General features: G+C 43.1%; 393 protein-coding genes, 11 tRNA genes, 16 pseudogenes and 1 riboswitch (2 of these 421 only partly in view). Of the genes and pseudogenes, 245 read left to right on the top strand and 175 right to left on the bottom strand.

All coding sequences use genetic code 11. The features are described 5' to 3' along the window. Window positions 1-209: the 5' end (the start) of a dCMP deaminase family protein gene (locus IHV80_RS23460; protein WP_102436457.1), read on the bottom strand. The gene continues 235 nt to the left of window position 1, outside the view; the window shows 209 of its 444 coding nt (coding positions 1-209); it begins with the start codon at window positions 207-209; its stop codon lies beyond the left edge, outside the window. Window positions 210-468: 259 nt separating this feature from the next. Between IHV80_RS23460 and IHV80_RS23455 the strand changes: the two genes are divergently transcribed. The 3 genes from IHV80_RS23455 (at window position 469) to IHV80_RS23445 (ending at window position 5799) form a co-directional block, all read left to right on the top strand. Beyond that, window positions 469-1608 carry an efflux RND transporter periplasmic adaptor subunit gene (locus IHV80_RS23455; protein ID WP_192891194.1) on the top strand — a complete coding sequence of 380 codons (1140 nt, stop codon included), beginning with the start codon at window positions 469-471 and terminating at the stop codon, window positions 1606-1608. A gap of 12 nt (window positions 1609-1620) precedes the next feature. Next, complete coding sequence (locus IHV80_RS23450) at window positions 1621-4773, top strand: efflux RND transporter permease subunit (RefSeq protein ID WP_192891193.1); 3153 nt, start codon at window positions 1621-1623, stop codon at window positions 4771-4773. Window positions 4774-5112: 339 nt separating this feature from the next. Then, window positions 5113-5799 (top strand): MaoC family dehydratase, encoded by a 687-nt coding sequence (locus IHV80_RS23445; protein WP_192891192.1) that lies wholly within the window; start codon window positions 5113-5115, stop codon window positions 5797-5799. A gap of 167 nt (window positions 5800-5966) precedes the next feature. Here the strand turns inward: IHV80_RS23445 and IHV80_RS23440 are convergent, their stop codons facing one another. After that, window positions 5967-6782, bottom strand: coding sequence for a phosphate ABC transporter substrate-binding protein (locus tag IHV80_RS23440; RefSeq protein ID WP_192891191.1), 816 nt, complete (start codon window positions 6780-6782; stop codon window positions 5967-5969). Between the two features lie 244 nt (window positions 6783-7026). On the opposite strand from IHV80_RS23440, the gene IHV80_RS23435 reads away from it, so the two are divergent. Next, window positions 7027-7389: a DUF3024 domain-containing protein gene (locus tag IHV80_RS23435; RefSeq protein ID WP_192891190.1), complete on the top strand. Its 363-nt coding sequence runs from the start codon at window positions 7027-7029 to the stop codon at window positions 7387-7389. A 138-nt stretch (window positions 7390-7527) separates the two neighbouring features. On the opposite strand, the gene IHV80_RS23430 is transcribed toward IHV80_RS23435, so the two are convergent. Together IHV80_RS23430 and rnb are read right to left on the bottom strand one after the other, a co-directional pair. Next, window positions 7528-8358 (bottom strand): helix-turn-helix domain-containing protein, encoded by an 831-nt coding sequence (locus tag IHV80_RS23430; RefSeq protein ID WP_192891189.1) that lies wholly within the window; start codon window positions 8356-8358, stop codon window positions 7528-7530. Between the two features lie 142 nt (window positions 8359-8500). Next, complete coding sequence (gene rnb, locus IHV80_RS23425) at window positions 8501-10507, bottom strand: exoribonuclease II (protein WP_192891188.1); 2007 nt, start codon at window positions 10505-10507, stop codon at window positions 8501-8503. Window positions 10508-10815: 308 nt separating this feature from the next. On the opposite strand from rnb, the gene IHV80_RS23420 reads away from it, so the two are divergent. The 3 genes from IHV80_RS23420 to IHV80_RS23410 all read left to right on the top strand — a co-directional run bounded on the left by IHV80_RS23420 (window position 10816) and on the right by IHV80_RS23410 (window position 15849). Further along, window positions 10816-12906, top strand: a complete 2091-nt coding sequence (locus IHV80_RS23420) for a DEAD/DEAH box helicase (protein WP_192891187.1) — start codon at window positions 10816-10818, stop codon at window positions 12904-12906. Window positions 12907-13607: 701 nt separating this feature from the next. Beyond that, window positions 13608-14801 (top strand): acetate/propionate family kinase, encoded by a 1194-nt coding sequence (locus tag IHV80_RS23415; RefSeq protein ID WP_192891186.1) that lies wholly within the window; start codon window positions 13608-13610, stop codon window positions 14799-14801. A 259-nt stretch (window positions 14802-15060) separates the two neighbouring features. After that, on the top strand, window positions 15061-15849 hold the full coding sequence (locus IHV80_RS23410) for a hypothetical protein (RefSeq protein ID WP_192891185.1): 789 nt from the start codon (window positions 15061-15063) through the stop codon (window positions 15847-15849). Window positions 15850-15890: 41 nt separating this feature from the next. Here IHV80_RS23410 and IHV80_RS23405 read toward each other — a convergent pair whose 3' ends face one another. Next, window positions 15891-16811: a LysR family transcriptional regulator gene (locus IHV80_RS23405; RefSeq protein WP_192891184.1), complete on the bottom strand. Its 921-nt coding sequence runs from the start codon at window positions 16809-16811 to the stop codon at window positions 15891-15893. Window positions 16812-17016: 205 nt separating this feature from the next. Here IHV80_RS23405 and IHV80_RS23400 point away from each other — a divergent pair, with 205 nt between their 5' ends. The 3 genes from IHV80_RS23400 to IHV80_RS23390 all read left to right on the top strand — a co-directional run bounded on the left by IHV80_RS23400 (window position 17017) and on the right by IHV80_RS23390 (window position 21447). Then, a complete protein-coding gene (locus IHV80_RS23400) occupies window positions 17017-17994 on the top strand; it encodes a DUF1254 domain-containing protein (protein ID WP_192891183.1) in 978 nt (325 codons plus the stop codon). Window positions 17995-18265: 271 nt separating this feature from the next. Next, window positions 18266-20560 carry a hypothetical protein gene (locus tag IHV80_RS23395; protein ID WP_192891182.1) on the top strand — a complete coding sequence of 765 codons (2295 nt, stop codon included), beginning with the start codon at window positions 18266-18268 and terminating at the stop codon, window positions 20558-20560. A 176-nt stretch (window positions 20561-20736) separates the two neighbouring features. After that, window positions 20737-21447, top strand: coding sequence for a hypothetical protein (locus IHV80_RS23390; protein ID WP_192891181.1), 711 nt, complete (start codon window positions 20737-20739; stop codon window positions 21445-21447). Window positions 21448-21644: 197 nt separating this feature from the next. On the opposite strand, the gene IHV80_RS23385 is transcribed toward IHV80_RS23390, so the two are convergent. Beyond that, entirely contained in the window at window positions 21645-21860 is a 216-nt protein-coding gene (locus IHV80_RS23385) for a hypothetical protein (RefSeq protein ID WP_017109081.1), read from the bottom strand. A gap of 170 nt (window positions 21861-22030) precedes the next feature. Here IHV80_RS23385 and IHV80_RS23380 point away from each other — a divergent pair, with 170 nt between their 5' ends. Both IHV80_RS23380 and IHV80_RS23375 read left to right on the top strand, forming a co-directional pair. After that, a complete protein-coding gene (locus IHV80_RS23380; protein ID WP_192892210.1) occupies window positions 22031-23080 on the top strand; it encodes a cysteine synthase A in 1050 nt (349 codons plus the stop codon). A gap of 178 nt (window positions 23081-23258) precedes the next feature. Beyond that, complete coding sequence (locus IHV80_RS23375; RefSeq protein WP_192891180.1) at window positions 23259-23645, top strand: hypothetical protein; 387 nt, start codon at window positions 23259-23261, stop codon at window positions 23643-23645. 205 nt (window positions 23646-23850) lie between these two features. On the opposite strand, the gene IHV80_RS23370 is transcribed toward IHV80_RS23375, so the two are convergent. After that, window positions 23851-24783: a LysR family transcriptional regulator gene (locus IHV80_RS23370; protein ID WP_192891179.1), complete on the bottom strand. Its 933-nt coding sequence runs from the start codon at window positions 24781-24783 to the stop codon at window positions 23851-23853. 210 nt (window positions 24784-24993) lie between these two features. Between IHV80_RS23370 and IHV80_RS23365 the strand changes: the two are divergent. The 3 genes and pseudogenes from IHV80_RS23365 to IHV80_RS23355 all read left to right on the top strand — a co-directional run bounded on the left by IHV80_RS23365 (window position 24994) and on the right by IHV80_RS23355 (window position 27579). Beyond that, a pseudogene (locus tag IHV80_RS23365) lies at window positions 24994-25778 on the top strand (glycine betaine ABC transporter substrate-binding protein). A gap of 164 nt (window positions 25779-25942) precedes the next feature. Further along, a complete protein-coding gene (locus IHV80_RS23360; RefSeq protein WP_192891178.1) occupies window positions 25943-26974 on the top strand; it encodes a zinc-binding alcohol dehydrogenase family protein in 1032 nt (343 codons plus the stop codon). A gap of 185 nt (window positions 26975-27159) precedes the next feature. Further along, window positions 27160-27579: a VOC family protein gene (locus IHV80_RS23355; RefSeq protein WP_192891177.1), complete on the top strand. Its 420-nt coding sequence runs from the start codon at window positions 27160-27162 to the stop codon at window positions 27577-27579. Window positions 27580-27742: 163 nt separating this feature from the next. On the opposite strand, the gene IHV80_RS23350 is transcribed toward IHV80_RS23355, so the two are convergent. After that, the gene (locus tag IHV80_RS23350) at window positions 27743-28642 is read right to left on the bottom strand and encodes a DMT family transporter (protein ID WP_192891176.1); all 900 of its coding nucleotides are present in this window, start codon (window positions 28640-28642) and stop codon (window positions 27743-27745) included. A gap of 167 nt (window positions 28643-28809) precedes the next feature. On the opposite strand from IHV80_RS23350, the gene IHV80_RS23345 reads away from it, so the two are divergent. Then, window positions 28810-29154, top strand: a complete 345-nt coding sequence (locus tag IHV80_RS23345; RefSeq protein WP_192891175.1) for a DUF1330 domain-containing protein — start codon at window positions 28810-28812, stop codon at window positions 29152-29154. A gap of 315 nt (window positions 29155-29469) precedes the next feature. Beyond that, a complete protein-coding gene (locus tag IHV80_RS23340) occupies window positions 29470-30870 on the top strand; it encodes an alpha-amylase family protein (protein WP_192891174.1) in 1401 nt (466 codons plus the stop codon). A 119-nt stretch (window positions 30871-30989) separates the two neighbouring features. Here IHV80_RS23340 and IHV80_RS23335 read toward each other — a convergent pair whose 3' ends face one another. Both IHV80_RS23335 and IHV80_RS23330 read right to left on the bottom strand, forming a co-directional pair. Further along, the gene (locus tag IHV80_RS23335; protein WP_192891173.1) at window positions 30990-32111 is read right to left on the bottom strand and encodes an FAD-dependent monooxygenase; all 1122 of its coding nucleotides are present in this window, start codon (window positions 32109-32111) and stop codon (window positions 30990-30992) included. 133 nt (window positions 32112-32244) lie between these two features. Then, entirely contained in the window at window positions 32245-33198 is a 954-nt protein-coding gene (locus IHV80_RS23330) for a LysR family transcriptional regulator (protein WP_192891172.1), read from the bottom strand. Between the two features lie 99 nt (window positions 33199-33297). On the opposite strand from IHV80_RS23330, the gene IHV80_RS23325 reads away from it, so the two are divergent. Further along, window positions 33298-34650: an MATE family efflux transporter gene (locus IHV80_RS23325; protein ID WP_192891171.1), complete on the top strand. Its 1353-nt coding sequence runs from the start codon at window positions 33298-33300 to the stop codon at window positions 34648-34650. A gap of 195 nt (window positions 34651-34845) precedes the next feature. Here IHV80_RS23325 and IHV80_RS23320 read toward each other — a convergent pair whose 3' ends face one another. Then, window positions 34846-35301, bottom strand: a complete 456-nt coding sequence (locus tag IHV80_RS23320) for a Spy/CpxP family protein refolding chaperone (RefSeq protein ID WP_192891170.1) — start codon at window positions 35299-35301, stop codon at window positions 34846-34848. Between the two features lie 226 nt (window positions 35302-35527). On the opposite strand from IHV80_RS23320, the gene IHV80_RS23315 reads away from it, so the two are divergent. From IHV80_RS23315 to IHV80_RS23300, 4 genes are all read left to right on the top strand, one after another. Next, entirely contained in the window at window positions 35528-35773 is a 246-nt protein-coding gene (locus IHV80_RS23315; protein ID WP_029223306.1) for a hypothetical protein, read from the top strand. Window positions 35774-36108: 335 nt separating this feature from the next. Then, the gene (locus tag IHV80_RS23310; protein WP_102433975.1) at window positions 36109-37113 is read left to right on the top strand and encodes a response regulator; all 1005 of its coding nucleotides are present in this window, start codon (window positions 36109-36111) and stop codon (window positions 37111-37113) included. A 1-nt stretch (window position 37114) separates the two neighbouring features. Further along, entirely contained in the window at window positions 37115-37552 is a 438-nt protein-coding gene (locus IHV80_RS23305; protein ID WP_102433974.1) for a PAS domain-containing protein, read from the top strand. Between the two features lie 915 nt (window positions 37553-38467). Continuing rightward, on the top strand, window positions 38468-39511 hold the full coding sequence (locus tag IHV80_RS23300) for a GMP reductase (RefSeq protein ID WP_009844818.1): 1044 nt from the start codon (window positions 38468-38470) through the stop codon (window positions 39509-39511). Between the two features lie 85 nt (window positions 39512-39596). On the opposite strand, the gene IHV80_RS23295 is transcribed toward IHV80_RS23300, so the two are convergent. The 3 genes from IHV80_RS23295 to IHV80_RS23285 form a co-directional block, all read right to left on the bottom strand. Continuing rightward, window positions 39597-40250 (bottom strand): DUF3299 domain-containing protein, encoded by a 654-nt coding sequence (locus tag IHV80_RS23295; protein ID WP_192891169.1) that lies wholly within the window; start codon window positions 40248-40250, stop codon window positions 39597-39599. Window positions 40251-40339: 89 nt separating this feature from the next. Beyond that, complete coding sequence (locus tag IHV80_RS23290; RefSeq protein WP_192891168.1) at window positions 40340-41668, bottom strand: metal-dependent hydrolase family protein; 1329 nt, start codon at window positions 41666-41668, stop codon at window positions 40340-40342. 491 nt (window positions 41669-42159) lie between these two features. Further along, the gene (locus IHV80_RS23285; RefSeq protein WP_192891167.1) at window positions 42160-42840 is read right to left on the bottom strand and encodes a glutathione S-transferase family protein; all 681 of its coding nucleotides are present in this window, start codon (window positions 42838-42840) and stop codon (window positions 42160-42162) included. Window positions 42841-43335: 495 nt separating this feature from the next. Here IHV80_RS23285 and IHV80_RS23280 point away from each other — a divergent pair, with 495 nt between their 5' ends. From IHV80_RS23280 to thiM, 12 genes are all read left to right on the top strand, one after another. Next, window positions 43336-44433 (top strand): YdcF family protein, encoded by a 1098-nt coding sequence (locus tag IHV80_RS23280; RefSeq protein WP_192891166.1) that lies wholly within the window; start codon window positions 43336-43338, stop codon window positions 44431-44433. Window positions 44434-44540: 107 nt separating this feature from the next. Continuing rightward, window positions 44541-44792 (top strand): DUF2999 family protein, encoded by a 252-nt coding sequence (locus IHV80_RS23275; RefSeq protein ID WP_004731647.1) that lies wholly within the window; start codon window positions 44541-44543, stop codon window positions 44790-44792. A gap of 244 nt (window positions 44793-45036) precedes the next feature. Further along, on the top strand, window positions 45037-45426 hold the full coding sequence (locus tag IHV80_RS23270) for an ASCH domain-containing protein (protein ID WP_192891165.1): 390 nt from the start codon (window positions 45037-45039) through the stop codon (window positions 45424-45426). A 326-nt stretch (window positions 45427-45752) separates the two neighbouring features. Then, on the top strand, window positions 45753-46778 hold the full coding sequence (locus IHV80_RS23265) for a DUF4382 domain-containing protein (RefSeq protein WP_192891164.1): 1026 nt from the start codon (window positions 45753-45755) through the stop codon (window positions 46776-46778). A gap of 169 nt (window positions 46779-46947) precedes the next feature. Next, the gene (locus IHV80_RS23260; protein ID WP_192891163.1) at window positions 46948-47688 is read left to right on the top strand and encodes a helix-turn-helix domain-containing protein; all 741 of its coding nucleotides are present in this window, start codon (window positions 46948-46950) and stop codon (window positions 47686-47688) included. 76 nt (window positions 47689-47764) lie between these two features. Further along, complete coding sequence (locus tag IHV80_RS23255; RefSeq protein ID WP_192891162.1) at window positions 47765-48682, top strand: DMT family transporter; 918 nt, start codon at window positions 47765-47767, stop codon at window positions 48680-48682. Between the two features lie 98 nt (window positions 48683-48780). Next, window positions 48781-48892: riboswitch (TPP riboswitch) on the top strand. A 97-nt stretch (window positions 48893-48989) separates the two neighbouring features. Further along, window positions 48990-49883 (top strand): bifunctional hydroxymethylpyrimidine kinase/phosphomethylpyrimidine kinase, encoded by an 894-nt coding sequence (gene thiD, locus IHV80_RS23250; protein WP_192891161.1) that lies wholly within the window; start codon window positions 48990-48992, stop codon window positions 49881-49883. Then, entirely contained in the window at window positions 49873-50631 is a 759-nt protein-coding gene (locus tag IHV80_RS23245; protein WP_192891160.1) for an ABC transporter ATP-binding protein, read from the top strand. The genes thiD and IHV80_RS23245 overlap by 11 nt, the downstream gene beginning before the upstream one ends. Continuing rightward, window positions 50624-51439 (top strand): ABC transporter permease, encoded by an 816-nt coding sequence (locus tag IHV80_RS23240; RefSeq protein ID WP_192891159.1) that lies wholly within the window; start codon window positions 50624-50626, stop codon window positions 51437-51439. Before IHV80_RS23245 ends, IHV80_RS23240 begins: the two co-directional genes overlap by 8 nt. A 91-nt stretch (window positions 51440-51530) precedes the next feature. Continuing rightward, on the top strand, window positions 51531-52487 hold the full coding sequence (locus IHV80_RS23235; protein ID WP_192891158.1) for an ABC transporter substrate-binding protein: 957 nt from the start codon (window positions 51531-51533) through the stop codon (window positions 52485-52487). Between the two features lie 55 nt (window positions 52488-52542). Continuing rightward, window positions 52543-53223: a thiaminase II gene (gene tenA / locus IHV80_RS23230; protein ID WP_192891157.1), complete on the top strand. Its 681-nt coding sequence runs from the start codon at window positions 52543-52545 to the stop codon at window positions 53221-53223. A 30-nt stretch (window positions 53224-53253) separates the two neighbouring features. Beyond that, window positions 53254-54039, top strand: coding sequence for a hydroxyethylthiazole kinase (thiM, locus tag IHV80_RS23225; RefSeq protein WP_192891156.1), 786 nt, complete (start codon window positions 53254-53256; stop codon window positions 54037-54039). Window positions 54040-54158: 119 nt separating this feature from the next. Here the strand turns inward: thiM and IHV80_RS23220 are convergent, their stop codons facing one another. Further along, the gene (locus IHV80_RS23220) at window positions 54159-56102 is read right to left on the bottom strand and encodes a methyl-accepting chemotaxis protein (RefSeq protein ID WP_192891155.1); all 1944 of its coding nucleotides are present in this window, start codon (window positions 56100-56102) and stop codon (window positions 54159-54161) included. 261 nt (window positions 56103-56363) lie between these two features. On the opposite strand from IHV80_RS23220, the gene thiE reads away from it, so the two are divergent. Then, window positions 56364-56981, top strand: coding sequence for a thiamine phosphate synthase (gene thiE, locus IHV80_RS23215; protein WP_192891154.1), 618 nt, complete (start codon window positions 56364-56366; stop codon window positions 56979-56981). 100 nt (window positions 56982-57081) lie between these two features. Here the strand turns inward: thiE and IHV80_RS23210 are convergent, their stop codons facing one another. Beyond that, on the bottom strand, window positions 57082-57426 hold the full coding sequence (locus IHV80_RS23210) for a thiamine-phosphate diphosphorylase (RefSeq protein WP_192892209.1): 345 nt from the start codon (window positions 57424-57426) through the stop codon (window positions 57082-57084). Between the two features lie 386 nt (window positions 57427-57812). Next, on the bottom strand, window positions 57813-58715 hold the full coding sequence (locus IHV80_RS23205) for a LysR family transcriptional regulator (RefSeq protein WP_192891153.1): 903 nt from the start codon (window positions 58713-58715) through the stop codon (window positions 57813-57815). 138 nt (window positions 58716-58853) lie between these two features. Between IHV80_RS23205 and IHV80_RS23200 the strand changes: the two genes are divergently transcribed. The 3 genes from IHV80_RS23200 (at window position 58854) to IHV80_RS23190 (ending at window position 61915) form a co-directional block, all read left to right on the top strand. Further along, a complete protein-coding gene (locus IHV80_RS23200; RefSeq protein ID WP_192891152.1) occupies window positions 58854-59282 on the top strand; it encodes a PACE efflux transporter in 429 nt (142 codons plus the stop codon). Window positions 59283-59461: 179 nt separating this feature from the next. Further along, a complete protein-coding gene (locus IHV80_RS23195; protein ID WP_192892208.1) occupies window positions 59462-60448 on the top strand; it encodes a helix-turn-helix domain-containing protein in 987 nt (328 codons plus the stop codon). 225 nt (window positions 60449-60673) lie between these two features. Then, complete coding sequence (locus IHV80_RS23190) at window positions 60674-61915, top strand: carbohydrate porin (protein WP_226088542.1); 1242 nt, start codon at window positions 60674-60676, stop codon at window positions 61913-61915. Between the two features lie 96 nt (window positions 61916-62011). Here IHV80_RS23190 and IHV80_RS23185 read toward each other — a convergent pair whose 3' ends face one another. Next, window positions 62012-62479, bottom strand: a complete 468-nt coding sequence (locus IHV80_RS23185) for a hypothetical protein (protein WP_004731619.1) — start codon at window positions 62477-62479, stop codon at window positions 62012-62014. A 355-nt stretch (window positions 62480-62834) separates the two neighbouring features. Here IHV80_RS23185 and IHV80_RS23180 point away from each other — a divergent pair, with 355 nt between their 5' ends. Both IHV80_RS23180 and IHV80_RS23175 read left to right on the top strand, forming a co-directional pair. Then, window positions 62835-63839, top strand: coding sequence for a Solitary outer membrane autotransporter beta-barrel domain (locus IHV80_RS23180; protein WP_192891151.1), 1005 nt, complete (start codon window positions 62835-62837; stop codon window positions 63837-63839). 118 nt (window positions 63840-63957) lie between these two features. Continuing rightward, window positions 63958-65019: a GGDEF domain-containing protein gene (locus IHV80_RS23175; RefSeq protein ID WP_192891150.1), complete on the top strand. Its 1062-nt coding sequence runs from the start codon at window positions 63958-63960 to the stop codon at window positions 65017-65019. A gap of 83 nt (window positions 65020-65102) precedes the next feature. Here IHV80_RS23175 and IHV80_RS23170 read toward each other — a convergent pair whose 3' ends face one another. Next, window positions 65103-66098: a helix-turn-helix domain-containing protein gene (locus IHV80_RS23170; protein ID WP_192891149.1), complete on the bottom strand. Its 996-nt coding sequence runs from the start codon at window positions 66096-66098 to the stop codon at window positions 65103-65105. 158 nt (window positions 66099-66256) lie between these two features. Between IHV80_RS23170 and IHV80_RS23165 the strand changes: the two genes are divergently transcribed. Genes IHV80_RS23165 through IHV80_RS23150 form a run of 4 tightly spaced genes read left to right on the top strand, consistent with a single transcriptional unit; the run spans window position 66257 to window position 70171 of the window. Beyond that, complete coding sequence (locus tag IHV80_RS23165; RefSeq protein WP_192891148.1) at window positions 66257-67378, top strand: HlyD family secretion protein; 1122 nt, start codon at window positions 66257-66259, stop codon at window positions 67376-67378. Continuing rightward, window positions 67368-68387 (top strand): DUF2955 domain-containing protein, encoded by a 1020-nt coding sequence (locus IHV80_RS23160; protein ID WP_192891147.1) that lies wholly within the window; start codon window positions 67368-67370, stop codon window positions 68385-68387. The genes IHV80_RS23165 and IHV80_RS23160 overlap by 11 nt, the downstream gene beginning before the upstream one ends. Before the next feature lie 23 nt (window positions 68388-68410). Beyond that, the gene (locus IHV80_RS23155; RefSeq protein ID WP_192891146.1) at window positions 68411-69511 is read left to right on the top strand and encodes an AI-2E family transporter; all 1101 of its coding nucleotides are present in this window, start codon (window positions 68411-68413) and stop codon (window positions 69509-69511) included. Continuing rightward, window positions 69512-70171, top strand: a complete 660-nt coding sequence (locus IHV80_RS23150; RefSeq protein ID WP_192891145.1) for a potassium channel family protein — start codon at window positions 69512-69514, stop codon at window positions 70169-70171. It abuts the gene before it with no gap. Window positions 70172-70272: 101 nt separating this feature from the next. Here IHV80_RS23150 and IHV80_RS23145 read toward each other — a convergent pair whose 3' ends face one another. Continuing rightward, a complete protein-coding gene (locus tag IHV80_RS23145) occupies window positions 70273-70812 on the bottom strand; it encodes a DUF3332 domain-containing protein (RefSeq protein WP_086712091.1) in 540 nt (179 codons plus the stop codon). A 675-nt stretch (window positions 70813-71487) separates the two neighbouring features. On the opposite strand from IHV80_RS23145, the gene IHV80_RS23140 reads away from it, so the two are divergent. Next, a complete protein-coding gene (locus tag IHV80_RS23140) occupies window positions 71488-72081 on the top strand; it encodes a hypothetical protein (RefSeq protein ID WP_192891144.1) in 594 nt (197 codons plus the stop codon). A 214-nt stretch (window positions 72082-72295) separates the two neighbouring features. Here the strand turns inward: IHV80_RS23140 and IHV80_RS23135 are convergent, their stop codons facing one another. Further along, window positions 72296-72505: a hypothetical protein gene (locus tag IHV80_RS23135; RefSeq protein WP_004731601.1), complete on the bottom strand. Its 210-nt coding sequence runs from the start codon at window positions 72503-72505 to the stop codon at window positions 72296-72298. Window positions 72506-73458: 953 nt separating this feature from the next. Between IHV80_RS23135 and IHV80_RS23130 the strand changes: the two genes are divergently transcribed. The 6 genes from IHV80_RS23130 (at window position 73459) to IHV80_RS23105 (ending at window position 83419) form a co-directional block, all read left to right on the top strand. Next, complete coding sequence (locus IHV80_RS23130; protein ID WP_192891143.1) at window positions 73459-74391, top strand: siderophore ABC transporter substrate-binding protein; 933 nt, start codon at window positions 73459-73461, stop codon at window positions 74389-74391. Between the two features lie 98 nt (window positions 74392-74489). Further along, the gene (locus tag IHV80_RS23125; protein ID WP_192891142.1) at window positions 74490-75443 is read left to right on the top strand and encodes an ABC transporter permease; all 954 of its coding nucleotides are present in this window, start codon (window positions 74490-74492) and stop codon (window positions 75441-75443) included. Next, window positions 75436-76386, top strand: a complete 951-nt coding sequence (locus IHV80_RS23120; RefSeq protein ID WP_192891141.1) for an iron chelate uptake ABC transporter family permease subunit — start codon at window positions 75436-75438, stop codon at window positions 76384-76386. The genes IHV80_RS23125 and IHV80_RS23120 overlap by 8 nt, the downstream gene beginning before the upstream one ends. A gap of 12 nt (window positions 76387-76398) precedes the next feature. Beyond that, a complete protein-coding gene (locus IHV80_RS23115; protein ID WP_192891140.1) occupies window positions 76399-77163 on the top strand; it encodes an iron ABC transporter ATP-binding protein in 765 nt (254 codons plus the stop codon). Between the two features lie 267 nt (window positions 77164-77430). Further along, window positions 77431-78456 carry an HD-GYP domain-containing protein gene (locus IHV80_RS23110; RefSeq protein WP_192891139.1) on the top strand — a complete coding sequence of 342 codons (1026 nt, stop codon included), beginning with the start codon at window positions 77431-77433 and terminating at the stop codon, window positions 78454-78456. 40 nt (window positions 78457-78496) lie between these two features. Further along, a complete protein-coding gene (locus tag IHV80_RS23105; protein ID WP_226088561.1) occupies window positions 78497-83419 on the top strand; it encodes an ATP-binding protein in 4923 nt (1640 codons plus the stop codon). A 77-nt stretch (window positions 83420-83496) separates the two neighbouring features. On the opposite strand, the gene IHV80_RS23100 is transcribed toward IHV80_RS23105, so the two are convergent. Continuing rightward, entirely contained in the window at window positions 83497-84387 is an 891-nt protein-coding gene (locus tag IHV80_RS23100; protein WP_192891137.1) for a LysR family transcriptional regulator, read from the bottom strand. A gap of 249 nt (window positions 84388-84636) precedes the next feature. On the opposite strand from IHV80_RS23100, the gene IHV80_RS23095 reads away from it, so the two are divergent. After that, on the top strand, window positions 84637-85812 hold the full coding sequence (locus IHV80_RS23095; protein ID WP_192891136.1) for an MFS transporter: 1176 nt from the start codon (window positions 84637-84639) through the stop codon (window positions 85810-85812). 280 nt (window positions 85813-86092) lie between these two features. Here IHV80_RS23095 and IHV80_RS23090 read toward each other — a convergent pair whose 3' ends face one another. The 3 genes from IHV80_RS23090 to IHV80_RS23080 all read right to left on the bottom strand — a co-directional run bounded on the left by IHV80_RS23090 (window position 86093) and on the right by IHV80_RS23080 (window position 90751). Further along, a complete protein-coding gene (locus tag IHV80_RS23090; protein WP_192891135.1) occupies window positions 86093-88849 on the bottom strand; it encodes an immune inhibitor A domain-containing protein in 2757 nt (918 codons plus the stop codon). A 48-nt stretch (window positions 88850-88897) separates the two neighbouring features. After that, window positions 88898-89242 (bottom strand): hypothetical protein, encoded by a 345-nt coding sequence (locus tag IHV80_RS23085; protein WP_192891134.1) that lies wholly within the window; start codon window positions 89240-89242, stop codon window positions 88898-88900. A 543-nt stretch (window positions 89243-89785) separates the two neighbouring features. Next, complete coding sequence (locus IHV80_RS23080) at window positions 89786-90751, bottom strand: hypothetical protein (RefSeq protein ID WP_192891133.1); 966 nt, start codon at window positions 90749-90751, stop codon at window positions 89786-89788. A 153-nt stretch (window positions 90752-90904) separates the two neighbouring features. Here IHV80_RS23080 and IHV80_RS23075 point away from each other — a divergent pair, with 153 nt between their 5' ends. The 3 genes from IHV80_RS23075 to IHV80_RS23065 all read left to right on the top strand — a co-directional run bounded on the left by IHV80_RS23075 (window position 90905) and on the right by IHV80_RS23065 (window position 93902). Next, complete coding sequence (locus IHV80_RS23075; protein ID WP_192891132.1) at window positions 90905-91366, top strand: Lrp/AsnC family transcriptional regulator; 462 nt, start codon at window positions 90905-90907, stop codon at window positions 91364-91366. A 149-nt stretch (window positions 91367-91515) separates the two neighbouring features. Continuing rightward, entirely contained in the window at window positions 91516-93078 is a 1563-nt protein-coding gene (locus tag IHV80_RS23070) for a methyl-accepting chemotaxis protein (RefSeq protein WP_192891131.1), read from the top strand. A gap of 170 nt (window positions 93079-93248) precedes the next feature. Beyond that, entirely contained in the window at window positions 93249-93902 is a 654-nt protein-coding gene (locus tag IHV80_RS23065) for an outer membrane beta-barrel protein (protein ID WP_192891130.1), read from the top strand. Window positions 93903-93991: 89 nt separating this feature from the next. Here the strand turns inward: IHV80_RS23065 and tkt are convergent. Further along, window positions 93992-95982, bottom strand: a pseudogene (tkt, locus tag IHV80_RS23060) (transketolase). A gap of 90 nt (window positions 95983-96072) precedes the next feature. Then, window positions 96073-97022: pseudogene (gene tal, locus IHV80_RS23055) on the bottom strand (transaldolase). 459 nt (window positions 97023-97481) lie between these two features. On the opposite strand from tal, the pseudogene IHV80_RS23050 reads away from it, so the two are divergent. The 3 genes and pseudogenes from IHV80_RS23050 to IHV80_RS23040 all read left to right on the top strand — a co-directional run bounded on the left by IHV80_RS23050 (window position 97482) and on the right by IHV80_RS23040 (window position 103186). Continuing rightward, window positions 97482-98469, top strand: a pseudogene (locus tag IHV80_RS23050) (sugar-binding transcriptional regulator). Window positions 98470-98737: 268 nt separating this feature from the next. Beyond that, window positions 98738-101755, top strand: coding sequence for a M6 family metalloprotease domain-containing protein (locus IHV80_RS23045; RefSeq protein ID WP_192891129.1), 3018 nt, complete (start codon window positions 98738-98740; stop codon window positions 101753-101755). 546 nt (window positions 101756-102301) lie between these two features. Continuing rightward, on the top strand, window positions 102302-103186 hold the full coding sequence (locus tag IHV80_RS23040) for a LysR family transcriptional regulator (protein ID WP_192891128.1): 885 nt from the start codon (window positions 102302-102304) through the stop codon (window positions 103184-103186). Here the strand turns inward: IHV80_RS23040 and IHV80_RS23035 are convergent, their stop codons facing one another. Further along, a complete protein-coding gene (locus IHV80_RS23035) occupies window positions 103187-103645 on the bottom strand; it encodes an A24 family peptidase (RefSeq protein ID WP_192891127.1) in 459 nt (152 codons plus the stop codon). A gap of 209 nt (window positions 103646-103854) precedes the next feature. On the opposite strand from IHV80_RS23035, the gene IHV80_RS23030 reads away from it, so the two are divergent. The 13 genes and pseudogenes from IHV80_RS23030 (at window position 103855) to IHV80_RS22970 (ending at window position 115040) form a co-directional block, all read left to right on the top strand. Continuing rightward, window positions 103855-104067 (top strand): Flp family type IVb pilin, encoded by a 213-nt coding sequence (locus tag IHV80_RS23030; RefSeq protein ID WP_065104638.1) that lies wholly within the window; start codon window positions 103855-103857, stop codon window positions 104065-104067. 54 nt (window positions 104068-104121) lie between these two features. Continuing rightward, on the top strand, window positions 104122-104898 hold the full coding sequence (locus tag IHV80_RS23025; RefSeq protein ID WP_192891126.1) for a CpaB family protein: 777 nt from the start codon (window positions 104122-104124) through the stop codon (window positions 104896-104898). Window position 104899: 1 nt separating this feature from the next. Beyond that, the gene (locus IHV80_RS23020; RefSeq protein ID WP_192891125.1) at window positions 104900-106225 is read left to right on the top strand and encodes a type II and III secretion system protein family protein; all 1326 of its coding nucleotides are present in this window, start codon (window positions 104900-104902) and stop codon (window positions 106223-106225) included. Beyond that, on the top strand, window positions 106225-106686 hold the full coding sequence (locus IHV80_RS23015) for an ATPase (RefSeq protein ID WP_192891124.1): 462 nt from the start codon (window positions 106225-106227) through the stop codon (window positions 106684-106686). The genes IHV80_RS23020 and IHV80_RS23015 overlap by 1 nt, the downstream gene beginning before the upstream one ends. Before the next feature lie 2 nt (window positions 106687-106688). Further along, window positions 106689-107882 carry an AAA family ATPase gene (locus IHV80_RS23010; protein WP_017077515.1) on the top strand — a complete coding sequence of 398 codons (1194 nt, stop codon included), beginning with the start codon at window positions 106689-106691 and terminating at the stop codon, window positions 107880-107882. Continuing rightward, window positions 107879-109144, top strand: coding sequence for a CpaF family protein (locus IHV80_RS23005; RefSeq protein WP_192891123.1), 1266 nt, complete (start codon window positions 107879-107881; stop codon window positions 109142-109144). Before IHV80_RS23010 ends, IHV80_RS23005 begins: the two co-directional genes overlap by 4 nt. Beyond that, window positions 109141-110055, top strand: coding sequence for a type II secretion system F family protein (locus IHV80_RS23000; protein ID WP_192891122.1), 915 nt, complete (start codon window positions 109141-109143; stop codon window positions 110053-110055). The genes IHV80_RS23005 and IHV80_RS23000 overlap by 4 nt, the downstream gene beginning before the upstream one ends. Next, window positions 110055-110920 (top strand): annotated as a pseudogene (locus tag IHV80_RS22995) (type II secretion system F family protein). The gene IHV80_RS23000 and the pseudogene IHV80_RS22995 overlap by 1 nt, the downstream one beginning before the upstream one ends. Beyond that, window positions 110917-112047 carry a tetratricopeptide repeat protein gene (locus IHV80_RS22990; protein WP_192891121.1) on the top strand — a complete coding sequence of 377 codons (1131 nt, stop codon included), beginning with the start codon at window positions 110917-110919 and terminating at the stop codon, window positions 112045-112047. Before IHV80_RS22995 ends, IHV80_RS22990 begins: the two are co-directional and overlap by 4 nt. After that, a complete protein-coding gene (locus tag IHV80_RS22985) occupies window positions 112044-112580 on the top strand; it encodes a TadE/TadG family type IV pilus assembly protein (RefSeq protein WP_192891120.1) in 537 nt (178 codons plus the stop codon). Before IHV80_RS22990 ends, IHV80_RS22985 begins: the two co-directional genes overlap by 4 nt. After that, window positions 112570-113154 carry a tight adherence pilus pseudopilin TadF gene (gene tadF / locus IHV80_RS22980; protein ID WP_108099580.1) on the top strand — a complete coding sequence of 195 codons (585 nt, stop codon included), beginning with the start codon at window positions 112570-112572 and terminating at the stop codon, window positions 113152-113154. Before IHV80_RS22985 ends, tadF begins: the two co-directional genes overlap by 11 nt. Before the next feature lies 1 nt (window position 113155). After that, the gene (locus tag IHV80_RS22975) at window positions 113156-114472 is read left to right on the top strand and encodes a TadE/TadG family type IV pilus assembly protein (RefSeq protein ID WP_192891119.1); all 1317 of its coding nucleotides are present in this window, start codon (window positions 113156-113158) and stop codon (window positions 114470-114472) included. A 1-nt stretch (window position 114473) separates the two neighbouring features. Beyond that, entirely contained in the window at window positions 114474-115040 is a 567-nt protein-coding gene (locus tag IHV80_RS22970; protein ID WP_192891118.1) for an OmpA family protein, read from the top strand. Window positions 115041-115176: 136 nt separating this feature from the next. On the opposite strand, the gene IHV80_RS22965 is transcribed toward IHV80_RS22970, so the two are convergent. The 7 genes and pseudogenes from IHV80_RS22965 to moeA form a co-directional block, all read right to left on the bottom strand. Then, window positions 115177-117480, bottom strand: coding sequence for a putative bifunctional diguanylate cyclase/phosphodiesterase (locus IHV80_RS22965; protein ID WP_192891117.1), 2304 nt, complete (start codon window positions 117478-117480; stop codon window positions 115177-115179). A 383-nt stretch (window positions 117481-117863) separates the two neighbouring features. Further along, window positions 117864-118712: a sulfurtransferase gene (locus IHV80_RS22960; protein ID WP_192891116.1), complete on the bottom strand. Its 849-nt coding sequence runs from the start codon at window positions 118710-118712 to the stop codon at window positions 117864-117866. A gap of 71 nt (window positions 118713-118783) precedes the next feature. Further along, window positions 118784-119098, bottom strand: coding sequence for a hypothetical protein (locus IHV80_RS25255; protein ID WP_226088541.1), 315 nt, complete (start codon window positions 119096-119098; stop codon window positions 118784-118786). Between the two features lie 147 nt (window positions 119099-119245). After that, a pseudogene (locus tag IHV80_RS22955) lies at window positions 119246-119841 on the bottom strand (hypothetical protein). An 11-nt stretch (window positions 119842-119852) separates the two neighbouring features. Beyond that, a complete protein-coding gene (locus tag IHV80_RS22950) occupies window positions 119853-121985 on the bottom strand; it encodes an LruC domain-containing protein (RefSeq protein WP_192891115.1) in 2133 nt (710 codons plus the stop codon). Between the two features lie 256 nt (window positions 121986-122241). Further along, window positions 122242-122991, bottom strand: a complete 750-nt coding sequence (moeB, locus tag IHV80_RS22945) for a molybdopterin-synthase adenylyltransferase MoeB (RefSeq protein ID WP_192891114.1) — start codon at window positions 122989-122991, stop codon at window positions 122242-122244. A gap of 12 nt (window positions 122992-123003) precedes the next feature. After that, a complete protein-coding gene (gene moeA, locus IHV80_RS22940) occupies window positions 123004-124239 on the bottom strand; it encodes a molybdopterin molybdotransferase MoeA (RefSeq protein WP_192891113.1) in 1236 nt (411 codons plus the stop codon). A gap of 216 nt (window positions 124240-124455) precedes the next feature. On the opposite strand from moeA, the gene folE reads away from it, so the two are divergent. Further along, window positions 124456-125109, top strand: coding sequence for a GTP cyclohydrolase I FolE (gene folE / locus IHV80_RS22935; RefSeq protein WP_017061725.1), 654 nt, complete (start codon window positions 124456-124458; stop codon window positions 125107-125109). A gap of 395 nt (window positions 125110-125504) precedes the next feature. On the opposite strand, the gene IHV80_RS22930 is transcribed toward folE, so the two are convergent. The 4 genes from IHV80_RS22930 to IHV80_RS22915 all read right to left on the bottom strand — a co-directional run bounded on the left by IHV80_RS22930 (window position 125505) and on the right by IHV80_RS22915 (window position 127802). Continuing rightward, the gene (locus IHV80_RS22930) at window positions 125505-126086 is read right to left on the bottom strand and encodes a hypothetical protein (protein WP_192891112.1); all 582 of its coding nucleotides are present in this window, start codon (window positions 126084-126086) and stop codon (window positions 125505-125507) included. After that, the gene (locus IHV80_RS22925; RefSeq protein WP_065104654.1) at window positions 126079-126618 is read right to left on the bottom strand and encodes a YaeQ family protein; all 540 of its coding nucleotides are present in this window, start codon (window positions 126616-126618) and stop codon (window positions 126079-126081) included. Before IHV80_RS22925 ends, IHV80_RS22930 begins: the two co-directional genes overlap by 8 nt. 181 nt (window positions 126619-126799) lie before the next feature. After that, window positions 126800-127084, bottom strand: a complete 285-nt coding sequence (locus tag IHV80_RS22920; RefSeq protein WP_192891111.1) for a hypothetical protein — start codon at window positions 127082-127084, stop codon at window positions 126800-126802. A 154-nt stretch (window positions 127085-127238) separates the two neighbouring features. Further along, window positions 127239-127802, bottom strand: a complete 564-nt coding sequence (locus tag IHV80_RS22915) for a BRO-N domain-containing protein (RefSeq protein ID WP_192891110.1) — start codon at window positions 127800-127802, stop codon at window positions 127239-127241. A gap of 422 nt (window positions 127803-128224) precedes the next feature. On the opposite strand from IHV80_RS22915, the gene IHV80_RS22910 reads away from it, so the two are divergent. Then, the gene (locus IHV80_RS22910) at window positions 128225-129076 is read left to right on the top strand and encodes a hypothetical protein (protein ID WP_192891109.1); all 852 of its coding nucleotides are present in this window, start codon (window positions 128225-128227) and stop codon (window positions 129074-129076) included. 44 nt (window positions 129077-129120) lie between these two features. On the opposite strand, the gene IHV80_RS22905 is transcribed toward IHV80_RS22910, so the two are convergent. From IHV80_RS22905 to IHV80_RS22850, 12 genes are all read right to left on the bottom strand, one after another. After that, on the bottom strand, window positions 129121-131016 hold the full coding sequence (locus IHV80_RS22905; RefSeq protein WP_192891108.1) for a hypothetical protein: 1896 nt from the start codon (window positions 131014-131016) through the stop codon (window positions 129121-129123). A gap of 36 nt (window positions 131017-131052) precedes the next feature. Then, the gene (locus IHV80_RS22900) at window positions 131053-131163 is read right to left on the bottom strand and encodes a GpE family phage tail protein (RefSeq protein WP_192891107.1); all 111 of its coding nucleotides are present in this window, start codon (window positions 131161-131163) and stop codon (window positions 131053-131055) included. Between the two features lie 41 nt (window positions 131164-131204). Next, window positions 131205-131489 carry a phage tail assembly protein gene (locus tag IHV80_RS22895; protein WP_099165665.1) on the bottom strand — a complete coding sequence of 95 codons (285 nt, stop codon included), beginning with the start codon at window positions 131487-131489 and terminating at the stop codon, window positions 131205-131207. Then, window positions 131473-132198: a phage terminase small subunit gene (gpM, locus tag IHV80_RS22890; protein ID WP_192891106.1), complete on the bottom strand. Its 726-nt coding sequence runs from the start codon at window positions 132196-132198 to the stop codon at window positions 131473-131475. The genes IHV80_RS22895 and gpM overlap by 17 nt, the downstream gene beginning before the upstream one ends. An 11-nt stretch (window positions 132199-132209) precedes the next feature. Then, complete coding sequence (locus tag IHV80_RS22885; RefSeq protein ID WP_061016063.1) at window positions 132210-132575, bottom strand: phage tail tube protein; 366 nt, start codon at window positions 132573-132575, stop codon at window positions 132210-132212. 3 nt (window positions 132576-132578) lie between these two features. After that, entirely contained in the window at window positions 132579-133715 is a 1137-nt protein-coding gene (locus IHV80_RS22880; RefSeq protein ID WP_192891105.1) for a phage tail sheath subtilisin-like domain-containing protein, read from the bottom strand. Further along, window positions 133715-133933, bottom strand: coding sequence for a DUF2635 domain-containing protein (locus IHV80_RS22875; protein WP_192891104.1), 219 nt, complete (start codon window positions 133931-133933; stop codon window positions 133715-133717). The genes IHV80_RS22880 and IHV80_RS22875 overlap by 1 nt, the downstream gene beginning before the upstream one ends. Then, the gene (locus IHV80_RS22870; protein WP_192891103.1) at window positions 133933-134472 is read right to left on the bottom strand and encodes a phage virion morphogenesis protein; all 540 of its coding nucleotides are present in this window, start codon (window positions 134470-134472) and stop codon (window positions 133933-133935) included. Before IHV80_RS22870 ends, IHV80_RS22875 begins: the two co-directional genes overlap by 1 nt. After that, the gene (locus IHV80_RS22865; RefSeq protein WP_102371049.1) at window positions 134469-134933 is read right to left on the bottom strand and encodes a phage tail protein; all 465 of its coding nucleotides are present in this window, start codon (window positions 134931-134933) and stop codon (window positions 134469-134471) included. Before IHV80_RS22865 ends, IHV80_RS22870 begins: the two co-directional genes overlap by 4 nt. After that, window positions 134933-135382 (bottom strand): head completion/stabilization protein, encoded by a 450-nt coding sequence (locus IHV80_RS22860; RefSeq protein ID WP_192891102.1) that lies wholly within the window; start codon window positions 135380-135382, stop codon window positions 134933-134935. Before IHV80_RS22860 ends, IHV80_RS22865 begins: the two co-directional genes overlap by 1 nt. A 121-nt stretch (window positions 135383-135503) precedes the next feature. Further along, window positions 135504-136541, bottom strand: coding sequence for a phage major capsid protein, P2 family (locus IHV80_RS22855; protein WP_192891101.1), 1038 nt, complete (start codon window positions 136539-136541; stop codon window positions 135504-135506). A 46-nt stretch (window positions 136542-136587) separates the two neighbouring features. Then, window positions 136588-137421 (bottom strand): GPO family capsid scaffolding protein, encoded by an 834-nt coding sequence (locus IHV80_RS22850; protein ID WP_192891100.1) that lies wholly within the window; start codon window positions 137419-137421, stop codon window positions 136588-136590. Between the two features lie 134 nt (window positions 137422-137555). Here IHV80_RS22850 and IHV80_RS22845 point away from each other — a divergent pair, with 134 nt between their 5' ends. The 3 genes from IHV80_RS22845 to IHV80_RS22835 all read left to right on the top strand — a co-directional run bounded on the left by IHV80_RS22845 (window position 137556) and on the right by IHV80_RS22835 (window position 141245). Continuing rightward, a complete protein-coding gene (locus IHV80_RS22845; protein ID WP_192891099.1) occupies window positions 137556-139307 on the top strand; it encodes a terminase large subunit domain-containing protein in 1752 nt (583 codons plus the stop codon). A 21-nt stretch (window positions 139308-139328) separates the two neighbouring features. Beyond that, on the top strand, window positions 139329-140291 hold the full coding sequence (locus IHV80_RS22840) for a phage portal protein (RefSeq protein ID WP_192891098.1): 963 nt from the start codon (window positions 139329-139331) through the stop codon (window positions 140289-140291). A 132-nt stretch (window positions 140292-140423) separates the two neighbouring features. Then, on the top strand, window positions 140424-141245 hold the full coding sequence (locus IHV80_RS22835) for a hypothetical protein (protein WP_192891097.1): 822 nt from the start codon (window positions 140424-140426) through the stop codon (window positions 141243-141245). 54 nt (window positions 141246-141299) lie between these two features. On the opposite strand, the gene IHV80_RS22830 is transcribed toward IHV80_RS22835, so the two are convergent. From IHV80_RS22830 to IHV80_RS22720, 23 genes are all read right to left on the bottom strand, one after another. After that, complete coding sequence (locus IHV80_RS22830; protein ID WP_192891096.1) at window positions 141300-141551, bottom strand: hypothetical protein; 252 nt, start codon at window positions 141549-141551, stop codon at window positions 141300-141302. After that, entirely contained in the window at window positions 141542-141772 is a 231-nt protein-coding gene (locus tag IHV80_RS22825) for a hypothetical protein (RefSeq protein ID WP_192891095.1), read from the bottom strand. Before IHV80_RS22825 ends, IHV80_RS22830 begins: the two co-directional genes overlap by 10 nt. 9 nt (window positions 141773-141781) lie before the next feature. Beyond that, window positions 141782-142204: a glycoside hydrolase family protein gene (locus IHV80_RS22820; RefSeq protein WP_192891094.1), complete on the bottom strand. Its 423-nt coding sequence runs from the start codon at window positions 142202-142204 to the stop codon at window positions 141782-141784. A gap of 127 nt (window positions 142205-142331) precedes the next feature. Continuing rightward, window positions 142332-142868 (bottom strand): hypothetical protein, encoded by a 537-nt coding sequence (locus IHV80_RS22815; RefSeq protein ID WP_192891093.1) that lies wholly within the window; start codon window positions 142866-142868, stop codon window positions 142332-142334. A gap of 2 nt (window positions 142869-142870) precedes the next feature. Beyond that, window positions 142871-143992, bottom strand: coding sequence for a hypothetical protein (locus IHV80_RS22810; RefSeq protein WP_192891092.1), 1122 nt, complete (start codon window positions 143990-143992; stop codon window positions 142871-142873). Further along, on the bottom strand, window positions 143989-144519 hold the full coding sequence (locus IHV80_RS22805; RefSeq protein ID WP_192891091.1) for a hypothetical protein: 531 nt from the start codon (window positions 144517-144519) through the stop codon (window positions 143989-143991). Before IHV80_RS22805 ends, IHV80_RS22810 begins: the two co-directional genes overlap by 4 nt. After that, a complete protein-coding gene (locus IHV80_RS22800) occupies window positions 144501-145544 on the bottom strand; it encodes a baseplate J/gp47 family protein (RefSeq protein ID WP_192891090.1) in 1044 nt (347 codons plus the stop codon). Before IHV80_RS22800 ends, IHV80_RS22805 begins: the two co-directional genes overlap by 19 nt. Then, the gene (locus IHV80_RS22795) at window positions 145541-145942 is read right to left on the bottom strand and encodes a phage GP46 family protein (protein WP_192891089.1); all 402 of its coding nucleotides are present in this window, start codon (window positions 145940-145942) and stop codon (window positions 145541-145543) included. Before IHV80_RS22795 ends, IHV80_RS22800 begins: the two co-directional genes overlap by 4 nt. Next, window positions 145939-146538 (bottom strand): phage baseplate assembly protein V, encoded by a 600-nt coding sequence (locus IHV80_RS22790; RefSeq protein ID WP_192891088.1) that lies wholly within the window; start codon window positions 146536-146538, stop codon window positions 145939-145941. The genes IHV80_RS22795 and IHV80_RS22790 overlap by 4 nt, the downstream gene beginning before the upstream one ends. Continuing rightward, the gene (locus tag IHV80_RS22785; RefSeq protein ID WP_192891087.1) at window positions 146531-147469 is read right to left on the bottom strand and encodes a phage tail protein; all 939 of its coding nucleotides are present in this window, start codon (window positions 147467-147469) and stop codon (window positions 146531-146533) included. Before IHV80_RS22785 ends, IHV80_RS22790 begins: the two co-directional genes overlap by 8 nt. After that, window positions 147466-148656 (bottom strand): DNA circularization N-terminal domain-containing protein, encoded by a 1191-nt coding sequence (locus IHV80_RS22780; RefSeq protein WP_192892206.1) that lies wholly within the window; start codon window positions 148654-148656, stop codon window positions 147466-147468. The genes IHV80_RS22785 and IHV80_RS22780 overlap by 4 nt, the downstream gene beginning before the upstream one ends. Window positions 148657-148926: 270 nt before the next feature. Continuing rightward, a complete protein-coding gene (locus tag IHV80_RS22775; protein WP_192891086.1) occupies window positions 148927-150615 on the bottom strand; it encodes a tetratricopeptide repeat protein in 1689 nt (562 codons plus the stop codon). Window positions 150616-150721: 106 nt separating this feature from the next. Continuing rightward, window positions 150722-150955 carry an ogr/Delta-like zinc finger family protein gene (locus IHV80_RS22770; protein WP_192891085.1) on the bottom strand — a complete coding sequence of 78 codons (234 nt, stop codon included), beginning with the start codon at window positions 150953-150955 and terminating at the stop codon, window positions 150722-150724. Window positions 150956-151013: 58 nt separating this feature from the next. Next, a complete protein-coding gene (locus tag IHV80_RS22765; protein ID WP_192891084.1) occupies window positions 151014-151310 on the bottom strand; it encodes a hypothetical protein in 297 nt (98 codons plus the stop codon). Window positions 151311-151322: 12 nt separating this feature from the next. Beyond that, window positions 151323-153158 carry a replication endonuclease gene (locus IHV80_RS22760; protein ID WP_192891083.1) on the bottom strand — a complete coding sequence of 612 codons (1836 nt, stop codon included), beginning with the start codon at window positions 153156-153158 and terminating at the stop codon, window positions 151323-151325. 219 nt (window positions 153159-153377) lie between these two features. After that, window positions 153378-153656 carry a hypothetical protein gene (locus IHV80_RS22755; RefSeq protein ID WP_016785360.1) on the bottom strand — a complete coding sequence of 93 codons (279 nt, stop codon included), beginning with the start codon at window positions 153654-153656 and terminating at the stop codon, window positions 153378-153380. Beyond that, the gene (locus tag IHV80_RS22750; protein ID WP_102268063.1) at window positions 153653-153874 is read right to left on the bottom strand and encodes a hypothetical protein; all 222 of its coding nucleotides are present in this window, start codon (window positions 153872-153874) and stop codon (window positions 153653-153655) included. Before IHV80_RS22750 ends, IHV80_RS22755 begins: the two co-directional genes overlap by 4 nt. Beyond that, window positions 153871-154101, bottom strand: a complete 231-nt coding sequence (locus IHV80_RS22745) for a hypothetical protein (protein ID WP_192891082.1) — start codon at window positions 154099-154101, stop codon at window positions 153871-153873. The genes IHV80_RS22750 and IHV80_RS22745 overlap by 4 nt, the downstream gene beginning before the upstream one ends. Further along, window positions 154101-154508 carry a hypothetical protein gene (locus IHV80_RS22740; protein ID WP_192891081.1) on the bottom strand — a complete coding sequence of 136 codons (408 nt, stop codon included), beginning with the start codon at window positions 154506-154508 and terminating at the stop codon, window positions 154101-154103. Before IHV80_RS22740 ends, IHV80_RS22745 begins: the two co-directional genes overlap by 1 nt. 21 nt (window positions 154509-154529) lie before the next feature. Then, window positions 154530-154787: a hypothetical protein gene (locus IHV80_RS22735; RefSeq protein ID WP_192891080.1), complete on the bottom strand. Its 258-nt coding sequence runs from the start codon at window positions 154785-154787 to the stop codon at window positions 154530-154532. Then, the gene (locus tag IHV80_RS22730) at window positions 154784-154999 is read right to left on the bottom strand and encodes a hypothetical protein (protein ID WP_192891079.1); all 216 of its coding nucleotides are present in this window, start codon (window positions 154997-154999) and stop codon (window positions 154784-154786) included. The genes IHV80_RS22735 and IHV80_RS22730 overlap by 4 nt, the downstream gene beginning before the upstream one ends. Before the next feature lie 15 nt (window positions 155000-155014). Continuing rightward, window positions 155015-155557 carry a phage regulatory CII family protein gene (locus tag IHV80_RS22725; RefSeq protein ID WP_192891078.1) on the bottom strand — a complete coding sequence of 181 codons (543 nt, stop codon included), beginning with the start codon at window positions 155555-155557 and terminating at the stop codon, window positions 155015-155017. Between the two features lie 50 nt (window positions 155558-155607). Continuing rightward, a complete protein-coding gene (locus tag IHV80_RS22720) occupies window positions 155608-155895 on the bottom strand; it encodes a pyocin activator PrtN family protein (protein WP_172378877.1) in 288 nt (95 codons plus the stop codon). 181 nt (window positions 155896-156076) lie between these two features. On the opposite strand from IHV80_RS22720, the gene IHV80_RS22715 reads away from it, so the two are divergent. From IHV80_RS22715 to IHV80_RS22695, 5 genes are all read left to right on the top strand, one after another. Then, the gene (locus tag IHV80_RS22715) at window positions 156077-156865 is read left to right on the top strand and encodes a helix-turn-helix domain-containing protein (protein ID WP_192891077.1); all 789 of its coding nucleotides are present in this window, start codon (window positions 156077-156079) and stop codon (window positions 156863-156865) included. A 173-nt stretch (window positions 156866-157038) separates the two neighbouring features. Beyond that, the gene (locus IHV80_RS22710; protein ID WP_192891076.1) at window positions 157039-158301 is read left to right on the top strand and encodes an N-6 DNA methylase; all 1263 of its coding nucleotides are present in this window, start codon (window positions 157039-157041) and stop codon (window positions 158299-158301) included. Then, window positions 158301-160580 (top strand): ATP-binding protein, encoded by a 2280-nt coding sequence (locus IHV80_RS22705; RefSeq protein WP_192891075.1) that lies wholly within the window; start codon window positions 158301-158303, stop codon window positions 160578-160580. Before IHV80_RS22710 ends, IHV80_RS22705 begins: the two co-directional genes overlap by 1 nt. Further along, a complete protein-coding gene (locus IHV80_RS22700) occupies window positions 160577-161206 on the top strand; it encodes a response regulator transcription factor (protein ID WP_192891074.1) in 630 nt (209 codons plus the stop codon). Before IHV80_RS22705 ends, IHV80_RS22700 begins: the two co-directional genes overlap by 4 nt. After that, window positions 161196-161882, top strand: coding sequence for a hypothetical protein (locus IHV80_RS22695; protein ID WP_192891073.1), 687 nt, complete (start codon window positions 161196-161198; stop codon window positions 161880-161882). The genes IHV80_RS22700 and IHV80_RS22695 overlap by 11 nt, the downstream gene beginning before the upstream one ends. A 34-nt stretch (window positions 161883-161916) precedes the next feature. Here the strand turns inward: IHV80_RS22695 and IHV80_RS22690 are convergent, their stop codons facing one another. The 3 genes from IHV80_RS22690 to IHV80_RS22680 all read right to left on the bottom strand — a co-directional run bounded on the left by IHV80_RS22690 (window position 161917) and on the right by IHV80_RS22680 (window position 165083). Then, on the bottom strand, window positions 161917-162972 hold the full coding sequence (locus IHV80_RS22690; RefSeq protein ID WP_192891072.1) for a tyrosine-type recombinase/integrase: 1056 nt from the start codon (window positions 162970-162972) through the stop codon (window positions 161917-161919). Window positions 162973-163297: 325 nt separating this feature from the next. After that, window positions 163298-163507, bottom strand: a complete 210-nt coding sequence (locus tag IHV80_RS22685; RefSeq protein ID WP_010430417.1) for a cold-shock protein — start codon at window positions 163505-163507, stop codon at window positions 163298-163300. Between the two features lie 490 nt (window positions 163508-163997). Further along, the gene (locus IHV80_RS22680) at window positions 163998-165083 is read right to left on the bottom strand and encodes a PQQ-dependent sugar dehydrogenase (RefSeq protein WP_192891071.1); all 1086 of its coding nucleotides are present in this window, start codon (window positions 165081-165083) and stop codon (window positions 163998-164000) included. A gap of 270 nt (window positions 165084-165353) precedes the next feature. Here IHV80_RS22680 and IHV80_RS22675 point away from each other — a divergent pair, with 270 nt between their 5' ends. After that, a complete protein-coding gene (locus IHV80_RS22675) occupies window positions 165354-166547 on the top strand; it encodes a multidrug effflux MFS transporter (protein ID WP_192891070.1) in 1194 nt (397 codons plus the stop codon). Window positions 166548-166657: 110 nt separating this feature from the next. On the opposite strand, the gene IHV80_RS22670 is transcribed toward IHV80_RS22675, so the two are convergent. Together IHV80_RS22670 and IHV80_RS22665 are read right to left on the bottom strand one after the other, a co-directional pair. Then, the gene (locus tag IHV80_RS22670) at window positions 166658-167443 is read right to left on the bottom strand and encodes an ABC transporter ATP-binding protein (protein ID WP_192891069.1); all 786 of its coding nucleotides are present in this window, start codon (window positions 167441-167443) and stop codon (window positions 166658-166660) included. 75 nt (window positions 167444-167518) lie between these two features. Further along, window positions 167519-168280 (bottom strand): siderophore ferric iron reductase, encoded by a 762-nt coding sequence (locus tag IHV80_RS22665; RefSeq protein WP_192891068.1) that lies wholly within the window; start codon window positions 168278-168280, stop codon window positions 167519-167521. A gap of 218 nt (window positions 168281-168498) precedes the next feature. On the opposite strand from IHV80_RS22665, the gene IHV80_RS22660 reads away from it, so the two are divergent. The 7 genes from IHV80_RS22660 (at window position 168499) to IHV80_RS22630 (ending at window position 177810) form a co-directional block, all read left to right on the top strand. Next, window positions 168499-169407, top strand: a complete 909-nt coding sequence (locus IHV80_RS22660; protein WP_192891067.1) for an AraC family transcriptional regulator — start codon at window positions 168499-168501, stop codon at window positions 169405-169407. A 206-nt stretch (window positions 169408-169613) separates the two neighbouring features. Continuing rightward, window positions 169614-171761: a TonB-dependent siderophore receptor gene (locus tag IHV80_RS22655; protein ID WP_192891066.1), complete on the top strand. Its 2148-nt coding sequence runs from the start codon at window positions 169614-169616 to the stop codon at window positions 171759-171761. Between the two features lie 91 nt (window positions 171762-171852). Further along, a complete protein-coding gene (locus IHV80_RS22650) occupies window positions 171853-172806 on the top strand; it encodes an iron-siderophore ABC transporter substrate-binding protein (protein ID WP_192891065.1) in 954 nt (317 codons plus the stop codon). After that, on the top strand, window positions 172806-174800 hold the full coding sequence (gene fhuB, locus IHV80_RS22645) for a Fe(3+)-hydroxamate ABC transporter permease FhuB (protein WP_192891064.1): 1995 nt from the start codon (window positions 172806-172808) through the stop codon (window positions 174798-174800). The genes IHV80_RS22650 and fhuB overlap by 1 nt, the downstream gene beginning before the upstream one ends. A gap of 221 nt (window positions 174801-175021) precedes the next feature. Next, on the top strand, window positions 175022-175834 hold the full coding sequence (locus IHV80_RS22640; RefSeq protein WP_192891063.1) for a crotonase/enoyl-CoA hydratase family protein: 813 nt from the start codon (window positions 175022-175024) through the stop codon (window positions 175832-175834). A 93-nt stretch (window positions 175835-175927) separates the two neighbouring features. After that, on the top strand, window positions 175928-177121 hold the full coding sequence (locus tag IHV80_RS22635) for an OmpP1/FadL family transporter (protein ID WP_192891062.1): 1194 nt from the start codon (window positions 175928-175930) through the stop codon (window positions 177119-177121). Beyond that, window positions 177121-177810, top strand: coding sequence for a hypothetical protein (locus IHV80_RS22630; RefSeq protein WP_192891061.1), 690 nt, complete (start codon window positions 177121-177123; stop codon window positions 177808-177810). Before IHV80_RS22635 ends, IHV80_RS22630 begins: the two co-directional genes overlap by 1 nt. Window positions 177811-177922: 112 nt before the next feature. On the opposite strand, the gene IHV80_RS22625 is transcribed toward IHV80_RS22630, so the two are convergent. The 3 genes from IHV80_RS22625 to IHV80_RS22615 form a co-directional block, all read right to left on the bottom strand. Next, entirely contained in the window at window positions 177923-179521 is a 1599-nt protein-coding gene (locus IHV80_RS22625) for a bifunctional aspartate transaminase/aspartate 4-decarboxylase (protein WP_192891060.1), read from the bottom strand. A gap of 112 nt (window positions 179522-179633) precedes the next feature. Next, window positions 179634-181352 (bottom strand): aspartate-alanine antiporter, encoded by a 1719-nt coding sequence (gene aspT, locus IHV80_RS22620; RefSeq protein WP_192891059.1) that lies wholly within the window; start codon window positions 181350-181352, stop codon window positions 179634-179636. Between the two features lie 94 nt (window positions 181353-181446). Beyond that, entirely contained in the window at window positions 181447-181719 is a 273-nt protein-coding gene (locus IHV80_RS22615) for a hypothetical protein (RefSeq protein ID WP_192891058.1), read from the bottom strand. Window positions 181720-181964: 245 nt separating this feature from the next. Between IHV80_RS22615 and IHV80_RS22610 the strand changes: the two genes are divergently transcribed. The 4 genes from IHV80_RS22610 (at window position 181965) to IHV80_RS22595 (ending at window position 188093) form a co-directional block, all read left to right on the top strand. Beyond that, the gene (locus tag IHV80_RS22610; RefSeq protein WP_192891057.1) at window positions 181965-183155 is read left to right on the top strand and encodes an efflux RND transporter periplasmic adaptor subunit; all 1191 of its coding nucleotides are present in this window, start codon (window positions 181965-181967) and stop codon (window positions 183153-183155) included. 9 nt (window positions 183156-183164) lie between these two features. After that, window positions 183165-186212 carry an efflux RND transporter permease subunit gene (locus IHV80_RS22605; protein WP_192891056.1) on the top strand — a complete coding sequence of 1016 codons (3048 nt, stop codon included), beginning with the start codon at window positions 183165-183167 and terminating at the stop codon, window positions 186210-186212. A gap of 143 nt (window positions 186213-186355) precedes the next feature. Continuing rightward, window positions 186356-187048 (top strand): DUF3313 family protein, encoded by a 693-nt coding sequence (locus IHV80_RS22600; RefSeq protein WP_086712710.1) that lies wholly within the window; start codon window positions 186356-186358, stop codon window positions 187046-187048. After that, the gene (locus tag IHV80_RS22595; protein WP_192891055.1) at window positions 187041-188093 is read left to right on the top strand and encodes a phospholipase A; all 1053 of its coding nucleotides are present in this window, start codon (window positions 187041-187043) and stop codon (window positions 188091-188093) included. Before IHV80_RS22600 ends, IHV80_RS22595 begins: the two co-directional genes overlap by 8 nt. A 64-nt stretch (window positions 188094-188157) precedes the next feature. Here the strand turns inward: IHV80_RS22595 and IHV80_RS22590 are convergent, their stop codons facing one another. Then, the gene (locus IHV80_RS22590; RefSeq protein WP_192891054.1) at window positions 188158-190104 is read right to left on the bottom strand and encodes a winged helix-turn-helix domain-containing protein; all 1947 of its coding nucleotides are present in this window, start codon (window positions 190102-190104) and stop codon (window positions 188158-188160) included. Between the two features lie 230 nt (window positions 190105-190334). Between IHV80_RS22590 and IHV80_RS22585 the strand changes: the two genes are divergently transcribed. From IHV80_RS22585 to copI, 8 genes are all read left to right on the top strand, one after another. After that, entirely contained in the window at window positions 190335-190970 is a 636-nt protein-coding gene (locus tag IHV80_RS22585; protein ID WP_192891053.1) for an SDR family oxidoreductase, read from the top strand. 312 nt (window positions 190971-191282) lie between these two features. Then, a complete protein-coding gene (locus IHV80_RS22580; RefSeq protein ID WP_264158490.1) occupies window positions 191283-192338 on the top strand; it encodes an NADH:flavin oxidoreductase in 1056 nt (351 codons plus the stop codon). Window positions 192339-192741: 403 nt separating this feature from the next. Then, window positions 192742-193389 carry a CatB-related O-acetyltransferase gene (locus IHV80_RS22575; RefSeq protein ID WP_192891051.1) on the top strand — a complete coding sequence of 216 codons (648 nt, stop codon included), beginning with the start codon at window positions 192742-192744 and terminating at the stop codon, window positions 193387-193389. A 155-nt stretch (window positions 193390-193544) separates the two neighbouring features. Next, window positions 193545-194009, top strand: coding sequence for a hypothetical protein (locus IHV80_RS22570; RefSeq protein WP_086712716.1), 465 nt, complete (start codon window positions 193545-193547; stop codon window positions 194007-194009). A gap of 99 nt (window positions 194010-194108) precedes the next feature. After that, window positions 194109-195560 carry a TolC family protein gene (locus tag IHV80_RS22565; protein WP_192892205.1) on the top strand — a complete coding sequence of 484 codons (1452 nt, stop codon included), beginning with the start codon at window positions 194109-194111 and terminating at the stop codon, window positions 195558-195560. Window positions 195561-195570: 10 nt separating this feature from the next. Beyond that, window positions 195571-197298, top strand: a complete 1728-nt coding sequence (locus tag IHV80_RS22560) for an efflux RND transporter periplasmic adaptor subunit (protein WP_192891050.1) — start codon at window positions 195571-195573, stop codon at window positions 197296-197298. Continuing rightward, entirely contained in the window at window positions 197295-200438 is a 3144-nt protein-coding gene (locus IHV80_RS22555) for an efflux RND transporter permease subunit (RefSeq protein ID WP_192891049.1), read from the top strand. Before IHV80_RS22560 ends, IHV80_RS22555 begins: the two co-directional genes overlap by 4 nt. A gap of 123 nt (window positions 200439-200561) precedes the next feature. Then, a complete protein-coding gene (copI, locus tag IHV80_RS22550; protein ID WP_192892204.1) occupies window positions 200562-201182 on the top strand; it encodes a copper-resistant cuproprotein CopI in 621 nt (206 codons plus the stop codon). Between the two features lie 127 nt (window positions 201183-201309). On the opposite strand, the gene IHV80_RS22545 is transcribed toward copI, so the two are convergent. From IHV80_RS22545 to IHV80_RS22535, 3 genes are all read right to left on the bottom strand, one after another. After that, window positions 201310-201567 (bottom strand): hypothetical protein, encoded by a 258-nt coding sequence (locus IHV80_RS22545; RefSeq protein WP_192891048.1) that lies wholly within the window; start codon window positions 201565-201567, stop codon window positions 201310-201312. A 321-nt stretch (window positions 201568-201888) separates the two neighbouring features. Next, window positions 201889-201963, bottom strand: a tRNA-Gly gene (locus IHV80_RS22540). A gap of 38 nt (window positions 201964-202001) precedes the next feature. Then, a tRNA-Gly gene (locus tag IHV80_RS22535) sits at window positions 202002-202076 on the bottom strand. Window positions 202077-202600: 524 nt separating this feature from the next. Between IHV80_RS22535 and IHV80_RS22530 the strand changes: the two genes are divergently transcribed. The 7 genes from IHV80_RS22530 to IHV80_RS22500 all read left to right on the top strand — a co-directional run bounded on the left by IHV80_RS22530 (window position 202601) and on the right by IHV80_RS22500 (window position 208607). Then, window positions 202601-203764: a threonine/serine exporter family protein gene (locus tag IHV80_RS22530; RefSeq protein ID WP_004731486.1), complete on the top strand. Its 1164-nt coding sequence runs from the start codon at window positions 202601-202603 to the stop codon at window positions 203762-203764. Between the two features lie 178 nt (window positions 203765-203942). Next, entirely contained in the window at window positions 203943-204281 is a 339-nt protein-coding gene (locus IHV80_RS22525) for a zinc ribbon domain-containing protein YjdM (protein WP_076654025.1), read from the top strand. Between the two features lie 100 nt (window positions 204282-204381). After that, complete coding sequence (locus IHV80_RS22520) at window positions 204382-204804, top strand: N-acetyltransferase (protein ID WP_192891047.1); 423 nt, start codon at window positions 204382-204384, stop codon at window positions 204802-204804. 51 nt (window positions 204805-204855) lie between these two features. Continuing rightward, complete coding sequence (locus IHV80_RS22515; RefSeq protein ID WP_192891046.1) at window positions 204856-205350, top strand: GNAT family N-acetyltransferase; 495 nt, start codon at window positions 204856-204858, stop codon at window positions 205348-205350. A gap of 91 nt (window positions 205351-205441) precedes the next feature. Then, window positions 205442-205873, top strand: coding sequence for a GNAT family N-acetyltransferase (locus tag IHV80_RS22510; RefSeq protein ID WP_192891045.1), 432 nt, complete (start codon window positions 205442-205444; stop codon window positions 205871-205873). 140 nt (window positions 205874-206013) lie between these two features. Then, window positions 206014-207375: a DUF1800 domain-containing protein gene (locus IHV80_RS22505; protein ID WP_192891044.1), complete on the top strand. Its 1362-nt coding sequence runs from the start codon at window positions 206014-206016 to the stop codon at window positions 207373-207375. A gap of 8 nt (window positions 207376-207383) precedes the next feature. Next, window positions 207384-208607 (top strand): DUF1501 domain-containing protein, encoded by a 1224-nt coding sequence (locus IHV80_RS22500; protein WP_192891043.1) that lies wholly within the window; start codon window positions 207384-207386, stop codon window positions 208605-208607. A 20-nt stretch (window positions 208608-208627) separates the two neighbouring features. On the opposite strand, the gene IHV80_RS22495 is transcribed toward IHV80_RS22500, so the two are convergent. Next, complete coding sequence (locus tag IHV80_RS22495; RefSeq protein ID WP_192891042.1) at window positions 208628-209557, bottom strand: VirK/YbjX family protein; 930 nt, start codon at window positions 209555-209557, stop codon at window positions 208628-208630. A 299-nt stretch (window positions 209558-209856) separates the two neighbouring features. Here IHV80_RS22495 and IHV80_RS22490 point away from each other — a divergent pair, with 299 nt between their 5' ends. Continuing rightward, complete coding sequence (locus IHV80_RS22490; protein WP_192891041.1) at window positions 209857-210414, top strand: hypothetical protein; 558 nt, start codon at window positions 209857-209859, stop codon at window positions 210412-210414. A gap of 57 nt (window positions 210415-210471) precedes the next feature. Here IHV80_RS22490 and IHV80_RS22485 read toward each other — a convergent pair whose 3' ends face one another. After that, window positions 210472-211080, bottom strand: coding sequence for a LysE family translocator (locus IHV80_RS22485; RefSeq protein WP_192891040.1), 609 nt, complete (start codon window positions 211078-211080; stop codon window positions 210472-210474). A gap of 102 nt (window positions 211081-211182) precedes the next feature. On the opposite strand from IHV80_RS22485, the gene IHV80_RS22480 reads away from it, so the two are divergent. Further along, entirely contained in the window at window positions 211183-212076 is an 894-nt protein-coding gene (locus tag IHV80_RS22480; protein ID WP_192891039.1) for a LysR family transcriptional regulator, read from the top strand. Between the two features lie 31 nt (window positions 212077-212107). On the opposite strand, the gene IHV80_RS22475 is transcribed toward IHV80_RS22480, so the two are convergent. Beyond that, on the bottom strand, window positions 212108-213331 hold the full coding sequence (locus tag IHV80_RS22475; protein WP_192891038.1) for a helix-turn-helix domain-containing protein: 1224 nt from the start codon (window positions 213329-213331) through the stop codon (window positions 212108-212110). Window positions 213332-213351: 20 nt separating this feature from the next. On the opposite strand from IHV80_RS22475, the gene IHV80_RS22470 reads away from it, so the two are divergent. Next, window positions 213352-215358: a TonB-dependent siderophore receptor gene (locus IHV80_RS22470; protein ID WP_192891037.1), complete on the top strand. Its 2007-nt coding sequence runs from the start codon at window positions 213352-213354 to the stop codon at window positions 215356-215358. A 221-nt stretch (window positions 215359-215579) separates the two neighbouring features. Here IHV80_RS22470 and IHV80_RS22465 read toward each other — a convergent pair whose 3' ends face one another. The 6 genes from IHV80_RS22465 to IHV80_RS22440 all read right to left on the bottom strand — a co-directional run bounded on the left by IHV80_RS22465 (window position 215580) and on the right by IHV80_RS22440 (window position 221540). Beyond that, a complete protein-coding gene (locus tag IHV80_RS22465; protein WP_192891036.1) occupies window positions 215580-216524 on the bottom strand; it encodes an ADP-ribosylglycohydrolase family protein in 945 nt (314 codons plus the stop codon). A gap of 204 nt (window positions 216525-216728) precedes the next feature. Then, complete coding sequence (locus tag IHV80_RS22460; protein WP_192891035.1) at window positions 216729-217655, bottom strand: amino acid ABC transporter permease; 927 nt, start codon at window positions 217653-217655, stop codon at window positions 216729-216731. Between the two features lie 145 nt (window positions 217656-217800). Continuing rightward, the gene (locus IHV80_RS22455) at window positions 217801-218610 is read right to left on the bottom strand and encodes a transporter substrate-binding domain-containing protein (protein WP_192891034.1); all 810 of its coding nucleotides are present in this window, start codon (window positions 218608-218610) and stop codon (window positions 217801-217803) included. Window positions 218611-218622: 12 nt separating this feature from the next. Then, window positions 218623-219420: an amino acid ABC transporter permease gene (locus IHV80_RS22450; RefSeq protein WP_086712735.1), complete on the bottom strand. Its 798-nt coding sequence runs from the start codon at window positions 219418-219420 to the stop codon at window positions 218623-218625. Next, window positions 219420-220166: an amino acid ABC transporter ATP-binding protein gene (locus IHV80_RS22445; protein ID WP_318842416.1), complete on the bottom strand. Its 747-nt coding sequence runs from the start codon at window positions 220164-220166 to the stop codon at window positions 219420-219422. The genes IHV80_RS22450 and IHV80_RS22445 overlap by 1 nt, the downstream gene beginning before the upstream one ends. 225 nt (window positions 220167-220391) lie before the next feature. Further along, window positions 220392-221540: an iron-containing alcohol dehydrogenase gene (locus IHV80_RS22440; RefSeq protein WP_192891033.1), complete on the bottom strand. Its 1149-nt coding sequence runs from the start codon at window positions 221538-221540 to the stop codon at window positions 220392-220394. Window positions 221541-221733: 193 nt separating this feature from the next. Here IHV80_RS22440 and IHV80_RS22435 point away from each other — a divergent pair, with 193 nt between their 5' ends. The 9 genes from IHV80_RS22435 (at window position 221734) to IHV80_RS22395 (ending at window position 228513) form a co-directional block, all read left to right on the top strand. After that, window positions 221734-222618, top strand: a complete 885-nt coding sequence (locus tag IHV80_RS22435) for an AraC family transcriptional regulator (protein WP_086712738.1) — start codon at window positions 221734-221736, stop codon at window positions 222616-222618. A gap of 630 nt (window positions 222619-223248) precedes the next feature. After that, complete coding sequence (locus tag IHV80_RS22430; protein ID WP_192891032.1) at window positions 223249-224496, top strand: RidA family protein; 1248 nt, start codon at window positions 223249-223251, stop codon at window positions 224494-224496. Window positions 224497-224721: 225 nt separating this feature from the next. Further along, window positions 224722-225078: a hypothetical protein gene (locus IHV80_RS22425; RefSeq protein ID WP_192891031.1), complete on the top strand. Its 357-nt coding sequence runs from the start codon at window positions 224722-224724 to the stop codon at window positions 225076-225078. 31 nt (window positions 225079-225109) lie between these two features. Continuing rightward, window positions 225110-225625, top strand: a complete 516-nt coding sequence (locus IHV80_RS22420; protein WP_192891030.1) for a GNAT family N-acetyltransferase — start codon at window positions 225110-225112, stop codon at window positions 225623-225625. Window positions 225626-225770: 145 nt separating this feature from the next. Beyond that, entirely contained in the window at window positions 225771-225920 is a 150-nt protein-coding gene (locus IHV80_RS22415) for a hypothetical protein (RefSeq protein WP_167373155.1), read from the top strand. A 119-nt stretch (window positions 225921-226039) separates the two neighbouring features. After that, window positions 226040-226504, top strand: coding sequence for an acyltransferase (locus tag IHV80_RS22410; RefSeq protein WP_192891029.1), 465 nt, complete (start codon window positions 226040-226042; stop codon window positions 226502-226504). A 67-nt stretch (window positions 226505-226571) separates the two neighbouring features. Further along, entirely contained in the window at window positions 226572-227090 is a 519-nt protein-coding gene (locus tag IHV80_RS22405; protein ID WP_192891028.1) for a GNAT family N-acetyltransferase, read from the top strand. Between the two features lie 105 nt (window positions 227091-227195). Continuing rightward, window positions 227196-227672 (top strand): GNAT family N-acetyltransferase, encoded by a 477-nt coding sequence (locus tag IHV80_RS22400; protein WP_192891027.1) that lies wholly within the window; start codon window positions 227196-227198, stop codon window positions 227670-227672. Between the two features lie 79 nt (window positions 227673-227751). Continuing rightward, the gene (locus tag IHV80_RS22395; RefSeq protein ID WP_192891026.1) at window positions 227752-228513 is read left to right on the top strand and encodes an alpha/beta hydrolase; all 762 of its coding nucleotides are present in this window, start codon (window positions 227752-227754) and stop codon (window positions 228511-228513) included. 150 nt (window positions 228514-228663) lie between these two features. Here the strand turns inward: IHV80_RS22395 and IHV80_RS22390 are convergent, their stop codons facing one another. Then, window positions 228664-229110: a DUF417 family protein gene (locus IHV80_RS22390; RefSeq protein ID WP_192891025.1), complete on the bottom strand. Its 447-nt coding sequence runs from the start codon at window positions 229108-229110 to the stop codon at window positions 228664-228666. Between the two features lie 250 nt (window positions 229111-229360). On the opposite strand from IHV80_RS22390, the gene IHV80_RS22385 reads away from it, so the two are divergent. After that, a complete protein-coding gene (locus tag IHV80_RS22385; protein ID WP_192891024.1) occupies window positions 229361-229723 on the top strand; it encodes a RidA family protein in 363 nt (120 codons plus the stop codon). Between the two features lie 145 nt (window positions 229724-229868). On the opposite strand, the gene IHV80_RS22380 is transcribed toward IHV80_RS22385, so the two are convergent. After that, on the bottom strand, window positions 229869-231455 hold the full coding sequence (locus IHV80_RS22380) for a BCCT family transporter (protein WP_192891023.1): 1587 nt from the start codon (window positions 231453-231455) through the stop codon (window positions 229869-229871). A 450-nt stretch (window positions 231456-231905) separates the two neighbouring features. On the opposite strand from IHV80_RS22380, the gene IHV80_RS22375 reads away from it, so the two are divergent. Both IHV80_RS22375 and IHV80_RS22370 read left to right on the top strand, forming a co-directional pair. After that, entirely contained in the window at window positions 231906-235073 is a 3168-nt protein-coding gene (locus tag IHV80_RS22375; protein ID WP_192891022.1) for a chitinase C-terminal domain-containing protein, read from the top strand. Window positions 235074-235346: 273 nt separating this feature from the next. Further along, window positions 235347-236810: a sensor domain-containing diguanylate cyclase gene (locus IHV80_RS22370; protein WP_192891021.1), complete on the top strand. Its 1464-nt coding sequence runs from the start codon at window positions 235347-235349 to the stop codon at window positions 236808-236810. Window positions 236811-236981: 171 nt separating this feature from the next. Here IHV80_RS22370 and IHV80_RS22365 read toward each other — a convergent pair whose 3' ends face one another. After that, window positions 236982-237236, bottom strand: coding sequence for a YgjV family protein (locus IHV80_RS22365; RefSeq protein ID WP_017068159.1), 255 nt, complete (start codon window positions 237234-237236; stop codon window positions 236982-236984). A gap of 268 nt (window positions 237237-237504) precedes the next feature. On the opposite strand from IHV80_RS22365, the gene IHV80_RS22360 reads away from it, so the two are divergent. From IHV80_RS22360 to IHV80_RS22350, 3 genes are all read left to right on the top strand, one after another. Next, window positions 237505-238101, top strand: a complete 597-nt coding sequence (locus IHV80_RS22360; RefSeq protein WP_192891020.1) for a DUF4136 domain-containing protein — start codon at window positions 237505-237507, stop codon at window positions 238099-238101. 172 nt (window positions 238102-238273) lie between these two features. After that, on the top strand, window positions 238274-239458 hold the full coding sequence (locus IHV80_RS22355) for a D-alanyl-D-alanine carboxypeptidase family protein (protein WP_192891019.1): 1185 nt from the start codon (window positions 238274-238276) through the stop codon (window positions 239456-239458). A 167-nt stretch (window positions 239459-239625) separates the two neighbouring features. Beyond that, window positions 239626-239919 (top strand): YkgJ family cysteine cluster protein, encoded by a 294-nt coding sequence (locus tag IHV80_RS22350; protein WP_017085602.1) that lies wholly within the window; start codon window positions 239626-239628, stop codon window positions 239917-239919. A gap of 59 nt (window positions 239920-239978) precedes the next feature. On the opposite strand, the gene IHV80_RS22345 is transcribed toward IHV80_RS22350, so the two are convergent. Then, on the bottom strand, window positions 239979-240875 hold the full coding sequence (locus tag IHV80_RS22345) for a LysR family transcriptional regulator (protein ID WP_192891018.1): 897 nt from the start codon (window positions 240873-240875) through the stop codon (window positions 239979-239981). Between the two features lie 103 nt (window positions 240876-240978). Here IHV80_RS22345 and IHV80_RS22340 point away from each other — a divergent pair, with 103 nt between their 5' ends. Then, the gene (locus IHV80_RS22340; protein WP_192891017.1) at window positions 240979-241362 is read left to right on the top strand and encodes a DoxX family protein; all 384 of its coding nucleotides are present in this window, start codon (window positions 240979-240981) and stop codon (window positions 241360-241362) included. Between the two features lie 94 nt (window positions 241363-241456). Here IHV80_RS22340 and IHV80_RS22335 read toward each other — a convergent pair whose 3' ends face one another. The 6 genes from IHV80_RS22335 to IHV80_RS22310 all read right to left on the bottom strand — a co-directional run bounded on the left by IHV80_RS22335 (window position 241457) and on the right by IHV80_RS22310 (window position 247065). Next, window positions 241457-243139 (bottom strand): RluA family pseudouridine synthase, encoded by a 1683-nt coding sequence (locus tag IHV80_RS22335; RefSeq protein WP_192891016.1) that lies wholly within the window; start codon window positions 243137-243139, stop codon window positions 241457-241459. Window positions 243140-243290: 151 nt separating this feature from the next. Further along, window positions 243291-243911: a glutathione S-transferase family protein gene (locus IHV80_RS22330; protein WP_192891015.1), complete on the bottom strand. Its 621-nt coding sequence runs from the start codon at window positions 243909-243911 to the stop codon at window positions 243291-243293. Between the two features lie 34 nt (window positions 243912-243945). After that, window positions 243946-244977, bottom strand: a complete 1032-nt coding sequence (locus tag IHV80_RS22325) for an NADP-dependent oxidoreductase (protein WP_192891014.1) — start codon at window positions 244975-244977, stop codon at window positions 243946-243948. A 161-nt stretch (window positions 244978-245138) separates the two neighbouring features. Then, on the bottom strand, window positions 245139-245732 hold the full coding sequence (locus IHV80_RS22320; protein ID WP_192891013.1) for a TetR/AcrR family transcriptional regulator: 594 nt from the start codon (window positions 245730-245732) through the stop codon (window positions 245139-245141). 190 nt (window positions 245733-245922) lie between these two features. Beyond that, complete coding sequence (locus IHV80_RS22315; protein ID WP_102473561.1) at window positions 245923-246396, bottom strand: FKBP-type peptidyl-prolyl cis-trans isomerase; 474 nt, start codon at window positions 246394-246396, stop codon at window positions 245923-245925. Between the two features lie 42 nt (window positions 246397-246438). Next, entirely contained in the window at window positions 246439-247065 is a 627-nt protein-coding gene (locus IHV80_RS22310) for a thioredoxin domain-containing protein (RefSeq protein WP_192891012.1), read from the bottom strand. A gap of 269 nt (window positions 247066-247334) precedes the next feature. Between IHV80_RS22310 and IHV80_RS22305 the strand changes: the two genes are divergently transcribed. After that, window positions 247335-247970: an OmpA family protein gene (locus IHV80_RS22305; RefSeq protein WP_192892202.1), complete on the top strand. Its 636-nt coding sequence runs from the start codon at window positions 247335-247337 to the stop codon at window positions 247968-247970. A 134-nt stretch (window positions 247971-248104) separates the two neighbouring features. On the opposite strand, the gene IHV80_RS22300 is transcribed toward IHV80_RS22305, so the two are convergent. Together IHV80_RS22300 and norR are read right to left on the bottom strand one after the other, a co-directional pair. After that, window positions 248105-248464, bottom strand: a complete 360-nt coding sequence (locus IHV80_RS22300; RefSeq protein ID WP_192891011.1) for a glutaredoxin family protein — start codon at window positions 248462-248464, stop codon at window positions 248105-248107. 89 nt (window positions 248465-248553) lie between these two features. Beyond that, window positions 248554-250146: a nitric oxide reductase transcriptional regulator NorR gene (gene norR, locus IHV80_RS22295; RefSeq protein ID WP_102435711.1), complete on the bottom strand. Its 1593-nt coding sequence runs from the start codon at window positions 250144-250146 to the stop codon at window positions 248554-248556. A 350-nt stretch (window positions 250147-250496) separates the two neighbouring features. Here norR and hmpA point away from each other — a divergent pair, with 350 nt between their 5' ends. Continuing rightward, the gene (gene hmpA / locus IHV80_RS22290; RefSeq protein ID WP_192891010.1) at window positions 250497-251693 is read left to right on the top strand and encodes an NO-inducible flavohemoprotein; all 1197 of its coding nucleotides are present in this window, start codon (window positions 250497-250499) and stop codon (window positions 251691-251693) included. A 143-nt stretch (window positions 251694-251836) separates the two neighbouring features. Here the strand turns inward: hmpA and IHV80_RS22285 are convergent, their stop codons facing one another. Next, window positions 251837-252817 carry a TDT family transporter gene (locus IHV80_RS22285; RefSeq protein ID WP_192891009.1) on the bottom strand — a complete coding sequence of 327 codons (981 nt, stop codon included), beginning with the start codon at window positions 252815-252817 and terminating at the stop codon, window positions 251837-251839. A gap of 233 nt (window positions 252818-253050) precedes the next feature. Continuing rightward, a complete protein-coding gene (clcA, locus tag IHV80_RS22280) occupies window positions 253051-254457 on the bottom strand; it encodes a H(+)/Cl(-) exchange transporter ClcA (RefSeq protein WP_192891008.1) in 1407 nt (468 codons plus the stop codon). A gap of 542 nt (window positions 254458-254999) precedes the next feature. Here clcA and IHV80_RS22275 point away from each other — a divergent pair. The 3 genes from IHV80_RS22275 to IHV80_RS22265 all read left to right on the top strand — a co-directional run bounded on the left by IHV80_RS22275 (window position 255000) and on the right by IHV80_RS22265 (window position 258279). After that, complete coding sequence (locus IHV80_RS22275) at window positions 255000-255983, top strand: CobW family GTP-binding protein (protein ID WP_192891007.1); 984 nt, start codon at window positions 255000-255002, stop codon at window positions 255981-255983. A 182-nt stretch (window positions 255984-256165) separates the two neighbouring features. Further along, complete coding sequence (locus IHV80_RS22270) at window positions 256166-257452, top strand: DEAD/DEAH box helicase (RefSeq protein ID WP_017109515.1); 1287 nt, start codon at window positions 256166-256168, stop codon at window positions 257450-257452. Window positions 257453-257658: 206 nt separating this feature from the next. Further along, on the top strand, window positions 257659-258279 hold the full coding sequence (locus IHV80_RS22265) for a LysE family translocator (RefSeq protein WP_192891006.1): 621 nt from the start codon (window positions 257659-257661) through the stop codon (window positions 258277-258279). Window positions 258280-258535: 256 nt separating this feature from the next. On the opposite strand, the gene IHV80_RS22260 is transcribed toward IHV80_RS22265, so the two are convergent. Next, a complete protein-coding gene (locus IHV80_RS22260; RefSeq protein WP_192891005.1) occupies window positions 258536-260566 on the bottom strand; it encodes a PhoX family protein in 2031 nt (676 codons plus the stop codon). Window positions 260567-260819: 253 nt separating this feature from the next. Here IHV80_RS22260 and IHV80_RS22255 point away from each other — a divergent pair, with 253 nt between their 5' ends. The 5 genes from IHV80_RS22255 to IHV80_RS22235 all read left to right on the top strand — a co-directional run bounded on the left by IHV80_RS22255 (window position 260820) and on the right by IHV80_RS22235 (window position 265201). Next, the gene (locus tag IHV80_RS22255; protein ID WP_017062629.1) at window positions 260820-261161 is read left to right on the top strand and encodes a YggL 50S ribosome-binding family protein; all 342 of its coding nucleotides are present in this window, start codon (window positions 260820-260822) and stop codon (window positions 261159-261161) included. A gap of 420 nt (window positions 261162-261581) precedes the next feature. Beyond that, a complete protein-coding gene (locus IHV80_RS22250; protein WP_192891004.1) occupies window positions 261582-262265 on the top strand; it encodes a spondin domain-containing protein in 684 nt (227 codons plus the stop codon). A gap of 9 nt (window positions 262266-262274) precedes the next feature. Further along, window positions 262275-262955, top strand: coding sequence for a spondin domain-containing protein (locus IHV80_RS22245; RefSeq protein WP_192891003.1), 681 nt, complete (start codon window positions 262275-262277; stop codon window positions 262953-262955). A gap of 82 nt (window positions 262956-263037) precedes the next feature. Further along, entirely contained in the window at window positions 263038-263769 is a 732-nt protein-coding gene (locus IHV80_RS22240) for a response regulator transcription factor (RefSeq protein ID WP_192891002.1), read from the top strand. 58 nt (window positions 263770-263827) lie between these two features. After that, window positions 263828-265201: a sensor histidine kinase gene (locus IHV80_RS22235; RefSeq protein ID WP_192891001.1), complete on the top strand. Its 1374-nt coding sequence runs from the start codon at window positions 263828-263830 to the stop codon at window positions 265199-265201. A 105-nt stretch (window positions 265202-265306) separates the two neighbouring features. Here the strand turns inward: IHV80_RS22235 and IHV80_RS22230 are convergent. Both IHV80_RS22230 and IHV80_RS22225 read right to left on the bottom strand, forming a co-directional pair. Further along, window positions 265307-265774: pseudogene (locus IHV80_RS22230) on the bottom strand (exoribonuclease R). A 199-nt stretch (window positions 265775-265973) separates the two neighbouring features. Beyond that, window positions 265974-266903 carry a DMT family transporter gene (locus IHV80_RS22225; RefSeq protein ID WP_192892201.1) on the bottom strand — a complete coding sequence of 310 codons (930 nt, stop codon included), beginning with the start codon at window positions 266901-266903 and terminating at the stop codon, window positions 265974-265976. A gap of 170 nt (window positions 266904-267073) precedes the next feature. Here IHV80_RS22225 and IHV80_RS22220 point away from each other — a divergent pair, with 170 nt between their 5' ends. Then, on the top strand, window positions 267074-267532 hold the full coding sequence (locus IHV80_RS22220) for an Lrp/AsnC family transcriptional regulator (protein ID WP_192891000.1): 459 nt from the start codon (window positions 267074-267076) through the stop codon (window positions 267530-267532). Window positions 267533-267705: 173 nt separating this feature from the next. Here the strand turns inward: IHV80_RS22220 and IHV80_RS22215 are convergent, their stop codons facing one another. Both IHV80_RS22215 and IHV80_RS22210 read right to left on the bottom strand, forming a co-directional pair. Further along, window positions 267706-267948 (bottom strand): hypothetical protein, encoded by a 243-nt coding sequence (locus tag IHV80_RS22215; protein WP_017062621.1) that lies wholly within the window; start codon window positions 267946-267948, stop codon window positions 267706-267708. A gap of 269 nt (window positions 267949-268217) precedes the next feature. Further along, window positions 268218-268793: a hypothetical protein gene (locus IHV80_RS22210; protein ID WP_192890999.1), complete on the bottom strand. Its 576-nt coding sequence runs from the start codon at window positions 268791-268793 to the stop codon at window positions 268218-268220. 96 nt (window positions 268794-268889) lie between these two features. On the opposite strand from IHV80_RS22210, the gene IHV80_RS22205 reads away from it, so the two are divergent. The 5 genes from IHV80_RS22205 to phaC all read left to right on the top strand — a co-directional run bounded on the left by IHV80_RS22205 (window position 268890) and on the right by phaC (window position 274445). After that, window positions 268890-269567: an SH3 domain-containing protein gene (locus tag IHV80_RS22205; protein WP_192890998.1), complete on the top strand. Its 678-nt coding sequence runs from the start codon at window positions 268890-268892 to the stop codon at window positions 269565-269567. A 584-nt stretch (window positions 269568-270151) separates the two neighbouring features. Continuing rightward, window positions 270152-270892, top strand: coding sequence for an SDR family oxidoreductase (locus IHV80_RS22200; RefSeq protein ID WP_192890997.1), 741 nt, complete (start codon window positions 270152-270154; stop codon window positions 270890-270892). Window positions 270893-270918: 26 nt separating this feature from the next. Continuing rightward, window positions 270919-272130 (top strand): acetyl-CoA C-acetyltransferase, encoded by a 1212-nt coding sequence (locus tag IHV80_RS22195; protein WP_192892200.1) that lies wholly within the window; start codon window positions 270919-270921, stop codon window positions 272128-272130. Window positions 272131-272225: 95 nt separating this feature from the next. After that, window positions 272226-272573 carry a phasin family protein gene (locus IHV80_RS22190; protein ID WP_004731353.1) on the top strand — a complete coding sequence of 116 codons (348 nt, stop codon included), beginning with the start codon at window positions 272226-272228 and terminating at the stop codon, window positions 272571-272573. 75 nt (window positions 272574-272648) lie between these two features. Continuing rightward, complete coding sequence (phaC, locus tag IHV80_RS22185; protein WP_192890996.1) at window positions 272649-274445, top strand: class I poly(R)-hydroxyalkanoic acid synthase; 1797 nt, start codon at window positions 272649-272651, stop codon at window positions 274443-274445. Between the two features lie 126 nt (window positions 274446-274571). On the opposite strand, the gene IHV80_RS22180 is transcribed toward phaC, so the two are convergent. The 6 genes from IHV80_RS22180 to napF all read right to left on the bottom strand — a co-directional run bounded on the left by IHV80_RS22180 (window position 274572) and on the right by napF (window position 279213). Then, the gene (locus IHV80_RS22180) at window positions 274572-274709 is read right to left on the bottom strand and encodes a TIGR02808 family protein (protein ID WP_192890995.1); all 138 of its coding nucleotides are present in this window, start codon (window positions 274707-274709) and stop codon (window positions 274572-274574) included. An 11-nt stretch (window positions 274710-274720) separates the two neighbouring features. Continuing rightward, complete coding sequence (locus IHV80_RS22175) at window positions 274721-275302, bottom strand: NapC/NirT family cytochrome c (RefSeq protein WP_017105877.1); 582 nt, start codon at window positions 275300-275302, stop codon at window positions 274721-274723. A gap of 29 nt (window positions 275303-275331) precedes the next feature. Next, a complete protein-coding gene (locus IHV80_RS22170) occupies window positions 275332-275793 on the bottom strand; it encodes a nitrate reductase cytochrome c-type subunit (protein ID WP_004731324.1) in 462 nt (153 codons plus the stop codon). A gap of 125 nt (window positions 275794-275918) precedes the next feature. Continuing rightward, window positions 275919-278408, bottom strand: a complete 2490-nt coding sequence (napA, locus tag IHV80_RS22165; protein WP_192890994.1) for a periplasmic nitrate reductase subunit alpha — start codon at window positions 278406-278408, stop codon at window positions 275919-275921. Next, window positions 278405-278710, bottom strand: coding sequence for a chaperone NapD (locus IHV80_RS22160; protein WP_102433845.1), 306 nt, complete (start codon window positions 278708-278710; stop codon window positions 278405-278407). Before IHV80_RS22160 ends, napA begins: the two co-directional genes overlap by 4 nt. A gap of 23 nt (window positions 278711-278733) precedes the next feature. Next, window positions 278734-279213 carry a ferredoxin-type protein NapF gene (gene napF, locus IHV80_RS22155; RefSeq protein ID WP_122055669.1) on the bottom strand — a complete coding sequence of 160 codons (480 nt, stop codon included), beginning with the start codon at window positions 279211-279213 and terminating at the stop codon, window positions 278734-278736. Between the two features lie 253 nt (window positions 279214-279466). Between napF and narQ the strand changes: the two genes are divergently transcribed. After that, window positions 279467-281197, top strand: coding sequence for a nitrate/nitrite two-component system sensor histidine kinase NarQ (gene narQ, locus IHV80_RS22150; protein WP_192890993.1), 1731 nt, complete (start codon window positions 279467-279469; stop codon window positions 281195-281197). Then, on the top strand, window positions 281184-281816 hold the full coding sequence (locus IHV80_RS22145; protein WP_102433842.1) for a response regulator: 633 nt from the start codon (window positions 281184-281186) through the stop codon (window positions 281814-281816). The genes narQ and IHV80_RS22145 overlap by 14 nt, the downstream gene beginning before the upstream one ends. A gap of 220 nt (window positions 281817-282036) precedes the next feature. Here IHV80_RS22145 and dcuC read toward each other — a convergent pair whose 3' ends face one another. The 3 genes from dcuC to IHV80_RS22130 all read right to left on the bottom strand — a co-directional run bounded on the left by dcuC (window position 282037) and on the right by IHV80_RS22130 (window position 285013). After that, entirely contained in the window at window positions 282037-283404 is a 1368-nt protein-coding gene (gene dcuC, locus IHV80_RS22140; RefSeq protein ID WP_192890992.1) for an anaerobic C4-dicarboxylate transporter DcuC, read from the bottom strand. A gap of 405 nt (window positions 283405-283809) precedes the next feature. Continuing rightward, on the bottom strand, window positions 283810-284316 hold the full coding sequence (locus IHV80_RS22135; protein WP_192890991.1) for a hypothetical protein: 507 nt from the start codon (window positions 284314-284316) through the stop codon (window positions 283810-283812). Next, window positions 284309-285013: a winged helix-turn-helix domain-containing protein gene (locus tag IHV80_RS22130; RefSeq protein ID WP_192890990.1), complete on the bottom strand. Its 705-nt coding sequence runs from the start codon at window positions 285011-285013 to the stop codon at window positions 284309-284311. The genes IHV80_RS22135 and IHV80_RS22130 overlap by 8 nt, the downstream gene beginning before the upstream one ends. Window positions 285014-285369: 356 nt before the next feature. On the opposite strand from IHV80_RS22130, the gene IHV80_RS22125 reads away from it, so the two are divergent. The 4 genes from IHV80_RS22125 to IHV80_RS22110 all read left to right on the top strand — a co-directional run bounded on the left by IHV80_RS22125 (window position 285370) and on the right by IHV80_RS22110 (window position 293395). Further along, window positions 285370-287631, top strand: coding sequence for a lipase (locus IHV80_RS22125; protein WP_192890989.1), 2262 nt, complete (start codon window positions 285370-285372; stop codon window positions 287629-287631). After that, window positions 287621-288814, top strand: a complete 1194-nt coding sequence (locus tag IHV80_RS22120) for an outer membrane protein transport protein (protein ID WP_192890988.1) — start codon at window positions 287621-287623, stop codon at window positions 288812-288814. Before IHV80_RS22125 ends, IHV80_RS22120 begins: the two co-directional genes overlap by 11 nt. A 194-nt stretch (window positions 288815-289008) precedes the next feature. Then, complete coding sequence (locus tag IHV80_RS22115; RefSeq protein ID WP_192890987.1) at window positions 289009-290331, top strand: efflux RND transporter periplasmic adaptor subunit; 1323 nt, start codon at window positions 289009-289011, stop codon at window positions 290329-290331. After that, on the top strand, window positions 290318-293395 hold the full coding sequence (locus tag IHV80_RS22110) for an efflux RND transporter permease subunit (RefSeq protein WP_192890986.1): 3078 nt from the start codon (window positions 290318-290320) through the stop codon (window positions 293393-293395). Before IHV80_RS22115 ends, IHV80_RS22110 begins: the two co-directional genes overlap by 14 nt. A 97-nt stretch (window positions 293396-293492) precedes the next feature. Here the strand turns inward: IHV80_RS22110 and IHV80_RS22105 are convergent, their stop codons facing one another. The 5 genes from IHV80_RS22105 to IHV80_RS22085 all read right to left on the bottom strand — a co-directional run bounded on the left by IHV80_RS22105 (window position 293493) and on the right by IHV80_RS22085 (window position 298900). Further along, the gene (locus tag IHV80_RS22105) at window positions 293493-294245 is read right to left on the bottom strand and encodes a DUF481 domain-containing protein (protein ID WP_192892199.1); all 753 of its coding nucleotides are present in this window, start codon (window positions 294243-294245) and stop codon (window positions 293493-293495) included. Window positions 294246-294435: 190 nt separating this feature from the next. Further along, complete coding sequence (locus tag IHV80_RS22100; protein ID WP_192890985.1) at window positions 294436-295332, bottom strand: hypothetical protein; 897 nt, start codon at window positions 295330-295332, stop codon at window positions 294436-294438. 280 nt (window positions 295333-295612) lie between these two features. Further along, entirely contained in the window at window positions 295613-295903 is a 291-nt protein-coding gene (locus IHV80_RS22095; protein WP_192890984.1) for a putative quinol monooxygenase, read from the bottom strand. 202 nt (window positions 295904-296105) lie between these two features. Further along, window positions 296106-297479 carry an endonuclease/exonuclease/phosphatase family protein gene (locus IHV80_RS22090; protein ID WP_192890983.1) on the bottom strand — a complete coding sequence of 458 codons (1374 nt, stop codon included), beginning with the start codon at window positions 297477-297479 and terminating at the stop codon, window positions 296106-296108. Between the two features lie 278 nt (window positions 297480-297757). Next, window positions 297758-298900, bottom strand: coding sequence for an acyl-CoA desaturase (locus IHV80_RS22085; RefSeq protein ID WP_192890982.1), 1143 nt, complete (start codon window positions 298898-298900; stop codon window positions 297758-297760). A gap of 166 nt (window positions 298901-299066) precedes the next feature. Here IHV80_RS22085 and IHV80_RS22080 point away from each other — a divergent pair, with 166 nt between their 5' ends. Further along, window positions 299067-299612: a GNAT family N-acetyltransferase gene (locus tag IHV80_RS22080; RefSeq protein WP_192890981.1), complete on the top strand. Its 546-nt coding sequence runs from the start codon at window positions 299067-299069 to the stop codon at window positions 299610-299612. A gap of 161 nt (window positions 299613-299773) precedes the next feature. Here the strand turns inward: IHV80_RS22080 and IHV80_RS22075 are convergent, their stop codons facing one another. The 8 genes from IHV80_RS22075 to radC (IHV80_RS22040) form a co-directional block, all read right to left on the bottom strand. Continuing rightward, window positions 299774-300862, bottom strand: a complete 1089-nt coding sequence (locus tag IHV80_RS22075) for a GGDEF domain-containing protein (protein WP_192890980.1) — start codon at window positions 300860-300862, stop codon at window positions 299774-299776. A 185-nt stretch (window positions 300863-301047) separates the two neighbouring features. After that, complete coding sequence (gene ylqF / locus IHV80_RS22070) at window positions 301048-301992, bottom strand: ribosome biogenesis GTPase YlqF (RefSeq protein ID WP_192890979.1); 945 nt, start codon at window positions 301990-301992, stop codon at window positions 301048-301050. A 188-nt stretch (window positions 301993-302180) separates the two neighbouring features. After that, window positions 302181-303122, bottom strand: coding sequence for a hypothetical protein (locus IHV80_RS22065; RefSeq protein WP_192890978.1), 942 nt, complete (start codon window positions 303120-303122; stop codon window positions 302181-302183). 430 nt (window positions 303123-303552) lie between these two features. Next, the gene (locus IHV80_RS22060) at window positions 303553-303840 is read right to left on the bottom strand and encodes a hypothetical protein (protein WP_192890977.1); all 288 of its coding nucleotides are present in this window, start codon (window positions 303838-303840) and stop codon (window positions 303553-303555) included. Window positions 303841-304221: 381 nt separating this feature from the next. Further along, window positions 304222-304995 carry a hypothetical protein gene (locus IHV80_RS22055; protein WP_226088540.1) on the bottom strand — a complete coding sequence of 258 codons (774 nt, stop codon included), beginning with the start codon at window positions 304993-304995 and terminating at the stop codon, window positions 304222-304224. 82 nt (window positions 304996-305077) lie between these two features. Continuing rightward, window positions 305078-305524, bottom strand: a complete 447-nt coding sequence (locus IHV80_RS22050) for a DUF2787 domain-containing protein (protein WP_192888791.1) — start codon at window positions 305522-305524, stop codon at window positions 305078-305080. Window positions 305525-305625: 101 nt separating this feature from the next. Next, on the bottom strand, window positions 305626-306060 hold the full coding sequence (locus tag IHV80_RS22045; protein WP_192890975.1) for a DUF2787 family protein: 435 nt from the start codon (window positions 306058-306060) through the stop codon (window positions 305626-305628). Continuing rightward, complete coding sequence (radC, locus tag IHV80_RS22040) at window positions 306057-306521, bottom strand: RadC family protein (RefSeq protein ID WP_192890974.1); 465 nt, start codon at window positions 306519-306521, stop codon at window positions 306057-306059. The genes IHV80_RS22045 and radC (IHV80_RS22040) overlap by 4 nt, the downstream gene beginning before the upstream one ends. Before the next feature lie 155 nt (window positions 306522-306676). On the opposite strand from radC (IHV80_RS22040), the gene IHV80_RS22035 reads away from it, so the two are divergent. From IHV80_RS22035 to IHV80_RS22020, 4 genes are all read left to right on the top strand, one after another. Beyond that, entirely contained in the window at window positions 306677-306853 is a 177-nt protein-coding gene (locus IHV80_RS22035) for a hypothetical protein (protein ID WP_192890973.1), read from the top strand. Next, window positions 306843-307523 (top strand): YagK/YfjJ domain-containing protein, encoded by a 681-nt coding sequence (locus IHV80_RS22030; protein WP_226088539.1) that lies wholly within the window; start codon window positions 306843-306845, stop codon window positions 307521-307523. The genes IHV80_RS22035 and IHV80_RS22030 overlap by 11 nt, the downstream gene beginning before the upstream one ends. Next, entirely contained in the window at window positions 307513-308013 is a 501-nt protein-coding gene (locus IHV80_RS22025; RefSeq protein WP_192890972.1) for a phage N-6-adenine-methyltransferase, read from the top strand. Before IHV80_RS22030 ends, IHV80_RS22025 begins: the two co-directional genes overlap by 11 nt. Window positions 308014-308746: 733 nt before the next feature. Continuing rightward, on the top strand, window positions 308747-308911 hold the full coding sequence (locus IHV80_RS22020) for a hypothetical protein (RefSeq protein ID WP_192890971.1): 165 nt from the start codon (window positions 308747-308749) through the stop codon (window positions 308909-308911). 61 nt (window positions 308912-308972) lie between these two features. Here IHV80_RS22020 and IHV80_RS22015 read toward each other — a convergent pair whose 3' ends face one another. Both IHV80_RS22015 and IHV80_RS22010 read right to left on the bottom strand, forming a co-directional pair. Beyond that, window positions 308973-309524 (bottom strand): hypothetical protein, encoded by a 552-nt coding sequence (locus IHV80_RS22015; protein WP_192890970.1) that lies wholly within the window; start codon window positions 309522-309524, stop codon window positions 308973-308975. A 427-nt stretch (window positions 309525-309951) separates the two neighbouring features. Then, entirely contained in the window at window positions 309952-311418 is a 1467-nt protein-coding gene (locus IHV80_RS22010; RefSeq protein WP_192890969.1) for an ATP-dependent DNA helicase, read from the bottom strand. 127 nt (window positions 311419-311545) lie between these two features. Here IHV80_RS22010 and IHV80_RS22005 point away from each other — a divergent pair, with 127 nt between their 5' ends. Then, on the top strand, window positions 311546-311755 hold the full coding sequence (locus IHV80_RS22005; protein WP_192890968.1) for an AlpA family transcriptional regulator: 210 nt from the start codon (window positions 311546-311548) through the stop codon (window positions 311753-311755). A gap of 8 nt (window positions 311756-311763) precedes the next feature. Beyond that, the gene (locus IHV80_RS22000; protein ID WP_192890967.1) at window positions 311764-311961 is read left to right on the top strand and encodes a helix-turn-helix transcriptional regulator; all 198 of its coding nucleotides are present in this window, start codon (window positions 311764-311766) and stop codon (window positions 311959-311961) included. Between the two features lie 148 nt (window positions 311962-312109). On the opposite strand, the gene IHV80_RS25490 is transcribed toward IHV80_RS22000, so the two are convergent. The 3 genes from IHV80_RS25490 to radC (IHV80_RS21980) form a co-directional block, all read right to left on the bottom strand. Next, on the bottom strand, window positions 312110-312340 hold the full coding sequence (locus tag IHV80_RS25490; protein ID WP_404818362.1) for a DUF2787 family protein: 231 nt from the start codon (window positions 312338-312340) through the stop codon (window positions 312110-312112). A 158-nt stretch (window positions 312341-312498) separates the two neighbouring features. Further along, window positions 312499-312945, bottom strand: a complete 447-nt coding sequence (locus IHV80_RS21985) for a DUF2787 family protein (RefSeq protein ID WP_192890966.1) — start codon at window positions 312943-312945, stop codon at window positions 312499-312501. Beyond that, the gene (gene radC, locus IHV80_RS21980) at window positions 312942-313415 is read right to left on the bottom strand and encodes a RadC family protein (protein ID WP_192890965.1); all 474 of its coding nucleotides are present in this window, start codon (window positions 313413-313415) and stop codon (window positions 312942-312944) included. The genes IHV80_RS21985 and radC (IHV80_RS21980) overlap by 4 nt, the downstream gene beginning before the upstream one ends. Window positions 313416-313576: 161 nt before the next feature. Here radC (IHV80_RS21980) and IHV80_RS21975 point away from each other — a divergent pair, with 161 nt between their 5' ends. Together IHV80_RS21975 and IHV80_RS21970 are read left to right on the top strand one after the other, a co-directional pair. Continuing rightward, the gene (locus IHV80_RS21975) at window positions 313577-313771 is read left to right on the top strand and encodes a helix-turn-helix transcriptional regulator (RefSeq protein WP_108193384.1); all 195 of its coding nucleotides are present in this window, start codon (window positions 313577-313579) and stop codon (window positions 313769-313771) included. Next, entirely contained in the window at window positions 313764-314006 is a 243-nt protein-coding gene (locus IHV80_RS21970; RefSeq protein ID WP_192890964.1) for a hypothetical protein, read from the top strand. The genes IHV80_RS21975 and IHV80_RS21970 overlap by 8 nt, the downstream gene beginning before the upstream one ends. Window positions 314007-314181: 175 nt before the next feature. Here IHV80_RS21970 and IHV80_RS21965 read toward each other — a convergent pair whose 3' ends face one another. The 3 genes from IHV80_RS21965 to IHV80_RS21955 form a co-directional block, all read right to left on the bottom strand. Then, window positions 314182-315273 (bottom strand): alkene reductase, encoded by a 1092-nt coding sequence (locus IHV80_RS21965; protein WP_108214521.1) that lies wholly within the window; start codon window positions 315271-315273, stop codon window positions 314182-314184. Window positions 315274-315283: 10 nt separating this feature from the next. After that, the gene (locus tag IHV80_RS21960) at window positions 315284-315913 is read right to left on the bottom strand and encodes a GrxB family glutaredoxin (protein WP_192890963.1); all 630 of its coding nucleotides are present in this window, start codon (window positions 315911-315913) and stop codon (window positions 315284-315286) included. A 141-nt stretch (window positions 315914-316054) separates the two neighbouring features. Further along, window positions 316055-316723, bottom strand: coding sequence for an SDR family oxidoreductase (locus IHV80_RS21955; RefSeq protein WP_108214519.1), 669 nt, complete (start codon window positions 316721-316723; stop codon window positions 316055-316057). A gap of 121 nt (window positions 316724-316844) precedes the next feature. Here IHV80_RS21955 and IHV80_RS21950 point away from each other — a divergent pair, with 121 nt between their 5' ends. Then, complete coding sequence (locus tag IHV80_RS21950; protein WP_192890962.1) at window positions 316845-317759, top strand: LysR family transcriptional regulator; 915 nt, start codon at window positions 316845-316847, stop codon at window positions 317757-317759. Between the two features lie 962 nt (window positions 317760-318721). Here IHV80_RS21950 and IHV80_RS21945 read toward each other — a convergent pair. After that, window positions 318722-319453 (bottom strand): annotated as a pseudogene (locus tag IHV80_RS21945) (reverse transcriptase N-terminal domain-containing protein); the annotation flags it as partial. A 1111-nt stretch (window positions 319454-320564) separates the two neighbouring features. On the opposite strand from IHV80_RS21945, the gene IHV80_RS25375 reads away from it, so the two are divergent. From IHV80_RS25375 to IHV80_RS25245, 4 genes are all read left to right on the top strand, one after another. Next, on the top strand, window positions 320565-320804 hold the full coding sequence (locus IHV80_RS25375) for a RidA family protein (RefSeq protein WP_264158462.1): 240 nt from the start codon (window positions 320565-320567) through the stop codon (window positions 320802-320804). A gap of 52 nt (window positions 320805-320856) precedes the next feature. Further along, window positions 320857-321057 carry an Atu1372/SO_1960 family protein gene (locus IHV80_RS25365; protein ID WP_318842417.1) on the top strand — a complete coding sequence of 67 codons (201 nt, stop codon included), beginning with the start codon at window positions 320857-320859 and terminating at the stop codon, window positions 321055-321057. Between the two features lie 62 nt (window positions 321058-321119). Further along, the gene (locus tag IHV80_RS21935) at window positions 321120-321356 is read left to right on the top strand and encodes a hypothetical protein (RefSeq protein ID WP_192890960.1); all 237 of its coding nucleotides are present in this window, start codon (window positions 321120-321122) and stop codon (window positions 321354-321356) included. 20 nt (window positions 321357-321376) lie between these two features. Further along, window positions 321377-321535, top strand: a complete 159-nt coding sequence (locus IHV80_RS25245) for a hypothetical protein (RefSeq protein ID WP_226088538.1) — start codon at window positions 321377-321379, stop codon at window positions 321533-321535. A 1211-nt stretch (window positions 321536-322746) separates the two neighbouring features. Here the strand turns inward: IHV80_RS25245 and IHV80_RS25240 are convergent. Continuing rightward, window positions 322747-323130 carry a TetR/AcrR family transcriptional regulator gene (locus IHV80_RS25240; protein WP_226088537.1) on the bottom strand — a complete coding sequence of 128 codons (384 nt, stop codon included), beginning with the start codon at window positions 323128-323130 and terminating at the stop codon, window positions 322747-322749. Between the two features lie 798 nt (window positions 323131-323928). On the opposite strand from IHV80_RS25240, the pseudogene IHV80_RS21920 reads away from it, so the two are divergent. After that, window positions 323929-324647 (top strand): annotated as a pseudogene (locus IHV80_RS21920) (IS5 family transposase). Between the two features lie 322 nt (window positions 324648-324969). Here the strand turns inward: IHV80_RS21920 and IHV80_RS21915 are convergent. From IHV80_RS21915 to IHV80_RS21900, 4 genes are all read right to left on the bottom strand, one after another. Beyond that, window positions 324970-325899 (bottom strand): glycine betaine ABC transporter substrate-binding protein, encoded by a 930-nt coding sequence (locus tag IHV80_RS21915; protein ID WP_192890959.1) that lies wholly within the window; start codon window positions 325897-325899, stop codon window positions 324970-324972. A 113-nt stretch (window positions 325900-326012) separates the two neighbouring features. Further along, entirely contained in the window at window positions 326013-327665 is a 1653-nt protein-coding gene (locus IHV80_RS21910; protein ID WP_108214510.1) for an acetolactate synthase large subunit, read from the bottom strand. A 46-nt stretch (window positions 327666-327711) separates the two neighbouring features. Continuing rightward, on the bottom strand, window positions 327712-329193 hold the full coding sequence (locus IHV80_RS21905; RefSeq protein ID WP_192890958.1) for an aldehyde dehydrogenase family protein: 1482 nt from the start codon (window positions 329191-329193) through the stop codon (window positions 327712-327714). A 2-nt stretch (window positions 329194-329195) separates the two neighbouring features. Then, window positions 329196-329642 carry a VOC family protein gene (locus tag IHV80_RS21900; RefSeq protein ID WP_192890957.1) on the bottom strand — a complete coding sequence of 149 codons (447 nt, stop codon included), beginning with the start codon at window positions 329640-329642 and terminating at the stop codon, window positions 329196-329198. Window positions 329643-329788: 146 nt separating this feature from the next. Between IHV80_RS21900 and IHV80_RS21895 the strand changes: the two are divergent. The 8 genes and pseudogenes from IHV80_RS21895 to IHV80_RS21860 form a co-directional block, all read left to right on the top strand. Continuing rightward, window positions 329789-330440 (top strand): annotated as a pseudogene (locus IHV80_RS21895) (IS5 family transposase); the annotation flags it as partial. Window positions 330441-331260: 820 nt separating this feature from the next. Beyond that, on the top strand, window positions 331261-332142 hold the full coding sequence (locus IHV80_RS21890; protein WP_192890956.1) for a DoxX family protein: 882 nt from the start codon (window positions 331261-331263) through the stop codon (window positions 332140-332142). A 212-nt stretch (window positions 332143-332354) separates the two neighbouring features. Beyond that, the gene (locus tag IHV80_RS21885) at window positions 332355-333509 is read left to right on the top strand and encodes a DUF3500 domain-containing protein (RefSeq protein ID WP_192890955.1); all 1155 of its coding nucleotides are present in this window, start codon (window positions 332355-332357) and stop codon (window positions 333507-333509) included. 33 nt (window positions 333510-333542) lie between these two features. After that, window positions 333543-334154, top strand: a complete 612-nt coding sequence (locus IHV80_RS21880) for a DsbA family oxidoreductase (RefSeq protein ID WP_192890954.1) — start codon at window positions 333543-333545, stop codon at window positions 334152-334154. A 106-nt stretch (window positions 334155-334260) separates the two neighbouring features. Beyond that, the gene (locus IHV80_RS21875; protein WP_192890953.1) at window positions 334261-334866 is read left to right on the top strand and encodes a HupE/UreJ family protein; all 606 of its coding nucleotides are present in this window, start codon (window positions 334261-334263) and stop codon (window positions 334864-334866) included. A gap of 136 nt (window positions 334867-335002) precedes the next feature. Beyond that, window positions 335003-335506, top strand: a complete 504-nt coding sequence (locus IHV80_RS21870; protein ID WP_192890952.1) for a hypothetical protein — start codon at window positions 335003-335005, stop codon at window positions 335504-335506. A gap of 80 nt (window positions 335507-335586) precedes the next feature. After that, window positions 335587-336318, top strand: a complete 732-nt coding sequence (locus IHV80_RS21865) for a LysR substrate-binding domain-containing protein (protein WP_226088536.1) — start codon at window positions 335587-335589, stop codon at window positions 336316-336318. Between the two features lie 479 nt (window positions 336319-336797). After that, the gene (locus IHV80_RS21860; protein ID WP_318842415.1) at window positions 336798-337094 is read left to right on the top strand and encodes an ATP-binding protein; all 297 of its coding nucleotides are present in this window, start codon (window positions 336798-336800) and stop codon (window positions 337092-337094) included. An 85-nt stretch (window positions 337095-337179) separates the two neighbouring features. On the opposite strand, the pseudogene IHV80_RS21855 reads toward IHV80_RS21860, so the two are convergent. The 3 genes and pseudogenes from IHV80_RS21855 to IHV80_RS21845 form a co-directional block, all read right to left on the bottom strand. After that, window positions 337180-338772 (bottom strand): annotated as a pseudogene (locus IHV80_RS21855) (DNA phosphorothioation-associated putative methyltransferase); the annotation flags it as partial. Between the two features lie 79 nt (window positions 338773-338851). Next, window positions 338852-340069, bottom strand: a complete 1218-nt coding sequence (locus tag IHV80_RS21850; RefSeq protein ID WP_192890951.1) for a tyrosine-type recombinase/integrase — start codon at window positions 340067-340069, stop codon at window positions 338852-338854. A gap of 531 nt (window positions 340070-340600) precedes the next feature. Continuing rightward, a complete protein-coding gene (locus IHV80_RS21845; RefSeq protein ID WP_192890950.1) occupies window positions 340601-341560 on the bottom strand; it encodes a peptidoglycan DD-metalloendopeptidase family protein in 960 nt (319 codons plus the stop codon). A 258-nt stretch (window positions 341561-341818) separates the two neighbouring features. On the opposite strand from IHV80_RS21845, the gene IHV80_RS21840 reads away from it, so the two are divergent. The 4 genes from IHV80_RS21840 to IHV80_RS21825 all read left to right on the top strand — a co-directional run bounded on the left by IHV80_RS21840 (window position 341819) and on the right by IHV80_RS21825 (window position 365529). Then, window positions 341819-356968: a tandem large repeat gene (locus IHV80_RS21840; protein ID WP_192890949.1), complete on the top strand. Its 15150-nt coding sequence runs from the start codon at window positions 341819-341821 to the stop codon at window positions 356966-356968. Window positions 356969-357820: 852 nt separating this feature from the next. After that, a complete protein-coding gene (locus IHV80_RS21835) occupies window positions 357821-359560 on the top strand; it encodes a hypothetical protein (protein WP_192890948.1) in 1740 nt (579 codons plus the stop codon). A gap of 81 nt (window positions 359561-359641) precedes the next feature. Next, entirely contained in the window at window positions 359642-360772 is a 1131-nt protein-coding gene (locus IHV80_RS21830) for a Tricorn protease domain-containing protein (RefSeq protein ID WP_192890947.1), read from the top strand. Beyond that, window positions 360769-365529 carry an OmpA family protein gene (locus IHV80_RS21825; protein ID WP_192890946.1) on the top strand — a complete coding sequence of 1587 codons (4761 nt, stop codon included), beginning with the start codon at window positions 360769-360771 and terminating at the stop codon, window positions 365527-365529. Before IHV80_RS21830 ends, IHV80_RS21825 begins: the two co-directional genes overlap by 4 nt. An 85-nt stretch (window positions 365530-365614) precedes the next feature. Here the strand turns inward: IHV80_RS21825 and IHV80_RS25485 are convergent. The 3 pseudogenes from IHV80_RS25485 to tssH form a co-directional block, all read right to left on the bottom strand. Further along, a pseudogene (locus tag IHV80_RS25485) lies at window positions 365615-365779 on the bottom strand (helix-turn-helix domain-containing protein); the annotation flags it as partial. A gap of 83 nt (window positions 365780-365862) precedes the next feature. Continuing rightward, window positions 365863-367243, bottom strand: a pseudogene (locus tag IHV80_RS21820) (sigma-54-dependent Fis family transcriptional regulator); the annotation flags it as partial. Continuing rightward, a pseudogene (gene tssH / locus IHV80_RS21815) lies at window positions 367230-369922 on the bottom strand (type VI secretion system ATPase TssH). The pseudogenes IHV80_RS21820 and tssH, both read right to left, overlap by 14 nt. A 453-nt stretch (window positions 369923-370375) precedes the next feature. Between tssH and IHV80_RS21810 the strand changes: the two are divergent. The 13 genes from IHV80_RS21810 (at window position 370376) to tssG (ending at window position 386274) form a co-directional block, all read left to right on the top strand. Next, window positions 370376-370894, top strand: coding sequence for an Hcp family type VI secretion system effector (locus IHV80_RS21810; protein ID WP_012600867.1), 519 nt, complete (start codon window positions 370376-370378; stop codon window positions 370892-370894). A 74-nt stretch (window positions 370895-370968) separates the two neighbouring features. Next, a complete protein-coding gene (gene tssI, locus IHV80_RS21805; RefSeq protein ID WP_192890944.1) occupies window positions 370969-373047 on the top strand; it encodes a type VI secretion system Vgr family protein in 2079 nt (692 codons plus the stop codon). Beyond that, window positions 373047-373532 (top strand): hypothetical protein, encoded by a 486-nt coding sequence (locus IHV80_RS21800; protein WP_192890943.1) that lies wholly within the window; start codon window positions 373047-373049, stop codon window positions 373530-373532. Before tssI ends, IHV80_RS21800 begins: the two co-directional genes overlap by 1 nt. 25 nt (window positions 373533-373557) lie before the next feature. After that, window positions 373558-374877, top strand: a complete 1320-nt coding sequence (locus IHV80_RS21795) for a hypothetical protein (RefSeq protein WP_192892195.1) — start codon at window positions 373558-373560, stop codon at window positions 374875-374877. Next, complete coding sequence (locus IHV80_RS21790; RefSeq protein ID WP_192890942.1) at window positions 374858-375850, top strand: DUF2169 family type VI secretion system accessory protein; 993 nt, start codon at window positions 374858-374860, stop codon at window positions 375848-375850. The genes IHV80_RS21795 and IHV80_RS21790 overlap by 20 nt, the downstream gene beginning before the upstream one ends. Continuing rightward, the gene (locus IHV80_RS21785; protein ID WP_192890941.1) at window positions 375843-376796 is read left to right on the top strand and encodes a hypothetical protein; all 954 of its coding nucleotides are present in this window, start codon (window positions 375843-375845) and stop codon (window positions 376794-376796) included. The genes IHV80_RS21790 and IHV80_RS21785 overlap by 8 nt, the downstream gene beginning before the upstream one ends. Before the next feature lie 693 nt (window positions 376797-377489). Next, the gene (locus IHV80_RS21780; protein ID WP_192890940.1) at window positions 377490-379481 is read left to right on the top strand and encodes a serine/threonine protein kinase; all 1992 of its coding nucleotides are present in this window, start codon (window positions 377490-377492) and stop codon (window positions 379479-379481) included. 1 nt (window position 379482) lies between these two features. Then, a complete protein-coding gene (gene tssA / locus IHV80_RS21775; protein ID WP_192890939.1) occupies window positions 379483-381042 on the top strand; it encodes a type VI secretion system protein TssA in 1560 nt (519 codons plus the stop codon). A gap of 17 nt (window positions 381043-381059) precedes the next feature. Next, a complete protein-coding gene (tssB, locus tag IHV80_RS21770; RefSeq protein ID WP_017064520.1) occupies window positions 381060-381566 on the top strand; it encodes a type VI secretion system contractile sheath small subunit in 507 nt (168 codons plus the stop codon). Window positions 381567-381574: 8 nt separating this feature from the next. Beyond that, complete coding sequence (tssC, locus tag IHV80_RS21765; protein ID WP_017062582.1) at window positions 381575-383050, top strand: type VI secretion system contractile sheath large subunit; 1476 nt, start codon at window positions 381575-381577, stop codon at window positions 383048-383050. 59 nt (window positions 383051-383109) lie between these two features. Then, the gene (gene tssE, locus IHV80_RS21760; protein WP_017062581.1) at window positions 383110-383520 is read left to right on the top strand and encodes a type VI secretion system baseplate subunit TssE; all 411 of its coding nucleotides are present in this window, start codon (window positions 383110-383112) and stop codon (window positions 383518-383520) included. A 10-nt stretch (window positions 383521-383530) separates the two neighbouring features. Then, window positions 383531-385279 carry a type VI secretion system baseplate subunit TssF gene (tssF, locus tag IHV80_RS21755; RefSeq protein ID WP_192890938.1) on the top strand — a complete coding sequence of 583 codons (1749 nt, stop codon included), beginning with the start codon at window positions 383531-383533 and terminating at the stop codon, window positions 385277-385279. Beyond that, a complete protein-coding gene (tssG, locus tag IHV80_RS21750) occupies window positions 385276-386274 on the top strand; it encodes a type VI secretion system baseplate subunit TssG (RefSeq protein ID WP_192892194.1) in 999 nt (332 codons plus the stop codon). The genes tssF and tssG overlap by 4 nt, the downstream gene beginning before the upstream one ends. 29 nt (window positions 386275-386303) lie before the next feature. Here tssG and IHV80_RS21745 read toward each other — a convergent pair whose 3' ends face one another. The 3 genes from IHV80_RS21745 to IHV80_RS21735 all read right to left on the bottom strand — a co-directional run bounded on the left by IHV80_RS21745 (window position 386304) and on the right by IHV80_RS21735 (window position 391586). Continuing rightward, window positions 386304-386756, bottom strand: a complete 453-nt coding sequence (locus tag IHV80_RS21745) for an Lrp/AsnC family transcriptional regulator (RefSeq protein ID WP_017062578.1) — start codon at window positions 386754-386756, stop codon at window positions 386304-386306. A 73-nt stretch (window positions 386757-386829) separates the two neighbouring features. Beyond that, a complete protein-coding gene (gene tssM, locus IHV80_RS21740; protein ID WP_192890937.1) occupies window positions 386830-390222 on the bottom strand; it encodes a type VI secretion system membrane subunit TssM in 3393 nt (1130 codons plus the stop codon). A 53-nt stretch (window positions 390223-390275) separates the two neighbouring features. Further along, the gene (locus IHV80_RS21735; RefSeq protein ID WP_192890936.1) at window positions 390276-391586 is read right to left on the bottom strand and encodes a type VI secretion system ImpA family N-terminal domain-containing protein; all 1311 of its coding nucleotides are present in this window, start codon (window positions 391584-391586) and stop codon (window positions 390276-390278) included. 676 nt (window positions 391587-392262) lie between these two features. Here IHV80_RS21735 and IHV80_RS21730 point away from each other — a divergent pair. From IHV80_RS21730 to IHV80_RS21695, 8 genes are all read left to right on the top strand, one after another. Further along, window positions 392263-392868, top strand: a complete 606-nt coding sequence (locus IHV80_RS21730) for a hypothetical protein (RefSeq protein ID WP_192890935.1) — start codon at window positions 392263-392265, stop codon at window positions 392866-392868. 9 nt (window positions 392869-392877) lie between these two features. Beyond that, window positions 392878-394374 (top strand): FHA domain-containing protein, encoded by a 1497-nt coding sequence (locus IHV80_RS21725; RefSeq protein WP_192890934.1) that lies wholly within the window; start codon window positions 392878-392880, stop codon window positions 394372-394374. Then, window positions 394367-394867, top strand: a complete 501-nt coding sequence (gene tssJ, locus IHV80_RS21720) for a type VI secretion system lipoprotein TssJ (RefSeq protein ID WP_029222546.1) — start codon at window positions 394367-394369, stop codon at window positions 394865-394867. Before IHV80_RS21725 ends, tssJ begins: the two co-directional genes overlap by 8 nt. 11 nt (window positions 394868-394878) lie before the next feature. Next, window positions 394879-396204 carry a type VI secretion system baseplate subunit TssK gene (gene tssK / locus IHV80_RS21715; RefSeq protein WP_017064530.1) on the top strand — a complete coding sequence of 442 codons (1326 nt, stop codon included), beginning with the start codon at window positions 394879-394881 and terminating at the stop codon, window positions 396202-396204. Beyond that, entirely contained in the window at window positions 396201-396992 is a 792-nt protein-coding gene (gene icmH / locus IHV80_RS21710) for a type IVB secretion system protein IcmH/DotU (RefSeq protein WP_192890933.1), read from the top strand. Before tssK ends, icmH begins: the two co-directional genes overlap by 4 nt. A 147-nt stretch (window positions 396993-397139) precedes the next feature. Continuing rightward, complete coding sequence (locus IHV80_RS21705) at window positions 397140-400433, top strand: PAAR-like domain-containing protein (protein ID WP_192890932.1); 3294 nt, start codon at window positions 397140-397142, stop codon at window positions 400431-400433. Then, on the top strand, window positions 400434-400991 hold the full coding sequence (locus tag IHV80_RS21700) for an imm11 family protein (protein ID WP_192890931.1): 558 nt from the start codon (window positions 400434-400436) through the stop codon (window positions 400989-400991). Next, window positions 400992-401348, top strand: coding sequence for a hypothetical protein (locus tag IHV80_RS21695; RefSeq protein ID WP_192890930.1), 357 nt, complete (start codon window positions 400992-400994; stop codon window positions 401346-401348). A gap of 175 nt (window positions 401349-401523) precedes the next feature. On the opposite strand, the pseudogene IHV80_RS25440 reads toward IHV80_RS21695, so the two are convergent. Continuing rightward, a pseudogene (locus IHV80_RS25440) lies at window positions 401524-401998 on the bottom strand (hypothetical protein). 519 nt (window positions 401999-402517) lie between these two features. On the opposite strand from IHV80_RS25440, the gene IHV80_RS21690 reads away from it, so the two are divergent. The 5 genes from IHV80_RS21690 (at window position 402518) to IHV80_RS21670 (ending at window position 410356) form a co-directional block, all read left to right on the top strand. Then, window positions 402518-406159 (top strand): ATP-binding protein, encoded by a 3642-nt coding sequence (locus IHV80_RS21690; protein WP_192890929.1) that lies wholly within the window; start codon window positions 402518-402520, stop codon window positions 406157-406159. After that, a complete protein-coding gene (locus IHV80_RS21685) occupies window positions 406149-407315 on the top strand; it encodes an EAL domain-containing response regulator (protein ID WP_192890928.1) in 1167 nt (388 codons plus the stop codon). Before IHV80_RS21690 ends, IHV80_RS21685 begins: the two co-directional genes overlap by 11 nt. Continuing rightward, the gene (locus tag IHV80_RS21680) at window positions 407312-407899 is read left to right on the top strand and encodes a response regulator transcription factor (protein ID WP_192890927.1); all 588 of its coding nucleotides are present in this window, start codon (window positions 407312-407314) and stop codon (window positions 407897-407899) included. The genes IHV80_RS21685 and IHV80_RS21680 overlap by 4 nt, the downstream gene beginning before the upstream one ends. Continuing rightward, window positions 407896-409281: a GGDEF domain-containing protein gene (locus tag IHV80_RS21675; protein WP_192890926.1), complete on the top strand. Its 1386-nt coding sequence runs from the start codon at window positions 407896-407898 to the stop codon at window positions 409279-409281. Before IHV80_RS21680 ends, IHV80_RS21675 begins: the two co-directional genes overlap by 4 nt. A gap of 181 nt (window positions 409282-409462) precedes the next feature. Then, complete coding sequence (locus IHV80_RS21670; protein ID WP_192890925.1) at window positions 409463-410356, top strand: LysR family transcriptional regulator; 894 nt, start codon at window positions 409463-409465, stop codon at window positions 410354-410356. An 88-nt stretch (window positions 410357-410444) separates the two neighbouring features. On the opposite strand, the gene IHV80_RS21665 is transcribed toward IHV80_RS21670, so the two are convergent. The 7 genes from IHV80_RS21665 to IHV80_RS21640 all read right to left on the bottom strand — a co-directional run bounded on the left by IHV80_RS21665 (window position 410445) and on the right by IHV80_RS21640 (window position 415417). Then, entirely contained in the window at window positions 410445-411038 is a 594-nt protein-coding gene (locus tag IHV80_RS21665) for a response regulator transcription factor (protein WP_192890924.1), read from the bottom strand. A gap of 172 nt (window positions 411039-411210) precedes the next feature. Further along, window positions 411211-412311 (bottom strand): tetratricopeptide repeat protein, encoded by a 1101-nt coding sequence (locus tag IHV80_RS21660; RefSeq protein WP_226088535.1) that lies wholly within the window; start codon window positions 412309-412311, stop codon window positions 411211-411213. Next, the gene (locus IHV80_RS25235; protein WP_226088534.1) at window positions 412305-412829 is read right to left on the bottom strand and encodes a response regulator; all 525 of its coding nucleotides are present in this window, start codon (window positions 412827-412829) and stop codon (window positions 412305-412307) included. Before IHV80_RS25235 ends, IHV80_RS21660 begins: the two co-directional genes overlap by 7 nt. A gap of 97 nt (window positions 412830-412926) precedes the next feature. Next, window positions 412927-413277 carry an Hpt domain-containing protein gene (locus IHV80_RS21655; protein ID WP_192890923.1) on the bottom strand — a complete coding sequence of 117 codons (351 nt, stop codon included), beginning with the start codon at window positions 413275-413277 and terminating at the stop codon, window positions 412927-412929. A 173-nt stretch (window positions 413278-413450) separates the two neighbouring features. Further along, the gene (locus IHV80_RS21650; RefSeq protein WP_192890922.1) at window positions 413451-413768 is read right to left on the bottom strand and encodes a c-type cytochrome; all 318 of its coding nucleotides are present in this window, start codon (window positions 413766-413768) and stop codon (window positions 413451-413453) included. A gap of 89 nt (window positions 413769-413857) precedes the next feature. After that, window positions 413858-414862 carry a low-specificity L-threonine aldolase gene (gene ltaE / locus IHV80_RS21645; protein ID WP_192890921.1) on the bottom strand — a complete coding sequence of 335 codons (1005 nt, stop codon included), beginning with the start codon at window positions 414860-414862 and terminating at the stop codon, window positions 413858-413860. A gap of 39 nt (window positions 414863-414901) precedes the next feature. Then, window positions 414902-415417: an NUDIX hydrolase gene (locus tag IHV80_RS21640; RefSeq protein WP_192890920.1), complete on the bottom strand. Its 516-nt coding sequence runs from the start codon at window positions 415415-415417 to the stop codon at window positions 414902-414904. Window positions 415418-415705: 288 nt separating this feature from the next. On the opposite strand from IHV80_RS21640, the gene IHV80_RS21635 reads away from it, so the two are divergent. The 7 genes and pseudogenes from IHV80_RS21635 (at window position 415706) to IHV80_RS21605 (ending at window position 421681) form a co-directional block, all read left to right on the top strand. Then, on the top strand, window positions 415706-417361 hold the full coding sequence (locus IHV80_RS21635) for an ATPase RavA domain-containing protein (RefSeq protein WP_192890919.1): 1656 nt from the start codon (window positions 415706-415708) through the stop codon (window positions 417359-417361). Window positions 417362-417372: 11 nt separating this feature from the next. After that, a complete protein-coding gene (gene viaA, locus IHV80_RS21630) occupies window positions 417373-418818 on the top strand; it encodes an ATPase RavA stimulator ViaA (protein WP_192890918.1) in 1446 nt (481 codons plus the stop codon). A gap of 196 nt (window positions 418819-419014) precedes the next feature. Further along, window positions 419015-419088: transfer RNA gene (locus tag IHV80_RS21625), tRNA-Cys, on the top strand. Window positions 419089-419136: 48 nt separating this feature from the next. After that, window positions 419137-419212 (top strand) — tRNA-Gly (locus IHV80_RS21620). 80 nt (window positions 419213-419292) lie between these two features. After that, a tRNA-Leu gene (locus IHV80_RS21615) sits at window positions 419293-419379 on the top strand. A gap of 65 nt (window positions 419380-419444) precedes the next feature. Next, window positions 419445-419518 (top strand) — tRNA-Cys (locus IHV80_RS21610). A 281-nt stretch (window positions 419519-419799) separates the two neighbouring features. Beyond that, window positions 419800-421681, top strand: a pseudogene (locus tag IHV80_RS21605) (methyl-accepting chemotaxis protein). An 83-nt stretch (window positions 421682-421764) separates the two neighbouring features. Here IHV80_RS21605 and IHV80_RS21600 read toward each other — a convergent pair. Further along, window positions 421765-422553: a lipase family protein gene (locus tag IHV80_RS21600; protein ID WP_192890917.1), complete on the bottom strand. Its 789-nt coding sequence runs from the start codon at window positions 422551-422553 to the stop codon at window positions 421765-421767. 348 nt (window positions 422554-422901) lie between these two features. On the opposite strand from IHV80_RS21600, the gene IHV80_RS21595 reads away from it, so the two are divergent. From IHV80_RS21595 to IHV80_RS21575, 5 genes are all read left to right on the top strand, one after another. Then, window positions 422902-422988 (top strand) — tRNA-Leu (locus tag IHV80_RS21595). A gap of 83 nt (window positions 422989-423071) precedes the next feature. Next, window positions 423072-423145, top strand: a tRNA-Cys gene (locus tag IHV80_RS21590). A 52-nt stretch (window positions 423146-423197) separates the two neighbouring features. Further along, window positions 423198-423273: transfer RNA gene (locus IHV80_RS21585), tRNA-Gly, on the top strand. Window positions 423274-423354: 81 nt separating this feature from the next. After that, window positions 423355-423441: transfer RNA gene (locus IHV80_RS21580), tRNA-Leu, on the top strand. Window positions 423442-423506: 65 nt separating this feature from the next. Next, window positions 423507-423580 (top strand) — tRNA-Cys (locus IHV80_RS21575). Between the two features lie 140 nt (window positions 423581-423720). On the opposite strand, the gene IHV80_RS21570 is transcribed toward IHV80_RS21575, so the two are convergent. After that, window positions 423721-425727 carry a hypothetical protein gene (locus tag IHV80_RS21570; RefSeq protein WP_192890916.1) on the bottom strand — a complete coding sequence of 669 codons (2007 nt, stop codon included), beginning with the start codon at window positions 425725-425727 and terminating at the stop codon, window positions 423721-423723. Between the two features lie 136 nt (window positions 425728-425863). Here IHV80_RS21570 and IHV80_RS21565 point away from each other — a divergent pair, with 136 nt between their 5' ends. Genes IHV80_RS21565 through IHV80_RS21545 form a run of 5 tightly spaced genes read left to right on the top strand, consistent with a single transcriptional unit; the run spans window position 425864 to window position 431863 of the window. Further along, complete coding sequence (locus IHV80_RS21565; RefSeq protein ID WP_192890915.1) at window positions 425864-426967, top strand: cytochrome-c peroxidase; 1104 nt, start codon at window positions 425864-425866, stop codon at window positions 426965-426967. Further along, window positions 426954-428120 carry a cytochrome-c peroxidase gene (locus IHV80_RS21560; RefSeq protein WP_192890914.1) on the top strand — a complete coding sequence of 389 codons (1167 nt, stop codon included), beginning with the start codon at window positions 426954-426956 and terminating at the stop codon, window positions 428118-428120. Before IHV80_RS21565 ends, IHV80_RS21560 begins: the two co-directional genes overlap by 14 nt. After that, window positions 428117-428701 (top strand): arsenate reductase (azurin) small subunit, encoded by a 585-nt coding sequence (locus tag IHV80_RS21555; RefSeq protein WP_192890913.1) that lies wholly within the window; start codon window positions 428117-428119, stop codon window positions 428699-428701. Before IHV80_RS21560 ends, IHV80_RS21555 begins: the two co-directional genes overlap by 4 nt. After that, a complete protein-coding gene (locus IHV80_RS21550) occupies window positions 428702-431410 on the top strand; it encodes a molybdopterin-dependent oxidoreductase (protein WP_192890912.1) in 2709 nt (902 codons plus the stop codon). Window positions 431411-431419: 9 nt separating this feature from the next. Then, complete coding sequence (locus IHV80_RS21545) at window positions 431420-431863, top strand: CopD family protein (protein WP_192890911.1); 444 nt, start codon at window positions 431420-431422, stop codon at window positions 431861-431863. 151 nt (window positions 431864-432014) lie between these two features. On the opposite strand, the gene IHV80_RS21540 is transcribed toward IHV80_RS21545, so the two are convergent. Continuing rightward, window positions 432015-432473: a plastocyanin/azurin family copper-binding protein gene (locus tag IHV80_RS21540; RefSeq protein ID WP_192890910.1), complete on the bottom strand. Its 459-nt coding sequence runs from the start codon at window positions 432471-432473 to the stop codon at window positions 432015-432017. Window positions 432474-433097: 624 nt separating this feature from the next. On the opposite strand from IHV80_RS21540, the gene nirB reads away from it, so the two are divergent. The 4 genes from nirB (at window position 433098) to cobA (ending at window position 438035) form a co-directional block, all read left to right on the top strand. Beyond that, window positions 433098-435656, top strand: coding sequence for a nitrite reductase large subunit NirB (gene nirB, locus IHV80_RS21535; protein WP_192890909.1), 2559 nt, complete (start codon window positions 433098-433100; stop codon window positions 435654-435656). Window positions 435657-435671: 15 nt separating this feature from the next. After that, a complete protein-coding gene (nirD, locus tag IHV80_RS21530) occupies window positions 435672-435995 on the top strand; it encodes a nitrite reductase small subunit NirD (RefSeq protein ID WP_192890908.1) in 324 nt (107 codons plus the stop codon). A gap of 123 nt (window positions 435996-436118) precedes the next feature. Then, window positions 436119-436934 (top strand): formate/nitrite transporter family protein, encoded by an 816-nt coding sequence (locus IHV80_RS21525; RefSeq protein ID WP_192890907.1) that lies wholly within the window; start codon window positions 436119-436121, stop codon window positions 436932-436934. 333 nt (window positions 436935-437267) lie between these two features. Next, window positions 437268-438035, top strand: coding sequence for a uroporphyrinogen-III C-methyltransferase (gene cobA / locus IHV80_RS21520; protein ID WP_192890906.1), 768 nt, complete (start codon window positions 437268-437270; stop codon window positions 438033-438035). 60 nt (window positions 438036-438095) lie between these two features. Here the strand turns inward: cobA and IHV80_RS21515 are convergent, their stop codons facing one another. Beyond that, window positions 438096-438647 (bottom strand): DUF4174 domain-containing protein, encoded by a 552-nt coding sequence (locus IHV80_RS21515; protein WP_192890905.1) that lies wholly within the window; start codon window positions 438645-438647, stop codon window positions 438096-438098. Window positions 438648-438802: 155 nt separating this feature from the next. Here IHV80_RS21515 and IHV80_RS21510 point away from each other — a divergent pair, with 155 nt between their 5' ends. The 3 genes from IHV80_RS21510 (at window position 438803) to IHV80_RS21500 (ending at window position 441404) form a co-directional block, all read left to right on the top strand. Beyond that, on the top strand, window positions 438803-439276 hold the full coding sequence (locus IHV80_RS21510; protein ID WP_017076007.1) for a LabA-like NYN domain-containing protein: 474 nt from the start codon (window positions 438803-438805) through the stop codon (window positions 439274-439276). Window positions 439277-439356: 80 nt separating this feature from the next. After that, window positions 439357-440022, top strand: coding sequence for a response regulator transcription factor (locus IHV80_RS21505; RefSeq protein ID WP_017104767.1), 666 nt, complete (start codon window positions 439357-439359; stop codon window positions 440020-440022). Then, entirely contained in the window at window positions 440019-441404 is a 1386-nt protein-coding gene (locus IHV80_RS21500) for a sensor histidine kinase (RefSeq protein WP_192890904.1), read from the top strand. Before IHV80_RS21505 ends, IHV80_RS21500 begins: the two co-directional genes overlap by 4 nt. A 184-nt stretch (window positions 441405-441588) precedes the next feature. Here the strand turns inward: IHV80_RS21500 and IHV80_RS21495 are convergent, their stop codons facing one another. Beyond that, window positions 441589-442893 (bottom strand): dicarboxylate/amino acid:cation symporter, encoded by a 1305-nt coding sequence (locus tag IHV80_RS21495; RefSeq protein WP_192890903.1) that lies wholly within the window; start codon window positions 442891-442893, stop codon window positions 441589-441591. Between the two features lie 556 nt (window positions 442894-443449). Here IHV80_RS21495 and IHV80_RS21490 point away from each other — a divergent pair. The 7 genes from IHV80_RS21490 to IHV80_RS21460 all read left to right on the top strand — a co-directional run bounded on the left by IHV80_RS21490 (window position 443450) and on the right by IHV80_RS21460 (window position 450665). Then, window positions 443450-445567, top strand: a complete 2118-nt coding sequence (locus tag IHV80_RS21490; RefSeq protein WP_192890902.1) for a TonB-dependent siderophore receptor — start codon at window positions 443450-443452, stop codon at window positions 445565-445567. Between the two features lie 178 nt (window positions 445568-445745). Then, window positions 445746-446513, top strand: coding sequence for a DUF3450 domain-containing protein (locus IHV80_RS21485; protein ID WP_192890901.1), 768 nt, complete (start codon window positions 445746-445748; stop codon window positions 446511-446513). Then, entirely contained in the window at window positions 446513-447889 is a 1377-nt protein-coding gene (locus IHV80_RS21480; RefSeq protein ID WP_192890900.1) for a MotA/TolQ/ExbB proton channel family protein, read from the top strand. The genes IHV80_RS21485 and IHV80_RS21480 overlap by 1 nt, the downstream gene beginning before the upstream one ends. Then, window positions 447889-448449: a MotA/TolQ/ExbB proton channel family protein gene (locus IHV80_RS21475; RefSeq protein WP_010429842.1), complete on the top strand. Its 561-nt coding sequence runs from the start codon at window positions 447889-447891 to the stop codon at window positions 448447-448449. Before IHV80_RS21480 ends, IHV80_RS21475 begins: the two co-directional genes overlap by 1 nt. Then, entirely contained in the window at window positions 448446-448850 is a 405-nt protein-coding gene (locus IHV80_RS21470; protein ID WP_004731145.1) for an ExbD/TolR family protein, read from the top strand. Before IHV80_RS21475 ends, IHV80_RS21470 begins: the two co-directional genes overlap by 4 nt. Before the next feature lie 19 nt (window positions 448851-448869). Beyond that, window positions 448870-449490 (top strand): energy transducer TonB, encoded by a 621-nt coding sequence (locus tag IHV80_RS21465; protein ID WP_192890899.1) that lies wholly within the window; start codon window positions 448870-448872, stop codon window positions 449488-449490. Further along, window positions 449487-450665 (top strand): tetratricopeptide repeat protein, encoded by a 1179-nt coding sequence (locus tag IHV80_RS21460; protein ID WP_192890898.1) that lies wholly within the window; start codon window positions 449487-449489, stop codon window positions 450663-450665. The genes IHV80_RS21465 and IHV80_RS21460 overlap by 4 nt, the downstream gene beginning before the upstream one ends. Before the next feature lie 148 nt (window positions 450666-450813). On the opposite strand, the gene IHV80_RS21455 is transcribed toward IHV80_RS21460, so the two are convergent. Then, a complete protein-coding gene (locus tag IHV80_RS21455) occupies window positions 450814-451134 on the bottom strand; it encodes a hypothetical protein (RefSeq protein ID WP_192890897.1) in 321 nt (106 codons plus the stop codon). 417 nt (window positions 451135-451551) lie between these two features. Between IHV80_RS21455 and IHV80_RS21450 the strand changes: the two genes are divergently transcribed. From IHV80_RS21450 to IHV80_RS21410, 9 genes are all read left to right on the top strand, one after another. After that, complete coding sequence (locus IHV80_RS21450) at window positions 451552-452181, top strand: PepSY-associated TM helix domain-containing protein (RefSeq protein ID WP_192890896.1); 630 nt, start codon at window positions 451552-451554, stop codon at window positions 452179-452181. Between the two features lie 84 nt (window positions 452182-452265). Further along, window positions 452266-452784, top strand: coding sequence for a DUF2271 domain-containing protein (locus IHV80_RS21445; RefSeq protein ID WP_192890895.1), 519 nt, complete (start codon window positions 452266-452268; stop codon window positions 452782-452784). A 101-nt stretch (window positions 452785-452885) separates the two neighbouring features. Then, on the top strand, window positions 452886-453722 hold the full coding sequence (locus tag IHV80_RS21440) for a DUF4198 domain-containing protein (protein ID WP_192890894.1): 837 nt from the start codon (window positions 452886-452888) through the stop codon (window positions 453720-453722). Between the two features lie 116 nt (window positions 453723-453838). Further along, window positions 453839-454174, top strand: coding sequence for a hypothetical protein (locus IHV80_RS21435; RefSeq protein WP_192890893.1), 336 nt, complete (start codon window positions 453839-453841; stop codon window positions 454172-454174). After that, window positions 454171-454749 (top strand): DUF6162 family protein, encoded by a 579-nt coding sequence (locus tag IHV80_RS21430; RefSeq protein WP_192890892.1) that lies wholly within the window; start codon window positions 454171-454173, stop codon window positions 454747-454749. The genes IHV80_RS21435 and IHV80_RS21430 overlap by 4 nt, the downstream gene beginning before the upstream one ends. 49 nt (window positions 454750-454798) lie before the next feature. After that, window positions 454799-455734, top strand: coding sequence for a metal ABC transporter solute-binding protein, Zn/Mn family (locus IHV80_RS21425; protein ID WP_192890891.1), 936 nt, complete (start codon window positions 454799-454801; stop codon window positions 455732-455734). Continuing rightward, window positions 455734-456468, top strand: a complete 735-nt coding sequence (locus IHV80_RS21420; RefSeq protein WP_192890890.1) for a metal ABC transporter ATP-binding protein — start codon at window positions 455734-455736, stop codon at window positions 456466-456468. Before IHV80_RS21425 ends, IHV80_RS21420 begins: the two co-directional genes overlap by 1 nt. Then, on the top strand, window positions 456468-457343 hold the full coding sequence (locus tag IHV80_RS21415; RefSeq protein WP_192890889.1) for a metal ABC transporter permease: 876 nt from the start codon (window positions 456468-456470) through the stop codon (window positions 457341-457343). Before IHV80_RS21420 ends, IHV80_RS21415 begins: the two co-directional genes overlap by 1 nt. 2 nt (window positions 457344-457345) lie before the next feature. Continuing rightward, window positions 457346-458269, top strand: coding sequence for an ABC transporter substrate-binding protein (locus tag IHV80_RS21410; RefSeq protein WP_192890888.1), 924 nt, complete (start codon window positions 457346-457348; stop codon window positions 458267-458269). A 122-nt stretch (window positions 458270-458391) separates the two neighbouring features. Here IHV80_RS21410 and IHV80_RS21405 read toward each other — a convergent pair whose 3' ends face one another. Further along, complete coding sequence (locus IHV80_RS21405; RefSeq protein WP_192890887.1) at window positions 458392-458592, bottom strand: DUF2986 domain-containing protein; 201 nt, start codon at window positions 458590-458592, stop codon at window positions 458392-458394. A 97-nt stretch (window positions 458593-458689) separates the two neighbouring features. Between IHV80_RS21405 and IHV80_RS21400 the strand changes: the two genes are divergently transcribed. Both IHV80_RS21400 and IHV80_RS21395 read left to right on the top strand, forming a co-directional pair. Further along, on the top strand, window positions 458690-459205 hold the full coding sequence (locus tag IHV80_RS21400; RefSeq protein ID WP_192890886.1) for a GNAT family N-acetyltransferase: 516 nt from the start codon (window positions 458690-458692) through the stop codon (window positions 459203-459205). A gap of 2 nt (window positions 459206-459207) precedes the next feature. Further along, the gene (locus tag IHV80_RS21395; RefSeq protein WP_192890885.1) at window positions 459208-459603 is read left to right on the top strand and encodes a nitrous oxide-stimulated promoter family protein; all 396 of its coding nucleotides are present in this window, start codon (window positions 459208-459210) and stop codon (window positions 459601-459603) included. A gap of 119 nt (window positions 459604-459722) precedes the next feature. Here IHV80_RS21395 and IHV80_RS21390 read toward each other — a convergent pair whose 3' ends face one another. Next, on the bottom strand, window positions 459723-461120 hold the full coding sequence (locus IHV80_RS21390) for an MATE family efflux transporter (protein WP_192890884.1): 1398 nt from the start codon (window positions 461118-461120) through the stop codon (window positions 459723-459725). 50 nt (window positions 461121-461170) lie between these two features. Here IHV80_RS21390 and IHV80_RS21385 point away from each other — a divergent pair, with 50 nt between their 5' ends. Further along, window positions 461171-461373, top strand: the 5' end (the start) of a protein-coding gene (locus IHV80_RS21385) for a helix-turn-helix transcriptional regulator (protein ID WP_192890883.1). The gene runs 691 nt beyond the window's last position; the window shows 203 of its 894 coding nt (coding positions 1-203); the start codon lies at window positions 461171-461173; its stop codon lies off the right edge, out of view.

Genomic DNA, 461373 nt, shown 5'->3' with positions numbered 1-461373 from the left:
TCTTCCGCATGCAGCGTCTTCAGGTATTTCATTTCTCGGTCGTCAGTATCAGCACTGTCAGATACGCCATGAGGGTAGCCGTTGAAACCTACCGAAACGATACGGTTGTGCTTGGTGATCACCGCGCCGACTTGAGTTGAAGGATCTTTACTCCAAGAACCGACCAATTCCGCCATTTGATAGAAACGCTTAGCCCATTTTGAAATCATGAGAATTCCTTAACAATTAAATGTGAATGCTTATCTGCCCGACAATACATTATGTTAGACAATATCCATAGAGAACAAAAGCTGAGAGGTTGATTTACCTAGAGATTGTAACGTGTTTGTAACCACTTTATAAGCACTTGGTTTCAATTAACATATTGATACACTTTGGCTAGTTATAATTGATATTCCTCGGACAATGGTAACGGGTGTGTTACGTAACTTTTATGCTGTTCAATTTCTCATAAGTGACGGTATAACCATGCGTAAAAAGTTAATCCTTACGGCTCTTGCAAGCTCTCTAATTCTTGCTGGATGTGGGCAAGATGCTCAGAATGCCAAGCAAGCGCCTTTACCTCTCGTAGCTGTACAGGATGTTAGCGTTATTTCTCACCAGCAAAGTAAGTCGTACATCGGTCGTATTGAGGCCGTTGAAGATACGGCGATCACTGCGCAGGTTTCAGGCTACCTAAAAGGCCGTCATTTTGATGAAGGCCAAATGGTCGAAAAAGGTCAACTGCTGTATTCGATCGAGCCATCGTCGTTTGAAGCGGAAGTAGCCAGCGCAAAGGCGTCTGTAGCTCAAGCGAATGCGAACCTTAAAAAAGCCGAACTTGATTTCAACCGTGGTAAGAATCTACTTCCGAAAGGCAGTATTTCTCAGTCGGAATTTGATGCTTTGACCGCTTCTTTATTGGGTTCTCAAGCACAACTTGAAGCAAGCCAAGCTCAGCTAAATGCCGCGGATGTCCAGCTTTCACATACTCAGATCGTAGCGCCTTTCTCTGGAAGAATCAGCGACACCAAAGTTAGCCAGGGTGACCTAGTTTCTCCTTCGGCTGGCGTATTAACAACGTTGGTTAGCTTAGACCCGATTCATGCGTCTTTCAGTATCAGTGAGCGTGAACGTTTAGCGTTAGGTATGGACCGTATTGAAGGCGATGGCAGCAGCGACTCTGATCGTGTTGAAGTGCAGATCATGCTGGAAAACGGTGAAGCATTCGAACACTTAGGTAAGCTCGATTTCTTAGGTAACCGAATCAATCTGAACACTGGTACGATCGCAATGCGCGCAATTGCTGATAACCCTGAACAACAACTGCTTCCTGGCCAACACGTTCGTGTCAATCTTAGAGAAAAACAGTCTATCGACGTGGTGACCATCCCAAGACGTGCGGTTCAAACCGACCTTGAGGGTGATTTTGTGATGCTGCTTGTTGAAGGTGGTGAATCACCGATTGCCGAGCGTCGCAATATTGAAATGGGACGCCAAGTTGCCAATGGCGTGATCATTCTTTCCGGTTTAGAGCAGGGTGACTCTGTTCTCACTCAGGGTTTGCAGCGAGTTCGTAACGGTATGGCGGTACGTATTCAACCTGCAGCTTCAGAAAAAAGTGAGTAAGGGCCCTAATCTATGTTAAGTCGTTTCTTTATACAAAGGCCTAAATTCGCCCTTGTTATATCCATTATATTGACACTGGCAGGTGCGATCTCGCTCGCTATCTTGCCGGTGGCTGAATATCCAAAAATTAGCCCGCCTTCTGTAAGCGTTATGGCTTACTACACAGGTGCAAGTGCAGAGGTAGTAGAACAAGCGATTGCCGACCCGATAGAGACTTCGGTCAACGGGGTAGAAGATATGATCTACATGTCTTCGAAAAGTGCGAACGATGGTTCTTATAACCTTAACGTGACGTTTGATGTTGGTACTGACCCAGATATGGCTCAGGTCAACGTTCAGAACCGAGTTGCTCAAATCGAATCGAAGCTTCCTCAAGAAGTAAGAATGGTTGGTGTAACAGTTAAGAAGCGTTCTCCGGACCTTTTGATGGTATTGAACTTCTATTCTCCAAATGGTGAGTACGATGACCAATTCCTGATCAACTATGTAAACCTGAATATCAAAGATCAGCTAGCGCGAGTTTCTGGTATTAGTGAGGTTAACGTATTAGGTGGTGGTGAATATTCGATGCGTGTTTGGTTGGACCCAGAAAAAATGGCCAACTTGAACCTAACGACATCGGACGTTCACGCTGCGTTGGCGGAACAAAACGTTCAAGTCGCGGCGGGTCGTATTGGTGCTGCACCTTATGCCAACCCTCAAGAAGTTCAGTTTAACTTGGTGACCAAAGGTCGTCTTGAAACGGCGGACGAATTTGAGAACGTGGTACTTCGTGCAAGCCAAGATGGCTCAACCGTCTATCTAAAAGATGTTGCTCGTGTTGAACTGGGTAAGAAGTTCTACGATGGTAACGGTAAATACCGTGGTCAAGACGCTTCAATCGTCACGCTTTCTCTACAGTCTGATGCAAACGCATTGGAAAGTGGTAAAGCGGTAATGGCGATGCTGGATAACCTGAGCAAAAATTTCCCTGAAGGCGTGGCTTACGAAGCGAGTTATGACACTACGGTTTTCGTTGCGGAGTCGATTAAGGGCGTAGTGAAAACGCTGATCGAAGCTATCTTACTGGTTATCGCGGTTACTTATCTGTTCTTGGGCAGTGCGCGTGCAACCTTGATTCCTGTGGTTGCGATTCCTGTGTCGTTGATTGGTACCTTTGCGATCATGCAGATGACGGGCTTTACCATCAACACGGTAACCCTGTTTGGTTTGATATTGGCGATTGGTATCGTTGTAGATGATGCGATCTTGGTTATCGAAAACGTTGATACGACGATGGCCAAAGACCCAACTATCTCTCCTCGTAAAGCAACGCTTATTGCGATGAAAGAAGTAACAGGCCCAATCGTTACCTCAACCTTGGTTCTGTTAGCGGTATTCATACCAGTAGCGATGCTGCCAGGTATTACCGGGATTATGTATCGCCAGTTCGCTCTGACTATCTGTATCGCGGTGGTTATCTCGTCGATTAACGCACTGACCTTGTCTCCGGCACTGTGTTCATTAGTTCTTAAGCAGGGTGGTGGTAACACGACTCGCTGGTACCAAGCGTTTAACCGTGGTCTAGAATCTGTAACCAATAAGTACGGTCAAATAGCTGGCTTCTTAGTTAAGAAAGGCGTTCTGCTGTTCACTTTCTTCGTAGTTGCTTTGGCTGCGGTGACTTACTTCTCGAAAACAACGTCAACGGCGTTCGTTCCTCAAGAAGATAAAGGTATTTTGCTGGTTAACGTTCAGTTGCCAGATGCTGCGTCTCTGTCCCGTACAGAAGACGTGACTGAGCAATTGCTTGAAATGGTTGAGCAAGAGCCAGGTGTTGATGGTGTTACTTTGGTTAATGGTTATGCATTCATGACAGGCGCTTCTGCGTCGAATGGTGCGTCGCTATTTATCAAACTGCATGATTGGGATATGCGTAATGCGTTAGACGGTGAGCATTCAGCTCAAGCTATCTCGCAACGTATTAACGGTCGAGCGGCCACTGAACTTCCTCAAGCTATCGTTTTTGCTATGGGGCCACCTGCGGTTCCAGGTATGGGCGCGGCTTCTGGTTTCGAATTTGTTCTTGAAGACACACTAGGTCGTAGTCGTACTGATCTGGCGATGGTAATGAATGACGTGATTGCTGAGGCGACGAAACAGCCTGAGATTTCACACACATTCAGTACATTCCGTGCCAACGTTCCTCACTACTATGTCGACATCGATCGTGAGAAAGCGCAGCAACTCGGTATTCCGTTGTCGGAAATCTTCCAAACGCTACAAGGTAATCTAGGTTCGCTTTACGTGAACGATTTCACCATGTTTGGTAAGAACTTCCGCGTAACCATGCAAGCGGACAGCGAACACCGTAGCAGCATGGATGACCTACAACGATTCCACGTGCGTTCGTCTAATGGTGAAATGATCCCGCTAAGTACACTTGTAACGTACGACCAGATCTTTGAACCCGATGTGGCATGGCGTTACAACATGTACCGCAGTGCGGTGATTCAAGGTCAACCTGCAGAAGGTTACTCGAGTGGTGATGCGATTGCAGCTATGGGACGTGTCGCGGCTGATGTATTGCCTCAGGGTTATCAGTACGAATGGACAGGTATGGCGTATCAAGAAGTGCTTGCAGGCAACCAAGCGATTTTCGCTTTTGCACTGGCATTGATCTTCATTTACTTGTTCATGGTGGCTCAATACGAGAGTTGGACAATCCCTATAGCGATTATCTTGGTTGTACCTGTTGCGACTTTGGGGTCCTTCTTAGCACTGAACCTGACTGGAACACCGCTTAACCTCTATGCACAGATAGGTTTGGTACTCTTGATAGCTTTGGCCGCGAAGAACGCAATCTTGATTGTAGAATTCGCGAAAGTTGAGCGTGAAGACAAAGATGCTTCAATTGAAGATGCGGCAGTGAAGGGTGGTACGCTGCGTTTCCGTGCTGTGAATATGACGTCTTGGTCGTTTATATTGGGTATCTTCCCATTGATCTTCGCTGCTGGTGCAGGTCACGTGAGTCAGAACTCGTTGGGTATTTCCCTGATCGGCGGCCTGCTATGTGTGTTACTGGCTGGTACCTTCTTGATTCCAGGTTTCTATGCATTTGTGCAGCGTAAGCGTGAAAAAGCACACGGTGGTAATACTAAGTTGATTCCACTCGATGATGAGTAAAGGAACCTTTTACTCATAAGGGCGATTTTCTTGTAAAAATCGTTTCCTTATAAAAACCATTCCCTTACGAAAAATAAGGCTTAGTGTGATGCTAAGCCTTTTTCTTATTCCGAACGTGAATAAAAAAGTAGTTTATATAATCATATGTTTATTATGTGATGGAGTTAACACTCTAAAATTGGGTGTCTAATAAAATGATGTTTTATTTTTAAGTGATTGATATTTAATTGAAAGTAGGTGTTCAGCTAACGTTTGTACGCTCGAAAACATTTGCACAATAGTGTGAAGTGTTTCAAAATTAACACGTTATATTGAAATTTTTTGTGCACTGAGGTTCTTATGAAGGTCATTGATTTATTTAAACACCGAGGCGATAGCGTTTCTTCGCAACACTCAGAGTTTATGCAATGGATGTCTCCAGCTCTTAGAGAGTATTGGGGCGACTTTCTGAACCGCACGCAAAATAGTCATTTCTTCGCATGGGTTCGTGATCACCACCAACCAGCAGTGAATGAAGATGCTCCGGCTATGCCGATAGAGAAGCCGATTGAAATTAAGCCTGAAGCACAACTGGTGTTGAATGAGCTTAACCAGCAGATCGGTGAAGTTATTCATACTGGCGATTGGATTAATGTAAGTCAAGAGCGCATTAACCAGTTTGGTTTAGTGACTGAAGATATGCAGTGGATTCATACTGAGCCAGAGAAAGCAGAAACTGATTCTCCGTTCAAAACGACGATCGCGCATGGTTTCTTAACTTTGTCTTTGCTTCCTCGTTTGACTGACAGCGTTGATCCTGACAAGTCTCAATTCCCAACGGCTAAAATGGTTGTGAACATTGGTCTTAACCAAGTTCGTTTTCCTTACCCTGTTAAGTCAGGCAGCAATGTTCGCGCTAAGAGCACGTTGACAAAAGTAACGCCGATCAAAAAGGGTTTAGAGATTGAACGCGAAATCCGCGTAGAAATCGAAGGGGTTCGTCGCCCTGGTGCAGTGATTGTGTCGGTGATTCAACTTCACTTTTAATACTTTGTTTAAGATAAATTATTCTTAAACGAAGATTATAGATTCCAAAAAAAAGAGAGCTAAATGCTCTCTTTTTTGGTTTGTGTCATATCAAATCGACATCACGCATGTTACTAAAGAACTAAAGAACTAAAGAACTAAAGAACTAAAGAACTAAAGAACTTCACTTACTTAAAGCGTGTGTAGCCGTATTCTTCGATAAGGTCCTGTCCTTGCTTCGACTTCACGAACTTGATGAAGTCTATGCTTTCGTCAGAAACCGATTCCGTTTTGTGTAGCAACAAGAATGGGCGAGCCAGTTCATAGCTGTGGTTCGCAATGTTCTTAGATGTCGGCTCAATGCCTTCAAATGTGATTGCTTTGATCGAGCGATCGACAGAACCAACAGAGATAAAGCCAATAGCGTGTGGGTTATGGTTAACAATCGTTTTTACCATGCTGTTGCTATTTACAACCAAGTTATTTGGGTTGATGTCAGACACTAGACGGTCATTAATGATTTTCGTTAAACCAAGTAAGCTTTCGAAGCTGTAGCGAGAACCAGAGGAAGCTTCACGAGTCACAACCGCGATAGGCTGATCCGCACCGCCTACTTGTTTCCAATTGGTTACCTTACCTTTGTAGATATCGAATAGCTGTTCACGAGTGATGTTATTCACGCCGTTCGAACGATTTGTTACGACTGCTAGGCCGTCAAAGGCGATCGGGAATACTTTTAATTCCTCGCTCTGTTCACGGTCGGTTAAGTAGCGTGAGCTCATACCAATATCAGCCACACCTTTGTTCACCATGGTAATACCAGCTGTAGAGCCTATACCCTGAACCGCGATGTAATTATCAGGATGAGTCTTGTTGTACTCCTCTGCTAATACATCCATCACTCGCGCAACAGAAGTGGAGCCCGAAATATTGGTTTCTTGTGCAAAAGCAGCTTGAGAAGAAAGGGCTAAGGATAAAAGAGAGGCAAGCGCGACTCGTAACATAAACAACTCCTAATTAATAACATTTGTCGCATATGATAGGTCGGTTATATGACACTTTTGTGAAATTCTATACTCACGCTTTATGAGAGTAGAGTTGGTTTATGACCGCAGGACTTCTTTACCAGATAAGAGAGTATATGAGAGCAAGGTTGGTATTTCGTTTGCCCTTGTTCGCTAAACTGTTGGTTGAGTCCTAAGCTAATTAGAGGCTTATTGAAATTTAGATGAAGTTAAAAGGGGTGTTATGTCCGTCATTCATATAGAACTTAACCGGCTTTTAATTGGGGCTGAAAGGCTCTGTACTTCTCGAAATCGCAGTTTACCTGTCGAGCTAGGCAAATCCTTATTTGAAGAGTGTGAGGGCGGTGTACTGTTCTCTCAGGCGCATTATCTGCTCGACTCATCCCATAGCGATTATACCAACGAGATCGCCAGCGTTATCTTTGATGAGTCGTTATCTTGCTGGTTGGTAATGGTGCCACTTGAAACCGAAGTCAGCACTGATTCCGTCAATTGGGGACCTTATCCCTACCTTCCTAAATCTAAGGACCTTGACGCTATTCTGTCTGAAATAGAAAAAGATCCTAAGTCTTATTTTTGGTCCTAGTCACTATTCTGGTGCTGGTGCTGGTGCTGGTGCTGGTGCTGGTAGCGGTTGAGTCTTGGTTCATCCACCTACCTTTTTGGTTTTTAAACCAAACTACCGCTCCTTTGTGTCAAACCTCTTAACTTTTAATCACACCGCTTAAGTTTTGAACCGAGTTTGGGGTTGCTGAGATTGAGCAATCAGAGACCGGAAGTCTTTCGGTGTCTTTCCATGATACGTTTTAAAGGCTGTGCTGAAGTGTGCTGCGCTCTTAAAGCCAGACTCATAAGCTATCTGTGTGATCGATTTAGCGGATGTTCTGAGTTGGGTGGCGGCATGAGCAATACGTTTGATTTTCAAAAGGTTTGAAAAAGAAAGGTCTTCAGCGGATAGACGTCGCTTCAGTGTCGCGGGAGACATGCCCATGTAACTGGCTAACGTGTCTAACGAAATATTGTTTTCGATGTTCTGTTCTATGTAGTGGATAACTTTCTGCGTGACGGTAAGCCTTGCAGCTCGAGCAATGATCACGAGTAGAGCAGGGTGCTTCTCAACCATCAAAGAAAGCAGAGCTAAGCCCAGTTGGGTGAGTGCGTAGTCATTTTTAGGAGAAGAATCAGCGAGAGACATAGTTAGCTCTTTCAGCTCCCGAATTTGGATGTCAGCTCGGTCGAACTTGATGTATTCCTGAGGGACGCGTAACGACTCAAGATCTCCAGACTGGTTGATGAACTTCTGGAATATCGATAAATCGAAGTCTAAGCAAGTGGCGCTGAATTCACCATTATCAGTATCAACGTCGATGTCTTTAATTTGGCCGGAGTTGTATAGCGTGAAATCACCAGCTTGAAGTGAAGCTTCGGTGCCATTAGGTAGAGTGAAAGAAATACTGCCTTTCGAAACGATGAAAATACCGTTTTTAGAGGCGGGGTAACGTTCCCGTTTCCTGGGAATAAAGTTTCTAAATTGAGTAACTGTTATCGATGACATAGTGTGCTTCTTTGACGTTGTAAACGAGTTGCTTATTGGTTTTAGTATTGTTTAAGCATGAGACATTTACAAAAAAAGGCGCTAATAATTAGCGCCTTTAGAAGTGAACCTTTAAAGCCTTAACCTTGAAAGCCCTAAGCTTTTAAGCTTCGGTTTCATTTGTCGGTTCAGGCTCGCTAGGCAAGTCCGCAAATACTTGTGTAGGTTTTGCTACCAAGTTACGGTTTTCCTGATTAACTTCTGAGAGAACTACTTCTAAAACGTCTCCCAGTTTGTATACCATTTCTTTATCGATAGATACAGTACCCATATCACCGTTGCACTCTATTCTTTCTTTATTATTAAGAATGAGAGAGCCAGGGATAAATGCCGCTGCACCATTATCAAGTAAGCGCACGCGCATACCAGCACGGTTAATGTCGAAGATTTCTGCTTGGAAGCGAGTTTCTTCAGCTGGAGCATTCGCTAGAGTACGAGCATACAACCAATCGCCAACGTTACGTTCAGCCATACCGTGGTGACGGCGGTGCAGGGCAAGTTCATCACCGATAGTTTCATCTGGTGTTTGAATTGGCGCTTTACCAAGGATGTGAGCCTTAAGCATACGGTGGTTAATCATGTCGCCGTATTTACGAATTGGAGACGTCCACGTCGCGTAAATGTCCAATCCCATCGCGTAGTGTGGTGCAGGCTCATTGCTGATCTCGCTGTACGCTTGGAATTTACGAATACGGTTGTCGTAGTAGCTGTTGTCTAGTGAACCTAACCAACGACGCAGAGTAGCAAAACCTTCCAGAGAAACGATTTGCTCTTCTGTAAACGGTGTTTCTGCTTCTGGGTTAACCAGCTCCAGAACGTCTGCTAATTTCTCAGCTTTAAAACCAGAGTGACAGTTAAAGACGCCTTGGTTAAAGCTTTCTTTTAGTATTCGGCCTGCACAGATGTTCGCGCTGATCATAGATTCTTCAACCAGCTTGTTCGCACTGCGACGCATGTCAGCGTGGATAGCAACAACATCGTTATCTTCGCTAAGCTCAAAGCGGTAGTCAGGGCGATCTGGGAACACAACCGCATTCGCTGAACGCCACGCTGAACGCGCTTGAGCAAATTGGTGAAGGTCAGAAAGAATCGCAGCGATTTCTTCTGATGGTTGCCACTTCTCTGATGCACCAGTTTCTAGCCAGTCAGATACATTGTCGTAAGCAAGACGAGCGTGAGATTTGATGTTTGCAGCGAAGAAGTTAATGTCATCACCGATAACGCCATCTTTAGATACTGTTACCGTGCAGCAAAGTGCAGGGCGAACTTCGTTCTCTATTAGTGAACATAAGTTGTCAGCCAGATCACGAGGCAACATTGGAATGTTACGGCCTGGAAGGTAAATCGTGAAACCACGATCGCGAGCCACTTTATCCATAGCATCATCTGGAGAGATGTAAGCCGTTGGATCAGCAATCGCGATAGTCAGTTCAAAATCACCGTTCTCTTTCTTCTTCGCGTAAAGCGCATCATCCATATCTTTTGTGCTTTCACCATCAATGGTCACAAAAGGGATGTGTGTCATGTCGATACGTTCAAGATCGGCGTCATCGTTGATCTTCCAATCATCGATACCTTCTGGCTCGCTGTTTGGTAGATCGTTTTGAGCAAGTGTTACCCACCAAGGTGCAATCTTGTCGTCAGCGTCTGTGATTTTTTCAGAGATTTGAGCCAAGAATCCGTTGTCACCTTTTAACGGGTGTTGAACGATATGAGCCACAACCCAGTCGCCTTCTTTTAGCGTTTCAGGGTTTAGGCCCTTCTTTGCTTTCGCTTTTAGTTGCAGCTTTTTCAGTTGTGGGTGATCAGGAACTACGTTCAAACGACCTTTAAACAACTTCACTCGAGCAATAAAACGAGTAAGGCCCTGTTCAATCAATTCCTCAGGCTCTGCTACTTCGCGATCTTTCTCGGTGCGAATGATGGCAATAACTTTGTCACCGTGCACACATTTCTTCATGTATGGCGGCGGGATAAAGAAACTGGTCTTGTTATCGACTTCGAGAAAACCAAACCCTTTTTCAGTGGCTTTGATTGTACCTTCCTTTTTAGGGAGGGTTTCTTGGATTTGCTGTTTGAGTTGAGCGAGTAGAGGATTATCTTGAAACATTTGACTTTTATCTATCGAGGACAATTGAGCACACTATAATCATTGCGAGGCTTGATTACTACTGAAAGGCGAAGTGAGCGTAAATTAATTGCCCTCTTATTTAACTAGGTCAATTTGCTCGAAGTTTGGTGCTGTGACGAGATATTCATCAAGTTTTGACGATATGATAGCCAGTATTGATGTAAAACCGAAAAATATGTGATGTATTTCAATTTTTTCTGGCTTTTTTTATGCATTTAGGGAATAATCCGCCTCCCTTAGACGTCCCTAATGGCTTGAAGTGTTTTATTACTGCTTCGTAACTCTGAATGGAATCAGTATCTGATTGGATCAGTATTGGAATTGATAGAGCTCCCGGGACCTTTTGTTTACTTATATATAGTGGGATCCCAATGTCCGAATCTGTAATTCAATTTAATGAATTAGCCCTTAACGATAACATTCTTTCAGCTCTTGATAGCATGGGTTTCGTTTCTCCGACTCCAATCCAAGCAGCAGCTATTCCTCTTCTTCTTGAAGGCCGTGACGCACTAGGTAAAGCACAGACTGGTACTGGTAAAACAGCAGCATTCTCTCTGCCTTTACTTAACAAAATCAACCTGAACCAACACAAACCACAAGCAATCATCATGGCTCCTACTCGTGAGCTAGCGATTCAAGTTGCTGCGGAAATCAAAAACTTAGGTCGTGACATCAACGGTCTTAAAGTTCTTGAAATCTATGGTGGTGCTTCAATTGTTGACCAAATGCGTGCTCTAAGCCGCGGTGCTCACATTGTTGTTGGTACTCCAGGTCGTGTTAAAGACTTACTAACTCGTGACCGTCTACACCTAGATGAAGCACATACATTTGTTCTTGATGAAGCAGATGAAATGCTGAAAATGGGCTTTGTAGATGATGTTACTTGGATCCTAGAGCAAGCTCCAGAAACTGCACAGCGTGTACTTTTCTCTGCAACTATGCCTCCAATGGTTAAGACTATTGTTGACCGTTACCTACGTAACCCGGCTAGAGTTGACGTTGCTGGTACTAACCACACAGTTGACAAAGTAGCGCAGAATTACTGGGTTGTTAAAGGCGTAGAGAAAGACGAAGCAATGTCTCGTCTTCTTGAAACTGAAGAAACTGACGCGTCAATCGTATTCGTACGTACTCGTCAAGATACTGAGCGTCTAGCTGATTGGCTATCTGCACGTGGCTTCAAAGCTGCTGCACTGCACGGTGATATTCCTCAGTCTCTACGTGAGCGCACTGTTGATCACATCAAACAAGGTGTTATCGACATCCTAGTTGCAACTGACGTTGTAGCTCGTGGTCTTGATGTTCCACGTATTACTCACGTATTCAACTACGACATCCCATTCGATGTTGAATCTTACATCCACCGTATTGGTCGTACTGGCCGTGCTGGACGTAAAGGTAAAGCGATCCTACTAGTTCGCACTAACCAAATTCGTATGCTTCGCACTATCGAGCGTGTAACTAAGTCTCAAATGGAAGAAATCCAACTTCCACAACGTGACGAAGTTGCTGCTGCACGTGTTGCTAAGCTTGGCGCTGAGCTTGAAACTGAGAAAGAAAGCAAAGCTCTAGAAAACTTTGCAGGCCTTATCTCTACTCTGCAAGAGTCTCTAGAAGTTGATGCTGCTACTCTAGCTGCAATGCTTCTTAAGCGTCAGCAAGGTAAGAGCCCACTATTCTACGTTGGCGAAGACCCAATGATCGCTGCTATTGAGCGTGATAAGAACCGTCGCAAAGAGCGTCGTGAAGATCGTGACAATGGCCGTGACGGTGGTGGTCGTAACTTCAATACTCAAGATTGGGATACGTACCAGCTACAAGTTGGCCGTGAGCAAGGCGTTCAGGTTAAAGACATCGTTGGCGCACTAGCAAACGAACTAGGCCTAACTAAAGGTTCTATCGGTGCTATCAAGCTAGACCAAGGTTCTACTTACGTTCAACTGCCAAAAGCAATGAACTCTGAAACTGCTGGTAAGCTAAGCAAACTTCGCATTCGTCAAAAAGAAGCTGGCGCTGTAGTTGTTGATTTCAACGACTTCCGTGAGCCTCGTCGTGGCGGCGGTGGTCGTGATGGCAACCGTGGCGGTCGTGATGGCGGTCGTGGCGGTCGTGATGGCGGCGGCTACCGTGGTAACCGTGAAGGCGGTAATCGCGAAGGTGGTAACCGTGAAGGTGGCAATGGCGGTCGTGGTGGCTACCGTGGCAACCGTGACGGCGCTCGTGATGGTAACTCTGCTGGTGGTCGTGATGGCGAACGTCGTTTTGACCGTAACCGTGGTGGCGATCACCGTGGTAACCACCGTGGCGAACGTGGCCATGGCAACGCAGCAGGCAATGGCGGCAACCGTGGTCGTCGTCCAGAGCGTAGCGAAGGTTAATCAACCTTTAGTTTTAAGCTGAAGCTTACAAGCCAAGTGCTTATAAACGAATAGCTTAAACAGTGAATTTAAAAGCCGAGCATTATGCTCGGCTTTTTTGTACCTGCTATTTTACTTTCGCGCCTGTAGCACGTTCTAAGCCCAAAATTAGATAATGCCTCGTATCACAAGGCAACCACAGTCATATGTGCTTAAAGCGTTGTTTAGGGTATTTCGTTAGGGGATATGGGAGTCGATCGCTGCCTATCAAAAGAAATGCACAGCTATAATGGAAACAGACTTTGAAGTAAGAGCTGATCAACCATTCGATCCGAATAAGTGAGTTCTTTAAATGCTGAGGCGAAGTTAAACGCCTTAAAATCTATTAGCGGATCTGGCAACCAACAGCTCTATATTTAAGTGTCGCGCTGAATTTATGAACTGGGCTCTTGGATAAGCTTTCAATACCAGAGGGTTTGTTCTCAATGTGGTTTAGTTAAACCGATCAGACTCATAAGTACATTTGCTTCATCTAATTCAACTATTTTTTAATTTTCGTTCTCGAAAGAAATGAATTGATGACTAAGATCAACTTAATTGTGTTCATTTGGTGGTTTTTGCAAAACAAAAGTTGAAAGATTCAAAAATTATTGAATAATAGACTTAACTAAAATTGAAGCGCAAACTTCACTAAATTCGTACTGAAACAGGATCCATATCCAATGTCTAATTCGTTTGTTCTGGTTATTAACTCGGGTAGTTCTTCCCTTAAATTTGCTGTCATCGATTCTGTTTCTGGTGACGCAGTATTAAGTGGCTTAGGGGAGTGTTTTGGTCTTGAGGATGCTCGTATGAGCTGGAAGCATCAAGGTCAGAAAACAGAAATTGCTATTCAAGGTGAGGGTAACCACCACAAAATTGCCATTGGCAAATTGGTAGGCCTGATGGAAGACTTAGGCTTCACGGCTGATATCGTGGCTATCGGTCACCGTATCGTTCATGGTGGTGAGAAGTTCACTCAAACTGTTCGTATTACTGAAGAAGTAACAAGTGAGATTGAAAGCCTATCTGACTTAGCTCCACTTCATAACCCAGCAGGTGCTATCGGTATCCGTGCTGCGATTGAAGCTTTCCCTTCTCTACCTCAGTTCGCTGTGTTTGATACTGCTTTCCACCAAACGATGCCACAACGTGCATTTACCGGTGCCATTGCAAAAGAGCTATACACAGACTTCGGTGTTCGTCGCTACGGTTTCCACGGTACTAGCCATTACTTCGTTAGCCGTGAAGCAGCGAAAATGGTCAACAAGCCAGTTGAAGAATCTAGCTTCATCTCTGTTCACCTAGGTAACGGCGCTTCTGTATGTGCTATCAGAGACGGTAACAGTGTTGATACTTCAATGGGCTTCACACCGCTTTCTGGCCTAATGATGGGCACGCGTTGTGGTGACTTAGACCCAGGCATCATCGAATACCTTCTTAAGAAAGGTTGGTCACAAGAGCAAGTTTTCAACTCTCTTAACAAGGAGTCTGGTTTCCTAGGCGTGTCTGGTCTTACGAGCGATGCTCGTGGCATTTTAGAAGCAATGGAAGAGGGCCACGAAGGCGCGAAACTGGCTTTTGAGGTGTTTACTTACCGCGTAGCAAAATACGTTGCTTCTTACCTTGCAACGCTAGACTCTTTGGACGGCATCATCTTCACAGGTGGTATCGGTGAGAACTCTCTACCAATTCGTCGCGAGATCCTAAACAACCTTAAGATTCTTGGTTTTGTTGAAGATGTAGCGGGCAATGAAGCAGCTCGTTTTGGCGCTGAAGGCATCATCGCTAAATCAGAAATGCTTGGCGCAGTAGCAATGGTTATTCCAACCAATGAAGAGTTCGTTATTGCTCAACAGTCGGTAGAACTTCTGTAATCGAAGCTAAAGCCTAAGCAAGACCAATACTGGAAAGCGAGCCTAAGTGGCTCGCTTTTTTGTTTGCATGTAGGTGCGGTTTCGCATTTAGTTTGACTAAACCTAGATCGAATCAGTAGAGGGTTGTTACTCGCTTATGTAAAGCTCTACTTAATATCTGATTAAGTTTTTATACATTTCCGACGTTTCTTGTTCTTCGTATAGTCCTCGTACTTTTCATGCTACAAGGACGTAGCCTTAATTTTATATGAGGTTACAAATGTTTATGCGCAGACCTGTATTCGCTTTAGCAGTTCTTTCTATCGTACCGCTGTCGTTTGCTCAAGAGGCTGAAATTCAAGATATGTCCGATCCTCTTGCTGTCTACACACAAGCGGGTTTTGGTTATACAGACAAAGGTCTCAATATCAAATTTGGCCAAACTTATGATACGGGTAAAGAGACTACAATGGGCATGAACGTGCTCGAAATCAAAGGTATTGCAGGCGAAGCTCTGGGGTGGAGCAATCGTGATAACGACGACAGTATCAACTCTCTTCGATTTAGAAATTTTGGTGTTGACCTAACCAATGGCCGTGGTGCGCAAGTCGATGTGAACTGGGATTTTGACCATAACCAAGGCTCAGCGTCATACAGTTTCATTCAAGCTTTGCCTAAAATGGGGATGTTCAATTTATATCCTCTCGCAGGGGTAGGAATTGCTGCAGGAGAAGAATTGCCAGGAACTACCGGTGGTGATTTGGATGCAAACCAAGTACGAGACCGTTATAACCTACACGGCACTTTTTATGTGGCAGGTATGTACGCCAAAATGCAAATTACTGAAAAGGTTTGGCTCAATTATAACCCAATGTATATGGGTACGATTTCGGGATCATCAACGTATAAAGATTACGGCTTTCAACAGGACGACTCTATCATGACTCATGAGTTTTCGATCGGTTATCAATTAATGCCTAGAGCCAACATTCGTTATTTCGCAAACTGGACAGAGAATACCTACTACGAGGATGGCGATCATCGTATTGAGTTTAATTACCAGTTTTAAGCCTTAAAAATAGAGCTGGCTTGCAACACGCACGTCAGCTTTTAAGAATCGACTAGTGACTTAATCATCTCATACAACCACAAGTGCTTCTGACTCTTTCTGTTTTTCTTATGGATATAGGCACATAACCGTAAAGTTGTTAGCTCTTCTACATTCGTTACTTTTATCGCTCTTAGTCCCTCTCCACAGTGTTTGACAAAGTTTTCTAGGCCCGGAACGACAAGGTCTGTTCTCAACACAATTTCGCGAATACTGATTGCCGATGTACTTCTATGAACAACATTTATCTCGAGTCCTTTCTTCGCAACAACTTGTTCAATAAGAGAGGTATGGAAGGTATTAAAAAATGGCATTTCAACAAGGGCAAAGTTGTACTCCAAAAGCTCCTCTATGGTTGCGGTTTCTTTTTTAAATGGATGGCCTTCTCTCACCACGGCAACAAAATTTACTTCGCCAAGGGGCAGTTCATAGATATCTTTTGTTGTATTAGAAAACTGAAACTGAACGGCAAGGTCTACCTGATCCGTTTTCATCATTGAAGGGGTTTCAGTTGTCATATTATGAGATGCAAACGTAACGTTGGGGCACTGTTCTGAGATCTCAGTAAACATCATCGGAGAGAGCCAAGGAATGATCTGCTGCCCCATGTCCACAGTGATGGTGCCATCTAATTCACTCGGTTCAAACTCTCCATGTGTATTAACTGCATTGGACAACAGAGTTAAAACAGGAGATAGCGCCAAGAAAAGACTGTCAGCATACGGCGTAGTATCAAAGCCTTTTGGAGTTTTAACGAATAACTCATCCTCGAAATGATCTCGCAGTTTATTTATGTTTTGGCTGACTGCTGGAGGAGATATGAATAGCAACTCCGAGGACTTTTTTAAGTTACGTTGCTGATATACAACAGAAAATAACTTGAGGAGATTTAGGTCGAGATTTTTAAACTTATCATTGCTCATTGGTGTTCCTTCTACCAATCGACGTATTAAGTTCAGCTTAACAGCAAGCTAAATAAATTCAAATATTCTAAGTTCAATCGCTTGATTACAGTGGTAAATAAATGTAATGGAATACGAATCAGTGATTGTTCAATGTGTAATATTGCTGATTCGAAAGGGCTTTGAATAGGAACATACATTAATCTTTGAATCAGCGAGTCAACATATGAAAAAATCGATTTTGTCTTTATCTCTAATTAGTGCATTCAGCTGTATTGCCGCACCTGTCACTATGGAAAACTACGTCGTCGCGGAATCAGACTGGTATTTTAGTGGTGTGCAAGAAAAAGCGGGAGTAAACACATGGATGCATGATGACCCTGTCAGCATTGATAATCAGCAAGTCATTCGCTCTAACCGTGATGTAGTCTACTCAATAGCTATCGTTGACGTCAGTAAAGGTGCAACGTTTACTGTACCGAAATCTGATGAATTTCAGATTATCCATATTATTGATGAGCATCACCTATTTCACCAAGTCGTAAAAAATGGTGAAACCCTTGAAGTGACCGCCGATGATATTCAAGGCGAATATGTCTACTTACTGGCAAGAACGCGTGACAACGGCGATTATGAAGACACAAAAAATCGTCAAAGTCAGCTTCAGTTTAAAGCTAATTCGGCTCATCCATATTCAACTAAAGGCTTTGATTCCGATGAGGTCATTACCTTTCGCGATGAGCTTGTTCGCCAAGTTAATACTGGCGAGCAACCTATCGCTGGACACAACGCTTTCGGAAAAACGCTAGCAGACGTCGATCCGCATAACTACGTTTATGCTGCAGCATATGGTTGGGGAGGTTTACCAATGGATACCGCTCAATATGTTCCACTACAAGTGGCTTCAGATAAATGCCAAACTTGGACAATTGAAAAACCAGCTTTAGATTGGAAAAATAACGGCTATTTATCGGCGACTTTTTATGGTGCGGATGGTTGGATTCATGAAAATGATTTTTATATTCCACATACTGAAATGAAAGACAATGGTAATTCTTTTTCATTCACTACCAATTGCCAACTAGGTGTGGGCAATGCAACCGTAGAGCAAGGAGGAAATTTCCTTGTAAGAATGTATCTCCCTATTGATGCTGAATTAGTAAAAGAACAAGCAGATAATATGTATACAGTGAAAGGGGAATAACTTCCTATAAAATAAATAGCAAGAATTAGAAAGGGCTGACCATGTGTTAGCCCTTTTTTTGTATTTTAATTTTCTGGGTTCGTATTGTAAGTAACTGAATAATTGTGTTTTTTGTTGCTAGTTTGACTTGTTAAGTACAGCTTAATAGCCAGTTAAATATTGGCAAATATTCATGGTTAACCGAAGTCGTTAATATTCACTCATCGCTTCCAAGGATGGTCCGAAAACAAATAGTATTTTGAAATTAATTATATTTACCGGACTTAATTACATGAACATGAATAAAACAATTCTAGCAACTTTAATTACAACTGCATTTTCAAGCAATGTTATTGCACAAAGCGTGGATGTTGAATTAGCAAATTTAGCGACTGAAAAAGCGATCCAATCTCAAATGGATAGTATTGATACATCAACGCTTGCTAAGCTGAATGCACAAAATAACAAGGTAGTGGAGTTAAACGGCGTAGTTTACGAGCAAGATGACTCAGGAGTATGGAAAGCTATTGGTACTGGTGCTCTAGGTCTTACTGCCGCTCTATTTAGCGGGTCTTCGAATTCGTCATCAAATGGTTCATCAGCTATGCATGACTATGAACAAGGTCCAGTCTTGCCAGACGCTGACAATGGCCCAATCAAAGATAAGCCTTCTTTACCAATTGCAGATAACGACCTGAAGGCTCAATGGTCTGTAGGTGAAGATGAAAAAGGCCGTAAAGCGCTGATGAATAATGGTGAAGTTGTTGCTTACGTAGCTAATGACGGCACTCGTTTACGTAACGCTGACAATGAACCATTGGGTTCAATTACTTCATCGGTAAATGGTAACGGCGTAACTACTTATTCTGTAACACTAAATAACAACTCTCAGTATGAGGGAGCTACGATCACTTATCGTGAAGGTAACGCTGGCAACCAGAATTTCACTATTACATCAGATGATGGTCAAACAACCTATCACTGGCGACAAGACCGTGGTTTCTACAAAGTAGACACTGATAATAACTGGGGAGTTGTTCCTGAATATGATCACCCTGTCGCAGGTCCGGATGATGAAGGGTCAATTGTCAAACCAGACGATAAGCCAGACTACCCAGTTCAAGGTCCTGGTGAAGACATTGATCCAGATTTCCAAGTTAAGCCTGAATTCAATGATAAAAATTCGTCACCAGAATGGGGTATAACTCCGGAATACGATAACCCAATCTCAGGTCCGGATGATGAAGGTTCAATTGTCAAACCAGACGATAAGCCAGACTACCCAGTTCAAGGTCCAGGTGAAGACATTGATCCAGATTTCCAAGTTAAGCCTGAGTTCAATGATAAAGATTCGTCACCAGAGTGGGGCGTAATTCCTGAATATGATAACCCAATCGCAGGACCGGATGATGAAGGTTCAATTGTCAAACCAGGCGATAAGCCAGACTACCCAGTTCAAGGTCCAGGTGAAGACATTGATCCAGATTTCCAAATTAAGCCTGAATTCAATGATAAAGATTCGTCACCAGAGTGGGGTATAACTCCGGAATACGATAACCCAATCGCAGGACCGGATGATGAAGGTTCAATTGTCAAACCAGATGATAAGCCAGACTACCCAGTTCAAGGTCCAGGTGAAAACATTGACCCAGATTTCCAAGTTAAGCCTGAGTTCAATGATAAGGATTCGTCACCTGAGTGGGGCGTAATTCCTGAATATGATCACCCTGTCGCAGGACCGGATGATGAAGGTTCAATTGTCAAACCAGGCGATAAGCCAGACTACCCAGTCCAAGGTCCAGGTGAAGACATTGATCCAGATTTCCAAGTTAAGCCTGAGTTCAATGATAAAGATTCGTCACCTGAGTGGGGTGTAAATCCTGAGATCAGTGGAGGTGAAGGTTCACAAGAGTTGATAATCAAAGATGGCGGAATTTTCTTTGGCGGTGAAAAAATTGGCTTTATTGCATCTGACGGCAACGTAAACCTATATGAGAAAGGTAAGGTTGGCACCGTAACAGCTACGTCTGGTGGAGGCAACGTTTCTCAAATTACATTAAATGGTGGCCAAACAATTGATATCGCAAGAAATCAAGGCAATGCTATGAAAACCACTATTACAGCAAACAATGGTTCACAGATCGTGATTGACCATTCAGATGGCTCTATTACTACTGTTAAACCTCGTCCAGAGGTTGATAAGCCTGAGTTCGAACTACCAAGCTTTGAGCGTGTGAGTATTGGTGAGATTGAAGTAGATAAAGACAACCAAACTATCAAGATTAACGATGAGTTATTTTATCTTACTGAAGGTGGTGAGTTTGTAACTATCGATGGCAAGCGTATTTTGTTGAGTAAAGATGAGAACCACAATATTACTTTGCACAGCGCACAAGGTGATCTTTTAGCGACTGTACATGCCGCTAAGATTGGAGGTGGCATTCGTTTAGTTGTACATGCGGATGGGTCTAGAACCTTTATTGGTGAGCAAGGTCGCATGCTAACCATAGACGCAGACAAAAAGAACACCTTGAAATCTAAAGCCGGTGCTCTTAAAGCAAAGATTAAGGCAAAGTTCTCTAAGTAAATACGGAACTAAAGAGTTCATGTAGGGCAAAGGATTGTCCACCCCTTTTTAAGCCTATTAAGTCTGCCTTAATAGGCTTTTTCGTATTAATCAATATTCCAATTCTTTCACTGCTTATATCATTGCTATCAATAAATAACAGCTCTCATGGATTGAGATCTAAATACGGTTTCAACATGAATAAAATATACTCGCTCGCACTTATTTGTTTCCCTTTTTCTGTACAAGCTGATTGGCAAGATGTTGTTGATTACGTGGGGGACACTTTTAATATCTCCATTAGCAAGCAAAACTATCTCGAACAGAATATTGATAACGAACTGACCTACACACTATATGGTTCACATAACTTTAATGAGACTTGGCGTGTATTCGGACAGTACGATAGCGATCACTTTGGAGAGGTAGGGATTGGCTATTCCTTTATTCTTGTTGATTTAATCTACAATGAGGTGACCGTTGCCGCTGGTGGTAACTTGGATAACGTAGAGGTTTACAACTCTGGGCTGTTTAGCGCTTTTGCTTGGAAAGATGCTGTTTTCTATACCGACATTACCGTTCAATATATAGACCAAGAACGTATTTTTATTCGAGATGAAAGCATTTCTTTAGATAAAACCCTCGGTAGTTTTTATGACGTGAATGATTGGCTATCTTTATCTCTCTCTTACACCCATCAAATGACACATTACAAAAAATGGACGCCTCATTTAGAAAAGTTTTCAGTTTGTCAGACTCACTGTTATGGCGATAATAGCTACTCTCATTATTTGAGCCCAGGCATTACCATCTCTATGTTCGGAGTCAAACCAACAGTTTCTTATAACTATTACTTTGATAATTTAGATTACAATAGTATCGATTTCAATCTAACGTTCGATTTTTGATTGCTCAACAGTCGGTAGAACTTTTGTAATTTAGCTTAAAATCAAATACTGAAAAGCGAGCCAAAGTGGCTCGCTTTTTTGTGTCTAATAAAGATGCATCTGAGCTTTTTAGTAGGCGCATAGCCCACAATACCATCCTCAAGCACCTTTAGAAGATAGCTTTAATTACAACTTTCCAGGTGTTCCGAAATAGCTAATTATTTAGCCTCTGAACGGTAGTTTGGATCTGTCCAACATCGAGGTAACTCTTCACCTGACATAAACACCAGTTCGGACTTTTTAAACATCTCAGGGTCTTGCTGTTCCTCGCCAGCTTGAAACCGACCTTCGATGCTGTCCTGAAATAAGTTGGTTAATTTGGTCATTTCAGTAACATCTACGAGGTCACCGCTCTTTTTCTCTTTTAGAAACATTTTGCTACCCTCAATTTAATCGATCACCCTTAATTATAATTGCTATTAAGAAAATGAGAGCCTTTTCAAATCCGGCACTCCTTGACTAAGCAAACCTCAGAGCTACGCTTATGATCATCGACAACTCAATCGATGAACAAACTCATCCTCAACAAATAAATGGAGTCGCGATGTCATCTGTCCATGTTGCAAACAATCTCAGTGAACTAATTGGCGATACCGATCTTGTTAGAATCAACAGTCTTTCAGAGATATCAGGTTGTGAGATTCTTCTTAAGTGTGAACACCAAAACCCGGGTGGTTCGATTAAAGATAGAGCAGCACTTCAGCTTGTTATGGATGCTGTAGAAGCGGGTAAGCTGAAGCCGGGAATGACAATCGTCGAAGGTACCGCGGGAAATACGGGGATTGGCCTTGCTCTAGTGGCTAAATCCCTCGGTTATAAAATGTTGGTGGTGATGCCAAAAGGGCAGGCACAAGAGAAGGAGCGTATGATCTCGCTTTATAACGCTGAATTGTTATTGGTCGATCCTTGTCCTTTTGCGAATCCTGAACACTTTTACCACACGGCCAAGCGGATTGGTGTCGAAAATGAGAATTATTGGTGGGCAGATCAGTTCGAAAATCTCAGTAATTATAGAGCACACTATTTTAATACTGGACCGGAAATTTGGCAGCAAACACAAGGTAATATTGATGCTCTAGTTTCAGTTGTGGGGACTGGTGGAACTATTGCTGGAAACTCACACTACCTATCTGAGCAGCAACCCAATCTTGAAACTTGGTTAGTTGACCCAAATGGCTCCGGTATTTATTCGTTTCTACGTAATGGGCACTATCAATCAACGGGAAGCTCGTTCACGGAAGGTATAGGGATCATGCGGACGGTTGAAAATTTCAGGCAGGCAAAAATCAATCGTGCAATAACGCTTCCCGATCAGGATTTGGTTACGATATCCCGCCTTGTTGCAGAGCATGACGGAATTCTTCTAGGAAGCAGTTCGTCGTTGAACGTAGCAGGGGCGCTATACGCTGCTGCTAGAATGGGGAAGGGGAAAACCATCGTTACATTTAGTTGTGACCTTGCTGAACGCTCTTATTCGAAGCTGCACAACGAAGCGTTTCTGAAAGAAAAAGAGATACAGCTCAATAAAGAAAACCTTTCTCAATTATGGGCACGTTATCAAGCAGAAGATGGCAGCATGGTCGTCAACGTATAGCGTCGTAATGAGATGATGTCCCAGGTGAGCGAAGCCTTAAATTTATCCATAGTCATCATGGTGCTCTGTACTTGGTACAAATATTTAGATCGAATCAGGCTCAGGTTGTGATTGAGATAGTATTTTGCTACAAAACGCGCATAATCTCGCTATACAACATTTAAAGAAGAAATTACCTATGACTAGCTTTCAATACTACTTTCACCAACTGCCTTGCTTCGACTGTAAAAAAACGACGGTAAGTACTGATCTTGGTTGGTTAACGCCTGCGATGAAAGAGGATGCTATAGCTCAACTAACAGCGACTCTTGCACAAGGTGAGGTTACGCCAGATCTTTCAGCAAACGTCGTTTGTACTAAAGATGAAGCTCGTGAGTACTTATTGCTGAACTTCTTCGGCTATTCAGAAGAAGAGCTAACAAGCGATATCGAAGCGGATGATGAAAAAGAAGTCGCGGATGAAATCGCAGAGCTACTAGAAGAAGGCAAAGATACGATCACTTTCGAACATGAAATTGCTCTTCAGTGCTGTGTTGACTGTGATGTTGAAGAAGAGTCAAACTAAGCGCTCGTATTTGAGTCGATACATCCATTGATACAGTGTGATGTTCAAATGATTAAAGGCGTTAGCGAATTGAAGTTCGCTAACGCCTTTTTGTTTTTTGTCTTCTATGCGCTAGTGTCTTAGAAATGTTGTTTTTGTAGAAACATTGGTTTTTAAAAGACGTTGGCTTTTTAAAAGGCATTAGTTTTTAAGAGGGGTTAGCCCACTAGGATTGTTGAGGTTCGATAATGCCCTGCTCACTCAGTTGAGAAAGGATCTCTGCGGTTTTTTCTCTGAATAAATCTCTTAGCAAGCGAACAGTTGGTGTGATGGATTGACGACTTGGACACACTAACCACAGCTCGGTTGATGTTGGCTTGAACTCGGGCATGATTTTAACCACTTCGCCAGAAAGCAAATGACTCGACATATCTAAACAAGATTTGATCGCCACGCCTTTCCCTGCAACACACCAACGTCTAACAAGGTCAGCATCGTTCGATGCACGATTCCCTTTCAGCTTCACTTTATGATCCTGCTTGCCATTGTTAAACACCCATTCGTCTTGCAACATATCATGCAGTTGATAAAGCAATCCATTGTGTTCAGCTAAGTCGCTCGGCTGGTTTGGTGTTCCCATCTCGGCTAAATATTCAGGGGCAGCGCACAATATTCTCGGCACATCGCAGATCTTGAAGCCATACATGTTGGCGTCAGTCGGAGAGCCGTAACGCAGTGCCATATCAACAGAATCACGATAAAAATCAATATTGCTGTCGCTAATGCTAGTGCGAAGTGTCGCCTTGGGATATTCAAGCAGAAACTCATCAAGCCAAGGTGTAATGAGGTTTCTTCCTAGGTCCGAAGAAAGCGCAATGCGGATTTCACCATCAAGAATACCAAGCTCTTCGCGCATGTTGAGCTTGGCTTGCTCCAATATTATTAAGGCTTGTTCGCACTCAGGTAAATAACGTTCGCCTGCTGAAGAGAGCCGTAAATGGCGTGTTGTTCTTACAAATAGTTCAGCACCCAGTGCGGCTTCAACACGTTTGACGGCTGCACTTGCGGTGGCTGTGCGCATGTCTAGGTTGGTAGCTGCAGCGGTGATGCTGCGAAACTCCGCTACCTTTAAAATGACCTGCAAGTCTTCAAGAAGCATATTATCTACCTGTGTTTGATAATGTTCTAAACATTGTATTGAAATCTTTTCTAATCACAAAGCGGGTTAATCCTGATTTACCCCTTCTAAGCTAACTTCATACGCTCAATTACCAAAATATATTTGATAATTATTCAAATGTTAGGCTGTTTTTCGCTAGTTTTTGGCCATGTACTATCTCTATCAAGCTGAACAAAAGGGGAAAACAACATGACGAAGAAAATCACAATTGGCGTAACAGATTTGTCGTTTCACCGAACCACCGCCTCACTGGTTGCTAATGTACTAAAGCAATGGGCTTCGAGGTAGAGCGTATCTTCTCTCCTCATCAAGAAAACTTTGAAAAACTGAAAGCTGGTGAAGTAGACATGCTCTCTTCGGCATGGTTGCCATCAAGCCACGGCATCTACAAAGCGGGCGTTGAGGAAGTTGAGCCGCTTATCGAACTTGGCCTTCATTATGAACCTTACGCGTTATGGGGCGTGCCTGATTATGTCCCCGAAGAGGCCGTTTCTGAAGTCGCTGATCTAGTAAAGCAAAAAGTTGTCGAGAAAATGATCTCTACAATTCAGGGTATTAACCCCGGTGCTGGCATCACACGTTTCTCTATACAGATGATGAAAGAGTATGGTTTGAGCGATGCGGGTTATGAGTTTTTCCCGGGTAGCGAAGACGATTGTTTTGATGCCTTTGAAAGCGCCGTAGCGAACAAAGAGTGGGTTGTTGTACCGCTTTGGAAGCCTCAATTTTTGCATTATCGCTACTATATTCGAGAGCTTAAAGAACCAAAAGGTTTGCTAGGCATTGTAGATAGAGCGGTACTTCTTTTAAGAGATGACAAGAAGCACCTGTTCAGCGAACAACAGATTCAGAAGCTAGATTCACTGCGATTCTCGAACGATATTATCGCAGAGTTAGATTATAAAGTTTGCCGTGAAGGTAAGCCGCAAGATGAAGTCACGCGTGACTGGTTGATTGAGCAAGGCCTTATCTAACCGTTATGCCTCCATGCAGCGGCTAACAGTGTTACATGTTCGTGTTACCCAATCAGTGGTCACACGATTATCAAATAATATTTGAATATGATTCAAACATTAGGCGGTTTATCTAGAGTGATAATTCTCTAAGATTAACTCATCTAATTTAAGGAGAAAGCACCATGTCACTACCATCAAAAATGAAAGCTATCGGATTTACTCAGTCACTTGCCATTGCAGAAAAAAACAGTCTGTTTGAGTTTGAAACGAACCTGCCAGAACTAAAAGAAAATGATTTGCTTGTAAAAGTGAACGCTACTTCTATCAACCCAGCAGACGCAAAAATTCGCATTCGCAGTGCTCAAGATAAAACACTTGAGCAGCCAAAAGTACTTGGTTATGACGCGGTTGGTGAAGTTGTCGGTAAAGGTACAGACGTTGAAGGCTTTGAACTAGGCGACCGTGTTTACTATGCCGGTGACGTAACTCGCATGGGATCTAACGCGGAATACCAAGCCGTCGATTACCGTATTACGGCTAAAGCACCAAAGAGCCTTTCTGATGAAGCTGCTGCTGTTATGCCGCTAGCAACACTCACCGCGTGGGAAGCATTGTTTGATCGTCTGCGTGTTCGTCCTGAAGAGAAAAAATCGATTCTGATCATAGGTGGTGCTGGTGGCGTCGGTTCAATCACCATTCAATTGGCGAGCCAACTGACTAACCTGACGGTCATTGCGACGGCTTCAAGACCTGAAACCGAACAGTGGGTAAGGGATATGGGTGCAGACCACGTGGTGAATCACCGTAATTTGGTTGATTCTGTGCGAGAGCAAGGCATCCAGCATGTCGATTACATCTTCAATGTTGCCGATACAAAGGGGCACTGGGAATCGATGGTGGAGCTGATTGCACCACAAGGTATGATCAGTTCTATTGTTGAGTTCGATGGCGGAATTGATCTGTCGGCGCTTCAAGGCAAGTCTGCGGGTTTTGTGTGGGAGCTGATGTTCACACGTTCACTGTTCAACACAGATGATATTCAGAAACAACAAGACATCTTGTTCCAAGTAGCAAATCTGATTGATGCTGGACGTATTAAATCTACGCTTACCACAACATTGAATGGCTTGAGTGTTGATACGCTGAAAGAAGCACACCAGCTTATTGAGAGCAGTGCATCTATCGGTAAAACTGCTATTAAATACGGATTGTAGTTGGTTCAAATAGAAGTCACAGTTGAAGAGGTCGTCTAAACTTAAAGTTTGTATGTAGTCAAAGTAGAACAAATTAGGCTCTAAAAACGTTCTCGAAATAAATGCAAATTAATGCTTTACCTCAACTTAACTTGAGCTATTAGTATGTGTAACGTTGCTTACGAGAATACTTTAAGGAGAGAAGAATGATCCAACTTGAACATGTGAATTTAGTCGTTAAAGACATCCCTGAAATGCTGACTTTCTACAAAGCGGCGTTCCCTCATTGGTACGTCCGTGATGAGGGGAAAGGTGAATGGTCAGGCAAGCCCCGTAATTGGCTGCATTTTGGTGACGAATACCAATACATCGCATTGAGTGATCATGGAGAGGGTGAGAATAGAGACTTAGCAGGACATTCTGTTGGCCTCGCGCACTTCGCTTATGTGACTCATAATATAGAGGGCGTGATTACACGTCTTGTGGAGGCAGGCTTCCCAATTGCTAAGCCTGGAGCAGAAGAACCTTATCGTAAAAACGTTTACTTCGTGGATCCGGCAGGCTTTGAAATCGAGTTCGTTGAATACCTGAGCGATGATCCCAAACAGCGCAATGCTACAAGCTAGTTGTATAGGACTAGATAGCTATGTAATACCATGAGTTATCTAGGCGAAAATAGGCTAGAGAATACTTATCTAAAAGGGCATTGTGGAATCATCCGCAATGCCCTTTTTAGGTCTATTTAATAGCTGGTTGGTTAACTGATAGTTAGCCCAGTTGCCTGGTTATCTACTTAGCCTTGAACGGCACTAATAGCTGTTTGCCAAACACATTTATTAGCGCGCCAGTCACGATCAATCCACCACCCAGATAGGTCCAAACTGATGGGATTTCATTAAAGATCCACACGCCTAACAGTGCTGAGAAGACAATCTGAACGTATGAGTATGCCGAAGCTTTACCGGCCGCTTGAGTCTGCATCGCTTTGGTCAAACCGTATTGGCCTATCTGTGTGAAAATCCCGACTAACACTAACATCACGGTTAAGAATAGGCTCGGCCATACAAAGTCGTGCCAAATAAGGGCTGTCGATATTGGTAGGGCAACCAGTGGGAAGTAGAAGATGATCACTGAGCTGTCTTCCGTCTGGCTCAGCTTTCTCACAATCACATAAGCAATCGAGCTACCAAATGCGCCACACAACGCCACCATAATACTGAATAGGGGTAACTCGCTGCTCGCACCGCTATTCATGCTTGGCTGTACCATCACCAATAATCCCGCTAGGCAGAATGCAATGCAGATCATGGTCGATTTCTGGACGCGTTCTTTGAGGAACAACACGCCGAGCAAGGCGGTAAAGACGGGATGCACGTATTGAAGGATAGTTGCTTCTGCTAACGGAAGGGTGGTTACAGCGTAGTAAACACACATCAGCGCTGCTGTACCTACGGCTCCACGAACAAACAACAAAGGTTTGTTATTACCCCAGATCGAAATGCCTTTTCGTTTTACGTCGATGTAGCTGATGGCCAAAGACACCAAAGCCCTTGCTGCAACGATTTCAAATACAGGTATGCCGTAATTGCTTATGTATTTCACACAAGCTGACATCAGTGCGAATCCAAAAGCGGAGAGGATCATGAATCGAACCCCAACAGGGATTTGTGAAAAAGAGAAAGAAGACATAAAAATATCAATAGGCTGAGGGAAAAGGAATCATAGCTTAGTTTGGTATTGTCGACCAAAACCTTTGACTGTTTAATATTCTTTGAGTAGTAGATAAAAGGCTATTGACTTAAAGTTAACTTGAACTTGTAAGCTGAAATCAACTTACAACACAAAGGCAAAATACAATGACAAATCCTACTCCAGCTTACCTAGTATGCAGTTCAATTTTTGAAGACGATCATGGCTCACTCAACGATTACTTCGAAGCGGTTCATCCGCTAATTGAAAAATCTGGTGCAGAGGTTCTGATAGCAGGCTCGTTAGAGCAAAATATAGAACTGGTGGAAGGGCAGTGGCCTAATCAAAAGGCGAAATTTACTTTGTTTAAGTTCGAATCGATGGAGAAGCTCAGAGAGTTTTGGTATTCAGAGGAGTATCAGAGCATTAAACACTTAAGAACAAATGTTATCCCACCTAATTTTACGTTCATCACCGAAGGGTTTGATGAGTCCAGTTATAGCCTTGATTAACCCAATTTGATCTGAACTAATTAGACTAATATTGAGGTCGATCAGTATTGTTGAGGTATCGAAAGGTACCTCAACAATGAGAGTTTCACACCAATCCAGTAAGGTGTGGACTCTTTATTACTTACACGATACTTCTGACTTGATGACTAAGGGATTGTTATCATTCAATAGGCCTCTACAGAACCTCTACCATGGCTCAATTTTATAAAGTCAACCCCAACAGAGAGTGACCCTAATTCAACTCTGACTTATTTTGGTTTCAATTGGTTTTTGCCTTCTTATTATTTCTATGAATAGATAATAAGAGACATTTTTATGAAACCAATAAATACCCTACTCATATCCACACTCGCGCTTTGCTCTTTTAGTTCAGCCACTTATGCCGACACCATCCTGCATGCTTTCAACTGGAAGTATTCAGATGTGACGACCAACGCCAATCAAATTGCTCAAGCCGGTTATAAGAAAGTACTGGTTGCTCCGGCAATGAAATCCAGTGGCAGCCAATGGTGGGCGCGTTACCAACCTCAAGATTTGCGTACCATCGACTCTCCTTTGGGCAATAAACAAGATTTGGCCGCAATGATCGCCGCACTCAAAGTTGTGGGCGTTGATGTTTACGCTGATGTAGTGCTGAACCATATGGCGAATGAAAGTTGGAAGCGAAGTGACTTGGATTACCCTGGCACTGAAGTGCTAAACGACTATGCTAGCCGTTCAAGCTACTATGCCAACCAGACTCTGTTTGGCAACCTAGCACAAGGCTTTGTCTCGGCTAATGACTTCCATGCCGCAGGCTGTATTTCGGATTGGAACGACCCTGGCCATGTTCAATACTGGCGTTTATGTGGCGCCGATGGTGATGTGGGTCTTCCGGATCTAGATCCAAATAACTGGGTGGTTTCACAACAGCGTTTATATCTGAAAGCGTTAAAGGACATGGGCATCAAAGGTTTCCGAATTGATGCGGTGAAACACATGAGCCAGTACCAAATCGACCAAGTGTTTACGTCTGAGATTACAGCGAACATGCATGTGTTTGGTGAAGTCATTACCAGTGGTGGAGCAGGGAATAGCGGCTATGAGTCGTTCCTAGCGCCATACCTAAACAACACCAATCACTCTGCGTACGATTTCCCGTTGTTTGCATCGATTCGCTCGGCATTCTCTATGGGTGGTGGTATGAACCAACTGCATGATCCAAAAGCGTACGGCCAAGCATTGGATGACAATCGCTCGATCACCTTCGCCATCACGCATGATATTCCAACTAATGACGGCTTCCGTTATCAAATCATGGATCCACAAGATGAGCAGCTCGCTTACGCTTATATCCTTGGTAAAGACGGTGGCACGCCGTTGATCTACAGCGATGATCTTCCTGATTCAGAAGATAAGGATAACGGTCGTTGGGGCAATGTTTGGAACAGTTCGACAATGAAAAATATGTTGAGCTTCCACAATGCGATGCAAGGTAAAACAATGACGATGATCGCGAGCGACCAATGTACTTTGCTGTTCAAGCGAGGCAAAGAAGGTGTGGTTGGTATTAATAAGTGTGGCGAAACTCGTGGGGTGACGGTTGATACTTACCAGCATGAATTTAACTGGAATGTTCAATACAAAGACGTATTAAGCAGCGCGACAGAAACTGTGACTTCTCGTTATCACACCTTCAACTTACCACCACGCAGTGCGCGTATGTTTAAGTTGTAGTGTTTAGCATTCATAGCTAGCAGTCATTAGGTAACTGTGAGCAAAGCCAACAACCTAAAAAGCCGCAGCTAATACTGCGGCTTTTCTAGCAGAGAATGCATTGCTAGCGCATTAAGCCGTTAAAAAGGCGAGCGGCTATTCGCGATGGCGAACTGTTGGTAAAGCTCTGCCACTTCAACTGGGTTGAACTGATCTTTGTAAGTCAGTTCACTGAGGCGGTGTGTAATGTTTTGCAGCTCGTGAGATCGTTGTTGAGCACGCTGTTGGTAACGTTTGAAAGCGTGCTCTGTGCCTTCAAAGTTAGAGGCAATACTTTGTGCTAGCACATAAGCGTTCTCAATACCTAAGCTAAAACCGATACCCATGGTTGGCAATACAGCGCAACATGAATCTCCGAGTAAAACCGCATTATCACGATACCAAGTATCGAATGGGGCAACATCAGTAAGGGGAGAAGGTAAGATTTTTGATTCTGGCGTATCTCGAATCATATCTAGTAAATAACTAGGGTAGTGAGCGAATTGCTCTAACACGGTTTGCTTAGAAAGCGTCTCACCTTCTTTTACGGCGCACGCAGCAAACCAGTATTTACCTTGGGTTTCTCGGTCATAGGTGTAGGTTACAATGCGAGATTTATCACCTGCGAATACATAACACTCTTCATCACTGATCTCTGGTGTTTTGAAATCAATCTCACCGCGGCAGCAGTAGACGTTCGGTTGTCTTAGAGACACATCAGGTGCCACAAATTTTCTTACTTGAGAGAACACACCATCGGCACCGACAATAATATCTGCATCAAGTGGTTCGCCATTAATAAGAATCTGCGGCTGTTCGCTGTCTTGAGCTACCGTGCAGTGTTGGTTGGTTGCAATGCAATCATCACCTAATTCATTCAATAGCAGTTGGTATAAACGGCTGCGGTGAAACAAACCAATAGGCGCGTTGGCTTTGCTTGGAGAGTCGCTCATGTTGAGCGTGTTGATGGGTAATCCTGTCGCCGTTAATGTCGAGATGGTATCGACTTGGTTACATGCGGCTTTTACTTTGTCGACACCAACCAGTGCCGCAAGCACTTGCATGCCTTCTGGCCACATGATGATGCCGGTACCATCTGCACGCGGCTGTTCCGCTTTTTCGTATATTCGAGCTTTAATACCAAATGTACGCAGTGATAATGCGAGTGCTAAACCATTAAGTCCTGCGCCGATAATCGCGATTTTTAGACGTTGTTGTTCCATGACTTTCTCCTAAGAATAAGATGCCAATATCTGTGTACTGGTTCATAAGGCGTAAGATAGGTCATTCGAATCAATAAATAAACGTTAAGAATTATAAGGTTAATATTATTTTGGGTTTTTAGTCACCGAGCCTTTAATGATCTTGGATTACACCTGACCAATGGTTTTGATGGGATAATGCTTTCAGTAACTCGATTTCTTTTGTCGTCTCTTCTTTAAGCCATTCGATAAGGTCATCGATGACAGGTGAATGAGTGCGTTGGTGGATGAAATAAGTCCACGCACTGTTCTGGATCTTTGCATTCTCTGGGCAATACAAGAAGCCTCGTTGAAGATCCTGCAAAACTAACAGCAAATCCGTCACCGTGACGCCTTCACCTGACAAACAAGCACTGAGCGCCATATCCAAAGACAAGAAACTGGTATTCCTGACCGGTTTTTTCGGTGGGAACTCGACATCGGCTAACCATACTTTCCAGTCATGGTGATCTAAGGTCGGGTGCAGTCGTGGCATGGTTAAGATCGAATCGAGGTCAGTGTCTTTAGTGGTTAAACTCGTAGAGCAGACTGGTGCCATGAACTCTTCACGCAAGAAAGTGATGTCAGGAGCGTTGTCGTATCGTTTTTTGAATCGAGTGTGGAAGATCAACAAGTCGTACTCGCTGCTGTTGATCGCTTCATCCTCTTCAATCACAGGAACAATAACGATCTCATAATCAGAGTAACGCTCGTTCAATTCTCGAACCTTGGAGATCAACACCCGCGTAGCAAAACTCAAGGTCGCTTTGATCACAATACGTTTCTGTTTTGGCTCACTCCAAGATGCGATCACCGATTCGATATTGCCGTAGCTTTCACGCAAAGCCACATACAGATCATGACCTTGTACCGTTAACTCTATGGCTCGATGCTTACGAATGATCAGTGATGCGTTTAGATCATCTTCAAGCTGTTTGATCTGACGGCTGATTGCACTCTGTGTCACGTTGAGCTCATCAGCAGCCAACGTAAAGCTCATCAGTCTTGCAGCCGCTTCGAAGGCTTTTAAGCCATTATGTGAGGATGGCAAGCTAGGATAAGGGGTCATAATTTGTTCGCATGAGTTTATGGAATGCTAGAGTCGCAAATTTATCAATTGAACGCCAGCCTCATCGATCGTATTTTGGGCGAATTAACTGAGGCGCTCATGAAAAAAATACTCACTCTTGCATTCCCTTTGATCATTTCACAGCTGATATCCATGGCTTTAGTCCTTACTGATGTTTGGATGATGTCGCGAATCAGCGTGTCAGCCCTAGCGGCTGGTGGCTTGGGTGCCTCTATCTACTTTTTCATCTTTATTATTGCGAGCAGCACGGTAGGCTGTGTCGCTAACCTGATCGCGATCGCTTATGGTCAGCGCGTCGCTCGCCCAGAGTTTGGTAATACACAAATCAGATTGGCGGTGAAAGGCGCAACCATGTTGGCATTCGTGCTCAGCGTGATTTTAATGGCCAGTTTCTGGTTTGCTCCGTTGGTATTAGAAGCAGCAAAACAGCCACCAGAAGTGATCACCTTAGCCATGGAATATGTGCACGCCTTGAAATGGGTGATGTTGCCTTCACTTATCTTGTTGGTGCTTCGTGGCTTAACCAGTGCGTTTGGCAATGTGCGATCAATTCTCGTGATGTCTGTGATCACCGTAATTCTAAACGTGCCTGTGAGCTACTTCCTCACGTTCCAACTTGATATGGGCTTAACAGGTTTGGGTTTAGGTACGGCTATCGCGGCATTTATCGTGATGGTTGGATACACGGTTTGGGTGTTCAACCGTGACGAGTTCAAGCAATTCGCCCCTTGGTTAAATACCGAAGAGTACTCTATTAAGCTGATGAGCCCTTTATTAATGATGGGTTTACCTATTGGGCTAGCGGCTTTACTTGAGCATGGCTTGATATACGGCGGTACATTAATGGCGGGTACGATCAGTATCGCTTCGTTAGCTCTGCATCAAATTCTGCTTCAATGTTTAAGCTTTACTTGGAACTTCAACTTTGGTTTCTCACAAGCTGCCGCTATTTTGGTTGGTCGCGATTTTGGCGCGGGTAACTACGAAGGAATCAAAAGAACCTCGATTCTAAGCTTTATTTTGGTGTCGGTATTGAGCGTAGCGCTGTCAGCCGTGTTCATCATATGGCCTGAAATGATCGCTTCTATTTTTAAGTTAGACGATGGCACTGGCGCGATGACTTCGCTGTTGGCTTCTGTTATTTGGGTCGTTGCTCTGTGCTTTATTGTTGATGCTTGGCAACTACTGGCGATTAACTTGCTAAGAGGGATGAAAATTGTCTCAATGCCAACCGTGATGACAGCCATTGGCTACTGGGCGTTTGGCCTGCCTGCCGCTTGGTATCTGATGCCAAAATTCGAATTAGCAGGGATCTGGGGCGGGATCGGTGTTGGTTTAGGTGTCACAGGTATTCTGCTGCTTATCCAATTGATGCGTGTTATTCAAAAGAACAGCAAGTCTCCGGATCTGTCTAATCATGCTTACACGTAAATAAGTTGAGAGGCTGATCTATTTTTAAGCATGCGTATTGATCTGCCATATAGGCCAATTGACAAAACTTCTCTGCTGTCGATGAAGAACCTTCGATAAAAAGCCGCAGTCATTAAGGTGACTGCGGCTTTTTGTTGTCTGTTTCGATCCCTTTTATTCGTGGGGGAAAGGGAATCTATATCAGGGCAGAGCTGTCTATTGTTTTCCAACAGGAGGTTTTCCACCCGTCAGCGCTGATTTCATCATCGTTTTGAATTGCTCTTTTTGCGCTTCAGTTAACACGTTATAGATGTTGTTCTTAAGACGCATTTCTTGCATCACCATTGACTTCTCAGTGGCTTGAACTGTGTCGATGACTTTTTCCATCTCGGCTTCATCAAAATCAGGTTGAGTCACCAGGCTGACCTGTTTCTTCTTCAGTTCTATCGCGCTCTCCATATCAATTTCTGTTCTATCGGATTGATAATCTTCAACAAGAGAGAACACTTCCGCTTGTTGCTCTTCAGTTAGATTCAAAGAAGCAATAACCATTTGCAGTGGGCTAAGCGCTGGTTGCGGCGGTTGTTGTGGTGTTGAAGCACTCACAAACGGAGCGGTAACGAGTAAAGCTGAAGCAGTTAATACACAAAGCGACTTTTTCAGTGATTTCATTGAGTTTCTCCTGTTAGTGGAAACAAGAGTATAGACGGCGGAGCTGAACTCGATATGAACACGCTGTTCAGTTAAGTGCGTCTAACTGATTACGTTCAGAAAGCTATGTTCAGAAAGTTACGTTCTCGTAGACACAGAACAAGTTAGACCTTGGTCTTACAGAAACCGAGCGCAAAGGTGACTAGAATGATTTGAGTTGCTCACCGTTTTATCAAGGAATACACAAATGGAAGTTGGATTGTTCTGGGCTGAAAAAGGAATGTTAGTGCTTGGCGCACTGTTTGTTTTGACGAGCATGATGCAGTACGGAAGACGCAGTAGTGATTGGAAGGGCGTGATTACTATGTTTTATAAGCGTATCCCAATGAATATTGCGGAATACAAATGGTACCGTTTAGGCATCGCTTTATTGGTCTTTGCCGTGGTGATACGTTTCGCATTACTGATCCTGTGGCCTTCATACCAGTTCTAGCTTGTTTGTATTTGCTCTGATGTATAAGACATCTTGCATTCGCTCTCTTGTATCGGATATATAAAAGCGATAAATGCATGAGTAAACCGAGCCTTAATAAACTGACTTATTAAGGCTTTGATTTAATAAAATAGTGTGAATACTCCACAATATCGAGTTGTTATTATCTTTGTAGCATATTGTTTTTCATAAAGAATAATGCGAGATAATAACTTACCTGCTTGTTTCATCATTCTTACTAATAATCTACATATAAATCCATTCACCCCGTACCTGATACCATAATGTTCTGTTACACTCGTCCGAATTAGCTTTAATTTGTCGGTGGTGCATTTATGTCGTTCCCAGTTCTTATATGTGATGATTCTGCGTTAGCAAGGAAGCAGATGGCGCGCTCACTGCCTGCTTCTCTTAATGCGGATATAACCTTTGCTGTCCATGGGCTAGATGCGCTTGAAAAGCTAGCACAACAGAAATTCCAATTGATGTTCCTCGACCTCACCATGCCTGAGTTAGATGGGTATGGAACTCTGGAAGAGATGAAGCGACTAGGCGACCCAACGCCTGTGGTTGTCGTGTCTGGTGATATCCAGCCAAAAGCTCAACAGAAAGTCATGGAACTTGGGGCGAAAGCCTTTCTGCAAAAGCCGATTGATAAAGAAGCGCTAAAAACGATTTTACGTGAGCATGTTGAGCCACCAAAACAGCCGCAACTCGTTATTCCTAGCCCATTAGAGCTGCCAATTCTCCGTAGGCGCGATATCTATATGGAAGTGGCGAACGTAGCGATAGGCCGAGCAGCCGATGCACTGGCGCGTCACTTTAATGTATTTGTCCATTTACCACTGCCGAACGTAAACATCTTCGAAGTCAGTGAATTGCACATGGCACTTCGTGATCTAGCAGACAACGACCAAGTTTCGGGTGTTTGCCAAGGCTTCAGTGGAGAAGGCATTGCGGGTGAAGCGTTAGTCTTACTGAGTGATTCCAGTGTGAGCGATCTTAAAAAGCTCATGAAGGTACCAACCGAAAGTGAACAGCTAGAAGAATTAGAATTGCTTATGGATGTGTCGAACATCCTTGTTGGTTCATTCTTGAATGGACTAGGGGAACAATCAGAAGTACGTTTTTTCCAAAGCTCTCCGGTTCTGCTAGGGCAACACATCTCGATTGATTCTGTCATTGAAAATACCAGCGGCTCGTTTAAGAAGACCATGACGTTTGAAGTTAGCTACAACATTGATGGCACTTCAATCCGTTGTGATCTTCTATTTATGTTCGTTGATGAGTCTCTGCCTCTTCTAGATAACAAATTGGCCTACCTAATGGAGGAGTTTTAATATGCTGAATCTTCCTGCTGAATTTGAACAGTTCCACTGGATGGTGGACATGGTTCAAAACGTCGATATGGGGCTGGTGGTCATTAACCGTGACTTTCAGGTACAAGTTTGGAATGGCTTCATGACGCACCATAGCGGTAAGCAATCGCATGATGCTATTGGTAAGTCTATCTTTGAACTGTTCCCTGAAATCCCTGAAGAGTGGTTTAGGCTCAAAACTAAGCCAGTCTACGATCTAGGCTGTCGCAGCTTCATTACATGGCAACAAAGGCCTTATCTGTTTAAGTGCCGCAATGTTCGCCCTGTAACTCAACAAGCTGATTTCATGTATCAGAACGTGACACTGAATCCGATGCGTTCTCCAACAGGCCAAGTGACTTCGTTGTTCTTGTCTATTCAAGATGCGACCGCAGAAGCGTTGATGTCTAATAAGGGCTAGAACCTGACTTAGTTCAATGACTCAATAGCTTGGAAACAACAATCCAAACATCAAATAGAAATGGCTAAGGTTAATCACCTTAGCCATTTTTTTGCTTTCTATTCTTCAACTCTACTTTTCATACTTTTAGCCTGCTTTCTAGGCTTCGGATTTTAGCCTACTCATTTTCTACATTTGGCTACCGCTAACTCTCATATTCACGCAGTTTTTCACGTCAGCCAACTCGCTTTGTTCGAGCACCTTTACTGAATCATCTCGATTGAATGAACAACACGGCTATAAAGAAGCGCTTTTTTGAACGCGATCAGTTTATAAAGTTGAGTCTTGAGTGGTGCATTTGATGGTTCGCCCACCTTAGATTATCGAAACTAAGTGAATCTCGACCTCTAGATCGGACTGATTGCACGGTGCGTTTCCAAACAGAGGCTAACTGACAAGGTGATGAGATTGCTGAATTTGGTCGAAAACAAAGAAAATTTGGGAAAAAATCGAATTTATTTAAGAAAAAAGACATTTTTTTGTTGGAGAAAAGTGTGATTTTTATGTGATTTCGAGGCACTTTCTTCACATTATAGCTTAATGAGGGTGATATTGAGTGAAATAGGGAGGAAAACGATTGCGCAATAAACCGACAGCGTTTGCGTAAATAGTTAGCTAAGTTATTAATTAGTAAGAATTTAGTGGGAAAATAAAGCTGAGGAGTTTTTAGCAGATATGGAATCTTTGAGAGGATAGCATAAAAAAAAGTGAAATATCAGACTTGCTGTTACTAAATCACGACCTATAATGCTGAAAACCGGAGCGTCTGCCAACGCTCCGGTTTTTTTGTGTCCGAAGAAAAGTAAACTCGTCTGCCAACGGTTTTACTACGCATTTCGCGAGAGACACATAATTTTATGAATCAAGGAAAACACCATGCGTATCGAACAAGAACTTAAGTTAGGTTTCAAAGATGTACTCTTCCGTCCGAAGCGTTCTACCCTTAAAAGCCGTTCTCAAGTTGAATTAACCCGCGATTTTACATTCAAGCATAGCGGTCGTCAATGGTCTGGTACTCCAGTAATTGCAGCGAACATGGATTCGGTAGCAAGCTTTGAAATGGCAGCCGCTCTAGCAGAGCACGGTGTTATGACTGCAGTACACAAGCACTACACAGTAGAGCAGTGGGCTGAGTTTGCTAAAACAGCAGACAAGAAAACGCTGAACAACGTTTTTGTATCAACTGGTACTTCTGAAGCTGAGTTCGAGAAAGTTAAGAAGATCATGGCGCTTAGCGAAGAGTTTGTGTTCATCTGTATCGATATCGCTAACGGCTACTCAGAGCACCTTGTTGAGTTCGTACAAAAAGTACGTGCTGAATTCCCAACTAAAGTTATCTCAGCGGGTAACGTTGTAACAGGTGACATGGTTGAAGAGCTAATCCTAGCGGGTGCAGACATCGTTAAGGTTGGTATCGGCCCTGGTTCGGTTTGTACTACACGTGTTAAAACAGGCGTAGGTTACCCTCAACTTTCTGCAATCATCGAGTGTGGCGACGCGGCACACGGCCTTGGCGGCATGATCATCGGTGACGGTGGTTGTTCATGTGCGGGTGACGTATCTAAAGCATTCGGCGGCGGTGCTGACTTCGTAATGCTAGGCGGCATGCTAGCTGGTCACTCTGAGTCCGGCGGTGAAGTTGTAGAGCAAGACGGTAAGCAATACATGAAGTTCTACGGCATGTCATCTCAGTCGGCTATGGACAAGCACTCAGGTGGTGTTGCTAAGTACCGCGCTGCAGAAGGTAAAACTGTTTTACTTCCATACCGTGGTTCAGTTCACAACACAATTTCTGACATCCTTGGTGGTGTACGTTCAACTTGTACATACGTAGGCGCAGCAAAGCTTAAAGAGCTAACTAAGCGTACGACTTTCATCCGTGTACAAGAGCAAGAGAACAACGTATTCGGTAAAGAGTAATCTGAACTGATTCGAATAGTTAAAAAATCAAGAGCCGCTTTTTAGCGGCTCTTTGATATAAGAAGCGTGTTACACGGGTACCTGATTAATAGAAGTCGACTTTACTTGCGTCCATAGAATAGATTGTGGAGACTTCGGATTCACCATCGACATAGCTAATATCTAAAGTGGAATCTTTGGTTGTGATCTTTCCTTCAATCCACATCGGAGTTGATAGAGAGTCAACTTCAATTCCTTGTGGGTAGTTAACTAAAATCATTTGATTCGCTGGTGGTGGAGGGGTATGGATACATGCCCCTGCTGTTGGGACAAACAAAAACTTAGTGACCTTTAAACCATCGAAATCGATCGGCGTAATATAGCCTGGAACTCGATGAGTTGCGTTAAGGATGCTTGGGTTTGCTTGCGTTGCCATAATTTTTCGTTGATCAGTTATTTGCTCACGCAGATCGAGCAATTTATGGATATCAATACCTGCTTGTTCTAGTCGAGCCTTAGATACTGCATACTCTTTTTTTAGCTCTGCTGAAGGAGACTGTTCTGGTGTATTGCTAACTTGAAGATATTTAGCCACGTAGGCTAAATCGTCCAATTGATTTACATTAAGGTGCGCAAAAGGATCTTCGATCGTTTCTATATTCGGGCGAAGTTCTTCCCAATAGGTATACGACACTTCGCTAGAAAAAGCTGAAAGAGAAAAGACAGATAAAACGACGGTTAAGAAAAGTTTGCGACACATAGAAATCATATCCTGAACAACCATAGAAAATAAGAGATAACGTTTGTTTGAGGGAGTGAAGGCAAGTCGTTAAACTTGCCTTCGTTTTGTTATAGGGTGTCTTTGTAAACTTTCCCGTCTTTCATGATGTATTGGAATTTCTCTTCGTATTGATTCAGAATTTCAATGTCATCAAGTGGATTACCATCAACAAGAATCAAGTCGGCATAAGCTCCTGCTTCAATCTTACCTAATGAGCCATATTTATAAGGGTTCATACCACCACTCCAGCTTAATACTTCAGCTGCATTAGAGGTTCCCATTTTCATGATATCAAATGGCGTGAATCCTGCTTTTTGCATGTAGGTCATGTTCTCAGCCTGTGCCATGTTATAGGCAGGCCCAAACATATCACCACCGGTTACCACAAGAATGTCGTGCTTCTTAGCCCACTTGAACATCTGTAATGCACCTTCGTAAACTTTAGAAGCTTTTGCTTTCTGATCTGGACTAAAGAAAGTGATTGATTCTGGTTCAGCAAAAGCTTTGAGTGACATTACCGCTTGTGCTGATAGTGCAACGCCTTCTTTTTTCATACGTTTGATTGTATCTTCCGATACCAAGAAGTTATGCTCGATAGTACGAACACCTGCATCGATAGCACGGTTAACAGAGCGATCGTGATACGCGTGTACGGTTACATAAGTGCCATAATCTTTAGCAACTTCTACTGCTGTCTCTAGCTCTTCTACCGACATTTGGGTCATGTGGATAGGGTCAAATTCACTAGCAACACCGCCACCTGCCATGACTTTAATTTGGGTTGCACCTGCTCTTAGGTTCTGGCGTGCCGCGCGACGGACTTCCGTTTTACCATCAACGATATAACCAAAGCCATGGCGTTCTAGATCATCAACTGCTCCAGGCTGGTCATTAAAGTTCCCCGTGTCTGCATGGCCACCTGTTTGGCTTAGGAAACCACCTGATGGGTAGATTCTAGGTCCATCAATCAATCCATTATTAACCGCTTTTGCTACACCTAAGATATTACAGCCAGCATCACGAGCCGTTGTAAAGCCTTGCTCTAGATATTGATTCATTGATACGTAGGTTCTGGCACCCATTGCCATTTGGTCATATCCCTGCTTACCTACTAACATGCCTTCTTGAATACACAAGTGCGAGTGCATGTCGATAAGCCCTGGAATCATCGTTTTACCTTGTCCATCCACGACAGTTGCATCAGCTGCGTCAATTGCAGATTTAGATATCTTCTCTATTTTGTTATCAACCACGAGTACATTGTGGTCTTCATAGAGCTTGTTTTCAGTTCCATTAAAGATGTCAACATTGGTAAAAAGGGTAGACGCGGCATTCGCTGAAAAGGCGAGTGAGCATGATATTGCGACAACTGACAGTTTAAGACTCTTATGTTTCATTATGGTACCTATAATTTCCGTGCGTGGCGGGGTATCCGCATCGCGTAACAATCCTTACTAAACTAGTGTTACGAAGTTAGTTATTCAGAAAATATCCGTTTTAAATGACTAACATTCATAAACTTAGGAGTAATGTTGCCAGTAATCAAGGTTCGATAATTGCCATTTGATGACATGAAGATTTATGACTAGATTTGATTGTGGTGATTTGATCTTTGCGCGGGGTATCGTTTATAGGGTTCAGGGTGTCGTAAAGGAGCGATATAGATATATCTATAGGTGAGGAGTGATTATTAGCAATAAGAACACTCGCAAAAAAACAGCAGGCATTAAGTCTGCTGTTTGAGTGTTGTTACTATGAGGATCGTTTAATGACTTCGCCTACATCGTAAACTTTATCTGCTTTGTGACGAACAAAGTAAACAACAAGGCACGCTTTATCTTAGAGATAAATATGTAGAAGCCGATAATATTGCCGTCGTTATGCTGAATTATTCGTTGATTGGAAAGTTAGACGGGAACAGCGCACGTTTCGCTTCTTCATCACGTTCAGTTTTAAATTCAACATCTTTGCCGGTTTCGCGGGCGCGCAGTGCGGCAGGGCGAGTGTTGATTGCATTAAACCAACGTTTCAAGTTCGGGTAAGGTTCTAAGCCTTCTTCACCAAGTACGACTGGTGCTTTATCAATCCAACCCCATGCAGCGACATCGACAATGGTGTACTCATTGCCGACGATAAATTCACGACCTTCCATATGCTTTTCTAACACTTCGTAGTGACGTTGTGCTTCACGTAGGTAACGGTTCACAGCGTGGTCTAGGCCTGCTGGCGCAGCATGGCGGAAGTGTACCGATTGACCAGAATAAGGACCAAGACCACTCGCAATAAACATCATCCAAGATAACAGTTCAGCTCTGTCTTCAGGTTGCCCACCTAGCTTGCCCGTCTTCTCTGATAGGTACAGAAGGATAGCGTTCGAATCAAAAACGCGTTGTCCTTCGTCTTCGATCGCTGGCGTTTTACCGTTCGGGTTTATTAAGCGATATTCCGGAGTGTGTTGCTCGCCTTTTAAGGTATCGATAGGAACGAGTTCAAAATCTAGGCCTGTCTCTTCTAGAAACAGAGCGATCTTCATTGGGTTGGGTGTTTGGTGAAAATAGAACTTAAGCATGGGGTAACTCCTTGTATTGGTAATTCATTAAAGCACCACTTGAACGAGCGTTCAATAATTGATTTTGAATTATTTGAAAATCTGTTGATTCGTATTCCAAGTCTATGTGTTTAAAACTTCGTTATTTAAGCGACGGTTAGAATCGAGTGATTCAGTGTGTTGAATTTTAAGTCGTTGAAAATTGTTCTTAAATCGGCTGCTTTGGTTTGTTTTTGATGCGGAGTTTGGATTTGTGATTGGTGGTTTTCGGCGAAATAGGGCGTATGGAATCCGCAGTCAGATATTCCAACATAACTGTTGAGTACAGCTTAAAACCAGAATTATCTGGATACACAGGCTTACAGGTAAGTTCAAAATCGTGATTTGCTGCCACACCTTATGCAACAAATGAATATAAACGTTGGAGATTCAGGTGTGCTTCACGGTTTTTTAATCTTAGGGACTTACATTGGTGAGCAAATCTGATGTGAACACTTAACGACACAGGATCCTTCCATGAAAAAGAACATTATCGCCCTCGCTCTTGGTGGCATGCTGGCTTTTGGCGCAACACCTTATTCTTTCGCTGCTAACGATGGCGCAGTACAAGCTTCTGCGGATTACGCGCAGTTGGTGACTAAGCGACAAGTTGTCGACCAACTACTTCTTGATGCGTTGCAGGCGTTTAAGTCTCCGGCAAGAATTTCTCACGCGGGCTTCACGGCTAAAATGCCAAGCAACATGGAAATTGTGACCAACCGATTGTTAGAAGCGTACCAGTTAGAACCTTACCGTACTGACTTGCTGATTTCGGCAGCGAATGCTCAGATCTACAACAAGAATGCAGAGCGCGCTATTGAGTTATTTGAGCAAGCGCTGACGGTCGCACCAGACGATGTCGATCTTCATGCTTACCTTGCGGTTTGGCAGCGATTTGAAGGCAACGAAAGTGAATCCAATAAGCATATGGAGAAACTGGAAAGCCTGAACAAAGGCAAAGCAGAAGACATCAAACGTATTTTTGCAACGGTCGACCGCGTGTTAGAAACTCCGTTGAAAGAGTCTGCGGACAAAGGTCTGCTCGATGATCATGGCGCGATCGTCACTTTGGGTTACGCGCTTAATCCAGACGGCTCAATGCATCAGATCTTGATTGAGCGTCTTGAGACAACATTGGCGATGGCTAAAGCGAACCCAGATGCGATGATCGTGTTAACGGGTGGCGTGCCAAAGAACCATAAGACTGAAGGTAAGTTAATGGCAGATTGGCTTATCGAGAAAGGGGTAAGTAAAGATCGTATCATTGAAGAGAACTACGCGACCAGCACGGTAGGAAATGCCTTGTTCAGTAGCTATGCACTTGCTCGTCATGATATTAAGCACGCGACCATTATCAGCTCGGCAAGCCATGTTCGACGTGGTCAAACTTTGTTTGAAATTGCTAGCTGGCAAACTGGTCCTCAGGGCATTACTTTCGATACGGTTTCTTACCCAGACAAGCCGTTAGATGATCTAAAGAAAGCGAGTGATGGTGAGCTGTTGGGCATCTACCGTGACGCACTGAGAACTTATGGTATGTGGAGCTACCGTTCTTACCCATTAGAGTCTCGCTAAGTTTAGGGTTACTTCACCGTAGGCAAAGTATAAGTTGTTAGTACAATCGAGCACAGCTAGATGGTATGCTGTGTTCCTACTTAATTTAGTGTTTCAAAGGCAAAAAAATGAACCCGATTTTAGCAATGTTGAAAGAGAACAATATTAGCGACGAGCAGATCAGTGAGCTATTCAAAACGTTGACTGAGAACCCTCTTGCAGCAATGGCGACAATCAGCCAACTTGGTTTACCACAAGATAAACTTCAAATGCTGATGGGCCAGGTAATGCAAAACCCTGCGCTAATCAAAGAAGCAGTTGAAGAGCTTGGCCTAGATTTTTCTAAGGTTGAAGCCGCTAAAGAGCAACTTCAAAAATAATAGAGTGTGCATGAGCGATTTTGTTAGGGAGCGATAGCCAATTCGGTTAACTGATCTTGAGATCGCGAATTAGACTTGAGTAAAAAGCCGTTTGAGTATCAATACTTAAACGGCTTTTTTGATCTTAGCGTTCAACTAAAATGCGTGAACTAAGCTAAATGGAAGGGCGTGTTTATCGCTATCTTAACAACAGTGATTTACATGATTGAACAAGTTTAAATATAACATTCGAAAAAGAGGGCTTATGAATCGTTATAATCTGGAAATTTATCAGCGACCGCTGGATGCAATTAAGAGCGGTTTAAAGCGTGTTGAGATCAGAACTAATAATAGTTATGAAGCCATTCAATATGATCAGTTGAATACAGGTGACCAAATTTCTTTCCAAGTTATTTCGGGCCCACCCTTTGTAGGGTTAGATGTCATTCAGCCTAATGCGTTAACTGTTGAGGTGCTGGATGTAAGACATTACCCTGATCCTAGATCATTATTGATGGCTGAAGGGTTGGGTGTTTTGTCAAAGTTGAGCCATTCAATTGATGAGGGCGTCGAGCTTCTTTATAGCTTCCACGAGTACCAAGATATGATCCCAACTCACGGTATATTCGCCATAGAAATTCGAGCTATCGAATAGTCTCTTTATTCGAATGAACCTCAAGCCAAAGTACTCATGTTCTTTGGCTTTTTACTTGATGGCTAAGGTACTTTGAATACATTTGACAGAGCCTTTGCCAAATGTGTGAGCGTATTGACAAATTACTTACTAGACTTAATTAACCTATGCGCGACTTGATATGTGCACCTATTTGAACAGCGATGATGGACGAGTAGCAGCCCCAAATAATTGGAGGTGCGTGATAGAACCATACCGTTGTCAATCTAGAGCTCACAACAAGGCTATGAATAAAAGGGCACTTAAATAAGTCCTTTATTGAGCAGTGATTTTATAGGAAATGAGTTATGAAGTATTTAAAGGAAACCGTTTTAGCGAGCCTTGTGCTGGCTGGGCTTGTTGGTTGTGGTGGTGATTCAGGATCATCAAGCAGTACGACACCAATTACCTTGAGCGTAAGTGATGCGCCCATTGATGATGTTAAAGACGTCACTGTGACATTCAGTAAGGTTGCTTTACTTCCCCAACAGGGAGGTTCTCCATTGATATATGACGTTTATAAAACGGATGAAAACGGCGACTATGTTGATGAAAATGGCGATCCATTACCCGATGGTGCGGATCCTATTCCGTTAAGTGTTAACTTATTGGATTACCAAGGCAGTGATGCGCTCCCTTTGATTGAAAATGAGGTAATTCCGGTAGGCAGTTATAAGTTGTGTGTGTTTGCGAATGATGGCGATCACCCAACAGATCCATCTTACGTGGTAGAAAACGATGATACGACTCGTGAGTTAACGGTGAAAGGTGAAGGTGCGTGCCCGCAAGGTGTGGGTAAAGAAGATAACGCTGGCGTGCTTTACTTTAATAACTCATTTAATGTGAACCAACAAAGTAACGACTTTGTTGTTGAGTTCGATCTTCGACGTGGCCTAAAGAACAGTTCGACTTTCCCTGATTACACCATTCAAAGAACGTCTGTAAGCCTTATCAATACGGTTGAGACAGGAAATATTGAAGGCACTGTTGCTCTTTCTACTTATGACACTTGTAACGGTGGTGACAATACATTTGTTCAGTCGGTGTACTTGTATGAAGGTAATGTCGATAAGCCTGACATGGCTCCGATTGGCGGCAGTGATGAAGTGAAACCGATCACTTCAGCGTCAGTAGCAATGAATCAAGCACAGACGAACTATGAATTTTCTCTGGGCTTCATTGATCCAGGTACGTATTCGTTAGGCTATACCTGTACTGCACAACATGACAGTGATGAAGACAATGCTGATCCGGTTGCTGATGGTTTTGAAATCTTTGATGTTCAAAATAGTGTTCAGGTAGTGGTCGGTCAGGATAGCCAAGTATCGTTTTAAATCTTTGACGTGATTTACCATTCTAATAAATACGGCCTCTCATTTGGAGGCCGTTTTTGATTACGTAGCTAGCATGTATTTGATGAGCATTGAGTGTGACTCTAGGGAAGTGATAATGTAACGTTGTGTCTCTTACTCTAACCTAGCGAAATGTACTCCGGCGTTGCTCATGAAATCTAGCTTAAGTATTCGATCTTACACCAAGCAATTTAATACCCATGCACATGATGACCATCATCAATTGGTATTGCCGATCCAAGGCAGTATTAATATCGAAATGGTGGGATATGTCGGCAAAGTGGCCGTGGGCGAATGTGTGGTGATTCCGGTAACGACAGCGCATGCATTTAAAGCGGATGAAGCGGCGCGGTTTATTGTCGCGGATATGGCGGAGTTGCCACAGCACTTGTTAGAGCATGAGCTCTCGGTTTTCACGATAACACCGCCTTTGATGAGCTTCTTGTTATTTGTTGAGAAGCAGCTGGAATATCAAGTAGACAGTGGTATTGAGTCATCAATCTTGGACGTATTTTCACTGCTGTTAGAGCAACAACAAGTAAGCAAAAGCATCGATCCACGTATTCGCGCGGTGCAAAGGCTCATTGCGGATAATTACGCTCAGCCACTCTCTATTTCACAGCTTGCAGAAACAGCGTGCTTGAGCCCAACGCAGTTTAAGAAACGATTTAAAGAGTGCCTGGGTATCAGTACGCTTAAATACATCACTCGATATCGTATGGAGAAAGCGCAAGCCTTGTTGACCCATACCGATTTGCCTGTCCAATTGATCGCTGAAAACGTTGGGTATACTGATGTGTCTGCGTTCAGTCGCCGCTTTTCTCAGCACTTTGGAATGTCCCCAAGGGCGTTTCTAGGCTCGATGAAAGAGAGTCTTCCAAAACAAGAATAGCGTCCGTTCTGCAAACTAATTTTAAAGCATCTTCACTATTATCTAATTCAGAAATGAAAAAAACTAGGTAATAGTAATGAATCTCGCCATCAATCGCGTTAACGAATTCCAAACGGGTACTTTAGCAATACTGTTTGCTTCTGTTTTATGGGGCACGACAGGCACTGCCGCAAGCTTTGCACCTGATCTCAGCCCATTAGCGATTGGTGCGTTTTCGATGGGCGTTGGTGGCTTGCTGCAAGCGGGTTTAGCGTTTCGAAAGATCCTATCCGCACTCGACAAGCTTTTGCTGAACAAGAAATTGCTAGCGGTGAGTGCACTGGCTTTGGCGGTTTATCCTTTGGCTTTCTATTCATCTATGAAGTTATCTGGTGTTGCGATTGGTACAGTCGTTTCGATTGCTACCGCGCCTTTCTTTTCTGCACTGTTAGAGTGTCTTATCAGCAAAAAGAATAATATCAACCGACGTTGGCTCACTAGCTTTACGATTGGTGTGGTTGGTATTGGGTTGTTAGTGTTTTCAGAATCTTCATCGGCGCATGAATCAGGTGATGATCTAAAGCTATTGGGTATAGCTTTAGGTCTTGTTGCTGGGTTGTGTTACGCCATTTATTCTTGGGCGACAAAAGCACTGATAGACAAAGATATTGAGTCTCAAGCGGCGATGGGCAGTATTTTTGGTCTCGGCGCGATGCTGTTGCTGCCAACGCTCTGGTTTACTGGTGAGAATCTGTTTTCCTCGCAGACCAACGTATTAGTCATCAGTTATTTGACGTTCATTCCGCAGTGTTTGGGTTATGTCGCGTTCAGTTTTGGTTTACGCCATGTCACCGCGAGCAGTGCCAATCTACTTACTCTGTTTGAACCGGTAGTTGCAGCGGTACTTGCGGTCTGCGTTGTCGGCGAGCTGATTCCTTTTACAGGCTGGCTTGGTATGTCTCTGATTGTGCTGTGCTTGTTTATACAGTCGAAGCCATCTAAAGGAAGGCTATAAGTGTTTGTTTAGTTGAACCTAATTGAAATTTTTTCATGCGTAATTCTTATATTTGAAGAAAATCAGTATCTCAGCTGTGAGAGTGCTGTTACTATCGTTATCAATAGTCGGGGGGCATATACCTTATTTGGTGTTTGCTGAGATCGTTAATCGAGACCCGTTGAACCTGATTCAGTTAACACTGGCGTAGGGAACTATAAGCACTCGATCTACGTCTGCTCTCATGAAAACCCTTCATGAATTTATTGCGACTTCTCCTTCGATCGGTGTTCGTTCTCCTACGTTTTGTAAGATAGTAGGAGCGACAATGACACACAGTTCTATTTCAAAAGATTTAAATCCAAAAGCTTCAGTTTCACGGCACTCTGCTGATGGTTTGGTTCGAACGAATACTCCGATTGTTTTGACCATTGCGGGTTCTGACAGTGGCGGCGGCGCGGGCATTCAAGCTGATATTAAGGCCATGTCTGCAACCGGTAGTTTCGCTTGTTCGGTAATTACCGCGATTACATCTCAGAACACCCAAGGCGTATCAGCCATTTTTCCAATCCCACTTGAGCATGTCGCTAGCCAGCTAGACGCAGTGTTTACCGATCTGAATATCGTGGCTGTAAAAGTCGGCATGTTGGCGGATTCGCAAATCATCAAAGTCGTCGCAGACAAAATCAAACAATACCAACCTAAACACTTGGTGATCGACCCTGTAATGGTGGCAACCAGTGGCGACCTTCTTCTAGAAAACTCGGCTATCACTACGTTAAAACAAGAGCTGATTCCGCTCGCAGACATCATTACGCCTAACTTGCCAGAAGGCGCAGCACTTACCGGCAAAGCCGTGCCTGAAAGCGAAGCAGAAATGCAGGGCATGATTGAAGACCTACGCGCATTGGGTGCTAAAGCAGTCCTGCTAAAAGGCGGTCACTTGGAGAAAGATGAAAACAGTAACGACCTGCTGATTTTACCAACCACGTCTGCTTTGATTAGCGCGAAGCGTTTCCCGACTAAAAACACTCACGGTACTGGTTGTACGCTTTCATCAGCGATTGCTTCTTTCTTGGCTCAAGGTAATACGCTGGCAGAGGCAGTTGATCTCGGCAAACAATACATTTCTCGCGCGATTGCTCATGCTGATGAGTTGCAAGTCGGTCAAGGCCATGGCCCTGTAAACCACTTCTTCGCTGGACATAGTAATGTCCGTTGATACGGTTGGGGTTCAACTCAGCAATGCCACCTTGCGTTATCGCGATAGTGAACATGCAACCTTATCAGGGCTATCGCTGAGCATAAACGCGGGTAAGTGGACGGTATTACTGGGTCGAAGTGGTTGCGGAAAAACGACTGTGTTGCGTTATCTGGCAGGCTTACTGGATGACAAGGTGGAATGGCAGGGCACATTGGCAACGTCTGATGAACTGCCTTTAACCGATCGTATTGCTTACATGGCGCAACAAGATTTGTTACTGCCGTGGTTGTCGGTTATCGACAATGTGTGTTTGAGCCTTCGCTTTCAAGACGAAGCTTCTGATAAAGCAGCACAAACTAACCAAGCGCTAGAGCTGTTAGCAGCGGTTGGTTTGGCCGATTACGCGAATGCAATGCCGGATCAATTGTCTGGTGGGATGCGTCAGCGTGTTGCTTTGGCTCGAACCTTAATGCAAGACAAGCCAGTCGTGCTGATGGATGAGCCTTTCTCTGCGCTGGATGCGGTAACAAGACACAAGCTACAAAGCTTAGCGTGTGGACTGTTAAGAGATAAAACCGTTGTATTGATCACTCATGATCCACAAGAAGCGGTGCGTTTGGCGGATAACTTGTATGTGTTGCAAGGCACGCCTGCGAGTGCCCAATCATTGTCTGTGCCTAACACCCTCACACCAAGAGTGTTAGATGGTGAATGTGCTGAGTTACAACAAGCCATCTTAGACCAGTTGGAGCGTGATTATGAGTGATCTAATGCGAAGCGAAGCTGTGGCTCGTTCAACCAACGCGCAGACTACCACTACACGTCCAAGTCAGATGAATCCCGTTATGCGTTTGCTTATCAGCAGTGCTGTGATTCTGGGCTTATGGCAAATGGTGGTGGTTATCTTCGAGATGCCAAGCTTTATTCTGCCAGCGCCTGCAGAAGTCTTCATCAAGCTAATCGAACGCTACGATGTGTTACTCAAGCACACTTGGGTGACTGCGCAGGAGATCTTACTTGGTCTATTGCTAGGCTTATCCATGGGGCTGTTTTTCGCCCTGCAGATGTTGATGTTCGAACCGCTGAAACGCTGGTTGTTGCCTATCTTAATTGCTAGCCAAGCGATTCCTGTGTTTGCGATCGCGCCAGTGTTGATGCTGTGGCTTGGTTATGGCATTGCCTCAAAAGTCGTCATGGCGGCGATCATAATCTTCTTCCCCGTGACCACTTGTTGTTATGACGGCTTGCGTAATACACCAACAGGTTATCTTGATCTCGCTAAGACTATGGGTGCATCTAAATGGCAACTACTGCGTTATATCCAGCTACCTGCTGCGCTGCCAACACTGGCATCTGGCATTCGTGTGGCTGTGGTTATTGCTCCAATTGGCGCAGTAGTCGGGGAGTGGGTTGGTTCGAGTGAAGGGTTAGGTTACCTAATGCTACAGGCCAACGCGCGCATGATCATCGATGAGATGTTTGCTGCTTTATTTATCTTGGCGGTGCTGTCCATCTCGCTCTACTTTGTCACCGATAAATTACTCAAAAAAGCTATCCCTTGGGAGAACCAGTGATGGTTCACTCCGTGCTATTTCTCTCAAGCAACACCTCGTTAAAAATTAGATCTACAAACACAATAATAATATTCAAAAGGAAAGGTTAACTGTGAAAAATACAAAATTGATAGGTGCAGTGGCACTGCTTGCTTCATTGGTTTCAGGTCATGCTCTAGCGGATTCTGAACAAAAGAAACTGACACTGATGTTGGATTGGTTTGTGAACCCGAACCATGGTCCGATTGTTATCGCTCAAGAGCGCGGTTACTTTGCTGACCAAGGCTTAGAGGTTGAAATCCAAGAGCCCGCTGACCCAAGCACACCTGCAAAACTAGTCGCGGCAGGTAAGGTCGATCTAGCAGTAACCTATCAACCAAGTTTAACTATGGATGTCGCTGCAGGCCTGCCTCTCGTTCGTGCATCAACCCTTATCGCGACGCCACTGAATACGTTGATGGTTTTGGATAACGGCAAGAACGATTCGTTAGCGGATTTGAAAGGTAAAAAGATCGGTATTGCGATTGCGGGTAACGAAGAAGCGACTATCGGCACCATGTTAGCGCAAGAAAATGTTGCGTTTACAGATGTGCAAACCATCAATGTCGGCTGGGCGCTTTCGTCTTCATTGGCATCGGGCAAGGTAGATGCAATTTGGGGTGGCTTACGTAACTTCGAAACTAACCAGTTAGCACTTGAAGGCTTTAAAGCCAAAGCATTCTTCCCTGAAGAGCACGGTGTACCAGCTTACGATGAGCTGATCTTTGTGGCGAATACAAAGCAGCACGATGATGAAGCGATCAAAGCGTTCAACAAAGCACTTGAGCAAGCAACGACTTACATTGTGAACCACCCACAAGATTCATGGAGTGAGTTTGTGGCGTATTCACCAGATACGTTGAATAACGAGCTTAACCAACGCGCATGGAACGACACACTGACTCGTTTTGCACTTCGCCCTTCAGCGGTTGATCTAAAACGTTACGATGACTATGCGCAGTTCATGTTCGACAAAGGCATTATCAAAACGCTACCGAAAGCAGAAAACTACGTACCTGTATTTAACTAATTCGTTTTAACTAAATGACAGCTGTAACCGAGTTTGGTTACCGCTAAGGAATCTCATGAAATACCAAGACTTAATCCAAGCCTGCCAGCAAGATTGGCAAGACTACACCCAGCATGATTTTGTTAAAACGCTGGCAAACGGCACTCTCGCTCAGCCGTGTTTTCTGCATTACCTGAAACAAGATTTTCTGTTTTTGAAGCAGTATGCTCGCGCTTATGCATTAGCCATTTACAAGGCTAAAACCTTGGCTGATATGCGCCGTGCACTGCCAAGCGTGCATGCTTTGTTAGATTCTGAAATCTCTCACCACGTGACTTATTGTGGTCAGTGGGGATTAACGGAATCTGATTTAGAAAACGAACCTGAAGATTTTGGCACAGTTGCTTACACGCGCTACGTTCTAGATGCGGGTATGACAGGTGATCTTGTCGATCTCTATGCGGCATTGGCTCCGTGTTCAATCGGTTATGCCGTGATTGGTAAAGCATTATTAGAAAGCAGTGATACTGTTTTAGAAGGCAACCCATACGCGAGTTGGTTACAGCTTTACGGCGGAGAAGAGTTCCAGTCTGGCGTGGCAACGGGCGCAGAATATTTCAATCAGCTACTGGCTGAAATTGATATTAACAGCGAGCGCGGTCAGAACATCGTTCATATCTTTAAAACGGCAACACGTATGGAAGTGGCGTTCTGGCAGCAAGGGCTGAACGCTCTTAATGATTTACCAGCGGCTTAAAAGCGACTTCTAACGAATAAGGATTAATCCATGCTAACTGAACAAATCATCCAATCGCTGCGTGCAGTAAGAGAGCAAAAACCGTTGGTTGTGAACATCACCAACTACGTCGTGATGAACAACACGGCCAATGCGTTATTGGCGATTGGCGCTTCGCCTATCATGGCGCACTCACAGCAAGAGCTGGCAGAGATGATGTCTTTCTCTGGCGCTTTGGTGATCAACATCGGCACGCTAGACAGTGCGTGGACGCCAAGAATGCGCTTTGCTGTTGAACAAGCGAATGCGAACAATAAGGTTGTGGTTCTTGATCCCGTGGGTTGTGGAGCAAGTACGCTGCGTACCGAGACTTCTCGTGAAATTGCATGCTTAGCGGACAAGTTGATCATTCGTGGTAACGCGTCTGAGATCATTGCTCTCGCGGGCGAGCAAGCACAAAGTAAAGGCGTTGATGCCCTCGATAGTAGTGATGCTGCATTAGGCGCAGCGCAATGCTTAGTAGCGGAATACGGTGCGAACGTGGTGATTTCTGGTGAGACAGATTACGTTGTCACGAAAGACAGTGTTGTTACGTTAAACAACGGACATCCAATGATGCCGTATGTGACGGGAATGGGTTGCACCTTAACCGCATTGACGGGCGCATTTGCAGCTGTTGGTGATGAAAGTGGTTTGGCTGCTACGGCAGTATTAGGCGTGGTTGGTGAAATCGCGGCTGAGAACTCACGCGGTCCGGGTAGTTTGCAAATGAACCTTCTCGATGAGCTGTATCAGTTAGACGAAGAAACTCTGATTCAACGTTTGAAGATTCAGTAAGCTCAATCTAGCTCCAAGAGCTTAACTTATAGCTATTAACTTAAAGAAAAGCCCCCGACACTTATGTGTTGGGGGCTTTTATTCTTGGTTTGGCACAGTGTCAGCTGTGTATAGGTTTGCTAGGTTCTAAAACGATTCACCTGGCTTTCTAAATGGTGAGCAACTTCGGTTAAGTCGCTCGCTGCACCAGAAATACTGCTGACAGACTCTTGGTTACTTTGCGCTATGGTATTAGCACCTTGCGCGTTTTCTCCTAGAGATTTGGTTAGGCAATCTTGCTCATCGACAGAGACTGCAATTTGACTGTTGGCTTGATTTAAATCTTGAATGTGTTGGTTTATCACATGCAAGTTCTGAGAAGCTTGTTGTGCCTGAGTTGAAGCATCGGAAACCGTGCTGTGGCTGACCTTAATAGATTCTAAGGCATCTTTAGCACCACGCTGTAACGAGGTGATGAGTTCATCAATTTGGCTTGCAGAATCTTGAGTGCGCTTGGCTAAGGTTCTTACTTCATCCGCAACTACTGCAAATCCGCGACCTTGTTCACCTGCGCGCGCAGCTTCAATAGCCGCATTCAATGCTAACAGGTTGGTTTGCTCAGAAACGCCTTTGATTACTTCAAGAATGGCACCAATGTTCATCGACTCTTTATGCAGGTCGGTGACTTTCTGGCTACTTATCTGCATGCTTTCATCGGCGCTGCCAATTTCGTGCAGTGTTTTGTCTACTTCTTTGAGTCCCATTGCCACATTCTCGGTTGCTTGGTTCGCAACTTGAGACGCGTGGTTAGCACTTGAAGCAATTTCTGATGTGCTTGAAGCCAATTGATCAACGGCAGAAGAGATATTGATCATCTCGCTGTTCAATTGTGTTGCGTTGGTCGAGCTGTTGTTTGTCACCTGATTGAGTGATTCAGACATCTCACCAATACGCACACTAGAGCGGTTCACTTGGCCAACGATATCGCGAAGAGATTCAATAGTGATCTCCATATTAGTCAGCAGTTCGCCAATCTCGTTTTTGCTCTCGATGTTCACTTCAACATTCAGGTTGCCCTGAGAAAGCTCATTGGTGATTTGTTTAACCTGTGCGATACCTTTGGTGATAGAGCGAGTCACCAACACGGCGCTCGTCATGCCAATAACCAGAGCCACGCCCGTTAGCAAGAAGATGATTTGAATCGAGCGTTTTTCACTGGCTTGCAGCTCTGGTGTTAATGCTTGTTTCTGTTGCTCTAGAATACTTTGAGCATCGGCCACTGCGATAGCTAAGCTGTCGCCAATAGAGGCGAGGGTAGCGGTTCTTTGAGTGTTCTCAATCATCTGTTGATGAACTTGCTCAAAGCCTTTTGCATAAGCTTCGCGTTGGTTCGAGAAGTCTTCAATCAACTCACTTTGGTAAGGGGATGATTTAAGAGATTCAATATCACCCTCGATGCCAGGTAGCGCATATTCAAAGATGTCTTTACCGGCTTCGTAGGTTTTGAGGTCGTTGTTGTTTGAGTAACTTAGAACGGTGATCTTGGCTGCGAGAAAGTTCTCCATCAACATACCCGCATACAGACTCGCGTTTGGATCGTTGTTGTTGTAAGACTCATACAGTAAGCTCTGAGCGGCTTTTAATGCATTAGTTTCTCGTTTGACCATCTCAACATTCACCAATTGGTCAATGAGCAGTTGGCTCTGTTTCATTGAGCCATAAGCCACATCAAATGCCGCAACGCTGTCTTGCACTAATTGCAGGCTCGATAAGCTATCGGTTTTAGTCGTGGTTTGGATTAGATTGTTCAGTAACTCATCAATCGCTAGCTTGCTTGATTGATAATTCGCTTCGTATTGCTCATCCAATGACTCTAAGTAGCGTTCAGAGGCTAGACGCATTTGAAGAAAGTGCACTTGGATGTTGCCTGACAATGTCGCTTTGTGGCTGAGTTCACTGTATTGGCTAAAGCCGTTCGACAAGGTTTGAATACCTTTGTAACTCACAAAGCCTGAAATGACGAAAAAGAGCAAGCAGATGGCATAACCCAGCTTGATCTTGAGCGCTATAGAAAGGTGGCGCATAACTATCCCTATATTTACCTGATTCCTTCATAGCGAAGTATTTCATAAAACAGCATTCTGGGCATGCTTAAGTGAACAGTTTGTGTATTAAGTAACGCTTTAGTTAAAAAGTTTGGGTTTTTCGACATTCTCTCAACGAGTTGCGTATTTGAATTTACACGTTTAACTTGGGTAATTAGGTACTAACTTCCATACACATGGTGCGATTTGTCGGTAAAATAGTACAACGTCAATTTTAGACATCGACTCCAAAGGTACGAAATGAACCCTTATAAGCTCTACTTAGTAACGGATGACCAACAAGATATAGAAACGCTTAAGTTCGTGGTTGAACAAGCGGTCGCTGGTGGCGTCACTATGGTCCAAGTGAGAGAGAAACATGGGGACGTAAGAGCCTTCATTGAACGAGCACAAGCCGTAAAGTCGATTTTGGCTGGTTCGGGTGTACCGCTGATCATCAATGACAGAGTGGACGTTGCATTGGCTGTCGACGCTGATGGTTTGCATTTAGGGCAATCGGATATGCCGGCAGAGTTAGCACGCAAGCTGATTGGCCCTGATAAGATTCTTGGCTTATCGATTGAGACTGAGCAGCAGCTTCAAGAAGCCGATAGCTTGCCGATTGATTACATCGGCCTTAGTGCGCTGTTTGCCACACCGACCAAGACAAATCTGAAAAAACATTGGGGCTACGAAGGGATAGAATTGGCTTTGGAAACAACGGATTTACCGATCGTCGGTATTGGTGGCATTAACGAATCTAACATTCCGAAGTTGGTTCTGACGGGGATTCACGGCTTAGCGCTAGTCTCAGCAATATGTCACGCTGAAGATCCTAGAGAAGCGACGCAGGTTTTATTGTCTCTGATGGGAGAGTGAGTTTGTAGAGGTTAGAAAACAAATGAAACAAATCATTTGTTTTCTAGTTAGAGAGCATCAAAGCGTTCAATTTAGTAGTCAGCTAAATATGTTGTCTATCTTACTGAATACACAGAGCAACGGTGCCGATGATCATAAGAACGATAGCAGCGTACCAACCGTATTGTGCGGTTTTATCAGCAACAAACACCTTAATGTAGTTGAGCTCTTCATGAGCCGTTGCAATAAAATCAGTGTAGTTAATCGACAACTCACGACTGGCTTCTTTTAGGTCTTGCTGAAGTTTGTTGAAAGCCTCATCGATGAAGCCTTTTGTTTCCGAAACAGGCGGAGTAGCTGCCAAAGCTAGGCTATTCCAAACCGCCATACGCGATTCATATTCGCTTTCACTGACACAATTAAGTACGCGTAAGTCATACTCTCGTTTGTTACGCTCTTTACCCATTTTTTCAGGGCAAATATTTCTTAAAACGTTCACGACAAATTTTCCAAAAGGTTCATTTAGATATAAAAAAGCACTCGAAGAGCACTCATAAACTGGGGCGAATTAAATTCAAAAAGTGATCTATTTGAAGCTGTCATAGGCGACGATAGCAATGCCAATGCGGGAGATTTGAAGTTGGTCAGTGGTGTTAAAGAGCTATTTGGATTGATTCGTTAACCATGTATAGGCACGACAACCCCTTTCAGATCGCAGTTTAGTTATGTCACTTTGCGACATCAACTAGGGTGTTTTGTCCAGACGACAAAGATATTTATCGGTGAAGCGCATCGAAATGCGGTAGTACGGCGAAACGCACTACCGATATTGAATTGCAATGTGGAGTTAAGCTAGTTTGCCTGCCATTGATTGTATTGCAGTGAATACCCTTCGAGTTTCTCAATTAAACTGGTGAGAACTGGGCCATTAATGTGGCTTCGTGATACCAAGCAACCCACAGGGGTAATCCAACCACCATGCTCGTGCGCCACGGGCAGAGCTACCAAGTCACCTTTTTGAATACCTTCCATCACCATCATTTCTGGCACGTTCGCCCAACCAACGTTTTGTTCCACTAATTCGATGATGGTTTTGTGGTTGTTGGCATACCAGAGCATCGAGCTAATACCGTAGGTGAACCACAGTTCTCGTTGCTTGGAGCTGCGATGCACGCATTGGCGGTAACGTTTTAAGTCTGAATCTTGCACGACCGGCATTTGGCTGAGCTCGTGAGTGGCGGAACTGACAGTAAGAAAGCGCGCTTGGCCAAGCAAGAAAAAGTCCATATCTACCTTAAGCTCACCATCTGCATAGATGATGCCTATTTGTGCTTTTCCACGTCTCACTAGATCTTCCACATCGAAGGTTGAGGTCGTAATAATATCGAAGTGCGTGATTGGGAATTGATCGGCCAGTGAACTGATTATTTTAATGAAATTCCTATCTATGATGCTCTCATCAACAGCAATGATCAGTTCGTGTTCATCTTCTTGAGTCAGTGATTCTACTTTTTGATCGAAGTACTTTTGTTGGTTGAGAATCGACTTCGCCACCGGTAATAACGCTTTGCCTGTGTTGGTCAAAACGGGGATGTTTTTCTCTCGGTTAAACAGCTCTTGGTCGATGGCTATTTCTAGATTTGCGATCGACTGACTGACCCCGGATTGAGCGCGTTTCAGCTTGCGTGCTGCTGCTGAAAAAGATCCACTTTCACACACAGTGACGAAGACTTTTAGTTGCTCAAAACTGTACATACTATCTCTCGCTCAATACCAAATGGGGTGATAAGTCTCAGGCTATCACTATTCGTGATGGTTGTTAACTTTCTCTTATTATTTCCGATGACATAATCCTAGCTAATCCAACACATACTAGATTATTTAGAGGAATGTATGAGTACGTTAGAGAGAGTGTTTCACTCAGTGTTGTTTGAAGTTTTGGCTGTAACGCTTTCAATTATAGGCTTAGCGATATTTACTGATCACGATGTGAATGCCTTATCAGAAACCATGATAGTTGTTGCGACTATCGCGATGATTTGGAACTACTGTTTTAATCGCATTTTTGATCGCTACTTCACGGGTGAAAAATCCAAGCGTTCGCTGAAATTGCGTATTTTTCATGTGGTGCTGTTCGAGGCTGGTTTGCTGATAGCGACTATCCCAGTGATGGCTTTCTTGCTTAACGTGGGTATTTGGCAGGCATTTTTGATGGATATCGGTGTGACCATTTTTATTACCATTTACGCGTTTGTATTCAACCTGATTTACGACCATGTGCGTGCATTCTGGGTACGCAGATCGGATCTAGCAGTTCAGTAATCTGCCAAGTCAGTAAACGCTAGTTTGGCTACTAACCGATTGTTTATTCGTTATTTTGACGGAGATGTTCGGTTAGTAAGCCTAGGTCACTCGTCATTTATTCTGCTATCTTAAATAAGGTGATAATTTGAGTTCGTGAAAGAACAGATTAAGAGGAAAGGATGTCCAATACCCTTCAAATGACGGTTGTAGATAAGAAAGAAGTCGAGCTGTTTGCGGAACTGTTCAAACATATCGACGGTGAAATCTACACCTTGTTACGCAGTGCCAAAATTCCCAATGATATTCTCACCAGTAGCGACCATTACGAGTACCTCCCTGAGACCACTATTAAAAACGTGGTCAAAATTATGGGTGAGTCGGCGTCACGAGAAGAGTTCTCTCTGTTTATGTGGAGCTTTTGCAAGCAAACCTATGTACCAAGGTTTGTGACTAAGCTAAGTCAACAGGCTTCATTGAAAAGCGCGCTAGACCAATTGGGTGAGCAGTTGAAGCTCATATCCAATGGCGCGAATGTCTATACTAAGCAATCCGGTGGCAAGTGGTGGTTTGTTCGCGAAAAACCTTTTACTAATGATCCTTGGTTTAAGTTTGCAGAGCTGTTCTCGGTTATTTTTATCAACGAGTTGCTTTCAGTATTAACACAAGGGCGCTGGCAGCCATCGGAGGTCGGTATTCAGAGTGATGACCTTGAATGCTTCCAATCTTTGCCGCAAATGGGGGGGGCTCAATTTTATACGCACAGACCCGTCACCGCCTTTGAAGTTCCAGAAGAGATAATGCTTGAGCCGATTGTTTTACCGAAAGCTGCTCAAGAGTCTGTACCAGCCACGCCTTTGCCTAGTTCATTTTTGAGTGCTTTCAAACTCGTTATCAAACCCTATTTGACGATGGGAAAACTCCCAATTAGCTTGGCTTCTGAGATTTTGAATATCCATGTCAGAACGATTCAGCGCCGATTGGAAAACGAAGGAGTAGTTTACAAAGCTTTGATAGAAGAGATGGTGTTGGAGCAAGTGTTGGAGTTACTTAAGCAGCCAGACTTGTCGATTACGCAAGTAGGAGCAAAGATGGGCTACTCCGATTCATCTCACTTCACTCGAGCGTTTAAGCGTCAAATGAACATGACGCCAAGACAGTACCGAAAAGAGAATATCGAACCTTGATGCATCAATAAGCGCATTTAAACTGAAAGCCAGCACACAGAATTCATCATTGTCAGCAAATGGCCATTTATCAACCTTGAAGACTGGCAGTATGCCTACTAAGTTATTGAATATTAGTGAGATGACTTTGAACAATATCAACCTTTAATTGTTCAGTGTCATCAAATGATAATTTTTCATCTGAGTAATGAATAAAATAAAACTAACTTAAATTGCAGTGGTGACATGATGAACTCAAGATTTTCTAAATTAAGCATGGCGGTGATCGTGGCGGTGAGCTCGGTTAGCCCAGTCGTTTATAGCGCAAACTTTGACGGCCCAGACTCTGTTGAGAACACAATTGCAGAACAGAAAGCACAGAAGAAATCTTGGCGAGAGTCATTAGCTGAGGATGGTTTTACCTTTGGTGCGGATTACTTTGCCTTAGGCCTTACTTCTGGGGACGGCGTTGGTGGTGATAGCGTTGATGCATCATCGGGCGTGGCACGACTATACGGTTCATGGCACCTATTAGGAAACGACACTCAGAACTCAGGTAGCTTGGTATGGAAGGTGGAACATAGGCATGCTTATGGTAATACTTCGCCAAAAGACTATTCATTCGGACCACTTGGATATGTCGGTGCAATCGGTCCAGCATACAGTGACCAAGGGTTTCGTGTTACGGACTTAAATTGGAAGCAAAAAATCAATGATGGTAAAGGCACCATTATTGTCGGCTGGCAAGACGTTACTAACTATGCTGATGTTTACGCTTTAGCAAGCCCATGGTCTGGTTTTACTAACTTGGCATTCTCGACAGGCTCTGGTGCGATGGGCTTACCAGATGATGGTGTATTGGCCCTTTCTGCCGGTCATATGCTGGGCGAGAATTTTTATGTAGTCGGTGGTATCGCCGATGCAAATGGTCAGTCAGATGATATTTTTGATGGCTTTGATACCGCTTTTGGTAGCGATGCGTCTTACTTTACAACATTGGAGTTAGGCTGGACTGCTTCGCAAGAGCAGATCTATACCGATAACTTCCACGTGACTTTCTGGGACTTTGGTGACGATACTCGCCATAGTAATAGCCTTGCGAAGGAAGGTGGCTCGGGTGTTAATTTCTCATGGAGTCAGTTCATGACTCCACAAGTGATGCCGTTTGTTCGCGGTGGTTTCTCAGAAGGGGATGTTGCCCTTTACGATAAATCTATTTCGGTTGGTATGGGCTTTTTCGGATTAGGAAAACCAACCAACAACTTAGGTGTGGCGCTGAACTGGGCAGAAGTGAATGGTGATTCTTTTGAAGCAGATGCTAAAGCGATAAGTGGCAGTACAGAACAATGGACAGCTGAGATCTACTACAACATGCAGTTTGGTGATTACTTCCAAGTTACACCCGACATCCAGTACATAAAAGATCCTGCGTTTTCAAATGAAAGTAGCGCTTGGGTATTCGGTATTAGAGCGAGAGTCTTTATCTAACTTATCTGCTTGTTAATCGCTGAAATGCAAAAAATAGATATAAAAAGTGAGCCTATTTGGCTCACTTTTTTTGTCTTAGGTGTGGATGAAAAGCGGCTATGCTTTTTCTGCTTTGGGCGTGTCATCGAGAGCAAAGTAGATCTTTGAAACAATAATCTCTGCGACCAGAATAGTAAACACCACGGCAAAGAACGCCACCACACCATTCCATGGGCCTGTGAAGTCTACCTTGTCACCAAACAAGATATTGATTGCTTCTAGCATCACGAACTTTGAACCGACCAGAATTACGTAGCTAGACAAGCCTCTGTAAATCTTAGGCGCAGTACCCGGTTTCGACTTGAAGTAATCTGCCAGCTTATGTTCTAAACCAATAGACAGTTTGAGCAACAGCTGTAGCAAAATCGCGGCAGCAAATGAGATGGTGAATGACTCGATATTAACGAAGTCCCAGTATTCATCAAAAAAATTGAGAACGGTTAAATCAACGAGGACTGCGAGTGTGTAGCCGACAAAGAGTCGCTGGGGCGTATTAAATCCATATACTTTTTCTATATTGCTCATCTACTTCTTCCTGAGTAAAGGGTTACCAAAAACTTAGGAGATAAACATAGGATATTCAAATGCTTATTGTTCAGGATGCGAAACAGCTCTTAAAGTGCGAGTGGCGTATTATGGTAAGTATCCCAATCAAGATTGATTCAATATGAGTTCTCGAATGAGTTCTCGACTTAGGCAGAGGTACATATGATTATTCACTTTAGAATCCAAGACGTGGAAGAACTTTGGGGAGCCATAGATTTGGCGACGCTCTTGCAATCGGAACTGAGAGCGGTATCAACTACACTATTAACTATCTGATTGAAATAGTGAAATTACCAATTACACTTGAAGCATAAGTTTGAATGGAGTCAACTTAATGCTTTCACCCCAATCACCATATCCCCCTTCTATTGCTTTACTTTTAACAAGCCTGATTTCTTCCTCAGCCTATGCTTCTAATGAAGCGATTCAGCATCGCTTGGAGAAGATATTTGCTGTTTCCATTGCGCTTACAGACAGCGATGCCGTCTCAATAGGTTTTGTTGATTTCGACCCTAACTCATTTATCAACTTAAACGACAGTGGTTTTGGCTCTGATAAAACCATCGACACTCGAAGCCAAGTGAGTGTTGGTTCCATTCCTTATTCTTCAGTGATCAAAACCGACGATCCTGACCTTGACCTGATTTGGTCTGTGCGAGGATCTTATGCGCTTTCTGAACAAGATATAGAGATTTCATCAGACGTAACAACTGACCGTCGTGTTAACCCAAATGAGGACTCGGTATTGGGTTTGTATGGCTTTTTCGGGGTTCAAAACCATTTAAACCCACATTGGTCTATCGCTTACGGTTTAGGCACTCACTTGCTCTATTACCGCAACAAATACGAATACAAAAACAGCTACTCTCAAGCTTTTCAATCTCAGCTCGACGGTTACGCGCTGAATACTTCCGCATGGGCATTAGTTGGCGAACCTTCGGTCAAACTCAGATATTTACAGAAACAAGAGTGGGGTAGTTGGAATGTCTCCTCACGAGTCCGTTATTTCTATGGAACAGGTTGGGGCGAAGCGAATGATGGCGACATCGGTAATCCAGAAGGATTGCGATTTATCAATGAGCTGGAATTTAGACAAAATGTTGCATTTGATGCTTGGTCGTTAAAGAACCCTCAGATTCACTATAATGTTAGAAGAATCGATGTGGCAGGTGATTTGACTGATCCTCTAGATACACACTATTACTATGAATTTGGTGCAGGCTTGGTGTTTGATGTGCCTTACGACTCTTACTTCTTTGATAACTTCGGTGTCGGGATTAACTTCAATTACGGTAGTTCACTCAGTGGTGGTAGTTTGCTCTTCTTACTCAATAACTAGCATAAGTTGTTGCTCTCAAAAGTACGCATACAATTTGAATTTATATGTGTCGTAAAATGGTAAATATCATCGTTAAAACTTAGCCATCATAGCGATCCGCCCATCACCTGAGCAAACTATGAACAAGTTAAGTTTTGACCGAAAAGTGCCGCTATACGTGGTATCTGCACTTGTCCTGAATATGGCCGTTAGCTTGTGGTTGTTGAGCATTGCTTCTACGGCGGCCATGGTTTTTTCTGTATGTACGCTGTTCTTGATCAGCACTCTCCTTACCGGACGTCTTTATCGCCATGAAATGACTCAAAGCAAGAACAGCTTGTCTGAGGCGATCATTGATGGCGTCGCCGGTTTTATCATTCTCGATAGCCAATTGAGAGTCATACAAGTCAATCAGCAGTTTTCTCGAGTTTCAGGCTATGCCTTTGAGCAAGTCGAATCTCGCCCAATTTCTGACCTTTGTTTCATGAACAACAACGGCTTGGTATCAACCATTCGCGCCTCACTTAAGCAAAACCACAGATGGAAGGGGGAACTGAGTGGTGTCAGTCGACTTGGCGAACACTTTACTGTGAATGTGGTTGTCGAAAAGTTAGCTGAAATACTGCCAAATAACGAAAAGTACGTTGTGACCTTTACCGATATTAGTCGACGCAAGGTGTTAGAACGACGATTAAGAATACTGGTTGAAACGGATTCTCTCACTGGTTGTTGGAACCGCCGCCGTTTTGATAAAGATTTAAGTCATTACTCAAACCTAGCCGAGCGCTACGGTTACACGCATTCTTGTTTGGCCTTGATCGATTTGGACCATTTCAAAGCAATCAATGATAACCATGGCCATGACCAAGGTGATATTGCCCTTAAAGAGGTGGCTGAATTACTGAGAAACAACAGCCGAGATACCGACATTGTGGCTCGAATCGGGGGTGAAGAGTTCGCTATTTTGATGCCAGAAACCAATTTGTCAGAAGCGTTTGAGGCCATGTATCGATTGAAAGAAGTGATTGCCAACGGCACAACGTTGAATCTCACGGTGAGCAGTGGCGTGTCTGAAATACAGGCGCAAGCTGAAACGACCTATCGCAGCGCGGATAGGGCGTTATATCGTGCCAAAGGCAATGGCCGGAACAGAGTGTGCAGCACCAGTTCCGGTTATCCGACGCCTATCGCTCTTGGCTAGGTCTCTATTGGCTAGATGCCTATTGGTTAGGTTTCAAGCTTGGTTAATCGCTTAGGCCTGTATCTAATCGTTTAAACTTGTATCTAAGCGGAAATTGAACGTTGGTAAATCTTAGGTGTAAGGCCGGACACTCGCTTAAAAGCGCGTGAGAAGTGAGAGATATTGGTGTAACCCAATTGACTCGAGATGTAAGTCAGCGTATGGCCTTCTTCCATCAACTCACACGCAACGGAAAACATCAGGTTTTCTTTTATTTTTCGGTAGGTGGTATTTTCGCCTTTGAGTTTGCGTTGAAAGGTTCTCACTGAAAAGTTAAGCAGCTCAGCCGCTTCTTCAAGTGAGAGGTCTTGCTCTTTCATATAGGGCTTGAGTAACTCGTAGACGCTATCAGTAAAGCTGGTGTGCCATTCAATAAGAGCAGGTTTTGCGCTTAGATCTTTAGAAGATAAGCGTATTGGTTGTTGCAAAACCTCTTCGGGAATAAGTACGGCAGTGGACGGTTGGTCGATGAACAGTTGGCAGTTGCTTGGAAGTAGCGTTTTGATTACATCGATGTCGTGACCTTGCAAGCGTACTTTACTGGGCTGCCAAGGTGATTGAGTTAAAATCGACATTAATTCAATGATATACATTACAGCAAAGACTTCGCCCCATTGGAACATTGGTGACGAATCTTCTGGTGCAGTTCGGCAAAACCAGCTTTGACCATGCTCTTGAATGAACTCAACTTTACTCCCCGGAGAGTCGTAGGAAAAAATCTTATCGATATGTTTGAGCGAATCGCCAATAGTTTCAAAATCGGTAAATTGATGCAATACATGTGGGATGATTCGACGTCTAAATGCGAGACCAAGGACATCGGTAAACCGAGAGACGCCAAGTTGTGCAGAGGTTAGATAAATCAGTCGTTTGATGGATTCTGACGGCACAAAGTCGCTTTCCGACTCGATAAGATCGGGTGGTAAGCCGGAGTCTTTAAGCAATTCATGCAAGTTGAGTCCATAGTCAGTGAAGATTTGAACTAAGATCTTGGCATAGCTGGTTTGTATTACAGGGACTTGGTAAGGGCTAGGAGCCATGAGCAAACAATCCTTGTTCATCGTTGCATTATTGGACGTGCATATCATTTGCGACGCTTTGTTTAGTAAATCTAACCCTATTTACTTGAGTTTTCCATGGTCGGGTTTATTTTTAAGGTATTAATTTTGTTGATGTTAGTTATTTAGAAGGGAGTCCCATGTCAGAAGTCACAGGGAACAAGCAAGACGACAGTGAAGAAGTTACTCAACCAGAAAACGGTAAAGACAAAGTGAGGAAGGTTACCAACTACCTTCTTTTCTTTGTTGCATTCATGCTTTTATTCAGTGTTATCGCCGATCGCATCATTCCCATTACGGATAACGCGCGTGTAAAAGGCTACATTGTTCCCATTAAACCGGAAGTGTCAGGCAAAGTATTGGATATTCTGGTTCAGCCCAATCAGTTGGTTAATCAAGGCGATACGCTCGCGATTCTGGATGAGTCCGATTATCGAATTGCCGTACAACAAGCAGAGCAAAACCTCGAAATTGCAGGGCAAAATGTCGGCGCTCAAACGGCGAGTATTGCTTCAGCACAAGCGAAACTTACTTCTGCCATTGTTGAAAGACAAAACACCAAGCTGCAAGCCAAGCGTGTTTTAGAGATGGCTGATAAAGGTGTCGTTTCTAAATCAGATGCCGATAAAGTGCGTGCATCGTTGGCGACTTCTCGAGCGGCTGTTGTTAATGCAGAGGCAGATCTTGAAGGTGCTAAGCAACAAATGGGTAAAGAGGGACAAGAAAACAGCCAAGTGAAAGCGGCATTGCTGGCACTTGAACAAGCGCAGCTGAACCTTGAACGCACAGTTATCAAAGCGCCAACCCAAGGTGGCGTGTCTAACTTTAGCTTATCGGAAGGCTTTTACGCATCGGCAGGGCAAGCGATTATGACGTTTGTTTCAACCGAAGATATTTGGATTGAAGCTTACTATCGTGAAAACAGCTTAGGTAACGTCACTGTGGGTGATGAAGTGGAAGTGGCTTTGGATTTCGCACCCGGTCAAATCGTTAAAGGCCGTGTGAGTAGCATCGATTGGGGTGTTGACTGGGGACAAAATGATCAAGCGGGTAAACTTGCACAAGCGAGTCAACAAACGGGTTGGTTACGTCAAACTCAGATGCTTCCTATCATGATTGAATTTGAACGTGATGATATGAAAGGTATGTTGAGAGTTGGTGGTCAAGCGGACGTGATTGTTTATAGCGGTGATAACTTTGTTTTCAATGCGATAGGCAAACTGTGGATTCGATTTATCAGCGTATTGTCTTATGTCCGATAAGCCGATACTCGACCAACAAACACAGCAACGGATCCTGCGATATACCGTAGGGGTCACGTTGGCTGTATTTTTGGCGGCGTGGATCAATTGGCCGCTGGCATTTGTGGCTCCGGTATTCACGGCCAAGTTTTTAATCGATAAGCCAGATCTGCACAAAGAAACCGTCTATGAGTTATTGCTGGCGGTTGTGGTGACTATGGGGCTAGGCTTGTTACTGTCTCGAGGTATCACACATTACCCAGCTCCTTTGTTGATTTTGGTCGGCTTGATGATGCTTTGGGGTTACTACTTGTTTGTTGACCCCAAATGGAATCTGTTTGCGACCATTCTATTGATTGCTGTATTGATGCTGCCTTTCATGGCTATCTCAAATCCTGGGATGTCAGTACTGTTGGCATCAGGCTTGGCGACTTCTGGTGTTGTTTCGGTGATGATTTTTGCTCTGGTGCATATCTTTTTTCCAGAGCCCAAATCGGAGTTTTCAGGCTTCGCTACAGCGCCGCTAGAAAAGAAACAACGTTGGTACGCGGCTTTTCGCGCAATGATCATCTCTTATCCCGTGGTGTGCTTTTTCTTTATCTTTCAGATATCTGAAGCACTACTTACCATGATGTTTATCGCTTTGCTGTCGTTAATGATCACCTCAGAAAAATCCGTAAAACTGAGCGCATTTTTAGTGATCAGTAATGGTATTGGAGGCTTGCTAGCGATTGCTGCTTTTTCAATCCTTTCTATTGTTCCCAATATTGTCTTCTATTCTTTATTTATAGGACTTATCGCCATTCTTATGGCTACCAAGATCTATACCGTTCCAGAAAAAGCACCCATTTTTGCCACTGCATTTAGCACCTTATTGGTACTTGTGGGCAGCACATTGATGAGTTCTGGCGATATTGATAGCAATACGTTCATTCGCATATTCCAGTTAATGTTGATTGGAATTTATATGATTTTGGCTTCTCTCTTCCTTGAAACTAGGAATTGGAAGTTCTTACAGAATCAGCCTTAATTTTGCCCTTACAAGGACGTCTCATGAAGTTAACCGATGATTTTTCAAAACAGGCAATTGATGCCGCAATTAAAATTGCAGCCATTGCCATGCTCGTCTATTGGTGTTTTTCAATTCTACGCCCGTTCATTCTGTTGGTAGTGTGGGGTGCAATTATTGCGACTGCGTTGTACCCAGTTGCAGTGGCGATTTCAAATAAAACAGGGATGTCGAAAGGCAAAGCCAGTGCATTACTGAGCTTTATTGGTGTGTTATTACTACTGATTCCATTGGTTGCACTCTCTTCTGGTATCTACACCAGCGCTTCAGATCTGATGACGGGTGTGCAAGATGGAACCTTAACCCTGCCTAAGCCGAAAGAATCTTTGCAAGATATCCCGTTAATCGGCGAGAAAGTTTATGCGGCCTTGGTTCATGCTTCGTCCAATATAGAAAGCGTGTTCATTAAGTATGCCGAAGAGCTCAAGATATTCGCGAGCAAAGCTGCCTCGATTTTAGGTTCATTGGGTGGTGGTTTCATTCAGTTTATTATCTCGACCATCATTGCTGGTGCGTTCATGAGTAATGCCGATAAATGCCAAACCGGTATGACACATTTAGTGGCGCGTTTAACAGACGGCAAAGGTGAAGAGTTGGTACAGCTCTCTAAATCGACCGTGCGCAGTGTTGTGCAAGGTGTTATTGGTGTGGCTGTGATTCAATCCATGATGTCGGCAATTGGTTTGGTTATCGCTGGCGTTCCTGCTGCTGCGTTTTGGGCGCTGGCTGTGCTGCTCATTGCAATCATCCAACTGCCACCGATTCTTGCTCTATTACCTGCAACTATTTACATGTTCAGCGTTGAATCAACGTTGGCCGCGAGCTTGTTCTTAGTGTGGTGTATTTTGGTGAGCGGCAGTGACGCTATCTTGAAGCCTGTATTACTCAGCCGTGGCTCTCATATTCCAATGTTGGTTATTTTGCTTGGTGCGCTGGGCGGAATGGCGATGTCAGGAATCGTTGGTCTGTTCGTTGGTGCTGTGATACTGAGTTTAAGTTATGAGCTGATGATGGCATGGCTTGGGCTTGAAGAGAAAAACCAGGAAGAAACAGAGAAAAAGCCAGCAGAGGCCGAGGAGAAATAGATGAAGCCAGTCTCTAAAGACGATAACTTCTACTTCTTATTCTATGCACTGTTGGTGTTGTTTTTTGGTTGCGCGGTGATGCAGCAGTTTTATCCGCAAGGCCAGAAAACGATACTATTTCTCATCATCATTACATTGGCGAGTTCAATTGTCGGTATTCATAAAGAGCGAGCCTTGTATCGCTCTTGGTATGGACTGTTATTGATTACGGCGTCAGTGTCTGGCGTGTTTTCGTTTTTGGAAGGCTATAACCTGTCGATAGTGACGCTATCGGCGTTGGCTGTGTTCTTGTTTTCGCACATTTACTCGGCGTTAAAGCAGGTGATGAAAGCAAAAACGGTAACCCCTAATCATATCATCGGGTCAATCTGTATTTACTTGTTGTTAGGGTTTGCTTGGTCGACTATCTATTTGTTAATTTTAGAAATTTTCCCTAATGCCTTTAACGGGTTGGAAGAGCAAATCTGGCTGACGAACTTGTTTAATGCGATGTACTTTAGCTTTATCACGTTGACCACGGTTGGCTATGGTGATATTTCACCGGCTTTGCCTATTGCTCAGTTCTTCGTGTTTATGGAGTCCATTATCGGCAGCTTTTATTTGGCTATCATGGTAGCGAGTTTGGTGAGCATTCGGCTTGCACAGTCTCAATCCCAATAGAGCTTATGCGAAGAAGCCCGGCAACTGCCGGGCTTCTTCTATTTTATCAGTTTCGAAGCCTATATGAGCTTTGAACTTGAACTCTGTGTGAGCTATGGACCTTACGCCTCAGTACCTTGAATCTTCTCTAATTCAGCGATAGTCGTCTGCGATACAAGCTGACCATCCATGTAATAGCTAACGTTTTGACCGTCTTTGATACCCGTCAGAGTCGCCGTTTCACCAGACGTATAGACGATGTCCATTTGAACCGTGTTTTCGTCGATCTTAATCATCTCACCGGTCTCGATGGTGCGATTGTTTGAAATTGGGCCAACAGGCGCTTCTTTAAGGCTTGGATCTAGCTCATCGTTCACTTTGAAGTGCGTGTCTGTCTTCGTATCGAATACATGCGGCGCGCCACTGATTGGGTTTTTACCCGTCCAGAATTCAAGTGAGTTGAATACTACGTAGTCGGCTGCGGTTGTAATACCGTATACAGGCGCTAATAGGAAGTTTACACCTGCACGAGCATAGCGGTTATCGACAACTTCAACGTTAAATTTCATCACTTTCCCTGTTACGGCGTTACTGCCGATACAACCAGTTAGCGCAGAAGCCAAAACCGTTAGTCCTACAATTTTAAGTGCAATCTTTTTCATTTTAGTACCTGTATAAGTTAGAAGTCTGTTTTGTTGGAACAGGTGTAGTATGGTTTTTATTCGATGGCCAGTTTTACCATTTAACGCCATCGGTGATATAAAATGCTCACGTACTTTCGGTATAAAGGGTTAGTTATCAAAAGCTAGGCCTAAAAAATCGAGTTATAAAAATCTGGGCATAAAAAAAGCGCGACCTAATTGGGCGCGCTTGATGTTTTGAAAGGGAGAGTCGTGTTAATGACAACGACTACTTCATAACATAGGTATAAGTCTTCACTGCAAGCCAGCGGAAAAATCGGAATAAAAGAGTTGTGGCTTTAAAGGTAAACTTGGCGATTGAAATCATTGCTTCTGCTGCAATGCTCACGCACTTATGTAAATCGGAGTCTTTGTATTCTGAATAGGTCATGTTGTTCTCTCAATTCTCACGGTTATCTTTCATATGTAAGTCATGACTCCTGTCTGGCTGTATACCCTGTGCGACTAATGTACGAATATTCGTCGAGAGAGACTTACCATTTAATGCCATATGGATTAAAAGCTAGCCGAATGAGAAGGCCTTGAGATAATTTGAGTACATAGCTAGGTGTAACTCATGAAGTTACGGAGAAATCACGGTTAATAGTGGTATGATCAAGGGCTCAGCACCGTGAGTTATCAAGCATAGGAAATAAAATGACCAACCTTACCGATCAGCAAGAAGCTGCAATGGCTACGTTTAAAGAAAACTTACACCTTCCAAATGGTGGTTTTCATAAACTGATTATCGAGCTAAGTAAGGAATTTCAACTGCCTTTCCAAAAGGTGCGTGGTGTTTTAAAGAAAGCTCAAAAAGACGTAGAACGTCAAATACGTGAAGATATTGAGAGTGTTGATGATGTGGTTCTTAGTCAAGCGAATTGGTTGAGCATCATTAAGTCAAAGCTCATCGAACTGGCGGAAGATAACCAAACGGTGATGGATAAGCTGCAACTCAATCTGAAATATCAAAAGGTGTTGTCGGCAGCCAATGGTTCAATCGCAAGTGAAGACGAGCGTGACGAATTGATTGAAGAGTTGATTCAAGCTTATGAGAAAGAGGTGTTCAAACCTTTACTGGCGATGCTGCATACAACAAAGCTGTATTGGAAGTTAATGCTGGTGGATGAGACATGTAAGATGAATGAGGAGAATCGTGAGAAATTCAGTGATTACCCTCAACACATGCAAGCTGCAGAACACTTATATACTCTTGATCAAAAGTTAAGGTCGATGCCGTTAACGCAATGATAATGACTCATTGGTGATTAGAGTTCGATATAAGTTGGTTTCAATAGAAGCACGATAACCTAGCTAGCGTTAGCCGCGTGTGAAATGCAAAAAGGGCTAGGTTTCTGATCTGTTTTACTTCTACTCTATTTTGTTCTGCTAGAGCGAATTGAGGGTGACATCTTTTATATCTTTGGAACTCGGTGATGTTTCTTTTTTCAGCCTTTGGGAAATGCTATAGGAGTGTGAAATGTCCTAGGGTGTTTCCGTTGCCTGAAACGATAGTTCCGATGCTTTCTCGTTCATTAAATTCAAAGTCGATGAGATAACTGTGATGTTGTAGCTTGGGCAATATGTGGCGGTGGAGTATATCGCTATTGAGCTGTCGAATCTCGGTGACCCATGAAATTTCTTCTTTATGTAAGTCTATTTTAATCTTGAGCATTTATTACCTTTTAGTTTATGGACTGTTTTTTCGCGTGATAGTTGGTACCAATGGGTTTGTCGTGTTGTTCTGCGTGACATAACTGTGCCTTGTGTTTATTACATTTATATTTAAGTAGGCGATCTATTTTGAATTCGCTAAAAAGAAAGCAAATGACGAATAGAGCGGTAGTAGGATCGAATTTAAAAGCTATTGAATGACTATCTAGGTGAAAGCTGACGCAGAGATGGTGTAACGAGGGAATCGAGAACTGTCTATGTGGAACTTGGACTTACTTTAGCATTAACAACTCTATAAATTAGAGCCAAGTGGCGAACTATACGCCTAGTTTTTTAAATTACAACCCTATTTTTAATTTAATCTCAAAATAAAATTGAATGATTTATCAGCGTTTGATGAGGATTTAGCGAGCGTATTGGTGGGGTGGTGACTCTTTCATAAGCGTGTTATTGATGATGCTTGTTGAACTCATAATGTGTTCAACACGTTTTCGTGTCTTTGTTATTGTTTTTCTAAATTAAGTGACTGTTATATAATATCTTTACATTGTAAATCACAAGTGGAAACTATACGTAAGGATTGCGTTTACAGGAATAGATCGCTTCTTTCAGCTTCAGACCGATAGACATCTTAGCCGTATTTTTATTTGTCCAACCGTTCACTTTCTCTGTCTATACCCTCTATGTCGTTGACTATCTCAATACTTCGAAGCGAAGCCTCGCAAAATATGAATAATCACTTTTACGTTTCTGAATAACAAAGTAGTTGTGCCTTAATTTTATCGCAAATATAATTAATAATAATTATCACTTGCGTTACAAGTTTGTTGTCAATTCACTGGCAAACTTTAAATTATCGTTATTTAGCAGTTGTGTACTCCCCATGCTCATCTATGAGTAGTATGACTTTTATTGTCATGAGTGGTGGTTTAACTCAATGGCAAAGGAAGAAACATGAAGAAAACTATTAATTCAGTTCGCCAGTTGTTGAGCGGACTTGCCATCGTTCTTGCATCGTCTTTGATGATGACCGCTCAAGCGGAAACCATCACCATTGAGCACGTAAAGGGCACAGCGCAGTTTGATGAAGTGCCACAACGTGTGGTGGTTCTGGGCTTTGGTAGCTTGGATGTGCTGGATAAAATTGGTGTGGAACCAGTAGGCGCGCCTCACAGCTTAATGCCTGACTACCTTACCTCATACAAAGAAACGACGGCGAATACTGGTTCATTGAGCGAACCTGATTTTGAAGCTATCTACATGTTGAAGCCTGATGTGATCATCGCAGAAAACCGCATGCTTAAGGTTTACGACAAGTTGGCACAAATCGCCCCAACTATCATGTTCTCTATTGAAGGTGACAAGTATTGGGCTGATGCACAACAAAACTGGCGCGCGCTAGGCGACATCTTTGGTAAGCAAGCAGAAGTTGAAGCGCTCATCGACGAGACTCAAGCTTCGATTTCAGCGGTAAATGACAAAGTAGCCGCTAACGAAACCTCAGCTATGATGCTAATGAATAACGGCAACAACATTGCGATGTTCAACAAAGGCAGCCGTTTCTCGATTATCTTTGATGACTTCGGTTACGTCGAATCTAAGAGTGCGAAAGTAGCGCCAATTAAAGGTACTCACGGCAACCTTATCTCTTTCGAATACATTGCAGATGCAAAACCTGAAGTGCTGTACATCCTAGATCGTGAGAAAGCAATTGGTAAGTCAGAAGGCCGTGCACCACAACTGTTCGATAACCCACTAGTAGCAGCAACACCAGCAGCGCAACAAGGCAACATCGTTTACCTTGATTCAAGTGCTTGGTATCTGGCGGGTGGCGGTGTGACAGCGATTCACAGAATGCTGGGTGACATTGAACGTACGATTCAATAGTAACCACTGATCAGATTTTCGGGCTTATAAGAGTGTTCTTATAAGCCCTTTTTCACTTTTCATACGGACTCCAAGAGACCTACCTTAGTATTATTTCTATGCTGAAACCTATTGCAGCTGCTGTATTTCTTGTTGTGTTATGCATTGCGTCATTGATGATTGGGGTCGCTGAAATCAGTTTTAGTGACTTCTTTAATGGCAACCAACACGCCAACTCTATTTATATTGTTAGTCGAATTCCTCGACTGTTCGCGATTGTGCTTGCTGGTGCGGGGTTGAGTGTGTCTGGCTTGATCATGCAGCAGATCGTACAGAACAAGTTTGCTGCGCCTTCGACGATGGGCACCATTGACTGTGCGATGTTGGGTTATATCGTCGGTATTCTAGTGTTGGGTAACGCCGCACAATGGAGCTACTTAGGCTTTATCTTCGCGTTTGCGGTGTTCGGCACCATGTTATTGGTTCGTTTTCTACAGCACCTCAAGTTTAAAAACGCAGTCTTAGTGCCTTTGATAGGCATCATGTATGGCAACGTGGTTTCGGCGCTGACGACATTTATTGCTTACAAGTATGACTTGGTACAAACCATGTCTGCATGGACGATGGCGAACTTTGCGAGCGTGTTGCAGGGCAGCTATGAAATCCTTTATCTAGCAGTGCCTGCTTGTATGTTGGCTTACTACTTTGCAAGCCAGTTTAGTGCGGCGAGCATTGGTGAAAGCTTCGCGAAAAACATCGGCTTGAATTACCAGAAGATCGTCTTCATTGGTGTTGCTCTTGTGGCTATCTGTGCTTCTTCTGTGGTGATGATTGTCGGTGTCATCCCATTCCTTGGCCTTATCGTGCCAAATATCGTTTCACTGATGATGGGCGATAACATGAAGAAGATTCTGCCTTGGACAGCCTACTGGGGCGTGATCTTGGTACTAGCTTGTGACTTGTTAGCTCGAATCGTCATTTTCCCTTACGAGATTCCAATCTCTATGGTAATCAGCATCTTTGGTGGATTGATTTTTATCTACCTAATCATGAGAGACAAGTCGAATGCGTGATTCAGTAAAAATTGCGATTCTGGCTATCGCGTCTTTGGGTATGACAGCGTTATTCATCGGGCAGGGCCTTACGTGGGATAACTACGAGTTCTTTTTGTCTCTGCGACTACCAAAACTGCTGTCGATTGTATTGGCGGCGGTAGCGATTTCGGCGTCGTCACTGGTTTTTCAAACCATCACTAATAATCGAATTCTAACCCCATCCATCTTGGGCTTTGACAGCTTGTATATGCTGGTTCAAACGGTACTTCTATTTGTGTTTGGCAGTACCAGCTTCTGGGTAATTGATTCAATCGCAAACTTTTCGATGTCTGTGACTGTGATGATCTTGTTCTCGTTTGCTCTGTTCCATTTCTACTTTAAGAGTAAGCGAAACAACGTGTTCACATTGCTTCTGATTGGCATCGTGTGTGGCAGCGTATTCTCGAGCTTAGCGAACTTCCTTGCGATGTTGATTGATCCGAACGAATTTGCGGTGCTGCAGAATGTGATGTTCGCAAGCTTCAATAACGTGAAAGGAGAACTGGTTTATCTCAGCCTTATTCCATTGGGTTTGAGCTTGACTGGCCTGTGGCTGTTGGCTCCTAAGCTTGATGTACTTTGGCTTGGTGTTGATAACGCGACAAGCTTGGGCGTGAACACCAAGCGACTGACTCAGATTACCTTGGTGATTGTGTCAGTGATGGTTGCGGTATCTACGGCTCTAGTTGGCCCTGTGCTGTTCTTTGGCTTGATCACCGTGAGTTTAGCTCGCCAGATATTCAGATCTTATCAGCATCGTGTGCTTATCATCGCAAGCAGCTTGTTAGCGATAGTGCTATTGGTTTCTGGCCAATGGTTCATCGAAAAAGTAATGGCGTTTGAAACCACAGTGAGCGTGATCATTAACTTGGTCGGTGGTTTGTATTTTATGTTCTTGTTGTTACGCACCAGAATTCAGTAAAGGTAGTAAGTAGTGATTAAATTAACAGGTTTAAGTAAGAAGTATGGCAAGTCACTCGTGGTGGATGATGCCAGTGCTATGTTCCCGAAAGGAGAAGTGACTTCTATCATTGGCCCAAATGGTGCGGGTAAAAGTACGCTGCTTTCTATGGCGAGTCGCTTGACCGAAAGTGATGCGGGCGAGGTCGTTATTGGCGATAAATTACTGGCTGAGTGGGATACCAAAGAGCTAGCGAAGCACCTTGCTGTACTAAGACAGTCAAATAACATCAATATGCGATTTACGATTCGTGAATTGGTCTGTTTTGGCCGCTTCCCACACTCTCAAGGTCGCTTGAAAGACGAAGATCATAAAGTCGTCGATACGGCGTTAGAACATCTTGGTATTACCGATATTCAAAACAAATACCTTGATGAGCTCAGTGGCGGTCAGCGTCAAATGGCGTTTATTGCGATGGTTGTGGCGCAAGATACCGACTATGTGTTCTTGGATGAGCCACTGAACAACCTAGATATTAAACACTCTGTGGAAATCATGCAGACGCTGCATCGTTTGGCCCATGAGTTTAATAAAGCGGTCGTTATCGTAATTCACGACATCAACTTCGCTTCTTGCTATTCAGATAACATTGTCGCGATGAAGAAAGGCAAAGTGGTTAAGTCGGGTAAGGTTTCTGAAGTGGTTGAAAAGTCAGTGATGGAGTCGATCTACGAGATTCCATTTGAGATTCGTGAGTTTGATGGTGTTCGAATCTGCATGTATTACTCAGGTCGTTAGGTTCCTGAGTCGATAGATTGTTCTAGTTTCTAATGCCGATATGGGCATCCATCTAGCGACCAAAATTAACAGTAAGGTGAGTTACTCGATGAATTGTATGAAGTTTGTACGACGAGTTTCTGACATGCATATCAACTCAGCGTTAGTTTGATGTCACTCGAAGATCTACCCTCCATTTTTAACAATCATTTGTCATTTTCATGTTGAGAGGTAAGAAAAGCCATCTACACTATGATTATAACTGTTTGATTTTTATACGAGGTATCAATGAGTCGTAAACCTATAGTGTTAGTCGTGGATGACACCCCGAGCAACTTGGATGTGTTAACAGCAATACTCAAAGATACCTATCAAGTAAAGGTCGCAATTAACGGTACCATCGGTATTAAAATTGCCAAGATGGTGCCGCAGCCTGATCTTATTCTCCTCGATATCATGATGCCTGACATAGATGGTTACGAGGTATGTCGTCAGCTGAAAGCTCAGCCAAATACGGCACATATACCCGTCATATTCGTTACCGCTAAGATTGGTCCAGAAGCCGAAGTGAAAGGGTTATCTCTAGGTGCTGTTGACTACCTGACGAAGCCAATTACACCTGAAATCGCGCTGCAGCGTGTGAAAACTCACATTACTCTTTATGACCAGCAACGCGCGTTGTTCAGTCAGGTGAAAGAGAAAACTCAAGAGATCAATCTGGGTAAGCTAGAGACCCTTAACATATTGGGTAGGGCGGCTGAATTTAAAGATAATGAAACCGGTATGCACGTAATGCGTATGAGTCACTATTGCGAGATCTTAGCCAAAGCTTTAGGTATGACAGACGAAGATGCAGAAACTTTACGTGATGCCGCTCCGATGCATGATATTGGCAAGATTGGTATTCCAGATAGTGTGTTACTCAAGCCGGGTAAATTAGACGCCGACGAGTGGACCATTATGCAGAAGCATGTCGAGTATGGTGTTGAGATCCTTGGAAGACAGAGTGACTCCAAGCTGATGCGCATGGCGATTCAGGTAGCACAATATCATCATGAAAAATGGGATGGCAGTGGTTATCCAAACCAGATCGCGGGTGAAGAGATCCCTTTAGTTGGGCGTATTGCAGCGGTCGCTGATGTGTTTGATGCCTTAACAGCAGAAAGACCCTATAAAAAAGCGTGGAGCGTCGATGAAGCACTCGCCTTGTTTGAAGAGCAAAAAGGTAAACACTTTGACCCTCGAATTGTCGATTTACTGTTCGAAAACCTACCTCAAATATTAAGCATCAAAGAGCAATTTAAAGATGAGTAATCGCTTAACGTTGACGCTATATCATTTTGTGGTTTCTATTATGATCGTGTTGTTAGCGTGGCCGTTGATCATTCGCAGTACGAATGCCGCTGAAGTGACGGAGGCTCAGTTAAATCAGTGGTTAGAAAACAAGCCAACCGTAACCTTTATCGCCCTTACAGACCATTACCCTTATTCCTTTATAGATGATGACGGAAAGGTGTCTGGGATAATAAAAGATTGGGCATTAGATCTTGAAAATAGATTTGGTGTTCATGCTCGATTTATCAGCGTGGGCTCACGTGTTGAGGCGAAAGAAGCCTTGTTAGATGGACGAGGCGATATCTTCCCATTTCAACAGTTTGATCCCAGTGAGGGTGGGCGGTTTCTTGCGAGTGAGCCGTATATTCCTTATCAGGTAGCTGTGATTGTTCCTATCGACAATAAGATTGATACTAACTTGGATCAAAATTATAAGCGTCGTATTGCTATGGTTAATGAAAACATTGACTTGGAGCGCGCAGGAGTGAGATTGAGCTCTGTTGAGAGAGTCGATTTTGAAAATGTTATTGATGCGGTACGAGCTTTAGGGGAAGGCGATGTTGAAGGCATTGTAGGTGAGCCAATTACCACCATGGATCTTGCAAAAAAGATTGGTGTTCATGATTTAGCGGTCAATTATGTTCTGGAGCATTGGAAAAGGTTAGAAGCATCAATGGTGGTTCGAACCGATGAAACAGAGCTGCTGACGCTAATAAACAAGCAGATTGAAACCTTCGATGTGGGCAATAAGAACCAGATTCTATCAAAGTGGTTAGACAGTTCTCCTTATCGAGTGCCATTAAAGGGCGTATTCGGCTTTGGTAACCCTCCGTATATGTACCCAGACAGCACCGCAGTAGGCCTAGAGCACGACATTCTTCAGCGTGCTCTCAACGATATGGGATACAAGATAGGTGACGTTGTCACTCTTCCTCCAAGTGCAGCTAGAAAAGCCATTGATAACAATAACTCGATTGCTTTTGTTTCAGGTGTTCAGTTTGACGACCCGAATGCCCATTTCTTGAGTGATAGTGTCCTTGATGTTGAGTTTGTTCCGGTTTCACTCGCTCGACGAAAACTCAATCTCCAATCCCAGAAAGAACTGTCATTAGGTGCTCTCTTGTATGATGACAGCTCACCAATTAAAAACTCAGTTGAAGTACTGAATGGTAATTTAGACATCGAGCATATCGAAGATTATGAAAGTCTTGAATCGGCATTCTCACAGCTGAGAGCTCAAAACGTTGATCTGCTAATGGTAGAGAAACGAGTATTGAAATGGTTTATCACCAACACCCGCTTTATTGAAATGGCAGAGCTAGAACTGCATGAAAACTACAAAGTCACGTATCCAATCTACGTAGATTTTAAGAGTGAAGAGCTTAGGGATAGCTTCAATGTAGCGATAACAAACCTTAAGCAAACTGATGACGGCTTAAGTCAAATCATTGAGACCAATGTCCAGAATGATTTAAGCCAAGTTCTTAAGAAAGCGAGTATTATCGCTCAGATATCGGCCTATTTTATCGTAAATGACCGCTTTGAAGAATTGTCAGAGATCTTTGAAGTTTTTGATACTGACAGTTCATTCCAAGTGATCACCGCTCAAGCTGATAATAGTAATCGCCCTATTAAGTCTTGGAACATCGGTAACTTAGTTGATGATCATGGCGAGAAAAAAAACACCTCTCACTTTGCGTCGGTAACAAAAATAGCAAATTATCGAACTAAGGGAGGAACGATCAACTCTGGTTCCATGACTTTCTATTTTGATACTAAATCACTAGAACGAAACCACGCTTATTTTCCTGCGGTTGAACAGTTTGATTCGTTTGGTGAGTCGGCCAAACGTTATATTGCAGATGTGTATCAAGCAAACAATTTGATTGGTGAGATTTTAAATTTAAGCCAACAAGAAAGACAATGGATCAAAGATAACCCTGATGTGAGGATAGGCATTGACCCCAACTCTCTCCCTTATGAGGCGGTCTCAAATACCGGAGAGTATATCGGGATGATTGATGACTATTTAACGCTTATTGAGCAAAAAACAGGGTTAAGTATTAACCATGTTGACGTTGATAGTTGGTCAGAGACGAGAAGTTTGGTTGATCATCATGAGGTAGAACTGGTCTCTGCTGCTCAAGAAAATCGCTCTTTGGGAGAAAATGTCAAGGCAGCTAAAAGCTTGTTTTCAAGTCGCTTGGCCATCGCATCGAGAAGAGATGTTAGTAGTTTGGTGCTTGAAGAAGCAACGGCTTGGAAAATTGGTATTTCGAAGTATGGGGCAAACACTAACGCTATTGTAGATAAATACCCAAACGTTGAATGGGTGTATGTCGATTCAACGGCAGAAGGTCTTAATAGACTTGATGATAATACCTTAGACGGCATGATCGATACCGTTGATGTCCTCAACTATCTTATTGATTCATTTGGTCATCGAGGGGTCGGGATTATTGGTCGACTTGATTTCTTCCTCTCACCGACCTTACATGTTCTCAAATCTCAACCTTTGCTTTTTTCCATTGTGAATAAGGCGATTGAGGGTATTTCTGCAGAAGAGCATCAACAGATATCAGCGAAGTGGGCAGCGCCAAAAGCGATAGAGAGAGTCGATTATGAATTGGTTTACACCATCTCCGCTTTTTCTTTGATCATTGTGTTACTTATTGTTTTCTGGAATCGAAAACTCGCTAAGCAGATTAGCATCGCCAATGATGCCACAGACGCGCTTAAGAAAGCTCAGGAGCAGCTTTATAACATGCTCAATAGCTCCCCAATTGCTGCTGCTGTCGTATTTGAAGAGAGGGTTCGTTATGCCAACGACACAGCGAAGCGCTTATTCGGAGTTGAAGACCGAGAACTGTCCTCTATCGACGTGGTTTCTATTCACGACTCTTTAGATGTTCGTGATGAAATCCATAATGAGCTTGGCCTCAATGGCAAGGTTGAAAACCGAGAGTTGGTACTTAGGAAGTCTGATGGAACCCGCTTTGTTGCATTAGTCAGTTACTATTTGTTTGAGTTAGATGGTGAAGTAGCCACGCTGTTCTGGGCATTCGACATCTCTGAGATGAAGCGCCTGAACGAACAGTTGGAAGAAGAGAAAGAGAGAGCGGATCTTGCAAGCCAAGCGAAGTCTGAATTCTTAGCGAATATGAGTCACGAAATCAGAACGCCAATGAATGCCATTATTGGTCTGTCTTATCTCGCGATTGGAGAAATCTCAAACCCAGTAGCTCGTAATTATATTGAGAAGGTTCACCGTTCTGGTCACTCACTCTTAAGCATTATTAACGACATTCTTGATTTTTCGAAGATAGAAGCGGGGCAGCTTTTCATTGATAACATTCCATTTAGCCCTATGGCGACCTTTAATGATGTCATCGAGCTGATGGAATCCAAAGCGTCTGAAAAACAACTCGACTTATCGATGTCTGTTGACCCTGAGTTAGATAGTCCGATGAGGGGCGATCCGTTAAGGTTGTTTCAAGTCATTCTCAACCTTATTGGTAATGCCATTAAATTCACTGAACATGGACATGTGGCATTAACCGTTACTCTCGTTGAATCTGATGATAACAGTGTAAGTATGAAGATCCGTGTGTCTGACACAGGAATCGGCATATCAGAAGAGAATCGACACAAGCTGTTCCAAGCATTTAGTCAAGCGGATAGCACCACGACACGAAGATTTGGTGGTACTGGTTTAGGTCTGAATATCAGCCAAAAACTGGTTCATGCAATGGGAAGTGAAATATCAGTGGCTAGTGTGCTGGGTAAAGGGAGTGAGTTCTCCTTTCCACTCACTTTACCTAGATCAAACGAAGAGGAATTATCGCACTTCAAGTCTCAAGAACTGCAATTGGATTACCAAATAGAGTTCAAAGGCCAAAAAGTGTTGTTGGTTGAAGATAATGAGTTAAACCAAGATCTTGCCTTGGCATTCTTCAGTCGCTCTAATCTGGATGCCGACCTTGCTGAGAACGGAATAGAAGCGCTCGCGTTAGCTCAAAATAATGATTACGAGATGATCTTTATGGATCTTCAAATGCCAATTATGGATGGATTTGAAGCGACTCAGTTGATTCGTGAGTTTGATCAAGACGTTCCTATTATTGCGATGTCGGCCAATGTGTTTTCCGATGCGAAACAACGAGCAAGGGAAGCGGGTGTAACCGATTTCTTAGATAAGCCGATTATTATTGATAAGGCGACTTCGTTGATCTGTAAGTACATAGTGCCAGAAGTGTTGATTGAAGGGCAAACGTCACCGGAGTCGTCTTCGAACACAATACAGGCCAGTGACCCCAACAGTTCAAAACTAATCTCGGATGCTCCAACGGTTCTGCCCGTTTTCTCGCAGCCTAGATTTGAGCAACTGACCTATAATGATGTGAAACTGCAGGCCAAGATGCTCGATAGGTTCTGCCAAGGTGCGCCTGGCATTATGTTGGAAACGCTCGAGAGCTTAGTACAAGGTGAATGGGTGGCGTTAGAGCGGAATTTACATACCCTAAAAAGTATGGCGGCTTCAATTGGTGGGTTGAAATTAGCTGAACTACTCATTGATTTAGAAAACAAAGCCCATAACAAGGCGTGTAATGAGCAGGATCTTAAACAAGGTGAATTTGAGCTAATTGAGCTGATTAAAGAGCTCGAGAGCAGCTTTGATATGCCTTGCGCTGAAGAAGCTGATGCGGCGTGTACTCAAGAAACCGAGCTAAGTAGTGATGAAGCATTGGATTCACCTCTTATCACGCAAGAGCAGCGTACTAAATTGTTATCACTGCTCGAGGCTTATGATAACGATGCAACTCAATATGTGACTGAGTTACTGGCACAGTACCCGCATTCTGTTGTTCTTAAAGATGTTCGAAGTGCGTTAGATAACTACGACTTTGAAGGAGCTAAAGAGGGGCTTGGCGCTTCTGAGTAGCTGTCTTTTACATATTTACTCCAACATTAAAACCTTTAGCTCTTGTCGCTAAAGGTTTTAAGTCTATTTGTACCGAACTAATTGCTGACGTTTTGTTTGATTAGCTCGATAACTGTGTTGTATCTGTGCGGCAGTTTTCGGTTTCGCTTCTGAACCAAATACAGCGTTTCCTCAACTTCTACCTTTGGCGGCACAACGTGTAGCTTGTCTCTTTCAGGGAAGTGCTCAACCGCGCCAGCCGGTAATACAGTAAAACCTAACCCTTTTGAAACTGGCAGCAAGATTTGGTGAAGCTGATTGATGTAGCCAGACCTTGGTATCTCATTAACATTGATGTTCGCTAAGTCTTTATCTCCACACAGGTCGAAATACAAAGACAGATAGTGTGCAGAATCTGGGTGCGCAATCAGCCCAATGTCATTCAATACTTGCGGTGTGATTTCTAAATCAGCAAGGCTGTGGTGGACGATAAGACACAATGCTTCTTTGCCGATGACTTGGCTTTGGTAGTAGCTGTCGTTCGGGGAATGCCTAACAATGCCGATATCGGTAGTCCCTTCGATTAGGTCATTCAATATCTTTTTATTTGGAGCTGCTTCTAAGTTAATGCTGAGCTCTTGGTGTTGCTGCTGAAGCTCAAGAAGCTTGGGGTATAAGCGTAATGAGAGTGAACCTGAACACGATAGGTGGCACTGGCCTGAATAGGGATTATCAAAGCTGAGCGATTCAAAGAGATCTTCTTGGTCTTTCTCTAGCTTGAGCGCATAGCGATACATAATCCGCCCCTGTTCAGTCAGCTCGAAGCTCTTATTTTCCCGAGAGAGCAAGTCACAATGACAAGCTTGTTCAAGCTTCTTGATATGCTGGCTGACTCCAGGTTGTGTCATGTACAACTTTTCAGCCGTTTGGGTGAAATGTCCGACTTCAACCAGAGTCTTAAATGTATTGAGCCAAAGTGGATTGATCATACTCACCTCTAAATGCTAAAGCCTATGGATAACAAGGCTTATAAATAACAAAAAATTATTATTATCTTAAGTAATGATAATTTCAACTCTATAGCGTAAATCAGCGAAGATCAGAGCACCTTTGGTGGAATATTGTTCGAGGTATTAAGAGAGTGGTCATTCACTTGAATTAATCACACGTAACAAAGTGTTGCGACTTTGTTGGATTTTTGGTCTAGTGATCAACTGTGCTCATATTTAGGAAAGAAGATGAATAGAAATGTTTGGCTGCTCTCACTGTGTCAGGCCTTATTGATGACAGGGAATATATTACTGATCTCGGTGATTGGCTTGATAGGCAAACAGATTGCACCCAGTGTCAGTATGATTACTTTGCCAGTCGCCTTACAGTTTTTGGGCTTAATGGCAGCCACCATTCCTGCGTCTCTAATTTCAGGTAAATTAGGGCGAAAACGAGGGTTTAGTATCGGTAATGTGGTTGGCATTACCGGAGCGAGTCTCGCAACTTACGCGTTATCTCAGCAACATTTCTATCTGTTTTGCTTCGCCACATTTTTGCTTGGGATAGGTATCGGTTTTGGTACACTTTATCGTTTCGCTGCTATCGAAGTGTGTGATGAAAATGCGCGACACCGTGCGATCTCTATCTCTATGGCTGGTGGAGTATTGGCGGCGGTACTCGGGCCTAACTTAGCGATCATGTCTCAACAATGGTCAGCAGATGGTTTGTACATCGGTGCTTTTGCTTCGCTGATCGGCCTAAACATATTAGCTTTAGCGTTGTTACAAACAATTCAATTCCCTAAGGTCTCTCTTAATAGTCAGGCACCCAAAGCCGATCCTTTAAGTGTGATAGTTAAAGCGCCGAACTTTATTGGTGCGGTGTTTGCAGCCATGGTTGCTTACGCTGTGATGAACATTTTGATGACTGCAACGCCACTGGCGATGATTGGCTGCGGATTCGATTTTACTAAGGCTGCTGGTGTCATTGAGTGGCACGTCTTGGGCATGTTTGTGCCTGCATTCTTTACGGGTTCTCTCATCGAGAAGTTCGGCTCAAGAATGATGATCCTTGCGGGTGGTGTGTTATTTGTTGTGAGTATTGCCATCAATATCCATGGGGTATCAATTTGGCACTTCAGAGCCGCTTTGGTTGTGCTTGGTGTGGGTTGGAATTTTATGTTCATCGCTGCAACAGGCTTGTTTAGCCAGTCTTATCAATCACAAAATAAAGCCAAGGCACAAGCGTTTAATGAATTTGTTGTGTTTGGTTGTGTGACCGTCACGGCGCTACTGTCTGGTTGGTTGGAATCAACAGTGGGTTGGCAAAATCTCAATGTTTATGTTCTACCGTTTGTTTTGGCGGTTATTTTATTGTTTGCATTCAGTGCTCGTAAGTCACGCATTCAAAAGCAACCGGTGTAATGGTTGGTGGAATGGTGGTTCAGTAGTTCGTTACTGTGATTAGAACCTTAGTATCTCGAATTGCGACAAATAAAAAGCCCTACCAAATCGGTAGGGCTTTTGCTTACGGCTTAAATAATAACGTTTTCTTAAAACTGCTGTCGTGGGGTGAAATCTGATGACAACAGTGCTTAAGCTTGCTTGTAAGTACGCGTGATAACGCCGCGTACTTATTTTGATGGTCTATGTTTATGAGCAATGGTCTTTGGTCTATTGTTTTAGACCTTAGACCTAGGATGATTTACAGGTCGACCAAAATTGTCTTGGTCGTAATCCCGCCTTGATCATCGATTATCTTCAGTGTCACTTCGTGCTTTCCGTATGAAGGGAAGATTGAAGTGAATGTACGACCTCGTTTCACCTTACCGTTTGGAAGTGTCCACTCGGTATCAACAATACGACCATCACTGTCTGAACTTGTTGACCACATGGTTACCCAACGACCTAAGTGGATGTACTTAGCACTCGCTTCTGGAAGAGCGTTTGGAGATTCAACACTCACTACGGAGCTAAATGAATCGGTAGTGCCTTTGTCGTCAACAACAGTCAAGCTCACCGTGTATTCACCAGCTTGCTCGTAAGACCAAGTTGGTGCCACTTCGTTGCTTGTTGTGCCGTTGCCAAAGTCCCATAGATAACTGGTGATCTCGCCGTCTTGATCTGAGCTGAAGTTACGTGAAGAAACGTTCAGGTCAGTAACATTGAGCTCGAAGCTCGCAGTAGGGGCGACGTTATGTTGGCTTACTTTAGATAAGCGCACCACACCGTATTCGTTGTCGTTACTCTGATTCAAAATATCAACGGCTAAGCCAAACTCCGTTAGGATACGTCCTGAATCAGGCGCCTGTGGAGACGTGTAATCTTGGTCGTCAGAGAAACTAGCATTGCCAAGCAAACTAGTATCTTCAAGTACATCATTGTCGCTGTTTACAAGACGCATTGGAGTATGATCTTTGAGTGAAAACGCAGCATCACGAACTTGGTAACGAGTTTGAGCGACTTCACCGGATTTTTCCCAGGTCATGGCATTCTGGTCGGCATCGACCACACCTAACCAACCTTCACCTGGGTGTTTGCCTACCCAGTTATCAGTCAGCGACTCATCTACGTACCAAATGATTAAACCCGGATCGAATGAGATCAGTTGACCCATGCGTTTGATGTTGGCTAGACCTTCATCAACGTCCATGTGGCTACGCCATTGCAGCAGGTAGTAGTGTTGCGCTTGGTGGAATCCATTACTCAGCTTGTAGCCATTTAGGGCGAAGGTGGAGTTGCTTTCACCATCGTCTATTGAGGTTGCTTCACCATCAACGATCACACTGAGATTATCTAGATAGAAGCCTTCCATCGCCAAGCCACCATCGGTGATGTACTCAAACGAAAGCTCTATTTCTTGGCCTACCCATTGTGAAACGTCAAACTCGGCGTCAATCCACCCGTCAGATTCGCCGCCAATAGCAGGAACGAGGCCAGTATTGTATGGGTCATCCATTGAGGTGATGTTGCCTGCAATAGCTTGTCCATTCACGAGTACGCGCGCAAAGTCGTAGTCTTTCTCAATCTGGTACCAAGTTTTGAACGAAAGCAGTGCAGAATCACCCGCTGGAATCACCAACTTGCGTGTCATACTGTTTTTCAGGTCATCGCCTTTTTGGGAGTGGAATGAATACTCACCAGCAAATGGTTTTAAACCTTCGATCTGTTTTTCTGGAAGATCCACTTTAATCATGTTCGGACGGCTGTTATCCGTCGTTTGGAACAGCGTGTAAACTTGTGGGTTGTCTTCTAGGTCATTAATCGAGATTTGATCATCGTTAATCCAACGACCGCCAATCGATTTTTGTAGGAAGTGTTTTGCCCAAGAGCTGAATGCCGTTGGTTGTGTGCCACCAATTTGACCAGCCCAGCTACCTGAAGACATGATCGACCAATAAGAAACAGGCTCACCTTTACCTGTGTATTGTGTGTCGTATTCGTCTGGCAGACCTAAATCGTGGCCATACTCGTGAGCACATACCCCAGCTGCGGCATCAATAGGTTGAATGGTGTAATCGAATGCCGCGTATTGTCCACCAAAGCGGTCAGGAAGAGAGCTAGAGGTACCTTCAAGCACATGTGTGCGACCAAGGTTGAATCGGTGAGACCAGATAGCATCTGGGCCTAATACGCCACCACCTGCTTCTTCGCCAACAGATGCGTGGAACACCATTAGGTGATCAATTACACCATCCGGTTCACGGAAGTTCCCGTCACCGTCGTAATCGTAACGATCTTCGATGTCGTAATCGGCTAGGTTGATACTAGGATCTTGAGCCAATTGATTCAGCGCTTCGCGAACCAGTTCTTGTGCGTTGAGATCGTTGTCGGTCGTCGGGGAGTTACCACCATAGAATGACGCAGGTTTAGAGGCGCGATACCAACCAGCAGCTTGACCTGCAACGCTGTAACTATCCCCTGATTCGCTTTGATAATACTGACGCATCGAGATTAGGTTTTCGCCGTTTGGCCCTGTGTAGCCAGAGTTTGAAAACAGCAACTCTTGATAATGTTCAGGGTTGTAGCTCTCGTAGAGCATTTGCGTGTGCTCTTCGGTCAGCTTGTTGTCATCCCAGTTCAAATCAGGGAAATCGACCAATAGAGCGAGTACTTTATCGGTACGCTTGGTGCTGACTTCCAAAGCAAAGACACTCGCTTTTTTAACGCCAGACCCTTTTTCGATGGCTTTGAGTATTTTTGCTCGTTGTTCTAACGCTTTTTTACCGAATTGAGCATCGCCTTTAAAGCCGGAATTAATCTTATTTTTCAAGTAACGGTCAAGTGCATCCTGTTTTGCCACATCAGTTGCATCTTGCTCGACTAAGCCTTGTCTTACTAGCATTTCAATCAGTTTGTCTTCATTAACAACACCTAAATCAATCGGTGTTTTAGCATAACTACTGACGCTAAATAGAGTAAGCATTGCTGAGGCCAACAATGTTTTTCTCATTATCTTCATTACATTTCCTTTTTTGTATTTCCATGTCGATGTCAGAATCAACTTTCCTTATTCTGAACGGTTGTCCGAGTTCGGTTTAATACACTCTTTTGGTGTTTTAGATATCTGACGTTTATTAGTTGATTTGTTTGTATTAACTAACTTGCTTGTATTCGCTATCTCATTTGTATTTTCTGTTTCTTGTCTTTTTTTTGAATCAAACGGAATGCTCTTTACTTGTTTCGCGTTGAGATAGAGACGCAAAGCTTCTTGATTGTCCTCGTAGGTTAAGCCCGGACAAATAACGCCTCTTTCAATCAATGAGTTGAGTAACAGTTCATCATTCTCAATGGTGGAAGCCTGTGACAGTGAGGAAAAAATTAGAACCATTGAAGCCATTGTTTTGTGTGACATTTTTATATCAAGCCATCAGTTATGATTATGTAACAAAATATATTTATAAAATTAGTCAATCAAATGAATAATTATTACAAATCATTATTCGTTCAGGTTTCAACATTAAGAGTTAATATCAAATAAGGAGGGTTATTTATTTTATTGTCAGTTATTTAGTAAGGTTGGGCGCATTAATAGCTGATATTTTTAATATTTAATAACATGGCTAGGTAAGTGGTTATTCTGCTTCAGAGCGCTTTATGCAAGGTGTGACGTTATAATTAATCAAACAAATATTTTATTGTCGGTGTTAAAAAAATGCATGTAATAATTGAGTGTTTAGTAAATATCCATCCTCAAATTATTTTCACTCGAAATATCAATAATTAGGCTATTAAGCATGATTTAAAGTGCTTCAAGAGAACTGATTTCACAATAGTTCAATGAAGAGGGGTTATTCAGATGGCAAAAGAGCCCGTGTTTGGGCTCTTTCAGTAACAGACTATTCTTACTTTTAGCGATGGACCGGTCTAACGTTCAGCGGCAAACAATGCTGACGTGCTATGACTGAGACACATCGCGATAAAAATAACGCTCACAAGTACTTGGATTAAAGCGTTTGATGGCGTTTGATATCAAAGCGACAACTAATACAGAGAACACGAGTCTTCCCCAAAATATCGTGTAGAAGTCCGCACCAACTAATAGGATCAGTAATGTGTCTTCAATCAGGCTGTGGAGAAGGTTGAGCAGCATGATTGCGGTGAATACATCTCTAGCAGAGATATGTCCTCGTTTCGCTTCATTGATCAATAACCCACCACCGAATGAAAGCCCAAGCGTGATACCAATGATGGTCAAATTAGTCGCGTCTTTGCTGATACCCAATAAACGTAAGAAAGGGCGTAATAAAATAGCCATTAACTTTTCAATGCCTAACAGCTTTAATACCTTCAATAAGAGCAATAGCGTAGAGATCACCATGAAGATAACGGCGAAGTTCATGAGCTGATCAATTCCCCAACTTATATAGCTTGTGTTTTCTGACGATTCTGGCTGCCAAAGCACGGTTGCTGGGTAGTTGAGTAAGTCTCCAAATTGATAAGTGACATTCAGCAACCATGCTAAGACTAAACTTCCTCCCACTCTCACTGACAAGGTCGCCAACCAGCTTACGCCTGCCTTTTTTGCGATAGCGCCTTCAATTGGCAGTGAATGGGCGAGCAACATCATGCTGCCTAGCACGGAGGCTTGAGCGATAGTGAGAGGAACATCGGAATTGATTAAAATAATTATCCCGGCATAGATGTTGGTGAGTATGGTGGTTGCCCATACCAACCCCATCTCTTTCGGTAACCCGACGCTTTCCATTATCGGGCTCAACCATTCGCTAAGAATAACGATACCTCCAAGCTCTTCGATGACTTTTATCACGATGATGATTGGTATCATGATTCGGAAAAGTGTCGAGGTGACATCAAAAATCTCTTTGAAGAGTTCTTTAAAAAATTGATAGGTTGATTTCATTGTTACGACCATGGTTCGATTATGGGGTATGAGAAGATCTTACCGTGATTGTTGTAATGATAATTTCAAAATAGTGTTTCATAGTCAGTTAAGATTTTTTATTTGTTGTAATATTGGAAATTATTAACTCATAAATTGGCTTTGTAAGAAATTATGGAAATTGACCGCATTGATAGAAGTATTCTCGTGGAGCTTCAAAAGAATAATCGAATTCCCAATCTGACACTGGCTGAGCTTGTCGGGTTGTCGCCTCCAGCTTGTTTAAAGCGAGTGAAACGCCTGAGGGAAGAGGGGGTGATTGTCGGTGACGTATCCATCATTAACCCCGAACTGACCGGTAACAAGATGACTTTACTGGTGTCTGTGGAGATGGAGCGTGATCGGGCGGACATTTATCAGATATTCCGCGGATCTATTGTCAAAGCTCCAGAGGTGACTCAGTGTTACCAAATCTCAGGCAGCTATGACTTCATGCTGATTGTTACGGTTAAAGACATCCAAGCGTATGAAAACTTTGTTGAGCGAGTGCTTCGTAAAGACTTAAACATTCGTAAGTTCCACACTTCAATTTCGATGCGAACAGTAAAATTCAGTACTGCTGTTAACTTGGAATGATCCTGGTGTTTTGTTATCTCTGTGACGTACCCGCTCATATTTGTATAAAAAGCAGTCATTTACAAAAATTGTGACGTTCATATTTTGTCATAATTTAAATTATTGTATATATTCGCCTGCTATAACGTATAAATACAAAAGTTAATAAAATGAACGTCAGCTCAGCTTCTCTAACACGTGAAACGCTTTTAAACGAAAGCGAACAGCTTGTATCAACCACCGATCTCAAAGGCGTGATTACTTACAGTAATGATGCTTTTTGCCGTATTGCAGAATACAGCCAGCAAGAGTTGCAAGGGCAACACCACAATATTGTCAGGCATTCTGATATGCCCAAAGCCGCGTTTGCGGATATGTGGGTTAACCTCAAGCAAGGTAAAGCGTGGCGTGGAATTGTAAAAAACAAAACGAAGTCCGGTGGCTTTTATTGGGTCGACGCCTATGTCACGCCAATTTACGATAATGGTAAGGTGAGTGGCTATCAGTCTGTTCGTGTTAAACCCAAAAATGAATGGGTGCAGATCGCAGATAAAGCTTACCAAGGCTTATTGAAGGCTGAAAAGTCGGGGCGTCAATGGTCGCTACAGATCAGTGACAGTGTTCGCTATGCCGTGTTGTTGGGTTCTTTGGCCGCGCCTCTGGTTTCAAACCTAGTCGAAGTAGGGCAAGTGTCGCAATGGCTTCTGAGCTTGCTTCCAGTTTCTGCATTGGCACTCTTATTCAGACAAGAGCTTATTGATACGCCTTTGCAGCTTAAAAAATTGCAGTCGAAATTCGACAGTGTGAGTCGTCTTGTCTACTCAGGGAATAGTAAGTTCTCTATCGCCGATTTCCATTTAAAGCTGTTGTCTGCGCGAATCAAAACAGTGTTAGGCCGTATGACTGATTCAGCCAAGCCGTTACAAGATTTAGCCGACAATCTTAACGCGACGTCTTACCAAGTTTCAGATGCCTTAGATCAACAGACGAAGGACATACTTCAAGTCCGTGAAGCAACGGAAGAAGTGGAGGTGACAGCGAATGAAGTGTCATCTCGTACTGAAGAAGCCCATCAAATTGTCGATGTTACCCTGCAAACTTGTGCGGGCGCGAAAGAGAGTATTAACCAAACACATCGCAACCTCGAAAGCTTGGCTTCACAGGCCGAGAAAGCAACGCACACGACTTACCAACTGAGCGACCAAGCGCAAAGTGTCAGCAAGATAATGGAAGAGATCGGTGGCATTGCCGAGCAAACAAACCTTTTAGCCTTGAACGCAGCGATTGAAGCGGCGAGAGCGGGTGAGCAAGGACGTGGCTTTGCGGTGGTTGCTGATGAAGTGCGTGCGTTATCCGGTCGCACATCTAAGGCGACGGTTCAAATCAAAGAGAGCATTGATACTATGCTGACGACGATTGAAGGTTGGCAGAAAGATATTTTGGCTAACAGAGAGCAAACGGACGCTTGTGGTGATGTGGCAAAAGTGAGTGCTGAACGATTGTCTGAAGTTGAAACCTTAATGCAATCGATGAACGAGTTAATGCAGTCGGTTGAAAGTTCTGCGCATAAGCAACGTCAGTTATCGAGTGATGTAAACCTTCATATGCAGTCTATCGCGTCAACCGCTGAGCAAAATCTAGTGGCGACACATTCAGTCAAAGATCATTCGAAGGAGCTCAAAGAGCAAGTGAATGAATTCTATCAATTGGCGAAGCGCTTCGAAGAAAAATAGCTGCCGCAGCTAATCTGAGTCAGATTTAATAGAAAGCCTTGCGTATTGTGCAGGGCTTTTTCATAGGTGAAAGGTGATGGTTAGAAAAGCTTTGAAACAAAAATAAAACATCGTTCAATTGTGATTAAGTTACACTTCCCATATCCCACGTTAATAACAGAGTTACCAACATGCGTCCCCTTATTGTTACCGCCATTGTTTTGAGCTTAACGAGCTTCTCCTGCTTAGCGTCAAAAGGCTCTAATTATCTCTATACGGGCTATCAGAATACGAGAGTCAGTGATGACGGTTTCCAAGATTACTTTGGCGGAGCCTACAACAATTCAGGAAGTAAGCAACTTTACGGTGGTTATTTCGGTGGAAACTATGCATTAAACGATGCTTTTTTCTTAGGTTTTGATTCGTCCGCGACGACACGCTCTTCAACGACATTGTCTGACCTATCTATTCACTTAGGTCTTTACCACTCAGTCAGCCAACAAGTTGAATTGTATGCCTCTGGTGGTGTGAATTGGGTAAGACCGGAAAGACGCTCTTCGTGCCGTAATGACACCATTTGGGATCCGTGTGATCGCGAGACCAATAAAAATTACGATGAGGGTTTTATTGGTGAAGCTGGCGCTGTGATTTCTATTAACGAACGTTGGTCGCTACAACCGTTTTACAGTTATACAGATACCTATGAACATGGTTTAAATAGCTTGGGGGTTGTTAGCTCAGTTGAGGTGACCTCATGGCTCGCTATCGATGCAGGGTATGATCATACGTATAGCAAGAACTTAAGACAGAATACGATTCGAGTGGGAGCGCGGTTTTCGTTCTAACGGTAAAAGTTTACAGATACAAAAAAGCCCTACTCAAAAGAGTAGGGCTTTTTATTATGTGCTTAGAAAACAGCTAACTGATTAGCAGATTAAGCTAGAAGTTCTTTTGCTGTGTTTACTACGTTTTCAGTAGTGAAACCGAACATCTTGAACAGCTCGCCTGCTGGTGCAGATTCGCCGAACGTTGTCATACCGATGATCTTGCCACCGAAACCAACGTACTTGTACCAGAAGTCAGCGATGCCAGCTTCTACTGCGATACGTGCTGTAACGTCAGATGGAAGTACAGACTCACGGTATTCAGCGTCTTGCTTGTCGAATGCGTCAGTTGCAGGCATAGATACTACGCGTACTTTCTTGCCTTCAGCTGTTAGTTCAGCAGCAGCGCTAACCGCTAGCTCAACTTCAGAACCAGTCGCGATAAGGATAAGCTCTGGTTTGCCTTCACAATCTTTCAGGATGTAACCACCCTTAGCGATGTTTGCCACTTGCTCAGCGTCACGATCTTGTTGTGCAAGGTTCTGACGAGAGAAGATAAGCGCAGAAGGACCATCTTTGCGTTCGATTGCCAGTTTCAAGCAACAGCAGACTCAACTTGGTCACATGGACGCCATGTGCTCATGTTTGGAGTCAGACGTAGAGAAGCGATCTGCTCAACCGGTTGGTGAGTAGGACCATCTTCGCCAAGACCAATAGAATCGTGCGTGTAAACTTGGATGTTCTGAGTTTTCATCAGAGCAGCCATACGCATAGCGTTACGAGCGTATTCCATGAACATTAGGAACGTTGCGCCGTATGGTACGAAACCACCGTGCAGAGCGATACCGTTCATGATTGCCGTCATACCGAATTCACGTACACCGTAATGGATGTAGTTACCTGAGAAGTCGTTCGCTTCAAGCGACTTAGAACCAGACCACATAGTCAGGTTAGAAGGCGCAAGGTCAGCAGAGCCGCCCATGAATTCAGGTAGCATAGCACCAAACGCTTCTAGAGCATTTTGAGATGCTTTACGTGATGCGATGTTTGCTGGGTTAGCTTGAAGATCAGCGATGATTGCCGATGCTTTCTCTTCCCATTCAGCAGGAAGATCACCGTTTACGCGGCGTTTGAATTCAGCTGCCAGCTCAGGGTATGCTGCTTCATAAGCTGCAAGTTTCTCGTTCCACGCTGCTTCCTTAGCTGCGCCTGCTTCTTTCGCATCCCACTCTGAGTAAACTTCCGACGGAATTTCAAAAGGACCGTGCTCCCAACCTAGTTGCTTACGAGTTGCTGCGATTTCGTCAGCGCCTAATGGTGCACCGTGACAGTCGTGCGTACCTGCTTTGTTTGGAGAGCCAAAGCCGATTACCGTTTTAGTACAGATTAGAGTCGGACGAGGATCCGCTTTAGCTGCTTCGATAGCCGCATTGATAGCATCAGCATCGTGACCATCAACAGCTGGAATTACGTGCCAGCCGTAAGCTTCAAAACGCTTAGGTGTATCGTCAGAGAACCAACCTTCAACTTCGCCATCGATAGAGATGCCGTTGTCATCCCAGAAAGCAACCAGCTTACCAAGACCTAGCGTACCTGCTAGAGAACATGCTTCGTGAGAAATACCTTCCATCAGACAGCCATCACCCATGAATGCATAAGTGTAGTGGTCTACGATGTCGTGGCCTTCTTTGTTGAACTGTGCCGCAAGAGCTTTCTCAGCCATCGCCATACCAACAGCGTTGGTGATGCCTTGACCTAGAGGACCAGTCGTCGTCTCGATACCAGGTGCGTAGCCGTACTCTGGGTGACCTGGAGTCTTAGAGTGCAGTTGACGGAAGTTCTTAAGATCTTCAATTGAAAGCTCGTAACCTGCTAGGTGAAGCAGAGAGTAAATCAGCATAGAGCCGTGGCCGTTAGACAGGATAAAACGGTCGCGGTCAGCCCACTCTGGATTTGATGGGTTATGGTTCAGGTGAGAGCGCCAAAGTACTTCAGCGATATCAGCCATGCCCATAGGAGCGCCTGGGTGACCAGAGTTTGCTTGTTGTACACCGTCCATGCTTAGAGCACGAATAGCGTTAGCTAAATGTTTGCGGTTCATAATTGCTTCCAAAATTGATTCGAAATTAAAAATTCGTGGATAGATGTAAAAGAGGAACGAAATTCGTTCCTCTTATTTATTAGGTAGTGATTACAGCTTAGCTGCGATCATGTCTTCTAGTTTGCCTTGGTCAACGGCGAAGTTGCGGATGCCTTCAGCTAGCTTCTCTACAGCCATTGGGTCTTGGTTGTGATCCCATAGGAACTCAGCGTGAGTCATTGCAGCAGGACGCTCTTTAGTACCGTTAGAGTCGATTAGCTTCTCTACTACTTCGCCTTCAGCTGCTTCTAGGTCTGCTAGAAGTTGAGGAGCGATAGTTAGACGGTCACAGCCTGCAAGTTCAAGGATCTCGCCGATGTTACGGAAGCTTGCGCCCATAACAACAGTCTTGTAACCGTGCTCTTTGTAGTAGTTGTAGATGTCTGAAACAGAGATTACGCCTGGATCTTCTGAAGCTTCGAAATCGCGACCTTCTTTCGCTTTGTACCAGTCCATGATGCGACCAACGAAAGGAGAGATAAGGAATACGCCAGCTTCAGCACAAGCACGTGCTTGAGCGAAAGAGAATAGAAGCGTTAGGTTACAGTTGATGCCTTCTTTCTCAGGATTTCAGCAGCACGGATACCTTCCCAAGTAGAAGCCAGTTTGATAAGGATGCGGTCGTTAGTGATGCCAGCGTCGTTGTACATTTTGATAAGTTGACGAGCTTTAGCAACGCTGCCTTCCATGTCGTAAGAAAGACGAGCATCTACTTCAGTAGAGATGCGGCCAGGTACAACATTAAGGATTTCTTTACCGATGTTCACGTTAAGCATGTCACAAGTGTCTTGAACTTGTTGTGCTTTGTCACCACTTTGCGCTTTAGCGTATTCGATAGAAGCATCGATTAGAGGTGCGTACTCAGCAATTTGAGCAGCTTTAAGAATTAGAGATGGGTTAGTTGTTGCATCTTCAGGAGTGTACTTGCTGATAGCTTCGATATCGCCAGTGTCAGCTACAACAGTTGTTAGTTTACGAAGTTGCTCTAATTTATTGCTCATTTTGATCATCCTATGTATCGCAGAACACCCCTTTAATGGGAGAGGTGTGGGCATTTGCAAGCGAACTAATGAAGTTCCTCATGGTTGTACCAGTGAGTCAAACTTACATTAATTTAAATTTTTCTCCGAACGAACATTTGCACAGAACATTTGTCTGCTCGATGAGTAAATGATGTAGCCATATTTATCCGATTCAGCCCCAAAGTCAACGGTAAATAGTGCTGTATGGTGACTTCAGTCAAATATATTTCGCTCTAGTAATCATGGGGTATACAAGCAAACGTTTAACGGTTCAATTGAGTCTAATTAATCAACAGCTAAATCAAGGTTATCATAGTGAGCAAATGTTCCTTGTTGTTACATATGTTCAGGGTGTAAGCTTATGTATCACTTACTGAGTTCTCCTATATTAGGAAGCACAGCAGGTAAAATAATTGTTAAATATTGGTTGAGTGGTATATGAGTAACAATATCCAAGATGTTTCCGAAGAAAACACTGATCTCCTAACCGAAGTCGCCGTTGCTTACTATCAAGATGGTGCGACTCAAGAAGAGATCTCCAAAAAGTTCTCTATCTCTCGTGCAAAGGTTGGTCGAATGCTCAAACAAGCCCGTGATGAAGGGATTGTTGAGATCACCGTGAAATACCACCCTGTGTTCAGTGCCAAAATTGAACAGCGTCTTATTGAAAGGTTTGGTGTGAAGCGAGCATTAGTCGCTCTTGATCAGCCAAATGAAGATAAGCAGCGTTTACAGGTTGCAGGCCTGGTGTCGAACTATCTAACGAGTACCTTAAAAACGGAATGGTAGTGACGGTCGGCCAAGGTCGAAACGTATCGTCGGTTGCTCACCATACTGGTGTGATCACGCCACGTGACTGTAAGTTTGTATGTGGCATCGGTGGTATACACCCAAGAGGGGTATGTTTAATGCCGACCATATATGTAGACAGCTAGCTAAGAAGTACGGCGGTTCATCAGAAACTTTATATGCGCCTGCTTATGCAGAGAACAAAGCACAAAAACCGCTTTTATGGAAAACAGCACCGTTAAGCAAACACTGATCTTGCCCGTAAGGCGGATGTTGCTTTAGTGGGTATTGGTGATATGAGTGAAAACAGCTATATGGTCGACCTAGGTTGGTTTACGGCGGGAGAGGTTGTTCAATCTCGTTTACTACAAGGTGTAGTCGGTGACTTTGCTGGTTATGACTTTTCGACGTGCACGGTAAAGCGGCAAACACAGTAATGAGTGACCGAGTCATCGGCTTAGGCTTGGAAGAGTTCCGTCCTATCGCCGAGGTAATTGCCATCGCTGCCGAGAACAGTAAGCCATTAGCTCTGTTAGGTGCACTAAGAACGGGTGTGGTTGACGTGATTGCAACCAGCGTAAGCAATGCTTTGACGGTGCTTAACTTAGATGAGCAGATGAAACAAGCATCTCAATAGTTTTTGTGGAAAGATTCATCGTTTAATAGGTGCGCGGATTAATTAAAAGTTACTCGAATAAAAGATAGAGTTACCTATTACCTATCTTTTGTTATTTATAATAATTTATTCGCCTATAAGTAATTTTATATTCTTAAACTTATAAATATTACTTATAGGTTTAGTTAGAAAGTTAATTGGTTAATATAATGCCTCATTGATAAGGTCTCGTTTCATTTAATAAATGAATTATCTCTTTCTGAGAAATTCTACTAACGAGATTATCCTAATGAGGACAACATTAATTTGTACATTTATTACAGCGCTCATTGCTGTTTACTCTGTACAAGCGACTACTTTACCTGCGCCGACCTGGCACACGATGACCTTTATTGATGGCAGTACAAAAGAACTGCGGTTAATGGGCTCCCAGCATATGTTTTGGTATCAAGACCATGATGGTCACATATACGTTCAGAATACTGATAATCAATGGTATTTTGCCAAATACGAAACAAATGATGATGGTACAGGCAGAGTTGTTTCTACTGGAGTACTGGCTTCGAGTGAAGCTGAAGTGCCAATAGAATCAAACATAAAAAATCTGAAAATCGATCCAATACACATCAATGAATATTTTGACTCACCTGCTGCAAATCTTAAAAGATTTACCCCAATAGAAAATCAACTCTCACTTCTAAAAAGTCCTTCGAAAAAAAGAATCACTGAGCAAGCTTTGTTGGTAGTACAAGTTAGCTTTTCAAACGAACAGATAGAAAATGACTTTCAGTCGACGATATTTGGTGAAAACCAACAAAGTGTTCAAGATTATTTTCTTAAAAATAGTTATGGGAATTATAAAGTCGTTCCGGCCAAAGAAAACGAAGGAACAAAAAATGATGGCGTTATTAATGTCACGTTGGATATAGATCATCCCAATTGCCACTCTAAGTCTGAAAGTAATTGCCAAAGTAAACTTAATAATGTGTTCACCAAGGCGTATGAAGCGTTAGATGTTGACTTTAACCTCTCTCAATATGACTACAACAATGACGATAGTATCTCCCCACAAGAACTGTCCGTTATGTTTGTGTTTGCTGGTAATGACAAATCTAGTGGTACACGTAAAACGCCCACTATTTGGCCGCACAAGTTTGCTCACCGAACTGTAGAGATAGACGGGAAGCGTATTAGCGCGTACTGCCTATTCGCAGATTATCAAGATGACCACCAATCAACCATGGGTGTTATTGCTCACGAACTTGGACACCTGATGTTAGGGCTGCCTGATCTATATTCTTATAAACATGATGGTTCGATTGGGCATTGGGGACTAATGGGAGGTGGTAGTTGGGGCAGTAAACCCAGTGACCAGTATGCTGGAGAAACGCCGGTTAACATGTTGGCGTGGAGCAAAGAGGCATCAGGTTTTTTAAAGCCAAAATTGCTCTCAAATAACGGCAGTGTCGACATAAACACAATCAAAGGCGAAAGCGTTATTCATCTCGATCCTTATCTCAAGCAATTTGGGCCCCGTGCTTACATTGAAAATAGGCGCAAAAACAATTACGACCAAGCGCTTCGTGGAGAGGGCTTATTAATAACAGCAGTGAATATAGATAACCAATTCAACAGTTCGGGTCCCATGCAAGTGCAGGTATTCCAAGCTGATGGGCAGGGGCTGCTTGAGAGTGGATTTTCGTCTGGAGATGATGGTGATGTTTTCCCTGGTAGAGAATCGGTTACCAATCTCTCAGATGACTCTGAACCTTCCTTAACGGCGATTACTGCAGGAAGAAAGACGGATATATCGATAACCAACATTGTCAGCGATGATACCAAAGCGACTTTCTCTTTATTAGTGCCTAACTCAAATAATAAAACGTCTTGGGTAACCTCATTCGGAAGGACTTACCCACGTTACAACTTGGATAGTAATGTTTTAGGTTTTTCCATTGATGTGGTTAACGGCAAACAAGACATAGCAGGGATTCATTTTTACGCGAAAGCAACGAGCATAGCGATGCCTATGTTCTATCGTTTGGTGGAATATCCATATCAACCAAGATTCGGCAATGCAGTTATTGACGAGAACGCCGCTCGATTGTTACACCGAGGCGTTGCTCAGCAAGGTGGCGGACAAATCATTTTTGATGAGAAAATTAAGCTTGGCTTGGGCTCTAAGTTAATTGTCCTAGAGATTGAAAATGGTACTCCTGAATATTCAACACAGTTTTTAGATGCGTATTTAGGAGACGGACAAAGAAAAAGACAGTTTTCGGGGACCATTTCTGATTACAAAACTCGAGGTTTGAGCCGTGGGTTTGGTCAGAACTTTCCTTTTGCAGTACTTTTTGAACTGCCGACACAAGAGAAACCTATTGCCGTCGACGATAGGATATCGACCGATGAAGACATCCCTTTTATGCTCGATCTGTTGGCGAATGATATCAATTTACCTAAGCCTAATAACTATGTTGTAGAACTCGGGAAGAAGCCGACCAAAGGGGTGATAAAAGATGGAACTTACTTTCCGCTGTCTGACCAGTTTGGTCGTGACAATTTTACATACCGTTTGGTAGGTCGGCTTGGTGATAAGACGGACTTTGCTCATGTGGACGTTGAAATAAATCCAGTGAATGACGCCCCGAAGTTCACTCTAGATCGGCTAGACGCAAAGCCTGAGCCTGGTGAAACCGTAATATTCACTGTAACTAATATTATCGATATCGATTCTTCGGAGCATCAAATCACGTGGTCTCAAGTACAAGGACCAAGATTGCTGTTAAGTGGTACACAGTCTAAAGCCCTTAAGGTGACGGTACCTAGTGATGCTTTGGAAGGTGAGAAATACAGATTTTCTATTCTGGTACAGGACTCGTCAGGAGGGTATACAAAGCAGTCTGTAGTGGTTGATGTGCGAAGAAAGCAAGCATCACTCTTGGGTACTAAATCTCTGCAAGTAAAATATGGAGATGAAATCAATTTGGTTCCTAATATTAACGGTGGTGTTCACTCGTTATATATATTGGAATCTCCACGTAATGGAATTGCAAAAATTGTCGATAGTAAGATCATTTATAATGCGCCTACTCAACGTAAGTTAGCGTTATATGACACGATTAAATATAAGGCTTTATCGGCCGATGGTGGTGAATGGGTTGGTTCGTTTGACATAGAAGTTTTACCAAATGTTTCAAATGAAGCCTCTATGCCAATAACTCAGAGCGATTCATCAGGAGGAAGTTCTTCCTTGTCGGTTCTTATTATACTTTGTTTACTCTTCCGATTGAGAGTTCAGCGATAGAATAAAATAACAAAAGAGAGCTAATTTGATTAGCTCTTTTCTTTTTCCATTTCTAAATTTTAACTCAAAAAATGAAGTTATCTGTCGCATTTCTGAATCAAGAGCGACGTTTATAGGTGTTTAGTTTCATTTGCGTGCAATCTTGATCACAAAAACGAACAATGCTCAGTTTGAGTGACTTTTGAACTTTAGCCTTATAAATGTCGATTATTTACATAAATTTCAAAGCTTTCACGTGCCATTAAGGTGGTGAGTGCATAAGTTTTGGTTATAATTGTGTTGATTGTCATTTGCTTGGAGAGGGTGTTGTGTAAGGACTCTGGAACACGAATGACAAGCGAAATATGTTGTTTGTAAAAGCACATAAGGATTTGTGAATCAGTTGTTGGTGCGGAAAATTTATTTGTTTATTTAGATGGATATAAACATTATTTATGACTATATAAATAATGTTTTTTTGTATCTGAATGACACTATTGTTACTTTTACGCTGATTTTTAATAAGAATAATTAATAAAATAACGCAACATCGGGGTAGTTTGCACCATGAAAAACGTCAACAGGTCTATCGACGTCAAATATTTAAGAACATTTTCACACGTTGCTAAACACAAAAGTTTTACAGCTGCAGCTGAGTCTCTATTTATGACACAGCCTGCGGTTTCTCAACATATTAAAAAGATAGAGAATACGATTGGGGCGAGTATTTTTGATAGAAAGGAAGGATTTTTACTCACTAAACACGGAAAAGTACTACTCGATTACGCAGATCAAACAATGTCTATGTACGAAAGGTTGTTTGAAGATCTAGAAAAAGTGGAGTTACGAGATCAATTCAATATAGCGATTGCTGAATCTTTTTGCTTCGATATGGTTGAACGGGTAATCAATGAATTTAGAATGTTGAACAATATAGACTTGTCCATAAACAGTTTTACTAAGTCTTCTCTACTGGACTCGTCTCGCTACGACTTAATATTCACGATGGATAGAATTTCACAAGAGAATGGAAAATCCTATCAGTTAAAAACAGTGAATTATGTGATCGCACATTCTAATTCACTTGATCCGCACGAGTGTTACCCACAGAGAGTTGTTTACTGTAGTTCTTTGCCTAAGTCTTATGTTCAGGAGTTGCTTAACGACTATAATATTGATTCTTCACATGTGACAAGTTGGGTGAAAACAAGCTCATGTCAGTTACTAAAAAATGAATTGGAAACCAACGGAACTATTCTAATATTTCCTGAGTGGTCGATATGCCACCATAATTGTAAAACAATACCATTACGTCAAAAAGTGAATATGTATGTCTGGTGTAGCGATGAGATTTCACAAGAATTAGAGACGTTAGGCATTAAAGATAAGATCCAACAGCTATTTCAAATTAGTGACATTTCAACACCTGTGTTGAATCATAATATTATGTAATCAGTTTGACAATATTGATATTGTGCTAAAGATAAAGCAACTCAAAGCAATAGGTATTCCGTAAGGAATGCCTTTTTTGTAGCTATCAAAACCTGCTGCTTTTCCTATTATGTACATAATAGAGACTAACACCCCCCCCCAAAAACCTATAAAAATCAGTGTTATTATTGCAAAGTCGGGTTGTATGCTAATGATTAGGGCACTGATTAACTTCACATCTCCAGCACCTATAACCTTTACATACCAAAGAATAAAAAATACAAAGAAGCATAAAATAGCAATGGAAAGCGAAGTCATTAAATAACCGTTATACAGTGCGACGAAAATGCTAAATATTAAAGCAGTCTTACTGAGATTGTTTGGTATTTTTCTATACTTTCCATCGAAAAAACACACACATACTAAGATTAAAAAGTTTACAAAAATTAAAGTGGCATAAAATAATATATCTACATTCATAAATATAGAGTATAGGTAATCGTTAGCTGTATCAATGTAAACCACATTTTCAATTATTATAGAGCTATAAAAAATACTAATGTGGACTGTAATAAGTTTATGTTATGCGATCATAATAACTATTAATTGGATGTATGTTTTTGTATCGGGTAAATTTTACTCGCAATTTCAATTAGACCAATGGTCAATATACTTTTTATAGGATTATTATGTATTACAAAACTTTAGCAAAACTAGCTGAACTAAAAATGAAGTTCGAAGATGATGTACGCGGTGTTACTGCTGTGGAATATGCAATTATTGCTGTTGTAATGTCGGCTCTAGTATTAGCGGCATTTCAAACTGATGCGCTTAAAAATGCTATCACTGGTGCATTAACTAAAGTGACCACCAATTTGACTACAGCTACTACAGGCAAATAATCAGCCACTAAGAATAATATATAAAGGGGCTTTTGCCCCTGTTTTAGGCTTAATATGAACAGAATTATCATTCTCCTTCTTGTCGCTTTTTCTATTTTCTCTACATTGATTTATATCAATATGAACTATATGTCATCTGATGAAGAACCACAGGAAGTTCAGCAGAAAGAAGAACCTAAGGTTAGTATTTTAGTCACTCAGAAAGCGATAAAACGTTCTCAACCGTTAACTCCTAATTTTTATGATAAGAAGTTTGTCCATATATCTGATTTAGATGGTTACTACTACACGTTAGAAGACGATCTTATTGTTGAACCTGGTGCTCTTTTTAAAGACGACATCAGCGCAGGTACCTATATAACACAAGATATGATCTCTAACCCGGGTGACCGAGATTATATGTACCTGTCATTAAATGACGGTGAATTACCTTATTTTTATGAAGTAACTGGTATCGGAGTCGTACAAACCGCAACGCTTACCCCTGGTGATAAAGTGAGCTTCGTTTCCACAACCTCATCAAAATCAAATCTAGTTGAGAATGGATATGGTGACATCGGTGATCTCGTTAGCCGAGTGATTATTAGTGGAGCTCGCGTGCTGCAGGTAATAAAAGGCAGTGAAGATACTGATTCAGAGGATGCCGAAGATAAAAAATACAGTTTAGTTATTGCATTAAATATGCGCAGCGTTTTGAAACTTGAAATGGCTCAAAAAATCGGTGATGTGAATATCATTCCATCTGAAATCGAGAATCGCTATTTATCTATCCGCAGTAGTGACCTTTTAGAAACTCAGTTCGGTGTCAGAGAATTACGTGGTAAGGAATAACATGACTTTGAAGAAGAAAAATATAGCCTTGCTATTGTGCGGGATTCTTTCTTGTCCATTACTCGCATCAGAATTAATGAACTTGGATCAAGGCGCTGCGAAAACCATTAATTTGAAGCGACAGATATCAACGGTATTTGTGGCGAATCAAGAAATAGCTGACTACAAAATTATCGATGAAAACAAGGTTGTAGTTTACGGCGTTGGCCAGGGTACTACCTCTGTGATTGTTTATGATCGCGGTGGAAATGAAATTTACAATGCGGAATTGGTTGTCAATCAAAGCTTAAGACTTCTTAAGCAAACGCTCATCGCTCGATTCCCTGATGAAAGCGTTATGGTTTCCAATGTCGGTGACCAAGTGGTCTTAGACGGTATTGTCGGTAGCGAAGAAATTAAACAAAAGATCAATCGACTTGTCGGCGAAATGTTGAAGAAAGATCGCCGTAGAACGGCTTACGAGCTAAAGGATGCTGATGGTGAAGCTTTAGACGAGCTAGAGTACACGGCACAGTACAACTATGACCAAGTTATTAATAACCTGAAAGTTTTGACCACCGAACAGATCAACGTAAAGCTGACTGTGGCGGAAGTGTCGAGCTCTTTCCTTACCGAATTAGGTGTGACTTACAGTGACAGTGGGGAGCCAGGGACTTTTGTGAATAAGCTCCTTGATTTTACGGCTCAAGATATCGTTTCTGTTATCTCCGCAAGTGGTGATGACAAAATCGGGCGGGTATTGGCCGAGCCCAACCTTTCTGTTATTTCGGGTGAGCAGGCCAGTTTCCTAGCAGGTGGCGAGATACCAATCGCTGTTCGAGATGAAGACGGGATTACCATTTCTTACAAAGAGTATGGAGTTAAGTTGGCCATGGTTGCGAAGGTCACGGATACAGAGAACATTCGGTTGACTCTTATTCCTGAAGTCAGTTCGATTGATGAATCAAACAAAACTACGACAGGTCTAATTTCTGTGCCTTCTTTGCGGACTCGACGAGCTCAAACAACAGTTCATTTAAAAGATGGGCAAAGCTTTGTACTGGCGGGGCTACTTACGTCAGAAGAGCGTGAATCGTTAACCAAGATACCAATTCTGGGGGATATCCCAATCCTTGGAGCTCTATTTAGCCACACTTCTACGAATCGCTCTAAAACGGAATTAATCATTGTTGCGACTGTCAATCTCGTTGATCCCGTCGAGCAAGAACAAGTTAAGTTACCAAGCTTTAGACGTACCAGTGACCTAGAACGATTGCTAAGAATAGACCTCTCAGATCTCGATGAACCTGAGTTGGAAGACACGATTAACCAAGGAGGGTTCAACTAATGAGATGGCTCGTTATTACTTTAATAGCTTTTTTCACTTCTGCTTGTACTCATCTTGATACCAGTAACTCTAGTGTTATTGAACAATTAGAGGAACGCTTTGAATTTGACATGACGACTGATGAAGATTCGATGCCTCGTTCTGTGGCTTTTATTCGAGATCTCAACGTAAGAGAGGCAAAGGCGACGTTTTTGGTTAGATATAAGCCTGATGCGAGTGAATTTGTCGCGAAGTTAAGCGATCGATTTAAGTTAGAGTCTATCTCTAAAGACAGATATAAAGTCGAGCTTGCCGATCATGACCAAGAAAAAAACATCCTAATCATAGGTCGATATGTCCGAATTAAAAGCAGTGACTGTGGAGTGATGGTGTTCTCTAAAAGAGAAGATTATCAATTTGGCTGTAGTGTCGAGCACAATCGTAATATTAGCTTGGTCAATCCAATTAAGAAGGCGAAATAGCTATGGACTTGGATATCTTGTTTCGTAATTCGTCTTCGAAAATGAAGTCGACAGTTGAGGCTACCGATCTCATTGTTTCAGACGATAGCGCCTTAACTGAATCGATTAATGATCTATACGCGATTGAAGGCTTTCCTAAACCACTTGAAGTGACTGATATTGATTTAGATGGTGTTTGGAATCAGTCAAACATCAAGCTTAATCATGTTGTACTTGATCTTCGCAGCGCGTCCAACGTTATTGAGCAAGTATCCGAGATTTCGATTCGCCTAGATGTGAACATATCTTTGCTTGTTCTCTGCGATGTTGATTCTATAAAACTGCGTAACCAAGTGCATTCTCTGGGTGCTACTTATGTCTTGTGGGATTCTGAACTTGATGCGTTACTCGCGGCATTAAAAGCGACGCAAGAAGGTGAAAGCACCGTTAAAAAAACGCGAGTAGCTAAACGTATATTAGTGTTAGGAACCAAAGGCGGCATTGGAGTATCTTGCGTAAGTTCTGTTTTAGCACATTCCTTAGCAGAGCAAGCAAACCTAAAGACACTCCTGGTGGATCATGATTCAGGAGCGCTAAACAGCGACATTTATATTGGTGTAAAAGGTTTGAAAGCCAAGCACAACAGTATCGACTTAAATCAGATCGATATCGACAGTGCGATAGCAAAAACCTATGTGCATGGCGTTAAAGAGAAACTTGATTATTTGGTTCTAGAGAAGAATGTTGCCTGTCTTTCTGATCACGCGTCTACGCTGTACAACCTTTCGAGTCAACTAATTGATCAGTATAACTTTATTATCGATTCAGCGCCGCTGTCTTGCTACGAAGAGATGCACGATCAGGAGTTATCTGATAAGTATCACCGCATCTTTATTGTTTGCGAACCTTCGGTTTCTTCATTGCGTTCATACAACTCGTTGAAGAAGAAGATCGGTAAGTCTGAACACCAGGTTATTTTCAACCTGAATAGACCAGCGAAAGACTTCATGGTAACGCTCGCAAGCGCAAAAGAGAGGATCAAAGCCAAAGATAGCATTGATTTTATGTATGAGCCGTCACTTGAAAAAATAGTGGTGCAGCAGGGTATTAATGAGTTGCTTAAATCTAAGTCCTCGACTGCCGTTTTGAGTATGGTTGCCACGTTAACAGGCAAGAAAATTAAAACCAAATCACGTTTCAGTTTGTTTAGAAAATGAATCAATTAAAAGAAATTTACATCCAGCTTCGAGATGAAATCTTCGATGCTTTGGACGCCGCGACGCTTGTTGAAATCAGTAATCAAGAGCTAGAAGAACAGCTTAAAGATTCAGTCAATATATTGATCGACAAGAAGCAATTGCAAGTCAGCTCTCTTAAGCGCGTTGATCTAGTCAAAGCATTACTCGATGAGTTGAAAGGTCTTGGGCCGCTGCAAGCTTTGGTCGATAACGATGACATATCGGACATTATGATAAATGGGCCTTCCGATATCTTCATCGAAATCAATGGCAAAGTCGAACAGTCACCCATTCAATTTGTTAATGAAAAGCAACTGAACACCATCGCTAAACGAATCGCTTCGAATGTAGGTCGTCGTATTGATGAATCGAAACCTCTTTGTGATGCTCGTTTGATGGATGGCAGTCGTGTAAATATTGTGATTCCACCGCTTGCAATAGATGGCACATCTATCTCTATTCGTAAGTTCAAAGAACAAAAAATTAGGCTTGAGAATCTAGCTGAGTTTGGTGCCATGTCTGTGGAAATGGCAAAGCTATTGTCTATAGCCAGTCACTGTAAGTGCAACATATTGATCTCTGGTGGTACGGGCTCAGGCAAAACGACATTGTTGAATGCGTTGTCTGGGTTCATTGGTGACACGGAACGTATTGTTACCATTGAAGATGCGGCTGAGCTACAGCTTCAAAAGCCTCACATCGTTAGGCTTGAAACTCGACAAGCCAGCGTTGAAGGGACGGGAGAGATCACCGCGCGTGACCTTGTGATTAATGCCCTTCGTATGCGTCCCGACAGAATCATTGTAGGTGAGTGTCGTGGTGGTGAAGCCTTTGAGATGCTTCAAGCCATGAATACTGGCCATGACGGATCTATGTCAACATTGCACGCTAACACACCTCGTGATGCCATTGCTCGTACTGAGAGCATGGTAATGATGGCAACAGCCAGTCTGCCGATATCAGCAATACGTAGAACCATCGTTAGTGCAGTAGACCTTATCGTTCAAGTAAAGCGCCTCCACGATGGTAGCCGCAAGGTGATGTACATTTCTGAAATTATCGGGATGGAAGGGGATAGCGTGGTGATGGAAGACATTTTTCGTTATGAAGCTACTTCAAATTTCAAAGATGGAAAGATGGAAGGTGAGTTCAGAACACCCGGTTTATCGACTCGTTCTGTGATTTATGAACGCGCAAAATTCTTTGGTTTAGAACAAGCAGTGAAGGAGATATTTACATGACCTTAATACTGATTGCTTCATGGAGCGCTTTGTTACTTTACTTCCTTATCCATCGCTCTCGTCAAAGCAAAAAATTGAGCAGCTTAATTGAGATGGAAGCTGAATTTGAAGGGGTTAAAGGTGTTCGTTCTGTTATTGATTCACAACAGTTTGAAGAGAGCTACAAAGCCCGGTTGAGGAAAAGTTACAAGAAGACCATCAAAGTATTTCAACCTAATATGTCTTTGAAGTTAATTCTATTTGCATCTGTGACAGCATCGGCAGTCTATGCGGTCAATGAGTTCTTCTTGCGTCAGGATTATTTCGTTTGCTTACTCCTTGCTGAACCAATCTTGTTCTTTGTTTTTTACACAAAGTTAAAGCAAAGACAAATGGATCGTTTCAAAACTAACTTTCCAGACGCTTTGAACATTTTGAGCGGCGCTATTTCTTCTGGTCAAAGCATCATTCATGCGTTCGAGTACGTAGGTAAGCAGCTTGATAATGATGTGGGCAAAGAGTTCAAGCTTATGGCTGAGCGATTACTTATTGGTGAAGATCCTGATGATGTTCTTGAGCGTAGCAGCAATACTTTTCCTTATTTAGAGTATTTCTTTTTCGCTTCAACGATAAGAATTAACCTAGCTCGGGGTGGTCAGCTCAAAGATGTGATCAACAAAATTAATCGACTTATGTTTGATTCTCGAGCCGTTGAAAAAAAGAAAAATGCATTGACCTCAGAAGCGCGAGCTTCTGCCAAAATTATCGCCTGTTTGCCCGTGATTTTTCTTATCATCCTGAAGTTTACAAGCCCTGAGAACTACAGCTTTGTTATGTTTGAGGAAGCGGGACAACCTATTTTTTATTACGTTCTAGTGAGCGAATTATTAGGTTTCTTTTGCATCTGGCTGATTTTGCGAGGTGTAAATTGATGGACTTTGAAACTGCCATTGTTTGGAGTGTCATATTTATTATCTCTATGGTTCTAGCAACGTATTGCTTGCGTTTTTGGGATAACACGAGAGCAAATATAGAAACTCGAAAAATAATTGGTTCAACACGCGAAGAAAAAAAACGAACGGATTTATTTAAGGCTGTTTTGTCTCGGCTTAGTTTCAATAAGCATGAAACTAAGCGGAAGTTAGTCGCAGCTGGTTTTTACAATGACTTCCTTGCTGATGCTTACTATTTATTGAAAATAATCCCTTTTAGTATTTGCCTAGTATTAATTGGTCTTGACTTCTTTAACGGTAAAACCGAAGTAATATTTGCTTTACTGTATTTATTGGGGGCCTTATTAGCGTTTGTCATCGCGCCGGATTCCTATGTGTCTGCTCGAGGCAAAGCCAATATAAAGCACATCAGTTCAAGGTTACCTTTTTTACTCGACCTTATGAATGTTTGTGTCCATACCGGCATGACTATTGAGTCTAGCTTAGAGTACTTGGCGAAAGAACTTCACTCAGTAGACGGTAACCTTGCTCATGTCGTGAGAGTAACTGTCGAACGCTCGCGCCTGGTGGGCCTTGAAAAGGCATTAGAAGAATTTTACGAACTCGTACCAACCAGTGAGTCACAAAGTTTCGTAATGACCATGGTGCAGAGCCTCCAATTGGCTCATCTGTTGGTCCCGTATTATCGACCTTAGCTACTGATATTCGAGAGCTAAACATGATGGATTTAGAAGAACGAATTGGAAAGATGGGGGCAAAAATGTCAATCCCGCTTATCGCTTTTATCATGGTTCCTATTGTTGTGCTAATTGCTGCCCCTGGTATTTTGAGGATGTTGATGTGATAAGAAAGTATATATTAACCGTAATTATGTTGGTTTTAATCTCTGGTTGTACAACGGTTAATAATCAACTTGATACCAAAGAACAATTGCTTATTGGGTCGGGTGATTCACAAAAGCTCATAGAGTTTTATAAGGCGAATATCCAATTTGACTCGGTATATAAAGTCAAACTCGTTAATTTGTATCTAGATCTTAAAGATATCAAGTCGGCTGAATTATATCGAAGCACCTATAGCGAAAGTGACCTTGATGATCCTGAGTTTATTCTAACCGATGCTCGAATCTACTATCAGAAAAAAAACTTTGAGTACGCATTAGAAGAGCTAAAAAAGTATCGGGATGAAGGTGGAGCAGAATATGAATACCAACTTTTAACCGGAAAAATATTAGCGCAACAAAAGCGATTTACCGAAGCTATTGAGCATTTTGAGGAAAGTCGAAAGCAAGGAGCCTCAGACAGAGAAGCCGGAAACAATATCGCTGTTGTAAAAATAATGCAGTCTGATTATTTAGGTGCGACGGACATTTTATATGACCTTTACCTGTCGAATCCAAACGACCAAAGAGTTAGCTCTAACTTGATTCTATCTTCGGTTAAGTCTCAGCGACCGGATATCGCACTGGAAGTTTTAAAACACTCGAATAGTGATGAGCAGGCCCACAAGCAGCTATCTGCATTAATGAGGTCAATATCTAAAAGCAAAGGGAAGAAGGCCGTGACACAGTCAACGATAGAAATGGAACAGCAGCTTATTGGTTCTCAAGTTAATTCAGGTGGCTTTGTAGCACCGACATCACGAGTCAGTAAATTGGATACGACCGCAGAGCTTCAAGCTTCTAGACACAGTGTCGATGGCTCTGTGCTTGACCCAAGAAAACTTAAACCCGGTGCAAAACCTATTTATCGAGTACAAGTGTTGGCGACGTATACGGCGATTCCTTCTGATTTCTTGAACTACTTAAAAACAAATTATGGCTCTGTTTATTCGTATACACATGGACTGTGGAAGCGCTATTGCATTGGTGATTTTAATGACTTAGATGAAGCGAAAGCGTTCTTAAACAGTATCGATATTAAGGGAGCATTCGTTGTTGATTACACCAAGAAAAGGTATGTCCGACTATGAGACCGTTGAAACGAAAGCAAAAGGGGTCGTTGACGGTTGAAGTTGCTATGGGTATTCCGATCTTTCTGGCTATTGTCTTCGGATGGGTTGAGATCTGTATTTTGACCTTCTCAATGAGCATGACTGATCACGCATTAACGACAGCAGTGATGCGAACTAAAAAAGCGGGTGACTCGAGCAGTAGCAACTCCATTAACTACAGCCAAATGATCAAAGACGAGTTGGACAAAGCGGGCGGCTCTTTGTGGAGCAACGTAGTCAAAGAAGGGAGTGTGATCGTCCATGTTAACTATTTTCGAGATTACGAAGGCTTTCTGAAATGCACGGATACTTATGCTTCTGCAGATAAGTGTCCAGATAAGAAAGATGAACCGGAAGACATGGCATTGGCTGTTTACGCTTTGGAATACACCTATGATCCGATTGTCTCCATATGGTTCCCAGATATGCCTATCAAGCGGGAAATTATCACTATTCAAGAATATGAAAGATGCTCTTTCAAAATTGGTCAGGGAGCGGGTTGTGCAAGCTAAACAAAAAGGTGCATTTGCAGTTGAGTTGGCGATGGTATTGGTCTTTGCGTCAGGCATTTTTGTCGTCGTAGTAAACCATATGTTGGCCATCAATAAAAAAGGACAACTCGACAGAGCTTCCTATTCATTGACCACAATCTTTGCTGAACGAAAACAATTGTTTAATGCCAATATGGATATCTGTGCGGGCGATTGTCGGAAAACAGAACACAACGCGTTTGTGATTGCTTCTGCTTCGATGAAACGAATGATTCCAAACTTTGATAAAACCAAATTTGGGATGCGTATCGACGAGATAAGACTTGAAGAAACGGCTTTATCTGGAGGTAAAGTAAATTACCGAAGGGTTCAAAAGACTCTGACCAAAGGGAGCATACACGGATGTGACTTTCCAGACATGAGTGATATCACCAAAGAAAAAGCGATAGAAATACTTCCTATCACATCACGAGGCCGCAGGTTACCTATGTATCAGGTTTCTCTCTGTTATGAAATCCCGACTAATTTGATTGGTATCGCTAACGGAGAGGTTTTTCGCCTTGTGAGTACATCTTATTCATTTGCGAGGGTTTAAGGTGAAATCGATAAAGAAAAACCGAGGTGTCGCAGGTATTTTATTCGTTGGCCTTTTGCCTATGATGGTTATTTTTATGGCATTTTCGATGCAAATGTCTCAACAGATGCTGGCGCATACAAGGTTATTGGAAGCCGCAGAGGTTGCCAGTCTAGCACTTATTGCGAGCCCTAAAGAGGACGAAGAAAAGAACGTAAAGTATGCACGCTATTTAGTTGATAGATACGTTGTTGATAATACGGATGACGTTGATGTCGCGGTGTTTACAAGCCGTTGTGAGTACAAAGATGGCTGTGTTCAAGCTAGTGGTGAACTTGCTCCGTTTAGTGACTTTGTGGTGAGTGCGACTGCCAAATATACGTCTTGGATCGCGTACGAAGAGATGAACTTAAAGCCTGAGTTTTCGGTGAGTGGGCGAGCTGTTACGCGCAAGTATCTCCCTCAGCCTGTTGATGTCTATTTTATCGGTGACTTTAGTGGCTCTATGACTTACTCGTGGAAGAACGGAAAAATGAAACTCGATGTTGTAAAGGAAACCATTAAACGAGTCGTCGATGACATTGAAGAGTTTAATACGGAAGAAAAGAGCCGAGTTGCTTTGCTCGGGTACAACCCGCTCCATGTAAAACAATCTGATGAGATAGTAAGACTTAATGCTTATGGTTATCGTGCTTCATGGCGAAAGAAATATGCTTATGATTACGCTCGGAACTCTCCTGCGACAACGGTTAGACGAATGTTTGATAAACCAACTTTGTATAATGAGATCATTGAACCATCGTATGGAATGAGTAGATATCAAGTAGAGAGACTTTATAAGCGAAATAATGATTTTGATGATGACTACAAATTTTATGATATTCCACTGACTGAAGACTATGACAACTTTCGAGCTCAGTTGATGAGCGCTCAGTTGAAAGCTGGTGGAGGCACCTCTTCTTGGAACGGGATCATTGCCGCTGCGCAAGAAGCCAATAAGGCGACCAACCTTAACCCTGAACAAGTGTTTATTGTGTTATCCGATGGTAGCGACAATGACGAAACTTATTTACAGAAATTAGTGGATCAGGGGCTATGTAAAAAGCTGCGCTCAACCATTTCATCGAAACGAAATCGTTTCCAAAGTAATGCACCAACTGAAGCTGAGAAAACCAAAGTCACGATGGGCGTCATTGGTATTAATTATAAAGTGGCAGAAACCGATGGCTTTGGAGATTGCTTTGGTAAGAAAAATATCTATCACGCCAAAGATGGTGAAGATGTGTACAAGTACATTTTGAATTTGATTAATGAAGAAACCGGAAAACTAAAGGATTAACATGAGATACCTAGTGATTTTATCTACGATGCTAATGTCTCCATTGGGCTATGCAAACTGCTTGGGTGATGTTGGCGAATACGTCACTTCGAAAATGTTGGTGTCTTCTCATACTGTTACGACACAAGTGACTGGGAAGCTGGTAGAGCTAAATGAGAAACCTCAAAATGAGGTGATCAATAGAGAGAGTGAAGTGATTCAAATCGGAGCTCAAGATGATGTGTGTTTCTATGATAAAGCGACGCAATCCCTGGTGCTTACTTACCCAACTAATGTGTACCAATTGGATGAAAGCCATAAGCAAGTATTAGGTCAGTACCTTAGCTTAGTGAGTGATAAGTCCAAGATTTATATAGAGGGTCACGCAGATAGTGTAGGCAGTAAAGGCTACAACAAAGCCCTGTCATCTCGCCGTGCTGGGCAAGTGGCGAGCTACTTGAAAAAAGATCTTCATCAAGGAAGTCGCATTGTTGAATATGCATATGGTGAAAGCGCGCCAATTTGTAAGGTTGAAGACAACAAGGAAACAGGTTGTAACCGACGAGTTGTGATCACTGTTAAGTCGTAATGGGCTTGGTGTTCGTTGTCTGTATTTTTATTTTTTGGGCCGCGATGTTAAGCGGTGTATAAAGAAAGGGAGCCCGTTTGGGCTCCCTTTTTTGATTCATCGCGTTATTTGATAACTAGAGAAGATAACCAACCACCTACACCGTTGGTTCAGGTAGTTCTTCTTTCTCAACCTGAGTCGGCGTTAGATACTCACACAGCTCATCGTAAGGTATAGGGCGAGAGAAGTAATAGCCTTGCATTAAATCACATCCACAGGCCTTTAGAATTGCGAAGTGCTCGTTTGATTCTACGCCTTCTGCTAACACTACCATGCCGAAGTTTTTGCCGATTGCGATAATGTTTTGCACCATGGTGAGTGACTGCTGGTCTACAGCAATGTTTTCAATGAAACTCTTATCGATCTTAAGTTCGTCGATAGGGAGTGCTTTTAACATGCTCAATGATGAGTAGCCCGTACCGAAGTCATCCAGAGAGATCTTAATATCGTTTTCTTTGAGGGCTTCAAACAGTGGTTTCACTATAGCTACATCTTCAATGAACAAGCTTTCAGTAATCTCGAGGGTTAAACAGCTTGGAGAGAACTGATATTTCTCAAGCGTAGCGAATAGGTGTTCTGAGAACGACTTATGTGAAAACTGACGTACGGATATATTGATCGAAAGACCGATCTTTTGTTCTGTCGTTCGGTGTAAATGAGCAATTTGCATAATGCTGGACTCAATAATAAAGGTACCGAGTTTTTGCATTAAACCAGTGCTCTCCGCGACCGGTATAAACACATCGGGCGGAACAAACCCTAGCTCGTCATCAATCCAACGAACCAGTGCTTCGACGCCATGAATACTCTCATCAGCGCGAACCAGAGGCTGGAAAGTCATGAATAGCGTTTGTTTCTCAATAGCAATACGTAGCCGTTGTTCTACTTTCATTTTGTAGAGGTGAGCGTCTTGCATGGCTGTGGTGAAAATGCTGTACGAGTTTTGCTGCTGCTTCGCTTTATACATCGAAATATCGGCAGAGCGGAGTAGGCTATCTAGATCTTTTCCGTGTTCTGGGAAACGCGCAATACCAATGCTACAACCTAGCAAAAACTGAGAATCTTCAACTTCATAAGGTTGGGAAAGAACTTCGATAAGGCGTTCTGCCAGTCGTTTAATCTCGGTTTCACTCGTCATCGGCGTTAAAAACAAAAACTCATCACTAGACTCGCGCACCAATAAGCTGAGTCGAGAGTGGAATCGCATCAAGCGCAATGCGATCTGTTTGAGTACCTTGTCACCGAAGTCATGTCCGTGGGTATCATTGACACATTTAAAGTTATCGATATCTATAAATAACAACGAGAATTGCTCTGACTCATCCTCAATCCATTTACCAATATTTCGGCGCATGTATAAGCGGTTTGGTAGAGAGGTTAATGGGTCGTGATTGGCTTGGTAAATCAACTGACTTCGAGTTCTTTGCTCGTTCTTAGCGATCGACTTAACCAATGTATAGAAGCCAAACTGTAGAAAGATAAAGGCAAAAAAAAGAATGCCGAACTCTTTTACGAATATGCCATCGACATGCTCTAGATCTGTACGGCCGACAACCCAAAGCTTGTAATTAGGAATGTATTTAGCGCTGACTAACGATTGATATGCGTTGTCATTGATACTGAAAGAGTACGTGTCTTTGCCGGTTTTCGCTTCTTTGACGCTGACACTCACCTGTTCTGCAAAGCTATTGGTAATGCGTTTCATCAGGTCGTTAGCAATAGGTTTTAAATAGGCATCAAGGGACTCTATATCGCTAGAAAAGAACTGACGATAATTGTCCGTTCTGAGCAAGGTTAATGTGTTGTAACTACCTGCGTGCGCGTTGCTTTCAAATACTATCGTACTGTCCAAGCGCAAGCCCGCAGTCATGACGGCATCAACATTCTTGCCATCGATTGAAATCGACTTTCTTAACGGAATCACTAGGCTGTTAAGCGATTCTTGAAAATAAGTTCGCCCTAACACCATTTTTTCGCTAGACATAGCCTCTAGAAATGAGTCTCTGGTGTGTGGGTAGTTCAGTAAATTATGTTGATCAGACAGTTGTAGATTCGAGCTGATTGCAAGGTAGTCACCTTGAGGGTTAAGTAACCCAAATGCAGCAATAGCTGGGTGAGTATCAAGTAGCTTATCTAATATTGGACGAATCTGAATAGAAGCAGTGCGGGTAAAGTCAGACTGTTGAGCTAACTGGTGCCCAACCACTTCAAGCAGTGCTTCTTGGCTCGTCAATAGCGAGTTTACCGAACTAGAAAATAGCTCGACTTGGATATGCTGTTGCTCAATGAAGTCAGCTCTGTTGGCTTGCCACTTGGTTACGCCCAACACGGCGAAAAGTATCACGGTCAGCAGTACGATCAGAGCGTACAGCGACCAGATATTTTTCTTAAATAGAGCCATGTGATGCCTTTTGTTGGTTACTACTTTTAACAGAGTGCAAGCGACAAACTATTGGGTCGTCAGCGTGATTCATGTAACGAAAGATACAAACATCAATGATGAAAGTATCAGTGATTAAATAGTGTAACGACTACGAGCAGAGATTCTTGAGTGAAATATTATTATTCATCACATTGATAACGATTTTCCATGGTTAACCACGGTTTATGGTCAGTAAATCGTTATAGCTTAAAAAGCAACCGAGTAAATTCCGATTTGTTTTCAACCGACGTAGCATTACCGCAAAGCAAAGAGCTTACTGTGTGAGACGTTAAATCATCACTACGAGTAAGCTCTTTATGCATGCGCAGTCTATTCTAACAGTAGCATTAAACTAAGTTGAATTAATTTTTGGTTACGGCGATAGGTAGTTTCTCGTTAGCACCCCATTCAGTCCATGAGCCATCATAAACGCCCATTTCATCTGAATATCCGGCCAGTTTAGCGGCCAATAAAATGATGCAAGCCGTCACACCAGAACCACAGCTAAAGAACATCGGTTGAGAGGGGGTTAAGTTTAGCGTCGAAAAGAGCTCGACTAACTCTTCTTGAGGTTTCAATTTACCTGCATTTAATACATGTGCAAACGGTAAGCAAATCGAGTTCGGAATATGACCACTGCGTAAGCCCTCACGTGGCTCAGGTACTTCAGAATCGAAACGAGCTTGTGAACGTGCATCCAAAATATTTGCGCTTTTGTCATCGGAGTAGCTTTGGATTTGCTGAGCATTTACAAAGTAGTTGTCTTGAATTTTGCCTTCAAAGTCACCCGGCTTCATTGCTGTTTTGTAGTCGGTGTCTGTTGCGTAACCTGCCTCTATCCATGCAGGTAAACCACCATCTAAGATGTAAACGTTGTTGTGTCCCATTGCCATAAACATCCACCACGCACGGGGTGAAGCGAAGGTTCCGGAGTTATCGTAAACCACAATGGTGCTGTCTTGGTTGATGCCAATTTCTTGTGCACGTGTGTTGAAATGTTTTTCGGTCGGGAACATGTGAGGAAGTAAGGTGTGCTTATTACAAAAGTCTTTGTCGTAATCAAAACGAATCGCACCAGGAATCATTTGTCCTTTGATCTTTTCTGACTCGCTTGGAATTTGAAACTCGATACTGGCGTCGAGGATGATGATGTTGTCTTTTTCTAGCAAACGTTGTTGAAGTTGTTCTGGTGAGATGAGTGGCTGATTCATTCTTCTTATATCCATTCTTGTTGTTATATCGAATACTTTGTTTAAATCGAATACTGCTGTTATATCGACGGCTACTGTGCAGCTCGACAGTCAATGAACTGATAGCTGCTTTGTCCGGTTATTTGATTACGTAATGTATCAAGCGTCACCATAGAATCAATAGGACAGTCTGTGGCAGGAGCGACAGATACACGAAATATTTCCTGGTCATTCGTTTGTAATGTTAGATAACGTCTATGCCCGTCAAGAGATTGGGTGAGAGTGTTGGCTATAACCTTCGCATTTAACTGCTCTCCGGAACTTGACGTTATAGGAAAGGAACTGAGAAGCCAGAGCAAGACGGCCCCACAAACTAGTATTAACAAACCAAATTTCAACGATTTCATCCGCATACGCCTTAAAAGCCAGTACTTAAAATATAAGTTAGGTAGTTTGCAAAGTGAATGTAATTAAAAAGAAACTGAGGTTTTGGTTAGCTGAACAAGAAAAAGTGAGCATTGTTGCTCACTTTTTGGATCGATATACTTAATTTACTACCAGATAATTTGTGAATTGCTGCTCGAGACCACTTGCTGCAAAGGTGATTGGCCATCGTAGAACCAAATCTCGATGAGCAGATTATCTTCACTTATCGGGGCAACAAAGTTTGAGGCAAATTGTCCGTTACTCAACGAACCTGCAATTACTTTACTGGAATAGTCCGGTTTGAAAGAGGAGTCATCTCTCGTTGTATAACGACTGTAGACGGTCACAAAAGAGCGATCGGTTGAGATACTGCTGATGTCGATATCTAGGTCAAAATTTTCAACAGGGTTGTAATCGAATCCATCAGGCACCACAAGATCGTTCATTGTATAACTTTGCGTAGCAACTGGAGTTACCGTCGTTGATGGAGGCGAAACCACTGGAGTCGAAGGTGCTGCTGGCGATGGTGTGGATGAGCTGCCACCACCGCCTCCACCGCCGCCTCCACCACAACCAACGAGTACAATCGGGCTGAGATCAGAGCAACGGTAAGTGCTTTTCCAATGTTCCAAGTTTTGTTAGTAACCATAGTTTCATCCTTAGAGAGAGTGCTATTTGAATTAACGCAATTATCTTCTTGAGATTGTTTATTGTGTGTATTCATATCCATTCTCCTTACGGTACGTAGCATTGGTTAGTTTGAGGGGAGTCGTACCAGGTCTTATTGTTTTCACCTCCTGATTCTGCATACAGCTTGAATTCTGGGTAAGCGGTAACAATGTCGACAGTCTCTAACGGCCACTCCCAATCGCTTACCGATGTTATGATTAGCGCCCAAGGGTGGTTTTCTGCGGTTTTGAAATACTTGCCGGTAGCCGGGTTACTGTCATCCACCCCTAAGCCCGTTCCGAATAAGTTATCAGTATCGAAGGCTTCTGTTGGTGATTGGTCTGCCAGATGCACTTCCCAACTACGACCTGGGTGTAGAGGTAAGTTCTCGCCATGATAATGACCTGGTGTAGCGAAAATAAATGGGTCATAAGGCATGTCGGTCCAACTGCTCGTGTCTATTCCATTATCAGCAAGGGTGATACCAATTTGGAAAGAGAACTGTTCATCTTCTTTACATGAACTATTGGTTCGATAGAAATCACATGAAGAATCAATTTTTTCTGTTAGATTCTCAGCGACAATAAAGATAGCTTCACTGCGCCCATCTTCTAAGCTTAAATCAGTGTATACCCCATTGTGTTTCATATATGAGTTACCGGTATTGACCGATGACGGAGCCAGATCTGGTAAGCGAACAGCAAACCCGTTGAGATAGCTAGCGCCAACCGCGGCAAGTCGGCCATCAATAGTCGATTTCACCACTTTACCGTCTTTTAGTATTTCGGTTATACGATAGAAAATGACGGCGTCGTTCATATCGTAATCGGCTTTATAAGGCCAATTATCTTCGTAGGCGATCGTCGCGTAGCCAGATGCAGGGAAGTAACGAGCTGTCGCACCATCGTTTAGAACATCAACCTGAATATCCACCACCTCACCGGAAGTTGAACCGCCAAAGTAATCTAACCCCGTTTGTTTACTGAATCTAAATCGAGCCCAAGTTGTTCCTGTTAACGCGTCTATATCAACGTTTAAGAACAGTTCATTTTCTCCTGCGGATAGCGCATAGTCTGTGAAGACTTGTTCGTTGGCGCCATCAAAGGTGCCATCTTGATCCCAATCGATCCAGGCTGAAAGGTAACCAGTCGTTGAGGCTTCAATGATGACTTTCGAGTCGAGTCCCGCCTCTAGTCCTGTTACAAAACCGATACCGCCGTTGGTCCACTCATCGTCGATACCAACCGTTTCATCAGACTGTGGAGATGTATAACCATCTAAATCTGCATCTGGCGCATCAGTACCTAACCAAGTAATTCCATCCAGTTCGTGACGAGGGCCGTTACTTGCGAGTGTGGTTTTGTAAGTGTCCGGAGCGTCACCGAAATCAATACTTGAATCTTCATCCACCACAGGTGCGTTAGCACAACGTGCACCATCATTTTGGCCTGACTGAGGGCCATTCGAAACAAACTCTACAGCAGGGACGATTCCCGCAGCGATATTTGCGGAGTTGCTCGGCGCTAAGTTAATACGATAGATTTTCCCATCTTGATTTCGAGAAACGTAGTAGTAACCGTTTACATCAAAATAGCCAGCACCAAACGTACCGAGTTCACCGGTGTCGCCTATATAGGTTTCGGCACCAGTCGCTGGATCAAATTGGTACAAGCCACCAGAGTTATTATCGATACCATAAAGAGAACCATCACTAGGGTGAAAGGCAAAGTCGGTCAAATTAACGGTTGCTGGACTTCCTGTTATTTTGTTGACGGTGACAGTAGCGCTTGAATCGGAATCTAAGGGTGAAAGGTCCACTGTGAATAGCCCTTTGCCTTTGCGGTATAGGTAATAAACGTGATTATAAACATCACCAACATAGAAGGTATGCTCGGTTGGTAGGCCTGAAGTATTGACGACTTCCGCCTGAAAATCTTGTCCAAGGCGTACTAAGCGTTTGTTGGTTGTGTCATAGCCATAGATATATCTGTCATCGAAATCAAACCCAACCCCGTTGATATTGGCGTTCATACCCGTATCGTCTTCAAGAAGGGTAGTTGAACCTGTAACTAGGTTGACCCCCCAAACCTCGACGGGTTTAGACTGAAATAGGTAAGCCTTACTAGGGCAGGTATCGAATGGCGCTGCGTTGGCGACCAATGGCGCACTTAATAGCAAACATAACGTTGTAATTCTCATATCTACATCCTTGTCGTGGAAGGTATAGATACTTAATCAAGTTACATGCCATTTTTAAATGGTTGATTTTTAGTTACTTTTGTTTTAAGTGGTTCGAGTTTTTACTGTTTTCTCAAAATGAGAACTCAAATGAAACTAATCTCTCATAGAATATTTCAAATTGATAAAGCGATTTGAGAAACTGACGTTGAGATCTAAAAAAGCCCTGACTTTTAGTCAAGGCTTAGGTTTTCGATAAGACGGGATATGAATTAGTCTAACCACACACCGAACAATTCGGTATCTTCATTAAGTTCATCTCACGCCAGCTGTGTGACATAGCGTCGAGAATCAGAAGCTTGCCTTGCTTTGGTTGTCCAAACTGAGCAATCACCTTAATTGCTTCTAGAGCTTGAGCGGCGCCGACCATGCCGACAACAGGCGCCATCACACCTGCTTCAACACAACTCAGGGCTGCATTGCCGAATAGAGCGCTCAAACATTGGTAGCAAGGTGCGTTTTCATCTTGGTAAGTGAACACGCTAATCTGACCTTCCATACGAATCGCAGCGCCAGAAACCAGAGGCGTTTTTGATGCGTAACATAAGCGGTTAAGTTGATTGCGCGTTTCCACATTGTCGCTGGCGTCAAGCACTAACGAGTGTACTTCGATTAATTTAGCAAGCGCTTCGTCATCAAGCCTGTTATCGACGGTTTCAATTATCAGATGAGGGTTCAATACCTGCAGTGATTCTGCTGCCGAATCGACCTTTTTCTTGCCAATGTCGGCATCGGTGTGAAGCACTTGTCGCTGTAAGTTAGAGAGCTCGACAACATCATCGTCAATAATTGTCAGCTTGCCGATGCCGGCAGTCGCTAAGTATTGAGCAGAAGCACAACCTAAACCTCCAGCACCCAACACCAAGATCGAACTCTGTTTTAGTGCTTCTTGGCCTTCAAAATCAAACTGTTTAAGGATGATTTGGCGGTTATAGCGAAGCATTTCTGCGTCAGACAGTATTTCCATCAGCAAACCTCGTTAGTAAAGCGTCGAGTTAAACAGTTGAATCTGAACTGTTTCGCCGACTTCCACGCGGCCACGTTCGCGTTCTAGTACTACAAAGCAGTTTGCCAGGCTCATTGAGCGGAAAGCACCTGAACTTTGGTTACCAGTTGTCTCTACCACAAACTGGCCGTTTTCAATCGAGTAGATACCACGCTGGTAGTCGGTACGCCCTGGGCCTTTTTTGAAGGCAGACTTAGTGATAGCAGGAATAGATTCTGGTGCTGTCCATGCTGTGTGACCTGCAAGTTTAGCAAGCATAGGTTGAACCAAAACATACATAGTCATCATCGCTGATACTGGGTTACCCGGTAGGCCACAGAACCACGCATTATCCAATTCTCCGAATGCGAATGGCTTACCCGGTTTGATAGCTAGTTTCCAGAAGCCGATTTGCCCGAGCTCTTCCAAAATATCTTTGGTGTAATCCGCTTCACCAACACTTACGCCACCAGAAGTCACGACAACGTCTGCTAATTGTTGAGCTTTCTCGAACGTTTCTTTCAGTGTCGCTGGACAGTCAGGGATTATGCCTAGATCAATCGCTTCGCAACCAAAGGCTTCAATCAGCGGTTTAATGCCGTAGCGGTTGCTGTCGTAGATCTGACCGTCTTCAAGGGGCTGGCCTAATGGTTTTAGTTCATCACCAGTAGAGAAGAAAGCGACTTTAGGTTTGTGTGCCACAGTTACATGGCTTACACCGAGTGAAGCAATCATTGGGATATCACGAGGTGTTAAACGTTCGCCACGGTTAAGCACAATATCGCCTTGTTTGATGTCATCACCGGTAGGACGAATGTTATTGTTCAGCTTGATGTCGTCTTGTTGAATCTCGATACCAGCGTCAGTTTCAGCCGTATTTTCTTGCATGATGACCGCATCGCACCCTTCCGGGATCTTCGCGCCAGTCATAATGCGAATACATGTGTTTGCTGGCCATTCACCTTCAAAAGGTTGACCTGCAAAGGACTTACCCGCTAAAGGCAGCACCTTACCGTTCTCTAGGTCTGCCAAGCGCAGTGCATAGCCGTCCATTGCTGAGTTATCAAAAGGAGGTACGAAAATAGGGGATAGAATATCTTCAGCAAGTACGTAACCCAGTGCTTCAGCCAATGGCAGTGATAAGGTCGTTTGAATAGGTTTAATTGGTGATAGCAGCTTATCTAGTGCTTCTTCAATTGGCATCAAGCCCGGAGCGTCGCAACAGCCCATAATTGAAATCCTTTGGTCGTTATTATTTTGATTTGGTGGTTGGCAATAAGGATTCAATAATTATCAAATCATGATGGCTCGCCAACGAAATTGCAGCCACTTTAGCATAGTTTAAGCCCCGTAAATAATGACCTCCCTTAAAATATGGGTGTATTTATTCAAAATTCCGAGTATCCTTGTTTGCCATCCAGAAGGGGTAATAAAAGAGGAAGTTCAATGTCAGGTCTTAGCGAATCAGCGAAGTTGGTTAAAGATGCGCTAGCAAGCCGCGGATTAGAGACACCAATGAGTCCTAACCAGGTTAGCCGAGAAGAGAAAAAGGAACGAATCGAACACCATATGCGTGAGATTCTAACTCTCCTTGAACTTGATCTTACGGACGACAGTTTGGAAGAGACACCGCAACGTATTGCTAAAATGTACGTGGATGAAATTTTCTCTGGTTTGGATTACGCCAATTTCCCTAAAATTACCGTAATCGAAAATAAGATGGGTGTTCGTGAGATGGTACGTGTAAAAGACATTACCGTGACCAGTACTTGTGAACACCACTTAGTGACGATTGATGGTAAGACAGCGGTAGCCTATATCCCTCGTGGGAAAATCATCGGCCTTTCAAAGATTAACCGTATTGTTCGATTCTTTGCTCAGCGTCCGCAAGTGCAAGAGCGTATGACACAGCAGATCCTTGTTGCATTGCAAACGCTATTAGAAACCGATGACGTTGCTGTAACCATGGATGCGGTTCATTACTGCGTGAAATCACGTGGTGTAATGGACGCAACCAGCGAAACAACAACGACAGCATTGGGTGGTATCTTCAGATCAAACCCAGCAACGCGCCACGAATTCTTACACGGCCTGCGTTAATTCGCTTCGTGATTCGATGAGTACGATTTAGCCTCAGCAAATCGGCAACCAAGATTCTAAGCCTCGCACTCTGCGAGGCTTTTTTGTATCTGTAATATGAGTTTTCAGGAGCGTGGATAGGAGAGCCCCGACTCAGTTGTTCCTCCTTCTCAGGGATGACGGAGAAGATCGGTTTGCTCATAAGGGAAAATACGAGGGTTGAGGTTCAGTTTGTATTCTATTGTCAGCTTTTTAGAAGCACGCGCTGCCGATCTTGCAGAGTGAGCGACTCAGTCATATTCGTCATTCCCGAAAGCGAGGAACGAGCGTAATAGGGAATCTTTTGGGGCTGAAGAGGATAAGTACGCTCTATCGAAAATATAGAGCGTAACTAGAAACAACTGCTGGTGGAATGCTTAAGTAAGATTAAACAAACGCTTAAAGCGATGAACAAAGCCTGATGGTTTGTTCTCGGCTTGATAGAGGTTCAAACCATCATAAAAGCTGCCCATGAACTCGACTCGAATCTCGTCATCAGTACTTCTCGAAAGGCGAGACAACAATGTTGCGGTTGCAGCAGCATGATCATTGGCTAGGCTGTAATCCATTCCGAGTCGTCCTTGAATGAATAACCATAAATGCGTTACTAACTTCAATTGCTGAGAATTGGAGTTTTGAAATTTGTCGCCGTGTTCACTGCCTACCGTACTATCGAAAACGCTTTGCATCGCTTCGCTGGCTTCTTTATTACTTTCAAAGCGATAGCTCACATCGATATGCACTTTTGTTAACAGCCCAAGTAAGGTTTGTCGCTCTGAATTGTCAGGCTTATTCTCACTGGCATGTTTAAAAAGAGCGTGGTTTTCGCCAGTGAATGACTTTAACTCTTTTTCATAGCCAGTCGTCAGCGCTTTCACTGAATCGAGACCAGCGAGCTGCAAACAAGCTTCGAGCTTAGTTTGGCGCTGAGATTCAGTCTGAGTTTGGATCTCAGTCATTACTCTGTAGCTCTTCCCAAGTTACTTCGGCAGATTGCGTGTCGCTGTTAACGAAAGCAGAGTTACCCGACAGCATTACGGAAAGATCCATAGTGCGCTGTGTCATTTCAGAGAGTTGTTCGATACCGGCATTATCCAGACGGACGATTTGAGCTTTCAGATAACCAAACTTACCTTTGTTTTGTTCCCACCAAACGTTCGATTTGGTGTTGAAGCTGAATACGCGCACAGACTTAGATAAGCGAGTCGCTTTTTTAACGCGCTCTGGATCAGGTTCGCCGACGTCAATCCAGTCTAGGATTTGGTCATCTAACGACTTCTGCCACAAATCTGGTTCTTCAATGCTAGACAATCCTTTAGTGAACTCAAGTTCAGGTGATGCATTGATACAGAAAGCCATGATTCGAGCCATCATACGCTGTTCTGTTTCAGAAGGGTGTTGTGCAACCGTTAGATTAAAAGAGTCGTAATAGTCGCGATTCATATCGGTTAGAGAGATACGAAACTTGTAGATTGTGGGTTTTAGAGCCATGTGATGTAAGGGTTCCAATCGGATGAGGTGTACTATAGGTGTACCAATGAGTTTTTTGAAATCACAGCCTATAGATAAGTTGTGCCTAGTATAAACGAAGTGGGGCAGTTAGCTAGCAAGATGGGTTTTTTGGTACACCCCAATTATTTTAAGCACTTATGATGAACTAACAAGAAAGGGATCACATGACAGTAAGGTGCACTTCGTCAATTAAGTCTTGGGCTGAAAGTAGTACTTCTGACTCTTCGGTACTTAGTGGCGCGTTTGCTTGTTGCAGTGCGTACAAGTAATCGAATTTTACGAAGAAGTCATAGAGTAACGGAGTGATGTTGCTATTGGTTGCGTTTATATATTGCTCTAGTGTTTCGTTCGAACAGTATACCTCTTCATCGCCTCCTAGTGCGCTGACAATAGATACACGAACGAAATGGAAAAACGGTTCTAGTTCTGGTAGGTTGACGACCATTCTTACTCCCTTTATTCATTTAACCTCATTTTTGAGCTGTCATTAAAAAATTCGCAAGCACAATTGTTTGGGGAGCCGAGTGATTTAACAAAGAACAAGCCTTTACAAATACAAAGCCCTTATTCAAATGGATAAGGGCTTTTGTTTAAGCAGGTTACACAACCATTACCTGGTGCGCTAAATAGATATGGGCGATATGGTCGCGCTTAGAGTGATGGCTGGTTATTAGGTCGTTGATTTGGTTTTGGGCAATACGAGAAGAGTGTTCGATCTGAGCAAAGGTTTCTTTGAGTGATAGTAATTCATTATAGCTTTGGTTCTCGCGCTGGCTTACGCGTTCGCATGCTCTTTTGGCATTGTTGAGTAGGGTGGGGTTTTGATTGTTTTGTGGCTTTTGTATTTCTCGGTCTAATACGTCCAATACCCATTTACGGAATTCTTTGGCAGCAGAGGTTCGGCTGAACATCGCAATTAAGTGCGCCCCACGAAGGGAAAATATACGCACTGTTTTTTGGTAATTACCTGAGGCACTCATTCTGAGTGTCTCAGTCATTTGACCTGTGAACTCATCAGAATTTCGTTCGAAAATCTGAGTTACAGCATCTCGCTTTCGGTAGCCAAGAGCTTTAGCTATATCTGTGGCAGTTAGCCAAAGTTGATTGCTTTGTTCAATAATCTCGAAATGAGTATTTTGGAAAGAGAGGGAAGATGTCGGCATGATAGCCTCCTTGTGTCATGATTTTAATCACCACACGGAGTTCCTACGCTTCGGGTGGTGAACTGAACAAGGGTAGGAATACCGCGACACAAGGATACGGCCAGCCGAAGCTGCCTTGCCCAGCCCACCATAATTCAGATAGTACGGTTTCTATACGAAACGACTATGTGCAAGTGTGCCGAAGCCACACATAAAAAAACCAGCAAAAAGCTGGCGTCTATGCGCCTTATGTCTAAACGAGTTCCTACGCCCGACACTGGATTTTGCCAGTGCATATGTAGGGTAAGGTTGTTAGGGGCTGGGTGTCAATGGGGTGCATCTCACTTTATAGCACTTAATCTAGTTTTATAGCGTATAAGCTCTTGAATAAGTTTTTGTTAACCCCATATGAAACATAGGAAAACGATTATGGAATTATTGCGATGGCAAAGGCTGAACCTAAGAAAGAAGAACAAGTCAAAAAGTGCTTTATTGTTACTCCAATAGGGGCGGAAAGTTCCGAAACTCGACGTGCTGCAGATGGATTAATTGACGCGGTACTTGAACCTGTATGTAAGGAATTAGGACTAGAAGTAGTCGTTGCACACAGGGTAGATAAGTCAGGGTCAATCACTACTCAGGTCATTGAGCACGTGATAAATGCGGAGCTTGTTATCGCCAATTTGTCAGAATTGAACCCTAATGTGATGTACGAATTGGGTTTACGCCATGCAGCAAGAAAACCAGTTATTTCACTCGCAGTGGATGGAACCAGACTTCCATTTGATATTTCAGATGAAAGAACCATCTTTTACAAAGACGACATGGCTGGAGTAATGAAGCTTCGTGAGACTTTGTTGTCAATGGCTCGATTAGCCGTGAAAGATGAGGAGCCTGATAACCCTGTATATAGAGCAATGACGCATAAAGTAATGAAAGAAGTCGCTTCGAATGAAACGGTGGATGGGCAACTTGGAAAGTACCTCATAGATCGAATAGATAAGATGGAATCATTGATAACTGCGAGTCAACGTAGAATTAGTAGCGATTATGACAAAATTGCCCCAGCTCGAAAGGCGAAAGTAGTTTACGAATTTAGCTTTGATGAAAAAATTATTCCAGATCTAATACGAGAAATGAATTTAATGGTGCAGGATACGGAGTGTGACATTGTACCTATAGGATCTAATCGCTTTCAGGTCGCTCTAGATGAGCAAGCTAAGATCCGAGTGTTTGGCGAATATTTGGGAAATTACGTAGGTGTAGTCGACATCAAAAAGCTTAGGTACTATTGATTTAAATAAGGAAGTCCTAATGCATTGATAGGGCTTCCATTTAATTAAAAGCTTGCCGCCATATTCCCCACATCTAAGTTCAAATCTGTGCCTTGTTCTGCCTTCGCTTTATCAATAGCGACTGGCTTATCTGACTTGATGGTTAATGACACTTCAGATTTACTTTTCACGGTTTGGTTACCTAGAGGACTATAAGCTGTGCTTTGCTTAAGAGGCTGAACTCCTCCAGTTTGATAAGCATGGTAACCTTGCTCCGTTTGGGTTCGTTCCGTTCGATTTTGGGTTTCATTGGTCGTAATGCCAAGCGTCGCGCTCTTATCTTCAATACGATTGAGCTTAGCGGCTAAGTTATCGACTTCTTGGCTAGCTTCATCAGTTTGAATTTTCCAACCATCGGGGATGAGTGCATCTGGAAGTTTGTTGATTAGCGCTTTGAATTTATCCCACAACCAACCAATGCTGTCACCAATCCATTTAATCACTTTGTCTAAGCCAATGAACTTATCGATTAAATAAGTGAGGGCGATTACTGCAGCGGCAACAGCGGCCACTATAAGCCCGATTGGGTTTGCCAAAACCGCTGCATTCAAAGCAATCAACGCCACTTTGAGAATGGCGACCGTCGCCAGAACCCCTTTGAAGTTTTGCGCTAACCAAATAAGCCCTTTACCTAGCAGTTCAAAACCTTGATAAAGACCATCTACGGTTTGGATAAGCTTTTCGATAAAACCGGTTCGCCAAGCTGCATTCTTAAACTTCTCAGAAAACTGGGTGAATGCTTTGGTCGCTTTTTCCATGATGGGTGCAAGTGCTGCAAACTTCATAGAGCGAACGCTTTCTTCGATTTTTTGCAGAGCATCATTGTAGGCTTCCGCTTTCGCCGCATCTTCTGCAGTCGCACCGCCACCCAATGCATTGAGTTCTTTTCTCGCCGCCGTTAACCCTTCAGTGCCTTCACGCAACATGATCAGCATTTTGCGACCGTCTTGGCCAAAGGCTGCATCGGCAAAGGCCATTTGTTCTTGCGGCGTTTCAAGCTGAGAAAACTCTTCAAGGAGCATTTCATACGCCTGCTTAGTGTCTTGCGCGCCCTGTAAGTCTCTATGCAGCGCGTTCTTACTCTTTTTAAGATACGAGCCTAACGCACCTGAACCCGTTTGCTGCAGCACGCCAAGTCGCTTGGTGAAGCGAAGCATAGAGTTAGACAGTGCATCAGAGCTTACCCCTGCATGTTTAGCTTGGGATTGCATGGCTTGGAGTTCTTCAATAGGTAATTTTAGGTTGGCTGATGTCTTTGCTAGGTTATCCATTTCACCTGCAGCGCCATTCACTTGTGTCACTAACCCTGCAAAGCTCAAACCACTTAAAAGCGCCGCGCCTTTTCCTGCAGCTGCAGCGCCGACCTTGGGAAATTTGATTGCACGGTTCAGCTTTTGAATCGGGCTAATGACTCTTTGTAAGGTGGTATAACGTTTACTGAGCCTTCCTATTTCCTTACCGTGTTTCTTATAACTTCGATTCAATCGGTCGTATTCATCATCGAGATTAGCCGTATTCACGCCTGTCTTTTTTAACTGGGTATCGAGCTTTTCTAAATGGGATTTATACCCTTCTTGCTCAGTGTTCAGTTTGCTCAGCTTAGCTTGCTGCTTTGTAATTTTCTCCGTTAGAGCCGCACTTGGGGATTCAACGCCTGCTGCTTTTACTTTTAACTCCTCAAGCTTTTCGCTGACCGCAGCAACCGCAATGGCGTTCTTGTCCATCGCTTTTCGTGACGTTTTTAAAGAGTCAATCATCCCCATTGCGGCAGAATCATCAGCCTGTGTCTTCTGTACCTTTTTGATGGATTTGGCGTAATAATCGCTTTCGCCACTCATCCCTTTGAGAACGGCTGAAGTCTTGTCTTTCATATCCATGAGAACAGACAGTTTCATTTTCATTATGGATAGCCTTTTGTTGATACAAAAAAAGAGAGCTCATTCGCTCTCTTGTGGTCTTTGTTCGTGCCTCTCTCGGGCAAGCTCTCGAAACAGTAATAGATCGTCGTAGCTGAGTTTGTCTATTTCGCTTGGGGGCCAATGGAACACAAGGGCGATATCTGCGTAATAGTCTTCAACTCGATCTATTACTATTCCGTCGCAACGAAAAAAGAGGCAAGCGTCGTGAGCAAAGGCGCCCAGTTCTCTGGAGGCATATTGATAATGTCACGCTCGTTCAAGCAAGAGATTCGAGGTAATAGGGTTTGTCCTGCCTCAAACTTCATTCCGCACACATCTATCAAGCTTAATCCACGCAAATGCCCAGAGTGTGGCTTGCTGATATCAATATGCGTAAGCGATTTACCATCTTTTTCAATAGGCGAGGCCAACTCCGCGACCTTGACTTGTGACTCGTCTTTAATGGGGTTGGTCATAACCAAGCTCCTTTTGTAATGCTTCTAGCTTTTTCTTCACACCGCCTTTGTTTGGATCTAGCTTCATCACTAGCTCAAACAGGTTGTGCGCCTTTTCTTTGTCGTCAGCTTCAAAGTGCCAGTCACCGACTAGGCGGAACATTTTCACTTTAAGTGGGGCGTTGGTAGCAAGCTCACCAGCCAGTAAATCATTTACGGCTTTAAGCAGGTATTCGCGCTTGTACGCTTTCTTTTCAGTGTGCGCTTTGTGTGTGTACTTAAAGACGTAATCACAAAACCCCGTTTGACCATTCACTTTGAAATTAGCCGGTGTTTCTAATCCGCCATCGATGGCCGCTCTAAAGTCATCGTGAATTTCTTCAAACTGGCCAAGGTCAAAGTGCCACATATAAAAGCACCACATTACGTCGAGGTTGCCGTAGTCGCCTTTGTGAGTGTCCAGTAGCTTTTCAACCAATGGTCGGTACTTGTTAATGAGCTCTTGCTTGTACGGATCTTTCTCTTTCGAACCCGACAAGGTGCGCAAGTAGCTTTGGTCTTGCTTAAACACGAGTTGCGTTTCTTCCCAGGGCTTGTCAGCAAAGGCGGCGCGAAGGGCTTGGCTTACTGCTGACTCGTTCATAGCGTTAACACTGTCGATAGCTTCAAAGGTTTCAACCGGTTCTGGCTTTGCCTTATGAGCCTCTCGTTTCATCAGTATGGATAACATGGTCTTTCTCCTTACTGCGGGATGAGTTCGTCACCGTTGAAGAGCACTTCAAGCTGACCATCTTTTATCGCAACCGTAAGCGGGTCGACTGTCCATGCGCCTTTCAAGGTGTAAGCGCGGTTTGTATTTGTTTCTAAAGTGATGTCTTCACCCACAAAATCAGCAATGGCTTTTTCATCGGTGTCTTGAGCGTGAATGATGGTGCATTTGATGAAAGGCGCATCCGAGAATTGTTCAGAGAAACCCAAAGGGCCATCGTCACCCATTATGGTTTCGCGCTTCATGTTGCCAAGGCCATATTCCGCCCCTTCCTTGATGGGAAGGCGCCCCAATGAGCCCGCATTAAGGACAGCACGGCTAGTGATTTTTGTTCCCATGACTTACTTCCTAAATTGAATTTTGCCTGCAACGATGATCAAACCGTTCACGAACTGCGGTGAATCTTGGTAGTTGACGCGCTGCTTGTTGGTTTCATCGAGCTCGACAATAAGCGACTTTTTGTAGCCATCGAAATCTTGCACGATGCCTTGGTATTCCAAATCTCGATACAAGGTCAACAGCTTGGCTTTGAACATGGTCGGCGTCACAATAGGCTGACCTTTGGCGAACTTGGTTCCGTCTTTCGCGACTTTATGGCGAGGGTAGACACTTAAGATCAACGAGCGCTGCTTCTGACGAAAATACATGGCGGTTGCCGGCGTCATAACATCGAGGTAACTGTTGTCCGTTACGCCAGCTGCGTTTTCGGTGTAAGCGGTAACGGCGCGCTCGACTAACACTTCATTCGCTGAGTTCACCGTGTAGGTACTTAACCCTTCATACAAAAAGAGGTTACGTTCAGCCCAGTCCCACTCTTGTTCTGCCAGTGAGTAAACACCGTTTAACTTGAGCGTTTGCAGTGGCCTGCAAGGGTCAATCGCCAATGATGGGGCGATTTGACCAACCCATGCGCCAATCGCTGCCGCGTCTGACAGTGGCGCTTCTGCAGAGTCACCCAAGTTATTGATGGGCAGAAAGTTGATTAACGCGCAGTTGCTTGTTGGTGCAAAGGTGATGAGCTCTGCGTGTGTGCCTTTCTTTGGTAGATACGCGATGCCTGGTACTTGCTCTAAGGCTCCATATCGCTCTTCAAGAAAAGTCCCTAACTCTCGAATGGTGGTACTGTCATTCAATGAGCACATGATGTGGTGATATTGAACGTCACCCAACGCGGCTAAGGCGCTTGCGGTGTCACTATCTTCAACACTGACCGCAAAGATAGGCATGGTTTTATCTTGCTTACGGAAATAGGTGATCATTTCCACTATGTCGCTATTGGCACCAAACGAAGCTGCCGCAATCGTCTCATCCATACAAAGCGTGACTTTGTTTGGCGCGACCGTTGCGTCACTGACCGCATTACCGATCGCCAAAATAGCTTGCAAGTCTTCTGCGCTGTTTGCCAGGCTATTATCAATTTCAATGTAAACACCGGGAACGCGAGCGGTGCTGGGTACTTCAGCAAAACCAATACTCATTATTTAGTTTCCTTTTTGGCTGTGGGCTTGGCTGTTTTATCGATGACCACGATACTTTTTTCAGCGAGTCTACGTAGCCAGTAAGCGTTACGAGGTTTATCTTCACCTGCCGCTTTCAGTGGCTCTCGGGTTGTTGGGTCTTTCACGATTAAGTTTGTTTTCGCTGGCTTAATCTTGAAAGTGGGTAGCGCCGTTTTCTCTACTTCTTGTTTATCCATTACGCTGCATCCTCTAGTGCAAAGTGTTCCGCTGCCATGGCGAGTAACTCTCGCTCTAGAGCAGGTGTCCAACCAATGAAGGTTCGTTTGGGCATTTGGTAATTGCGCTTGGTTTTTACGCCACCTGTCCATTGACCTGTTTTACTGTTGTAGTGACCATTAACGCGAGTCGTAAATGACACTTGATCGCCTTGGTTGTGCTCTTGGCCAATGCGACCTGCGACGCCTTTTAGGCCAACCTCAAAGCTCTCTTCTGTAACGTGAGTTCTTAACGCCTTACCAAAACCCAGCAACATGTTTTTATTGTTCACGGTGTTCTGCGCTTGAGTGCCATCCCATAGTTGGGTTGTTTTTCGCCGTGTTCGGCTTTGGTACGGGTTGTTGTCTATATCTCGCTGAGCACGAATTTGCTGACGAAAGAACTGCCTTGCGTGGTTGGCCATGCGTTTATTCAGCTCAAACTTATCACTGGCCGTCAGCACTAAACTTTCCACAGCCTGAGTCAATTGCTCAGGCGTCGCGAGGGTTAACTCACTCATGGCAAATCATCTAAGTGGCCGACAAAGTAGACCAATTCACCGAGCTGGTCTTCATCGGCTCGCGCTTCAAAGCCACTGACACATTCATAACGGGTATCACCTTGCTTCCAATTGCCTTGTTCGTTTTCTTGAAGGTTGAACTCTTCACGAATATCAATTTTCAGCTTGAGATCAAACGCACCTTTATCGAGAGGCTCTAGCGCGAACGTCGGCATAGGCAAGCCTTTTTCGGCTCGCTCTGGGTCAAATTTATTGAGCCAGCTGACTAATTGCATAAACAACACTTGCGGCTCTAACTTGGCGCTTTGCAAGAAAATGATGGCGGTATACTCAATTTCAAATCCATCGACATCTGAACCCTGACCACAAAATAAGGCGCCATCCTCCGCCCACACATCCATTTTGGCCGCATCGGTTACATGGCTTTTGAATAGGTCTGTTAAGCTTTGCAGCGCTTTCATTACACCCTCTCAAAGCAGTAGGTTTCTTCTGCGTGAATCAACATGTCTATGGCTTGGCGGTACTGCACTTCACACTCTTCTTTCTTACGGGTGAGCGCTTCTTGTCTGTCTGCCGCTTCAGCGGTGGCGTCACCACTCATTTGCACACTGATTAGTTGAGCGGCGGTCAGTGCGAATACAGCTTGCTTGTAAAGGGTTTCGGCCGAGTCATCATCACCAAAGCGTTCTTGAGATAACTCCGTCAAACTAGCAAAGGGGGTTAAGGTGTCTTTAAGTTCAGAATGCACTTTGATGCGTGACACCGTAGCGTGATGCAGAATGCCTGCCTCTGTTTCATTGCTTTGGAAATGGAACAGAGACTGAAACTCTGAAATTTTCAGGGCTGGATATTTGTCCGAGGCTGGCAACTCAGATTCATAGCGCTCGTTTTTATCACCGACAAATTCCATTATGTATCCTTACAGTGTTAGGGAATGCAGGCCGACAATCGCGAATAACAGTTAGCACCAAAGCGCACCTGAAACAGCAATAGAGCCTGCATTGAGGGGGTGTTAGTTTGTAATGGTTGGCTTAATGCCAAGCCTCGTTAATCCAAAGCTTCACGTTTTTGAATTCAATGGCTGCAGCTTTGCCAATCTCTTCGATCACGTAAGCCATGTTCATCGACTCAAAGTTTTCAATTTGGTCTTTTTCGTCGTTCTTCTTACCTGTAGAGCGGCGAACTGAACCTTCTTGAATGTAGATGGATAGGTTGTCGTAACTGGTCACCATGATGCCCGTTGAAGGGAAGCCTGGTACTTTCACTGCAGGCAGACCGCCATAAGTACCGATGACTTGCAGTTCTTGAATTTTGCCTTTTTCGCTTGGCGTATTACCGTGTGCTTCGTAGAACTTAGCTTTGTCATAAGCAAGCAAGTCAGAGCCGATGATGGCCACAAGGTTTGAGTCATTTTCACAGGCATCATGCAGTAGGTTTTTCGTTTCAAGCACGGCTAGGTCTAGGTTGATGAAGTCACCACCTTCACCGATACGAATTTCACCATCCGCTTTTTGTCCCGTGGTGATTAAGCGATCTTCGTTATGATCACGCATGGCTTGGAACCAACCTTTATTCACATCTTCACCGTTCGGATTAGCGCTAGCATCGGTATTTTTAGCGACACTTACGCCATACCAACCAATGGTGATCTTATTGGCGTCAATCTGCTCTCGGGTTGCTTTACTTATCAAGGCGTTGAAGTTTTTATGGTGCGCCCACGCGTCCAGTTTTGCGTAACGAAGCGCGGTATCAAAGTTTGTTTGCTCACACATGTAAGGCATCGCCCCCATGCTTGAGTGATCTTTCGGTGTGCGTTTGCCCGAGCCCGATGTATCGGTACGACTGGCAATCATGCCCGTAGCGCCAAGACCAATGGATTCACCTTTTTGATTTTTCACTGAGATGATGTTGATTTTGTTAAGGAACCAGTTGCTTTCACGGATAGCCGCGATAATGCGCCGAGTACCATTCGGGCTCACGTTAAACTTCTCGGTTGCATCATCTACATCGTTTTGCGCTGCCACGGCTTTCACGTAGGCGCTGAGTTTTATTTTGGTCTGCTTTTGCATGTTCTTACCTAATTCAATTCGTTATGGGTTGAGGGCGTGTCGAAGCCTATAAGTAGCGCTCTTCGTCATTACCTTCACCGGCTAACTTGCGCTGCTCTTCATCGGTCAATTTGCTGAATTTTTCAATTTGACCGGTTAGGTTTTCTATCTGTGAAGACAGTGTCTCTACCTGGTCTTTTAGTTCGGTGACATCCGTACTGTCTTCAGCTTCAGCAGGTTGCTCCGGCGGCTTACCATTAGTGTTTAGCTTTTCAACTTGCTCATTTAACTGGCTGAGTTGTTGCTGATTTTCTTTGCCTTGCTCAATGCTCTGCTTGAGTAGCTCTTCAAGTTCTTTACTCATGTCGTCTTCTTCCTGTTGTTGTGAGAGCTGCTCAAGTTCACTTTCGCCCTTAAGCCAGCGTTTAAATGTATGGAACATCGAGGCTTCTTCCTCGGTGTCTTTCGAGAGTTGTTCTGGGGTAATTTGAAAGCTCGTTGGAACGCACGCTTTATCTTTACTGTTAGCCGACAATTGAATCTGCGTCGTACCTAACGATGCTGGCTCATCAGTCAGGGCCAATCCGGTCAGGTAAGCTTTCCCTGTATCTGCAAACTTTTCATAGAACTCACATGAGGTATGTAAAAGCTGTCCTTGCTCAGCCATACGTAAAAGCATTGAGTTTGGTTTCAGTACGGCGAATAGCTTGTCTTCTTTCTTTTCGACAGAGAGGACAGAGCCGTACTTATTGCTCCACGGGTAGTGGTCTGCATTAATTCGAGCTGTATAAACGTCTGGGCTATAAGTTTCTGCAATCTCATCAATGATTTTTTGCTCAATGACTCGACCATCAATGGTTGCTCCTGCCTGTAAAATACAAATTAGCTCTGATTGGAACATGCCTAAACTCTCCTAAATTCGATGATTCCAATTTACCCAATGCCTCCGCCTTTTTGTATTTGTCCTAGTTCTAAACGCTTGATATAGAAATCGTTTAAGCTGAGTAATCACAGGCGCTGTAGCACTATGCAAACATGGAAAATAATGTTGTTAGCGAACCGCTCTATACCGCCGACCAAACGAAAGCTTTGGGACTGTTTTTACGCCAACGTAAGCCTGCTGAAATTGCAGAAACGGTTAGCGTAGCCACACGCACGGTTCAAAAATGGATAACTCAGTTTGATTGGAAAACGCTGAGGGATGACGCGCCCGTCGAATTAATGATGAGACAGCGCATTGCTTACTTGATGTGGGTTGATCAAAAGCTTGAGAGCCAAGAGCGTGAGCTCAAGATGTTGCTCGAACAGCAATTCAAACGTGATGAAGCAGAGCAAAGGCGCAACCGACCAGCTGGCCGAAACGATGGCGAGCAAAAGCGTGGTCGTAAGCCAAATAAGACGAAGAACGATGTGTCCCACATAACCAAAGAGATGTTGGACGAATATCGCGAGAAAACCTTCTTCGAATACCAAAAGGACATTCACGGCCATAAGCAAAACGATGAAATCAATGAAGTGCGCTTTTATCTTAAGTCGCGTCAAATTGGTCTTACGTTCTATTTTGCCTTTGAAGCGTTTGAAGATGCGGTGCTGACTGGCGACAACCAGGTGTTTATCTCTGCGTCGAAAAAGCAGTCCTATATCTTCAAAAACTACATTCGTAAGTTTGCACTAGAGATTGGTGAAGTTGACTTAAAAGGTAAGGACGACATCGAGCTCAGCAACGGCGCGAACCTTGGCTTTATGTCCACCAACGTAGCGACCTCTCAAGGTTTTAACGGCCACATGTATTGGGACGAGGTGTTCTGGATCCCAGGCTTTGCGGATTTAGATAATTACGCGGGCGGTATGTCGATGCAATCGCAGTTCCGCACCACTTACATTTCGACACCTTCTACCATGGCCCATGAAGCCTACCCGAAATGGCAAGGCAAGAAAGAGCACGGCATTGATATTAGCCACAAGGCGCGAAAAGCCGGTGCTTTGGGTGTTGATTTTATCTTCCGTCAAATGATCACGGTGGATGATGCGATTAAGAAAGGCGCGACCTTCTTCAACATGGATAAGCTCAAGCGTAAATATCCGGTTAAAGAGATTTTCGACAATCTATTGCGTTGTAAGTTTTTGGACGACAGCGCTTCATTCTTCTCACTGAAAGCACTACTGGCGTGTAAGGCAGACAGTTCACTTTGGAAAGATGTCGACCACGAGAAAGCAAGACCCGTGGGTAACGCAGAAGTTTTAGTCGGCTATGACCCAAGAGGTGGCGGTACGGGTGAGAGCTCGGATGATGCAGGCTTAGTGGTGGCGTTAAAGCCTAGACGTAAAGGCGGCGTGTTCCGATTTATTGAGCGGGTTCGCCTTAAAGGCTCCAGCTATGAGCAACAAGCCGACACCATTCGCGGCATTACTGAGAAATACAATGTGGTGTACATGGCCATGGATACCAGTGGCGTAGGCTCGGCTACCGCTGAGCTGGTTCGTAAGTTTTACCCAGCTCTGGTCGAGCTGGATTACTCACCTGAAGTGAAACGACTGATGGCCTACAAGTCGAGAGAAATCATTAACAGTGGCCGCTTACAGTTTGAAGCGGAATGGGATGATCTCGTTCACTCGTTCTTAATGATTCGCCAGCAAACCACCAAGGTGAGTAACCAAATTACCTTTGTTTCCAACCGCAGCAAAATTGGCTCTCATGCGGATTTAGCCTGGGCTTCGATGCATGTGATGCGTTGGGAGCCGATTGATATAAACAATGACACCAACACCAGTGTCGAGTTCTTCTAGCCTAATTATTGGAGAGGCCAAGTGATAGAGATTGAATTTTCTAACCCCGTGAGCGTGATGAACAGCGACATTCTCAGCTATTTAGAAGTGGCGTTGGTTGATGGTTTATACGAACCGCCGGTTGCACTCGATACATTAGCCAAGGCACTTCGCACGAACCCGATGCATTCGAGTGCGATTGAGTTTAAGCGCAATACGTTAATGCATGCCATTGCGCTGAGTGGATTACTCTCACGCCAAGATGCAAAGCGCTTTATTCAAGACTACCTCACTTTTGGTGGTGCTCACCTGCAGGTGATTCGTGATTATAGAGGTTTAGGCGAAGTCGTTAAGCTTAAGCACTTACCGACACTTTACATGCGTAGGCGTGAAGACTTAGGTTGGTCGTATAAGCCAAGAGCTTACGATGATGATGGGCGTATCGACTACAAACATAACCAAGTGTTCTATTTAGGAGATTATGACGTTGCTCAAGAGCTGTATGGCTTACCGAGCCACATTAGCTCTTTGACCTCTATTTGGCTGAACGATGATGCCACGTTGTTTCGTCGTCAGTACTACCGTAACGGTAACCATGCCGGTTACTTGCTGTATATGAATGAGCCAACCATGACAGAAAAGCAAGAAAAGGCCATCAAGAAGCAGCTACAAGCTCAAGAAGGTATGGCATTTAAAAACTTATTTGTGAATGCCAAAGGTAAAGACACCAAAGCCCCAGAGCTCAAGCCAATTGGTCAGGTGGAAGCCAAAGACTCATACAAAGAAGTAAAGAACCAAACCATGAACGAGGTGCTTTCGGTTCACCGTGTGCCAATCGAGTTGATGAGCATTCGACGCGAGAGTATTACGTCACTCGATTTGAACAAGGTCGATTGGCTATTCCACAAGAACGAACTGCTGCCACTGATTGATATGATGCAAGAATTGAATGATTTTGTGGGGAGTGAGGTGATAACCGAAAATACATATGTGAAACCAGACTAATTTCCTGATCTATCAAATAAAATGCAACACACTGCACATCTTATGGTGTGTTATTGATTCACACCTTGAATGTATTGATATGCAGCGTTAAATTGCTGCCAGAAATTGATAGTAATTATAGGAATACACGATATGACATTGAAAAGCTTAATTGTGGCAAGCGCAATCTTTCTTGGAGGATGTTCTGGCATTACACATCAAGAACGCGATACTGAATCAGCACCGTATGCTGGGTATATTGCTATTAATCCGATTTCATTACCTAACGGCACTATAGGGGAGTTCTCCCTTACATCTGCAGAAATACAGAGACGAAAATCTGAAAAGAGAATTGATCAAGATCTCGAATTCTTAATCAACAATGCAGCAAGGATTTCAATCAAAGAGATAGATGAAAATGGGAGCGTTAATTACCTATCATCTGGAGTGACATCAAAAAATAGTTACTATCATTCCACCATCGATTACATAAAATATCACTCTAGTTCTATAAAATTACCTGTTGAAAAAAACGTAAATGGTGAGTATGACTTTGTGATAATTGGAGTTGCTGTAGGGGTAGGGCTTCGGGCAGAAGCTTCTTTTACTGCTAATGAATCAGGAATTAATATTGCCGATATAATCAATATAGGAGCTTCAGCACAATCTAAAAAGATTTCAGGCTCTATGGCATTTCAAACAATGGGAATCGAAAGCAAAGCAATTTCAGATACACTGCCAATTCCTTCAGAACTAAGTACTTCTACGATTCAAAATGCTTTACAAACAATGGCTACGGTAAAAGCAAATATATATTCACACGAAACAAATGTTATTCCTCAAATTGTTGGTATCGAGATACAAAATTATCCTGAAGGCGTGACAGTTTCCGACATCATAAAAGCGATACACACTAACAAGTCGATGTTGTCTGATCAGGTTCGAGATGAACTAAGTCAATATGGGGCTTTTTAATAGAGTTCGTTGTTACGTCTTTGTACTAATTACCGCCCATATGAGGCGGTATTTTTATGCGACGTCTTTTCCTTGGAGTAAGGTGTGTAGGCGGTCGAACTCTTTCACCATGCTGCGTTCTATTCTGTCGCCTAGCTCTTTGACATCATCTTTGGTGGCGTAGGTTTCCGCTACGTGAGTCTTGTGCTCACCAAGCTCTTTCGATAGCCGAAACAGATAACCAATCAATAAGCTAAGGATAAGGGTGACAAAGGTACAAAACGCTATCACTGCGTTAAGCCAGTTCGGATCTATTGTCATTCCCATTGTTCGACCTCTTTGAGTTTTTTACCTTTCAGTGAATGGATAATGTCATTCACTGTTTCTTGTGTGACATCGTTCGCTGTGAGTGTTTTAAGCTTCTCTAGGCCCCAAATTACAAGACGAGAGGCGAAGCGCTCTAGAATCACTTTCCATGCGACTTGTAAGATCAAGCCTTTCAGCACTTCCCATAGAGTTTTACCTAAAATTCCGGTAATAAAGTTCATAACCATTCCTTACTTTTGTATTGGTTCAGTTCCATAACGCATCATGTCACTGAGTGTTTTAGAGCGGATACCCACCTGTCTTGCCCAGCGACTGTTTAACATTTCATTTGCGGCCGCCTGCCAAGCTTGCTGTTCAATGAGAGCAATGGTCTTTTTGAATTTCTGAAAACGTGGTAAGCCCATATTGAAGATCATGTCGACAATCACAGCCTGGCGAACTTCATTCAATGCACTGAAGAAAGGTAGGGTTTGAGCCTGTTGCATCACTTCGTTAATATTGTGTTGAAGTAGCTGTTCTGCTTCTTCTAGGGTAATGCCGTTATCACTAAGGTTGCGGCCATAACCGATGGTGAGTTTTCCTATGCTGCATCGATACGGCTTAAGCCGAAGACCTTCATGTTTCTTAATCAGTGTTGTGGCTAACGTTTCCATACTGGCGACCTAATGTAATGAACTAGGCTTAGTTTACCGTGGTGGTTAAGTGGCGGATATTGGGGCGAATTCTAGATGGAAAATGTAGAAAACCCAGCGCAATGGCTGGGTTTAAATAGAGTTGGGATTAGTTGGTAGGCGGTGTTGGCCAAGGGTTTTCTGTTTGGATTTTGTCACGAGCAGCTAAGGCTTGAGCCTCTATTGCTCGTGCGTCACCTTCAAAACCCTGTAGGCGTTTGATGTTGGCTTCAGCAAACAATGGGTCGCATACTTGAACGTATTGACTACGGCGAACGTTATCGATTTGGTTATATTCAGCAATGTGTTGATTGCTCTTGTTGGTTACCCAAGCGTCGTCAATCCACTCGTCAAATTGAGTCACTGGCTTTTTGGGTGTGAAGTTATCTTTGATTGAGCCGAGTTCAGAAACTGATTCTGACTTAGTACAATCAGTTTTATCATAAACTGTCGTAGTGCGATGGTCTTCGATGTATTCAGAATCAACAGCCATACCAGACTTATCGTGAATAACGACCACTGCAAAACCTTGCTTTGTAGGCAGTGGTTGTGTAGTTATTGCATTGCGTGGAATATTCCACTTAGACTGAGCATCATACTCACCGATGACTTCTTTGGTTAATGGGTCAATCATCCAGTATTTCATTGTTAAACCTCTATAAGAATAGGGAAGGCGATGTTGCGAGGTCTAGAAACCCCACCACCCCAGCCTGATTTATTCATAAAATCACCAGCTGAACCATGAGGGTAACGCGGAATGTATGAAGCTCGAATATTGCTGTAATCAGAATACATACCAACATCTAGGCCCGCCGCTTCTCTTATCCCTACAATGTTCCCAGGTGAGTTTGCTTCTATACCAAAGATATGACCTTCGTACGTATCATTGACTGCAACGGCTGTTCCTTTTTGCCAACTAGCAAAGTTACGGCTAGCATCAATTCCACGTCCTTGATCTAAAACTCGGAAAAATTCTCCCCCCACATCAGGGAAATCCATCATCCCCGTTTTAGAATCAACAAATTCGGGTAGTGCCGCTGCCAAGCGCCAAAACACAGCTGCCGGAACTGAATTACCAATAATATTTAGTGTACCTTCAGGGCAGGTCATGCTCATCCAAGGAAAGAGAGGTGTGCCTGGTCGAGACTTTTTGTATGGCGACCAATAAAACGGCTTGGAGTTATCATTCCAGCCGTGCTGACGATTATTCAGATCTAATGGGTCTTTATCTGCCAGTGATTCAACGTTCGAGTACCATTGCCAGTAAGAAAGCTCACCCGTCTGGGCATCTTTCGTATAGCAGGTCTCACCTGTTGAGTAAGTTCGAGAGGGGTCGTATGGCATGGCCTGCATCTTAGAGGCAAAACGTGCCAAAAATTCGGTTTCAGTCAAGAAGTCACTGTTTTGGAAAACAAGATCACCAGGGCTACCAGTGACGGTTGATTTCAATGTCAACATCCCCCCAATACCTTTTGGCAATGCGACTTTCGGCGTTTCACACTCAATGACTACGGCGCTCTCATTATCAACGATGTGAACCTTATACATGTACTCATCAAAATGGGTTTCGGTAGGTAAACGCATTTCAAATGTGAGGACGCCATTTTCATCGTAATAACTGGCATGAATAGTAGAGTTGTAGAACTCATACACATCAGCCGATTCAGGTCCAATATTACCCAGTAGCTTAAATTGCTTTATGGTGGATTTAAGCGAACTGGTTAATATGCTCAAACCATGCGTTGTTGGGATCGCTTGTAATTGGTTCACGAGTCACCTCCTATTTCTAGCAGCCAAGTAATGGCAGTGGTGTATAGATATTGCGCGTTGGCGTTAATCGACAGTTCTTGGCTAAACTCTGGAGTAAACGTCATTGCGGTATTTTGATTAACAGTGACACGACCGGTTAATGGGTAAATCCAATGAAACTCGGTGTGAGGCAGTCGTTTTTCTTCTAGCGCTTTAAAGGCCGCGTCATTGTTGTAGCTATAAAGGTCTATTTTGATGAGGTTTGGGCTTGCGACCTCGTCATATACCACACCGTTTGACCCCATCGTCATCAAGAGCCGTTGATAGTCTGAAATCTTCCAACCAAATTGTTGCTCTTCAAACTCCGTTAACAGCGACAGTTCAATCTCGTCATGGGTTTGCTTGAAGTCTTTGGCCATGCCTTTGATGGTGTTGGCAAGCTCTACGTTCGCGGTGTCTTGCCAATATTCGCCTTTGGGTAATAGCCCACGATAGGCGCCTTCAAAATCACCGGCACTGTATTCAATAACTAAGTCGGAGGTGTCCACGTCACGCCTCCTAATACATGTATCTGATTGTTATCAATGGCGACTTCTCCAACTGGAGAGCGAACAATAAAGTTGTTGGTCACGGTAGAGATAGTTAAGACAATTTCTGTGTTGGTGATGGACTCCGGCTTTTTGGTTGTCGGCTCGATGTTGCCCATTTTCCCTTTCACCAAGTTTTCGAGTGCAGTGACCACATCGTCTCGTACTTCTTGGTCTTCAATACCTTGGACCTCGATATTGATTGGCGCTTGCTCTGGTAGGTAAGCAAATGGATGACAACCTGCCAGTCGGTTACGCTCAAAGGTATCTTGCACTAACTTGATCACTTCAGCGCTTAAGGTTGGATTGTTTTCTCGCGCACCGATATACACTTCCACCATGCCTCGCTGTGGGGTGTTATCAAGCGCCCAAGCAAAATCCACATCCGAGTGAGCCGATACGGCCCACACTTCATAATCCGCCGCTTTGCCAATCAGCTCGTTCTTTTCAAATGCAACGATGACACGCGCTCGCCAGTGCTCGAGTTCTTCAATATTGGCCCCTCCGCCAACACCAAGTGAAAGCACACTGTTTGGGTCAATACCGCTTAGCCCTTCGCTTAACGTAAGCACTGCGCCTTCGGCTAGATTGCTATCTACGCCAGATTCAATTGCAATGACATCAACGGGGACGTTGCTGTATTGTTCTTTGGTGGTTTCGTACTCGTGATTAGCATGCGTTAAACGGGTGCCTTTTTTGATCACCACTGTGCCACCAAACTCAGTGAACTGGACTCGGCCCGTTGCGAACGTGGGCAGCAGTCGAGGGGCTTTATGGCGATTGGCGTGTAGGTATAACCACTCTTCAGAGCAGGTTTCAGGGTGCAGCTGCCTGAACAGCAAATCTTGATAACCATATTGCCCATAGCTGACACCAGCAATGGCAGCGGCTATCGCTTTGGTTGCGGGGTTGTTTTGCCCTGTTTCAGATACCAGATTGGCTTCTGCGCGAGCAATTAAACGGTCTAGGCTTCGTTGTGTACTCATTGGTTAACCTTTGAAAGTGGAACATCAAACTGAGAGCCATCGGCTAAGGTGATCATCACATTACGACCCATCTGATTTGGCTTCTCTCGCCATACTGAAACCTCAACCGCTTTGGCGTGGCCATCGGTAATGAGCCAAGCGAGCGACTCTTCACAAAACCGTTTAGCGAGGCTTAGCGTTTCGTCTGTAAGCTTTGCTCGCTTGAGCGTCCAATCACGAGAGCCGACCACGTTTACCAACTCATTGCTCCAAGTGCCGCCGCGCTCATTGCTTGCCATACGGGCGCGATCGTTTTGAGTGGATTCGGCGTAGTTATAAACACTCTGCAGAACGGCGTGGGTTAATCCCTCTGTAGAGCTGAGCGGCGCTGTCAGGGCGGTTAAGTTGAAATGACTCATCCTTTGTTTGGCCCCTTGGTGGTTCTTGTTGTCCCGTCATCTGTGTAGTCGTGGTCATGCTTTTCAACTTTGACACCGCCGAACGTACCTGAAGAGCCACCAACAGCGCCCGTAACCTGGGTATCTTTCATAACCGTTAGGTTGCCGCCTATCTCTACATCACCAGAAAACGTGGACTTAGGTGCAGTAACGTTCACTGCCGTTGCGTTCACTGTGGTTTCTTGTGCCGATATCACTTCTAACTTTGCGCAGGCGTTTATCTTGATGCCTTGCTCTGTGAAGTGAACAAGGTTGCCTTTGTCATCGAGTATCGCGACTTCACCTGGCTGTAACTCTATTTGGTGGCGTTCGTCTTCTACGTTCACGGTGATGCCGCGAGATGTGGTTCCACCAATAAACAGGTTGTAAGTTTTCGCCCCTGGTAGTGGGCGACTCATAAAACCGTAGTTGTGCACCCGTTTTATCTTGTCGTTGGTTCGGCCTGTCGCGGTCTTGATTTGTAATCGGCCTGTGGTTGCACCTGTGACAATGCCGGTGCCAATCACGTTTTTAATTCTGGCCATTAATCGCTGTTGTTGCTGCAGAGCACTAGACATAGCTTTGCTCCTTAAACGGCCTGAATAACTCAACCGAAGTTTCCGTAGAGCTTTCAGACACTGATAGGCCAAGCGACTTGATCACCAACATCTCACTGAAGCTTTGCTCTTGGTCTGCCACTCGAATCACTCGGTTTAATCCATCAATGGCCAACTCAGGGAATATGTCGGCAATCGTGCTTGATGCTGTCAGGCTTTGAGCTATGGCAAGGTTGCGCTCATATTTAGCACGAGACAGGCAAGCTTCACGGTTTTGTAATTGGTCACAGGTGATCACCATGGTGCGTGAGCTGTCGACGTTTGGATTGATGATCTGTGCGCTTGCGTCATCCCACTGGCCTTGCACATCAATGGTGTGAAATTGCTGATTGAAGGTGCGCTTGATGTTTAGGCTGTCGATGTTATTGCCCGTTTCTAGGCCGATGTTGCTGATAGTTGCATGCGCGGTGTTTTCAATGGTCAACACGCCACTGCGCTCAACCAACATAAAACCTTGCTCTCGGATGAGTTGTGCTACGTTCTCTACAGGCGATTCGGCATTTATCTGAAACTCAGGGATGACCGGCATACTCTTCACCAGGCTTTTCACTTTCAAACCAAATGGCTTGGCGACATGACGAAGTAGCTCTTCAACGTTTAAGTTATAAAGCGCGTCCATCGTGATGCGTGAATCAATCATGTTGGCACTCTTTGAACGGCCAGAAATGGAAACAGCGTGAGCACTTGAATCGGTGTTTGAATCCACACCATCAATCTGACCAATCAGAATCGATTTGCCGTTTAGGAAGAACTCAACCGACAACGGGCTTTCAATACTTATAGGCTCAATTGAGCAATTGAACGTGTGGGCCAGCTGTTCTATGGAGTAGTTGAGATTCGCTTGATAGAAGGTGCGCGGCTTGCCATCAATGTGCATCGTTAGCGTGTTCATGACACATCCCTCACGGCAATGTCACCACGAATAAAAAGCGGGTGCTGCAGTGCATTCATTTTGGTGATGACTTTTTCTTGAGTGAACTCATCGTGCGCAATCGCCAGCGCAGACTGAAAGCGTGGTGACTGTACCGTTCTATGGGGCGCGGTTCCGCTGACCACCTTATCTTGCTGAACCTTCACATTGCTTTTCAATGTCGTGGCCGCGTCGAACAACTCAATGCTTTCAAGCGTCGATACTTGGGTGGTGTCTTTGATGCGCTCATCGATACCGACAATCAAAGTAGACAGGTCATTCTTGATGGTTTCAGGCTGCTTAGCCGACTGCGTAATATCAAAGCGGTCGCCTTTCTCTAGGTGTGTGATGTCTTTGTTCATCTTCACTGCGCCCGTCACCATTTGTACATTATGGTGTTGAGTTGGTGTGTCCGGTTTTACTTCACCTAGCAGTAAAGCTTGAGCACTGCGCGAGTTGTCTACCGCTTTATTGCTTGAGCTTGGCTCAGCTTGAACACCATCGGCCACCGCATTCACTGACGTAGAAAACAGATCGGCGAACTCAGTGGGGTTGGTACTGAGGCTACTCACTGCCGAAAATGCTTTATTGATGGCGTAGTTAATGTCTTGAAGGTTTTCATCTTCGAGGTTCAAACGGTTGGTGATGTCGACCAACACGTTCAATGCGCTGGTGACATCACTCTGAACCCTGTGAATGTCCGATACATCCAAGCCATTTACTTCTGTTACGAAAGAACGTTTCGACAAGCTCTCGACTATGTTGGCCTGCGTTTTTGTACGAACTGAAGTAGGAGCAGTGATTGATGGGGAAGAACCAGCGCGAGCAAACTTCAGGCTCAGCGTGACCAAGCCTTTCTTGGTACTGATGCTTTGAGATACGTCTTCAAAGACAAGCGGCAGCTCACCCAACCAAGGATGCTCTAGCTCGCCAGTTGGTGTTGCTTCTAGGTTTTCAATGAGGGCATTAGCATCGGCCAGAGAACTGGAACCCACAAACACCGCTTCAATCGTGTAAGTTCGGGCTTTTGTTCCCATGACTTTGATGTGTGGTAGGTCAGAGTAGGGGATTTCGCTGACTTGCAAGCGCTTACCACCATCAAAGGCGGTCGATAGGGTGTTGAGCTTAAGCCCATTCCATCTAGCGTGCTCGTACTGTCGTTCCCACATCAAAAAGCCACCAACTACAGAAGAAAATCAGAATTAGGCAGCGAGAATAAAATTAGTGATGGAGTAGGGCGCTCAGGCCCTGTTCGGACTCACCCACCCCTCCACACCAAAATTCCACACTGCAATTATGCGATCTCAGAACCGCATTTCATTTCGGTAGTTGTATTGGAACACAGCCCCCGATGTATCTACATCGAGGGCTGTTTTAGATAGGGGATTTAGAGATCGTCCGAGATCGTTTTTGTGCGTTTCGGAAGCGTGAACTTTAAACTAAGCTAATTTCAACTTCGCTTCTTTAATACATTTACTCAAACGATGACCTTCGAGACTATCTGGATTAATGCTTAGAGCTTTTTTAACCGCTTCTTCCGCTTGCTTGATTCGTCCTGTATTTAAGAGTAACTCAGCATATGTTTCTTGATATTCGTAGTTTTCACTTTCAAAATTAAATGCTCGGTTAATCATCTCCTCAGCCTCATCGTATCTTTGGCATAGATTTAGGAAGTGAGCATAGTTGTTATAGTAAATACCGATGCCCAAACCTTCACTATATTCTAAAGCCAGACGAAGATATGCTTCCGCATTAACCAAATCACCTTCTTCAGTTAGGGCTGACGCATAACCTGAGAATCCAACAGGGTCTGATGGTTCTTCTTCCATAATTTCTTCAAAAAGTATTTTGGCCTCAGCGATTTGGCCTCTAGATACCTTAATGTGTGCTAAATTCCCTTTAGTGATAATGCTATCTGGATGTAGTTCCGCTGCTTTTATGTAATTTTTTTCAGCGGTTTCCAAATTCCCCATATCAAAATAGACATTAGCTAAATTTGTGTGAAGCTCCGGTGAATTAGGTAAATGCTTTAGTGCTTTTTCATACACTGCTATTTTGTCTAGGTTTGACTTGAACTCAGAAGCCTCGAATTCCCAATCTAACCAGTCTCGAACTTCACTAGGATTGTTATCTCTTAGCATGCTTTTCACTTCTTCGGGACTTTCTTTATAAATAGCTTTGGCTTTTTCATCCAAAGTCTCAAGCATTTGTCTTGTATGTTCTTCAACAGAATTTTTTTGCTTACGTCTGTTATACCCCCAAACAGAACCTATCTCTAACATGAGCTGGTCGAAGCCTGGTGTAGGAACTAAAACACCTTGATGTTTATCCATTAACTTTAAAATATCCCCATTAGGTTCTTCACCATTTTCGTAATAACACCAAAAAGGACGGCCATTAATATCTTGTGGGTCCAACTGGCTTAGAAAATTCATCAGACTACCGTCATTACCGCCATAGCCGATAAAAACGGGGGTATAAAACCGGAAAATATTTTGTAAAGCTTCACTCCACTGTGAATGGAGAACTCCGACGCCGTTAGCGTCGTTAATAGGGTCGGTGAATAAATCTCGGTGTATTTTTGCAATCATTGGGCGGCGGGCCATTGGCTTTAAATAACCAGCAAGAGACTCATGACCGATAACATGAGGTGTTTTACTTCCATATATATAAAGAGAATCAGCTACTAAATTATCGAAATTAGTAGTTATCACCATATTATGTCGTTCTTGCGCAAGAACCCAAGCTAGCACTGCATATCCAAAACTAGGGCTACGATTATCTATAGCCTTTTCTAATTCTGCGTATCCAGCCTCATGATCACCTTCAAAACATTTTTCAAAGATACCTGGGTAGAATGCAGCTAGGTTCAAATGGTTCCATTTATCCCCAAAATTAAGAGGGTCACTAGTTAACCAGTCCTCATAATTGATATTTGGTTTAGTCAATTCTCGGTTGAACATTATACGCATCCAATCATCAGCTAAACTAGCAGCGCCTTTAACTTTAGATTCGATAGAGGCTCCCGCACCGAGGACAAATACAAACCGCCTATCCGGCATAGTTTCATGTACTCGTTTCATCTCGTCTAGAAAGCCACTAAGTGACCACTTTTGTTTACAACTCATTTAGATTACAACCCTAAAAACACATTATACAATCTTATCAATCGCTTAGTGAGTTTACGAGTAAAGAGTACTATTAATGATAATTTATACGGATGGTTATATAGCGTTATGTAAAAATATCCATCTGGTTCACATCACCTTTGCACAGCTCTGGTTGTAGCTTTGGATCTGGCGGCACTCCAACAGAGTCTATAATCCCCTCTACAGAAGTAAGAGTATGAAAGCGAACACCACAGTTAAAATTGAGGCATTGCCAGTAGGCTTTCCGTGTCTCGTTTGACATTTCTTGTGAAGTAACAATTCGGGTTTTGCATCCGCATGTTGGGCATGGCATTAGCATTAATGTAATCTCCCTTTTTAATTAATACGTTCAATGCCCACCCCTAAGTGATTGAACGCTATTTATCTCTAGCTCTTTCGAAGTCGTTAAACTCTTGGCTACCAAGTGCATAGGGGTTTTTCCCGCCTCTTTTGCCGAGTAGGTATGCTTGGCGCCTTCTCAAAGGCAGGGAGCTAACTATCGGTTTGGGTTTGATTTTCTCTAGCATAATTAACGCGTAACTTTCAGTGGAGGCATTAAATATGCCTACCGTTGCTTCGGGTTCTAATTCATAGGCACGTTGCGCTTGTTCTAATGTTTCAAAGCTTCCCACAAGTTCCACTTTTGATGAGCCAATACCAAACCAATAACTCATATATGCCTCTTTTTATATTGTGGCTAACCGTCCGTTTCTAAGTTTTAAGGACATGTGTTTGTCTATTGGTACAGTAGCACCAAGCGACAATGGCCGCAGCAAGCATTGAACCCCTTTAACGCTCCATCCGGTCACGTCCATCAATGCTTGCTCAAGTGGCGAAATCGGTATTTTGTCTTTCTGGTTACACTTATTTTCAGTGCTCCAAGGAAGGGCGCCGCCCTTTTTAAGATCAAGAGCACGACGCTTTACGTCTTTAGTTTTCACCAAACTAAATTGCTCGCTACATGTTGCGATGACCTTACCAAGCCAATTGATTCCAATGACGCGCTTTACCGTATCACCGTACTGGTTGAATTTATCTTCATAAGCCAGCTTGGCTTTGAAGCCCAATTCACAAAAACCTTTCCAGCGGGAGTTATCAGCATGATCTCGAAGTTGTTCTAACTCTTCATCGAAAGCAGTTTCCGTTGGATTAGCTCTGCGTAATTGTCGCCAGAGCCCGACAGAAGGGGAGCCAGATTGAGAGAATTGCTTAATTCTGTGTATGCGCGCCCATGCTGTCGCAGAAAGTGCTGTTTGTTTCGCATCACCTTCTGGCATATGTGCACCGTTAATGTTCTTGGAAATGTACTTGATGATATAACCCGTAGCCGTACCTTGTGACGGGTCACAATCTTTAATCGTTATACGAGGAGTTTTATCAAGCTTACCGTTGATGATGAGTTCGCTTTTATCTTCATCAATAGCAATACCCTCAATGATGTCTATCAGGTCTTGCTTTTGCCTTGGGTGCACATACAAAAACATATGAGCATGAGGCGTACCGTCTTTGTGAGGTTCAGCGACACGAAGCCCAAACCATTGAATATCAATCTTTGGTTTTTTAAACCAAGCTCGTGCACATCGCCATTTAGCCATCATTACTTCATGTGCCTCTTTGGGTGTGCAGCCGTTCCATTTAGATGAATTACGATGGTATTTACTTGGCAATGTCCAGTTGACAAAAACGCCTTCATATCCCAGTTCAATAGCACGCTCTTCATCTCCACGGCTACGAACCACCAATTCAATGCGGCGGTTTTCTGGGTTTGCCGTAGTTCGTTTAACCACTTCCGATAAATCAAACGCTTGACCTGTGTCATCGTTCAACACAGACATGGAATTTACAAATTGCTCTGCTTCGATTTGCTTCTTTTCCCAACGGGCATAAGAACGACTGGATACATACTTACGTTGACCTTTATTACCGCCAACGCGACTCAAAGCAATTTGTGAATACTCGATATATTGGGTACGTAAAAACTTAAACTTGCGGACTAGATAGCTCACATCCAGACAACGACGAATAGCACGTTCTAATTCACGCTCTGCGTCCTCAATGGTTTCATGTTTCTTTTTAATTTGTGGAGCTTTGATATAAAAACGCTTCATATCTTCACGAATGCCATAAAACACTTTTTCAAGAGCATCGACATAACTCGACTCACCTTCTTCAATCTCAGTCATTTGGATCAAGCGTGTGAACATTTCAGTCAGGTTTGTAGCTAAATGCTCTAATGCTTCATCACACATTAAAACACGATGGTTTAGCTCTATTGAACTGCGCGCACTACTATGCAAACGCTGCCTTTCTGGTGCATTGCTTCGTTCATCCACAAAAGTGTATTTATCTTCAATAAATGGAGAGTACTTGAGTGCGTGTTTCACTGAGTCATTAGTGAATCGGTCGATGTTCTGTTGAGTCGCGTTAGTACGACGTTTACGGCGGGAAACCTGAAACCTCACATCATCTTGAACAATGCGAGGTAATCGAGGTAAAAATTCACGAGCAAATAATGGGTACACTTAGTATTCCTTGTAACTTAGAATGCTTTTTTTATCGGACGGGTAATTCCATTCAGTTACAGCTTGGTTGTAATTTTGCGCAGTATTGCCCTCATGCCCACACTGATCACAGGCAACATAATGTTTTGGGGTGTCATCTAAACTTTGTTCACAAAACACTTGGCTACTTTGGCACTTAGCGCAATTGCGAATAGCTTGGACTGCTATATAACTTCTCATTTATTGCTTCACATCCCCTGGGTTCGCATTACTTACCGAGCCCCAAGGTTCAGCGCACCCGTTTTCACTACACACATAATTCATTGGCTGAGAGTTACCCTTAACACGCTTTTTAATGCCGTGTTTTTCGCGCAACTTCGACACTAAAAAGCGCGCTCGCTCTCGTTTCTTTGGATCTGGGTTCTCCATTCCCGCCATATCAGGGCAGGGCTTGTGTATTGGAGATGTGATAGGCAAGTCAGCCGTCGATTTTGCAGGTCTAAAAGTCACGTCACTCATGCTGCCACCTCAACAAATATCACTTCTGGTTTCTTCTTCTTTTCTTCTAACGTAGCCAGAATCTCTTTTACTTTGTCGTCATAAACACTTAAATACAGGTTTGCCCCTGCAAGACTCCAAGCCGTTTGAACTCGTTGCTTCTTCCCAAAACCACAGAAGAAGCGATCACCAATTTTTATCGCTACTGCTTGTTTTTGCGCTTGCTTGTAAAAACTCATAATTCGCTAAACTCCTGTGTGTCCATAATCATGTGACCGCCAGTGTGATTGCCTTTTATGATCACGCCATTCATAACGTGTTCGCAGTTCAACGCCTCGCATGCTGACTCAATAGCAAGTTTTGGCGAATCAAACTCGCCTAAGTGAAGGTTCATTACTTCATTGGTTTCAGAGTGGCGAACCACACCACCACCGCTGTTCAAGGTTACCGCTATATAACTCAGCATCAGTTTGCCCCCACAGCTGACAAACAAAACTGTTCGAATTGATATAACGCTTCATCATCAAAGTGGCTTAGGTCACGTAGACCAAGCATTTCAAGAAACAGGTGGCGGTTACTCATATCTAAGCTCGTCCAGTGGTGAAGCTGTGAAACTTGTTCGATCGAACCGTTGCGATACCAACTAGGAAATGAATGCCCGAAAAACAAACGAGCACGTTCACCGTCCATTGCATTTCTAATATCGGCTAATACGTCAGCTTGAGAGCGATGTGTTTCAATGGGGGGGTGCTTCTTAGCAATTGCATCTAACTGGCATAGCAATTCATGCTGTTGCGTTGTGCTACTTGAACTAAAGCGCTGTGCAATGAGTTCAAATGATTGTTCAAATAGGTGATTTTCGAGATTACTCATGACGTCATTGCTCCTAAAAAATTAGTTGTGGGTGAGGTACGTATTGCATGTTTCTGCCTCTATCCCGAGCTTCTCTTTAGCGAGCTCAAGGAACTTGGCAATTTGAGTTTGGTTTTGAGCGAAGTCTTCGACCTTATACAAAGGGAAGTACATAGAAGCTCCCCATCCGTCAGGGCCTGCTAGATAAGCTTCAGCAGCTTTCACGTCTTCTACATATCCAGCCTCGTAGACATAAATTTTGTCTTCACCTGAAGTGATGGTTTTGAGTAGAGTTTTCATTGTGATTCCTCCTGACAAACCTTGAACTGGTCGAGAGCGTCACCCGCTTGCTTATGAATGCCACGCCACATTGCGATCAAGTTATTCTGCAGTTGCTCTTGGCCTTCCACTTCGTTCTCTTGATATTTGGTGATAGTGAGTGCAGCAACATTTTCGATGTTGAGTGCTTCTTCCAATGAGTTAATTTGAATCGCGATAAATTGTTTTTTCATAATTACACCCCGTAATTAAGTAAGACCGGGTAAAGGCGCACCGTTGGCTAGTAAGTCCACACCCATACATAAGAAAGGGTGTGCACTACTTGTGCGGTCTTCTAGGTCGTTAATGAGCAGCACCAAGTTGCTAATGCCAGCTTGTGCCGTTTTGATAATTGAATTTCGAGTTGATCGAGGCAGGGTTCTTTGGCCTGCCGTGTCTAAAGCAAGTTGAGAGATCTCTCCTGCAATCACTGAGTTGTTTAGAGCACGTTTGATAAACGTTTCTCTTTCACCTTCAGGAATATGAGCGGTCACTAGCCCTAACTGGCGAAGTACAACTTCTAAAATTACGTAGTCATCCGTAGCTTTAGAAATTGCCATCATTTCAGGTAAAGAAAGCACGTGCGGTTGCTCGATATTCAGCTTGTTACGCAACATGTTTGACCTAAGGCCACAAGCTTTGGCTATGTCTGTTAGCTCGTTACGGTGTCGTGCTCGAAACAAGCTGCATGCTTCGTTGTACTGTTCATGTACATCCGCTAAAAAGACGCACATTGTCTGGTTCACTTCCATGTCTGATACTCACTATGAAACATAAGAAAAGTGGTTAGCTTTAAGCTGGCTTAGTGGTGACCGAATTTGCCATAGATTGACTCCCACTCGCGCTTAGCTTCAGCTTGCTTACGGTCAATGTAGAAAGCCAAATCATCAATAGAAACAAACAGTGGAGCTTTAGTGCCTTTGTTCGTTTCTGTTTCTTCATGAAGTCGAAAGGTAGGGATAGGGAATTCATTAGCACTTACTTTGCCTTTGGCTGTCGCGTATTTCATTCCAAAGTATTGTTCAGAGATCTCAGAAAGTTTTACTACTGGGGAACCAAATACAGCATGTAACGCATATTGAGTATTCATAGGGTTAGCCTCATTTTCACTACAGCAATGACATGCTATAGTTCTTAGTTAATCTATGATTATCTTTGTTGCCGTTTCGCTATAAAAGATAATCAGTGTTCATTTAAGGTTGTTTGAGGTCATTATATGATCATAATAAAACAGCTTTCAAGGTGTTTGATTATGTTTTATTGGGTGTTTTATGCGTGAGTGGTTTACTAGTAACGAATTACTTGGGTTAGCAGGTATGCCAAATAGCCTTACCGGTGTTGCACAAAAAGCCAGGAGAAACAAATGGTTGAGTCGAAAAGCATCAGGGCAGGGGAGAGCTTTTGAATACCATATTTCAAACTTTCATGAAGAGGTTATTAGGCAACTTTTTGAAAGAGAGAATCCAGGAGTTTCGTATGATGAGACCCAGGAAGAGCTTACTAAGACGTTGGAAGCACTTGCTGAGATCACAGAGTCAATACGTGATGAACAGAAGAATTCTACGTCAAGCGCTACTAACGTCACTGAAATATCAAATGTTAAGTTAGTAAAAGCTACTTCTGAAATGGGTGATATGTGTGCTGTACCTGTTTACAACGTTTACGCCTCTTGTGGGTTTGGTACTCAAAACGATACCGAGTATCAACTTAGAACCGAATTCCTACCTTGCTTATGGTTAAAACGTTTCGGCCTGACAGAAGAAGATGCACGTATCATCATTTGCCACGGCGACTCAATGGAAGACACTTTGAGTGACGGCGATGAAGTATTAGTCGATACGCGAGAACTCGACCACCCCGTAAAGCATGGTGTCTATGTTGTTCGCATTGGTAAGCACGTTTATATAAAACGCCTGAAATACGATATTATGGCCGAGGGCTATAACGTCATCTCAGACAACAAAGAAGAATATGATTCGTTTATCGTGAATGAGGAGAAACTCAACGAGTTCGCGGTAATTGGGAAAGTTGTTACTACCGTCATGAAGGCGGTGATTTAGAAAAGCGAAGGCATCCTACGGGGTGCCTTTTTTGTATGTAATGTAGCCTGCAGAAGTGGGGTAATTAAACTTGTTTATAAATTCAATTAAAACAAAGGGTTATGACGCTACGTATTTTCCTTAGAATTAAGTTTTAATGATACAATAGCTAAAATTTTCTGCAGAATACTATAATGAACGCCCTTACTTCACATAACGCAGCGATGCGTAAGTTACTCCTCTCTCCTGATAAAGAACAGTTCCGCAGATTAGTGGATTTAGATAATATTGATTTGGTATTGAGAGAGTTACTGACGATTGAAGAAATGCGTGAGGCGGGTAGCTTTTTTACAGGTCAAAAATTGGCTACAAAAGCTGTAGCTTTACTACCAGTTATCACTTCTCGTTCTGTTGTCTTGGATCCAACATGTGGTGCTGGCAATCTATTAATCGAAGCATCAAGGGCCCTTGGTGTTGAATCTACACTATCAACAACTTTGTTAGCCTGGGGAAAAGTCCTTTGGGGCTTTGATCTTCACGCCCACTTTATTGAAGCGACCAAACTTAGAATTGTCGTCGAAGCTATGAATCGTGGTGTTGAGCAAGACTGTGACTTAGATGAGGCATTTGAGCTACTCCCAAATATTCTCGTTAAAGATGCTTTGAGTGTAGAGAAGCTAGAGCTTGAAAAAATAAGTCATGTGCTGATGAATCCTCCTTTTACTATTTGGCCATCGCCTAAAGAAAACTATTGGAAAGAGGGAAAGGTCAATGCCGCTGGTATTGTATTTGATCATTACCTTAGACTTTTACCAGAAGACTGCAGTATTAGTGCGATTTTGCCAGATGTTCTTCGCTCGGGTAGTAGGTATGATGAGTTTAGGTCATTTACTTCTCAATCAATGAGCGCAACAGTAGAAGTTTGGGGGCGTTTTAACCGTAAAACAGACGTGGATGTCTTCTTGCTTTCAGGAAAAATTAAGACAGCAGTCAATCTCATTAAATGGCATAACGCTGAGCAGAACTCCGTATGCATTTCTGATTATTTTGACGTTCGGACAGGCCCATTAGTTGCCTATCGTGACCCAGAAGATGGGCCTGAGTATCCATACTTTTACCCTAAAATATGCCCTCAATGGGGGGTTATTCGTGAAGCCGTTGAGATGAGGCGTTTTACGGGCAAAGTTCTAACCCCTCCATTTGTAGTAATCAAAAGAACATCTAGCCCATCGGATAGAAATCGTGCATCAGCGACATTAATAAATCTTCGTGAACCGGTAGCAATAGAGAATCATATGATTGTTGTTAAACCTAAGGATGGGAAGTTGAAAACTTGTAAGAAACTTATGCAGGTATTACAAACTAAAAAAACTAATAATTTTTTAAATGAACGCATTCGATTACGACACTTAACCGTCGGTGTTATAAAAGATATCCCATTTGTAGAGGAAGAGTAATGGCTCGTAGACACTTAGGTAAAAAACCGTTTGATATGTCGGCTCGTGTACCGATGCAACTTGGTCGAGAAAGCATTTCAAGCTCAACTGTTGCTGTCTCTGAATTAATCAAAAATGGGTATGATGCTGATGCGGAAGATGTTCATGTGGAGTTTCATTTAAGGGATAACCCTGCGCTTTCTACGCTTGTACTCAGAGATGATGGTAACGGTATGGATGCAGAAACTATCTACGACCACTGGCTGAAAATAGGAACAGATTTCAAAAATGGTCTTGAGTTGTCTGTAACCAAAAAACGTATTCTTACTGGAGCAAAAGGTCTAGGTCGCTTAGGTCTAGATAGATTAAGCAAGAAAGTTATTCTTTACACAAAGAAGAAAGGCAGTAACACAGTTACCCAGCTGGTCGTTGATTGGCGTAAATATGAAGGTACTAACGCTTCTATTTCAGAGATTCAACATGATATTTATGAGCAGGATCTACCTTTAATAGGTAAATATGGAGATATTTTCACGTCTAGAGATGACTCTGGGACATATATGGTTCTGATTGGCTTGAAAGACCGTTGGACTCCTAGTTTTATTGAGGACTTGAAACAAGAGCTTAGATTATTAATCTCTCCTTATAGAAAAGCGAATGACTTTTCTATAACACTCCACCGAGCAGTGAATAATACTAAGTCTTATTCAGAAGTCGTTGATACTCAAGAGCTCTTAAAAGCTGCTAGTTGGGAGGTCAGAGCTGAGGTAGATACTAGTCATAGAGTTTTACTCAACTTTAAAAATAACGTTACTGGTGAAGAAGTTAAGCAGTTACCAACACCATGGAAAGATTGGATCTCAAAACAAGGGGATAAACCATTATTTGGACCTCTAGAGTTCGAATTCCATTATATGGTGAAGAAAAAAGAGTTTCTCTCAAAAGTCGATATGACGACTCGAAACTGGGAGAAGTTTATGGCTTTGAACCGGGGGGTTCGTATTTACAGAGATGACTTTAGAGTCAGACCATATGGCGAGCCTACGGGTAAAGGTGATTGGCTAGATATAGGTTTTCGTAAGTCGCAAAGCCCTGGAGGTATAAGGCAGGGTGGTTGGCGAGTTGGACCGAGTCAAATCATTGGTGCAGTTAGTATATCAAAAACAACTAATGCTATTTTGAACGACCAAGCAAACCGTGAAGGGATTGTTGAGAATGAAGCTTACCTGCAACTACGCACGTTTGTGCTTAAAGTCATTTCTGCATTTGAAACTATAGCTACTAAAGCTGCGCAAGATGATGATGGGATAGATTTAGCACAAGAGCTAGAAAAAGCGGTTAAGGAAAGAGATTCAGATCTCGACAGAGCTATTGGTGAAGTTAAAGCTTTTACTAAAAAAGTTAAAAAGAATAAAAAGAAAACACCTCCAGCACAGTTGGTTAATCAAAAACTTAGAGATCTAGAACGTGCGAAGCAGGCGCATCAAAAAGCTTTGGACGACTATTCTCAATATATGGAAAAAGAGCGAAAGAAGCTTGAAGAGCAGAAAGACACCCTTTCAAACCTCGCTTCTTTAGGGGTCCTGACTGTTAGCTTTGGGCATGAAATTCGTACGCATTCAGCTCTAGCCTTAACAAATGCGAAGCTGTTGACCAAAGTAGTAAGAAAAGCTGAACGTAATGGAGATACAGTTGATTATGATCAATTGGTTGCTCTAACGTCTCGTATGGTAACAGGCGCTCAATATGTTGACACATTTTCACAATTAGCCATCAATAATATTAAACCAGATAAAAGAAAACGGAAAAAAGTGTCCGTACCTGATGTGTTTAGATGTATTTTTGGAATGATGTCCGCATCCTTTAAAAAAATGGGAGTTGAGTGGAGCTTTGAATTCATAAAAATTCAAGAAGAAGATTTTAATGTTCGCTCGTTCGAAATTGATTGGGAAAGCATCGCTATTAACTTAATCACCAATTCAACTTGGGCGCTAGAAGATACGCCGAGGAAAGATAGACAAATCAAAGTGATTTTTGAAAGGCTTGGCGGTAATCGTCTTAAACTTAGCTTTTTAGACTCCGGTTGTGGATTAGAGTCAGGCCAAGAAGATACGATTTTCTTACCAATGCATAGTCGGAAGGTTGATAATAAAGGTAACTCGATTGGTACAGGTATGGGGTTGTCCATTATAAAAGGCCAAGTCGAGGAGCATATGTCCTCAGGAACTGTCTCAGCTAAGCAATACTCAGACTTAGGTGGAGCAGGTTTTTATATTGAAGTATTACAGGATACAAAATGAACACTATTGTATTTATAGACGATGACAAAGATATTCGAGATACATATAAGCTATCGATGGAGTTTATGTTTGAGGATGAGTTTGACATTGTTTGCTTAGATGTAGAAACCACTTTACGGGAGATGATGACGGTTTTAGACGGAATTACCGGTAAAGTTTCTTATTTTGTAGACGAGAACCTTAAACACACAGGTAATGCAACTTATAGTGGAATTGAACTCATTGAAGAAGTTCGAAAAATTGATTCCAAAATCCCGATCTATATTCTTACCAGTACTGCAGATGAAATTGATCAGTATCTTGGAAATATTGAGTTTGTAATAGATAAAAATGATTGGGAGTCTGAAGAAGACGAAGATAATCTCAAACAACGTTTTCTTCGTCAGATTCATATATATAAAGATATTAAATCCGAACAAGCAAAACGGTTTGACGAACTATTTGAAAAGTCACTTTTTTCTACGTTGAATGATAGTGAGTTAGAAGAGTTTGACATATTAAATCTAGGTCGTAGTAAAAAACTCGTGGATGAAAGGCTTATAAGTGAAAGCTCTCTTGCGGAGCTAAATGCTGCCTCTGATGAACTTAACGCAATCTATGCGGAGTTAACAAAAGATGATGAGTAGCTTGTATTTTCCATCGTTAAAACGGCAAAGTATTCAAGGTTACTATAAGACTGAAGGTGAATTTTACCGTACTTATAATTGCCAGAAGAATTATGACAATATAGCTAAGGACTGCCAGTATAGGTGTGTGTATTGTGATGTTCACTTGGATGAGTGTGGTGGTGAAAAGTTTTCTCTGGATCATTTTAGGCCACAGAATGTTTTTGGAACAAAGTTCGATGGAATACTGAAAATTCACCCCTTTAATCTTCACTTATCTTGTCAAAAGTGCAATGTCTTAAAGTCGGATGATTGGCAAGGTTGTTTACAAACTCAGGATGGAGCCACCTTTCTATCTAAGAAAGGATATATTGACCGATTTGAAGTTGATGTTACTAGTTATCTAAAAGTTGATAATGATGGACGTTTACAGTGCGTAGACCCAAACGGACCAGCAAGATATATGATCGGTAAATTGCTTTTGAACCGAACAAATAGGGTCTACACTAGAAAGCTCCGTGAAGTAACTATTAAAGCTGATAGAGTCAAGTTGATGCTGTCATCTAGACAACGAAAAGTAATGAATGATTGGGAGTCTGGTGATTTAACACCAGAACAGGCTAAACAACAGTTTAAATTATTGACAGAATTATTTGAGCGGTATACCAATTTGAAAACTGTTTCAATTCACTCTTAAGTAATTGGACAAAGCAGCTTTTTAGCGGCTTTTTTCATATCTTACGTTCGTGTAATTTATGCGGGAATAGCTGGGTATAAACCTGCCACAAGGTATTTAGGTTCCTATGCCCAGTGACTTGAGCAACTTCCTCAATGGTAAAGCCTTTCTCGAACAAGCGGCTTGCACCTTCACGGCGTAAGTCATGATAGCGTAGGTTATCAATCCCAACCTTTTGACAAACTTCCACAAAACCTCGGCCAACTGAACGTGGGTTGTATGGGAATATCAATTCACCATTACGCTCTTGCTTCATTACAATATCGAAAGCTTCACCGAGTAGAGGAACGACCATGTGGTTGCCTTTTTTCTTTCGTGGGTCTTTTCGGTCACGAACGATCACTGTTCTAAGTTCTTCGTTTAAGTCTTCCCATCGAATACCACATACTTCGCTCACTCTCATACAGCTCAGGATGCTGAAGTCTAGAAGCATGGAGTAGGGGATTTTGTTTTCTCTACGTTGCTCGCGCTCTTCTAGTGCTTCTTTCAATAGGTCTATTTCATCGGTAGTAGGGCGTCTTGTTCGTTTCTCTGATTTACCGATGAGTTTCATTTCATACAGGATAGGTGTTGCTTCTAAGAATGTGTTCACGTTCGCGGCAACGTTGAATACAGGCTTAGCTCGTTTGAATACCGAACGTAAATAATAGATGTCGGAATAGACAGTAGAGGGTTTGGTTCCCGTACCGCATCTATTCTGGCAGTGCTCAATCAAGTCTTTAGTGGTTAGCTCATCGGAATAGATTTTTGCTATGTCACAATCACGGAGCATTTTTAATACGGTTTGTTTAGATCGGCCAGTATTGTCCCAGAGGTTTTTGTTTTCAATGAACATGTCTAGCAGCTGGCCAATGGGTACAGAACGGTCTTGAGTTTCACCTTCTTCTATCTTTCGTACTTCATTTTTTGCCCAGGCAGTAGCGAGCGTTTTCTTCTTATGAGTTTTGGAGAAATGTTGAGCAATTTTGCTCCGGTGTTTCACGGTAACAGTGGCTTTGTAGCGAGATTCACCGCTCGCTAGAGTTCGCTTTTCAATACTATAAGATGCCATGAACGTGTGCCTCTGAGGTGTACCAAAAGGGTAATTTGAGGGGTACAAAAGGTGTACCAAGGTTCAGAGATTATAGCAGTTTATTAAAGTTCTTCTAGGTTGTTATTTGTATTAAGTGTTTGAAAGTAATGGTGTATGTGGCTAGTGCTAGGTAGGGTGGGGAGTTGTGTATTTTAGTGAAACTTATAGATTGTCGGTTTAAGAGCCATTGAGGGGGTGTCTTAGGTAGAAATAGTGAAGGGGAATATTACCTTAAATCTCTGAATAGCGGGTAAAAAAATAGCCAGCTGGGCTGGCTATTTTTAGAAAGCTTTAAAATACTAAACTAAAGTACTTTGATGCTGTCAGCTTGTGGGCCTTTTTGACCTTGAGATACTACGAACTCAACTTTTTGGCCTTCAGCAAGAGTTTTGAAACCGTCGCCTGTGATCGCAGAGAAGTGTGCGAATACGTCTGGACCGTTTTCTTGTTGAATGAAGCCGAAGCCTTTAGTTTCGTTGAACCATTTTACTGTACCAGTAACTGTGTTAGACATGATGATATCCTAAAATTAAATTTTTATTGCGAGCCAATTGTGGCACTGATAGCGCGGAAAAGTTTATTGCTATTGCGTACAACACAACGGGGTTACTAGTAATCCAACGAAATGTTTATATACAAAGAACTTTCTTTCTAGCCGAGATGAAGTCTAAATCAAATCAGGGGATAGTCAATCGAATCCATAATGAAAGGTTGCAGAAACTTGGGGGCAGTCAAACTTTGCATTCCTTAAATATCATGGAGTTACAGTAGTATGGTGATTTGTTGTCGTTTTTGTGAAAAACGTGGGTTAAATTGATGACGAATTTGGAGTAATTGCACTGGTTTTATACGTGTAATCACTAAACCGAGGCCTTTCAAACAACCATCTCGAACGTCAGATTTCCAAACCGCGAGTTGGGTGGAAACGTCGTTAAATAGGAGCTATAAATAGGGGGAAACTGACGCAACCAGACCTTATAATCACGGTGTGATTGCGTACCGTGTTACTTTTTCAGGCGATATAGATTGCCATTGTCAGTGCTGAAGAAAATGTCGCCGTCGGGAGAGGTTTCAATGTCTCTTATTCTTTCACCTAAACCCTCTAGAATACGCTCTTCTTTGATTGCCTCACCTTGTTCGTTGACGGTCACAATATTGATATGGGTAAGTTTAAGTGCGCCTGCCAACAGCTTGCCTTGTAATTCAGGGTATTTGTCACCTTGGTAGACGATCAAACTGCCCGGAGCGATTGAAGGAACGTAGACTTTTTTAGGTGTTTCAATACCTTCTTTGGTTTCTGATTCTCCCACGCTGATCGGGCCCCAATACTCTTTTCCATGGGAGGTGATTGGCCAGCCATAGTTAGCGCCTGCTTTTATTAGGTTGATCTCATCACCACCGCGAGGGCCGTGTTCAATCGACCAAAGCTTTTTACTGGAGAAATCGTAAAAGAGTCCTTGTGGATTGCGATGACCAAAGCTCCAAATCTCATTGAGTACCTTGCTGTTATCCATGAAAGGATTATCACTTGGTGCGCTTCCATCGGCATTCAATCGTAATATTGAGCCGGCGTGAGTCATGGTGTCTTGGCCGTTGTCTCTGTCACCACGATCGCCGATTGAAAAATACAGGTGGCTATCATCAAAGGTGATACGGCTACCAAAGTGACGACCTGTATCCGTTCTCGATTTAGATACAAACACATCTTGCCAATTGGACACCTCATTGCTTTTGTACGTAGCAGAAGCGAGTGTCGTTGCGGCTTCGCCATCGACGTCTTTACTGTAAGTGACATAGAATTTCCCAAGTTCAAAAGGGGAGAACGCGATATCCAATAATCCACCTTGGCCTTTAGCCCAAACATTTGGCAGCCTGAACAGTGTATTTTGTTCACCCGTCTTTAAATCAACGTGTTTGATAACGCCTGCTTTTTCTGTGAGAAGCATGGAGCCGTCATCGACATAAGCTAGGCCCCATGGGATTTCGAGACCGTCTGTGATCTTCTCTGCCTGCCACGCAAAGGCTGAGGTTATAGGACCAGAGGCAAGCAGCGCCAAAGCACATGAAAAAATACGGTGATGAGTGTTCATTGAAGTCCCTTGATTATGAGCATCTAATGTTAGTCTAGCGCTTGTGGCTGATAGGCGGAAAGCTGAGGTTGCTGAAAAGTGACTATTCACATATTTAGTTGAACGATTATTGTATGATTATACAAGCTCACGTATGTTTACTGTGCCTTTCTCTATTTGATCCCGTCGGAGCATTATGAACAACTCGCCAGCAGCGTTTCTGCTATTTTCTCTGTTTTTGTGTTGTGAGTTAGATACCCACGGTCTTTCTTTGAACGGGTGTCTTAAACGATGAGTCGTCGATTCGATTTTAAATCGATCTTACTTGCGTGTTTGGTCATTAGTGTCGGCCAGCTCAGTATGGGCTTGGTGTTTCCTTCTTTACCTTGGATCGCGAAAGATTTTGATGTCTCGTTAGAGCAAGCTCAGCTTTTGGTGAGTGTGTATTTATTAGGCTTTGGTCCTTCCCAGTTTATTTATGGCCCGATTTCCGATGCTCTGGGGCGTAAAAAGGTACTGTTAACCGGTTTGTTGATTGCCATGCTTGGGTTATTGATGATCATCTTCTTCAGCCATTCGTTTACTAGCATGGTGATGGGGCGTTTTCTTCAAGGTTTAGGGACTGGCTGTTGTGCTGTACTTGCTCGCGCTTCAACACGAGATAGATTCGGCGGAGCCGATTTGCCTTTGGCGATGTCCTACATCGCGATGGTAGCGTCGATTACACCTTTGATTGCGCCCGTAATTGGCGGCTTTATCAACTTCCATTTTGGCTGGAGCATGGTGTTCATATCGCTACTTGGGTATGTCTCATTGGCTTGGGTGGTATTGGCGTTCAAGTTTAAGGAAACCGTCACTCAGATCTCCGCTATTCCTTCACCGAAAACAATGATCTCCCAATACAAAGAGTTATTAAGCTCTCGGTATTTCATGAGCTTTGCGAGTATCGGTTGGCTTAACTTTAGCTTGATGATCACCACCGTATCCGTGATGCCGTTTATCATGCAAAACCAGATTGGTATGACGTCAGACGAATACGCAATGTGGGCGGTGATTCCCGCATTAGGGATGCTTAGCGGTACAAGTTTGTGTAACCGTATTCGTCCTATATTGGGTAACAAGAAAACCTTATTGTGTACGCCTGTCTTACATATCTCGGCCGCATTGTGGCTTTTCTTCTGCCCGCTTGAGCCTCTATACCTAATGATTGGTCAGTTCTTGATGATACTGGGGAATGGTATTGCACTGCCTTGTGCTCAGGCATTGGTGATGTTGCCATACAAAAAGAACGCGGGCGCGGCGGCGGCGATGTCTGGCGGTGGCCAAATGGTGGTCTCTTCAATGGTGAGTATGGGACTGGTTCAATTGGGGTTAGGGGAAGCATGGCACCTATCGATCGTTATTACAGTGTTCACGCTGATTACTCTGTTTAATATTTTGCGTGGTTTCAGTAGCCAAGAAGCAAGAGAGTCTCAGCTTAACTAGCGATAAATATTAGAAAAAGGCCATTGAATTTCTACGATTCAATGGCCTTTTCCCTGTTGGGTGTTGGGTGTTGGGTTTAGTACTTGGCTTGAAACGCTTGAAAGCCTGAGCTATTCGCAGACCACCGCAACTTTTTCACTTGCGGCTGTGTTAGCAGGGACTGGATGATCGATCAGTCGGATAGGGGATTCATACAGTGCAGACAATGCTTGTTCATCAAGTAACTTATCAGCGCTGCCTTCAAATGCGATTTGCCCTTTTTTTAGAGCAACGATGTGTGTCGCGTAGCGCAATGCAAGGTTCAAGTCGTGCAGAATCACGATAACACCAACGTCTTCCTTTTTATTCAGTTCAGACAGTAAACCCATCAACTGGAATTGGTGATGAACATCCAGCGCAGATGTTGGCTCATCAAGGATCAATACGGGAGACTGCTGAGCAAGCAGCATAGAGACCCAAGCACGTTGGCGTTCACCGCCGGACAAATCGTCCGCTAATGCCTGTGAAAACTCAGAGACGCCGGTTCTCTCCATTGCTTGTTGGATGATCGACTTATCTTCAGAGTTCCAACGGCCTAATGCGCCTCTCCATGGGAAGCGCCCTAAACGGACCAGTTCTTCCACCGTTAAGCCAGCAGAAGCAGGGAGCTTTTGCGGTAAATAAGCAATCTTCTTTGCTAGCTCTTTGCTTTTGAAAGAAGAAAGAGAAGTTCCCTCGAACTTGACGCTGCCGCGATCTGGTGACATTTGTCCTGATAACAAGTTAACGAGTGTGGATTTACCAGAACCATTGTGACCAAGAACTACGGTGAGTTCATCGGTAGGAATAGTAAGATCTTCAATTGAAAGGATGGTTCGGTTGTCTCGAACGATGTTGATGTCTGAAAGCTGGAACATGTCGGTCCTGTGTCGAGACCAATAGCGATGCTTAATAAAAGCAAAGTTGTCGCACTGGTCTTTATAATAGTGGGGTTATTTAGCGGTTTTCTTGTTGTCAGGATGTCTAGGACAATCGTCGCAGTACTTTCTTGAATCGCACTTATAAACGAGGCAGCAGCTGACTCTAATCAGTTTTAGCATTCCTGAATGGGCATCGACCTTAAGGCTGTCTAAATGACTTTCAGGTAATTGGCATGCCTCTAACCAAAGCTTAGCTTGTCCAGTGATATAATCGTTGGTCAGGCTTGGTTCGTGTTGCTGAAGTTTTATCAAGCTTCCTAAAAGTAGATCAGCCAATAAATGATTGGTAAACCCCGGACGAATACGTGTCCATTCACTGATCTGGCTGCGATAAAATTCGGTCAATGCAAGAATGGCTTCACCAGCATGTGGGATAAGCTCTTCAGGTGAACCATGTTGATGATCACCATTAAAAAAGCGATAACCAGTAATGAACTCTTTGTATCTAAACTGGCCGATGTTCTTGATATCGGGCAGAGAATGAAGTGCATAGATAGAAATGAAAGTCACATAGATAGGTTGCCAGCACACGAGATCCCACGTACGCGTTAACCAATACGCTTTGCCTGCTTCTGGGTGGCTCTGCGCAAGACCATCGTAAACTCGTTTGAGCTCTTTATGGCTATTATCATTCGTTACCGCAATGCTCTTGCTATTAAGTGCACCAAAGCTTCCGCTTAAATAAGGGGTGACTTCTTTTGAGTAAGCGAAGATTTTCTGATGTAGGGGCGGGGCTTTCCGACGAGTGATAATATTGTGCAGTTGGGGAAGCATCTTAAATCAATAAATGAGAATCAGTTGCGTTATCATAGCGAACATTATCGAGGATAACCATACAAAATGGAGCATACCCTCGGAGAACTCGCTATATAAGATATTTATAAATTGATTGTGCCTTAATCATTTTTAAGTGATAAAAGTCTCTTTAAATGATAAAAGTGTTCCTGAATCTAATATGTTGTTACCACTACCGAGAATTTGAAAGCTTGACTATGAACACACCTGCATTTGATCGTATCAGCCGCGTTCTGGCTTATATCCATGCGAATCTTAGCTCTGCGTTATCTCTAGAAGATATTTCGAAACAGAGTTGTTGGTCTCGTTGGCAACTGCAAAGAGTGTTTCAAGCCGAAACAGGGCTTACTGTGGCTAACTATGTGAGAGAGCTAAAGCTGAGCCAGGCTGCCGAAGAACTACTTGATGGAAGAGAGCGGGTCATTGATGTTGCACTTGGACTTGGATTCAACTCAGAAATTAGTTTTAGTCGTTCTTTTAAGCAAATGTTTGGGGCAAGCCCAAGTCAATATAGAAAAGCAGGCAAAAGAGTAGGTCTAAGAAAACCGATACAAGTGTCTGACACGGCGAGTGCGGAAGAAAAAGGCGCTCTGAGTTTTGTTGAGGTTCGCATTGACGAAAGAGAGTCTTTCCTTGTTAAAGGTATGACATCAGAAATCAGTGGTTTGTTTTCACTGACACAAGACTTCGCACAAAAAGTCCCTCAGCTTTGGTCGCGCTTGGAACATGAAGTGACCCTGCCGGACGATAATGCACTGCAATTCATTGGTGTTGTCGACCTTACTCAGTCTTGTTTTGATGGTACTAATATTCATTACTGGGCAGGAGTAGAGCTTCATGACGGAATTTCAATCCCGCAACTACCAAGTCTTATTTCTGAAAAGTTAGAAGTGCTGACCATTCCTAAGCAAACCTATGCCGTGGTGAAGCACTGTGGGTCGATTGAGAACTTGCGACATACCTTGAGCTGGTTTGTGCTTAACTGGCTGCCGAGTTCTGGTTATCGTGGTGTCGATGGTTATGAGCTCGAAGTGTACCCATTTGGCTATCAAGCCCATGCATCAGATGCTGAAATGGAGTACTGGGTTCCTATTATTAAATCGTAATCATATCCCCACAAAATCTCTTCTTGTAAAGCCTCTCCAAAAATAAGGTCAATTGTGTTTTTAATCAGCAATTGACCGGTTTTCATTAAAATTAGGCCAAGTTCTTTTTTAATTTGCACCAAATTGTTAATTATCCCATCTCTAGATACATACAATGCAAATGAGATTTATTATTATTTATATTAAGCATTGGTACCGAGGGAATCATGACCACTCACACTCGTTTTAAGTATTCATCACTTGCAGTAGCGTTGCTCACTGCGTTTTCAGCGCAAGCGTTGGCGGAAGAAACCGTTACAGCGGCAGACTCGAATATTGAGACTGTCACTATTATGGGTAAAGCCTATCGTAATACAGCGACTAAGTCGGCACTTGAGCCAGAAGAGACGCCTCAAGGTATTACGGTTATTGATGAAGAACAGTTAGAGCAACGAGGTGTGAAGTCCCTCAACCAAGCGCTTAGATACGCGCCAGGTGTTGTAACCGAGCAGAAGGGCGCTTCAGTAACGATGTACGATACGTTCTCAATTCGTGGTTTTAGTAATAACCAAAGCTACTACGATGGTTTAGTACTTCCGTTCCTGACTGGTTGGAACCTACAACCTCAAATAGACCCTATTGCGATTCAACAAGTTGAAGTATTTAAAGGCCCTACGTCTGTACTGTATGGTTCGATGCCACCGGGTGGTATGGTCAATATGATTGCGAAGACACCGCAAGAAGATGCGTCTACAAAAGTAGGAGTATCTACAGGTTCAAGAAACCTTATGGAAGCTTCAATTGATACAACAGGTCAATTGGGTGATAGTGACTTTTCTTACCGCTTGGTAGCACTTGCTCGTAAACAAGACAGCCAAGTCGATAACGCTGAAGAAGAACGCTACGTAATCGCTCCTTCACTAGATTGGCAGGTATCTGATAGAACACTTATTAACTTCAATCTTTACTATCAGAACGATCCATCAATGGGTACCAATTCCGCAATGCCGCTTGAAGTTCTGAAGGCAAGTGATCCATCGGTATCTATGGGTGACAAGAACTGGAGTACCTTTGAACGAGAAGTATTGATGTTAGGTTATAAGATCAATCATCAAATCAACGATAATTGGACTTTCCTTCAGAACGCACGCTACACCGACGCTTCTTTGTATCAGGAAAACACTTACCATACCGCGACTAATTTCAACCCTGCGACAGGCAGTTTAATTCGAAATGCTTACAGTACGGATGAAGAGTCTCAAAGCTTTGTTATCGATAACCAAGTTTCTGGTCGCGTGGAAATTAGTGGATTAGAACACAATTTATTATTCGGTGTTGACTACCTAAAGCTAACCGGTGATTCGCTGTACAAAGAGTTCACTGCGAATGCGGGTTTCTACGGGTTTGATGCTTACAATCCGAACAATGACCTTTTGGATAAGAGTCAGCTTCAAGAGAACTACCGTGAATCTCACGATATTACGACGGAGCAGCTAGGGTTATACTTCCAAGACCAAGTTCGCTACGACGCCCTTGTTCTACTTGCTGGTGGTCGTTATGACATGTTCAAGGCGAGCGATGATAAAAATAGCTCTTACCCAACTTATGATGGAAAAGAAGAAGCCGATCATAACCAGTTCTCTTACCGTGTTGGTGCCTTGTATGAGCTAGATAATGGTATTTCTCCGTTTGTAAGTTACGCGACGAGCTTTGAGCCGGCTGCAGGTACTGATATTAATGGTAACTCTTTAAAACCTCAGCTAGGTGAGCAGGTTGAGCTAGGTATTAAATACCTGTCTCCAGATATGTCACAACAGGTTACAGCTTCTTATTTCCATATTACTAAGAAAGACTCAATTGCTGCTGATCCATCAGATCCTACATACCGTTCTAAGATTCAGTTAGGTGAGGTGCGCTCGCAAGGTATGGAGCTTGAAGGCAGATGGTTTGTAACGGAAGATTGGGATGTTAATGCGAGCTACACCTACGTTGACATGGAGGTGACGGAAGATGCAAACCCAGACCTAGAAGGTACTACACCAATCTACGTACCGACACATGCCGCTAACCTATGGAGCAATTACTATGTCTATGGTGGTGCTTTATCAGGAACTCGCTTCAGCGCAGGTGCTCGTTACATGGGTGAAATGGAGATGGACGCAACGAATACTCAAGGCAAAGTGCCGTCTTACACGGTCGTCGATCTTTCAGTCGGTTATGACTTAGGTGAGGCAAGCGACACACTATCTGGTGCAACCGCTAACTTGTTAGTGAACAACCTATTCAATGAAGAGTACTACACCTGTTACGACCAATCGAACTGCTGGTTCGGTGCTGAGCAGTCTGTAGAGCTAAGCGTAAATTATGAATTCTAACTAGGTTAGTGTCCCCAATTTTAAAGCAGCCTTCACTGGGCTGCTTTTGTCGTTTGAAGAAATATAGAATTTAGATTGAGTAGACAAAGATATGAGCTTAAAACCAATAGCTTCCCATTTCTCTAAAGCAAAGAAGTTGAATACAAAACTCGCGTTATCGATGTTAGCGAGTGCTTTATCGTTTAATGCGATGGCCGATTATAAAGTTGAAGACAGTGAAGGTGTTAAAACCCTTGAAGCACAACCGGTTAGAGTTGCCGCGTTAAACTGGGACATAGCAGAGCAAGTGATCGAACTCGGCGTTACGCCAGTTGCGGTGCCAGACATTGCAGGGTATAGCGATTGGGTTGTTCAACCTGCGATTCCAGAAGGCGTAGCCGATATTGGTACTCGAACTGAACCTAACTTTTCCGCGCTTAAGAAGCTCAACCCTGATGTGATTCTTATCGCTTCACCTCAAAAAGATCTTCAGGAGCGACTTTCTGAAATTGCGCCCGTGCTTTATTACCAAACATACAGTGAACAGCACAGCAATGCGGCTGCTGCTATCGAGAACTTCAAGAAGATAGGCCAATTGCTTGGCAAAGAAGAGCAAGCGAACAGCAAACTGGCTGCAATGGATGAACGAATCGCAGTTCTTAAGGCTAAATTAGATAAAGCGTATCCGGGCGACAAACCGAAAGTGACTTCTTTCCGTTTTGCGAGCACTACTTCGGTTTACATATACGGTGATAACTCGATTCCGCAATATGCGCTTGAACAGCTAGGCTTTGAGAATGCGATGGATCTTCCTGCGAGTCAGTGGGGCATCAGTCAAAAACGTATGACCGAGCTTAAGAACGTAAAGAATGGCATTGCGCTTTATTTTGAACCTTTCCCATATCAAGAAAAACTAGATCGTTCACCTGTCTGGAAGAGCATGCCTTTCGTCCGTGATGGTCAATTTAGCCCAGTAGCGGCAAGTTGGAGCTACGGCGGTGCAATGTCGATCTTGTATAACGCAGAAGCGATGGCGCAATCGTTGTTGACGTTAGCGGAGCAGTAATGAAATCCAGTGGTTTAGTGATGGGGGCAGCTTTGTTTTTCGCCGCCCTTGTTCATTTATGGTTAGGTCAGTCTGAATTTGGCCCTATCGGTGAGCTGTTCCAGCAAGTCTCACAGATCAGTGACATCGTTACATTCAATAAAATGGTCGATGATTCATTCGAGTTGATGGCGTTAATCTATGTCAACTTACCACGTTTAGTGATGGCGATTTTGGTTGGTGGAACACTCGGTACTATCGGTAGCCTGTTTCAACAGCTAACGCAAAATCGCATGATGTCTCCGCTTACACTCGGGACATCATCAGGGGCGTGGCTTGGTTTGGTCATTCTGAATGTGGTCGCACCGATGTTGGTCGCTCAATATTCTGTTTGGTTTGCTCTGGTTGGGGCGCTGCTTGCAATGGGGCTTATCGTTTCAATTGTTGGCATCAAAAATATGAGCGGTTTGCCGATTGTTTTGGCGGGTATGGCAGTTAACTTACTGCTAGGCGCATTTGCGACGGCGATTATTTTGCTTAACGACCAATACGCGCAGAACTTGTTCGTATGGGGAGCGGGCGATCTAGGACAGAATGGTTGGGAGCAAGTATTTTGGTTAATGCCTAAGTTACTGCCAATCTTTGCTATTTTCCTGTTGGCTCCAAGAGTTTTGACTCTGCTTTCGATTGGTACTGAAGGGGCTGCTGCGCGTGGTCTTAACATCGGTACGACCTTCTTTGTACTCATGGCGATTGGCGTTTGGTTGGTTTCCGTGTCGATTACTTCGGTGGGCGTGATCAGCTTTATCGGTTTGATTGCGCCTAATATCGCAAGGCACTTGGGCTTTTTAAAAGCGAAACCTGAACTCATCGCTAGCTGCGTGTTAGGGGCGCTGTTGCTTTGTGTTACCGACAGTTTGGCTATCTTTTTGGCTCAATGGTCTTTGGATATGATTCCAACCGGGACTGCAACCGCGGTGATTGGTGCTCCAGCTTTGATCATTATCGCGAGAAAGCAATTATCTGCGCAAGATCAGCTGTTTTTCACGATGCCTAAAGGACCAAAATCTATTTCGCCTTTGGCTTACTTCTTGTTGGGCACGATGATCTTCGGGTTGTTGGCATTAAGCACGCTCTCACAGCCTTCTTCTGATTTGGGCTACTTTGTTATCCCAGACGCATTTGAATGGTCGATTCGCTGGCCGAGAATGTTAACTGCGATATTCGCTGGTGGCGGCTTGGCGGTGGCTGGTGTGATTTTACAAAGATTGGTCTACAACCCGCTCGCAAGCCCTGACATTCTTGGTGTGTCGGCTGGTGCGGTTCTGGCATTGATCTTCAGTAGCCTGTTTATGGGCTATTCGATTCACTCATTGAGCCCTTGGATTGCTTTTTTAGGCAGTGCAATTGCTCTGTGTTTACTGCTATTCCTTGGCAAGAAGCATCAGTTTGCACCATCGATTTTGATCCTCACTGGTATTTCGCTGACCGCAGTCTTGGAAGCTCTGGTGCAATTCTCTTTAACGCGAGTGGGTGAGGGGAAATACACCTTATTGGCTTGGTTGGCAGGATCGACCTACCGTGTTGAGCCCGAATCAGCAGCGACTATGACCATCGTGATAACGGCTTGTATTGGTGTTGCTCTGTTACTGAGTCGTTGGGTGACCTTAATTGCGACTGGACGTCAGTTCGCGAGTGCCAGAGGGTTGAATATCAATATCGCCTACGTGGCATTGTTGTGTATTGTTGCGATCTTATGTTCGGTCGTGACAACAACGATGGGGCCTGTCGCGTTTGTCGGCTTGTTGGCGCCACACATTGCGGTAATGGTGGGTGCTCGCTTGGTTCGTGAACAAATCATCTTATCGTTTTTGATAGGTGCAGCACTGATGTTATTTGCAGATTGGCTAGGGCAAGTGGTGGTGTTTCCGGCTCAACTCGCAGCAGGAACGCTAGTTTCTATTATTGGTGGCAGCTACTTCATCTTCTTGTTATTGAAATCCCGAAGAACATAGGTTTTGCTAACAACTTAAAGCTATTGGCAATCTAAGCTATTGCTGTTGAAAGCTACGAATGACAAGCAGTGAATAGAGCGATCTATCACTGCTTTTTTATTGATGTCGTATGTGTAAGCGGGAGATGTTAAGCAACACAGATCTCGCTTCTTAATGTGCAAGTTTGGCATATGTTAATAAAATGTATAATCTAAAGGTCTGACCACTGATAAGGTAGCACTATGCCAAACCTCGAGCGTATTACTTGTTCTATCGATGAAAACCAAATCGCGACGGTTGTGTTGAACCGACCAGATAAGCTCAATGCCATTGATATGGCGATGTTTCAAGGGGTGAATAACATGGTCAGTCAGTTGAAGAAGAACACCGAGATTCGAGCTGTGATCGTAAAAGGCAGTGGAACAGACTTTTGTTCAGGGCTTGATGTGAAGTCTTTGCTGACTAGCAAGTCTGGTGCGATGAAGCTTCTTTTTAAATGGCTACCGACATTGCCAAACGCCGCTCAACGTTTTTCATTAGGTTGGCGAGATATTCCGTGCCCAGTTATTTTTGCAATTCACGGACGTTGTTGGGGAGGAGGTCTGCAACTGGTCAGTGGTGGCGACTTTCGAATAGCCAGTCCAGACGCCAACTTTTCTATCTTAGAAGCTAAGTGGGGGCTGATTCCGGACATGGGCGGCGCCATCGCATTTCGAGAGTTGATGCGTAAAGATCACACGCTAGAAATGGCGATGACGGCCAAAGTGATCGATTGCGAAACAGCGAAAGAATATGGTTTGGTGACCAAAATTGCCGAAGATCCTTACGCTGAAGCCTATGCGTTGGCACTTGAGTGTGCGAATCGGTCGCCAGATGTTGTCGCTGCTAATAAGAAGCTCTACAACAAGACTTGGTGGTCGAGCCCTGGTATGGCTGTGTTCTATGAGACTTGGTATCAAATAAAGGTAGGGCTAGGTAAGAACAGGGCGATTGCTGCTCAACGTGAAATTCATAGAGACAAACCACGGCCATACGTTGCCAGGAAGTTTAAGTAGCGTTTGTACAGGAATAATCGATATTCCCTTTGTTTATCGGGCTTTGCGATAACCTTAGAACAATTTAATGTCTAAGGCTAAATGAGCATCCTGATGAACAAAACTTTTACTTACTCTCTAGCTGCCACTGCAATTTTTACTAGCTTAAATGCATTCGCAAGTGGCCTGTTTTTACAAGAGGCCGTTGTTGCCAACGCTGGTACTACTGGCGCTGGTGACGGTGTTTACACCCGATCTGCGGCGGCGATGTGGACGAACCCTGCCACCATGTCTCACATGGGCGAAAGCAAAACGACCATCAACACCATGGCGTTCGACCTTGAGATGAAATATCAAGATAATCAAGATTCTAGCGGTGATGGAAAAGGGCACTCAGTTCTTCCTTCATTTGGTGCCTTTCATGCCCATCAAGTCACAGATAAATTACACCTTGGTATTGCGTTAGGCGCTGTCGGTGGCTCAAGCTTAGATTACGGCAGTGATTGGGCGGGTGCTGCACTTCTAGAAGACATTACCCTAACTGCGATGCAAGTGAACCCATCACTGAGTTATAAGCTGAATGATCAGTGGTCAATAGGCGCAGGCGTTCAATTGAGTTGGGCTGCATTCCAACAAACGACGTCAATGCTTACTGCTAAGCAAGATACCGACTGGGCTTATGGTTATAACCTTGGTGTAATGTTCACGCCTACAGATAAACTCAAATTAGGTGCCAGTTACCGCTCTAAGCTAGAGCATGAATTTAACAATGATGTAAATGGCGTTATTAACCAAGGCGCATTGAATTCATTATCAACTGATATTGCTTTACCTGAAATTATCGACTTAAGTGCTAGTTATGCTTTGAACTCTCAGCTTGATCTACTTGCGAGCGTTCAGTTCCACCGTTGGAGTGAATGGGATACAACCGTTCTTGATTTTGGAATAGCAGGAAGTCCAGTTAACGGTGTCCCAATTGAACGTGATTGGGATGATGTATGGAAGTTTGCAGTAGGTGCGGATTACCAACTCAACTCAGATTGGCGTCTGAAAGCTGGCTTCTCTTACGAAACTTCTCCACAAGATGACCCTTCAATGCAGTGGGTGGATCTGCCAGTGGGTGAACAGTATCGCTACTCGGTAGGTGCATCTACCTACTGGGATGACATCTTAATTGACGTTTTCTATGAATATGCAGATTTAGGTTCAGTTGATATGAACCGTAATCTTGCTAGTAGTGATGTTAATTTGCTAAACGGCTCGTTCGATGGTCGTATCCACTTTATTGGTGTTAGCGCGACCTTCTAATGACATTACGTAATCTATTAATTGTTACTTCGGTAATACTGGGCTCAACGGGTGTTTTAGCTGAAGAGAAGCACCCTGACGATCCGACTAAAATCGTAACTAAAGCTGGCGTTGCTTATAACGAAGATTTGCAGTTTTCTGGGTCTATTGGGCTAGATGAAGCTCGAATGATCAATGCTCGTGTCAATGCAGACGGTGAAGAGTGGCGAGTAGGTGGTTCATGGCTGTTGCCGATGGGTATCGTGAACTTCAACTTCAGCCGCTCTGAGTATGATAACGATGCTTACAAGAACAACTACAGTATTGGTACATTTATACCACTGAGTTATTTCGATATTGAGCCGTTCGGTTGGCAAATTTTCCCTATGGCTGGCTACAGCTATAATGATGGTGAAGTTGCGGTATTCGATGACGAGAATGTGGGTTCTGATTATGTGCTCATGCCGAGTTCAACACACGGTGGTTATATTGGTGCGTTTGGCCTAAAAACAATTACTGACGAGTGGTCACTGATTGGTTTTGGCGGTGGCTCTATGGGCTCTGATGACTATTCGGGTTATTGGGCGGGGGTTGGCGCTAGCTACAAGTTGAGTGATGCTCAATCTTTCAACTTCTTCACCATTTTTGCTGAGGATGATTTCGGTGAAAATAACAGTGTTGGCGCATCTTATACCTATGAGTTTAAATAGCTATTCTGACTATCGTCTTAAATAATTAGATCTGAGTGTAGGTTCATTGAGTTAGTGAACCTACACTTAGACTTATTGCCTTTCTATGAGCCTACTCGGTGCTGAGATTGCGTTAACAAGTTGCCTCGAAACGCTCTACGTAGCTTTGCATTACGGTATTCATCGCCTGAGTGATATTTGCGTATTGTGCTTCCTCTAGGTTCGCTAGAGACACACGCAGAGACCACGTTGGCGCATCAAAACCCGCCCCAGGCATCACAATCACGCCGTGTTCTTCCGCAAGGCGAACCAAGAAATCCAATGGTTCATACGTTTCTTCTAACCATGTGAAGAAATCGTTGCTGTGAATCGATTGAGCAATCTCTTTCAGATCAATCTCTACGTAATAAAATGCGCCGGTTTGATCACCCTCTGCAATGATTGGAGCCGTCAAGTTCTTCTGCATCAGCGTGTGGTAGCGACGGCGCACAATCTGCTTAGCCAAGCGCTTATATTCTTCACCGCCTTGCATTAGAGACAACAACGAGAACATTGTCATCTGGATTTGCTGCGGAGTAGAAAGACCTGCGGTATGGTTCAGTGCTACTGCTCGACTGTCTGCCACCAAGCGATCAATGAATTTAATCTTACTTGGCTCAAGTGCAATGCCTTGGTATCGCTGAGTTAATGTTCTTCGAGTGTCTTCTGGAAGATCTCGAATCATGCGATCGAAGTTGTTGTCTTCGTGTACGCCAATCACCCCTAAACGCCAACCTGTCGCACCAAAGTACTTAGAGTATGAGTACACAAGAATTGTGTTTTTAGGAGCAAGCATTGCCAACGAAGTGAAGTTATCTGTAAAGGTGCCATAAACATCATCAGTAAGCAGGATGAGTTCAGGGCGGCGGTTAGCAATCTCTGCAATTTTGTACAGCGTTTCATCACTCAGCCTTACCGATGCAGGGTTGCTTGGGTTGACAAGGAAAAACGCTTTTACGCTTGGGTCATTTAACTTCTCTAATTCAGAATCAGGGATCTGCCACGCCGACGCTTCCGTTGCCATGATTTCCACTTTGTCCAACGAGTAATCTTCAAGCTCTGGCATCTCGATGTAAGGCGTGAAAATCGGCGCGCCAATCGCAATGGTATCGCCTTTGTTTAGTAAACGGTTACTCTTCAAGGTATTGAAAATATAAACCATTGCCGCGGTACCACCTTCAACAGCGAACAAGTCAAACTTACCGGCAGGCAATGGCTGAGGGCCTGCCATTTCTTGCTCTATGTATTTGCGAGCGATTAATTCTGAATACTTAAGCATACGGTCGGGAACAGGGTAGTTATTCCCCAAAATACCGCCAACCCATTCATAAATTAGTTCATCGCTGTCTACCTGATATTGCTCAGTAATGAACTGGAAGGCCTCGATAAGGAACTGAACGCCTTCTTGTTCTTCGTGTTTCTCACAAAATTGGAGGAAACGTAGGCTAATGTCCTCTTTTGCACCCATACCACCAAAGCCTTGATAGCCAGAAAAGGTCGCTTTCGACTCTTCCAGTGCAAACATACCTAACTGGAAGAAGGCTTCACGTGGCGCTGTCGCTACCCAGTTTGGGTTGCCGCGACCAGCATTGATCATTGTTTTCTCGTGTGAATGTTGAGCCAGGTCGATCAGTGTATTTTTTACTTCGAATGGGCTGAGTGTTTCTAGGCGTTGTTCATCTGTGCGTTTCATAGACTTTTCTCTTTAAATTCTGTGATTTGATAATGCGTTGATTAAGTGTTTGGTTCTTGTTCAAGAGGTGTGCTCTTGAACAAGCGGTTGTTCTCTTCAACGAGCGGTTGTTCTAAGAAATTTTGGTAATTAGGTTGACGATAATTGGCCCCCATAAAGTGAGGAAAATATTGGCAACCGCGTAAGTCATGGTGAAACTCGGTACAGGTGTGCTGTTCTGTGTTTTTTCTAGAAGCGACGCGAATGCTGGGTTAGCGCTGCGGCTACCTGCGACAACAGCTAGGGCTTCTACTGGGTTCTTAATTTTCAGCACGTAGTAGTTGAATAGGAACGTAAGTATCTGAGGAATAAGTGTTACTAACACACCAAGTAGCAGCAGGGTTACGCCATTCTCTTTGATTGCAGTCAGTGCTGGAGCGCCAGCGTTGATACCAACAACGGCAACGAACACAGCAAGGCCAAAGGTTTGCATGAAATTAGCTGCGCCATGGTTAATGCTGCCCATGCGTGGTGTGCGCATTCTTAAGTAGCCAACCAAAAGCCCAGAGACCAAGCAGCCTAAACCAGAGCCCAGTGCGATGTGGGAGCCGCCAATCGTAAAACCAATTTCACCGATCAGATAACCCAACACCATACCGAAGGACATGGTTACAAAATCAGTCACACTTGGAAGTGGGCTGTTATAGCCAATTTTCTTCTCGACTTTGGCAAGATCGTCTTTCTGGCCGACGAGTGTGATTTCGTCGCCTAGGTGCAGTTCGGTCTCTGGTAATGTTGAAATGTCATGGCCCATACGTGACAGTTGAGTAATGTAAACACCACGACGAATGCGTGCGTTGGTTTCATCATGAAGCTTGCGTAGCGTGATACCCGCTAACTTTTTGTTAGTGAGTACGACTTTCTTCTGCGTATGAACAACATTGGTTTCTTCGCTAAATTCGCCAAGCTCGATACCAAGAGAGGTCACTTTTGGAAAGGTTTGCGTGAGGCCTGTCAGGTAGACTTTGTCGTCGGCAGCTAAAATAGGGTTCTTTGTTATGTCTAACGTTGAATCTGAATTTTCATATGGGCGGTAGATGGCTTCAATCGTTAGGTCAGAATCGAACGCTTCTTCTAGTTCAACAACGCTTTTACCCACGAACATCGAATTTGCCGTGACCTGATAAGCGCGAGAAGACACACGGTTTAATGCCGAGAACTCGCCTTCATTGAGTTGCTTGCTACCAGAGCCCATTTTTTCTGCGAGCTTTTTCGCTTCTTTAGTGATGTTCCAGCCCATTACCATAGGGATGAGTGACATCATCAAGATAGGGCCAAGAGAGCCGAAGATGTATGTGATCGAGTAACCTACAGCTACATTTGTTTTGAGTGTTGAAGTTACATCGGGCGCGAGGTTGAGCTGATCAATAGCGTTACCTGCAGTACCAATGATTGCTGATTGTGTTAAACCACCCGCCGCAAGACCTGCCGCTAAACCTTTGTCTAGTCCTGCCCATTTAGAGAGCAACACAACCGTTACCAATCCTACAAACGTCATCACGAATGAAGCGAATAAGCGTGTTAATGATGAAAGGCGGAATGATGAGAAAAACTGCGGTCCGCCGTTGTAACCTACCACGAATATAAATAACGCAAAGAAGATGCTTTTTACTTCGTTGGAAATCGCGATTCCGCCGATTTGACCAAGCCCTACTGCAACCAAAAGTGAACCTGCGATTCCACCTAATTCAAACTTACCGATTTTAATTTTACCGATTAAGTAACCAAATCCTAATGATAGGAATAGAGCTATAAACGGATAGTCTCTTAATTGTTCAATAATAAATGACATGATAAACCTTTAATGAAATAGTTTTTATATTTCATAATTAATAATATGTTGATGTTAAATTACAGAGTGTTTTCGTTATCTGTAGTTATTCAACCTAAGAGTTGTGTTTCTTATGGTGTAATCGTGAAGCCTTTTTATGGTCACGGGTTTTATCTTTGTGATGCTTATTATGATGACCATCTGGATGGTGATTAACTAAATGCTTATGACCTTCAGGTTCTCCGCCATGTGGCTGGCCTGAATGAGAAGGCTGATGCGCTCTATATTCTAGATGATCCTTGTTATGTTTATGGTCGACTTCTTCACCATATACACGTTTCATTTTTTCTTTAATAGCGACTTTCGTGTGGTGTTCTTGATTAGACATATTAATCTCAGTTAGTTGTTTAAGGAACGATGAGGATTATATCTATCGAGTGGGAATATAAATCATGTTCAAATAAAATCGACATAAAGGGATAAAATGACTTTTACTTGATAAAGACTTAGCAACTTCTTGTATCTGTTGGTTTTATTTTTATTTTATATAGCTTTACTTCGATGTTATATGAGTTTGATTTATTGACGGTGTCGATAGATAGAATAGCCGGACTTTAAACACAAGGTGAACACATGAGTAAGTATAAAGGCGTAATTGTCGGGTCAGCTCTATTTATATTATTGTCTTTTGTATTTGGCTTTCATTATGTGAAAAGCGAAATAATAAAAGAAAAGGTAGCAAGTTTTAAATTACCAGCGACATCTGTAACAACAGAATTAGTAAATAAAGAAGTTTGGAATGAGACTTTGCAAGTGATAGGTAACATTCATGCAAACCAATCGATAAATCTGACAAGCCAAATGTCAGGACAAATAAAAGATGTGCTTTTTAAATCGGGTCAATTTGTCAATAAAGATGATGTTCTCATTAAATTAGATGACGCTTTATTAAAAGCTAATCATAAAAGCCAGTTAGCGAAAGTTGAATTAGCAAGAACGGAATTGAAAAGAAATAAAAAGCTACTTAAAAATAATAGCGTCTCTCAGAATTCGGTAGATAAACTTGCAGCTCAATTTAATGCTGAATCTGCGAAACTCGAGTACATCTCTACTCAGGTTGAATACATGAAAGTTAAAGCGCCTTTCTCTGGCAATGTTGGAATTAGAAATGTTGACGTGGGTGACTTTATTAACTCAAGCACAGCGATTGTTGACCTTGAAGATAGCTCTCAACAGTATGTCGATTTTTCTATTTCTGAGCTTTATCTTCACAGTGTGAAAGTGGGGCAGGATCTCAAGTTTGAATCTGACGCAGCTAACGATGCTGAGTATCACGCAACGATTACGGCGATTGAACCAAGCTCAGATGCCAATACTCACAATATCGAATTGCGCGCGGTAACGACTCAACCTGTTCCGTTGGAATCGGGAATGTATGTGGATGCCACGCTGACCACTTCAGATTCAACTTCGGTGATCAGTGTGCCTTCAGTCGCGATCAGCTACACCTTGTCTGGCGATACTGTATTTGTTCTTGATACATCAACAAAACAAGTGAGTACGAATTCTGGCAGCGCAAGCTCTGACGACAAAGATTCAAGCAGCCAAGGTTCAGAGAAAGCAGATACACCATTTTATGAATACAAAGTGGTGCAACGTACTGTTGAAATTGGCCCGAAACAGGGGGGTTATGTGGGTGTTATTTCTGGTTTAAAGGAGGGCGACGTGGTGGTGACATCGAATCAACATCAGCTTAAAAACGGCGGTCTGGTTTTAGTGAACAATCAACGACCTCTTGTTACCAATACTAAGCCAAGTAAATAGGATACTCCCATGACATTTACTGATGTATTTATCAAACGTCCGGTTTTGGCGACGGTATTAAGCCTTGTGTTGTTGGTGTTAGGTCTAAAGGCCTTTACCTCGCTGCAAGTGCGCCAATACCCAGAAATTGAAACGGGTGTGATTACCGTTACCACCAGCTATCCCGGTGCTAGTGCATCGAGCGTGCAAGGTTATGTTACCCAGCCGTTGCAGGCTGAAATCGCCCAAACTGCGGGCATTGACTACATGACATCAGACAGTGCCTTGGGTAAATCGGTCATTACAGTGTACTTGAAACTGGGTTACCCATCAGACGGCGCGCTGACAGAGATTTTGTCTCTGGTGCAGCAAGTGAAATACAAGCTGCCTTCTGGGGTATTGGATCCGAGCATTCTTAAATCGACATCTCAATCGCCAATTTTATATGTCTCTTTCTCAAGTGATACGCTGAAAACAGAGCAGGTGTCAGACTATGTCAGCCGAGTGGTGAAGCCGACCTTCTCAACCGTAGAGGGTGTATCTAAAGTCGATATGTTGGGCCAACAAGATTTCGCGATGCGTATCTGGCTAAAACCTCAAAAGTTGGCGTCTTATGGTTTGACCGCTACTGATGTACAAAACGCGTTGCGAGCAAACAACATCGTTAGCGCCGCGGGTAAATTACAAAACCCTTATATCGAAGTCGATATCAATGCTCATACCGATTCTAGCTCTGTAGAAGACTTTAAAAACATGTCGCTCAAAGCGCATGACGGACAACTGGTGCATTTGAAAGACGTTGCCACCGTGGAACTAGGCGCGGCGACTTATGACTCAGACGTTGAGTTTAATGGTGTGACGACGGTTGCTACTGCGATAAGCAATACTGCAACGTCTAACCCTCTGACCGTGGTTGAAGGTATTTACAAAGTATTACCTCAGATTGAAGCTGGCTTACCAGATGGTATGAAAGCAGATGTAGTGTATGACTCGACCAAGTTCATTGAGACATCGATTGATGAAGTAGCAAAAACGCTGATGGAAGCGGCTCTGATTGTTGTGATCGTTATCTTTGCGTTCCTCGGTTCTATGCGTGCGATGTTAATACCGTTAGTGACGATTCCGTTGTCTCTAATTGGCTCGATGTTTTTCATGTTGAGCATGGGTTTCAGTATTAACCTGTTGACGTTATTGGCGATGGTTCTTGCGATCTCTTTGGTGGTTGATGATGCGATTGTGGTGGTGGAGAACACCTTCCGTCACCTAGAAGATGGCACCAGCCCAATCAAAGCTGCGATCGACAGTGCGCGTGAAATCGCAGGTTCTGTTATTGCGATGACCATCACTTTAGCCGCGGTGTATGCACCAATCGGTTTCATGGGCGGTTTGACCGGTAAGTTGTTTACCGAGTTTGCTTTCACCTTGGCGGGCTCTGTTCTGATTTCAGGTTTTATCGCACTTACACTGACGCCGATGATGTGTTCAAAGCTGCTCAACAAGTCGGTATTGGATGGAAAACTGGTTAAGAAAATTGATGTTGTTATTGCTGGTGTAACAGAGCGTTACCGAAAGGTACTTGAGCATGTGCTTAATAACCGAGTTTATATCTGGCCAGTGGTCGGAACATTGCTGATCAGCTTGGTGTTTATGTTTATGAATACCGCTTCTGAGCTGGCACCTGAAGAAGATCAGGGCGTAATGATTGTTATGGGGCAAGGTCCTGCTCAAGCCAATACGGATTATATTCGTCACTTTACTCCGGCTCTCATCGACGCCATCGGAAAGAACGATGAAGTGGAAATGACCATGCTAGACAACGGTTACATGCACAACAATGCGTTCTTTGGTTTAGGCGTATTGAAAGATTGGGACTCTCGCGAAGCAACGGCAAAAGAGGTGATGCAGCGCTTCCAAAAAGAGAGTTCGGTCTTACCAGGTTTGCAGGTGTATACTTTCTCACCACCAGACTTACCAGGCACACCACAAGGCTTGCCATTCCAAATGGTATTGAAGACGCCAACTGGCTCGTATCAGGATCTTTATCAGTACGCTGAACAACTAAAAGAGTATGCACAGAAGAGCGGTAAGTTTATCTACGTGCAGAGCGATCTTAACTTCAATAAACCACAAGTTGAGATCAAAATTGACCGTGATAAAGCGGCGCAAATGAATGTGAGTGCTCAGGACATCGGTACCGTGCTGTCTCGCTTTATTAGTGAAGGCTTCGTGAACTACTTCTCGATGGATCAACGCAGCTATCAGGTTATCACGCAAGTACCGAACGAGAACCGTAACTCTTGGGATGATTTGAAGAATTACCACGTACGCTCGAATACAGGCGAAATGGTTCCACTAGCGTCTTTAATCGAGATTAGCCAGTCGGTACAGCCTTCGAAAGTGGATCAGTTCCAACAGCTAAACAGCGCCATGATTGAAGCGAAAATGGTGCCGGGGATCAGTATTGGTGAAGCTTACCAAGTGATGGAAGAGGGCGCTGCGCAGATATTACCTAAGTCTTACAGCACGGATACTTCTGGGCAGCTACGTCAGTTCTTGCAAGAAGGGTCATCATTAGTAACGACGTTCTTCTTAGCCTTGGTGATTATCTACTTAGTTTTGGCAGCGCAGTTCGAAAGCTTACGCGATCCGATGGTGGTACTCACCAGTGTGCCGCTGTCGATCTTTGGTGCCTTAATGCCACTGTATTTGGGCATTGATACGCTCAACATCTACACCGAAGTTGGATTGGTGACCTTAATCGGACTCATCAGTAAACACGGAATCTTGATTGTTGAGTTTGCAAATCAGATTCAACAAGAATTGAAGTGCAGTCGTCGTGAGGCGGCAATCCGTTCAGCCACAGTGCGAATGCGGCCTGTATTGATGACAACTGCAGCCATGGTCGTGGGTGTTGTGCCGCTGCTGATAGCAAGTGGTGCAGGGGCTCAAAGTCGATTCTCGATTGGCTTGGTGATTACTGTTGGTATGTCAATCGGCACGCTGTTTACGTTGTTTGTGGTACCAACCGTTTACACCTACTTAGCAGCCGACCATACAGGACAGGAACAAGATGCTTAGTCAGCGTGAAAATTTAGATATCACGAAAAGCTAATCAGTAAAACAATCCACTAACACGAAAACTTAATCGTCACGAATCCCAATTTATGAGCCTGACCGCTTAGGGATTCGTGCACTCAAAATTCAGGAAATTAGAGGTTCACATGAAACTACATTACTTATACCCACTACTTGCGTTGTTCACGGTTGGCTGTGCTAGCTCGGTACCGAATAAAGAAGAAATCAAAAGCGTCGACTCAGATCATTACTTTGTTGATAGCCAGTTTGATGACGACATGGCGGGGATGTCTTGGATAGCTAAGGACAGTACATCCATGCATTTTAATGAATTTAAGTTCGAAACGGTCGGAATCAAAAAGACAGGGGTAGATAAACAAGTATCTCAGCAAGTTCAGTCTCAGTTTAAAGCGGAAATTGCGAAGCAGGTGGATAAAAAGCTGGCTGAGAAACTTCAGGGCTATAAGAACCAAATTTTGGAAAATAATGAGTTAGACATCAGCATCATGCTGTATGGGATTGAAGACATCCCAGAGGATTTACGTCTTACAGAAGTCATTCCTGTTGGGACAGTGATTGGTGCAATAAAATATGCTGCGGGAACGAGAGATCGCTCCATACGCATAATTGCTAGCGTTGACTTGAAGGTTCATGAGTCGTCTGAACTTATTGGTCGTCGTATATTCGTGGTTAATAACAATGGTGTTCTCGAAAATGATAAATCAGAGATCACAATCGAGATGCTAGGTAAGAACATCGAGCAAATTACCAAGCAAGCTGTCGACTTTGCTTTTGAAGTTGCTTACTTAAATAAAAACCAAGGCAAGCGAGATGAGTAGTCGACAAGATAAGCCGAGTAGTAGCACCTCATATCTGAAGTTGAGCTCACTCATGCTAGCTTGTTGTGTCAGTGTTCAGGCTCATGCGGAGGAGAACGACTACCAACAATGTATTTTAGATTCGCTTACAAAAGCGACAAATCAGCAAAATATTGAGTGGTTGAAACAGCAGTGTACGTCGTTCAGTTCAGAGGTCGATGTTAGTGCGAAAAGTCAGGAAGATGTAGACAAAACAGCTACTCGTTCACCGGAACAGAAAGTTTCTCGGTTAAAGCTGGAATACACAACAGAGGACAACCCTTTTGTCATAACGCCTTATCGCTTGAACTACATTTTGCCTGTTACCCACATGACGAACGTCAATACTGAGCCATATAGCAGCGATCGGTTTGGAGGTAAAGCGGACGATCTTAGTGACGAAGAAGTGAAACTTCAATTGAGTATGAAAGTACCTTTGGCTGATAAGGGAGTGTTTAATCAAGAAGATAAAATCTACTTTGGTTTCACTATCAAATCATTCTGGCAAGCGTATTCTTCAGATATATCGGCACCGTTTAGAGAGACAAACTATCGTCCTGAGATTTTTTATGAAACTCCGTTAGGTATTGAGTCAACTAATGGTGTTTGGTTTTCTCGTTTTGGGCTTGAGCATGAATCGAATGGCAGAACTGAAGAACTTAGCCGCAGCTGGAATCGTGTTTATGCTGGGGTAGGTTATATGGAAGATGCCTTCGCAGTGTACTTTCAGCCTTGGTACCGCATACCAGAATCAAGCAGCAGTGACGACAACCCAGACATCGAAGATTATATGGGACATGGCGAGTTGTCGGGTGTGTATAAGTGGGACGATACCGAACTATCAATGGTTGGGCATTATAACGTTAATACGGGGTACGGGGGCGTTCAAACCTCAATGAGTTTTCCTCTGTATGGGCGGCTTAAAGGGTATGTTCAGTACTACAAAGGTTATGGGGAAAGCTTGATTGACTATGACTACAATAGCGAGCGAATTGGCGTCGGTATTTTGCTAACCAACGCCTTGTAGGAGGCATTAGTTAGCCAATCAATATAGCCAATGCACAAAAGCACTGCGTTCGGTGGTGCTTCTCCTAATCAACTATTTCGAGTTTAGATTCAATTTCAGAGATATTGCTGTTAAAGAACAAGGTTTGTGCAATTTTCAAAACAACCGGATAGCCAGACTCTAAAATGGTTTCATAATAGAACTCTTCAGCAGCAGCAGGGTTGCCTTTTGACTCTTCTAATTTAGCTAAGATAATCATCGACATGACGTTGTAATCGTTTCTCGGTATTAAGGTCATATACCTCTCAGCTTCACTGGGGTTATCTTGTGTTAGCGAGTAGGCGGCGAGTGCATCGTATACTCGATAAGAGGTTGGACTGTTCTCTGCTAAAAGAAGCTTCTTGCCGAACCGGTCGTTAAGTTTTTGAACCAGTTTTTCTTTTTGTGAAGACTTCAATAGAAATATGTCGGCAAGTTCATACAAATAACGACTCGACATTAGAAAGTGATTATCAGGCTCAAGCTCGTTGGCTTCGATGATCTTCTTTAAGGTATCTGTTCTATCCAGAGTCATGAAGGTCAAACCAAGAGATTCGAGAGTCAGTTGTAGCGACTCTTCTTGTTTAGGTAACTCAGAAATTTGTTGTCTTAAAATGGATTTTTGGATGTCGATATTAAATGAGTCCAATAAATCGTCGAGCATGTTACGCATAGTGGTGTGCAGTGAAGAGGCATCAATCAGATAATCACGCCCTAAATGCTTGAAGTTGGAGATACGGTTGAAATAGGTAATATCCAGATACTCTCTGTCGCCATCAACTTTGCTTTTAAAGCTGACCACGTTTGCGGAGTTTGGCACTAAGGTTTCGTCCACCACGATGCGAAAGTCACGATAGGTCGTAAGGTAGCTCATTAATTTATGAACGATGCCGCGTTTAAAGGCATCATTTTTCAAACTTTCATCAATTCTGACGTAGATATAGCGTGGTTCAAGCGACAAGTAATGAACCGAAGCGTGTGCTTTGTGGTTTTCAAGAACTTGGTTATTCGTTACTTGATTTGCCTTGTCAGTCGTCTCCGAAGAGCGGCTTTCAGAATCAAAGAGATCAGTCATGCCATCAATGGATGAGTTTGCGTTATTGTCGGAAGATGAAGCGGTATATGAGGAAGAAGTCGATGACTGTGAACTCCACCAAAACACACCAATGGCGATGACAATAGCGCTTACCACGATGGCCAAGCGATAGGGTTTTCTCTGCGTTCTTTCTGGCTTTGTAGTGGTGTCGTTCCTTGTTGCTGTACTTTTTGCATAGTTGGCAGAGGGCTGATCTGGTCCATTTGTTAGATCATTAGAATCGCGCGTTTTGCTTGATGCTTCATCCCGATTAGGGTGGATATTGGAAAGCGGTGTTTGGTTATTTTGTGTATTGTCGCGATGATTTTTTTTGTCGTGAGTTCGGTGGGTTTCAGTTTGGTGTTGTGTATGAGCTTGAGGCACCTGTTCATGAGGTGCTTTTGAATCTTCAACCTCATCGTGATTTATGGGTTGGTCAACAATGACCGCTGCCCCATTTATTGGTTGAGGTGAGTCTTGTTGCGTCTTTATTGAGGAGTCGGAAGTAGATGCAGATTCAGGTTGTTCAGTATTTTCATATACATCGGAAACCGGCAAGGTCTTGGTCACCATTGAAGGGTGAATCAAAATAGTTTTCTGAACCTCAACATCTAGCTTATATCCTCGCTTGGGTACCGTGATGATATAACCCATCGAGTGTCGCTCGGCAGATTTCAATGTTTTACGTAATTCGAAAATCGCTTGAGTGATCACTTGATCCGTTAAGATCGACCCGTTCCAAACCTCATTAATCAACTCATCTCGCGAGAACACAATGTTCGGATTCTGACAAAAAAAGTCCAGTAGTTTGGACAAACGGTTGTCGATAATCACGTCTTCTTCGTTCATGATGAGTTTGTCTTCATCAGGAATAAATAACCACACGTCGAAAGAATATTGAATGCGTTCTTTTTTCATAACCACCGAGACTAAGTCATTGTATTAAAATTACTTTAGTAGACATGTTGGGGCAATTCAATTAACCAATGTTTAATTATGATACGTGGTCGTGCTTTTGAGAGGATTAGTGAGATCTAGCAAAAAATTAAAATAATATTGAGACTTATTCTCATTTGTTGATCTTGATAAAGGAACGGTTTAAATTGTCCGGTTAGTATCACTACAACATGAATATTATGAGGTTTTTTATGAGTACGGTCGTTGTATGGGGAGCAGGAAGTGGACTGGGTGCTGCAATAGTTGAGCATTTTCACAAACAAGGTTATCAAGTTATAGCGGTTGCGAGAAACCCAGAGAAAAACACGCGCTTGGCTGAACTTGGTGTGACCACACTTCGCTGTGATGCTACCGATCAAGAACAAGTTGAATCTGTGGTCGCTCAGTTACCTAAATCAGCACTCATTGTTTCTAGCATGGGTAGCTTCAGAGCTGACACTCCCGTTGATTACATTGGACACCGGCATTTGACTGATGCGCTTGAAGCCAATGGCATTGCTCGATTTGTGCTGGTAACGTCGTTGGGTTGTGGTGACTCTTGGCAGTATTTGTCGGAGCGTTCTAGAAAAGGGTTTGGCGCTGCGGTTCGTGAAAAGTCGTTGGCAGAAGCTTGGATAGCCTCTAGTGCTTTGGATTACACCATCTTACGTCCGGGTGGCTTGTTGGATGGCAAGGAGACTGGCAACGGTGAGCTTTCCCAACAAGTGGAAGTGCATGGCGTGATTTACCGACAAGAAGTGGCTCGCTTAATCGAAACTGTATTGGCGAATGACGCGAGTATCGGACAAGTTTATCAATGTATTGATCCTACAGTTCAGTATGGCTAAATCATGATAGCGCTGTCTTGAGGTATTTCCATCTAGCTATAAATTTGCAAGGCCGTTTAGTCTAACTGAACGGCCTTTTTGTTTTCTGTCCTCAATTACCTTCCATTCTAATCAAATGCTGCCTGTTTCTTATATGAGAGTGCTGTTCTCTTAATCTAGATTAAGTTTTGCCTGTCATGATCTCTGTAGTATCCGCGTCAATCAGCCTCACGTTAGATGGGGCAATTGCGTAACACGATTGAATGAGGAATAGATTTGAGTATTTTGTTTACAGAAACCCGCATTGGTACCATGACACTGAAAAACCGTTTTATGAGAAGTGCAACGTGGGAAAATATGGCGACTGAAGATGGTCATATGACAGATAAACTTTACGCTATCTATGAAGAGTTGGCTCAAGGCGAGGTTGGCTTGATCGTGACGGGTTACGCAAACATCGTTGAAGAAGAAAAGCCGAATGCTGGCATGATGGGTATGTATAACGACTCGTTTATCGATGAGTACAAAAAGCTGACTCAACTGGCCCATGACAACGATTCTAAAATCGTGATGCAATTGGCTTATGGCGGCACCAAAACCACGCATGATCTTGGCGAACGAGTGATCTACGCACCGAGTGAGGTTCCTGAAAAAGGGACTCAAACACTGGGTAAAGCAATGACCAAAAAGGAAATTGATTACATCGTTGATGCGTTTGCCAAAGCGTCACTAAGAGCGAACCAATCGGGTTTTGATGGTGTTGAGATTCATGCGGCACACACCTACTTGATCAACCAGTTCTTAAGCCCTTATTACAATCAACGTGAAGATGAATACGGCGGTAGCTTAGAAAATTGCATGAGATTCTTGCTTGAGATCTACACGGCAACACGCAAGTTGGTGGGTGACGATTTCCCTATCTTGGTTAAGCTGACCGCTTCTGAGTTTTTCGAGGGCGGTGTGACCTTCGATGAAACGCGTTTGGTGTGTAAAAAGCTAGAAGAAGTAGGCGTTGATGGCATTGTCGTTTCTGGCAACATTCATGGCAAAGCAGACACCATGATTGGCGAGTCACACGATGGCTTTACCATTCAAGCTGAAGGTTACTTCCATGAATACGGCCATGCAATTAGCCAGGATATCGATATTCCAGTAATCACGGTAGGCGGCTTAACGGATTTTGATGCCATTGAAGCGATCGCAAACAACACGGGCATAGAGTACTTCGCACTTTCACGCCCTTTGTTATCGGAGCCGCATCTAGTGAAACGCTGGAAAGAGGGCGACCGAAGCCCTGTTGAGTGTGAAAGATGTTCTAAGTGTCGCACTAAGCGCGGTAACTTCTGTGTGGTAAACAAAGATAGAAAAGTACAGCTTGCGCGCATGTAGTCGTTGAACCTATATCTAAAAATATAACCGAGTCTGCTCCTGTTTAATACCACAGGTTCAGACTTGCCCTGTGTTCTACGAACTTATATTTGAAACCTTATTAATCACATTTCTCTGTCAAATTGGTGCGTACTAAGGGATACAATCCACACGTAAATTTTCCAATCGAGTTATTCTGAGCATACTGTGAAATTACTTCCCCTCTTAAAGCAACCTCGAATCCACTGACGCCTCTTTAGTTTTAGCGACATTGCTATGATTTAAGCGTGATACTTACTATTTAACTCAATAGAAGCTGTGTTTATTGGGACGTTAGCTTGTGCACCTCAGATCTGCAACGTCGAATGTTTTGATATTTAAACGAATAAAACGAATAAAACGAATAAGTTAATCAGAGGTAGAAATGCAAAATAAGCATTGGTCTAAATTCGAATTGCTTCATGAGGTTGTTACTAACCCCAACATTCACATCAAGGGTCAACACAGTTATTACAGCGATTGCTGGGATAACGGGTTTGAGCGTTCAGTCGTGCGTTACCTGCATGGTGACGAGATCAGCCGTCAGTGGGAGCCTCGCTGGGAAATTGATGAGCTCTACATCGGCGATTACGTCTGCATTGGTGCAGAGGTCGTGATCCTAATGGGCGGCAATCACACCCACCGAGTTGATTGGTTCTCTTTGTATCCATTTATGGATGTGATCGAAGACGCCTACATCGGCAAAGGCGATACCCATATCAAAGATGGGGTTTGGCTAGGGATGCGTGCCATGATCATGCCGGGCGTGACCATTGGAGAAGGGGCGGTTGTGGCTGCGAACAGTGTAGTAACCAAAGATGTGGAACCTTACAGTATTGTGGCTGGCTCCCCAGCAAAAGTGGTCAAACACCGCTTCGAGAAGACTGTTATCGAAGAGCTAATCTCAATGAAGATATACGACTGGCCGCCAGAAAAATTTGAATCATTGAGGCAGCACTTGTGTGATTCGGATTTAACCGCTCTTAAAAATGCGATGGCTGAATATGATGCACAGAAGTTGTTGAATACTTAACAGTATCTAAAGAAGGAGCACTCTACAGTCCATGAGTGTTCTTTTTGTTCATCTATGCAGCAGTTATTATCAATTTCATCAAATATTTGCCCTTTCGGGTTGACCTTACCCTAAGGGGAACGTTTATAGTTGCGCTATAAATTTAAAGGTAAGTTATGACAAACACATTCCGAACAACTTGGATTACTGTGTTCAGCATTATTGCAATGTTGATGTCTAGCTATGCCTCAAGCTCATCAGTCATGATGACCAATATGATGACTGCTCAAATGGGTTCGAGCCAGTCGGCTTGTTACCACAGTGACGATTCAGCGAACGGTATGATGGCAGGATGTCATATCATGAACACCGAATCACACGCTGAACACTCCAATATGGATGCTCAGGCCTTTATGACTCAATGTCATATGCCTTCGGCGAGCGAAGATGGTGACAACATGATGGGAAGTCACTGCTCAGGCGCTGACTGCTGTGCTTCTGTTTGCTCTACCGCTTCACACCCAATTCAGGCTATTCAAGCCGCTAATCTCTTTGCCTATTCTCTAGCTCGTTTTCAATCTGTCACTATTGGCCAGAAAGTCGCACGTGCTCAATCTTTGTTACGCCCGCCTACCGCATAAATCTATATCTAAAAACATAGCGATATCAGACTCATAAATCTGATACGCCAATCTTTTATATGCGTTATTTAACGCTAGATATGGACATTCATTGTGAATATAAAACCAACAACCTCCGTGTTTGGAATAAACGCGAGTGTCGTGGTCGCTGCTGCCTTTGTTTCAAGTGTTACGCTACCTGCAACCTTGTTTTCAAGTGCTGCGTTAGCTGCTGTTTCGGACTCAGCACGAGCTTCAGAACTCACGACTAAAGCTGATCAACAGAGCTCAACACAGCAACTTAATATGTTGATTGAGATAGCACTGAACCAAGACAGTAACCGAAAGCAGTATTTCGCCCAATCGCAAGCGATGAGAGAAACAGGTGTCGCGAGCGCGACCTTAATGGATCCTAAATTGAAAGTCGGATTTGGCGGGCTACCCGTTGATAGCTTTCAGTTTGATGAAGACCCAATGACCAATATCTCTGTCGGTTTGATGCAGCAGTTTGAGCGTGGTAATACGCTTGATCTTCAGCAGAAAAAAGCGGGTCAGCAAGCGGATGGAATAGCTCTTCAAGTACAGGCTCGTGAACTTACCGTTGCTAATAGCATGACGCAGCTTTGGCTTGAACTGGGCTATCAACAAGTCTCTGAAAGCGTTATGCGTGAAAACCGACGCCTATTGGTCGAGTTAGAAAACTATGTCCAAACCAATTACTCGATTGGTAAAAGTGAAGCGCAAGACTTGCTCAATGCTCAGCTTCAAGTCAGTAAGATTGATGAAAAACTGCAAGCTAATCAGCAAGTTCAACGTCGTCTGATCTCTCAGCTGTCTGAATGGTTGGGCTCTGATTGGTTAGGTTCTCAAGCTATTGACTCCCAGGGCGTGCTTCATGCTACTAACCAAGTTGATTGGACAAGTTTGGAAAGCAAATTAGCGGGAACCGAGAACACTGTATCTACCAAGCACTATCAACTACTAACCAATCATCCATTAGTTAAGATCGTCGATGCGACTATTTCGTCGAATCAAACTCAGGTTGAGTTGGCTGAGCAAGCTTATACGCCTCAGTTTGGTGTGGAAGTAATGTATGCCCATCGACAAGCAAACAACATGGCGGGTGAACCTGCTTCTGATCTTGTCAGCGCTTACCTAACGGTCGACATCCCACTGTTTACTGGCAATCGCCAAGACAAGAACTTGTCTGCAGCTCAGTATCAAGTTGGGGCAGCCAAATCCCAAAAGGACACCTTACTTTCTCAAATGAACGCTCAGGTGAATGCGTTATTAGTGGATAGGTCGAACCTTTCTCAACGTTTAGAGCGATATCAACGTACCTTGCTTCCACAGACAACCGCTCGAATCAGTGCAGTGGAAAGAGGTTATCAAAACAATACCGCGCAGTTTAATGACGTTATCGCCGCAACGGCTGACGAGCTTGCCTTGAAACTTGAACAACAGCGCTTGATCACCGATCTCAACATCGTTAATAGCAAGCTCGCAGCTTTAATCAGTGGCTTTGAATATCAGGTTGAACAGCCACAACTTGCCGCTCCAACCAATCAATAAGGAATAGATAATGAAATCAGTAAAAGTCGCGACAATCGCTTTATTGGTCGGTGGTGCATTAGGTTTTAGTGCGAACTACTTTCTCTTGAATTCAACTCACGATATGTCAGCAATGGGCGGCGCAAGTGCGGCGAGCTCGGCTGAGGATGCAAGCAACGAACCACTGTATTGGGTCGCGCCAATGGATCCCAATTATCAGCGTGACAAGCCAGGCCAGTCACCAATGGGAATGGATCTAATCCCGGTGTATGCCGATGACCTAAGTGGTGGTACAGACAAGGCTGGCACCGTGTTCATTGATTCATCAGTGGAAAATAATCTTGGTGTGAAAACAGCGAGTGTTGAGTTTGAAGCTTTGTCACCACGAATTGAAACCGTTGGTTATGTGGCGTTTGACGAAAGTACGTTATGGCAAACCAATGTAAGGGCAGCAGGCTGGGTAGAGAAGCTTTATATCAATGCTGTCGGAGAGAAGGTGAATAAGGGTGATGTACTGTTCACTCTCTACTCTCCAGAACTTGTCAAAGCCCAAGAAGAACTGATAAGTGCTTATAAAACGGGTCGTAAAGGGTTGATCAAAGGCTCGACTGAACGCTTGATTACCTTAGGTGTAGATAAAGCTCAGATACGTTCGATTACTCGCCAAGGCAAGGCCTCGCAAACCATAGAAATCAAAGCTCCCGCGAATGGCGTTATCGCGAGTCTCAACATCCGAGAAGGTGGTTATCTTTCGCCGGCGCAAGCGGTAATCAGTGCTGGGCCTCTCAATGAGGTGTGGGTCGATGCCGAAGTGTTTGAACGTCAAGCTCACTGGATCTCATTTGGCAGCAATGCAGAGATGACGCTGGACGCGATTCCCGGCAAGGAGTGGCAGGGGAATGTGGATTACGTGTATCCCATCCTTGATCCTAAAACTCGCACCTTGCGCGTGCGTTTGAAGTTCTCTAACCCAAATGGCGAGCTTAAACCGAACATGTTCGCAAATATCGCGCTGAAACCAATTAGTGATGATGTCGTACTTACAATACCAAGGTCGTCGGTTATTCATTCCGGTGGCATGACGCGAGTTGTGCTTTCTGAAGGTGAGGGTAAATATCGCTCTGCACGAATAGAGGTAGGCCGTGAAGCTGGTGACAAGGTTGAGGTTCTACAAGGCCTTGAGCAAGGCGAAAAGATTGTTACATCTGCACACTTCATGCTTGATTCGGAATCTAGCCAGTCCGCTGATCTGTCTCGAATTAATGGTGTGGAAGAGCAAGCCGAAACGGTTTGGGCAAAAGGTGAAATTTCGGATGTGATGCAAGGTAGTCGCATGGTGACCATCAATCACCAACCTGTACCTGAGTGGGAATGGCCGGGCATGGTAATGAATTTTACTTTTGCCGAAGGTTTAGACATGAGTGACGTTAAGCGTGGTCAAGTTATTGATTTTGAAATGATGAAGACAGAATCAGGTCAATATGAGGTTGTTGACTACAAGGTCAACGAACACCAAATGGCGGGCGAAGTTTGGGTGAAAGGACAAATCACAATGCTGATGGCGGACTTCGGTATGCTTACGGTAAATCACAAGCCCGTACCAGAGTGGGATTGGAAGGCCGGAGAAATGAACTTCCAAGCGAGTGAAGACCTTGACCTATCCGAATTTTCTGAGGGTCAACCGATTCGGTTTCTAGTGGCCAAGCAAGGTTCTGATTATGTACTCAAATCTTTAGAAGCAGGTGAGGGTACACTATGATCAATGCAATCATTCGTTGGTCTATCAGTAACCGATTCTTGGTTCTGGTCGCGACCATGGCGATAGTGTTTGGTGGTCTATACAGCGTTAAAAATACGCCCGTCGATGCTATCCCTGATTTATCTGATGTTCAGGTGATCATTAAAACCAGTTATCCGGGTCAAGCGCCGCAAGTGGTCGAAGATCAGGTAACGTATCCATTAACCACCGCCATGCTGGCTGTACCGGGAGCTGAAACAGTTCGTGGGTACTCTTTCTTTGGTGATTCGTATGTCTACATTATTTTCAATGATGATACCGACATGTACTGGGCGCGTTCACGTGTATTGGAATACCTAAGTCAAGTTGCACCTAACCTACCATCAAGTGCTAAGCCAACATTAGGGCCAGATGCAACCGGTGTGGGCTGGGTTTACAGCTATGTATTGCAAGACAAAACAGGTCAGCACGACCTTGCGGAACTTCGTAGCCTGCAAGATTGGTTCTTGAAGTACGAGCTACAAACTGTCGATGGCGTCTCTGAAGTGGCGACCGTGGGCGGCATGGTGAAGCAATACCAGGTGCAGATTGATCCTGCCAAGCTGCGTGCTTACGACTTAACGCTTCAGCAAGTCAATATGGCGATCCAAAACGGTAATCAAGAAACCGGTGCCTCGGTGGTTGAAATTGCTGAAGCTGAGCACATGGTTCGCACTACGGGTTACCTGACGAGTATTGAAGACATCCAATCACTTCCATTAAAAGTGACCGACAAAGGTACACCGTTGCTATTGGGTGATATTGCCGACATTAACCTTGGTCCGCAGATGCGTCGTGGTATCTCTGAATTGAATGGTGAAGGTGAAGCGGTTGGTGGCGTTATCGTGATGCGCTTTGGCGAAAATGCCAGTGAAGTGATTGACTCTGTTAAGAATAAACTCGCAGAGCTGCAAGCCGGTTTACCAGATGGCGTTGAAATTGTCGCCACCTATGACCGTTCAACTCTGATTGATTCTGCGGTTGAAAACTTATGGAAAAAGCTAGCCGAAGAGTTCCTAGTCGTGGCGATTGTGTGTGCGCTGTTTCTATTTCACATTCGTTCGTCTTTGGTTATCGCACTGAGCTTACCTGTTGGTATCTTGGGGGCGTTCATCGTTATGCACTGGCAGGGCATTAATGCGAACATCATGTCCCTCGGTGGTATCGCCATAGCCATTGGTGCGATGGTGGATGGTGCTATTGTGATGATAGAGAACGTTCATAAACACATAGAACGAACGCCGTTGACCGATAAGAACCGTTGGCAGGTGATTGGTAAAGCGGCAGAAGAAGTCGGTGCTCCGCTGTTCTTCTCACTCATCATCATTACCTTGAGTTTTGTGCCTGTGTTCGCGTTAGAAGGGCAAGAAGGCAAGATGTTCTCGCCTCTAGCGTTTACTAAAACGTATGCAATGGCTGCAGCAGCAGGTTTAGCGATCACGCTTGTGCCAGTGCTAATGGGTTACTTCATTCGTGGCAACGTACTACCTGAACACAAAAACCCCGTGAACCGTAGTTTAGTCGCGATGTATAAGCCATTGCTCAACTTAAGCCTTAAGTATCCAAAAGTGATGATTGTCATCGCGCTAGGCTTGATGGCTTCTGCGTATTACCCAACCAGTAAGCTTGGTAGTGAGTTCATTCCTCCTTTGGATGAAGGTGACTTGATGTACATGCCAACCACTTATCCAGGGATCTCGATAGGTAAAGCGCGTGAATTGCTCCAGCAAACCAACAAGTTAATTAAAACCATCCCAGAAGTTGAAACTACATGGGGAAAAATCGGACGTGCAGAAACGGCAACGGATCCCGCACCTCTGACCATGATTGAAACGGTTATTCAGCTAAAACCTCGCGATGAGTGGCGTGACGGTGTCACTACGGAGTCATTGCGTAAAGAGTTCGATGAGCTGATTCAGTTCCCTGGTTTAACCAATGCTTGGGTAATGCCAATCAAAACTCGTATCGATATGTTAGCGACGGGCATCAAAACCCCAATCGGCATCAAAATCGCAGGTCCAGATCTTAGTGTCATTGAGGACATTGGCTCTCAGCTTGAACCTATCTTAAATGGTGTCAGCGGAACGGCTTCTGTATACGCCGAGCGTGTAGCTGGTGGACGCTATGTCACGATAGACATCAAGCGCCGCTCAGCAGCTCGTTATGGATTGAGCATCAAAGAGGTTCAGCAGGTTATCTCAACCGCTGTTGGTGGGATGAATGTAGGTGAAACTGTGGAGGGGCTGGAGCGCTATCCAATCAACGTTCGATACCCACAAGATTACCGAGATTCAGTCGTGAAATTACAGGGTTTGCCATTGGTGACACCAAATGGAGCTCGTATTGCGCTATCTGATGTCGCAGACATTCGTTATGAAGACGGTCCACCAATGATCAAAACAGAGAATGCGCGTCCTAATGGTTGGGTGTTCGTTGATATTGATGGTCGTGATCTTGGGTCATATGTCGCTGAAGCGCAAAAGGTGGTTGCTGAGCAAGTCGTATTGCCTGCGGGTTACTCGCTCGCTTGGTCTGGCCAATATGAATACATGGAGCGCGCAAAAGAGCGCTTGAGTGTGGTGGTTCCTATCACCATTGCCATCATTATGTTGTTGCTCTACCTAAGTTTCCGTCGTGTCGGGGAAGTCATGATGATCATGCTGACACTGCCGCTAGCGATGGTGGGTGGTCTTTGGCTGATGCATGTCCTCAACTACAACTTCTCAATTGCGGTGGGTGTTGGCTTCATCGCGCTAGCCGGTGTTGCGGTAGAGATAGGTGTCATCATGTTGGTGTACCTCAACCAGGCGTGGCATTACAAAAAACTCGATGCCGAACAGAACCAACAAAAACTTCAACTTACTGATTTAACCGATGCCATTCGTGAGGGGGCAGGGCTTCGAGTTCGTCCTGTAATGATGACCGTGCTTACCGTCATTATCGGTTTGATTCCAATCATGTACGGCGAAGGCACAGGTTCGGAAGTTATGCAGAGAATAGCTGCGCCGATGATAGGGGGAATGGCGTCTGCGCTACTGCTTACTCTGCTGGTGTTACCTGCAATCTTTAAGTTATGGAAACAGCGTGAAATTACCCAGATTGAAAAGGAATTGAATAAGTAACTCACTAATTAAAATGAATATTACTGTCCTTATCCATTCTGAAATGGGTAAGGACAAATCAAACTCTATCACTAAAGCAGAATAACTTAAGTGATTAAACGACGAGAAAGTTAAGGAATTATGATGAAAAAAACGATGATTGCTATTGCCCTAACGCTAACTACTGCGACAGCTTTTGCTGAAATGGGTCACTCTAAGATGGATGATTCAATGATGAAGAACGGTGAAATGGATCACTCTATGATGGACGGCTCGATGATGAAAAATGGCGAGATGGACTACTCTAAGATGGATCATTCAATGATGAAGAATGGCAAAATGGATCATTCAAAAATGATGAGCATGGACGGAATGATGGATATGGAAGGCATGTCTGAAGTGGGTATGCCTGCTAAGGGAGCTAAGCCAGATAAAGTCGTTCACGTTCTGCTAAGTGACGATATGAAAATCACTTTCAAAAATAAAGTCGATATTGAGCCCAATGATGTGGTTCAGTTTGTAGTGATGAACACCGGTAAGATTGACCACGAGTTCTCTATTGGTTCTGCAACAGAGCAGTTAGAGCATCGTGAAATGATGAAAAAGATGGGTAACCATGCGCACGATTCCGGTAGCACTGTTACCGTTAAACCTGGCAAGGCGAAGCAACTGCTTTGGCACTTCCATGGTGATAACAACGTAGAATTCGCATGCAATATTCCTGGTCACGCAGAAGCGGGTATGGTGAAGTCGATAACGCTTTAGACGTTAATCAATAGCTCTGTGTGGGATTTGATAATTCTATGAGGGCTTGAAAACTAAAGATAAGTCTTAACTTATACTCAAAGTGCTTTGCTGAGAAATATTCGTTGAGGCTTATCTTTATTCATAGTCACTGTAGCAAGATAGAAGTTTCAAGCAGGTGGTGTGCTTCGCCACTTAGGTGCGGTAGCTCTGCCATGATCTTTTTAAACTTATCGTCGATTGATTCTGCTTCATTCAGCGATCGAAAAGCCAGTACAGCCTGTTCAGGTTCGCGGTTCACATAACCTTTCAATGTATCTAGCTGAATTTTATTGGCATTCTCAACTTTTGCTAGAGCGACATTAATTGCTTCGATGTTAATTGTTAACTCATTGCTTTTAAACATTTTTATTATTTATGGGTTGTTGCTAATGGGCGCACATTAACACAACTGTTTTTTCGGATATTGACCGAGATTATTAAATTGGAACAATTTTGAAAATCATTTAAAGCTGAGCTGCAATGTGTGATTTGGACAAGTACAAGAAATACGAAACGATTTAAGGAGTTAATAGAGCGAGCTGGTGAATTAGCGTTGGTTGGTCAATCGAGGTTTAAATAAATAGGTTTAGTCAGTATAGATTAATGACTATGGACTTAACGAACGGAGACGTTTTTGAATAGGGTGACGCTGGAAGAAAGCTCGTAATGAATCTTCAGGAGAAGTTGGAGCGTGCAGCGGGAATCGAACCCGCATCATCAGCTTGGAAGGCTGAGGTAATAGCCATTATACGATGCACGCACACTGTCTTATGAGTAAGACTGAGGCATCAAGAAGACTGGAGCGTACAGCGGGAATCGAACCCGCATCATCAGCTTGGAAGGCTGAGGTAATAGCCATTATACGATGTACGCACATCGTCTTAACGAGATTGATAATGCCACATCTAACTGAAAACGAAACCTTTTTCTTTCATTTTTATTCTAAGTGCTCGCATAACCACCACACCGCTAGTTTTTCAATCATGTTCGGCGTTTTCAGAGTGAATAAAATGTGACTAAAATCTCCTTATAAGGAGGACGAGAAATAACAGTAAATTCCATGCTGCTTTTGTGATGAGTTCTCTTTGATTTATAAATCCACTTTGGCGGTGTTGAGTTGTCATAAAATTCATGAAAATTAAGGAATTTTAAGTGTTAACATAAACTGATTTTTATTCGTATTTTTGAGTCCGTTAATAACAATCTGAATGCATAGATTTAACTTATCAACCTGTCATAATATTCAGCAAACCAATCCCAAATGAGTAGAGTTATAGACACTTCTAAGCGTTTGCAGAAAAAAGTAACGAGTTCAGTTGATAATTCACGCAAAAGTCTCGTCATTCCGTCTATCGTTTGGTACATTTGCCGCACATTTTGTCTCCCCTAAAATACCCATGCCTTCTCAGTTCCGAATTAACAAAATTGTTGAAATTGGTGACACTCTTCATCGCAGTGGCTGTGCTCCTTACAAGCTCGAGAAATACACTCAATTCTATGCAAAAAAGCATGGTGTTGATGTGATGATCCAAGCAACGCCAACTGCGATTAACTATCAATTTCCAGACGATAACAACGCCGTTATTCTTAAGCGTCTAAAGCCTGCTTCTATTAACCTGAGTTTGTTGGCCAATACAATCATTCGCATTAACCAGCCAAGCAGTGAGCCTGTCCCTGAGCCTGTCGGTTATTCTAAATTTGTGACTGCTCTTGCTAATATGGGTATACCGCCTGCGTATTTAATGCTGGTGGGCAGTACGTTGGAAGCGGTCGGCTTTTCTGCGTTATTGGGTTTGATGGTTTGGGTATGTCAGCAAGTTCTTCATTCACGTCGCGCTATTGCGGTTGAGTTCATCTCGGCACTGTTAACGGGTATTTTCGTAGCCTTTTTGGCAAGCACAGGGTTACCGATTCCGGTGTGGGCGCTGTGTATCGCCTCTATTGTATTGTTCGTCCCCGGGTTATCCATAGCCAACGCATTAGAGTGTTTGGCGTTTAATGATCTAGTTTCTGGTACTAGCTTGTTAGGGCAGAGTGCCTTAACCCTGATAAAGCTGTTTGTCGGGATAATTATGGGGCTCAATATTGGTGAAGCGATATGGGGACAAGCGGTCTCCATCGACTATACCAATGCGGTACCGATGTGGATGCATATATCTGGCTTGGTGCTGATCTCTGTATCTATCGGTGTGATGTTCAATGCACGCCCGAAAGACATCTTGCTTGGCTTACCAGTTGCGGTTCTCGGTATGTGGGGACCGTTCTATCTAGGTTTTGATAGTGGTTGGGTTGTAGGCACTTGGGTCACGACGGTTCTTATTACTTTGTACGGAACTTGGATTGCCAAGAAGATGGAGCTCACGGGCTCTATTTATATCGTGCAAGGGATCATCATCTTGGTTCCGGGTAGCCGAGTATTAGTGAGTGCTAGCCAGTCAGTGTTTGAACAATCGATTTTGCCGATTCCAAGTATTGGTTTGTCTGCGTTATTCATGTTCTCGGCAATCGTGGCAGGGCAAATCACCGCTTACTCCATTTACTCACCAAAAGTTGAACGCTAAGCTGTTCCGCTTCTCAAACCTTTTAACAAACACAGCTTATCGGCTGTGTTTGTTCGTTTTGGGCACTGTTCTTTTTAAGATAATGAACTCCCCAAGAAACTTGTTAGATTTATGCTCGCTAAGCCAAACAAGAGTCATTAAAATGGACGCAAATTCTATTTAAATGAAGTATTAACGTATGTCTTTACCTCCTTGCCCGCAATGCCAATCTGAATACGTCTATCAAGACCAAAACAACCTAATCTGCCCCGAATGTGCCTACGAATGGAACCCAGAAGAAGAGCGTCTAGAAAGAGAGGCCGCGCGTGTTAAGGACGTTAACGGTGCAGTGTTAGATACCGGCGACAAAGTTACTTTCATTAAAGATCTAAAAGTGAAAGGCAGTTCTAGCGTATTGAAAATCGGTACTAAAGCAGTGATTCGTCGCATCAATGAAGGCAAGGATCACCAGTTAGATTGCAAGCTTGATGGTGGCGGTGAAATGTTGGTAACAGCGAAATACGTGAAAAAGCAGTAACCATTCTTTCGAACAATTGTCGTAAATCTTCAATATTTTGGGGCCGCTTCGGAGCATACTGACTGGCAAATACAGTTGCATTAAACGTTAGAGAATCAAAATGATCAGAGAATACAGCGCAGCCGACACCGAAACGGTTCTAGATATTTGGCTCACGGCTTCCATTAAGGCACACGACTTCATGTCGCCTGAATTTTGGGAGTTACAAGTGGGCAATATGCGCGATATCTACCTACCTGCCTCACGAACATACGTGTTCCAAGGTGATGGGGAAGTTCGTGGCTTTTATTCGCTCTATGAAGGGATCTTAGCGGCGATCTTTGTGAGCCCGCAGCATCAAGGTTGTGGCATCGGGAAACAGCTCATGCAACATGCCAAGCTTGAATGCCCGAATTTGTCTTTGAATGTGTACCAAGAGAATCAAGCGACCATTGAGTTCTACCTATCTCAAGGCTTTGAAATCGTGACTGAACAAGCTGATGAGCACACAGGGCACCAAGAGTACACCATGCACTTAGCCTAGCGTTGGGCTTAGTGCATAGTCAGGCAAGTACTAGGCAGGAATAGAATTTATATGGATATAGTCAAAGCTGACATGGCGCACTCAAATGCGTTCCACCATTATGTACAAGCTTGTATTGATGATGGACTCGAGATCTATACTGGTATTTCTGATGGCAGTGATGCCTATTTAGAAAGACGAATTGCTTATTCAAAAGGTGAGTGCCTGCCTAAAGGGTGGACGCCAGCATCTACTTATTTTTGTTTGGAGCTTGGACGTATTCTTGGTGTGATAAGAGTTCGGCATGGCACCAGTCCGTACATTCACGATGTCATTGGACATATCGGGTATGAGACCCTGTCGCAAGCCAGAGGGCGGGGTGTCGCAAGTCATATGTTGTCTTGGGTTCAACGTCATGTATTGACCGAAAGCGCTATCATTACCTGTGAGAGAGGCAATATTGCTTCGCAAAAGGTGATTGAGAAGTGCAGTGGTCAGTTCCTGAATACCTTTTACTCAGAGCAAGACAGACACGAAGTCCTACGTTACCAATTAGACCGAACATAAACATTCAAGGTGGCATTTGTTGGTTTATCGGGGGTTACCGTGTCCCGTCTAAACCAAAATGAAGCCATAGCCATTTATTGTTGGAGGTATTTTGAAGTATTCGACAAGACCCGCTCAGCCATCAGATTATGAATTTCTGTTCGAACTGAAAAAGGCGGCAGAGTTTGAACCTATTAAAGCTGTCTTTGGTTGGGATGAGCAAGTTCAGCGAGATATACATGCTGAAGAGTGGGCAGAAGAATGGCCTGAAATCATTGAATATCAGGGCAAAGCGATTGGTAGTGTGTTGTTGCAAGATAAAGGTGAGCACTTCTACTTTTGCCGATTTTTCTTGCTACCTGAATATCATGGTAAGGGTATTGGAAGCCAAGTTTTGACTGATTGTTTGGCTCACGCTGCCAAGCTCAATAAGCCAGTAGAGCTATGTTATCTGCAAGGTAACCGGGTTGGGGAGTTGTATCTCAGGTTTGGCTTTGAAATCACCTCGCAAAACGACCAGTTTGTTTATATGTGGCGTAAATAGACATCCATTCAAAATGATCACACCGTGTCCGTAACTTGATAGGCAGTTGACACCCATCTAACGTAAAACCTTGTAAAGCTCCCTATGCTTGATGACTAAGCGATTACACTTAGAACAGATTGAGCGTAAGGGAGTGTGCAATGAATTATTACCCGACTTCAAAAATCCTGGGTGAGCAGAGATTTGGTTTTGGCCCTAAATTAGGCCAGACAGTCTATTATTCCCCTTTGGAACAGTTGGATAAAAAGCCATTTATTCATCAGTCCATTCAAGCTTTACCCACAACGGAATCTATCCTGATAACCGTTGGTGAAAATCGTGAAGAGCGAAAGAAAGCCAAGGGTGACGAGCAAAAGATGCAAACCATGAAGAAAGAGGCGCAGTCCTTTCTTCGAACTCATTACCGGCAACAATCTCAAGCTCGCCATCTGCAAAGTGTTGAAACGCCTTATGGTTTTCAAGAGCGCATTATTCAATTTTGGAGCAATCACTTCGCCATCTCGGTCGACAATCGAAAGCTGATGCCCTTAGCTGCAAGTATTGAAAATGATGTGGTTCGCGAGCATTGGAATGGTAATTTCAGCGACATGCTGATGGCTTCTTCTAAACATCCTGCGATGCTTCTTTATCTCGACAATCAACTCTCTATTGGACCAAATTCAAAAGTTGGAAAGCGCCGCAATAAGGGGCTAAATGAGAACCTCGCTCGTGAGATCTTAGAACTCCACACACTCGGCGTTAACGGTTCTTACACTCAGCAAGATGTCATTGCCTTAGCAAAATCTATTTCAGGCTGGGGCATTAAATTCAAATCTCCTGATGCTGGTTTTCGATTCGCCAATAACCTGCATGAGCCAGGAAGTATCACCTTACTTGGAAAGTCCTATTCCCAAAAAGGTATCTCGCAAGGTGAGTCGTGTTTACAAATGCTAGCAACACATGAAAACACAGCCAAACACTTAGTTGATAAGTTATGTCAGCACTTTATTGGTGACACGCCTAAAGAGCTCTCAGAACAAATGGTCGCGATATATCTAAAAGGTGAAGGCGAGTTACAGCCTGTTTATCGTTTGTTACTGGAGAGCACAGAGGCAAATGAACCCAAACCCAATCGGTTCAGACCACCGAAAGAGTGGCTATTTGCGGTACTTCGCAGTGCTGACATTCCTCTTAATGATAAGCAGGCACTGAATACCCTCAATACACTAGGCCAACCACCTTTTAAACCGGGTTCACCTGCCGGATGGTCGGATCAAGACCGAGATTACAACAGCCCATCGGCATTGACCCAACGTATGCAAGTGGCGAATAGGCTCGCTTCAATCGCGATAAAGTCAGCGAAATCTTCAGGTGAAAAACCAAAGGCAGTAGTGGATAACGTGATCGCAGCTTTATACGGCGATGCGATTGATGAACACACCCAAATTGTATTGAACAAAGCCGACAGTGCCGCAATGCAACTTTCTCTGTTGTGGCTAAGCCCACAGTTTCAATATCGTTAGGAGTGGGTATGAAAAATACGAATAGTTCTCAGAGTAATAAGCCACAGAATAACGGCCCACAAAGTATCAATCGTCGTCAGTTTATGGGCATTGCTGCAGCGGTTGGTATGAGTGCAATGTTGCCATTTCCAAGTTTTGCCAAAACACGCTCAGACAATATCTTTATTTGGATATCACTGCGTGGCGCGATGGATGGGTTAAATGTTGTGGTGCCTTATGCTGATCCTGATTATTCAGAACTAAGACCGAATATCGGTTTGAAGCCCGATCAGCTATTGAAGTTAGATAACTTCTTTGGATTGCATCCGTCTCTAAAACAATGCCACCAATGGTACGAAAGCAAAGAGCTCAGCTTCGTTCACGCGTGTTCAACCGCCTACCGAGAACGCTCACATTTTGATGGACAGAAGATACTAGAAAACGGTACTTCCGATCCCTTTAATACGCATGGATGGCTTAACCGCTTACTCACGTTAAGCTCAGAAAAGTATGATGGAATAGCAATTGATTCAGGCTTGCCGTTAATCATGCAAGGTGAATCTACAGTAGCCAGTTGGTATCCAAACCGCTTAAAAACACGCGACAAACAAACCGAGCTACTTGAAGAACTTTTTCAGAGTGACCAAATGCTGTCTGCCAATTTCGAAAGTGTAATGAAGATAGATGAGTTGGTGGGCGATCAAGGCGTTGGCAAGCAATTTAAGTCATTGATGGGAAAAACGGGCGATATTTTATCTGCGGATAACGGACCAAACATCGCTGCTTTAGAGCTTGGTGGTTGGGATACTCACGCGAATCAAGGCATCGTAAATGGTAGATTGAGCACCCAACTTAAAACTCTGGATGCAGGATTAGCGGCTCTTAAGGACTCGTTAGGTTCACGCTGGAATAACACAGTGATTATCGCCGCCAGTGAATTTGGTCGAACAGCGAAGGAAAACGGTACAAAAGGCACCGATCATGGAACTGGTAATGTCATGTTGGTTGCTGGTGGGGCTATGGCTAACAAGGCTTCAAACGTATCGAGTACAGGTAGCTCTGGGGGGCAAGTTATTGCAAACTGGCCGGGATTAAGCCCAAAGGATCTGTATCAAGGGCGAGATCTCAAACCAACGACTGATATGCGAGGTGTAATTAAAGGTGTACTTGGTCAACACCTATCTATAAAAACGAAGCAGCTAGACACCATCTTCCCTGATAGTGAAATGATAAAGCCACTGGATATCATCTAGTAGGCCGCTTCTATCAACAATTAATGTAACTTGGGAGCAGATTTAATGTCGTTTAACCGTGAAATGAGCTGCGCTTCAGTTTGCTTAAGCCAATCATAGCGTTTTGTGTACAAGCGACGTTTGGTCTTTTTCAATGTGTCAGTGTCTTTACGAAGAGGCTTAATGGGCAAGGAAAACCAATGTTTATCGACCAAAGAGGCGCCATTCTCAGTCCATAGTGTGTCGTAATCAAATGTTATTGCACCACGTTTAGAGCCGATATAGCGCATCGCTTGGTAGATATGACCTTTATTCGAAACCGCTAAAATATCATCAACCTTCATGTAATTAGCAAACATAATTGCTAGTTCAACCATCAGTGATTTTGGTCTTAGCCCGTGTAACGAACGCGTTAGCTCTTTGATCTTATCTTGGCTGCTGGTGATTCGCTTGTTGGTACCCTGTAGGCAGCCGATGTGCATGGTGCGACACCCATTATTATCAGAGATATTGAAGGTGACCGAGTAAATAGTTAGCCCAGTATTTGCCTCGAGGAGTCGGATCCCCAAAGAGCCTTCACGAGATTCTCCCGAGAAAGTCTCAATCCTGAACTCATCCCCATTTCTATCTGCAAAGATCAGAAGCTCAAAGTTAGAAAGGTGCAGATGCACTGTATTTGAACCAAATGTTTGTTCTAAAAGTTCGAAGTGAGAATGCAGCAACGAAGCACGTGTTTTAGGCTTGATTCCTACACAAATGAATGGTTTTAGTGGCTTTTCAAAGATCTTCGGATTCTTCTCTAGAAGGGTTGATAGATTGTTTTTCTCTTTAAGCTGATACACTTTTCGAATGATCTTTGGGTTCATAACTCCCCATAGTGTAAAGCGCAGATTTTTCTTGATTCGGGTTAAACCTTTGGTATTCGGGTGTACAGCATTTGAAAGCTCAACGATTTGACGAAAATTTTGCACGTTTACCTCAACTTAGAAAACAAGAAAGCATCGTTGAAAATAAAGAACGATGCTCCATAAAATGATAAGTAGGTGTTAGTGAAAAAATCGTGAAACCTGAACAAGTTGGTTTCTATCAAACACGATAGTTAAACGCGATAAGGGAGAGCTTGCTTGGAGGGGCAGTTAAATAAGAGAATTGTTAGTATTCCTATAAAATAATGCCAACCATATCAATATTTTATGAATTAACGTTTTCGGTTTGATTTTTTAATGATAGGGTCGCCGAATAATTATATTGATAAGAATAAAGGCTTTATATGAATAAGTTTCTGATTGTTGCATTCGCTGCAGCTGTAAGTATTTCGGGTTGCAAAAGTATTCCTACTTCGGCTACCGACACCTTGTCAGAGCCAAAAGGTAACGGCGCATTAGCTATCGCGACCAACATCTCTAAGTACGATTCAACTTACCCATGCGTAACGTTTTCGTTTGATATACAAGAAAAAGTCGAAGGTAAATTAGTTGATTCTGAACCACAAACCTTACGTGTATTTGTGTATGAAGACACGAAGTACGCACTGTTTGATGGTATCAAACCGGGCAACTATGTATTAACTCAGTTTCGATGCAATATGCGTCGTGGCCTTGTTGCTAACGATGGTAGGTCGTATCTCAGTCTTGACCTAGAAACTGAACATACCATCAAGGCGAACACAATAACGATGTCTTCAAATTTTATTCACGCGACTCAAGATGAAGATCGGTCTTTTGCATTAAACGTTGGTATTTGGCAATCGCAAGACGTTGTGCATTTCCAGAATCTACTAACGAACGAAGTGAGTAATAAATGGGAAGTGGGTGGCTTTGAAGGCTAATTAAGTTCATCACTATGGCAGCTTTTATTGCTGCCATAGTTACTGTGACTCATCGGGTTATTTTAATGCTAGCGCTAAGCCAAAAGATACCAATCCAACTCCACACGCTTGATTGAGCCTTTTCTTGGCTTTCAACAAGTGTTTTTGCAAAGTCTTTGAAGTAAACAACATTGCGACAATTCCAAACCACAATCCATGAAGAACTATCATGTACAACCCATAACCGAGAGCGACATGCTGGTTCTCAGCATCGGGTGAGATGACTTGGCTGAAAATGCTTAAGAAGAACAACATGGTTTTTGGATTCAGCACGTTACACAAAAAGCCTTGTGCTAAATAGCGCCAAACACTGGTGCTTTGCCTTGTTCCTTCCAAAGGTGCAAGCTTGTTGTCCGTACTCAAGATACCTTTTAGTCCTAGATAAATAAGGTAGGCTGCACCTGCGTATCTGATTATGTCAAACAGCTGCTCATTCTGTGAGATTAAGTAACTGATTCCAAGCATTGAATAACTGATGTGAACACAAATGGCTAAACTCACACCTATCGCCGTCCAAATCCCTGCTTGTCTTCCTTGATTGACACTGTTTTTCAAAACTAAAACAAAATCAGCTCCAGGGCTTATAACAATTAGTAGTCCCAATACTGCTAGGCTCAACCACTCCATAATGACTCCAACTCTTTATATTTGATGAACTGGCATTGTATGGTTTTTTATTGCTGCCTATAATCGAAATGAATTCCATCTATCTGTGAGAAAAAATCACACATGAGACATTTGAAAGCATTTCATATTTTCCACGTAGCAGCGCATTCGAGCAGTTACAGTGAAGCGGCAGAAAAGCTAAACATTACCCATGGAGCGGTGAGTAAGCAGATTAAGGTATTGGAAAATCACCTATCCCACGCCTTGTTCTATAAACAGGGTAGGAATGTGTGTCTCACTAAAGAGGGTGAACTACTCAAAGGTTATACAAAGCAAGCGTTTCAAGCATTGGAGACTGGAGTCCATAAGCTTAATCAGCTGAATCATCAAGCGTTGGAAGTCTCGTGTGAACCCACATTGACCATGCGTTGGTTAATGCCTCGACTCGGTGACTTTTATAACGAATCCGGAATTGATGTTCGCTTGTCTACCGCGGGTGGACCTGTGACATTAGGAGCGACTGGGCTCGATATGGCAATTCGCCGAGACGACTTTAACTTAGCTGAGCACTACAAAAAGATACCGCTAGTCGAAGAATGGGTTGGCCCAGTGTTCTCGCCTGATTACTGGCAACAAGTCAAAGACAAGCTAGCCGATGTGAAACTGCTACATAGCAGCACGCGACCAAACGCTTGGAGCCACTGGGCATCCATCACCAAAGATAGCGAATTGGATAGCAGAATAGTGTCGCAAGCTATTTCAAACCAGACCTTTGCGCACTTCTATTTTTGTTTTCAAGCTGCCGTTGATGGGCTAGGTGCAGCTCTTGGTTCTTATCCTTTGGTGGTTGATGATTTGAATAGAGGTAACTTAATCGCCCCCTTTGGCTTTGTTCCTTCCGGTCATCAGTACATATTGCTTACACAAGATGACAACCTTGATAAACCCGAAAACCCGTTTGTGGTTTGGCTGAAGAATGAGTTATCACAATGTGTTCCAGCTTTAAATAGCCAATAATTAATAACCAAAAGCTATGTTGCGTCAGAATTTAACTCGTTCTTGATACTGAGTTTTTGGCAAGCGCATGGGGTGGAACACCAAAGGCTTTCTTAAAGGCACTGGTGAAATTAGAAGGGTGCTGGTAACCCGCCTCATAGGCTGCTTCGGTTATCGAAACCAAGCCGCGCTCTAAGTGCTGTCGCGCGATATCTAGGCGTCGCTGGCGAATATAGCCGTTGATGGTTAGATTATAAGACTGCTTAAATCGACGTTGTAAATTGGAGATACTCATCGAGAATTGACTCGCGATGCTTTCAAGGCTGAGCTGTTGATCTAGGTTGATTTCAATATAGCTGATGATGTCCTCAATTTTGGCATCGAATGTTTTTGATGTATTGGGCTTCTCAATATTTTCACTCGAGTTTGTATTGTATGAAGTGAAGCCTAGGTCTGCGCTAGTTGCACTTATGAGGTCATCGTCGGAAGTACACTGCTGACAACATTGAATGGGCATCTGCGACAGGGTTAGCGCGAGCAATTGTTGGGTGAGTGTTTCTACTACTAACTTGTCTTGAAAATTAGTCGGTGTCGCTTGACTGGTTAATGTGTTCGTCAGTTGAATGATGTCAGGATTTAGCTCTAATTCGTAAAACGCCTTGTGTGAATCTAGGAATGATTTGCTAGAACAGTGATCGCTTAAACGAGGCTCTACCCATTGTGGCTTAACCAAGATGTTTACCTTATTCATCTTGTTGCCTTGGATTAAAGAGCGTCTAAAGTTAGCCGGTTTCGCAAGATTGACCACCACACCTTGTGGCCCCGTACTGGCATCGAGATCGAACTCCAGGTCGTCGTAGCCAAAGGTGAGTTTTCCTTCAAGAAGAATCGTAATCAGGATGGCGGAGTGAGCGGTCGATACGATGTTGCTGTCGACCAATTCAATACAACGACCGCCATGCACGAATATCTGGTCGTTGTATTGGTAAGAAAGGAATTTTCCCTCAGCAAGTGACGTTTGCTTGGTTTGGCCTTGCGTTACGATGATCTGCTTTTCAGTCTGTTCTAGCTTTTTGGTGAGAGCGACTTTCTTGGTTAATGTAGACTTTTTGACTATCACATTCGCTTTCGCCACAGTCGTTTCGGTAAGTTTAGCTTGCTCTGACGTTACTTCACTCATTTGACCGTTCCTCATAACACCTATGCGTTTCTGCATAAGCAAATCATCTGTGCATTTATAAATTACAACCCTATCATGTTTGCGAATTATTATCATTTACATCTAGGATTGAATTTATGGAAAGCCCAGTCAACTCAACAATCAAGCTTTCAGCCCTCTGTATTGCCATTGCCAGCGCGTTCAGCAGCCCTGTGATTGCAGAGGAGAACACATCGCACTTTGATGAAGTGGTAGTGTGGGGAACGAGAGTGTCTAGCAACACCGAATCGATCATTGCCGGTGACATGTCACTCAAACAAGCTGACCACATGTCAGATCTGTTGCGTGAAATCCCAGGTGTTGATGTTGGGGGTACGCACTCGGTGAACCAACGAATTACTATTCGTGGACTAAGTGAAACTGACTTAGACATTCGACTGGATGGCGCTTCTCAACACGCAAACATGTTTCACCATATTGGTAATCTGACCTTAAACCCGGACATCTTGAAGTCAGCGGATATCCAAGTGGGTAATAACTCGGTCACGCAAAATGGGTTAGGTGGCTCAGTACTGTTTGAAACCAAAGATGCCAAAGACTTGCTTCGTTACGACGAGAGTTTTGGCGCTCGTATTTATGGCGGCTACGCGACCAACTCAAGCCAGCAAGGTTCATTAACTGTGTATGGTTTGCTGTCAGATAACGTCGATGCCATGCTTTACAGCCATTACATGAGCCGTGATAACTTCGAAGACGGTGACGGCAATGAAACCTTTGGCTCAGAAGGGGATGTTTACAACATTTTAGGTAAGATTGGCTTTGAGCCAAGTGACTTACACCGCTTTGAACTTTCTTATGATCTGTATCGTGATAGTGGTGATTACAGCCCGCGCCCTGATATGTCAGGTGGTGCTAACGAAGGCTTATCTAGCGACATCCTTATTCCAACTGATTACGACCGTGACACTATTACGGCAAGTTATGAGCTACGTGGCGAAAGTCATCAAGGTAACGTGACCTTGTACAACACGGAGACTGAGATTAAGCGTGATGAAAGCGTTATGGCACCACGTTGGCCATCGAATCGTTTATCCAATAACACCGCTAAGAACCAAAACTTTGGCTTGAATGCTAAGTTCCAATCGGAGTACCGCTTAATGTCGTTTGATAATATCGCGACCTATGGTTTTGATTATATGGACAAGTCATCAAGTAGCTATTACGGCAGCAGTAAATTTATGGACGAGTCAGCAATTTCAACCGCACTTTTTGTTGAAGATCAGTTCTACTTTACCCAAGCCTTTTCTATCACCGCGGGCGTCCGTTTTGATGATTATCAACGTAAAGCTGAAACCGGTAACGACGATTTTGACGACATGACATGGTCGTTGGCAACACAATTGGATATGACTCAAGATTGGACGCTGTTTGCCAGTACGCGCTCGCTGTTCAAAGGCCCAGAGTTGATGGAAACCTTTATTGCTTATCAAGATGCTGCGTTCTTAGCTGACGACATCAAGGCCGAAACAGGACAGAACACGCAAGGTGGTGTGCGCTTCGACAAACGTTTAGATAACCACTTTATCGGCGCAAACTTAACTGTGTTCCAAACCAATATCGATGATTACATTGCCGAAGAGTACCAGCCTGCAAACCAGAGTTACCTGATTTACAACTTAGGTGACGTTGAGATAAAAGGTTTCGAAGCTAGCTTGTCTTATGGCTACGAGATGTTTAACAGCAAGCTCTCTTACGCGCGCTCAGATACGAAAAACAAAGACACAGGCGGTGCTGTCGCGGGTGGTAATGGTCGCAGCATTGATATGGGTGACAGCATCACGCTAACGCTCGACTATCAGTCTGAAGCTCTTGAGACTATCTTTGGATGGAACTCAATGTTTGTTAAAGATGAAGACAATGTATTCGATGGTCAGCCGATCAAAGAAGGCTATGACGTTCATAACCTGTATGCTCAGTGGGTGCCATCAAATGTGGATGGATTGTCTGTCACCTTTGGTATCGATAACGTGTTTGATGAGCAATACACCTCACACGCGTCTCGTTCGGGTACCGCAAGAGGCTTTACCTTGGATGACTATGAACCAGGTCGTAACTACAAGCTTTCCGCTGCTTATCAATTCTAGAGAAGGCTCTAGTTTTTAGGTTTGGTTAGAGCGATAAACTGGCGGTCGTAGGGATCCGCAAAGTTTAGCACCCATAACTGAAGCTATCTTTTAAGTCGATCGTTTAAAGCATTAATTTAAGTTATTCGTTTTAGTGATTACTTTAAGCTATTAGTGAAAAGAAAAGCGCCTCTCGAGCAAGGAATCGAAAGGCGCTTTAGTTTTATTCGTTATTGTGGAAATCACTCAATAGGCAAAGACAATACACCGCCATTGAGGTCGACTTGGTTTAGCCATTCCGTTGGAATTCCACCCTCTTCTTCGTAGAAACAGGCCGCTAAGACCGCGCCAATCACGATCGCGCGGCCACAGCTATCACCGCCACATAAGATATTGTCGCGAATGCCTTGTTTAAAGCTTTGAGCGCCAGCAATGATGCGAATCAGCAATGGGAACGCGGCATTCAGTTCACAATGCAATCCAAATTTTTTTGCGGCTTCGGTTATTGAAAGTTCGGGCTCAGCTAAAGCTTCATCTATTTGATCGTGTATGAACTTGCTACAAGTTTGTCGCACCATTTCTACCGACTGCAACGGCGAATTACCTTGAATCGCGGCTTGAATCAGCAGGGTGATGGCTTGCGCCCACTCCACGGCTTTGTCGTTGTTATTAGTGACTCGAACCGCGCTTTCGACCATTGCTGGTAAGGTGTGAGAAGTGTAAGTACACGCCACTAATGGAATGATCTTTGATACTGCAGGGAGCTGTGTATCGTCTGCGCCACACGCTGTAATAGGGGCATTTGCTAATTCTAATTGATGGATGTTCAACAAGCTCATGCGCGTCGCTTTATCTATGTAGCCTTGCCAACTACCACCAAAATCAAACCAGAATCGGAAATGTTTGATATAACTTGCTTCATCGTATTGTTGATTGTCGACTAGGCTATCGACCATCGCCAATAACTGAGCACCGTATTGCGATTGGTCGCCAGCGGTTTTTCCTTGGTGTGCGAAGTGGCCTTTGTCTTGATAATCGAACTGGTTCGGTGAGCGAAATTCTGGCTCGAAACCAGCCACGTGTAAGATCCTCTCTTGGTCATACAACCAATGCAGCCCCATGGAAGCGGCGTCTCCAACCAATGCGCCGACAACGGCGTAAAAAGCTCTCTCTTTATGATTGTCCATGTTGAGTGATGTCCTTGAGATGAATCAACGTAGTTCGATACTTTAAGTATAGTGATTAGACAAGTATTTTGCTGTGTTTCGAAGAAGAAATTGGAGGGGATTAATCCTGATTGGTCAATGGCTTAAACCAATCAGGTGAAATTGATAAGGGTGATGAATAGTCTGGTGAATCAATGTATTCAGTTGGTGGTGTTACTCGTTCTATTATTGATGATTAAGGTAGGCACTAGAACGTTGCTCAATCACTTTGAACAGGCGCGAAAGTGCAAAGCACAAAGCAAAATATACGAAGCCTACAATCAACCAGATCTCGAAGATCAAACCGGAAGAGTTCGCCATTTCAGTACCAACAAACGTCATTTCTTGAATCGAAATCAGCGACACAATCGAGGTGTCTTTGACTAGCGAGATTGCTTGGCCCGCTAAGGGCGGCGTAATCGCGGTTAATACCTGTGGGCCTACCACATATCGATATTTAGAAAATGCCGACAAGCCGAGAGAGTCAGCTGCTTCCCATTGGCCTTTAGGAATGCTTTCTAAGCCAGCTCGAATCACCTCAGCGATATAAGCCGAAGAGAGCAGGCCAATACAGATCACGCCAGAAGCTAAGTTTTCCCAAAGGTTAGCAGGGCCAAAAAAGAAGGCTTGAAGCTGGTTAATCTCACCATTATGTTCACGTAAAATACTTTCTAAGCCAAGCAGAGGGATCAGCTGGTTAGAAACAAAGAAATAAAAGATAAACACGAACACCAGTGGAGGAATGTTTCGAACCAATTGGATGAAAATCAGTGCCGGTGTTTTGAAGAAAGCGATCTTAGAGTGTCTTGCTACCCCTAACAGTGTGCCGAAAGAGAGCGCTAATACCATGCTCCATAAGCTCAAACGCAATGTTGCGACCAAGCCTTGAAAGAAATAAGGAATACTGCCTTGAGAAGGTGGAATAAAGATTAACGTGAACGCGTCTTCCCATCGCCACTGATAGTTAATACCGACAGAAGAACGATAATAAAGCCAACCTGCGAACGCACAAATGATGGCAAACAACACACCATCTAAGAGATTAAGGCGTTGATACCAAGGCTTCATGTGAAGGTTGGGCTTGGGCGTTGATAATGCGCTAGTACTACTCACGTCATTCCTGTTTAAACATTAATTATTATTGAATTGTTGCTTGGATCCAAAGCGATTTAAGTTGTCGATGAGAAGGCAGTGCAAATAGCGCAATGCCTTGATTCTTCGACCAATCCATACTTAAAAAGATGAACTCAGCTTCAGATTACTGGCCTTGAGCAATCTGATCTTGCCAATCTAGAGTAGAGAACCAGTACTCGTAACGCTCTTTCAACCAACCGTCTTCAGTACGTGCTTTGATCCACGCGTTAAAGAACTCTGTTTTGTCTGTTTCGCCTAGGCGTACAGCAAATGCTTCGTTACCTTTTGACAGACGCTCTTCAAATGGAATGAATAGCGTATCTGCGTTTTTGATCGCTTCGTGTTCTGGTTTCGGGCTAGATGCGATAACCGCGTGTGCATTGCCGTTTAGCACTTCTTGGAACGCTTGAGCGTCGTCATCAAACTGAAGGACTTTTGCTTTCGGGAAGGTTTCACGAGCTACTTGAACCGTGAAAGCACCACGACGCGCAGCAATTTTTACGCGGCGAGAATCAAAATCAGAGATTTGGGTAAAACCTTCTGCTAGCTTTTTATTAGCCGCGAGTTGAACGCCTGAATGAGAGTAAGGTTCAGTGAACAGAACGCTTTTAGCACGTGCTTCAGTGATAGACATACCTCCGATGATTACATCAAACTTGTTCGAGAGTAGAGAAGGAATAATGCCATCCCATGCCGTCGGTACGAATTCAACTTTCCAGCCTGAATCTTCAGCAAGACGTTTTGCTACATCGATTTCAAAGCCAACAAGATCGCCTTGTTTGTTACGCATCGCCCAAGGAACAAAAGTCGACATACCGACACGTAGAGAGCCACGATCGTTGATTTTGTCTAGGTTAGGCGTTTCAGATGCAAGTGCAGGCAAACTCACGGCAAGCGCAAGTAAAGCGGTGATAGCGGTTTTAAATAGCTTCATGCTGATAAATCCTTATTGTGTTCGCCAGTTAGCTCCGAGCTTATGCTCAAGCCAAGCTGCAACGGCAGAAAGTGAAAGTGTAAGTGCGAGATAAATGATCGCCACAGAGAACCAGATCTCAAATGGCATCGCGGTTTCAGAAACAATGTTTCTGGCTTCGGTTGTCAGGTCGAAAATAGCCATGACACTGACAATCGAAGAGTTTTTGATGAGAGAGATCACTTCATTTGTCAGAGGTGGCAACGTGCGTTGTACCACTTGAGGAAGAATTACATCCCAATAAGTATAGGTCTTTGATAAGCCCAAAGATTGAGCTGCTTCAAATTGTCCTTTCGCAATGCCATTTAAACCGGCACGAAATATCTCGGCGGTGTAAGCCCCTTGGAAAAGTGCCAAGGCTAAAACGGCAGTGCTAAAGCGATCCAGCCCCAGTACAGGACCAAACACAAAATAGAGCAAATAAATTTGTACTAGTAATGGCGTATTACGAATCAGCTCGACATAGCTGGTGGCGAGGGTACGACCAACTACGGAATTAGAGTTGCGTAACAGGGCCGTGGTCAAACCAATAATTAGCGTAGCGACCAAAGAAATCAAAGAGATATTGATGGTGACGAGTAGTCCTTCCATCAATTCTGCAGGCCACCATTCACCGTCTTCATAAAAGGCGATGTAGTCAGGTACTCGCTCCCATTGCCAGCTGTATCCCATGGTTTGCGCGCCAGAATCGATGATCCAGATAACAGCCGCAGCGAGCACAATAATTTGTACTAATGCAGATAGGGCAGGTTTCACTATTTTAAACAGCATCAGTAAGTCAGAATCTGATTTAGGAACGCTTGAGTACGCTCATGTTGAGGACTCTCGAACAGACATTGTGGTGTATTGGACTCCACGATTTGTCCTTCATCCATAAAAATGACACGGTCGGCAACACGCTTTGCAAAGCCCATTTCATGTGTCACACACACCATGGTGATGCCTTCACTTGCCAGTTCTACCATTACATCGAGTACCTCGTTGATCATTTCTGGATCAAGGGCAGATGTTGGTTCATCAAACAGAAGTAATTCAGGTTTCATACAAAGAGAGCGAGCAATCGCAACACGTTGTTGTTGGCCCCCAGAAAGCTGAGCGGGGTACTTATTCGCTTGCTCGGCAATGTGCACACATTCGAGATAGTGCATCGCGGTTTTCTCTGCTTCTTCTTTGCTTTTTTTGAGCGTACGAATTGGAGACAGAGTCAGGTTTTCAAGCACAGTAAGATGGGGGAACAAATGGAAGTGCTGAAACACCATTCCGACTTGGCCTGGAGTGTTGAACCTACACGGAAGCGCTTGTTCTAGCACGGAAAGCTCACCACTTTCGAAGGGTTCTAGCTGATTGATACAGCGGATCAAGGTTGATTTACCTGAACCAGACGGCCCGCAAATCACCACTATCTCTCCCTGTTCAATATTTAAATCGATATCCTTTAGGGCATGAAAATCACCATACCACTTGTTAAGTGACTTAAACTTAACCATTTCCTTGAGATTGTTCAAATCGTTATTCATACCTAGTAAAGAGACAGGTTTACCTTAACAATATGGAAATATGATTGCACATAAAATTAGGGACTTAAGAGAATTTAATAGCATCTTGTCGGGCCAATTAAAAAGCAGCGCCCAAAATGAACGCTGCTTCTGTTGTACGAAAGAAAAAAGCAATAGGTTCAGTCAGATGTGAAAATTCATCTTTGTATGACCGCTACCTTTGCTTTCTCTCTATTCTAGCGGATCTTATTGAATCGCAGACTCTAGAATCTCACGTGTTTTCTCTGGGGTGATTGCCTGGTTCTCACCAAGTTGCAGGTAACCGTGTGATTCAAGCTGAGCAACAACGTTGTCGATTGCTGCCGTTTTGGTTGCTTCGTAGCCGTCGAATATAGTTGCAACGTCTAGGCTGTGGTAGAACGCTTCGATTGCATCGATAGTACGCTCTGCCAAGTCAGCACCTGCTTCTAGGCCAAATACGTTACGACCCATTTGCTCTAACTTGCCACGCTTCGCTTCGATTTGGTTGCGAAGTAGTGAAGGTTGAACAATCGCAAGTGAACGTGCGTGGTCTACGTGCCATAGTGCTGTGAACTCATGGCCAATCATGTGTGTTGCCCAATCTTGAGGAACACCCGTGCCAATCAGACCGTTAAGTGCTTGGTTTGCTGTCCACATTAGATTTGCACGCCATGCGTCGTTATCACGCTCGTCGTATTGCTCACCCAGTACAAGTAGGTTTTTCAGTAGTGTTTCTGCGTAACCGTCTTGAACCATCGCATCTGTTGGCATCGTGATGTATTGCTCACAAACGTGTACCCAAGCATCAACGAGACCGTTAATCAATTGGCGTTCAGGCAGAGACTTCATTACATCTGGATCCATTACCGCAAATTTAGGCTGTACTGCAGGGTTCATGAATGCCAGCTTCTCTTGAGTCGCTTTACGCGTAATTACTGCACCCATGTTAGATTCAGAACCCGTAGCAGGAAGCGTCAGTACTGCACCGATTGGTGTTGCTTCCGTTACTTGATGTTTGCCCGCTAGGATGTCCCAACCGTCACCGTCGTATTTAGCCGCTGCAGCAACGTACTTAGAACCGTCGATTACCGAACCACCGCCAACAGCGATAATAAACTCTACGTTTTCTTCTTTAACAAGAGCGACGGCTTTGTCTAGCGTCTCTTTCGTTGGGTTTGCTTCAACACCAGCAAACTCAATCCAAGCGTGATCTTTAAGAGATGCGACTACTTGGTCGTAAACGCCATTGCTTTTGATTGAACCGCCACCGTAGATGACAAGCACTTTCTTAGAAGTATCAACCGCTTGGCTGATAGCGTTGATTTGGCCTTGGCCGAAGTGAATCACAGTAGGGTTAACATAAGTAAATTGCATTGTAGGTTCCTTGTGTAAAGCTAGATTTTTTATTCTGATGTATTGCTCAAATTCTATATTTGCATATTAGTACAGGAAACTAGGGTGGTGAAGACCAGTTTCTCCAAATTAATTGCCTATTTCTACAAAGTTGTTATTCTTTTTGGACTTTTGTGCAAATACACTCCGCACCTTGAATGGAATATCACCAGTTATGAATACACTCGCTCGGTTAATGCAGTCTTACGTTGAATACAAAGGTTGGGATGATCTCGAAGGGATCAGAGAAACTGAGATCGAGGGCGTTTGGTTTTACCGAAGCAGCGGCGGCAACCAACGCCAACCTTTTACCTATCAGTCTGGCATCATCATGCTTGGGCAGGGTAAAAAGAATATCTATATCGGCGAAAGGCCTGTTACTTACGCCGCGGGTGATTACCTAGTCGTCGGTGTGCCTATGCCACTAGAGTGCGAAGCCTTACCTGTTGATGGTGACCCCTTGCTTGGTTTGTCGATTAACATTGATTCTCAGCGTTTACACAGTCTGGTGAAAAAGTTAGAAGACCAAGGCTTTCTCGAAAGCTACTGCAACAAGCATAAGCAGAACTCGAGTGGTTTAGAGTCGACACCCATGGAAGAGCAAATGCTAGACAGCTTTACTCGACTGATCAAAACCCTGCACTGTGACATCGAAGCCAACATATTGGGCGATGCGCTCGTCAGTGAAATTGTTTATCGCGCACTGACAGGCTCTGAAGGGCGCGTATTGTTTGATCTTGCCCATCACGATGGCCACTACGCACGTGTTGCCAAAGCACTATCTAAAGTACATGAAGAGTATGACCAAACCATTACCGTTCAATCGCTTGCCGACGAAGCAAACATGAGCGTGTCTGCCTTCCACAACGCCTTTCGTAACGTAACGTTCGAGTCACCACTTCAATACCTGAAGAAGGTAAGGCTCAACAAAGCTAAAGAGCTGATCCAATTAGAAGGCTTGCGCATCAGCGACGCTGCTCGCCGAGTCGGCTATTCCAGCCCATCCCAATTCAGCCGCGAATTTAAGCGTCACTTCAATACCACCCCAAGAGCTGTTTAGTTCTTCTTCCACAAACTATGTGCCAAAAGTTATGGTGTCTCGTTCATCGTTGACGCCATCTTAATTTCAGAAAGCACCAATTCTTAGTACTACAACCACCTTTCTCACGTAGTTATCCTGAACCTCTCATTTGTTTAATTATATGAGTAAATGTATCTACCCATGGGTTTTTTAGATTATTGGCATTTGAGTATCGAACATATTATTAACGTACTTGTATAAAATAGGCTCTTTAAAATAATTAGTTAAATAGCTTAAGAGTTTATGCAGGATATATTAGTTGTAGTTCACTAGTTCTGATAATAAGGCTGTTTTATTGTGAACGACCTATCAAACAGCATCTAAATTTTGGAAATTAGTCATCACATTACTTGAGAGAGTATTCAGGATTATTGAATAGTTTAAAAATTAAAGAGAATTTAGCAGTTGATAAAGCCAAATGTGACGGATAATTAGTCGTGTTGTGACTAATTATTCTGTAACTTGCTGATTTCTAGTGAACTGAGAGTCTGATGGATATCACGTTTACCTTAAAAATATTCACTTAACATGGCGCTACTTTAATCATTCTTTCTAATACGATTGTTAAATATAAATACGTATGCCTATATTATTAAAAGGATAATTCCGATGAGTAGCGATATCATTAAAATTTCAAGAAATACTGAAAATGCACCAATAAATTATGTATCTACACAAACGGTCGCTTTTTCTCATTATAATAACTTTTCAGCTCAATTACCTGTTGATCCTAAAACAGGTGAAGTCGTGATTGGCGATATTAAAGACCAAGCAGCACAATGCTTAAATAATATTAAAGCCATTGTTGAAAGCATCGATCATGTTATGGATGATGTCGTGAAGATTAATGTTTTCGTTAAGAATATTTCTGATATCGATGCTATTGATGAAGTCTACAAAAGCTTCTTCCACAACAGCCTTCCTACACGTACAGTCGTGGGCGTAGCTGCGCTACCGAACAGTGACGCTTTAGTTCAAATGGATGCTCTTATTTCAAACGGTGAAGGCACTAAACCACAAGCACCTTGCGCGCTAGTTAAGGTATCAAGAAATACGGATAATGCTCCTCAAAGTACTGTATCGACGCAAACAGCGGCTTTTTCTCATTACAACAACCTTTCGGCTCAATTGCCTATCGATGTAAATACAGGTGAGTTGGTTTCAGGTGGTATCACAGAACAAACGACACAATGTTTAGCAAACATTAAAACGATTCTAGAGAGCATCGGTCATGTCATGAATGATGTGGTTAAAACCACTATTTACCTTAAAAACATTGAAGATGCAGAAAAGGTAAATGAAGTTTGTGCTAGGTTCTTCCCAAGTTATGTACCAGCGCGAACGGTTGTTAATGCCGCTGAACTACCGATGGGCGCTCTAATTCAAATTGATACGTCCGTTTCACATGGCGACGGTACACCGCCGCAATTACCAGAAGATACACGCCTACTGGTTATTGAAGCTAATAATACGGTTGCTGCACCATTCATGCCTTATTCGCACACAGTTGCTTTCTCTCACTATAACCATATTTCAGGTCAACTACCTGTAGACCCGAAAACCAATGAAGTGGTTGCTGGTGGTATAAAAGAGCAAGCTGAACAATGTCTTAAGAATATTAAGGCGATAATTGAAAGTGTTGACCACAACATGGACGATACTGTGAAGATCAATATTCAACTTAAAGATATTTCAGATATTGATGCGGTGAACGAGATTTACACCACATTCTTTAATGCTGACTTACCGGCAAGAACGGTGGTTGGGGTTTCAGAGATTCCTATGAATGCTTTAATTCAAATTGATGCAGTCGTTTCTAACTGCGAAGGAACACCTCCACAAGACGTTGTTGCTTAATTCACTGAACCCAATTCGATAATAGCGATCAAATGTCGGCTCTGACTCCTGAACAAGGAGTTAGAGCCGATTCTCTGATTAGCTAGCCCAATCTCAAGACGTAACTCCTTCGTTAAGCCTCACTACATAACTTACTCTAAACAAGCTTCTGCCCGACATATGGTGTTTATTGATGTGAAGTGTTTTAATATGAAAAACAGACGCTTAACGTAAGAAAACCAGTTTATGCAATTTCGAGTTATTTTAATGTTGTGCTTAGCTATGATGGGGTGTTCATCCAATCAAAAGTTAACTCCCGACCCAACAAGTATCACGTTGTTTTATGGCGATACATCGATCTCCGCGGGTGTGTTAGAAGATAAAACATTCAATTCCGTGCGAGCCGATAGAAAAGAGAGTGTTACTTTCTCTGGTGCGGTACGAAAACAAGACTCTGGTTACCTAGTCGATATGCTCGTGATTCGAGAAACGAAACAACCACGCTCAACTCGACAACTGAACACTTCACTTCATATGGATACTGGAGAATTAGTGGATGTGGGTGGCGTGAATAATGATGTCTTTAGGGTCATTATTGAATAGCCGTTATAAAACGATAGGTAAGGGAAAGGTTATGCAGCAGAACATTATCACAGAACGATTAATCTTAAGGCCATTTAGGTTGAGTGATAGCGAGCGCGTCGCTGAACTAGCGGGTGAGAAAGTGATTGCGGATATGACAGCTGCCATCCCTCATCCATACAAACCAAACATGGCGGTCGAATGGATTAACACGCACGAGTCTTTCTTCCATGAAGGAAAGGGTGTGATTTACGCGATAACTCTTACAGGTAACGATGAGATCATCGGTGCGGTCAGCTTTCCTAGTTTAGTAGATGACGTTGGGATTCTTGGCTATTGGCTTGGCGTTCCGTTTTGGGGGCAAGGCATTGCGTATGAAGCTTCTTCTGCGCTAGTGGAATACAGTAAAGCTCATTTGGGACTAACAGAGTTGGAAGTGATGCACTTGTCTGAAAATAAACGCTCAGAGTCAGTTATTCGAAAGCTCGGTGTCGAGTTCGTTGAGAAACAGGTACGTAAAATTCATGGTGAAGATCGTGAGTTGTGTGTGTACCGATCTCTGCTCTAGTCTTTTTGTCTGTCGTTTACATTTCTACGCTTACAAACATTAGAAGGTTGAGCGAAATAAAGTGTTCAATTAATCTGATTTTTTGCTTTACCTCAACCTAACTTTAAGTTTTAAGCTTCTCTTAACCATTGAAAAGGAGCTTATTATGCAAAATAACTACGTAAAAGAACTCGCCGTCAAAACTTATCAAGAAGACCTTCAGATAGAGTACGTAAAATCTAAAGCTCGCCCATTTCATGCGCCTAGCTTTATCGGAGGCATACTGTTGTCAGTCGTGTTGGTTGGCTTGTTTTAGCTATCAGGCTCATGGAATCTTTGATCCACTACCAACTCTCTTTCTTACAATTTGCTTGTACTTAATTGCTTACGGCACAATTGCTTAGGTTGATATATGGTGTTGATGTTAGAGGAAGTATGGCAAGCCCAAGAGTATTAAAAGCACAGATTACTGATATTACCTGTGGCGAGAATGTCACTATCATCGAGCCAAGCAACGTTTATGGCTGTGAGCTTAAAGATGATGTATTCATTGGCCCCTTTGTTGAGATTCAAAAGAACTCGGTGATAGGCGCGAGAAGTAAGATTCAATCTCATACTTTTATTTGCGAGTATGTGACTATTGGCAGTGACTGCTTTGTTGGTCACGGAGTCATGTTTGCCAACGACTTATTTAAAGAGGGCAAACCAGATCCAAACCCAGACAATTGGGGACGTACCTTGATAGCTGACAACGTCACGATTGGCTCTAACGCTACGGTTCTGTCTGTGAGGATTTGTGAAGGTGCAGTAATCGGTGCGGGCAGTGTGGTCACCAAAGACATCACTGAGAAAGGTATCTATGCAGGTAACCCGGCTAAGAAGTTAAGGGATTTACCTTAAATTCAGAAAAACCGTGTTGTATGAATCATCAGGCGCGGCTTTTTAGATAAGTGACAGAGTATTGATTATGGATGTATTTTTACACTTACTTCACTCAAGCGATGTCAGTGCTTTATTGGAGTTTGAAGTCGAAAATAGAGAGTGGTTTGAGCAATTTGTCCCAGCTCGGGAAGACAGTTTCTATTCTTATGCGGGCGTTGCTGAGCAAGTCACGAGCTTCCTCACAGAGTATGACAATGGCGAGATGATTCCTATGTTGATAAAAGGCGCTAATGGCAATATTTGTGGGCGAATCAACGTTCGCGATATCGACCAGATCGCTGGAAGTGGAGAGCTAGGCTATCGAGTTGGTCACTCCTTTGGCTCTAAGGGTATTGCGTCTAATGCGGTGAAGAAGTTACTTGTTTACTTGGCTGAGCACTCTTCCCTTAAATATGTTGATGCCTATGCGTTAGTGGGTAATGTTGGTTCCAACAAGATCTTATCCAAGGCCAGTTTTGACCTAGTTGAACGTGTAGAAAACTACGCAGTATTCAAAGGGAAAAATCAAGACGCTAATTATTATCGAAAGGCGATATCTTCTTAAGTGAATGTTTGATATTAATTATTTGTTCTATCATCAATGAGATAATAGATTTAGATAAGATGAGCTCACACCAATAGTGGTGCGAAACAATACAGAGATCAGTTTATGAACATTGTGACAGTCTATAGCGGTAATCAACAGGTATACGCGAATTTGTATCAGGGGTATGCGGCCGAGTTTTCAAAGATCATTGGAGATAAACCAGACGAGTACGGCTTGTTTGAGATTTACCCAACGCTTGGTGAGACTGTGACGGGTTACCTACTCTACATTGATGGTGTTCCTGCTGCATTGACAGCCATTGAAACCAAAGCGCCAAACGAGTTTGAGATTTGCGACTTCTATGTGGTGCCTTACTTTAGAAAAAATAAAGTCGGGAAGCAGTTTATCTCTGAGCTGTTTGAACACCTAAAAGGCAGTTGGGAGATCAAACAAGTACAGGGCGCAGAGCATGCTGTTAAGTTTTGGAGAGAGGTTGTTAACGACTACACCTCAGGTAATTACGTGGAAGATCAATACCAGGACGAAAAATGGGGCTTGGTAACGAGACAATGCTTCAATCACGATGGTATTGCAGAGTAAAACCTAATGATGGGTAGAGGCTTTGGAACATATATCTTGACTCGAACTTATTAACTTTATACGTATTACACGGTGTTATATGAAATATTTAATGGGCGCTTTCTTAGGTGTTCTGTCTTTGCCTACGTCAGCGGAGTCGATGGTTATTGTTGACTCGGAAAGAGATCGCTCTATACCTGTAGAGGTTGTTTTACCTCAGGCCCCTGAAAGTTGCACAATGGAAGAACAGTGTGACGTGGCTTTTATTAGTGCCGGTAATCGAGTTCCATTCACCAAATATAGTTTTGTTGGAGAAATGCTGAACGATAGGGGTTACATGACCATTTATGTCGCTCACGAACTATCAAGTGATCCTCCTTTATCGAAGACTGGTGATTTGTATAAGACACGAATTGAAAATTGGACGCGAGGGGCACAGACTCTCAATGTACTTCAACATGAGCTAGCGAGTCGTTTCCCTGCTTATGATTTTGACAAGTTAACCTTAGTCGGGCATTCCAACGGCGGAGATATCTCTACATGGTTGAGTAACGAAAATAAAAGTTATATTTCTCAGTTAATTACGCTCGATCATAAACGAGTCACTTTGCCGAAAAATAATAATATTCGAGTGCTTTCCATTCGAGCAACTGAATACCCTACCAAAGAGGGTGTACTACCTACTGAATCAGAGCAGAAGCGATATGGTAGTTGTGTTGTTGAGATTCCAGACTCTAAACATATGGATTTAAGTGATTATGGTTCTAATCTCGCGAAGCAAAGCACGAATGACATTATAATTGGCTTTTTGGATGGCTTAGCGTGCGAAGAGTTGAGAGTAAAAGTTGAGAGTAAAAGTTGAGTAGAAACATCTAATTCATTATGGCGTGATACCTGTATTCGGAATAGACGACTTAATCGATTATGCCTTATTCATTAGAAGCTGGCAGTGTCCTTCTAGCCAGCTTCGAGCTTTTTACTTCTAGGTTTACGGCTACTTAAAAATTTACAGCTACTTCTGAGGTTTATTACGTTCGATTACGCTAATCGCTATAGCCAAAAACAGGATGTCTTTCACTAGGAAAAAGTTAGTGACTAAGATGCCATCCGATACTTTCCAAGCATTTGGTGTTGTAACCAGAAAGCTGAGTGTTACAACAAAGATAGCCGCTGCTGCAATGCCTGAATAGAATGCTACTGTCGGCTTCTTAAATCCAACGATCAATCCAATCGCGACAATGATCTCCGCACCACCTACCATGTTAGAGACAGCTTGTACTGAGAACAGATTGTAAAGCCAGTTCATTGCAGGATGATTTGCGATTAGCGGTTCAATGAGCATCGCTTCGGTTGGGGTGAATTTGTAGATTCCGATCCAAGCCAACACTAATGCTACGCCAATGACACCAAGGTTATATCCAATGTTGCTTTGTTTTACATCATAGGTTTGAACATGCATAAAAGTACTCCATTTAATAAAATCTCTGAATATGACCGCCCGAGTTCAGATTAAATTTCGTGTTGATAATAATACTTAATCTTTTTTAACTAGCGTAGGTTCAAGGCTTCATGAATCTGGTCGAAAAGTGGTTGTTTGCAAAGGAGAGGTGTAGGGCGGGAAGAGGTGCGTTCTAATTTTTGTTTTCAATAACAGGGATTTGGATTAGATTACTCTGATGTAAACCCTAACAATAAGAAGAGAATAACGAGTGAAAATTCATAGAATTAACCCGACCAAACGTTGGTCTGATGTGACTGTTTTCAACGGTATCGCAAGTTTTGTGGAAGTTGCTGAAGCGGATACAACGGCAGGTATCAAAAGTCAGGTTCAGCAAATTTTTGATCAAGCTGAAGAAATGATGAGCTTAGTAGACAGTGACAAATCTCGCGTGTTGTCGGTAACGATTTACCTAACAGATTTCGCTAACTTTGATGCACTAAATGAAGTTTGGGAAGCGTGGTTCCCTGAAGGCTGCGCGCCAAGCCGTGCATGTGTGAAAGCAGAACTGGCAAACCCAGAGCTGTTGGTTGAGATGTCGTTTATGGTTGCTGCGGGTGAGAAGTTTCAATAAGCCAAAATATCGGTAGAAATTAGCATTAGTCAATATGAGCGCTAATCAACTTAAATATCGAACAGATAAAACAAAGCCACTCAGGTGAATCACTTGAGTGGCTTTTTCGCTTTACACGTTACCCGACACTAAATCGGATTAGGCATTAAACGAGACCTTGATCTCTTGCCATCTGTTTCGCGATCTTCGGTGCGTGCCATAAGCATGGCAGCAAGATAAATGATACCGGAACCGCAGTGATCACAATAAACGACTGCAGTGCAGAAATACCACCGGAACCCATTGAGATAAGCGCGATAGCGACCGCACCCATGATGATACCCCAGAAGGTACGTACCGCTGCGTTTGGTTCTGTTGTGCCTGTCATTACCACACTGATGGTGTAAGTCATTGAGTCACCGGTCGTCACGATGAACGTGGTCGTCAGGATCAGGAACAGAATCGCCAGCAAAGTAGGGAACGGCAGTTGCGCTGTAATTGCTAGAAGAACAGCTGGAAGGTTAAAGCCTTCGAACGCACTAGAAATCACGCCTGGGTTCTCTAATTCAAACGCTAAACCACTACCACCAACGATGCTGAACCAGAAACATGTTACTAGCGGTGCAACGATGCTGATAGAAACGATCATCTGGCGAATGGTACGGCCACGTGAGATACGAGCAATGAAGATTGCCATCATCGGGCCATAGCCTAAGAACCAACCCCAGAAGAATACCGTCCAGCCACCTAGCCACGCTGTATCTTGGCGGTAAAGCGCCATTGGGATGAAGTTATCGACCATTTCACCCATGCCTTGTAGGTAGCCATCAATGATGAAGCTCGTTGGGCCGACTAGCAGGATGTAGCCAATTAGGCACACAGACAAGATGATGTTGTAACGGCTAACCAGTTGGATGCCCTTGTTCACGCCACTTAATGCAGACAGTGTGTACATTGCGATCGCAAATACGATAACAACACTTTGAGTCGCAAAGCTGTCTGAAATACCAAACAGTTCGCTCAGAGCGTAGCTGATTTGTAGGCCAAGGAAACCAATAGGGCCGATAGTACCCGCGGCTACAGCGACGATGCTGCATGCGTCGACTACGTTACCAATCCAGCTATTAATTGCTTTGTCGCCTAGTACTGGGTAAAGCAGAGTACGAGGCTTAAGAGGAAGGCCTTTGTCGTAATGCAGGTGCATTAACACGATAGAAGACAAACCGCCTAAGATTGCCCATGCAAGGAAACCCCAGTGCATGAAAGATTGTGATAGGGCGTTAAACGCCATCGCTTGTGGATCAGCGTTGCCATAAAGTGGCGGAGCCGAAACAAAGTGAGCAATAGGTTCTGCCGCTGCCCAGAACACACCACCGCCGGCTAGCAGCGTACATAGGACGATAGACATCCATTTAAAGGTGGTCATTTCAGGGAGGGCAAGCGTTCCTAAACGAACGTGACCTGTGCGCCCTAGTGCAAGCACTAAGCCGATAATGAAGTTAAGTAGTAGTAGGACTTGCCAGAAAGCACCGAACCATTTAGTTGAGTAACTAAAGCCGATGTTAACAAGTTCGGACAACACGGAGGTGTTGGTGAAAGCGAGGATGACAAAGAGGGTTAAAAAACTGCCACTAAGCCAAAATACTGGGTTTCCGTGTTCCAGTTTTTCACCCAAAGATTGAGCTTTGTTGAAATCGATAGAAGTAGATTCTGCGTTGATGTTTTCGTTGGCGACTTGCGTCAAGTTGGACATTATTTCTTCGCTATATTTGGCTTTTTCAAGCCTATGTATTTCTCCCACACTTGCATAGAAATGTGAGGTTCGTCAAAAAAGCCGCAGATACTAACACATTTGTTATCAAAAAGTGGGCGAATTCCCAAAAGAAACCCAAATCATCTATAAATCTCTACTTTTTGGTTAGTTTTAATGCGAATTTTTTCTCAACGCTGAGTCACATTTCTGACTTTTGAGACATTATTTTTTAGCTTTCCGAAATAAATTAATATTAGTTGTTGGTGCAAAATAAGTGTCGACTCATTGCATGCTACAAACAAATTAATGCGAGTCATTTTATAAATACTGAATATTTTAGGTGTTTAATTGGCGCTGTTACCTACAGTTGTTTTGCGAAGAGATTTAAGTGGTGAGGAAAGTGCCGCTTAAATTAAACATCTTGAAACAACAACTTAAGGGATAGCTAACATGCACCTAAACCAAGGAAGAGTGGCCAAGAAGGTTTTTACACTCAGTACTCTCACCGCGTCATGCTTGATGGCGTTCAACAGTTATGCGGCTGTTGATTGTTCAACGTTAGAAACGTGGGACTCTGCCACGGTGTACACCGGTGGTGATCAGGTTTCACATGACGGCAGCGCGTACTCAGCAAATTACTGGAATCAAAACAACAATCCGAGCCAATTTGAAGGTGACTATGCACAGTGGAAAAAGCTAGATGTGTGTAGTGGCAATGGAGGCGGTGGTACACCAAATGAAGCACCAACGACTTCGTTAACAGCGCCAACGGCATCAGATGTGATTGTTGAAGGCGACAATGTCGTCTTAAGCGCAACAGCACTGGATGCTGATGGTAGTGTTGCTTCAGTAGAATTCTTTGTTGATGGTTCTTCGGTCGCGGTTGTGACAGCGGCACCATTTGAAGCGGCTTGGTCTGCGACGTCTGGCAACCATCAAGTTTCAGTTGTTGCAACGGATAATGAAGGTGCTGCAAGTGTTGCAAGCGCGGTTTCCGTTTCTGTTGATTCAGCACAACCAGGTAATGAAGCGCCGACAGTATCAGTAGCACTTTCAGCGAAGTCTGTGGATGTTGGTGGTGTTGTAACCTTTACAGCAACGGCAGCAGACAACGATGGCACAGTCGATAAGGTGGATTTCTACGTAGCAGGTTCTCTTGTTGGCACAACAGCGACAAGCCCATACACACTAGACTACACAACGACTCAGGCAGGCTCTTTAGCGGTTTATGCAAAAGCAACCGACAACCAAGGTGCTACGACTGATTCAGCGTTAGCTTCTTTGATAGTCAATGGCGCTGCGACAGTGAGTACTTGTCGTCCTGATGGCTTATATCAAACTCAAGGTGTCGATGTACCTTACTGTACGATTTACGATGATGAAGGTCGTGAGAAGATGGGCGCGGATCACCCACGTCGTGTGATTGGTTACTTCACAAGCTGGCGTGCTGGGGACGATCCACAAGCTGCTTACTTAGTAAATGATATTCCTTGGGAACAACTTACACACATTAACTACGCTTTCGTGAGCATTGGCTCAGATGGTAAAGTAAATGTGGGTGATGTAAACGACCCTGAAAACGCAGCGGTGGGTAAAGAGTGGCCGGGCGTGGAAGTCGATCCTGAATTAGGCTTCAAAGGTCACTTTGGTGCGTTAGCGACAGCGAAGAAAAAACACGGCGTTAAAACGTTAATCTCTATTGGTGGTTGGGCTGAAACCGGTGGTCATTTCGCGACAGACGGCAGCCGAGTTGCTGATGGTGGTTTCTACACCATGACGACAAATGCTGACGGCTCAATCAACCATCAAGGCATCGAAACATTCGCAACTTCAGCGGTTGAAATGCTTCGTAAATACCAGTTCGATGGTCTAGATATCGATTACGAATACCCAACGTCAATGGCGGGCGCAGGTAATCCATATGATAAAGACTTCATGGAACCACGTCGTCAATACTTATGGGCTTCGTACCAAGTGTTGATGAAAGTGTTGCGTGAGAAGCTTGATGCTGCCTCTGCGCAAGATGGCAATCACTACATGTTAACTATCGCGGCTCCTTCTTCTGGTTACCTACTGCGCGGTATGGAAACATTCGATGTAACCAAATACCTCGATTACGTAAACATCATGTCTTATGACCTTCACGGTGCGTGGAACGATCACGTTGGTCATAACGCTGCATTGTTTGATACAGGTAAAGATTCAGAGTTAGCACAGTGGAACGTTTACGGCACTGCGGCTTACGGTGGTATCGGTTATCTGAACACGGATTGGGCTTACCATTACTTCCGTGGTTCTATGCCTGCAGGTCGTATTAACATCGGTGTGCCTTACTACACTCGTGGTTGGCAAGGTGTAACCGGTGGCGAAAATGGCCTTTGGGGCCGAGCTGCACTTCCAAACCAAGCTGAATGTTCAGCAGGTACGGGTGAAGGTGAGAAGAACAATTGTGGCCATGGTGCAATTGGTATCGACAATATGTGGCACGATACCGATCCGAAGGGCAACGAAATGGGCGCGGGCTCTAACCCAATGTGGCACGCTAAGAACCTAGAGAAAGGTATTTGGGGTTCTTACGCTGAGGCTTACAAGCTTGATCCTGTGAACGATCCATCTGATGTTTTAGCTGGCACTTACACGCGTAATTATGACAGCGTGGCGGTTGCCCCTTGGTTGTGGAATGCAGAGAAGGGCGTATTCCTTTCAACGGAAGATAAACAGTCTATTGATGTGAAAGCAGACTACGTTATCGACAAAGAGATCGGCGGCATCATGTTCTGGGAACTAGCAGGGGATTATAACTGTTATGTACTCGATGCGAGCGGCAACCGAACTTCAATCGATACGACCGAACAAGCGTGTAATAGCGGTAACGGTGAGTTCCACATGGGTAACACAATGACGAAAGCTATCTACGATAAGTTTAAGTCTGCGACTCCATATGGAAACAAAGTGGCGACTGGCGCTATCCCAACAGAAGCGTTAGATATTACGGTTTCAGTTGGTGGCTTCAAAGTCGGAGACCAAAACTACCCAATCAATCCTAAGATCACGTTTACAAATAACACAGGTCAAGCACTTCCGGGCGGTACCGAGTTCCAATTCGATATCCCAGTGTCAGCACCTGATAACGCGAAAGATCAATCGGGTGGTGGTTTAACTGTGATTGCTTCGGGTCATACTCGTGCGGATAACATCGGTGGTTTAGATGGAACCATGCACCGAGTGGCGTTTACTTTACCTACATGGGAAGAGCTTCCAGCGGGTGGTGTGTATGAGTTAGATATGGTGTATTACTTGCCAATCTCAGGCCCTGCTAACTATGCAGTGAGCGTGAACGGTATCGATTATGCCTTTAGCTTTGAGCAACCAGACCTACCGTTAGGTGACATCAGTTCAGGTGGCGGTAACCCTGGCGATGGCGGCACAACCCCAGGTACATGTGATACAGCAGGTTTAGCGGTTTACCCAGACTTACCTCAGAAAGATTGGGCGGGTAACCCAAGCCATGCAAACACAGGTGACCAAGTGGTTCATAACGGTAGTATTTATCAAGCAAACTGGTGGACAAGTTCTGAACCGGGCAGTGATGGTAGCTGGACTCAGGTTTGTTCTTAATCTAACGCTAAGTCATGTATTTATAGATAACGAATACGAATCGTTTTAAGTCGATTTATCAGTGTCTTAGTGTGATTTAAATACATAGATAAAGCGTCAAATTAAAACGCCGAACTGAATCCAGTTCGGCGTTTTTGCTATAAGTCACAGATTGCGTATAGAAACCTTTTAAAATATCGACACTCGTTCAGTAAAAAAGACAAATATGGTATAAAACAGTCTGCCTATAACAAAAAATAGCGTTACCTAAAATTAGAAAGCTATGGGGTAAACTTGAAAGTCAGACGTAAATACATTCTTAGTTTCTCAATTGTGTTGGCCGTAGTTTCTCTGATCCTCTCTGCTGTTCAATTCAACCGAACGAAAGAATCATTATTAGAATCCAACCAATTTTTCTTTCGTACGATTGTGAACGCGAGTTACGACATCGTAGACACCACAGTCAACGAAGCGATCAAAACCTATCTCAAAGGTGTGACTGACACAGTTGCCTCTCACACACTGCGTGTCACGCCAGAACAAGAAGTCGAAGAAGTCATTCGAATTGCCAATGAATTGGTGATTGGAGAGTCAGGTTATATCTATCTGATGTCACCACAAGGTATTCATCTGTATCACCCGTTTTTACAAGGGCAAAATCGTGCGCATTTAACCCATATTCAGCAACAACTGAGCTTAGAGTCTGGAATGACTCAATACTCTCACGCCAACCCACATGAAGTCGGCAAGCGTGCGAAGGTTGCGTACTCGGTGAGGTTACCGAGTGGTAATACATTGGTGGCGACCACATATAAAGATGAATTGATGTATCTGGTTGATCTCGATGCACTTAAAGACAAACTGAGAAAGTACTCTTATGGCGATAGTGGCTATGTGTATATCGTTGATTTACAGGGCACGTTAGTCCTTCAACCCAACTTTGAACACGAACACTTAAAAGCCTTGATTGATGACTCATCAGAGTTGCTTATCGATAAAGTCGTCGCTGAGCCTGAAGGCCACTTCAGTTACTCAATTTCTACGGAAGACGGCACGACAAGTAAAAATATCTTCTACAAGTTTTATCCGTATCTGAATTGGGTTATTTCGGCGGGTGTCTTAGAGCAAGAGCTCAACAAAAACCACAGTTTGCTGCTAGCAAGTTTGATGACGTTGGTTGTCAGTCTACTGAGTATTATTGTTGTTCTGGTGCTTTACCTGCGGCATCGTCACTTAAAGATCTTAGATGTGGCTAGCCTTGATTACCTAACGGGCCTGCATAGCAGACGCAGTTTTATTGAACAGATAAAGCTAAGAATATCGGATAACTCTCCTTACCCTTTGCAAGGCGTGGGCGTGATTTTGTTGGATATTGATCATTTTAAGTCGGTGAATGACCTACACGGACATGCGCAGGGTGACAGCGTGATTTGTGCCGTCGCAAAAACCTTAAAGCAGTTTACAAATAGTCATCGCTTGATTGCTCGATATGGCGGCGAAGAGTTTATCTTGGTGACTTTTGATTGTGATGAATGTCAGTTGTTTGAATTATCAGAAGCGTTGAGACACAGGGTCGAGCAGATAGAAGGTTTGGTATCACCTGTGACGGTGAGTGTGGGTTGTTGCTACGCTCAGGTGCTGTTTCAGATAGAAGGTACGATCGAAAAAGCCGATAAAGCGCTTTACCAAGCTAAAGAGAGTGGACGCAATAACACTCAGATGTATCGGGAGAATGAATATCGCATTGCGTATACCTGACACGCTTTCAACTGCATCGCCTTGAAGTAAGTCGGCCACCTTGAAGGCGTCTTTTAAAACGACAGATAAAACGATAGATAGAAAAAAGCCCAAACTGTGCTTCTGTTCTTTAGTAGAACGAGAGGAACCGTTTGGGCTTTTTCAGAATTATTTGAAATGCGAGTCGCTAATTTAAGCTTTCGCTGCTTTCATCGCTTCCGTTTTTTTTTCCTTTTGCATTTTTGCAAGGAAGTAGATGTTTACACAAGCGATGAAGCCGTTGGTTGCTGCAACTGGCCATGCATCAATCATGATGCCGTATGCTGTGAAGAGAGCACAGCCAATAAAGTTAAGGACACGCAGACGAACGATATCTTTCATTGTTAATGAAATTGCGACCATAATAGACGCAGCGTAACCTAAAATTTCAACCATATTGAATTCCATTGTGTGACCCTCTTAAATTTGCCGATACTTTGTCGGTACCAATTCTTCTCTTCATGAGATGATTGAGGAAGCTCCATGCCCCGAATGGTCTGGTTTTGTTTAACGGGGTAAACTATACCAACTCTGTTTTTGTGATTAAACCCCCAAAACTGGCAGAAGTGAAGGTTAGCGATTACGCAAACGTTTAATGACCTTTCTATTAACATAATTACTAATTATGTTGGAGGTTGAATTGATAGTTATTCTTATATAGGAAAGGACGCCGCGAATGATAAAACGTTCCATTTGTGCAACAAAAAGCATAAAGAAAGCTGCTCTATTGGCGTTAATGGTGGTTGGACTGACCGCTTGTACGACACAAGAGCAGCCAACAGTACATGACTATGGTGTGGTGACCAGTGGTGACTTCGAGTTCATGAAAAATGGGGTGACGACATACTCGTGGCACCCGCGATCCGAACAGGTATATCTTTCGCAAAAATACGATGAAACTGTAGTAACCGATATGGTGCGTGACGCGATTGAAGATCAGCTCTCTGCGAAAGGATATAGTTTAGAGCAGGGAGGCGGTATTGGCGATGTGGTGGTTGGTTTCGGATTAGCTGAAGAATCAGAGCTCAATGACAATTCAATTTTTGATGCGGTTCAGCTTTCTACTGGTGTTCCATTCTATGATGGTAAAGGTAAATTGGCCGAAAAAGGTTCACTGTACATTGTGTTCTCGGTACCGAATTCAGAAGTGATACAGTGGCGGGCACTAGCTCAATCTGGTATTCAACCGAAACTGGGAGTAGGTGAAAGCAAACAACGTATCTCGGGCTTTGTAGAAATGCTATTTAGACACATGCCACAACGTTCAAACTAAGCGTTAAACATATTCATTGAGTCAATATTACTTGTTTAAAAAATGGACAGATCGCAGATTATACTTTTTTATTTGTAACTAAAGGTACATTTGCGTAAAGCAACGTAAAGTTCGCGCTCCTTTTGCTAGCATTTGTCTATACTGGACAAAACGTTAACTTAGGTTTGATTCAATGAAACTGTTCTCCAAATACTCTCTCCCTCTATTAAGTATATTCATTGTAAGTAACGCAGCGATGGTTAGTAATTCAGCTATCGCGGCACCTTCTATAGTACCGACGCCACCTAGCTTAGGTGCAAAAGGGTATGTGTTAATCGACTTTAATTCCGGTGATGTGTTAGTCGAAAAAAACGCACACACTAAATTAAACCCAGCAAGCTTAACCAAACTGATGACCAGCTATGTAGCCGGGCAAGAGATGAAGCGAGGCAACATCTCTGCTGATGATCAAGTAAGGATCAGTGAGAATGCATGGGCGAAAAAATTCCCAGATTCATCGAAGATGTTCATTGAAGTGAACACCGACGTGGCGATGATGGATCTTTACCGTGGTTTGATTATCCAATCAGGTAACGATGCCAGTGTTGCGATTGCAGAACACGTAGCAGGTTCACAAGACGCCTTTGTTGATCTGATGAACTCTTGGGCGCAATCATTGAAGTTAGAAAACACGCATTTTGCTAACGCCCATGGCCTAGACGCCGAAGATTTATATTCAACCCCTTACGATATCGCATTACTTGGCCGCGCGATTATTCGTGACTTACCGGATGTATATGGCTTATACAGCGAGCGCTCGTTTAGCTATAACGGTATCACACAGCACAACCGCAATGGTTTACTTCGTGATAGAAGCTTAACCGTTGATGGCATGAAAACGGGGTACACTTCTGGTGCAGGCTACAGCTTAGCGAGCTCGGCAACTCAAGGTGAAATGAGACTGATCGCAGTGGTTATGGGCGCATCGAGTGTCAAGAGTCGTGAGTCAGACAGTAAACAGCTATTAAGCTACGGCTTCCGCTTCTTCGACACACTAAATCCACATCAAGGCGGCGATCAAGTGGCTGAAGAAAAGGTTTGGTTTGGTGAACAAGACACGTTGAAGCTGGGTGTTGCAGAAGATACGTTCATTACTTTGCCTAAGTCAGACAGTAAAAAGCTAACGGCATCGATTGAACTTGATTCTGAATTAAAAGCGCCGATTGCTGAAGGCCAAACTTTAGGTGTGGTTCACTACACAGTAGACGGAGAAGATGTTCAAACTCAACCATTGATTGCGCTAGAGGCTGTGGAACAAGGTGGCATATTCAAACGTCTGATGGACTACATTAAATTGTTCTTCGCGAGCCTATTCTAAATAGAATCGTTATTCAGCTAAAACGAGAAAACTTAATGGGCGTTGTGAGTAAATCATAACGCCCATTGTTATTTCCTCCCGCATGAAAACGGAACCTCTCGTTTTCTTTATTGGCCGTAGCGAGCGGTTTCGATTACTATACGCAAAATTTAGCAGTGTAGTCACTTATGACCATAGAGATAAAGAACGTAACCGAACCCGAAGTAACATGTGCCAATTGTCAGGCATGCTGTTGCCGTTTAGAGGTTATGATCATCACAGATACCGGCGTTCCTGAAGAGCATATTGCGTATGACGAATGGGGCGGCGAGACCATGCTGAGATTAGACGACGGCTGGTGTTCGGCAGTTGATAGAGAAACACTAATGTGTACTATCTACGAAAACCGACCTTGGATCTGTCGTGAGTTCGAAATGGGCTCTTTTGAATGCGTCGAGCAACGTACAGATGTGATGGGCTAAGTACCATCTTAATGCTTGATTGATCGTTTATAGAGGCTTGATTAGTTACTGGTTGAGCTCTAATTGTTTGTAGAACTTAAACACTCCGCAATAAAATCGATAAATACTCGTATTCGTTGGGGCAAATAATTACTTGCATGATACAGCGCGTACATAGGCAAGTAGTCATTGCTCCAATCTTCTAATAACTGTGTTAATTCCCCGGTCTCTACAAATTCTTTGCCCATCCAATCCGGTAAAGCAACCACACCTAAACCCTGTCTAGCCAGTTTAAGCAACACTTCTGGACTGTCTGCCGTAAAAATTTGGTTTACTTTCATACTGGTGCATTGGCGATCTTTGTCAGTGAAACGCCATTCGTTTGTTGGATTCATCAGAGAATAAGTTAAGCACTGATGTTGGCTGAGATCCTGTGGATACACAGGTTTCCCGTATTTTTTTAAGTAATCGGGCGATGCAAAGTACTGAACTTTATTGTTGAAAAGAAAACGAGCTTTTAACCCTGAATCTTCGAGTTGTGATGCACGAATGGCGACATCTATATTGTGTTCATTAAGGTTAACAATGCGATCGTCGACACTGAGGTTAATGCGGATACCTGGGTGCTGTTCAATGAAAGCTTGAAGCGGCTCACTGAGTAACATCGATGAAAAGGCACTTGGCGCAGATATCTTAAGTTCGCCTTCAACGGTTTCTGTCTCACGTTTGAGCCTGCTTTCTATGGTAGACATCTCTTCGAGTAAACGAGAGCAATAATCGAGGTAGTCTTTTCCTGCATGAGTGAGGGATATCTTGCGGCTGTTTCGTTGAAACAGAGTCATCCCTAAGTCACTTTCCAACCATGCGATCTTCTTGCTAACCGCACCTTGTGTCATGTTTAACTTATTGGCGGTTGCGGTAAAGCTGTTCAGTTGCGCCGTTTCCACAAAGATACGAATACACTCAATCTTATCCATATTACTCACCTTGTGTTCATCTATTCCAATTTGGAATCTCACTTATCACAAAACTAGCATTTATCACCTTAATTATGAATGATTAAATGGTCTCATTGACGCAATGATTCTTAAGAAAGGTGACGAAATGAGTACAATAATAAGCATATTAATGGTGTTGTTCTTCTTGTTAGCGAGTTCAATCAAGATGCTTGGGTGGCAAAAGAAGGTATTTGAAATCCAGCTTGGTTTTTTCAAAAGCTATGGCTTGAATCGAATGGTGATGTTTCTTGTTGGGTTAGTCGAGTTTACTGGAGCCGTTCTTTTGATTTTAGCCTTGTGTGGTGTGTCATCAGAACATACTCAATTGATGGGTGGTGCAATATTGGGAGCGACTTCGATAGGGGCGCTTTATTTCCACTTACGCTTTGATACGTGGAAAGACGGTATTCCCGCGATGGTCACTTTGTTGTGTTCAAGCTTTTTAGTTTTAGATTTCTGGTACTAGTGTTTTGGTCTTAGTTTTCTGGTCGAGGGGTGAAAGCTTACTTGCAGGATATTTGAGAAGAGTAGGGCTCGAAAGCCCCACGCTAAAGATAGGATTAAAACTCTGACGACACTTCAAACTCGATCCACTTGCCAGTTGTTGGGTGAATCAATTTTAGGTAGCCCGCATGAAGGTGAAGTCGTTCACGCTTGTAGCCATAAAGATCATCACCTCGGATTGGGACACCAAGGCCTGACGGGTGAGCGCAATGTACGCGTAGCTGATGGGTGCGGCCTGTCTTAGGGTATAAGTGAACCTTGGTTTTGCCATTGTTGGCACTGACTGCTTCCCAATGAGTTTCTGCGTTACGTCCATGTTCATGGCAAACCAATTGTCTTGGTCTGTCTGTTATGTCGCCGCGCAAGGGCAAGCTAATATCGCCAGAACCACCGTGTATTTCACCATCAAGCAGGGCGGTGTAACGCTTCTCTACGGTTCTATCGATGAATTGCTTCTGGATGTGTTTATTGGACTCTGCGGTCAGTGCCAAAATCAACAATCCAGACGTCGACATATCTAACCTATGGATAATCAAAGGGCCTGTTGCATCGGGGTAGCGCGCTTTAATGCGCGTATAAACCGAGTCTTCGATAAATTTACCAGGAACCGATAAGAACTCCTCGGGTTTATTCACTACCACGATCTCGTCATCTTCATAGACAATATCAAACGACTTACCAACCGCAGGGTTCACTATAAGCGGATTATCTTCTAATTCAATGCCATTCAGCTGGTGGTCGAGGATCTCGAAGCTTTTACTTTGGCAAACAGGGTATAGGTTTCCGTGCTGGCGGATAACAGCTGTCGGAGGCAATCCCCACCAAAACTCAGATAAAGCTAATGGCTTAAACCCGTGTTCAAAAGCACAATTAAGTAATTTAGGTAGGCAACAGTCGCCAGAGCCTTCAAGTGCCTCTTTGCCATCTAGCAATTCAAACAGGCTCTTTGATTCAAGAGCTTGGTTGATAAAGCGATAATGAGACAAGCGTTGCGCTTCTAATTCGGAAGAGATCGCTTGGTACTCTTGCTTGCGGCTTTTGAGTTCACTTTCGATGGCATCAACCTGCGACTGGCGTTCTGCGATCTTTTGTTTCCATTCGATCCGAAGCGCTTTTAGGTCGCGCTTCTCTTGGCTGCTTTGGTTGCCTAACTGTTTAAGCAGGTCAGCTGCTGAATCAAGGTTCCCTAACGCTTTCTCTTGATTGGCCTTTTCTCTTAGAACCGTACGCTCTGCCTTGTTGGCAGCCATCGTGAACTGAAATACTTCAATTGCTTTGCTCGCATCGTTTTTGAGTTCATTTAAGCTTGATGTCAACTCATCTAGGTTATGAGTTTGTTCTAGGTTCGTAATCTCATCAACCAAGGCTGCTTGCTTGATTAAGCTTTGCGTGTTTTGGACTTGAAACTGTTGACCAGCAAAAGCAGAAGGAACAAAGGCAATGCTTGCTAGCTGAGAAGCTAGGGAAGAATCTAACCGCAAACCTGAAAATGCAGAAAGGTAGCCTAGCTCTTGAGTTGTTGGATTTTGAACAAGAAGTACGGCATAAAGGTTGCCTTGCGATGTTTCATTCACACCGCAGTCGAGTAATGACTGCTGAAGTTGCTGCATGGCAAACTCACACGTTGGATGTGGTGTGTAGTAGTACGGAAACGTAAAACGAGTCGGTAGCGGTAAGTCTACATTCGTATTGTCGTTTTTTAGGTGCAGTGGTGTGTATTGAGCAAGGTTTGCTGACATGAAGATCAAACTCTATGGCTGTTCAGTTAGAGCTCGGTATTGTTGTCGAAATGAAGGCAAATGAGAAGCCAAAGCGAAAGATAAATCGGCTTTGGCTTCATTTAGTTGCTCGTACTTATCCTAAGGACGTACGAGCTTGATTGAAACTCGATCAGTTCGAGTGCTCTAGCTCAAGTTGCTCTGCTTTTTGGTAAGCAGGGTGACTCATTAAAAGATCACCGTATTTAGCAATGTTAGGGTAGAGCGCAGTAGCACCGAAGTTACCCACGATTTCCACGATGAACGACATCATGAAATCGGCACCCGTCAGAGTATCAGCAACAAGGTAAGTTTTACCTTCAAGTGCTTCGTTGACAAAGGTTAGGACCTTTTGGTTTTCATCGTCAGCGTAGCCGCCAAGGAAATTAGTCTCGCAACCGTCTTTCATTACAAAGATTTTAAGCAGCATTGGCAAAATACCAGAGCTTTCTGCGAAGTGAAGCCACTGTGAGTATTCTACATAGTCAGCTGTGCCGCGCACTGGTGCCAACTTACCTTGGCCGTATTTGTCGATTAGGTACTCGGTGATAGCACCAGACTCGCTGATCACAACGCCATCGTCTTCAATCACCGGAGATTTTCCAAGAGGGTGAACGGACTTCAATTCTGGTGGTGCTAGAAACGTTACACTGTCTCGTTGGTATGGTTTGATTTGATAATCAACACCAAGCTCTTCCAGTAGCCAGATGATACGTTTTGAGCGCGACTTATTTAGGTGATGCAAAGTAATCATGATTCTGCCTATTTTACTGTTTCAGCTGATTGAGCTATTTTGCTTCGTTAGTTTTGATAACGAGCTTACCGAAGTTCTGGCCTTCTAATAGACCCATGAATGCTTGTGGTGCTTCGTCTAGACCTTCAATTAGATGCTCACGGTAATGCATCTTGCCTTGAGACAACCATTCAGTCATTTGAACAGCAAACTCGTTGTAACGGTGTGCGTAGTCATCAAAGATAATGAAACCTTGCATCTTAATACGCTTGACCAGAAGAGTGCCCATAAGGCTAGACATACGATCTGGACCTTCAGGAAGTGATGTTGCATTGTACTGAGAGATAAGGCCACACACAGGAATACGAGCACCTGTGTTAAGCAGAGGCATTACTGCGTCGAATACCTTACCGCCAACGTTTTCAAAGTAAACGTCTATACCGTTGTCACACGCTTTAGCCAGCTGGTCTGCGAAATCATCCGCTTTGTGGTCGATACATTCATCAAAGCCAAGTACGTCTTTTGCGTACTGACACTTCTCTTGACCGCCCGCAACGCCGATTACACGACAGCCTTTTAGCTTACCGATTTGGCCAACAGTTGCACCTACTGGGCCTGTTGCTGCTGCTACAACTAAAGTGTCGCCTTCTTTCGGTTGACCGATATCTAGCAAGCCCATGTATGCGGTAAAGCCCGGCATACCCATGATGCCAAGTGCGTAAGAAGGGTGAGTTGGCTGCTTGCCTAGTTTAATAAGGCCTTCACCGTTAGACACACCAAAATCTTGCCAACCTGTGTAAGCCAGTACCCATTCACCAACCTCAAAATCAGCGTTGTTTGATTCTTCAACCTGACAAACGGTCGCACCTACCATCACTTCATCGATAGCGACGGGATCAGCGTAAGATTTCGCATCGCTCATTCGGCCACGCATGTAAGGGTCGAGAGAAAGGTAAATTGAGCGCAGTAACATCTCGCCGTCTTTAATTGTTGGTGCGGCTACTGTCTCTAAACGGAAGTTGTCTTGAGTCGGTGCGCCAACTGGGCGAGAAGCCAATACGATGCGGCGATTGTCTTGTTGGGTCATTGGATGTCCTTAATTTTATATTATGTCTATTTAGAATTAGACCGGTCGTCTAGTCTTGTTGTCTAAAAATCCCGCCGTCATCAAATTGATAAGAGGGCGGGTGATTCGTTTTAATTTAAAGCAAGTTGAAGTGAGTAAAAGCGAATAAGGCGCGGTGCGCGTTAGTGGCTTTCACCCTTTAAAATTTGTTCGGTAAGAGAGAGCGCTGATTCTAAGCTATGTGAACTTTGGCTTAGCTTGCTCAACAAACTCGCACCCAACCACATTGAATATAGATTCTGCGCGGCTTGTTGGCTGTCTTTAACCTTGATGGAGCCATCGTCAATACCACCAGCAATACAGTGTTGTATCGTAGATGTCACTTTTTCAGCCCCTTTAAGTAAGGCTTGGCGCATAGGATCAGAAAGATCAGAAACTTCAGCGCTGAGCTTAACCACTAAGCATTTATGAGCGTTACACGTGCCGTTTTCAATCTGTGCCCATCGAGAGAAATAACCGATGATTCTTTGGTAATGGTTGCCTTCACCGTGAACTAAAAGAGTTTCAACGCGGTTGATGTAATTCTCAAAATAGTGCTGGATCAGAGCCTCGCCAAATTGCTCTTTCGATTTAAAGTAGTGGTAAAACGACCCTTTCGGCACGTCCGCTTCTTTAAGTAATTGCGACAAGCCAACGCCCGTAAAGCCGTTGTTCACTATTAATTGGTAACCAACATCTAAAACATGCAGGCGTGTATCATTCGTTTTTTCGTTCATGGGCAATACTATAATTCAAATTAGACCAGTCGTCTAGTGAGCGGTTTTGAAGGTATAATCTTGTCGTGACTAAATGGGATTCAACCATTCAAGCGTTCAGATATAAAAAGCCCTAACATGTTTGTATGTTAGGGCTCCATTCAATGCACTTGTTACTTAATCGCTATTTAATTACTTAATCGCGATTGGATTATTTGATAGAAATTAACTCAACATCAAAAATCAGTGTCGCTGATGGTGGGATAGGGCCTGAACCGCCTTTACCGTAAGCCAATTGACTCGGGATAAACAGGCGAACTTTTTGGCCTTCAACCATGTAAGTCAAACCTTCTTGCCAGCCTTTGATTACTTGCTTAAGAGCAAATGAGATTGGCTCGCCGCGCTCAACAGAGCTATCGAAAACTGTGCCATCAAGCAAAGTACCGTGGTAGTGAACCGTTACTTTGCTGTTCTTTGTTGGGTGCTCTGTACCAGTACCTTCTTCAAGAACTAGGTATTGAAGACCACTTTCAGTCGTTACAACACCTTCTTTAGTGCCGTTTTCGATAAGGAACTGTTGGCCTTGCTCGAAGTTTTCGTCACCAGATTTATGATTCATCCAAGTACGGTAGATCATGAAACCAGCCAAGATGAAGACAATGACCGGGATGATAAATTTAGACATAGTAAAACCTATTTATTGTTGATTCTTTATAGAGAAAAGCCGTTACGGCTGAGTCAAAAGGTAGTTGATTGTTTTTGCGATACCTTGAACATCTTGGTGGCCTGCAGTTAGGACTTGGTACTTACCATTGATGATAAAAGTCGGTACCGAGTTGATTTGGCCTTTTACAGAAATCTCTTCTGCTTTTTTGATAAAGTCAAAAAGCGCTACTTGCTGTTCTTTGTTCAGTTGGTATGGGCTAACCAGACCGCGAGAAGTGAACGCAGTCTCTAGGGCTTGTTGACGTTGCTCAGGAGTCGCATCTGCACCCATTTGAACCGCACCGAATAGGTCATCCATGAAAGCGTGGTCAGGCGTTGCGTCAAGCTGCATTACCGCTGTGTAGTAGATCATCGCGCTGATTTGAGCGCTTTCATTGAAAGTCACATGAACTTTGCCAATCTTTTGGTCAGTCAGTGACTCAATCTCTGGAATTGAACTTTCCATTTGACGGCAGTGACCACAATTAAGAGAGAAGATTTCAGTGATCGGAGATAAGTTAAATTCAGTCAAAGCCGCTGGAAGTGCTTCATATTGAACACCTTGTTGTGGCTCATCAGTTTCACTACAGCCCGCGATAATAAGCACGGCTGCGATTGCTGTAATGAATTTAGTAAATGGTTTAAACATAATGTTTGCTCTAGCGTTGAGAAGTCGTGAGATTCTAACTATTTAGTAAGAATTGGAAAACAATTATAAGGTAAATAAATGCAAACAGTTCGAACTAGCGGGTGATGACAGGCTAGTTGACGGTTAACTGTGATCAAAAGCACTTTTTTTGGATGTGTTTTTTTCGTCTAAAGTTTTTGCCTAAAGTTTTTCTCTCGGTGCCGATATAGACATTAGTGAATGGTTTATCTGCATGAGTGGTTGGTGAAGTAATGAGATATTTAGCAATAATGTTAAGCATAGCTTTGGCTGGGTGTGAAACCACGTCACCAACTGATTTACTTGGCGGTGATATGCTAGAGACAGCACCACAAACTGATTACGACCTTATGCACCCAGAATGGGGCGTGGTTCAGACTACACATGTAGCAAGCAATCGCGGCTATTCAATGCAGAGCAATACTCGTCAGCAGACAACCATTACTACCAACTACGGTCGTGGCGTATCAACCAATGATCCGCTAGAAGTTTTCCTCAGACAAAACCGTATCGATTTTGAAGTTCTGCCGGGTAACCATGTGATGGTAAAGCTTGAGCAACATGTGAACTTTAAAACAGGCTCTGCATTCCCTGAACCGGCATACAATCAATGGTTAGATACGTTGGGCAGCTATCTTTCTCAGCGCCAAGATATCGATGTTGTGATTGAAGGGCACACCGATAATACAGGTTCTGATCAAATCAATGATCCTCTATCAGAGCAGCGTGCAAAAGAAGTGAAAGCTCGATTAGAGAGTAACTACGTTTCTAGCCGTTCTATCTATACTCGTGGCTTCGGGGAATATGTTCCTGCGTGCACCAATGCGTCTTTGCAAGGTAAAGCGTGTAATCGCCGTGTTGAACTCATGCTGATTGTCGCTAAATAACAGTTTGTGCTTGTGCTCTAGTTTTGAAAGTAAAAGTAAAAGCCGATAAAGCAAACAGGCATAGATAACAGACATAAAAAATCCCTCACATAAGAGGGATTTTTTGTATCTGACTTTCGCTGAACCTTGTCAGCTTATGCGAATTGCTTTTCTAGGTAAGTGACGATGTCTGAAGACTCATACATCCACTCAGTTTTACCGTCTTTCTCAATACGTAGGCAAGGCACTTTCACACGACCGCCACCAACTTCAAGCTCTGCACGGTGCTGTTCGTTGTTTTTTGCATCACGAAGTTCAAACTGAACCGATTGACGTTTCATCGCGCGGCGCACTTTTACACAAAATGGGCACGCTTCGAATTGGTATAACGTGTGCGTTTTTGCTTGCTCATTCACTTGGCTTTGTTCTTCTTGAGAACGTTTCACACCGCGAGGGCTGAAAACAAAATTCAATAGCAAAATGACGCGACCTAAGAACCAACGGATAAACTTCATAACTCTCTCTACATATTTAAAATTAGCGTTACAATTTGCAGCATTATATACACAAGTTTTGTCAGATGCTCGCAACAAACGGCTAATATCTATTTTGTCCGTTCGATCGTGTGAGACTTAGCCACATTTAACCCCAAACGTTTTGATAGTCGGGTCAGGTTTGCACGGTCTGTTTTCAGAATTCGTCCTGCTTGTGCCCAGTTAAAATTCGCATCTTCCAACACTTCTGTGATTATCGTACGCTGGAAATCATCCGTTGCACCACGTAACCCTGCAGTCAGGTCAATAGTAGGTGTTGATAATGGCGTGGTTTTCACTTGTGTCGTTGCGATAGGCTGATCTTGGTCTAGTGGACCACAATCTTCCTTGGTGATCGTCACGAGGTTTTTGTTGGTGCTACGAGCCAGCGCTTTGAGTGCTGAACGGCTAATCACGTGTTCAAGCTCACGTACATTACCTGGCCAGCCATAACGGTTCAGGAATACAAGCACATCAGAACGGAACTTAACTTGGTTGATACCAAGCTTACGGCGAGCTTGTTCAAGGAAGAAGCCCGCTAGCAAGCTGATGTCGTCACCACGATCTTTAAGCGCAGGCACCGCGATAGGGTAAACACTGAGTCGGTGGTACAAGTCGGCTCTAAATCGGCCATCTTCGACTTCTTGTTTTAAATCTCGGTTGGTCGCAGCCAATACACGAACATCAATGGTTTGAATGTTGTCTTGACCTACTGGTTGGATTTCGTTGTTTTGCAGTGCACGTAGCAGCTTACTTTGCGCAGCTAAAGGCAGTTCACCTATTTCATCTAGGAACAGGGTGCCGCCGTCTGCTAAAGCAAATTTACCAAGACGATTTTTATCTGCGCCAGTAAATGCACCACGAACGTGACCAAATAGTTCACTCTCGACTAAGTTTTCAGGAATCGCCGCACAGTTAACATACACAAGCGGATTGCGTTTACGCTGTGATTGATGATGCAGAGTACGAGCCACTAACTCTTTACCTACACCTGTATCACCGTGAATCAGAATATTGAACTCTGAAGGCGCGACAATCGCAATGTCATTCTTAAGCGCAACCATGGTATCGCTTTTACCTATCAGTTCGCCGCCATCGCGTTCCCACGCTTCAACGTTTAACTCTTCTAACAGTTGTTTTGATTGTTTTGCTTGATGCTCTAATTGCGAGAACGTCAGTGCCATCTGCATGGTTGATGCTGCAATGGCTGCTAGTACTTCGAGATTACGGGCAGGGATATTCGCAAAGACATCAGGCTTTAGGCTGTCTAACGTCAGGATCCCCAGTAGCTTCTCACCAAATAACAGTGGAAGACCCATACAAGCATGCATCGGTAGATCGCCGTCGTGGTCAATAAGCAAACCATCGAAAGGGTCGGGTAGGGAACTGTCTGAATCAAAACGAACAGGAGAACGAGACGCGCAGATCTCTTCAAAGCGAGGGTGTTCTGAAATGATAAAGCGACGACCGAATGTATCTCGACTGAGCCCTTGCATTGCGATGGGTACTAGCGTGTCGCCTTGAAGGCTTAAAAGCGCGACACAATCACACGTGATGGTTTTGCGAATAGCATCGATTAAGCGATTGAAACGGTCTTGGTCGTTCACACCGCTAGCGAGACCGATGGTCATTTCCATAAGAGTGGATGCTGAGATATCTTGCATAAAGGGCTCATACTGTTTGTATTTTTATACATGGTAGAGTCTTTATGACACAAAAAAAAGGTCTTTTTGACTAAAGTTTGAAGTGAATTTTTGAAAGGATGCCAGACACAGCAAGCTTTCGCATGTTGGCACCGTTTGTGCAATGTGTCCATTACGTGTTGTCTATATGACTGAATATCTGACCTATTGTTGATTTGAATCAATTAATGCGAATTTATCAGTCCACGTGATTCTCATAACAAAATGGAGCCATAGAGCTCATTGAGAAAGAATTGGTATAAAGTCACCTTTAAATAAAACTGGTCAAATTGACATCAACGGTCAAAAGACTAAGTGTTCGGAGTAAATCAATGCTAAACAATCTACATATCAACATCATCAAATCGACGATTCCTCTTTTAGAAAGCGCAGGCCCTGCTTTAACTCAACACTTCTATCAACGTATGTTTAAACATAATCCTGAGTTGAAAGATATCTTCAATATGACTCACCAAAGAACAGGTCGCCAAGGTGTGGCACTGTTTGAAGCTATCGCGGCTTATGCAAAAAACATCGAAAATCTAGCGGCGCTAACCTCAGCGGTTGAGCGTATCGCACAGAAACACACAAGCTTTAATATTCAGCCAGAGCATTACCAAATCGTTGGTCTTCACCTGATTGAAACGCTACGTGAATTAGCGACGGATGCGTTTACGCCAGAAGTAGAAGAAGCATGGACAGCAGCTTACCTATTCTTAGCGCAAGTGTTCATCGACCGTGAAGCAGAGCTTTACCTGCAGCGTAAGCAAGCTGTTGGTGGCTGGGAAGCGGCACGTACGTTTGTTATCGCAAACAAGATTGAAGAGTCAGCACTGGTTACTAGCTTCATCCTAGAGCCGAAAGATGGCGGTGAAGTTCTGGATTACACACCAGGTCAATACATCGGTATTGAAGTGAAACCTGAAGGTGCACAATACAGCGAAATTCGTCAGTATTCATTGTCAGACAAGCCGAACGGAAAATACTACCGTATCTCTGTGAAGCGCGAAGGCCAAGGTCAAGAAACGCAAGGTGTTGTTTCTAACCACATGCACGATACCGTTGCTATCGGTGATGAAGTTAGCTTATACGCACCAGCAGGTGACTTTATGTACCAAGAGCGCAGCAAGCCAGTAACGCTTATCTCTGCAGGTGTTGGTGTAACGCCAATGCAGTCTATGCTTGAGTTCTTGAACAACGAGCAGAAAAACGAACCAGTTATTTATCTTCACGCTTGTGAAAACGTAGGTCAACACTCTTTCACGACGCGCGTGAAAGATATTGTTGCCGACAACGGTTGGTCTGCGAAAACGTGGTACATGAACAAAGACGAGTCTGCATGTGAGAACACACATGAAGGTCAAATGGATCTAGCGTCAATCTCTGATACTAACGGTTTTGAAGAGAGTGACTTCTACATCTGTGGCCCTGTTGGCTTTATGAAGAATATCGTAGAGCAGTTAGACGCGCTTAAAGTGGATCGCTCACGCGTACATTACGAAGTATTTGGCCCACACGCTAACTTCTAAGAATCGTACTCGCCTGATCGATTAACAACCTTGCCTATTCACAGGTCTCACATTGTGAGGCCTTTTTTCGTTTGGTTTATCCGGCAAGAGATAGTCGGATATTGGAGAAGGGGTGATTAAGGTAAGATCTTTTGGCGTTCGACTTAAGAACGCTTAACCTTTTTGGACATGTAATCAGAATCAAAAAACTCAGGCCAGTACATTTTCACATAGCCGCCAGCAACCCAAATCACCAAGATAGTCGCGATGGTCAACTCGAAGAAGCCAAACTTGTGTAGCCAGTACCACTGTGGGTATTCAGCACCGAAAAAGGTGGTTAAGCGGTGCATGGCAATGGCGCTGATCACCGATGGGAAGGTAACCGCAGCAATTGAAGGTTGGAACTTTAAGCGCATCAAGCGGATGTAACAGAGGTAAATCAGCAGGGTCATGGTGATGGCGATACCTGCTAAAGCACCCGTCAGGATCGGGTCTGGATTATCAAAGTTGACCAAGTAAGCGGCTAAGGACAAATTTACTGGTGCGGCCATGATTGCCAATGTTGGTCTGGCTCTACGGGGTAAATTCCCTTCAAAAACCAAGCGGTATAGCACTACGGGAAGCATAAAGAAATAGATGCCTATACACGTAGCTGCCAGTGTTTCTGAAAAGACCGTGTGGCCAAACTGAGTCCCCGCTAATGAACTACTGATCAAGCCTACTGGATACAAGAACCAACTTGGAACAATGTTCGACGTTTTGAAATGGATGATCTGAAAACCGAAGAACAACACCATCATAGTAAAATGCAGCAATAACGCGCAGAACCAAATTGGGTAGGCGATTATTGGCGATATCTCGGCGAGATAGTCACACAGAATCAGCAGCGCCATGCTCATCGGCGCCATTAAGCTTCCGCTTAGTGGATGGCGAATATCATTGATGAAGGTATTAAAGCTGGTGAGATAACGAAGTAAAACGGGTAGTAATAACAGCGCACCGAAAGCAGCAAGGTAAGGGCGAATGATCTCACCAACCCCTGGGAGATATAATGCCCAAGCTTGTCCTAGTCCAATTACACCAAGTGCTAAAGACGCCTGAGAGGGCGGCACATTTTTTACTTGGGTTAATCTTCTCCAGTTCAACGACTTGCTCCAGCTTAGTTATTTATAGCATGTGGGTGCTTATAGAATATCAATGAGTAATAGCATTTTTGCTCAAGTTAGAGCGTGTAGCTGTACCATCAATAGATGTTGAGGGCATTCAACTAATTTTGAGTGGATGATACCAAGTTTAACGTTTGCTTTTTTGATTTTGATACGAAATCGGGACATTAAGCATGTTGAATGTGTGCTTTTGTTTCATGAGTCATTTGTAATTAACGTACTTCCTCTTGCTGAGGGAGGTCTTGTTGTCTTAACTTCTCGTTTTTAAGTGTTCGGTTCAGCAGTTGGCTGTAAATTGGCTGACCACCAAGCATCTGCGCAATGATTACCGCACCCAAGCAAGTGATGATCAACGGTAGGATAAGGTAATAGTTATTTGTCATTTCGATAACCAGCAATATACCTGTAATCGGTGCACGTACGGTTGCAGCGAATAAAGCGCCCATACCTGCAATCGCAAACATACCCGGTTCAATATTCAGTTCAGGAAAGAATGCCGCCGCGATAAGCCCGAAGGCATAACCAAAGAGCGTGCCGAGTGCGAGCATCGGTGCAAAGATACCACCGGGAGCACCAGAACCAAAACAAAGCAGAGTCGTCAGAACTCGCCCTAGGAAGATCAATAACAATACATTTGTGCTGTAACTGCCATTAGTGATATTGGGGATAATACCAATACCACCGCCAGTCAATTCGGGAATATAAAGAAGTAACAGGCCAAAGCAGCCACCGAGCAAGGTACCTGTCATTAAGTAGCGTTTACGGTCGTTCTTGTGGATCGCCACAAACAGGTCTTGGGAAACCGTAATCAACTTATTGAAAACCACACCAAACAGACCAAACAACACGCCTAACAATAGGAATAACCAAAGCGCATCCAGTTCAGGTGGTTGGTACTGGGGCATGGTGATAACAGCAGACTGGCCATTGATCGAACGAAACACAATGTTGGCTGAAACTGCAGAGATGATGACGGCTTTAATTGAAATAAGCGAGTAGCGAAATTGTGGTCTCATTTCTTCAACGACAAACATGATCCCAGCGAGTGGTGCGTTGAATGCAGCCGCTAAGCCACCAGCAGCACCTGAAGCAAGCAAAGAGTGTCGAGTATCATCATCCTTTACTCTGAAGATGTCAGTCACCATACGACCGATACTGCCACCCATTTGTACGGTTGGCCCTTCACGGCCTAACACCATACCTGAACCTAACGCACCCATACCGCCAAAGAATTTTACTGGTAATACTCTCCACCAACGAACAGGGCGCATGCCATCCATTGCGCCTTCGATTTCAGGAATACCTGATCCTGCAGCCTCTGGAGCAAAGCGATGTACGAGGAAATAACCAATGAAGGCAAATGCAGCACTGATAAGAAAGGCCGCAAGCCAAAGGGGTAAGTGGCTACCGATTTCATCTTTCAGCCAATCGGTACGAGTTTCTGTGATGAAATGAACCGCGACTTCGAAATAGGTGCCAACAACGCCTGCAAGCACACCAACGATGCATGAAAGAAAGAGAACTGAAGCTGGGGTCTTATCTCTTGAGAGAAATTGATTAATAGCGTCCCTTGGCATTTTGGCTAATAGGGACTGCTTAATTTTCTCTCTTCTGGTCATTGAGATAAGGTTCCTGAATGGGTTGAGGTGGGACTTCAGTAAATTATACGCTTCCTCTGCATATCCTATAGCAACAAAGATGCAAAGTTGAATTTCATTTATGGAATATACGTGTTACATAAATGGAATCTATGGGCAATTGTGGAATCACCGTCACAATTTTGATCGATTCTCTGATGGCACCTTGAATATCCCCAAAAATGAACCATAGTTAAATCGTAAAGCAACATAACAAACCGCAAGGAGACGTGAGGTTTTACACACAATTTGGATGGATTCAGATACAAAGTTTTAGTTTCTCGTTAATTGTTCAGGTCGATATTTAAGGCTTCCTGATTCGCGAACTCACGATTGAGTAACGAGAGTGAGGCGTACTGATAAGTACGCCTTTAGTTCGTCTGTAGCATTCATTTCTCTTCGTTACCCCCCTTTTCTAGTTACCCCCATACTACTTCTGGTTTAAGTCATTCTCCGTATAAACAAGCGATTGGGGTCAATTTATCCGTGATTGTGTATATACTCCTTAAAAAAGGAGAACTGATATGATCAAAAAAGTTCCTACAAACATAATTACGGGTTTTCTAGGTGTCGGTAAGACGACCGCTATTTTGAACCTTCTAAAAAATAAACCTGTGAATGAAAACTGGGCCGTCCTGGTTAATGAGTTCGGTGAAATCGGCATTGATGGCGCATTAATGACAGACCAAGGTGCTTTGATTAAAGAAGTTCCGGGTGGCTGCATGTGTTGTACTGCTGGTGTTCCCATGTCGGTAGGTATTAATACCTTACTGCGTCAGAAGCCGGATCGCTTATTGATTGAGCCAACAGGCCTTGGTCATCCAAAGCAGGTTATTGCGACGCTGACTTCAGAGCAATACGCACCCTATGTGGACTTAAAAGCGACGTTAGGCTTGGTTGATCCAAGAAATCTGTCGATTGAGAAATACACATCTAATCAGAACTTTAATGACCAGCTAGACAGTGCTGATGTGATCTTGGGTACCAAAGTAGATTTGGTTCATTCTGAAGATATCGACGCATTCAATGATTGGGTGACCGATCAAACACCTGCAAAAGTATTCCATAAGTTGATTCACGATGGTGAAGTGCCATTGGAAGTGTTGGACATTGAAAGAGTATATGGCAGTGCTTCATCTCATATTGAATCGCACCATCATGAGCACGCTGAACAAGAACCTCAATTCCAACTTCCTCCGGGCGAAGCTTTTATCCGCAAAGAGAACAAAGGGCAGGGCTACTTTAGCTGTGGTTGGTTGTTTGGCGCTGAACATAAGTTTGATTTCGATGCGCTGTTCTCAATGTTGTCGGATCTGACGGCTGAGCGTGTAAAAGCAGTCGTGAATACTGATCAAGGTTGCTATGCGTTTAACGTGGCGAATCAAGTCGTGTCAGTGAATGAAATTTCCCTTGATGGCTTTGAGTCTCGACTGGAAGTGATCGACTCACAGTTAATGCCTTGGGGCGATCTCGAGCAGATTCTGCTTAAGCTGTGTGGTATTAAATAGCCCTGTTTTGGCTATTCTAACCTATGAACTTGGTGTTTACCTCGTTGAAGGCGGGGTAAACACCAGATTAAATGAGAAAGTTTGCGTTATATCACGATAAATGTGAGATAAATCACTCTAATTACTTTATAGTGCTCGGCTGAAATAAGAATGTAGGCTGTCTGCTTAAGGAACCCGTAACAATGTCATTTTCCTCTCAAGGTTTTGCTCCTGAATTAGTCAAAGCGTTGACTGAGTGTGGTTATGAGAAACTCACACCAATTCAACAAAAAGCGATTCCAATGGCTCGTAAAGGCCATGATATTTTTGCTACTGCTCAAACCGGTACGGGTAAAACAGCGGCATTCTCATTGCCTGTTATCCAGCATCTACTGAACAGCGGTAAAAAAGCATCTCGAGGAACGGCTCGCGGCCTTATTCTTGCTCCAACTCGTGAGCTTGCTGCGCAGATCGCTCAAAACATCAAAGACTACGTTAAATACACTGAACTAAGCGTTTCAGCGGTTTACGGTGGTAACAAGATGTCTTCACAAGTTCGTCAATTAGAACTGGGTGTTGATATTTTGGTTGCGACTCCAGGCCGTTTAGAAGAGCACTTAGAAGCGGGTAACGTGTCTATTGCTAACCTAGAATTCTTAGTATTTGATGAAGCTGACCGTATCCTTGATATGGGCTTTATCAATGCCGTTCGCAAGATCATGTTGGATGTTGAGACCTCTCCACAAATCATGATGTTCTCTGCAACGACCTCAACTCAGTTAAACCAACTGTCTGTTGATATTCTACGTAAACCAAAACGTATCAGTGTTGAGCGTGAAAACTCAACGGCTGCAACTGTTGGTCACGTGGTGTACCCAGTTGATCAAGAGCGTAAAACAGAGCTACTTTCTGAGCTGATCGGTCGTAAAAACTGGCGTCAGGTTCTTGTGTTCGTGAACTACAAAGAAACAGCGAACGATGTCGTTAAAGAGCTTAAGCTTGACGGCATTAAAGCGGTACTTTGCCACGGTGATAAAGCGCAAAGCGCTCGTCGTCGTGCATTGGATGACTTCAAAGAAGGTAGAGCTCGTGTGATGGTAGCAACTGATGTTGCAGCTCGTGGTCTTGATATTGAAGACTTGCCACACGTAATTAACTACGACATGCCTTTCCTTGCAGAAGATTATGTTCACCGTATTGGCCGTACAGGTCGCGCTGGAAAACAAGGTCACGCGATTTCTTTCGTTAACCGCGAAGAAGAACTGACTGTTGTTCAAGTTGAAAAACTGATTCAACAACGCATTCGTCGTGTTGAGCAACCGGGTTATGAGCCTAAGAAACGTGATGCTTACATCGAGAAGCTGAACACGAAGTCGGCTTACAAAAACCGTCAAGGTCGTAAGAACAACGCAAACGAAGAAAAACCAGATCAAGCAAGCGCTGAACGTCGTTTAACTATGATGAAGCGAATTCAAAATCGTCGTAAGTAATTACGATTGGTGATCGAGAAGAGCCACTTTTATGTGGCTCTTTTTGTTTGTGTTGTTTGTGTTTAGGATTCAATACAGTTTTGTCTCGCTACAAACTCGTGGTAATAAGCTTAGTTATTACAAAGTTCAGCTACGATACAGTTTCGCTCAATATCCGCTGTAGAAACAACGGTCATCAAATAAAAATAAGTCGATAAGGTAATAATATGGATAGCGCGCTGCTTTGGGCTTTTATTCCCACGTTTTTCTTTGTGTCAATCACGCCCGGTATGTGTATGACCTTAGCTTTAACGTTGGGTATGAGTATTGGCTATAAGCGAACATTATGGATGATGATTGGTGAACTTGCTGGTGTGGCTGTTGTGTCAGTTGCCGCTGTATTGGGCATTGCATCAATCATGCTTAATTACCCGTGGTTGTTTACTGGGTTTAAATTTATTGGTGCCGGTTACTTGTTCTACTTGGGTGTTCAAATGTGGCGTTCAAGAGGCAAGCTAGCGATCAGTACCGATAATCAAACAACAACAGTCAGCAATGATTGGGACTTGGTGGTTCAAGGTTTTGTTACTGCGATTGCTAATCCGAAAGGGTGGGCATTCATGGTTTCGTTATTGCCCCCATTCATTAATAGCAATGTCGACTTAGCGCCTCAGCTGTTCATTCTTGTGTCTATCATCCTTGTCTCTGAATTTGTTTGTATGACTCTGTACGCGACAGGCGGTAAGAGCCTTAAGCATATGTTGGGTAAGGCGGATAACGTTAAGCTGATGAACCGTATTGCTGGTACGTTGATGATGGGGGTTGGTGTGTGGTTGTTCGTGAGTTAACTGTGATTAACGGTATTGCGATTAACGATAACGGTTAGAGATTCCGACTCAGTCGTTCCTCCTTCTCGAGTATGATGAGTACTTGGGATGAAGATGAGTGTTGAAGGCTCAGATTCTTACTTAAACCGAAGAATGAATAGAATATAAAAAGAGCGATAGGGTATTTAACCTTATCGCTCTTTTTCGTTGTAACGCTTTTAGAGTGAGCCGCTTTTAATCACTATCGATATCAAAGAGACCAGCTTTAGAGCTTTGATTAAACGGCGATTTCACCACCGTCTTCGCGGCGAATTACTACGGTAGATGCTCGTGGGCGAACGTTACCTTGAGTTTGAGCCGTTGCATCGTCTGATGATGGCCAGTTTGCAGGGTGTTGAATGTTCACAAACAGTGATTTGTAATCTGGACTAATCGTAAAGCCAGTTACCTCACATCCATTTGGACCGACAAAGAAACGCTTAAGTTGCGCTTGGTTGCTTTCATCAATCACTGCACTGTTACCATTGTCGTCTGTTAGCTTAGACGGGACCACTGCTAACATTTGGTCGTTGGTGTAACTCGTCACTTCATCTGCACCGTTATCGGTTTGAATCCATAATATGCCACGAGCATCGAATGCTAATCCATCTGGGCTTGCGAACTGGTTCATATCCGTAAGGCTAGAACGATTGGTGTCTGCATCGCCGTTGGCAGGTGAACCGAATACGAAAATATCCCAAGTGAAGTCAGTTGCGTTTTCACCTTCATCCCAGCGAATTACATGACCAAACTTGTTGTTCAAACGTGGATTTGCCGCGTTCGTTTCATCGGTACGCGCAGTGTTGTTCGTAAGAGTCAGATAGACAGAGCCAGTGTATGGATCCACTGAACACCATTCTGGGCGATCCATTGGTGTTGCACCTACAAGGTCGGCTGCTCCAGCTGTATTTAAGATAATTTCAGCTAAAGAGTTGAAATTATCAGCTAGAACACCGCCTGATAACGTTACGCTATCTAGCGTTAATGGCAGCCATGTGCCCGAGTTGTCATCATTGAAGCGCGCCACGTAAAGAGTACCTTCATCCATGTACTTATCGCCAGTTGCTAAGCGGTTTGATGGGCTAGCATCTGTTGGATCCCAACCAGCAGCCGATTCGAATTTGTACAAGTACTCAAAACGAGAATCGTGACCTGAGTAGAAGACAACTGGCTGACCTGCTTTTAGCTTGCCAAAAGTACAGCCTTCGTGACGGAAACGACCAAGCGCAGTGCGTTTTTTCGCTCGAGCATTCTCAGTGTAAGGGTCTATTTCAACAATGTAACCATGGCCGTTTGCTTCGTTACGGTAATCATCTATTGAGCTTGTACCTGTAGGCTCTACGTTAAAGCGAGTAAATTCATCCAAGCGCTCTTCTGCATTGCCAGCCAATGTTTCCCATAAGTAGCGTGTGCTGCTATCGTCAATACCAATGCGGTCTTGTTCTTCAGTTCGAACGCCGGCATTAACGAAATAGCCGGGCCAGTTCTCTTCACATGTTAGATAAGTGCCCCAAGGGGTGAAACCATTACCACAGTTGTTTAATGTACCACGCGCTTGGCTGCCATCAGGGGAGAAGCGAGTTACAGTAAGAGCGGTATGCGCGACTGGGCCAGATAAGTCCATTACAGTCGCGCCAGTGTAGCGGCGGTTGAGTGGATCGGTATCAACCAATTTCCACATGTTGTCTTCCAGTTGAATTCGGACAACTGACACGCCATGGGCATTAATTTCTTTACGTACTTCTTCAACAACAGCACGGACGCCACCTTGTATGGTTTGCCCGCTAGGGTGCAAAGCATTCGTATCAATATACTCATGGTTAATACACAACAAGCCGTCTACGTTGCTGTCATTTAATGGGAAAAAGTGCATCCCGTCGTGGTGCATACCCAAGGCATTCAATTGCTCTTCGCTTGTGTTACTGCCGTCGTCCTTCCATGCACTACCTTGTGGATTGAGCGGTGTCCCCCATGGCACCAAAACTTGTGCCATGTAACCTTGTGGAACTGAGACAGCATCGGTTAGTGAGCCCGGAATTGAATCAAAATTTAGTACCGCACTAGAGACATCTGAACCATTACCGATTGAAGTGTCAGGACTAGAAGAGTTACATCCAGAAAGTCCAAATGCTCCGAACGCCGTCATTGCACTGATGCCGAGACCACCTTTCAAAACGTTTCTTCTTGATAGGTTAGCGTCGAGTACTTCTTCGAATGGTTTGTTTTTACTCTTATTGAAACGAGTGCTATCAAATGTTTCCTTGCTCATCTGTACTGCTTCCTATTGGCTGTAATTATTATGGTTATTTACAACTGGCTCGGTTATTAATCGATTGGTTAATAACTTGGGTCAATGTGTGAGTCATCCTGAAGTAGTTAAGTGACGTATTTTCATAAATTAGATTAAGGTTTTGTTTCTGCAGCACGATTTTTGCGATTAAGCGTGATGAGCAATACAAAACTCTTGGGAAATGAAGAGGAACTGTGTATAAGTGCTTTATTAAACGTAGAGAGAGACAGTTATGAAATTAGATAAAATCGAAAACAAAAATCGCCGCCTGCGCAAGAAGTTATACCTAGGTGAATTCGCGATTCTGGGTTTTGAAGTTAGCTGCAAGACATCGATTACTGATTTTGACCAATACGATGTGTTCATTGATGAGTTCATCGATTTCATCGATAGCATCGGTCTGTGCTTTGGTGGCGGTGGCCTTGAGTTGTTTGAAGGTTTCCTATGCTCTATTGAGCGTTACCGTTCAGTAACAGAAGCAGAGCAGCTGCAAGTTGCACAATGGCTTGAAGCTCGCGCTGAAGTAAGCAAAGTTGAAGTTAGTGAACTTATTGACGCAAACTACGCATTCTAAATTGATGTTGTGCTGTTAGCTCTACGTAAAGGCCTATTACGGCTTTTCGAATGAGAAACTACATGCCAGAACAAAGGCCGAATCGGTATATCGATTCGGCCTTTTTGCGTTTGTTACGTCCCATTTCTCTTCACACTCTGTTCTTTTATAGCTTCACAGGCAGTTAGTGACGCTATGGTTATTCGAATAAATATCAGTGCGTTACTGTTACTTTTCTTGGTTGTAATAAGTTTGGATAAACTTGTGAGACTTTTATGAGAATTCAATGAAGTTGCTGATAGATTTGATCGCCATCCTTAGAGTCAAGAACACCACAGTTTGTGACCTGCTCCTATAACACGTTACGTCGTTGTTCGATGTTCGTGGGCAAATAAATAGATAAGCAGGCCATGATAGGACTCAATAAAGGATGGAATCAAAATGAATAAACGAACTCAAATCAGCTTAGTGGTTAGCTCTGCTATGTTGGCCTTTGGTATTGCTCAGGTTCAAGCTGCACAGCTAGAGGTGACGGTGACTAATGCTACGAAAGGAATCTACTTCACACCTATCTTAGCCGCAGCGCATGACTCTAATCTGTTTATGTTTAGAACCGGTGAAGCTGCTTCAGCAGAGTTGGAATCGATGGCTGAAGGTGGAGACATTTCTGGCCTGTCGAGTTTAATCGCCAATGCGGGTGGTGTGGTTGTAGAAAACCCAGCAAGCGGAATACTAAACCCTGGAGTGGCGACTACGTTTGATATCGATACGGGTGATTTGGCGTATTTATCACTAGGCGCGATGTTACTGCCAACAAACGATGGTTTTGTTGGGCTAGACAGTTGGAAGATCCCAACCCAAGCCGGTACCTATAAAGCAAACCTAAACAGTTACGATGCAGGTACGGAAGCTAATGATGAGTTAGCCGCTAGCATGCCTAATCCACCCTTTATAACTTTTGGTGCTGGTGGTACGGGTGTAGAAACCGCGCTGTCAAATACCAAAGTTCATGTTCACCCAGGCAACCTTGGTGACAGTGACCCGGTTGCAGGTATAAGTGACCTCGATAGCAGCAGCCATCGTTGGTTAAACCCTGTTGCGACTATCACCATCGTTGTGAAGTAAGGGGGATGTATGAAAGCTAGAATATTGTTTATCGCGGCTTCTGTCGCCCTGTTAGCAGGTTGTCCGGATGATGACGATGATTATTATCGTTACGATGTCACTGTTACTAACCTAACGCCTAATCAACCTATGTCACCACTTGCGGTACTTACTCACAATACGAACTTTGACCTATTTGAAGTTGGTCAGAGTGCCTCTGTGGATCTTGAATACTTAGCTGAAGGCGGAAGTAACTCTCAACTACTTGCTTTGAGTGATAGCGACGATAATGTTTACCAAGGCATTTCTGGAAATGGACTGATCTTATCGGGCGAAAATGACACGCTTTCCATCCGAGTTGATCCCGCTTTAGAGGGTTATCTTTCCGTCGCTTCGATGTTGGTGAATACCAATGATGCGTTTGTGGGTGAATCTGGCTTATCGCTTAAGTCATTAGCAGTCGGTGATACCTTCACCATGAACATGAATGTGTGGGATTCGGGAACGGAGTTGAATGATGAGCTTGCAGCAACCATCCCCGGGCCCGCTGGCGGTGGTGAGGGCTTTAATAGCGTAAGAAATGACAGTGATGTAGTGAGCTTCCACTCTGGGGTTATCAGTCAAGATGATGGCTTAACGACCTCTGCTCTAAGTGCTAATCATCGCTTCCTTAATCCAGGTGCGAGAATCACCATTACCCGAACTGAATGATTGGGTTAAGAGTGAAATGAAAGAATTCCTGCTCTGTTCCGGTCAATTGAAAGGTGGGTAGACTCCGAATAGAGCAGGGATCATGAATAGTGCTGCGGTAAATTTGATGGCAAACATATTACTGGTTGAAGACGACGATGATTTAGCAGAACTGGTTCAAATGCACCTTAAGTTCCAAGGTCATCATGTCGAAAGAGCCAATTCGATTGAAAACGCGCAGGGTCTATATCCGGGTGGTCAGTTTGATTTAGTCGTGCTCGACCGAGGCTTACCTGATGGTGACGGACTCGACTTTTGTCGGATGCTCCGTCAGCAGGAAGATTGGACTCCCGTGTTAATGCTCACAGCAAGAGACGCTGAACTGGATAAAGTCTCGGGCTTAGAAGCCGGTGTTGACGACTACATTACCAAGCCATTCAGTGTGCTCGAGTTTCAAGCTCGTGTCCGTAATGTCTTACGTCGGGTTAATCATGCAGAAGCCACAATCAAAGAGGCTCCAACAACGGAGTCTGTAATGAGTTTTGGTGGCCTTACCATTCAACCCGAGCGTCATCAGGTTTCTTTAAACAACCAAGATGTTCTATTGACCGCAACAGAATTTACTTTACTTCATTTCTTAGCCACCCGCCCAGGTAGAGTGTATAGCAAAGATGAGTTGCTTGATCATGTATGGCACACCAATCATTCGGGCTACCACCACACTGTTTGTAGTACCGTCAATCGCTTGCGAACCAAGCTTGCTATGCCCAATAGCGATGATGACTTCATCAAGACTGTTTGGGGGGTTGGGTATAAGTTTGAATCGAAGGCTTAGGGTTTGCTTATCGCTTTTTTAGTTCATTAATAGAAACAGAAGTCATTAAGGAGTAAGCATGAGTTTTAAATCGCGCTTAGTGTTGTTTACCAGTTTATGGTTTCTATTGGTGAGTGTGGTCATCGCCTACACCTATCATTGGCAAAAAGAGACTATTGAGCTAAGAACAAAGCAGAGCTTACACAAAGAGCTCGCGGTTCACATGCGCGATGATAATCCTCTAATGATTGGCACTGATTACAATCCGAAAGCCCTCAAATCCATCTTTCATACCTTAATGCTGATAGGGCCGGATTTTGACATCTATTTTCTCGACAGTCAGGGCAATATCACTACGCACGCAGCGCCTGAAGGAACCAAACTCGCGAGTCAAATTGATTTAGCGCCGATTAAACAGTTTCTAAATGATGAGCCTTATCCTATTTTGGGAGAGGACCCGATCAACCCAGATTCTCGCAAGGTGTTTTCTGTCGCAGCGATTGAAGAGTTAGGATCTACGGTTGGGTACCTTTATGTGCTTATTGGTAGTAACCGCCATACTGTGATTGCGAATTCGCAAGTAGATACACCCTATATCGCACTCGCAGGCCTTATGTTGGTCTCTATCTTGGGTTTTGCTATAGGGGCTTATCTATTGGTCAAACGCAGCTTATTGAATCCGATAGAAGCCGTAACCAATAAGCTTCAACAGCAAGCCGAACAAGATTTTCGTTTAGAACCTAATTTCACGCGCCAAGTACCAGAACTGGTGCCGATTGCGCATTCTTATCAGTTGATGGCGAAGCACATTCAACAACAATTTCTGCAACTTGAATATCAGTCATCACATCGTCGGCAGAGCTTATTGCAGCTGAGTCATGATCTTAAAACACCATTATCGAGTGTGTTGGGCTATCTAGAAACATGGAAGATTCAAAATCCACAGTCGGATCCGTTAATCGATGTGGCCTACCGCAATGGCAATAAGCTATCTGACCAGCTTCATTCGCTGCTAGACAGTGCCAAGCACGATAATCCTGTTCCTACGTATCAATACGCTTCGATCGACTTGAATGCATTGGTACGTGAATGTTTGGACACGATACGAAGCAAGTATCTTCATAAAAATGTTCAGTTTAACGTCAACATGCCTGATGGGATAAAGGCGGTAGGGGATAGTGATTTGCTTGAACGGTTGGTTTTGAACTTGTTAGATAATGCGTTTAGGCACAGCCCTAGTGGGACGACAGTGTCTTTGAGTGTTGGTTTAGAGTCGGATGCGAAACGAGTCAAGGTCGTGATCCATAATGAGGTTGAGCAGGAAGCGCCAAACGGGTCGTTGGGTATTGGCACCAAAATCGCTCAGTCGATACTCATGTTACATCACAGCGTGTTAGAAACAACAAAGGCAGAGAACTCATTTGAGCAAAGCTTCTATCTGCCATCGATATAGTGTTACCTGCCTTCGTATAGTTCTATCAGCTTTCGCTTAGGCTATATATGAGTTGTTCACTGAGGCGCGAACAATTCGTTGAGAAGCTTTTAAGTAGAAGATGCTTTAAGTGTCTTCATTTCCTTCTTCGTTACCTTCATTCACTTTCGCGTAAAAATGTAGGAGTTCTGTCAGCTCTTTAACCCAACCAAATGCTTCTGTCGGTGCTTTTACCAAAATCTTCTCTACTTTCTCGCAATGAGTTTCAAGGTCGATAGCTTGCTCAAGGTTGAAGGACATCGCATAGAAGTGCCAAAGCAATAGACGTGTCATGCGCTCGATGTTTTGTTGTGAGTTATCTGACTCACTAAATGCAAGGTTCACTTCACTCAGTGCGATTGCGGTCATTCGTAGCATCGCGTCAAACTTCGCTGATTGCATACGCTCTTCACTGGTGACTTATTCCTGCTCAAAGGTAAACAATTCCGTCATCGCATCTTCAGGGACAAGACGATGGATCATTCTTAAACTAAATTCTTCTAGTTCTTCACGAGGCATGGTGTTTAAGCAAGTTAAAGTGTAATCGCGTTGCATAGCGTTCTCTTGGATGAGCAAAAAGGTCGGACAGTTTAATGGAGAAGTGAGCTCAGAAACAGAAGATTCTGATTAGTGCAGGTTTAGAGAGGCACTTAACAGACGTTTTCAATCAATTGAGCTTTGTTTGCCTGAGCCCTAGCGAAATGAACTCTTCAAGGGTTCATTTCGCTAAACAAAGTTCGCTAAACAAAGAGTGTTAAGCCCTTTTGTGATTAGGTGGTCGATACTGCATGGACTGGTCGTCTTTCATAAAGATGTTGCTCGCGACCAAACTGCCTATACAAATAGAACCAAGTGCAATCCAGGTCACGGTGTCCGGTACTTCGTTAAACAGTGGAATAGCCAACAATGTCGCGATGGCCGGAGTCGCACTGCCGAATGCTGCTGAACGTTCTGCCCCTAGGGTGTTAACCGCATAAAGGTAAGTGAAAGCTGCGATTAAACCAGCACCGACGCCTTGCACCGCTGAGTGTATTGAAAGCTCCGCTATTGGCCATTGCGCTATTGGCGCGACCATCAGATGGCTAGGCAATGTTCCTGTTAAGATCAACAATAACAATAGCAGGGTCGACGACAAGGAAATAAACCCTGCACTGACTAACGCATTGAGGTTGGCAACACGAGCCGAAATAGTAAAGGTTGCCCACATCAAACTCGCACACAGGAATAGCAAGTGACCTTTTGTGTATTCAAAGTTGAAATCACTGAGGCTACTCCCTAAGAACAATAAGATCCCCAATAGTACTAAGCTGAGCCCGGCAACACGGTGTCGACTAAGTGGTTGTTTGTAAAAAAGTACTGCAATACCAGTTACAAAAAGAGGTAATGTGCCCGGTACGAGAGCACTGCCATGTGAAACGGGTACAAAGTGCATCGCCGTGCCGGTGACTAATAAATAGGGGAGGCCACTGCCAGTAAACATGCCTGCGAGGTAGCGCTTGGGGACTGAATAGATAGCATCGCGGGCTTTCCAGACTAAAGGAAATAGAACTAAGGCAGGAATGAGAAATCGGGTGAGTGCAATATCAGCGGGTGTCAGAGCTGAGTTTGCGCCCCCTTTTAGTGAGAGAAAAAAGCTTGCCCAGATGAGCAGAGTAATCACGATAGATAGGTAGCCAAGATTCATAGTAAACAAGGACAATGGATGGTGCTTAATTATGAATTAAGAGTTATGCCACAAGTTGGCAAGTTTTGACCTTATTTAAGCTTAGCTTGATGATTTTTGCTAATATTTATTAGAATGTTAACTCATTCCACTCAATTTGATTTTCTCACCAACTAAGGTTTCGCGTTTCTATGGACAGAATTGACAGGCATCTACTCGAATTGCTGCAAAAGGACGGCAGATTGACGACCGCTGAATTAGCGGACGAAGTGGGTTTATCACCTTCGCCGTGTGCACGACGAATTAAAAGGCTGGAAGAAAAACGGATCATCGACGGTTATCGCGTCAGCCTATCGCGAGAACAAGTCGGAATTGCCATGAGTGTCTTCGTAGAAGTGAGCCTAAACAATCACCAAGAAGTGTCGATCGATAAATTTGAGGGTGCTATCGTCGAAATGGAAGAAGTGATCAGCTGCCACGTGGTATCTGGCGCTTATGATTACTTGTTAGAAGTGGTTAGCCCAAATCTTATGGCTTATGAGGCGTTTACAAGAAAGCTGCAACGACTCTCAAACGTAAAGGACATACATACGCATCTCGCGATAAGACAAGTGAAAGGTAATGCACCGCTGCCTGTTTATGTTGATTAAGCTGAAAGGGTTGCTTATACACATTGAGGTTGATCAGTGAGCTGAAAAAGCAAAGATCCACTGCTGATAGAAAAGTTAGATCGAAAACTAGACTTGGCTCGACGGCTTAAGATAGCAGACATAAAAAACGGAGCGCCTCGTGAAAGGCACTCCGTATATGATAGGTGCAAAACTTAGTGATACTTAAAGTTAGAGATTGAACAATCCCCAGTTTGAGCGTTAATTCTGAATGAAAAAGCATGTGAATGATAATCCACACCGTCATTCCAAATCGTCTCTCCAAATATCTTACATAGCTCTAGCTCACTTACTGAACCGAACTCTTCCATGTGTTTAGCTACAGATAAAAGTTTACCTCTTATCTCCGCAGTCCATTCCGTGTTACTCAAGCAGTTGAAAGCCATAGTTTTTTGCATATTACCTAGCCAAAATGTTTCTTGTTATTAAGTTATATGAATAATCATGATAACAATTTCTTGGCGTTTGTAAATCTATTTTGTGATGAATATCTCACATATTTGCTTGCGTTGGTCGGAAAGTGAACTTTATTGTTGATAGTTACCACATTAGCTTTACAAGCTATTGATAAAGCTTTGATTAACGATTTTTCTGGATATTTTGGCAGGAGAGTAGTCCGTTACAACGAGAAATCCAGTCGATGAACAGAGAAAGTTGAATGTGGGTTTCAGTTTGATGCATCGTTTATCGGTGCCTTTGCATGACGTGCTTCATTTATCATATTGGCTTCTTTACGATACTTTGACGACAGCTGACGGAATTTATCACTGAGCGTATGGAGATCTTTAGAGAGTGATTGTGAACTTGTTACATGCAATTGCGCGCTTTCAGATTGGCGCGGTAGCTTTGCCTTAGCACAGTGCTGAGCAACGGCTTGCCATGAGCGAGTGAGAGACTGAGCTCCTTCTAGTTCACTAGAAACGATGTATGCCTGTTTTAACAAAACTTGAGAGACATCATAAGCGGTATTCATGTGACTATTGAGCTGTGTATTAAACCTTTCTTCATACTTCGCCCAAAGCTCAATGATCTGTGTTTCGTTGAAGTGTTTAGATAGCAGTGTCTGTGATTCATAGGTTGAGAGCACTTGGTTGAATTCTTTGGTGTATTGGTTGTAGCGACCTTCAAATACGAGTTGGCGATCCAGTAGTGTTTGCCAGTTTTCGCGATTGCAATGGCTTGCGACCGCGACATTGGCAATCAAAGGTATACTCATAATGATAACCTTTACCCAAAAACGCATGACTTTCCTCTACTTACCGTGCTCTCTATAGAGAGTATAGATGAGTGGCAGCATGAGTTGATGTACACTTCATGTATACCTAAAACGGAAGAGCTGGTGGATTTGATGAAAAAAGCGCTGATCGCTTTACTTGTATTGTTAATATTGGGCGGAGGAGGAGCGGCGTACTACTTCTTTGTTATGAAAAAAGACCCAACACCAGCAGAGAAAACCGAAGAGTCCGCTGAAGAAGTTGCTCAGCCTGAAGCTGATTTAAAACCGATCATGGAACTTAAACCTGAGCCAGAGCAGACAGAGTTTTACGTTCTGGATAGAAAGCTTGAAGTGGTAGAACAGCCGGAAATTGATGGTTTGATAACAGATTACCTCTACAAAGGCGAAAAAGTCGAAGTGCTCGAAAAGCAGGGTGAATGGGCACGTATCTCAGATTACATAGTTCTAAAAGAAGGCGGTCCACAGACAGCCGAATGGGTTTCGATGTCTGGCCTATCGAATGATGAAGTGATTATTTCCGAGAAAGAAAGCATAGAGATATTGGATTCATATTTGGTTAAATCCGACGATCTGAAGATCCATAAAGAGAAGTTCCGCAATACGGTTGCAGAGCTGATCTCTGATGGCGAATGTGACCCAAGTGACTTCGAGGAACTAGGTGGTTGGGTGAAATCGGTGAAGTACAGTGACCGAGATGTCTATTTTATCTATTGTGGTGGACTGTCTCTTGAAAATAAAATTTATTTAGATGTAAATACAAATGAAATATTTACTAAGTAAGATATACTTCGCTATTAATATCATATGTATTAATAGCGATTAGCTTTTCTATTTATTGATTTAGATTGAAAGCCCACTCTCTTGAGAGTGGGCTTTTTTATTGCCTATTCACTTTTATTCATCTAGTCAGAATGTTAGCTAGTGTGATTTTAATATTTATTTATATTGAGTTCGATATAGAAAGACCCCGATAGATTTATTAATAGGGAATAATAAGCTCTCTATTATTTCCGCGATCAATTGTTTAGTTTTCCAATATTGCATTCTTCTTGAAACACGTTAAAGAGTGTTGTTTTATTTATAATAAACAAAGGCTTATCGGCTTGGTGATATAATTGAATTTAAATAAACCCTATTTATATCAGTAGTTTGGCAGAGTTTACATTAGCGTAACATTTCATGGGTTTTGGGATGTAAGTCAGATTTCTAGCCTTAACATGAAAATATTTTTTATTTGTAATAATACTTTTTGATTTTGAGATGTAGGGTTTAATTAAAGCAAAACGTAAAGTTTAATTATCGACTAAGACATTATCTTATTAACATCATTGTTATTTAATTGCTTGTAAGGGATGGAACCATTAATGAAAAAACTTGCTTTAATTACAGGATCAAAAGGCGGTATCGGCTCAGCAATTTCTTCTAAATTAGTCGCGGATGGCTATCGTGTTATCGCGACCTATTTTACTGGGAATTATCAGTGCGCACTGGATTGGTTTAATGAAAAACAATTTACTGAAGAGCAAGTGAGATTGTTTGAATTAGATGTCACCAACACCGCTGAATGTGCACAGAGCTTAAGCAAGTTGTTAGAAGAAGAAGGCACGGTGGATGTTTTGGTCAACAACGCCGGTATTACTCGTGACAGCGTTTTCAAAAAGATGGATGCCGAAGCTTGGAAAGAGGTGATTGAGACTAACCTCAACAGCCTTTTCAATGTGACACAGCCTCTGTTTGCACCGATGTGCGAAAAGGGCAACTGCCGAGTCATCAACATTTCGTCAGTGAACGGTCTTAAAGGTCAGTTCGGACAAACTAATTATTCCGCAGCAAAGGCTGGAATGATTGGTTTTTCAAAAGCACTCGCTGCTGAAGGTGCAAGAAGTGGTGTGACAGTAAACGTTGTTGCCCCTGGCTATACAGGCACGCCTATGGTTGAGCAAATGAAGCCTGAAGTCCTTGATTCAATTAAAAACCAAATCCCAATGAAACGTCTAGCGACGCCTGTAGAAATTGCAGACGCAGTGGGCTTTTTAGCAAGTGAATCTGGCGCATACATTACAGGCGAAACACTGTCTGTGAATGGCGGCTTGTACATGCACTAATAAGTGAAACTTAAGGGGATTGAATGATGGAAAAGGTATTTATTGTTGCTGCAAAGCGCACACCTATTGGTGCATTTACAGGGTCGTTAAAAAACATCACAGCAGGCGAGTTAGCGGGCGTCGCGATTAAAGGGGCTTTGGAGTCTGCTGATGTTCCATTAAACGTGATTGACGAAGTGATTGTTGGGAACGTGATTTCAGCGGGACAAGGAATGGGCGTTGCCCGTCAAGCCTCTCTTTACGCTGGACTTGCTGAAGAAGTCCCGGCTTATGGCGTTAACATGATCTGCGGCAGCGGTATGAAAGCGGTGATGGATGCGGCGGCTCACATTAAAGCAAAAGACGCTGAAGTAGTGATTGCGGCGGGTGTTGAGGTGATGTCTCAGATTCCTTTTATTGTGCCACCAAGTATTCGCAATGGTCACAAAATGGGTGACATCTCGATGAAGGACTTGCTGGTGGGTGATGGGTTAACAGACGCGTTCAATCATTATCACATGGGAATGACGGCTGAAAACATCGCCAACGCGTTAAATATTTCGCGTCTCGCACAAGATAACTACGCGTTAGAAAGCCAACAGAAAGCCGTAGCCGCAATCGAAGCGGGCAAGTTCCAAGGTCAAATCGTCTCTGTAGAAGTTAAGCAGCGCAGACAAACCGTCACTTTTGATACCGATGAGTATCCTAAGTCTGATGCGACGTTTGATGCTTTGCAAAAGCTTCGTCCGGCATTCGATCGAGAAGGAACTGTCACTGCTGGTAATGCGTCAGGCATCAATGATGGTGCAAGTGCCATTATCTTAGCGTCTGAATCGGCGGTCGTGAAATACGGCCTGACACCACTGGTCGAGCTGAGTAGCTACGCGCAATCTGGTTTAGATCCCAAAATCATGGGGCTAGGCCCAGTAGAAGCGGTATCTAAAGCGTTAGACAAAGCGGACTTAACTTTAGAAGAAGTCGAGTTGTTTGAGCTGAATGAAGCTTTCGCTGCACAGGCGTTAGGCGTGATGTACCAGTTGTCTGAACAACATGATCTACCGCTTGAGGCGTTTAGATCTAAAGTCAATGTTAACGGTGGCGCTATTGCACTTGGTCATCCTTTAGGGGCATCAGGTAACCGAATTATTGTTTCACTCATCCACGAGATGATCGAACAGCATACCAATTATGGTGTTGCTTCGCTTTGTGTGGGCGGGGGAATGGGAACCGCTGTTTTGCTTAAAGGCATCGAGGACTAAAACTCGGCGTGCCATAGGCAAGCCCAATTGTATTTTTAAACTATTTCTTTATTAAGCTATTTCTTCACTAACTATGTATTCACCAGGAGTTACTTATGTACACGGATATTTTCAAAACAATCACAGACCAGACAGAAAAGCAGTTCGAACCGTACTTGAAATTCAATAAGTTGGTTGCAAAGAACGTTCAAACAATGACTGAACTTCAAATGAATGCGTTGCAGACTTATACCGATATGGGTCTTGCACAAATGAAAGCAGTCAGTGAAATCAAAGACGTAAATAGTCTTACAGCTTTTAACGGTCAGCAACTAACGGCACTCACTCAATTATCTCAACAGATGATGAGTGATAGCTCAAAAATGCAAGCTGCTGCAAAAGAGTTCAAAGAAGATGTTGAAACACTAACAACTGAAAATTTGAAAACAGTTACACCTGCATAAAATTAGTCGCCATCGAGTTGGTACAGGTTGGCCTGTGCCGCTTGGTGGCGATTTTCCGATTATTGGAGTCATGTTATGTTTCAACACTTCTTTCCGGACTACCTTGTTAAGCTTCAACAAACGAACCAGCAATGGTGGGAAAATTTTGAACAAAACAAGGAAGCCGCGCAATCTCCCCTAAATAAAGCGATGCAAGAATTGAATTTTGATGATGCATCAAAAATCTTCGAGCAAGCCGCAAACCAACCAGCCGTTCTACTTCAGTTGCAATCCCAATGGTGGGAACAGCAACTGCAAATCTGGCAAAACGCAGCACTGATGGGTAACACCGAGAGCGTTATCGCTGAAGATCGTGGTGACAAGCGTTTTATCGATGATGCATGGAAGAACGACCCTTTCTATAGCTTCATCAAGCAATCTTATTTGCTGTTTAGTAAAAGCTATATCGATACCATCAACTCGATTGAAGGCATTGACGAGAAAACCAAAGAGCGTGTAGCGTTCTTTTCACGTCAGGCAATCAATGCAATGTCCCCAAGCAATTTTATCGCGACCAATCCAGAGTTGATGAAGCTGACTCTTGAGAGAAATGGCGAGAACCTTCTTGATGGGTTAGAGCAGTTGCAAGCGGACGTGGAAGCGAGTGCCGACATCCTTAAGATCCGCATGACCAACAATAATGCATTCCGATTGGGTGTGGATGTTGCGAATACAGAAGGTGATGTCGTCTTTCAAAATGATTTGTTTGAGTTGATTCAGTATCACCCAAAGACACCACAAGTCAATGCGACACCATTGTTGATCGTTCCGCCGTTTATCAATAAGTACTATATTCTCGACCTCCGTGAAAAGAACTCGATGGTGCGTTGGTTGCTTGAACAAGGGCATAGCGTATTTATGATGTCTTGGCGCAATCCGGGTGAGGCACAGAAAGACCAAGAATTCGGAGACTACGTCACGGAAGGTGTTGTTAAGGCGGTTACCGCTATTGAAGACATTACCGGCAAAGAGCAAATCAATGCGGCGGGTTATTGTATTGGCGGCACGGTACTCGCATCTACGGTGGCTTACTATGCAGCTAAGCGTATGAAGAAACGCATAAAAACGGCGACCTTCTTTACCACGTTATTAGATTTCTCTCAGCCGGGTGAGGTTGGGGCGTACATCAATGAGACGATAATCGACGCGATTGAGAAACAGAACGACGCTAAAGGTTATATGGATGGTCGCTCGTTGAGCGTGACGTTCAGTTTGCTTCGAGAGAACAGCTTATACTGGAACTATTACATCGATAACTACCTCAAAGGCAGCAGCCCGATGGAGTTTGACCTATTGTACTGGAACAGTGATAGCACGAACGTGGCGGCTAAATGTCATAACTTCTTGCTGCGAGAGCTCTACCTTGAAAACAAACTGGTTCAAGATAAAGGCGTGAAAGTAGGCGGTGTTTGGATTGATTTGAATAAGATCAAAATACCAAGCTACTTTATCTCAGCCAAAGAAGACCATATTGCTTTGTGGCAAGGAACTTACCGTGGTGCATTGAACACCGGTGGCAACAAAACGTTTGTTCTGGGTGAGTCTGGTCATATCGCAGGCATTGTTAACCATCCAGAGAAAAAGAAATACGGCTACTGGTTGAACGACAACCTAGACGACTCTGCTGACGAATGGCTAAACAACGCAAGCCATAATGAAGGGTCATGGTGGACACACTGGGATCAATGGTTACAAGGCTTTGAAGCTGACGAGAAAATCGAACCTTTCAATCAAGGCTCAGAGCTGAACCCTGTGATTGGCAAAGCACCAGGCAACTATGTAAAACAGGTGCTGCCAATTGTTGATAAAGAGACAGCAGAGAAAGAAGCTTAGAGTGTTAAGTCAAATTCAATAATAAAAATATTCAACGCCAGACAATAAAAAAGCCACTGAATTCAGTGGCTTTTTAGTGTCAACTCATCCCAAAAAAATTGGCATAAGTTGAAGTGATTTCGGCTCTTAATCGATTTCTTTGTCTTTAGTCATAGATAAAAGCCAAAGAGATACGGCTGCAACACCTGCAAAGCCACCAAGAATGATAACTGGCATAGCACTGTAACCTAGGACGTGCCAAATTACGCTTTCTAAAGTACTCATTCAATCGCTCCTTATTGCCAGCCTTCAACGCCGTGCATGTCTGGTAGTTTATGTGCGATACCTTTGTGGCAATCTACACACGTTTTTTCACCAGAAGCTAGCGCAGTTGAGTGTTGTTTCGCACTACGAGGGCTTTGCTCTGAGAAGTCCATGTAATCGAACTGGTGACAGTTACGACACTCAAGTGAGTCATTGCCTTTCATACGTTTCCACTCACGTTCAGCAAGGTGAGCACGACGTGCTTTGAACTTCTCTTCAGTATCGATGGTTTTCGCAATAAAGTGTGCGTACAACTCTTTAGATGCCTGAACCTTGCGAACAATCTTATCTGTCCACTCGTGAGGTACGTGACAATCTGAACAGATAGCACGAACGCCTGAGCGGTTAGAGTAGTGAATTGTTTCTTGGATTTCAGCAACAATAGGAGCGTGACAACCAGAACAGAACTCTTCCGTGTTGGTTGCTTGCATACCTGTGTTAAATGCACCCCAGAACAAAAGACCGCCTGCGAACCCCAAGAAAAGTACAACGCCTACCGCTGCTTTACTTGGTGTCGCGAGTCTTTTCCAAAATGCTTTAAGTAATTTTATCATATATAGCCTCTCTTACCGTCTGGCTACGATTAACGCAGTGAATCTACAGGTTTGAACTCGTTCTCAACTAGTGGCTTAGCATTAGCTTGAGGTACGTGACACTGTAGACAGAAATAACGACGAGGTGATACGTCTGCAAGTACCGCATCTTCACGGTTCATGTAGTGAGTTACACTCACTTTAGTCGCACCCATTTCTTTTGCGTTTTTCCAGCTGTGGCAAGAAAGACACTTGTTAGCGTTAAGAGAAACTTCATAGCTACGAATAGTATGAGGCACTAGAGGTGGTTGGTATACGTAGTCGCTCTCAAGTACTTGGTCACGAGGGAACTTTTTGAAGTCATCTGCTGCGCGAGTAGCTTCAAGTTCACTTGCACCACGTAGAGACTCTACGCCACCAATGCCGCCTGGGTTATCCAGCTCAGCTTGAGCTTGAACTGCACCAGCTAGCAAAAGACCAGCTGATAGTAGGGCAGTAATCAGTTTTTTCATGGTTAATTTCTCCGCCTAAAGGCTAATTCTTTGAGTGGACTACTTCTTTCAAAAAGTGATGAAAAAAGTAGTCGCAATATTAAATACGTTAGATCTTGTATCTAGGTTCTAAAAGCAATTGGCGCTTAAGAAACCTTAGTGATCTTAACTGGACACTTCTTGTAATCCGTCTGCTTAGACAGAGGATCCGTTGCATCCAAGATCAACTTGTTGATCAGAATTCTTGCATCAAAGAATGGTACGAATACCAAGCCTTGTGGTGGACGGTTACGACCACGAGTTTCAACACGAACGCGTACTTCACCACGTTTGTTTTCGATAAGAACTTCATCACCACGGCGAAGGCCACGAGCTTTAGCGTCAGCAGGGTGGATGTAACAAAGTGCATCCGGTACTGCTTTGTAAAGTTCTGGTACACGACGAGTCATAGTACCTGTGTGCCAGTGCTCAAGAACACGACCTGTACATAGCCACATATCGTATTCATCGTTTGGTACTTCTGGTGGCGCTTCGTATGGAGCGTTGATGATCAGTGCTTTGCCATCTGGCTTGCCGTAGAAGTCCCAGTCAGAACCTTTCTTAGCGTATGGATCTGAACCTTCTTTAAAGCGCCATAGTGTTTCTTTACCGTCAACAACAGGCCAACGTAGGCCGCGCACTTTGTGGTAAGTATCGTATGGTGCTAAATCGTGACCATGGCCACGACCAAAGGTTGCGTATTCTTCGAATAGACCTTTTTGTACGTAGAAACCTTGAGCTTGTGCGTCGTCGTTAAGCTCTTGAGCTTCAGACAGAGGGAAAGCATCAACATTACCGTTTTTGTAAAGCACGTCGTACATCGTTTTACCGCGGTACTCAGGCGCCTTAGCAAGAAGCTCTTCGCCCCAAACTTCTTCAACAGTGAAGCGTTTAGAGAACTCCATGATTTGCCATAGGTCAGACTTCGCTTCACCTACGGTTTTAACTTGTTGGTACCAAGCTTGTGTACGACGTTCTGCGTTACCGTAAGCACCTTCTTTCTCGATCCACATTGCTGTAGGAAGGATAAGGTCAGCCGCTTGAGCCGTTGCTGTTGGGTATGGGTCTGAACAAACAATGAAGTTGTCTGGGTTACGGTAACCAGGCAGACGTTCAGTGTTGATGTTTGGACCTGCTTGCATGTTGTTGTTACACATTACCCAGTACGCATTGATCTTACCGTCTTTAAGCATACGGTCTTGAACAACAGCGTGAGCACCTGGCTTAGCTGGGATAGTGCCTTCTGGAAGTTTCCAGATCTCTTCTGAAATCTTACGGTGTTTAGGGTTAGCAACAACCATATCTGCCGGAAGACGGTGAGAGAAGGTACCAACTTCACGAGCTGTACCACACGCAGATGGTTGGCCAGTTAGTGAGAATGGGCTGTTACCTGGAGTCGAAATCTTACCTGTAAGAAGGTGGATGTTGTACACAAGGCTGTTCATCCATACACCACGAGTATGTTGGTTCATACCCATAGTCCAAAGTGACATTACTTTGATGTTTGGATCTGCGTATTGCTTAGCCAGCTTGATAAGGTCATCTTGAGATACACCTGACATTTCAGACGCTTTCTCAACGGTGTATTCAGCAACAGAAGCTTTGTAGTTCTCGAAGCTAATATCAGTCATTTTGCCTGAGTTAGGGTTCGCAGCAGCTTGCTGTAGTGGATCGTCGTCACGAAGGCCATAACCGATGTCTGTCGTTGCTTGCTTGAAGTTCGTGTGCTTGTTCACGAAATCCCAGTTAACGGCATCGTTTTGAATGATGTAGTTAGCAATGAAGTTAGCAATCGCTAGATCTGATTGAGGTTCGAAGATGTAACCCGTGTCTGCAAGCTCGAATGAACGGTGGTAGTAAGTAGACAGTACGTTTACTTTAACGTGTGGGTGGCTTAGACGACGGTCTGTAATACGAGTCCATAGTACTGGGTGCATTTCAGCCATGTTTGAACCCCACAGTACGAATGCGTCTGCGTGTTCAAAGTCATCGTAACAACCCATTGGCTCATCGATACCGAAGGTACGCATGAATGCACCTACCGCAGAAGCCATACAGTGACGAGCGTTTGGATCGATGTTGTTTGAACGGAAGCCTGCTTTCATCAGCTTAACTGCTGCGTAGCCTTCCATTACAGTCCACTGGCCTGAACCGAACATACCAACGCCTGTTGGACCGTTCTTCTTCAGAGCAGCTTTCCATTTCTCAGCCATTACGTCGAAAGCTTGGTCCCAAGATACTGGTGTAAAGTCACCATCTTTGTGGAACTCGCCGTCTTTCATACGAAGAAGTGGCTGTTCAAGACGGTCTTTGCCGTACATGATTTTTGAAAGGAAGTAGCCTTTAATACAGTTAAGGCCTTTGTTTACAGGTGCTTCTGGATCGCCTTGAGTTGCGACCACTTTACCGTTTTGAGTACCTACTAGTACTGAACAACCCGTACCGCAAAAACGACAAGGCGCTTTATCCCACGTGATTTTTGTTTGATCTGAGCTAGCAATCAGGTTGGTTGCTGTTGCTGGTAGTGTTACGCCCGCAACGGCTGCCGCTGATGCAGCCGCGTTTGCTTTCACAAACGCACGTCTTGTCATTTTCATACTTCACCCTCAAGTTGAGAATTGTTGCTTCCAGTTTCTAAATCCGTTTCGTCGAGCTCAGTCTCGATTTGGTGATAAACCAAAGCTGTCCCCAAAACGTTCTTAATGTTATTTATTGCTTCGATGGTGTCCGTTACAAAACCTTGGTTTTCGGTTTCTAGGACCACGATGATTTTGCCTTCAGGGCTGTCCCCGTAGATCTCTGCATTATCAAACTTCTCGATTTCTGCTTTGATCTCGACCAGATGCTCTGGGCTCACATGCACGACTAAACTTGATATATGCACTTCATTTAGTGCCATAAATTGCTCTCGTTATTTTTGTTTTATGCATTACTCACAAGAATAGCTGAAGTAGGGCAAACTGCTACGCAGGCTCCACAACCGTTACACTCATTTAACTCGATTTTTGGTAGAGCAACACTGCCTGCTCTAAGTTGAAATTGAATGGCCATAGGTTCACACATGTCACCACAGCTTCGGCATTCAACATTTTGTTGCGCTAAACACTTATCAGAAATACGTGCTTTTGCTTGCCAAGGCTCTCCTTGCTTTGGCTTGAAAATAGGTTCAGGACAAACATCTGCACATTGATAGCAGAACGTACATTCATCAATAGAGAAATCGACGGTAGGAAATCCACCATCGCCTACAATGATTATCTTAGTCTCACAACTCTCGATGCATTTACCGCAGCGAGTGCAGTCATCTACAAAGCTTTCTAGGTTGTTAATCCAAGGCAAACGAATCTGGCTTGAGTCAACTTTTCGTCTTGAAAATAGACGGCGTTTTGATAGATCTACCACTAGATACCTATGGATGTTGCTAAGATGTTGTAATTGTAGGTCATTATTCTATTAATATCTTGTAATTAGTCCTCACAAGTAGTGTAGTTTTAGAAACAATTGTATAAATACCCCCTAAGGGCTAATTAGGGGCATATATTGTCTTAGATCAATAAATTACAAAGCGAGTGATCACATATTGAATGGAGCTATGATTTTTGATGTGTGACAATACGATCTTGCTGGCTTTCCACCTCTTACTAGGAAGACTCTTTTGCTTATAAAACCGGTTTCATCTGTCACTAGCACAATAGCAAAATCCTTGCTGTCTATACTGCTGCTGTCGGTTGCTACAACTGGCTTTGCTATCTTTACTTTGGCGTCGAGTTTGAATGATGCAGAAGCAGTAAACGTGGCAGGTTCGATGCGTATGCAGAGCTATCGTTTGGCGCATGATATTCAAATAGAATCAGTTGATTACAATTCGCACATTTATGAATTCGAAAAGTCTCTGTATTCGCCCTCTATGGCTGAACTCGTCAGTTGGGAAGTTCCGACAGATATCACAGAAGATTACTATTTAATCATTGGCCGTTGGCACGAGCTGAAGCGTGTTTTGAATAGCGAAGATCGTAAGCACTATTTGGTGTTAGTTGAAAACTTCGTGAACGAGATAGACCACTTTGTTTTCAAGCTTCAAGAGTTTTCAGAAAATAAGCTGATTAAATTAGCGTGGGCTGGTGGCGTAGGGCTAGGTGGTATTCTCGTCATATCTCTTTTTGTTGTTCATTTCGTACGTAAACAGGTTGTTAAGCCTCTGCATGCCTTAGTTAGAGCAAGTCAGCGAATAAAGAACAGTGACTTTGAGGTTCAGTTGGAAGTAACGAACAGTAATGAACTCGGTATTTTGACCAAAACGTTCAACTCAATGGCCAAAGATTTGGGTGTGCTTTATCGAAATCTCGAAGATGTCGTTGATGCCAAAACGATTGAATTGCAAAACGCTAACCAATCATTACAAGCGCTTTACTATTCTTCTCAAGAACTCACGGTAACGCGGATTGCACCTGAAAACTTTCGGGCTATCTTGCAGCACTTAGTTAGCTTAGAGGGGATTGAGTCATTAAGATTAGAGATTGTTGATAATTCAGGTCGTTCGTTGATTATGGATGAGGGCTACGACTCGAATCGTGATTATGAAAAATTCGAGATGAAGTTGGATGATAACGAACTCATTTTGGGTTACCTGTATTGCTCATATCACCATGGACACTCAACGAAGACGTTAATAGAGAGCTTTATTCAACTGTTATCGCGAGCAATCTATTATAATCGCGCGCAAAAGAAAGCCGAGCAGCTTATTATTATGGAAGAGCGTGCGACAATTGCACGTGAGCTGCATGATTCACTTGCTCAGTCGCTTTCGTATCTGAAAATCCAAGTGACCTTATTGAAGCGTGTGATTGGTAAATTACCAGAGCAAAAACACCGCGAGCAATCAGAGCAAATTGCTTCAGAAATAGGTAACGGCTTGGCCGATGCTTATACTCAGTTAAGAGAGCTGCTCACTACATTTAGGTTATCCATTAAAGAGGGTAACTTCGGAGATGCTTTGAGCACCATGCTCGAGCAACTCAGTGAAAGAACGGATGCCAAGATTAACTTAACCAATAATCTGTCATCGATTGAGCTTGATGCGCATAGCCAAGTTCACTTGCTTCAATTGATTCGTGAAGCAACAATAAACGCAATAAAACACGCCAATGCCGACTTGATAGATGTATGCTGTATCGATGAAGATGGTGAAGTATTAGTCGTGATCAAAGATAATGGAGATGGCTTTGACCCTGGTAGTTCGAGAATGAACCACTATGGGATGAGCATTATGCAGGAGCGTGCGGCAAGACTGAATGGCGACTTAACGATTGAAGCGGCTCAAGGTGAAGGCTGTACAGTCATATTGAAATATAAAAGTTTGAAGGAAGTTAAAGTTGACGATTTGTAAAGTAATGCTGGTTGATGATCATCCACTGATGCGCCGAGGTATAAGCCAATTACTGAGCTTTGAAGATGAGTTTGAAGTGATTGCAGAAGCGAGTAATGGCACTGAAGCAGTCGCTCTTGCTCACGAAGAAGAACCTGATTTGATCCTTCTGGATCTTAATATGAAAGGGATGTCTGGATTAGATACCCTAAAAGCACTTCGTACCGATGGTTCAAGCGCTAACATTGTTATTTTAACCGTATCGGATAGCCCTGCAGATATCGAAGCTATCGTAAAAGCGGGTGCTGATGGTTACTTGTTGAAAGACACCGAACCCGATGAACTTATTGAATTGCTTAAGCAAGCACATGGCGGCGACAAAGCCTACAGCAGTGTCGTTTCTCGTTACCTAAACGACGCAGACAGTCGCAATGACATTTTTGACCAACTGACTGAGCGTGAAACTCAGATCCTTCAAGAAGTTGCTAAAGGGTACCGTAACAAGCAAATTGCTGATCATCTGTTTATCTCTGAATCGACAGTTAAGGTACATATGAAAAGCTTGCTGAAGAAGCTGCAAGTACCTTCACGTACGGCGGCAACGGTTTTGTATCTAGAACGCTATGGTGAAATGAAGTAGGGCTTGTTCCTTTGAAATAAAACTATTTCAAGCCGTGCTATTAGTTACAATGTTCGGGTCAAATAACGTGAGGTTCTAACAATAGTTTCTCGCGATGGCTTCTAAATAGCTTCTAATGATTTTGAACATGTGACATTAAAAAGGCGCTGAACTTATTAAGTTCAGCGCCTTTTTGTTTAAGCATTTTATATCTAAATTATCATGTCTCTTTTACTGACAATTAAGCCGCCATTGGAACCAATACAAGCGTACCGAAGATAACCGTGATAAGACCACAGATTACAGGAACAGAAGTACGTTTTACTACTTCAAATGGGCTGATTTTACCCATACCAGAAGTCGCGACAATTACACCAGATACTGGCGAGATGGTACGACCTAGGTTCGATGCTTGAAGCATTGGGATGATTAGGAACGCTGGGTTCAAGCCCATTTTCGCAGCAAGTGACGGAGCAAGTTCTACGAATGCATAGAATGGTGCGTTACCAGAACCTGTCGCGATAGCAGCTGCAACCGTTAGACCCGTTAGGATAAGCATTAACGCGATGCCGCCTGCGCCTGCCGATTCAGCAAGACCGATTAGGTTATCAATAGCGCCGATAGACATTAGACCTTGAGCAAATACGCCCGCTGCAACCAACAACATTACTACGCCTTTGAAAGCGTCAGCCATACCTTGGTAGCAAGAATCTAGGTCTTCTAGTGTTTTCTCGCCGTCAAACTTCTTAACAACGTAATCGATAACTGCACCCACGAAGATTGAGCCCACTACGATAGTGTAGATATCAAGTGAAAGCCCAGGAATGGTGCGGCCGTTGAATAGGAAAACGCCGATGATAGGTAGGAATGGCAGTGCAGCGTAGAAAGCGGGAGCCGTAGTTTCAATTTCAGAAACGTCTACTTTTTCCATTGGTGTGTTTTCTTTCTTATCCAGATACTTGTTCCAGAAGAAAGCGGCTGCAGCCATCACGATGATTGCACAAATAGAAACAGGAAGTACTGTTTGAACGGCAAACACATCAAGAGACATTCCTGATTTTTCAGCTGCAATAACCACATCACCAGACGTTGGCGAAAGGATGATTGCCGCTGGTGAAGCACAAACCGCGACAGCAGCAGGGCGAGAAATACCCATCGCTGTCATCATTGGGAATAGGGTCGCCATCAATAGAACACCAAGGCCTGTTGCAGAACTTACTGCTAGAGACATTAGACACGCTACGATGTAAGCCGCAACAAGAAGTACATAGGGAGACTTGATAGCCGCAAGTGGTTTAGAAAATTGCTTTACTACCACGTTGTTCGCGCCGATGTGAGTCATGTATGAAGCGAAACCACACAGAAGCATGATTTGCATGCCTAGGCCGCCCCCGCGGTATTGAAGCATGTACTTAACGAATTCTAGTGAGTCGGTAACCATGTTACCTGTTGAAGCTACCTTAGCTGGTAAAACTGTGTGGCCAATAAGGCCAGTAATAAGAAGTAGGGCAAGGCCAGCAGTTAATAATACGCCTGCTGCTTTATAGCCTTTCACAATAAAGTAACCAACAGCGATGGTAATCACTAATCCGATCAAGAGCTCTAACATAGAAATCTCCACAAAGTTTAAAAAATATAAGAAAGTGTTTCAGAATATGACAATGAATGTACAGAAAACTGCACTGTGGCACGAGGCATAGTTGAGGTTGATATGATCTAAGACAAACATTTTTTTCTATGTTAATTGTGGTTATAAATCGTGATTAACTACTGTTGTTTAGATGTTAATAAACAAATTTTGCAGCTCGTCAGAATATAACTTGGATCACCTTTGGTTGTTCTAGTTGCATATGGATGTGTTGTTTTATAAATTGAGGCTGTTTTTGTGCATTGGAGGGGAAGTTGTAACGAAGTGGGTATTTATTGGAGTAAAGAGGTGAGAATGTCAGCTTTAACGCCCACTTATGCTTAAGTCAGCGTTAAGCATAAGTAGACGTAAAAATGGAGAGCGAGTTTAGTTCATATCTACATCAGGAATATCGTTTGAATAGGTGGATAATTCAGAACAGACCACCTTCTTACAAAAGTGAATCATCCCATAGCGCGTCACCAGCAATAACTCTTCTCTATTCAATGGAATGTAAGGCATGGCGTCAGACGATAATGTAGCCCCTTCACTAATCATGACCTTTTCGTAAAACGACAACTCGCGATTGGGGATGATTTGTTGGTGTTGGTTCTCATCCAGTGAGATGTCGTGTTGAGTGACTGAATAAGACCCCGATGACGTAAAGCCGACTTGCTTGGTCGACACGTACAATAGGTCGTAGCTGTCATTCTTCTTAAATTCGATGTTAATAGAAGACTGGTTATGAATCATATTATTGGACGGGTTAATAATCGATGCTGTATTCGCCAAATAATGCCCTTCAAGGTGTGACTTAGGAATAAAAGTAGAAAGCCAGCCGACTAATACGCCAAGTAGTACCACAAAAATTGCTGTATTCATTTTGTTATTCACAAGTCACTCCTTTAAATCCGGCAGGGAAGCTCAGAGATTTTCCTGAATTATCGATGATGATTTTGCGTCCCTTATATTCGTAAAGCGTCACGTTGAATAACTCATTAAAAGTGAACTCCTCGGATTCGATTTTACAAGAGATAAAATGCTGGCCTACGAGATCTTCGCCTAGACTATTTCTATCTAAATAAGAAAACAGATAATGGGATAAACCTGCAGTCACCACAAATAGTGCAACCAGTGCTAACATACTATTTGTTTTTTTCGGTGCGGCAGTTGTCTTGGTTGTTGAGCTTTCTGTCGCTTTACTGTCTTCAGGTTGTTTCGTTTCCTGTTTTGGTTGCGATTGAATTTTACGAAGTGCGCGTTCTTTGTCTTGTGTCACTTGCCCTGCAAATCTGTATCCTTTACCGCGCTCAGTGACGATGATCATCCCGCTCTTATCTTCTAACGCTTTTCGGCAAATAGAGATGGTTTGCATTAGGCTGCCATCTTCAACGTATATACCTTTAGACACCCACACTTGTTCAATAAGCACTTGGCGAGTGATCACCTCATTGGGTCTCGAGATAAAAAACTTAAGCAGCTCTGATTCATTAGAACCTATTGGGTACGTACGGCCCGTCTTAAAGTGATGGATTTCACTCTCTTCTAAATTGACCTGTATATCATCATTGATAATAAATTCAGCAGACATCTGGGTTCTCATTGTTATAAGCGTTCTAACCTAAATATAACAAATATTACAACAAACATAAACTTACTGATTTCATCGTCTTTGATGTTTAAGTGTTTGAGTTTACGTTGATTATTAACCAAATTAGATTTCCTTATATACCTTTTTGAGGTTGTTTAATGCGGTTTCAGGTGCTTGCCGTTAGTAGCTATTGGATCATTAACGGGTGACGCTGATTTAGTGGGTGTGGGTTAACTGCTCAAATTTCTTACGTAGTTTTATCAACGTGTCATTCCAACTTGTGTTGCCTTGCTCTCTCCGAATCAAAGTCGAACTTACCTCCGACTCAATCGGCAACTCAAATAACGATAAATCGCATGACCACACCAGTTAAATGCGAAAGCTACGAAGGAGCTGTTTTGAAATATTTCAATAAGCCATATCTATGTGGACTAATTACGCTTGCCTTACTCGGCTGTCAGTCTGAAGACTCGACTCAAGACCCCGTTTCGGTATTGGTTCCCTACAACATTAATGAATTACCAAAACCAAACGATGGTTATGGGTATGACGATGACGGAACCATTACCGGAGTCGGTGAAGACGTTGCCGCAATGTCATCGGCCAATGACTCTTATTATCAGGACTACAACAATTCATACGCAGCCCTAGACGGCTGGGGCCTTTGTGCAGAACCAATTTTAATCCCTCTACAAAGTGTTAATTCTGAAAAGCGTTTTCCACTAAAGAATGAAACCCTAACGGGGAACGTGGTGTTAATTAATGAATCAACAGGTTCGGAAGTTGCTACTCAAATATCGGCTGATGGTTCAAATATCATTATTCAATGTGAATCAGGTTTGGAAGAAGAAACGACTTATTCGATTGTAGTAACTGATGGGGTAAAAACTGAATTTGATGAGCCTTTAAAAGCAGACGCAAGCTTTGATGAGTTGATTTATTCAGACGTTCCATTAAATAGCGAAAAAGAAGACGTTCTTCAAGAGCAAGTATTGAGCGCTATTGATTCATATTATGCGCTATATCCAGATAAGGATACTCCTGTATATGCAGCGCAATTTAAAACTCAGAGTTCATATTCATCTCTCGATGCAATGAGAGACAATCACGTCAAGTTCAACACCAAATTTTTAGACGGTTATGAGAAAGTTCGAGAGTTTAATGGAGATTATAATCAATACAGTAAGCAATTAAGAATACCGTCTTATTTGCCTTTTACTGAAGCTCGAGAGTCTGAATGCACCATTGATGAGTTTGATCCGAAAGAAAACTGCCCACCACTCTATGAATGGATTACTAATGCCGACGGTGGTTTCCCTACTGCCGAGATGTCAGCCCCTAAAGTAATAGAATTCCTCAATATAACGGCTGATATTTATTTGCCAAATTACGAAGATACTCCAAGGCCAAAAGAAGCATCGACCGGATTTCCAACAGCAATATTCATCCATGGTGTTACGGCGGAGCGTGGCACTGCTTCTTTGATGGCTGCAGAATATACAAAAAAAGGTTATGCCGTTGTTGCGATTGACATGCCATATCACGGAGAACGAATGCGCTATGACAACACTGATACTGACCCTAATGATGGTGAAAAAACAGGAGTTGAAATAAGCGCTCGAGCAAATAAAGCGTTTTTCATTAATATAGATTCGCCTTTAGCACTGCGTTCTAACCTTCAACAATCTGTCTCCGATTTTTTGGGGCTTCGCTACGCGCTGAGCCAAGAAGCTTGGGTCAAAAAAGATGATATTCATTTAATCGGACAATCGCTAGGGGGAATCATGTCAGTGATGGTTAGTGAATTCAGCCAACCTACTCGTGATTTAAGTGATAATTCAGACTTTGCATTCAATACAGTGAACTTTGTTGTTCCGGGACAGGGGTTAACCAACTTGGTTTTGTCTTCTCAAACCTTAGGCCCTGAAATGTCTGAAGGCGTTAAGAAGTCTCCAGACGTTCAGAGAGGCATTGCTGAAACTGTCATACCAGATATCTGTACAGCAGAAGCGACGAATCAACAATGTATTGAAGCACTTAGAGAGTTCGTAGCTCTTTCGTCTGATAACGCACAACTTGTTAGTCAGTTAGAGAATGACATCTTCGATTTAGTTGTTACAGACCTTAAACAAGGGGTTCAAGCAACAATTGATAGTGCCGACCCTGCCAGCTTCATCTCTCGTCAAGTTAAGGCTGAGCAACCGACTCTTTTGTTAGCTGCCGTCGGAGACTGCGGAGAAACCTGCGATGTAGGTGTTGATTATGTACCGGATAGTGTTATCCCAAACAGCGATCCAAACAACATTCGTACAGGTACTGAACCACTCATTGCTGCACTTAGCTTAGATTCGATTATAGGCACAACGAAAAATGCCGAAGATTCTCGTGGAGTTGTTAGAACCACAACTGGCGGACATGGTACGTACTTGTTCCCGTACGAAGGACCTGTGGATGAGAATGGATTGCCGGGTATGCCGGGAGAAAATATGTCTGACGTACGTGAAGCTGTTGACACTCAGCAAGTTGCTGTTGCTTCAATGGTAATGAGTGACGGCTCAGTCGTAGTTATAAATAACGAAGATCACATTGAAACCGAGGTGCCTCAAAATGAAGAATAAACTCTTATTGGGCACTGTAGCAGCTCTGATCCCTTGTTTAACTAACGCAGCTGGCTTTCAACTTAACGCGCAGTCTGCAACAGGTTTAGGCCGTGCATTCGCGGGCGACGCGGTAATGGCAGATAGCGCAGCGATTGTTGCTAAGAATAGCGCTGCGATGGCTTACATCGAACAACCGATGTTGTCGGTAGGCGCTATCTATATCGATAGTGGTATTGATGTATCGAATATCAGTTATACGCCTTTAAAAGGGGATACCACATCACTGAGTGACCAAGATCTTAGCGCAGGTACTTTGGTTCCAAACATCCATTACGTGCATCCAATTCAAGATTCCCAATTTACCTTGGGCGCAACTATCCATTCTAATTTCGGTACGGATGTTGAGTTTGATGATTCGTTTGAAGCGGATGAGTTTGGAGGAAAAACGGCACTCTCAAGTATCAACGTTGGTTTTGCTATCGCTTATGAGTTGTCTGAAAAAGTCAACTTAGGCGCAGGCATTGATGTTATCTACGGAGAGGGCGAAATTTCGCGTAAAAATCTCCTGAATGTAGATGCAGACGGCTTCGCTTTAGGTGCCAATGTTGGTGCAACTTATCAAGTTAATGAACACAATAAATTTGGTATTACCTACCGTTATAGCCCGGATATTGAAGTGGAGGGTGACATCACGAAAGGAGGAGTAGCGGCTGAAAAAATGAATGTTCCGTTACCAGACACATTAGAGTTTTCTGGCTGGCATCAACTGAATGAACAGTGGGCTTTCCACTACAGCCTGCAATGGGTGAATTGGTCTGAATTTGACTCGTTAACATCTGATTCTTATGACGATTCTATTAAAGATTACCAATGGAAAGATGCGGGGCACGTTTCGGTTGGCGGTACTTACACCATGTCGAAAGACGTCGTCCTGCGAGCTGGCTACATGTATGACATTTCTCCAACCGATGAACTGACCTCTCTATCTATCCCTGATGTAAATCGTCATTGGTTAACCGTGGGTGGCACTTATCATCTTACAGCCGCTAGTTCTGTTGATTTAGGTGTCGGATTTATCATCGGAGAATCACAAGATATTGACGAAAGCCTGACGACGATCCCAGGAACGAGTTCCAATATAACTGCTGATGTGACTGCCGATGCTCTCTTACTCGGTGTTCAGTATCAGCATCGTTTTTAACTTTTACTTTGGAGTTCAGAACGTAAAAATTTAGGAATCATATAAAAATTTCAGGGCTCGACAGTGAGTTGAGCCCTTTTCTCATTATTAGCTGTTTTAGCATTATTTAAATAGCTGGAAGCTCATTAAGTAAGAAATAGCTGCTTAGAAAAACGTTTTAATTCAGACGAATTCAACGGTTATGGTTATTAAAAATGAAATTTACAAAACTTAGTAAAACAATCTGTTTGGCACTGTTTGCCTTACATATCTCTCCATCGTTTGCCCAAGACTCAAACTTGATTCCTGTGACTATCGAAAAAGCGCACAAACAAGCCTTCACTTCTTCAATCAACGAGGTTGGCAAAATCAGGGCAACGGATTCTGCTGCATTGACATTTAGTGCTTCCGACAAAATTCTGAATATCCATTTCAAAGATGGAGATTCAGTTAAAAAAGGTGAGCTGATCGCTCAACTGGACAATACCAAAGCGAAAGCCGATTTAGACAAAGCAAGAAGCTCTCTAGCGTTAGCCAAGTCGAAACTAAAACGGGTACAAGAATTACTAAAGAAACAGCCTGATTCTATGTCTCAGCAAGATGTGGAAGAACTGGGAGAGCAGGCGAATCTAGCAGCAGCTGATTTCCGTCAGAAAGAAGCGCTGATGAATGACTATTTGTTGGTTGCGCCATTTGATGGGCAGCTAACAAATTTTACTCACTCAGTGGGTAGTAAGATTGATAGCTCAACTGCGTTGGTGAGTTTGATCAAACTCGATCCTGTCGAAGTTCAGTATTCAATTGGGCAGTCTGACTTGGGTAACGCAAAACTAGGGCAGAATGTATCCATACAAGTTGATGCATTTGTCGATGAAGCCTTTTCTGGCGTGGTGGATTACATTGCGCCTGCGGTGGACGAGAGCTCAGGCCGTGTAGAAGTACACGCGCACGTGACTAACCCAGAACATCGCTTGGTTCCGGGTATGTTTGCCAAAGTAAGTCAGATGACGAGCGAAGACTCAACGCAGATGGTGGTTTCTCAAAATTCCGTTCAAGCAAAAGATGCAGAGCGCTTTGTTTGGGTAGTGAATGGCGAAAAAATCGAGCAACGCATTGTGGAGTTAGGCGTAAATACGAACGATGGTTACGTTGTTGTAGAAAAGGGCTTAAAACTGGGTGATAACGTCGTTGTGACGGGGCAACAGAATCTCAAGAAAGCGTCGCTGGTTAAGGTAATGAACCCAAATGCTGAACAAAAAACGGTAGAGCTAATCACGGAGCCGACAGACAAAGAGAACACTCAGCAGACTGCTGAGCCTAAAGTAGAAAAGACTGTAACACAGGTGGATGAACCACATCCGATTGAGCCTTCGGTTGATTGGACGGAAGCATCGGAAGGTGTAGACGAAGCGATCACTGAAAACAGCGAGCAAGCAGAAACAAACGCAACTGTTGAGGAATCTGCGAGCGAAGCTCAAAGCAAGGAAACATTAAGCAAGGAAGCCGTAACGAAGGAGAATTTGAATGAAGCTTCCTGAGATCTGTATTAAACACCCGGTGTTTGCGTCTGTTCTGAGCATCACCATTGTTTTGCTGGGGCTTTTGTCGTTTCAAAAGCTCTCAATCCAATACTTTCCTGAACATAAAACACCGTCAGCAACGGTAACTGCAGCGATCAATGGCGCCAGTGCAGAGTTCATGTCGCGTAATGTAGCAGATAAGCTAATTACCGCTGCAACTGGCCTCGACAGTGTGAAAGCCATGACGACGGACTGTCAGGAAGGAACGTGTAATCTAAAAATTATTTTTGAAGATGACATTGATGACGTCGAATACACCAGCTTGATGAATAACCTGCGCAGCAGTGTCGAAGCGATTGGTGATTTCCCGCCGAGCATGACGGATAAGCCAACAGTAACGGATGACTCTTCTGACACCAGCATGCCGAGTAACATTATCACGTTTGTGAATACTGGCAAGATGTCTAAGCAAGACATGTACGACTACATTAGTCAGCAAGTCGTGCCGCAGTTTAAGCACATCCAAGGTGTGGGTGGTATTTGGGGCCCATACGGTGGCAGTGAAAAAGCGGTGCGTGTTTGGCTGCAGCCGGATCGCATGATGGCGCTTAATATGAGTGCATCAGATGTGGTAGGCACATTGAGTTCATACAACGCGACATTTACTGCGGGTACTATCAAAGGGCAGGTAAGAGACTTCTCAATCAACCCAGTAAACCAAGTGACCAGCGTTGATGACGTGCGAGACTTGGTGGTTCGTGTTGATAATGGCAAGATCATTCGTATAGGTGATATCGCTGAAGTCAAAATGGGTGAAGAGAGCCTTACGCCGAGTATTCTTCGTGTGGATGACAACCTAGCGATGTCGATTCAGGTATTGCCACTGAAAAGTGAAAACCCAGTAACCGTTGCGAATAAAGTTAAGAAACAGATTGATGTGATTCAGCCTCAGTTGCCAGAAGGCATTGAGATGAAGATGGTTTATAACCAAGCTGATTTCATTAAAACGGCAATTGACGAAGGCTTCATGACTTTAGTTGAAGCGATTGTTCTGGTTTCAGCGGTTGTGGTTCTGTTCCTTGGCTCTTTTCGAGTCGCTTCTATCCCGATCATCACCATCCCGGTGTGTGTGATAGGTGTATTTGCAGTCATGCATTTACTGGGTTTTAGCATCAACGTACTGACCATTCTGGCGATCATTCTTGCAATTGGTTTGGTGGTTGATGATGCGATTGTCGTGGCTGAAAACTGCTATCGTCATATCGAAGAGGGTGAAACGCCATTTAACGCTGCAATCAAAGGGTGTCGAGAGATCGTTTTTCCAGTGATAGCGATGACGTTGACTCTGGCGGTTGTTTACTTGCCAATAGGCTTGATGGCTGGTTTAACCGCTGATCTATTTAGGCAGTTCGCGTTCACACTTGCGGCGGCGGTGATTATCTCTGGATTTGTGGCGTTAACGCTCTCACCCATGATGAGTGCTTATTTAATGAAGCCAGTATCAACCCCGGCGAAGTGGTATCAGAAGGTTGATGCAAAACTGAATGTGTTATCGGACTTATACACTAATGAACTGGGCAAATGGTTTGATCGTAAGGCTCTGATGAGTGGTATTGCTTTAGTGTTGATCGCTTTATCTGCCTTAGCGGTTTGGAAAATGCCTCAAGTGTTGCTTCCAACGGAAGATACTGGCTTTGTAGAGGTGACTTCAACACCACCAACAGGGGTTGGTCGTCAGTACCATTTAGATAACAACGAGCAACTTAACAGTGTATTCAAAGATAATAATTCAGTAGAAGCGAATTTGTCGTATATCGAAGGTACACCGACCAATCACGTTTTGTTGAAACCATGGGGCGAACGTGACCAGTCAGCCGATGAATTGGTGAATGAATTTATCGCTAAAGCACAAAGTTCGGTCTCTGCTTACGGCATGTCTTTCAAGGTTCGCTCAGCAGATAACTTAAACATTGCTACCAACATGATCCTTGAACTGACTACGGTTAACCGTGATACCACGATGCTGTCTGAAACCGCAAGTGAGGTCGTCAATGCGCTTGAGGATTACGAGGGTGTGACCAATACTAAGAACTCAATGTTGCGTGACCAATTACGTTATGACTTGTCGATTGATCGCAATGCGATTGTATTGTCTGGTGTTGATTACGGTAACGTAACCAATGCGTTATCGACGTTCCTTGGTTCTGTTAAAGCGGCAGATTTGCAAGCGGACGACGGTTATACCTACCCAATTCAAGTTCAAGTGAACCGAAGTGACCTTGGTGATTTCAAGGTGCTCGATAAGCTGTATGTGGATTCACAGTCGGGTCAAAGGCTTCCTTTATCTCAGTTTGTATCAATCAAACAAGTGACATCGGAATCTAACTTCAAGACGTTCATGGGTAAAGACAGCGCTGAAATTACCGCAGACTTGATGCCCGGATATACCGCGAGCGACGTGAAAGCCTACATCGATGATACGGTACCAAGCCTTTTGAAATCTGCTCAGAGCTACGAGTTCAATGGCATTGTAAAAGACCTCGTTGATTCAACTGCGGGCGCACAAGTGCTGTTCGTATTGGCGTTGATTTTCATCTTTTTGATTTTGGCGGCGCAGTTTGAAAGCTTTGTCGACCCGATGATCATCTTGCTGACGGTTCCATTGTGTATTGTGGGCGCGATTTTGACGCTTTCAGTATTTGGACAAAGCCTGAATATCTATTCGAAGATAGGATTGCTGACATTGGTTGGCCTAGTGACCAAACACGGTATTTTGCTGGTGGAGTTTGCCAACGAGAAACGTAAATCTGGCGCAAGTGCGAAAGAAGCGGCGATAAGCAGTGCGCGTTCAAGATTACGTCCAATTTTGATGACGTCACTGACGATGATCCTCGGTTCATTGCCATTAGCTTTGGCGGATGGTCCCGGTTCATTAGGCCGAATCAATATTGGTTTGGTGTTAGTCGGAGGTTTGACAGCCGGAACTTTCTTCTCACTGTTCTTAGTGCCTGTCGCGTACGTTGGCATGGCGAATTTAAAGCAAATGGACGTGCTGACTCGGTTAAGAACGAAAACAGCGTAGCGAGATGCTTTAGATTTAGCTAGATACTTCAAGGCCCTCATTGTGAGGGCCTTTTGCTATTGTGGGCTAGATTAAGTGAAGAAAGCAGTGAGGGCGGTTAGAAATCGTAGTTTAGATTCATTGAGCTGTAGATTTCGGCGTTACTTTGGTCAGATGCAACAGTGGTGTTGTAGATATATTCGGTATCAAAGGTTAGCGCCAAATTACCCATGAGAATGTTCTTTAGATAGCCTTTGAGGTTGTAGTTGGTGTTTTCCTCACCGTAAGCCATGTTTGCTGTAGCACCCATAGAAAACGTCTCTGTCAGCGTAAGTGAGCCATCAACACTGGCGTTGACGATCAGTTCATAGTTCTCTTTGTTCGGAAACTCTTCATCGGAGGATTGGCGTTGACTGATTCGGTAACCCGGACCAGCGGAGCCTTGGAGTTTGATTCTTTCAGTATCATAAAAATGGCGACCCAATCCTGTAGCCGTTATGAATTGCTTACGATAAGTACCAAAGTGGTCGTGTTCAAAACGTGTTGTCGCGACCAAATAGGTGACTTCGTTTAAGTCATAGCTGATGCCATAGTTGGTGGTATAGCGATTGGTGCCGTCTTCATCGTTTTCAGCATCGGTATAGTAGGTATCAAATTGGACACGTTGACCCCAGTTCTCTTTTTTGTATCCGACAGAGATTCCAGAGTTGATTGACAAAGATGAGCTGGTGTTTTGAGAGTAGATAAATCCGAGCTTGGTTAGGGTCGTAAAAGGAGATTTTTCAGCTTTTTCGTTTAACTCAGAACCTTCACTTAATACGACTTCGTCCTCGAGTAACACTTCTTCAACCTCTTCTGCGAATACGGGCATAGAGAAAGCGATTAGAACTAAAGGTAGCTTTGGTAGGAATCGCGTGTATGAAATTGTATTGGCTAATGGGTGCGATGTTCGTGAGATAGCGTGTTTCGACATAATGGTTTTGTATATAAAGTGATTTAACACGACCAACCTGGGGTTAGTCGTGATGAGTAGTCATGATTGAACCGTAAGGTCGAGTGAGTTACGACGCGATAGGCAAAGGGGAGAAGATGGTTTTAATCGCAGAAAACCCGTTGCCTCTATGAGGGTTGAAGTCTTCAATATGTACAAAGAATTCAAGGATCTCAGAGGGCTTGTCATCTTCAATCAATAAGAATTCCAGTAACCCTTTTTCGATATGACACGAAAGAATAGTTTCGTTGGAATGGTCTACTGAAATCTGTTCAACATTGATCACGACGCTTGTCTCGGGTAAGACATTGAAAGAGTCCTGCGCACATTTAAGAACACAGCTACACACATACTCTCGATACAAAGCATTACTTTCAGATAGGGATAGGGTTTCTAGCTTTACCTCACCTTGGGACAATATCTTTTTCTCTTTAGGGATTACGTTGTGCTTATTAACCTGAATATTGATTTCTAACAGGTGACCATTCTTATAGGTATTAAAGTTGTGGTTTATCAGCTTGGTGTCGACCACTGCCGCGTTCATCGGGTTTTGTTGAGCTTCAGAAAGGGCAGAAAGCTTTGCTTCGCTATCGTTGTTTAAAATACCTTTCGATAATTGATTGCCCTTGGCCCAGTAGCTGTAGCTTTGAACCCAATGAACAAATTCTGTTTTATATTGTTCGATGTCTTTCTCTGCTGCTCGTTCGACATTGCTTGTGAGGGTGTGAAACTTAGATTTGTTACCCAACAGTATATCTAGCCAGTATGGTTTGTATTCATCAAGCGCTTCCATGGCTTTGACTTTATGGTCAAAGCGAACCGTTGGCATTGCAGGCGCAGGTTCCATGGCACTCGACTCCCAATTGATTTTTGGCGTCGGAATGGTATGGACGGATTGGATTAAGTGGAGGTGCTGGTTGAACAAGCTCACTTCACTTACCGCTTCCTCAAGTTGTTTAGTATTCATCTACATTCCTATCGACTGTTGTTCTTGTAATTTGGCGTTCATTTTATGGCCAAATGACTCTCGGAATATTTCAATGAATGTGAATGATCTTTCGTGAGGTTGCTTGACATTGGTTTAGGAATATTTGGCTGCGGAGAAGTTTGGTTCTGTTTATGGGAGGGAATAAAGGAGTACAGAGACCTAGGCGCAGAGTGAGCTCGGAAAGCATAACAGGCAAGAAAAAAACGAAACCCTGCGTTAAGAACAGGGTTTGTCATTTAATCAGTGCCGAATTGATTGGTTATGCAATGTGCGTCATTTTGTTAAGCACAAAGGTTTCAATACAATCTTCAGTTGCAGCCATGTACTCAGCGATGTGTTGGCTCGCTAGGTGTTTATCTAGGTGCGCTTCAGACTCCCAGTTCTCATGAAAAACGAAGTGAGCAGGGTTACTGTTATCTTGGTGCAGGTCGTAGTTAATACAGCCGTCTTCAACACGGGTTTTATCGATCAGTTTAATCATCTCAGCTTTTACAAGCTCAGTTTTGTCTTCTTTAGAGACGACCGTTGCAATAATAGTCAGCTTGCTCATTGTAATTCCTTGGCTATAAACTCGTTAAGTTCAAGTAATATAAGCATCTATTAGTCGAAGAGAAAGAAGCGGAGTATCCAATAACTATGGTTCTTGGTGTCCACAATTCAAATTCGAGAGTACAAAGCTGGTGGCAATCGGTTTCGCTCATTAAAAAGCCCTCATAGCAATATGAGGGCTTTTTAGGTCTCAATTGAATGGGTTAGTTACTGAAGTCTGCTTTGATCCAGACCATACGGTGATCAGATGAAATTTCTTTACTATCCCCATTAGAGTCGGGGATTCGAGAATCAAAGATTAAAGTACGGCCATCTTCATTTGTGGCAGGCCAGTATACTCCGGAATCAACGATGTTCATCGTCGCTGATGGTAGTGCGTAATCGACCGCTAATCCGAAATTTGAAGTAATGCGACTTGGTTGCGGGTGCTGTAGTGGTTTATCAGCAGCATACTCTGCTGCACCATCACTTGTAGGGTATAAACTGCCATTGGTGACTTCTTGGTTAACTAACGAGTCGTTGTGCAAGTTTAGCATTACGGAACTAATACCGTCGCCATCGACAGGATCTAAGTTTTGGTCACCCATCATGACAAAGTGTTTGCCTTGCTCTAAGCCGCCAGTTTTTCCAGAATCATCATAGATAAAGGATTTGTTCTGGATGTATTGGTGCCAGAAGTCGACTTCTGCTGCGTTCTGTTCAATGTTTTTACCTACATCGAAAGCGGGTGGAGTAGGGTGTGACATCAGTAAATGAACGGTTTCAGTTCCATCTTTGGTTGGTATGAGTATTGGTGCATCAACGTGGTTCTTTGAAGATAAACGAATTTCTGCCCATTCAGCTGTTGTGTACCATTCATCGCCGCAAACCATACCTGTTGGGAACTTACTAGGATCGTCGCAAACAGTGATTGTTGGAATAGTAGCGCCTTCAAGATCTTTCCATTTGAACTCTTGGAATGTACGAGTGTTAGCGGTGTCGATCTCGTATTTAGACATCAGAGCGAACGCGTATTGTCCATGATAGAAACCGAAGCCCCACGCATCCCCAGGTAGTGTTCCAGGAGTTCCGTCATTGTCTAAATCGAATCCAAACTCGTTCAATAAGCCTGTGTTGGTCGAGTAGCTTTCAAAGTATGGATAGGAAATTGGCTCAAGGTTTGCGTCACCGCCTGCACCTTCGATACTTTGAGCAACCGAAAGGTAGTTCTTTTGAAACCCTTCTAACGCTGATTTATCAGTACCCGTACCGTCATTGTTAAACTCAGCCATCATCAGTACATCAGGACGATTCTTTTGAATCACGGCTGCCACGTTACGAATTTGAATAACCTTAGCAGCAGTATCTCTGTCAGATACATCAATCGTATTATTTAAATAATCGGTTACTAGCGTTGCTTGAACACTTGGCTCAATCTGCATTTCAGTTACGAGATCTTGGAATGTCGCACGATCAAAAGACAAGTTATAAGTAGCGATCTTTACTTCTTCAGGTTGAACGTAATCAGTGTCGCTGCTGCAACCAATTAAAAGCGCAGAAGAGATAGCGAAAGCGATAGAGGTTTTTAACATTTTCATAAAATGGGTCCGCTGATTGCTGAAAGAATTTTGGGACGCGCATGTTATGAGATGGATACCATTCTGTAAGTGATATTTGTCACAGGTATGATTCTAGGATGACATTTTGTTGCATTGGAAATGTGATATTTGGGACTAGTGTCTGTAATTAGAATAAAGACTTAAAATTCATAAATTTAATTAGAACTGCGAATTAAAAAGCCCTCATAGAAATATGAGGGCTTTCGCATAAGAAGTAAACAGCTTTGTTATTTGTGTGTTAAGCGTATTGTTTTACCTTAAGCATATTGTTCCACTGTCATTGCCCAATTTTTCTTCTGTTGTTCGAAGTTCATTTTGATTTGTTGGTAACGAACTTTAAGTACAGAGTGTTCATATTTTTTCACAACATTTTCGCGTTTGCTTTCAAGTAGTTGTTTTTTTACTTCGTAATATTCGTTCATATTTGACACGAGTGCATCGAACTCTTGTTGAAGCTTGTCTGCGATTTGTTGTTTGTCGGCACGGTGCATGATTTTTTGCTGTGTGCGCTTAAGTAGCATTGCTGCTTCTGCTTTCTCAATGCGCGCTTGAGGCGTTTTCTTAAGCTTACTTGCTAGGCCCATCAATGAAGCACTCTTAATCAACCATTTCGTTGGATCGTATTGCCACCAGTAAATGCCATTACGGTAGTCGTTCTCAAAGATGTGGTGGAAGTTATGGTAGCCTTCGCCAAAAGTGAGTACTGCTAACACACCGTTATCGCGCGCTGTGTTTTTGTCAGTAAAAGGTTGGCTACCCCAGATATGAGCAAGAGAATTTATGAAGAAGGTTGTGTGGTGGTTAAGTACTAAACGAACAGCACCCACGATTAACAACATGCCAATCACATCACCGTAAATCACACCTAATGCGATAGGAACACCGATGTTCATGAGTAGCGCCAGCAGAACGTAATGCTTGTGCTGCCACATCACAATCTTGTCTTTTTTCAGGTCGCGACAGTTTTCGTAATCAGCATACATTGCTGTGTTGTAATTACGGATCATCCAACCAATGTGTGAATACCAGAAGCCACGTTTGGCTGAGTATGGGTCTTTGTCGTTGTTGTCGACATGCTTGTGGTGCACACGGTGGTCAGAAGACCAGTGTAGCGCACTGTTTTGGAGGGCAAATGCACCACCTAAAGCAAACAGGAATCTTAGGCTTGAATGCGCTTCAAAAGCTTTATGAGACCATAAGCGGTGATAGCCTGTTGTGATAGACAGATTACAAAAAGTAAAACAGACCGCTAGCCATATCCAGTGCTCCATTCCATAGCCAAAAAAGTAGCCATAAACGGGAGCCGCAACAACAGCAAGCAGCATACTAGAAGAAAATACAAAAATATTGAGCCAGATTAATGGTGGCTTTTTTGTTGATGGTTTGTCAGCACTATTCATTAGCAAATTTCCATTGGGCTTACATCTGTGCGCTAGAATATCAGCGTACACGTGTAAGTCAATATTGAAAGTGTAAACGTGTATTAGTATGTTTTGCTTAAATATTGTATAAAGGTAGTGTGAAATGTAGTAGCAAGTCATAAATGGAAGTACTAAGGGCTAATAAATGGAAATTAAGGTAGCTGAATATAAAGATTATGAGCGGATTGCCCAATTACACGCGGATAGCTGGAAGCTATATTACCGTGGCATTCTTGCTGATGATTACTTAGAAAACGATGTTTTGGAGGACAGATCTGTTATTTGGCAGACTCGTTTGATTAATCCTCCTTTCAACCAACATGTTTTATTGCTTGAAGAAGGTGGTTTACTGGTTGGTTTTGTCTGTGCGTTCGGAAATCACAACTTTGATCGTGGAACGTTCATTGATGCGTTACATGTCGACAGCAATTATCGAGGTCGAGGTGTAGGTAAGCGCCTATTGTCTGAACTCACTAAATGGTTACAGCAATATTATTCTGATTCGGGGCTTTACTTAGAGGTGATGTCTGAGAACCACCAAGCCATCGCTTTTTATCAGGCGATTGGTGGCAAAGAAGAACTTGAGCAAACCTGGAACGCGCCATGCGGCAACCAAGTAAAAGAGAAAGTCATTTCTTGGGCTTCTCCACAAGAGCTTGAACAGAAGACTGCGAGTGTCGCATATTCATAAACGTATCACTGTCGCGAGTTTCCTTTATAAGAAGATTTTGTATAAACCTTCTTATAAATAAAGATATGAAAGCCCTCAAACTGAGTCAGTTTGAGGGCTTTTTTAGTCTTGTTGTTTTGATGCTGTTATTTGGATGCTGTGGCTTTGAAATCCGAATAGGTCTAATCAGACCAAGATACACAGTTTCGGCCTTTCTTCTTCGATGAGTATAAAGCTTGGTCTGCGTCATTAATGAGCTGTTCAACCGATCCCAACGCTTGTGTGGCATGCTTGATACCGATCGAAACGGTCACCTCAAACCTAAGCTGAGTTGGGCATGCTAGTAGATCATCGGCGAGCACTCTGATGCCAGCTTCACTTTCGTTCTGAATGATAACCAAAAACTCTTCACCTCCGTATCTAAAGCAGGTGCTATGTTCTGGCAACGCATTGTGGATTGCCTCGGCTAATTCCTTGATGACCGCATCACCGGTCTGATGTCCGAAGGTGTCATTGATTGATTTAAAGTGGTCTACATCGATCATGATCGCGGTCATCGATAGCTGGCGGTCAATGTTCGGTTCGATAACCTGATGCAGGTATAAGCGGTTGTAACATCCGGTGAGTGCATCTTTATAAGAGAGGGCTTCGAACAGGTTAGATTGCTTACGCAACTGGATGGCTTGTTTACGAAGCTGTTCGGATTGAGTAAAGCGTTTGTGCACTTCGAAATCTCGTCTTAAGCAAGAGGCTGCAATAAGAATATAAGCTGAAGCGTATACGGAAATCGTTTCTATTTCGTGACTAGGCTCTGCAGCGTAAAGTGATGGCGCCAAGCCAACGATATAGCACAAGAATATAATGGTCAGTGCGCTTAAACTGTATCGAGCGGACATTCTAGAAAATGTCCCCACATAGATCATCACGAGGATGATGCCACCTTGATAATCCAAGTTCCCAAAATCAATGGCAATACGACCAACATAAACGAGAAATAGGGCACTGATGACTAGAAGGCCAGCTTCGAGCAGTTGTAAGTGGTTAGGTTTATGTTTAATACAGTAAGCCGCAACAAACATCATGATGATGAAAAGTACCGCTCTCAACACTACAGGGAAAATGCATTGTGTACCGAAATTGATGTAATCGGAGATAATGAAAGTAAAGAAAATGGTGATAGGTACATAGATAAATTTTACGTACGGTAGATAGATTTCATTGTCGAAATAAGTCTTAAATCGTTGGTTTTGAAATCCGGGGTATGAACGCATTGGAGGTAAATCGCTACTGTGTCGCAATAATTTTGTGCAAGTATGTCTACGAGTCTGGTGCTTGTAAATGGAAGTTTTTATTTATGTGACAATATGTTAGTTCTAACATCAATTGTAGGGCTTTTTTATGCTCACGCTCTAACTTTTCGTGGCTAGAGCGTGAAAATAACGTTCGTTTAAAGACGTTAGCGTTTGTTTTTCAAGTAACGCTTACGACGTTCTTCTTTCTTCTTAATCTGCTGTTCAGCTTTCAGTGCGGCTGCTTCTTCAACTTCAACCAGTTCTTTAGTGATCATCTCTGGTAGCTCTAGCGTTACTTTACCTAAAGTACCGCTGCGAAGTTCGTGAAGTAGAATTTCAGAACATTTGTGGATGTCTATATGACCACCTGCACGAAGTGCACCGCGCTTGCGACCAATTGCTTCCATCAATTCGATGTCAGACTCTGGCAGCTCTTCAATTTGGTAGCGCTCTTTCAAAAGGTGAGGGTACTGCTTAGCTAAGTACTCGACTGTGTAGAATGCTACTTCGTCGTATTCCATTGCCGTATCTTTCACTGCACCTGTAGCAGCCAAGCGGAAACCACTGTGTGGGTTTTCTACTTTAGGCCAAAGGATCCCAGGAGTATCTGAAAGGATCACGCCGTTTTGCAGATTGATACGTTGTTGGCGACGAGTTACTGCAGGTTGGTTACCAGTAACCGCAATCGTGCGTCCTGCTAAACAGTTGATGATGGTTGATTTACCCACGTTCGGGATGCCCATGATCATTGTGCGAATGTTCTTACCCATCTGTTCACGGTGCGGTGCTAGCTTACGTACTAGCTCCATAACGTGGTTAACTTCTTCTTTAACGCTAGTAGTAATCGCAATCGCTTTAACGCCTTGCTCTTTCTCGAAGTGCTCAATCCAACGTTGAGTCAGTTCAGGATCCGCAAGGTCGCGCTTGTTCAACACTTTTACACAAGGCTTATCGCCGCGCAGTGAAGAGATCATTGGGTTTTCACTACTGAACGGGATACGAGCGTCCAGTACTTCGATGATCACATCAACCTGTGGGATAACTTCTTCGATTTCTTTGCGGGCTTTATGCATGTGACCCGGAAACCATTGAATTTTGCTTGCAACCATATGTATTTATTACCTTTTGTTCTTATGGTTAGGCTGGTGGGGTACCAAGTGGGGTACCATGTGATGAAATTCGATTTTGGGGTACCAAAGGCACAATCCAAATCACCCATAGCCACATCAGCAATTAATGTGACGATATTAACACTTTCTACTGCATGCGAATAGTTGGGATATCTTATATAGATTTACTACCACCTTGAACCAATACCTTTAAATATGTTGTAGCTATCGTTAATGATCTTTTCCAGTAGAGTGTTTCGGTGACAACCTTGCTCATTTGCCATTTCATCTAACTTAGATTTAACGTCTGTACTCATTACGACACTATATGCCTTTCGACCTTCCAGCTTATCGCGGTGCTTCTTTTGGCTCCAGGCTCTTTTCATTTTGATGATGAGAAGTTGCTTATCAGCAGGGGACACATTCCAATTATCAAACTGGTATATCGCTAAGTTGAGACGTTCGGCCAAGATTCGAGATTTAGGATCTAAGGTGTTACTAACACTACTTTGAATATCTTGGTGGTTGTCGATGTAATTAATCAACCACTCAACTTGCTTAACATCTTTTGTACTCACCCAATTGAAACTTTCAATACTGGCAAGGTATGACCATTTTCTTTCCAGGTTTGCACTTAGTTCTGATTTTTCGTGTTTTAGTGCCTGGTGTCTCAAGAAAAAGCGATGAATTATATCGTACCTAAGGGCTGTGGAAGATGTTTGATGAGGAAATTTGTACTCATTATAGGGAATAAAAGATGAGAAATATGGAGTAACCGGACGAGCTTGATCTTGATGAGGCGGATCAATTGTAAACTCACGTATTTTCATCCAGATCCAATAACACTGTCTGTCATCTTTAGGATCGAGCCAATCAAGTTCTCTACTATCGAGTCTCATTTCTTCTATTTCTTGAAATATAGATTTTATGAAACCATGTAGTTCCTTATTTGTCGTATGGAGATTGTTTTCGTCGAATATCCATTGGTTTATTTGTGAGATATATTCCTTCTTAGTGATGGGTTCGCGTACTTTTAGAATGTCAATCTCTAACTCATCTACGATTTTTCTCCAAACGAGAGGGTATTCGTGTTCTTCAAGGTTATTGAAAGTTGATTTATCTTTTATCATATAATTACTGTGTCAATCTTGGGTAGTGATTAGAGTGACGTTAATTGTATTGCTTGGCGTGATTTTTAGATAGTCATGTGAGTCACATTTTTGTATATTTTAATGTTTGAGTTTTTAAGTGATAATATTTATTAATTCATTTGTATCAGTATCTTATACCACTTGTTTTTTTGTATCTAATATTGTGGAGCTTTGTTGCTAATATTTCTTTCCTGTAAGTATCCAAATCTCTTCTCGTACCGTTGGCTGAGAAGAGTCTCTGGTGGATGAGTTCTTAATGAGAAAGGTGAGCCAAAGCAACTTCAAGCGAGAGCTGGCTGAAATGAAAAACAGCCCACACTACGTCACCCCTGAGAAACGAGTTAATCCTTTCGCTTCGTATTGAAGCAAAAAAAAGGAGCATTGCGCTCCCTTTCTAATAATCGACAAGCTACAAGCCTAAGGCTTTCGCTGTCTGTTTGTATTCTTGCTCTATTTGAGACTTCACTAATTCTCGCCTTGCCTCAATAGGCGCTCTATCAGAGATGTTCTGAGCGCGTGATTCAACTTGTTTTAATTGGTTCTCTTTCCACTGGTTGAGGGATTGTTGAATCTGCTGTGGCGTAAGAGTGGCTTTAATCGATTCGATACTGAGCGCATCAATAGCGCTGGTAGCACTCACGTTCATTGAAAGGGTTAAAGCAGCTAGTGTGATGATTTTAGTAATGATTGATTTCATGATAATTCTCCAATTGAGATGTATGTATTAGTTAGGTAAAACTCAACGAAGCGACGATAGGTGAGGTAAGAGAAAATGGCCTAGATATGGCGTTTTTCTTGTATAATATGCGTTTCAGATAAGGTGGTTTCGACATGACCATACTAAGGAGGCGGCCGTCCCCCTTAACACTGTTCGTCTTAGCTAGAGACGCTTGATGGCGCAGCCAATCGTAAAAGCACAGTTCTGCCTTGCACACTAACCTAATGGAGTTGAAGTAAGATTAGTGCCCCATGCTTTACACTGATTACGCTATGGCACAATGGAACATGAAAGGGAGTAAGTACCCTGTGGATCCCATTGAATTTGTGAAACAGAGGTAAGGTATCACTGAGTGCGTCACTATCTGTCCGATGCAATCAATTGAGTGACATTGTCTAGTTGTCGTATTGAGCACTTAGGCTCTGATTTGAGTTGATACTGTTGTAATTGAAAGTCTGACGGGTAATCAAAATAGAAGGTCAGTACTTTAAGCTTAGCAATACAGGTTAAAGGAAGGTCGTCGTAATCATTGAGGGTGTTTTGGTAGACGAGATAAAGTTCACTTGAGGTGGTTGTGAGACCGATAGGTGAAACTTGCTCTATCTGCTTACCGGATTTAAGGGTAAGCGTGATTTGTTTTTGATGAACCAGTGCCACTGAAATGGGCTCAAAGAACTCTCCTAGCGCTTTTGGTGCATTTAGTTCATCAATCGCTGCATGTACTTTGTTTGCGTCTCCTCGTGGTGGTTTCATTCCAGCATAGGTGCGTGGTTGGGCTCTTAACAGGCTGAATGCAAAATCAATGGCGTACTCTAAGGATGGTGGGAGTTGCTGGCTAATGGTTGCTTTGGCGAGCTGTAGCAGGACAAGCTCTCTCGCGCCTAAGGTTGGTTGACTGTACATTCCGCGACTGTAACCAAAAGGTTTACTTCGAGTGTCTTTATCGACATCAAAATAATCGACGATAACATCGAGATTACGCTGTACGCTTCTGATGCCTCGATACATCCCTGCATCCACTAACTCAGCCTGAAGCTGCTTAGCCGTCACCTTTCGACCTTGTGGTATACGTCGATATAACTCAAACACCAATGATAATTGCTCTGTGGTACTGGCTTTATCCCTTGTTGTCATGGTTAGGTCGCTGCTGGTGGTTACTTGATAGAGTGGCAATCATCCTAACGATGGGTGCGTCACTATCTGACCGATGGCGTCTTTAACTTATCGATATTTTAATCTCGTCATAGGCTCCCATTTGTAAGTAAGCAAGAAAGTTACTTTCCCAGAGAGAGTAGAACTCCACAATGGATTTATCGTCGCAGCTTTGCCACCCCATAGAGGCAATGAACGTTTGTCCGTTAGCAATATCAAAATCCACATTACGCTCTAGCTCTGGGTAAACGTTGCTCATGTAAGCAAAGTCAGTAAGGTATTGGATTTGATACTGGCTCTCCTGTTCTTTCAGCAACATGATTTCTACCGGGTGATAGCCACCAGCGTCAGCACTGTAACTGACATCTCGAAAGTTAATGGTGAGGCTTTCACAGCCCCTCTTGGTTGGGTTCTGTTTCCAGAAAGTCTCTATCTTGTTTTTCAACAAGCTTTTGAGTTTTTGAGATACGGGTGAGTATGGCGCTGTGATGGTCAGTGTTTGTGGTTTCATGGTCTTTCCCTTTCAATAGTTATCTATTCGGTTGGATGATATGTATCTGAGATTGGTTTGAATTGAATGTGGTTGGGATGGTTGAAGTAAGGAAAAAGCAACTACTGGAATCGACTGACGATAGTGAGTGTCTGTGTATCGAACTGTGATGCCTTTAGGTGATTGGTGAATACCTTTAGCCAGCTAATGAAGAGCGACTGTACTTCAGGTCGGTTGAGCTCACATCGTTGGATATCTGGTTGGTAGAACCATTGATGCTTGAAGTTGAAATACAAAGCCACATCAACACTCTCAGCTTCTGGTGTGGGGTAATCAAAAGAAGCGATGAATCGTACTTCCCAAGGTTCGTTAGGGTTAGCTCGTTCAAGCTGTACTTCTATGGGTTGTATCCCGCTTCGGGTGCTGTAGAAGCTTGCGACCTTAAGGTTAAGCGCAAGGCGTCTTGTTTCGGTGGGAATGTCGTATTGCTCAATTAAGAGCTCGACAAGCTGGTGGAATAGGTCGAGTTTGAAATTACGTTTGATAACACGATTCATAGCCAACCTCTCTCAGCAAAAGACACACAGTCACTGCCCACCACAATGTGGTCAAGCACCCGCACATCAACGAGTGCTAAAGCATCCTTTAAACGCTCTGTAATGCGCCTATCCGCTTGTGACGGGGTTGCATCACCGGATGGATGGTTATGAGCAAAAATCACCGCTGAGGCGTTTCTCTCAAGCACCAGCTTCACCACTTCTCGTGGATACACTGAAGCACTGTCAATCGTGCCAAAGAACAACTCATTGAATTCAATCAATTGATGCTGGTTGTTAAGCAACATCACCCCAAAGACTTCTCTCTCATATTCTCCTAGCTTGCAGCGTAGAAAGGCTTTCGTGTCATTCGGACGAGTAAAAGCATCCCCACTCACTAAGCGGCTCTCTAGTATCTCGACGGCTTTCTCTAATATCTGATGCTCTGTGACGGGCGAACTGAAGGTATATAGCGTTTCCATATCTTCTCCTTGTATCAATAAACGGAATACTCAAGGGGATGATATGGATGTGAAAAACTTTTCAATCGAATTTGAATGAGACCGACTGAGACCAGTTGAGATAAAAAATACGCAACAACGTCTTTGTTTGAGTGAAACCAACAAAGGCAATCATCATGAATTCAAACCATTCGAACACCGAACATCCCAATCGCTTGATGAGACTAAAAGAAGTGATTCATACCAGTGGCTGGCGCTCTCAAGGCATCCAAAACTGGATACAAGAACGAGACGAAAGGCTGGCAATACAAGCAGTGGAAAAAGCAAAAAGGAAGAAACGCTATGGAAGATAAAATGATGAACAATGAGGCAGCAGATTTGAAGCGATTAGATGATGGGTTTTATCGTGGTTATCAAGTCGATATTGACCATGGTAATCTTTCTCTGGCTGCACTTGAGATTTTATCTCGTGCATATCAAAACGCTTTGATGCGCTTTGGCTGCTGTTATGTCTTTCGATTCCGGCTGCGAATACCAGAGGAGCAGGACGAACAAGAAAAAACGATAATCAACCAATGGTTCTACCGTCTGTGCCATTACCGAAAGGATGACAACATTAATGTGATTTGGAAAAGGGAGGTGAGTCAAACGGGCTGTATAAGTTACCGTATGACTCTTTTCCTTGATGCATCTAACTGCCCACTGTTTACCAAGGAGTTTAAGCTAAGAAAACGGCTTACAAAAGACATCAAAAACTCGTGGGCAAAAACAACAGGAATCCACAAGCATGACATCAATAAGCTTTGTCTCTTCTTGAATCACCCACTTGTTGAGTTGAACAAAGAGCACGATGATTACCGTTACCAGCGTGGTTTACTTTTCTATGTATTGAGCAGACAGGCCAGAGTCAACACAACGACTCATGATGAGAAAAACACATTAGGTTCGTTTATCAGTCAATCCAAAAAAGCCAAGAAGAAAACCAGCCATAATAATACTAAGGAGAGTTGTGATGAACAATAAGCTCTTTTTCTCCAGCGCCCGAACAGGGAACCCCAAGCGTGATAAATGGCAAACACCACCAGCTGTGTTTGAGAAACTCAACGAAGAATTTCACTTTACGCTTGATGCAACGGCTGAGCCTGAAACAGCACTGTGTGACCATTACTTCACGATGGATGATGATGCGCTCACTCAAGACTGGAGCAATCAAACGGTTTACTGCAATCCACCTTATTCCAAGCTCAAAGACTTTGCCAAGAAAGCACAAGAGGAAGCGGATAAAGGGGCAACCGTTGTCATGTTGGTTCCTGCCAGAACGGACACAAAAGCCTTCCATGACCATTTAAGCCATGGAGAGGTGCGTTTGATTAAGGGGCGACTCAAGTTCCTGCAGGATGGGGAGGAGCAGGATGCAGCGCCATTTCCAAGTATGGTGTGCGTCATGGGGAAAGGGGTAGAACACAAAATAGGAACCACCACTCAAGATAAGCTTAAGCTAGACCTCAAGTAAGTCATTTTTTACATAGCGCTTTTATTTCATGAGATTAATCTGCATAAAAGAAGTAATAGAGAAGGTTCAGCTGAGCAAATCGATCATCTAATAAGTGATGGTTAATGGGGGCACACAACGTGTCACTCGGTGAACGAGCATCCTGATGGGGGGAGCTCGAACTGGATGAATAGATTGATAGTCGAGCGTAACAATGATGCGAGTCAGTAGCGAAAGCTGCTGGCGTTATGCCCGTATCGCTCCAAACCATCATGTTTCAACACAGAAACCCAGTTAGAACGTCAACAGAGTGGTTGCACATTATTCAATATGGAATGTGCACCTTGCTAGCTCGTCGAGTATTAGAGTTGCTTTCCATATTGATGCAAAGGCTGCATCATCTTTTGAAAATAAAAAATACACATTTATCCCTATTGTATAGAGAGCTTCTGTTTCGACAAGGGGCTCTACCTAACAGGCATGACTGAAGAGATTCGGTTGTGTCTGTTAGATTAAGAGAGCAGAGAAGACTGGGTAGGATTTATAATGCATAGAGGAGCATGACCATGCGACATCATTATAAATCTTTTTCTTTTTTCTTTTCTCTATCAAATTCATTCTAATCAATTAAGAGTCCTAAAGACTCTTATGTTTGTCAATATCAATTAATTACAAATCCATTCCAGACAAAAAACACTCCACCACCTCTTCTATTGAGACAAAGCATCCATTTCAATTTAAGAGGAAAGACAACATGATTTTTTCAACTGAGTTCTACGATAAGGAACCAACACATTACAGTGCTACTGAATACAAAGGATTACCAATTGACGCAGCGTCAGTGCCACATTATTCTCGCTCACTCTCATTGATTCATAACCTCTACTCCAAATGGTGTGTCAATGATGAGCCTTTTTAGTTAGTTAGCTTTAACTTAATGGTAAAACCTCAGTTTGCTAAACAAGCATTAGAATGCCTATTTATAAGGGTACAAGATGTGTATGCACAACATTGCCATCAGGAAGTTCAATCTCGGGTTGATTAGTGTCAACCATCGCCTTGCATATCAATTCAAAGACTGAGTTGAAGATTGGGGTATAGCTGATGCTTGGAATCAAAGATTCGTTTACGTAGACCAGATCCTGTAATGAAACGGTATAGTGCTTTTGGGATTTATGCTGTAGGACGTTACTGAAGAGAGAGTGAATGATTGCCCTATACTCGACAGGAAAAGTGTTAGTTAGCCACTGCTCTGCGGATGCAAGAAGGATGGTTTCTCTAGCACCGAAACTATTTAGTATTGAAGCTTCACGGCGATACCCATAAGGGCGGTCGCGAGTGTCTTTGGCTACGTTGAAGTGCTGTACAAGAATGTCGAGATTTCTTTGGATAGTTCGAATATCTCGTTCGACGCCGATAGAGGAAAGCTGTTGTTGTGAGTCCTGTGCGGTTATTGAGTGAGTTTGTGGTATGCGGTTGTATAGCTCAAAAAGAAGCGATACGTGGTCTCTTAAGTTGGGTTTAGTCGCCATAACTAACTGCTGTAGGTTAAGGCAAAGCAATGCTATTCAGGTGGGGTGATTGAACTAACTTGCCGTGCTCTCAGAAAATAATTTCTGATGCTACGGGTTGGGTGGGCATTACTTGCCGGATGGATTTTATGGCTTGCTTTATTTGCTATCAGTCACAGTTGGCGTAATTGAAAGGTAAGCTTCAAAGTGCAAGATGCTGAGCTGGTTGGTAGTAAATGATTTCAGCCTATTCACCTTGGTAATGTATGTTTGTCTTTTTTTTGGCTTGACTTAATTGGCGATTTAAAGACCTAACCTACACACTAGAGGACAACGGCGAACAAATATGTTTAATTCATCCTTATGTTATGAGTAAGAGTATTGAGTTCCGATTATTGGACAGGCAAACAAAAATAGCCCTAAGCGAGCAATGCTTAGGGCTTATTCTTTACTGCTTGATGTAGAGGGTTTGTTTAGCGCGAGTCACTGCGGTATACATCCACCTTAAGGCCTGTTCGCTGCTGGTATTGCCTCGATTGTTATCGACAAAAACATGGGGCCACTCACTTCCTTGTGCTTTGTGGCAAGTTATCGCATAACCATATTTGAGTTTGAGGCAGTTGTAATATTCATCTGTGGCCTTTGCTTCTAAAAATTCAAGCTCCTTAGGCTCAGGGATTGCTTTGTATCGCTGTTTGAAATCGAGAAGCAAAGCTTTACGCTCTTTCGTTGTGAGCGTGCCGTTAGGGCTTTCCAGCAAGTTTTTTAGCACTTTCTTTTTAACGTCAAACGGCTCGTTATTGTCTTTCAGGAATCTAACGGTGACTTCAATGAATTCCAAAGTGACAACTCCGGGTTGAAAGTCATCACACTCGCGCGGTGGAATGTCGATGATGTGCTTTTCAATCTCCGAATCAATCTGGATAACCCAGCCTATTTCGCCATTGGAGATGAAGTGGTCCTCGCTATCGAGATTCTCTACGCACATAACTTGCTCGCCAATGTGTAGCGCTCGGTGTGATTCAAACATCCTCTCTCGTATCTTACGGTTGTAGTCTCTGACTTGTCGGTTGCTGTTGGTAATGATGACACTGTCTTTACAGCCTTCAAGTTTATGGTCACAAGAGACTAAATACTGTTCGAGGAAGGCTTCTTTTTTAAGTTTATGGACATCTTTTTCATTGGCCGACAATTGAACAGGGTAGAGCTTGTCTCTTTCCAGTGCTTTGCGTATCTCCATCGCATTTCTCACAATGCCGCTATTGGCTTTCTGCCTGACAATATCGGTGAGTTCGATTTCTGTGCAGTTTAAGTTGTAGAAACTTTCTAGACCGTCTGAGTTTAGGGCGGGGGAGCCGACGCATCGCACCGGAGGTAACTGAGCGTTATCCCCGATGAAAATGATTTTACGTTGTGGCCAGTCGTCTAAATTGATGTATTCAAGTAAATCCTGGAGAAGATACCCCGAACCAAACTTCCCAATTTCAGATTGACTGAATTGGTCTGACAGCATGGAAGCTTCGTCAATTATATATACCGCATTATGAGCATCTGGGTTGTCTGAAAGGCATGACTTAAGCGTTGCGATATCAATAGGGTCTGAATCTGACTTTAACTCTTTATCGATATCGAAGTATTTGTAGACCACTCGATGAACGGTCATGGCTTCTATTTGGGTTTTGTTCGAAATGACTTTGGCAGCTTTGCCTGTTGGGGCCATTAAAGTAAATTTTCGCTCATTCGCTGTAAGGTATCGCGTTAAACCTTGCGTAATGAAGGTTTTCCCTGTCCCAGCAAAGCCTTTGAGTAAAAATGTCGAATGGCAATCATCGTTTAAAAATAAATCGAGTTCTAAAACGAGCTCTTCTTGGCTTGGTGTCAGCGTTGTATTTTCAAAATAAGGTAAAAGACTCATGGTTCGTTTCCTGAAAGGTTCGTATCAGAAAATGAGATGGGTGTGTAAAAAATCTCTTGGACACTGCTGGTACATTTACCTTAATGGCTTGACACCTAAAGCTTGTTAAATTTAATAAGGAAGCAATATGCGTTTTATTCGAATGAAGCAAGTGATGGAGATGACGAGTTTGAGTCGCTCTTCTATCAATCGATATATCAAGGAAGAACGATTCCCACGAAGTGTTTCCTTAGGCTGTCGTGCAACAGCGTGGCTTGAAAGTGAGGTCAAAGGTTGGATGTGTGATGTACTCGGGCGGCGGGATGAAAATGCTCTCTATGGTTACGATATTGATTGAGGTGGTTCATGGGAGACAGCAAAGATGAGTGGCTCAATGTTCGTGAGGTGATGGATCTTGTGGGGTTAGGGCGAACCAGTATCTACGCCCTTATGGAGCAAGATGAATTTCCAGGTTCAATTCGAGTAGGAGCCAAATCGGTAGTATGGCGTTTGTATGAGATTGAACTCTGGATGAACCAAAAAATTTGTGAACGAACACGTTAAAAAACTAAGGCTTGGAAAACCCAAGCCTTAGTTTTGCCGATTAGAAGCATTCAACCTTTATCTCATCAAAGCTCCCCATTTCTAGATAAGCAAGGAAGTTTCCTTCCCAGAGCTTATACATCGCACGGACATCGCGACTATCAAGGCATTACCAACCTGAGTAACGCGCAAAGAACGCATTGTTACCGATATCAAAATCTAAGTCGCGAGCAAGCTCGGGGTAGTGACCTCCGGAGAAACTGAAATCTGTCATGTAAAGAAGATGGCAATGATTACCGTGTTCTTTGGTAAAGCAAATTTCAACAGGATGAAATCCGCCGGAATCAGCGCAGTAACTGCTGTCCCTAAAGTTGATAGTGACCGTTCTCGCCTGAGATATATCCTTGTTTGAGACTGCTGTGTTGAGCGCCGCGAGAAACTTATCTGAGACTCTTAGGGTAGTACTAGCAAAGGTCAGCTGGGTTTTTGTGGTTGTTTTTACAGGTATAAGGGCTCCTTATCGCCGTTTGGAAGCGGTAATTTTTTAGGAAGGGATGGTTAAGGTAAAAGCGTTTTAAGAACGGTGAGAGTGAGTTGGTTGAAGCCTTTGTTATTCAGTAGCTTCACAAAGGCTTTGTCCCAAGACTGAAAGAGCTCAATGACTTGTGGTTGATCGAGGTCGCAGCGCTCAATGTCTGGTTGATAAAACCAGCCATGACGAAAGTTGAAGTAGAGCTGAACCTCCATTTGTGTGCTCTGTTTCTCTGGGTAGGCAAAGCTGGCCATGACCGCGATGTGCCAAGGGCTCTCACTGGTCTCTCTTGCGAGATGAACCTCGATAGGGTGAGGTCCATTGCCGGTTTGGTAGTACTGAGTATCTCTAAAGTTTAGGGCAACACGCTTTGCTTCTTTGGGAATAACACACAATTCAAGAGAGGCGCAAAGTCGTACTTTCAGCTCACTCGACAAAGGTAATATGTCGTTATGCAGAATTGGTAAGCTCATATTAGCCCCCTTTCTGCAAATGAAACGGGCGTTTCTCCAATCACAAAATGGTCAAGCACGCGAATATCGATTAAAGCTAAAGCATCACTCAGCCGTGAAGTGATGCGTCTATCTGCTTGTGAGGGCTCAGCCTCTCCTGATGGATGGTTATGAGCAAAAATCATAGCAGCGGCGTTTCTCTCTAACGCAAGCTTAACGACTTCTCTTGGATAAACCGTAGCCGCATCAATCGTTCCATAGAACAACTCGTTGTATTCAATCAATCGATGTTGGTTGTCCAGTAAAAGCACGGCGAAAACTTCACGTTCGTACTGCCCCAGTTTGTAAGTCAAAAACTCTTTTGTGGCGTTAGGGCTTGTAAACACATTTCCTCTTAAATGTCGGTTAGCTATTATCTGCGCCGCCTGTTCTAGCACTTGGTGCTCCGGCAACGATTTGGTTTTTGGGTAGTTGGTGGATTGGTCATTCATTTCAATTCTCCTATCGAATCAATGCACTCGTTCACCTAGGTAATATGTGTTTGAGATTATTTTGAATCGAATAGAACTGAACCTCCTGGAATGGTTTCAGCCATCCTGAGAAAAAATACATGACTCACTTCTTTTATGAATGAAAACAAGAGGTGAATACCATGAACACAAAAAGATTGATTCGATTGAACGAAGTTATCAACGTAACTTCATTATCACGCTCGGCGATTTATAGAATGATGGAGGCTGATGAGTTTCCTAAAAGCGTCAGTATTGGAAAGCGAGCTGTGGCATGGGAAGAAAGTGCGGTCTGTCAATGGATTGATACTGTTTTAGCTGGAGGCGCTCATGATTAATCAAGAACGAGTGGATTTCATCCTAGGGGAAACGGCGTTGCACCATCACAATGAGTTTGAAAAAGTGCAGGTGAACCAGGAGTGGGGGCCGTTAATTCAAGACTCGCTTACAGCATTAAAACGCCATTATGAGCAATTGGTCGCATCGCCAGATGCTGTAGTCGTTGGTTATCGGTTTACCATCCGCTTCAATGACCCGAGCTACGAGTTTACCAATCCAAATGTTTATTTTTAATAACAACTGCATTGATTAATGGCAGATTGATTGCACTGTTTCCAATGCAATCGATCTTTCAAAAAATTAGAGCTTGCAAGCCTGACAACTATTTGTTGATACTGATTTAAGATTGAGCAAGGAGGCATGATGGAAATACTGCACTCCATTACTAGCTTAATTGTTTGCTAGAGTGTCAATTATGTACGGAATAATCGGTATACCCACGTTGATTGCCACCAAATAGTGTTGAGCCATCCAGTTCAGCCAGAGGTTGTTGATGCTTTAAGCGCGCTACTAAATCTGGGTTAGAAACGAATGGGCGTCCAAACGCTACTAAATCCGCATAACCTTTCTCAAGTACCTCATCAGCGCGGTCTTGGGTGTAACAGCCAGCGACGATAATCGTGTTGGTGAAGCATTCGCGCAGTTCGATACGGAAACTTTCTGGAATCACTGGTGCATCGTCCCAATCCGCTTCAGACAGGTGCAAGTACGCGATGTCACGAGCTTGAAGTTGTTTTGATGCTTCGATGATGGTTGGCACAATGTCTGGACAGTTCATGTCCTTGAAAGTGATGAAAGGTGCGAGTCGTACTCCCACTTTGTTGGCACCAATGGCTTTACTCACCGCATCGACGACTTCTAATAAAAAGCGAAGTCGGTTTTCGCGAGTACCGCCGTAGTTATCGGTTCTGTGGTTTGAATTGGTACGTAGGAACTGGTCAATCAGATAACCATTACCGCCGTGAATTTCGACGCCATCGAAGCCAGCTTCAATCGCACGTTTAGCGGCATGGGCAAAATCACTCACAACACGGTCAATATCGGCTTGAGTCATAGCTCGTGGCTCTACACAATCGACCATGTTGCCGTTGCCTTGTTCGTCGGCAATCCATACTTGGGTTTCTACTGGTTTTAGTGCTGATGGGGCAATAGGTTGTTCGCCTTTTTGGAATGTCGGGTGTGATACACGACCAACATGCCATAACTGACAAAACATGGCTGTGCCTTGCTCTTTTGCTGCTTGAGTGACGGCTTTCCAGCCTGTCACTTGTTTATCGGTGTAGACGCCTGGTGTGAACGAGTAACCCTGCGAATCGTCTGAAATCTGGGTGGCTTCAGAGATGATTAAGCCCGCGGTTGCACGCTGTTTGTAGTAAGTCGCCATCAGTTGGTTTGGAACATTACCCGGTTGGCTGGTGCGCGCACGGGTCATTGGTGCCATCACTACACGGTTTTGTAGCGACAGTTGTTTTAGCTGTGTTGGTTCAAACAGTTTGCTCATGATCGATTCCTTACTTAAGTAGTGGTACTTGGGTTTTGTTGCTTACAGATTCCATCCAATCTTTGACGGTGTTGTCCCATTGGATTTCCGCTGCACTGAAGAACCCTCGCAAAATCGAAAACAAGATTGCTTCGTTGACCAAAGTTACATGCTGGTAGGAATCGAAATTCAACACGCCTTTCGCACGTTCGATGAGCGATTCTACCTCTTTGCAAATGTTTGGTGTGTCTTGCAGGAGTGCATCAAAATTGAGTGTGTCAGTTTCCTTTTTCGCGCGCCAAGCTTGCTGCGCAGACGGAGTAGTAAACTCTGGCAAATCCATATTTGACCAACGTGGGTAACCCACTTTTTGCAATGGAAGGAACGCGATTTTTTGCCAATCTAACACTGATTGCGACGGTTGGTTTGTTTCACTAGAGTTTGTCAACTCAAGGAAGTAAGCGATGATATCTAGGCTTTCTGCAAGCACTTCACCGTTGTCTTTGATAAGAAGTGGTACTTGTTTGGTTCCAATCAGGTCTGTCATGGTTTTGTCGTCGTCATAAGCAATATTGATGACATCGATTTGGATATTCAGCATGCCAGCAACATAGCGGACGCGAGCACTAAATGGGCAATGTTCGTAAATGTAGAGTTTCATAGTGTTTTCCTAGTGATTAGTGTTGGGTAGCCCCGCTTTGTTCTGGATGTGTTGAATCAGGGCTGCCGGTATGGGGGACATTAGTTGTTGCAGCTGGAGCCATGCTGTTTTATTGCTCTGGCAGCTTGTTTTTATTTGTTGTTAACCAAGCAGTGCACCACCATCGACATCAATCACAGCGCCAGTCATGTAACTGTTTTCAATCAGAAGTCGATAAGCTTTCGCTACATCACTGGCTTCGCCAACTTTGCCCACTGGCAAGCTATTTTGCGTGCGTTTGTACATAGTATTTCTGTCGTCTTCACTCAGGCCTTGATATGCCTCGGTTTTGGTTAAACCCGGGCTCACCACATTCACTCGAATCGGAGCCAATTCTTTCGCTAGTACTTTCGTAGTTGCTTCAATGGCAGCGTTGATGGCGGTTTTTACGTAGGTGTTAGCGACAACTTTGCGCGATAACATACCGGAAGTGAGTGTGATTGAGCCGCCTTTCTTGATGTAGCGTGCTCCATGTTTCGCCGCGTTGATGGCGCCCCAAAATTTGGTATCGAAAGCATGTTTTGCTTGGGGAATATCCACGTCTACCACTTTGCCTGCTGGAGCATAAGAACCTGCAGTGACGATCAGATGGTCAAAAGCACCAATGGTTTCAAAGTATTGGTAAACCAATTGCTCCTCAGTGATGTCTAAGCCTGTCTTACGGCTTGCTACGTGGACAACCGCGTTTTCGCTTGCAAGTTGTTTACTAAGTTCTGCACCAATACCAGATGTACCGCCAAGTACGACATAAATTACTTGTTCTTTTTTCATGATTTATTCTCTCGTTTTTGTGTTAATGAAGTAAGTATATTGATTGGAAGAAATTTGATAATTAGGTAATATCTGAATTGACTATTTAGCTTATTCGTATAACTAAGCTTGGGGAGATAGTATGGACAAGTTTTCAGATATGACGCTGTTTGTCAGCATTGTGAAGAACCAAGGGCTAGCAGCGGCTGGCAGAGAATTAGGCTTATCGCCAGCAACGGTGACTGGTAGGTTACAGTTGCTGGAAGATCGTTATGGGGTAAAATTGCTTCATAGAAGTACAAGACATATTTCATTGACGGACTCCGGTGCTATGTACCATCAGGCATGTCTGGAAATCATCGACTGTGTCCAAGAGACGGAAAACTTACTCCAAACGAGAACCAAAGAAGTGCGAGGAGCACTAAAAATCTCCGCTCCTCGCGATATCGGTAAGCAATACATTTCGCCAATACTTTCGGAGTTTAGTCAGCTCTATCCCGATGTAATCCCTTATCTGTATTTGAATGACAACTTATCCAACTTGGCAGAGACCGGTTTGGATATTGTTATCCGATACGGGGAATTGGCAGATAGTAATCTTATCTCTCGTAAACTGGCGTCCAGTCGTCGAGTACTTTGTGCTTCTCCTCAATACTTGATGAAGAAAGGCACACCCATCTCACCCCAAGATTTGGCTCAGCACGATTGCTTAGCCATGGTTCGTAGTAATGAAGAGCTAAAAACATGGCACTTCCAAGATGAAATACAGCACAATGTCATCACTGTCGTGCCAAAGCGATTTTCTGATGATGGCGAAGTGATTCGTCAATGGGCGTTAGATGGAGCAGGTATAGCGTTGAAATCAATTCTGGATGTGCAAGAAGACATTAAACAACAGCGTTTGGTGACGCTCCTCAATGGTTATATGAAAAACTTTAGCGCATCGACCTCTTCAGCAGGTGCAGATTTGAATGTGATTTACCTTAGCCGTAAGTATCAGCCTAAGCGACTTCGTTTGTTTTTAGAGTTTTTGATTGAGCATTTTGAGGTAATTTAAGATGTGGTATGTTCCAGCCAGACAGAACATTTCATTAAGTGCCACTTTGTTTTACAAAGTTAACTAGGCATAGATAGCTTCCACCTTCATGGAGTGGAAGAAACGCTCTAAAAAAGTATTATCCCAACGAATTCTAATTCTATATATATTTTTCCTTAGATCATTAATAGTTAAAATCTCTCAATCGTTGTTAGAGCAATGCTGGTTACCATGGCGCTATCAGCAGTGACTTCGTCTGGAAAGCCATGACGGAATAGGGGGCATTGAAATAATATCGTAAACCAACCTAGCGGTCAGTTGTGTATCTATTGAATAGTCATTTACTTACCGTGAGTACTAGTCAATGAACACATTTAGGTACGGCTAATATATGAGATCTCGCGTCCATAACTTATCTGGAGAGTATCAATTAAACCTTACGTTAATAGGTTCGGAGCAATTGGCGATCTATGCTTGCTGTCCGTTGTACATTTAAACTTACGTGTTAGTTTCGCTACTAAAGTTCTTACGATTGATGCTCTGCCCATTGTAGCTATCAGTATTTTCTTCCTTCTCACCTGAAGATGTCGGCATCATCCCTACTTTTGCTGTGCTCGCATACCTGTTTAACTTTGCTGTCTAACGCTTAACGGACTTGCACACGGTACTTCTTGTGGCAATTTCTTATTCACTAACAGAATCTACTCGCGATAAACCTTAGACCTTTAGTCAAATGAGAGCACGGTCGTCCCGCCTAAGTTTGAGCACAAATTCGTAACAATCTATTTCAGATTCCTCACAAAGTAGGTGGTGACTTTAAGCCATCCATAAATTTCGGATTCATGGACAGATAGCTGTCTCGTGGCAGCGGCACGCTTATTTTAGCTTCTACTTTGAATTCTGGAGAGTCGATAACGCATATCTTTTTGTTTGTCATGGGTCTGCTCGTTATTAGTCTTTCTTACCTAAGATGACCATAGAGCCGTCATTAACATCAAGGTAGGAGATATAATACCACCTTGTGGTGTGCCCTCATCGGTACGGTAGAACAGACCTTTGTCCATAAAGCCAGACTTTAACCATTGTTCCAACATGCGCTTATCTACTGCGATGTTATCAAGAAGCCATTGGTGGCCGATCTTGTCGAAACAGGCTTTGATGTCCCCTTCGAGTACCCATTGAGCTGATTTCTTTAGTGCCAAACATTTAAAGCACTGATCGACAGCGTCAGCCGTGCTGCGGTTTGGCCTAAATCCATAGCTGTTTGGATCGGCAAGGGTTTCTGACACTGGCTCCAGTGCAAGAAGGTGGAGCGCTTGTTGCGCTCGGTCTATCATACATGGGATACCTAGCGGTCTAAGTTTGCCATTCTTTTTGGGGATATAAATACGCTTGAGCGGTTTGGCACTGTATGCCTTTCTGCTCAATTGATTAACAGCTTTCATACGGCGTGCATCTGTGTTCCAGATGACACCATCTATTCCAGGCGTTTTGCAGCCTTTATTTTGAGATACTCGCTTAACCGCAAGAAGCTTGGCTGAGCGAGAATGAGTTAAGAGCCACTGTAAGGACTTCACCTTACCGTGTTTCTTCTCTCTAGTTGCTTTTGCGATACGCATTTGAAGCTTTAATACAAGCGCTTCAACGGATATCCAGTCGATTGACTGCCATTGAAGACTGTCAGGAGAGGCACTAATCTCTTTTGAAATCATCATTTGCGTTTCCCCTTGAATAAAGTTCTTAAAATTCTCTCGCAATGGGAGACCAGTCGGAAGTAGGCTCACTTTCGTGACCAGACATAAGTCTGTATCTGCATCGTTACAATACAGCTTTCGCTTTTTCCGACCTCCTTTACCTGCATCACTATCGGCCACAAAGGCTTTCCCATAGGGAGTGATACAGGCTTACCCTGTTCCGTATGTTACGTAAATGTCAGGTTAGATGCCCACTCTAGTGCGGGGAGCGTGTCGATCACGAAAGAGCATTGCCCAATCCCTTTCCAACCCCCATTGCCTTTTTGGCTACAGCGCAATAACCACTTCCGCTGCTTCGTCATATAACGCACCTTAGATGGATTTACTTACGTTCATCATACTGACTACCTAGCACTCACCCGATTTGTGTGGTTATCAGGAGGATCGTCCTCTCACGATTCGAATCCCGAGCAATTTAGATTGCTCTTCGTTACATTGTCTGAGCCGCTGCTTTATTCAGGCCCATAGGTTCATCTGGTGATACAGATGGTCCACTCATAAAGCGGTGAACAACGCTTCATACGACTTCAGGTCGCACAGGCAATTATGACGTTAGTGTATTTATGGCTCCTTCATCTGATTTCCACACCAGGCACTGATGTATTTACATTTCATTTATCCGCGACTTTCATCAAAAATATTATTGAAATCGATAATTTGAAGCATTTCGATTGGGTTGAGTGTTCCTCGTTAACCTGTTTGACATTATATTCTTCACCGAGCCATGTTGGCAGAGCTTCATACTAATACGCATCTTGTCAGATAATTGTTATGTCAGTTTGTCTGGGGTAAAGAAGTCAGATGCCATCTCATCAAGGCCAAACGTAGTCAATAATAACTGGTGAACAATTAAGTGGTAATCCTTCCGTTACCCCTCACGTTAAATTTGCACAGAGACACAGAGAACTGGTTAATGAATTCTTACATTCAAAGCAAAAACAAAGTCTTAATGACCATTATTACTTAGTTAAGTTTATAAATTACGAGTTTCAATATGAAAATCTGTTGACTTATTAATTCAGCATGGCTATTTTGTTAATTGATTGTTTATCAAATGATAAAAAGGTGATATATGTTACTTGATTCCGTTAAAACAAATCCGGAAGCACAGTTATTGATGCTAGGGATAGAGCTGCCTGCAGCACCAGAAGCTGTATCCAATTACGAGCCTATAGTACAAACTGGCAATATTGTAATGACATCCGGTCAACTTCCGTGGGTTGATGGCAAGCTGAAATATGAAGGTCAATTAGGCAAAGGGGAGAGCTTACTGACGATGAAGGTTATCAAGCATGTCGATTATCTGCATTGAATGCTGTTGCGCAATTGAAAAAACACCTTGGTGACTTGAACCGAGTTAAAAAATTATAAGAGTTGAAGGCGTTTTAAACGTTAATCCAACATCTCGCTGGAAGGAGCAACCGAAAGTATTAGATGGAGCTTCGGACCTAATTAATAATATTTTTGGAGAGCGCGGACGCCATTCTAGAATGATTAATAGCAACTCAGCTATGCCACTAGATTGTGCTTGCTTGATTTATATATATGCGGAAGTAGACGAATAAGAAACTAATATAACCTTGGGATCATCAAAGCCCAAGGTTCATTTAAATGGAGAAAAATGACAATGTCAAAATCTGAAACTATAACTGAAAAAATAAAATTAAGAATATTTTTGATTAGTGTTTTAGCGATCTTTACGTCTGGGCTCAGTTTTGGCCTGCGTGGTGCAATTGCTGGGGACGTTCAAGCGCTATTTCTTGATCCAATAGATGCTGCTAACTCTGCAACAATGATAGGACAAATTCTCGGAGTGGCGTTCTTAGGTTTTTCATTTACTTTGTTTTTGGAAGTCCGCTGGTAAATGTTATTGGGATCGGGAGAATGTTGCAACTAGCCGGCGCGAGTTTTGTTGCCGGGACTCTGATTACTATATTGGGCCCAGGGTTAGTAGAAGGTGATGATATATATTGGGCGCTTTGGATAGGCATGGGATTAACTGGTGTGGGGTGGGGTTTACTGAGTCGGCAGTTAACCCTTTAACCACTGCTATTTATCCCAAAAATAAAACTAGTAGGCTTAATATATTACATGCTTGGTGGCCTGCTGGTATCGTTGTCGGAGGGTAGGAAGCCTTGGGCTTAATGCGATTGAACTCGGGTGGCAAGTCCAGTTTGGAATAATACTCATACCGACATTTTTGTTCTTATTTTTAATCATAGGTGTCAAATTTCCAAATACAGAGCGCGTAGAGTCGGGAGTGAAATTTACAGATATGCTGACCGAAATAATCCGGAAACCGTCTTTTGTTATTTGGTTTTTGCAATGTTTCTTACTGCTGCGACAGAACTTGCACCAGGTCAATGGGTTGATATTACTCTTAGTCATACTATCGGAATTCCTGGGATAGTAATCCTAATTTATATATCAAGTTTGATGTTTTTATGCGTCATAGTGCAGGGTTTTTATCAAAATTTATGTCTAATACCGGTTTGTTATTGGCGTCTTGTATATTATCTGCGATTGGACTTTATTTACTAAGTAAATCTGTGGATCCGTACAGTGCAATAATAGCATCAACAATTTGGGGAGTTGGTGTTTGTTTTTATGGCCTACTATGCTTGCTACTACATCTGAGCGCTTTCCCGCGGCGGTGAATTCTTTTTGGGCTTAATGGGGTCTGCGGGTTCTCTATCTATTTATTTTGTTCTTCCAATGATGGGAAGTGTGTTTGATAAAGCAAAATTGACGACTGCCGGAGGAAGTGATGCTTTGATGCTCTTGAAGGTGCTGAACTTGAAAGTGTATTGGCTGAAGCTGCGCAAATTTCTTTTCAATCTGCAGTCATATTTCCAGTTATACTAGCGTTTGTGTTTAGCGTTGTTATATTCTATGAATACAGAAAAAAACACGCCAAGACTGCTGAATGTTTTGATAATAATCGAAATGGATAATTAATCTTTGTTATTATTGTCTAATAAAGCATGGTATCCATAAAGAAAATGCTTTACTCGTGCTCTTATAATATTATTAATATCTTCAGGTAGTTGCATAAGATGAATCCAGCGTCGTATACCCATATAGAAGAAACTTGAATGGAATCCCCAAATTATTTCAATATCAATTTCTGAAGGGGCTGGATCTAACCCATGCGCTACCCTAATTTCGCGTAAGATAGGAAAAATATTTTTCTTTTAAAAGTTGAGTATAGTTTTTGTTGAACTCTGGATTACTCAATGCAGTAAAATGAATAGTCAGACCCAATCATTTCGTAAAATAGCCGAAGTGTATTCTTCTATGTAGTTGACCAACCTTTCTTCTATAGGCTGTTTGTGGTCAGATAGTGAAATTTCCCATTGAGGGTTCCAGCGAGAAACAAACACTTCATGATGAACTCGTTCAATCAATGCATCCTTACTACCAAAATATCGGTATATCAGCGGTTGGGTAACACCTATATTTTTAGCTAATTCACGTGTAGTGACGCTAAACCCATTTTGAGCAAAACATTCGATTGCTCGTTTGATAATGTAAGTCTCGCGTTCTGTCGCAGTCATGTATTTCGTAATAACTTTTTCCGACTTTTGGAGCATGTTGTTTGAATCTTGGGCTTGAATGAGTGCTGTTTTCTTTGTCATACCTATCTACTCTGGTTTGTTCTGATGACGATAATTTATGAATCTAATGATACTTGCCGTTAATGAAAATAGTTTCATTATGGAGTGTGACGTGATCACATGTGCGACAATAACAAAAAAGATTGAATTGAGAATAGATTCTAGATTCTTGGTATGCGCACCTACTCTCATAACAGACATTTTCATAGTGAATAGAACTAGGCTTCAATATAGGATTAGCTCTTGTGAGGTACACACTCTATTCACTTATGTTCAAATTGTTGAGTTAAAGATCAAAAATAATCATTCTCAAACGTCAAACATGGGTTGGCATTCCATCGATTAAAGTATTCACAGTTAAAAGCCTGTGAGCCTAGTTACTTTGTGAACTGTTTAAAGTGGAGGTTATCGTTTAATTTGATGCATACACAATTTTCTTGAAAATAGATTATAAATTAATAACAAGAAGGGGCGAAAAATATACTCTCTATCTCAGATATATTATTCTGAAATTTATTTTAGGATTGAAATTCGATCATATTGAATTTTAATTGACATTACAAGTGTTATCTTGATGGCTGATTTTTAGCAAATTCAAAGAGGATAATAAACGTGAGTGCGCACAGTCGAGGTTCAATTAGTTTGGACACCGAAGTATCGTTTCAGGATTTTGAAGAACAACGCAGATAAAGAGCTTTATCTGCGCATAAACGGTTGATTGAGGTATTGAAAGACAAAGTGGCCTTGTTACGTAATTCAATGGAACTAAGTCAAGAATCTACTATCTGTTCAGCTATATTCACTACCTCTCGTAGCCTTATGCCTAAACCTCTCTACAAAACAACCAGCTGGAAGCAATACAACCAATCACTCATTAACCTTAGCTCTCTGACTTTTGGGATCGATGAAGATGCGCGTGTTTTCTATGCCACTGAGAGCGTTGTAAGGATTTGTCAACTCGATATTTACACTTGCATCAGTCGTAGAGCTAAGCAAGTTAAGGTCTCATTTAAAACAAAACGAGAGTAGCGATACAGCACTTAGCCATTGATGCAACTGGCCTTAAGGTTTATGGCGAAGGTGAAAATACGGGACGGATGGCAAGTGTGGGGTCTGGCGAAAGCTGCATATTGCTGTCGATACAAGCACTCATGAGATTATTGCAGCTGAGTTAAGTTTATCGACGGTTACAGATGGAGAAGTACTCCCGAACTTACTGAACCAAACACGCCGAAGTATCCTTGAGGTGTCTGGTGATGGCGCTTACGATACGAGAGCGTGTCACGCTGCGATCAGCGCTTATTCCTTCAAGAGAAGGAATAGCCTTATGGGAACGTGACCTCCCACGAAATAGCGCCTGGGTTACAGCTCAAATAAGTATTAGAAAGAGCGGTATGGGTAGCAAAAACGTTCACTCTCAGAAATAGATGTATCGAGTTAAACAATTGCTAGGAGAGCAACTGAACTTAAGAAATGGGGTGACTTACGCGATGATAACAGAGTTGAACAAGCTGCCTGAAACTTGTCGTATTGACTAAGGAACACACGAAACGGGGGCTCAATATCTAAATTTATAAAGGGTTTATTTTTAGATACTCATATAAAGTTATTTTCGTTAGACGGATAACTAAGAGCATTTGTGAAATAAAAAGTTCAGACTGCTAGATTTTATATTTAAAATTGATCTAACACTTTAGTGAAATGACTTGATTTTATATCGAATAAAATAAATTGAAGTGAGAATTGATTGAAATTAATGGAAAATAGTTAAGTGTTATTTGTCGATGTTAATTTTGATGATATTTAAAATACCCATCCTTTATCATTGGAAAAGATGGGGAAATAAAAAGTCAACTTTAATCACTCTAAAGGTTCTAACCACTTAGCTAAGTACGTAGTGTTTTCTTGCAGCCATTTTTTTGCTGCTTCATCTTCTGTCAAACCAAGTCGATTGACACTATAGTCGATTTCTGAAATAATATCATTTGTTAAGTTAGTATTATCTAATACGGATATCTCTTGTCGTGAAAAATGAAGGTAAAGACTATCTTCTCTTGCAAGTAACACTGCTCGATCCTTACCACCAAGTAGTTTTTTGGGATCTTTTAATTCTCGAATTCTATATTTATAATGTAAGAACTGTGGGTGCCATAAAGGGACTATTATCCAGTCTTCTACTGAAACAGCTTCTTCAAATGCTGAAATGCAATCGACTTGCGTACCAGTTTTAAATTGATATCCATAAGGACTTAGATTGTACTCTGTCATGATATTTTTAGAAAATCGTGTAATCCCCGCACCTTCTCCAATCCCTTGAATAATTGGTCGCATTTTAGCAATTACTTGTGGTTTTGTTAGGTCTTCTATACTTTCTATCTCATTAATTGGAACATAATCAGGCACACCCCAGAAGGCATAAGGTTCATAGTGTAAACCTAACTCACGAGTGGCAATTTTTTCTTCGACGCGTGATTTATAAATACCATGGCTATGTGGTAACCAAGCAGAGCTTACAAAGTCAACATCTCCGTTCTTTAAACGATTAAAGTTTTCTTCATGTAAGTCATAAGATCTAACTACTTGTTTGCCCAATACATTCATGACATGTGCTACAATAGCAGCTGTTACTCGATGGAAACTTAAATTAGTCACACCCAAGTTTATAATTGGGTTGCTTTTTTTTAATGGGTCAATTTTATCATTAGATTGAGCGTAAGATATTGAGGAGCTAGTTATTGCTGTGGCGGCTATGTATTTTAAGATATCTCTACGTGATTTTTCATTGTTCATAATATTTCTCAGTATTCATTAAGAATTAATAAGGTTTCTAAGGAGTAAATTTGTGTCCACTATCAAAGTTTAATAAATAACCCTAAATGTTTTTGTTTTACAATTGATTTTAGTTAAATATTACATCTTATTTCACCAAGACGTTCCGTTAACAGTTTATTCTCTCGATAGTCAATAGGTATAACGATTAGACTAGGGCCATCATATTTATTCGATTCTTCCAAGGCTCCCGCTAGCTTCGTGCTTTCATCAACAAATTGATATTGCCAACTAAATGCTTCAGCCAATTTTTTCCAATCCGGGTTATTAAATGATAGGTCAGTATGCCTCCCATGTTCAGCCCATTGTTTCCAAGCAATTAGTCCATATTCGCAATCTTCCCATACCATAATAGTTATATTACTATTTAAACGTCTAGCGGTTTCCATCTCTTGTACATTCATAAGGAAACCTCCATCACCCACTATGGCAAGGATGTTGCGTTGAGGTTCAACGATACTTGCAGCTATTGCACCTGGTAAAGCAAAGCCCATTGAACAAAAACCATTTGGAATCAGACAACCATTTGGGATTTCGCAATGATAGTGTCTCGCAACCCACATTTTGTGTGCTCCAACATCTGAAAGTACCAGGCCATTTTCCCCAAATATTTTTTGAACCTCATATAATACTTTTTGAGGTTTAATCAAACCAATATCAACTGCATTGTTATGTTCATTTAATTCTTTTTTAATCGCTTCTCTTATAACATCTCGCTTTTCAGACTCAAAATAAAAATTACTTTTTCCAATTTTTTCATCTAGTAGGGTTAATGTATCTGCTAAATCACCAATTAGTTCTATTTCTGGGTGGTAGTGCTGGTCAATTTCTGCTGGAATAAAATCGATATGGATAATGTCTTTATTACCTTTAGAATTCCATAGGCTAGGTTGATATTCGACCATATCTATTCCAATACAAATAACCAAATCAGATGAATCAATAGCACAAGACCCGATATCAGTTACCCCTAATCCTATAGTATATAATGATTCTGGTTGATCTGGCTTTAATACTCCTTTTGCCATGAAAGTGTTGAGCACACCAATGCCGGTATTTTTAACTAAGGACCTAAATGGCTCTGTAGTACGTTTACGCACGCAGCCATTGCCTGCAATAATAACTGGGAATTTGGCTTTTTTTATACGCATTACTGCATCGTCAATGATGTGTTCCGCGGGAATTGAACGACGAAATCTACGTATACTCATTGGAACGGATGTTGTTTTACATTTAGCTATGTCTTCAGGAAGTTCAATTAGTACAGCTCCTGGCTTTTCACTACGAGCAACACGAACCGATTTTCTAACTATTTCAGGAATTGTATCTGCGTTAACAATACTAGTTGCCCATTTAGTAACTGGTTCGAACATTTTTATCACATCCATAATTTGGTGGGATTCTTTGTGAAGTCGATGAGTACTTCCTTGTCCGGTTAATACAATCATAGGCGAACGATCCATATTTGCATCGGCAACTCCAGTAATGAGGTTGGTAGCACCTGGACCTAGAGTCCCAATACAAACTGCTGGTGTACCTTTCAATCTCCCATAAACTTCGGCCATAAAAGCTGCGCCTTGCTCATGTCGAGTTAATATAAATTTTATTTTATCTGACTTTTCTAAGCTCATCATAAAGTCAGCATTTTCTTCCCCTGGAACACCGAAGATATATTCAATACCTTCATTTTCTAAACATTTTACAAGTAGATCTGATGCTTTCATCATAACCTAGTTCTCCTAAACTTCTAAGTGATAGTCAGTGTTTCTATGTTTACTTATTGATTTTTAAATGTTTTTCCATATTATTATCGCCTTTAACCCTTTGAACTATCATTTTATTGGTCTGCATTTCATTTATAGTGTTACGTATACCTCCAACACCTAATCCCGATTGGTTCAGACCAGAGAAAGGCATGTCATCATCACGAAATGCAGAATGGTCATTAATCATCACAGCTGACGAATTTAATTCCCTAGCGATATAATTTGATTTGTCAATATCTTTACTGAATACCGAAGATTGAAACGAAAATAGAGTGTGATTAGCTTGCTCTATTGCATCACCAATGTTTGAGTATGAATAGAGTGCGATCACAGGTCCGAATATTTCTTGTTGTGTCACTTTTGAACTTTTACTTGGATTAAGGAGTAGAGTAGGAGATAAACATGACTCATTGGTCCTCTTACCACCACAAAGTAATGTTGCTCCTTCTCGTATTGCCTCATTAATCCAAGATTCGACACGACTTATTTCAGAACTACGAATAAGAGGACCTACATCTGTTTTTTCACTAAGCTGATCACCAGTAACCAATAATTGGGTCTGTTTGACTAGTTCATCGCAGAATTCTTTTAACCTTGTGTCGGGCAAAAATACTCTCTGTACTGAAACGCAAACTTGCCCTGCATGATAGAATCCACCTTTCACTATCGATGCAACAGTTTCAGTTAGATCTGCGGTTTCTTCGACAATTACAGGGGCAACTCCGCCATGCTCAAGGAGGCAGCGCGTTCCGGGTGATAACTTGTTTCGGAGCATCCAGCCAATTTTTGCACTGCCAACAAAAGTAAACAAACTAACTTGTTCATTAGTAATTAGGCTTTGTGTTTGTGCATGTGAACCAGTCATCAACACTTGACACCACTCAATTGGTAATCCGGATTTATATATTAATTTAACTAAATTAAAACATGATAATGGCGTGTCAGCGGCTGGTTTTATTAAAATAGGATTACCGCACGCTATTGCCGGAATCACTTGATGAACAATCAAGTTTAATGGGTGATTAAAAGCGCTTACTGCCACTACGGTGCCAATGGGTTCTTTAATTGAATATGAAGTCCGTATATGGCTTTCACTATCATCACTATGTAGATAGACTGGTTCAATATTATTTTGACTTAAATACCTAATGCAAAGTTCAACTCCTCTAATTGCTCGTTGTACTTCAGTTTTTGTATCAACTATTGGCTTCCCGCCTTCAGACGCAGCTATATGTACTAATTTATCTGTGTCGTTCTTCATTAGTTTAACAAGATTTTTTAACACTGCTAGGCGTTGATCTCGGCTTAACCAACACTTTCGATTCTTGAATACACCGCGTGCATTATCAAAAGCCAGTGCGATATCATTTTGATCACTTAACTCTACTGAACCAATAGCTTCGCTAGAATAAGGGTTTCTTACTATGTGAATGCTTTGTTCATTACTTGATGGGTTATTAGCAATAAATGAGGTCTTAACAAAATTCATAATTAGATCCCTTTATTAGGCTTTTGCCATTCTTTATACTCACTATCGTGGAAGATAAGTTCAATAGTTATCTTATTAGGGTCCGTGAAAAAAACTTGGTGCTCAAATATGTTTGGAACAGTACGTTCGAAGTAATTCCAGTCAAAAATTTCTATTTTTTCTAAGAGTGATGCATAACCCTCTATGCGAAATGCAAGATGATCAATTCTTCCTGAGCCTTCTTTATCTACGTCTTTCATGCCTAAATACTTTGCAACCGGGTCATTTTCATTCATTGCTGCTTCGACTAAATGGAAGATCGGGTCATTATTAAGATAAAGCCAATATCCATCAAAGTTGAAGTCTGGCCTAGGGCCAACCCTAAGGCCTAAAAGCTTTATATAAAAATCTCTGGTCTCTTTAAGTTTGTTAGTTCGAATGGTGAAGTGTTCAAAGCCTCGTACAATCATAATTACTCCTTATGGTCTACTGGTGATTTCTATTCGTAAGTTACGAACTAAAACATTTGTATGTTTTTTGACCATGAGTATTATTTATCATTTGATAAATAATATCAAGTTATTTAACAAATGATAAACAATATTGATTTAATGGGTGGGCGCAAAGTAAACAGAATAAGCGCGGGAGGCAACGTCGGTTCAGTGATTTAGCTATCACGACAGCGCTCATGGTGAAACGCGTGTTTTCTATTCCATTGATGCAACTGGCCTTAAGGTATATGGCGAAGGTGAAAACATGGGACGGGTGGCAAACGTAGAGTCTGGCGAAAGCTGCATATTGCAGTTGATACCAGCACTCATGAGGTTAATGCAGTTGAGCTAAGTTTATCGACGGTTACAGATGGAGAAGCACTTCCGAACTTACTGAAACAAACACGCCGAAGTATCCTTGAGGCGTCTGGTGATGGCTCTTACGACACGAGAGCGTGTCACGCTGCTATTAAGATTAAGAGAGCCGTCGCACTGATCCCCCCAAGAGAAGGAGCAGCCTTCTGGGAGCGTGGTCACTCTCGAAATCTTGCCGTGAGTTGCCAGAAGTTATAAGGCTCAAATAAGCATTGGAAAGAGCGGTATGGATACCACAGACGTTCACTCTCAGAAACGGAGATGTATCGAGTTAAACAGTTGTTAGGAGGACGATTGAGCTTAAGAAATTACAATGCGCAGTTGAGTGAAACTTACGCGATGATAAAGGCGCTGAACAAGCTTACTGGATTAGGTATGCCTGAAACTTGTCGTATTGACTAAAAAACATGCGAAGCGGGGTGGATCCATTTCTAAACTGAACTCCGTAACAAAGCCATGTAACGAGTTAAGCTGTTGCTAGGCTGGATGATCAAGCTTTAAAAATTAAAATGTACAGGTTGGTGAAACTTACACCATTATCTAATTTTACGGGACTTAGTATACCTCAAAATATCGTATTAACTAAAAAATACAAAGCAGTGTAGTTTGCCACTAAACAGAATTACGCAACAAAGACACCTAGATTCTACACCGACATTATTCAGTTTATCCTAATAGTTAATTTATATTTTAAGTGATTATCAATTTTATACTTATGAATATAATGGTAAACATTAACGGAGACGGGGAATAATCATGTCAAAAGAAGAGCAAACTTGCATAATTATTGGTGGACGATCCGGTATTGGTGAAGCAGTTACGAATCACTTTCTAGGTACTAACAACATCGTACATATTGCTAGCTGTAAAGCTGGCCTCGATATTAGTGACGAGAAATAAGTCTGTACTTACTTGGAGTCAGTAGGTGCTTTTGACATGTTATTATTACTGCAGGCTCATATGCTCCGGTAGGAAAAGTAATAGATGCTGATATCGTAGACGCTAAGGTAGCCTTTGATACCAAGTACCGGGGAACAATTAACGCAGTTAAACATGCCGCAGGATTCATCAAACCAACAGGTTCAATCACAATAACGGCTGGTATGTTATTAAGAAAAGTTGTTGTAAACACTTACACCAAAACAGCCATTAATGTAGCTCTTATAGTCAACTAACCCAGTTAAGGCCCATCTAGTTAGCCGTTTAATCAAAGGTAAATTAAATGAACATTTCTGATAAGTCATTACGACTATTAACCATTATTACTGCCGTTGCCACTGTCTACTTTTCAGTACGCACATTGCTAGAAAACGACCTGAGTACTTGGGTGTTTATATCAACAGGGGTATTTATAGCAGTTCTTTTCATTTCCCTGATTGGGACGTACAAAAAAGGTAACGTTGAACTTTTTGGGTTAATTGGGTCAATGTTTAGTGGATTAACGCTTGGGAGATTATTCTCAACAATGCACCTTGAAACTATAGAGCTTTCAACATTGTCATCACTTGACCCACTCATGGTGGCTGAAACGGGGCCTGGCATACAAAGCATAGAATTAACAAGTACATTACTTTTCGCTTTATTGGCCATTCAGATAGTAAAACTGCCTTGGCTAAAAAGAATGTCAGTTCAAAGTCGAGCAATTGGAAATCCAAATGCTTACGAATGGGGAATGACACTAGTAAGGATTTACGTTGGCATGATGTACATAGCTCATTTTACTGGTCATCTATTGGCAGGGGGCGCTCCATTTGCTGTCTTCACCGATTACTTCAGTGACATTGGGCTTCCATTTCCTCAAGCATTTGTAGTGTTAGCGGGGATTATCGAGCTATCTCTTGCCATCATGCTTTCATTTGGGTTTCTGACTCGTTTAGCTGGTTTTGGATCTGCGATATACCTCTTAGTTTCGGTAGGTCTTGGTGGCCACTATGCTGTCGGATATGTGTGGGTACTTCCTACTGGCGGTTGGGAGTTCCCAGCAATGTGGATATTTGTTTCTGGCATATTCATGTTAGCGGGAGGCGGAAAATCATCAGCCGATAGTTGGCTAAAAGAAAGGTATCGATATAACTCAAGCAAGCTTAAAAATTTAATCGCTTAAATTGAGACATAACTAATAGGATTTTTCATTAGCAAGCGCTCAGAGGGTGTGGTTACTATGTGGGCTGAAGAGTATTTTTTAAAAAAGTCCCACTTTAAATAAAAATGAATGCACCTTCTAGCTAGGAGCTATTTATTTTATATATATATATCAATTTGAATATTTATATATGAAAAATTTTAATTTTTAGATCAAAAGTAGAGAATGCAGTTATGAAGTCAACTGAAGAAACAGTGAGAACGAACATTGCAGCGAAAATGAGTAATGCGGCAGATTTATTTATTTCTTCTCTTCGTTCGAACCAATTATCAACGGCTGTGTGGGACTTTCCTTCGAATACTGAACGTACAATGTGGTTCTATACACCCAGTGACCACGGTGGGTTGACGCTTGCCCAAATGAATGAACGTCAGCAAGCTCTAGCCTTTAATCTTTTGGCTACAGGGCTCTCAGAAGCAGGTTATGCCACGGTTTCAACAATAATAGGACTAGAAAATGTCCTCGATCGTATTGAAGGACATAGCTTAAATGCTGGTAAGGGACGCTTTAGGGATCCAAGTCGCTATTACCTTCGTATTTTTGGCAATCCAATTGGTCTGAATTGGGGGTGGCGTTTTGGTGGACATCATATTTCAATCAATAATACTATTGTAGATGGTCAATTAACGTCAGGAACCCCCAGTTTCTTAGGTGCAGATCCCGCAACATCGCCACTTTTGGGGGCGCATATGCTACGCCCCCTCGGCTCCTTACAAGACACAGCATTTGATTTACTTAAAAATTTTAGTGATCAACAGCAATCCCGCGTAGTGATTTCTCCGATTCCCCCTATTGACACTGTAGGAGGTAATCGTAGTTCGATTGATGTGGGGCCAAATCCTATCGAACCTAGGCGACTTGCAGATGTTTGGCGACAAAAATTTCGCGGCCAACAGCAAGCTCACTTTGAGCGCGTTCAAGACTTACTCGAACAACAGATAGGGCTCACTAGTAAACATCGCAAAGCCGTCAGTTTTTCCTCAATCCCTAAGGGGTTAGCCGCAGCTGATATGAATAAACATCAGCGAGATATCCTAACAGAATTAATTAATCTTTATGTTGGACGATTGCCAGATGAGGTTGCAGATCTTGAATTAAGAAAAGTCACAGGTGAGCGATTTGATGGGTTGCACTTTGCTTGGGCGGGTGCAGTTCGAGCGGGAGAGCCGAGTTATTATCGCATTCAAGGGGAAGGTTTGGTTATCGAATTTGATAATACTCAGCGTAATGCAAACCATATTCATAGTGTATGGCGTGACCCAAAAGGGGATTTCAGTACGGACTTACTAGCGCAACACTACATCAAAAGTCACCATCACCATGATTAACAATTATGTTATGTTACAGAAGAGGACTATCGTATGAATATGCTTGATATTTACTTGGATTTCACTTGTCCATATTCTTATATTGGATATCACCGTATAGAAGAAGCCGTTCGTTTAAATGCAATAGCTACTCAAAATATAAAATATCGTGCATTCCAATTAAATATGAATTTTCCAGAAGCTGGTATTCCACGTACGACTTACAGAGAAAGAAAGTTTGGTTCAATGGAAGAATCACGCCGACGGGACGCCATTGCCTTAAATGTCGCAATAAATGAAGGTCTAAAAATCAATTTTGATAATATTTTGCTGACTCCTAACACACGCCGTGCTCATCGTGCAATAAAGATAGTTGAAGCACAAAAAAGAGATTCATCGGCGCTGTATGAGAAAATTTTTTCCGCTTATTTTACTAAAGGTCAAGATATTGGCGATACCAAAATACTCATAAAATTGGGAGCAGAGTTAGATATTACTTTGACAGAAGAACAACTCGACAGCAAAGATTTTGATAAGACTATTGATAATGATATTGATGAGGCTAATTCGGTAGGGTTAACTGGCGTCCCTTTTGTTGTGGATTGCAAAGATGGGAAAAATATTAGCGTTACTAGCGCTGTATATGCATTAGCAAATAATGCCTAACATACTTAAAATAAAGTATGTTAATTATTTGTAGCGTATTTTGTGTGTGCTTTGGTAAATGAAAGTATCAATACAAAATTAACTAAATAAATGAAGGGTTTTATCAATGAAATGTTCACGTTTGCTCATGTTTCCAATTTTATTCTCCACTCCAGTAGCCTTTGCTCACTCTGGACAAATGGAACATAACTCAATTACTAATGGTATGTTGCACCCACTAACAGGGCTTGATCACTTAATTATGCTACTTGGCCTAGGTATATTGATCAGCCGTATAACCCATTCTTTAGTAAACCATGATCCAGTCAGGAAAAACAATTCATCATTAAAGATTAAATTAATGTTGTTTATTTCAGCGCTTGCTAGCTTAGCTATGGGCTTAATGACTGGTCGTGCTCTTGGTGACATTACCGGTCTTGAACAAGTAATTACGGCTTCAATTTTTGTTGTCGCACTGGGTATTTGGAATACTTTTTACCAAGGAGAACCTTTCACAAAACGTTTGTTAGTTTTGTCAATTGGTTTGCTATTTTTCCATGGATTTGCTCACGGTATTGAAATGACAGGAAGTTTATCCGGATTTGGTATTGGCATGCTAAGTACTGCAGCTGCAACTATGCTTGTTGGTGAGCGAGTTTCAAATTTATTTGCTAGTAAATGGTTTGGTGTAGGTATTGCCGCATTTGGAATTGCATTCATGACGATGTCATAGCTACTATTTTGTTTGCGTGGGTTAAACAAATGATAGCTAAATGAGGTATTCATATCGACTATTAAACTATCAATTATGAATGCTAAAGTATGGGTTATCACTGGAGTATGACACTCGAAAGATAAGAGATTAAATTATGTGTAGTTTGAGTGACATAACAGACAAAAATAGTGGAGTTGATATTGGAATGATTTTTGAACCTTGGGATACCCCTTTTAATGAAGGAACATTGTCAATAATTAGTGTGGTATGGGGAGGAGATGAATGGCGTGTGAGTTACTCGTCTGGTAAAAGTTATCACTTCCAAATGCCAGCTAGAGCCAGGGCGTTATTGACTGTTACCTTGTTTCACCTTGAATCTGAATCAGTGTTTGAGTTGAAATTTCTATCAGCATCAGCATTTAGGCTGTTGGATGAGGGAGGTCTATTGCATATTTGGAGCGAAAGACAGATAAATCACAACTGCTTTAAAGTTAAGGGACATCCCTGGAGTATAGAGAGCCCTGTAACTTTTGCTATGGGCAGTGATAACGGCTATTCGTTTTTTATAACTACAGATGACGATTGTGTTGAAGTGGTGTGCCGATATCCACCTGAAATTGTTTTTCTCCAAAAGCTACAGCCAAAAACTCGTCAATAAAGCTGTGTTTAATTTATGGATGTGACATTTATGATCTGCACCAGATAGACTGGACACTTTGTTAAGCGACAGTGAGCTCTATGATCGTAGGTCTTGAGAAGGAGTTAGGTTTAACAGTCTTTGAACGACAAAAGGGGCGTTTAATCCCCAACCCTGAAGCATATTTTTTGTTGGAAGAAACTGAGGCGATTTTAGAACGTTTAACTCGTTCAACTCAGTTAATGGCAGAAGTGAAAAACCTCACTAGAGGGAAGTTACGTATTGCTTGTATGCCCGCTGCCGCATTATTTTTTATGCCGCATGTTATAGCTGAATATGTAAAGGACAGACCTGAAGTTGAAGTATCCATGATGATGCGAAGTTCTACTATTGTTCAAGACTGGATTGCATCTCAGCAGTACGATATAGGTTATTCAGAGCTGCCTAAGGACAGAGATTCATTTCATGTAGAACCTATACAGCTTGAGGGAGTGTGTGCATTACACAAGGATCACCCTTTAGCGAGTAAACCGCTCATTACTCCAAAAGACTTAGATAATGTCCCCCTAGCAGCGCTGTTTACCCGTCATTCGGCAAGTGAACACACAAGACTGTTATTTGAAGAACATAACGTCACTTATCGACCTAGATTTGAGCTACAGAACTACATCTCTGGTTTTGAGTTTGTCGAACAACAGCTATGTGCTTGTATCTGTGACCCCATCAGTGCCGCTAGTTATAAACTATATAAAGGAAATCAAGGGAACGTTGTATTTCGCCCCTTTGCTCCAGCTATAGCTTATGATCACGCAATACTGACACCTGCTCACTAACCAATGTCAAAGCTTGCTGAGGTCTTTGCTTTAAATATCCGACAAGCAGTAGATGCATTTGTGTCTGATATAAATGATTTCTAGGGATATATCTGTTTACGACCATAGATATACTGGATGCTTATTTAGGTGGGTATGTCTTTTATCATTCTAGCCTCTTCTGAAATAATGCGTTCAAATGTTTCATTTAAGTTCAGCTCATAAAATTCAGATATTGATTTTAAATTCTCTTTAGACTCCTGGCTAATCACGAGATTTATAGTGGTCTTATTTTTTGATTTTATTTTCTTTCTATATTTAACCTGATCCCAGGCTTTTTTCATTTTATGCTGATGTTTGGTTCACTCTGTATGAATATCTTGAACAAATAGCAACGTCAGTTAACGATGATGATGCGTTTATTAATGAGGAAAAAAAGGAAGTAATCGAGTATATATATGAATTGAGGTACGGTTTAAGTTGTCGAAATACTAAATCGAATGGTAATTTTCTATCTATGGTTCGGAATCAAGTTAACTATCAGCATTCTATGGGGGCTTGAGCCTCTCGCCGCCGATCAGCGTAGTGATCTACTTGAAATCATCGATCAACATTATCAAAAAGGGTCAATCTTGCTCATCAGCCAACTCCCGATAGAGGAGTGGCATAGGATGATCGGAGATGCTACTCACGCAGATGCGATCTTAGACCGTCTCGTTCACGGAAGCATAAAAGTGAACTTAGCGGGAGAATCAATGAGAAAAGTATGTAGTCAGTTGACGGAAGGAGATCAGTAAATGTAAGTTAAAAGAGGGTTCTATGAAGCCGGAGAAAACTGATCTCCATCGATGTTATTACCCGATCTCCTTAATGTTAATACGCAATAAGGTCTCGATGTAGGATCAGTGAGTGCCCTTCGTTTAGCAGGCTTGCTGGTAGTTGACCGTGTGCTTTCTCGCATTGCTGATGAATTAAGTCGGTGTCGGCAATCGCAAACAGTAATTCCGCAGCCAGGTTGATTGCGGTTTTGTAATCATCAAACAAGGCTTTGATGTCGCGCTTTAGGGGCTCTGGTTGCTGCGTATAGGGTTTTCTTTTCTCAAACAGTCCCATAGCAAAGTAGAGGAGAAGATCTTCTTTTCGGCTCTTTTCTGCTTGTTCAAATTCTTAGGTATCAAACATCTCTTGCAGTAAGTTGAAGGTTTTTCTGTGTGAGCCTATTAACTCAAGAATTTTGTCAGATTGTTCAAATTCATCATTGGCAGGAATGCGACCTAAATCCAAACAGGTATTCCAAAAGCTATTAAACAAGCCTTGATGTTGAGTAATAAGCAGTTTGGCTTTGTCTTTGGCTTCAATAGGCTCTGGTGACGTCAGTTGCTGCCATTTGTGGTGGCGTTTGTATTTACTTTGCAGGTACAGTTGCTCTTCCAATTTGTCTTTGAAGATATAAAAAATACCAGGCGCGACGGTAATTGCGTCTTTTTGTAGGCTTCTCTCTATGTACGCTTTGATTTCTGATTGCGTATAGTATTTTTGGAAGGTGTTACGAGAGGTGATGACCCCATCTTTATAAGGTTTGAACTGAGCAATGTAGTTTTCGTTAGCCAGCATGACAGAAACCACCAGAAACTTGTCTGCTAGCTCCCATGCGTCTAGTAGGGCTTTGAGTCTGTCATCTTGGTCTTCTATTACGTTAAGAACAAACCCTATGTTTACGATATCAGAACTGGATTTGTCGTTGTCGGGTTGAAAGTTCGGATCCCAACCCAGAGCGTCGAGGCCATGTGCTTCGAGCTCTCTTAAATCGTCTCCGCGGCCACAGCCATAATCGAAAATTGAGTGTTCGCCTTTTAAGTAACCATGTTTAACGAGAGTCTTCATTGGTGCGGAGAGTTCATGACGAACGATGGCCGTTCTGTACCTATCAATCCCAGTTTCTTCTTGCGTTGTTACAGAGGAGCATCGGAATAGTCGACCATCGACAAGCTCGTAACCATTGCGTGCTATTAGGTTTTCCCAAGAACGTTTAAAACCAATCAAACGGCTGTTTTCGTACAGGCCTGCATTCTCGCCTTCTTGTGTGAGTGAAACGAAATGTTCGTAATATTCACTCGTTGGCAAAACCATGGTCTCTTTTCTATGTAAGATCGGTGGGTTTTCAGATTCGCGATAACCTGTAATTTTGTGGCTTAGTTTAGAGAGGTCGACATTGAGACTTTGTTCTAATGCGGGATAGGAATCAGTATAAAAATTAGGGTAGTGGAGAAGAGATAAACGGAACTCTTTTTTAAACAGCTTAACGAGGTTCCAGTCTTCTTCATCTAAGTTAACGGCTTTTGCTACGGCAGGAATGAGCTGTATCAATGCATTAGGTAGGGCACTGAATGCATCTTTATGAAGGTAAATCGCATTGGGCAGTTGTTTGCCTATGTTAACCTCAGCCACTAATTTAGAGAATTGATTCACATCCATGTTAGTTGCTCTTTTTAATGTTTATTAGTTAATGACAAGCTGTATATTATTGAATGTCCGGCTTCCTCACTCGTGTTGTTTAGTGGCTGCTATTCGCTTTCATTATAAACTCACTCCACCAGCTCATGATTTCTTTCCTTTGCTCAAAAAAGTCTGAGCGGTTGTAGCTCGCTCTTGTCGTATTCTTGTCCATGTGCGATAGGCAAGCTTCAATATGCAGTGTGTCAAAGCCTTGCTCGTGTAGGGCGGTTGATGCAATAGCTCTTAAACCATGTGCAACGAGTTCATCTTTAAACCCTAAGCTGCGTTTTAAAGCAGCATTGGCTGTGTAGATGCTTATATGACTCTGTGGGTTTCGTTCACCAGGGAAGACGAATTCTTTACCGCCACTTTGAATTCTGATTTGTTCAAGAACGGTAATAGCCTGCTCGGTTAGAGGAACTCTGTGTTCACGTCTACGCTTCATTTCTTCGGCAGGTATGGTCCAGCATAGGTTTTTTAAATCGATGTCTTTCCAGCGTGTTCTTGCCGCTTCTTTTGGACGTGCGATTGTGTGCAATTGCCAAAGTAGCAGTAGTTTGGTTTTATCTTGGATGTTTTCATTTTGCTCCAATCGAGACAAAAAGTCGCCTAATAGTTCAGGACGAATGGTAGGCATGTTTTCAACTTGGTGTTTCTCAAATGAATTGATCATTTTTGTTAGAGGATTAGCGGCTATGACATCGCTTGCTACAGCGTATTCCATTATTTGATTTAGGCTTTGGCAAATTCTTTTAATCGTTGATAACTTTCCTTCGGACTCTAACGGCCTCAGTGTTTCAATAGCATCACGTCGACTAATCTCACTTATGGGAAGTGCGCCTAAATGGTCGAATACGTATTTTCCCAATGTTCTCCAGGTCCGCTCTGCATGAAAGGGACTAACAGACTTACGTTTTCTTTCAAACCACATCGTTGCAACTGCAAGAAAGTTATCGTTGTGCTTACGCAGCTCTTCAATTCTCTTATCTTCTTTAAGGCGCTTAGGGTCTAAACCTTCCGCAATTTGTTTCCGATATTCTGCTGCTTCTAATTTAGCGGTTGCCAGTCGTAAAGAAGGATAGGTTCCCATCGAAATTTTGGTTACTTTACGCGTTACAGGGTGACGATACTTAAACTGCCAGGCTTTCGTTCCAGTTCCTGCACTGGAGCGTTTAGGTCGAATACGGAGCTGTAAGCCCTCTTCAACAGTGTAGGTATATTCCTTGTCTTTGATAACGAGCGCTTTGATTGATGTATCTGTAATCCGTTTAGCCATAATCATAATTACATAGATGAGAGAATAGAGACCATTGTATAGCAAACTAGTCTGGTGGGGTACCAGGTGGGGTACCAAAATGTTGAATTGGAGTGGAATTTACTGGAATGTTTTGGGATGGTGATTGTTTGTAAGTTTCTGATTTTGCTGTGATTGTGGTATTTCCTGATTGTTCTTGGAATTTTAATGCAGGTGCCCCGGAAACCATTGAATAGACATAGAGATAAACCTTGATAAATATATTTGCTGCACATTGTAAGGGTTCGCTAGGGCGTGTAAAGCGCTATATCGCTTAGAAGAACTAGAGAAAAAGGTATTTGCGCAAAGATTCTAAGAAGTTCAATTGAAATTGAATACTACGTTACAATTTATAGCGCAGTGCTCATGCGGCTAAGCCTTTGATTAACTGATAGCAACTTCAGGTGAGTTAGTGAGAGAACGCGTTATTTGAGTCGCCTATTCGGAGACAAATAATGCGAGTATTTACTTGGTTTGCCTCAAAGATAAAATCAAATGTTACTCCGACAAGCACTATGTTGGAGGTTGGCTTGATTGTACCGATTGAGCTAGGCTTTTTATTAGCTGTTTACGCTCTGCTTGAGCGATGTATATGAATTGGTCGTTATAGCTTCTTTCGGTGTTGATATACTGTTCGAAATTGACGGGCACTCCTGCAACCGACAACTCCAAATGTAGGTGAGGTCCAGTTGTTCGGCCAGAATTTCCTGTAAGTCCGATTATCTGGCCTTTTGTTATGTATTCCCCAACTTCAACATCTCTCTGTGAAAGGTGCAGGTAGCGTGCGTAGTTCCCATCAGTATGTTTTATGGTTAGGTAGTTACCAGCAAAACGATTATATCGAGATTTCAAAACGACGCCGTCTGATAATGAGTGAACCTCTGTGCCAATAGGTGTCGCGTAATCTGTTCCAAAGTGCGGTGCAATTCGATTCGTTATAGGATGTTTCCGGTTTAAATCGAATGATGAACTTACTCGAAAATGCTGAGGAAGAGGGAAGACATAATCATTATTTAATTTATATCCATTTTCGTTGTAGATATTATCATCAGCCCCTCTCATGGCAAAGAACTCTACATCACTACCTAAATAGTAAAAAGCACTAACATATTCTGTATTTAAGCCGTCATGTTGAGTTTTTATTGAAAACTTATCACCGTTATTAACTGATTTAATAATGTCAAAATTATCACCTAATAGACTCAATAGTGATTTTAATTCATTGTTGGTCAAACCAGAAGATAGTATGGAACTGACAAAAGAGTATTTCACAACTCCGGAAACCATTTCAGATGTCGGAGCTGGGGTTGGAATATGAGTGCTTTTGGTTTTAGTTAGTTTAGGTGATTGTTTTTTATTAGTATTTGAATTTTTGTAGCTTGGCGATATGGCTGTTGCAATGATCAAAAAAACCATCAAAAGGCCAGAGGCAAGGGTGCGGAGACTTAAATTGCTATTTATTTTCAAATACATAAATTATCAATAAAATTCGGTTAATGAACAAAAATAAGAATTAGATCATAATATTTATTTGTTTTTTTTGCATGTTATTTTAGTTCATTCCTTCGTAATGACTGGTTAAAGGTATAGGGTGTGTTTTTAGAGTGATAAAAAACAAACCTTTCACCTTTTGATTTAGATAAATTGTACTTTACAAGTAGTTATTGTGTCATGTTGAGAAAATCTTAGACGATAATATAATCGCGGCAAAATATACTCTGCCAGAATACTATGTTCACTAAAAATACGCTGAAATCAACATTAGGTCTTATTGTTACGTCGTTTATCTTAAGCGCATGTGGCGGTGGGGAAGGTGGAGGTGATAATACCCCGCCAGCAAGGAATACCGGAAGTATCTCAGGTAACGTTTTTGACGCTCCTGTGAGCGGTGCGAAAATTGAGGTGTTTGAATACAAGGATGGAAACCTAGGTAGGAAGTTAGCAAGTACGACTTCCGATGCTTTTGGTGACTACAAGGTTGAATTTGAATCTTCATCGATGCCACTTTTCATCGTTGCAAAAGAAGGCAGTTATACCGATCCCTTAACGAAAAATACAGTGTCTGTTAGTAACGGTAAAACACTGCGTTTAGAAGCTATGCTCAATTACAAAGAAGGTCGTGATCAAAGCTTAATGCTGACCCCTTTAACGAACATAGTATCAGGCTTAACTCAATACAAAGTAGGCAGGGGAGTGTCAGACTCTACTGCTATATCAGAATCACTAAATAGCATTAACGATATGTATGGTTTCGATGTCAATGAAACCACTCCGATCGACATAACCAAAGGTGGTCAAAGTAGTTTTGCTACATCTGGTCACCAATATGGTGCTTTGTTAACCGCTTATTCTTCTTATTCGTATGACTTAATTCAAACGTACGGTGATACACAGAGTAATATTTACACATCTATGCATTTGGCTGATATCCAGTATCGAGATGTCATTGCCGATGGTCTTCTTGATGGGCTGGAAATAAGTTCTGTGTCTGGAGGGGTAACCCCTTTGACCTTCGGTCAACAAAAAGTCTCTAGTGAAGTTTACACTAACGATTTGGCGCAGCATGTTCTAATTGTCGTCAATGATCCTAACTTAAATATTTCAGGAACGGATGCAGACGACTATGTTGAATTTAGTCGTAAGATTAATGACCAAGGTACTAACAGCGGTACTGGTGGTGTGATCCCACCTCGTGACGAAACCGAAATTGATACCGAAGCGCCTACAGTGTCTAGAACAGACAGTGATGTATTGGCAGGTCTCGATAAAGTGGATATTAAGATCAATGATGAAATTGGTGTTCAAGGTGTTTCAGCGTACCTTGAATATCAATTGGATGGTGTCTGGTCGCTTGAGGGTCAGTGTGACGATGAACAAACTTCGGATAGCGAGTTTTGTTTCTTGGAATTTAACGGCTTTGAATCTGGTCTTCGAGAAACAAGCATTAAAGTAAGCGTAGACACAAAAGCCATTGACGCGGTAGAAGTTGATTCGGATACGGAACTCTCAAATGTAACTGCGGCACGTTTGGTTTTTTATACGACTGATGTCTTAGGTAATGAATTAATTCAAGGGCGAGATGTTGGCCATTATGTGGATTTTGAGTGGGACAACAATGCGCCGGTAATTGAGGTAACTTCAGAAGAAACTTTCAATGGCAAAGATGATTACTATTTTCTTAGAGGAATTATAAAAGAAGATTATCAAAATATTGAATCAACGACGGTAAGAATCAATGGAGAACTGCCTAAAAATTTAGAATGTAAGCCGATGAACGCTGAGTTTGGTAGCGCTTGTAGCTTCGAAGAGAGCTATCCAGCAGCGGACTTTTCATCATCAACAACATCATTTGAAATTACGGCGACAGATACGCAAGGGAATGTAGGAATAGAGCCACATACAGTAACTAAGGATGATCAAGAGCCAGCTCAAGATATTACGTACCCAGAAGGGACCTCGATGGCATTTGTAAATGTCGATGTGGATGGGGAAAGGACGACATACGAAGGCGCATATACCCAAAGTACCTATACGTCAGAAAGTGTGCAATCGAGCCGCGACTATCTGAAAATTGATTTCATGTACGCAAGTACAGGTCTTCAAGGCTCACTTAGTGGGGTTGAGTTTGATGATTTCAAAGTAAACTTGCTTAAAGAAAATAACATCCCTTACGTACGAGTAAGAGTTTCGGATATCAGTTCCGAGTCTGCTTTGGGTTCAAGCGCAGATAAGTTAACGCTTTCTGTCAAGTATTATGTAAGCCAAAACAATGACGGTACATACGCTTTTCAGAAAACGACGGAAACTAAAGCATCTACAGATAAATATTTAGCGAAAATTCCCCACGAAGAAATTCTCAATAGTAGTGGCCATGTAAGTGAAATCATTTACTACGTTCCATTTGTGAAAGAAATTTTGGGAGAGAGTTTTAAATCTGTTTCTGAAAATGCAGGCCAAAAGCTCGTTATACAAACCATCGACGAATCAAACAACAAAAGTGCCGTTCAAGAAGTTTACTTTCGCAGTAGTTTTGACCTACCCACAATGACTGTTATTACTCCATTTATTGGTGCTCGAGTGCAACTTGAAGGTTTGGGTTCGAGCGGAGAATTTACGTCATTAGCAAATTGTACCACTATTCAACAGCTAGAAATTGACAACTCTCCAGCACTTGATGTTGCGAGTTGCGAAGCGACAACAGATTTAGTCAACTATGACTTTATGCGAGTTCGGTTAATCGGTATCGATGGTAATACGCAACCGCATTACTACAAGTGGAAGAGTGACCCTGGTTCACAATCAGAACAAGTGAACTTAAATAGCGCGAATATAGGAGCTTACTTCAAACTAAATGGTTCTAAGACTTTTTATATTACCGAGCTAGCAACATACCAAACCGGACTGTTTGACTCTCAGTGGAATCAAGTTGAAGCTGGAAACAAGACTCCTGAGAATGCCGCACGAATTTTAGACGACGTACAAAATGCTCTCGCTGGTGGAAGCGACTCATTCTTTGGTTTCGACCCAACGATCGTTTCGTATGCAACGAATGAAATGTTGAAAGGTGCTATTCCGGAAAAACTGCCTAATAATTACATTCATAGGTTTTTAGTAGAAGCGATTTACGACATTACCCAAGTAAACAATATGCTACTAAGTAACTCTGTTGATTTTGCTTCCGCAATTTATGATGACTTGCAGTACGATGGCCAAGCTAACGGTATTGGTAGTGGGGGTAAAAAAATAGTTCTAGATTCATATGAATTTAGCTCAAAGTCTTACCGTAATGACTTAGCGCAATCGTACTATAACATTATGACTGAAAAGTATGGTGTAGCAGCTAACCTAGCTCAGAGATACGCCGACCAGATATCAATGGCGAACCCAAGCCTAGATGGCGAACAGATTATAGACGGTGATGTCGAAAGTATTGATAAATCACCGCCTCAACCTTCGCTAAGTATTGAAAATGGCCGAGAAACATGGGTTGGAAATAAACGTTACGTTGCTGGGGTTTTAAATTCGCAGATTCTTTTGGAGGATCCATCTGGCATTGTAGTAGAAGAAGGCAGTCAGCCATCATTTGTTACTATGTGGTATGAAAAAACTGAACCGAATACGGGAACCCCAATTGACCTTAATATTCGAGAGTCAGGTGGTGATAGTTATAAAAAAGAGTATTTATTTACCCTTAATACCGAGTCGTCAAATCTCACAGGTATTGACAAGTTTGAGCTTATAACGAGTGCAATGGACGAGCATGGAAATAGCTATGGTTACAATGGGGATGATCCCCATATAGAAACCCTATATATCGATAATGATTATCCTTTGGTTACTTACACTCCCCCGATTGGTGGTGACGACAACCCGGTCGAAGAGGGCGTCTACCTGAACACCAATTATGATCAAGAACTCACCTTTACAATTGAAGATCCTGTAGGGGATAAACTGGATAAGCGCGGCCTAACTTTCTATAACGCGGGCACAGGTGTAACCAATAGTTATGATTCCAATGATTTTTCAAGTAATACAGAAAAACAGTTTAAGGTAAAACTATGCTCTGGAGACAAATGTCTTGAAGGCGGCGATATTATTAGTCCAGAAGATGGTGATTGGACTGTATATGTGAATGCTGAAGACAATTTGTCTAATATAGTTAACCGTCAGACGACCAATGCCCCTCAATTTAGTGTGTTACTTGATTCAAAAGGTCCGGTAGTAAACGGATCTAAAATTGCCAACCATCTGGGTGGTAACTCAAGTTGGGTTCCTGATATTACTTGGAGTTTAAGCCCGGGAAGCTTGGTTAAAGTCGAAATGAAGCCAGAGTCTGGAAGGCGTTTCACTTTACAACAGTACGAAACCGAACCTGAAGAGAGTACTGAGCCGTATCTCTTCGGTATTCAGCCTAATGTAGAGGTGAGACTAGTTGCAGATGCATTTAAATATAATGAGAAAAACTTTTTCTACGTAACAGCAACAGACAGCTCTTCTCCATCGGGTACACATAGTGGTGAATTTGAATTCTTAGTCGACAATAAGGGGCCAGTAATTGAACTTGCTGACCCGTGGGTAATAGATACAAACTCCGGTGAAAGCTATGTTCTTGGTAACAACTTTACGGTGAAGCTTACGTCAGTATCTGACGATTCTGACGTATCTAAAGTTGAACTTTGGCAACAAGATCAAGTGGCTGCAATACGTTCAATTGACCCCAAAGATCCAACGCAGCCTTTTGATATCGTAATTACAGAGACACAAAGTGACGCTATCGTAATTGGCGAAGACAAAAAGGCGAACCTGTACCTTAAAGCTATAGACGAATATGGATTTGAATCTAAAACAGAAATTAGAACTATTCTGCTAGATCGTGAAGGTCCATCACTAAAGTTAAATGGGTTTGATCCGGAAAGTTTCTATCTTGGTAATTATGTATTCAACCTTTCTGCTCAAGACTTAAATGACAGGGGAACACCATCGTCAGAGGGTGTTAACAAAGAAACATTAGAGTATTGGACTTTTAAAGAAAACCCGTCTGATGCAAGCACCTTAGTTGGTGATGAAATGAAGATTCCTTTAGCTGGTGAAAACGATGGCAATAGTGCAATTCGCACAATCAGATTAGGTGGTTCGGACATTAGAGGAAATACGACAATCGTAGATTATGCGGTTAAAGTTCAGAACTCAATGCCCACCATTAAATCAGTGGTCTTCACATATGAAGATGGTACGCCAGTTTCTTCTGGTGGCCAGATACAAATTACTCGTAATGAACCTGTAATTATCAGTATTGATGCTGAAGATGAGAGCGGAGTCCCGTTAGTTGAAGGTACTTATAAATATGGTGAACAAACCAACAGTATCTCATTTTCTCAGAAAGACGGCTTATGGGAAGCTAGGTTGACAGAGGCCGATCTAACGGAAGACGGAGCCTATCAACTGGAGTTCAAAGTTTATAATAATGTTCGCTATAACTCAGAACAAGAAAGGCCGTCTGAAACAAGGTCAGAAAGTATCAATGTGCAACGTCAAGGTGTTGCTCTGTCAATCGCAAAACCGACTGACTTCCAAAGTCATATATCGGGAAGTACCCTTAATGTTGAATTTGGCCCTGCGGGTGATGTAAAAGCAAAAACATTAGAATGTTGGGTGAGAGAAAATTACACCTCAGACGGTGTGCCGGAAGATGGTTCGAACAATGCTTATTCAGGTGTAATCACTAATCCTCAAGAAAATTATAAGTGTAGCATTACAACTGATGTGAATATGTCTGTTTCACCTGTGGTTTTGATAACTAAAACAGTCGGAACGAATGACACTGAAACAGTCAATAAATTCAGCTTTAATATGATGGATATCGATGTCCCAACGGTTGAACAGGACACATATCAATTTACTGGTAATGACGTTGGTTTGAACGACAAAGGTGAGAAAATTTTGAGCTTAACATTGAGCTTCAAAGACAATCTTTCTGGTGTGGATATTAGTGATGGTAATGAGCCATTATTAATAAGAAACCGATTAAACATGTCTTTTGAACCAAATAGCTGTAGCTCGAAATTGGGTATAACGACCTGTTCGTATACGGGGTTGTATACCGATATCCTCTCTCCGGGGGCGTTGCAGCATTTATACACGATTAAGAACTTGTCTGATATCGCCGGAAACTTAGGTTCGGATCATGCGTTAGAGTTATTGCTTCCAGCCCGGGGCGATTTAGAAATCGCCATTACTAGCCCCGTTAAAGATACTATTGTTCGAGGTGAGACTCTTGAAATGAATTTCAAGGTAAAGGTTGGACAAAATTCTGATCTGGAAAATATCGTCGTGACTCTAGATGATGCCTCATACAATCTAAATGATAACCCAGAGAACTTTGGCCCTTTCATTAAGTGCGAGGATGACTATTCTTGCTCTACGTTTACCGCGCCATTAGATGACAAACTAGATGGTCAAATTATTACGCCCAAAATCCAAATTATTGATGTATGGGGTGAATCAAAAAGCGATGAAGTCAGCGTAATGGTCGATAATAGCAAGCCAAATATTGACGACTCTGTATCCCTCAAAGAATCCCCGGATGATGTTAACTTGGTTAGATTTCAGTTTTCTGTGTGGGATGAAGGTAGCGGTATAGCAAAGGTTAAGTACACAATAGTTAATCCTAAATATATATTTGATAAAGATGACGTTGGCGACAGTTCACACCTTTATTTTGATCTTCCAAAAACTGAGTTAGAAGAGTTGAATTCGATACGAGTCAATGTCGAAGCAACGGACAATGTAGGTTGGACTCAAAATAAGACGATTGATATTGACATTAGGATACCAACTATTGATTTGGCTTTTGATGGAATAACAAGCTTACAAGGGGGGAAACTTGCTTTTACCAATGACAGCCAAGCGTTCACCATTACTTCTGATGAGGGAGAGGATGTAAAGGCTGCTAGCTATACTATAGATTTGGTTCCAGTTTCAGGTAGCACAATTAAGTTTTCTGGAAAAATAGCCTCTTCAACAGCTTCAGATACGATGACTTTTGATATCGATGCTCAAGCTGAGTATATGCAAAAAGTAACCGTAACCGATTCTATCGGGCGAGTCATTACCGACGTTAATGTGCTCAATAAGACTTACGATGCTGAAGGCATTGCGTCCATTGTTGATTACCAAGCTCCGGTCATTTCAAGTATCACTAGTAGTCAGGATTCGATGATTCCGGAGGTGGGGCAATATTATTTGGATGTAAGAGCATACGTCTTCGATAAAAATCTAAGCAGTGTTAATTCTACGGCGGACAACGGTACCGATGCCCCGGTAAATCCACAGTCAATTGAAGAACCGCCCAAAGACGGTGACCCTTACTTGATACGTTATCTTTTATCTCCTGGCGATTATCTAATAAATGTAACGGCAGACGATTTAGTTGAACACCAGACCGAGAAGTCACTAAATGCAAAAGTTGAAGCTGCAAGTATTCCTGAGTTAACAATATCAACGACAGCGTCAATGCCTTTGGCTGGTGGAGTCGAAATTCCTATTTCGTTTACCTTTACTGAAGAGGTTAACAAGTTTGAATTTTCAGATGTCGAAATTAAAGCAGATGATGACAATGATATAGGCGAGCTGAAGCAAGCATCATGGATTACAACAGACAATATAACTTGGACGGTCAATTACATAACGCCTGAAAAACAGGACAAAAACATAACCATACGGGTCGGTGATAATAGTTACGAAAGCGTAAACACTATCCCCGGAACAGGGGATAGTTTAGTTATGGGGGTCGAGGGTGTACTGCCAACGTTGTCTAACGCGACATTTGACCCACTACATCAGGGAATAGGTAAAATTGTAAAAGTAATTCTTGAGTTCGATAAAGAATTACAAGAAGCAACCGCAATGCTTGGTGAAAATGAAGTTAGCTCCTTGACTGTAACGGCCGACAAGAAAGTTTGGGAAGGTAATGTTCAAGTACCGGATACCAATGAACTAGCTGTGGGTTTGATTGTAAGCCAGTATAAAGATTTGGTGGGTAACGTGGGTGCGCAAGACAGCACGTATTCGCTACCGATTACGCCAACCTTGGACATCACCCCGGTAGGCAGTGTGGACGGCAGCAATGCCGCTGACTTGGCCTTCTTAGGCACCTCAACCCGTTTTGATGGTCAAGGGCTCAGCCTGGAAGTGAAAGCGCAAGGCAGTGATGCGGTATTAAAAAGTGGCAACGCAACCGTAGCAAGCGGTGGGGCTTGGAGCAGCAGTACCGTTGACATCAGCGATCAACCGAATGGCAGTTACACCGTCGTTGTGACGGGCACCAACGCTTCTGGTGTTGAGGTGACGCAAAGCGCGAGCTTTACGGTCGCGCAAGCGGTGCCGACGTTAACGAGCGCGACATTCAATCCGCCGCACCAAGCGATGGGTCAGAGCGTCTCGGTCAGTCTTAAGTTCGATAAAGCGCTGCAAGCGGCCAGTGCTGAGTTGGGTGGCAAGGCCATCCCACTGACGCAGAGTGCGGACGCCAGCGTGTGGACGGGCGATGTCTCAGTCGCGATGTCGTCTGATTTGACGGTGGGTTTGGTGGTGAAAGATTACCAAGATTCATCGGGTAACGTAGGCGTGCAAGACAGCACACATTCGCTGCCGATTACGCCAACCTTGGACATCACCCCGGTAGGCAGTGTGGACGGCAGCAATGCCGCGAACTTGGCCTTCTCAGGCATATCGACCCGTTTTGATGGTCAAGGACTTAGCCTAGAAGTGAAAGCGCAAGGCAGTGAGACGGTATTAAAAAGTGGCAACGCGACCGTAGCAAGCGGTGGGGCTTGGAGCAGTAGTAGCGTTGACATCAGCGATCAACCGAATGGCGCGTACACCGTCATTGTGACGGGCACCAACGCTTCTGGTGTGGAGGTGATGCAAAGCGCGAGCTTTACGGTCGCGCAAGCGGTGCCGACGTTAACGAGCGCGACATTCAATCCGCCGCACCAAGCGATGGGTCAGAGCGTCTCGGTCAGCCTTAAGTTCGATAAAGCGTTGCAAGCGGCCAGTGCTGAGTTGGGTGGCAAGGCCATCCCACTGACGCAGAGTGCGGACGCCAGCGTATGGACGGGCGATGTCTTAGTCGCGACGTCGTCTGATTTGACGGTGGATTTGGTGGTGAAAGATTACCAAGACTTATCGGGTAATGTGGGTGTGCAAGACAGCACGTATTCGCTACCGATTACGCCAACCTTGGACATCACCCCGGTAGGCAGTGTGGACGGCAGCAATGCCGCTGACTTGGCCTTCTCTGGCACCTCGACCCGTTTTGATGGTCAAGGACTTAGCCTAGAAGTGAAAGCGCAAGGCAGTGATGCGGTATTAAAAAGTGGCAACGCAACCGTAGCAAGCGGTGGGGCTTGGAGCAGCAGTACGGTGGACATCAGCGATCAACCGAACGGCAGTTACACCGTCGTTGTGACGGGCACCAACGCTTCTGGTGTGGACGTGACGCAAAGCGCGAGCTTTACGGTCGCGCAAGCGGTGCCGACGTTAACGAGCGTGACGTTTAACCCCACACACCAAGCGATAGGTCAAAGCGTCTCGGTCAGCCTTAAGTTCGATAAAGCGTTGCAAGCGGCCAGTGCTGAGTTAGGTGGTAAGGACATCCCGCTGACAAAGAGTGTGGATGCCAGCGTGTGGACAGGGGATGTCTTAGTCGCGACGTCGTCTGATTTGAATGTTGATTTGGTGGTGAAAGATTACCAAGACTTATCGGGTAATGTGGGTGTGCAAGACAGCACGTATTCGCTACCGATTACGCCAACCTTGGACATCACCCCGGTAGGCAGTGTGGACGGCAGCAATGCCGCTGTCTTGGCCTTCTCAGGCACCTCGACCCGTTTTGATGGTCAAGGGCTCAGCCTGGAAGTGAAAGCGCAAGGCAGTGATGCGGTATTAAAAAGTGGCAACGCGACCGTAGCAAGCGGTGGGGCTTGGAGCAGCAGTACGGTGGACATCAGCGATCAACCGAACGGCAGTTACACCGTCGTTGTGACGGGCACGAACGCTTCTGGTGTTGAGGTGACGCAAAGCGCGAGCTTTACGGTCGCGCAAGCGGTGCCGACGTTAACGAGTGCGACATTCAATCCGCCGCACCAAGTTATTGGTCAGAGCGTCTCGGTCAGTCTTCAGTTCGATAAAGCGGTGCAAGCGGCCAGTGCTGAGTTAGGTGGTAAGGCCATCCCACTGACGCAGAGTGTGGACGCCAGCGTGTGGACAGGGGATGTATTGGTTGCGACGTCGTCTGATTTGACGGTGGGTTTGGTGGTGAAAGATTACCAAGACTTATCGGGTAATGTGGGTGTGCAAGACAGCACGTATTCGCTACCGATTACGCCAACCTTGGACATCACCCCGGTAGGCAGTGTGGACGGCAGCAATGCCGCTGACTTGGCCTTCTCTGGCACCTCGACCCGTTTTGATGGTCAAGGACTTAGCCTAGAAGTGAAAGCGCAAGGCAGTGATGCGGTATTAAAAAGTGGCAACGCAACCGTAGCAAGCGGTGGGGCTTGGAGCAGCAGTACGGTGGACATCAGCGATCAACCGAACGGCAGTTACACCGTCGTTGTGACGGGCACGAACGCTTCTGGTGTTGAGGTGACGCAAAGCGCGAGCTTTACGGTCGCGCAAGCGGTGCCGACGTTAACGAGTGCGACATTCAATCCGCCGCACCAAGTTATTGGTCAGAGCGTCTCGGTCAGTCTTCAGTTCGATAAAGCGGTGCAAGCGGCCAGTGCTGAGTTAGGTGGTAAGGCCATCCCACTGACGCAGAGTGTGGACGCCAGCGTGTGGACAGGGGATGTATTGGTTGCGACGTCGTCTGATTTGACGGTGGGTTTGGTGGTGAAAGATTACCAAGACTTATCGGGTAATGTGGGTGTGCAAGACAGCACGTATTCGCTACCGATTACGCCAACCTTGGACATCACCCCGGTAGGCAGTGTGGACGGCAGCAATGCCGCTGTCTTGGCCTTCTCAGGCACCTCGACCCGTTTTGATGGTCAAGGGCTCAGCCTGGAAGTGAAAGCGCAAGGCAGTGATGCGGTATTAAAAAGTGGCAACGCGACCGTAGCAAGCGGTGGGGCTTGGAGCAGCAGTACGGTGGACATCAGCGATCAACCGAACGGCAGTTACACCGTCGTTGTGACGGGCACGAACGCTTCTGGTGTTGAGGTGACGCAAAGCGCGAGCTTTACGGTCGCGCAAGCGGTGCCGACGTTAACGAGTGCGACATTCAATCCGCCGCACCAAGTTATTGGTCAGAGCGTCTCGGTCAGTCTTCAGTTCGATAAAGCGGTGCAAGCGGCCAGTGCTGAGTTAGGTGGTAAGGCCATCCCACTGACGCAGAGTGTGGACGCCAGCGTGTGGACAGGGGATGTATTGGTTGCGACGTCGTCTGATTTGACGGTGGGTTTGGTGGTGAAAGATTACCAAGACTTATCGGGTAATGTGGGTGTGCAAGACAGCACGTATTCGCTACCGATTACGCCAACCTTGGACATCACCCCGGTAGGCAGTGTGGACGGCAGCAATGCCGCTGTCTTGGCCTTCTCAGGCACCTCGACCCGTTTTGATGGTCAAGGGCTCAGCCTGGAAGTGAAAGCGCAAGGCAGTGATGCGGTATTAAAAAGTGGCAACGCGACCGTAGCAAGCGGTGGGGCTTGGAGCAGCAGTACGGTGGACATCAGCGATCAACCGAACGGCAGTTACACCGTCGTTGTGACGGGCACGAACGCTTCTGGTGTTGAGGTGACGCAAAGCGCGAGCTTTACGGTCGCGCAAGCGGTGCCGACGTTAACGAGTGCGACATTCAATCCGCCGCACCAAGTTATTGGTCAGAGCGTCTCGGTCAGTCTTCAGTTCGATAAAGCGGTGCAAGCGGCCAGTGCTGAGTTAGGTGGTAAGGCCATCCCACTGACGCAGAGTGTGGACGCCAGCGTGTGGACAGGGGATGTATTGGTTGCGACGTCGTCTGATTTGACGGTGGGTTTGGTGGTGAAAGATTACCAAGACTTATCGGGTAATGTGGGTGTGCAAGACAGCACGTATTCGCTACCGATTACGCCAACCTTGGACATCACCCCGGTAGGCAGTGTGGACGGCAGCAATGCCGCTGTCTTGGCCTTCTCAGGCACCTCGACCCGTTTTGATGGTCAAGGGCTCAGCCTGGAAGTGAAAGCGCAAGGCAGTGATGCGGTATTAAAAAGTGGCAACGCGACCGTAGCAAGCGGTGGGGCTTGGAGCAGCAGTACGGTGGACATCAGCGATCAACCGAACGGCAGTTACACCGTCGTTGTGACGGGCACGAACGCTTCTGGTGTTGAGGTGACGCAAAGCGCGAGCTTTACGGTCGCGCAAGCGGTGCCGACGTTAACGAGCGTGACGTTTAACCCAACACACCAAGCGATAGGTCAAAGCGTATCGGTCAGCCTTAAGTTCGATAAAGCGTTGCAAGCGGCCAGTGCTGAGTTAGGTGGTACGGTCATCTCGCTGACGAAGAGTGTGGATGCCAGCGTGTGGACAGGGGATGTATTGGTTGCGACGTCGTCTGATTTGACTGTGGGTTTGGTGGTGAAAGATTACCAAGACTTATCGGGTAATGTGGGTGCACAAGACAGCAGACACTCAATGCCTATTACGCCAACCTTGGACATCACCCCGGTAGGCAGTGTGGATGGCAACAATGCCGCGAACTTGGTCTTCTCAGGCACCTCGACCCGTTTTGATGGTCAAGGGCTCAGCCTGGAAGTGAAAGCGCAAGGCAGTGATGCGGTATTAAAAAATGGCAACGCAACCGTAGCAAGCGGTGGGGCTTGGAGCAGCAGTACGGTGGACATCAGCGATCAACCGAACGGCAGTTACACCGTCGTTGTGACGGGCACGAACGCTTCTGGTGTTGAGGTGACGCAAAGCGCGAGCTTTACGGTCGCGCAAGCGGTGCCGACGTTAACGAGCGTGACGTTTAACCCAACACACCAAGCGATAGGTCAAAGCGTATCGGTCAGCCTTAAGTTCGATAAAGCGTTGCAAGCGGCCAGTGCTGAGTTAGGTGGTACGGTCATCTCGCTGACGAAGAGTGTGGATGCCAGCGTGTGGACAGGGGATGTATTGGTTGCGACGTCGTCTGATTTGACTGTGGGTTTGGTGGTGAAAGATTACCAAGACTTATCGGGTAATGTGGGTGCACAAGACAGCAGACACTCAATGCCTATTACGCCAACCTTGGACATCACCCCGGTAGGCAGTGTGGATGGCAACAATGCCGCGAACTTGGTCTTCTCAGGCACCTCGACCCGTTTTGATGGTCAAGGGCTCAGCCTGGAAGTGAAAGCGCAAGGCAGTGATGCGGTATTAAAAAATGGCAACGCAACCGTAGCAAGCGGTGGGGCTTGGAGCAGCAGTACGGTGGACATCAGCGATCAACCGAACGGCAGTTACACCGTCGTTGTGACGGGCACGAACGCTTCTGGTGTTGAGGTGACGCAAAGCGCGAGCTTTACGGTCGCGCAAGCGGTGCCGACGTTAACGAGCGTGACGTTTAACCCAACACACCAAGCGATAGGTCAAAGCGTATCGGTCAGCCTTAAGTTCGATAAAGCGTTGCAAGCGGCCAGTGCTGAGTTAGGTGGTACGGTCATCTCGCTGACGAAGAGTGTGGATGCCAGCGTGTGGACAGGGGATGTATTGGTTGCGACGTCGTCTGATTTGACTGTGGGTTTGGTGGTGAAAGATTACCAAGACTTATCGGGTAATGTGGGTGCACAAGACAGCAGACACTCAATGCCTATTACGCCAACCTTGGACATCACCCCGGTAGGCAGTGTGGATGGCAACAATGCCGCGAACTTGGTCTTCTCAGGCACCTCGACCCGTTTTGATGGTCAAGGGCTCAGCCTGGAAGTGAAAGCGCAAGGCAGTGATGCGGTATTAAAAAATGGCAACGCAACCGTAGCAAGCGGTGGGGCTTGGAGCAGCAGTACGGTGGACATCAGCGATCAACCGAACGGCAGTTACACCGTCGTTGTGACGGGCACGAACGCTTCTGGTGTTGAGGTGACGCAAAGCGCGAGCTTTACGGTCGCGCAAGCGGTGCCGACGTTAACGAGCGTGACGTTTAACCCAACACACCAAGCGATAGGTCAAAGCGTATCGGTCAGCCTTAAGTTCGATAAAGCGTTGCAAGCGGCCAGTGCTGAGTTAGGTGGTACGGTCATCTCGCTGACGAAGAGTGTGGATGCCAGCGTGTGGACAGGGGATGTATTGGTTGCGACGTCGTCTGATTTGACTGTGGGTTTGGTGGTGAAAGATTACCAAGACTTATCGGGTAATGTGGGTGCACAAGACAGCAGACACTCAATGCCTATTACGCCAACCTTGGACATCACCCCGGTAGGCAGTGTGGATGGCAACAATGCCGCGAACTTGGTCTTCTCAGGCACCTCGACCCGTTTTGATGGTCAAGGGCTCAGCCTGGAAGTGAAAGCGCAAGGCAGTGATGCGGTATTAAAAAATGGCAACGCAACCGTAGCAAGCGGTGGGGCTTGGAGCAGCAGTACGGTGGACATCAGCGATCAACCGAACGGCAGTTACACCGTCGTTGTGACGGGCACGAACGCTTCTGGTGTTGAGGTGACGCAAAGCGCGAGCTTTACGGTCGCGCAAGCGGTGCCGACGTTAACGAGCGCGACATTCAATCCGCCGCACCAAACGATGGGTCAGAGCGTCTCGGTCAGTCTTAAGTTCGATAAAGAGTTGCAAGCGGCCAGTGCTGAGTTGGGTGGCAAGGACATCCCGCTGACGCAGAGTGCGGACGCCAGCGTGTGGACGGGCGATGTCTCAGTCGCGACGTCGTCTGATTTGACGGTAGGTTTGGTGGTGAAAGATTACCAAGACTTATCGGGTAACGTGGGTGCGCAAGACAGCACACATTCGCTGCCTATTACGCCAACTATTAGCATCTCTGCGATCAACAGCGGTAATGATGTTAACGAATCAGAGTCACCCACGCTGATTCTTGATGGTACTACGGTTCGTTTTTCCGAAGGAGATAAGTTGAGCTTGAGTGTCACGGACAGTGGGGGAGTTAAAGTTTCAGATGCTGAGGTGCTGGTTGGTGAAAACGGAGTTTGGCAATATGAACTGACTCTTGATCCAATCGAAGGTGGGTCTGTGACGGTGTCACTACATGGCGCCAATGCACTTGGAGCCGATGCTATTTTGGTTGAATCTACATTTACATTAAATAAGGATGCGAGCGCTGTAGTGGTCGTAGTGCCAAGCTTATTACGACAACTGCTTATTTACGACAAGGGCACAAAACTAGCAACGTAACGCTAATCGTCATATGGAAGATTAGACAAAGGTCTGCCTATTAGGCAGACCTTTTTGCAAATGTATCTCAGGTTGTTGGAATTTGAGTATGTATCCGGGGCTTAATCATTTTTATTACCCTCAATTTGATTAAGAAAATTATTGTAAACCAGTGCCAATATTGATTAGTTTAGTGATGCTGAGTCATTGAAATGAAAATTATTTTGTGTTTCCTAATTCATTATTTAGTCAAATTTTCAGTCAAAAAACTATTATAACTAGTGATGCAATCAGAATGGCAATTGCATAGATATTTTGCATGGTAGTTTTTGGTGTTATTTCTATAAAAGTGCCATCTTGATATTAAATGCATAATATATATAGTGTTTATATCACATCGTTACTTGATGTGGTGTTCTGCATTTTGGTACATTGTTACCACCCTTTTAAGCCAATTTAGTGTTCCAAAGTAAATCCTATTTATATTGGCTAAGTTTGCGTGGGAATTTATTCCCACTTTTTTTATCTTTTATAGCAGAGAAAACACTCAATATAACTTTTCTAAATCGATGAAATACCACCTCCAAATATGTGTATTTGGTCTAGTTAGTGTTTACTTGAATAAGCAATGAAATGATCATTATGTGATGTCAGTTCAAATTGATTTGCTTTTTTAGTTGGCCAGTTGAAATGACTATTAGCCCTGGTTAATTGACTGTTTTACTAGTGTTTTAGCTTGTGGGCTTATCGTTTCTAATTTGTTGAAATTTATAATCATTCCGCGTAGAATTTCTTCAACCAAATCGTTTTTTAAGCCTTATCAGCTTAGCTATCACCGCAACTATTGATACCTGTAGGTTGTGGAGAATCCAAATGCACTTAGTTTGCAAATTTATATCTAGTTCGTCCCTCAGTACGAACGACCTTCAATATGTCTTAACACCAGATGAGTGTGTAGGGCTATTTTTACGTGTGCGAACCCCTAAAGAGATCTTGGCTCAATTACCAAGTAATCTGCTTCAGCAGGTTGCTGCGTCGGCTAAAAAAAATGTCCACAGCCTGCTCAACGCGATTCGAGTAGAACTCGTAAAAGCGAACTGGGTTTGTCTTTCCTCCAATGTGCGACGTAGTCCATTAACGAGTAAACAGCTAGCAAGTTTCCCTAAACTGAAGTTACATGTCGACCGAGTGAGTAATAGCAGTTCAGAGCGCGATCACAAAGCCAACTACCAGCAAGTTGTCGATGATGTACCTTTGGCACGTCACTACAGCTTCTCGCCTGTTGAACCTACCCCAGAACATAAAATTGTCGTCGAGTTTGCGGGGCAGTGGTCAAGCAATGCGGCATGTTTGATGTTGGGTAAAACCGAAGCTCAAAAAGAAAAAGTCACCGTAGGCAAGCCGGATCGAAAAAATAAACACCGAAGCCTCGCGACATTTAAAGATCTTGAAGTAGAGGGGAAAGCTCTCTATATCAAAATCCCTTGTAAAGACCGGCCGCAACCGATTTTATTGAAATTGGTTGAAGACCTGCAACCCGTCGATAAAGAAACTCAAATGGACGAGTGGGATAATATATTAGTGCCTATTGTTCCACTTCATTTCCCTACTGGTGATCATTCTGATGAGGCGTCCGAAATGTTCGGATCCGGATTTGTATATGTTGTTTGGAACAATGAAATATGGCGTGAATTAGTCATTGAACCAAATGGTTATTTCTCAGACACCGATATTAATGTTCCTTCCAGCGACTCTAGGCCGAGAAGACATGCCGATATACATATAGCGGACTCTGAGACAGGGGCTACACATACTTATGAACCCTTTAAGGTGTTACAAAATGGTGAGATCGTAAGTGAAGGTATGTTGAATGGATCAGGTGAGGCTCGCATATTCAATCTAGTTGAAGAAGAAATTGAAATAGTTTTGACTGAGTATGATCCCCCAATATCGATGAAAGTCGAAACTTTTGTTAGTCCAGTCGACGGTACTACTGGGGGAAGGGGAGCAAAAGGTTACTCATTGCCTCATATCTGGGTGCCGTACAAAGTTCAAGGTGAATCCCAAGATGTGTATATGTTTTACAGTTCGAATCAGCTAAGTCACAGTAAGCTATCTGAGCTAGCGTCGGATCCTGACGCTCGAGCGACAAAACTGGTCGACCTTGAGACATACAGTAGTGAACAGAGCTTTAAAACTGGAGATGGGGTAACTCGATTGTTGTCTGTTTTGCCAAACGCTGCGAGTCATAAGCAGAGCGAATACGCGGTACTTCAAAATCAACTAAACCAAAATGTGGCTGCTGTTTATTTGAACAAGCCTGTAGAGCTCGTTTTTGAATATCCAGGCTACGCAACTTTGGACGAGTCGGACGATTATTTTGAGCTTAAGCAGTGCGAAGGTGATTGGTCACAACGTGTATCGCTTCGTCAGTGTGCAAAAACAGACAAAGGGGCTAGGTTAATTAGCTTCTCTGGCTGGCCGGTTGAAGTTGAAGAGGTCGATCTAGTACGTGGCTATTTGGGTAACAGCAGGCAAAATCGTGATAACCAAACCGTTATTATTCACCAGACACCAATTGCCGACTTATTGGCTTATAAGTCGAGCGAATAGCGGCCAATCCCATTACATCAAGAATGTTATGTATTTGCTTAACCTAAATGCAAATACTCCTAATAATAAAGAGAATAACGAATGAAACTACGTCATAGCTTAAGCCTGATTGCGTTGTTGGTATTATCAGGATGCAACAACGAATCAGTAGTACCTGAGCAACCACAAGTGGTGAAGCCTCAGACCGTTGAAGATGATCCTGTTGCGGCAAAAAATGCACAGCAGTGGGAAGATGGTCGTGTATACATTACTGAAAATAATTACGTTATTTATGATAAAGAAACGGGTAAACCTAAATATACGATTCGAAAAGCTAAAGAGTGGCCACGAGAGGACCTTAGCAACCAAGATTCCTATGATTTACCTAGAGTGGTGTTCCGTTGGGATAATGGACGAGGTGACTCGAAAGACCTCTATGAGATAGGAGACAAAGTATGGAGTGTCAAAACGGATGGTACTGACTTACGTTTAGTCGCAGATGAATTTGGCGGTATGGTTCGATTAATGCGGATGTCGCCGAATAATCGCTATTTAGCTCTGGCGTATTCTGCAGAAGAAGGGATGTTTAAGGTCATTAAAGATCTTAAAACGGGTGAGTATATTGAGCTAGGTCGTTCACGTGGTTATCCAGAATTCCTTTGGGCGGAAGACAGCAGTTATCTATATTACACAGATAAATTTAAAGATTGGAAGTACACCTTAGCGACAGGTGGTAAGAAACTAGTGGAAACAGACTTTAACGAGTTTTCCGTGATTCGAGATGGTAAAAGGTATGTAGTGAATGACTTTGGTGTCGCAGTCTATGATGAGGTCAAAGATGAATTTGTGTACAGCACGGGAATTAACCCAGATGAAGAAAAGTTGAATGATTACGCATTTAAGCAACGTAGTATTAGTCCTGATGGTAAGTATGCTTGGGGCGAAAGTCGTAAGTTCCGCTACTTAATTAATATCGAACAACGTTCATTTCAAAATGAAGAAATTGTTCCACGAGCTATGGGTAAGTTTCGCTATTTCGAAATCTTAGGAAAAGATGCGAAATATATACATGAAGGGGCGGCTCGAGTTGTAGTCAGTAAGCTAACGGAAGAAAAATATTTTGGTCCTTATTTAAAGTGGAAGCAGACCAATAGTGGACACAGTGCAGATCTATCTTCTCTTTACAATGGGTTTGCCAATGATGGCGATTTTGTGAAAGGGCATGAACTATGAGCTTTGTTGATACATGTAATGTGATACCACTTCATGCTAATTACTACTTGTTTGGTGCTTATTATATTGGGAAGTATGATTCCAAAACGCAAAAAACAATATTCCCGACTTGGCATGAAAAGCCAAGCTTAGTCGAGAATAAGAGTGTAACTAATATTCGCCCGTTAGCAAAAGTGCCAATGCTTAACCTAACCAATAGCGATAACCCAGCACTTTGGGCGACCAACCAAGAGTTTAAATTATGCTCATTGGGTAATGGAAAGCCGGATAAAGATGGGGTGTTTGAAGTAATTTCTCCAGAATGCCCTATCCATTCTTTAGGCAAAGACTTACCAAAAGGGGATGAACAAACTTTCAGTTTTCGTTTTCCATCATTGCCACTTATTGCCTCACTTGCAGAGCTATCACCTAAAGAGTTGGCTGTACAAATTGCAAAGCTTAGTGGTCAATTGGATAACAGCGAAGTTCAACTTACACTAACTGAGATCAGCACAGATCAATTGGCAGCTCCTTATCAAGCAGATGCTAACGGTCAGCTGAGCGAAGAGAACGCAGCATACAACAAGTGGTACGAAGAAGTTCGTGCTCTCAAGCAACCACTTAAGGGCTTTGTTCTACCCGTTGTTTCTAGTTGTGCAATCGTTTTTTCGGATGAAGGGTATTTAAACGCTTCAGTTAGTTTGTATAAGTTTAAAGTTGGGAATGGCAAAGGAACCGACGAAGGTCAGTATGAGAAAGTTGGGGATACAGTTCAAGCTGTGCTGCCCCAAAAGACAGAGAGTAGTGATCAAAACCAATATCCATGTGCGATATTTCATGTCGATCCGGCAGCATTTGATGAAGGGCTTTACAGTATTCGGGTGGAATTTATACCAAGTCAAATGGATAAACCGATTCCTGATTTTGTTAAGAACGCCAATATTGAGCAGTATGAAGATGGTTTAGATACTGCTTACACATACGAACTACGTGAACATATATCTTTTTCTGCTAGCACGCCATTAGGTAAATTCGCCATTGTCAGTGGCGATATGATTTCCCTAGAAGAGTCTTTGATTTATCAATACCCGCAGTATTTCAGCAACATGAAGCACTACCTTCATGGTAATGCACAAGGAGCAGCAGCCAATACACCAGCTTCTAGAAGTTTAACGTTACTTAAGAATATCCGAGATGTTTCTGCACAATTAGGTGCAGGGCTGATGAGTGGTAGCCTGCAAGACACCCTAGATAGCGATGGCAGGCAAGCGGTGTTTAATAATGTCTCGAAACTCTATTGGGATGCTGTGAAAACAGGTATGCCACCGGCGATGAAAGCAGCTGGGGAACTTTATTATGGAATCTATAGTACTAAAGCGGCACTTGATACATTACGTGGTTTGGAATCTCCCCAAACAGCAAGTCTAGGGTGGAAAGCATTGTTTCACGCAAAAGTGTTTAATACTCCGGATCTGCAAGCGAATGCATTTTCCACGGCAATGGAAGCCGCCATGGGTAATCGAAAAGTGGTGGCAGGGCGAGTGGCTGAAGCGTGGCTTACTGGAGGGACATCGATTGGGGTTAATGCGTTTGGCACAGTGACCAGTGGCATCGACTTGGTTAACAAAGCCAAGGCGGTTTTAAAGCAGGGCAAAAAAGTAACAACTGCAAACAAGGCGACTGATGAAGTCGCTGATGATTACCTAAAACATATCCCAGTTTGGAAAACTAGAAACACAGCCCAAGAGGATAAAATTGATCAGGCACTAGAAAAGGCGCGCGAGAAGTCTAAAGAACAAATCACAGCCTATATGGTGAATGATTCTCGCGGTGCAGGAATTGGAATCAAGTTTGAATTTAATTCTAAAGAAACTGAACTAAAAGAAAACGAAGCTGTGTTCATGGAGCTAGGATCCGCACTTGCGGAGGTTTTAGAAGCGGAATCAAATTTAAGGGTGGAGATTGAGGGGCATTCATGCCAAGTCGATACCGCTGAAAAGAATATGCAGGTGGCGGCAGATCGAGCAGAAAATGCAAAAACTCTTCTCCTAAAGGTATCTTCTGTTTTTAAAGACCGAATTTCAGTTGAGGCGTTTGGGGAAAGCCGACCTATCTATGTTCCAGCCGAAGGCGAAAAAATTGACCGTAATAATCCAAACTTAAAACAGAATCGACGAGTCGTCATACGTATATATATGCAATCTTTCGATGTGTATTTTCATCCTAGTCGTTATGGCTCACAAGCGATGGAGCGTTCACGTTTAGCGCTTGAAATCGCGATGAACACTGAAGATACACTTGAAGCCGAATTACGGATGGCGGTTTTCGATAGTTTGGTTGATGTTGCTTCGTATGTGCCGGTCGTTGCTCCGGTTGCTCGTGGGGTAATTGTAGCTAAAGAAGGAACAAAAGCTGCCATTTCAGCTGTCAAAATGATTGACCATGCGCTACTGGATTCCTTGTTGAATGAGCTGAATGAAAAGCATAATGTGAAGCGTGAATTGGAACGATTATCCAATATTCATATTGAGTTACTTAAAGAACTACGCAAAAGTAATATTGCTTTAGAAAGGAAGGAAATCAATTCCTACAAAGAGCTTGTTGCTCACTTCGAGAGTGAAGAATCTAGAACGGAATTGCTAAAGCGCTACCAGCTTAGAGCTTTGGCAATCAATGGTTTGGTTTTACTACTCGCCGATCTTGGTGTTAAAGCGCATGCTGATTCATTGGTGTCATTTGAGTCTTTGGTGAAGCGTTATAAAGTAAAAGACTATATTGAGCGTTATATTCTAGGAGATGATTGGTCAGTCCATACGATTAAAGGAAACACTATGGCTGCCAATTGGAAGAACCAATGTGAAAATCAATTTTATGATGCGTTGGCTGAAAAAATGCCAGCGGCTTCACAATATTGGCCAGCACCAATCTCTGAGAACAGCAGGATGAGTGCTTACTCTTGGCATCAAGTTGGAGATAACAATAAAGCTTCAGGGGCTTTTAATCGAGTTTTTCCTGTTCAAACGATGCTATTTGAACACCCAGAAGAAAGCATGTTTGAAAACTTTACTCAGGCATTTAACCCACAAGACACTGAACTAAAAAAAGAGGCGGTAGGGTTCTGTCGAATCTTAATTAAATCGGCGCGCTTTCAAGAATCAGATAAGCCCGATTGGTTACCTTATGATAGTTGGATCAAACAATCAGATAATGGTCATATAGGGCCGTACGATAAAGTTAAAGTTCAGATAGTGCTAACCAAGGAGCATAAGTACGCTCAGGAAGTGATCATAGGCTATAACCGAGTAGATGGTCTTGAAAATATAAATGGTCCCGCTTTCAGAGATTGGATGTTACCTAAAAGGGCCGCTGATTTTGAAGTTGACCCAAATGGTGAAATTGCTAAGTTTTATAAACAGCAAGGTGTCAATGAAGATTCAACATTGATTGCAATAGACCATTGTCCATCTTATCGATTCGGTAGTGTGATGATTGATGGAATGAAGCCGATGACATCAAAGTCTAAGCTACTGTTTGCTGACGCGATATTTAGTCTTGCAGCTTCTGGGAGTGCGAAAGCCGGGAACCCAAGTGATTATTTTTCTGAAACCGATTCATTTAAGCGCTATGTGAAAGGCGGCGGCTTTCAAAATATGCGTTACAGCCTATCGATTAGAAAAAAGAAAGGGGATGTCAATTTCTACCTACCTGTGGATTACATACAAGATAAAGACTTTGACGACTTACCAGATGAGTTAAAAGTTGGAGTGTTGAGTACCGAAACGAAGTTAGTATTGCTTGATACTCATCTCGGCGAGAAGGCGTTACTTTTGCGTGAGAAAGATCTTATGGTCGAGAGCTTTACCTTAATGAATGCTAAGAGTAAGAAGAACTCTATTCCAATCATCAAAGGGATAAAGCAACAAGTCGTCGCTATCGAAACTCAATCATCAGGTCTAAATTTATTCCAAAATAAGGAATGGTTGAATTCTGCTCGTAATATTCGACGCGATGGGTTTTCATGGGACAACAAAGGACAAGAAGATCCAGCGAGTATTTACGTTTTGCTATTGGGTGATACTCATAATAAAGATGCGTACGAATCGACACGAATGAACTGGGACTCAGTGAATATGTCTATTCAACTCGGACTAGAAGGTAATAAAGGAAAGTTGGTTAAGGGCCCTAGGTACTTTTCAGACATGTACCATATTGGTGAGTTTTCTTGTGACAATGGTTCTTGGGAGTTGACGAAATCATCGTCAGAAAAAAATCGTAGTGAGATCAATGCGATGAAAATCTTTATTGATAAAGCTGTGGCTAGCTTAGAGAAAGAGAATGATTTGCAAAAAGGCCAAGGCTATACAGTTTATTGCATGAAGTTTGATTTGGATTATGTTGCGCCAACGGGAGCACAGCTAAAAGGTTTAAGGCCATTTGGAGGAGTCATCGGAGGCAAAGCAAACCTTGAACTGTCTATTACTCACTTAAACCAAGTTGAAGTAGATGGCACACATGATTATGACAAAGGAAGAGATGTCGTTGTGTCATTACCGTCTTTAAGCTCAGATAAAGCTCTTGCCGGTAATTTCTTTAGTGATATGCCATGGCTTATTTTTAAAGAACCAACAAAAAATGGTGTGGATAAGTCAGCGTCAGAAACGTGGAAACAGTACGACGACACAGAACGGAAAAAATGGCTGAAATACTGGATAGAAAAACAACCAGCAGCCACTCAAGCACCTAAGCCTTTAGAAAAGTCATTAGATAACCCAATCTAGAAATAAAAAACCGCCTTCGGGCGGTTTTTTATTATCAATCAGAACTTAATTAATTGATCTGCTTCAGTTTACTTATCCCCATAGCTTAACTCATCGCAGAAATATCATACTTCTTCATCTTGTGATTAAGTGTACTTAACGGCAGTGACAGCTGTTCAGCTGCTCGTTTCGTGTGCCAATTACAAGAATTTAAGCAGTCAATAATTACGGTACGTTCGTACTGGCTGACGACCTCTTTTAGGCCAACAGCGACATCGTCATCTCCTAGAGGTTCAGGTTCAAACGTGGTCTGTATTGTCGATGTAACTGGAGCAATAACTTGATGGTGTTCTATCTCTTCAGGGATCTGTTCACCAAACTCAATCTGAGTAATGGTTTCGAAATCGGAAAGCAGAACCGAGCGTTCGATGATGTTCTTAAGCTCACGTACGTTACCGGGGTAAGGGTAAGCGAGCAGTTGGTTTCTCACATTAGCACTCAAGCCTGGTGATTGAGGCAAGCCTAACATCGTCGTGGCGTGCTGAACAAAGTGCTCGGCAAGTGGGATAATGTCCGCTTGTCTGGCTCTCAGTGGTGGTAAAGTGATAGGAAATACATTCAAGCGGTAGAATAAATCGGCCCTAAAGCCTCCGTCTTTAATCTGCTGCATTAAGTTACAGTGTGTCGCAGCAATGACTCTAACATCCACTTCAATCTCTCTACTAGCGCCTACAGGGCGAACTTTACGTTCTTGCAACACACGGAGCAGTTTAGCCTGAAGTAACATTGGCATATCACCAATTTCATCTAGGAACAGGGTGCCACCGTTTGCTGCTTCAAATAGGCCAACTTTGTCCTTGTCTGCACCAGTAAATGAGCCCTTTCTGTGCCCGAAAAGTTCAGATTCTAAAAGTTGTTCAGGAATTGCGGCACAGTTCTGAACGATTAATGCTTGGTCTGAACGATTCGAGTTTTCGTGTATGTATTTTGCGATGACTTCTTTACCCGCGCCAGTCTCACCTCTAAGTAAGACGTCGACAGGCAGAGATAACACCTTATCAAGTCGGCTCAATACATTAACCATCTCTTCACTTTCAGCGATCGGACCTTGATAGGTTTTCTTTGTCCGCTTTTTTAACTGAGTATTTTCACGAACTAAAGCTTGGTTATCGGCGCTTAAACTCTTGATTACTTGGCCGTATTGCTCTAACCAAATGGCATGGCGAATATTACTTGCCGCCATTCGGCAAAACTCGGTAAGTGCGGTTTCATTATCGATAACGCTTAAATCGAGCAAAACCAACAATCCAATGGTTTTGCCTTCATCATCAATCAAGGGCCAAGCAAGTAAGTTATTGCTTTTTAGACCTAACGTTTGCTCGGTTTGATAGATGCCTTCACAGTCATAACCATTGTAAGTGTATAGCTCATTGATCAAGACAACTTCGCCGTTACGTACTGCGAAGTTGAATGGATCGGCTTCACTTACTGTATCTAACTGCAGTGGCTCCCAAGGATGTGAGGTAATAACTTTTTCATGGTGGTGCGCGGTGCTCGGAATCAAGGCTTGACCGGTTTGGTCAAGCACGTAAATGATGCCATGTTTCGCGAAAGTCATTTGCCTTGCTGCTGTGAGAACTGCATCCAAAGTTTGAGCTAACTGGCTGCGATCAGCCAGAGATTGGCTGATCGCAAGTAGGGCGTTACTAAGCTCACTATGGTTAGCTGAACGCATAGGTTAGAGTTCCTTGCTCGTCCACAGAAACGTCAATTTGAGTATGTGAATCATCCTTGTCATTCACCAGTAGTTGAGTCGAGAGCTGCGGCAATAATTGACGGTTAATTACGGCATCAATATTTCGGGCTCCCGTCTCTGCAAGACGGCAGTTTCCTAATACGAATTCTACTAAGTTATCTCCATAGCAAAGTGCCAGTTTGTGGTGGCTTTGCAGGCGCTCAGACACTTTCTTCAGTTTATGATGGATGATGTCAGTCATCGCCGCGTCTGAAAGTGGAAGGAATGGCAAGACGGACATACGAGCCAATAAGGCTGGCTTGAAGTGTTGATTCAACGTAGGGCGAATGGCTTCAGCGACGATATTGGCATCAATGTCTTTCGCTTGGTGAACTAAAGACTCAATCTCATGAGTCGCAAGGTTACTTGTCATGATGATGAGCGTATTTTTGAAGTCGATGGTACGACCTTCGCCATCATTTAGCGTACCTTTGTCGAAAACTTGGTAGAACAGGTTGAGTACTTCTGGGTCTGCTTTTTCAACTTCATCTAAAAGAACAACAGAGTAAGGCCGCTGACGAACTGCTTCGGTCAGCATACCGCCTTCACCAAAACCAACATAGCCAGGAGGAGAACCAATAAGGCGAGAGACAGTGTGTTTCTCTTGGAACTCAGACATGTTGATGGTTGTCATGAAGCGCTCACCACCAAACATTTGATCGGCGATAGCGCGAGCGGTTTCTGTTTTACCTACACCACTTGGGCCAACCAATAAGAAAACGCCCGTTGGTGCATCTGGGTTGCCCAATCCTGCTTTTGCGGTTTGAATACCTTCAGCAAGCGCATCAATGGCAAACTCTTGGCCTTTAATGTTTTGAATTAGATTTTGCTTCAAGTTTAAGGTCGCTTGCGACTCATCTTGAAGCATCTTACCCATAGGAATGCCTGTCCAATCAGAAATTACATGACTAATTTCGTCGGGACCCACTTCGTAGTGAACGAGTGGATTGGTACCGCGCACGTTATCTAAACGTTCATTACAAGATTGAATAGCTTCGCGAGTTTGCTCTTCAGAATATTCATGACAATCTGGTTTGTCACTTGTTAGTACTTCACCGTCTTGAAGCGTATTGTCAGCTTTAGGGGCGCTGTCTTCTTCAGTAGAAGGAGTAGTAAGGCTATAAAGATGGCTACGCAGTTCAATGATTTCGTGAATAAGAGATTGTTCTTTTTTCCATTGAACTTGAAGGGTAGCTTGTTCTTCGGTGGCCTTTTCAATCTTCTCTTTTAGCTCAGGAATTAAAGCGGCACTGTGTTTGTCACCAGTTTGCTGCAGTTGGTCACGCTCCAGAGCTTCGAGCTCGCGATTCGCAGCCGCAATTTCTTGATGCAATGTTTCAACCGGTGCCGGTGTTGCATTGAGGCTAATATTGACGCGGGCGCAAGCCGTATCTAACACGTCGATTGCTTTATCTGGCAGTTGGCGTCCAGTGATGTAACGATCAGCTAAGTTTGCTGCGGCAGTGATTGCGTCGTCACGTACGTATACGTTATGTGACTTTTCATAGGCTGGTCTTAAGCCTCGGATGATCAATGCTGCTTGAGTAGACGACGGCTCATCAAGTTTTACCAGTTGGAAACGGCGCGCCAGAGCTGGATCTTTTTCGAAATATTTTTTGTACTCAGACCATGTGGTGGCAGCAATTGTTTTTACTTCACCACGTGCTAGAGCGGGTTTAAGTAGGTTGGCAGCATCACTGCCTCCAGCTTGATTGCCTCCACCAACTAGCGTGTGAGCTTCATCTATAAATAAAATGATTGGAGTCGGTGAATTCTTCACTTCGTCTAGTACTGCGTTAAGGCGTTTTTCAAACTCTCCCTTAACACTTGCCCCAGCTTGAAGTAAGCCCATGTCTAGGCCATATAGTTCAACACCTTTGAGGCAGTCTGGCACATCTCCTTCGGTAATTTTTAATGCAAGGCCCTCTACTACCGCTGTTTTACCAACTCCCGGCTCACCTACGGCGATTGGGTTGTTTTTTCTACGTCGCGCCAAGATGTCGATTATTTGTCTTATTTCTTGATCACGGCAGAATACTGGGTCGATCTCGCCCTTTCTTGCTTTACCGGTAAAGTCGGTAGTGAATTTACTTAATGCTGAACCATCTTCGCGTGCGTCGGTTTTTTCTGATGTCGTTGCTAAAGATTCTAGAGAGTTTGTTGTAAGTTCAGAAAAGTTACGCTTTAAGGTATCTGGGTTTACACCGTCTAGGATTGAAGCGTAGCCGTGTTGACCATAGCGTAGTGGGTTGCTCACGAGTGTAAGAAGTAGGGCACCAGAGCGAATCTGAGTTTCGGATAGGTCTAAAGATGAGACCAACCAACTTTCTTGAAGCCATTCAATTAAAAGCGAAGAAAAAACAGGCTTGCTACCGTTACCTGTTGTATTAGTATCTAAAGTCGAACGAATAGATTGCCTTAAAATGGTCTCTGAGCAATCGAAATGACTTAATAAGATATCAAAATCACTATTTGGCCTTTCTAATAAGCTTAATAGATAGTGTTCAATTTGCACTTCATTGGCTTTTTCCGATACGGCTAATGCAGCGGCATCCTCTAAAGCGACTTTACAATAGGGTGTAGACGTTGTATTAAAGAGGAAAGGTTTATATTTATCATTCTAGTTCTATTAGTTATGTATATGGGATTCGGCAATTATACTAAAATTGATAACTGTTTTTTATTCGGTGATGAATTTACTATTGTTTATTGGTTATTTTTATTGTTTGTTTTGGCTTTTTATCTGACTGAAATTTAATATTTCGTTCAAAATAATATATAACATAGGCATTATGATTTAATTGCTAGTTTTTTTAACTTTATTTCTAATGTTCTAGATGGTTATTTTGTCTTTTTATTTTAAATTCAATTTATTAATGTTCACGTTCAAGAAATCGTTTTTCTATACAATAAGTTGTTATTGAATATAATGCTTAAAATGACCAGTTTATCGTAACTGACTGTATTTGTTGGGTTTATAATGTTGGCATGATGTTTGTATTAACTTAATCAGTCGCGGTGATAAGCGATTTGGTGAATTAATGAATTATAAATTTTAAAAAGGAAATATCGATGCCAACTCCAGCATATATGTCTATCAATGGTGAAACTCAAGGTCACATTACTAAAGATACTTACTCTGCAGATTCTGTAGGTAACACTTGGCAAGAAGCTCACGTTGATGAGTTCCTAGTTCAAGAACTTGATCACGTACTAACAGTTCCACGTGACCCACAAAGTGGCCAACCAACAGGTCAACGTGTTCACCGCCCTGTAGTAGTAACTAAAGTACAAGACCGTTGTTCACCTCTGTTATTCAACGCATTAGTGTCTGGCGAAAAGCTTCCTGAGTGTGTAATCCGTTTTTACCGTACTTCGGTACAAGGTAAGCAAGAGCACTACTACTCAATCAAGTTAATTGATGCACTACTAGTAGATATTCAAACTCGTATGAATCACTGTCAAGACGCTGCAACTTCAGATCGTGTAACTGAAGAAGTACTTAAGCTGACTTATCGTGCAATCGAAGTAACTCACGAAAACTGTGGTACTGCTGGTAACGATGACTGGCGTGCTCCACGCGAAGCTTAATCGCTTTTCGTGAACAACAAAGGGTCAACAACTACTGTTGGCCCTATTTCTATTATTAGTATCAGGTAAAAGATATGGTGAATGACGTAGAATTTAAGTTTGAACTGCAAGGCTCTGAACATGATTTTCGTGTGGAGAGCTTTCAGGTAATCGAAGAGCTTTCAAAGCCTTTTCAAATCAGCCTATCATTACTTTCACTTGATCCTGATATCTCATTTGATGCACTCATCCGTAAACCAGGCAGCTTGACTCTATATGGTCAAGGTGTCAGTTCAGCGAGATGCTTTCACGGTGTGGTTAATGAGGTCCGTTACCTTGGGTCGGGTCGGAGATTCTCTCGTTACCAATTGACTCTTGTTCCACAAGCTTGGTTTTTAAGCCAAAGACAAGACTGCCGTATTTTTCAACAAAAATCAGCGTCGGCGATCATTTCTGAAGTCTTAGATGATGCGTCAGTTACTGATTATCGATTAGAGCTGTCAGGTGTATATCCTTCAAAAGAATACGTGCTCCAATATCGAGAGACAGACCTTGAGTTTGTTCAACGAATTCTGGCAGAACACGGAATGTGGTACTACTTCGAGCATACAGAAGCTAACCACACGATGGTTATTGTCGACAGTAATGACGCAATAGCTGAGTTATTGAGCTCACCACTGAACGGGTCTTATTTGGGGCCAATTGTTTACCATGCTGATGGTGGTGGTGTTGCAGACCGCGAGCATATCTCAGACCTTGAACTCGTTAATCGAGTGAAAACTGGCCACGTTACTTACACCGACTATAACTATGAATTTCCGAAGATCCCTCAAGAAATGAGTAGCTCCGGTGAACTCGATTTAGACTTGAAATTATTCGATTTCCCAGGACGTTACGTTGATCCAATGATGGGTCAAGTAAGATCAAATGAATGGATGTCTGAACATGTTGTTGATAATCAGCAAGTAGAGGCGACCAGTAATGTCATGAGACTGGCGTCTGGATACAGTTTTAGTATCAGTGAGCATCCACGTTCAGCCATCAACCGCGATTACCTCATGTTATCGGTAATGCATAGTGGCCATGACCCTCAGGTTCATGAAGATGAAACTAATGGTCTGCCAACTACATATCACAATCAGTTTGCGTGCATTCCTAGGAATGTTGAGTTTAGAGCTCCAAAACTTGAAGCTCCTTTGGTTGAAGGTACACAAACGGCAGTTGTCGTGGGGCCTGCAGGCGAAGAAATCTATACCGATAAGCTTGGGCGAATCAAAGTTCAGTTCCATTGGGACCGTTATGGCGAGAGCGATGAGCATTCGAGTTGTTGGATTCGAGTTAGCCAATCAATGGCAGCACCGACTTGGGGTGCGGTATACCTACCTCGCATCGGTCATGAGGTGGTTGTTACCTTCCTAGAGGGAGACCCGGACAGGCCTTTAGTTACTGGTGCAGTTTATAACGGGCTTCATTATCCCCCTTATTCGTTACCGGAGAATAAAACGCGTACGACTTTCAGAACTCAAACGCATAAAGGGACCGGCTATAATGAGTTGAGCTTTGAAGATGAAGCTAACCAAGAAGAAGTCTATATTCATGCGCAAAAAGATATGTCGACCAAGGTTTTAAATAACCGCTATCGCGACATAGGCCAAGATGAGTTCTTAAAGGTTGCACGCCATCAGACGAATGATGTTCACGGTGATCACAAAGAGACCATTGACGGACACAAGACTACCCTGGTTAACAGCACGTTTACTGAAACTGTCGAGCAAGATGTATCCGTTACTTACAACGCTAATGAAACTCAATATGTTAAGAACAACTCTGATCTAGAAATTGGAGACAATCAAGTTACCAAGATTGGTAAGAATGATGACTTGGATGTGGGTGAAAATAGCAATTTAACGGTAGGTGCATCAAAAAGTTCTGATATAGGGGCCGATGATAACCAGACGGTTGGTGGCAACTTAACGGTCTCTGTTAAAGGAAATACTTCATACAAAGCCGATGGTGCGACCCAGATCATAAGCGGTGACAAGATAGTACTGAAAACAGGTGGTTCGTCATTAGTGATGAATAGCGACGGTTCTATCAAGTTGTCAGGTTCCTCAATAACCATTGAAGGAAGCGATAAAGTTGTAATCAAAGGTGGAAATGTAGCGATCAATTAATGATGGAAAAACAAACCCCAATAATACAAACCATCACCGAACAGCAAGCCGAACCAACGGCTTGCTTTTCGCGTTTTGGAACAATTGTATCGATTAACGAAACTAAGAGTGGTGTTCGTGTCGATTTCGAAGGAAACCCTTTAAAGCAACCAATAAATGCGAGGTTGGGGCGAGGGTTCAAATTAGCCGAGTTACAACTTGCTATTGATAACAAACTGTCATGTCGTATCGAGTTTTTGAATAACGATTTTAACCTCCCTTTAGTAACAGATATTTTTTTCTCCATTCTTGATGATTCGGATGAATTTGTACTGAGGGCAAAGAAAATGGTTATCGAAACGGAGCAAGAATTAGTTGTGAGAAGTGGCGAAACAGAAACTCGCTACAGCGGCCGTGATGGTCGAATTACCACCAAAGCCAAATATGTGACCTCTCAAGCTGAGAAGGCACAAAAAATTCAAGGCGGCACCATTGCGATCAATTGATCGTGTTACTAGATTGGATTCACGGATGCGTCAAAAAATAGGTATAGATCAACTAAACCAGCCGATTACTAATGAAGATGTGGAACTGGCCATTGCTAATGCGAAAAGCACGCTCATTTTATTGGATAAGCTTCCTATCAAGTGGTTGGACATTTGTAATGAAAAGTTGTCACTGGCTTCAGAGACATTCGGTTTTTTATTAAAACAACGCTTACAAGTCCACAAAAGGGGATACCCAAGCGCCAAACTGGATTACTTAGCCTTGGCTGAGCGTCAGATTAAACAATTAGAAAATGTTTATTTGTCTTTCTATCGTTTGGCTCCAGGATTAATACATCAATTAAAGCAGAGCGAACCAGCCATTTATGCTTGGCTGATGTTGAACTCAGACCTTGGACAAGATCAGCAAAACCTCCTTTGTGGTTTATCTATATTGGATGATTTGGATTACCAAACCGCTAAATTATTAGTGGTTCAGTCGTCGTTGCCAGACATCGACTCGGTGATCATCGAGATGGTTGAAGGTGGTCGTAAGCTTTCCTTACTTTTCCTTGAATGCTTACAGTTACGTCAGAGTATCACGGTTGGCTTATTAAAACGTTGGCTTAAAGCCAAGCAGTTTTCTGATTACAAAACACATTTGTTTTTATCGTTGCAAAACGATGCAGAAAGCGTGGTCTGGTTAGCTGAAAACGCAAGTGGAAATCAGAACATGTTTGAACGTTTGCTTGCGAAAGAGGACAGAGGTACTTGGTTCCGTCAGGAGTTCGGCACCGAAATCGACAGTGTGTTTGACCCTGAAGTCGTCACTTTTGCCAAGCTTTTAGAGCTCAAAGAGTTTGCTAACTTTAATCCGAGTAGTGCCTTGGCTCCGTTTGATTTTGTATTGCATGGTCTGAATGAACATGTTCCGAAAATAGTTGAATTAGTATCAAGCCTTGAGGAGTTCGAAGGTGAGGATTGGATCCAAGCGCTTTATATTGTCTATGGAAAACGTTTACCAGTGACACCGAAAAATTTGGGTATCGACTTTGAATGGCACGAGATACTCGAAAAGTTACAAGAATGGGTTGAGAGTGGCGCCTACATACAAGCGTCACCAGGGCGAATGGGACAGCCTTTGACTCTTGAAACTAGTATACAAGCTATGTTCGATACTCAAGTCAATGCCACCTTTAGGATTTGGATTTGGCGTCAGGTTTGTCTCCACACCCGCTCATACATCCCTTGGGATATGACTATGCCAGCCCATCAACAAGAGTGGAATATCACGCGACTAACTCAGAATTCAGCAGCCTCAGAAAGGTTTAACTTAAGGAATAATAATGCAGTTGTGGGATATTGAGAATCATCCAGAGCTTTCAATAAAAGGGCGTTTTCAACGAGATCAAAACGGGAATGAGGTTTGGGTCGTTGTTGGAAAACGCTCGTGGCGACTTGTAGGTTCTGTTTGGGAGGAGCTGGAAGAGTCGGAGATCTATGATGACCCTGTTTATTTGGGTGAAGCCGGGCTTTCTGCGATGAAAGTTGACCAAGAGTTCTCTGTTGTCAAAACCAACACTGATGTACTGATTTTCGGTAAGGCCAGAAGCTACGCGAAAAAGGCAGTTACGTACCATGAGTGTCGGCTTTTGATTGATGGCCATATTGACAAAACCATATCGGTACTTGGTGATAGGCAATGGATTGAGCACGGAGGTAGCATAACGCTAAGTAAACCACTCCCTTTTGTGGAAAAAGAGATCGACTTCTCCTGTGCTATTGGAGGCGATTTAAGAAACCGGCTCGGTGGAGGTATCGCTGATACTAAAGGGGAGCTATTGAAACAGAAGGTTCCTTCAGTTTTTTATCCTACGGAAGATTGGAGTGCAACGGCCAAGAATACACGGGTTGCCGGATTTGGCCCGTTAGCTCCATTTTTTTTGGCTCGTCAGCAATATGCTGGTACTTTTGATGACGATTGGCTAGAAAATAGGAAACCTCTTTATCCCGTAGACTTTGACCAACGTTTTTATCAGAGCGCGCCACAAGACCAACAATGTAAAGGGTTCATATCTGGCGGTGAACGATTGATGATGAGTGGGTTTTGTCATAATGATGCGCTCTCTTTCCGTTTCCCCCAAGAGATGTATGTAGCAGAAGCTCAATTTAAAAATGCCAACTATCAAGTAGATATGCCTATTTCTACGGTTTTCATTGATACCGAGGCTCGCATACTTTCAATCAGTTACAGTGCCGCATTTCCATGTCAAGGCGAGGAGCATCTTTTAGTGTTATCGAAGGTTCATAAAAAACAGGAGTTGTCCGATAATGAATAACAACTCAGCACGCTTTGTTATTGGTATGGAAGCCATGACACCAACGGGCATGAACCTAGATATTGCCACAACAGTCGCCAGAGCGGACTTGGGAAGGTTCGATCAGAAAATGGCCGACGATGGGTTAGAAAGGTTTACTTACGCCCATATCGAGTACACTTCGAATACATCATTGTTTGATAAATGCTCAGAGCTAATCGAGAGCTTAATCGGGTCTCTTTTGAAACAGTTACCTAAAGCATTAAAGCCTATTCCGCTGCTAGTCAATATACCGAAGACTCTTTCTGTTGTTGCGATGAGTGAGTGGTTAAGTGAATGTAAGCATTGCGACTCAATCTCACATTATGAAGTTGTTCAACAAAGTGGGCCGTTACACTTAAGCACATCATTGGCTAAGCTGACCCAATTTGACGCAATCATGAGTATTTCGGTTGACTCTCTTGTCGATGACCTTAATGACTTAATCGATGCCGGGCAAGTAATGAGCTCTTCTAATCCTTGGGGGATAATACCTAGTGAGGGCGGGGCGGGCTTACTGTTGTGTCGGAATAACTTGGTGCAAACGTTGAAGCTTAAACCAAAAGCAAAGTTAGGTTATTTCGAAGTAGAGCCAGCAAATACAACGCGAAGGTCAGTAATGAAGCTTGTCAGGAATGCGAGTCGCCATATCAAGAGTTTTGGGCCTGTATTTTCTGATATGACTAATCTGAGATCTCATACTGAAGATTATGGTTTTGCTCTAGGTGCCCGCGCCGAATGTTTTGATAATCCTCAACAGCCTACTTTAATTAATGATTTATGGGGCACATTGGGTAGTTGTTCTACATTGGCATTAATGGCCTGCACAATTCAAGAGGTGGCGCACAATAGGCCTGTAACCTTGTTAATGTTTGATGTTCAAGGAGAAAGGGCACTGCTCCAACTCACCTGTATGAAATATAACTGATCATATAAACGTGAGATAAAGTGCGAATATTACTTATATAGTAAGATTTGCGTAAAAATCAATCGAAATGTGATTAAGTGTTTTGAGCTAGTCTTGGTGTGTATTTAGTCCATTGGGTAGCTTAAATTGCTGCAAGACCTTACCTCGAACGCTTCAAACATCATGATAGAGTGGTGTATATCTTTCTACCATTATAGCTAAAAACAGCGTTATACGTTTCTGTCAACGAAGTCCTACTCAGGTGGGACTCTCGATGGTTTTGTTACAAGTGAACAGCAATTTATAATGCCTTGCCATTTTTATCTTATATCGACCTGTTCCTGATGTCTTTTGGGTTAAATCACTTTCCAAACACTTATTTTAACTCAATGCAAAAATAATATTATTTTTGAAAGATATTTTGAATTATTGCACTTTATAAGTGAACAAACTGTTTTTATTTGAAATAAACTAAATATGTGACTCAGTTAACAGTGTTTGTTTAGTCCGTTATTTTAGCGGGTAAGTATTATATTTAGGAGTGAAAAACAGTCGAAAGTTGCTAGTTAAAGCGTTTGTCGTAGCGTTCTGTTGTTTAGTCATAATAACTGAATTAATAGTATTACCGATGGTTTTAAATACTGCTATTGAAAAGGGTATTAGACAATATTTATTATCCAGCATTAATTTATTTTGTTTGATAAAGAGTTTAGCGTGTCAGAAAAGCCAGGGACAGCCAAAGGTTATCTAGATAAGTTGGTTGTGAAAGCGATCGAAAAGAAAAATCAGCAAGCTCAGGACATGGCCAATAAAAACAAGCCTAAGTTAGAGTATGTGATTTTTTCCCAATTCGACGTGTTAGATACATTACCTTCAAAAAATGGCAAAACGACTGTTTATCACTTGGCCAAGAAAGGAAACCCTGAAAAACAGGTTTGCTGTAAGGTTCTAAATGAAGGTTCATCTGAATTTGCGAATGAATTAATCATTAATGAAGCCAGTCGTCTTGAGATGTCTCAACATCCGAGTGTTGCGGATTTCATTAAAATAGGTAAAGAGTTCGATAGACCATACTTTATGTATCATTGGATTCAGGGCGAATCTTTGGCTGAAAAAATGGCTCGTCATACTCCTAAAGGTTTTAGGCATGATCATATTGCGTGGTTGATATATCAATTATCTGGTGCGCTTGAGTTTATGCATACGAGAGGTGTCTGCCATTTAGATATCAAACCTTCAAACATTATTGTCACAGAGTCCGATTACGTAAAGTTGATCGACTTTGGTGCTGCTCGTTATGTTGGTGAATCTAATACTTATGCAGAAGCAAGCATGAGTTATGCGTCTCCTGCGTTTATAAAGTCTGGCGTGGCTCAACCTCAAGATGACGTCTATTCATTGGCATTATTAACTGGGCATCTATTTCTTGGTGCTGCATTTGGCGATGCTTGGACAACTCAATTACAAGCAAAAAAACGACCAGGTTTAATCCCGAACCATGTATGGAAGTTAATTAAAGAGGTTGTTAACAACCCTCGACAGCACAGGTATACAGCGACTTCGTTTGCGCAACAATTAGCCAAGATCGATGCCCAAAAATTTGGTGCTGATGTAAGTGCTCCCATATTTAGTAGTTTACGTAATGCTGATCTCGTTCTAACCAAACATCGAACTATTGACAGAATTCAAAGCGGTCGACTTCGATACTTAGAAGCGAGTTTGGTTTTGTGTGTCGTGATTATCACTGGCACATATTTATACAACCAAGGTCAGCCTGAATGGAAATCGATTGTTAAATCTACCAACAGCTCAAGTAGCCTTGTGAGCACTATTAAACCTGCACAAACCGCGTCTTTTTTAGCACAGTCTCCATGGGATATTGAATTCGCGTTGCAAGATATGGAAAAAGATGTCGTCTCGACAGCTCCTTACCGAGAAGCTTATGAAGTTCAACAGAGCAAATTAGCTAAGTTGTATAAAAAATATGAATCGGACTTGAATGAATATGAAGGGTCTGTCGATCAACTTCCTAAAACTCTGATGTCTATCCGACACGAACTCGTTGCGTTGCGAGAAAAACTGAACAGTGACGGTTCGCTATTTCCATATGCAGATAAAGCGTTGACGGACACGATGGCAAGTTTGAATAAGGCGGCCATCAATTCGCAAAATATAGCCACTTTTGGTGGAAATAAAGAACAGCGTTTAGTCGAACTCATCTTAGATGGAAAATCAGATGTTGCAGGCAGTGATATTGAAACCGCTTGGAAAGTAAACCAATCAAGAGCCTATTTTTATAGTCATGTATTACCACGAAAAGTACTCAGTGGCATAGATGACTCAATAGAGAAAAATGCAAAACAGCACTACTACACTAAAGCGATTCTTGAGGCAGAAGCTGCGCAGTCATTTTTCGGTAATACGCCAAAACTGAAAGCTAAAGTCAGAGCTCTCAAAGTAGCGAGAAGCGAATTTATTTTGTTCAGTACCGTAACTGAACAATCAGTATTTGGTCGACAGAAACTGCACGATTCATTAGTCGATCTAGAGACTAATGCTCCTAAGAAATTCAGCGAAATAACGGAAATTCTTAATAGTATGGCAAGCGATTCTATAGACAAAAGTCATCAATTATCTAAACCTGCGCGAGGCGCTATAGCAATCGAGCGAGCAATTAGAAATTACAATTCTGAAAGCAGAGGTTAACTTGAGTCTGATCGATACTGAAACGCTATTAGCACCAATATCTGAGCAATCACCAACTGGTGAAGATGCGAGATATGAGTTCTGCTACGAAATGATGGAAACCGAAGTGAAAAAATTTGGTTCATTATTTGGTGAGACTGTCGACTGGCATATAGTAAAAGTCCATTCGATTGAAGTGCTAAGTCAACATAGTAAAGATCTCAAAGCGCTTTGTTATCTGATCCGTTCTTTGGTGGAGGATAAGGGCGTGATGGGGCTTGAGGAAGGATTATCGTTGCTCAATGACTCAATCAGTCGCTTTGGTCACGAGTTATACCCTAAACGGAAGAGAGGTAGAGACGGCGCTGTTGAATGGCTCAATCATCAATTCAAACTCGTCGCGACTAAATTGTCTACAGAATCTCTTGACTGGGAAGTTCTATCTCGATGCATCACATTAACTGAAGGTATCCAGCGTCAGTTTGACGAGATATTTCAAGACTCTGATGTGGACTTTTTCGAATTAAAAAGTCATTTGAATCAGCTAATACAGAACACATCTCTAAATGAAGAAACCTTGGTTGAAGACAGTGTGGCTGACTCAGATCCGCTCATTGATGTTGTTGCACTGTCCGAGAAAGCGATCGTTCCAAAAAGTCACGTAACTGACGTTCCTAAGACTCAAACCACGTCTAATCAGAAACGAAGTAGCACAGTTGATGTTGATACAGACTTTTCATCTCCGACTGCATCAAAGCGTACGCTAAAAAAAGTGTCTGAAATAATGGTGCATTCAAATCCGACAGAACCTTTAGGATATCGGATTTACCGTCATCTAACATGGGCTGACGTTGATGGTTTACCAGATAACCAAGACAATGTGACGCCTCTTAGCTTAGCTGTCTCAGCAGATCAGCAGGCAGAATATCGAGATAAAGCAAACCAAGAAAGCGATATCGATACGATCAAGCGTCTAGAGCGAACACTTACTGATGCGCCATTTTGGCTTACTGGGCATTATTTCGTTTATTCAATGTTAGACAACCTTGGATATGACGAAGCCGCGTTGGCCGTCAAGCAAGAAACAAAGAGATTTGTGGATTCTTTCGAGGGAATTGAAAACCTCTCTTTCAAAAATTCTATTCCATTTGCGGATGAAGCAACAATTACTTGGTTGTCTACAGGTAATGCTTGTCCTTCGGGTAAATCATCAATAATTCAAACTATTGTTGTAGCTGAAGATGATCTACCTGAGATGGAGGATATTGCCCTAGGAGACTTGGGTAAATATGTGGCTGAACTGTCAAACAAACTCGAGCTGGATAACTCCGGCCGTGGACAATTCATGTTGCACTTAAAGTTAGTGAAAGCCTACCAAAGTGTTGGTTTATACCCTTTGTGCTTGCCTTACTTGGAACAAAGTTGGGCGGTGGCTAAGGAACTAAATCTATCAATTTGGGAACCTCATTTGTCCTTTTCTTTAGAAAATCTAATTCAAAAAACTCTAAAGGAACTATATCGAACTAAGGATTTTTTACCTGTGAGATATAGCGAATGGGAAACAATTTATGACCAGCAATAAACTAGAAAGGACTAATTATGTCACGTGATGGCTCGGTGGCTCCGAAAGAGCGAATTAATATACGTTATGTTCCAGCAACAGGCGATGCGTCTGATGATGTTGAACTGCCCCTAAGTATGATGGTTGTCGGTGACTTCACTGCTCGTGCAGATGAAACACCGATCGAAGAGCGTAATCCGATTAATATCGATAAAGATAACTTTAACGAAGTATTAGAAGGCTACGCTCCGAATATTAAAGCAAATGTCGAAAACCGTCTTTCTGATGAAGAAGGCGCGCAAATTGGCGTTGATATTACATTCAAAAATATGAAGGACTTTACTCCAGAGTCAATTGCGAAGAGCGTTCCTGAACTGAATGGCTTATTAGAACTTCGTGAAGCCTTGGTTGCATTGAAAGGCCCTTTAGGGAATGTACCTGCTTTCCGTAAGAAGATTGCAGCCGTTCTTCAAGATGAAGAAGCAAGAAAGAAACTTTTGGATGAACTAAGCATTGGTGCAGACCAAGGCGAAAAAGCAGAGTAAGGAAGATCATGTCGGCAGAAGCACAAGCACCAGAACAAGAAGCAGCTCTAGTTGAGTCAGGCTCTCTTCTGGATAGCATTCTAAATGAGACTCGCCTTAAACCCAGTGATGAAGGTTTTGACGTTGCAAAGCGTGGCGTTGAAGCATTCATTGGTGAGTTATTAAGCAGCTCAACAGTAGAAAAAGTAGACCAGTCTTTAGTTGATTTGATGATCTCTGAGATTGATCAAAAGTTGTCTAAACAGGTTGATGCAATTCTTCACAATGAAGAAGTTCAAGCGATTGAATCAACATGGCGTGGTCTAAAATATCTTGTTGATCACACGGATTTCCGTGAAAACATTCAAATCGAACTTATTTCGGCTAAGAAAGACGAAGTCCTAGACGATTTTGAAGATGCTCCTGAAGTAGTAAAATCAGGTTTATATAAGCAGATTTATACTCGTGAATACGGTCAATTTGGTGGTAAGCCGGTAGGTGCCGTTATTTGTGATTACCAACTGTCTGCGTCTTCACCTGATATTAAATTAATGGAGTATATGGGTAATGTAGGTGCTATGTCTCATGCTCCATTTATCACTTCTGCTTCTTCTCAATTCTTTGGTTTAGATTCTTATGAAGAATTACCAAATTTAAAAGATTTAAAGTCGGTATTTGAAGGTCCTCAGTACACTAAATGGCGCGGATTCCGCGAGCACGAAGACGCACGTTATGTGGGCCTGTGTACATCACGCTTTATGCTACGTACGCCATACTCAGTTGAAGACAACCCAATTAAGGCCTTTGACTACGATGAAATGGTTACGGACAGCCACGACAATTATCTTTGGGGCAACTCAGCTTATGCTATGGCTTCAAAGATCAGTGAGTCGTTTGCAAAATATCGTTGGTGTCCAAACATTATTGGCCCTCAAAGTGGTGGTGCGGTAACTGATTTACCGGTTTACAACTTTGAAGCGATGGGTCAGATCGAAACTAAGATCCCAACTGAAATTCTGGTTTCTGACCGTCGTGAGTATGAACTTGCAGAAGAAGGTTTTATGGCATTAACAATGCGTAAAGGCTCTGATAACGCAGCGTTCTTCTCAGCAAACTCAGTTCAAAAGCCAAAAGTGTTTGCGAATACACCTGAAGGTAAGCAGGCGGAGATGAACTATAAGTTAGGTACTCAGTTGCCTTACATGTTCATTATTAACCGTTTAGCTCATTATATTAAGGTACTTCAACGTGAACAAATTGGTTCTTGGAAAGAGCGTACCGATTTAGAAGTTGAGCTTAATAAATGGATCCGTCAATACGTCTCTGATCAAGAGAACCCGCCAGCAGAAGTTCGTGGTCGTCGACCATTACGCGCGGCTAAAGTCGAAGTATCTGACGTTGAGGGTGACCCAGGTTGGTATAAAGTATCAATGTCTGTTCGCCCACACTTCAAGTACATGGGCGCGAGCTTTGACTTATCTTTGGTTGGAAAACTAGACCAATAATAAGTTTGGAAATAAATAAGCGGCCAGGTTTACTGGCTGCTTTTTTCTTAGAGTGTAATATGGAAAAAGGTTACCGATTATTAGAACGAATCGAATTAGGTGAACCGAAAAACTGCTATGAAAAAGTAGTTTCACATAAGCATTTAATTGAATCCATTCATCTGCATCTTGCTGATTTACTAAATACTCATGCAGGTAATGCAATGATCGATGGTGAATATGGCTTACCTGATTTCAATGATGTTCTATCGAACAACACCAACTTAGTTCGTCACATTCAAAAGAACATCACTTCTACAATAGAAAGCTTCGAACCTCGGCTACGAAGCGTTGAAGTGCATTACCGAGAAAATCACAACAACCCTCTTCAATTAGGCTTTGGCATATGCGGAGAAGTCTTACATAACGGTGGAAAAGTTCCGATGTCTATCGATGTCTATATGGGAACTGACGGCCAATTTAACGTTTAGTAGGTGCCCCTTGAGTAACAGTAAATACTTTCAAGATGAACTCACATATCTACGAGAATCCGGCAGCGAATTTGCCAAGTACAATCCAAAACTAACCAACTTTTTATCTGAAGGAACATTCGATCCTGATGTAGAGCGTCTTCTTGAAGGTTTTGCGTTTCTTACTGGCCGTATTAGAGAAAAGATTGATGACGAACTCCCTGAGCTCACTCAGTCATTAATGACGCTGTTGTGGCCACATTACATGCGCTCGATTCCTTCGTTGTGCATTAGCGAACTAACGCCACACTCGGGAAGTGTCACTGAAAAAACAGTGGTGAAGCGTGGGGCTGAGATGGCTAGTGAACAAGTGGAAGGTACGCAATGTTTATTCAGAACATGCTATGACGTGGAGCTGTTCCCGTTAAAAATAACAAGCATTGAGCAAAGCAACAGTCGAACAAGCTCATCTGTTGATGTGACACTTGCCACTGAGCATGGGCTAGAGTTATCTCGTATCGGGTTAGATAAATTAAGGTTTCATTTACATGGTGAGATCCATATAACTAGAATCCTTTTCTTATGGATATTTAGATACTTAGACTACGTCGAGCTAGACGTCGGTGGTGGCTATAAACGTAAACTTGGACCTGAGTTTGTTAATCCGGTTGGGTACCAGGATGACGAAGCTATACTGCCATATAGCGACAACTCATTTGCAGGTTACCGTTTGTTGCAGGAATATTTTTCTTTGCCAGACAAATTTATGTTTTTCGATATTACCGGACTCGATTGGTTAAAAGGGATACCGCAAAGAAGTACCGTGAACCTTAAATTCCATTTTAAGAGAGCATTACCTGCCGAAGTTGTCCTGAAAGATAAGCACTTAAGGTTACATTGTACGCCAGCTGTGAACCTATTCGAAAAAGATGGTGATCCAATTCGGCTTGAACATCGCCGCAATGAGTATAAAGTTCGGCCACAGAGTGACAATCAGGACCACTACGAAGTTTATTCAATAAACCAAGTAGAAAGTTGGAGCAAAAATGAAAGGCGACGAAAACCCCTGATTGAATTTGAATCCTTTGAACACCAGATAAATCAAAGAGATAAACGTGATTTCTATAAGTCAAAAGTTTCAGAGCGAGTGAGTGGAAGAGGGCTTGAGCGTTATATCTCTTTTCATACTCACAATGGTGATATTGCAGATCTAGGGACTGAAACGGTTTTGATGAAGTTATTGTGCAGCAATGCAGATTTGTCTGAAAGGTTATCTGTAGGTGACATAATATATACCACTCATAAGTCTCCAACTTACGCCACGTTTAGTAACATTACTAAACCAACACAATCTGTAAGCCCACAAGTGAATGGGGAGCTCCAATGGCAACTGATTGCTAATATGTCATTGAATTATTTGTCGCTCTCTAATATTGATGTACTCAAGGTTTTACTGTCTACATATGATTTTCATTCTAGAGTAGATAGGCAAGCTCATAGGGCTTCATTACATAGGCTAGACGGCATTATCGCATCAGAAATGAAACCTATCGATAGAGTGTTTAGAGGAGTCTCCGTTCGTGGTAATCAATTTAAGCTTAAGATGAACTCTAGCTTCTTTGTCAATGAAGGGGACATGTTTTTGATGGCCAATGTATTGAATGAATTTATACGTTTATATTCAAGTGTTAATTCATTTACAGAGTTAGAAGTTTACGATGAACGCAGTGGCGAAAGCTACCAATGGGCGAGTTTAACTGGGCAACAAACGATCTTATGATTGATGAATTATCAGATAAAATAAACGAATTCAGTTTTTTTCAAGCCGTCTTGTTGTTAGAGAAACACTATCAGTTATTACCGGGCAGTGATTTTGTAGCGGTTGGTGAAAACAAGTATTTTCACCAAGAAAGAATTGCGTTTAGTGTTTCTCCAAACCTATGTTTCCCTAAAAGTGACATGGAATTCATCAGTCATATGGAAAGGTCTGGTGAGCACTATTCAAGAATCGAAACTAACTTTTTAGGATTACACGGTTCAAGCTCTCCTTTGCCTGCTAATTATACAGAAAAATTAGTAGGTAGAGATGATGATGATAATCCAGTCAGAGACTTCTTTGATTTCTTTCATAACAGATATACAAGCTTAATTTATCGTGTTTGGAAAAAGTATCGTTATCATGTCCAATATCAGAGTGGTGCAACGGATGATTTTTCTGGGCGTATGTTGCACTTGGCTGGGTTGTCTAATGTTATTCAGGAATCAGATACCATAGGACTTGATCGTGCAAAGATTTTGTCTTACGTAAATCAGTTATCTACCAGAACTCGCTCTCCGAAACTTATTTCTGGCATTGTTGCTCATTATTTTTCTTTACCTAGTGTTCGAATCGAGGAGTGGGTCTTTCGAAGAGTAAAAATTGCTGAATGCCAAAGAAATCAATTAAATAGAACGAATTGTATTTTGGGTTCGAACTTACATTTAGGCAAGAGTATCCCAGATCTAAACGGTAAGTTTAACCTCTGTATTGATAACATCGATTTCGAAACGTTCCGAAAGTTTTCCTATGGAGGAGAGTTCCATAAGACCTTAGTGGGCTTGATGCGCTTTATACTTCGCGATCCTATGTCTTGGGATTTAAAGTTAACTGTTGATTTAGCCTCAGTTCCGAAGAATCAACTCGGTCAGGGGGACGGGACGAATTTAGGGCAAACTTTTTGGTTGGGCCAAGCTGGTATAAAAGATGCGAAGATTAGGGTGATTGGAGGCATTTGAAAAAGCCGCTCATAAGAGCGGCTTTATTTCTAACGACTGATTGGTTGGTGTAGCACTACCGTTGTATTGAGAGAGCGAATGCCATTGAAAGACTCTATCTCGTTACATAAATGGTGTATTGATTGCAAGTCAGGTGCTTCAATCAAAGAAATAATGTCGTAGGTACCACCAACAATGCTTGTAAGTCTTACTTCAGGTAACTCTTTTAATGCATTGCTTACATCATTTTTCTTACCTTTTTCACAAGAAATTAGCAAATAACTTGCCGCCTTTCTCCCGTCATTTTCTACTCTAATTTGTGCCGTATACCCTTTGATAATACCAGTTTTTTCAAGCCTGTTGATGCGTTCAGCGACTGCTGTTCGCGACAAGCCGATGTTGCGAGAAAGATTCGCAATCGATTCTCGCCCATTTGAGAGAAGATTCGAAAGAATTTTACGATCTAGTTTGTCTAAGCCTTGTAAACTAATGTTGGACATCATGTGTTCTGCCTTTTCTGAATTATTATTGTATTTGTATTTGTATTTGTATTTGTATTTGTATTTGTATTTTTTGCTATATAGCTTCGGGTAGAGTGAAGTTATACAGCTCCGCTAACGTAAACGGGTTTTTCTGAGTCAAAGGAGTAATTCGTAAGCTCAGATCTCTGCCTGATACTTTGATATCACTCACGAAGCTGCCGTTATGGGTATTTGTTAACGTTGAGTCTCCAAATAACCGATAGATAGCCCATTGACCATTCTTGCTCAGTACGTGCTGTTTACCTTCGTCTGTTACGTCTTGAATCGTAATACTGATATTGAAATCTCCGTTTTGAGGAGGCCACTCAAGTTCACGAATTCTGCTTGGACCATGGTAATAGTTGATATTTGAGTCCGCTATTTTTAAGCTTGCTCTTATTGCACTCGAATCGAGATCAAGCACTTTCGCACTGAATGGAAGGTACAAGCGGTTTGTACTCTTGTTAATTAACGTATCTCTGATGACATTGTAATTTCTTAACTGAACAAGCAGCTCTGGCGAGAGTGGCATAATTTCGCCTTCTACTTGTTTTGGCATCCATAGATTTGTGTCGTAAAAAGGAGCGAAATTTTTATCGATAAATGCATCTAGCAATCCACCCGAAGCAAATAGTAGCTCAAAGTCTTCAATCGAAATTTCCTCAGTTGCACTTAGATCAAAAGGGTACCTTCCTAAACCTAACTCTTTGAACTTGGTGTAGATCTCACTATACCAAAGAGTCTGGATTCCTTTTGATGATTCAGAAATCATCACAGACCAGCTCTGGTTAACTACGTCTAAAAGCCAACTTCTGACGGGTTCAGGAGATTTTTGTGCTATCTGTTTTAAACGGATTAGAGGATCTGCCTCCGTACTACTCATTCGGTGTTGTGCTGCGGTTAACGCCGCCATTTGAGGATCTGGTGCGTCAGCTATATCCTTCATATACGTACGAACTCTGCTAAGTGCAGTTATCGTTTCATCCCATGGTGTAGGGGAGTTAGGGGTTTCGTTAATTTGTAATTGATTCAAAATGTGGAAAGCTTGTTCAACTCTTTTCATCAACAAGTAGTCAGGCTGAACAAGTTCTTCAACGAGTTCTGGTGCTGCATTTACGGCACCAGCAAGTTTAGGGTTAACCTGGGCCATTAATGCATTCTGTTGTCCAATCGGGGAAAACTGAGTGTTTGTATAAACTTGTTTTAGAACGGTTGTCATAGGTGAAGAGGGACCAGAGATCAAATCTATGGCATTGGTGATCTCTCCTATATTGTTGTAACGCTTTACTTTTAGTTCGCTTAAAGCATTTCGCCAATAACTGATGTAGTCATCCGTATATTTTTTTCGTACTTGCTTCTTGAACGTCTCTTGTTCTTTGTCTGTTGGGATTACGTGGTTTGATAAACCTAAAACCCAGTTGTCAGTGATGACTTGTTGCGACATTAAATCAACGCGAGGGCGGTAAAAAGTACTGAAACCTGTTGATGTATAGACTTTATCTATTTCTAATCGTTGAGGATCCAAGTTATCGTTGAAGACATTATTAAAGTCGAAACCCACTGCTCTTTGTAAATTCAGGGTGCCCAAATCAATGTCGCCTGCTTGCTGTAATAAGCTGGCGTAAACTAGATCGACGTTTGAACTAGAGAGCAGTGATCGCCTTGTCGCACGCACCATATTCATGTTGATCGGTACGGGTTCAAAATTTGTTCGGAAATACGCGTCTAAATACTTCATGACCGTTGTAATCGTTTCTGGTTGATCATTGAGTTTTTGCAGTGTTGACATTGTTTGTTGACGAAGAAATTTTATCTCGCGTTTTGTCGGATCATTCAACATTAAGTAACCTTTTAGTAAAGGCAGTGCATTATTAACGTTGTCTTGGTTCTGTGTTAGTTGTAAACGATAACCTTGCTCAATGACGGGCATTAAGTGGTTTCTAATTTGCATTATGAGGGCTTTATAAGCGATTTTTGTACTTTCATCGAGACGACTTACATTCATGTTCACAAGTTCATTATCTAACGCTTGTGAGCCACTAAGCCATGCTTGATAAGATGGTTGCACAGTTCGGATAGCGCTTAAAAGAGAGTTTTCAAAAGATGCGTTTTTTGGAGATGACGATTGTGAATCATCAATACCAATAAGTTGACTAATGACTCTTAAATTGTCATCTAAAGTCGTCGAAAATAGATAAGCACCACTACTAAGCAAAATTATTGAAGCGGCAACAGCTAGGCGACTTTGCCTTTGAATCATCCTGAGGTAAGTTTTGTTTTCGCCTGCGAAGTCAGATTCGGGTAGGATCTGAGAATCCATTAAGAAACGTGTGAAATAGGGCGTTTCAGTTAACTGAGTATGTTCCGACGCGATGATCGGCAAGTTAAAGTAGTTACTGCAACTTTTCGCTAATAGGTTGTATTTTCTACCACCTTGGATATTCGATATAAAAAATACTTCACGGATATCAAGAGAGTAAGATCCAGTATTGAGTTCTGAAAGCCTCTCTATTACAGAAGCAATTTCAGATTGGCACAATTCAAATTGTTTAGGGAATGCCAATATAGCCTGCTTCTCGTTGACGTCGTTAGAGTGAGACGATGAATCTAAAGCATTACTCTCCATTACTTTTACTAAATTGCGGAAGCTGTCATGGTAGTACTCAACAAATACGCCTTTCGCTTCCTTCAATGGAATGGAGAGAAACTCAACCGATGTCTTTAGGGAACTAAAATGAATGAATTCTTTGAACCCTTCTAACTTGTCGAGCTTAGACATCATTAAATACAGAGGGATCGCTGAAGAAGTTTTTTCACTTACTGATTCTAGTCGATGGTTAAGCGCGGTTAATGTGTAATCAATTTGCTCGGTCTCAGAGACAATTAGAAATTCAAAATCGATGAAAAACAAGCAACCAGAAAATGGTTTTCTAGGTTTATGCTTAATGACTTCGTCTACAAATGCATCCCATAAAGCGCTGTCGTTACTTGACACCTCTTGAAACAACAAACGTTGATCTGGTTTGATATAAACTGCAGAATCAGACTCATACCATTCAAAAAAGTCATTCTTTGCAGTACGGGTTTGGTCCATTGGCTTAATAGCGCTGGAATTAAGTAAAAACTGAGTTCGACCCGCATACTTATTACCAATCATCAAATAGATAGGCTTTTTATTCGATTTTGTCAAAAGAGGGCGGATTACCATAGCCAGCGCTTCCTCTTCTGTTTCAAGTTTAAGCGCTCTGTTATTGTTTTTTTTCTTAAGCCATAAAGTGATCTGGAACAACGAATAAAAAAGTGTTACCGCACCTAATGCGATCCACAGGTAAAACTTGTCTGTTATATCTAGCCAGAGGATATAAATAGCTGCGATTGTAGCCGCAAGAAAAAGGAATATGACTGTCGATATAACAACAGGGTTCCTCATTAATTTGTGTTTTAACATAAGCCTATTTCGTTTTCGTTGTTTTAAGTGTGTTGTGTGAGCTGGTTTTAATGCTACGGTTGCATTGTTTTAAGCTCAGATTCCAAGGTTTTTATTTTGTGCAAATAAACGTTGAGTATCCGAAGAGATTTCTGAAGTTCTTTTTGTTGTTTTTCTTTCTCTGCATACTCAATGCGACCGATCAAAGGGAAAAGGGAGTTACTGTATTCGTAAGCTCGCGTTGTTTTTTGACTTTCGCTTCCTCTTATTACATTTGCAAATACAGTTCTTGCATCAGAGAAGCGTCGGTGAAGTTGTATGTAATCTGAATCTAATTTTGTTTGCTGACTGGTGAATTCTTGACGTAAACGTAAAACTGACGATGAATCTGGGTAGAGTTTGGTTAGGTCAATGGTCAATTGGTCGAGGGCATCAATCTCATACACTTTTACAGGGTTAGTCACCCAATCTTTCATTAGGTTGTCTAATTGGTTTACGACATTAGGTCTCACATCGTCTGAAATTGAAGCATATTCATATTTTAACGAGTGTGCTATTTCACTTAACTGAGGAATGTTTGATGTAACTACTTTTCTAGTAAGTACTTTCAATTGGTACTGTTCATAAAGGAAATGAGAGGACAGTGCCAGTACCAGAAACCCAGCTAATAAATAGATCACTAAATAGTTCGACGTTGATTTTTCGTCTATTTTGGGAGCATTAGTTGGCTTACTGTTAGATACATCAATTTTAATTGCGGCTGATTGAGTAACAGGGACTACCTTTCTATTCTCTTGTGATGCGGGTCTTGTTTGACTCGAAGCTTCACGGAGCTTCGCTTCGTTTTCTTTATGCTCATCAGCCCATTGTTTTAAGATTCTGCGAACTCCACCTAGTGAAGGAGCTTTTATTCCATAATGGAGCCTAAGTTCCTCTTCTATTCTCAAACATAAACGGTGGCAAGTTTCGATCAACAAAATGTCGTCAGAGCTAGTTTTAATGTTCTTAATCCGTTTTTCAGTGTGTTCAACCATCCAATCAATCGCACCGATCCTTGCGTTTGATTTGCTTACTTCAGGATATGCGGTGAACCAATAAACGACACACAAATCCAAGATTGAGCTAAGCCCCTCGGCTAAACCTTTTAAACCATCATTATGCGTTGCTGCGACGGTAAAGTAGCAGCTACATCGAAAGTCTTTGCTATTTTTGGAGAGTATTTCCTTAGACAAAGACTGAACTTTTCTCCAAGAAACTCTACCTGTAACCTTATTTAGGTTATTAATTTGACGTTTTATCTCAGTGAAATCATCTAACGCGTTTGGGTTAGTTCCGCTAGGTTTTTCTTCATCAATAGGTCGCCTTGTGAAATCCGAGGAAAACATAATTTTGATATCCAACTGTATATATAATGAAATCGAAAAGTAGGATTAACTAATAAAGCCAGTCTTACCTTATTTATATTTTTATATTTTTATATTTTTAGGGATTCTATAGTCAAAATGAATAATTTGAATGTTAAAAGATTTGAAAAGCTCTTAAATTAAATAGTATGTGACGTTATTCACAAAAAATCAAAATCAAGTGTTTTTTATGTTGGTTTTTATAAAACTTCAGTGATTGATGTCACATTTACAACGTTACTCTTACAAAATGTTATGCATATTACTATTGATGTGCATGGTTATTTGTTGGTCAATAATCGATACGGTCAATCATTCCTGAATGGTATTAAGTGATATTTAATTGGCAGATTATTTTTAGGTAATCTTTATGGCATGGGTGAAGGGTAAATACATAGGCATTCTTAAAATTTCAATTTATTGAATGCTAATTTTTCTGTGTTATTTAACATCTGCTGTGATCTAATTATTGATAGTTTTGATTTTATAATTGTATTTAACCGGTGAATGTGCGTAATGCATTTTCTTGTAGATATATCGTTTTTTTTACTAGTTATAATGCCGTAATTAGCGGGTGCCACCGTCTCCTTGTTGTAAAAGACATAATACTTGCTATCTTGCGCATCTACTTAATATATGGATGAACTCAGAGGGAAGCATGCGAAACCTAAGTCAAATCGGTCTAATATCAACCATGTGCCTTTTTTCGTCTATCGCGATCGCGAAGGGTGAAAGATATGGTGGTTCAGTAAATATGCTGAGCATAGACACTATAGAATATGAAGAAGGACCGAGTGGACAAGTTGATGCTCTGCGTTATGGGTTCGTCCATACACGTCCAATTGATGAAAGTAACAATCGATGGCGTTGGTGGTTAGGTTTTAATTATTTAGCAGAAGATGATATCGAAGCTCCCAAGAACGGTGTGTATAACGAGGTAACTAATTACGAATTCCGTATTGTCCCTCAGTACGCATTAGGTAGTTGGTCAATATTTACACCTTACATAGGTGCAGGTTTGTCTTTAGGTTACTCGCAATACTCTAATCGTTGGAAAGTTGATGACCAAGGTTTTAGGTATGGCGAACAACTTGAAGATATCGACCAATTTGAAGCTGGTGCTGTTGTTACGCTAGGGAGTGTGATCAAATTAGGAAGCAATCCAGACGCCCACTTACAAATTATTCCCCAAGCCTCATACATCTTACCTTTTTATAATGAAGGGTTAGGTGGCGTTGAGTTTAGTGTTTCTCTCCTGTTCTAAAGGCTATTCATGCGAATTAATCAATTGGTTCTGGTGATCTCAAAGTGCCCGGAAGAATACGTTGGAGCTAAGAGTATAGAAATGCCTGAAGAGGGAGGTTCTATTGGTCGTGAAGCCGGGTGTACTGTTTCATTGACTGATCATAATCGCTTTATATCAGGTACACATTGCTTGCTAAGCGTATATGGAGATACCTATTACATCAGCGATGTCAGTACCAATGGAACGTTGGTCAATGGGAATAAGATCTTGAAGAATCAACCTGTCTCTTTGTGTGACGGTGATAGAGTCTCCCTGGGTCAATACGAAGTAGGTATTTCTCTTGAGTTGGTGACGACTTCATATGACATAGCTTCTGAAATAGCACCAGAAAGAGATTCGACCGACCCTTTGATGAATTTGGAAGAATCCGTTGTTGAAGAAGAAACAGAAGTTGGCACGCTCGAAGATCTCTTTATGGAAACGAAACCTGATGGAGTAGATACTCATGATCCCGTCGAGCACTTAAAATTCTCAATGCAAAGAGATGACGATTACCTTGTTAGAGATGAGAGTAACGAAAAAAGTCTTATGAAGGCATCAATAGAACCTCAAAGGCAAGTTGTTGATGACAGTTTAAGTATCCATTCTGAGTTTGACGTCCCTAGCCTGATTCCTGAAGATTGGATGGGGATGGAAGAAGAGCAACAAGGCGCCTTGAGTGCTCAAGAGATCGTCGAAGATCGAGCTAAAATGCCGAACCGTTTAAAACCCGAAAGCATTGACGGTTCAGACCTTAAGTCAGATACGTTTACCGGGAGTGTCGATGGTTCCAAGCGTAAACCAACAGAAGTACCGCCTGTCACTATCCTTCAAAATCCCTCAAATATACAAAGCCATAAATGGGAAGAGGTGACACAAGAATTTGTCTCTCATATCGAACCACAAGAGCAGCCTGTTGAGAACGAGAGCAGGCCTCAGAGCAATGCTGCATTGAGTGAATCTTCTTACGAATGCGAGAATGTAACACATGCATTTTTTGAAGGACTTGGTGTTGATCTCGAACCCGATACAAAACATGACGCTCTATTTTTTAAACAAATGGGCGCTTGTTTACGATTGTGTATCGATAATTTGTATAAAAATTTACAGAATGTTGAAGAGCTTACTGACGAAAGTTCGTTTGCCCACACTGATCTTAGCCTAACTACATTGATGTTAACGCTAAACAGTCAAAATTTATTGGCTCCAAATGAGCTGATAGAACAGATACTGGATGAGCTTAGTGAGCACGATATCTTATATTCGAAAGCCGTTAACGATTTGGTGTTCGAGCAACTAAAAGCAAATGATCCTCAGCAGTTTGCAAACACTTTAAGCCAAGAGACGCGCTTCCTTAGTAAGTCAAAGTTGTGGCAAAAGTACAGTGAACATTATGAGCAGAGTACTAGACAATTCAATGAGTCGACTTTTAAAGCGTTGATGAAAGACAGATACAATAAGGTTGCAAAAGCTGATCATGCGTAAACTTATAATCCCCATTACCTTGTTCCTATTATCAGGTTGCTCTATGTGGGAGCAATTTAAAGAATCATCTGGAATTACGCCAGAAACATCTTCAATTGAATTGGTAATAGAAGCTTCAGAACTTCTTAATGTTCGAGAACAGGGACAATCTTCGCCGGTCATTCTGAGAGTTCATGAGCTCACGTCACCAGTTTTATTCCGTAGTTTAGATTTCTTTGCGTTATTCGAGAATGATAAAGCGTCTTTGGGAGACGAGTATATCAAGCGATATGAATATCAGTTGCAGCCGGGCGACGAGCTACATGAAATTTTAGAGTTAGACCCGACTACGCGAGCATTAGGATTTTCTGTGGCATTCAGAGATATTGATGGCTCGTCTTGGCGGAAGGTTGAAGTGATCGAAGAAAAAAGTGAGTACTTCCTCAGATTAAAAGTTGAGGGTAGCGAATTATCTTCGAACAATACTCGTGGTATTGAACAGACGTATTTTTAAGGAACTGACGAATGTCTTTATATAACCCAGTTGTTTGGCAAGATGGTATGTTCATGAAGCCTCAACATTTCCAACAACTAGACCGGTCTCAAAGCAAGTTATCTAATATGCTTAGCTCTAACAGCTCTCCTTTACATTGGGGGGTGAAAAAAATTGAGATTAATACCGAGCTATTGGCATTAGGCAAAATCGGAATCACACGAGCAGAAGGTATATTACAAGACCGCACGCCATTTGATTTGCCGCTTCTGGCTGAGCTTCCAGAAGTTAGAGATGTTGACCCATCTATAGCAGATAAAGTGGTGTACTTGTGTTGCCCACTACCATCAGAACGTTCCGAACTCTTTGGCGGCAATGGTGACGGTGCTCGCTATAACATGGAAACCCAAGAAGCGGTAGATGCATGTTATGAATCAGAAGACATGGCAAGTATTGTGGTGGGTAAGCTCAACTTTTTCTTAATGTACGATCATGAAGATAAGAGTGCATATACATCCATTCCCATTTTAAAAATTTCGGAAGTGAAGCCAGACGGAAGCATCATTTTGGATGAGAACTATATCCCGACGTGCATTGATATTCACGCTTCTACCGTTTTGAGCAAGTTCGCGACTGAATTCGCGTCAATGCTTAAACACAGAGCCGAATCGATTGTTCAGCGCTTAGGCGTGGTTGACCAACAGGGCGTGTCATCTGTTGCTGATTTTATGTTGTTACAAGCCTTGAATCGTTATGAACCGTTGTTCTGGCATTTTGCAAGTGTAGAAGGTGTTCACCCAGAGTCGTTTTACCGAATCCTGTTACAAGCTGAAGGTGAATTATCTACATTGTGTTCTGCATCTCGTAGACCACAGGAGTTCACCAAATATAACCACAGCCAACTTACTGATTGTTTATCTCGTACGCTTGATAGCGCGAAAATGACACTAAGTGTGATGTCAGAACAACGTGCAATACCTTTAACATTGAGAGAGCAAAGCTACGGAATTCGAACTGCAGCAATTCCAGACAGTAAAATTGTCGAATCTACGACGTTTATTCTTGCTGTTAAAGCAGACGTACCACTTGATATTTTACATACACAGTTTGTAAGCCAAACCAAGATTGGTTCGATCGATAATATTCGCGATTTGATCAACTTACAATTGCCGGGTATTGAAATGAAACCAATGCCAGTGGTACCTAGAGCGTTGCCTTATCATGCTGGTTATACCTATTTTGAGCTCGATAAAGCGAGTGATGAATGGAATGCATTGAATAACACCGCAGCAATCGCTGTCCATATTGCTGGCGACTTCGCGAACTTATCACTACAGCTTTGGGCTGTACGTCTATGAGTTACGCCGAAAACGATGTCACCGTAGTACTATTTCAACCAGAACCAGGCAAACCAATGGAGGTTATGCCTGCACCTGATTTATCTAGAAATATTGCGGTAAGAGACCTAAACGTGGAGAGCATGGGTGTTAACCCATTGGTTGATCAGTTCACCTGGTTAATCGCTAGCCTCTCATGCATGTCTTCGATCCCTTGGCTAGACGATCCGGGCCCTTTTAGAGAACAAGTTGCACGAGAAATTCGCAAAGGCGAACGAAAGCTCAATGAAATGGAGTTGGATCGGGCATCAATACTGGTTATACGCTATTGCTTATGTGCTGCAATAGATGAATCTGTATGTCGGCAAGAGTGGGGAGCCAACAGCCATTGGAGTACCAATAGCTTATTGTCGGAGTTCCATAACGAGACATCTGGCGGCGATAAGTTTTTTACTATTTTAGAGCGCTTGAAAGCTGATCCACGAAAATATAGACACGTTATCGAATTCCTTTATTTATTGCTTCAACTTGGGTTCAAAGGCAAGTACGGTCGAGAAGAGCGTGGTAACGAAAAGCTTTCAGAGATAGGAAATACTATCTATCGCTTAGTCCGAGACGAACGTTTAGCTGAACAGGAAAAAGTAACGTTAGTTAACTTAAAGGCGAAGTACTTAAAAAAACCGCTCAAACGGGTTATTTCCCCTAAGTTAATTCTTGGCGTCAGTACTGTCATCTTTGGCGTTATGTATGCCGCGACTTACTTGGTTATTGACCTAAAATTTCAGCAGCTTCTGGATGTGTATCAGTAGCATCAGATTAATTGTGAGATCTTCTGTCCGTTTTTAAAAATAGAATCGAAGTAACAGTCTCATCCTTCATTTTCACTACGTACTTAGAGAGATTGCAGCAAGCAATCTCTCTTATCATACATCTATTGGAATTTAATTGGATTTACTATGGGCGTAACAGTTTGTGCTAATGGACTCAGCGTAGTTCATCAAGGCTCAGGAGGAGAAGCGAACGCAACACTTCCTGATGTTTGTTTAACAACAGTCGGCAAACCTGTTGTTCCTATCCCTTATGGTAATAATGCAAAGTCCGCCGATTTGGCGGGAGGCACCACGACCGTTTCTATGGATGGTGGTAACAGCATTGCTATCAAAGGAAGTAAATTCAGTGCCAGTACTGGCGATGCTGGTGGTGATAAAAAGGGCGTAGCTTCTGGCACTATTGAAGCCGAGGCCGAATTCATATCAGCTTCTCCTACCGTTAAGTTCGAAGGTGTCGGTGTATGCCGCCTTTCTGACCAGATGACTATGAACAAAGCCAACACCATGTGTCTTGGCGGCGCGCAAAACCCTTCGGTTTCTGTAACAGAAGACCAAGAAGGGACGTATACGCTAGATATTGAGTGTCGCTATCCTGATGGTGAACCTCTTGCGAATGCGAAGTTTAAGGTTTTTGACGGGAATAATGCTGAAATCGGTAGTGGAGTACTTGATTCCAATGGTCGCTGTAGTGTGTCCTCTTTACCACCCAGCGAGTGTCATGTCGTTTATGAGGAAGATTCAAGACAATACGAAGCTAAAGCATCCCGTGGCGTAAACAGACATAAATATGAATGGAGTGATGACGAGCTTTTTGCCCACTGTACAAAAGGAAAACTCCCTTTCTGGGAGCCTCGAAGTGTCGATAGCGTCCGCAGTACGTGGGGTGTTTTTGACGAAAGTTTAGGTTCAGACAAAGACTTTATCTCGTTGCTAGAAACGGAAGTGAGAGCGCACTTCGAGTATGAGCTAACGGAGAAAGAAGCTAATGATATATCGCAAAACATCGCGCTATTTTTTGGCAAAAACGTTGATAATTCTGCGGTATCAAATGAATTGATAGCCCAAGTAGCACCAGTAATTGATAAAAATGGTATAACGCTTAACTTACTACATTCAATACATGAAGATGAATCTCACAACAATATACTGGCTCTGCTAAGACAGCAAGGTTATGGCGATTCAGAGAAATATTTAAAAGAATTAAACTGGGGTGACTGGAGAAAGCTAATATCTGGACAACTTGATGCCATACTGAGCAAAGTAGCTCAACGATTAGATACTTTGTCAAAATACGCTTCGATGAAAGGGTATCAGGTAGCTTACGAGACGTTGCAGGTTCAGGCAAGATGCGTCAATGAAGTAAAAGCAAAACTACCTGATATCACCGCTTCAGGTATGGCGAGGCTACAAGAGAAAAGCACAAAACTGATTTCTAGCGGTGCAAAACCAAAAGTCGTAAATAACTTTTCTAATGGACAAACGACTCAGTCCGAGAAAGTGTCAGATGTTGTACACGCAGAAAGAACACTGCCAGTACCTTTTGCATTGGAGTTGTGTTACGACGACAAAGAAAAAACACCAGTATCGAATGTACCTTATAAACTCACTTACAGTAGTGGTGAGGTATTCGAAGGCCTACTTAATGGTAAAGGGGTCGCAAGTGTTTATGGGGTTCCTCAGCACGAAGTGCCGAAAATTGAGTTCGGTGATCCAGATAAAGCAGCCAAAGCCGAAGCGGATCGTCCGGCACAGTTAGACGTGCTAAAAGAGGAAGTTCAAAAGTATGCCGATTATCTTGTAAAAGAAACCATTGCTTACAATGCTACCCAACCAAGCCCTCAGAAAGAGTTACTTGAAGAGCTAAAGGCGCAAACTGAAGAAGAATTAAACGAACTTCGAGCGAGAAAAGCCGAGTTAGACAGTGCGTCGACGACAGAATACCTTTGGGAAATGGCTAAGTCATCAATCGAAGGGGTGGGAGATGGTGTAACAAACTACGTGCCTGACTTTGGCGAGATTGGCGATTACCTAGATGCGCTAGATATTGACCTTAGCGTATTAATTTATGCCATTACCACCGGTGATATCGATGAACTAGAAGAAGCATTAAAGCGGGTTGATCGAGGAGCTCTGTACTTACAAGAAGCGACTGAGGCGATGGAGCGGCTACTTCTTATCATTTCTGATCAGGAGATTAGAGAATATCTGCTAACTATTCCTCAGCTATATCTGGACGCATTACCTACAGATGAAGCAGTGAAATATAGCCTATCCCTAGCGACTCAAAAGGGTATTGATGGAGCTATAGTAGTTGGCGGGACTGCTGCCGGTACTGCCGCTGGCGGTGTCGGTGGCCCCGCAATGGCTGTCTTATTGACAGGTGCAACGACAGCGAGATCGTCAGGGAAAGTCATTGAGCGTTTAGTACAAGTTCTGAATGATGTGGTTGCAGGTAAGAAGCACTCGAAAAATAACCATAAAGAGAAGCCTAAAGACGATGAGACTAAACTGGAGCGTGGGAAATGTTCACTGTGTGGAAAGCCTATTCGCCCTAAAGACAAAAAGCGTGGTAAGAAGAAAGGCAAGAAGACCGCCGATGAGGGCGACGAGTACTGTGGCGCAGAGAAAGGCTATCAGGGAGAACTTTACGAAAAAGGCCACCCTAGCTATGGGTATACAAAAAGAGGTGGAAATTTTAAAAATGCCACTTATGAAGACAAACAGCATAATCCGTGGAAATTCTTAGGGTATGGCAGTCAATATAAGCACCCGTGGTACAGGCTGATCTATGACAAACAGAATGGTTCCTATACTCGACCACGTCATATTAAAGGAACTAAGGCATATGGAAAGGACGCACCAAGCGGTGTTCTTGCTGCGCATCATCTTATTACAGTCAATGAAATGAAGCAAAACCACTTCCTTTTTGAGTTCTTACCTCAAGTTGGATATGATCTTAATGAAAAGCATAATATTACTGTACTGCCTATGCTTCCAGAACTTGGCTGTGATTTAGGTGTCCAGATTCACAATAGTAACCACCCTGACCCATATACACAATCTGTGAAAGCTAGCCTGAAGAAGCTTGAAGCCATAATTAAAGCAGGCAAAGCGTGTAAGGGTGATCAGAATACGCTGCATAAATTAGTTGAAGAAATATCTAAAGATATTATCGAGTTGATGAATATGAATATAGGCGGCAAACGGCCGATGCGAGGAATTATTTCAAGGCCAGAAATATGGGGAGATGACTATCTTTCTGGTAACAAAGGATGTCGTAACCAACTTAAAGAATCAGAAAAATTGATTACGCATGGGGCGTGTATTCATAGGTTAAACGGAACAAGCCATGATTTACGTGATATAAGCGGTAATGTTGCACCTTTGCCAAGAGTTAATAAAACGCAGATAGGTAAATAAATGAACTATTATCATATGGAATGGAAGTTTATAGAAGATGAGGCGTCATTTTCTACAGAAGAGGTTAGGTATCGTGTTCATGATATCTACAACCCTAATATTAAGGCTTACACTACTCCTATAAAGGTAAGTGTTGATGAAGTTTACGAGCAGCGTCAAATGTCTGATATGTTGAAAGCGATTGACTTTTTGCCTCATAAAAAAGTGGTTCAACAACTGTTATCGCAACAAATTAGCGGCATTCAGTTACTTCCGGCAGAGGTGGACGTAGATGATACTATTTACAATGATTACTGGTTTATGAATGTCTTTGCTCGTTATCCTGTTTTGAACATCAATGAATCCGGAGCTAAAAGATTCGATGATGACTATGATGCCTACACTAGCTTAGTTCAAACAGTTTTGGATAAAGACAAACTGAGTAAAGTTAATGTTATGCATGACATCTTTCGTTGTTCTGAGTGCCCTGACCATATCATTGCTAATGAAAGAGTAAAGAAATTGTTTGAATCCAATGGCTTTACCGGCGTTGCTTTTAATGAAGTGAAGGTGGTGTAAATGAACTGGAAAAAACAAACATACTTAGGGTCCGAGCTTTTCTCACATAATGTAAAAGTAGATAGCTTACTTAAAACTCCAGACCTTCTTTTCGACTTTACAATATACCCAGGGCTATATGTAAGTGATGATTTGAACCTAGATGAAGTATTTGAGTCACACCACGCAATGGTGAGTGTCTCATCAAAAGAAAATTATGGGTATGAATTCATTCAAGCTGTTCCGAAAGGGCAGTCATCAGATAGCACTTCTCACATAACATATGATGAAAGTGGGTTGTATTTATCTGAAGCTCTAGTTAATGCATTAATTAGCTGTAAACCAATAACAGTGATGCATAGACAGTTAAACTTGTGATCTCTTTTATTCAGGTAAGTCAAATACAATAAGCGCCGAAAGGCGCTTTTTCATTTAGTACTAGGGCTAATTTGTAAATAAATCGAAAGCAACACATCCCTGATGTTTGTTTAACAACAGTCGGTAAACCTGTTGTTTTTATCCGTTATGGTAGCAACCAGTAGCAGCGAGCACCCTAACACTTAGGAATAACCCCCATCTTCTCGCCGAATGCGAGGGTTAGGTACATGAAGATTTCATCATCATCGACTTCCGCTGATTTGCCGGATACCAAGCTACCCGTCTGTGGTAACTCACGATTTAAATAAGCTTCTAGTGCTTAGTTGTTGGTGTAATTTCGGTTAACGAGAAGGTGATCTTTGAGTCGACCCGCCCTTGAACTTGTATGTTACTGGTGACGCTGGTTTGAAAAGGCGCAGCAGTGCTAGATTTTGGTTCGAACGTGGTAATTAACCGCGCACTCTCAGACTCGGGGCCACCAATGATGAGTTGAATGCTGATGTTTAGTGAGCGTTCGCCATAATCAACAGTCGTGTGACTGCTCAAAACCTAGTAAATGGTTTAGTTTGTGTGTAGTTAAGTTGGAATAATAGATAACCAAACGCGACACAGGTAGCCCAAATATCGAGCACTTTATTTTCCGAATACATACGCTTGGCTTGTGATATCAGTTTATTATGTTTTAGAGGCCTTATATTGTAATTATTCCTATTTAGGGTAACGATTATCGTTAGACACCTCGACTAAAAATGGTTAAATAAATGGTTCTATTTGTATTATTTTTAAATATATCAGTTAGATGTTCTTTTGTAGTTTGACTTTTTTCTTTACATCTAGATTATTATGCTTGTTTTTTACACGTCGTTATAACAAAGCAACATCAATTTTCGTGTGATGTATCGTTGTTGATAATGTTTAGACCTTCATAAAGTTATATAATTACATATATTTTATTGATGAGTTTATTGCCCAAGTTTAATTGTGTTGTCCCACATCAAATCCTCAAATATTAGTTCGTAGCCTTTGGCGGAAAAGGTTGTACGAATTTTCTGACATGCGTTTATTAAGTTTTAAATAACAGTAACTTATTGTCATAAGTGGTTTGTTGCATAATTTGACAAATTAGATGTCAAGTTTAGGATGTCCGACCTATTTTGTAGGGAAGTTACATGTTGAACTATAGAAATACAATCGTATTTATTGCCATTACTTTGGTGTGCTTTGTCATTCCAGAGACTACTGTAGCATCTGAAGAAAGAGACGATAAAATCGTTGTTGGCGTGCTCGCAAATAACAATCATGATCAAAGTGGTAAGTTTGAGGCTATTTATGGTATCAGCTTAGATTACCTATCAAATATAAGTCATTTCCTAAATCTAAAATTAGAAATTAAGCATTACGGAAATATCCCTGAATTGCTTGATGATGTCGAAACGAACAAAATAGATGGCGCATTAGGGTTCAGTAAAACAGCTGAAAGAGAAAAGAAGTTCTCATTCTCAGAACCAATCTTCTCGACGACTCTGGCCGTTTGGTACCGAGACGTGTATCTGAAGAATCAAAGGCAAGAACAACTTACATGGGCGTGCATAGACAAAAGTGTCTATTGCCAACTTGTAGAGAAACGTGGCGCTCAGAAAATCTACAGAGCTAAGTCTCGTGATGATGCATTCGACGCTGTATTACAGGGCAAAGCTGATGCACTGGTCACTACTTATGTTTCAATTAACGAATACCTCGATCATAAAGATGTGATGAGAGGGGCTGTTGACGTGCCAGTTTGGTTGCCTGAAGAGAAAATCCGCTTTATTTCGAGTAAAGATAACTCAGAACTCATTAAAGGCATCGATTCAATCCTTTTGTGGGAAGTTGAAGGGCGTGGTATTCGCTCAGTGGCCTCAAAGAACCCTTATCATGTTAGCGACAAGCTTATCTCTCAATATAAAGCACATCAAAACGGTAAAGATGTGATCACCTATAGTTCGAATGGTGAGGCGTATCCGTTTCTGTTTGAAAACGAAAAACAACAACTTGACGGCATGCTGGTGGAATATCTAGCGCTGGTTTCTGCTCGAACAGGGCTAGGTTTTGATTATGTCGTACCTGAGTTAAACCTAGAATCCAGTTACACCTCTTATAACGCAGATATTGTTCCTGTGGTATATCGCGATAGGAACAAAACCAAGGCTGCACAATGGCTAATCACCAAACCATTTATGCGTGCTAGTTTTACCAAAGTGACACACAACGAAGCCAACAATACGCTGCAGACAGATAAGAAAGGCATTCTTCTTAGTGTCAGCAAACAAGGGATCATTAATGTCGGTGAGCGTGAAGACCGAAACCTTACACGTTATCGAGATATGAAAAAGATACTTGATGATTTGAGAAGTGGTGAAATATCAGCCGCGTATGTACCGCATGATATTACTTACTCAATGATTCTAAATGACTCGTCTGAAGGGCTCACATTTGATCAAGATGAAGGCATCTCTTATTCAATTGCCTTTGCTGTGTCTAAGAAAAATGTCGAGTTAAAGAATGTACTGAACAGCATCATTGATACGGTGAGTGTTGAAGAGATAGAAAAGCTGCGCCGTAATTATCGTAAATTCGATTTGGTTTACGGTTACGACAGTAGCAATGTGAATAAGTTTGCCGCTTTGGTGTCGGTCGTGTTTGTGACTCTTTCATACCTTGGCTATCTACTTTTGGTGAATCTGCGTTACAAAGTCAGGCTTGCCGAGTTGAACGCAGGGAATGAAGAGAAAGAGAAGATTTGGCTCTCGGAGATCATTCAAGAGATCAACAATATCGTTTTTATTCATAACGATAAGAACGAGATATTGTTGAGCAATTGTCCGAAATTCCAATCGAACGAATGTCAGGTTTGTACTATGAAATCTCAAGCAACTGGAGCTTCGTTAGTCGGAAATCAAATTGAGATCAAAACCATTCTTGACGGTGATAGCCTTAACGATATCCATTTAGCAAAAGATTGCCGTTTGGATATCTCCCATGTTCACCGAGAAAGTAAAACAATTGCTTCGTCGAGCAGCGACAAGCGTTTTATTCTGACTTCTCTGCTTGATATTTCTGCGCAGAAGAAGCGTGAGAACGCACTAATCAAGGCTGAGAAAGAGGCCAAACTAGCGGTTGAAGCAAGAGAGAGCCTACTGACAACCATGAGTCACGAGCTACGCACCCCTTTATCTGCCGTGCATGGATTGCTCGACATCATCAAGATCAATACGGGTAACGACAAAGACAGTCATTTGGTCGACCAAGCCATTCGTTCTCTCGACCACTTAAATAAGCTGGTCGATGGTGTACTTGATTTGTCGAAGATCGAATCGGGTGTGTTGTCTGTTAAGGCCGAAAAAGTCGAACTGCTGCCCCTTCTTTGTGACGTTTTCAGAACCTTTGAACCGATTTCGAAAAGTAAGAACCTACAGTACAGCGTCGAGATTCACCCCTTTGCTTTTCGTTGGGTGATGGTTGATGGCATTCGTGTTTCTCAAATACTTACGAATTTGCTATCGAATGCCGTGAAGTTCACCTCTGAAGGCGAGATCAGTGTTGTGGTTGCTGCTGTCGATGATCAGTTAATTGTCGAGTTGACGGACACGGGCATAGGGATGACACCTATACAGCAACAACAAGTACTGAAACCCTTCGTGCAAGCTGATGACACCATTACCAGACAGTTCGGCGGCACGGGGCTAGGGCTCAGCATTGTTGACCAACTCCTGCAATGCATGGGTGGTGAGCTTCATATTGAGTCTGAACTGAGTCGCGGCACCACGATTAACGTTTCTATTCCGTTTGTCCTAAACGACAACGGAGGCAGTGCAGATTACGAGATTAGAGATCTGACTTACTCACGCGACCTACCAGATAATTTAAGAGGTTGGTGCCACGAGTGGAGGTTGACTGAATCCGAAAATACGCCTGATCTGAGCATCACACGAAGCTCTGAATCTAACCATGTTGATATGACCTTTCGCCGAGGTGTGAATGACCTGGTCACAATTGAACATGAACAACTGAAATACCCAGACAGTTTGTTGAATTTGATAGTGAAATCAGATGAGCACGCCATCAATGTACCAACCCCGAAAGCGGTCAGAGAATGGAAACATGGCGATGTACTCATCGCAGAAGATAACCCAATCAATCAAAGTGTCATGACGCTACAAATGAATGAGATCGGCATCAAACCTGTGTTTGTGGATAACGGTCTTCAAGCGTGGGAATACATTAACCAGAACTCAATTAAATTGTTGCTTACAGATTTCCACATGCCTGAAATGGATGGCTATGAGCTCGCTAGCAAGATTAAGAGCTGTGACCAGTTTAAAGATATTGTCGTGATTGGTATCACCGCGGAAGACACACGAGTTGCTCGTGATAAGACCAAAGATATCGCGATCGATGACATTCTTTACAAGCCATACAGTGTTTCCAAGTTGCTGGACATTCTCGAGAAACATGCAACGCCTTTGAGCCGCTCGCCAAGTTGGCTAGAGCGATTCGACAAAGATGATGCGATTGCGGTTGCTAATGTGTTCATCAATACCATGAGCGAAGACGTGGCGAATATTGACATCAATTCGCCAACCATCAACCGAACGCTTCATCGAATAAAAGGGGCGTTAAACGCAGTCGGTGCGAATGAAATTGCCGCGTTGTCTCAAGACGTTGAGTGCTGTGAACTAAAAGCGAATAAAGAAAAATTAGGGAAGCTGGTTAGGGCCATTGAGTCAGAAATTGAATTTACAAAAGCGTGGTTAAAAGCCAATGAATACTAATCTCGAAATCATGATTGTTGATGACCATCCCATTCATTTGATCTTATTAAAGCAATTGCTAATCAAGCTAGGTAGCAAGGTTACCGTTTTTGACAATGCATTAGACGCTTGTGAGAGCGTGGCTGAAAAGAAGTACGACATCATCTTTTGTGATATCCAGATGCCGGTGCATGACGGGATAGACATGATGTTTATGCTGGACGAGGCCAATTACCAAGGTAACGTGGTGTTAATTAGCTCTGTGGAACTAACGGTGATCTCAGCTATTCGCGCGATGTGTGAAGGTTTCCCTTTCGATGTGTTGGATATCATTGAAAAGCCATATACCCAGAAATCGATTGAAGATGTATTGGCGATGAGACTCAAATCGACCACTAAACCTTACCCTGAAAGAAAGAAAATTGAGGTGACTGATGAAGAGTTTTTGGTTGCTTTGGCAAAAGGACAAATACAAAACTACTACCAGCCGAAAGTGGATTTTGTCACGGAACATTTGTCGGGTTATGAAGCACTCGCTCGATGGGTTCACCCAGAATATGGCGTGCTAACCCCTGATGTGTTCTTGCCAATTGTGACTCGATGTCAGTTGTCTGCAGAATTGTTTGATACCGTTTTAAATAATGCGTTAGATGACATTAAAATTCGAAACCTAGATAAGAAAATCGCCATCAATGTTGATCAGTTCAATTTAGAAGATAGCGACTTTGCACAAACGTTTATCGCTCGATGTTTAGAGAGAGATGTGAGTCCTTCGGCTTTCATTATTGAGATCACCGAGCGTGACACTTACCGAAATAGCGTGTCTTTGTATAAAAACCTCACCAAGCTCAGAGTGAATGACGTAACGGTATCAATTGATGATTTTGGTACAGGTAACTCTACATTGGAAAAGTTGGCTCAATTGCCGTTCAATGAAATGAAGATTGACCGTTCATTTGTCTTTGAAATTAAAGATGATCAAAAGAAGAAAAATATCGTTTTATCGATATGTGGCTTAGCGAAAAACCTAGGTATCAAGCTTGTTGCTGAAGGGGTGGAAGACCATGAAACTTGGTCTTTATTAAAGGATTACGGTGTTGAGGTTTGTCAGGGATATTTCGTTTCGAAGCCATTGCCGTTAGAACTTGTCAAAAACATAGAAATAGAGATCAAATGAACTGTTTAATCTTCGACGACCATCCTTTGGTTTGTGTGGCGATCAAATCCCTCATCGAATCTTCCCCGCACATTGCTCAAGTCAACGTTGCTTCAGAATTGAAAGCTGCCAATGAGTTTATTCGAAAGTCGAATATCGACTTACTGATCCTTGATGTGAATTTGAATGACTGTGACGGCTTCGATTTCTATCGCCGAATTAAAGCACATGGCTTTAGAGGAAGAGTGGTGTTCTATTCTGCAGAAACCAGCGCTTATTACAGCGAAATGGCATTTAAAGTGGGGGCTAATGGGTATGTATGTAAGTCCGAGCATTACGACGTTCTCAAAGACGCGATAGAGGCCATCGTGAAAGGTTACTCATTTTTTAAAGAGATTAACGACCCGAAAAAGGCCAAACAACCCCTTAAGCTCTCTGCTCGTGAAGCGACCGTTGCGAAACTGTTGTTAAAGGGAATGACGAATAAAGACGCGGCTGAACGGCTCTCTATCAGCGAGAAAACCATCAGTACTTACAAAAGAAGGATGCTTACCAAGTACAGCGTTGACAGTATTGTTGAGTTGTCGAGAGTAATTGAATTATGACTGCTAAACGAATCATCAAACTAATGCCCAAATTTAAAGTAGCGACGATTTCGCTGACCTTTTCTTCACTGTCCTTTTTATTGTTTATCGTAAGCTTCGGTACGGTGGCAATCAACAATGATATTAAAGAGTTTGATTTGAGTACGTTGCAGTTAGATAGGCATAAAGACAACTTGGTTCTGTTGGGCTTGTTTACAGAATCCCAGATCAATCAAACGTCAGGCGAGGGAAGTCATGACTTTGATAGCGTTGATGAGGTTAACTTTGTTGATAGCATTTATCCTCTAGGGGACCCTGAATTAAACAAAGCAGAAATCGCAGTTAGACATTTAATGCATCAAATTTCTTTGTATAAAAACCTAGGTGGTATCGACGATAATTTTGTCTATTTCTATCGTTCGTATTCTGGTTCAAAGTACATATTCCCGAATAAATTTGAGAACTTCACACCCTCTGGATCGCATCTGTCAGGAGATATATGCCTTGGAAGTGAGGTGTGTTCAATTACCGCTAAAGAATATCAATTGGCGGATAGGGTGATCATATCGGCACCTCATGTTGGGCTGATCAGCCAAAATGAAATTATTTCGATTGTTACCCCAGTTTATGATGAAGGCAACATCATTGGTGACTATGTATTGAACGTCAATATTGAACTGTATGTAAGCGACGGTTTAGATGTGGGTTATGAGACTAAAAATGACGTCAATAACTTAATAGTGACGTACCCGGGTTACCCATATTCCTATCTGAATTACAGTAAGACGACCGTTGCCGATAATCGAACTACCTATACGTATCGATACCCTTATTCGAAGTTACTGGTTGATTATTGTTGGGTGTTTGTCGTGATGTTCTTAGCGAGTCTTAATTATCTGTTTTATGTGAATAAAGCCAAGATTACCAAAGACGAATTGGTGGATGCGAAACACACGGCGCTCAAAGATGAGTTAACTGGCTTGTACAATCGACGAATCTATAATGAGCCGTCATTCGACCAAGCTGTACAGGGTAAGGCTTGTTCGATTATCGCTATCGATGGCGACAGGATTAAGAAGATCAACGATAACCTCGGCCACAGCTGGGGCGATGAAGTGATTCAACACATAGCCCAATCAATGAAAGACGTTTTCCGCCGAGATGACTTCTTGGTCAGAGTTGGTGGCGATGAGTTTATCGTTATTATGCCGAACTGCAGTTTTGAAAACGCTAAGAAAGCGTCAGAAATTTTGAAAAAACAAGTGACTGAATCTAAAGTAGCTTCATTGGGTTTTGATGTGTCGGTGAGTGTTGGCGTCGCATTTAAGGGAGCGAGTGAGTCGCTGGAAAGTGTGCTCCATAAAGCTGATGAGAAACTCTATGAGCAAAAGGCACAGCGTTGATTTAACGATTGTTCATCAAACGGAGCGGTTCTATGCGGCGATATGTTAGATGAAAGTCATATCTAGCGGCTGGTGGAAAGGATAACGTCAGCAATGGCTCGTTTTCTTGTATTGACTAAACTTAAATATTAACGTGTATACGTTTGCTAAGTTTATGAAATGACAATGAAGGGTTATTGCTGTGAATAAAGATTTAGATCTAAATCTTCTACGTATCTTGGTGTTGTTGGATAAACATCAACAACTGAAACCAGTAGCTAAGATTCTAGGCAAGAGCGAGGCTTCGATCAGTAAGTACCTTGCTCGCCTTAGAGAGCAACTTGGCGATGAGTTGTTTATTCGACATGCTCACCACTTTGAGAGCACGGACTTTCTCAAAAAGCAGCTCCCAGCCATTCAAACAGGGTTAGACAACCTTGAATCTTGCATGGGAGCAAGCGCCTTTGATCCTTTAACTTACGATAGAACTATCACCATATCGATGCCTCAAGTTGCCCAATACTTCCTAGGTGAAGCTATATTAGCTGACCTTTTCGAGTTGTTGCCCAATGCTTCCATCAACATCGCGAGTCCAAGCGACAAGCCTATCGAAAGTATCTTAGATGGTAATGTTGATGTGTATATGCACCACTTCAATGAAGACTGTCCAAAGAGTATCTATCAACAACCGATTGGCTCACTGCCTGTCGGTTTTGTTCTTCCTGAAGAGATAGAGATTGATACCCTAGAAGAAGCCTTATCATTGCCTTTTATTTTGTTGGAACTTAAAGGTTGGAAAGGCTCGAAACAAGTTGTACGAATGATCCTAGAAAAGAAAGGATTCGAGATTGATTCGAAAGTGACTGTAGGGGATATTGGCCTGTTACTTGGATTATTAAAGCGCCGCAACAGCGCTACGATAATGATGAACTTTGGGCGACCGATTGATGGTTTCAAATTCATTGAAGTGCCAGAGTCTTTCTATTCAGCTGGCCGTCCTAAAATAGCGGCATACATCAAACAAACGCATCGTCACAATGCACTCCATCAACTGATTATCGGTGTGGTGGAGAAGAACTTAAATCTAGCTAAATAGCCTATATTCGAGTAAGACAACACTCAGTAAACCGAACGCTTAGGCATTCAGTCGACACAGCCACTCTGTTATTCAACAGACACCATCGCTAAATACTGTCGGTGAGTTGTACCAGTTCCACAATTGAATTGGCTCTGTACTTGCTCAGGATGCGTGTTTTATAGGTGCTGATCGTTTTGGCACTTAAAGACAGCTTTTCTGAGATAAGTTTGTTGGAGTGTCCTTGAATCAAGTACTGGAACACGATCGCCTCTTTATTGGATAGCTTGGTGCTTTTGCCGCTTTTCTTTTGATCAGATTTGAACAACGAGTATCCCTTCATAATACTGGATAGGGCGAAGCGAATTGATTCATGGCTTTCGCTTTTACTCAGGAAACCGTTGGCACCTAATGATAGAGCGGCCTCAGACAAGCTTGAGTTATCTAAAGAAGAGACAAACAGCAACTTTCCTTCGTAACCGTGTGCTTTGATTATCTTCGCGAGGTTCATACCATCGTTGTTTGCTAGCGTCACATCGAGAACAATCAGATCAATGCTCTGGCTTTTCACCAGCTTCAGAACCTTGTCGGTATCAGTAGTTTTATAGAGATCTTCAACATTTAGCGAGTCCATGATCAACTCGGCAAGTGCTTCTCGGTAAAGAGGTTGTTCATCTATGATTAGAACGTTCTGATTTGTCATAAGTCACCTAAATTATTGCTATGTGACATCCTGTCTCATTGAGTTCTAAGATTGTGATAAGCGATAATTCTATGTAAAAACATAGAGGTTAGGGTGAAAATGACATTTTAACATTCTGAAAATCAGGCGTTTACAAAGGATGCGCGTTATTACTTACTTAAAGATAACGTGACTAATAGGTAGCTCGACCTCGTGCTTTATACAGTGTTTGGTTATAATTTATACTGTTTAACTCTTCTTTAGTATGCAAGTTAACCAATACGTCATTGCACTTGTTTATTTTGATACGAATATCGTGTTTACCTTCATAGGGAGTGCTGAGCAAGGCTGAAAGCTTGATAATTGCCAAGCATGTCTTTTTCGAATGCGGCAAAAGGTTATGAATATCGAGATAGTAATCGAGCTGTTTGTCTTTTGTTAGACGATCCGACGATTTCATGAGTATCATTTCTTTTCTGATATTACTTAACTTTTGCTGCGACGTTTGTAAGCGTTCTTTAAAGCCATTGAGCATATGAACTTGGCTACGAATAATACTCGGGTGTTGGTCTTTATTGATGCTGTCTTCCAACCTTGTTACGAATGTCGGTGTTTCGCTTAAAAAGGAGCACTGTTCCAATAGGAAGCAAAGGTGGTAGAAATCATAAAAATGAAACTCAGAGGTATAATTGAGTGCTTGTTTGATACTCTGTGTTGCCGCTTTTAGGTCACCTTTGATCAATCTAATGTGCGCAGAGATGAGTTTATCCTGGAGAATAAGCTCTGGCGTTTTACCGATATCATTGAGAATCGAATTGTATGAAGCAAGCTGCCTTTCAAAGAGGTTTATTGACCCTCCAATTGGTTGTTTGTAAAGAAAAGTACGCATGTAATTAATCTTTGTGAAAAAAACACCGCGAAAGGTATTAATGTTTTTTTCGTAATACCTTTTCATATAAGTGAAAGCGTCTTGATAAGCCCCTGCAGCGATAGATAAATTCGCAATCACCAACTCACGATGTGCGCCCGCATCAAGTAACATCGCTGACTGTTTCAAATGATCTATCGCGTTGGGCAGGTCTTCTTCAATCGAATATATGTTCGACATTTCATCGTGAAAGTATGGGTTGTTCTTTTTGGATTTTACTAAGCTGAGGATTTCTTTGGCCTCATCTACTTGGTCTGTTTCAATGAGCGTGCTCGCTAGGCCGGTTTTAATCCAGTCCAAGTCATCTTCTTCGAGTAAGCTTTTATACTCTTCTTGAGCTTTATTAAACTGCTTACTTTTCAGCAAGGCAGAGTGTACTTTCGGATAAGCTTAGAGTATTCAGGGTGGAATGGCAGAAGCTCATCGCACTTACACACAACACCAGCAAAATCGAATTCGGTTAACTTCTCAAAGATCGGCGCGAGGACCACTTTGCGATTTAAGGATGAAAATATTCGTTTAATAAAGAACTGTTTATTAAAGGGTTTAAGCAGGTAGTCGTCAGGATCTGAATCCACGATAGATCGCACGACGTTGTAATCATTCTCACCGGTAAGGAACATAAAAACCGTCGTCGATTTTAAAATTCGAGCGTGTTTGAGTTCTTCCAGCAGTTGGTAGCCCGTCAATTGGGTTTGGAAGTTGTAGTCACGGATTATAATGTCAAACGAGTTCTGGCGGCATTGATGAATAACATCGAAAGGTTTGTATGCATAAGATATGGATTCAAAGCCTATTTGGCGCAAAATTGTGGTTACACTGCTTGTAACCAGTCTAGAGTCGTCTGCAACCAGTACCGTATATTTCTTTATATCGTTATTCATTATTTTAACTGTTGACTAAATTTAGCTAATTGTAACAAAACGGAAATAGCTAGAAGTATCTCCGAGTGAAAACAAGAAAAATCCTACAATGATTCGATTAATTTCCTACGCTATTAGTATTAAGCCAATCTTCAATTGATTGAACACTGTGTGAAATTAATTTAATAGTATTGAGATTTGTTTGTTCGACAGTGTTATTTCCTGCTTTCAATTCCTTCTCTTCCACTTTAATGAGTTGCTCTAGTGGGAAGTGTCCGATTGAAGAAAGGCCACCCTTTATGCGGTGCATGACTTGTAAGGTGGTTGCGCGCTTAGGCTTTGTATCCCTTAGTTGCTCTAAGTCTTCTTGCATTACGCTAACGTAAACGTCAGCAAGGTAAACTCTTTGATCGCTAGGGTAGTTACTTAGCCAGCTAGTTTCATTACCAATGTTAAGTTTTTTTTCCATGAAAAAGTTTATAGGGAATTGATTTATTCATAGTAACGGCAGATAGGTATGAATAAAAATAACGCTCCTCTATTAAATATCTCTAATTTATTTATCTAGTGAACGTAGAGGGCGGTGTAATTAACAAAAAGGGGATGGGTTTTATTTATTCACTCTCGATATGGGATAGTTCGCTATTTGGACAGTGACGCGTAATAGGCCGCAATATCTTTTATATCTTGTTCGGAAAGTCGACTTAATTGAGCCTTCATCATGTCAGCGTAGGCACCTTCACGTTGGTCGTTCTTATACATTTTCATAGCGTTGAACAAATAGAGCGGATCTTGCCCTTTAAGGTCTGGATAGTTTTGATTCGTGTTGTCGCTAGCGACTGAATGGCAAAAAACACAGCTCGGAGATTTCAGTTTACCAAGTTCTGGATCACCAAAGTCGTCTGCGTGAAGTGTAAAAGAGAGGGAAGCAGTTAGTAAGATTATGGACTTGTTGTACACGTATATACTCCTGTGAAAACAAAAGTATAAAGCTTCCCCTTAGGGGAAGCTCAAGTATTAATTGCTATCAGCGGGTGTTTTGTTCAGAGTTAAAGCACTCTATCTAACTCAATTAAAAATCGAGAGATATCTTCTGCGCTAATGTCACGGTGAGTCACAAAGCGCACTGGGTTGCCCGGTGACATAGTAATACCTTGTTCAGCTAGCTCCCGTGCGATGCGGTTGATATCAACAGACTCATCTAACTTAGCAAATACGATGTTCGTTTGAATGAAATCAGGGTTAACCGAGAATCCCTCGAGCTTGCTTAGGCCAATCGCTAGGTTTTTTGCGTTCTCGTGGTCAGCTTTAAGTTGAGCAACGTTCTCTGTCAGTGCCATTTTACCTGCAGCAGCAAGGATGCCCGCTTGACGCATACCGCCACCGACCATTTTACGTAAGCGACGTGCTTTGGCTATGTACTCTTTGCTTCCAAGCAGCAATGAGCCAATCGGAGCACCTAGACCTTTTGATAGACAAATCGTCATAGAGTCAAAGTGCTGTGCGATTTCTTTAATATGGACATCCAGTGCAGCGGCAGCGTTATAGACACGCGCGCCGTCGAGGTGCATTTGTAGGCCGTGTTGGTTTACAAACTCACGAGCTTCTGCCAAGTATGACATTGGCAGCACTTTACCATTAATGGTGTTTTCTAAGCTCAGAAGCTTCGTGCGAGCGAAGTGGCTGTCGTCTGGCTTAATTGCAGCGGCAAGCTTTTTAAAGTCCAATGTGCCGTCTGGGTTGTTTTCTATTGGCTGAGGTTGAATCGAACCAAGCACAGCCGCGCCTCCAGCTTCGTACTTGTAGTTGTGCGCTTGTTGACCACAAAGGTATTCGTCACCACGCTCACAGTGCGCCATTAAACCAAGTAGGTTAGCTTGTGTGCCAGAAGACGTGAACATAGCGGCTTCAAAGCCAGTCTCATTCGCTGCCCATTGCTCTAGTTCGTTTACGGTTGGGTCATCGCCATAAACATCATCACCGACTTCTGCGTTTGCCATTGCATCACGCATAGCTTGTGAGGGTTTAGTAACGGTATCAGAACGAAAGTCCATGTTTCTCTCCTAGAGTACTTTAGGTAGTCATATACTTGGCTATAGATAGCCACATAGTTGGGCTTTACTTAAACAAGCGATAGTTTTGGTATCGGTAATTTGATCGTGTCGTATTTTGTCGTGCAGTTCATCTAAGCTCAGTTCGATCACTTCTATGACTTCATCTTCATCACATTCAAAGCGGGTAGTGAGGCTAAGCTCTTTTGCGACGAACAGATGCTGTATCTCATCACAGAAACCCGCCAAAGGCGTGACTTGCCCTAAACTCTGAAAAGAAGTTGCACTGTAACCTGTTTCTTCTTCCAACTCTCGCTGAGCACATTGAAGAGGTGTCTCATCAATTTCCATCGTGCCAGCCGGTAATTCTAAAAGCCATTTTTTAAGAGAAGGTCGAAACTGGTTAATAAGGATAATTTTTCCAGACGCAGTAATAGGAAGAATAACGGCCGCGCCAGGGTGGTGTATTGTTGTGTGTTTTACTACGACATTCGTAGGGAGTGTCACGCTCTCTTCTACGAGAGAGATACTTTTCCATTGATGGATAACTTTATTCATGCAATCTGGCCACATTCCTTGCCAATTTGTCGTATAACTGAAGACGTGCACCACCATAACGTCTATGGTGTCGAAAATAAAAGAAAAATTCGATTTAGTGATAGGCTTCGTTTCACACCGTTCGTGATGTTACTCTCAAATTTGGAATCTATGATTACGCCAAAATTACAGTCGTAACCATCTGATATAAAGGCAACTCAATAATAAAATACACTTGTAACAAAGTGCTAACAAATGTATAAAAACATATCTACACTCTCAACTGTTCATAGATTTTCGGAGTAACGCATGACCCCCTCTATTTCCTCACATGCTGACAAGGCGCTACTCTCTGAAAGAATCAACAAATTAGCGCATGCTCTCTCAGATGGCGTTTACGAAAGAGAAGACACCATCAAGCTTTGTTTACTGGCGGCTCTTGCCGGTGAAAGTGTGTTCCTATTAGGCCCTCCGGGTATTGCAAAGAGCCTTATCGCTAAACGCCTCATTCAGGCTTTTGACAACAGCAGCTATTTCGAATATTTGATGACTCGCTTCTCCACTCCAGAAGAAGTGTTCGGTCCGCTAAGTATTCAAGAATTAAAAGACAACGGTCGTTATGTAAGACTGACTGAGGGCTACCTGCCAACAGCGCAAGTCGTATTCCTTGATGAGATCTGGAAAGCAGGTCCCGCAATCTTGAATACGCTGCTGACTGTAGTGAATGAAAAGACATTTAAAAATGGCGCGGACATAGAACGTGTTCCTATGCGTCTATTGGTTTCAGCATCTAACGAACTTCCAGACGAAGACAGCGGCTTAGAAGCACTTTATGACCGTATGTTGGTTCGCGTGTTTGTAAACCGTATTCAGAACAAACAAAACTTCAAATCAATGCTGACGACAGGCACATCTCAAGAAGCGGTGATCCCTAAAGGCTTGGCGATCACTGATATTGAATACCATCAATGGCAAAAAGAACTCGATAAGCTCGAATTGACGGATAACTCGTTTAACAAGTTATTTGAACTCAAAACTATGCTGGAAGAGACGGTTAAGAATCAGGGTTCATCAGCTGAGTCTGAATTGTATGTATCAGACAGACGCTGGAAGAAAGCGGTTAAGCTTTTGAAAGCGAGTGCATTCTTCAGTGGCCGTGATAGCGTGAATCCGTTGGATATTATGCTTCTGCAAGATTGCCTATGGCACAGCCCAGAATCACGCGATGTGGTTCGTAGTGTCGTCAAAGACTTTGCATTAAACCGAGCGTTTGATCAGCAAGAGTCGAAATCCCAAATCGAAATGTCACGTGAAGAACTCGAAGAGATTCAAGAAGATGTTGAATCGACGCTATCTGTTTCGCTCTCTATGGAATCAACCAGTGGCTTGTTGCGTAAAGACGTTTACCAAAATGATATCAAGAACGCGAAAATGTACAGCGTGGGCAGTGCATACAATCTAGTTAAACTGGTTATGTTGCAAAGCAATATGTCGGTTTCTGAATCTGAGAAAGGCGATAGCCGTTGGGTATACGTAGCCAAAGACGATTTTGACCGAGCGCTTAAAGAAGGCCACGGTGATATTTACGGTTACGTAAACGAAAACAAAAACCTATGTCGTTTAAAGCTGGATTTGGACGCATCGAACCAATTAGTGATTAAAGATATCGCGAATCGCTCTGTATTGGTGAGTGTGGTGACTACGGATGGCTTAGACCAAGAATTGTATAACAAATGGTTGAGTGGTGCTGAGAGAGCCTTAGAGCAGTTGACCGAAGCGGAATTCAAGTTAAAAAGAGTTCGTACTGAATTCCATGATGCGTTGCCTCATAACTACATTGATCCTGATTTACCAAAGGCGATGGAAGCAAGTTTGCAGGCTGTAACACAAGATCTTGAAACCACGAAAGTGAAGAGCAGCAAGATCGCGCAGCGCATTAAGTTCATGAGTCAGTACTTCGAGTAAGGGGAGAGCATATGTTAGGAGCAGACGGCTTAAACCTCGCTTTGATGGTGGCTGATTCAGGAATTATTGATACAGCGATGAATGATCTCATCGCTCGTTCTCAAGTCATGATGGCTGCTGAGAACAAGGGCGTAAAAACGTCGGTTAAAAACCACTTGGTTAAGTGGCGCGGTAAAGTGAAAAAACGTGTCACGAAGGTGTGTGAAACAGACCGATTCCAAGAAGAAATTGCACTGTACCAAGAAGTTATCTACTGGGATGAACCCCAGTTTTTTGATGAGATTGACAGTGTCATCAAAAAATTGGAGTGGCACTCTGCGTTCTACCTACAAGCAAGACGTTTAATGGAAAACAACAAAGGCGTTTATAACGCGATGTTTCCACACTACTTTTGCGACCAATGGTATCAATCACTATCAGAAGCGATCAAACAAGCTCAAGTAACCGAACTTGAAACAAGCAAAGAAAAAGTCTTAGCCGATCTTTATCAGCGCATGGAAACCATGAAAAACATGGATAAAGTGACGGAGTCGGGTGATGAAGGCAGTGTAGGGCGCTTGTGGGACATGGCTTCGGCTAAGTTGAGTAAAACCGACTTAACGGTAATGAAGCGCCATGCTGAATTCCTGAGCAAGCACAAAGGCCTTCAAGAGATCGCTGAGAAACTAGGTCGTATGGCTGGCTTAGAAGATGATCCTTCTCTGCACAAAGCCCCTGTAGAAGAACTGCAGATGGTTGAAGAGAAGAGCGATGAGGCGGTTGATGATATTGTTGGGATTCATGAAAGTGATGACCTCAATAAGATGCTGCCGAACGAGACCATGTTCTTAGCGTACCCTGAGCTTGAGGTTATCTTCTACAAACACTTGGCCGACAAGCGTTTGCTTAGCTATCGCTCACAAGGTAAATCTCGTACGCTACGTAAAGTCAAAGCTCAAAAACCAGACAGCAAATCGGTGGACATTGAAAAAGGTCCATTTATTGTTTGTGTGGATGCGTCGGGTTCAATGAGTGGTTTCCCAGAACAGTCAGCAAAAGCGATGGCTTATGCCTTGATGCAAATCGCCTTGGCTGAAGAGCGCGACTGTTATGTGATTTTGTTCTCTTCAGAACACATTACTTATGAATTGACTCGACAAGACGGCCTACGTGAAGCCAGTGACTTCCTAAGCTACTCATTCCACGGCGGGACAGATCTTGAGCCAGTCCTAATGAAGTCGATTGATTTGATGATGGGCGACAAGTACAAGAACGCCGATTTGATCGTGCTTTCTGACTTTATCGCACCAAAACAGTCTGATGAAATGATTGCTCAAGTCGAGAAACTTAAAACGCATAAAAACCGTTTCCATGCAGTTAGTCTTTCTAAGTATGGTAACCCTCAACTTATGACCATGTTTGATCACTGTTGGTCGTATCATCCAAGCCTCGTTGGCCGCTTCATGAAAAAGTGGTAGTGCCAAACACCTTAATTGAATCGAGTTTGCTGTATGCTTTTTGAATGAAAAGATCGAACATGCAGCAATTTGATTTAAATGTCAGCAAACAGAATTTAAATTCACATTTTTGTTTGACTATCTTCACTCAATCCGTAAAGTAGGCACCCGAACACAGCGGGGCTAACGTTTAGTCGGTTCTAACGTGTTGGAAAATGGCGCCTTGGCAGAGTGGCTATGCAGCGGATTGCAAATCCGTGGACCTCGGTTCGACTCCGGGAGGCGCCTCCATTCTCTTTCTCTCTCATTTAATTAATGAGAAATTAGAAGAATGAAATTGCGATACTAGCTCAGTTGGTAGAGCGCAACCTTGCCAAGGTTGAGGTCATCGGTTCGAACCCGATGTATCGCTCCAAATTTTGTAATGTTGATTCATTTCGACATTAAGATGGTGTTTTACTTTTCAGTAATCGGCATCGCAATAAAGAATTGCGTGCCCTGGTGGTGGAATTGGTAGACACAAGGGATTTAAAATCCCTCGGCGTTCGCGCTGTGCCGGTTCAAGTCCGGCCCGGGGCACCATCTATTTGATTGCTATCTTGTTTGGTAGGAATCAACAGAGTAGTTCTCTTAAAACACTATTTGAAGGCGCCTTGGCAGAGTGGCTATGCAGCGGATTGCAAATCCGTGGACCTCGGTTCGACTCCGGGAGGCGCCTCCATCATTTAGAAAAAACCAGTCCTCGTGGCTGGTTTTTTCGTTTCTGACTTCTTCATCTTTGCCTCTTTATTTATCCCTTTTACCTTTCGAAGACCAACACTCTTTTGATGAAATCCTAAGTTGAACCTTTGTTGATAGACCGCTAAATAAATCAAAGTCACAATTAGCCACAATGCTCAATTTGTTTCATTGTTTTATGGGATAACCCTAATTAAAACATGTGTATGAGTGATAGTGTCCCTCTTTATATTTCTTTAATTGTTCTATAAGAGGTTCTTAAATATGCAATTTAGTCTAAAGAGGAAAATGGTTTTCTCTGTAGTTTTGGCGATTGCTGTTACATCTGCCATTCTTCTTTTCATGGGTTATAAGACTTTTCAAACAAACAGCTGGCAAGCAATAGAAAGTGAAAGTCGCAACACACTTCAAGCCCATGCTAAGGGCATCAGTGACTGGTTTTATGATAAGAAACAAGCAGTACACGGGCTTAAGCAACAAGTGCAGCTTAACCCTTCAATAGATATCGTTCCTCATTTACGTCAAACCTTGGTATCTGGTGGGTTTGGGTTGAGTTATTACGGTAACAAAGAAGGTGAGATGTTCCGTCATGATCCTTCATTGAATAAAGCGGGTTACGACCCAAGAGTCCGAGGTTGGTATAAACAAACCTTAGCAGAGAACCGTGCAGTGACAACCAAGCCGTATGTGAGTGTGACGATGCAAACCTTGGTGGTGACACTGACAGACCCTGTGACCGAGAATGGATCGATCATCGGTGTTGTGGCATCAAACTTGGCATTAGACAAATTGATTGAAGACGTATTAGCCATTCAGGTTCCAGGGAATGGACGTGCGATTCTGATTGACAAGCAAGGAACGGTCGTTGCTCATCAAAATAAAGATTTCATTCTGAAACAAGTCAATGATATTGCGCCAGAGCTGAGTGTGTCTGGCTTGAATAGTGCTGCGCAAAATTTGACGACAATCTTTACTCAAGTGGACGGCGCCGAGCGAGTCATCATGGCAGAGCCAATTAAAGGCACTGACTGGTTACTTGTGATTGAAATGGATAAAGACGTACTTGAACAACCGCTGTTCGATATGTTGATTAGCCAAATCACTACAGGTTTGATTGTATTGATCGTTATGGCTGCGGCAACCTCATGGTTTGTGGCCCGTCAATTAGTTGAGCTGGGTCGAGTGAGTGAAGCATTAGCTGATATTGCGGAAGGGGAAGGCGACCTCACACAAAGACTACAAGTGTCGAGCCAAGATGAGGTGGGTCAACTTGCCGATAAATTTAATGTCTTCGTTGATCGGCTCCATCAAATGATGCAAAACGTCACTCAAGTTTCTACCGCGATGAACAGTGGTGCCGAGCATGCTAATTCCAGCGCGATGAAGCGCAGTGACAGTGTGAGCATGCAACAAGATGAGATCACGATGGTGGCGACTGCAGTGACAGAAATGGCGACAGCAACAGCAGAAATAGCAACGAATGCTGAGAGTACGGCTAAAAGTGCGACTCACTCGGTGGAATTGAGCGAGCAAGGGTTCCAACAGATGGCCAAAAGCCAGTCCTCGATCAATGAGCTTGCTACTGAGCTAACAAGCGCTGTGTCTATCATCAGCGAGCTTGAAGAGCATGGTCAGCAAATCGCGTCTATCTTGGCGACGATTCGTGAAATAGCGGAGCAAACGAACTTACTCGCGCTCAATGCGGCCATTGAAGCTGCAAGGGCAGGCGAGCAAGGCAGAGGTTTTGCTGTGGTTGCCGATGAAGTTCGTGTGCTTTCTCAACGTACTCATGCTTCAACAGAAGAGATCGAAGATAAAATCAAACGCCTACAGCAAGCGACCAATGGTGCGGTTAAAGTGATGACGCAAAGCCATGATATGGCGAAAACAAGCGTACACGATGTGGATATGGCCGGAGAGAGCTTAGCTCAAATCCGTGAAGCGATTCAGATGATCAGTGATATGGCGACTCAGATTGCCTCTGCCGCTGAAGAACAGTCTTTAGTCACCGCGGAAATCAATGCGAATACTGAGTCTGTACGCGAAGTCAGTGATGTGATGGCGCTTGATGCGACAGATGCCGTTTCGCAAGCCGATCAACTCAGCTAACGATCTCAAACAGGAACTCTCAAGGTTTAAACTTTAAGTTCGGTTAAACCTATACAGAGCACAAGTCATCATCGGCTTGTGCTCTTTTTTATGCAGCCAGCGTCAACTTGATTCATTGTTTCAGTGTTTATCGAAGAAATCTTTGTTACGGATATACTTGCTCATTAGGTGGTAAGAGAAAGGCCGGATCAACCAACTGAAAATTGAGCGTCCGAGGCGTATTAACGTAGGTGTGTTTTCATAGATCCTGCCATTATAAAGCCAAAGCACTTTCCCTACATGCCAATACAATAGGGGCACGGGCGGCATGAAGGTGACAATATCGATGTCACAACAGATACGGTAGGTTTTTTTGCTCAAACGGTAGTTCTGTTTAAAGCTCCAATTACCAATTGCAGGTTGGCCAAACGTGACGATTCGTTTGATGCAACCTGGATGCTTTTGGTCCAGATAATCAGCAAACACGCAACCAATAGCGCCGCCAGAAGAATGGCCGGTGATAGAAATCCTTTTTCCTTGTTCTAACAAAGGTGCGAGCGTGGCTTCTAAGCGTTCGATAACGGTTTGCCCAAGCTTGTCTTCGTTGCGACTCGGTTGGCTTTCTTGGAACATGAGATGATAGAAACCAGCATGAACACGATAGTTCAGCCCAATCCTTTTACAGCTTCTGGTCCATAACGCGAAAGTGAGTAGCCAATCAGAAACACTGTGTGAACCTTTGATAACGACGACCACTTCGTCTTTGTCGCTGCTCCATAAGACTCGAATCATGGTTTTGCCAAATTGATTCTTTATGATGCGCTGTCCATTAGGATCGAAACCGTAACGAGTTTGCTTAAAGACTCTAGGGTAGGCGAGGTTACAGAGCACGGCGTAGCGTTCATATTGGTATCGTTTGAGTGGTTTCACGTTTTCATTTCGTAATAATAGTTACATAAACTCTAGCCTTTGAATGTGAAAAGCACATGAAAACGAGGGGCTGTTTCGTTCATTCAATAAAATCAGCAGTATTTAGTGAATCTTCAAACTGGATTTCTGCTTATGAGTTCCTGCGAAAACTCTAAATCTACGTATAAGAACCGTACAAGCTGCATCAAATTCATTCGTTTGAGTTCGATAATTAATCACTTGAATTGAAAGATAAAATTTATTGTTGACGAATTTTTTTCATCCGTTAAAGTACACCTCGTTCTCACGGCTTAGGTCGCTGAGAGATGGTGTTTTACTCTTCAGTAATCAGCATCGCATGATTGCGTTGCCCTGGTGGTGGAATTGGTAGACACAAGGGATTTAAAATCCCTCGGCGTTCGCGCTGTGCCGGTTCAAGTCCGGCCCGGGGCACCATCTATCTAGTTTCTACTTTAAGTAGAGTGTTGAACAAAGAGTGGTTCTCTTTAAACACTTCAATATATTTTTATGTTGATAAAGGCGCCTTGGCAGAGTGGCTATGCAGCGGATTGCAAATCCGTGGACCTCGGTTCGACTCCGGGAGGCGCCTCCATTCTCTTTTTCCTTTTTGCTTACAAGAAGGGATAAATAAGAAGAATGAAAATGCGATACTAGCTCAGTTGGTAGAGCGCAACCTTGCCAAGGTTGAGGTCATCGGTTCGAACCCGATGTATCGCTCCAAAATTTTGTAATGTTGATTGGCTTCGACATTAAGATGGTGTTTTACTTTTCAGTAATCGGCATCGCAATAAAGAATTGCGTGCCCTGGTGGTGGAATTGGTAGACACAAGGGATTTAAAATCCCTCGGCGTTCGCGCTGTGCCGGTTCAAGTCCGGCCCGGGGCACCATCTATTTGATTGCTATCTTGTTTGGTAGGAATCAACAGAGTAGTTCTCTTAAAACACTATTTGAAGGCGCCTTGGCAGAGTGGCTATGCAGCGGATTGCAAATCCGTGGACCTCGGTTCGACTCCGGGAGGCGCCTCCATTATCACAACTAAACGTTACTTCGGCTAAAACCGATTTTATAGATGACCAGCTTAAAGCTGGTTTTTTTGTATCTAAAATTCCTACTTTTCCTCAAATCTATCAACCTCAACGAGACTTTGCATCGACGCCTCATGCTGCTTAGTTTTCGCTTCCCGAAAAGCAGTTATTGCTCGTTGCTTCCTGAAATACAAGAGCGGCTTGAAGCGCAGTCAATGGTGCGTTTTGTAGTCTATCTCCAAGCGCCTCGTAAACCGTATTGATGTCAAACAGTGCCAGTTGTGGATAAAGTAACGGATCTTCTAAAATCATGTGAATCAGCTTTTTATCGGAATAAACATTATTCAGTCTAAGTCGGTTTAGTGCCGCGTTCTGAATGCCGATATACGGATGCTTGAACAGTTCACATAATTGCAGCTCGTCATTGGCGTGTTGTATTAAAGCAACTTTCACAGAGAGGCGGGGTGATGCTGTTAGTTGCAAGCGGTGTTGCTGTATCCAATCATCGCCAAGCCAACTGATAATGCTTTCTGTATCCTCGCTCTCTTCATCTAGTACCAACTCTAATACTGACAGACTAAAGCGTTGCGTTTGAATATCGGCAAAGTGTATATCGTGTCGAGATAAGGCAATAATTAAGGCGTGAAATGCGGTTTTGGTTAAGTTGTCTATTTTATCTTCAGAGCACAGGTTTATCAGCCATGTTTTGTTTACGCAGAATTCGATAGCTAGCGCTTGATTTTGTAAGTTCTCAATTTTTGCTGATTTCTTCAGTGACTTTTTTGCTGTGGGAGTGGAGAGTGATGCTTGTTTTAAGGCATCAAGTGTCGAGGTAACTTGTATTGGTTTGCCGTCGGGGATAACGCTTCGCTCATTAAACGTTGTATCTGTAAGAGGAACTTCAGTTGAAGGTGTGCTTTTGCTTAAAGCTTCTGTAGCAATTATATCGGTTGTCCCCATAGTCAGCTCTTTCAAATAGTTTTGGTGGCTGGCGTTTTGGTTCAAGGATAAATGCTCGATAAGTAGCCGCTTGATCGAGTTGCTGCAAGTGTGAGAGTGTAATTGTTGACGGATGAAAGCAACACTCAGTTGTTCGTTGGTCGTTTCAAATAGGGTGGTTAGGCAGTCGAGTTGCTCTGCTTCATCTAGCCCTGAAAAGATCTGATAGAACATCGGTAAGAACCGGTTGAGTTGCGGTTGCCTGTGTTGAGTTTCCAAATTTGAAATTAGCTGAATGATTGATTTTGTTAGTTGGGGAAAATACTGTTGATTTTGGATCTGGTTAATTAAATCCAGTTTGTCTCGTTCATTAAGCAGTCCTGCGAGTGTATTGAGTGGTACTCCTGACAGTAGCAATCCCCAATTAAGATGTTTTATATCTACTTGGTAATTCCATTTCGCCAATTGGTCGACTGAAACTTTTCTGATTAATGGTTCTGAGTAAGAGAGGCCACTTAAAAATATCTGCAAATACTCACGACAATTCATCTCGGATAAACGCTGAAATGCCACTTTTTGGCAACTAAGATCTGGGTGCTGTGTTGCTTTGTATAGCATCACTTTGTCTTGAGTGCTTTTTAAAAACATACGCACTTCGGCCATGCTTGTTGGAGCGTAACTTCCTTCAAGTAAAGCCGGTGAGTGACGAGACAACAGGGATATGAGTCTGCTTTTTAGGTCTGGCTCGGGATCATTCTTAAGCAGGGCCAGCAAACGGTCAGCTTGGCTACGGTCTATCTTGTGTTTATGGTTATCGAGAATGCGCGCAGCAATCAAACTAATATCATCACCATCATTCCAATCACCTTCCCAATAATCGTTACCATCGCATATCGCTTCTACTAATAACTCTGTGGCCATTGCCGAGCGTTGATTGCTCTCTATAGCAAGCAATGCGGCCAATTTTATTTCACTGTAATCCCAGTATTGAAAGCAGTGAATGATGGGCTCGATAGGAGCTTGATTATCTAAAGTAAGACACTCTAGGCTTGTGATCACAAGGTCTATATTCTCGGATTTTAAGCCCTCTATCACTTTGTGCTTAGTACATTGAAATCGCGCTAGAATTTGAGCGGCCAAAATCTGTTTAGATGTGTCCCCGGTCGTGTAGCTGTGTTCAACTTTATGAAGGAATTTATCTAGAGACATTTGTTTAAGCACCACTGAATTAACAAGTTTGAATAATAACTCTTATCATTTCCAGTTGTATGATCCTAATCATATCTTTAATGTTTCACGTGTTAATAATAGGGTTCATTGATAGTAATCCAGAAAAGGAATGCCGATGAGCGTTTCACGAAAAAGCTTTGCACGAACAAGCTTTGTACGCACTGGCTATATAGGATTGTGCGCCTTTTTCTCTGCGACTCTACACGCTGCTTTGCCTCCAATGAATATAGACCTGGCAATGGCTGAATTAGGCAAACGCCTGTTTTTTGATACGCGCTTGTCAGGGGACGACTCGATCTCTTGCTCTAGTTGCCACATACCGGCGAATGGTTTCTCCTTTCCAGAACCTTTAAGCCCTGCGTATACAGGGAGTGATGGCTTTCGTAATGCGCCAACACTCATTAATACGGTCTATAAGGAAGTGTGGTTTCACGATGGTCGTATCGGGACGAATCTTAACGATGTGGTTCGAGAAAACATCACGGAAGATTGGCTGATGAATATGGACATGCGTTTGATGCAAGAACGACTTAAACAAGATCCTATTTACGTTGAAATGTTTAAAGCCGCAAACCTTGGTGAACCGTCGAATGGAGGCGTTCGCAAAGCCTTACCTGAATATTTGAAAACACTGACTTCGATAAACGTCCCTTTTGACCAGGGTGATCTTAACGATCTAGCAACGCAGGGGAAGCAATTGTTCTCTGGGAAAGCGGGGTGTAGTCAATGCCACAGTGGTTCTATGTTCACGGATGGAAAGGCACACAATACGGGAGTACCGGAAAACCATGAGGTATTTCTTGATCCGATGCGACATCAATCGTTTCTTGCTTACAACATGTTTATGGGCGTTCCAGATTACCTTTCGCTAACCCGTGATGTTGGGGCTCATGTACAAACCCACAAAGCCGATGGTAGTGACCGAGGTAAATTTATGACTCCAACACTGCGAGAGCTTACTCAGACGGCGCCGTATATGCACAATGGCATGTTACACACACTTGAAGATGTGGTTGAGTTTTATAACCAAGGCGGGGGCGAAGATTCTAACAAAGACTCTCGATTAAGTGCACTTTCCCTGACAGAACAAGAAAAACAGGCGTTGGTTGCGTTCTTGGAATCTTTATCTGGTGAGCCTTTGGTGGGCGAAAAGTACGAATGGCTAGATTATGACTTTGGTTATGAATATACGGAGGATTGGTCAAATGCTCATAACTAAATTCTCTGTATCGCGTGTAGTGCTATTTGGGCTATCCGGAATTGGGTTATTTCCAACTATTGCTCATGCCAACCTAACACTCGCGCCTCTAGGTGAAGTGCCCATCCCTGCCGATAACAAACAAACACCCGAAAAAATAGAGTTAGGAAAGATCTTATTTTTCGATGGTCGTTTAAGCGGTGATACCACAAGCCCATGTGCTGGGTGTCATATTCAGTCCCAAGGTTGGGGGTTTCCAGATGACCTTTCTATGGGGTATCCGGGTACGGTTCATTGGCGTAATAGCCAAACTATTATTAATGCGGCTTATTACGACAAGCTGTTTTGGGCTGGCAGTGCTATGTCGTTAGAAGCGCAAGCCAAAGACGCCGCAAAAGGTGCGGTCGCTGGCAACGGTGAAGACGACATTATGGAAGCTCGTTTGGCGTTAGTCCCTGAATACGTAGAGCGATTTAAACAGGTGTTTGGCGACGATACACCGAAAATTCATAATGCGTGGCGTGCTATTTCAGCGTTTGAACGCACTATGGTTCAACGTGATACTCCAATTGATAAGTACCTACTCGGAGATAAAAGTGCATTATCTGAATCTCAACTAAAGGGTAAAGCTTTGTTTGAAGGCAAAGCGAATTGCATAGCTTGCCACAATGGACCGTTGGCGTCAGACCAAAAATTCTACAACATTGGCGTCCCTCCAAGCCCTTGGTGGAGCGATGATGGCTTAGCACAAATAACCTTCCGATTTGAACTGTATTCTAAAGGTGTTACCGAACAGATGTACCGTACGACAAAGGCCGACCCAGGTGCTTACTTTCGTGCGAAACGTAAAGAGATGTTAGGGAAATTTCGTACACCTAGCTTGCGTTATACCAAATATACCGCGCCGTTTATGCACAATGGAACCCTCCCAACGTTAGAAGCGGTCATTGATTTCTACAACCGTGGTGGGGTAGATGATGATGGACGTACAACAGGGTTTCCCCAGACAAAATCCGCTTTGATTCAACCTCTTGGATTAACAGAACAAGACAAGAAACACTTACTTCATTTTGTCGAGGCGTTTTCAGGTGAACAGATTTTTATTGATGAGCCGACAATCCCTGAATACCAAGCGTTATTTACCAAAGAGCAACTTACTGGAGCTAAAAAATGAGCGTTAATTCTAATTCAACCTCCAGTAAAGGACACAACAAATGCATGATGTCGCGACGTGATTTTTTGCTCTATTCAAGCGCAGCTACGGCAGTGTCGATGGTGCCCCTCACATTGTTTGCTGGCACCAGTTCTGAGGCGAATGTTGAAGCTCGCGTTGTTGGCTACCCTCGTAAAAAAGTCGCCAAATTAAGTGAGCTGAATAATCATGATCCAGTTCATTTTCAATACCCAGATGAAGGAACAAACTCAATTGCTATGCTAGTTAAAGCTGATATTGAATGTGGTGGTGGGATAGGGCGACAGCGTGACATTGTGGCTTACTCAATGACTTGTACTCATCAAGGCGGGCCCTTAACTGGCGCGTACAAGGCGACGGGAGAGCATCGTATTGTGGGGCAATGTCCGTTCCATCTATCGACTTTCGATTTACGTCGTCATGGCGTTATGGTTTCCGGACAAGCCTTCGAAAGCCTGCCTCAAGTGCTACTGGAACTCGAAGGTGATGATATTTATGCGGTGGGAGTCATGGGCTTGATCTTTGGTCGAATGGAAAACCTAATCGACGTGGAGGCCAGCTAAGTGAGTCAATCTGATCAAAACAAATCATACCTTGCACCGACAAGTACGTTACTGCCACCGGTGAACGCGGAAGTGATCACAACGGCTTGCGACTATTGCGTTGTCGCGTGCGGCTATAAGGTTTATCGATGGCCTGTTGGCAGCAACTCCGGCGGACCTCGTGCCAATGAAAATGCCTTCGGTGTCGATTTTCCTGTTCATGCCCTGCAAGCTTGGGTTTCTCCCCAGCAACATAATATTGTTTCGCACAATGGCAAACCACACCATGTGGTGGTGGTCGCGGACAAAGATATCCAAGTCGTCAACAAAGGAGGAGACTCTTCGGTTCGTGGTGGGCTATTGGCAAGAAAGTTGTACAACCCCGATACACCAACGAAAGATCGTTTGAAGCAACCTTTGGTTCGTATTAATGGTCAGTTACAACCCGTCGAGTGGGACTTTGCACTCGACATTGCTGCCCAAGTTGGGCGACACGTGATTGATACTCACGGTTCAAACAGCTATTGCGTTAAAACGTATTCCTATCAGTATATTGAAAACACGTACGCGATAACAAAGTATGCATTACGTCATGTAAATACAGCGAACTTTTCATTTCACGATACGCCATCAGATGTTACTGCCACGCCTGGCTTTAGAGATGCAGGCTTTGATAATTTCGCACCTAGTTATGACGATTGGGGCGCGGCAGATACTTTGATGATATGCGGAACCGATCCGTATGAGACCAAAACGATTATCTTTACGCAGTTCATCATGCCGGCGGTTCGCCGCGGAATGAAAACGGTGATTTTGAATCCTCGTGAAACGGCAGGGATTGCGTGGCTAAAAGCTCAAGGTGGATTACACCTCGATATTAACCCCGGCAGCGATAACCTTGTGATCGGCGCGATTGCTCGGGTGATCCTTGAACAAGGTTGGCAAGATAACGAATGGATTGAAAACTGGGTTAATAATAAATGGGAATCGAGCTCTGGTTTTGGTCAGGGTACTCGTAATACGCCATGGCAGTGGAGAACGACTTGGGGCAAGTTCCAAACCGATGGTTTTGATGACTATAAGCAATGGAACTTGGAGCAAAAAGAATACGCCCCTGAGTATGCCGCTTCAATTGCCAGTATCGATGTCGAGAAGATTTACAAAGCGGCTGAGATGTTAGCTAAGCCCGTTAATGGTAAACGAGTCAAAGCTTCGATTGGTATAGAAAAGGGCTTCTATTGGTCAAATAATACGGGCAACACTAATGCTATTGCATCTCTCGCAACGATCATAGGGACTGGCGGTAGAGAAGGTCGCGTGATTGGCCGCTTTGGTGGGCATCAACGCGGTGGATTAGCTGGTGGAAAATTACCAAGAAACAAATCACCTGAAAAAGTCGCGGGCAGACGTAGGCGTTCTATTGATACTGATAGATACCTTTACTCGGGGCATACCCGCATGGCTCATGTGATTGGTACTACTTGGATCCAATCGATGTGTGGAAGCTATGGATTAAAAGAGAAGTTCATAGAGTTAACGACTCGTAACCCTCATCAAGCCATTAGACGCGATAAACAACATATTATCGACACCCTTAAAAAGCGTGCAGACTCTGGTGGCATGGTGGTTATCAACCAAGATATTTACTTACGAGATCCGATAGGCAAGCAATTTGCCGATATCATTTTCCCTGCCGCGACGTGGGGAGAGGACGATTTCATGCGCGCTAATGGTGAACGTCGTTTACGTCTTTACCAGAAGTTTTCAGATGCACCGGGAAAGGCGAAACCGGATTGGTGGATCGTTGGTCAAATGGCATCTCGAATGGGATACGATGGCTTTGATTGGCAAAACTCTAACGACGTTGCTGAGGAATCATCGCGGTTTAGTCGCGGTAGCCGTAAAGATTTTAATATGATCAAAGTTGCTGCACATGCTGAAGGAAAAACGCTTCATCAAAAGCTTGCTGAATTTGGTACGGAAGGTATCCAAGGCCCCGTGTTTTATAACTACGACACTAAAAAGCTCATCGGAACCAAACGCCTTCATGATACTGAAATGAGCTGGAATGAACTGGTAGACAAAGGGCTACAAGATGGTCCTCAAGGCGCGAATATTATGCGTAAACAACTTACCCAGTTTAATAGTCAGACAGGGAAGGTGAACCTACAAAAACATCCCTGGGATCTGTTTAGTGACTTCCATCGTTGGCTTACACCGAAACAGGACGAGTTGTGGTTTTCAAATGGTCGTATCAACGAAATTTGGCAATCGGGTTTTGATGATACAGAGCGCAGGCCTTACATCACTCATCGTTGGCCTGAAAACTGGATTGAAGTACATCCAGAAGATGCAGCAAAACGGGGTATAGAAGCTGGGGATGAAGTATTGGTTTACTCGGAACGTGTGGCCAATTTTAAAGACACGATTCTCGGTGTCGAAACCGATGATTTTCAATTCAGTAATTTGATGAAAAATGGGCATATTCAACTGGATTATGCAGAGATTAAAGCAGTAGCGATTGTCACCTCTACCACGAAAAGAGGCGTATTGTATTGCAATATGATGGACATGAAGAATCCAGCCAACGCTTTAACGACAAGGGTAGTTGATCAAATCAGTGGTAACTATAACTACAAAATGGGTGTAGCCAAAATAAAGAGAATTGGTGAATCCAAATATAAGCGGGAGTTTGAAGGTTTTTCTTTTGCTCCACGTAACATTGTTTAAGGGGAATTTATGTTTGGTGTTTTATTAGTTTTACACGTGCTAGCAGCTACTATATGGACTGGAGGTCACATTATTCTTAGCGTGATAATCCTTCCTAAAGTGCTAAAGCATCGTTCTCCAGAAATGTTGCTCGAATTTGAGCAAGGGTATGAAAAGGTAGGAATGCCGGCATTGGTGATACAAGTGGTGACGGGGTTGATGCTCGCTTACCATATGTTACCGGATGTGACTTTATGGTTTGATATGTCGATTCCTCTTGCTCATGGTATTGCAGCCAAGTTGACCTTACTTGCTTTAACGGTTTTGCTAGCTTTAGATGCTCGATTCCGTGTTATTCCAAAACTCTCAAAGGATAACCTGTGGGATATGGCATTGCACATCGTGCCTGTCACCATAATCTCAGTTCTGTTTGTGTTTGTCGGTGTTTCATTTAGAACTGGCTGGTTGATTTAATAGTTTGAACGGCCGTAGAAGCGAAGTTTGACTTTTTAGTCAGAAGCTAGAATAGACAGCGCCAGTGGCGCTGTTTTTTTATGAGTGATTGGAGTTTGTATGAAGTGAGCAGACTCCAAACCTTGGTTGACTTAATAGAGAGTCTTTAGGATCACTTAACCTTTTGTTTTGCTTTATCCAATAGTCCCTGCATTTTGTTTTGAGCTCGACGACTCACGCGTTTTTTAGCGGCAATACGAGCTTCCTCTATGTTGACACTGGGATCACCTACAACAACCAACGCTACCATCCCGTGCCTGTGGTGTACTTTGCATTTAATACCGTACACCCCAGGTTTATCGAATACGACTTCCTGAGCGTTTGAGCCTGAGATCATAAGAGGCTTTGCTCCTTCAGGAAGCATCCCCTGGATACTATGAGCGGTATGAGAGCCAACAGTCCCTTTGAAGAGCACTTTGTCTCCAGGTTCGATTTCGACGTAGTCGGGAATAAATTGGTACATCTTGTCGATGTTCTCTGAATTCATATCCATGACTTGTTTAATAACTTTGGTTTCGGCAATCACTGGGGCGGCAGTAATAATAGATAGGATTAGTAAAAATACGCGCATTGTATAGGCTCTATTAAATAAGAATTATTTGCAACAATGCTAATTTATTCAGTGGGTGGTTGAAAGTTGATTTTGACATCATCACCATGAATCTTATTGGTTCTTGTGTTGGATCAATCTAATTAACTTATTAATCTCTCGATATGCCTTTACCTGATCAAGATTACTCAATGTTATCGAATGCCTTGTGAGTTATTTTCCAGGAGAATGGTTTGAGTTTGTATGAGAACAATGAAATAGAACTTATTTGGTTTAAATGAGCTACAGGAAAGAAAAGCTTTTCACAATTGCACATAGTTTTTCACGAAAGGAGGTGGGTTGGCGTTCAACTTGTATTTATAAGTCTGCAGATGAAAGTAATTGTCATTTACTTACGTTGTTACTTGCCGATTGTGTAAATTTACAACACATCTTTAGTTGCATCAAAGTGTATATAAACCCCCGCTAAACCAGACTGAATGCAGGGTTATTCGTTTGCTTTGCTCGATATTTGAGCAGGTCTACCTCTTTTGTCCTACCCCTTTTGGGTAGTTCGTTTTCGTAATTGATTTACATCATATTTTCATTTTCTTTCATAATTCATTATTCACATAGTTAAGAAATTATAATCTTTCAGGAATTCTTATGAGCAAGATGAAGCTAGTCGTAATCGGTAACGGGATGGTCGGCCATCGCTATATCGAAGATTTAGTCGAGAAGACAGATGTTACGAATATGGACATTACCGTGTTCTGTGAAGAACCTCGCGTAGCCTATGACCGTGTACACCTTTCTTCTTACTTTTCACACCACACTGCAGACGAACTTTCTTTAGTTAAAGAAGGTTTCTACGAGAAACATGGCATCAACATGCTGATCGGCGAACGTGCTATTAACGTTAACCGTGAAAAGAAAACAGTTTACTCAAGCACTGGTCGTGAAATTCAATACGATAAGCTTGTTCTCGCAACCGGTTCGTTCCCATTTGTTCCGCCAATTAAAGGCCACGAAGGTAAAGACTGTTTCGTATACCGTACTATTGAAGATTTGAAAGCCATTGAAGCAACGGCTAAAAACTCTAAATCTGGTGTGGTTGTCGGTGGTGGCTTGCTTGGCCTTGAAGCAGCGGGTGCACTAAAAGCACTTGGTGTGACAACTCATGTTGTTGAATTTGCTCCCAAGCTTATGGCTGAACAGCTTGACCTTGCTGGTGGTAACCAACTTCGTCAAAAAATCGAACGTATGGGCGTAAACGTACATACAAGTAAGAACACGCTTGAGATCGCTCCTGAAGGCACTGAAGCTCGTAACGTGATGCGTTTTGCAGATGGTACAGAGCTTGAAACAGATTTCATCGTATTCTCTGCTGGTATTCGTCCTCAAGACAAACTTGCTCGTCAGATGGGGCTAGGTATCGCACCTCGTGGCGGCATCGAGATTAACGACCATTGTCAAACGACAGACAAAGACATTTACGCTATTGGTGAGTGTGCATCTTGGAACCAAACCTTCTACGGCCTAGTCGCTCCAGGCTACAAAATGGCAACAGTAGCGGTTGACCACGTTGTAGGTAACGAAAGCACTTTCGAAGGTGCAGACATGTCTGCGAAGCTGAAGCTTCTGGGCGTGAAAGTTGGCTCAATTGGTGATGCGAATGGTCGTACTCCTGGTTGCAAGAGCTACGTTTACCAAAATGAAGAGCAAGAAGTTTACAAACGCTTAATCGTTTCCGAAGACAACAAGAAGCTTCTAGGCGCGGTAATGGTTGGCGATACGTCTGACTACGGCGATCTTCTTCAGCTAATGCTGAACGAAATCGACCTGCCAGAACACCCAGATGCTCTAATTCTTCCTGCTCATGCAGGAGGTGAAAAGCCAACACTTGGCGCAGACTCGCTTCCTGAATCTGCAGTTATCTGTTCTTGTTTCGATGTGACTAAAGGCAAGATCGCTCAAGCGGTTGCTGAAGGTCATCACACAATCGGCGATATCAAAGCAGTAACCGGTGCAGGTACTGGCTGTGGTGGTTGTATTCCACTAGTGACTTCAGTGCTAAACGCTGAACTTGCTAAAGCCGGTGTTGAAGTGAAGAACGATGTATGTGAGCACTTTGCTTACTCTCGCCAAGAGCTTTTCCACCTAATTCGTATCGAAGAAATCAAAACATTCGATGAACTACTAGAGAAATACGGTAAAGGCTACGGCTGTGAAGTATGTAAGCCTCTAGCGGGTTCTATTCTTGCTTCTTGCTGGGGTGAGCACATCCTTAAGCCTGAGCTAGTGAAACTGCACGATACCAACGATAACTTCCTAGGTAACATGCAAAAAGACGGTACTTACTCTGTTATCCCTCGTATGGCGGGTGGTGAAGTAACGCCTCAAGCACTAAGCGTTCTTGCGGATGTTGCCGCTGAATACAACCTATACACCAAGATTACTGGTGCACAACGTATCGGTCTATTCGGTGCTCAGAAAGATGACTTACCAGCAATCTGGAAGAAGTTAATCGCTGCAGGTTACGAAACGGGTCAAGCTTACGCAAAAGCACTTCGCATGGCGAAGACATGTGTTGGTTCGACTTGGTGTCGTTACGGCGTTCAAGATTCAGTTGGCCTAGGCGTGATGATCGAGAACCGTTACAAAGGTATCCGTACTCCTCATAAGATGAAGTTTGGTGTGTCTGGCTGTACTCGTGAGTGTGCTGAAGCTCAAGGTAAAGATTTAGGTATTATCGCAACTGACGCTGGTTGGAACATGTATGTATGTGGTAACGGTGGCATGAAACCTCGTCACGCAGACTTACTTGCAAGCGACCTAGACCAAGAAACGCTGATCAAATACATCGACCGTTTCATGATGTTCTACATCCGCACGGCTGCTCCACTGCAACGTACTTCGGTATGGATGGACAACCTAGAAGGTGGTGTTGATTACCTACGTGAAGTGATTGTAGATAACAAGCTTGGTATCAATGACCAACTTGAAACTGACATTGCAGGCCTAGTGGGTAACTTTGCTTGTGAATGGACAGATACAATCAACGATGAAGCTCAACTTAAGCGCTTCGCACATTTCATCAATGCTGATGACCGCGATGAAAACGTAGTGTTTGTAGAAGATGGCCGTGAACAACACCGTCCAGCGACTTTCACTGAGAAACACCCTGAAGCGAAGGGCGATATCCTTCACGTTGAACTGGTTTAATTGGGAGACGACATCATGGCATTTACCAAAGTTTGTAAGATCGAAGACATTATTCCAGGTACAGGTGTTTGTGCGTTGGTTGCTGGTGAGCAAGTGGCAATCTTCCGTCCAACTAAGGCTGAAGAAGTACTAGCGATTAGTAACACCGACCCTTACTTTCAATCTAACGTGTTATCACGCGGCTTGATTGTTGAGCACAAACAAGAGCTTTGGGTGGCAAGCCCACTTAAGAAGCAGCGCTTTAACCTGACAACAGGTGTGTGTATGGAAGACGAGAACTTCAACGTGAAAGCGTACAAAGCTCGTGTTACCAAAGGTGCTGTAGAAATCTCTGCTTAATCTTTGGATGAGTAAGATTTGATAGTTCAAGGGTTCTAGTTATCGATATTGCCTTAATTCGGCAACTAGAATCTTTTCCTATCCGATTTTAACTTTTAATTTAAACTTTTTAAGGACAACCTTATGTCTACTGATTTTAAACCGGCAGAATTCGTTCAAACGATGATCGATGTAGGTGAAGCGAAAACGAAGACAAGTACTCGCGACCTCCTGATTCGAAGCACTATGGCTGGTATCATCCTTTCTCTAGCGGTTGTAGTTGCTATTACAGCAATGGTACAAACGGGCATTGGCCTTGTTGGCGCACTCGTGTTCCCAGTTGGCTTCGTTATTCTAAGTGTTATGGGTTACGATCTAGTAACTGGCGTTTTCGGCCTTGCTCCTTTAGCTAAATTCGACAACCGCCCAGGCATTACTTGGGGCCGTATCCTACGTTGTTGGGGACTTGTTGGGTTAGGCAACCTTATTGGTTCACTTATCGTGGCTTTCCTAGTTGCAGTTTCATTGACAGGCAACTTCTCTCTAGACCCAAATGCGGTAGCGCAAAAGTTCATCGCAGTTTCTACAGCTCGTAGCCTAGGTTTTGAAAACATGGGCATGGACGGATGGATCACGTGTTTCGTACGCGGCATCTTCTGTAATCTAATGGTATGTCTAGGTGTAATTGGTAACATGACAGCTCGCACTGTGTCAGGCCGTGTAGCAATGATGTGGTTCCCAATCTTCATCTTCTTCGCACTAGTATTTGAGCATACAGTAGTAAACATGTTCCTATTCCCACTGGGTATGATTCTTGGCGCTGATTTCGGTATCGCGACATGGTTGAACTTCAACCTTATCCCAACAATTCTAGGTAACATCGTTGGTGGTCTGCTGTTAACGTGTGTTCCTCTATACCTTACGCACGCTAAAACAGCGCCATCACTAGACGCTAAATAATCAGCACTCTTTAGTTCGTTGAGTCATTTAGTTGAAAAATGATAAGCCCCAAGCATCATGTTTGGGGCTTTTTTGATTTAAACATCCTCTGCTTAGGCATGAATGCACTCTCAGTGAGCATTGTTTGCCAGTTACTGGTGCAAAAGTCAGCGCTATTCAACGTAATAGATTGTTTTGTTATATAAACTTCTATCTTGTTTAGAATTAATCGTGAAGTTTTATGGCAACACCTGATAGTCTAAGAAGTAGGGATATTGGCAATTCACAGCGTCATTGTGAATTGTGATACAGAATTAAGCTTGAAATATAACAAGCTAACTTTCGGAGCAAAGCATGTCAGAAGTATCGCCATCGAATGTTAAAACAGGAAACAAAGGATTTGTTTCACTAGTAGGTGCAGGTCCGGGTGACCCAGACTTACTTACGCTAAAAGCAGCACGTGTGATTCAACAAGCAGACGTTTTGGTTTATGACCGCTTAGTATCAAAAGATATCTTAGCGATGGCTAACCCAGAAGCTGAAATGCTTTACGTGGGTAAAAAGCTAGATCATCACTGTGTACCACAAGATCAGATTAACCAGTTGTTGGTTACTAAAGCGCAAGAGAACAAGCACGTAGTTCGCCTTAAAGGTGGCGACTCATTTATCTTTGGCCGTGGCGGTGAAGAGTGTGAAACGTTAGCTGAAAATGATGTGAGATTTGAAGTTATTCCTGGTATCACTGCAGCTGCAGGCGCAACGGCTTATGCGGGCATCCCGTTGACACATCGTGACCACGCACAAAGTGTTCAGTTTATTACCGGTCACCTTAAAAAAGATGGCGAAGATATTGACTGGCAATCTCTTGCTCAGCATAACCACACAATTGTTTTCTATATGGGCTTAAAAGAGAGCCCGAATATTCAAAAGAATTTACTTGATAACGGTATGCGAGCAGACATGCCTGTAGCGATCATTGAAAACGGAACTCGCCAAGAACAGAAGGTGTATCGAGGTGGGTTGAATGACTTAGCTAACCTTGCGAGCGTCGCTAAAAGCCCAGCGTTGATTGTTGTAGGCAGTGTTGCTCAACTTCATGAAAAACTCGCTTGGTTTAACTAGTAACTTGAACCGTCTGCTCGTCTAGATGAATCTTTAAACCACTACTGAGCTCATCAAGAATCAAATACTGCAGCGACTGCCTTGTCGCTGCATTTCTTGCTGGCGCATTGGCATTTCGTCAATGATATTGGTGATTTGTTTCCAATCTGTTTTACCACTCCATCGGTGCTTCTCTTTTCCATCTTTGCCAATCAAAACTGCGGTGTGTGATCCTTTAGGGATCTCGTACATGCTGGTAACTGCCTCTAAGTTAAACTCTTCTTCTAGCCAAGTCGGAACCGTGTAACCACTCTCTGCTATCACCATGATAACTACATCTCGTTCGTCCAATTGGCAGTTGTTGATTAAGACTTCATTGAGAAACGCTTTAACGACAGAGTCTTCCGTTGGCGCAAAATAGATCACGCTGCGATGAGGGAGTAAGTTGGAATGGGAATAGGCTGGGTAGGCGTGCAACGAGTTGATGGATAGGATCATAAACATAACCGCACTTGTTACTAGAGTTTTCAGTGATTTGGAGATTGCGTTGGCTAACGCTGCGCAGCAACGAGGCAACACTGAGCCATTGGTGTCGCAACCAAGATATGCTCTGATTATTTGTCGGTACTGCATGTTCCACCTTCCTTGATAAACTCACACAAGCTCTGAGTTAAGCTAATAACAACTACGTTAAGCATAGCTAATGAGTTCATTTTTATTAAAGAAAGCGGCTCGCATTTTAGGGTTGAATAGAATAGGGTATACGGAAAATCTAAAGGTATGAATTTATGGAAAACATAGCAATTTTGGTCGACGTTCAGAACGTTTACTACACGACGCGCGACAAATACCGTTCTAACTTTGACTATAACCAGTTTTGGTATGTTGCTACGGAAGGGCGTAACGTTGTCGCAGCTAATGCTTACGCAATCTCAAGCCAAGATCCAAAGCAGCGTCAATTTCACCATATCCTTCGTGGTGTTGGTTTTAATGTGAAGTTAAAGCCGTTTATTCAGCGTCGAGATGGCAGTGCAAAAGGCGACTGGGATGTGGGCATCGCGTTAGATGCGATAGAACTTGCTGAGACGGTTGATAAGATTGTTTTGGTATCTGGCGATGGCGATTTCGAAATCCTTGTCGAGCGAATCAAGGAGCGCTTTGGTAAGCCTGTTGAAGTTTATGGTGTTCCAGGGTTAACTGCTCAAAATCTTATCGATTCTGCATCAAAATTTGTACCGATTGAAAAAGATTTCTTACTTTAAGAGAAATCTCGTATTTTATAATTGAAATCAATAATAACGATAATTAGAATGCAAACTATTATTATTTATCGGTTTGTATGATGTCGCGCGTTTTAGTTGTTGATGATGATATTCAGTTATGTGAATTGTTGGGCGAAGTCTTAGAAAATGAAGGGTATCACGTTGATACCGTTCATTGTGGTGAGTCTGCGCTTGAGTTCATTCAGTCTCACCCTGTTGATTTAGTCTTACTCGATGTAATGCTACCTAACCTCAGCGGTATTCAAGTTGCTAGGCGAATCTGCCAGCGGTTTGCCACTCCAATTCTTATGCTAACCGCTCTTAACGACGATGCCTCGATGCTCGACGGATATCAAGCGGGTGCTGACCAATACATCGCCAAACCTTTTAACGTTCCAGAGCTGCTGACCCGCATTAAGGTGATCTTGCGCCGCGTTGGTTTTGAGCGTCAGAGACAGTCTTTAGCTTCATCTAACCATGGTTTGTGTGAACAGCTCTCTCGTTTACCGTTAACGGGCACTGAAAAAGATCTGCTTGATTATTTGGTCAAAAACGACGGGATTGTTGTATCTAAATCCGACCTGCAAATCCATGTGCTGAAGAAAGAACTTTGTCCCTTCGATCGTAATTTAGACATGCATATCAGTAATATACGACGAAAGCTTGTTCAGGCTGGCTTGTCTAAACAACACATCAAAACCGTTCGTGGTAAAGGCTATAGCTACCTAGAATCGGTAGGGGTATGAGTCAAAAATTGCTGCGTTGCCCTGATTTTATTGCTAGGCGTAAGGATGGCTTAACGTTCCAGTTATTCAGCTACCTGACAGTGATTCTGGTAAGCATATTGATCCTTCAAGGTGTGGCAGAAAGGACGTTGATGAAAGCATTATTGAAGGTGCCAGAATCCGTTAAAGCTGAAATGCTCGACCTTGCCTATCAAGCCAACGTGTTAATCGAAGAAGGGGACATGGATGAGTTAGCCGACTGGGGTAATGCTCAAGGCTACTATCTGTTTGTTATCGATGAAAACAATCGACCAATTACCCATCGACATATGCACCCGCACTTTGAATTCAAACTCAAGTACCTACGTACCTTAGATCATCAACTGAGCGATCGTGTCAGTAAGCCTATATTCGGTCTACCGCTGAATAATGGCAAAACGTTAGTGATTCAACTGCCGCATCAGTTTCACCCGGCTAAGTCCTTTGCACCTTATTCTTACATGTTGAAAGCGGTAATAGCTTTGATCGTGTTGTCGCTGTTCTCCATTATTATGGCGAAAAGCCTGCAACAGCCTCTGGATCGCTTAAGGGAAGCAAGCCGAAGGTTGGCACAAGGAGACTTCTCGGTGAGTGTTGTGTCTGAGCTTGATTCAACCACGCGAGAGTTCAACGAACTTGCTCACGATTTTGACCACATGACGTTTGAAATTAAGTCTCTGGCGGAAAAGCAGCGTCGTTTGATTCGTGATGTGTCCCATGAGCTTAGAACGCCACTAGCTAGGCAGAACCTCGCCTTACACCTTTTGCGCAACAAGGTGGATGATAAGAGCATTGGCTTACTTGATCGAATGGAAAGCGAAACGGAAGAGATGAATAAGTTGGTGGGGGAAATCCTTGAATTCAGCCGCCTAGAAACGTCACGTTATGACACCAAGTTAAGCTTGATGCATTTGGAGCACTATTGTTCGATGCTCATTGCGCAGATGCAAAATGACTTAAAGCCGAATCAGACCTTAGTGGGTGATTTAGAGACACCGACATCGATGGTTAACGTTGATGAGAGGTTACTTCTCAGAGTGATTGGTAATTTGGTCGGCAACGCAATTAAATATGCCGGTGAGAATGCTCATGTTGTCGTGACTACTTATGAACTGTTCACCGATAAACGTTACAGTGTCATATCTGTAGAGGATGACGGTGATGGCATTCCTGATAACAAGATTGCAGGTATATTCGACCCGTTTACTCGCATAGAGTCTGCCCGTGATAAACAGTCTGGTGGCTACGGGTTAGGCCTTGCGATTGTTAAAGAAGCGATGGGTGTGATGAATGGGCACGTTACTGCTGAGAATAGAGATGGTGGGGGGCTTAGAGTGAACCTTATGTTCCCAATCGCCGATTAGCTTCCCGTTGTTATCTGTCGAGCTCAGTACGTAACTATGGCTGAAAGCGCGCTGAGAAACATGCCTAATAAAAAACGCCACTGCAGATGCAGTGGCGTTTTTGTTTATACGCTTTTCATTATCAGCTAAGGCATAGCCATTAATTACGCCTTAACTTGATGGTAAGAGCGGCAGAGAAGCTAGATTATGCCTGTTGGCGTGCTAGCTTAACTTCTTCTTCTTTCTCGCCAGCTGCTGGGTCATTGAAGCGAGACTCATCAAGAGAACCTTCAGACTTAGCGACGATGATGGTTACGGCACTATCACCTGTGATGTTTACAGCGGTACGAATCATATCAAGAAGGCGGTCAACACCCATGATTAGAGCAATACCTTCAAGCGGTAGACCAACTTGGTTCAATACCATCGCCAGCATAACAAGACCAACACCTGGAACACCTGCAGTACCAACAGACGCCAATGTCGCTGTTAGGATAACCATCAGGTAATCACCCATAGTCAGGTCGATATTGTAAGCTTGTGCGATAAACGCAGTCGCAACACCTTGCATGATAGCTGTGCCGTCCATGTTCACCGTTGCACCTAGTGGTACTGTGAACGAAGCGACTTTGTTGTCTACGCCCATGCGGTTTTTAGCCGTTTCCATTGTTACTGGAATCGTTGCATTCGAAGAGGCAGTTGAAAACGCAAACATGATCGCATCTTCCATCTTACGTAAGAACGTAATCGGGCTTAAACCTGTGAAACCTTTAAGCATTGCACTGTAAGTAACCAGACCGTGTAACAGTAGGGTACCCGCAAGCACTAAGAAGTATTCAGCTAGGTTCCAAATTGCACCCAAGCCAAGGCCAGAGAACAGCTTCGCCATCAAGAAGAACACACCGTAAGGTGCAAGGTTCATCAGAAGAGCAACAAGCTTCATGATCACTTCGTTTAGATCAGAGAAAACTGCAGCGATACGTTCACCAGGTTTACCCGCTGCACTGATTGCGATACCAAACAACACAGCAAATACGATAACTTGCAGCGTTTTGCCCTCAGCCATTGCCTGAATAGGGTTGGTTGGGAACATGTCGATGATTACTTGGCCCAAAGAAGGGGCATCAGCTGATTTGAAAGAGCTCGCAGCAGTAAGATCCGCACCAGCTCCAGGTTGGAACAGGTTACCGATAGTGAGTGCTAGAGTGATAGCAACGGCTGTAGTACCGATATAAAGTGCAAGCGTTTTGCCACCCATACGGCCAAGAGTTGATAAATCTTTAAGAGAGCTCGTACCGCACACTAGTGAAACGAAGACTAGTGGCACAACAAGCATTTTTAAACTGGCGACAAAAATCTGTCCGCCTACTTCAAAGAGTCCATTAACGATGTAGTTGTTAACAAATCCGTTGTCTGCAAAAAGGGATTGAATGGCAAATCCCGTTAATATGCCCACGACCATACCGAGGATAACTCGACCAGTTAGAGACATAGGTTTCTTGGTATTCATTTAGAACACTCCTTATTATTTATAACTTTGATACCTTTTCAAAGTGAGCGGGAGATTAGCAGTCGGTTGATCAAATCGAAAAACAAAAAATGAGTTTGAAATTATAGATGTGATCAGAATCACTGATAATTGTGTAAATTAAACAAATCAAAACAAAATAATTCACCATTTATTTACATTTACCGAGGGTTTTATACATGAATCCGTCGTTTCAAAGGTAGTAAATAAGATAAGACAGTTTTCTTATCAATCCTCTCTTCTTAAATTGACCGAGCCAATATCGCTGTTTCAAAAGATTTGACTCAGATAACCACTTTTTGACGTGAATGGGCGTTAACTGACTGTATTGAGTTGGCTTTAATGAAGTTCAAGAAAACGACTGGTCGATAGTCCTTTACAAAACTTTACGAATGCAAAGAATGTAAATTTAATGCAAATGGTAATAATTATCACTTATATTCTCTCTCGAAATGATTCAGTGGTACCGGAAACGGTTCAACGAGCACATCGAATAAATAAAAAGTGCTCGATTAAAAGAATAAGCGGAGTAAAGGACATGTTTTCAAAGAGCCCATTGGCTTTAGTGATCGGCGCAGTATTAGCTTCACCAGCAGTATTGGCAGAAACAGTAAAAACAGACGAGCATATGGTTGTTGAAGGTCGTGACTACGGTTACAAAGCCGACACAAACACAACAGCAATGCGCATGGAGGCTACTCAATTAGAGACTCCGGGACAAGTTTCAGTAATCGATGAGCAAATCATCGATGAGCAGCGTGCAAGTACGCTAGGTGAAGTTCTTAAAAATGACGCTTCTGTTGGCGCGGGCTCTAAATCAACGAACCGTGAACGTTTTACGCTTCGTGGCTTTGACCTAGAAAGCAGCTCTGGTTACTTGCGTGACGGCGTTCAGCATTGGTCACACTACCGTCAACCAGTAGAGCTTCTTGAGCGTGTTGAAGTACTTAAAGGCCCTGCAGGTCTGCTTTACGGAAAGTCAGCACCTGGTGGTCTTGTTAACATGGTTTCTAAGAAGCCAACATACGAAACTCAAGTAAACGTAAGCCAAGATATTGGTTCTGATAGCTACACACGTACTACAGCGGATGTAAGTGGTTCATTGAATGATGACCAAACTTTACGTGCTCGTCTTATTGTTTCACAAGAAAACCAAGACTCTTACCGTACACGTTTTGATGGTACAGATGTAGAAACCGACCGTTTTGTTGGTGGTCTATTTGTTGATTACGATATTAACGAAGACATCATGTTGTCAGTTCACTACGACCGCACCATTGAAGAGGGCGATTTAGATAACGGTTCTAAAATCGATACTTCTACTGGTAAGGTTATCGACCCTAACACGGTTAATGACCAACGTTTTGCTCAAACGGACAACGACGTTGCAAACTACGGTGCATCTGTAACTGCTAACTTGAACGAAACTTGGTCTGTTAAAACAGGAATTAGCCGTCAGTTCTATGAGCGTCAACGTACAGAATCGAACAACACAGTATATAGCGACAAGAGCGGCGGTTACGGCTACAAGGTATCAGATCGTCACGATGAATGGACGTTTGATACAGCATACGTAGACTTTACTGGTGACTTTGATGCGCTAGGTGTTAATCACCGTCTGCTTGTTGGTGTGAATGGTCTACATTACGACTACGAGCGTTTATACGACTCTGGCTACACATGTGTTAACGCAACAGAAGCAGAAGCTGCCGCTGCATGTGGTAACGGTTTTGATATGCCTTCTAACGTTAGCTACAAGAACGACAATGAAGTATCTCACTCTGAAAGCCAACACTACGGTCTTTACGTTCAAGACTTAGTAACACTTACTGAACAATGGCAAGTGCTTGGTGGCGTACGTTTCGCTTACGATAAAACGACGAGCAGTTCTAATCAAGAAGAGAGCTACAACAACATTCTTCCTAAGTTTGGCGTGATTTACTCTCCGGCTTCAAACGGTTCCATTTACGCGGTTTACTCTGAAAGCTTCGAACCTGTTGGTGAAATCACAGACCAAGATGACGTGAACTTTGGTCAGTCTCAAGATGCTAAGAAAGGTACACTTTACGAGCTAGGTTCTAAATGGGAACTGTTTGATGAACGCTTGTTTGTATCAGGAGCATTGTTCCAGATTACTCAATCGAACATGCAAGTAACTGAAGATCTAGATCCAGCAACTAATAACGGCAAAGAAACACGCACAAGCCAAGTTGGCGAACAAGTTCATACCGGTGTAGAACTGTCGGCTACTGGTTACATGACTGAAGCGTTCTCATTGAGTGCATCGACAATGTTCTTGGATGCTGAATACCAAAACGATCCTGCACTTGAAGGCAAAACTCCAGCAGATGTGCCAGAGTTTACAGCCAGCATTTGGTCTACTTACTCGTTCAATAACGGTACTGATGTAAACCTAGGTGTTTACCACGTAGGTGAGCGTTACACAGAAGACGCAAACACATTCAAAAAAGACGCTTACACTCGTGTAGACATGGGTATCGCACATACAATGAAGTATGACGAAAACCTAGATTTCGTTGCACGTTTCAACGTAGAGAACTTGTTTGATACTGATTACCTTGAAGGTGGCAGCACAAGCAGTGTAGTTGTTGGCGAAGGTCGTAACTACATGGCGACTTTACAGGTAAAATACTAATTTGTTAGTAGGGTACTATTACTAGCATAAATACTAAGGGGAAAGTTTCGGCTTTCCCCTTTCGCGATTCTGCTATTTCGTAAAATATCCCTAGTAATGTGAGTGACTTTTAATGATAATGAGACTGCTTATCAATAAAATTCATTTGACCTTCTTCTTATAGTAAATGACTACAATTATGAATCTTTTAAAAACTAGCCTAGCACTTGCGATCAGTTTGGTTGCAACGTCTTCGATGGCAAACAGCTTGGATCAAGCTCAATCAATTCAAAACAAGACCAATAACGCGTCGGCTTCAAGCCAAAGGGTTATTGATAAAAGCTCACAAGCAACTTTGATGCTGCAAGCTGAGATTGAGCGTCTGCAAGAAGAAGTTAAAAACTTAGAAATCTATCACGATCACCTTGCTGCATTGGTTGAGAGCCAGAATCAAGAAGCTCAGAGCATTGAAGGGCAGATCGACGAAATCAAATATACACGTCAAGGTGTTGTGCCTCTGATGTACCAGATGATTGATGGCCTTCAGCAGTTAGTTGAGAAAGATGTGCCAATCAAGAAAGAACAGCGTCTAGAAAGAGTTGAAAAGCTTCAAGCGATGATGACTCGTGCTGACGTAAGTGATGCTGAGAAATACCGTCGTATTCTAGAGGCGTACCAAATCGAGATGGACTACGGTATTAAGCTAGGTGTCTATCAAGGTCGTGTAGCATTGACTAGTGAAAAAACGATTGAGGCTGATGTATTGCACCTAGGTCGCATCTCTTTAGTCGCTCGCAATCTAAATGGCAGCCAATATTGGTCTTGGGATCAAACAGAAGATCAATGGCAAGAGCTTGACTCTTCAATGAAGTCTGAGCTAGATAAAGCCTACGATATTGCTGGTCAACAAGCGGCTCCAAGCTTGATTACTTTACCTGTTTCTTTAACTGTTGCGGAGGTTAAGTAATGAACTTAAAGCCATTAGCAGCATTGCTTTGTATTACTTCAATTTCATTTTCTGCTTTCTCAGCTTCTGATACGACTGCTCAGCTAGTTAACAAGGCTAAATCAGAGAATCGTACTCAAGCTTCTCACAACGTAGTGCGTGAAGCTGACTTCAAAAAAACTGAACAAGAACTGAAAGCGATCAAGGCGCAGCTTGAAGCGAAACGTACTTCAATTCAGGGCGCTACAGACGTTCTTACTCAGACATTCAGTGATAACGAAAACAAACTTGCTCGTTTAGAAGAGAAGTTGCGTTTAGAAACAGGTAGCCTTGGTGAGCTATTTGGCGTCGTTCGTCAAAACGCAAAAGAATTGGGTGCAGAGCTTAGCTCAACAGTAAACAGTGTTGACCGTGCTGAGCATACTGCAACCGTTGATCAAATTATCGATGCTAAATCACTACCATCAATGCCACAGCTTTCTGGCTTGTGGATGAGCATGGTTGAGCAGATTCAAGCGAGCTCAGAGCTTAGCAAATCTCAAATTGCGTTCATTAACGGTGAAGGCAATACACAAACAGTTGACGCTTACCGTCTAGGTTCAATTGGTCTAGTGACAGACCAAGGTTACGTTAGCTGGAATACTCAGCGCGAAGATGCAATTGCGTATCTAAAACAGCCATCAAATGGTCCAACACTGGCATCGCTTTCTTCACTTGCGAATGGCGAAGTATCTAATGTTGTTGTCGATCCTTCTCGTGGATTCATGCTTGAACAACTAGCGCTGACCCCAAGCCTAGCTGATCGCCTCCAAGCGGGTGGTGTCGTTGGTAAAGTGATTCTTGGCCTGCTGGCTATTGGCCTAATCATCGCATTGGTTCGTGGTATTTCTTTAGCTATCGCTCGTCAGAAAATTCGCGCACAACTTAAGAACCCAGAGCAAGCGGGCAACAACCCTCTAGGTCGTGTTCTTGCAGTTTATAACAAAGAGCAAAACCAAACGGTTGAAGCACTAGAGCTACGCCTTTTAGAAGCGGTTGTTGATGAGCAGACTCACTTAGAGAAAGGCCTATCGATGCTTAAGCTATTGGCGGCACTCGCACCAATGCTTGGCTTGTTGGGTACCGTAACCGGCATGATCGAAACATTCCAAGTGATCACACAGTTTGGTAATGGTGACCCTAAAGTCATGGCGGGTGGTATTTCCATGGCGCTTGTAACAACGGTACTTGGCCTAGTTGCTGCAATGCCACTGCTATTGGCACATAACATTCTTAGCACTCAAGCAGAGAACATTCGTAATATTCTTGAGAAACAGGGCATTGGCCTTGTTGCTGAGCAGGCAGAAAGGACAGTTGAATCAAAAGCTATTGTTTCACCAGTTGGGACTGCTGCGTAATGGATATTTTGTCGGGTTCTCTATTACCAGCGAGTTGGTTAACGAGTGACTGGCTGCTGTCTTTATCAAGCTTTATGGAGCAGGGCGGTTTCGTCTTGTGGTGGCTAGCCGCTGTTGTCCTAGTGTATTGGGTGTTAGTGGTAGAACGCGTGCTTTATCTCGCGTTCTACTTTCCTAAGCAACGCCAAGCTTGGATTGCAAAATGGCATGAAAGAGAAGATCACTCTTCTTGGCACGCCAAAGCCATTCGTGAAGGTTGGTTAGGGCAAGCAAGTATCTTACTTAACCAAAACTTGAATTTTATTAAGCTGTTAGTCGCTATTTGTCCGATGTTGGGCTTGTTAGGTACCGTCACCGGTATGATCTCGGTGTTTGATGTCATGGCGACTCAAGGAAGCAGTGACCCTAAATTGATGGCTTCAGGTATCTCGTTGGCAACGCTGCCAACCATGGCGGGTATGGTTGCTGCACTTGCGGGAATGTTTGTTCACGCTCGCTTAGCGAAAGTGTGTAACCGCTTAGAATTGAAATTAGAAAAATCTTTAAGGAGTCAACGATGAGACTCGGTCGACGTCATTCTAAAAACGAAGAGGCTCAAATAGACCTTACTTCGATGCTTGATATTGTATTTATCATGCTTATTTTCTTTATTGTGACCAGTTCATTTGTTCGTGAATCAGGGGTTGAAGTCAATCGCCCACAAGCTTCTAACGTAGTAAGCCAAAAAGATGCGGGCATCTTTGTTGCGATTACGTCTGCGAATGACATTTTCATTGATAAACGTGTCGTTGATGTTGAACGTGTTCAAGCGACGTTAGAACATTTATTGCTAGAACAACCAGATGCTTCTTTAGTCATTCAGGCAGATGAACACGCTTACAACGGAACCGTTGTTAAAGTGATGGACGCCGCCAAAGGTGCGGGTGTTAAAAACATTGCGCTTGCTGCTGAAAAGCGATGATCTTGGAGGACCTTCATAAATGATTCGCCTATTTCTTGCTTTACCGTTAGCAGGTGCATTGGGTTTAGCTCTGTTTTCTTTCATGGCTTGGATGGTTGATAATGGTCACCAGCGGTCACCAGACAACAGTGAGACGTTAAGTTTCAACATGGTGATGGTTGAAGCTGAACAAGAAGTCCAAAGAAGACAACGTGCAGTTCCTGAACAGCCAGAAATGCCAGAGCCGCCACCAGAAGCGCAACCGTCTCAGTCACAAGCTGAAGTCACGCCTCTGAATTCGATGTCTTCACTGCCTTCATTGGATTTGAATACGTCGGTTGATGGCCTAGCGATTAACGCGCCGACATTTTCGGATTTTGGGTCGAACCAACAGGCAATGCCTTTGTATCGAGTTGAACCTCGTTACCCAGCAAAAGCGCTTAAGCGTGGCGCTGAAGGTCATGTGATTATGTCTTTTACCATCGATGAAACGGGACGCCCAATTGACATTCAAGTCACTGACGCAAACCCACGTCGTATGTTTGAACGTGAAGCGATGAGAGCACTTAAAAAATGGAAATATCAACCGAAAGTCGTCGATGGAAAAGCGATAGCTCAGGTTGGTCAAACCGTGAAACTAGAGTTTAAGTTGGCAAAATGATGAAACAGATATGGATATTAGTGGGCTTGTTGTTAATGGCCCTTACAACACAGGCACAAGAGTTAACCCAATATACTGCTATTCGTGTTCAAAAGGCGCATAAGCTTGCTCAAGATGAACAGGTTAAACAGGCGATTGACGTACTTGCAGGCTTGGAGCTTTCTAAAGGCTACGACAAAGCGTACGTAGCTCGTATGTTGGGTGTGTTTTACTGGCAAGATGGTAAAACCGATAAGGCAATTAAGCAGCTTACTTACGCCGTAGACACTAATTTGTTGGTGGATGAACAAGCTTGGGTAACGAAGCGTATGCTTGCCGATCTGTTATTAAACGATCAGCAGTTTAAAAATGCGCTTCCGCACTATTATGAGTTAGTAAAAACTGTGCCAGAAACAGAAAGGAAAGACACGCTTTGGATGCGAATTGCACAAGCTGAATACCAAATTGAAAACTGGTCGAAAGTACTAGTGGCCATTGGTCATCATGAAAAGTTCAATTCAAAACCAGAGTTGTCACCTTTATCGCTAAAGTTGGGTGCACAGTTACAGTTAAAGCAGTGGAAGCAATCTATCCCAACACTGGAAAGCCTTATTGAACTTCAACCAGAAAAAGACAACTGGTGGCGTCAACTTGTCGGTATTCAACTAAGGCTAGAACGTAACCGAGATGCATTGAACACGTTAGCGCTTGCCGATCTACAAGGTGTTGAGCTGAAAAACTCAGACCGCAGATTACTGGCTCAGCTTTATGCTAAACGAGGCATTCCAGAGCGTGCTGCACAAGAGATCGCTAAGTTAGATGATGCGAACAGCGATGTTCAACTTCTGGCGGAGCAGGCAACCTACTGGCAGTTAGCTAAAGAGTGGGATAGTGCCATTGAAGTGTGGACGCTAGCGTCTAAAAAAGACACGCAGTATCATTGGAATGTAGCTCAGTTGTTGGTTCAGCAAGGTTACTACGATCGTGCTCTGGTTGTTTTGGATAAAGTGAAAGACAAGAACAAGCAAGCCGATGTTGCTTTAGCGAAAGTACGTTCTTGGTACAAGCTAAAGAATCTTGATAACGCGCTTACTCAAGCAAAACGTGCAAACAACATTGAACCATCTTCTGAAGCAAAAGGTTGGATTAAATATCTGACTCAGCTACGAACAGTCAGTGATAACGGAAACGTCTAACGGCTGATAGCCAGAAACAGAAGAAACAAAAGAAAACAACCAAAGCAGCAAAAGGGTGTCATTTGATCGTTCAAATGACACCCTTTTTAATTTGTCTCGTAATTTTGGTGGCTAGAGTTGGTCTAGTTTTACTCATCGGATTGATCGATTACGGATCGCACATCGTCCCACTAGGCGTAGCACTTTGAATCACACCACTGGTGTCTGCGATCCAGTTAATGGTGCAGTCACGATAAGGGTTCTTAAAGGCATGCAAGGTATAACCATTATCTAATGGTTTCATCGTTTCAACCCAGGCATAGTTTCGAGATGCCCAAAAACTCACAGGGCGTGAGCGTTCGGTGAGATACCGTTCTTGTACATCGGTTATGTTTGAACCTATATACTTTTGGATATGTTCTTCCGTGCTGGCCATCTGGCTACTGCACGCTGTTGCTAGCGCAGCAAAAGCCAAAACAATAATACGCATTTCAAATCCTTTTAAGCTTAATTAGCTATCATCAAACCAGTTATTGGTTCGAATTTTAACAAACCATAGCAACCGATGAATCATCGTTGATTATGATCGTCAAAGTGAGCCAACGACCAAATAGTCCCAACTTTCATTCCTTAAAGCTACAACTTCTACCTTAAACCAACCTCAATCAAGCATGTTGATATTGAGATTTTTTTGAGGTTTGACCTTACTATCGATAACTTCAAATACAACTTATCAATTGCCTCTAGTACAAGTTAGCAAGAATATGCAAACAGTTCGATTACTTCCCATGTAATGTTATGTAAATTTCCTTACGCCGCTAGGCAAACGTAAACAATGTAAATTGAATGCCAATACGAATGATTATCAACTAAATTGACGCCATAAAATTTATAGGTATTGGTTTGTATGTCGTTAAAAAGTAGGGCGGTTCAATCATGGGCTCGTCGACTTCATGTTTATATTTCAATGGCACTTCTGTTCGTTGTTCTTTTCTTCTCAGTGACAGGCATCACCCTGAACCGACCTGAGTTATTTGAGTCAAGCCAACCCAATATCCAACGCGCTACGCTAATGCTTCCCACGAGTGTATTTACGATCCAAGACGGACGTCTAAAAGCTGACGAAACAGCCTTTGAAACGTTTCTGTTTGAAGAAGCTAACCTTTCCGGCGTTCCTTCAGGTTTGGACATCTACGCAGAGATTGAAGACGGTGAGTTGCTCATCGGTGAAGTGTCTATGGACTTCAAAGGACCAGGCTACAACGCTTCTGTGTTTGTTGACGTGACATCTGAAATGGTCGAAGTCGAAACCACGAATTACGGCGTTATCGCATTGTTGAACGACCTACACAAAGGCCGTAATAGCGGTGAGGTCTGGAAATGGTTTATCGATATTACAGCACTACTGATGGTCTTCTTTGTACTTACTGGCGTGTGCTTACTGTTACCTAAGAAAAAAACACTCAACACCTCCATTAAATGGACGGTGTTTGGGTCTGTAATCTCACTTGCTATCTATTTTGTCGCCGTACCTTAACCATTATTTGACTTGACGAATCAGTTTGATGAATCGACTTGAAGAAATAATTAATGGTTAAACGGATTTAAAAGGTTGTTAAACATGAAAAAAATGAACTGGAGCAAGGTGCTTCTTGCTTTATCTCTTTTGCCAAGCCTAGGTATGGCACAAGCGATCCCTGATACGGCAAAACTTGATGTGAACTTTAAGCTTCCAAAGATCGATACCTCTATGTACGCGCGTCCTTATGTGGCGGTATGGGTAGAGAACAGCGAACGAAAGTCAGTGAAAACCATTGAGCTTTGGGTCGGTAAAGATGAATGGCTTAAAGACTTACGTAGCTGGTGGAGAAAGGTTGGACGTTACGATCGTGAATTGGTTGATGCAGTGACGTCTGCAACGCGTCCTGCTGGCCAGTACCGCTTCGTTTGGGATGGTAAGAGCGATGATGGCCAAACTCTAGAACAGGGCGAGTACACGGTTCATATCGAAGTTGTTCGCGAACACGGTGGCCGTAATTACCTTCGTCAAAAAGTATCACTAACGGATACAAATGCTTCATATGAGCTAAAGGCAACGGAAGAGACGGGTGAAATCACTCTGAACTACATCGCTAGATAGTAAGTGCGAAATCGCAAAAGCAAACTGAACAGAATAGACAGTCGTCATCGTAGGCTCAGATTGAGCGACACGGCTAACAATTATAAATAATGGAATTGAACATGATGAAACAGACAAAAATTAAGGCACTTGCACTAGCGGGTGTTATGGCATTTGGCTTAGCAGCAACGACAACAGCGCAAGCTCACCCGCGTTGGATCCTGCCATCTCACTTCACTGTATCTAAAGAAGGTGGTGATTGGCTAACGTTCGACGTAACTGCGTCTCACGGTACGTTTGTGTTTGATAAGCCTGCTGGTAGCGAAAATGCTCATGTCATCATGCCAGACGGTCGCAGCGAGCGTCCTAACTTTGTTATTCGTGGTAAGCGCCGTTCTATCTTCGACTTCTATTTTGAAGAAGAAGGTACGCACAAAGTTGCGATTAACAATGAGCCTTCTTACTACACGCAATATAAAGCGGGCCGTCGTGACACTGTGAAATGGATCAAAGCAAACAAAGCGGAACGTGATTCGGTTCTTCCTGCAAAATCGCGTGACGTGGTAACACAAATTAGTTTCACTCGTGCAGAAAGCTACATCACAGTGGGTAAGCCATCGGATTCAGTATTTAAGATTGAAGGCAAGCTACTTGAAATGAAGCCTATTACACACCCTTCAGACATCATTGAAGGCGAACCCGTAACGTTCCAATTCTTCTACAACGGTGAAGTTCAAAAAGACGTGAAAGCGGAGATCACTCGCGAAGGTACGCTTTACCGTAACCACCAAGAGCAGATTGATGTTGTGAGTGACGAGAACGGTGAAATTACGTTCACTCCAGATGTGGCAGGTCGTTACGTAATGAAAGCGAACTACAAAGGTGAGTTGATTGACAACCCATTGGCAGACAAAGCGAGCGCGAATGTTCACCTAACGTTCGAAGCACTGCTTCAATAATCTGTGATATCAGGGTTAGCTCCCTGATTAAGCAACCAAAAAACTTAAGGGCTCATTTGAGCCCTTTACCGCTCAGTTTATTACTGAGAATTTGCACTGTGGCTAGGGTACAAACCATGACAATAAAAACAAAACTAAAATCGATAATCACTCCATGCTTGGCTTTGGGACTTGGTTTCGCTGCATTACCTGCGCAAGCACACTTTCCACTGATGAGCTGCTGGTTTGAAGGCAAAACCGTGGTCTGTGAAGCGGGTTACTCAGACGGCAGTAAAGCGATTGATTACGCGGTTGAGATGTACGACTACGAAGATAACTTGATTGCAAAAGAGATGACGGATAAGCGCTCTATCGTTGAATTTCCAAACCCCGACACTGAGTTCTATCTTGTGTTTGATTCAGGCCACGAGTTTCCTGTTGAAGTAGACGTTGTTGAGATCAGCGAAAAATGATGATTCAAGGCGTACGTGCTGATACGGGCGGCAGAGAAGGCAAATGGGTAGGGCTGATCATTGTATTCATCCTGAGCTTTGCCACGGTCGCTATCCCATTTCATCAGGCAGAATCCCACGTGAAAGCGGTACTTGACCATCAAATTTTGGTGACGGATGTAGAACAAGAAAACTTGGCGATGCTATCAGAGTTACGTTTGGCTCATGAAGAGATTCGTGACCTACGCATGGACTCAGACGGTGAATGGCCGAGCGTTGCGTCACTTAAAGATGAATGGGTTGCCCCGTTTGTAGAAGACCAGAGTTGGAAGCGCAAAGGTTCCCATGCTTGGTTATTGGATGAGCGTGGTTATTACTTTTCTACGCCAAGCGAATCCCCTGCACAAAGTGAACATGGCTTTGCCGATTCCTTTATTTTAAACGCGAACAGCGTATCTCCGGAAATATGGATTTTCTTTGGTGGCGTAGCAAGCCAACCGACTACCTTTGATGAAAATACACTGGAATCAGCAGGTTGGAAATTGGTGGTGAATGAATCAGAAGTTGCTGACCAGTATGACGCTTCTTCTCATTAATCCGAGACTCTCGAAAAACAAAATATTTACAAATAATAAGAGATTTACTATGCGAATTATGACTCTGTTCATGTCGTTATTGGCGGTGTTCATGACACCCAATGCATTGGCAAAAGAATACAAGGTCGACAGCGACAAGCTGACGATTGGTATCACGCTTCAACCTTACTACAGCTATGTGAAAGCCGTAGTAGGCGACAGAGTGAACATTCTTCCTTTAGTTGACGCTGGTTTCAACCCACATAACTACCTGCCACAACCGAACGACCTGAAACGATTGAGCCAGATGGACGCAATCGTAGTAAACGGCATTGGTCACGACGACTTCGCGCTTAAAGTGATTTCATCCGCGCAACGTGATGATTTAGTGGTGATCGAAGCAAACAAAGAAGTGCCTCTACTTCCCGCATTAGGCCAGTCTGTTGGTCAAGGTGCCGTGAACCCGCATACTTTTGTTGGCCTTTCGACCACGATTCAAAAGGTTTACACCATCGCAAGTGAAGTTTCTAAGCTCGACCCAGACAATGCTGCGTTCTATCGCAAGAACGCGCGCAAATACGCCAAGCAATTTCGTTTTATGAAGCGTGATGCGATGTTGTCATTAGGTGAGCTAGACACATCTGGCATGAAAGTAGCGACAACACACAATGCGTATGGCTACATCCTCCAAGAGTTTGGTGTAGATGTGGCGGCGGTGATTGAACCTGCACACGGTGTTGAGCCAAGTGCTAGTCAACTGCAAGAGACGATCGAAAAGATCCGCGCATCGGGTATTGATGTTCTGTTCTACGAGCTAAATATGCCAAACCGTTTTGTTGACACCATTGAAGCTGAAACAGGCGTTCAGTTGTACCGTTTTTCTCACATGACGCACGGCGAATATGAAGACGATAAAGTGGAAGTTGAGATGAAGAAAAACCTAGAAACGTTAATCGAAGCAATGAAATTTGCGGCGGCGAACCAAGTTAAAAGCGGGAACGCATAATGCTAGGTCCATCAATCTCAATTAATAAACTCGACCTGCAATACGATAACAACGTGATTCTTGATGATATCTCACTAGAACTTAAAGCGGGTGAGTGTCATGTGATTATGGGGCCAAACGGTGGAGGCAAAACTTCTTTGCTGCGATCTGTACTTGGACTTACGCCTTTCTCTGGTCAAATCAATATCCACTGGCCAGAAAAGCCCAGTATTGGTTATGTTCCCCAAAAAGCGACTTTCGAATCGAGTTTACCTTTGACGGTAATGGACTTCGTATTGCTTAATCAAACGCGAATCCCATTGTTTTGGCGCCGTAAATCTAAGCAATTGGATCTTGCTCTTGCCCAGTTAGACCGCGTTGGCATGGCGACACGCAGCGACCGCCGCATGGGTCAGTTATCGGGCGGTGAGCAGCAACGTGTACTGTTTGCCCAAGCGCTGTTGGATAACCCAAGCCTACTGGTATTGGATGAACCAACGACTGGTATGGACGAGCAGGGCGTTCGTTATCTTGAATCTCTAATTCGAGAATGTGTTGATGAAGGTCGTACGATTCTTGCCGTTCACCATGATGTAACCGCAGTACGTCGCCTTGACGCTAATGTACATGTTGTGAATCGATTCTTGGTTGATAGTGGCCCACACGAGCAAGTACTGCATCCAAGTAAAATTGAAAGCTTATTCCAGCATTACAGCAGTGGTGTAGCCATCGCTAAATCGAAGGAGGTTGCGTAATGGATTGGTTACGACAACTTGCCGTAAGTGGCGTTGAAGCGGGTTGGTTATCAGGCAGCTTCATGTATGCGTTCATGGTCAATGCTCTGGTTGCAGCGTTATTGCTTGGCCCATTGCTAGGTGGCCTTGGTACCTTGGTGATTGCAAAGCGTCTGGCTTTCTTCTCTGAAGCTGTAGGCCATGCAGCGTTAACCGGTATTGCTATCGGTGTCCTGCTTGGTGAGCCACCAGAAAACCCAATTATTGGCCTGTTCAGTTTCTGTATGATCTTCGCTCTGCTTCTTCATTTTGTAAGAAACAGAACCAACGTGCCATACGATACATTAGTTGGTGTTTTCCTTGCACTAGCATTGGCAGTGGGTGCGGCGTTACTGATGTACGTGGCACGTAAGATCAATATTCACATGCTTGAGAACGTGTTGTTTGGTTCGATTCTTACGGTAACAGACCAAGATTTAGCGATTCTTGCAGGCAGCTGCGCACTCATTATTCTGCTCTTGATACCGACGTTCAACCGTATTCTTTTGACTTGTATCAGCCCTGATATAGCCAAGGTACGTGGTTATAACACCAGTTTTTACGACTACTTGTTTGTCATGATGATTACATTAGTGACGATTGCAGCCGTGAAGATCGTGGGGGCGGTTCTGGTTGGTGCACTATTGCTGATCCCAGGTGCGACGGCTCGATTGCTGACTAAACGCATGGGTAGCTTTGTACTACTGTCTGCACTCCTGGCAACCATCGCGTGTTTGGTTGGAACGGTGTTGCCTATGGAATTAAAATTACCGGTACCATCCGGCGCTTCAATTATTATCGTTTCCGCGACGTTTTTCCTAGCGGCAACGCTATACCGAATTGTAAGAAAGGCGTAATTATGACTTCCTTAATTAATCGTATTTCAAGCTCAGTAAAAGCCACGGCTAAAGTGAGTGCAGTTAGCTGCATGCTGTTAGGTGGCTCAATGGTGTCACTCAACGTTCATGCTGAAGATATCCTAACCAGTACACCTGTGACTTATGCATTAGCAACTGAGTTAACCAAAGGCACGGATATAACAACCGAGTATCTTCCGCCAAAGCGCTACGGTATTGATCGCCTGCCAAACTGGTTTGGTACTAAGGGCGAAAACAAAGTGCTTAAGTCTGGGGAGAAGGCGACGGTTGCGTTAACGTTGTCATCTATCTGGCAGGCTGATCCTACGTTCGTATACGCACGACAAGGCAACATTCGTTTGGTTGAGGTTGATGCTGCTCAAGCGATTACCCCGCGAGCTCAAGGTGTTGCTGCGTTGACATTATCGAGTGGTGATGTGTCCAAATACGCGTGGTTAAACCCAACTAACTTAACGCGTATGGCGGCGATTGTGGCTGATGACTTTAAGTTGTTGTGGCCGACACAAGCTGAAACGATTGATAGCAACCTACAACGAGTGATGTTGGATGTTCGTGAGCTGATTAATAAGCAACAAGCAGTATTGCTCGACAATGACGTGGATTCAGTATTGCTGCTTTCAGAAAGCTTGGAAGATTTCGCGTCTGGTAGCCAACTGTTTGTTGAAGAACGCATGTTCAAAGCCGAACTGGAATGGACAGAGGAAGATAAAGCGAAGCTAAAAGCGATGTTTTCAGAAGACGATGCACTTTGGTTAGTCACAGCGAAAAAGCCAAGCAACTTGATTAAATCATTGGTACCGAATGAGCGAATTCTTGTTATTGACTCGGTAGACCGTTGGGGAAGAGCAGGGGTTAACGCAAAAGCACCATTCGCTCGCTGGGAAGTTGAGCCTTTCAAGGGCTAGGCGTAAAAAGAAAATCGGCAGTGTCATTCAGTTAGATTTTAATACGATCAAAAAAGCAGCCAATTTAGGCTGCTTTTTTCTTGTCGGTTCGTAATCCGCAAGATGACTAAAGAGCAAAACGCTTATTCAGCAGCTTTTGTTTCTTCAGCTAAGTCTACTGTACCTTCTGCTTGCTCTTGAGCGGCTTTCGCTTGCTCTTCAGCTTCCATTTTTGCGCGGTCAGCTTTAGAGATGTAGCGAGGTTTGTTGCTACCATGCAGTTTAGAATTCGCCTGTTTCTGTCGTTTCTTTAGAATTTGATTGATTTTTTTCTTACGGTTCATTGCTGCATAGCCTTGTATTTAGTTTATGCGGTGGAGGATAATCATTTTAGATCTAGAACTCAATATTTACATGGTATTCAGCAAGGAAAATATCACTATGCAGGCAGTCGAGACCGCACGTTTACGATTAAGAATGATCACACCTCAAGATGCGGCGTTTATCCAGAGATTATATAGCTCAGAAGATTTCCTGCGTTACATAGGAGACAAGGAAATCACAGATACTGACAAGGCTGTTGAATACATCGAAAACAACATTCTCAAAATGCATCAAGAGAAAGGTGTGTGCTTATTGGCGGTTGAAATTAAAGAGTCGTCAACGCCAATCGGTGTCTGTGGATTAATTAAAAGAGATACACTTGAGTCGCATGATATTGGTTATGGTTTTGTCCCTGAAGTCTATGGACAAGGTTTTGCGTTGGAAGCGGCACAAGCGATAATTGAACAAGCTAAACATAATGCTGATATCGATCATTTAGTTGCCATCACAACCTCTGATAATATTCGAAGTATCGCACTACTGACTAAGTTAGGTTTTGTGTTCGAACGAGTTGAAGAGGCGATAAATGAAAACGTCAATCTCAACCTGTACGGTTTCTCATTAGGTAATTAATCATGTTCCAACATAACAACATTCTACAAGGCGAACTAAAGACGGAGTACAAAACCGTTATTGCGATGGTGCATATTTATTGTAAAGATCACCACAGTGCGGCTCGTTTGAATAACTCGTTATGTGAAGAGTGTGAGCAACTGTTGCGTTATGCTGAAACACGGCTCGATAGGTGCCCTTATGGTGAAGCAAAACCGACCTGTAACAAGTGTCCGATTCATTGCTACAAACCCGACCCGAAAGAGCAGATGCGTTTAGTGATGCGTTATGCTGGGCCTAGAATGCTACTCAAGCATCCGATTTTAGCGATCAGACATTTGATACATGAAAAACGGAAAGTGCCTGAAAAGCCGCTGCCGAATGTGTCTAATCGTCATATCCGAATGAACAAGAAGTAACGTATTGTTTGCAGTATCAAAGCTTTAGAAACGAAAAGGTCTGACTTCTCAGACCTTTTTGTGTTTATATTCGATGCTTAAACCTTAAACCTTAAACCTTAAACCTTAAACGTAAAGGATTACGCCGCTTGAGGCTCTTCATAGGTAACCGTTAGGTTGTTGATCCAGCGTCGGCTCAAGTATCGGTGTGAACAGATGGCTAGTTTCACCACTTCTTCTACCAACATCAGACCATAGATGTATTTGAAATCCCATCCAGCGACAAATGCGCCGTAAACACACACTGGAATGCCAACCATCCACATCGCAATGAAATCCATGCGCAAGCAGAATGCATTGTCACCACCAGCACGAATTATACCGTTAATGATCACCATGTTTAGCATGCGAATTACGACAGCAAAGCACATGATCATCATTGCAGGCGCGGCGAGTGGGTATAGTTTCTCGTCTGTTAAGTTCAGCCAACTCAACACCTGCTCTTTACCTAGGAAGAGAAGAAGGCCAACAACTGCGCCAAACCCAACCACAGCTTTTATGAACGTCAGACCCATGCTCATTGCATCATCAAATTCATCACGGCCGAGTGAGTGGCCAAGTAATACTGAACAGGCGACTGAGATACCAAAGAATATCGAGTAACACAGCGACTCAAAAGGCGCGAGCATCGAAAACACGGCAAGTTCAGTTGTGCCCATGTGACCGAAGATCATTTGGTACGCCATGGTACCCATTGCCCATAACACTGCGTTCATCGTTAGGGGTAACGCAATACGACGGTAAGACAGCCACAGTGACGGACGATGTGGTGAGCTTGGGGTGGTTAACAGCCAGTGCTTACGCATACGCATGTAGCTATACATCAAGCCCACTTGAATCAATCGCGCTAAAGTTGTCGCCAATGCAGCACCCGCAACGCCCATTGCTGGAATGCCGAAAGCACCTTTAATAAGAACGAAGTTAAGCGCAATGTTAAGTGCGATGGTAACACCGCCTAACAATAGTGGAGTTACGGTGTCACCTGAAGAGCGCATACTTGCTTCTACCACGACCACAATATGAGTCAGCAGCAGAACAGGGAAGCCGTACCAAAGGTAAGTGGCACCAAGCTCAATCACGGTTTGATCGCTGGTTTGCAACATCATTAAAAACTGAGAACCAAGAGTGATGATTGCAGTGACAGGCAGCAAAACTTTTAAGCCAAACACCATTGCGATGGATGACACGGTACGAGCGCTTTTACGGTCATTCTTTCCCCAGTATTGAGCGACTAATGTTCCGTTTGCTGAGGCCAACCCTGCCATAATCATAATAGCGACGAAGTGCCATTTTGATGCAATTCCCACAGCCGCTGCTGCTTCCATACCAAAATCACTAACCATTAAGACGTCAGCAAGGGCAAGAATAGCAACCAGCGCACTTTGCAAAGCAACAGGTAAACCAAGTTTAACAATACGAGGTAAGATGCTCTCTGGCTTGTTATTCATAGATGAGTTAGGGTTGATGTTAGTTGTCATAAGCACTCCGATTTATGGCAGAACTATAGTGATTTGAGTGAAGTAACAACATGTTTAAAAAACAACAAAACCTGTGCGAATCCGTCATTGATGCAATGAAGCCTAAATCTATCTGGCAAGATGATGTTTTTCTCGCACAGCATTGCAAAGAACGTTTTTTAACCGTTGAAGATATCCCAGAAATGAAAAGCTGCGGTGTTTACATGGGTGGCATGGCGAAGTTATATGATGCGTATTGGGTTGAGCGTGAATC

It is taken from the genome of Vibrio bathopelagicus (assembly GCF_014879975.1).
GTDB classification, from domain to species: domain Bacteria; phylum Pseudomonadota; class Gammaproteobacteria; order Enterobacterales; family Vibrionaceae; genus Vibrio; species Vibrio bathopelagicus.
This window is presented reverse-complemented; position numbering and strand designations above follow the sequence as displayed.

Bases quoted from the DNA above. Each gene is read 5' to 3' on its own strand.
- IHV80_RS23455 (WP_192891194.1), top strand. From the start codon at position 469: ATGCGTAAAAAGTTAATCCTTACGGCTCTTGCAAGCTCTCTAATTCTT.
- IHV80_RS23450 (WP_192891193.1), top strand. From the start codon at position 1,621: ATGTTAAGTCGTTTCTTTATACAAAGGCCTAAATTCGCCCTTGTTATA.
- IHV80_RS23445 (WP_192891192.1), top strand. From the start codon at position 5,113: ATGAAGGTCATTGATTTATTTAAACACCGAGGCGATAGCGTTTCTTCG.
- IHV80_RS23440 (WP_192891191.1), bottom strand. From the start codon at position 6,782: ATGTTACGAGTCGCGCTTGCCTCTCTTTTATCCTTAGCCCTTTCTTCT.
- IHV80_RS23435 (WP_192891190.1), top strand. From the start codon at position 7,027: ATGTCCGTCATTCATATAGAACTTAACCGGCTTTTAATTGGGGCTGAA.
- IHV80_RS23430 (WP_192891189.1), bottom strand. From the start codon at position 8,358: ATGTCATCGATAACAGTTACTCAATTTAGAAACTTTATTCCCAGGAAA.
- rnb (WP_192891188.1), bottom strand. From the start codon at position 10,507: ATGTTTCAAGATAATCCTCTACTCGCTCAACTCAAACAGCAAATCCAA.
- IHV80_RS23420 (WP_192891187.1), top strand. From the start codon at position 10,816: ATGGAATCAGTATCTGATTGGATCAGTATTGGAATTGATAGAGCTCCC.
- IHV80_RS23415 (WP_192891186.1), top strand. From the start codon at position 13,608: ATGTCTAATTCGTTTGTTCTGGTTATTAACTCGGGTAGTTCTTCCCTT.
- IHV80_RS23410 (WP_192891185.1), top strand. From the start codon at position 15,061: ATGTTTATGCGCAGACCTGTATTCGCTTTAGCAGTTCTTTCTATCGTA.
- IHV80_RS23405 (WP_192891184.1), bottom strand. From the start codon at position 16,811: ATGAGCAATGATAAGTTTAAAAATCTCGACCTAAATCTCCTCAAGTTA.
- IHV80_RS23400 (WP_192891183.1), top strand. From the start codon at position 17,017: ATGAAAAAATCGATTTTGTCTTTATCTCTAATTAGTGCATTCAGCTGT.
- IHV80_RS23395 (WP_192891182.1), top strand. From the start codon at position 18,266: ATGAACATGAATAAAACAATTCTAGCAACTTTAATTACAACTGCATTT.
- IHV80_RS23390 (WP_192891181.1), top strand. From the start codon at position 20,737: ATGAATAAAATATACTCGCTCGCACTTATTTGTTTCCCTTTTTCTGTA.
- IHV80_RS23385 (WP_017109081.1), bottom strand. From the start codon at position 21,860: ATGTTTCTAAAAGAGAAAAAGAGCGGTGACCTCGTAGATGTTACTGAA.
- IHV80_RS23380 (WP_192892210.1), top strand. From the start codon at position 22,031: ATGTCATCTGTCCATGTTGCAAACAATCTCAGTGAACTAATTGGCGAT.
- IHV80_RS23375 (WP_192891180.1), top strand. From the start codon at position 23,259: ATGACTAGCTTTCAATACTACTTTCACCAACTGCCTTGCTTCGACTGT.
- IHV80_RS23370 (WP_192891179.1), bottom strand. From the start codon at position 24,783: ATGCTTCTTGAAGACTTGCAGGTCATTTTAAAGGTAGCGGAGTTTCGC.
- IHV80_RS23360 (WP_192891178.1), top strand. From the start codon at position 25,943: ATGTCACTACCATCAAAAATGAAAGCTATCGGATTTACTCAGTCACTT.
- IHV80_RS23355 (WP_192891177.1), top strand. From the start codon at position 27,160: ATGATCCAACTTGAACATGTGAATTTAGTCGTTAAAGACATCCCTGAA.
- IHV80_RS23350 (WP_192891176.1), bottom strand. From the start codon at position 28,642: ATGTCTTCTTTCTCTTTTTCACAAATCCCTGTTGGGGTTCGATTCATG.
- IHV80_RS23345 (WP_192891175.1), top strand. From the start codon at position 28,810: ATGACAAATCCTACTCCAGCTTACCTAGTATGCAGTTCAATTTTTGAA.
- IHV80_RS23340 (WP_192891174.1), top strand. From the start codon at position 29,470: ATGAAACCAATAAATACCCTACTCATATCCACACTCGCGCTTTGCTCT.
- IHV80_RS23335 (WP_192891173.1), bottom strand. From the start codon at position 32,111: ATGGAACAACAACGTCTAAAAATCGCGATTATCGGCGCAGGACTTAAT.
- IHV80_RS23330 (WP_192891172.1), bottom strand. From the start codon at position 33,198: ATGACCCCTTATCCTAGCTTGCCATCCTCACATAATGGCTTAAAAGCC.
- IHV80_RS23325 (WP_192891171.1), top strand. From the start codon at position 33,298: ATGAAAAAAATACTCACTCTTGCATTCCCTTTGATCATTTCACAGCTG.
- IHV80_RS23320 (WP_192891170.1), bottom strand. From the start codon at position 35,301: ATGAAATCACTGAAAAAGTCGCTTTGTGTATTAACTGCTTCAGCTTTA.
- IHV80_RS23315 (WP_029223306.1), top strand. From the start codon at position 35,528: ATGGAAGTTGGATTGTTCTGGGCTGAAAAAGGAATGTTAGTGCTTGGC.
- IHV80_RS23310 (WP_102433975.1), top strand. From the start codon at position 36,109: ATGTCGTTCCCAGTTCTTATATGTGATGATTCTGCGTTAGCAAGGAAG.
- IHV80_RS23305 (WP_102433974.1), top strand. From the start codon at position 37,115: ATGCTGAATCTTCCTGCTGAATTTGAACAGTTCCACTGGATGGTGGAC.
- IHV80_RS23300 (WP_009844818.1), top strand. From the start codon at position 38,468: ATGCGTATCGAACAAGAACTTAAGTTAGGTTTCAAAGATGTACTCTTC.
- IHV80_RS23295 (WP_192891169.1), bottom strand. From the start codon at position 40,250: ATGTGTCGCAAACTTTTCTTAACCGTCGTTTTATCTGTCTTTTCTCTT.
- IHV80_RS23290 (WP_192891168.1), bottom strand. From the start codon at position 41,668: ATGAAACATAAGAGTCTTAAACTGTCAGTTGTCGCAATATCATGCTCA.
- IHV80_RS23285 (WP_192891167.1), bottom strand. From the start codon at position 42,840: ATGCTTAAGTTCTATTTTCACCAAACACCCAACCCAATGAAGATCGCT.
- IHV80_RS23280 (WP_192891166.1), top strand. From the start codon at position 43,336: ATGAAAAAGAACATTATCGCCCTCGCTCTTGGTGGCATGCTGGCTTTT.
- IHV80_RS23275 (WP_004731647.1), top strand. From the start codon at position 44,541: ATGAACCCGATTTTAGCAATGTTGAAAGAGAACAATATTAGCGACGAG.
- IHV80_RS23270 (WP_192891165.1), top strand. From the start codon at position 45,037: ATGAATCGTTATAATCTGGAAATTTATCAGCGACCGCTGGATGCAATT.
- IHV80_RS23265 (WP_192891164.1), top strand. From the start codon at position 45,753: ATGAAGTATTTAAAGGAAACCGTTTTAGCGAGCCTTGTGCTGGCTGGG.
- IHV80_RS23260 (WP_192891163.1), top strand. From the start codon at position 46,948: ATGAAATCTAGCTTAAGTATTCGATCTTACACCAAGCAATTTAATACC.
- IHV80_RS23255 (WP_192891162.1), top strand. From the start codon at position 47,765: ATGAATCTCGCCATCAATCGCGTTAACGAATTCCAAACGGGTACTTTA.
- thiD (WP_192891161.1), top strand. From the start codon at position 48,990: ATGACACACAGTTCTATTTCAAAAGATTTAAATCCAAAAGCTTCAGTT.
- IHV80_RS23245 (WP_192891160.1), top strand. From the start codon at position 49,873: ATGTCCGTTGATACGGTTGGGGTTCAACTCAGCAATGCCACCTTGCGT.
- IHV80_RS23240 (WP_192891159.1), top strand. From the start codon at position 50,624: ATGAGTGATCTAATGCGAAGCGAAGCTGTGGCTCGTTCAACCAACGCG.
- tenA (WP_192891157.1), top strand. From the start codon at position 52,543: ATGAAATACCAAGACTTAATCCAAGCCTGCCAGCAAGATTGGCAAGAC.
- thiM (WP_192891156.1), top strand. From the start codon at position 53,254: ATGCTAACTGAACAAATCATCCAATCGCTGCGTGCAGTAAGAGAGCAA.
- IHV80_RS23220 (WP_192891155.1), bottom strand. From the start codon at position 56,102: ATGCGCCACCTTTCTATAGCGCTCAAGATCAAGCTGGGTTATGCCATC.
- thiE (WP_192891154.1), top strand. From the start codon at position 56,364: ATGAACCCTTATAAGCTCTACTTAGTAACGGATGACCAACAAGATATA.
- IHV80_RS23210 (WP_192892209.1), bottom strand. From the start codon at position 57,426: ATGGGTAAAGAGCGTAACAAACGAGAGTATGACTTACGCGTACTTAAT.
- IHV80_RS23205 (WP_192891153.1), bottom strand. From the start codon at position 58,715: ATGTACAGTTTTGAGCAACTAAAAGTCTTCGTCACTGTGTGTGAAAGT.
- IHV80_RS23200 (WP_192891152.1), top strand. From the start codon at position 58,854: ATGAGTACGTTAGAGAGAGTGTTTCACTCAGTGTTGTTTGAAGTTTTG.
- IHV80_RS23195 (WP_192892208.1), top strand. From the start codon at position 59,462: ATGACGGTTGTAGATAAGAAAGAAGTCGAGCTGTTTGCGGAACTGTTC.
- IHV80_RS23190 (WP_226088542.1), top strand. From the start codon at position 60,674: ATGATGAACTCAAGATTTTCTAAATTAAGCATGGCGGTGATCGTGGCG.
- IHV80_RS23185 (WP_004731619.1), bottom strand. From the start codon at position 62,479: ATGAGCAATATAGAAAAAGTATATGGATTTAATACGCCCCAGCGACTC.
- IHV80_RS23180 (WP_192891151.1), top strand. From the start codon at position 62,835: ATGCTTTCACCCCAATCACCATATCCCCCTTCTATTGCTTTACTTTTA.
- IHV80_RS23175 (WP_192891150.1), top strand. From the start codon at position 63,958: ATGAACAAGTTAAGTTTTGACCGAAAAGTGCCGCTATACGTGGTATCT.
- IHV80_RS23170 (WP_192891149.1), bottom strand. From the start codon at position 66,098: ATGGCTCCTAGCCCTTACCAAGTCCCTGTAATACAAACCAGCTATGCC.
- IHV80_RS23165 (WP_192891148.1), top strand. From the start codon at position 66,257: ATGTCAGAAGTCACAGGGAACAAGCAAGACGACAGTGAAGAAGTTACT.
- IHV80_RS23160 (WP_192891147.1), top strand. From the start codon at position 67,368: ATGTCCGATAAGCCGATACTCGACCAACAAACACAGCAACGGATCCTG.
- IHV80_RS23155 (WP_192891146.1), top strand. From the start codon at position 68,411: ATGAAGTTAACCGATGATTTTTCAAAACAGGCAATTGATGCCGCAATT.
- IHV80_RS23150 (WP_192891145.1), top strand. From the start codon at position 69,512: ATGAAGCCAGTCTCTAAAGACGATAACTTCTACTTCTTATTCTATGCA.
- IHV80_RS23145 (WP_086712091.1), bottom strand. From the start codon at position 70,812: ATGAAAAAGATTGCACTTAAAATTGTAGGACTAACGGTTTTGGCTTCT.
- IHV80_RS23140 (WP_192891144.1), top strand. From the start codon at position 71,488: ATGACCAACCTTACCGATCAGCAAGAAGCTGCAATGGCTACGTTTAAA.
- IHV80_RS23135 (WP_004731601.1), bottom strand. From the start codon at position 72,505: ATGCTCAAGATTAAAATAGACTTACATAAAGAAGAAATTTCATGGGTC.
- IHV80_RS23130 (WP_192891143.1), top strand. From the start codon at position 73,459: ATGAAGAAAACTATTAATTCAGTTCGCCAGTTGTTGAGCGGACTTGCC.
- IHV80_RS23125 (WP_192891142.1), top strand. From the start codon at position 74,490: ATGCTGAAACCTATTGCAGCTGCTGTATTTCTTGTTGTGTTATGCATT.
- IHV80_RS23120 (WP_192891141.1), top strand. From the start codon at position 75,436: ATGCGTGATTCAGTAAAAATTGCGATTCTGGCTATCGCGTCTTTGGGT.
- IHV80_RS23110 (WP_192891139.1), top strand. From the start codon at position 77,431: ATGAGTCGTAAACCTATAGTGTTAGTCGTGGATGACACCCCGAGCAAC.
- IHV80_RS23105 (WP_226088561.1), top strand. From the start codon at position 78,497: ATGATCGTGTTGTTAGCGTGGCCGTTGATCATTCGCAGTACGAATGCC.
- IHV80_RS23100 (WP_192891137.1), bottom strand. From the start codon at position 84,387: ATGATCAATCCACTTTGGCTCAATACATTTAAGACTCTGGTTGAAGTC.
- IHV80_RS23095 (WP_192891136.1), top strand. From the start codon at position 84,637: ATGAATAGAAATGTTTGGCTGCTCTCACTGTGTCAGGCCTTATTGATG.
- IHV80_RS23090 (WP_192891135.1), bottom strand. From the start codon at position 88,849: ATGAAGATAATGAGAAAAACATTGTTGGCCTCAGCAATGCTTACTCTA.
- IHV80_RS23085 (WP_192891134.1), bottom strand. From the start codon at position 89,242: ATGTCACACAAAACAATGGCTTCAATGGTTCTAATTTTTTCCTCACTG.
- IHV80_RS23080 (WP_192891133.1), bottom strand. From the start codon at position 90,751: ATGAAATCAACCTATCAATTTTTTAAAGAACTCTTCAAAGAGATTTTT.
- IHV80_RS23075 (WP_192891132.1), top strand. From the start codon at position 90,905: ATGGAAATTGACCGCATTGATAGAAGTATTCTCGTGGAGCTTCAAAAG.
- IHV80_RS23070 (WP_192891131.1), top strand. From the start codon at position 91,516: ATGAACGTCAGCTCAGCTTCTCTAACACGTGAAACGCTTTTAAACGAA.
- IHV80_RS23065 (WP_192891130.1), top strand. From the start codon at position 93,249: ATGCGTCCCCTTATTGTTACCGCCATTGTTTTGAGCTTAACGAGCTTC.
- IHV80_RS23045 (WP_192891129.1), top strand. From the start codon at position 98,738: ATGAGGACAACATTAATTTGTACATTTATTACAGCGCTCATTGCTGTT.
- IHV80_RS23040 (WP_192891128.1), top strand. From the start codon at position 102,302: ATGAAAAACGTCAACAGGTCTATCGACGTCAAATATTTAAGAACATTT.
- IHV80_RS23035 (WP_192891127.1), bottom strand. From the start codon at position 103,645: ATGAATGTAGATATATTATTTTATGCCACTTTAATTTTTGTAAACTTT.
- IHV80_RS23030 (WP_065104638.1), top strand. From the start codon at position 103,855: ATGTATTACAAAACTTTAGCAAAACTAGCTGAACTAAAAATGAAGTTC.
- IHV80_RS23025 (WP_192891126.1), top strand. From the start codon at position 104,122: ATGAACAGAATTATCATTCTCCTTCTTGTCGCTTTTTCTATTTTCTCT.
- IHV80_RS23020 (WP_192891125.1), top strand. From the start codon at position 104,900: ATGACTTTGAAGAAGAAAAATATAGCCTTGCTATTGTGCGGGATTCTT.
- IHV80_RS23015 (WP_192891124.1), top strand. From the start codon at position 106,225: ATGAGATGGCTCGTTATTACTTTAATAGCTTTTTTCACTTCTGCTTGT.
- IHV80_RS23010 (WP_017077515.1), top strand. From the start codon at position 106,689: ATGGACTTGGATATCTTGTTTCGTAATTCGTCTTCGAAAATGAAGTCG.
- IHV80_RS23005 (WP_192891123.1), top strand. From the start codon at position 107,879: ATGAATCAATTAAAAGAAATTTACATCCAGCTTCGAGATGAAATCTTC.
- IHV80_RS23000 (WP_192891122.1), top strand. From the start codon at position 109,141: ATGACCTTAATACTGATTGCTTCATGGAGCGCTTTGTTACTTTACTTC.
- IHV80_RS22985 (WP_192891120.1), top strand. From the start codon at position 112,044: ATGAGACCGTTGAAACGAAAGCAAAAGGGGTCGTTGACGGTTGAAGTT.
- IHV80_RS22970 (WP_192891118.1), top strand. From the start codon at position 114,474: ATGAGATACCTAGTGATTTTATCTACGATGCTAATGTCTCCATTGGGC.
- IHV80_RS22965 (WP_192891117.1), bottom strand. From the start codon at position 117,480: ATGGCTCTATTTAAGAAAAATATCTGGTCGCTGTACGCTCTGATCGTA.
- IHV80_RS22960 (WP_192891116.1), bottom strand. From the start codon at position 118,712: ATGAATCAGCCACTCATCTCACCAGAACAACTTCAACAACGTTTGCTA.
- IHV80_RS25255 (WP_226088541.1), bottom strand. From the start codon at position 119,098: ATGAAATCGTTGAAATTTGGTTTGTTAATACTAGTTTGTGGGGCCGTC.
- IHV80_RS22950 (WP_192891115.1), bottom strand. From the start codon at position 121,985: ATGAGAATTACAACGTTATGTTTGCTATTAAGTGCGCCATTGGTCGCC.
- moeB (WP_192891114.1), bottom strand. From the start codon at position 122,991: ATGGAAATACTGTCTGACGCAGAAATGCTTCGCTATAACCGCCAAATC.
- moeA (WP_192891113.1), bottom strand. From the start codon at position 124,239: ATGGGCTGTTGCGACGCTCCGGGCTTGATGCCAATTGAAGAAGCACTA.
- folE (WP_017061725.1), top strand. From the start codon at position 124,456: ATGTCAGGTCTTAGCGAATCAGCGAAGTTGGTTAAAGATGCGCTAGCA.
- IHV80_RS22930 (WP_192891112.1), bottom strand. From the start codon at position 126,086: ATGACTGAGATCCAAACTCAGACTGAATCTCAGCGCCAAACTAAGCTC.
- IHV80_RS22925 (WP_065104654.1), bottom strand. From the start codon at position 126,618: ATGGCTCTAAAACCCACAATCTACAAGTTTCGTATCTCTCTAACCGAT.
- IHV80_RS22920 (WP_192891111.1), bottom strand. From the start codon at position 127,084: ATGGTCGTCAACCTACCAGAACTAGAACCGTTTTTCCATTTCGTTCGT.
- IHV80_RS22915 (WP_192891110.1), bottom strand. From the start codon at position 127,802: ATGCCGACATCTTCCCTCTCTTTCCAAAATACTCATTTCGAGATTATT.
- IHV80_RS22910 (WP_192891109.1), top strand. From the start codon at position 128,225: ATGGCAAAGGCTGAACCTAAGAAAGAAGAACAAGTCAAAAAGTGCTTT.
- IHV80_RS22905 (WP_192891108.1), bottom strand. From the start codon at position 131,016: ATGAAAATGAAACTGTCTGTTCTCATGGATATGAAAGACAAGACTTCA.
- IHV80_RS22895 (WP_099165665.1), bottom strand. From the start codon at position 131,489: ATGACCAACCCCATTAAAGACGAGTCACAAGTCAAGGTCGCGGAGTTG.
- gpM (WP_192891106.1), bottom strand. From the start codon at position 132,198: ATGTTATCCATACTGATGAAACGAGAGGCTCATAAGGCAAAGCCAGAA.
- IHV80_RS22885 (WP_061016063.1), bottom strand. From the start codon at position 132,575: ATGGGAACAAAAATCACTAGCCGTGCTGTCCTTAATGCGGGCTCATTG.
- IHV80_RS22880 (WP_192891105.1), bottom strand. From the start codon at position 133,715: ATGAGTATTGGTTTTGCTGAAGTACCCAGCACCGCTCGCGTTCCCGGT.
- IHV80_RS22875 (WP_192891104.1), bottom strand. From the start codon at position 133,933: ATGGATAAACAAGAAGTAGAGAAAACGGCGCTACCCACTTTCAAGATT.
- IHV80_RS22870 (WP_192891103.1), bottom strand. From the start codon at position 134,472: ATGAGTGAGTTAACCCTCGCGACGCCTGAGCAATTGACTCAGGCTGTG.
- IHV80_RS22865 (WP_102371049.1), bottom strand. From the start codon at position 134,933: ATGAAAGCGCTGCAAAGCTTAACAGACCTATTCAAAAGCCATGTAACC.
- IHV80_RS22860 (WP_192891102.1), bottom strand. From the start codon at position 135,382: ATGGAATTTGTCGGTGATAAAAACGAGCGCTATGAATCTGAGTTGCCA.
- IHV80_RS22855 (WP_192891101.1), bottom strand. From the start codon at position 136,541: ATGCAAAAGCAGACCAAAATAAAACTCAGCGCCTACGTGAAAGCCGTG.
- IHV80_RS22850 (WP_192891100.1), bottom strand. From the start codon at position 137,421: ATGTTCCAATCAGAGCTAATTTGTATTTTACAGGCAGGAGCAACCATT.
- IHV80_RS22845 (WP_192891099.1), top strand. From the start codon at position 137,556: ATGGAAAATAATGTTGTTAGCGAACCGCTCTATACCGCCGACCAAACG.
- IHV80_RS22835 (WP_192891097.1), top strand. From the start codon at position 140,424: ATGACATTGAAAAGCTTAATTGTGGCAAGCGCAATCTTTCTTGGAGGA.
- IHV80_RS22830 (WP_192891096.1), bottom strand. From the start codon at position 141,551: ATGGGAATGACAATAGATCCGAACTGGCTTAACGCAGTGATAGCGTTT.
- IHV80_RS22825 (WP_192891095.1), bottom strand. From the start codon at position 141,772: ATGAACTTTATTACCGGAATTTTAGGTAAAACTCTATGGGAAGTGCTG.
- IHV80_RS22820 (WP_192891094.1), bottom strand. From the start codon at position 142,204: ATGGAAACGTTAGCCACAACACTGATTAAGAAACATGAAGGTCTTCGG.
- IHV80_RS22815 (WP_192891093.1), bottom strand. From the start codon at position 142,868: ATGAAATACTGGATGATTGACCCATTAACCAAAGAAGTCATCGGTGAG.
- IHV80_RS22800 (WP_192891090.1), bottom strand. From the start codon at position 145,544: ATGAGTACACAACGAAGCCTAGACCGTTTAATTGCTCGCGCAGAAGCC.
- IHV80_RS22795 (WP_192891089.1), bottom strand. From the start codon at position 145,942: ATGAGTCATTTCAACTTAACCGCCCTGACAGCGCCGCTCAGCTCTACA.
- IHV80_RS22790 (WP_192891088.1), bottom strand. From the start codon at position 146,538: ATGTCTAGTGCTCTGCAGCAACAACAGCGATTAATGGCCAGAATTAAA.
- IHV80_RS22785 (WP_192891087.1), bottom strand. From the start codon at position 147,469: ATGAACACGCTAACGATGCACATTGATGGCAAGCCGCGCACCTTCTAT.
- IHV80_RS22780 (WP_192892206.1), bottom strand. From the start codon at position 148,656: ATGTGGGAACGACAGTACGAGCACGCTAGATGGAATGGGCTTAAGCTC.
- IHV80_RS22775 (WP_192891086.1), bottom strand. From the start codon at position 150,615: ATGAGTTGTAAACAAAAGTGGTCACTTAGTGGCTTTCTAGACGAGATG.
- IHV80_RS22770 (WP_192891085.1), bottom strand. From the start codon at position 150,955: ATGCTAATGCCATGCCCAACATGCGGATGCAAAACCCGAATTGTTACT.
- IHV80_RS22765 (WP_192891084.1), bottom strand. From the start codon at position 151,310: ATGAGTTATTGGTTTGGTATTGGCTCATCAAAAGTGGAACTTGTGGGA.
- IHV80_RS22755 (WP_016785360.1), bottom strand. From the start codon at position 153,656: ATGAGTGACGTGACTTTTAGACCTGCAAAATCGACGGCTGACTTGCCT.
- IHV80_RS22750 (WP_102268063.1), bottom strand. From the start codon at position 153,874: ATGAGTTTTTACAAGCAAGCGCAAAAACAAGCAGTAGCGATAAAAATT.
- IHV80_RS22745 (WP_192891082.1), bottom strand. From the start codon at position 154,101: ATGCTGAGTTATATAGCGGTAACCTTGAACAGCGGTGGTGGTGTGGTT.
- IHV80_RS22740 (WP_192891081.1), bottom strand. From the start codon at position 154,508: ATGAGTAATCTCGAAAATCACCTATTTGAACAATCATTTGAACTCATT.
- IHV80_RS22735 (WP_192891080.1), bottom strand. From the start codon at position 154,787: ATGAAAACTCTACTCAAAACCATCACTTCAGGTGAAGACAAAATTTAT.
- IHV80_RS22730 (WP_192891079.1), bottom strand. From the start codon at position 154,999: ATGAAAAAACAATTTATCGCGATTCAAATTAACTCATTGGAAGAAGCA.
- IHV80_RS22725 (WP_192891078.1), bottom strand. From the start codon at position 155,557: ATGGAAGTGAACCAGACAATGTGCGTCTTTTTAGCGGATGTACATGAA.
- IHV80_RS22720 (WP_172378877.1), bottom strand. From the start codon at position 155,895: ATGAATACTCAATATGCGTTACATGCTGTATTTGGTTCCCCAGTAGTA.
- IHV80_RS22715 (WP_192891077.1), top strand. From the start codon at position 156,077: ATGCGTGAGTGGTTTACTAGTAACGAATTACTTGGGTTAGCAGGTATG.
- IHV80_RS22710 (WP_192891076.1), top strand. From the start codon at position 157,039: ATGAACGCCCTTACTTCACATAACGCAGCGATGCGTAAGTTACTCCTC.
- IHV80_RS22705 (WP_192891075.1), top strand. From the start codon at position 158,301: ATGGCTCGTAGACACTTAGGTAAAAAACCGTTTGATATGTCGGCTCGT.
- IHV80_RS22700 (WP_192891074.1), top strand. From the start codon at position 160,577: ATGAACACTATTGTATTTATAGACGATGACAAAGATATTCGAGATACA.
- IHV80_RS22695 (WP_192891073.1), top strand. From the start codon at position 161,196: ATGATGAGTAGCTTGTATTTTCCATCGTTAAAACGGCAAAGTATTCAA.
- IHV80_RS22690 (WP_192891072.1), bottom strand. From the start codon at position 162,972: ATGGCATCTTATAGTATTGAAAAGCGAACTCTAGCGAGCGGTGAATCT.
- IHV80_RS22685 (WP_010430417.1), bottom strand. From the start codon at position 163,507: ATGTCTAACACAGTTACTGGTACAGTAAAATGGTTCAACGAAACTAAA.
- IHV80_RS22680 (WP_192891071.1), bottom strand. From the start codon at position 165,083: ATGAACACTCATCACCGTATTTTTTCATGTGCTTTGGCGCTGCTTGCC.
- IHV80_RS22675 (WP_192891070.1), top strand. From the start codon at position 165,354: ATGAGTCGTCGATTCGATTTTAAATCGATCTTACTTGCGTGTTTGGTC.
- IHV80_RS22670 (WP_192891069.1), bottom strand. From the start codon at position 167,443: ATGTTCCAGCTTTCAGACATCAACATCGTTCGAGACAACCGAACCATC.
- IHV80_RS22665 (WP_192891068.1), bottom strand. From the start codon at position 168,280: ATGCTTCCCCAACTGCACAATATTATCACTCGTCGGAAAGCCCCGCCC.
- IHV80_RS22660 (WP_192891067.1), top strand. From the start codon at position 168,499: ATGAACACACCTGCATTTGATCGTATCAGCCGCGTTCTGGCTTATATC.
- IHV80_RS22655 (WP_192891066.1), top strand. From the start codon at position 169,614: ATGACCACTCACACTCGTTTTAAGTATTCATCACTTGCAGTAGCGTTG.
- IHV80_RS22650 (WP_192891065.1), top strand. From the start codon at position 171,853: ATGAGCTTAAAACCAATAGCTTCCCATTTCTCTAAAGCAAAGAAGTTG.
- fhuB (WP_192891064.1), top strand. From the start codon at position 172,806: ATGAAATCCAGTGGTTTAGTGATGGGGGCAGCTTTGTTTTTCGCCGCC.
- IHV80_RS22640 (WP_192891063.1), top strand. From the start codon at position 175,022: ATGCCAAACCTCGAGCGTATTACTTGTTCTATCGATGAAAACCAAATC.
- IHV80_RS22635 (WP_192891062.1), top strand. From the start codon at position 175,928: ATGAACAAAACTTTTACTTACTCTCTAGCTGCCACTGCAATTTTTACT.
- IHV80_RS22630 (WP_192891061.1), top strand. From the start codon at position 177,121: ATGACATTACGTAATCTATTAATTGTTACTTCGGTAATACTGGGCTCA.
- IHV80_RS22625 (WP_192891060.1), bottom strand. From the start codon at position 179,521: ATGAAACGCACAGATGAACAACGCCTAGAAACACTCAGCCCATTCGAA.
- aspT (WP_192891059.1), bottom strand. From the start codon at position 181,352: ATGTCATTTATTATTGAACAATTAAGAGACTATCCGTTTATAGCTCTA.
- IHV80_RS22615 (WP_192891058.1), bottom strand. From the start codon at position 181,719: ATGTCTAATCAAGAACACCACACGAAAGTCGCTATTAAAGAAAAAATG.
- IHV80_RS22610 (WP_192891057.1), top strand. From the start codon at position 181,965: ATGAGTAAGTATAAAGGCGTAATTGTCGGGTCAGCTCTATTTATATTA.
- IHV80_RS22605 (WP_192891056.1), top strand. From the start codon at position 183,165: ATGACATTTACTGATGTATTTATCAAACGTCCGGTTTTGGCGACGGTA.
- IHV80_RS22600 (WP_086712710.1), top strand. From the start codon at position 186,356: ATGAAACTACATTACTTATACCCACTACTTGCGTTGTTCACGGTTGGC.
- IHV80_RS22595 (WP_192891055.1), top strand. From the start codon at position 187,041: ATGAGTAGTCGACAAGATAAGCCGAGTAGTAGCACCTCATATCTGAAG.
- IHV80_RS22590 (WP_192891054.1), bottom strand. From the start codon at position 190,104: ATGAAAAAAGAACGCATTCAATATTCTTTCGACGTGTGGTTATTTATT.
- IHV80_RS22585 (WP_192891053.1), top strand. From the start codon at position 190,335: ATGAGTACGGTCGTTGTATGGGGAGCAGGAAGTGGACTGGGTGCTGCA.
- IHV80_RS22580 (WP_264158490.1), top strand. From the start codon at position 191,283: ATGAGAAGTGCAACGTGGGAAAATATGGCGACTGAAGATGGTCATATG.
- IHV80_RS22575 (WP_192891051.1), top strand. From the start codon at position 192,742: ATGCAAAATAAGCATTGGTCTAAATTCGAATTGCTTCATGAGGTTGTT.
- IHV80_RS22570 (WP_086712716.1), top strand. From the start codon at position 193,545: ATGACAAACACATTCCGAACAACTTGGATTACTGTGTTCAGCATTATT.
- IHV80_RS22560 (WP_192891050.1), top strand. From the start codon at position 195,571: ATGAAATCAGTAAAAGTCGCGACAATCGCTTTATTGGTCGGTGGTGCA.
- IHV80_RS22555 (WP_192891049.1), top strand. From the start codon at position 197,295: ATGATCAATGCAATCATTCGTTGGTCTATCAGTAACCGATTCTTGGTT.
- copI (WP_192892204.1), top strand. From the start codon at position 200,562: ATGAAAAAAACGATGATTGCTATTGCCCTAACGCTAACTACTGCGACA.
- IHV80_RS22545 (WP_192891048.1), bottom strand. From the start codon at position 201,567: ATGTTTAAAAGCAATGAGTTAACAATTAACATCGAAGCAATTAATGTC.
- IHV80_RS22530 (WP_004731486.1), top strand. From the start codon at position 202,601: ATGCCTTCTCAGTTCCGAATTAACAAAATTGTTGAAATTGGTGACACT.
- IHV80_RS22525 (WP_076654025.1), top strand. From the start codon at position 203,943: ATGTCTTTACCTCCTTGCCCGCAATGCCAATCTGAATACGTCTATCAA.
- IHV80_RS22520 (WP_192891047.1), top strand. From the start codon at position 204,382: ATGATCAGAGAATACAGCGCAGCCGACACCGAAACGGTTCTAGATATT.
- IHV80_RS22515 (WP_192891046.1), top strand. From the start codon at position 204,856: ATGGATATAGTCAAAGCTGACATGGCGCACTCAAATGCGTTCCACCAT.
- IHV80_RS22505 (WP_192891044.1), top strand. From the start codon at position 206,014: ATGAATTATTACCCGACTTCAAAAATCCTGGGTGAGCAGAGATTTGGT.
- IHV80_RS22500 (WP_192891043.1), top strand. From the start codon at position 207,384: ATGAAAAATACGAATAGTTCTCAGAGTAATAAGCCACAGAATAACGGC.
- IHV80_RS22490 (WP_192891041.1), top strand. From the start codon at position 209,857: ATGAATAAGTTTCTGATTGTTGCATTCGCTGCAGCTGTAAGTATTTCG.
- IHV80_RS22485 (WP_192891040.1), bottom strand. From the start codon at position 211,080: ATGGAGTGGTTGAGCCTAGCAGTATTGGGACTACTAATTGTTATAAGC.
- IHV80_RS22480 (WP_192891039.1), top strand. From the start codon at position 211,183: ATGAGACATTTGAAAGCATTTCATATTTTCCACGTAGCAGCGCATTCG.
- IHV80_RS22475 (WP_192891038.1), bottom strand. From the start codon at position 213,331: ATGATAATAATTCGCAAACATGATAGGGTTGTAATTTATAAATGCACA.
- IHV80_RS22470 (WP_192891037.1), top strand. From the start codon at position 213,352: ATGGAAAGCCCAGTCAACTCAACAATCAAGCTTTCAGCCCTCTGTATT.
- IHV80_RS22465 (WP_192891036.1), bottom strand. From the start codon at position 216,524: ATGGACAATCATAAAGAGAGAGCTTTTTACGCCGTTGTCGGCGCATTG.
- IHV80_RS22455 (WP_192891034.1), bottom strand. From the start codon at position 218,610: ATGAAGCTATTTAAAACCGCTATCACCGCTTTACTTGCGCTTGCCGTG.
- IHV80_RS22450 (WP_086712735.1), bottom strand. From the start codon at position 219,420: ATGCTGTTTAAAATAGTGAAACCTGCCCTATCTGCATTAGTACAAATT.
- IHV80_RS22445 (WP_318842416.1), bottom strand. From the start codon at position 220,166: ATGAATAACGATTTGAACAATCTCAAGGAAATGGTTAAGTTTAAGTCA.
- IHV80_RS22440 (WP_192891033.1), bottom strand. From the start codon at position 221,540: ATGCAATTTACTTATGTTAACCCTACTGTGATTCACTTCGGCCAAGGC.
- IHV80_RS22435 (WP_086712738.1), top strand. From the start codon at position 221,734: ATGAATACACTCGCTCGGTTAATGCAGTCTTACGTTGAATACAAAGGT.
- IHV80_RS22430 (WP_192891032.1), top strand. From the start codon at position 223,249: ATGAGTAGCGATATCATTAAAATTTCAAGAAATACTGAAAATGCACCA.
- IHV80_RS22425 (WP_192891031.1), top strand. From the start codon at position 224,722: ATGCAATTTCGAGTTATTTTAATGTTGTGCTTAGCTATGATGGGGTGT.
- IHV80_RS22420 (WP_192891030.1), top strand. From the start codon at position 225,110: ATGCAGCAGAACATTATCACAGAACGATTAATCTTAAGGCCATTTAGG.
- IHV80_RS22415 (WP_167373155.1), top strand. From the start codon at position 225,771: ATGCAAAATAACTACGTAAAAGAACTCGCCGTCAAAACTTATCAAGAA.
- IHV80_RS22410 (WP_192891029.1), top strand. From the start codon at position 226,040: ATGGCAAGCCCAAGAGTATTAAAAGCACAGATTACTGATATTACCTGT.
- IHV80_RS22405 (WP_192891028.1), top strand. From the start codon at position 226,572: ATGGATGTATTTTTACACTTACTTCACTCAAGCGATGTCAGTGCTTTA.
- IHV80_RS22400 (WP_192891027.1), top strand. From the start codon at position 227,196: ATGAACATTGTGACAGTCTATAGCGGTAATCAACAGGTATACGCGAAT.
- IHV80_RS22395 (WP_192891026.1), top strand. From the start codon at position 227,752: ATGAAATATTTAATGGGCGCTTTCTTAGGTGTTCTGTCTTTGCCTACG.
- IHV80_RS22390 (WP_192891025.1), bottom strand. From the start codon at position 229,110: ATGCATGTTCAAACCTATGATGTAAAACAAAGCAACATTGGATATAAC.
- IHV80_RS22380 (WP_192891023.1), bottom strand. From the start codon at position 231,455: ATGTCCAACTTGACGCAAGTCGCCAACGAAAACATCAACGCAGAATCT.
- IHV80_RS22375 (WP_192891022.1), top strand. From the start codon at position 231,906: ATGCACCTAAACCAAGGAAGAGTGGCCAAGAAGGTTTTTACACTCAGT.
- IHV80_RS22365 (WP_017068159.1), bottom strand. From the start codon at position 237,236: ATGGAATTCAATATGGTTGAAATTTTAGGTTACGCTGCGTCTATTATG.
- IHV80_RS22360 (WP_192891020.1), top strand. From the start codon at position 237,505: ATGATAAAACGTTCCATTTGTGCAACAAAAAGCATAAAGAAAGCTGCT.
- IHV80_RS22355 (WP_192891019.1), top strand. From the start codon at position 238,274: ATGAAACTGTTCTCCAAATACTCTCTCCCTCTATTAAGTATATTCATT.
- IHV80_RS22350 (WP_017085602.1), top strand. From the start codon at position 239,626: ATGACCATAGAGATAAAGAACGTAACCGAACCCGAAGTAACATGTGCC.
- IHV80_RS22345 (WP_192891018.1), bottom strand. From the start codon at position 240,875: ATGGATAAGATTGAGTGTATTCGTATCTTTGTGGAAACGGCGCAACTG.
- IHV80_RS22340 (WP_192891017.1), top strand. From the start codon at position 240,979: ATGATTCTTAAGAAAGGTGACGAAATGAGTACAATAATAAGCATATTA.
- IHV80_RS22335 (WP_192891016.1), bottom strand. From the start codon at position 243,139: ATGTCAGCAAACCTTGCTCAATACACACCACTGCACCTAAAAAACGAC.
- IHV80_RS22330 (WP_192891015.1), bottom strand. From the start codon at position 243,911: ATGATTACTTTGCATCACCTAAATAAGTCGCGCTCAAAACGTATCATC.
- IHV80_RS22325 (WP_192891014.1), bottom strand. From the start codon at position 244,977: ATGACCCAACAAGACAATCGCCGCATCGTATTGGCTTCTCGCCCAGTT.
- IHV80_RS22320 (WP_192891013.1), bottom strand. From the start codon at position 245,732: ATGAACGAAAAAACGAATGATACACGCCTGCATGTTTTAGATGTTGGT.
- IHV80_RS22315 (WP_102473561.1), bottom strand. From the start codon at position 246,396: ATGTCTAAATTTATCATCCCGGTCATTGTCTTCATCTTGGCTGGTTTC.
- IHV80_RS22310 (WP_192891012.1), bottom strand. From the start codon at position 247,065: ATGTTTAAACCATTTACTAAATTCATTACAGCAATCGCAGCCGTGCTT.
- IHV80_RS22305 (WP_192892202.1), top strand. From the start codon at position 247,335: ATGTTAAGCATAGCTTTGGCTGGGTGTGAAACCACGTCACCAACTGAT.
- IHV80_RS22300 (WP_192891011.1), bottom strand. From the start codon at position 248,464: ATGAAGTTTATCCGTTGGTTCTTAGGTCGCGTCATTTTGCTATTGAAT.
- norR (WP_102435711.1), bottom strand. From the start codon at position 250,146: ATGCAAGATATCTCAGCATCCACTCTTATGGAAATGACCATCGGTCTC.
- hmpA (WP_192891010.1), top strand. From the start codon at position 250,497: ATGCTAAACAATCTACATATCAACATCATCAAATCGACGATTCCTCTT.
- clcA (WP_192891008.1), bottom strand. From the start codon at position 254,457: ATGACCAGAAGAGAGAAAATTAAGCAGTCCCTATTAGCCAAAATGCCA.
- IHV80_RS22275 (WP_192891007.1), top strand. From the start codon at position 255,000: ATGATCAAAAAAGTTCCTACAAACATAATTACGGGTTTTCTAGGTGTC.
- IHV80_RS22270 (WP_017109515.1), top strand. From the start codon at position 256,166: ATGTCATTTTCCTCTCAAGGTTTTGCTCCTGAATTAGTCAAAGCGTTG.
- IHV80_RS22265 (WP_192891006.1), top strand. From the start codon at position 257,659: ATGGATAGCGCGCTGCTTTGGGCTTTTATTCCCACGTTTTTCTTTGTG.
- IHV80_RS22260 (WP_192891005.1), bottom strand. From the start codon at position 260,566: ATGAGCAAGGAAACATTTGATAGCACTCGTTTCAATAAGAGTAAAAAC.
- IHV80_RS22255 (WP_017062629.1), top strand. From the start codon at position 260,820: ATGAAATTAGATAAAATCGAAAACAAAAATCGCCGCCTGCGCAAGAAG.
- IHV80_RS22250 (WP_192891004.1), top strand. From the start codon at position 261,582: ATGAATAAACGAACTCAAATCAGCTTAGTGGTTAGCTCTGCTATGTTG.
- IHV80_RS22245 (WP_192891003.1), top strand. From the start codon at position 262,275: ATGAAAGCTAGAATATTGTTTATCGCGGCTTCTGTCGCCCTGTTAGCA.
- IHV80_RS22240 (WP_192891002.1), top strand. From the start codon at position 263,038: ATGAATAGTGCTGCGGTAAATTTGATGGCAAACATATTACTGGTTGAA.
- IHV80_RS22235 (WP_192891001.1), top strand. From the start codon at position 263,828: ATGAGTTTTAAATCGCGCTTAGTGTTGTTTACCAGTTTATGGTTTCTA.
- IHV80_RS22225 (WP_192892201.1), bottom strand. From the start codon at position 266,903: ATGAATCTTGGCTACCTATCTATCGTGATTACTCTGCTCATCTGGGCA.
- IHV80_RS22220 (WP_192891000.1), top strand. From the start codon at position 267,074: ATGGACAGAATTGACAGGCATCTACTCGAATTGCTGCAAAAGGACGGC.
- IHV80_RS22215 (WP_017062621.1), bottom strand. From the start codon at position 267,948: ATGCAAAAAACTATGGCTTTCAACTGCTTGAGTAACACGGAATGGACT.
- IHV80_RS22210 (WP_192890999.1), bottom strand. From the start codon at position 268,793: ATGCGTTTTTGGGTAAAGGTTATCATTATGAGTATACCTTTGATTGCC.
- IHV80_RS22200 (WP_192890997.1), top strand. From the start codon at position 270,152: ATGAAAAAACTTGCTTTAATTACAGGATCAAAAGGCGGTATCGGCTCA.
- IHV80_RS22195 (WP_192892200.1), top strand. From the start codon at position 270,919: ATGGAAAAGGTATTTATTGTTGCTGCAAAGCGCACACCTATTGGTGCA.
- IHV80_RS22190 (WP_004731353.1), top strand. From the start codon at position 272,226: ATGTACACGGATATTTTCAAAACAATCACAGACCAGACAGAAAAGCAG.
- phaC (WP_192890996.1), top strand. From the start codon at position 272,649: ATGTTTCAACACTTCTTTCCGGACTACCTTGTTAAGCTTCAACAAACG.
- IHV80_RS22180 (WP_192890995.1), bottom strand. From the start codon at position 274,709: ATGAGTACTTTAGAAAGCGTAATTTGGCACGTCCTAGGTTACAGTGCT.
- IHV80_RS22175 (WP_017105877.1), bottom strand. From the start codon at position 275,302: ATGATAAAATTACTTAAAGCATTTTGGAAAAGACTCGCGACACCAAGT.
- IHV80_RS22170 (WP_004731324.1), bottom strand. From the start codon at position 275,793: ATGAAAAAACTGATTACTGCCCTACTATCAGCTGGTCTTTTGCTAGCT.
- napA (WP_192890994.1), bottom strand. From the start codon at position 278,408: ATGAAAATGACAAGACGTGCGTTTGTGAAAGCAAACGCGGCTGCATCA.
- IHV80_RS22160 (WP_102433845.1), bottom strand. From the start codon at position 278,710: ATGGCACTAAATGAAGTGCATATATCAAGTTTAGTCGTGCATGTGAGC.
- dcuC (WP_192890992.1), bottom strand. From the start codon at position 283,404: ATGTTAGAGCTCTTGATCGGATTAGTGATTACCATCGCTGTTGGTTAC.
- IHV80_RS22130 (WP_192890990.1), bottom strand. From the start codon at position 285,013: ATGTCTGCTGAATTTATTATCAATGATGATATACAGGTCAATTTAGAA.
- IHV80_RS22125 (WP_192890989.1), top strand. From the start codon at position 285,370: ATGACCACACCAGTTAAATGCGAAAGCTACGAAGGAGCTGTTTTGAAA.
- IHV80_RS22120 (WP_192890988.1), top strand. From the start codon at position 287,621: ATGAAGAATAAACTCTTATTGGGCACTGTAGCAGCTCTGATCCCTTGT.
- IHV80_RS22115 (WP_192890987.1), top strand. From the start codon at position 289,009: ATGAAATTTACAAAACTTAGTAAAACAATCTGTTTGGCACTGTTTGCC.
- IHV80_RS22110 (WP_192890986.1), top strand. From the start codon at position 290,318: ATGAAGCTTCCTGAGATCTGTATTAAACACCCGGTGTTTGCGTCTGTT.
- IHV80_RS22105 (WP_192892199.1), bottom strand. From the start codon at position 294,245: ATGCCCGTATTCGCAGAAGAGGTTGAAGAAGTGTTACTCGAGGACGAA.
- IHV80_RS22100 (WP_192890985.1), bottom strand. From the start codon at position 295,332: ATGAATACTAAACAACTTGAGGAAGCGGTAAGTGAAGTGAGCTTGTTC.
- IHV80_RS22095 (WP_192890984.1), bottom strand. From the start codon at position 295,903: ATGAGCAAGCTGACTATTATTGCAACGGTCGTCTCTAAAGAAGACAAA.
- IHV80_RS22090 (WP_192890983.1), bottom strand. From the start codon at position 297,479: ATGAAAATGTTAAAAACCTCTATCGCTTTCGCTATCTCTTCTGCGCTT.
- IHV80_RS22085 (WP_192890982.1), bottom strand. From the start codon at position 298,900: ATGAATAGTGCTGACAAACCATCAACAAAAAAGCCACCATTAATCTGG.
- IHV80_RS22080 (WP_192890981.1), top strand. From the start codon at position 299,067: ATGGAAATTAAGGTAGCTGAATATAAAGATTATGAGCGGATTGCCCAA.
- IHV80_RS22075 (WP_192890980.1), bottom strand. From the start codon at position 300,862: ATGCGTTCATACCCCGGATTTCAAAACCAACGATTTAAGACTTATTTC.
- ylqF (WP_192890979.1), bottom strand. From the start codon at position 301,992: ATGGTTGCAAGCAAAATTCAATGGTTTCCGGGTCACATGCATAAAGCC.
- IHV80_RS22065 (WP_192890978.1), bottom strand. From the start codon at position 303,122: ATGATAAAAGATAAATCAACTTTCAATAACCTTGAAGAACACGAATAC.
- IHV80_RS22060 (WP_192890977.1), bottom strand. From the start codon at position 303,840: ATGAAATCAATCATTACTAAAATCATCACACTAGCTGCTTTAACCCTT.
- IHV80_RS22055 (WP_226088540.1), bottom strand. From the start codon at position 304,995: ATGACAACAAGGGATAAAGCCAGTACCACAGAGCAATTATCATTGGTG.
- IHV80_RS22050 (WP_192888791.1), bottom strand. From the start codon at position 305,524: ATGAAACCACAAACACTGACCATCACAGCGCCATACTCACCCGTATCT.
- IHV80_RS22045 (WP_192890975.1), bottom strand. From the start codon at position 306,060: ATGAATCGTGTTATCAAACGTAATTTCAAACTCGACCTATTCCACCAG.
- radC (WP_192890974.1), bottom strand. From the start codon at position 306,521: ATGGAAACGCTATATACCTTCAGTTCGCCCGTCACAGAGCATCAGATA.
- IHV80_RS22035 (WP_192890973.1), top strand. From the start codon at position 306,677: ATGAATTCAAACCATTCGAACACCGAACATCCCAATCGCTTGATGAGA.
- IHV80_RS22030 (WP_226088539.1), top strand. From the start codon at position 306,843: ATGGAAGATAAAATGATGAACAATGAGGCAGCAGATTTGAAGCGATTA.
- IHV80_RS22025 (WP_192890972.1), top strand. From the start codon at position 307,513: ATGAACAATAAGCTCTTTTTCTCCAGCGCCCGAACAGGGAACCCCAAG.
- IHV80_RS22020 (WP_192890971.1), top strand. From the start codon at position 308,747: ATGATTTTTTCAACTGAGTTCTACGATAAGGAACCAACACATTACAGT.
- IHV80_RS22015 (WP_192890970.1), bottom strand. From the start codon at position 309,524: ATGGCGACTAAACCCAACTTAAGAGACCACGTATCGCTTCTTTTTGAG.
- IHV80_RS22010 (WP_192890969.1), bottom strand. From the start codon at position 311,418: ATGAGTCTTTTACCTTATTTTGAAAATACAACGCTGACACCAAGCCAA.
- IHV80_RS22005 (WP_192890968.1), top strand. From the start codon at position 311,546: ATGCGTTTTATTCGAATGAAGCAAGTGATGGAGATGACGAGTTTGAGT.
- IHV80_RS22000 (WP_192890967.1), top strand. From the start codon at position 311,764: ATGGGAGACAGCAAAGATGAGTGGCTCAATGTTCGTGAGGTGATGGAT.
- IHV80_RS21985 (WP_192890966.1), bottom strand. From the start codon at position 312,945: ATGAGCTTACCAATTCTGCATAACGACATATTACCTTTGTCGAGTGAG.
- radC (WP_192890965.1), bottom strand. From the start codon at position 313,415: ATGAATGACCAATCCACCAACTACCCAAAAACCAAATCGTTGCCGGAG.
- IHV80_RS21975 (WP_108193384.1), top strand. From the start codon at position 313,577: ATGAACACAAAAAGATTGATTCGATTGAACGAAGTTATCAACGTAACT.
- IHV80_RS21970 (WP_192890964.1), top strand. From the start codon at position 313,764: ATGATTAATCAAGAACGAGTGGATTTCATCCTAGGGGAAACGGCGTTG.
- IHV80_RS21965 (WP_108214521.1), bottom strand. From the start codon at position 315,273: ATGAGCAAACTGTTTGAACCAACACAGCTAAAACAACTGTCGCTACAA.
- IHV80_RS21960 (WP_192890963.1), bottom strand. From the start codon at position 315,913: ATGAAACTCTACATTTACGAACATTGCCCATTTAGTGCTCGCGTCCGC.
- IHV80_RS21955 (WP_108214519.1), bottom strand. From the start codon at position 316,723: ATGAAAAAAGAACAAGTAATTTATGTCGTACTTGGCGGTACATCTGGT.
- IHV80_RS21950 (WP_192890962.1), top strand. From the start codon at position 316,845: ATGGACAAGTTTTCAGATATGACGCTGTTTGTCAGCATTGTGAAGAAC.
- IHV80_RS25375 (WP_264158462.1), top strand. From the start codon at position 320,565: ATGTTACTTGATTCCGTTAAAACAAATCCGGAAGCACAGTTATTGATG.
- IHV80_RS21935 (WP_192890960.1), top strand. From the start codon at position 321,120: ATGTCAAAATCTGAAACTATAACTGAAAAAATAAAATTAAGAATATTT.
- IHV80_RS25245 (WP_226088538.1), top strand. From the start codon at position 321,377: ATGTTGCAACTAGCCGGCGCGAGTTTTGTTGCCGGGACTCTGATTACT.
- IHV80_RS25240 (WP_226088537.1), bottom strand. From the start codon at position 323,130: ATGACAAAGAAAACAGCACTCATTCAAGCCCAAGATTCAAACAACATG.
- IHV80_RS21915 (WP_192890959.1), bottom strand. From the start codon at position 325,899: ATGAACAATGAAAAATCACGTAGAGATATCTTAAAATACATAGCCGCC.
- IHV80_RS21910 (WP_108214510.1), bottom strand. From the start codon at position 327,665: ATGATGAAAGCATCAGATCTACTTGTAAAATGTTTAGAAAATGAAGGT.
- IHV80_RS21905 (WP_192890958.1), bottom strand. From the start codon at position 329,193: ATGAATTTTGTTAAGACCTCATTTATTGCTAATAACCCATCAAGTAAT.
- IHV80_RS21900 (WP_192890957.1), bottom strand. From the start codon at position 329,642: ATGATTGTACGAGGCTTTGAACACTTCACCATTCGAACTAACAAACTT.
- IHV80_RS21890 (WP_192890956.1), top strand. From the start codon at position 331,261: ATGAACATTTCTGATAAGTCATTACGACTATTAACCATTATTACTGCC.
- IHV80_RS21885 (WP_192890955.1), top strand. From the start codon at position 332,355: ATGAAGTCAACTGAAGAAACAGTGAGAACGAACATTGCAGCGAAAATG.
- IHV80_RS21880 (WP_192890954.1), top strand. From the start codon at position 333,543: ATGAATATGCTTGATATTTACTTGGATTTCACTTGTCCATATTCTTAT.
- IHV80_RS21875 (WP_192890953.1), top strand. From the start codon at position 334,261: ATGAAATGTTCACGTTTGCTCATGTTTCCAATTTTATTCTCCACTCCA.
- IHV80_RS21870 (WP_192890952.1), top strand. From the start codon at position 335,003: ATGTGTAGTTTGAGTGACATAACAGACAAAAATAGTGGAGTTGATATT.
- IHV80_RS21865 (WP_226088536.1), top strand. From the start codon at position 335,587: ATGATCGTAGGTCTTGAGAAGGAGTTAGGTTTAACAGTCTTTGAACGA.
- IHV80_RS21860 (WP_318842415.1), top strand. From the start codon at position 336,798: ATGGTAATTTTCTATCTATGGTTCGGAATCAAGTTAACTATCAGCATT.
- IHV80_RS21850 (WP_192890951.1), bottom strand. From the start codon at position 340,069: ATGGCTAAACGGATTACAGATACATCAATCAAAGCGCTCGTTATCAAA.
- IHV80_RS21845 (WP_192890950.1), bottom strand. From the start codon at position 341,560: ATGTATTTGAAAATAAATAGCAATTTAAGTCTCCGCACCCTTGCCTCT.
- IHV80_RS21840 (WP_192890949.1), top strand. From the start codon at position 341,819: ATGTTCACTAAAAATACGCTGAAATCAACATTAGGTCTTATTGTTACG.
- IHV80_RS21835 (WP_192890948.1), top strand. From the start codon at position 357,821: ATGCACTTAGTTTGCAAATTTATATCTAGTTCGTCCCTCAGTACGAAC.
- IHV80_RS21830 (WP_192890947.1), top strand. From the start codon at position 359,642: ATGAAACTACGTCATAGCTTAAGCCTGATTGCGTTGTTGGTATTATCA.
- IHV80_RS21825 (WP_192890946.1), top strand. From the start codon at position 360,769: ATGAGCTTTGTTGATACATGTAATGTGATACCACTTCATGCTAATTAC.
- IHV80_RS21810 (WP_012600867.1), top strand. From the start codon at position 370,376: ATGCCAACTCCAGCATATATGTCTATCAATGGTGAAACTCAAGGTCAC.
- tssI (WP_192890944.1), top strand. From the start codon at position 370,969: ATGGTGAATGACGTAGAATTTAAGTTTGAACTGCAAGGCTCTGAACAT.
- IHV80_RS21800 (WP_192890943.1), top strand. From the start codon at position 373,047: ATGATGGAAAAACAAACCCCAATAATACAAACCATCACCGAACAGCAA.
- IHV80_RS21795 (WP_192892195.1), top strand. From the start codon at position 373,558: ATGCGTCAAAAAATAGGTATAGATCAACTAAACCAGCCGATTACTAAT.
- IHV80_RS21790 (WP_192890942.1), top strand. From the start codon at position 374,858: ATGCAGTTGTGGGATATTGAGAATCATCCAGAGCTTTCAATAAAAGGG.
- IHV80_RS21785 (WP_192890941.1), top strand. From the start codon at position 375,843: ATGAATAACAACTCAGCACGCTTTGTTATTGGTATGGAAGCCATGACA.
- tssB (WP_017064520.1), top strand. From the start codon at position 381,060: ATGTCACGTGATGGCTCGGTGGCTCCGAAAGAGCGAATTAATATACGT.
- tssC (WP_017062582.1), top strand. From the start codon at position 381,575: ATGTCGGCAGAAGCACAAGCACCAGAACAAGAAGCAGCTCTAGTTGAG.
- tssE (WP_017062581.1), top strand. From the start codon at position 383,110: ATGGAAAAAGGTTACCGATTATTAGAACGAATCGAATTAGGTGAACCG.
- tssG (WP_192892194.1), top strand. From the start codon at position 385,276: ATGATTGATGAATTATCAGATAAAATAAACGAATTCAGTTTTTTTCAA.
- IHV80_RS21745 (WP_017062578.1), bottom strand. From the start codon at position 386,756: ATGATGTCCAACATTAGTTTACAAGGCTTAGACAAACTAGATCGTAAA.
- tssM (WP_192890937.1), bottom strand. From the start codon at position 390,222: ATGTTAAAACACAAATTAATGAGGAACCCTGTTGTTATATCGACAGTC.
- IHV80_RS21735 (WP_192890936.1), bottom strand. From the start codon at position 391,586: ATGTTTTCCTCGGATTTCACAAGGCGACCTATTGATGAAGAAAAACCT.
- IHV80_RS21730 (WP_192890935.1), top strand. From the start codon at position 392,263: ATGCGAAACCTAAGTCAAATCGGTCTAATATCAACCATGTGCCTTTTT.
- IHV80_RS21725 (WP_192890934.1), top strand. From the start codon at position 392,878: ATGCGAATTAATCAATTGGTTCTGGTGATCTCAAAGTGCCCGGAAGAA.
- tssJ (WP_029222546.1), top strand. From the start codon at position 394,367: ATGCGTAAACTTATAATCCCCATTACCTTGTTCCTATTATCAGGTTGC.
- tssK (WP_017064530.1), top strand. From the start codon at position 394,879: ATGTCTTTATATAACCCAGTTGTTTGGCAAGATGGTATGTTCATGAAG.
- icmH (WP_192890933.1), top strand. From the start codon at position 396,201: ATGAGTTACGCCGAAAACGATGTCACCGTAGTACTATTTCAACCAGAA.
- IHV80_RS21705 (WP_192890932.1), top strand. From the start codon at position 397,140: ATGGGCGTAACAGTTTGTGCTAATGGACTCAGCGTAGTTCATCAAGGC.
- IHV80_RS21700 (WP_192890931.1), top strand. From the start codon at position 400,434: ATGAACTATTATCATATGGAATGGAAGTTTATAGAAGATGAGGCGTCA.
- IHV80_RS21695 (WP_192890930.1), top strand. From the start codon at position 400,992: ATGAACTGGAAAAAACAAACATACTTAGGGTCCGAGCTTTTCTCACAT.
- IHV80_RS21690 (WP_192890929.1), top strand. From the start codon at position 402,518: ATGTTGAACTATAGAAATACAATCGTATTTATTGCCATTACTTTGGTG.
- IHV80_RS21685 (WP_192890928.1), top strand. From the start codon at position 406,149: ATGAATACTAATCTCGAAATCATGATTGTTGATGACCATCCCATTCAT.
- IHV80_RS21680 (WP_192890927.1), top strand. From the start codon at position 407,312: ATGAACTGTTTAATCTTCGACGACCATCCTTTGGTTTGTGTGGCGATC.
- IHV80_RS21675 (WP_192890926.1), top strand. From the start codon at position 407,896: ATGACTGCTAAACGAATCATCAAACTAATGCCCAAATTTAAAGTAGCG.
- IHV80_RS21665 (WP_192890924.1), bottom strand. From the start codon at position 411,038: ATGACAAATCAGAACGTTCTAATCATAGATGAACAACCTCTTTACCGA.
- IHV80_RS25235 (WP_226088534.1), bottom strand. From the start codon at position 412,829: ATGAATAACGATATAAAGAAATATACGGTACTGGTTGCAGACGACTCT.
- IHV80_RS21655 (WP_192890923.1), bottom strand. From the start codon at position 413,277: ATGGAAAAAAAACTTAACATTGGTAATGAAACTAGCTGGCTAAGTAAC.
- ltaE (WP_192890921.1), bottom strand. From the start codon at position 414,862: ATGGACTTTCGTTCTGATACCGTTACTAAACCCTCACAAGCTATGCGT.
- IHV80_RS21640 (WP_192890920.1), bottom strand. From the start codon at position 415,417: ATGAATAAAGTTATCCATCAATGGAAAAGTATCTCTCTCGTAGAAGAG.
- IHV80_RS21635 (WP_192890919.1), top strand. From the start codon at position 415,706: ATGACCCCCTCTATTTCCTCACATGCTGACAAGGCGCTACTCTCTGAA.
- viaA (WP_192890918.1), top strand. From the start codon at position 417,373: ATGTTAGGAGCAGACGGCTTAAACCTCGCTTTGATGGTGGCTGATTCA.
- IHV80_RS21570 (WP_192890916.1), bottom strand. From the start codon at position 425,727: ATGTCTCTAGATAAATTCCTTCATAAAGTTGAACACAGCTACACGACC.
- IHV80_RS21565 (WP_192890915.1), top strand. From the start codon at position 425,864: ATGAGCGTTTCACGAAAAAGCTTTGCACGAACAAGCTTTGTACGCACT.
- IHV80_RS21560 (WP_192890914.1), top strand. From the start codon at position 426,954: ATGCTCATAACTAAATTCTCTGTATCGCGTGTAGTGCTATTTGGGCTA.
- IHV80_RS21555 (WP_192890913.1), top strand. From the start codon at position 428,117: ATGAGCGTTAATTCTAATTCAACCTCCAGTAAAGGACACAACAAATGC.
- IHV80_RS21545 (WP_192890911.1), top strand. From the start codon at position 431,420: ATGTTTGGTGTTTTATTAGTTTTACACGTGCTAGCAGCTACTATATGG.
- IHV80_RS21540 (WP_192890910.1), bottom strand. From the start codon at position 432,473: ATGCGCGTATTTTTACTAATCCTATCTATTATTACTGCCGCCCCAGTG.
- nirB (WP_192890909.1), top strand. From the start codon at position 433,098: ATGAGCAAGATGAAGCTAGTCGTAATCGGTAACGGGATGGTCGGCCAT.
- nirD (WP_192890908.1), top strand. From the start codon at position 435,672: ATGGCATTTACCAAAGTTTGTAAGATCGAAGACATTATTCCAGGTACA.
- IHV80_RS21525 (WP_192890907.1), top strand. From the start codon at position 436,119: ATGTCTACTGATTTTAAACCGGCAGAATTCGTTCAAACGATGATCGAT.
- cobA (WP_192890906.1), top strand. From the start codon at position 437,268: ATGTCAGAAGTATCGCCATCGAATGTTAAAACAGGAAACAAAGGATTT.
- IHV80_RS21515 (WP_192890905.1), bottom strand. From the start codon at position 438,647: ATGCAGTACCGACAAATAATCAGAGCATATCTTGGTTGCGACACCAAT.
- IHV80_RS21510 (WP_017076007.1), top strand. From the start codon at position 438,803: ATGGAAAACATAGCAATTTTGGTCGACGTTCAGAACGTTTACTACACG.
- IHV80_RS21505 (WP_017104767.1), top strand. From the start codon at position 439,357: ATGTCGCGCGTTTTAGTTGTTGATGATGATATTCAGTTATGTGAATTG.
- IHV80_RS21500 (WP_192890904.1), top strand. From the start codon at position 440,019: ATGAGTCAAAAATTGCTGCGTTGCCCTGATTTTATTGCTAGGCGTAAG.
- IHV80_RS21495 (WP_192890903.1), bottom strand. From the start codon at position 442,893: ATGAATACCAAGAAACCTATGTCTCTAACTGGTCGAGTTATCCTCGGT.
- IHV80_RS21490 (WP_192890902.1), top strand. From the start codon at position 443,450: ATGTTTTCAAAGAGCCCATTGGCTTTAGTGATCGGCGCAGTATTAGCT.
- IHV80_RS21485 (WP_192890901.1), top strand. From the start codon at position 445,746: ATGAATCTTTTAAAAACTAGCCTAGCACTTGCGATCAGTTTGGTTGCA.
- IHV80_RS21480 (WP_192890900.1), top strand. From the start codon at position 446,513: ATGAACTTAAAGCCATTAGCAGCATTGCTTTGTATTACTTCAATTTCA.
- IHV80_RS21475 (WP_010429842.1), top strand. From the start codon at position 447,889: ATGGATATTTTGTCGGGTTCTCTATTACCAGCGAGTTGGTTAACGAGT.
- IHV80_RS21470 (WP_004731145.1), top strand. From the start codon at position 448,446: ATGAGACTCGGTCGACGTCATTCTAAAAACGAAGAGGCTCAAATAGAC.
- IHV80_RS21465 (WP_192890899.1), top strand. From the start codon at position 448,870: ATGATTCGCCTATTTCTTGCTTTACCGTTAGCAGGTGCATTGGGTTTA.
- IHV80_RS21460 (WP_192890898.1), top strand. From the start codon at position 449,487: ATGATGAAACAGATATGGATATTAGTGGGCTTGTTGTTAATGGCCCTT.
- IHV80_RS21455 (WP_192890897.1), bottom strand. From the start codon at position 451,134: ATGCGTATTATTGTTTTGGCTTTTGCTGCGCTAGCAACAGCGTGCAGT.
- IHV80_RS21450 (WP_192890896.1), top strand. From the start codon at position 451,552: ATGTCGTTAAAAAGTAGGGCGGTTCAATCATGGGCTCGTCGACTTCAT.
- IHV80_RS21445 (WP_192890895.1), top strand. From the start codon at position 452,266: ATGAAAAAAATGAACTGGAGCAAGGTGCTTCTTGCTTTATCTCTTTTG.
- IHV80_RS21440 (WP_192890894.1), top strand. From the start codon at position 452,886: ATGATGAAACAGACAAAAATTAAGGCACTTGCACTAGCGGGTGTTATG.
- IHV80_RS21435 (WP_192890893.1), top strand. From the start codon at position 453,839: ATGACAATAAAAACAAAACTAAAATCGATAATCACTCCATGCTTGGCT.
- IHV80_RS21430 (WP_192890892.1), top strand. From the start codon at position 454,171: ATGATGATTCAAGGCGTACGTGCTGATACGGGCGGCAGAGAAGGCAAA.
- IHV80_RS21425 (WP_192890891.1), top strand. From the start codon at position 454,799: ATGCGAATTATGACTCTGTTCATGTCGTTATTGGCGGTGTTCATGACA.
- IHV80_RS21420 (WP_192890890.1), top strand. From the start codon at position 455,734: ATGCTAGGTCCATCAATCTCAATTAATAAACTCGACCTGCAATACGAT.
- IHV80_RS21415 (WP_192890889.1), top strand. From the start codon at position 456,468: ATGGATTGGTTACGACAACTTGCCGTAAGTGGCGTTGAAGCGGGTTGG.
- IHV80_RS21410 (WP_192890888.1), top strand. From the start codon at position 457,346: ATGACTTCCTTAATTAATCGTATTTCAAGCTCAGTAAAAGCCACGGCT.
- IHV80_RS21405 (WP_192890887.1), bottom strand. From the start codon at position 458,592: ATGAACCGTAAGAAAAAAATCAATCAAATTCTAAAGAAACGACAGAAA.
- IHV80_RS21400 (WP_192890886.1), top strand. From the start codon at position 458,690: ATGCAGGCAGTCGAGACCGCACGTTTACGATTAAGAATGATCACACCT.
- IHV80_RS21395 (WP_192890885.1), top strand. From the start codon at position 459,208: ATGTTCCAACATAACAACATTCTACAAGGCGAACTAAAGACGGAGTAC.
- IHV80_RS21390 (WP_192890884.1), bottom strand. From the start codon at position 461,120: ATGACAACTAACATCAACCCTAACTCATCTATGAATAACAAGCCAGAG.